The organism is Serratia sp. CY32780 (genome assembly GCF_052169135.1).
Lineage (GTDB): Bacteria > Pseudomonadota > Gammaproteobacteria > Enterobacterales > Enterobacteriaceae > Serratia > Serratia sarumanii.
Map to the genome: position 1 here is coordinate 1,965,291 of NZ_JBJNLI010000001.1, position 448,891 is coordinate 2,414,181.

A 448,891-nucleotide genomic window follows, 5' to 3' on the forward strand; every position below is an offset into this window, starting at 1 on the left:
AATCGAGGTCACCACCGCCGCGGAAGCGCTGCTCAGCGGGCCGGCCATCAACAGTGCGCTGGCCAGCAGCGTGCGCTGCAGCCATTTATTTTTCTTTGCCATCATCAGTAATCCCATCGTTTTCATCAACAAGGCGTGATATTATAACATTCGCTTCGTTCTGCAACCTGTAATCTCGAGATGTCTACACTGATAACGCTAAAAAATATCTCCGTCGCCTTCGGCAGCCGCAAGGTGCTGTCGAACATTTCCCTCAGCCTGCAACCCGGCCGTATTCTCACGCTTCTGGGCCCGAACGGCGCAGGCAAGTCTACGTTGGTGCGCGTGGTGCTGGGATTGGTCAAACCGACCGACGGCACGCTGGAGCGTGAGCCCGATCTGCGCATCGGCTACGTGCCGCAAAAGTTGCACCTCGACGCCACCCTGCCGCTGACCGTCAGCCGCTTTATGCGCCTCAAGCCCGGCGTCAAGAAAGCCGACATTCTGCCGGCGCTCAAGCGCGTGCACGCCGCCCACCTGCTCGACCAGCCGATGCAAAAGCTCTCCGGCGGTGAAAACCAACGCGTGCTGCTGGCGCGAGCGCTGCTGAACAAACCGCAGCTGCTGGTGCTGGACGAACCCACGCAGGGAGTGGACGTCAACGGCCAGCTGGCGCTGTACGATCTGATCGATCAACTGCGTAAAGAGCTCGGCTGCGCCGTGCTGATGGTGTCGCACGATCTGCATCTGGTGATGGCGAAAACCGACGAGGTCTTGTGCCTCAATCAGCACATCTGCTGCTCAGGGGCGCCGGAAGTGGTGTCGATGCATCCCGAATTCATCGCCATGTTCGGCAACCGCGGCGCAGAGCAGCTGGCGGTATATCGCCACCATCACAATCACCGCCACGACCTGCAGGGAAGAATTGTCTTGAAGAAAACCGGGAGCCGCGAAGCATGATCGAACTGTTACTTCCCGGCTGGTTGGCCGGCGTGTTGTTGGCCGGCGCCGCCGGGCCGCTGGGCTCCTTCGTGGTCTGGCGCCGCATGTCCTACTTTGGCGATACCCTGGCGCACGCCTCGCTGCTCGGCGTCGCCTTTGGTCTGCTGCTCGACATCAATCCTTTCTATGCGGTGATCGCCATTACGCTGCTGCTGGCTCTGGCCCTGGTGTGGCTGGAACGCCGCCCGCAGCTTTCGGTGGATACCCTGCTCGGCATTCTGGCCCACAGCGCCCTGTCGCTGGGCCTGGTAGTGGTGGCGCTGATGTCCAACGTACGGGTCGATCTGATGGCCTATCTGTTCGGCGATCTGCTGTCGGTCACGCTGAGCGATATCATGATGATCGCCGGCGGCGTCGCCGTGGTGCTGTTGGTGCTGTGGTGGCAGTGGCGCGATCTGCTGTCGATGACCATCAGCCCGGAGCTGGCGCACGTCGACGGCGTCAATCTGGCGCGGGCGCGCACCGTGCTGATGCTGGTGACCGCGTTGACCATCGGCCTGGCGATGAAATTCGTCGGCGCGCTGATCATCACTTCGCTGCTGATCATTCCTGCAGCCACCGCTCGCCGCTTCGCGCGCACGCCTGAACAGATGGCGGGCGTCGCGGTACTGCTCGGCATGGTGGCCGTCACCGGCGGCCTGACTTTCTCGGCGTGTTACGATACGCCGGCCGGCCCTTCGGTAGTGCTCTGCGCCGCCGTGCTGTTCACGCTGAGCCTGTTCAAAAAACAGCAGGCTTGATTGAAGCCAGAACCAGAATATGACGAGGGCCGCAGATGCGGCCCTTTTGTATGGAGGATGGCAAACTTATGCTTCGCGTTCCAGCCCGAAATGCCGGTAGGCATGCTGGGTCGCCAAACGGCCGCGCGGCGTGCGCTGGATAAAGCCCTGCTGGATCAGGAACGGCTCGATCACGTCCTCGATGGTTTCGCGCTCTTCGCCGATCGCCGCCGCCAGGTTGTCCAGCCCGACCGGGCCGCCGGTAAACTTGTCGATAATCGCTAACAGCAGCTTGCGATCCATATAGTCGAAACCTTCGGCGTCAACGTTGAGCATATCGAGCGCCTGCGCCGCCACCGCGCCGCTGATCACGCCGTTGGCGCGCACCTCGGCAAAGTCGCGCACCCGGCGCAACAGGCGGTTGGCGATACGCGGCGTACCGCGCGCACGGCGGGCCACTTCATGGGCGCCCTCGTCGGACAGCTCCAGCCCCAGGCAGCCTGCGCTGCGCGAGACGATGTGCTGCAGATCCGCCACCTGATAAAACTCCAGCCGCTGGACAATGCCGAAGCGATCGCGCAGCGGCGAGGTCAGCGAGCCAGCGCGGGTGGTAGCGCCCACCAAGGTAAACGGCGGCAGATCGAGCTTAATCGAACGCGCCGCCGGCCCTTCGCCGATCATGATATCCAGCTGATAGTCTTCCATCGCCGGATACAGCACCTCTTCCACCACCGGAGATAAACGGTGGATTTCGTCGATGAACAACACGTCGTGCGGCTCGAGGTTGGTCAGCATCGCCGCCAAATCGCCCGCCTTCTCCAGCACCGGGCCGGACGTGGTGCGTAGATTCACGCCCATTTCGTTGGCCACGATGTTGGCCAGGGTGGTCTTCCCTAAGCCCGGCGGGCCGAAGATCAGCAGATGGTCGAGCGCGTCGCCGCGCTGCTTGGCCGCCTGGATGAAGATCTCCATCTGCTCGCGCACGTGCGGCTGGCCAACGTATTCGGTCAACAGCTTGGGACGAATGGCGCGATCGAGGACTTCTTCCTCGTTGATCGGTTCGGCGGAGATCAGGCGATCGGCTTCAATCATTATCTACCTCTTAGCGGCCTTACAAAGCCGCGCGCAGCGCGTCGCGGATCAGGGTCTCGCAGTCGGCGCCCGGTTTGGCAATTTTGCTGATCATGCGGCTGGCTTCCTGCGGCTTATAGCCCAGTGCCACCAACGCCGAGACAGCTTCGGCTTCTGCGTCCGCTTCCGGCGCGTTGGCGGCGGCGGACGGCAGGCTGATCTCGCTGCTGCTGTTGAACAGATCGCCGTTCAGCCCTTTGAAACGGTCTTTCATCTCTACCACCAGGCGCTCGGCGGTTTTCTTGCCTACGCCCGGCAGCTTGACCAGCGCGGTGATCTCTTCTCGCTCCACCGCGCTGACAAACTGCTGCGCGGACATGCCCGACAGGATCGCCAACGCCAGTTTCGGCCCGACGCCGTTGACCTTGATCAGCTCGCGGAACAGCGCGCGTTCCTGCTTGTCGTTGAAACCATACAGCAGCTGCGCGTCTTCACGCACCACGAAGTGGGTAAACACGATGGCCTCTTGCCCCAGTTCCGGCAGCTCGTAAAAGCAGGTCATCGGCATGTGTACCTCATAGCCCACGCCGTTCGCCTCCAGTAACACCAGCGGCGGCTGCTTTTCCAGAATATTTCCTCTGAGACGACCTATCATTTACCCTCCTGCAGAATGACCGGGCATGGCGCCCTGCCATGCCGTTGCTGGTAAAGCTTATAACATAAAAAAGGCTGGATGAATATCCAGCCTGAGCAATCATCGCTTTGCGTCAGCGCAAACGCCCGCGCGCCAGGTTCAACCGCCCTTCGCTCATCCGCAGTACGTTCTGGCTGAGGTGGCAGTGGGTAATGGCGATGGCCAGGGCATCGGCGGCGTCCGCCTGCGGGTTGGCCGAAAGTTTGAGCAGCGAGCGCACCATGTGCTGTACCTGCGCCTTTTCGGCCGCGCCGGTGCCGACCACGGTCTGTTTGACCTGCCGCGCCGCATACTCGAACACTTCCAGATTCTGATTCACCGCCGCGACGATCGCGACGCCGCGCGCCTGGCCGAGCTTGAGCGCCGAGTCCGGGTTCTTGGCCATAAACACCTGTTCGACGGCGAAGAAGTCGGGCTGAAACTGGGTGATGATCTCGCTGACGCCGGCGTAAATCAGCTTCAGCCGCGTCGGCATGTCGTCCACCACCGTGCGGATGCAGCCGCTGGCAATATAGCTCAACTGACGCCCCTGCTGGCGGATAAGGCCATAGCCGGTGACACGTGAGCCGGGATCGATACCGAGTATGATCGCCATATCTACATCCACCTTGCATGCACGGCGCCGCCGAACGGCGGCGCCCGTTTTACCGGATTACAGCGTCGCCGCCACTTCGTCGGAGATTTCACCGTTATGGTAAACTTCCTGCACGTCGTCGCAGTCTTCCAGCATGTCGATCAGGCGCAGCAGCTTAGGCGCGGTTTCCGCGTCCATGTCGGCCTTGGTCGATGGGATCATCGACACTTCCGCCGCTTCGGCTTCGAAGCCCGCCGCGGTCAGCGCGTCTTTCACCGCGCCCAGGCTTTCCCAGGCGGTGAACACATCGATGGCGCCGTCGTCATAGGTCACGATGTCTTCCGCACCGGCTTCCAGCGCCGCTTCCATCACGGTGTCTTCATCCAGGCCCGGTGCGTAGGTGATCACGCCCTTCTTGGTGAACAGGTAAGCCACGGAACCGTCGGTGCCGAGGTTGCCGCCGCATTTGGTGAAGGCGTGGCGCACTTCCGCCACGGTGCGGTTACGGTTGTCGCTCAGGCATTCGATCATCACGGCGGTGCCGCCAGGGCCGTAACCTTCATAGACGATGGTTTCCATATTGGTATCATCATCGCCGCCCACGCCGCGCGCGATTGCACGGTTCATGGTGTCGCGCGTCATGTTGTTCGACAGCGCCTTGTCCATCGCCGCGCGCAGACGCGGGTTGGAATCCGGATCGCCGCCGCCCAGCTTGGCGGCCGTGACCAGCTCACGAATAATCTTGGTGAAAATTTTACCGCGCTTGGCGTCCTGCGCCGCTTTACGGTGCTTTGTGTTGGCCCACTTACTATGACCTGCCATAAAAAATCTCCGAAAAAAACTACTGGACTGAATTGATCACGAACTCTTCAATCGCCTGCTGATTGCTCCACGACTTGGTCAACTTGACGGCCTCGGCCGCCTCAAGCCATTGGTAAGCGTGATGCTCGGTAATCACCGGATCGCGCTCCTCGGGCAACGCCAGGCAGAACCAGTGCTCTTTATTGCGCGTGGTTCCTGGCGCATAGCGATGCCGCAAATGGACAAAGAGTTCAAACTCCACGCAGCGCTGGCAATCGAACAACGGCAGATGCTCTGCTTCGATATCGATGCCGACCTCTTCCATGACTTCACGCCGCGCGGCATGCGGCGGCGACTCATCCTGTTCCAGGCTGCCGGTGACCGACTGCCAGAACTCGGTATCGTCGCGCCGCTGTAACATCAGCACCCGACCACTGGATTTCGCGTAAATCACTACCAGGATAGATTCAGGGCGCTTGTAACTCATCACTCGCTCTCTTGTTCCGCACCGGCTTTCTTTACCACGCTGATCGCCAGCTCCTGCAGCGCAGCCGGGTTGGCGAAGCTCGGCGCGTCGGTCATCAGACAGGCCGCCGCGGTGGTTTTCGGGAAGGCGATGACGTCGCGGATGTTGTCGGTGCCGGTCAACAGCATCACCAGACGATCCAGGCCGAAGGCCAGGCCGGCGTGCGGCGGCGTACCGTACTTCAGCGCGTCCAGCAGGAAGCCGAACTTCTCGCGCTGTTCGTGTTCGTTAATGCCCAGAATGCTGAACACCGTCTGCTGCATTTCGCTACGGTGGATACGCACCGAACCGCCGCCCACTTCGTAACCGTTGATCACCATGTCATAGGCGTTGGCGATGGCGTTGACCGGCGCTGCCGCCAGCTCTTCCGGGCTCATGTCGCGTGGCGAGGTGAACGGGTGGTGCATGGCCGCCAGGCCGCCCTCGTCGTCTTCTTCGAACATCGGGAAGTCAACCACCCACAGCGGTGCCCAGCTGTCGAGTTGGGTCAGCGCCAGATCGCGCCCCAGCTTCAGGCGCAGCGCGCCCATCGCATCGGTGACAATCTTGACGCTGTCGGCGCCGAAGAACAGGATATCGCCGGTCTGCGCATCGGTGCGCGCCAGGATGCCTTCCAGCACGTCTGCACTGAGGAATTTGGCGATCGGGCTCTGCACGCCTTCCATGCCGGCGGCGCGGTCGTTGACCTTCAGCCACGCCAGGCCTTTGGCGCCGTAGATGTTGACGAAAGCGCCGTACTCGTCGATCTGCTTGCGGGTCAGCTGCGCGCCGCCCGGTACGCGGATCGCCGCCACGCGGCCTTTGGCGTCGTTGGCCGGGCCGGAGAAAACTTTAAACTCGACGTCTTTGACCAGGTCGGCCACGTCCACCAGCTCCAGCGGGTTACGCAGGTCCGGCTTGTCGGAGCCAAAGCGACGCATCGCTTCGGCGAAGGTCATGACCGGGAAATCGCCCAGATCCACGCCCTTCACGTCCAGCCACAGTTCGCGCGCCAACTTCTCCATCACTTCACGCACCTGATCGGCGGTCATGAAAGAGGTTTCGACGTCGATCTGGGTGAATTCAGGCTGACGGTCCGCACGCAGGTCTTCGTCACGGAAGCATTTGACGATCTGGTAGTAACGATCGAAGCCGGACATCATCAGCAGCTGTTTGAACAGCTGCGGGGACTGCGGCAGCGCGTAGAATTTGCCCTTGTGTACGCGGCTCGGCACCAGGTAATCGCGGGCGCCTTCCGGCGTCGCCTTGGTCAGCATCGGCGTTTCGATATCGAGGAAGCCGTGGCTGTCCATGAAGCGGCGCACGAAGCTGGTGATTTTGGCGCGGGTCTTCAGACGCTCGGCCATTTCCGGGCGGCGCAGATCCAGGTAGCGGTATTTCAGGCGCGCTTCTTCGCTGTTGACCTGATTGGAGTCCAGCGGCAGCGGCTCGGAGCGGTTGATGATCTCCAGCGCGTGGGCGAACACTTCCACTTCGCCGGTAGCCATATCTTTATTGATCTGGCTGTCCGGACGCGCACGCACGGTGCCGACGATCTGGATGCAGAACTCATTGCGCAGGTCGTAGGCCTTGTCGAACGCCACTTTCTGGTCCGGATCGAAGAACACCTGCACGATGCCTTCGCGGTCGCGCATATCAATAAAGATCAGGCCGCCGAGATCGCGACGACGATTGACCCAACCACACAGAGTGACTTCCTGGCCCACGTGGGACAGATTCAACTGCCCGCAATATTCAGTACGCATACGCTATCCTTTTACACAGCCGATGCCGCGCCGGGCTACTGCGCCCCTGTCGCGCGGCTGTTATCTGATAAATTCTACTTGTTACCCGGTTTAAAATCCGTCGCATACCAGCCGGTGCCCTTAAGCTGGAAACCGGAGGATGAAATCAACTTGGTCAACGCGGGCTGCCCACACGCCGGGCAGTCTGCCAGTGGCGCATCGGAAAATTTTTGCAATTTCTCTAACCGATGGTTGCAAGCACCACATGCATATTCATAAATCGGCATAGGTCGTTGGATTAAAGAGTGTTGAAAAAAGGGAGTCATTATAAAGGAAATTCATCCGCCCGATAAGTGCGAACACAGCATTGTTACTGCACTAAATGGCGCGTTTTTGCTCGAATCAACACATCGGTTAACAAATTTCCCATTAACCTGCGACAGTTTTTTCACGTAGCCTGAATCTCCCCCGGTTTTGCGCCGAACGCAGCTCGCCCGGCGCACCGAACAGTTTTTATCCACTTCGCAACGAGATGAAATCCATGCTGAAACTTGACGCCCAAACCACCGCTCTGGTGCTGATCGATTTGCAAAACGGCATTCTGCCCTACGCCGGCGGCCCGCACAGCGCCGACCAGGTGGTGGCGAACGCCGCCCTGCTGGCCGCCCGTTTTCGTCTGCTGGGCGCGCCGGTGCTGCTGGTGCGCGTCGGCTGGTCAGACTCCTTCGCCGAAGCGCTGAAACAGCCGGTGGACAAACCGGCTCCCGCGCCCGCCGGCGGCTTGCCGGCCAGTTGGTGGGAATTCCCCGCGCCGCTGGCGGTCTGCGACAGCGATATTCTGGTCACCAAGCGCCAATGGGGCGCCTTCTACGGCACCGATCTGGATTTGCAGCTGCGCCGCCGCGGCATCAAATCCGTGGTATTGGGTGGCATATCCACCAATATCGGCGTGGAATCCACCGCCCGCGCCGCCTGGGAGCATGGCTATGAGCTGGTGATCGCCGAAGATGTCTGCAGCGCGCAGAACGCGGAAATGCACCGTTTCGCGTTCGAACATATCTTCCCGCGTTTGGCGCGGGTGCGCGACACCGGCGAAATTCTTGCCGCGCTCGAGCGGTAACGTTAAGTTGTAGCCTGATAAGCCAAGGACAAGTAAAGGAAGACGACGCCGTGATCTACATCGGACTGCCGCAATGGCAACATGCAGCCTGGAATCGCATCGGGCTGCGTGATTTGGCGGATTACAGCCGCTATTTCAACTGCGTGGAAGGCAATACCACCTTCTACGCGCTGCCGAAGCTGGAAATCGTGCAGCGCTGGCGCGACATGACCGGTGACGATTTTCGCTTCTGCTTCAAATTCCCGTCGGACATCAGCCACAAGGCCGCCCTGCGCAACTGCGCCGCCGAGCTGCAGGCGTTTTACCACTGCCTGAGCCCGGTGCATCAACGCATCGGCCAACTGTGGCTGCAGTTGCCCGCCGCCTTCGGCCCCGATGAGCTGCCGCGCATGTGGCAGTTCTTCGCAAGCCTGCCGAAGGAATTCACCTACGGCGTAGAAGTGCGTCATCCGGCGTTTTTCGCCAAGGGCGAGGAAGAGCGTGCGCTGAATCAGGGATTGCACCAGCGCGGCATCAATCGGGTGATCCTCGACAGCCGCCCGGTGCATCACGCCGCCCCCAACACCGCCGCCGTGCGCGATGCCCAGCAGAAAAAGCCGAAGCTGCCGGTGCACGCTCTGGTCACCGCCGACCAACCGCTGGTGCGCTTTATCGGCGGTGACCAATTGGCCGACAACCTGCGCTGGTTCGAGGCCTGGCAGCAAAAACTGCCGCTGTGGCAGCAACAGCATCAGCCCTATCTGTTTATTCATACGCCGGACAACGGCGATTCGCCCCAGCAGGCGCAAAAAATTTGGCAGCAGCTACGGCTGGCGATCCCCGATTTGCCTGCGCCGCCGGACTGGCCAGAACAAGATGCACTGTTTTGACCTATTAATCTGACCAATAACATCAAATATTTCCCCGCGACAGTGAATACAATGACGGCTATGATGCTGGCTGCCAGTTTTGGTTAGGGAACGGAGTTAAAAATGGTAAGCGCGCTTTATGTGGTGCTCGGCGCATTGTTGTTGATCAAACTCTCTTATGACGTAGTCAGATTAAGGATGCAGTACCGCGTAGCCTATGGCGACGGCGGTTTCTACGAATTGCAGACCGCCATCCGCGTGCATGGCAACGCCGTTGAATACATTCCGATTGCTGCCGTCTTGCTGGTGATTATGGAAATGAACGGCGCGGAAATCTGGATGATTCACCTTTGCGGCCTGATGCTGATGGCCGGGCGACTGGTGCATTACTACGGTTTACGCAACCGCGAGGTTCGCTGGCGCCGTTCGGGCATGGCCGCGACCTATATCTCTTTGTTGTTGATGGTTCTGGCAAATATCTTCTATCTGCCCTGGGATCTGATTTTCAGCCTGCACTGATCTCGTTTTATCATCAGGCGGCCGCGCCGCCTGCTTCCGCTCCGCTTTTTTGCGCTTTTCTGTTAGACTACGCAGCTTCGAATTCTGAACTGATTTGCCGCTATGCCAAACCGCGATACCCTTTTTTCCGCCCCCATCGCCAAACTGGGCGACTGGACCTTTGACGAACGCGTCGCCGAAGTGTTCCCCGACATGATCCAACGCTCCGTTCCCGGCTATTCCAACATCATCTCGATGATCGGCATGCTGGCCGAGCGCTTTGTGCAACCCGACAGCCGGGTGTATGACCTGGGCTGCTCGCTGGGTGCGGCGACGCTGTCGATGCGGCGGAATATCAAGGTGCCCGGCTGCAATATCGTCGCCGTCGACAATTCGCCGGCGATGGTGGAACGTTGCCGCCGCCATATCGACGCCTTCCGCGCCGACACGCCGGTCGATGTCATCGAAGCCGACATTCGCGACATCGAGATCGAGAACGCCTCGATGGTGGTACTGAACTTTACGCTGCAGTTCCTCGAACCGGCCGATCGCCTGCGTCTGCTGGAGAAAATCTATCGTGGCCTGCGCCCGGGCGGCGCACTGGTGCTGTCGGAGAAGTTCAGCTTTGAGGACGCTGAAGTCGGCGAGCTGCTGTTCAACATGCACCACGATTTCAAACGCGCCAACGGGTACAGCGAGCTGGAGATCAGCCAAAAACGCAGCATGCTGGAAAACGTGATGCTCACCGACTCGGTGGAAGCGCACAAGGCGCGCCTGCAACAGGCCGGGTTCGAGCATGCCGAAGTGTGGTTCCAATGCTTCAACTTCGGTTCGCTGATCGCCCTGAAAGCGGGGGATGCGCAATGATCGAGTTCGGTGATTTCTATCAACGCATCGCCAAAAGCCCCCTCAGCCATTGGCTGGACACGCTGCCTGCGCAGCTGAGCGCCTGGCAACGCGAATCGCTGCACGGCAAATTCAAACAGTGGTTCAACTCGGTCGAGCATTTGCCGACGCTGACCCCAACCCGCCTCGATCTGCTGCACGGCGTGCGCGCCGAGATGGAGCCGGGCCTGTCGCCGGGCCAGCTTGAAGGCATCGAGAAAATGCTGCGCACCCTGATGCCATGGCGTAAAGGGCCCTTCTCGCTGTATGGCATCGATATCGATACCGAATGGCATTCCGACTGGAAGTGGGATCGCGTGCTGCCGCACATTTCTCCGCTGGCCGGCCGCACCATTCTCGACGTCGGCTGCGGCAGCGGTTATCACCTGTGGCGCATGATTGGCGCCGGCGCACACCTCGCCGTCGGCATCGATCCGATGCAGCTGTTCCTGTGTCAGTTCGAAGCGGTGCGCAAGCTATTAGGCGGCGATCAGCGCGCCCACCTGCTGCCGCTCGGCATCGAGCAGTTGCCGGAATTGGCGGCATTCGACACCGTGTTCTCGATGGGGGTGCTGTATCACCGCCGCTCGCCGCTCGATCATCTGTATCAGCTGAAAAACCAGCTGGTGGCTGAAGGTGAACTGGTGCTGGAAACGCTGGTGGTGGAAGGCGATCGCCACCAGGTGCTGGTGCCGGGCGATCGTTATGCGCAGATGCGCAACGTGTATTTCATCCCTTCCGCCGAGGCGCTGAAATGTTGGTTGGAGAAGTGCGGCTTCGTCGACGTGAAGATCGCCGATATGTGCGTCACCAGCCTCGAAGAGCAGCGCCGCACCGGCTGGATGACCAGCGAATCACTGGCCGAATTCCTCGATCCGAGCGATCGCAGCAAAACGATCGAAGGCTATCCGGCGCCCCTGCGCGCCGTGCTGACCGCCAAAAAGCCCTAGCGCTCGCTAATCGGGCCGGCCTGGGCCGGCCCGACGTTACCCGTTGTTGACATCGACAATCCGCAGCTCATACACCATGGTCGCGTTCGGCGGGATCTGCGGCGCATAGCCCGTTTCACCGTACGCCAACGCCGGCGGCACCACCATCGTCAGCGAACCATGATTTTTCAGATGGCCGATCGCCTCGCGGAACAACGGCGGATAGGCAGAGAGCGGCTGTGACATCACCTTCCCACTGCGATCCATATCCTGAATCACGCTGCCGTCGGTTAAACTTTCCTTCACCACGATGTCCACCCGCGCGTTTTCCTTAATGGCTTCATCACCCGCATAATCGATGCGATACCAGAAACCGGAAGGCGACTTCTGCGTGCCCTTTTTCTTTTTAAACTCGGTGACGAACGCCTCGCCCTTGCTGGTTTGCACCTTCGCTGCCTGGTTCCGGGCGTCGTTCACCGCTTTTTCCGACTCCGCCAGCGCACGGGTCAACTGCGCATCGCTTAGCTGGTAATGGCCGTTGAAGGTATCGATCACGCCCGCCAGCAGCACGGTTTTATCGGGATTGATGCCCCAATTTTTACGCTCCGCCAGCATCGTTTGAATATCGCGCCCCAAAGCGACACCGGCAGCATAGCTCTGTTGCGCCGGCTTTTTCTCGAGCGCCTGTGCATCCGGCAACCATTTGGCGCGAGAGCGCAGCCCATCCAGCTCCTCACGCAATGCCTGCTGCGTTTGGTTGGCGTCCGCTAGCGCCAATGCGTTTTTTTTCGCCTGCTCCGTCGTTTTCGCCAGTTGCAGCGTTGATTTTTCGCTTTCCGCCACCGCCGTTGCCAGCCGCTGCGCCAATGCCTTCGCCTGCTCGGTTTGCGTCTTGTTTTTTTCCTGTAGCTGCGCCAGCTGTTGCTGAAGTTCGCCCGTCGCCTTGGCGGCTTCGGCCTTTTGCTGTTCCAGCGCCGTTTTCAGGCTTTTCTCTTGCCGCTCGGCCTGTTGGCGTTGTTCATCCAGCTCTTTCTGCCGCAGTGCCAGCTGCTGCTGAAGTTCTCCCGTCGCCTTGGCGGCTTCCGCCTTCTGTTGCGCCAGCTCAGCGGCGGCCGCTTGTTTGTCCTGCTCATAACGCTGGCGCGCTTTATCGTTGGCGGTCTGCGCCGCCGTCAGTTTCTCCTGCCAGGCGTTATCCGCCTGTTCAGGCAACGCCGCCAGCCGTTGTTCCAGCAAGGCGATACGCCGATCGCGCTCCTCGGTTTGTTGTTTTTCCTGCGCTAACGCTGCCTGCGCCTCGGCGATCTGCGCCTGAGCCTTGCGCTCCTGCGGCGTCAGGTTCAGCGCCCGTCGCACGCCGCTGGCGAAGTCGCTCAACGCGCTCAGATCGGGAGCAGCTGTCGGTTTATCGGCAGCCGTCAGGGACGACGCAACCCGCAACGCGGTCAGCTCCTGCTGCAGTGATTGAATAGCGGTTTGCTGTTGCTCCAATCGAGCCTCTTTCTCGCGCAGCGTCTTTTGCAACTGCGCCAGTTGCTTTCGCTGCGAGCTCGTTTCACGCGGTTGAACCGGCCGGGGCGCCGGCTTTTGGGTTTCCCGGGAGGGAGTAACCGCGGCGTCAGCTGCCGGGGCGTCCTGCAGCTGGTAGCGCTCGGCGAACTGCAGTAATGCCGGCACATCGTCATCCGCTGCGGCCATCGCTGGCGCAAACGCCAGCGGTATCATCAGGCTCAGCAACGCCTTTCTCGCACGAGGGGTCATTGGGCGCGCTCTCCGCGCTCAGCCAGGCCGGTCATCATGGCAGAACTGATGTCCGCGCACAGACGGCTGGTGCGATAACGATACAGGGCGTCGACGGTTTCCTGCGTGCCCGTGTTGACCCGCTGGCGCACCCCGGCATACTGCGCGGCGCCGCCCATCAAGGTATCGAATTCGCGTTTGAATTTTTGGTATTTTTCGTTATCCATGCCGCGCATGGCATCCAACTCGCGCTGGCACTGCTGTATACGCTCGGCTTCACGCTGCCGCTTGTCTTGTTCCGCAATGTCTTCTGCACTGGGCGGCTTACTTAATGCAGAAACAGGCCGCTTGGCGGTCTGACAGCCGCTCAGGGTCAAGGTCAGCAAAAGCGCAGCGGTCAAACAGTGTGCCGTTCGGGTCATTATCGTTATCTCCTTGTTAAGTCCGCCGCCAACGCGCTCCGCGGCTGCATCGACGGCTCTCCTCATTAATGATTAATGCTGTGATGTTCCGACCATAGGCCGGAGATGAACGGGTATGAAAATGCAGACGTGGCGATGAGCGGCAGAGCGCAAATCATTCACCACGAAAATGCATACCAAAAAATCATTTAATATTATGATATTTAAAGGATTTTAACTCACAAACTTATCAGCAGGGCATGATGAGCGCAAGAAGAGATGGGGGGCAGTGCGACAGAGAAACAGCGTGAAACGGGCACTGCGTCTTCGCAAGACATAAAAAAAGCCCCGGCAAAACGCCGGGGCCTGGTACTTGCGTGATCGCCGAGGGCTCAGTGACACGCAAAGGGGTCTTACGGCCCGGAAACCGGTTGTCAAACGCGGTTAGCTGCGTGTTTATGCGCTTTGCGCCAGGGGATCAACCAAGGCCAGCGCGTTTTTCATCGCCTCCACCATTTCGCCATCCACGCAATAATGGCTAAATTCGTCAAACTCGTTATCGGAGCACATGGTGACGCCCGCCTTGCGGTAACGCATGGTCGACGGCACCAGGTGACCGGAAGAACTGTGCAGTTCATGCAGGCCAATATCGACAAACTTGTGCAGATTGCTGAGGCGCACGCCGGCACCCGCCATGATTACCGGGCCCTGACTGGCCTGGCGCAAATCGCGCAGCAACGGCAGGCCCAGTTCGGCGCTCTGCTGCTGGCCGGAGGTCAGAATGCGCGCCACGCCCAGCTCGCTCAGTTGCTCCAACGCCACCATCGGGTTCTGGCACATATCGAACGCGCGATGGAACGTCACCGCCATGCCCTCGCACAGCCTCATCACTTCGCGCATGCGCGGCAGATCGATGTGCCCTTCTTCGTCCAGCATGCCAACCACTACGCCGGGGAACCCCATCTCGCGGATCTGGCGGAGATCCTGTTTGATCACCTCGAAATCCACCGCGCCGTAGCAGAAATCGCCACCGCGAGGGCGAACGATCGGATGCACCGGGATCGAAACCCGTTCGCGCGCCAGACGCAGCGTGCCATAGCTCGGCGTCAATCCCCCCTCGCTCTGGCTGGCGCACAACTCAATGCGATCGGCGCCCGCCCGTTCGGCCGTCAGCGCACAGTCGACGCTAAAGCAACAAACTTCCAGTTTTATCATTGTCACCCCCAGATAACGGCCAACATACGGCGGCAATTGTTCATTTCTTCATTTCTCACGTAGGCTCATGCATAGGCATAAACCGGCTCAGGGTTGTAACTATGGCATTCAATTTTGATCAATGGGTAGACCGCAGTCACAGTGACAGCGTTAAGTGGGATAAATATCGCGGCAGCGACATCATCCCGCTTTGGGTCGCCGACAGCGATTTCACCTCACCGCCGGCGGTGATCGAAGCCCTGCAGCGCCGCGTGGCGCACGGCGTATTCGGCTACACTCACCCATCCCCTGATCTTATTGAGGTTTTTACCCGCCGCATGGTAGAGCGCTACGGCTGGCACATCAAGCCCGAATGGATCATTTTCCTGCCTGGGCTGGTGTGCGGCCTGAACCTGTGCGTGCGGGCCTGCACCGAAGGACATCAGAGCACGCTGGCCCCCTCTCCCATTTATCCGCCGTTTCGCAAAGCGGCCAAATTCGCCGGGCGCGAGCACCTCGCGGTGCCGCTGAAGGCGACCGGCCAACGCTGGGTGCTGGATTTTTCCTCGCTGCATGATCGGCTGAGCGGCAACGAGAAACTCCTGTTGCTGTGCAACCCGCAGAATCCCGGTGGCACCGTTTATCGCCGGGATGAGCTGTTGCAGCACCATCAGTTCGCTCGCGAGCACGATTTAATCGTCTGTTCCGATGAAATCCACTGCGAGCTGCTGCTTGAACCCGGCGTGCGGCATACCCCTTTCGCCACCCTGAATGACGATGCGGCCCAACGCAGCGTGACGCTGATGTCGCCGTCAAAAACGTTTAATCTCGCCGGACTGGGCGCTTCACTGGCGATCGTTCCCAACGAAGCGCTGCGACAAAAGCTGAAACGCGCGCGCAGCGGTATCGTGCCGGAGGTCAATCTGTTGGCGCTGGTGGCGGCGCAGGCGGCTTATCAATACGGGCAACCCTGGCTGGATGAGCAGTTGATTTATCTGCGCGCCAATCGCGATCGGCTGATAAAGCGTATCAACGCCATGCCGGGTTTGACGTTGCTGCCTGTCGAGGCCACTTACCTGGCCTGGATAGACTGCAGCGCGTTGCCGGTGGATAACCCGCATCAGTTCTTCGAACGTGCGGGCGTTGGGCTAAGCGCCGGTTTGGACTTTGGCGATCGGCGCTTTGTGCGGCTTAACTTTGGTTGCCGATGGGCCCTGCTCGATGAAGCGCTCGATCGCATGGCGCGAGCCTGTGCGGCACTGCCTGGCTAACCTTGTTCGCTGGCGACGATGTCTCGAATGGAATAAGGATGAAACTTGATCGTGACCGTTCCGTCGGTGATGGCCAGCGTCGGGTTCGGCAGCCGTTCGCCCTCGCCTTTTGGCGAGCTTTGCTTCAGCTTGATCCCCGGCGCCAGCAACGCTTCATCGGCCAGGTGGCTCAACGCCCGGGCGTACAGCGTCTGCGGATCGCCACTGAGCACTAATTCGACGTGTTCCCAGCCTTCGTGCGGATAGCGTTTCTCCCCCGGATACGGCAGTTCGATGCAGTCTATCCGCCACGGCCCAACGGCCAGTGGCTGAGACAAATCGAACAGACAGATAGGCCGCCCGTTGATCATCGATTCGGACAGCAGTGTCCCGCACTGCATCAGCCCTTGGCGCCAGCGCTCGGCGGTAGCGTTCTGGTGACAGCGCAGTGAGATGTGATCGGCGGTAAACGCGGACAGATCAAGCCGCAATTTGGCGGCAAATTGGTGCAACGCCTGTTCGAAACGCGGCAGGTCGAGCTTCAGATCGTCAAGCTCGGCAATGGCTTGCAAGGGAGTGGTCATAGGAACCTCAAAACAACGGGGCGCAAAGTTAAACGCCGTAATTTACACGCTGGCGACAGCGCTCGCCAGCGTTGCGAGGTTTTTCGGCGGCAGTTCAGCATGATTTTTGGTTGCGGGCACGGAGAATAAAAGCCGGATTTTTATTAAGGTGACAGCTTATTAAATCAACGGAAAAATAAAAAATAAGATTTTTCGCAAGACATTATACCTTTTCTTTATGACGCTATGATTTAAGTTATTTTGCACAAAATCCTCTGCAGGCCATTGGTCAAGCCGATTGAATCGCTGGGTTTAATCAAAACGACTCACTTATCAATGTCGCACAAATCCGCAATCACAACCCATTGTAAAAAAAGAAAATAAAACGCATTAATTGATTAAAAGCTAAGGATTATCTTAATTTAACCCCAGACAATTGATTCACCAAGACAACTCGGCTACTTTGGAGGAAATTTAAATTCGAGATGATCATTATGTTATTGCTGACGATATCCTTGGTGTTGATAATTATCGCCGTATACGCCATCTACCGTCATTTCAAATCACGCAGCGTCAACACGCTGGATGCCGGTCGCCGCAATAAAAAGCGCTAGCTTCGCAACTCTCCCCTCCGTACATTCTGTTCAGCTCATTCCGCTTTTCACCTTCCGGCAATCAACGCGCCGCACCCGACAACTGTTTCATCGCAGCGGCCGCGCCAACTGCTGACGGACTCCGTCAGATCGGTTACAATTGCAGGCTGTTTTGTGGCGGTCGCCCATCGCGCCCGCCACCGTTGAATCCCACAGGGGCTGGCTTCAGCCCCTCGTTCGTCATTAAGGTAACCCGGTGAATATTCAGGTTCTTCTTTCAGATAAAGTCAGCCAGGCGCTGATCGCCGCTGGCGCGCCAGCCGATTGCGAAGCGCAGGTCCGCCCTTCCGCCAAGGCGCAGTTTGGTGATTACCAGGCCAACGGCGTGATGTCCGTCGCCAAAAAGCTGGGCATGCCGCCCCGGCAGCTGGCGGAAAAAGTGGTGCAACTGCTGGATCTCGGCGACGTCGCCGGTAAAGTGGAAATCGCCGGTCCCGGCTTTATCAACATTTTCCTGAACAGCGACTGGGTCGCCCGCCAGGCCGACCAGGTGCTGAACGCACCGAAACTGGGCATTGCGCCGGTTGAGCCGCAAACCATCGTTATCGACTACTCCGCGCCGAACGTGGCGAAAGAGATGCACGTCGGCCATCTGCGCTCCACCATCATCGGCGACGCCGCGGCGCGTACCCAAGAGTTTCTGGGCCATAAAGTGATCCGCGCCAACCACGTCGGCGACTGGGGCACCCAGTTCGGCATGCTGATTGCCTACCTGGAAAAAATGCAGAACGAAAACGCCAGCGACATGGGCCTGTCCGATTTGGAACAGTTCTATCGCGAAGCCAAGAAGCATTACGACGAAGACGCCGAGTTCGCCGAGCGCGCGCGCGCTTACGTCGTCAAGCTGCAGGGCGGCGATCAGTACTGCCTGAAAATGTGGCGCAAGCTGGTCGACATCACCATGGCGCAAAACCAGCTGACCTATAACCGCCTGAACGTCACGCTGACCGAAGACGACGTGATGGGCGAAAGCCTGTATAACGCGATGCTGCCGGGCATCGTCGCCGATCTGAAAGCCAAAGGGCTGGCGGTGGAAAGCGAAGGTGCCACCGTGGTGTTCCTCGACGAATACCAGAACAAGGACGGCGATCCGATGGGCGTCATCATCCAGAAAAAGGATGGCGGCTATCTCTACACCACCACCGATATCGCCTGCGCCAAGTACCGCTACGAAACCCTGGGCGCCAATCGCGTGCTGTATTACATCGACTCCCGTCAGCATCAGCACCTGATGCAGGCCTGGACCATCGTGCGCAAGGCCGGTTACGTGCCGGAGTCCGTCTCGCTGGAACACCACATGTTCGGCATGATGCTGGGCAAAGACGGCAAGCCGTTCAAAACCCGCTCGGGCGGTACGGTGAAGCTCTCCGATCTGCTGGATGAGGCCATCGAACGCGCCGAACAGCTGATCGCCGGCAAAAACCCGGACATGCCGCAAGACGAAATGAAGACCGTGGCTCGCGTGGTCGGCATCGGCGCGGTGAAATACGCCGATCTGTCGAAAAGCCGCACCACCGACTATGTCTTCGACTGGGATAACATGCTGGCCTTCGAAGGCAATACCGCGCCTTATATGCAATACGCCTATACCCGCGTGGCATCGGTATTCAAGCGCGCCGGGATCGACGAAAGCAGCCTGACGCTGCCGCTGACGCTGACCGAAGAGCGTGAAATTGCGCTAGCTACCCGCCTGCTGCAGTTCGAAGAGGTGCTCACCACCGTCGCGCGTGAAGGCACGCCTCACGTCATGTGCAGCTACCTGTACGATCTGGCCGGCTTGTTCTCCGGTTTCTACGAGCACTGCCAGATCCTGAACGCCGACAGCGAAGAAGCGCGTCAGAGCCGCCTGAAGCTGGCGCTGCTGACCTCGAAAACGCTGAAAACCGGTCTGGATACGCTGGGCATCGAAACCGTCGAACGCATGTAAACCGCACCGCGCGGAAAGCAAAAAGGTCGCCTGGGCGACCTTTTTTTGTTCTTGCTTTCGGCTCAGGCGGCGCGGCGCGCAAAGTCGCGCGGGCGGAAGCCCAACCCTACCAGCACGCCAAAGTAGGCCACCACACCGGCCACCACCACCGCAGCCAAACGCAGCAAACGTTCCAGCATATTGCCCTGATCCCAGGCCGGCATCAGCCACATCACGCCAATCAGCACCGCCGACATCACCAGCACGGCGATCACCAGCTTGGTGAGGAACAGCGCCCAACCCGGCTGCGGCTGGAAGATCTTCTGCTTGCGCAGCTGCCAATACAGCAGCGAGGCGTTCAGGCAGGCCGCCAAACCGATCGACAGCGCCAGGCCGGCATGCTTCAGCGGGCCAATAAACGCCAGGTTCATCACCTGCGTCATAATCAGCGTGATGATGGCGATCTTGACCGGCGTTTTAATGTCCTGCCGCGAATAGAAGCCCGGCGCCAGCACTTTAACCACGATCAGCCCCATCAGCCCAACCGAGTAAGCCACCAGCGCGCGTTGCGTCATCGCCGCGTCAAAGGCGCTGAACTTGCCGTACTGGAACAGCGAAACGGTCAATGGCTTGGCCAAAATGCCGAGCGCGATGGCGCTCGGCAACGCCAGCAGGAAGCACAGACGCAGCCCCCAATCCATCAGGCGCGAATACTCGTCGTGGTTGCCGCTCGAGAAGCTTTTGGCCAGCGACGGCAGCAGGATGGTGCCCAGCGCCACGCCCAGCACGCCGGAGGGAAACTCCATCAGGCGGTCGGCGTAGTACATCCAGGACACCGAGCCGGACACCAGGAACGAAGCGAAAATGGTGTTGATGATCAGCGAGATTTGGCTGACCGACACCCCGAGGATCGCCGGCCCCATCTGGCGCATCACTCGCCAGACCCCGGCATCGCCCAGCTTGAGGCGCGGCAGCACCAGCATGCCTATCTTGCGCAGATGCGGCAGCTGATACCCCAGCTGCAGCACGCCGCCCACCACCACCGCCCAGGCCAGCGCCAGCACCGGCGGGTTGAAATACGGAGCGGCGAACAGCGCGAAACCGATCATGCTGACGTTAAGCAGCGTTGGCGCAAAAGCCGGGATCGAGAAGCGGTTCCAGGTATTGAGGATCGCCCCCACCAGCGACGCCAGTGAGATCAACAAAATATAGGGGAAGGTGATGCGCAGCAGCGCCGACGTCAGGGCAAACTTGTCGGGCGTATCGGTAAAGCCCGGCGCAGTAATGTAAATAACCCAAGGGGCGGCCAGCATCCCCAGCACCGTCACCACCGCCAGCACCAGCGTCAGCAGCCCGGAGACATAGGCAATAAAAGTGCGCGTCGCCTCTTCACCCTGCTGGCTCTTGTATTCGGCCAGGATCGGCACGAAGGCCTGCGAAAACGCCCCTTCGGCAAAGATACGGCGTAACAGATTCGGGAGTTTGAACGCCACGAAAAAGGCGTCCGTTGCCATGCCGGCCCCGAACACGCGCGCGACGATCGCATCGCGGGCAAAGCCCAACACCCGCGAAAACATCGTCATCGAGCTGACGGCAGCCAAGGATTTGAGTAGGTTCATGTGGTTGTCTGATAGGTACCGTAAATATCAACGCCTGCAACAGCAGGCGTCAGTGAAACAATCGGCTCAGTTTACGCATCCGGAAAAGAATAGCTACCGCCATATGTTACATAGAGTTATCCCGCAGCAAACGCTCGACCACCCGCTGGGCGGCCAGCGCCTGTTCGCCGCCGGTTTCCGGCGCGCTCTGATTGGCGACGGCATCAAGGAAATGCCGCACCGCCCCGTCGAAGCCGCGTTGCACCAGCGTGCTTTGCCAGCCCGGCACCGGCTGCTCCAACTCGCCCTGCGCATCTTCACGCAGCCAGTGGCGCATATCGGTCAACTGATACAGCGCGCCGTCGGTCACCGCCTGCACGCTTTCGCGCTGGCTGCCGCCGCGGCGATGCATACTGGTCGTCACCTGCGTGTCGCCGCAGGCGAAGTGATGCTCGGCGTACAGCATTTCACCGGCGGCGTTGGCGCGCAGGCTGCCGCTCAGCAGTTGCTCCCGCCCGCCCGCCAGCCACAGCGCAGTGTCCACCACGTGCAGGTAATCATCCAACAGAGTAAAACGCAGATCGTGCGGGCCGACGCTGTCCGCCCGATGTTTATCCATGCGAATGGAGGCCGGCTGATTCATTCGCTGTTTGAGCTGCCGGTAAAGCGGCGCGAAACGGCGGTTGAACCCCACCATCAGCGTTTTGCCTCGCCGCTCGGCCTGCTCAAGCAGCTGCTCGCCCTGCTCCAGCGTCTCCGCCAGCGGTTTATCGACGTAAACGTGCACGCCGCGGTTCAGCAGCTCGCCTATCACCGAAAAATGGCTGGCGGTGCTGCTGTGAACAAAGACCGCGTCGCACTGTTCGGCCAGGCTGTCCAGACGGGAGAAACAGGCCATACGGTAGCTGTCGCACAGCGGCTGGGCTTTTTGCTGATTGGGCGAAAAACCGCCCACCAGCGTCCAATCCGCCGCCTGGCCGAGGATTGGCAGATACGCCTTCTGCGCGATACTGCCCAACCCCACCACGCCTACACGCAATTTAGTCATTCGCATCCCTCGCCAACAGCTGTTGCAACTGCCGTTTCAGCTCCGCCACTTCGCTTTCCAATGCGCTGACTCTGGCGCTCAGTTCGCCGTCGTCCTCAGCGTCGAACGCCGCCGGCGGCGCTTCATCAATTTGACCGCTGAACAGATGCATGAACCGGCTTTCGCGCTTGCCCGGCTCACGCGCCAGGCGCACCACGAACGGGCCATCTTCGCGCGTGGCCAGTTGCTGCAGCACCTGTTCGACCTCGCTGACATCGCTGAACTCGTGCATCCGATTGGTGCGGGTGCGCAACTCGCCCGGCGTTTGCGCGCCGCGCAACAGCAAGGTGGCGATCACCGCCAGTTCGGCAGGCGAGAGTTTCAGCTGGCCGAACTCGGAGTTGCAAAACCGCTGTTCGTACTTCACCACCCGATTGCCGAACCCGCTGAGGGTGCGCAGGAAATGTTTGCGCAGCAACAGATCGAGCAGTTGCTGCACTTCGCTTTCGCTCAGGTCCATCACCGGTTCGCGGTTGGTTTTTTGGTTGCATGCCAGCGTAATGGCATTCAGCGAAAGCGGGTATTGATCCGGTGTCGTGACCTGTTTTTCCAACAGGCAGCCGATAACCCGAGCCTCTCTGGCGTTCAATTCATATTTCATCGTTTGGCCTCAACGTGGGGGTAGCCACTCTTTATTGGTGTATGCCGTCAAAACGTGGTCTTGCCACTGGCCGTCGATCAGCAGGTAATCCTTGGCGTAACCTTCGCGTTCGAATCCCAGACGCGTCAGCAATGCGCCGCTGCGCTGGTTGTGTGGCATATAGTTGGCCATGATGCGGTGCATGCGCTGTTGGCGCAGCATATAGCGGATGGCGGACTGCAAGGCTTCGAACATCAGCCCTTGCCCCTGCCATTTTTCCCCCAGCGAATAGCCGAGGAAACAGGCATGAAACGAACCGCGCAGCACGTTGCTGAAGTTCGCCACGCCGCGCACTTCCTGTTCTTCTGGATCGAGCAGGATAAAATAGTAGGCGTTGCCCTGCTTTTGCATTTCGGTGATCATGCCCAGACGCGCCTGCCAGCCGGAAGGATAACAGTGGCTTTCGTCGCGCACCGGCTCCCAGGGTTTGAGAAAGGCTCGGTTCTCGGCATAATAATCCGCCAGGCGATAGGCATCCCGTTCATGCACTAAACGGACCACCATCCGGTCGGTAGTAAGACGTACTTTTGGCGATGCAGAGCGATAGCCGAACATCATTTCCCCCGCAGTCAAAACGGTTCGATAAGAAGTATTTATTAGGAAGCCGAGCGGATCATTATCCTGTGCCGATCTTTTGCCATGGTTTTATTTTGCCAATAGCACCGCAGAACTGCACTTCCCTGCATTCAATATAACCGTAGCCCGCCCCCGAGGTAAAATACCGGCCGCTCAGTAAATCGCCGAATACGCGTTTTACGGCGTTTTTCCGCCAATTTTGCTGCTCAGGTAACACCTTGACGATAAAAAAATATTATCTATGCCTCCCCTGTCGCCGTACGGGAATTGGGTAGAGAATGGAACGGCTGTCTCTCCTTCTTTCTTGATTGCTCATGGTGAAGCATGTCTCTGGTGTCGCAAGCGCGCAGCTTGGGTAAATATTTTCTGTTGCTCGATAATCTGCTGGTGGTTTTAGGCTTCTTTGTCGTTTTTCCGCTTATTTCGATCCGCTTTGTCGATCAATTAGGATGGGCGGCGCTGATCGTCGGCATCGCACTGGGTTTGCGCCAGCTGTTGCAACAAGGGCTCGGCATCTTTGGCGGCGCCATCGCCGATCGCTTCGGCGCCAAGCCGATGATCGTCACCGGCATGTTGCTGCGCGCCGCCGGTTTCGCCACCATGGCGATGGCCGATGAACCCTGGATCCTGTGGTTCTCTTGTGCCCTGTCCGCCCTCGGCGGCACGTTATTCGATCCGCCGCGCACCGCTTTGGTGATCAAACTGACCCGTCCGCACGAGCGCGGCCGTTTTTTCTCGCTGCTGATGATGCAGGATAGCGCCGGAGCGGTGGTCGGCGCGCTGATCGGCAGTTGGCTGCTGCAGTACGATTTCCACTTTGTCTGCTGGGTCGGGGCGGCGATCTTCGTGCTGGCCGCCGGCTGGAACGCCTGGCTACTGCCGGCTTACCGCATCTCTACCGTGCGTATACCGATGAAGGAAGGCATGCTGCGGGTCCTGCGCGATCGCCGTTTCCTCACCTATGTCCTTGCGCTGACCGGTTATTACATGTTAGCGGTACAGGTGATGCTGATGATGCCGATCGTGGTCAACGAAATCGCCGGTTCACCGGCGGCGGTGAAATGGATGTATGCGATTGAAGCAGCGCTGTCGCTATCGCTGCTCTATCCGCTGGCGCGTTGGGGAGAAAAACACTTCCGGCTTGAGCAGCGCCTGATGGCGGGTCTGTTGCTGATGACGCTCAGCCTGCTGCCGATCGGTCTCGCCACCAGTTTGCAGGGCGTGTTCACGCTGATCTGTTGCTTCTATCTGGGATCGATCATCGCCGAACCGGCGCGCGAAACGCTGAGCGCTTCGCTGGCCGATCCGCGTGCGCGCGGCAGCTATATGGGCTTTAGCCGCCTGGGCCTGGCGCTGGGCGGCGCGTTGGGTTATACCGGCGGCGGTTGGATGTACGATACCGGGCGGACGATGAACATGCCGGAGCTACCCTGGTTGCTGCTGGGGGCAGTGGGCTTCGCTACGCTGCTGGCGCTGTACTGGCAGTTCAGCCCGCGGCGCAGCGCGTCGATGATGCTGCACCGCGGTTGACGCCATAGAAATCCGGCCGAATCGGCAACAGCTGCTATCCTGTTAGTAAAAACACCCACAGGAGCCCGTCGGCATGAGCGAAGAAGCAAAATTACCGCAACTACTCGAACATATGATACTGAACTTGCGCATGATTTATGCGCGTTCCACCTTGGTGGAAAAGGCACTGGCCCATATCCTCGCCAGCGACGCCGGCCTGAAAAACGATATTATCAAACAGCTGCAGGTCGTCACCGCCACCAACGAACGTGACAGAATCGACCTCGAAGAAGCTCGCAATCACCTGATCGATGTGCTCAACTCAGTACCGGCCAAGAAATAACGCCTCCTAGCCCGCGCTGGCGCGCGGGCAATATCGCAATAACGCACCATCCAACACACGCACGTCAAGACAGCCTCGATAAGCTGTGGTAACTATTGCTGTTAAAACCTGACAACCCGGAGCAAGCATGAAACTGTTCATTTACGATCATTGCCCATTCTGCGTGAAAGCCCGCATGATTTTTGGCCTGAAACGTCTGCCGATTCGCTTGGTCACATTGCTCAACGACGATGAGACGACCCCGTTCAACCTGATCGGCCAAAAAATGGTGCCTATCCTGGTCAAAGACAACGGCGATGCGATGCCGGAAAGCCTGGATATCGTGCGCTATGTCGACAACCTTGACGACAAACCGGTGCTGACCGGCCGCACCAACCCGGCCATTGCCGAGTGGCTGCAGCGGGTCGGCGGTTACAGCGCAAAATTGCTGTTGCCGCGAATTGCGCATGCCGATTTCGAAGAGTTTGCCACCGACAGCGCCCGCCGTTACTTTATCGATAAAAAGCAGGCGTCTATCGGCGATTTTGCCGAGCATCTCGCCAACAGTGCCGATCTGATCGCCGAACTGGAAGCCGACCTGCAAACGCTGTCGCCGCTGATCGCCTCCGCCGACGCGGTGAACGGCGAACTGTCCGAGGACGATATCCACCTGTTCCCGCTGCTGCGCTCATTGTCGATCGTCGCCGGCGTTGCGCTGCCGGATAACGTGGAAGCCTACCGCAACCGCATGGCGCAGCGCAGCGAGGTGCCGTTGCTGCTGGATATGGAACAATAACGTTCAAGAATGACAAATAAGGATATGGCGTACTGATGTTGAAAATGGTGCTCGCCACCGCTCGCGATCGGGCGCGGCTGAAGGAAATTACCTCCGTTCTGATTCGTTATGGCCTGCAAGACGTTCTGCGTCTGCTGGGCCTGGGGGCTTTGCTGCGCGGCGCCCGCGCTGAATCCGCCCAACAGGACGCACAAACCCTGCCTGAGCGGCTGCGCGAAGCGCTCGAGGCGCTGGGCCCTACCTTCGTCAAATTCGGTCAGATCCTGGCCACGCGTTCCGACCTGCTGGATCCGGCCTGGACCGACGAACTGGATCGTCTGCACAGCCAGGCAGCGGTGTTGCCATGGGAAACGCTGGCGCCGCAGATCGTTGCCGACCTGGGCGGCGAACCCGAGCGGCTGTTCGCCGAATTCGATCGTACGCCGCTGGCGGCGGCGTCGATGGCGCAAATCTACCGCGCACGCCTGCACAGCGGCGAACAGGTCGTGGTCAAAGTGCTGCGGCCCGGCCTGGCGAAAACCATCCACGCCGATCTGCGGCTGCTGGCCTCGCTGGCGGAAACCGTGGAGCAGCAGAGCCCCGCGCTGGCGCGCTATCGGCCGCGGCAGATGGTCAGAGCGCTGGCGACGGCGCTCAATCATGAACTGGATTTGACCCACGAAGGGCATAACTGCGACCGCGTCGCCGGGATGTTTGCGCGTCAACCTGACGTCGTCGTGCCGAAAATCTATTGGCAATGGTCTTCCCCGCGCCTGTTAGTGCAGGAATACTTGCCCGGCACCGCGCCGGAAAACCCTCAGCAGCTGGCGGCAGCGGGCTTTGACGGCCCACTGCTGGCGCAACGCGGCGCCCGCGCCTTTATGAGCATGGTACTGGAGCATCGGCTGTATCACGCCGATCCCCACCCCGGCAACGTCATGGCGCTGAGCGGTGACCGCGTCGGCTTTATCGACTTCGGCATGGTGGGCCAGCTGTCCGAGCGGCGACGCAATCAGTTGCTCCTGCTGCTGCAGGCCATCGCCGATCGTCAGTCCGAAGGCATCGTCAACACGCTGATCGCCTGGTCGGACAGCGAACCGCTGGATCTGATGGATCTGGAGCTGGCGGCGCAAAACTTCCTCGACAAACAGGCCGCCGCCACCCTGACCTTGGGCAAGGCCCTGACCGATCTGCTGGTGATGGCGCGTGAACACCAGCTGGCGCTGCCGCCCGATCTGGTGCTGCTGTTCAAGGCGTTAATCACCGCCGACGGCGTGCTGCACCGATTGGATCCGGCCTTTGACATCGTGGCCACGCTCAAACCGATGCTGCAACAAACCGTGCTGCAACGCTATGCACCCGCTGCCGTGCGCCAGCGGTTGTTGGCCCTGGGCGGGGAAGCGCTCGACGCCGGAGAGGAGCTGCCGCAAACCCTGCGGCTATTGGTTCGCCGCCTAAAACGCGGGCGGCTCAATGCCGATATCAACGTCAGTAATCTTGGCCAGTTGAGCAAAGCGCTGGAACGCGCCGCCGTTACCCTGGCTATCGCCATCGTCACCGCCGCTTTTGCCCTGGGGCTGGCGCCTTATCTGATGCATTCGTCGCTGCGGCTGTGGGGCATTCCGCTGTTCCCGCTGTTGGGGGGCGCAGCCTGCCTGGCCGGCGTGGTGCTCTTGGCGCTGCGATTGCGGCGCTGACGCTTTCGGCGTTATCCGATAGGTGTCGCCCGCTTTTGCGCGCACTATCCTCTGCACATCGCCTTCTGCCGTTTTCACGCGCAGGTGGAACGTTTATAATGATTAATCAATTATCTGCAGCACTTTTCGCCAGCAGTCGCAATGAGGCATTAATGAAGAAGATCCTGATGGGCGCAGCCGCCCTGCTGTTCGCCGGCGTATTGGCCGGTTGCAATCAACTGACCCAGTACACTCTGAGCGAGCAGGAAGTGAATGATTACCTGCAAAAACACAACGACTATCAGAAGCAGATCGGCGTGCCCGGCCTGGTGGACGCCAACATCGTGCTGACGCAGCTGCAAAGCCAGATCGGCCGCAGCGAGCCGGGTAAAGTCACCCTTTCCGGCGACGCCAAGGTCAACATCACGTCGATTCTCGGCCCGCAGGCGGCGGATCTGAAACTGACGCTGAAAGCGCAGCCGGTGTACGACCGTGCACAGGGCGCCATTTATCTGAAAGACATGGAACTGACCGATTACAGCGTGCAGCCGGAAAAAATGCAGACGGTGATGAAAGCGCTGACGCCATATCTGAACCAGTCGCTGAAGTCTTATTTCGACCAAAAGCCGGCTTATGTGCTGAATCCTGACAACAGCAAAACCGAAGCGCTGGCGAAAAAACTGGCGAAGGGATTGGAAGTGAAACCGGGTGAGTTGGTGATACCGTTTAGCGACTGACCGCGTCTTGATGCATCAAGCCCGCCGCCAGGCGGGCTTTTTATTGCGGAAAACGATTACTGCGGCGCGCTGTAGGCGATCTCGCCGGTGTTGCAGTTGAGCGTCACGTTGTAGGTTTTATCCACTTTGGTGCCACGCACCGTCAGCGGCACCTGCCATACCTGCTCCTTGCCGGTGATGGCATCCGGGCTGACCCAGGCGATCGGGGTAGCGGTGCCCAGCAGTTTTTTGTCCGCCTCCCAGCGCGTAATGCGATTCTGCAAGAAATCACGCTTGACCTGGGCGGCGATATCCGCCGGCTGCAGACCGGCACACTGCCCCACCTTGGCGGTGCGTTGCTCTTGATCCTGCGCCCACACCGCAGTCGATGCTCCCATCATGGCCAACAAGGCGATAGCCAAACCCGTTTTTTTCATATGTCCTCCCGTTGTGATTAGCGCTATCCGGGCGCCCATCCCTGGCTCACAACAGGGTTTCGGCAAAGAGTTACCGTTTGACGAACTCGATGACAAACAGCGCATCCAGGCCCGGATAGATTTCCTTGATCACCTGCTTCAGTTCGCCGAGCGACATGTTCTCCTGCTGTGCGTGGCGCTCGGTCAGCGCATCCAGGCGCACCGGCGTTACCGACAGCACTTCGATAAAGCAGAAAAACACGCCGTCTTCATTGCGGCTTACGCGCAATACCTCGCCCGGTTCGAAGTGCGACTCACTGGCATCCCGAATGGTGATGGTTTTGCGCCCCGCCAGAATGTCTTGCTCAAAGCGGCTGAAGAAAGTTATTTCACGGCTCATTTTAGATCCTTTTTCATCACAACACCGCAACATAAGTCATTATGCCGCTTGCTTTTCTGACGTAGATCCCTCTTTTGAGTTAGAGACCGTTTTTTTCGCTTTCGCTTCCGTCGGTTTTTTACCGGTTTCCGCCGGCGATGCGCCGCGCAGAATCAGACCCAGCGCATCCTTATTCTCTGCCAGGAAGAAGCTCAGCCCTTCGCGCTGTTCATCGTCCAGGTTCAGCGGCGCCTGTTGCAGCCACTCTCCGAGGTTATCCGCCAAATCCAGCATTTTGTCGTAGGCGTCGGCTTCTTTCTTGCTCGCGAAAGTCATTTTTTCCTCACCGTTTCTCACCACCACATATTTAACTTCAACCGCCATGCGTGCGTCCTCAAATACTCAAATACCTGTAAATATATACAGTATAAATAGATAATGGCGGGAAGGCAAACCGCCGCCCGCCTTCGGCTTATTTCAGCAGCCGCACCTTGCAGCTCTTGCCTTTGATTTTGCCCTGCTGCAGCTGCTGCAGCGCCTTGCGCGCGCTGGCTTTACGGATCGCGACGTAGGCGTGCACCGGGAACATGTCGATCTTGCCCACTTCCGCCGCCGTCAGCCCGGCATCGCCGGTCAGCGCGCCAAGGATATCGCCGGGGCGGATCTTCGCCTTGCGGCCGCCGTCGATGCACAGCGTTACCATCTCCGCCTCCAGCGAGCCGTTGGCGGCCCCGCTCAGCTCGGACACCGGCGCCCAATCTACGGCCATCTGCAGGTAGTCTTCAATCGCATGCGCCCGCGCCATTTCCTGCGGCGTGCACAGGCTGATCGCCAGCCCGCTCATGCCGGCGCGCCCGGTACGACCGATACGGTGCACATGCACTTCGGGATCGAACGCCAGTTCGTAGTTAACCACCAGCTCCAGTTCTTTGATGTCCAGCCCGCGAGCGGCGACGTCGGTCGCCACCAACACCCGGCAACTGCGGTTGGCGAAGCGCACCAACACCTGGTCGCGATCGCGCTGCTCCAGATCGCCATGCAGCGCCAGTGCGCTGATGCCGCGGGCCTCCAGGGCCTCAAGCACCGTTTGACAATCGCGTTTGGTATTGCAGAACACCACGCAGGACGCTGGTTGATGATAACGAATGGCCGACACCAGCAGCGCCGGGCGCTGATCGCGCGTGGTTTCATAGAAGCGTTGTTCGATGGCGGTCTGCGCTTCGTCATCGCCCACTTCGACGCTCAGCGGCTGGCGCTGAACGCGTTCGCTGATGCGTTCGATACCCGCCGGATAGGTGGCGGAAAACAGCAGCGTCTGACGCTGCGGCGGCGTGTAGCTGATCACATCGTCGATATCGTCGGCGAAGCCCATGTCCAGCATGCGGTCGGCCTCATCCAGCACCAGCACCTTCAGTTCGTCCAGCAGCAGCGTTTTCTTGCGCAGATGCTCCTGAATGCGCCCCGGCGTCCCCACCACGATGTGCGGCGCGTGCACCAGCGAATCGAGCTGCGGCCCCATCGGTTGGCCACCGCACAGCGTCAGGATTTTGATGTTTTGCGTGAAACGCGCCAGGCGACGCAACTCTTTGCTCACCTGATCGGCCAATTCGCGGGTGGGGCAGAGCACCAGCGCCTGCGTGGCGACCTGAGCGACGACGATATTATTCAGCAGACCAATGCCGAACGCCGCCGTTTTGCCGCTGCCGGTTTTCGCCTTGGCGCGCACGTCCCGCCCTTGCAGAATGGCGGGCAACGCGGCGGCCTGCACCGGCGTCATTTTGGCGTACCCCAGTTCGTTGAGGTTGGCCAACTGTTCGGCTGGCAGCGGCAGGGAAGAAAAAGAAACTGTGCTCACGGCGATAACTCTTATATGACGAATGGAATGGCGGCGCGCCCGCAGGTTGGCGCCGAATCAGCGGCAAATGATAACAGAGATGGGCGGCGTTACGGGCAGCGGGCATAAAAAAACCCGCCGGCGGCGGGTTTCTTGGCGGCTCCGTCGTTAAATGGCGACGACGTTGGCTGCGGCAGGGCCACGTTGGCTGTCCTGGATGGAGAACTCAACCTGCTGGCCTTCAGCCAGGGTCTTGAAACCATCGCTAACGATAGCGGAAAAATGAACGAAAACGTCTTTAGAACCGTCGGCAGGCGTGATGAAGCCGAAACCTTTGCTTTCGTTGAACCATTTAACGTGACCAGTGATCTTGCTCATTTGTGTTTCCTTTACTTGATAAACCTGCCTTGACGGCACGAGACGCGAAAACCATGCTATATGTAGGTCTTCTTTCGTCGTCGGTTATTAACGCATAATCGCCCATGCAGGGCAAATATTTCTGCTTGTTATAAAAACAGCAAGTTAGCAACAAACTTAGCGCAGCGGCTGCGCACGCAATCGTTTTCGTATATACTGCCCGCCGATCATCAATCCGCTTACTTTCACCGATCCAGGTACGAAACTATGTTAACGATTGGAACCGCCCTGCGCCCTTCCGCCACCCGCGTTATGTTGCTCGGCTCCGGGGAGCTGGGCAAAGAAGTCGCCATTGAATGCCAGCGCCTCGGCCTGGAAGTGATCGCCGTCGATCGCTATCCCGACGCCCCCGCCATGCACGTGGCGCACCGCAGCCACGTCATCAATATGCTGGACGGTGACGCGCTGAAAGCCGTTATCGAACAAGAGCGGCCGGACTATATCGTTCCCGAAATCGAAGCGATCGCCACCGCCATGCTGGTCGAGCTTGAACGCCAGGGCCACCGCGTGGTGCCCTGCGCCGAAGCCACGCGCCTGACCATGAACCGTGAAGGCATCCGCCGCCTGGCGGCGGAAGAGCTTGGCCTGCCCACCTCCAGCTACCGCTTTGCCGACAGCGAGGCGACTTTCCGGCAGGCGGTCGAGCACATCGGCTACCCGTGCATCGTCAAACCGGTGATGAGTTCTTCCGGCAAAGGACAAAGCCTGATCCGCACGCCTGAGCAACTGCAAAGCGCCTGGGATTACGCCCAACAGGGCGGCCGCGCCGGCGGCGGCCGGGTGATCGTCGAAGGGCTGGTAAGATTTGATTTTGAAATTACCTTGTTGACCATCAGCGCCGTGGACGGCGTACATTTCTGCGCGCCGATCGGCCATCGTCAGGAGGATGGGGACTATCGCGAATCCTGGCAGCCGCAGCGCATGTCAGCCGCGGCGTTAAGCCGCGCTCAGGCTATCGCGGAGAAGGTGGTGAAGGCCCTGGGCGGTTTCGGCCTGTTCGGCGTGGAGCTGTTCGTCTGTGGTGACGACGTGATCTTCAGCGAGGTGTCTCCGCGGCCGCACGATACCGGCATGGTCACGTTGATCTCACAGGATCTGTCCGAGTTCGCCCTGCACGTTCGCGCATTTCTCGGGTTGCCGATTGGCGCCATCCGCCAGTTCGGCCCTTCCGCTTCGGCGGTGATCCTGCCCCAGCTGACCAGCAGCGATGTGCGCTTCAGCGGCCTGGAAAACGCGCTGCGCGGGCACAGCCAGCTGCGCCTGTTCGGCAAACCGGAGATCGCCGGGCAGCGTCGCCTGGGCGTGGCGCTGGCGACGGCGGACACGACGGAACAGGCGGTGGAGCAAGCGAAACAAGCCGCTGCCGCCGTGGCGGTCAACGGCTGATACTCACGGGGCCGCTTGCGCGGCCCCGATAACGTCAATAGTCTTCGTCTTCTTCAACATCGTCATTCCGCGACGCCTCCGGGGCGGCCTCATGCTGCTCGTCTTCATCATCGTCATCGAACAGTACCGCAACCTGAGCGCCCTGATGCTTCTCGCGAATTTCCTGCGCAACGCGAGCAATGGCTTCACCGCTGCTCATGCCCTGCTCCATCAGTTGATGGATGCGATCCGCCGCTTCCTGCTGCTCCGCGTGACTCAGTAATGGCATACCTGCATGCATGTGTCGTTTTCTCCGGCAAAAGGGAGAAGGAGTATACGCGCTAACGCGGCGGATCCCAACGTCTTGTGGCTCAGGCCGGTTGCGAGCAGCCGTTATCGCTGCGCCACTGCTTCAGCCGATGCAGCCACAGCATGACATGCCACCCCTGTTTCAGACCGCGCGCATTGGCGAACATCGCTCTGTCGATGCCGCGCTGATAGAACTCTTCGGTGATCTGACTCTGGGCAGCCGGATCCGGCTCACGACGAATGCTGTGGCAAATGCCCAGCGCTTCGCGGGTGATTTGCCAATGGAAAGCCGGGCGAATGGCGACAGTGCCGGCATAGCGCCGGTTGAGCCGCTCCAGCATCTCGACGATTTTCATATAGTGGCGTTGATAATCCACGTTCGCCTGACCGGTGCGACGGCGGTTGCTGATCGATTTGTCGTGCACCCGTTGACGGTACAGCGGCGTGCTTAAATATTTGACCCGTTTGGCATTAAACATGACTTCCGTTGTCCAGGGAATATCCTGGTGATGCAATCCCGGCTCGAAATAAAGGCGATGCTGGCGAATAAAGTCGAGGCGATATATTGCCAGCCATACAACGTGAATAAACTTTCGCGATTTCAACGCACGTTCAAACCACTGTACGCCGGTGATAACGTCGGTGGTGCGCAAACGCGCCTCGGGAAAAATCGGCTGCAATTCATCCTGGCTGGTGAAATAGCGTTCGCCATTGCATTGCATCACGTCTAATTGGTGTTGTTCCGCCTGTTCCAGCAGCGTGGAATACATGTCCGGCGCCAGCACATCGTCGGCATCGGGAAACGCCACATATTTGCCTCGGGCAACGGCGAGCCCGGCATTGCGCGCGTTAGAAACACCGGCATTGGCCTGATCGATCACACGAATATGCGGATGCGCCGCCGCGTAACGGTGTGCGATCTCCCCCGAACCGTCGGTGGAACCATCGTTGACGATGATCACCTCCAACCGCTGCTCACGCTGGGCCAGCAGCGAGGCCAGGAAAGGCTCCAATAATTCCCCCGCATTGTGCATCGGGACGATCACGCTCAGCATTAACGACATAGGCAGCTCTTTAATGATAATGTAACAAAATAATAATTTTACTTTTCTAAAAGACGCATAGGGTTCAGCGCACGCTGAAATAGCGTGACGCCTGCAAATTCCCGCAGCGGCTAATGGAACCGAACCTGTTTTTCTTTATTCAAACCAGCGCCAGAAAGCGCTGAGTAATTAACCCATTAATTCCAAAGGGCGGCGACGCTGGCTAAAATCAGGCAAAAACACGCCGCTCCGCATCTAATAACAAGCAGAAATAATAAATTTATGAAATTAACGAATCTTTTTTTATATTTTTCGAGCCTTGCGCCCGCGGCAAATAGGCTTCCAGTGCATTTGACGTTAAATTTTTAACATATCGAAGTATAATCAATGGCGCAAAAAATGCCTTATTTCAGGTTTATTGAACTGCCGTTTATGTGAACTGTGCTGCATGCCGCGCATGGCAAAACATGCATGACGTGACCGTCTATGGCACACTAGCCGCCAGATATCTATCGCCGTCCTCACAGCCAGGTTTATTGACGTTCATGAGCGTAACCGCCCCAAACATAAAATCGTTGCCCTACAGCCGCAGTGCCCTGATGACGCTTTTCGCCCCGCTTTCAGCACAGCCCTGGGCGATGTTGCTGCATTCGGGCTTTGCCGATCACTCGCATAACCGCTTCGATATCCTGGTCGCACAGCCGCGCGTTACGCTCACCACCCAGGGCGCCGGCACGACAATCGAAAGTGACGGCGTCACCATTGAGTCTCAGGAGGATCCGTTCTCCCTGCTGCACCAGCAGCTGGCGGCGCAAGGCTGGCAGCCGGCGTTTAACCCGGAGCTGCCGTTTCAGGGCGGCGCCCTGGGGCTGTTCGGCTACGATCTCGGGCGCCGAGTGGAAACCTTGCCGCAGTTGGCTGAAGCCGACCTCGCTCTGCCGGACATGGCGGTGGGCATTTATGACTGGGCATTGATCGCCGACCACCAATTGCAAACCCTGACGCTGCTCAGCTATGGCGATGTGGAGCAGCGCTGGCGCTGGCTTATTAGCCAAACCGCGCCGACGGAGCGCCCCTTCACGCTGCTGAGCGGCTGGCGTGCCAATATGAGCCGCCGGCAATACGGCGAGAAGTTCCAACGTATTCAACACTACCTGCGCAGCGGCGACTGTTACCAGATTAATCTGGCGCAGCGGTTCTCCGCCGACTATCAGGGGGATGAATGGCAGGCGTTTTGCCGACTGAGCGCCTGCAACCGCGCGCCGTTTTCCGCTTTCCTGCGGCTGCCGCACAACAGCGTGCTGAGCGTCTCTCCCGAGCGCTTCCTGTGGCTGGCGCAGCAGCGCATCCAAACCCGCCCGATCAAGGGTACGCTGCCGCGGCTGGCGGACGCGGAACAGGACGCCGCACAGGCGCGCCGCTTAGCCGATTCGCCCAAGGATCGCGCTGAAAATCTGATGATCGTCGATCTGCTGCGCAACGATATCGGCCGCGTCGCCCAGCCCGGCAGCGTACGGGTGCCGGAACTGTTCGTCGTGGAGCCGTTCCCCGCCGTGCACCACCTGGTGAGCACCATTACCGCCACCCTGCCGGAGCAGGCCTCGGCCACCGAGCTGCTGCGCGCCTGCTTCCCCGGCGGTTCGATCACCGGCGCGCCCAAGGTGCGCGCGATGGAAATCATCGAAGAGCTGGAGCCGCAGCGGCGCAACGCCTATTGCGGCAGCATCGGTTACCTGAGCGCCTGCGGCACCATGGACACCAACATCACCATCCGCACGCTCGTCACCGAAAACGGCCGCATCCACTGCTCCGCCGGCGGCGGCATCGTGGCGGACAGCCAGGAGCAGGCGGAATACCAGGAGACCTTCGACAAGGTTGGCCGTATTCTGCCGCAGCTTGGGGAGTATGCCCCGTCGTGATCCCATCGAACTCACCGGCCTCGCTGCACGCCTTTATCAGCCGTTTTCAACTGCAGCTGCCGCAGGCGGCGCAGATCTCGCACAATGTGCGCCCGGCGGCGGTGCTTATCCCGATCGTCTGCCGCGCCGAGCCGACGCTGCTGTTGACCCGCCGCGCTGACTCGCTGCGCAAACATGCCGGCCAGGTTGCCTTCCCCGGCGGCAAGACCGACGCCGAAGACGGATCGGCGATCGTCACGGCGCTGCGGGAAGCGCAGGAAGAAGTGGCGATACCGCCGCACGCGGTGACCGTCCTCGGCCAAATGGCGCCGCTCGACAGCAGCACCGGATTTCAGGTCACGCCTATCGTCGGCCTGATCCCGCCGGACGTGCAGTTCCGCGCCAACGAGGGCGAAGTGGCGGACGTGTTCGAGATGCCCCTGCGGGAAGCATTGACCCTGTCGCGTTACTACCCGCTGGATATTCACCGCGCCGGCCGCACGCACCGCATTTATCTCTCCTGGTATCACAGCCAGTTTATCTGGGGGCTGACCGCCGCCATCATTCGCCGCCTGGCGCAACAGGTCAGTATTTAGCCCGCATTGCGTGATCTGACTCGCAATCTGGCATGGCCGTCGGTGTCAGCTGCAGGTAAAGCGATCGAAATCACTTCATTTGATCGCTTTTTCAACTACCGTTCCGGTTGAATGGTTTTAAAAAAACTGTAAACCCTCTCTTAAACCTTACGAAATACCTGTAAAATACCACCGTCCGAGATAAACCACTGTAGAAACAGGGATTAAGCCGGCGGCGTTCAGCACGGAAGGCTGGCGCGATTACCGCTAATGGAGCTTGGGCGAAAGCGGATACCCCGCTTAAGGGTTCGCCCCGGGTAATCAGGAAAAAAAGCGACACCACGGATTATTTAATTTCATGCGAAAAAGGCAGCCGAACCCGCACGGCCCTTTTACAATATCGCTGTTCCCTGCGCGGTTTTTAACCGCCGCAGCCATAACAATACGTCTCTTTAAGGAGTTTTAGCGTGATTAGCGTTTTCGACATGTTTAAGATCGGCATCGGCCCGTCCAGCTCTCATACGGTTGGACCGATGAAAGCCGGCAAACAGTTTGTCGACGATCTGGTAAATAAAGGCCTGATGCCTTCTATCACGCGTGTTGCCGTAGACGTTTACGGCTCACTCTCATTGACCGGCAAAGGTCACCATACCGATATCGCCATCATTCTCGGCCTGGCCGGCAACATGCCGGACACCGTCGATATCGATAGCATTCCAGGTTTTATTCGCGATGTAGAACAACGTCAACGCCTGATGCTGGCCAACGGCCTGCATGAAGTCGATTTCCCGCGCGACGGCGGCATGGTCTTCCGCAGCGACAACCTGCCGCTGCATGAAAACGGCATGCAGATCCACGCCTTCGCCGGCGATAAAGAAGTGTACAGCAAGACCTATTACTCTATCGGCGGCGGTTTCATCGTCGACGAGGAGAACTTCGGTAAGGACGCCGAGCAAGAGCTGCAAATGCCCTATCCGTTCAACTCCGCGCGCGAAATGCTCGATCACTGCCGCGAGACCGGGCTGTCGCTGTCCGGCATGGTGATGCAGAACGAACTGGCGCTGCACAGCAAGCAAGAGATCGAGACCTACTTCGGCAACGTCTGGCAAACCATGCGCGCCTGTATCGATCGCGGTCTGAACACCGAAGGCGTACTGCCGGGGCCGCTGCGCGTGCCGCGCCGTGCCTCAGCGCTGCGCCGCATGCTGGTGGCGTCGGACAAACTGTCCAGCGATCCGATGAACGTGATCGACTGGGTCAACATGTTCGCGCTGGCGGTTAACGAAGAAAACGCCGCCGGCGGCCGCGTGGTTACCGCGCCGACCAACGGCGCCTGCGGCATCGTGCCTGCGGTACTGGCTTACTACGATCACTTCATCGAGTCCGTCAGCCCGGACATCTATATCCGCTACTTTATGGCGGCGGGCGCCATCGGCGCGTTGTACAAGATGAACGCCTCCATTTCCGGCGCCGAAGTCGGCTGCCAGGGTGAAGTCGGCGTAGCCTGCTCCATGGCGGCCGCCGGCCTGGCCGAACTGCTGGGCGGCAGCCCTGAACAGGTGTGCGTGGCGGCGGAGATCGGCATGGAACACAACCTGGGTCTGACCTGTGACCCGGTCGCCGGCCAGGTGCAGGTGCCGTGCATCGAGCGCAACGCCATCGCTTCGGTCAAGGCGATCAACGCCGCCCGCATGGCCCTGCGCCGCACCAGCGAGCCGCGCGTTTCGCTGGATAAGGTGATCGAGACCATGTACGAAACCGGCAAAGACATGAACGCCAAGTACCGCGAAACGTCACGCGGCGGCCTGGCAATCAAGGTGCAATGCGACTGACAGATAACCCCGCCGCCCGGCGGGTTTTCTTTATGGGTAATCAATTCATTGAACGTTTTAGTGACAATGTCACCAGAAAAAATCCTGCATTTTTCTCATCGATCCGGCGGTTAGCCTGCAAATTGGCCTTCTGTTTTACCAAACTGAAATAATTTACTGAGTTACCATCAATCTTGTATAACCTCAGGCTAGAATTAGCCGAGCGCAACTTAAGGATCAATCGCCTGACTGTGACTCGGAGCTGGATTACCGAACAAGGATTTACCGGATGTTGATGACCCACCTCGCCGCGTCCCGATATCGTTACTACCGTTGGCTGCTGGCCGGAGCGGTGGGCGCGGCTATTCTGTTGGTATCGCTGTATACCCGTTACTATCAAGAGGTCAAAAGCATCGAGTTGAGCCAACACACGTTGGCCACCCGCACCGTCGGCAAGCTCAACCAGTTGCTGACGCCGGCGCAGCTGCAGGCGGAACGCAGCATGGACATGCTGAACCAGTCCTGCGAGAACGTGTCATCTACCCTGCGCTTTCGCGCCGCGCAAAATCAGGCGCTGCGCGCCATGTTGCTGGTGAAGAACGGCATTATTTACTGCTCCAGCCTGTTTGGCGCCCGTCATTATCAGCTGGCCGCGGTGATGCCCTCCTTCGTCAACAGCGACGCCAGGCTGGCGCTGCGCCCCTCGCTGGCGGTGAGCAAAGGTCTGCCCACGCTGGTGCTGTGGACGCCATCGCCCCGCGATAAAACCAGCGGCGTGCTGCACGTATTCAATATCGAGCTGCTGTCCAACTTTTTACTCGAGCCGCAGGAGCCTTACGTTCAGCGCGTGGTGCTGAACGTGGCCGACAGCAGCCTGGAATACGGCCGCCGCGAAATCCTGAGCCGCGATACCCTGACCAACGATCTGCGCTACACCGCCGGCTCCGCGCTGTATCCGTTCTCGATTTCGCTGTTCGGCCCGCAGATCGGCATGCTGGCGCTTTCCGCCCTGCCGCGCCATATTCCGCTGGCGCTGCTGATCAGCCTGTTGGCCGCCTATGTGGTCTATCTGCTCACCGCCAACCGCATGAGCCTGTCTTATCACATCGGCCATGCCATCACCCATCGCGAGTTCCGCGTCTACTGCCAGCCGATCATCCACAGCGATACCGGGCGCTGCGCCGGCGTCGAGATGCTGCTGCGTTGGAAAAAGAAACGGCAAGGGTGGATCTCGCCCGACGTGTTTATTCCGCTGGCCGAGCAGCATGAGCTGATCATTCCGCTCACCCGCTATCTGATGAGCACCGTGACGGAAAATCTGCAGCTGTTCCCGCCCCGGCCGTCGTTCTACATCAGCATCAACGTCGCCGCCGAGCATTTTAAAACGCTCAATATCATCGACGATATCCGCCAGATCTGGCTGCCGGCGCACCCGATGCCCTCGCTGATGCTGGAGCTGACCGAACGCACCGCGCTGTCGGCAATTCAGTATGACCAGATTCGCACGCTGAAAGACATGGGGATCATGCTGGCCATCGACGATTTCGGCACCGGCCACAGCTCGCTGAGCTACCTGAAGAACCTCAGCCCGGACGTCTTGAAGATCGATCGCGGGTTTACCGCCGCCATCGGCACCGACGCGGTCAACGCCACGGTGACCGACACCATCATTACGCTGGCGCAGCGCCTGAAGCTGAAACTGGTGGCAGAGGGGGTGGAAACGGAGGAACAGGCCGACTATCTGCGCTCACGCGAGGTCAATGCCCTGCAGGGATATTATTTCGCCAAGCCGATGCCGATCCACGTTTTCCCGCTGTGGTTGCAGCAGTACGAATCGCGCGTCAGGAAAGCGGAAGAGGATCCGCCGGAGGCCTGAGCCCCCGGCGGGAGGGTTACGCGTGCGCCGTCTCGTCCAGGACGACGCGGGTAACGCGCACCAGTTCGATACGGTATTCGGACACCTCAACGATATCGAACCGCAGGTGGTTCAGCTCAATGCTATCTCCCGCCACCGGCATCTGCCCGTAGTGGGCCAACAGCAGCCCCGCCAGGGTGGCATAGTCGGCGGTGGGGCTGACCAGGTCATCGCAGGCCAGCGCCTGTTCCAGCGAGTGCAGATCGGTTCCGCCCTTCACCAGCCAGCCGTCGCCTTCCGCCACGATGTCCGGCGTTTCGTCCTCGTCCGGGAATTCACCGGCAATCGCTTCCAGCACGTCCAGCGGCGTCACCAGCCCCTGCACCACGCCGAACTCGTTGGTGACCACCACCAGCCGCCCTTTGGCGCGGCGCAGCACCGCCAGCAGCTTGATGACGTCCATGGTTTCCGGCACCACGATCGGCGGCGTGCGGGCGGCGAACTCGGCGATATCTTCCCCTTGCTCCAGCGCCACCAGCAGATCCTTGGCGCGTACCACGCCCACGATCTCATCCACCGAATCGCGGCACACCGGGAACAGGCTGTGCGGCGTATCCAGCAGCTGTGCGCGCACCTCCTCGCGGGAGCGCTCGCAGTCGACCCAGGAAATGTCGGTGCGCGGCGTCATCACGCTGCGCAATGAACGCGAGGCCAGCGTCAACACGCCGCTGATCATATAGCGCTCTTCCGCCGCAAAGGTTTCATCCCTCGGCAAGGCGACCGCATCGTCCGTCTGCTGCGCACGCTGCTGCCCCATCAGGCGCATGATCGCTTCCGCGGTGCGCTCGCGCATCGGACGGCGCGCTTGATGCTTGATAAAGTTGCGGCGCGCGATCTGGTTGAACAATTCAATCAGGATCGAGAAGCCGATAGCGGCATACAGGTAGCCTTTAGGAATGTGCAAACCGAAGCCTTCGGCGATCAGGCTCAGGCCGATCATCAACAGGAAGCTCAGGCACAGCACCACGATGGTCGGGTGCGCGTTGACGAAGTTGGTCAACGGCTTCGACGCCAACAGCATCACCGCCATCGCGATCACCACCGCCGCCATCATCACCGGCAGATCGTTCACCATGCCCACGGCGGTAATCACCGCGTCGAGCGAAAATACCGCGTCGAGGATCACGATTTGCACCACCACCGCCCAGAACTTGGCGTAACCGCGGTTAGCGCCGTCTTGATGCGTCTGCCCTTCCAGCCGTTCATGCAGCTCCATGGTGGCCTTGAACAGCAGGAACACCCCGCCGAACAGCAGGATCAAATCGCGGCCGGAGAAGCTGAAATCGCCGACGCTGAACAGCGGCGTGGTCAGGGTTACCATCCAGGAGATCACCGACAGCAGGCCCAAACGCATCAGCAATGCCAGCGACAGGCCGATAATGCGCGCCTTATCGCGCTGCTTCGGCGGCAGCTTGTCGGCCAAAATGGCGATGAACACCAGGTTGTCGATGCCCAGCACGATTTCCAGCACCACCAGCGTCAGCAACCCCGCCCAAATAGAGGGGTCCATTAAAAATTCCATATCAGACTCCAGAGAAAAGTGGGAATGAGCGCATGCCGCTCAGACGTGACGATGCCGCCGCTGCATGGGTGCAGTCGACAATAGCAAGGTGACGGGATGGGATTGCCGGGAGATGGCCGAAGGGCCGAACAGCATATGCAACGCCAGCGGGTGGCGGGTGAAACCTGGAAAAACAGTAACTTCGGTGACAGTCCATAGGGAGGGCTGAGGCCCTTCACTCCTTAGTGATGAAAGAAGGAATTACTGTATCAGGATTTTTCTGGGGGACAAAGCGGCTTTTTCAACGGCGGTTTAGGGTGACGTCCCCGCCATGTCATCTGCGACAGCTAAGATTTCTCCGAGCATTCAATAGCGGAGCAGCGTCACAAAAAATATTTTTTCACTCACTAAAATAAATGTCGCGTTCGTGAAGTATTGCGCACAGGCATTTGAAACTGCGTGAGAAATGTTAGGCGTGCGTTTCTTTTTTTCTACCATAATGTATCTGAACCGCGGAAGTGACTGCCAAGACGGCGCGGAGAAACGACACAAACCGCGCCTGGAGTTCAACGAGGAGGTAGCGAGTGGCAATAGCTATTATCATCGGCACACACGGGGCTGCAGCGGAACAACTGCTGAAAACGGCGGAGATGCTATTGGGCGAGCAGGACAACGTCGCCTTTATAGACTTCGTTCCCGGTGAGAATGCCGAGACGTTAATCGTCAAGTACAACGAAAAAATCAGTGGGTTGGATACCAGTGGCGGCGTGCTGTTCCTGGTGGATACCTGGGGCGGCAGCCCGTTCAACGCCGCCAGCCGCATTGCGGTCGACAAGGAAAACTATGAGGTCGTCACCGGGGTCAACATTCCGATGCTGGTGGAAACCTTCATGGCGCGGGACGACAACCCCGCCTTCGATGAACTGGTGGCGCTGGCGTTGGAAACCGGCCGCGAAGGCGTGAAAGCGCTGAAAAAACCGCAGGAAGAACCCGCAAAACCCGCAGCACCCGTCGCCAAAGCCGCTGCCCCTCAGGCGCCGCTGGGGCCGAATGACCACATGAAAATCGGCCTGGCGCGCATCGATGACCGCTTGATTCACGGCCAGGTCGCTACCCGCTGGACCAAAGAGACCAACGTCAGCCGCATTATCGTCGTCAGCGATGAAGTCGCCGCCGACCATGTGCGCAAAACCCTGCTGACCCAGGTCGCCCCGCCGGGCGTCACCGCCCACGTGGTGGACGTGGCGAAGGCCATCCGCGTCTGGAACAACCCGAAATACGCCAACGACCGCGTGATGCTGTTGTTTACCAACCCGACCGACGTCTTGCGTCTGGTGGAGGGCGGCGTGGATATTCAATCCGTCAATATCGGCGGCATGGCGTTCCGTCAGGGGAAAACCCAGGTGAACAACGCCGTTTCCGTCGATGAAAAAGATATCGAAGCGTTTAAGAAACTGAACGATCGCGGTATCGAGCTGGAGGTACGCAAGGTCTCGTCCGACAGCCGGCTAAAAATGATGGACCTGATTAACAAACTCAATTAGTGGCGCCAGCCGCTGATTATTTTACTCAGAGCTTTTTTGGTCATAGGAGAAGTGCAATGGAGATCACCACTCTTCAGATTGTGCTGATATTTATCGTTGCCTGTATCGCCGGGATGGGTTCCGTCCTCGACGAGTTTCAGTTCCACCGTCCGCTGGTCGCCTGTACCCTGATCGGCTTCATTCTCGGCGATATGAAAACCGGCATCATTATCGGCGGTACGCTGGAAATGATCGCCCTGGGCTGGATGAACATCGGTGCGGCAGTCGCGCCGGATGCCGCCCTGGCGTCCATCATCTCGACCATTCTGGTCATCGCCGGCGGGCAAAGCGTCGGCGCCGGTATCGCCCTGGCCATTCCGCTGGCGGCGGCCGGCCAGGTGTTGACCATCATCGTGCGCACCCTCACCGTGGCCTTCCAGCACGCGGCGGACAGCGCGGCGGAGCGCGGCAGCCTGCGGGCCATCACCTGGATCCACATCGGCGCCCTGCTGCTGCAGGCGATGCGTATCGCCATCCCGGCGGTCATCGTCGCCATCTCGGTCGGTACCGCCGGGGTACACGCCCTGCTCAACTCGATCCCGGAAGTGGTCACCAGCGGCCTGAACATCGCCGGCGGCATGATCGTGGTGGTCGGTTACGCGATGGTGATTAACATGATGCGCGCCGGCTACCTGATGCCGTTCTTCTACCTGGGTTTCGTGACCGCCGCCTTCACCAACTTCAACCTGGTGGCGCTCGGCGTCATCGGCGTGGTGATGGCCGTGCTGTATATCCAGCTCAGCCCGAAATACAACAAGTCTCAGGTTGTCCAGGCCGGCCCGGCTAATGCGAACGATCTCGATAACGAACTCGACTAGGAATAGGTGAGAGAAATGGTTGATACAACTGCTCAAAAGAAACTCACGCCGGCCGATATTCGCGGCGTATTCCTGCGCTCGAACCTGTTCCAGGGTTCGTGGAACTTCGAACGCATGCAGGCGCTGGGTTTTTGCTTCTCGATGGTACCGGTGATCCGTCGCCTGTATCCGGAAAACAATGACGATCGCAAACAGGCGATCAAGCGCCACCTCGAGTTCTTCAACACCCACCCTTACGTGGCGGCGCCGGTGCTCGGCGTAACCATGGCAATGGAAGAGCAACGCGCCAACGGCGCGCCGATCGACGACGGCGCGATCAACGGCATCAAGGTCGGCCTGATGGGGCCGTTGGCGGGCGTCGGTGACCCGATCTTCTGGGGCACCGTGCGGCCGGTGTTCGCCGCGCTCGGCGCCGGCATCGCCATGAGCGGCAGCCTGCTCGGGCCAATCCTGTTCTTCGTGCTGTTCAACCTGGTGCGCCTGCTGACCCGCTACTACGGCGTGGCCTACGGTTACCGTAAAGGGGTGGATATCGTCAACGATATGGGCGGCGGCTTCTTGCAGAAACTGACGGAAGGGGCGTCCATTCTCGGCCTGTTTGTCATGGGGGCGCTGGTCAACAAGTGGACGCACGTGAATATCCCGCTGGTGGTGTCCAAGATCACCGACCAGACCGGGCATACCAACGTGACCACGGTGCAAACCATCCTCGACCAACTGATGCCGGGCCTGGTGCCGTTGCTGCTGACCTTCGCCTGTATGTGGCTGCTGCGCAAGAAAGTCAACGCGCTATGGATCATCATCGGCTTCTTCGTCATCGGTATCTTTGGCTATTGGATTGGCCTGCTGGGCCTGTAATCGTTCGAAACGGCCGGGGGGCAACCCCCGGCTTTTTTATGTGTGGAGCAAGAGATGTCACTGACCGACGCCGTACTGATGCTGTTTATCACCCTGCTGTTGCTGTACTCGCTGTATGACGAATTCGGCATGGATCTGCTGAAAGGCAAAACGCGCCTCAAGGTGCTGCTCAAACGCCGCCACCGCCTCGACAGCCTGATTTTCGTCGGCCTGATCGCCATTCTGATTTACCGCAATGTCACCGACAATGGTGCGGTATTAACCACCTACCTGCTTATTTCCTTGGCGCTGCTCGCTATCTATGTTTCTTATATTCGCGCTCCAAAGATGGTGTTTAAAGCGCAGGGTTTTTTCTTCGCCAATGTGTTTGTTGAATATAACCGCATTAAAGCCATGAATTTATCGGAGGACGGTATTCTGGCCATCGACCTGGAACAGCGCCGGCTGTTGGTTCAGGTGACACACCTGGACGACCTGGAGAAAATTTATCAATTTTTCGTTGATAATCAATAGATAAATAAATAACCGCTTTGTTACCGCTCAAACCTTGCGCGGCCTGTGGGTAATTAATGGGCTGCGTCACTTTCACTCTGACTATTATTTCCGCAACATTGTTACCCACGTCTACATTATATTCCCACATGAAATTAGATTAATGAAAACGAGTCTCAATTAAGCGCGAACATCACGCCAGAATAAAGTTGTCGGTGGCGGAAATAATATGGTATGGTTGCGCCGTCATTGGGGAGTAGCCGGTTTCTGGAGAATAAAACGCCAGAAACGCCCGTATCAACATACTCGTTTCGCCGTATGAAACGTGGTGCGGGCAGCCAGGTAAGGTTGGCGAGACCATAGACACGTAACTCCGTCGTTTGGTTGGGGGTGGGTTACGTGTATATGGAGCCACCCGGCCGAGGCTATTTCACATGAACCTTTCAGCAACACTCATTCTCGCTTTCGGCATGTCCATGGATGCTTTCGCCGCTTCGATCGGCAAAGGTGCCAGCCTGCATCAACCCCGTTTCCGTGAAGCGATCCGCACCGGCCTGATCTTCGGCGTGGTCGAAGCGATCACCCCGCTCATCGGTTGGGCTATCGGCCTGTTCGCCAGCCAATACATCATGGAATGGGACCACTGGGTCGCCTTCTCGCTGCTGTTCATTCTCGGCATGCGTATGATTGTCGAAGGGGTGCGCAACAAGCCCGATGAAGAAGAGAAGGTCAAACGCCACGGCTTCTGGATCTTGGTGGCTACCGCTATCGCCACCAGCCTCGACGCCATGGCTATCGGCGTCGGCCTGGCCTTCCTGCAGGTCAATATCGTGCACACCGCCATGGCCATCGGTTGCGCCACCATGATCATGGCGACGCTGGGCATGATGATCGGCCGCTTTATCGGCCCGCTGCTGGGCAAACGCGCCGAGATCCTCGGCGGCGTGGTGCTGATCGGTATCGGCGTCAACATTCTGCTGGAGCATCTTGGCTACCTGGCCTGAGGCGCTCGCGCTACAAAAAAAACCTGCCGCGGCAGGTTTTTTTGTTTCTGGGCTCACTGCGCCTGTTAAGCACGGCGCCGGTACAACGCCAGCACGAAATCCGTTTCGCACTCAAACTCGCCGCCGTGCGCCAGCCGCAGCTGCACCTCCGGCGTAGCACGCCAGGCGAACGGCGTCATCTGCAGCAGGTTAGCAGCCTGTGCGCCCGGCAGGGCCATCGTATAGGCCAATGCCTCTTTACGCTCACACTCGAATCCATCGAACTGTTCGTCCTGTTCGGCATGCAGCTGCGCCTGCTGGTACACCTGCTCTTTCAGCTGGTACAGATGACGCGGGCCCGGCGAAACCGTCACCACCACGCCGCCCGGCTTCACCACTCGCGCCAGCTCCGCCGCCTTGCAGGGCGCATAGATGCGCAACACCGCATCCAGCGCCGCGTCGGCGAACGGCAGGCGATGGCTGGAGGCGACGCAGAACGAGACCGCGGGATAACGCTTGGCAGCGTAGCGGATCGCTACCTTGGCGACGTCCAGCCCATAGACCGCCATATTGCGCGCCTGCGCCAGCCGTGCGGCCACGGCGGCGGTGTAATACCCTTCCCCACAGCCTATATCCAATAACGCGCCTGCATCGGCCGCCAGCGCCAAATCCAGCCACTCTGCCACCTGCTGCTGCAGCGGCTGATAAAAACCGCCGTCGAGAAACGCGCGCCGCGCCTGCATCATTTCCGCGCTGTCTCCCGGCTGCTTCGATCGCTTGTGCTGTACCGGCAGCAGATTGACGTAGCCTTCTTTGGCTTGATCGAACTGATGATTGCCGTCGCAACGCCAGCGTTGCGATGAGAAATGCAGCGGTTGATGACACAGAGGGCATTGATAGGACATGAATGGGCTTCCAGAAAGACAGGGCGAGGCTAGTCTAAAGAAGGCGTCGGCTCGATGCAAGGCGCATCCCCGCTCGCTTTCGCCGCCAACAACACCTGGTCAAGCGGGGAAAAAGCTGGCTACACTGTGAGTCTGTTTTCTCACGCAGGTGAAAATAACTTATGAGCGATCGTTCCGCGCTGCTCGATGCGGTGCCCCACATTCAGCACGGCTTCGGCAGCAAACTCGCGCTGCTGCCGGGGCATCTGCTGCCCTACAGCGCCACGCTGCCGGAAAAGAAGCAGGTGCACGGCACCCGTATCGTCGAGGTGCTGCAACCGGCGCAGGCGTGCGGTGAAGCCGACGGCTTCTACACCCGCCAGCCCGGCATTCTGCTCGGCGTGCTGACGGCGGACTGTCTGCCGGTGCTGTTCAGCCGCCGCGACGGCGGCGCCATCGCCGCGGTTCATGCCGGCTGGCGCGGGTTGCTGGACGGCATTCTGGAACAGATGGCAGCGCGCATTCGCCAGGACGGCGACACCGCCGACTGGGTGGTCTCTATCGGCCCCGCCGCCGGCGCATGCTGCTACGAAGTCGACGAAGCGCTGGTGGAGAATTTTAAACAGCGCCTGCCGCTGCCCGCCACGCTGATCAGCCCGCATTACCGGCATCTGGATTTGGCCGCGATTGCCGAACACAAGCTGGCGGCGCTGGGCTTCGCCGCCGTTGACCGCGCCGGCAGTTGCACCATCTGCACGCCGGACGTCGACCCGCAGCGGCCGCAGCGCTTCAAGTACACCAGCTATCGCCGCAACAGCCATCGGCGCGCGCAGGATCCGACGCATCCGGGGATCAAAGGCCGCAACCAGTATGCCGGCATCATCATCGCCGCCGGATGACGGAAACGAAAAAGCCCGCGCGGAGGCGGGCTTTTTGTACAGCTGACGCTGATTAGATAGCAGTAACGTTTACTGCAGATGGGCCTTTCTGGCCATCTTGGATTTCGAACTCAACGTTCTGGCCTTCAGCCAGGGTTTTGAAGCCGTTACCCTGGATTGCAGAGAAGTGTACGAACACGTCTTTGCTGCCGTCAGCCGGGGTGATGAAACCGAAACCTTTAGATTCGTTGAACCACTTAACTTGACCTTTGATCTTTGCCATCTTGAGTATTTCCTTTGGATTGTTTAAACCGCCCGTGGGCGTTACATAGACAAACTAGAGTCGTTACTGCTTGAGGCACTAAGATAAGGATCGGCAGAGAAGCGGTATTCAACGCTAACGTCTTTACTCAGAACTTCTTTACTGAAAATGCCACACATATACAGAACTGTACCTCGTTTTACCCAGATGCGTTATCACATACTCTGTATGCGATGGCAAGCCATTTTTAATCACTGAACGACATGTCGCACATATTTGAAACGGTCGAGCGCCGCATTTGCTTAAATAGCCCAAAAGATGTTGAAGCATCGGCTATTTTCTGCTTGCCAAAATCACTGCGCCAGACCCCGCATTCTGATAGCGTTTTAACAAAACTTTCATCGTTTTGACGCCTCTCCTTCTCGGCACTTTCGCTTTTTTGCCGCTTATAGCGTTAAAAAATTTGAATCTTTATGGAATGTCATATGCAACATTTGAATATCGATGAACGGGGGCCAATTTATTCAATGCTCCTCCGACCCTTTAGCGCCGGAAAGCGCATTCATCGTCGGTCTTCAACCCTGCCGCCACAGGGTGAGAACCCCATCGCGTCGGAAAGCGCAAGTGAAGCGGGTACCACGGGCAACGGTTGCATAAGCATGCAACCTCCAGACGCCTCTCCCGCTGGCCGGTTGTTTCATCCTAAATAATCCGAAAGCCACGAGTCTGAATAACCGGAATAATCTTATGAATAGCGAAAGTGTGGAATGGAATTAAATCTTGAAGATCGGGTGGTTATTTGAATCACCACCCGTGCTTATCGATTCTACTAATTACCGCCACGCTTTCAAACCGTTGATCTTATTCTTTCCCCGGTACCGCAGGGCGAAGAGAGAACGCTTGCTGCGAGTCCTGCAACGCGATGCGCTCGCCAATCTTCAACGGGTGGAATTGATGCTGATCCAGCCCCGCCTCGCTCAGCGCCAGGTTCAACTGCTGCGGCGGCTCGTCGAGCGATTCATCCGCCAATTCGAATACCCCCCAATGGATGGGAATGGCGCGCGGCTGATTCAGCTCGCGATACAACGTCACCGACTGCTGCGGATCCATATGCTGCTCCTGCATGAACCAGCGCGGCGCATAGGCGCCAATCGGCAGCGCCGCCACGTCGAACGGCCCCAGCCGTTGACCGATCTCCGCCAGCCGTTCCGAATAGCCGCTGTCGCCGGAAAAATAAAACCGCAGCGCCGGATGGTGGATCACCCAGCCGCACCACAACGAACGATTGCGATCCCACAGCGTGCGCATGCTCCAATGCCGCGCCGGCGTGGCGTAGACCGTCAGTTCGCCCAGCGACAGGCTCTGCCACCAGTCCAGTTCATGCACCTTCAGCCGATAGCGGCGAAACCAGCGCTTCAATCCGAGCGGCACGATAAACTCGGCCTGTGGAAAGCGCCGCGCCAGCTGCCGCACCGTGCGCCTGTCGAGATGATCATAATGATTATGGGAGATCAGCACCGCATCCACCGCCGGCAGTTGCCCCACCGTCAGCGGCGTCGGCGTTCTGCGCTTCGGGCCGTAGAAGCTCAGCGGCGATGCGCGTTCAGACAACACCGGGTCGATCAGGATATAGCGCCCGCCCAGCCGCAGCAGCATTGACGCATGCCCAAGCCACCAAATGCTGTCATCGCCGCCGCTGAGATCGGCGGGTTGCCACCAACGCTCGGTAAATTGCGCGTAGCCCTGCTGCGGCGGCCTGGGCAGCCCCTGCCGCTTGCGTTCATCCTGCCAACGCTGCAGGTCGCCCTCCTGGCGCTGCGAGGGTTCCGGGTTGCGAAATCCCTCCGGCGTGTGATGCGCCTTGGCCGCGTCGTAATAACGGTTGATTCTCTTCATCCTGCCTTTTCTCCCGACCACTGCGCCCTGCACGGGCATGACTTTCAGTGTAACAAACCCGATGAAGCTCGCACTTTGTCAGCCGTGCGCTGCATCTCGGGACCTTTTGCCGTATGCTGTTGTCTCACTCCGGTGAGACAGCCAGGGCCGCCAAGAGCCCGTTAAGACTCTCTTAAGATCTTTGTGATTGACTTGTAGGGCATACAGAAAAGGAGAAGTTATGAGTCGTTCTACATCCCGCAAATCAGGCATCGGCCTGGGGCGCCGTATTCGCAGCGCGCTGCTGGCGCAGAAGCAATACTGGAAAATGTATTTCGCCATGAAGCTGCGCCGTCTGCGCGTACCTGCCCCGCTGGTGGTGCTGGGCGGTTCGCTGCTCGGATTCTTCATGCTGACCCTGCTGATGCTCAGCGTGGTCGCCATCGACGTGATCAGCACCCTGCTGCTGCTGTGTCGGAAACTGCTGGGGCGGGGGCATAGTGAGGGGCGCGCCTTTATGCCGCGCGGCTAACGAGAAAAGAAGCGGAGGCGCGCAATACGCCTCCGCAGCATACCGATTAACGCTTGGCGCCTTTACGGCGCGTCAGCATAAACCCGCACCACAGCACCGCAATCCACACCGGCATCAGCAACACCGAAATGCGGATCCCTTCGCTGAAATACATAATCACCAGAATCAGGCTGAGGAACGCCAGGCACAGGTAGTTGCCGAACGGGTACCACAGCGCCTTAAAGCTGGGAATGACGCCCTGGCGGTTCTTGGCGGCGCGGAATTTCAGGTGCGCCAGGCAGATCATCACCCAGTTGATCACCAACGTTGAAACCACCAGCGCCATCAGCAGCTCAAACGCCTTGCCGGGCATCAGGTAGTTAATCAGCACGCCGATCGAGGTAATCAACGCCGATAGCGCAATGGACAGCACAGGCACGCCGCGCTTGTTAACCCGCGTCAGCGCCTGCGGCGCATTGCCCTGGCTGGCCAGCCCGAACAACATGCGGCTGTTGGCATAAACGCCGCTGTTGTAGACCGACAGCGCGGCGGTCAGCACCACCACATTGAGCACGGTCGCCACCAGATTGCTGTTCAGCGCATGGAAAATCAGCACGAACGGGCTGCCCCCCTCCACCACTTGCCCCCACGGATAGAGCGACAGCAGCACGGTCAGCGAGCCGATATAGAAGATCAGAATGCGGTACACCACCTGATTGGTGGCTTTGGGAATGCTGCGGCGCGGATCGGCGGCTTCCGCCGCGGTGATGCCGACCATTTCCAGGCCGCCGAACGAGAACATGATCACCGCCATCGCCATCACCAGCCCAGAGAAGCCGTGCGGCATAAAGCCGCCCTGCTGCCACAGGTTGGTGATGCTGGCCTGCGGGCCGCCGTTGCCGCTGACCAACAGCCAGGCGCCGAACACGATCATGCCGACAATCGCCACCACTTTGATGATGGCGAACCAAAACTCGGTTTCGCCGTACAGGCGCACGTTCACCAGGTTAATCAGGTTGATCAGCACGAAAAACAGCGCGGCGGAGGCCCAGGTGGGGATCTCAGGCCACCAGTACTGAATGTAGATGCCGACAGCGGTCAGTTCCGCCATGCCGACCAGAATGAACATCGCCCAATAGTTCCAGCCGGAAAGAAAGCCGGCGAAGTCGCCCCAATATTTATAGGCAAAGTGGCTGAACGATCCGGCGACCGGCTCCTCCACCACCATTTCGCCCAGCTGGCGCATGATTAAAAACGCGATAAAACCACCGATGGCGTAACCCAACAGCACGGCGGGGCCGGCCATTTTAATGGTTTGCGCAATGCCGAGAAATAAACCGGTACCGATGGCGCCCCCGAGGGCAATAAGCTGTATATGTCTGTTTTTTAAGCCGCGTTTTAGCGGAGTATCCTGATGCTGACCGCCCATCTTATCCTCATATGGCGTACACCCTTGCCGCTATCGGCCAAGATTTCACCAATCAATAAATGTATCTGCGGGCGGCTTTTTAACACTTAACCCCGTGAGCATCAAGGAGAAGCGCCCCGAGACGGCAGGCCGGAGCGCGATTTTTTAACCGTGAGAAAGCATGCAACGGTGGCGTTCAGCCAGGCATACCGCACAGTTTGGTCAGGTTGCGCGCGCCGATCATCAGCGTGGCGACATAGGATTGGCGACGCGTGACCACTTCCACCGCCACGCGATCGTTTTGATATTTTATCAGGTAGGTCGAGGGCCAGCCCTGACGGCGCTGGCCGAAGCTTTCGGCATGACGATCGATCGCCGCATGGGCAATCACCAGATGAGACAAGTTTTTATCACCTTTGATAATGCGCTTCATAAACAGCCTCCGCCAACGACAGCTCTGTTATTAGAAAAAGGAGAAACTCTTACCAATCACCGGTATTGTTCGACTCAGTTAGCCTGTCGGCTCATCAGGAAGCAGATCATCGCCGCGCGCAGCGGGCTGGCGCTGTCCGCCTGCCATTCACCGCCCTGGGTGCTCATGCGCGCCTGCCATTGCGGGCTGTCGCTTTGGTTATCGGGGTTCAGACTGATTTTGTTGGCGCAAATGATCGGCCAGGCATCGGAGGGATTCTTGCAGTAATCTTTACCTTTCACACCACCGTAGGGATACCACTTGTCCGGGTTCTCTCCGGTCAGCAGCGCGATGCTGCGGTTCACTTCGGCATCGCTTTCTTCGTACCATTTAATCATCGGCTTCATCCATCTTTCGTAAGGTTCGCGCTACATTACGATGTCTGTACGACAGTTTTATGACAGCGCCGCCGGTTTTCACATTATCTCTACTAATGCTTTGCCCCCTTTATCTTTCCTGAGCGCCTGCGTACACTTTTCTCTCTGTTCTGCGCCCAGGAAACGCATGCATGTTGACCGGCCTCAACCATCTGACGCTTGCCGTCAGCGATCTCGATCGCAGCTTCGATTTTTATCGTCATCTATTGGGTTTTACCCCGCACGCCCGCTGGCAAGGCGGCGCCTATCTTTCATTGGGGTCATTGTGGCTATGCCTGTCGCTGGATGAAAGGCGCACGCAACAACACGAGCGCGATTACACCCATTACGCCTTCAGCGTAGCGCCGGAACACATTGAACAGGCCAGCCAGCAGTTGCGCCAGGCCGGCGTCGAAGAGTGGAAAAGCAATCGCAGCGAAGGCGAATCGCTCTATTTTCTCGATCCTGATGGGCATCAATTGGAGATCCATGCCGGCGATTTGGCCAGCCGCCTGGCGGCATGCCGGGAAAAACCTTATCAGGGCATGGTGTTTTACTGAGGCGCCCCGGCGGCAGCGCCAGCCGGAGCATCATGCTCAACGTTCGGGGATAAAACCTTTGAAATCCAGCGCGGGGCTGAGATCGTCGTCGTCAGCAGCAGCGCCGTCAGTGCCAGCGCGGTGCGCCATACGCTTCAACAGCGCCGTTTGCTGACGCTGTTGCTCGGCAATCTCTTGCAGCAGGCGAATCTGCTCGTTGGCGCGCACGCTGGCGCGGTTCACCAGGAACCAAACCCACAGCCCGGCCAGCAACGCCACGGCGGCGAGGGCCAGCGACAACAGGCCGTTCTGGCCAAAACCTAAATCGTACATGAAAAACCCTATCTACTGCGACATTCAGGCCGCCATCTTAACACTCGCGGCGGCCGTGCGAACATCCCTGCCGAAAATTGCTTACCAGGGCACGAAGCGGGTCACCGAACAGATGCCCAACGCAAAATTTCCACCATCGTCGCAATAGCTGTCCAGCGCCAGCAGGTAGAAAAACAGGCAGGCAGCGACGGCCGTCATTATCACGAGGATTTTTTTTCGCAACAAATTTAGCAGCCTCATTGTTATCTGGGTAATCTATCGCGCATGTTATCACAGCGAAGTTAAACGAAGTTTAACTTTTCGTTTAGATTTCTGGCTATCGCCTGGTTTTCAGACTGTTACCCTTGCCCTCGCATGCGCGCCGTGGCTAGATGCTCTCTCAGGGACAACGAGGAAATGCGATGAGTAAATTGATTAAGTGGGTACTGGTGTTGGCGGTCATTTACGGCGGCTTTTTGATCTCGGGTTACGGCGTGCTGATCGGCAGCAACAAAAACGTTGGCGGGTTGGGATTGCAGTGCAAATACCTGACGGCGCGTAACGTGGCGATCGCCCAGTACGTGAATGGCGACAACGGTTTCATCGGCGTAGCCGACTGCCCGCTGTTCAAGAAAATCGAAACGGTGGTGGATTAACCGCCACCGCCCGACGCCGTCGCTCTGCGGCGGCCCCGCCTCAGTTGCGGGTAAACTTCATCTCGATCAGCGCAATCGCCTTGTCAATCGCTCGGCGGGTCACCGGATCGGCGCCAGCAGGGTGCGTGGAGAAATCGATGCTTTTGAGCTGACCCGCCATCTTGTCGCGCACTTCGGTCGGCGCAATCACGTCGATAACGTCCAGAATCTGTTTGATGACCAGTTGGCAAGCGACCAGATCGGAAGCCAATTCCTGCTCGTTGCTCAGCATGTCAGACATAATAACTTTCCTTCTTGATTCAAACGCCGCACAGAATAGCATGGCGTCCGCGCCATTGCCCGCTCTCCCCGTCTTTTTCCCCCTTCTGCGCACCGCCGGGCAAAAGCCCGCGGCGGATTAGCCTATACTTGCAGCATGACGGTGGCAAAAACCACCCCCAAGCCACAACCAACAGGAGAAAGTTATGGCGAATCACAATGTGAAATCCTGGGCGACAGTGCGTGAAACTTCGGTGGAGATCGCCGAAGCCATTTTTGAACTGGCAGGGAACGACGAAGTGTTGGCGCAGAAAATCTGGGAAGAAGGCAGCGACGAAGCGCTGGAGAAAGCCTTTGCCAAAACCACCGCCGACCAGCTTTATTGGGGAGAGGAAACCGTCGAGCGGAAAAACGTTTGAGCGCCTGCGCAACAAAAAGCCCGGGTTTCTGACCCAGGCTTTCCCGATTGGCGTTCGCCCCGCTCAGCGGCGTGCAATATCTCTTGCTCTCACGGTTCTTCACCTCCCACACCTTCCGCGTTTTTCATGCTCATCACCGGCATCGCCATAAAAGCGCCGACGCCCACGATTACAACCAGAGTAATAATCACTGTCATTAACATGCGATCACCCCATCAACGTTGAGTTGTTACGGCTGACTCTGTTTTGGCGGTTACTTGCTGCGGCCTTCTTTGCGTCCCCCACCGAGGCGGTGACCGTCTCAGATTAGCCGTTTTTCCTTTCGGCTGACAAGCGGCGGTTACGCGGTTTTTCCGAATAATTGCCGCCCGACACCGGCGGCGTTTTTGTCCACGGCGGCAAGTTGTGTATACTTCACCGCTATGTAGGTCTCACACTGACGCACTGATGATACAAGAACACCACCTCTCATTGGTCTGCGCCCTCAGCAAATGGGTCGAAACTCACCTCGGACGAGTGATCCATCTCGAAGAGCTGGCCGAGTACTCCGGCTACTCGCTGTGGCACATGCAGAAGCTGTTCAAAGAAGCGACGGGAATTTCGCTCGGCAAATACATTCGCGAACGCCGTCTGGCCGGCGCGGTCTACCAACTGCGCAGCAGTGAAGCGTCGATCTTCGATATTGCCCTGGACTTTGGCTTCGGTTCACAGTCTCACTTCACGTACATGTTCAGAAAGCGTTTTAATATCACGCCCTATGATTTCCGCCAGGATTTGAGCGTCGATCTGCATATCGATCCGCCGCTGCACGTCATTCATCAAAAATCCGCCTGAAGCCCGCCGCAAACTGGCGGGTTAACGCGCCGCCCATGCCGCCAGTATCGCGATCGCGGCCGGCAGCGCCTGCACCCACAGAATTTTGCGGCTGGCGGTCAGCCCGCCGAACACGCCGGCCGCCAACACGCACCCGAGAAAGAACAGCTGCAGCGCCATATCCCCACGCCAGTAGCTCCATGCCAACCCCACCGCCAGAAAGCCGTTGTACAACCCCTGATTGGCGGCCAGCACCCGGGTGGCGGCGGCGAACTCCGCCGTCGTGCCGAATGCGCGCCTGCCGAGTGGCGTACGCCACAGGAACATTTCCAGCACCAGGATATAAAGATGGAGCGCTGCGATGAGCAGCAGCAAAATATCGGCAAAGAGCTTCATGGGGATCCCGGTCGTTTATTGAAGATGTCATCAATTATAAACTCCGCCTCTCATCTTCCCACCGGCGGAGATAAAAAAACCCGCCGAGGCGGGTTTATGCAGGAGTCATTTTTTGAGGTTAGTTTAATACGGCGACCAACAATGCCGCGACAGAGGCCCAAAACAGCGCCGTGGCAACCACGACATGGGACAGTCTTGCACGATAAAGTACCTGGCTCATAATGACCTCACTGACATCTGACTAACGGGAGACAACCTTACTTCCTGAGGATTATCCTAAACTTCTTCTCGTTGTCATTATATGCGCCAGATCACTTTTCCGCCGATAAACCTTATATTGTCGTAAAGCTGGAGCCGCGATCACATTAATTGCGCCTTATTAGAGCGAAATAAGTCGAATAATCGCGGCGATTATATCCTAACGCTATCAAACATCGCTCCAGGGCAGGCGTGGCGCGGTCATGCGCTCACCAGAATAACCGCTAACCGCCGGGAAGCGCGGCGCCCCTTGTTCCCAATCATGCTGAGCCCGAGTAATTTCAGCCTTGCTATGGCCAACGAAATTCCACCAGATAAGGATCTCTTCGTTTAATGGCGCCCCACCGATTAATAATCCCCGGCTGCCCTTTTGCGCATTTAACCCAATAGAGTTATTCTTCATGCCCAAATAGGCGAACTCATCAGGTGAAAAAGTTTCACCATTAAGTTCAAATGCACCAATAAGGGGCAAAAAGCCGATTTCATAATCATCGCGCAGCGGCAATTCGATCCTCGCCGCTTCCTGCCATTCCAGGTCAATGGCGATTAATGGCGAAAGCGTAAACACCGGTGAACGGTAAGCGCCAAATTCCCCCACCAGCAAACGGTGATTCACGCCGTTATTCTGCCATTGCGGCAAGTCAGGATAATGATCGAAGCGTGGCGCCATGTCGGCATGTTCGGCCGGCAGCGCGATCCATAATTGTGCGGCATGCAATCGCCGTTGCTCACCCACCGACTGTTCGGTATGCGCAATGCCGCGCCCTGCGGTCATCAGATTAACCTGGCCCGGGCGAATCACCTGCTCGCTGCCGAGGCTGTCTCGGTGCAGCACCTCCCCCTCTATCATCCAGGTGAACGTTTGCAGCCCGATGTGCGGATGCGGCCCCACATCCATGCCGGGCGAGGTGCCGTTGAATACCGTCGGCCCGGCGTGATCGAGAAAACACCAGGCGCCGACGGTGCGCCGCTCCCGGGTTGGTAACGCGCGGTTGATCGGGATGCCCCCCACTTCTGCGTTACGCACGGCAATACGTTGTATCTGGCGCACGCCGTCAACGACAGGGCATTCGCGTGCAGGTGAAGAGAGCGTAGGACGTGACTGACTCATCGCAAAGACCTCCTGAATGGCGCCGATTCGCCAAGGGTAACCGCCCAAGCTTAACACAGGACAGCTTCCCCACAGAGCGGCGACGCTCAGGCGCAGTTGCGCGGATCAGGACGCTTTGATATAGCAGCTCATGATGTCTATATCGTCCTGCGCGTGCCTGAGATCGGAGAAATAGGTCACGCCAAAGAGAATTGATACCACCAGCAGCACGGACACCAACAGGCCGATAATCGCCAGCAGTTTGGTCTCATCATGGAGATTAGGCTCCATTTTATCTCCCCTAGTTAATCGCGTCAGGTCACCCACAGCGTGACCGCCAGCGTAAAGATAATCAGTGAGCAGGACGCCACCGCCAACACGACGATCGCAAATTGCGCATCACCCAAGGTTTCTCGATAGTTTTTATCCGTTGAGGCGTTACGCTGTTGTTTCACTAAATCGGTTTCACTCGTTCAACTGCTACATTGCTGTTTGATGGGGCAAAACATCCCCTCAGAATAAGGCGCCAACGTTGCCGCCTTGGTCGTTCCGGCTCAACCGGGGGATGACGCTATCAATTTTCCCCATCAGGGTCAACACCGCGCCTGCCGGCAAGCGAGCGGGTACACAGGGGAAATGTAACCGGCATCAAGATCGCAGGGAAATAAGAGACGCCTATTGCAGAGGACAAAAAAAAGCCCGGTACGCAACCGGGCTATGGCAGACCGACGCGTTATTGCGGGATACGCAACACCTGCCCAGGATAAATCTTGTCCGGGCTCGACAACATCGGCTTGTTGGCTTCGAAAATCTTGTTGTACTGATTGGCATTGCCGTACATCTCTTTAGAGATGGCGCTCAGCGTATCGCCCTTCTTCACGGTATAGAAGCGGCTCTCGGCGTCAGGTTGCGTCACCGCCACCTTATCCTCCACGCCGCTGATGCCCGCCACGTTGCCGATAGCCACCAGGATCTTCTCTTTTAACTCCTGGCTGACGGCGTCACCGGTCACTACGGCTTTACCATCGATCACCTGCACATTGACTTTGTCGGTGTCCGGCAAGCCGCTCTTATTGAGATGCTCCTTGAGTTTGGCGCCTTGATCTTCGGCGGAGGCATTACCGGTGACTGTGTCCCACAGTTTTTCACCCGCTTCTTTGACGAAGTTAAACAAGCCCATATTCACTCCTTTTGATGGTTTCACTAATGCGTTTAAGTAAGGCTAGTTAAGCTTAGCATCGACAAAAGGATATGCCATCCGCTCACGGCGTCAGAAACGGTTAGAGTATTCCGAAAGTGTCGTCAACGGCGTTTCGGTGGCGATTAATCGCGCAATGATGCTGAAAAATCGCGCTTTTTTACCTACACTGTTGCAGACAGAGCAACTCGACGAAGGAGGCGTGCAACGATGTACGCATTGGTGATGTTTGTCTGTTATCTGGATGGTGGCTGCAGTGAAATGGTGGTCGACATATTGCGCGACGAGCCGCAATGCCTGGTCGCGATGAAGGAACAGAACTTGCGACACGCCGGCTGTTATCCCATGGAAGAGTTTATCGACGGCTTCTGGTTGCCAGCCAGCGAATATTCGGATTTTTAACGCCCTCCCCGCGCGACGCTGAGGAATTTCTGATTTCATCGGAAACTGCGTCTTCCTCCGAGGCATAAGGCCGCTGTTTTGCTAAATTGCGGCTCCCGAAGAAGAAAGAGACAGAGAAAGGTCATGCCAGCATCGGCTCACTCCAACGAGCAATATGAAACTCTGCTGCACGACGTCAGCCTGGCGTTAGGCGACGCAGTGTTGCAGTTAATCCAAAACCATAAAAAGGTCTCCGGCGGCAACATTCTTTCACAGCTGGTGAACGAAATAGAGCGTGAGCAGGATCAGCAACGTTTCGCCGCGCTGCGTTCCGCCATTGAGCTGGTCGGGCTGGCGCCCAAAGGCTGAGATCCCGATAAAACGAAGGCCGGGCTTGCGCCCCGCCTGAGGTTAATGACAAGCCTGGTGACATTGCCAGGTTTACCGAAAACAGCATTTAAAATAAGGGAAATCAATTCATTGATTTTCGGTTGCTCACCACAAAGAAGGAAAAACCACGCTTTTTCCGCCTTTGTCAACGAGCTAAGGCGGGGCTTGCGCCCCGCCTGATTACCAATCCCGACACAGGATGAAGGTAAGGGAATTGCAGATTAGAAGCGATACGTCAGGCTGACGGCAACAATATCATCGTTGGCCAGTTTCAGTTTGTTATCGTCGCTCAGCTGGTTGATTTGGTAATCAACGTAGGTGTACATATTTTTGTTGAAGTAGTAAGTCGCCCCCACTTCCACGTACTTCACCAGGTCGGCATCACCGATCCCTTCGATATCCTTGCCTTTGGACTGCACGTAAGCCACGGAAGGACGCAGACCGTTCTCGAATTGATACTGGGCCACAACTTCGAAGTTTTGCGTTTTATTGGCGAAACCGGAAGTGCCGTTGACGCTGATCGGCGTCATGTTGCGGGTTTCGGCATACATCGCAGCCAGGTAAACCTGGTTGGCATCGTATTTCACCGCAGTGGTCCATGCGGTGGCGCTGTCGCCTTTACCGTACTGCAGCGCTTTTTGAGCGCTGGTGCGGTTGGAGTCGGAGAACGCCGCCGCTACGCCGATGCCGGAACCGCCGATGTCCTGATAGTCCAGAGACAGGCCGTAACCGTCGCCGTTTTGCTTGGTCACGCTGCGGCCGTCGCCATCGTTTTTACCCTGGTACTGCACCGCCAGATTCAGGCCGTCCACCAAACCGAAGAAATCACGGTTGCGGTAGGTGGCCAAACCGTTGGAACGGGCGGTCATAAAGTTATCGGTATAGCTGTAGGAGTCGCCGCCGAACTCCGGCAGCATGTCGGTGTAAGCCTCGGCGTCATAGACCACACCATAGTTGCGGCCGTAGTCGAAAGAACCGTAGTTGCCGAATTTCAGCCCCGCGAAGCCCAGACGCGTTTTGGTGCCGGTAGTGCCCTGCGCTTCGTCATGATTGGCCTGGACGTTGTATTCCCACTGGCCGTACCCGGTCAACTGATCATTGATTTGCGTTTCGCCTTTGAAGCCCAGGCGAACATAGGTCATATCACCGTCGTTGGATTTACTGTCGCTGAAATAATGCTTGGCGTTAACACGGCCGTACAGGTCGAGTTTATTGCCATCCTTATTGTAGATTTCAGCCGCGTTGGCGAAGGAGGTGATCGCCCCGAGGGCGACAGCTAAGGCTAATACACTGCGTTTCATCATTTATTTTCCTAGATATTATAATTAGAACCCTGCCCGTCACGCCCATTTATAATTTGGGCTGTGATTTTATCTTTTGGTATTTTATGAGCACCCCTAATACGGGGGTGATGTGACATTAGCATCATGAATCAAAACTTAAAATCAAAAAGTTCATGAAACAACGAGGAGAAAGCATGTTTATTTGTAACAAAACATTACAAAGCAAGCATCACGCAACCAATTGAATATATGAATATTTTGCCACATAAGTTATAACCAAAATGGTGCAACGCACCAATATGGTGCATTTAGGTTTCGTTTTGCGTGCTTTCTGCGCGATTCAAAAGTAACAATAAAATTAGCATGGTTATTAAAAACGTTACTTATTTCACATTTTTGTCTTAACATATTCACCAGGCAATTAAGACTTTCAGCTAATCATCTGACACCGCCTTTTATTCATTCACATAAGGGAATCTCTTCAGAACGAATAAAATTCGCCTTACGGCAATTAAAATAGCGAGAAATAGCAGACTAAAATAATGAAGGGAATAACGGCGGCGCGCTGAGGGCGCCGCCGTGGATAAATCAATACAGCGTAGAACGGGAAACTTCGCTCAACAACATACCGGCACGCAGGCCCAACGCCACACCGGGGTTAGGGAACAGTATCCACGCCCCCTCCTGGCCCACGCGATACTCCTCCTGCGGCTGCTCGCACAGCAACATCCCCGGTTTCAGCTCGGTGAAGTTGGCCGTGTCATCGTCCAGATGCAGCTTGAAATCTTCGCTGTGCTTGATCAACGAGTGCATCACACGGAAAACCCGAATCTCGGCGCCCGCACGCACCGGCGGCGCCCCTTCGCTGACCGCCGCCCGCAGCGCGCGATCGATGGCGGCGAATTGCTGCAGATCGTTACTGCCGAACGGCCGCGCCTTGCCCAACTCGAGCGTACAGCTCGCCGCATTGAGATGTTCGCTGGAGTAGTGGCTAAAGGTACCGCCCGGCGCGCTGTGCACCACCAGCGCATCCAGATCGGCGGCATCCAGCAGCTGCAACATCGGCTCGCTGTACGGGCGTTTCTGGAAGGGCAGAATGCCGAAGCGCGGCAAACGCGATTCACGGATGGCGGTGTGCAAATCGTAGTGGAAACGCGCCGCCTGCTCGCCATCGAAAAAGGCGGCGAGCGCACGCTCCAACTGCTGCGCGCGCACGGTTTCGCCGCTGGCGGCGAAGTTGCGGTAGCGGCCGCCGAACATGCGGTTCATATCGCTGTGCAGATAACGCTTGCCGGCCCGCATCGCCGCCGGGTTACCCAGCACCACCAACAGCCGCACCTTCAGCGGCAACCGGCCAGCCAGCAGATCGCCGACCAGCTGATTGAGCAGTTCAATCGGCGCGGTTTCGTTGCCGTGCACGCCCGCCGACATCACCATCGCCTGGCGGTGAGGCTGCCGCGGCGTGAGCTCCAGCACCCCTTCCCCCTGCCAGCGCCAGCGCAGCTGCGGTGTTTCACCCTGCCATTCGACGGGTTCGTTCCCTTCCAGCGTCAGGGGCAGTAGATCGATCATGCCGCCTCCCTTAGCGTTGGAATGGATAGATGGAACCGAGGCCGAGGATCGACGTCAGCGCATCCAGCGCCTCGCGCCCTTCGCGCAGCAGCAGCGGATCGGCCAGGTCATCCTGCGTCAGGCGATCGCGGTAATGACGATCCACCCATTCGTTCAGCGTCGCAAACAGCCGCTCGTTCATCATCACGCGCGGATTGACCGCTCTCAACTCTTGTTCGTTGAGCGCCACCCGCAACCGCAGGCAGGCCGGGCCGCCGCCGTTGCGCATGCTTTCGCGCAGGTCGAACACGCGGATTTCATCGATCGGGCCGCCGCTGCCGATCATGTCGTTCAGATAACGCCACACGCCGGCGTGCTGACGCGACTCTTCCGGCACCACGATCATCATCCTGCCGTTCGGTTTGGTAAGAATTTGGCTATTGAACAGGTAGGTCGCCACCGCGTCCGCCACCGAAACGCGCTCGGTCGGCACCTCGATCGCCACCAGCTCGCTGTCCAGCGTCGCCATCTTGCGGCGCACTTCATCCAGCGCCTGCTGCTGGCGGTGAAACGCCTGCTGGTGGTGGAAAAGTACGTTTTGGTTGCTGACCGCAATCACGTCGTTATGGAACACGCCCTGATCGATCACCGCCGGGTTTTGCTGCACGAAGACCGTATGCTGCTCGTCCAACTGATGTAGGCGAGCGATCGCCTCACCGGCTTCGCGCGTCTGGCGCGCCGGATAACGCGCCGGCGCCGTTTCGCCGCCGAACTCCTGCCGACCGTAGACGAACACCTGCACGCTGCGCTTGGCGTAGTCGCCGCCCAAACGGTTGTGGTTGGCGGCCCCTTCGTCGCCGAACAACGCCACCTGCGGCAGCGCCTCATGGTGGGCGAAATGCCGATCGTCGCTGAACATCGCCCGCAATACGGCGGTGGTGGTTTCCGCTTCGATGGCGCGGTGGAATTTGTTGTTCAGGTTGGCGGCGGTGAAATGCACCTTGCCGTCGGCGCTGTCCGCCGAAGGCGACACCGTAGCCGCATTGGCGGTCCACATGCACGACGCCGAGCTGAGCGCCGACAGCAGGCGCGGCGACTGACGCATCGCCTGCGCCAGCACCGCCTCATCGCTGCCGCTGAACCCCAGGCGCCGCAGCATCGGCAAGTGCGGCCGCTCCTGCGGCGGCAATACCCCTTGCTGGAAACCGAGATCGGCCAGCGCCTTCATTTTCAGCAAACCTTGTTTCGCCGCCAGCTTCGGGTTAGATACGCTGTTTTGGTGCTGCGTCGAGGCCTCATTGCCGAACGACAGCCCGGCATAGTGGTGCGTCGGCCCCACCAAACCGTCGAAATTGACTTCATATCCTGACATGGCTATCCCCTGGGGATGGCCTGCGGCGGCGCCATCGCGCCGCCGCAGACGATTAACGGAACAACAAGCCCGGCGAGAGCGTCGCCGGCAGCGACAGGCTTTCGCTTTCCAGCGAAGCCATCGGCCAGGCGCAATAGTCCGCCGCATAGAAGGCGCTTGGGCGATGGTTGCCGGAGGCCCCCACGCCACCGAATGGCGCCGCGCTGGACGCCCCGGTCAGCGGCTTGTTCCAGTTGACGATGCCGGCGCGCGCTTCCAGCAGCAAGCGCTCGAACAGCGCGCGCTGCGGCGATACCAGCCCCACCGACAGGCCGTAGCGCGTCCGGTTGGCGAGCTGTAGCGCTTCGTCGAAATCGCGGTAACGCACGATGGTGGTCAAGGGGCCGAAATACTCTTCGTCCGGTACGCCGGCCACGCCGGTCAGATCGACGATGCCCGGGCTGAGCAGCGAACTGCCCGGTTCCAGCAGGCGCATGCTCAGCAGCGATTTGCCGCCCAGCGCCAGCAAGCGCTGCTGCGCGTTCAGCATGTTTTCCGCCGCGGCTGCCGACACCACCCCGCCCATGAACGGCTGCGGTTCGGCATCCCAGCGGCCGACGCGCAGTTCGCCCGCCACCTGGACCAAACGTTCGATAAAGGCGTCGCCTTCCGCCCCCTGCTTCACCAGAATACGGCGTGAACAGGTGCAGCGTTGGCCGGCGGAGATAAACGCCGATTGGATAGCCAGGTTGACCGCCGCATCGCGATCGTCAAAACCGTCGACGATCAGCGCGTTGTTGCCGCCCATCTCCAACGCCAGGATCTTCTCCGGCTGCCCCGCCAATTGGCGATGCAGGTGATAGCCGGTGCCGGCGCTGCCGGTGAACAGCAGGCCGTCGATATCCGCACTGGCCGCCAGCGCTTCGCCGGTCTCGCGGCCGCCTTGCACCAGGTTGATCACCCCGTCCGGCAGGCCGGCCTGCAGCCACAGCTTCAGGGTCTCCTCGGCGGTCAGCGGCGTCAGCTCGCTCGGTTTGAATACCACGCAGTTGCCGGCCAACAGCGCCGGCACGATATGGCCGTTCGGCAGATGGCCGGGGAAGTTATAAGGCCCGAACACCGCCAGCACGCCGTGCGGACGATGGCGCAGCACCGAAGCGCCGTCGGCCATCGCCGTCTGGCTAAAGCCGGTACGCGTCTGATAGGCCTGCAGCGAAATGCCCACCTTGCCGATCATCGCCTGAATTTCGGTCAGCGTTTCCCAGCGCGGTTTGCCGGTCTCGCGGCTGATAGTTTCCGCCAGCGACTGCTTGTGTTCTTCCAGCAAGGCGGCGAAGCGTTTTACCAGCTGTTCGCGCTGCTCGAACGGCGTACGCGCCCAGGCCGGGAACGCGGCGCGCGCGGCTTCGCAGGCGGCGGCGACGTCGTCGGTATCGGCGGCGTTGGCGCGCCACAGCGGCTGGTTGCCGACCGGATCGGCCTTGCCGAACTCGGCACCGCGGCCCTGCCGCCAGACGCCGTTAATCAACAGTGCAGGATGAGACATCATGCTTTCTCCTGTGCAATAAGGGGGAGCACCCGCACCGGGCTGCCCTGTTCGACGCCCAGCGCCGCGGCGGTGGCGGCGTTGATATGCAGGCGGTCGTCATACAGATCGGCATTGACCAACAGTGCGCGGTAGTGCTGATAGTTGTCGTTGGCCACCAGATGCACCGGCGCATCGGCGCGCATCGGCGTGTCATCCAGCACCACTTTCACCAGGCGGCTCTGCTTCACCGCGCGGATGTGGTCGATCTCGGCTTCCAGCGTCGGGCCGCCGTCGAAGATATCGACGTATCCCTGATAGCTCAGGCCTTCCGCCTCCAGCAATCGGCGCGCCGGCAGGGTTTGCGGATGCACTTCGCCGATCACTTTCTGCGCGTCTTCGGCCAGGAAATCGACATACAACGGGTGTTTCGGCATCAGTTCGGCGATAAACGCCTTTTGCCCGGTGCCGCTCAGGTAGTCCGCCTTGGCGAACTCGATGGAGAAGAAATGGCGCCCGACGCTCTCCCAGAACGGCGATCGGCCATTTTCATCGGAGAAACCGCGCATCTCGGCGATCAGGCGCCGGGAGAAACGTTCGCGGAACGCGGCAATAAACAGGAAACGCACCTTCGACAGCAGCTTGCCGTTCTCGCCGTGACGATAATCCGGATCGAGGAACAGCGTGCACAGCTCCGAATGGCCGGTATGATCGTTGCTGAGGAACAGCGTCGGCACCGATTTATAGACGTTCAGCTGTTTGGAAGCGTGCACCTGCGTGCCGACGCGGAAGCTGTACCAGGGTTCCGCCAGGCCGACGGCCACTTCGATCGCGCAGACCCCGACCACCTGACGGCGCTCGCTGTCTTCCAACACGAACAGATAACACTGGTCACTTTGCGGAAGTTCGCCTTGCCAGGTTTTTAACGCCCGCTCAATGCGTGCCGACAGGGTATCTTCATTTTGCGGCAGTGAAGTGAGACCGATGCCGGATTTACCGGCCAGCGTCAATAAATCCGCCAGATCGCGACGCTCTATAGGGCGAATAATCATCATAATGCGAACCTCTTCTGAATCAGGCTGCGCCGGTGAAGGCGCAGCCCGCTGATTAGCTGCAAATGCGCGCCACGGCGCGCGCGAATCGCGCCAGCCCCTCTTTCACATCCTGCTCAGGGATGATCAGCGACGGCGTGAAACGCACCACGTCCGGGCCGGCGATCAGCGCGATAACGCCTTCTTCGTTGGCCAGTTGGGTGATCTGCTTCGCTTTGCCGGCATAGTCTTTCGTCAATTGGCAGCCGATCAGCAAACCGCCGCCGCGAATGTCGGCGAAGATCGGGTACTGGCGGTTGATGTCGTTCAACCCGTCGATAAACCACTGGTGACGCTGTTTGACGCCCTCCAGCACTTCCGGGGTGTTGATGATGGAGAACACCGTCCCCGCCACCGCCGTCGCCAGCGGGTTGCCGCCGTAGGTGGTGCCGTGGGTACCGACGCCCAGCGTTTTCGCCAGCGCATCGGTGGTCAGCATGGCGCCGATCGGGAAGCCGCCGCCCAGCGCTTTGGCGGTGGTCAGCACGTCCGGCACCACGCCGTACTGCATGTAGGCATACAGGTGGCCGGTGCGTCCGACGCCGGTCTGCACTTCGTCGAAGATCAGCAGCGCATTATGGCGATCGCACAGCTCACGCAGCCCCTGCAGGAAACTGGCTTCCGCCGGCAGCACGCCGCCCTCGCCCTGGATCGGCTCGACGATCACCGCGCAGGTGCGATCGTTGATAAGCTCGGCCGCCGCGGCCAGATCGTTATACGGCGTATGGGTGATGCCGCCCGGCAGCGGCGCAAAGTCCTGCGAGTATTTTGGCTGGCCGCCGGCGGACACGGTAAACAGCGTGCGGCCGTGGAACGCGTTGTTGAACGCCACAATCTGATCTTTACCGGCGCCGTGCTGGTCGTGCGCATGCTTGCGCGCCAGTTTCAGCGCCGCTTCGTTGGCTTCAGCGCCCGAGTTGCAGAAGAACACCTTGTCGGCGAAGGTGGCGTCGATCAATTTTTTGGCCAGGCGCAGCACCGGTTCGTTGGTATAGCCATTGCCCAGATGCCACAGTTTGCCCGCCTGTTCCACCAGCGCCGCCTTGACCGCCGGGTGCGCATGCCCCAACGCGTTAACCGCGATGCCGCCGGCGAAGTCGATGTAAGACTTACCCTGCTGATCCCACACCTGCGAGCCTTCTCCCCGCACCAGAATAAAATCGGCAGGGGCATAAACCGGGACCATCCAGTCATCGAAAGACTGGCGGGTAACTGCGATTGGCTGTTCCATAGTGACCTCATAATCTCAGCAAAGGCTGAATTTTGACTGTAAGGGCCGCTCAGGCCCGGCTAGGCCGCCACATTGCAAAAAAACCGTTGTTCAAAACCGACTTTCACGGCGGAGAAAATGCTGCCCCTTACCGCTGATTTAGAAACAAATCTGTTACATAAAATCGGTTTTTCACTATTTATGGCGTATATCCGGTCCCTGAGCGGGGAGTAAATGTTAACGAGCAGTTAAAATACATGTCGTTTGATAAAGAGTGTAGAGCAGCTATCGTGCCAAAACGGGATTTTTACCGGATTTTGCTATTTTTGACGTTAAAACAACGGCTTATATTGCATAACTATTCATTTTCTATGCATTGGTAATGCATAAATTAAAAAATAAGGCCTAAAATCATCATTGCGCGCGAAATCCTATTCAATTGCGAAAAACTTCAGGATTTCTGATCGGGCTCGCAAAAATAATTTCGCCCGATTTGCTCGCTATCACACTTTTTGCCCCCAGCGGGTGCAGCGGCGCGCCAGAATGGTGCATCGCGGCAGCGACGCGAGACCCCACCGGCCAAAAGGGGCCACGCTGGCCGCGGCTCCTGCTTTGTGCGCCAGCGACTACACTGTGATCCTGACCGCCCCTTCTCTTCTGCGCACAAGGAGTCACCATGCCCAAGAAAACCGCCGATCTCAGCCAGCCGCACGCCCAACTCGACACCCGCGCGTTTCTCGAAGCGCTGAATGCCGGCGGCGGTAAACCTATGGAACAGATGAAGCCCAAAGAGGCGCGCAGGGTGTTGGAGGACGCGCAACGCAGCGTCGAGGTGCCGCTGCGCGAGGTCGAGATCAGCGAGAAAACCATTCACGTAGAAGGTCAGGATATTCTGCTGCAGCTGGTGCGGCCGGCCAGGGTCAAAGAGGCGCTGCCGGTATTCATGTTCTTCCACGGCGGAGGCTGGGTGCTGGGCGATTTCCCCACCCATGAACGGCTGGTGCGCGATCTGGTGCACAGCTCAGGTGCAGCGGCGGTGTTCGTCAATTATCCCCGCTCACCGGAGGTGCGCTACCCTGAGGCGATCAACCTGGCTTACGCCGCCACCGAATGGGTGGCCGAGTACGGCGAGAAGATCAACGTCGACGGCTCGCGGCTGGCGGTGGTCGGCAACAGCGCCGGCGGCAATATGGCGGCGGTGGTCAGCCTGATGGCCAAACAGAAAGGCATACCGGCGCTGCGTTGCCAGATCCTGCTGTGGCCCGTCACCCGCGCCCAGTTTGATACCGATTCCTATCATCAGTTTGCCGAAGGCCATTTCCTGACCCGCAACATGATGAAGTGGTTTTGGGACAGCTACGCGCCCGATAAGGCGCAGCGCAAAGACATCTACGCCTCGCCGCTCAACGCCACGCCGGACCAGCTGCGGGGGTTGCCGCCGGCGCTGGTGCAAACCGCCGAGCTGGACGTGCTGCGCGATGAGGGCGAAGCCTACGCGCGTCTGCTCGATGCCGCCGGCGTCGAGGTCACCTCCACCCGCTATAACGGGCTGATCCACGACTACGGCCTGTTGAATCCGCTCGCCCACGTCCCGGCGGTGCATTCGGCGATCCACCAGGCCGGGCGCGCGTTGAAGCACTATCTGTCCTGACGCCAGGTGTGCCGTTCAGCCTGCCGCCGCTAGCCCCCGGATAAGCTTGGCTAAGGTTTTGATCGCCTCTTCAAAGCGGTCGTTCCATTCAAAAGAGGCGTTGAGACGGAAGCAGTGGTTGAAATGGTCGCCGGTGGTGAACATGCGCCCCGGCGCGATGCTGATGCCCCGGGAAAGCGCGCGCCGGTAGAGCTCCATCGACGACAGCGCCGGATCCAGCTCCAGCCACAGGAAGTAGCCGCCGTCGGGCTGGCTGACCTTCACCGTCGGCGGGAAATGGTGGGCGATCGCCTGACGCATCGCGCTTTGGCGCTGGGCCAGCAGGCGCCGCAACCGCCGCAGATGGGTATCGTAGCCGCCGTGCAGCAGATAATCCGCCAGCGCCATCTGGGTCGGCACGCTGGTGGAAACGGTGCTCATCAGCTGCAAACGCTGGATCTGCTGCGCATAACGCCCCGCCGCCACCCAGCCGACGCGAAAGCCCGGCGCCAGGCATTTGGAAAACGACGAGCAGTGCAGGATCTGGCCGCCGCTGTCGAGCGCCTTGGCGGGCAGCGGCCGTTCCGCGCTGAAGTACAGTTCGCCGTAGACGTCGTCTTCAATCAGCGAGATCTGCCGTTCGCGCAGCAGCGTCACCAGCCGTTGCTTGTTGGCCTCCGGCAGGGTGGCGCCCTGCGGGTTCTGGAAATGGGTCATCAGCCAGCAGGCTTTGATCGGATACTGGTCCACCGCCTGCTGCAGCGCGTCCAGATCGATGCCGTCCTGCGGATGCGTAGCGATCGCCACCGCCTTTAACCGCAGCCGTTCCAGCGCCTGCAGCGCGCCGTAAAACGCCGGCGATTCGATCGCCACATAGTCGCCCGGTTGGGTCACCGCCTGCAGGCTGAGGCTGAGCGACTCCATCGCCCCGGCGGTGATGACGATTTCGTCCGGCGCGACCTGCATGCCGCTCAGCGCATAGCGTTGGGCGATGTGCCGCCGCAGCGCGTCGTTGCCCGGCGGCAGGTTGGCCAGCGAACTGTGCGGCGTGAACTTGCGCGCCACGCTGCTCAGCGCGCGCGCCAGCTTCGGCTGGGCGAACAGCGTGGCGTCGGGAAAGGCCGAACCGAAAGGCACGATATCCGGATCCTTGCAGGCCTGCAGCACGTCGAAAATAAAGGCGTTGATGTCCACCTGCTCGCTCAGCAACAGCTTCTCGCCGCGCGAAGGCTGGGGCAGCGGCTGCGGGCGCGCCGCCACGTAGTAGCCCGACTGCGGCCGGGCGACGATCCACCCCTGGCTCTCCAGCAGTTGGTAAGACTGCACCACCGTCATCAGGCTCAGTCCGGCGCGTTTGCCGCTCTCGCGCAGCGAAGGCAGCTTGTCGCCCGCCCGCCACACCCGGTTCTGGATCTGTTCTCTAATCTGCTGCGCAAGCTGCTCGTATCGGGTCATAACCATTAACTGTTATATGAAAAAGTAAAATAACTGTCACTATTATAGTCACTGTACTCCGTGCTTAACTTAACGCCAAGTATTTCACATAAAAATGACAGCTATACTCAAGAGGTTAATTTATGTTCAACCCTAGGAGGCGCCATGCTGGGTCTTGATGCACTGGAACTCGCCAGAATACAGTTCGCCTTCACCGTGTCTTTCCATATCATCTTCCCCGCCATCACCATCGGTTTAGCCAGCTATCTGGCGGTGCTGGAAGGATTATGGTTGAAAACGCACAATGAAGCCTACCGTGAGCTTTACCACTTCTGGTCAAAGATTTTCGCCGTCAACTTCGGCATGGGCGTGGTGTCCGGGCTGGTGATGGCCTATCAGTTCGGCACCAACTGGAGCTTCTTCTCCGAGTTCGCCGGCAGCATTACCGGGCCGCTGCTGACCTATGAAGTGCTGACCGCCTTCTTCCTCGAAGCCGGTTTCCTCGGCGTAATGCTGTTCGGCTGGAACCGCGTCGGCCCCGGCCTGCACTTCTTCGCCACCTGCATGGTGGCGCTCGGCACGCTGATCTCCACCTTCTGGATCCTGGCTTCCAACAGCTGGATGCAGACGCCACAGGGGCATGAAATCATCAACGGCCAGGTGGTGCCGGTCGACTGGCTGAAGGTGATCTTCAACCCGTCCTTCCCGTACCGCCTGCTGCACATGTCCACCGCCGCCTTCCTCTCCTCGGCGTTCTTCGTCGGCGCCTCCGCCGCCTGGCATCTGCTGCGCGGCCGCGATACCCCGGCGATGCGCAAAATGCTGTCGATGGCGATGTGGATGGCGCTGATCGTCGCGCCGGTGCAGGCGCTGATCGGCGATGCGCATGGCCTGAATACGCTGAAACACCAGCCGGCGAAGATCGCCGCCATCGAAGGCCATTGGGAAAACCCGCCGGGCGAAGCCACGCCGCTGATCCTGGTCGGCTGGCCGGACATGGAGCGCGAAGAGACCCGCTTCAAGCTGGAAGTACCGTACCTCGGCAGCCTGATCCTGACCCACAGCCTGACCGAACAGGTACCGGCGCTCAAATCCTTCCCGCCGGAAGATCGCCCCAACTCCACCGTGGTGTTCTGGTCGTTCCGCATCATGGTCGGGCTGGGCATGCTGATGATTCTGGCCGGGGTGTGGAGCCTGTGGCTGCGCTGGCGCGGCGGGCTGTATCAGTCACGCCCGTTCCTGTACTTCATCCTGTGGATGGGCCCTTCCGGGCTGCTGGCGCTGCTGGCGGGCTGGTTCACCACTGAGATCGGCCGCCAGCCGTGGGTGGTGTACGGCCTGCTGCGCACCAAGGACGCGGTCTCCGCGCACGGCGATCTGCACATGAGCATCAGCCTGCTGGCGTTCATCATCGTCTACTGCTCGGTGTTCGGCGTGGGCTATTCCTACATGATGCGCCTGATCCGCAAAGGGCCGCAGCCGCATGAACACCAAGAAGACAATACCGAGGGCCGGCCGGCGCGTCCGCTGTCCGCGGTCAACGACACTCTGGACGACAGGAGCTGAACATGGGCATCGATCTTCCGCTGATTTGGTTTGTGATCATCGTGTTCAGCACCATGATGTACGTGGTGATGGACGGTTTCGACCTGGGCATCGGCATCCTGTTTCCGTGGGTGAAAGAGAGCGGCGACCGCGATCTGATGATGAACACCGTCGCCCCAGTGTGGGACGGCAATGAGACCTGGCTGGTGCTGGGCGGCGCCGCGCTGTTCGGCGCGTTCCCGCTGGCCTACTCGGTGATCCTCGACGCGCTGGCGATCCCGCTGACGCTGATGCTGATCGGGCTGATTTTCCGCGGCGTGGCCTTCGAGTTTCGCTTCAAGGCGACGCCGGAGAAACGCCATATCTGGGACAAGGCGTTCATCTGGGGCTCAATCTTCGCCACCTTCAGCCAGGGTGTGGTGGTGGGCGCCGTGATCAACGGCTTCCCGGTCGAAGGCCGCACCTACGCCGGCGGCGCACTGGACTGGCTGACGCCGTTCGCGTTGTTCTGCGGGCTGGGGCTGGTGGTGACCTACGCCCTGCTAGGCTGCACCTGGCTGGTGATGAAAACCGCCGGTGATCTGCAGGCGCGCATGTATCATCTGGCGACGCCGATGCTGGCGATCCTGTTGCTGGTGCTGGCCGCGGTCAGTATCTGGACGCCGATCGCGCATCCTGAAATCGCCGCCCGCTGGTTTACGCTGCCGAATTTGTTCTGGCTGCTGCCGGTGCCGGTGTTGGTGCTGCTCAGCGCCTGGGGAATTCAGCGCGGGGTGAAACGCGGCGCGCACTACTCGCCGTTCATGCTGACGCTGCTGCTGGTGTTCCTCGGCCTGAGCGGGCTTGGCATCAGCATCTGGCCGCACCTGATCCCACCGGCCATCAGCCTTTGGGACGCCGCCGCCCCGCCGCAGAGCCTCGGCTTTATGCTGGTGGGCGCGCTGTTCATCATCCCGATCATTCTGGTCTACACCTTCTGGAGCTACTACGTGTTCCGCGGCAAGATCAGCCATGAACACGGCTATCACTGAGAAGGGAGGACGCTATGCAAGATAAAACGGCAACCGCCGCGCCGGCGCCCTGGTGGAAACGTATCGGCTGGCTGGTGATCATCTGGAGCGCCAGCGTGCTGGGGCTGTTCGTGGTCGCCTCGCTGTTCCGCCTGCTGATGACCGCGGCGGGCATGAAGTCGCATTGACGCGGCGCCTTATCTGGCCGCGCTGGTGGGAAAGTAGAAGGAAACCACCAGCGTGACCAGCGGCAAGGCGCCGATCTTCACCAGTTCGAACACTTGTCTCAGCGCTTCGTTTTTCTCCCAATATCCTCGTCATACTTGAAGTTGCTTCTGTGTTGGCTGCAAGCGTTCACCCCGGTCACTTACCTGAGTAAGCTCCCGGGGATGAACGCTCTTGCCGTCGGGAAGCAACTCCAATTATTTAGAGGAGCGGCGTGGGCGGCGAATACGCCCACGCTGACCGCGAATATCCCGCACAGTACCTGGCGCGCCAAGCGCAGACGCTCCATTTCGTCGAAGACCAACACCTGCTCCAGATAAACCTGGCTGGCCTCATCGCGCAGATTACGGCTTTCGATGTTCATGGGAAGATCTCCACGACCCGCCCCACCGCTTCAAGCTGTTCACCCTTCTCCCGTACAATGCCAAGAGAAGTACCATCCTGTTTCATCCAGTACTTATCGGCAAGGGTAATCAGTGCAAACGCCATTTTGATTACCTCGGTTTTTTCCATCCCATGACGCCGGGCAATATCGTTCAGATCATCATCAATTTTGTTCGATAACCGAATCGGCAAGCTGCGCATAGTCCACCTCCTGTGGCCGTTGATTCACAGGAGGAAAGTCTACTGGAAGGGCAACTATCGTTCAATTAGTGAACTGCGTAACGCCTCGCACAATCCGCATGCAACGCTAATGCGGTTTGCGCCCCATCGCGCTGAGGAAGCGCTGCTGCAGGCGCAACAGCTCCTCCAACTCCAACAGGCGGTAGTCGATGCCGAAACGCGGCGCTACCTCGCCGATGATGCGGCTCAGCGCCGGGTAATGGCGGTGGCTCCAGTGCGGGAACAGATGATGCGTCAAATGCAGGTTCGCCCCGCCGAGCCAGTATCCCAGCCAACGCGGCCGGGTCAGCCAGTCGAAGGTGGTGGCGAACACATGGTGATACCAGCCGTGCGGCATCGCGCCCTGCGCCGGCGCCTGGTAAAAATTGGCCTTGGCCCAGTGGGTGCCGATGATCAACATCACGAACAGCAATGAAGAAAGCATCTGGCTCAGCAAATAGACCAGCAGAATTTGCCCGATGCCGATGGCCGGCGGCAGCAGCCAGCACGGGATCGCCAGCGCCAGCAGCAGGTGCGCCGCCTTGCCCGCCAGAAACTCGCACCAGCCGCGCACGCCCTGCTGTGCCATGCGCGCCGCCACCCGGGTGCGTCCCGCCCGATCCAGCCAGTCGAACAGCCAGATGTAGTACGGGAACGTCAGCGCCGCCACCAGCGGCCAATAGTAACGCTGGGCGCGCATAAAGGGCCGCCAGCGCTGGAACGGCGTTTGCCGCAGCACGCCATTGGCGTCGATGTCGGGGTCGTAATGTTCGATATTGTTATGGGCATGGTGGAACAGCACGTGCCGCACGCGCCAACAGTCGGGATCCAGCCCCAACGGGACGCTCACCAGGGCGTTCAGCCAGCGGTTGGCCCAGGGCCGACGGAAAAACGCGTTATGCGAGGCATCGTGCACCACGTTCACCGTCAGGAACATGCCGATAAAGATAAAACCGAAGTAGCAAGCGAAAAACGCCCAGCCGTTTTGCTGCTGCAGGCTCAGCCCGTAACACAGGCCGCACAGCGCCAGCAGCAGCGCCACCTTTGCCAGCATGCCGCCGTCGGCGAAGCGGTGATCGCCGTTGGCCGCCAGATAATGCTGGGCGGCCTGCATCAGCGCGCGATGCAGGCCGCCGTCGTCGCGCCGATAGGCTAACGGACGCAGCGCTTTCATGGCTGCCCCATAAGGCGCAAGAAGCGCTGTTGCTGCGCCAGCAGTTCGCGATAGCCGATGCAGCGATATGCCATGCCGTGCCGCTGCGCCACTTCCGCCAGCGCGGCGGCCAGCGCCGGATAGTGGCGGTGATTCCAGCCGGGAAACAGGTGGTGGGTCAGGTGATAGTTCAGCCCGCCGGTCAGGTGCTCCAGCCAGCGCGGCTCGGGCTGCCAGTCGCAGGCGGTGGCGAAATTGTGCCGGTACCAACCGTGCGGCATGCTGTCGCCCGCCGGCGCCGGGTAAAACTCGGCCTGCGCCCAGTGGGTGCCCAGCAGCAGGAACACCACCAGCAGCGAGGCAAACATCTGGCTGAGCGCGTAAGCCAACAGCACCCAGCCCCAACCGATGCCGTGCAGGTGGCACAGGATCAGCGGCACCACCAGCACCAGCGCCACATGAAGCAATTTGCACAGCACGAACAGCGTCCAACCGCCGCGCCCCGCCAGCACGCGTTTTTCCCGCAGCGGCGTTTTATCGAGCCGATCGGACCAATCGAAAATCCACGCGATGTAGGGCAGCGAGAGCGCGGCGATCAGCGGCCAGTACAGATGCTGATAGCGCATATGCGGCCGCCAGCGCTGGAACGGCGTCTGGCGGAAAAAGCCGTTCTCTTCGGTGTCCAGATCGTAGTGTTCGACGTTGGCGTAAACGTGGTGGTAATCCACGTGCCGCGTGCGCCAATAGTCCGGATCGACGCCCAGCGGCAGCGTCACCAGCCGCCCCACCAGGCGATTGGCCCAGGGCGCGCGCAAGAAGGCGTTATGCGAAGCATCGTGGTTGACGTTGACGTTGAGCAGCATGCCCATGGCCACGAACAGGAAATAGCAGAGGAAAAACGCCCAGGGCTGATGCTGCAGCAGGCTCAGGGCATAAAACCCGACGCACAGCGCCAGCAACAGTGCGGCCTTGGCCAATCGCGCGGCATCGGCATAGCGATGATCGCCCGCCAGGCAGGCGTGCGCCGCGCGCTTGAGATCGCGGTGAAACGCCTGCTCGCCATCGGCGGGAAAACGCAGCGGCGGCAATAAGTCAGCCATGCGGTTCCTCCACGGCGGCCGGCGCGGCCACTCGCCCCCAGCCCAGCGCCACGCACAGGGCATGCAGCGCCACGGCGGCCATGGCGATATGCCAATAGCGCTGCGGCCAGCCAAGATAGCCGATAAACAGCAGCGGCATACCCAGCGCGATCAGCAGCCAGACGGCGCTCGCCCACGGCCGCCCTTCCGTCATGCCACCCAGCGCCACAGAGCCCAACGCCAGCAGCACCAGCAGCGCCATTTGTGGCCAGCTGATGTCGCCGTAGCCGTAACCGTATTGGTAGACGTAACCGACCACCAACGAGAACAGCAGCATGGCGCCGCTGAAGACGCTGAGCGCCGAACGGCGGTCGCGCGGCCGGCCCGGCTCCGGGCGCCATGCCAGACGGAAATAGCGCAGAAACGGCAGATTGCTCGCCCAGAACGGGTTGGCGGACGGCCGATCGCCGCTGACGCCGTAGCTGAACGGCGTGGTCGGCAACGCCGGGCAGAACGTGCCGAACAGCTTGTCCCAGAAGATAAAGCTGCCGCCGAAGTTCTTATTGGAATACGCCATGTCCTTGACGTGGTGCACCCGGTGGTGCGCCGGCGTGACCAGGATCTTTTCCAGCACGCCCAGCTTCGGCGTCAGCGCATTGTGGTTAAACAGCTGAATGCTGTAGTGAAAAATCGACACCGTGACGAACACCGACAGCGGCACGCCCGCCAGCGCCAGCAGCAAAAAGAACGGGATCGACGTCAACGACGAATACCAGGAGTTGCGCACCCCCAGCGACAGGTTGAAGTGCTCCCCCTGGTGATGCACCACGTGTACCGCCCACAGCACGCGGAAGCGGTGGTGCAGGCGATGCAGCCAGTAGAAACCGAAGTCCCACGCCAGCAGGGCGAACAGCCACATCAGCAGCGGCGGCCAGGCGTCCAGCAGCCCCAGACTGAAATGCGCGGCCACGTAGCCGTAGCAGGTGATCTCCAGCCCGCGGAACAGCCACAGCATGATATGGCCGGAGTTCAGGTTGAACACCAGATCGTGCCAGTTGACCGGCTCACGGCGCCCCCACTGCAGCGCCACCGCCTCTGCCACCACGATGAACAGCATGAACACTATCGGCAACGCCAGATCGCTCATCCCATTTCTCCTTTAACCACCCGCCGGCGCAGGGTCTTGATGCGCAGGGCCAACCACCCGGCGCACAGCGCCAGCAGCGCGCCGCCGGCCAGATCGACAAACAAATGGCGGCGCAGCTGCAGAATGGAGAACGCGATCGCCACGCCCCACAGCATCCACAGCGCCGTTCGCACTTTGCGCTCGCCGTCGCTCAACGCCCACACCGCCAGCACCGTCAGCGCCATATGCAACGAAGGTAGGCAGTTCTGCGGCGAATCCACCTGGGTTAACGCCGCCAGCAGCTGCGCGCTGATCCCAACGCCATCGTTCCGCGGATAGGCCATGGTGGTCGGCCACAGCAGGTAAACTGCCCCGGCGCCCAGCGCCGTCAGCTGCATCGCCAGCGTCAGCCATTTGATTCGCTGCAGCGGCGCCAGCAAATAGCCCGCCGGGACGATGAGGAAGAACGACAGGTAAAGCCAAATGGCCGCCGGACTGAACGGGATCGCCCGGTCAAGCGCCGACGGCGGCAACAAAGTTCCCGTCCCCTGCAGGCGATCGGTCAGGCTATACACCACCCCGACCGTCCCCCAGCCGAGCAACATGTGCCCTAGCCTGAACAGCGTATTTTTCATGCTTCCTCCGCCTGGCGCACGATGCGCCGCCGCTTGCGATCGAACTGCGGCAGCACCGCCTGCGCCGTCAACCGCCATTCGAGCCGATCGGTGGCGATGCCCTGGCGAGCGAACAGCGCGATCAGCTGCGCCTGGCAGTGCGCCAACGCCGCCGGGCTGCAATCGGCGATCAACTCCAGCCGCTGCTCGCCGCGCTGGATCAGGCGGTAATCGCTGGTCAGCGGCAGCGCATTGGCAATCGTCCGGCTGCAGGCATCGGCGAACACCGCCTGCGGTTGCCGCTGCGCATCGGGCAGCATCAGCTGATCGTCGCGCCGCCCTTCGATACGCGCGATCGCGCGCGTCGGCTGCCCGCACGGGCAGGGTTCCTTGCGCAGCACCAGCACATCGTCCAGCCGATAACGCACGATCGGCTGCGTGCTGCGGGTGAAATCAGTGATCAGCGGCGTGAAACGCAGTTCGTCGATCCACTGCGGTTCGATATGCAAAAACTCTTCGTTCAGATGCAGGGTGCCGTGCGCGCAGGTCGCGGCCAGGAACCCCTCGGTGGCCTGATACACTTCGCCGACCGCCGGAAACACCTGCATCAGCAGGCGGCGATCCTGTTCTTCCAATACCTCGGCGACCGAAATCACTTTTTTGACCGGCAGCTTCACCTGCCCGGCCAGCACCGCCAGCGCCAGGGCGCGCAGCACCTGCGCCGGCGCCACGATGATGCTGGGCGCCTGCCGTTCCAGCGCGGGCAGATGCTCGCTGAACGGCGCCAGCAAATCATAAAACGCCAGGCTCAGCCAACGGTTGTTTACGCTGTGATAGAGATTATTGTCCGCCCGCAGAAACAGCGCGACACGCTCACCGGCCAGCAGCCCGTCCGGCAGCATCTTCGCCAGCATGCCGCCGGCCCACACCTGCTGTTCGCGCGGGCTGACGACAAACACGCCGCGCTGCCCGGAGGTGCCGGACGACAATCCGACGCTGTAGCGCCCAATCTTTGGCGTGAAATCGCGATCCGCCTCGCTGCGCTGCGCGCAGGCCAGCACCGCCTCCCGGCTCAGCCCGGCGGTATTCATCCGGTCGAACTGCGCCATCATCAGCGCCTTGTCCATCTGCGGCCATTCGGCGAACGGCCGGCGGCTGAAGCGCTGAAAATAGGGGCTCTTGCTCAGCACCCGGCGGGCAAAGCCCGCGAGCTGCCGAGCCTGATGCGCCTCCAGCGCCGCACGATCGCCAAAGCGCAGGCGCCGGGCGCGGAAGTAGTGCCACAGTGTCATGAAAGGGATCACAGGTCCCCCTCGTGGCACAGCAAAATGTTGACCTGGCCGCCCGCCCACAGTTGGTTAAGCCGTTCCAGCGTGCGGGTGTACGCCACCGCGTCGTCCATCACCAGATTGGCCAGGCGCGAAGGCCCGCGCAGCGTCTGGTAGCTCTGCGGCGACCAGGCGGCGTCGCTGGCCAACAGCGTCCAGCCGGCGTCGGTGAGGATAAAGGCGCCGATATGGCCGGCCGCATGCCCCGGCAGCGGCACCAGCACGATTTGCCCTTCACTGCCCGGCAGCGCGTAACCGCGATCGAACGGCGCCAGCAGCGCGGGCAACGCCACCGAGGGAAAAGACTCCATAAACTGCAGGCGGCTCTCGAAATCCGCCGGGATCAGGCCGGGAATAAAGGCGCGTTTCAGCGCCGCGAAACCGCGCAGCCCGCGGGTTTGCTGCCAGCCTTCGCCGCAGCAAATAAAATCGAGGTGGCTGAAATCCTGCAGCCCAGCGATGTGATCCGCGTGAAAGTGCGAGACGATCAGCGCCTGGATGTCGCCTTCGGCGTAACCGGCTTCGCGCAGCTGATGCGCCAACGACTCGGCGGGATCGAAGTAGACCGGCGTCATGCGGCGATAAAGGCTGAACAGCCCCGACTGCGTGTGCTGCTGAAAATAACGCGCGTAGCCGGTATCCCACAGCCAGCGGCGCTGCCCCACCTCCAGCAGATAGGCGCGCGCCGGGAATTTGCACACCCGGAACCCGGCGCCGCGCAGCGCCATGCAGCCGATATGCGTGCAATAGCCCACTTCAAAAACGGTAACCTTAGCCATGCTGTATGCCTCCTTGCTGCCGCAGCCACTCGCCGGTCAGGCGGATCCCCTCCTCCATCGAGTAACGCGGCCGATAGCCCAGCTCTTCGATCGCGCGGGTCTGGCTCAGGGTCATGTCGAAATGCACCGCCGCCACGCTGTAGCGCGTCAGCAGCGGTTCCTTGCCGCTCAGGCTTGCCCACAGCTCCATGCCGCCGGCCAGCGCCTGCAGCAGCGGATACGGCACGGCCTGCAGCCGGTAACGCAGCCCCAGCTCCTGGCGCAGCAGCGCATCCAGCATCTCCGCCAGCCGCTGCGGTTGGTGGTTGGTAATGTTGTACACGGCGCCGGACGGCAATCCGCGCTGCCGGCTGGCCAGTTCCATGGCGTGTACCACGTTGGGAGCAAAGGTCAGATCCAGCAGCGCCTGCCCGCCGCCGGGCAAGCGCAGCACGCCGCGATCGCGTTCGAGCTGTTGCAACAGCCGCGGCACGATCACCCGATCGTGCGGGCCAAACAGGCCGCGCGGCCGCAGCATAATATAGGTGGTTTGCGGGTAGATCTTCGCCTGCGCCAACAGCCGCTGCTCGGCAGCGTGTTTGCTGGCGGCATAGTGGTTGGCGAAGCGCCGGGCGCGATAACCCTCATCAAGATCGTAATGCGGCTGAAAATCGAAGTAGATTGCCGGCGTGGAGATATGCACGAAGCGCCGCACGCCGCAGCGCCCGGCCGCCTCCGCCAGTTTCTCCGTCGCCGCAGCGTTGATGCGGTGAAATTCCGCCTTGCTGCCCCAGGGCGAAGACTTGGCCGCACAGTGCCACACCCACTCGCAGTCGGTCACCAGCTCCCGGCACTGCTGCGGCGTGGCCTGCGCCAGATCGAGCGAGTAAAATTCGGCGCCCAGTTGACGCAACGCTTCGCCGGCCCGCTCATCGCGGCCGGTGGCGCGCACCTGATGCCCGGCCTCCAGCAACCACTGTGCCGCGTTGCGCCCCAGCCCGCTGGTCGCCCCGGTCATCAGCACCCTCATGGCAGCAACACCATGCCGGCCAGCGCCAGCCCGGCGGCGGTGCCGATCAGCATCACCGGCCGCCCGGGGTTGAAGCGCCCGCTGGTCACGGCGGCATGCAGCGCGGTCGGGATAGAGGCCGCCACCTGGTTGCCATGATGGCGGTAGATGTCCACCAGCGCCTCGCTGGAGACGTGCAGCCGTTTGCGCATATGTTCGAGCGACAAATGGCTGGCCTGGTGCGGCACCACGGTGGCGATCTGCCCCAGGGTCAGGCCGCTGGCGCTCAGCAGCCGGTCGAGGTAGCCCTCAATCAGCGCCGATGCCTGACGGAACAGCGGCTTGCCCTGCATATGAAACAGGAAGTCTTGCTCGCACATGCCGGCGCGCGGGTTGCGGCGCGTGCCGCCGGCGCGGATCTCGCACAGTTCGCTGCCGGCGGGATGGGTTTCCACCAGGCTGGCGAGGATGCCGCCGGTGCCGTCACCGCGCTCCACGATGGCGCAGGCGGCGCCGTCGCCAAAGATCAGCGACGACTCTTCGTGCTGCCAGTCGATGCCGCGCGAAGCAAGATCCGCCGAGACGATGGCGATACGCCGATACGTCCCGGCGTTCAACAGCCCCGCCGCCACCTGCAGCGCAGAGATGAAGCTGACGCAGCTGCTGTTGATATCGAAGCCCGGCGTACCCGGTGCCAGCCCGGCAACCTTGAGAATATGCGCGGCGGAGCACGGCAATGCCTGCACCGCTATCGCCGAGGCGGAGATCAAAAGGTCAATGGAGGCTGCCGGGATGGCGCTGCGGCCCAACGCGTCTTGCAGCGCGGCGGCGGCGAGCTCGGCCTGGCTGGCGTCGTCGGCGGCGTGATAGCGGTAAACGATGCCCGAGCGTTTTTCAACGTAGCCGGCCGGTTTTCCCAGGCGGGCATCGAGCGTAGAGGAGGCCACGCGGTTGGGCGGCAACGCGGCCCCGGTGGCGATGATTTTCAGAGGCAACAGCTCGGGTGAGCGACATTGTGTGGTCATTATTGTTATTGATTAACCTGACTATCCATAAAGCGATTCTCCCGCGCGGCGCGAAGGCCATGCGGATCATCCCCGGTTTTTATGTCCCAAAAGGCCTTTCATCAAGGCGCTATCTCTTGTTATCGGCTACCACGGGCCGACGTCCGTCGGCGCAAGCATAAGCGTAACATGACTGAGATAGTTAGTTTACGACAAGGCGGCGAGAATAGGCAGACGGCAGGGGAATTATCGGAATAGCGCCGCCGCTGGCGATCGGCGGCGGCGGCGGGGTCAGGCTCAGCGGCGGTTGCGCACCAGCTGGTAACGGCGGGTCAGATACTCTACCGGCGCACTCCAGATATGCACCAGGCGGCAGAACGGGAACAGCACGAACAGCGTCATGCCCAGCACCATGTGCAGCTTGAAGATAATCGCCACCCCTTCCAGGTGCGTAGAGGCACCGGCGTGGAACGTCACCACCGCCTGCGCCCAGGCCACCAGCTTCATCATTTCGCTGCCGTCCATATGCTGGGCGGAGAACGGAATGGTCAGCAGGCCGAGGCACACCTGCACCACCAGCAACGTCAGGATCATGATGTCGGCGAAGCTGCTGGTGGCGCGCACCCGCGGATTGGTCAACCGGCGCTTCAGCAGCAGCGCGCCGCCGATCAGCGTCATCAGGCCGCAGGCGCCGCCGGCGATCATCGCCAGCTTCTGCTTCACGTCGATCGGCAGGAAGGCCTCATACATCCAGTGCGGCGTCAGCATGCCGAGGAAGTGGCCTGCGAAGATGCCGATAATGCCGATGTGAAACAGGTTGGACGCCAGCCGCATGCCCTTTTTATCCAGCATCTGGCTGGAGCCGGCGCGCCAGCTGTACTGCCCGTAGTCGTAACGCAACCAGCTGCCAATCAGGAATACCGCGCCGGCCAGATAAGGGTAAATATCGAAGAAGAACTGATTCAAAAATTGCATGATTAGCGTCCTTTGGTTCCGGTTAACGCATCCGTCAGATCCAGATACTGTGGCGCCACCGCGCCGGCGAAGCGCCGCTGGTGCGCCGTCTGCTGTGCGGAGGCGCAGCCCTGTTCGCCGAGAAACTTGACCTGCTCCTCTTCCCACACCGCATCCAGCGCCTGCGGCGTATCGTCGCGCGCCTCTTGCGCCACCTGGGTTTCCAGCGTCTGGGCCTGCACCTCGCTGCCGGACAGCAATAGCAGCAGATCGAACAGCACCGCGTACGGGCTTTCTCGCTGTTGCAGGCGCGCGCCCAGCAGCGCCAGGATCGGCGCGATGTCCTGCAGCCCTTCCCGCGCCTGCGCCGCGCTGCGGCTGGCCAGATACTCCAGATACAGCGGCAGGAAATCCGGCAGCTCGCGGCTGTCGATCTCCAGCCCGGCGGCACGGTACTGCGCCATCAGATCGACCATCGCCTGGCCGCGATCGCGCGACTCGCCGTGCACGTGCTCAAACAGCAGCAGCGAGGTGGCGCGGCCGCGATCGAACAGCTCGCAATAGTCGGCCTGCGCGTCCAGCAGCGGGCGGGCGCACAGGCGGCGGATAAACAGAATCAGCTGCGCGCTGTGGTGCAGATCCAGCTCGCTGGCCGGCTCCAGCGCCTCAATCAGCGCTTGCTGATGGTCAAACAGGACCTGCTCCGGGTAATCCAGCAGGCGGGCGATCACTTTCAGGCTGATCATGAGGCGTCCTCCGGCCGCGCGGTTTTCGCGGTCACGTCGATGGCGTCGATGCGGCGGCTGTTGAACAGATTGAACTTGCCGTCGCTGCCGTGGCAGCCGTCGCCGAAGCTGAAACCGCAGCCTTTGCTTTCAGGGAAGGCTTCGCGCGCCAGCTCGCGGTGGCTCGACGGCACCACGAAGCGATCTTCATAGTTGGCGATCGCCAGGTAGCGATACATCTCCCGCGCCTGCGCTTCGCTCAACCCGACCTGCTCCAGCGCGCTGGTGTCCACCACGCCGTCGACGGTTTCCGCCCGCTTGTAGTGGCGCATCGCCAGCATGCGCTTCAGCGCCAGCAGCACCGGTTCGGTATCGCCGGCGGTCAGCAGGTTCGCCAGATACTGCACCGGAATGCGCAGGCTCTCGACGTCCGGCAGCACGCCGCTGTGCGCCAGCTCGCCGGCGTCGGCGGCGGACTGAATCGGCGACAACGGCGGCACGTACCAGACCATCGGCAGCGTGCGGTATTCCGGGTGCAGCGGCAGCGCCAGCTTCCAGTCCATCGCCATTTTGTACACCGGCGACTGCTGGGCAGCTTCAATGACCCCCTGCGGCACGCCGTCCGCCAGCGCCTGAGCAATCACCTTCGGGTCATGCGGATCGAGGAAGATGTCGAGCTGGCTCTGATACAGATCCTTGTCGTTCTCCACCGCCGCCGCCTGCTCGATGCGGTCGGCGTCGTACAGCAGCACGCCGAGGTAGCGAATGCGGCCCACGCAGGTCTCCGAACACACCGTCGGCTGCCCAGCTTCGATGCGCGGGTAGCAGAAGATGCACTTCTCGGACTTGCCGCTCTTCCAGTTGAAGTAGATTTTCTTGTACGGACAGCCGGTCAGGCACATGCGCCAGCCGCGGCACTTGTCCTGGTCGATCAGCACAATACCGTCTTCGCCGCGCTTGTAGATCGCCCCGCTCGGGCAGGTGGCGACGCAGGCCGGGTTGAGGCAGTGCTCGCACAGGCGCGGCAGGTACATCATGAAGGTGTTTTCGAACTGGCCGTACATCGCCTTCTGCAGGTTGTCGAAATTCTTGTCCTGCGAGCGTTTTTCGAACTCCCCGCCGAGGATCTCCTCCCAGTTCGGGCCGCTTTCGATCTTGTTCATGCGCTGGCCGGTGATCAGCGAGCGCGGGCGGGCCACCGGCTGGTGCTTGCCCTGTTTGGCGGTGTGCAGATGCTGGTAGTCGTAATCGAACGGCTCGTAGTAGTCGTCCAGCGCCGGCACGTCCGGGTTGGCGAAGATTTTCGCCAGCACGCCGACACGGTTGCCCATACGCGGCTCCAGCTTGCCGTTGATTTTACGTATCCAGCCGCCCTTCCATTTTTCCTGATCTTCCCAGGCGTGCGGATACCCGACGCCGGGCTTGCTTTCCACGTTATTGAACCAGGCGTATTCCATACCTTCACGGCTGGTCCAGACGTTCTTGCAGGTGACCGAACAGGTGTGGCAACCGATGCACTTGTCCAGATTCAGCACCATGCCGACTTGCGAACGAATTTTCATTTGCTGTTCTCCTGCTGACTGCCCTGCGCGTAGTCGTTGCCTTCGTCATCCAACCAATCAATGCGGTTCATCTTGCGCACCACCACGAACTCGTCGCGGTTGGAGCCGACGGTGCCGTAGTAGTTGAAGCCGTAGGCCAGCTGCGCATAGCCGCCGATCATGTGGGTCGGCTTCGGACAGGCGCGGGTCACCGAGTTGTGGATGCCGCCACGCTGGCTGGTGATCTCCGAGCCCGGCAGGTTCACGATGCGCTCCTGCGCGTGGTACATCATGGTCATGCCGGCCGGGATACGCTGGCTGACCACCGCGCGCGCCGTCAGCGCGCCGTTGGCGTTAAAGGCCTCGATCCAGTCGTTGTCCGCGATGCCCAGATCTTTGGCGTCGTCTTCGCTCAGCCAGACGATCGGGCCGCCGCGCGACAGCGTCAGCATCAACAGGTTGTCGCTGTAGGTGGAGTGAATGCCCCACTTCTGGTGCGGCGTCAGGAAGTTCAGCGCCTTCTCCTTGTTGCCGTTCGGTTTGCTGTTGAGCAGCGGCTGCGCGGCGCGGGTGTCGATCGGCGGCCGATATACCAGCAGGCTTTCACCGAAGGCGCGCATCCACTCATGGTCCTGATACAGCTGTTGACGGCCGCTGAGGGTACGCCACGGGATCAGCTCGTGCACGTTGGTGTAGCAGGCGTTGTAGGATACGTGTTCGTCCTCCAGACCTGACCAGGTCGGGCTGGAGATGATTTTGCGCGGCTGCGCCTGAATGTCGCGGAAGCGAATTTTCTCGTCTTCCTTGTTCAGCGCCAGATGGCGGTGATCGCGGCCGGTGACGTTGCTCAGAGCCTCCCAGGCTTTTACCGCCACCTGGCCGTTGGTTTCCGGCGCCAGCGACAGAATCACTTCCGCCGCGTCTATCGCGCTCTCAATCTTCGGCCGCCCCGCCGCCGGGCCGTCGGCCTTGACGTAGTTAAGCTGCTTGAGGAAGTCGACCTCGGTTTGGGTGTTCCAGCTGATGCCCTTGCCGCCGTTGCCCAGTTTGTCCAGCAGCGGCCCCAGCGAGGTGAAGCGCTCGTAGGTGGCCGGGTAATCGCGTTCCACCGCGATGATGTGCGGCGCAGTTTTGCCCGGGATCAGATCGCACTCGCCTTTCTTCCAGTCCTGCACGCCGTAAGGCTGCGCCAGTTCGGCGGCGGAGTCGTGCTGGATAGGCAGGGTCACCACGTCGGTTTCCTGGCCCAGATGGCCAACGCACACCTCGGAGAAAGCCTTGGCGATGCCCTTGTAGATCTCCCAGTCGCTCTTCGAATCCCAGGCCGGATCGACCGCCGCCGACAGCGGATGGATGAACGGGTGCATGTCGGAGGTGTTCATGTCGTCTTTTTCGTACCAGGTGGCGGTCGGCAACACCACGTCGGAGTATAGGCAGGTGCTCGACATGCGGAAATCGAGCGTCACCACCAAATCCAGCTTGCCTTCGCCGCCCTGCTCGCGCCATTCCACTTCCTGCGGCATCACGCCGCCCTGCTGGCCGAGATCTTTCCCCTGAATGCCATTTTCGGTGCCCAACAGGTATTTGAGCATGTACTCATGGCCCTTGCCGGAGGAGCCCAGCAGGTTGGAGCGCCAGACGAACAGGTTGCGCGGGAAGTTCTGCGGATTGTCCGGCTGCTCGGCGGCGAAGCCCAGCGTGCCGTTCTTCAGGCTGTCGACGGTGAACTCGACCGGCGATTGGCCCGCTGCGCGGGCCTGCTCCGCCAGGCGCAGCGGGTTGGTGCCCAACTGCGGCGCCGACGGCAGCCAGCCCATGCGCTCGGCGCGCACGTTGAAGTCGATCAGGCTGCCGCCGAAGCGCGATTTGTCCGCCAGCGGCGACAGCAGCTCGTCGGTGCCGACGGTTTCATAGCGCCATTGGCTGGAATGGTTGTAGAAGAACGAGGTGCTGTTCATGTGGCGCGGCGGGCGCTGCCAATCGAGGCCGAACGCCAGCGGCAGCCAGCCGGTTTGCGGCCGCAGTTTTTCCTGGCCGACGTAGTGCGCCCAGCCGCCGCCGCTCTGGCCGACGCAACCGCAGAAGATCAGCATATTGATCAGGCCGCGGTAGGTCATGTCCATGTGGTACCAGTGGTTGACGCCGGCGCCGACGATGATCATCGAACGGCCGTGGGTCTTCTCGGCGTTTTCCGCGAACTCGCGGGCAATGCGAATAATGTTGTGGCGCGACACGCCGGTGATCTGTTCTGCCCAGGCCGGGCTGTAGGCCTTGACCTCGTCATAGTCGGCGGCGCAGTTGGCGTCGCCCAGCCCGCGCTCGAGGCCGTAGTTGGCAAGCGTCAGGTCGTACACGCTGGTCACCAGCGCTTCGCTGCCGTCCGCCAGCTGCAGGCGCTTCACCGGCAGCTTGTGCAGCAGGATCTCGTCCAGCGCCACGCTGTTGAAATGCTCACTGTCGGCGCCGCCGAAGTACGGGAAGCCCACCTCGGCAACGTCGTCATGCATGCCCAACAGGCTGAGCTGCAGCTCGACTTCCTGTTGCGACTTGCCCTCGCGCTGTTCCAGGTTCCACTTGCCCTTCTCGCCCCAGCGGAAGCCGATGGAGCCCTGCGGCGCCACCAGATCGCCGCTGCGGCTGTCGATAGCGACGGTTTTCCACTCGGGGTTGTTTTCCTGGCCCAGTCCGTCCACCAAATCGGCGGCGCGCAGCAGGCGGCCGGCGGCGTAATGGCCGCCTTCACGCGCTTCCAGCAGCACCAGCATCGGCATGTCGGTATAGCGGCGCACGTAGTCGCGGAAGTAGCCGACTTCGCGATCGAGATGGAACTCTTTCAGCATTACGTGGCCCATCGCCAGCGCCATCGCGCTGTCGGTGCCCTGCTTCGGATTCAGCCAGTGGTCGCACAGCTTGGCGACTTCGGCATAGTCCGGCGTCACCGCCACGGTTTTGGTGCCCTTATAACGTACTTCGGTAAAGAAGTGGGCGTCCGGGGTGCGCGTCTGCGGCACGTTGGAGCCCCAGGCGATAATGTAGGAGGAGTTGTACCAGTCGGCGGATTCCGGCACGTCGGTCTGCTCGCCCCAGGTCATCGGCGAGGCCGGCGGCAGATCGCAATACCAGTCGTAGAAGCTCAGGCAGGCGCCGCCGATCAGCGACAGGTAGCGGGCGCCGGCGGCGTAGGACACCATCGACATCGCCGGGATCGGCGAGAAGCCGATGATACGGTCCGGGCCGAAGGTTTTGGCGGTATAGACGTTGGCGGCGGCGATCAGTTCATTGACCTCCTGCCAGCTGGAGCGGACGAAACCGCCGCGGCCGCGCGCCACCTTGTAGCTTTTGGCTTTTTCCGCATCGCCGACGATAGAGCCCCAGGCCGCGACCGGATCGCTGTGCTGCGCTTTCGCCTCGCGCCACAGCTTGAGCAGACGCTTGCGCATCAGCGGGTATTTCAGCCGGTTGGCGCTGTACAGGTACCAGGAGTAGCTGGCGCCGCGCGGGCAGCCGCGCGGTTCATGGTTGGGCAGATCGGGGCGGGTGCGCGGGTAGTCGGTTTGCTGGGTTTCCCAGGTCACCAGGCCATTCTTCACGTAGATCTTCCAACTGCAGGAACCGGTGCAGTTCACGCCGTGGGTGGAACGTACCACTTTGTCGTGCTGCCAACGGCTGCGGTAGCCGTCTTCCCAGTCGCGGTTGGTGTTCAAGGTCTGGCCGTGATCGCCAGAAAAAGGCTCCGCCAACTGCTTGAAATAGCGGAAACGGTCTAAAAATTTGCTCATCCGGAATGCTCCTGAAGGCTCTTGTCGTTATAAGAAGACATGCTCAATCTGCCGCCAGCCTACTGACGGCCAATCGGCGGCAAATTGATTGCGATCAAGAGAAAGCGGGAGGCGATACACGCGCCGGGTGAGAAATACCACCAAAGTATAGGTGCGACAAACGAGATTAATATGTTGAATTTAAATGAATAAATCAGGAGTGGAAGACAGAGGCTGACGGGCGAGAGGCAAGATGGGGTATTTGGGGGTAGGACGCGGGAGAAACCTCCCGCGTAACGCTAACTCGACGCTTTCAGCGTTGAAGCCACAGCGTCGCGGTGCCCACGGCGGGCAACGCCAGCTGGATCTCCGCCCCCCCTTCCTGCTGCCGCCAGCTCGCCGGAAGGCGCAATCGGGTGCTTTCCTCTCGATAGTAAGGGTTGGCTACCAGCAGCAAGGCGCGATCGCCCAGAACAAACATCCGCGCCGGCATTTGAGGGTTGCTTCCCGCCAGCGGCGTCGATTTTCCCGTCAGCAGATAAGGGGTGAAGGCGGCGATTTGCTGCGACACGGCGGCCACACCGCGCCAGGTGGCGTCAAACTCCCGTTGGTCGAAGCGGCCGGTTTTGCGCTTGTAAAACAGATCGGTATAAGAATAAAACAACAGCCCCTTGGCGCCGCCGATCAGCGCCTGCCAGGCCTGATTGCGGATTTCCGCCTCTGACGGCGGATGTGGCTTGCGGCGGGCGTCATAAGCGGCATGATCCATGATTTGCATCACCACCCAGGCCCCGCGCGCCTGGCGGGCGGCCTGCACCGTCAGTTCGGTATAACGCGTGGTGCGCGTCAGATCGCGATCGTTCCCCACCGGGTAAGGGTCGGTCGCCAAAATGTCGCTGCTGTTGAAGTGAGCGTCCAACTCCCCGGTTTTGTTCAACACCTGGAAGGTAGGATGATCGCCGTCAAGCCGCTTTATTTGCAGGTTTTTTTCCTCGATCTTATCGAGATATTCCGGCCCCAGCTCATCGTTGATGTACCAGGCGAGCAGGTTGGGCTGAGAGCGCAAGCGCTGCACGTACCAGGCCGTCAGCGCCGCATAATCGCCGCCGCGCACGGCCGGCGCGAAGCGGCTGCCGCGGTACTGATCTTTGACAGAGTAAATGACCAGCAGCCCGCGCTGGCGTGCGTTGCGGAAAAAGGCGTAAGGGTCTTTCTTCTCCCCATAATCATAATTCAGCACCGTGTTGAATCCCGCCGATGCGATGCGCGCCAAATGCTCATCGGTCGCCACGTTGGCGTAAATACCCAACGGGAAAAGCCGTTGACCGTCGCGCAGGGTAAAGCCTTCGCTGTCGATCGCCACTTTGGCCGCAGGCTGCCCGACGCGAAAAGACAGCTCGCTGTCCGGTGCCGGCCGGGATTGCTGCCCGGTGACCTGCTGACGCAGGCGGTATTCGCCCTGGGCCAGGCCGGCCGGCGGTTGGTATTCGATACGGCGCTGCCCTTCAACCTGATAACGGTCGCGGCTACGGTGAACAACCTGCCCCTCGGCATTGAGCAATTCGCTGTCGACCTGCAAACGCTGCGGCTGCGAAGTGACGACCAGCGTGTCAACCTTCCCCTGCGCCGACGCGCCGAGCTGATACAACGCCGGCGTAGGCGCTCGAGCACACGCATAGGCGTCGTCAAACCAGGCGGTACCGGTGCTCCCCTTGCGCAGATAAACGCCAAACGTGATTCGCGCCGCCTGCGGCGGCACGGTATAGCTGGCGTTCACCTGCCGCCAGCCGCTGTCGCCGGTCACCCCAGCCGGATAGCTGCCTTCCAGAAAGCGCCCCTGCGCATCAAAGCTCTGCAGATAAACCCCGGCGCCGCCGTCGCGGCTTTGCCCGCGTACGCCGCGGGTCTTGAGCCAGACGCCAAAATCGATCGTCTGTCCGGGCGCAACCTGCAGCGCCTGGTTGAAGGTGCGGTACTGCGCGGCATCTGCATTGTCATAGCGCAAACTGCCATTGCCGCTGTGCGTATCGCCGTCGGCCTGCGCGCCCTGCGCTCGCCAGCCGCCGAGACCCTGCTCAAAGCCGGGGTTGGCCAACAGATTGGGTTGGCAGCTCTGCGCCAGAGCCGAAGCGCCCCACAAGGCGCAACAGCCCAGAACCACCCTCTGATACATCCCCCTCATGGTCATTTCCTTTTCACCACGGCATTGAACAGATAGGTGGCGAACAGATAGCAGGATTTCTGATAAGACAGCCCCAAATGCTGACGGTAAATCCGCCATTGCCAGTCCGCGGCGCGGATTTTGTTGCCCGACAGCGAATGGGTAGACAATCGATAACAGGCCAGCGGTTCGGGAATGCAGTAGGCCAGGCCGTTACGCGCCTTCTGCAGCACCGCCAGCCACATCAAATAGTCCTCATGGCCCACTTTTTGCTGATACACCTTACCGATGCGCTTTTGGTTGTAGATGCCGGTGAGATTGCCGATCCAGTTGCTTTTCAACATGTCCTGATAGCCGATAAGCTCTTCCGCGCCACGGGTGTTTTTGATCAATTTCAGGTCGTCTTCGAAGGTGTAGTAATGGGAACACACCACGTCGTAGCGGCGGGTTTGCAAAATGCTCACCTGGCGCGACAGCTTGTTGGGGAGCCATACGTCATCGCTGTCGCAAAAGGCGATGTAGTCGCCGTTCGCCGCCTCAATGCCGATGTTGCGCGTTTCCGCCACGCCCTGATTATGCTCATTGCGTATATAGGTGAGGCGATCGTGGATAAACGGCCGCACCACCTCGGCAGTATCGTCGGTGGACGCATCATCGATCACATACAGGTGATAATCGGTAAATCGCTGGTTCAGCACGCCTAGAATCGACTCTTTGATAGAGTTCGCGGCATTGTAGGCCGGCATGATTACGGATATCTTTTCCATTTTGTCCTCACTCGGTGAGCTGTTGCCACTGGGGATAAATACGTTCGGGAGAAAAACGGCGAGACTTCTCTAACGCGGCGACAGAAAAGTGCGCGCGCAAACCCGGATCGAGCATCAGTTTGATCACCCCTTCGCTGAAGGCGGCGGCGTCGTCATCGGGCACCAGATAGCCGTTGACGCCGTCGTCTATCAACTCGGCCGGGCCGGTCTTGCAGTCGTAGGCCACCAGCGGCAGGCCGAAACTCATGGCTTCGATCAGCACCATCGGCAATCCCTCATAGCGAGAGGTCATCAAATACAGGCTGGCCTGGCGATAATAGTCCGCCACGTCGGCGGTGGCCGGCAGCAGACTCACCTGCCGCGCCAGCCCGGCGTCTTCAATCTGCCGCCGCAGCGCATCGCGCTCCGGGCCGTCGCCAATAATCAGCAGCCGCCAATCCGGCACCTGCGCCGCCACCCCTCGCCACAGCGCGATCAGACGATCGAAGCCCTTCTGATTGCTCAAGCGCCCCACCGCCAGCGCCACCTTTTGCTGCAGCGCCGGCGTCGGCGCCTGTGCGCGGAACGGCGAAACGTTCTCGATCACCCGACATTTCCCGGCCCCCACCCAGCGAGCGATGGCGTCGCTATCTTGCCGCGTCAGGAAAATCACGCGATCGCTCAGCCGGTAAACCAGCAACTTCAGCCACTTAAATACGCGCGGATACTGGTGAAAGCTGACGTGCTCACTCAACAGCAGCCGGCTGCGGGCACAAAACAAACGCAGGAAAGGCGTCATCACCACCGACAGTTTCCCCATGGAAACGGTAATGATCACGTCCGCGCGTTCACGCCGCAGCGCGAACGCCAGCCGCCACGGCCAGAACAGCGAATCGCCACCGCCGCAGCGCAACCGGACGTCGCTCGCCAGCGGAAAGAAGCTCCGCTCGCCAAACAGCGAAAACACCGCGACCTCGTAACCCGGCAAACGCGCCAGCGCATTGGCCAAACCGCTGGCGACCCGTTCAGTACCGCCCTTGCCCGCCATATTTTCGATAACGATGATTATCTTGCGTGGTTGCATGTCATCTCCTGAATCCCTGGCGCACGTTGCGCAGCAGCCGGCCGCCAACCGAGAACAACCCCAACCGCGCCAGACAATCGCCATACCATTTGATCATCTTGAACTTGCCGCTCAGGCTGTGCCGCACGATGCGCGACGAGTAATAATTGAACGCCTGGGCGTTTTCCGAATACAGCGAGGCCAGCAGATGCTTACAGGCGAATCCGCTGATATGGCGATCGCTGGGGCTGAGGAAGGTATTGATAAAGCGGTCGCTGGCCTCCAGATTAAGCTTCGCCGTCATGCGCCCGTAGCGCCCCACGTCGAGAAACACCCCGCCGCCGGCGTCATGCGCCACTTGCGCGCCCAAGTTGGTGGCGTTGACCAGAAAACCCCAATCCTGATGCTTGTTGAGAAACTCGGGAAATAAAAAGCGGCGATCGCTTTTTTTACGCATGCTGATGGTGGATGACCGAATATCGCCCATTTCCAGAAAAAGAAAATCTTCGCCGGAAGAACCGGATTTGTAGTGGAAGTTGAAGTCGCGTACCGAATCGCCGCTCACCTCCGCATAGTTGCCGAAGATAATGTCAATCTGGCGATCTTCATGCTTCTTCATGCGGCGAATAATATAGTTGGTCGTGAAGTAATCATCGGAGTCGAGGAAAAACACGATCTCCGATTGCGCTAACTTGGTGCCTAAGTTGCGCGATACCGCCGCATTGCTCTTCTGTTTTTTCTCATGCAGCATAACATTGCTATTTGTCGCCGCTATCTGGCGGATAGATTTGATGTCATCCTCGTCAGAGCAATCATCAACCAAAATCACCTGATAGTCGAACCCTTGGCAAGCGTTGAAAATTCGCTTCAGCGTTTTAGGCAGGTAACGCGAACTATTATAAATAGGGATCACGATAGAGAAATCCATTTCTTAACCCTCCAGCTTAGAATTTATTATTTCTTTTCCACGGCAAAGCAACAATAACGACACGTTAAATACCGGGACCAAAAAATAGGTTTCCGTCAAGGTTGTTAACAGGAAAACCACCACCACCCAGCGCATGAATCGACTCAGCCTGCGCATATTGCCCAACAAGTGAAAATAACAAAAAAGCATGACGACAGAGGCGATGCCACCGGCCGAATAAAACATGGCGATGAAGAAGAAATCGACTGGCTTATACGGCTCTATATTCATGCCGAACAGCGGATTGGGTAGCCCCACCGCCTGAAACATCTGCCAGGAGAACCAGATCCGGCCGGTCAGCGCCTGGTTCAAGAGCACGTCCAATGCCGGATTGTTCCCCCAGCGTATAACGCTGGCGAATTGAAAGCCGACAATGACCAACGTCAGCGCGATGCAGACTTTTCTGTTGGGGGCGACACGCAGCAGCGGCGCCAGCCAAAACAGCAGCAGCATCAACAACGCCAGCATAAAACAGGTGCGAGAATAGGAATACATCAGCACCGGGAGAATTAACGCCGATACCGCCAACGAAGCGATATTTTTCATTCCACGTGTTAATTTCGCATGGTCGATCAGGCACAGCAGTGTGGCGAACAAGGCAAAAGAATAATACGCCAGGGTATTCGGGTTATCGAACCCCAGCGTTAATCTGTTGCCATAACGTTCATCAAGGTAAACAAACCCATCAGTGTAAAAGGTATAGGGAATAACCACCAGCAACCCTGCCACCACAAAGGTGATGGCAAACATTTCAGCGCCACGCCCCATTTCGATACGACGAAATAAAATTATCACCGCCGTGCTGAATACCGCACCAAACAGATAATCACCATGCCCGGTGGCAATATTCATAAGAAACAGCAGAACCAAAAAACCCGCAACCGCCTTTTCCGCCAGCGTAGCGATAAAAAATGCATAACCGACATAGAGCAACATCAGGCCATTCAGCCCCAGCACGGCTTTATTAATCAGCTCGCTGTTGAACGATCCCGAGGTCAGGAAGGTTTTCACGAAAAACATCAGCAGGAAGGTCAATACGATGGATTGATTGATCAAATCCCGCGACTGATTATAACCGGCATTGGCATGCATTTGAAAATTGGAGGCGACTCTTTGCATAAGCGTTTACTCAGTAAAATAACTGCCCCATTCCTGCTCAATGTTTTTCGGCATCAGCTTGCTTAGACCCGCACCAGGCGTAAACGTCAACTCACCGAAATACACCTTCTCGCCGACCTGGTAGAAATCCACGCGCACATAAGAGAACTGCTGCGCCGTCTGGCGAGCCAAACGTATCATTTCATCCAGCCGCGTAGGGCGCGGCATCGGTTCGTCGGCATTGGGCAGGCTGATACGGATTTCGGTGCGGTTCCAGTCGACATCAAAAATATCGCGCCGATGGGTGCCGAAACGCTGATAATCCACCTGGATGAACATGCGAATTTCATGATTGTCGTTGAAACAATGAAACTTGATATCGTTCGGCACCTGTTCGCCATCCAGCAACATGCGCTCCACCATGATGCAGGGTTCAATATCCAGATAATGCTTTTCGCGACTCTGCTCATAAAAGTTGCTGCGCATCCACGCGTTGCTGAGATCGTACAACTCTGCGTAGCTAACCTGCCGCTTGTCGAACACCAACCGGTTATAACCGCTGCCGTGGTTGGCCTTCAGCACAAAGGCGTTGGGCAATTGCCTGAACATGTCGTAGCTGAGTTCAGTGCCATGCGCATACAGCTCCACCAGGTACTCCTCACCCCACAGACCGGCGATAAATTCACGTACCTTGAACTTGTCCGACAAGGTGGTGTAGATGCTGCGCGGGTAAATTTTGCGGCGCATGATCTTTTCGCTGAAGCCGGTCGGTTTTGACAGGTGCGGCAGCTTCTTGAAATAGAGCGCGTATTTAACCTGATGGTGCCAGGCATCGGGCAGGCGCTTGGAAATGTTTTTAACCAGGATGTTTAACATGCTCTCTCCTTAATTTGCTGACAAGACGCGGCAGGCAGTAAAAACAGGTCAGCTGCAGTCGGGTAATTTTTCCGCCACGGAATAAACTGTTCAGCACGAAGAACGAAATGAATTCCGCCAGCAGCGTAGACACCGCCGCGCCGATCAGGCCATAGCGCGGGATCAGCAGCATATTCATCACCACGTTCGCCACAGCCACCAACGGCATCTTGATGGCAATAAAGCGATAGCCGGCGAACAGCACGATGCTGCGGTACGAAACCGTCCCCATGACCGAAAACAGCGAGGTCAGCGTACAAATAGCCAGGATGCTGGCGGCCGGTTGGAAAGCGGCGCCGTACAGCAGCGCAATGGCCGGGTGGGCGAACCACCACAGGCCCAGCAACACCGGCAACGACAGGCCCAGGACCACCAGATAAAGCACCCGGATACGGTACTCCTGCTCCAACGGATCGCGGCAGCTGGCAATGCCCGGCATCAACGAGGTGATCAGCGCCATCGGCACGAAAACCCAGCCTTGGCTAAGGGTGGTGGCGGCGCTGAACCAGCCTACCGCCTGCTCGCCGACCAGATTGCCCAGCATGATTTGATCGATGCGGGTATAGATCACTATCGACAGGCTGGAGATGGCCAACGGCAGCCCCACCTTTAGCAAGTAACGGCCGTAGCGCCTGGCCTGGCGCGGCGTAACCCGCGGCGAGGCCGCAGCTTCCCCACGGAATAACCAGAGGCGCACCAGGTAAGGCACGGCGCTGCTGAGGATGTAGGGTACCGCGAACCACACCAGCGGCAGCGCGGCGCTCACCAGCGCCAGCCGCAGCCCGATCGACAGCAGCAGCGCCAGGTTGTTGATCAGCGTATTGCGTTTCGACTGCAGGCGGGCATCGTAATAAATCTTGTACACGTCCTGAATCGAGAAATAGGCGCTGACAAGCAGCAACAGCGTCATCAGTTGGCTGGCGGGCGTTTGGCTGAAATAGCTCCATATCAGTATCGGCAGCGCCACCACCAGGAACAGCCGGCGGCGCAGGCGTATTGACGCCAGCATCAGGCGAATACCGCTCGGCTGTCGGCGGGCGACGCGGTTGAAAATGATGCTGTCGGCGCCCAACTGCACCAGTGGCACCACGATGGCGATCGTCGCCAACAGATAGTTGAGCGCGCCAAACTGCGCGGGCCCCAGATAGCGCGCAACGTAAATGGAGACGAAGATGCCGGACAGGCTGAGCGAAACGCGTTCGAGCATCAGCCACAGGGCATTGGTGATAATGGCCTTCACCCGCTTACTCCCCTGCCTGCGGGCGTTCTTCCCGATGGCTTGGGTAGGCGAAGTTGTAATAGCTCATGTCGGTTGCCGCCTTCTTCACCATGCCGTTGAGGATCACGCCCTTGATCGTCACCCCATTCTGTTCGAAGCGGCGCATGCTGGTTTCGATCTGCTTGACGGTATTCACCTCAAAGCGCACCACCAGCAGCGAGGTGCCCGCGTGATTGCCGACGATCGCCGCGTCCGTCACCGCCAGAATCGGCGGCGTGTCGATCAGCACCAGATCGTAGTTTTGCCCGGCCCAGCGCAGAAAATCGGCGAAACGGCGGTGCATCAGCAGTTCGGACGGGTTCGGCGGCACCTGGCCGCGCGGCACGAAGTCCAGGTTGGCGATGGCGGTTTTCCGCACCGCCTGTTCCGCCGTCACGTTGCCCACCAGCATGTCGGACAGGCCCTGATGCCCATCATCCGCCAACCAGCGGTGCAGGAAGCCTTTGCGCATATCGGCGTCGATCAACAGCACCCGCTGCCCGGCCTGCGCCACCACCACCGCCAGGTTGGTGCTGGTAAAGCTCTTGCCGCTTTCCGGGCTGGCGCCGGAGACCATCAGAATGTTGTTTTTGGCCTCCATCATGGCGAAATGCAGGCTGGTGCGCAGGCTGCGGATCGCTTCCACCGACAGATCCGTCGGTTCGGCCACCGCCAGGATCGGCAAGCGCCGGCCGCCGGATTTGGGCAGCAAATGGCGCTGCTCGCGGTTGCGCTTGACCTGCCACGGCGACAGCGGCACCGTGGCGTAGACGTTGATGCCCCGCTTCTCCAGGGTATCGATATCATTGATGCCGCGATGGAAAGCCGCGCGCAGCAGCACCACCGAGGCGGCGCCTCCCGCCCCCAGCAGCAGCGCCAACAAGACGATCAGCATCTTCTGCGGCTTAATCGGCCGGATAGCGGTTTCCGCTTCGTCGATGATGCGAACGTTGCCCACCGTGCCGGCCTTGCTGATGCTCAGCTCCTGCTGCTTGTTCATCAGCTGCATGTAAACCTGCTGATCCACCTGCACGTCGCGGGTGAGGCGCAGGATCTCCTGCTGCATTTTCGGCAGCGTCTGCACCTGTTTACCCAGCCGCGCCTTTTCCGCCTCCAGCGTGGCGCGCTTTTCCAGCAGCGCCCGGTAAGCCGGGTGCGCGCGGGTATAGAGCTTGGAGATCTCCGCTTCCTTGAAGGTCAGCTCATTGAGCTGGGCTTCGAGCTGCACCTGAGTATCCAGCACCGATTTGGCTTCCAGCGACAGATCCACCGAGTCGTTTTGCTGGCGGAACTGATTGAGCTGGGTTTCGGCATTGTTCAACGAGGTTTGCGTTTGCGGCAATTGCTCTTGCAGGAACGCCAGCATGCGCTGCGCCTCTTCCGTTTTGCGGTCCACGTTCTGTTGCAGGTAGTTGTCGGTGATGTTCTTCAGCATAGCCTCGGCGCTCTGCGGATCTTCGCTCGGCAGCGTAAAGGCCATGATGCCGCTGTCCTTGCCGCTCGGTACCACGTCCAGGTATTTGCGCAGATCGTCCACCGCTTCTTGACGCGCGACTTTGACCACGGTAAAGCTGGCGCCCGGCGCCGCGTCCAGCGCCGAGACGGTCATGTTCCAACCGCCCTGCGCCACCGGCTGCCCGACCACGCCGCTGAACAGTTTGTCGCCGTCATGGCTCAATTCGTAATGCTGCCCGTCGCGCACCGTCAGCGTCAGCGCTTCGCCCTGCATGTCCGCCGGCGTCGTCAGCGTGGTGATGTTCAGCACCGGCGGCTTTTCACCGCTCAACCGGGCAAGGCCTTTGCCGAACACCGGGAAATAGTCCGGGCTGACGCGCACCGTCAGGCCGAGGGCGTCCACCGTTTTGCCGAGCACGTAGCGTGACTTGGCCAGCGTCACCTCATCCTGCGTCGCCGAGCTTTGCCCCATCGTGCTGTCCAGCGTTTCACGCAGCAGCGAATCGCCGGACAGCTGCTTCTCCACCTGCACCACCGCCGTGGCCTGATACACCGGGGTGGCCAACAGGGCGTAGGCGACGCCCAGCACGCCGGCCAAACCGGTCACGACGGCGATCCGCCAACGGTTATCCCACAGCGGCCCGATCAGCCGCTCCCACTCCAGCTTTTCATCTTGTTCGGCCACCATCACGGACAGCGCATTGTTTTTCATCTTCTGTTCCTTATTCACCCTGCGGAGTTACCAGTTGCGCACGCGCAAGGTAGCCTCGCTGAGATCGTTAAAGCTGCTGATGGTCGGCACCAGCTGGCTGATCAAACGGTTCCAGCGCGCGATCGGCGCCGCAGTGACGTACACGACGTCGTAAGGTTGCAGCTGAAATTCAGCGCCCATCGCCAGCGCGCTGGCGTCGGAGAGATCGAACTGATACAGCGTCGCCAGCCGCTGCGGCGTTTTACCGCCGTTCGGCCGGATCACGAACACCCCGGTCGCATCCGCCACCGTCTGGCTGATCCCTTCGGAAGATCCGAGGGCTTCGGTCAGGGTCATGCCGCTGCGATCCATCTTCAGCGTCGCTTGCTTGCCCACCTCGCCCATCACGAACACTTTCAATTCGTCATTGCGCGGGATGTAGAGGATGTCGCCCGGCTGCAGCAGCGCGTTCTGGCTGATGTCGCCACGCTGCATCAGCGCCTGCAGCGAAATAGCCCGCTCTTTGCCCTGATGGGTCAGCACCACGTTGCGCCAGTCGGCGTTGTCCGTCAGGCCGCCGGCGGCGTTGATCGCGTCCAGAATGGTCAACGGCACGTTGGTGATCGCCTGTTGGCCGGAGGTTTTCACTTCGCCGGTCACGTAGGCCTTCTGCGAACGAAAAGCGGCGATGCTGACGTCCACCTGCGGGCTTTCCACGTACTGCGCCAGACGGCCGGCGATCAGGCTGCGCACTTCGGTGACGGTCTTGCCCACCACCGCCACTCGCCCGATATAGGGATAAAAGATCGTGCCATCTGCATGCACCCAGTTGCCGGTATCGCTGGCGCTGCGGTACTGCCCGGCCGGCGTGGTCAACTCCGGGTGATCCCAGACGGTGACGTTCAACACGTCGCCGACGCCGATGCGGTATTGATAGTTCTGCAACCGCTGATCCAGCGCCGGATTCGGTCGGGCGACCGGTTCTACGCGCCGCATTTTCTGCAGCAGCATCGGCGACATGCGGTAAACCTGCACCTGGTCATTCAAATCGAAATCGTCGTCCTGCTGCACGACGATGGCTTTTCCGCTGGTCGGTAAATGTGAGCCGGGGACCACCGTACACCCGCTCAACAACGCGGAGGTGAAGGCCAACGGCATCAAAAGAGGCAAATGAAAATTCATGGAAGTACCGTGATAAGCGGGCTGCTGCCGCAGCCCGTGAGGGGATTAACGGCCGACGGTCGGATTATCGCTGAACACCGTCGCCTGACGCGGTTCGCGCAACATGGCGAAATAACCGCAGAAACAAAACAGAAACGCCACCAGCATCAGGCTTTCCTGCAGCTGCAGCACTTCGCTGCAAATGCCGACGCAGGCCAGCGTCACCGCCAGCATGGTGCTCATCGCCAGCGCCTGGCGCGCATTGAGCCCGCGACGCATCAGAATATGGTGCAAATGATCGCGGCCCGCTTTGAAGGGGCTTTGGCGGCGCAACAGGCGGCGCACCATCACGGTCACCATGTCCATCAGCGGAATGGCGATCAGCCACAGCGCGGTGACCGGGCGCATTACCGCCTGCGGCCCCTGAGTCGCCAGCAACACCAGCCACAGCACGCTGAAGCCGATCACCATGCTGCCGGCGTCCCCCATAAAGATCTTGTTGCGCGCGCCGAACAGGCTCAGGTTGAACAGCAGATAAGCCGCCAGCGCAGCGATCAGGCCCAGGCACCACAGCGCCAGATCTTCCCGGCCGCCCAATCCGAACACGATGGCCAATGCAACGAAGGTAACGCAGGACAAGGCGCCCAGTTGCCCGTCGATGCCATCCACCATGTTGTAGGCGTTGATCGCTCCCCATACCGCCAGCGGCGTAAGCAGCAACGCGCCATAGCCGAGCATCACTTCCTGATGCCCCCAGACATAGCCCAATGAGGAAAGCTGCATCCCTGCCGCCAGCATCATCGCCAGCGCGATCCCTCCCTGCACCATGACGCGCGGCGCCACGGGCAGATCAAAGCGGTCATCCAGCACGCCCAATACCACCAGCGCCGTAATGCACAGCAGATAGACGGTGCTGTCGGGCAGCCAGGCGGGTTGCCACAGCGTCATCAGCATCAGCGTCAGGTATACGGCGATGCCGCCGACCAGCGGAATATGTCCCAGATGTTGCTTGCGCGCATTGGGCTTATCCACCAATCCCACCGTCAAGGCGGCCCGGCGGGCAATAAGCACCCAGGCGACCGCCAGCACAAATATCACGCTCAGTTGATATAACATCGTTCCTCCAGCGAATAAGCACGCTACCGCCCTTGAGTTACAGCTCCCAATGCGCTATTAACAAAAACAAAATTGATCCGGCCAGGATATAAGTCAGCATGAGTTAATCCTGAAAAATACAGATTTATCCGCTTGTCGGCGGAAATACGTAAATAACGTCAGCGTGCGGTTAAGTTATCTATCAGAAAACTCATGTTTAATGGTTCTTTCGATTGCCGAATCAAGTTCAACCGGCGCCACGAAATTATTTTGCACATTACTTTTAAATTGCGTTCTGGCGCAGAATTTCTGCACTCTGACGCGGCTGATTGGGAATTTTTTACGACTTATTTTACTCACGACATCCAATGCGGTCGCCCCGCATATGCCCACCACATAAGGAATGCGAATCGTCTTATTTTCTCTGCCCAGCGAGGAGGAAATAACGTCGACCAATTGATTCATCGTAAAGTCCGGTTTATCGACGTAGTTGCTGACCTGATAACTTGACTGCTGGTCCAACGCATGTTCCAGCCGCGCGGCAATATTTTCAACGTAAGCCATCGACTTCATATTATTGCCGCTGCCAATCATCACGAATCGGCCGCTGGCGATCTGGCGAAACAGGTTATACACATTGCCCCGGTTGCCTTCACCGAATACCACCGTCGGGCGGATGATGGTCAATTTGTTTGCGCTATCCGCCTTGCGCCACGCTTCATAAACGTATTCCGCTTCGAGCTTGGACTTGCCGTAATGGTTGAAGGGATCGAAACGTCCCCCTTCATCGGTTTCCTGCTCGACGAACCCGTAAACGGCCACCGAGGAAGTGAAAATGATTTGGCGGATATTCAAGGCGGAGGCGGTCATGCAGACATGGCGTGCGCCTTCGACATTGACCTGATAATAGAGCGAAATAGGATCGACGTTGTCCTGATGCTCCGCCGCCAGATTAATGATGGCGTCACAGCCCGCCAGCGGTTCTTGCAGGGTCTGGGGCTGTGTCACGTCGCCATACTGATAGAGCGCCGGAAAATGCGCGCTGGGTTGCTTGTCAACGATGACCAACGTCAGATCATCGCGCGCACTGAGACGTTTTGCCAGGCGTGTTCCGATAAAACCGGAACCCCCGATAATAGCTACTTTACGCTTATCCATAATTTGTCACTCAGCAGGTTCTCATTATTCCTGTCACCTCGATGGAAACAGGACGCTAATATGCGTTAGGTAATGAGTTCCAGACTGGACAAATCGAACCTGGCTTTCAAATAACAAATAATGAAATAAAAGATTTCATCAAATGTAAAATTATCGCTAAAGATAAAACCTCATTCAGCGCTAATTTTTAACATCGTAAGCAACTTGATATTGCAAGGTTTTGTTCGGCAATATGAGATTAATCCGACCTTTACCCGGCGTAGAAGAAGTCTCATATTTTACCGGCAACTTAAGCTGCCCTTGCTTGGGGTCGACACATTCGATGGTCGCCTGCTCCATGCTCTCGCCCTGGTACAGGCAGAGCAGGGTTTGCGGGCTGTTGGTATGGGGATTATTCAGCGTCAGCGTCAACACCACGCGCGTGTTGTTCTGAATATCATTGATTACCGGTGGACGAGTTTGGTTGCCGAGCACATATGAAAAATGTGAAATAACCAGCAACGAAGCGAATACCGTCAGGTATTTCACTACGCGGCTGGCGGGCATGCTGAAAAAACGCCGCACCGTCGTCGACTTTTTTTCACGCGTGGGTTCGTGGGCTGACTCTACCGTTGCAACAGGCGCAGCCACCAGCGTCGATTTACGCGGCTTATCTATTTTTTCATCGTTTGTTTCAGACGACTCACTTTCATTTTCAGAAAGTTCCGCTTGAATATCAACGCCAATATTTTCATCGCCATTTAATATATCATCATCAGCGTAGCCCTCATCCTCGGATATAAAGTGAAAAGCCGATTGATTTTCCACCTTGTAACCCAAACGGGGAATGGTTCTGATAAGCGTATGTTCCGTGTCGCTAATTTTTTGGCGAATAGATTTAATTGTTTGATTTATCGTTGAATCTGAGCAGTAAGTTCCTTTCCAGATATTTTCTATAATTTCCGTTCGGGTAACCAGCTCTGGCGATCTGGCGACAAGCAGCGAAAGAATTTGATACTCCTTCCAACGCAGACGAAATTTCTCCCCGGCAGGAGTCAGAACATCGAGATTCCTAATCTTTATTCTTTTATCAAGATTCACTTTTAATTTCCTTAGCGTGCCTGTCCTGCACACTTTGTATAGAAATATCAAAAAATGTTCAAGAAATTAAATGTAAACTCAACAGGTTGCATTCATCGGATATTGGCCTTTATAAAAATTTTCTGATTTCATTTTTTACATTAGGCCTTATTAAGGATGTTCCGTTTACCCAAATGACTCTTTTTCCCTGCTGGCAACATGGATTTCTTTCATGGCTACCGTAAAATTCAAATGGCCACCTCATTGATTTAAAAAGGAAAAACTAGCGGTGTTGTTAGATTGTTAATCGAATAAAATTGTGAAATTTCATTCTTATCCGTGAATTCATTGTGTTTTTCCACCTAATCTGATTGTCAGATAGACTACAAAAAGCCGGAAAAAACAGAATGAGAGTTATCTGATTTAACCCCGTTACACATTCCACTCAGTGCGTGCAGCATCTATGACAAAACCCTATTACTGATTTTATAACAATCGCACTAATTATGCCTTACCGTCCCGGAAATTTCATTTAATCTGCGGAAAGATATTAACACCTTAATGTAAGAATACTCTCAATAAAACGGAAAAAACGTACAAATAATATAATCCGTTTTGGCGAAAATATTCCCACATTGAGAGATAGTGCTATAAAAAAAGAAAAAAACGGCAAGCGGAGATGAGAATTTTACCTAAAGACAGAAAATTTCACTGAGGAGGCGAGGAGAGATGACTCGGAATGAGCGAAATATCCCTCCCCTGCCGGGAGGGATTGAGAAAGACGTTTGATACTCAGGCTTTTTTCTTGCGGCCATACACCGCCCAGGTGATCACCACGCACAAGATATAGAACACCAGGAATACTTTCATAGCTCCCGCCGGCGAACCGGTCAACGCCAGCGAGGTGCCGAATGCCTGGGGAATGAAGAAGCCGCCGGCGGCGCCGATCGCCGAGATAAAGCCCAATGCGGCGGCGGAGTCCGTCACCGCTTCACGCTGCGCGCTCTCGTCGCTGCCGCCGGCCGCTTTCACGCGATCGACAGTGATTTTACGGAAAATGACGGCGATCATTTGGAAAGTCGACCCGCTGCCCAGCCCCGCAGTGAGGAACAGCACCATAAAGATGCCGTAGAAGGCGATGAACGAACCGCCCTCACCCGCCGTCGGCAAGGTCAGGAACAGCAGCGCGGCGAATACGGCCATCACCACAAAGTTGATCAGCGTCACCCGCACGCCGCCGAAACGGTCAGACAGCGCGCCGCCGACCGGCCGCGCCAGCGCACCGAGGAACGGCCCGAAGAATGCGTAATGCAGGATCACGATGTCCGGGAATTGTGTCTTCGACAGCATGGCAAAACCGGCGGAGAAACCGATGAAAGAACCGAAGGTCGCGAGATACAGCAAACTCAGCATCCACAAATGCCCACGCTTGAGCACCGGCAGTTGCTGGCGCAACGAGGCTTTGGCCGCCGCCAGATCGTTCATGCCGAACCAAGCCGCCAGGGTGGCGACCAGCAGGAAAGGCACCCAGACCCAGGCGGCGTTTTCCAGCCACAGCTGCCCCCCCTCCGCCTGATTTTGCGCCGTGCCGCCAAACAGGCCGAACAGGCTGAAAGAAATCGCCAGCGGCGCGACCAGCTGCATGACGCTGACGCCCAGATTTCCCAACCCGCCGTTGAGCCCTAACGCGCCGCCCTGGCGCGCTTTCGGGAAGAAGAAGCTGATGTTGGCCATGCTGGAGGCAAAGTTGGCGCCGGCGAAGCCGCACAGCAGGGAAATGATGACGAACACGCTGTACGGCGTGCTGCTGTCTTGCACCGCGAACCCCAGCCACAAGCACGGCACCAGCAGGAAGCAGGTGCTGATGGCGGTCCAGCGACGGCCGCCAAACAGCGGGATCACGAATGAATACGGCACGCGTAAAATAGCACCCGACACCGACGGCAGCGCCGTCAGGAGGAACAGCTGGTCGGTGGTGAAGTTGAAGCCCACCTTGTTCAGGTTGACCGCGACGGCGCTGAACAGCATCCAGACGCAGAAGGCCAGCAGCAGGCAGGGAATGGAAATCCACAGGTTGCGGGTGGCGATGCGATGGCCACGCTGCTGCCAAAAGGCGCTGTCTTCAGGACGCCAGTCCTGAATCAGCGCACCGGTTTTCTTTGATGAAGGCGTTGCAAGTTGCGACATAAAAACCTCAGACACGGGGGATCATTCTGCACACCCTAGGGGGCGGCCCCGGCGGCAAAGTTGATGTATATCAACCCGAATGCAAGTAGTTGGCGGCGCAAATAGCGCCTTCATCCCCTTAGGGGTACGCCCAAAATAAAAATCAAATCACTTTAAATCAACGCATTAGAAAACATCACGCCGCTACTCTCACCGCTGCGCCGTCCCGCCGGAAACTAATGGGTACTTCATTCGAGGTATGGGGTTATGCTCAGGGATAATCAAAAATACGGCTGAATCGTTACTTGTTTACCCCGTCGCCGCCTCTCCCCCTGAGTTTCAGCGGCGCCAAATGCCAGGAACCCGCGCTTATGAAACGCCTGTTGGCCCCGCTTTCGATCGTGAATCAGGTCGCCCTGCTGATGTTGCTGTCGGGCATTCTGGGCGTGGCCGGCATGGGGATTTCCGCCTGGATGTCGCAAAGCATTCAGGGCAATGCGCACGCCATCAACAAGGCCGGCTCACTGCGTATGCAAAGCTACCGTCTGCTGGCGCAGGTGCCGCTGGATGAACGGCATGAAGCGTTGATTCGCGAACTGGAGCGCGACGAAAACAGCCCCGATCTGCAGCGTTCGGTGGAGCAGGAAGGGTTGACGCAACCTTTCGACGCCTTGCGCGACTACTGGCAACAGACCCTGCAACCACGCCTGCGCAGCGCGCAGCGCCCGGCCGACGCCGCGCCGCAGGTGGCGCACTTCGTGCAGCTGCTGGATAAGCTGGTGTCGGATATCGACAGGCAAACCGAGCGCCGCCTGCTGATGGTGACGCTGGTGCAGGCCGGCTTCATCGCGCTGACCCTGCTGCTGCTGATCGGCACCACCTGCTACCTGCGCCGCCGGTTGCTGCATCCGTGGCGACAGCTGGTGGAAATGGCGCTGGCGGTGGGCCGCGGCGATTTTAGCCGCCGCTTCGCGCAGCGCGGCCATCAGGATGAAATGGCGTCGCTCGGCGGCGCGTTGAACACCATGTCCGACGAACTGTCGGCCACCTACAGCGGGCTGGAGCAGCGCGTGGCCGAGAAGACCGCGGACCTGCAGCAAAAGAATCAGGTGCTGAGCTTCCTTTATCGCGCCAGCCGCCTGCTGCACGCCAGCGAGCCGCTGTGCAGCCGCCTGACGCCGCTGCTCAACCAGCTGCAAACCCTGACGCCGCTGCGCGCCATTCAGGTGCGACTGTATGAAAACGACAGCCGGGAACCGCTGCTGCAGCTGAGCGGCAACCAGCCGCTGCGGCCGGAGCATTGCCATAACCCGGTGTGCAGCGCCTGCCTGAACGACAGCGACCGCCAGCATCCCGACAATCCGTCGCTGAGCTGGAGCCTGAGCGACAAGCTCGGCGACTACGGCGTGATCGTGGCACAGCATGCGCCGCAACAGCCGCTGAACGATGAGCACCGCCAGCTGATCAACACCCTGGTGGAGCAGCTGACCAGCGTGCTGGCCATCGAGCGTCAGGTCGACCATCAGCAGCAGCTGATGCTGATGGAAGAACGGGCGGCGATCGCCCGCGAGCTGCACGACTCCATCGCCCAATCGCTTTCCTGCCTGAAAATGCAAATCGCCTGCCTGCAGATGCAGGGCGAAACGCTCTCGTCGGCCAGCCAGGCGCTGGTGCAGCAGATGCGCGAAGAGCTGAACGGCGCCTATCGCCAGCTGCGCGAGCTGCTGACCACCTTCCGCCTGCAACTGACCGAACCGGGCCTGCTGGCGGCGCTGCAATCGACAGTGGCGGAGTTCAATCCCAAACTGGGTCTGACCATCAGCCTCGATTACCAACTGGGGCCACGCACGGTGCCGGCTTACCAGGCCATTCACCTGCTGCAGATCGCCCGCGAGGCGCTCAGCAACATCCTTAAGCATGCCGCCGCCAGCGAGGTAAGCATTCAGGTCATCAACAAGCGGGGCGAAGTGACCCTGAGCGTATGCGACAACGGACGCGGCCTGCCGGCCGAGACGTCTCGCCCCGACCATTACGGCTTGATCATCATGCGCGATCGCGCCAAGAGCCTGCATGGCCGCTGCAATATTTTACCGCGCAGCGGCGGCGGCACCGAGGTGCGGGTCAGCTTCACGCCGGATAACCACGCCATCGACTAACGGAGACACCATGACGACAGAAACCGCCGCCACAATCTTACTGATAGACGACCACCCGATGCTGCGCAACGGCGTAAAACAGCTGATTGGCATGGACGCCCGCCTGCAGGTCATCGCCGAAGCCAGCAACGGTGAGCAAGGCGTCACGCTGGCGGAGCAGCACGACCCGGACCTGATCCTGCTCGACCTGAACATGCCCGGCATCAACGGGCTGGAAACGCTGGATCGCCTGCGCCAGACCGACCTGTCGGGGCGCGTCGTGGTGTTCAGCGTGTCCAACCATGAAGACGACGTCGTCAGCGCGCTCAAACGCGGCGCCGACGGCTATCTGTTGAAAGACATGGAGCCGGAGGATCTGCTGAAGGCGCTGCATCAGGCGGCGGCCGGGCAGATGGTGCTGAGCGAAACGCTGACGCCGATCCTCGCCGCCAGCCTGCGGGAAAACCGCCCCAGCGCCGATCGCGATATTCAGCAATTGACGCCGCGCGAGCGGGATATCCTGAAGCTGATCGCCCAGGGGCTGCCGAACAAGCTGATCGCCCGCCGCCTGACCATCACCGAGAGCACCGTCAAGGTGCACGTCAAACACCTGCTGAAAAAGATGAAGCTAAAATCCCGCGTCGAGGCCGCGGTGTGGGTGCTGCAGGGTAAAAACGGTTAATCGCCGCCGTACAGCGGCCCGGTTTGCGCCGGGATCGGCGGCGGCGTCAGGGTTTTGATCGGCAGCAGGCTCGCATCATCACCGGCGGTCGCCGTCAGCGGCGGCGCCACTTTCAGCTCTATCCAGTTGGAGGTCACGCGCTGCTGCTTTTCGTCCTCCAGCGTGACCGACAGCCGGTAGCTGTTGGCGGCGCCCGGCGCGTCGTCCCACGGCGGCACGATCGCCGTCCAGCCCTGCGGATCGTTGGCGTTGTGCGGCGGCGTCAGGCTCAGCGCCTGCGTATCCCCCTGCCAACTGACGTGAGCGATGCCGTTCAACGCCTTGATTTCCAGCACCAGCGGCACGGTTTCCCCTGCCTGCAGGCTCCACGGCGGCGTGGCCAGGAACACCTGCAGCGTTTTGCGCTGGCGGAATTCCAGCACCGGCACGTTCTTGCGTTCGATGGGATCATAGCGGCTGCCGCGCAGCGACTTGGCCTGCACCACATACTCCGGCGAAATCTGCTTCGCCAGCGGTACCCCGAGCCGATAGCTCAGCGCCAGTTCGACCTGATCCTGGCTCTGCCCGCCCGCGCCAATCTTATGCAGCGCCTTCATCGTCACCAGCGGCACCGGCGTGTAATTGAGCCCCAGCTGCATCGCGCGCGGATCGTTTTGTTTTTTGCCGCTGCCAAACAGATCGACATTATCGCCCAGATACTGCTCATAGCTGAGCGAACCGCCGATCTGGCGATAAAACGGCAGATAGCCTTGCGTCGTGATGTCGTAACCGCGCGCCGGACGGCTGAAAAACACGCCATCGCCGGGCTGTTGCGCCAGCGCCGACAGCGGGTAGTAATAGTTGGTGGAGAAACGCAGGTAGTCTCCCCAGGCTTCCGCGCCGACGCTGCCGCGATTGCGCTGCCGGGCGAAATCGCTGTCGAGCGCCGTGTTGTAACCCAGCAGCCAGTCGCCGACGATCCAGCGCTGCCCCAGCGCAAAATTGCCGAGCGCCCCGGCGCTTTGCTGCAGCCAGCCGATCTGGCTGTAGGTCAGCAATCCGTCGACGTCGTACAGCGGGCTGAATAACTGCCCGTTGCTGCCGGTAAAGTCCCCCTCACCGGTCATCTTCAGCGATAGCCGGGCGGTGCCCAGCGGCGACAACAGCTCCTGCGCCTGTTGCTGCAGCGTGTCGGCCGCCTGGCCGAGCAGGTAATCCTCGGCGCGGCTGCGCATCTGCTGACGGGAAACGTTATTCAGATCTTTTTCGCCAAACTGCTTGGCCATCTCGGCCCACTGCTTCTCGCGCGCGGCATCGTCGGGCGCACCGCCCAGCTCCGGCAAACTCTCGGCCGGATCCGCGGCTTGCCGTTCGGAAGAAATAACGGCGTCCGGCGCCGGCGGGGATTCGGCGCACACGGGCGCCGCGCCGGCCAGCCACACCAGCGGCCCGGCCAGCCAGGCCGCCCGGCGGCGGCGCCAGAGTCGTTTTTTGATTTTGATGAGTCCTGCCTGAATTTCGTCTTTCATGACACCGTTGGCCTCCCTCCCTCCTGGAGCATGCCAACCCACTGCTTTGCTGCCGCCTTTCCCGCGGCAGATCTGAAAAACCTTACGTCCCGGCCTGTCGGGGCGCCTCTCCCTTAAAGCCTAACGGCTTGACGAGCAGAAACAATAGGATAAACCCCAATCACCTCTCAGTGACGCCGTCACTTACGCCATTGGCCGCTCCATTCCGGCCGCCAGGTGAATTCACACCCTTTTAGCACCGATTTTGCCGATAAAAAGCGCAGCAACCCACTGCTGCGCGCCACCGCGCATGGCATTGTATCACTCTGCAATACCTAAAGTGGCAATGCGCACGACTGCGCATTTCTCACAATCCACCGCATTTCACTCCGATGAAATACGCATTTTGCCGTTATTTTAAACATCTGTTTCACGACTGACGGAGCCTTGATGTTTCTTTTCTCACTGTGGCACGCGCTGTTTTTTACCGCGCTGCTGTCGGCAGGAATGGTCGCCTTCGCGCTCATCACCCGGCTGGAGCGAACGGCGGCCGTGCGCGCCAGCCCGCCGAGATTGCGCCGCCGCAGCCTGCTGCTGACGGCCTTGGGTGTGGCGTTGGCGACGCTGCCTTTCGACCCGCCGGCAGCACACCGGCTGTGGTTACCGCCGGCCGCGGCGCTGATGATCGCCCTGGCCTGGCTGGACTGGCGCCACCGCTGGCTGCCGGACCGGCTGACCCAGCCGCTGCTGTGGGGCGGGCTGCTGTGCAATCTCGACGCTCGCTGGGCGCCGCTGGACGATGCGGTTATCGGCGCCGCCGCCGGCTACGGGGCGTTGTGGCTGCTCAACGCGCTTTATCGGCAGCTGCGGCGGCGTAACGGCATCGGCCAAGGCGACTTCAAACTGCTGGCGGCGCTGGGCGCCTGGCTCGGTTGGACGATGCTGCCGCTGCTGGTCTGCCTGGCGGCAATGTTCGGATTAGGCATGGCCTTGGCGCGCGGCCTGCGCAACCGTCGCGCCTGGCGAACGCCGCAACCTTTCGGCATCGCCTTGGCGGCCGCCGGCTGGCTGTTGCTCTTGATGAACGCCGGCCAGAACGCGCCGGCGTTGTTCGGTGAGTTCTTCAGCGTCTCGATCAGCCGATTGAGCAATCCGGCCACTTCTGCCGTGCTGGCCGTTGCCGGATTGGCCAGTGGCTGGAAACCATAAAAACTGTTCCGGCGTCACAACCTCACCGGCGGCGAGCCAGGTTGCCGCGCGCTCCACTGAAGCGTTTCCGTTATTGTCCATAATATCTCCTGAGGTGATGTGTCCGCCTCATTGCGGACAACCGCGGTGAAAGACGTAAACAACGCCGCCTTTCAGCGCCAATTTATCAGCGCCATGTGAGCACGTTATGAAATTTCATTTTATTTCACCCTGACAAAACCTCTCACGATTCCAGGTTGCAGCAGCAAGCGATTTCACGCACGGGCGGCCTTTGGCGCGATAGAAAGCTCGGCCAGGCGCACGGCGTTGGCGCTACTTGCTGACCCGATCCAGATACAGCATGCTGTTGGCGATATCCAACCGGGCACCTTTGACGTTGTCGCGCAATGCCACCAGCGTTTGCCCCTGCAGCGCCACTACATAGGGCGAGCTGGCCTGCAGTTCCCGTTGCAGCGCGGCATAACGTGCGCGGCGCGCGGCGCTGTTGCCCTCTGCGGCCGCGGCACGCGTTTCCGCGCTGATGGCGGGAATGCCCCACTGGGTGCGCCAGGCCAGGGTTTTCGGCCCACCGGGCACGTTGTAGGCAAAGGCGCTGGCGTTGGTGTTCGGATCTAGGTAGTCGGCGCCCCAGTAGGTGAAGATCGCCTGAAAATCGCGGCCGCGCATCTTGCCCCACAGGTCGCTCTCCACCACCGGATGGATATCCAGCCGCAGCCCGGCCTGCGCGAAGCTGGCCTGCAGCGCCTGTGCGATGTCAGTGTACGGCGGCTGATTGATGACGATAAGATCGAGGCGCGTACCTTCGGCAATACCGGCATCGCGCAGGATCTGTTTGGCTTTGCCCACGTCGAGCGTAAACGGCCGATCGTCGAGCGCCCCATCCAATCCCTGCGGCAAGAAGGCCTGATGCACGCGATATTGCCCTTTCAGCAGTTGCTCGGCGATGCTTTGATAATCCACCAGCCAGCGCGCCGCCCGCCACAGCGCCGGATTGCCCAGCGCCGGGTTGTCTTTGCTGCCGGTGTTGAAACCGAGGTAATAGACCCGGGGCGCATCGGCCTGCTCGATGCGCACGCCAGACGCGTTGCGCAGCGAGTCGAACTGGTCGGCGCCCAGATCGTAGGCCACGTCGGCATCTCCTTTCAGCAACAGCAAACGGCGGGTGCCGGCGTCGCTGACGTTCTTGAACAACACCGTTTTCAGCCGGGCCGGCGACGGCGCATAGTCGTTGCGGCCAAACAGCAGCGCTTCGTGCGGCACATAGTTGTTCACCCGATACGGGCCGCCGCCGGCGGAATGGCCGCGCAGCCAGGCATTGCCGTAATCCCCCTGCTGCGCGTGCTCGTTCAGCAGCTTTTCATCCACGATCGAGGCCACATTCGCCGTCAGCAGCCGCAACGCCAACTCGCTGCCGATGTTGGCGGGCCAACTGAGTTGCACCTGGTTATCCCCCACCTTCTTCAGCTGCTGCTCAACGTTATCCGGCGTCCAGCCAAACTCACCGAGAATAAACGACGGCGCCTTGTTCAGCTTCACCGCGCGAACCAGCGAGAAAATCACGTCTTCGGGCCGCAGGGGATTGCCGGAAGCGAAGCGCTGCTGCGGTTTCAGGGTAAAGATCAGGCTGTGGCCATCGGCGCCCGCTTGCCAACTGGCGGCGGCGTCCGGCGCCAGCGTTTGCGGCGCACCGCGATCCGGCGCCACCAGGCGCTGATAGAGGTTGACCAGATTGGCCGAGCTGACGGTTTCAAAACTCTCCGCCGGATCGAGGCTGATAATGCCCTCCAGCGAACTGACCACCACCAAGGTGTCCTGCGGGGTGGCGGCCTGCGCACCGAACGCGGCCACCAGCGCGCCATACAATAAGGTTGGGATTAACCGTTTCATCGATACACTCTCCATTATCACGCGGTTGCGCTGTTTTTCGAGTGTAGGGGGTAAGAATTAACGGAAGAACGACGATAAATTGCTTTATTTATTACCAGGATGGATATGCCCGCCGCGTTGGCGGGCATAGGGTCAAACGATGATGCGGCCGTGCGCCATCGCCACCGAACGATCGCACATGTGGTCAATCACGTCCGCATCGTGGCTGACCAGCACCATCGTCAGATCGCCCGCCTGTTTCAGCTCGTTGAGCAGGTTGAGGATCTCCGCCTGCACCGACATGTCCAACGCCGAGGTCGGCTCATCCAGCAACAGCAGCTTCGGCCGCAGCAACAATGCGCGCACGATCGCCACACGCTGACGCTGGCCGCCCGACAGCTGATGCGGGTAGCGCTCCAGCAGGCGCGGATCCAACCCCACCTGGCGAAAGCCCGCGCTGATTTTACGTTCAATGTCGCTTTCCTGCAGCAGTTTGAGCGGCTCCGACAGCGTACGCAAAAGCCGGTGCTTGGGGTGTAGCGAAGCATAGGGATCCTGAAACACCATCTGCACCTCGCGCCGCAGCTCGCCGGTAAACGCCTGGCCCGGCTGCAGGCGCCGCCCCAGCAACTCAAAGCCGCCCTGCCAACTGCCATTCAGCCCGGCCAGCACCCACAGCAACGAGGACTTGCCGCAGCCGGAAGGCCCCACCAGCCCGAAACACTCGCCCGGCTCGATGCGCAGGTTAACCTCATGCACCACGGTGCGCAGTTCGTAGCCTTGGCGGTGACTGACGCTCAGGTTCTCCAGTGCAATCACGCTCATTTCAACGTCTCCAACAGCGCGCGATCCAGCACCGGCAGCGGTTTGCCGCGCGTCTCGCGGCTCGGCCGACACGCCCACAGCGTGCGAGTATAAGGATGCGTGGCCTGCGCCAGCTTTGCTGCCGGCAGCTGATCCAACAGCTCGCCTTTGTACATCACCAGCACCCGCTCGCAGTGGTGCGCCACCTGCTGCAAATCGTGGCTGATCAGGATCAGCCCCATATTGCGTTGCGCCACCAGGTTTTCTATTAGCTGCAGCACCTGATCGCGCATCTGGTGATCCAGCGCCGAAGTCGGTTCGTCGGCAATCAACAGCTGTGGATCGTTGATCAACGCAATGGCCAGCATCACCCGCTGCCCCATGCCGCCAGAGAGCTGATGCGGATAGCGGCGGCACAGCGCAGCCGGATCGGGCAAGCCCACCGCCGCCAGCATTTCCAGCACTTTTTCACGCCGCTCGGCGCGGCTCAGCTTCGCATGCAGCACCAGCGGCTCCTCCACCTGACGGCCGATCGGCTGATTGGGATTCAGCGCATGCTTGGGATCTTGCATCACCATCGCCACCCGGTCGCCGCGCAGCCTGCTCCACTGGCGCTCGCTCAGGCGCGTCAAGTCTTCATCGCCCAGCGTCAGGCGCTGCGCCTGCAGCTGCAACGGCGGCGGCAATAGCCCCATCAGCGCACGCGCGGTCAACGATTTGCCGGAGCCGGACTCACCGACCAGCGCCAGCCGCTCCCGCCCCATGTTGAACGAAATATGCTTCACCAGCGCCACCGGCTGTGGCCCCGGCACGCCGATCGCCAACCGTTCGACGGTCAATAAGGTGTTATCAGTGTCCATGACGAGGATCCATTTTGTCGCGCAGGCCATCGCCCAGCAGGTTAAACGCCAGGCTGGCGAACAGGATCGCCCCGCCCGGCGCGGCGGCGACCCACCATTGGTCGAAAATCACTTTACTGCCTTCGGCCACCATCGAGCCCCATTCGGCGGTCGGCGGCGCGACGCCCATGCCGAGGAACCCTAGACCGGCGGCGGACAGGATGATGCCGCCCAGGCTGAGCGCTGCGCGCACCACCGCGCTCGGCAGGCATAAAGGCAAAATATGGCCGACCATCAGCCGCAGCCCGTTGATGCCCTGCATGCGCGCCGCCGCCAGGTAATCGCTGCGGCGCAGCGCCAGGGTTTCGGCCCGCGCCTGGCGGGCAAAGGCCGGCCAGCTGGTCAATGCCAGCGCCAGCGCGCCGTTCATCAGCCCCGGCCCCATGACCGCCACGAACGCCAGCGCGATCACCAAGCTCGGCAGCGACAGAAAAATGTCGGTCAGGCGCATCAAAATGCGCTCTACCCAGCCGCCGAGATAACCGGCGCCAATGCCGACCAGCAGGCCGATGGGAATGGTCAACACCAGAATCAGCGACACCAGAATCAGCGTCGGCCGCGCGCCGTAAATCACGCGGGAGAGCAAGTCGCGGCCAAAGCCGTCGGTGCCCAGCCAATGTGCGGCGGAAGGCGGCAGTAACCGCAGCTCGATATGCTGCAGATTGGGATCGAAAGGCGCCAGCCACGGGGCCAGCAGCGCGGTGACGATCAGAATCGCCACCAGCGCCGTGCCCAGCGTCAGCGTGGTCAGGCGCCGGCCACGGCGGTAACCGACGGCCGGCTCGCTTTGCGGTTCGTGTTCAGAGAGATATTGGCTCATCGGGTTCGCGGATCCACTAAATAGGTCAAGGCGTCGGCCAGCGCATTCAACAGCACGAAACAGGTGCCGATCAGCAGCGTGGCACCGAGGATCGCCGGCGTATCGGCGGCAAACAGCGCCGAGGTCAGGTAACGCCCGACGCCGGGCCAGGCGAACACCGTTTCGGTCAATACCGCCCCCTCCAGCAGGCTGGCGTAAGAGAGAGACAGTACGGTGATCAGCGTGCCCAGCACGTTGGGAAACACATGGCGCAGCAGAATGCGCAGGCGCCCGGCCCCCTTGGAACGCGCCAGCGTCACGTATTCCTTGTTGCACTCTTCCAGCATCGCCGCCCGCAGCAACCGAGTAATGCCCGCCATCGACAACAGCGCCAACGCCACTACCGGCAACCACAGGTGGCCGATGGCGTTGTAGAACATGTCGCGATCGCCGGACAGCCAGCTGTCGATCAACACGAAACCGCTGCGCGGCTCCATGCTGTACAGGTAGATGTCGTCCAGCCGCCCCGGCCCCGCCGACCAGTGCAGCGTGGCGTAGAACAGCAGCAGCCCGAGCAGGCTCAGCCAGAAAATCGGCACCGAATAACCGATCAGCGACAGCAGACGCGCCGCGTTATCCAGCCAGCTGCCCGGTTTGAGCACCGCCAGAAACGCCAGCGTAATGCCGCCGAGGGCGCCGAGGATAATGGCGCAAGTGGCCAGCTCCACCGTCGCCGGGAAGGTACGCAGCAAATCGCTCAACACCGGCTGGGCGGTTATGCGCGAAATACCCAAATCGCCGTGCGCCAGGTGCACCAGATAACGCCAAAACTGCACCGGCAACGGCTGATCCAACCCCAACTCATGCCGCACCTGTGCGTAGGTGGCTTCGCTGGCATGATCGCCCGCCACCTGCAGCGCCGGATCGATCGGCGCCAGATGCGACAGCATGAAGGTGAACAGCAGCAGGCCAAGCAACGTCAACGCCAGCGACAGCGCGCCGCCGAGCAGCCGCCCGCCCCAGCGCCAATACCGCCGGGCCGCCCCGGCGGAGGCGGACAGTTCAGCGGCCATTACTTGCTGACCTTGCTGTAGAACACCATGTCAGGGTTGATGCCCTGCACATAGCCCTTGAGGTTGTCGCGCACCGCAATCAGGCTGCGCGCCTGCAGGCCGATGACGAACGGCGAGCTTTGCTGCACCTGTTTTTGCAGTTGCTGGTAGTCGGCCACCCGTTTGGCGGTGTCGTTTTCCGCGGTGGCGGCCAGCGTCAGCTTGCTCAGCGCCGGGATCTGCCAGTTGGCGCGCCAGGCCAGCGTCTTGCTGCCGTCTTCCGGGTTGTAGGCGAAGGCTGCGGCGTTGGTGTTAGGGTCGAAATAATCCGGCCCCCAGGAAGTCAGCGTCGCATCGTAGTTAAGCGTTTTCACCTTGGTGGAGACCTGCGAGCTGATGCCCGGCACCAGTTCCACCTTCACGCCGCCCTGGGCAAAACTGGCCTGCAACGCCTGGGCGATATCCAGGTACGGCGGCTGGTTGTTGACGTCCAGACGGAAACTGACGTTGCTGAGCCCCGCTTTGGCCAGTATTTCTTTGGCTTTCTGTGGATTGAAGCTGTACGGCTGATCCTTGAGCGCACCCAGATAACCGTCCGGCAGGAATGCCTGATGGCTCTGGAACTGCCCTTTCAGCAGATCGTCGGCGATGCCTTGGTAATCGAACAGCCAGCGCGCCGCCTCCCAGAACGCCGGATTGCCGAGCGCCGGCGACGCCTTGGCGTTGAACTGCAGGAAATAAAGCGAGGCGTAAGGAATGGCCAACGGTTTGACGCCCGGCTTGCCCTTCAGGGCCGCCATCTGGTCTGCCCCCAGGTTGCGCGCGATATCGGCATCGCCCTGCTCGATCAGCAAACGGCGCGCGGCCGGATCGGGCACGTTTTTGATCAGGATGGTTTTCAGCGTCGGCGCCCCTTCCGGCGAGCCTGGGTTGGCGTCCAGCACCACCACCTCGTGTGGCACATAGGTGCGGATTTTGTAAGGGCCGCTGCCGGCGGAGTGGCTGTTCAACCATTGGTGCCCCAGATCGTCGCCCTGCTGGTGCGCCAGCGCCTCTTTGGCGTCGACGATCGACGATACCGGCGCCGACAGCAGGCTGAGCACGAAGGCTGGGCTGACGTTTTCACTCCAGCTGATTTTTACCTGGTGGTCATCCACCTTGCTCAGGTGTTGCTCCACGTTCTTCGCGTTCCAACCCAGCTGCGTCAGGATAAACGACGGCTCCAGATTGAGTTTTACCACCCGTGAAAGCGAGAAGATCACGTCTTCCGGCCGCAGCGGATTGCCGCTGGCGAACCTGGCGTCCGGGCGCAGGCTGAAAGTCAGGCTGCGATTGTCGGCGCCGGCCTGCCAGCTGCTGGCCAGGGTTGGCTTGAGATCGATAGGGTTGTGCGGATCGGACTGGATCAGACGTTGATACAGGCTGTTGAACGACTGCACCGTGGTTAACTCAAATCCCTGGGCCGGGTCAAAGCTGACCACGTCATCGATAGACTGCGCGATCACCAGCGTGTTGGCCGGCGTCGCCGCCTGCGCGTTAACGCTGGCCGCCACGGCTAAAAACAGCAAAGAAGGAACGAGCGCTTTCATCTGAAACTCTCCAAGCGGATGGAATTTATAATAATTTCGCGAGTGTATGCGAGCACGATCGGCAGCTGAAGGTACTTAAATCACTATAGATATTCTTTTTATGTATATAGATGGGATTTTGATTATTAGGGGAGCGATGCGGAATGCGCGGCAGGGGTTGCCTGCCGCTTATCGATTAAATCTGGTAGTCAATCACCGCATCCAGCTGCGACGAGAAAACCTTGTCCTTGATTTCGGTCAGCGACAGCGTCGGGTTGCACAGTTGGATAAAGCGCCAGGCATAGTTGCGCTGCAGCTGGCTGCGTTTGAGGCCCAGCCATACCGTATTGGGTTCAAACAGGTGCTCGGCGTTGAGGCTCACCAACCCGCGATCGCGCTCTTTTTCATACGACATGTCCGCCAGCACGCCCACGCCCAATCCCAGTTCGACGTAGGTTTTAATTACGTCGGAATCCTGCGCGCTGAGCGCGATGTCCGGCGTCAGGCCCGCCGCTTTGAACGCCGCATCCAGCTTCGCGCGCCCGGTAATGCCCTGGCGGTAAGTGATCAGCGGCAAGGTGCTGAGCATCTCCAGCGTCACCTGCGGCTGGCGCGTCAACTCGTGCCCTTCCGGCACCAAAATGGTGTGATGCCAGCGGTAGTACGGGAACGCCGCCAGCGACTCGTCGCTCATCAGCCGCTCGCTGGCGATGCCGATATCGGCTTCGCCGGCGGCCAGCATCGAGACGATCTCTTCGGGGCTGCCCTGATTGAGCACCACCCGCACCCGTGGATAAAGTGCGCGAAACTCTTTGATCACCCCCGGCAGGCTGTAGCGCGCCTGGGTGTGCGTCGTCGCGATATGCAGCTGCCCCGAATCGTTGCTGCTGAAGACGTCCGCCAGGCGACGGATGTTGTTGGCGTCGTTGAGAATGCGTTCCGCCACCACCAGCAGCTCTTTGCCGGGCTCGGTCATGCCCAACAGCCGTTTGCCGCGGCGAATGAATATTTCAATGCCCAGCTCTTCTTCCAGCTCGCGAATATGCCGGCTGACGCCGGACTGCGAAGTAAATAAGGTATTGGCGACCTCGGTCAGGTTGTAGTTGCAGCGCGCCGATTCGCGAATAATTTTTAATTGTTGAAAGTTCATCCCCGTCTCCCTGTTTCTTGCGGTAGCGTCTGCCATATTGATACGGAGTCCTGCGGGGCTGAACAAATAAGAAATAGCCTTTAGTTATGCAATTTAATACTAAGTGAATTATTTATCGTGACTCTCGGGGTGTGAAGACGGAGGAAAATGATGAATGGCTTTAAAAATAACGAGATAAATAACCATACAAAGAGACGGGCTTAAATAATCATGCAGAATAAAGTTATTAAATAGAGGTATTAGATATATGAAAAAGGGCTCCGCACGCTGAGCCCTTTACTGTCTGCCGCCCCGCCAACGCCTCAGGCCGTGGCCTCGGCCCCGAAAGCGCCGGGGCGGTTCTGCTGCAACCATTGCTGCACGTAACGCACCAGATCGCCGATGCAATCATCCTGCATGCCGTGGTGCTTCAGCTCGTTATCCAGCGCAAACAGGTATTGCGCGTTGGTGCCCAGCGGGCCGCTGGCGCTGGCGATCAATGGCGCGATCACCTGGTGGCTGGTGTCTGCTTCAAACAGCGGATGCTGCGGGTTCATCACGAACACCAGCGCCGTGACGGCCTCACCGCCCTCCAGCTGCAGCTCACACCAGGTCGGCACGTAGCAATCGGTGATCATCTCGCGCTTCCACAGCAGCTCCAGCTCTTCGCGCAGCTTGCCTTCCGGCAGACGAAACGCCAATCCGGTGGTCTGGCCGCCCTCTTTCAGTGCCAGCATGCGCCCCGGCTGATGAAGCGTGCCGCGCCCGGCGGTCAAACGCATGCAGAACGCCCGATGCCAGCCCTGCAGTATGGCTGGCCGCACTTCTTCCGATTCGAAAACCGGATTCCACATCAGCGAACCGTAACCGAATACCCATACCGGGCTGTGATCCGGCCGGCGCGATAATGTGCACGCCAACGAGGCTGCGCGCTGTTCAGGCGTCAGCAACAGCGACTCCTCAATAGCGCCAAAGGCGGTTTTGCAATCCGCTTTTTGCAGAAAATCTCGCGTTAACACTGTTACAACCTCCCGGGAATACGATTTCTCGTCCTCCCTCGCCACTACTGAACCTTTGCAATTTTATTTTTTAGTGCGGAATTTTATTAATTCAATAACCGCTCCGATTAATAATGACCATATTCTTTTCCCGCCGCGCAATCAAGTTGCAAAGCGGCGTTAACGTGGAAAAGTATTTGTACTGAGCAGCAATAATATTAATTGCCGAGGTCAGCATAACGTCTGCGCGATTTTTACCGGGGCATGAAAGGCGTTACTTTTTGTGCCAGCGCTCATCGTCACCCTTGCGATAGCTTTGTTTGACCGCTGCCCAGGCCACCTTGTGCGCCGTTTCTTCCCGGCCGGCGTCACCGCGTCGATCTTCAGGATCCCGATATTGTTGCCAGGCGCTGTTGAACGCTTCTTTATAAATCGCCTGCGCATGGGCCGGCAGCACATGCTTCACATTGTCCGGCAAGTCGTTCGTGTCTTGGTATGGCATCACGTCCTCCCGTGCGTATTGCGTGAGCCTTAAGCCTAGCTCACAGGCGATTGCGCCTCAATGAGCAAACAATTCTCATTATCAAACGGCATGGTATACTCACCGCCAAACGAACTATAAGGAGATCCCCGTGACTACCGAAGCCCCTCGCTCACGCGCCCCCTACCTGATCGCCGTCAGCGCCGTGCAGGACATTACGCCGCACCTGCGCCGCATCACCTTTACCGCGCCCGATCTGCGCTACTACCCGGCCAACGCCGCCGCTGCGCACATCAAAGTCTTTTTGCCGCTCGCCGACCAAACTCAGCCGGATCTGCCGACGCTGACCGAAAACGGCCCGCGCTGGGCCGCGGACGCCGTGCGCCCGATCGTGCGCACCTATTCCATTCGCGCCGTGCGCCCGGAACAGGCGGAAGTGGACATCGAATTTGCGATTCACGATCACCGAGGCCCAGCGGTCGACTTTGCGCGCCAGGCGAAAATCGGCGATAAAATCGGTATCAGCAACCCGGGCGGCCCCAAACCGATGCTGCCGGCGGCCGATTTCTACTGCCTGGCGGGCGATCCTTCCTCGCTGCCTGCGCTGGCCGCGCTGCTGGAAAACCTGCCGCCGCACAGCGCCGGGCGCGCTTTCGTCCGCGTCGACAGCACCGCTGACATGATTGACCTGAAAAAACCCGCTGATGTTGAAGTCAATTGGATCGTCGGCGGCACGGAGAAAACCGACGAACTGATCGCTCAGTTCCGCGCACAGTCCCTGCCGCAGGGCGAAGCGCACTTCTGGCTCGCCGGTGAAGATCGCCTGGTGGTGGGGTTGCGCCGCTACCTGCGCCGTGAACGCCAATGCGATCGCAATCGTCTTTATGCCGTACCTTACTGGCGTGAGGGGCTAAATGAAGAGGGTTACCACAATAAACGGCATGAAATCATGGATAATATTGATGACTGACGGTCTCATTTTCCTTGATTAACCAAGCGGTAAATGAGTAAACACGACTTTTCTCAAATCTAACGTTAAAAATTGGCGTTACTGCGTAAAAGTAAGTAAATAAAACCGCACCCCGTGCGGTTTTTTTGCTACCCTGATCACATAAAGCAAGCAATTGCTTTCTCAGATAAAAACAACATCACACCGGCGCCGCGGGTGTATCCTAATATAAAATACCTACTGGAAACGCAGAGTTGCCGTGCCACGGCGACCGGCGCCGACGGGCTACGCTGTTTGAGAAGGAGTGTCACCCTCATGAAGTCGCAACACGATCCTGGCCGATCCACCAAATCTCGCCACACCGAATACTCGCTGATCTTCCCCATCGCCGCGCTGGTGGTGTTGAACCTGTGGAGCAGCACCGCTAACTTTCCGCTGATCGTCGGCATCAATATTCTCGCGCTGGTGGGGATCCTCAGCAGCGCCTTCAGCGTGGTGCGCCACGCCGACGTGCTGGCTCACCGGTTGGGCGAACCCTACGGCTCGCTGATCCTCAGCCTGTCGGTGGTGATCCTCGAGGTCAGCCTGATCTCGGCGCTGATGGCCACCGGCGACGCCGCGCCGGCGCTGATGCGCGACACGCTGTACTCCATCATCATGATCGTTTCCGCCGGCCTGGTCGGCTTCGCGCTGCTGCTCGGCGGGCGCAAATTCGCCACCCAGTACGTCAATCTGGGCGGCATCAAACAGTACCTGATGGCGATTTTCCCGCTGGCGGTGATTGTGCTGGTATTCCCGAGCGCGCTGCCGGGCGGCAACTTCAGCACCGGGCAAGCGCTGTTGGTAGCGCTGATCTCCGCCGCCATGTATGGCGTGTTCCTGGTGATCCAGACCAAAACCCACCAGAGCCTGTTCGTGTACGAGCATGAAGACGACGACGGCGACCCGCATCACGGCAAGCCTTCTTCCCACAGCAGCGCCTGGCATGCCGCCTGGCTCATCGTGCACCTGATCGCGGTTATCGCCGTCACCAAGTTCAACGCCAATCCGCTGGAAGGTCTGTTGACCAAAATGAACGCGCCGGCGCAGTTCACCGGTTTCCTGGTGGCGCTGCTGATCCTGTCGCCTGAAGGGCTGGGCGCGCTGCGCGCCGTGTTGAACAATCAGGTGCAACGCGCCATGAACCTGTTCTTCGGCTCGGTGCTGGCGACCATCTCCCTGACCGTGCCGGCGGTCACCATCATCGCCACCCTGACCGGGCAGACGCTGATCTTCGGCCTGCAAACGCCGCATATCGTGGTGATGCTGACGGTGTTGCTGCTGTGCCAGCTGTCGTTCTCGACCGGCCGCACCAACGTGCTGAACGGCACCGCCCACCTGGCGCTGTTCGCCGCCTACATGATGACTATCTTCGCCTGATCAAAAAGGGGCGCACACCGTGCGCCCCCGCCTTCGTTTATACCGAGAAGAATATCGCCGCGGCGATCCCCCCGAACAAAATCCACTTGATGATGTAGTAACCGGTGCGATTCCAGGCCTTTAGGCGTTTCCCCACCCGGCGTATCGCATAGATGTATTTGAACATCTTGTTGACGCCGCCGGTGCGATCGCCCTCTTCATTCGGCGCGGTGGCGGCGCTCATCAGATTGCGCCCCAGCCAGTGGTTCACCGCCTGCGCCCAGCGGTAGCGCATCGGCCGTTCGATGTCGCAGAACAGGATCAGACGGTTCTGCCCGCTCTGGTTTTCCGCGTAGTGCAGATAGGTTTCATCGAACATCACGCCTTCCCCGTCGCGCCAGCTGTAGCGCTCGCCGTCCACCTCAATGAAGCAGCGGTCATCGTTGGGGGTAATCAGCCCCAGGTGATAACGCAGCGAACCGGCGTAAGGGTCGCGGTGGCGCGGCAAACGGCTGCCGTCCGGCAGTTCGGCGAACATCGCCGCCTTGACCGAAGGCAGGCTGCGCAGCAGTTCCGTGGTCTGCGGGCACAGGGTCATGGCCGAAGGATGGCTGTCTTCATACCATTTCAGATAAAAGCGCTTCCAACCGGTCTTGAAAAACGAGTTGAAACCGGCGTCGTTGAATTGATCGGACGCCTTGATCTGCTGGATCTCCATCAGCTTCTGTCCTTCGTCGCGGATGGTTTCCCAGTTATCTCTCAACACCGCCAGCTCAGGAAACTGCTCCGGCTTCAGGTACGGCGTGGTCGGCACGCGGGAAAACAGATACATGAAGACGTTCAATGGTGCGGTAAAGGTGGAATGGTCAGACAGCTGCCGCCACACGTTGTAGCGCACCCGTCCGCGGTAATGCACATAGACGACGCATAAAATAAGCAAAATCAGAACGATGTATTTCATGTTTGAATCGCATCAAGGAACCTACACGCTATGCGCCGCGCGGCGCACACCCCAGATAATGTCCTTTTGGCGGCACAGGCAAATTGCGCGCCAATCTGGCACTCACTAATCATTGACGCTAACTCAACGAAAATCTATACAAAAAACCACAATAATTTACACAAAGGTTAAACGAAATGATAAATGAGGGGCGATAAGAAAGGCCGCCGAAGCGGCCTAGCAAAGATACATTAGTCATTTGAAGTAAAAGGATTTACTTCTAAGCGTGTCCACGCATTGACCACACTTCGAAAAAAAGCCCCGGATTTCCGGGGCTTGTTCGTTCGGTTACATCAACATGCTTTGCTGACCGTAATTGTTTGGGTGCGGCAATACCGGCACCACATGGCCGGGCTTCATAATGGTGCGCTCGATGGTTTCCATGGTGACAAATGTATGACTGCAATTGATGTTCTGACACTGGTGATAACGCTCTTTGGTGTTCTCACTGAGATAACGACTTGAGCGAGCGTGTGCAGCAGTTCCGCAGATATTGCAATGAAACATAATTTATCACCTCCACCATTCAACATTGATAAAGTGATTTTAGACTTTTTATCTTTAATATCAATGAATTATTATCAATTCAGTCTTGTGAGATTTCCTCCTCGTACTCCACATCAGAAAGCTTCACCTCAAGCTCTAACGCCGTCGTGTAGCCGCTATCACTGAGTGAATGGGTCACCTTAGTGATTGTCCACGCCTGCTCATCTATGACGCGCTTAAACCCCTTCACCGCTACCGGCGTTTCCGGATATAAATCTGCACGCCCCATGGCGAGACTGATGGAAAACTCCGCCACACCACGTTGCAGCTTGTCCCACTTCGCCAGTGCGGCGCGCATCGCCTGCGCCTTGCTGGCGTAGACTGTAGTGATGGCAAACACATTATCGGCCTCGCCGGTCATGTATTCCCCTTCTCTCGCCTCTTTCGGCTTGGCCGCCGTCTTCTTGGCAGTAACCGGCTTTGCCTTTGGGTGCTGCAACGCGCGCAGGTGCTGAGGCTTCGGTTTGCGTTTGAGCTTGACCCGCTGCTTTTGCGGCTTCGGGTCTTTGGTGTGCAGCCATTTCGCCGTAACGCCGGTATATGCGGCCCGGTCAGCAATCGCAAATTGATGTCGGTCCCCGTCGCGGCGCTCGATGGTCATCTGCGGTATCGGCTTGCCGCTGGCGGTCACGCCATTCCCGGCCCGGATAAATAGCAACCTCCCGGCTTTTATCGACACCTCCGCCCCGTTGCGGCTGGCAAGGCGCGTCAAAAACTTGGCGTCGGACTCCTGCGACTGGTCGATATGCGGGACTTTAATCCCGGCCAGCTCTTTCGCAACGCGGGCGGTCAGCTTGTTCCTCTCGGCAATTTTGCCAATCACTGCACCGAGTGTCGTGTCGTGATAAGACTCTTCCCGGCGGGCATTGAGCGAACCGCGAAAATCAGCGGAGCGGGCGCGAATAGTCAGCGTGTCAGGCGTTCCCCGATGCTCTATCTCGTCGACGGTAAAATTGCCTTTGTTGAACAATGGCGCACCCTGCCACCCAAGATGAAGCGACAGCACTGCGCCCCGGCCGGGCATCATGACCTGCCCGTCGGCGTCGTCCAGCTCAATATCCAGCTGGTCAGCTTCAAATCCGCGGTTGTCCGAAAGCGTCAGGGAGAGCAGGCGGGCGCTGATATCGTGCGTGATGTCCTTGTCGCCCATTTTGAGCATAAACGCCGGGACGATGGTTGCCCCGGCATCCAGCGTCATCCCGGTAATCATTGGAGCAACCCTCCCGCCATGTTCCCCGCCTTGGCCGCCAGCTCGCTCACCTGACCGAGCATCCCCTCGGCCTGCGCCTGCAAATCGCCATACATGGCCGTAAAGGATTCATCCACGCGCGTGAGCGTGAGCGTAAACTCGATGCGGCGGGCGCTGCCGGTGGAGAAAAACTCCGTGCGGGTTTCGCTGACGCTGTTCACGACAAACATGCCGTAAATGGTGCCAGTCCCTTCCAGCAGCGGCCACGCCTTGCCCTCGGCCGCCATCGCATCGAGCAGTTGCATCGAGATTTTGCCACCGGTGATTTCGGGCAGCAGTACGCCGGAGAGCGTGATTTTTTCCTCATTCACGCCGAGAAATTGCAGCGCAGGCCGCTGGCCGACACGGCTGTTTGACGGCCAGCGATAATCTACCGAACGCGCCAGCGTTTGATACGGCACCGTCTGCAACTGGAACACAAACAGCCCAAGAATCAGCATCATCAGCATATCCCCTTAATCCATCGCCATATTTGAGCGTTGCGCCGCGCGGCGCTTGCGCTCCCGTTCTTCCACCACGTCCAGCAACATCCGCTTGGTTTCCGCCGCGCTGGCTCCGCCGGGGTGCTGACTGCCGACGTGGAAATTATTGACGCTGTTATCCACATAAGATTTCCCGCCCCCGGCCGTAACCGGTACATAGCCGCCCGTCAGCAAGCCACCCGACGGGGAATACCCGCGCCCGTTCGCCCCGCTGGCGTAGTCATTGGCCTTCTGCGCTTTCTTGTCGAGGTCGCTGGATTCAGCATTGATGACGCCAAGCTTTTCCAGCACCCAATCAATGCCCTGACGCAGCTTGTTGAATGCCCTGAGCGGCAGCATCAGCACGTCGGCCAATCCGCAGCCAAACGCCAGTCCGGCGTTTTTACAGTTGTCGAGGGTCTCCTTCGTTGATTTCACCGGCTCGATTAAATCTTTGAACCATTGCCAGACCGCCTTTAGCTTCTCGCCGAGCCAGTCAAAAACCGGCTTCAGCGGTCTGAACAACTCGCCAACCGGCGCAAATGCACTGATAAGCCCCTCAATAACGCCGCTGAAAAAGGCGCTGATAGGCTGCCAGTATTTGCGGATCAGCAGCGCACCGGCCACGATGGCCGCACCCACCGCCACAATCGGCCACGTCAGCGCGCCGAGCACCGCAATGATGGCCCCGCCCGCCACGCTAAAGGCCGTCCCCAGCGCGCCAGCAACCGCAATGATGCCGTTAATCCCCATGATGACCGGCCACGATGCCAAGCCAATCGCCCCCAGAGTGCCGACAATCGCAAGGCCACCGAGCGCGACTTTGGCCAGCGTCCCGGCAAGCTCTTTGTTGTTTTTGATCCAAAGGTCAATTTTCAGCAGGAACTTTGTCGCGCGGGTTGTCAGCTCACGGAAAGGCGTTTCCAGTTGGTCATACATGTCGATGCCAATGGCCTCATAGGCGGACTGAAGCTCTTTCAGGTCCCCGCCGAGGTTGTCCTGCATGACTTTAACCAGCTCCTCCGTCTTGCCGTCAGACTCCCGGAGCAACTTGGTCAGGCGGTCAAGCTTGCCGGAAGCCGCATCCCCCATCAGCACCGCAGCGGCCGACGACGCTTCTTCGCCGAAGATGACTTTCATGTACTCCGCGCGCTGGGCAGTACCGAGCTTATTTTTATCGAAGCTCCTTTGCATTTCCTTCAGGATGGTGAACAGCGGCCGCATATTGCCTTTGCGGTCGGCAGTTTTGACGCGCAGCTCGCCCAACGCGTCATTCGCCTTACCCATGGGAGCCTGCAACCGGGTAATCACCGCGCGGCTCCCCGTACCGGCCATAGAGCCGGTAATTTTGGCATCCGCCAGCGCCCCGGCAATAGCAGCCGTTTCCTCGACGCTGATACCGGCATTTTTCGCCACCGGCGCGGCATAGGTCAGGGTGTCGCTGAGTCCCTCGAAGTTGGCGGCGCTCTTGTTCATGGTCTGCGAAATCACATCACCAATGTGCGCGACTTGGTCGTTTGCCAGCCCAAAGGCGGATTTCACCCCCATCAGCAAGGTGGCGTTTTCCTCCATGGTTTTACGGTTAGCCAGCGCCATATTGAGCGTGACCGGCGTCGCGGCGGTAATCGCATCTTTGTCGCCGCCCGCTTTGGCAATGATGATTTGCGCCCCGGCAGCGTCATCCGCCGATGCCGCCGTGTTATCACCAAGCTGCCGCGCCTGCGTGCGAAGCGCCACCATGTCAGCCGAGTCTTTTGCCACGCCGAGCACGGCCTGTAGCTCGGAGTTTTTTTGCGCAAAATCATACCCCGGCGTCAGGAGCTTTTTGGCCGCAAAACCGCCCACGGTTGCCGCCCCGACACCCGCAGCGCCCGCGCCCGCCACACTGCCCGCCAGTTGCTTTCCGGCCTGATAGCGCTGGCTCACTGCGCTGAGTTTTGCCTGCTGCTGGCTGACGCGCGACAACGCCTCCCGCTGGCGGTTGAGCTGGGCGGTGGTCTCACTGATGGAGGATTTCAGGCGACGCTCGTCGGCGGCGAGGGTGCGGGTGTTAATCCCGACCTGCGCTAGCTCTTGGCGCTGACGCTGCACCGACTGACGCAGCCCGTTATATTTGAGCTGCAACTCGGCGGCCGAGCGTTTGGCCGCCTCCATCAGTTGCGCCTGTGCGCGGGTCGGCTTCTCGGTGTTTTTAAACTGCACCGCCAGCGCGGCGGCTTCCTGCTTGGCCTTTGCCAGCGCCTGACCGGTGACGGCAAGCTGCGCGCTCGATTTGCGGAATCCCTCGACACGCCCGGCCTGTGTGTTCAGTTCTTTGAGGTTTTGCCGGGTGTCGCGGATTTGTGCAGACAGCGATTTACTCGCTGTCTGGATGCTTTTAAACGGGCGGCTCGCTTGGTCAACGGCTTTGAGTAGCACCTGCAACCTGACGTTGTTACTCATTCGTTTGTCCGCTTCGGTGTAGCGCTTTGTCGCGCCAGTTGAGGAGTTCTTGCGGCGTCATCGGGTAAAGCTCTGACGGCGGCCAGTGAAAAATCGTCGCGATATCCGCCATCAGGTCATCAACCGACAAACCGGCAGGAAAATCTAGCGTGCCGAACTCGGTGCCAAAAAACCGATAACCTTCCCGGCCAGCGCCACAAGATCAGGCAGCTCCAGCGCTGCGACTTCACTTTCGGTCAGTGGCGGATAGGTCATGCGCGGCAGCACCTTAATCAGCGCATCGACTTCAGAGTTAGCCAGCGCGGCCAGCCCGACGCCGCGCAGGGTGCCAGCGTTGGGCTTGGTCAGCGTCACCGTATCGATAAAGGTTTCGCCGCGCTTGACGGGAGTATCCAGCTTCACGACGTTCGGGTTTTCGGTTGTGGCGATGATGTTTTCGTCTTTCATGATGTGATTCCAGTTCAGTCAGGGGAATGGCGGCCGGACCTGCCGACCGCCCGGTGATTACAGCCCGATATTGCGACGGTGCTGCGCCAGCATGTCGACGCCGTTCACGCGTTCAACCATGTTGACGGTGTCCACCTCGATGCGCTCTTTGCCGTCGACGGTCAGCTTGAAATAGGTGCATTGCGTCGAGATTTTTGTCTCGGTGTCCTCGCCCTGTTTCTGGTCGCCAAAATCAAACTCTTTGTGACGGCCACGCAGCACAATCTCAACGGCGACCACATCGCCGGTATCATCGCGTTGGTAAGAACCGCAAAAGCGCAGCGGCACCGATGCGGCACTGGCGGCGGCGTACTGCGCCCAGAGCTGGTCATCGGGGAAACCGCCGATAGTCCACTCGACGCTGAGGGCATCGTCGTCTAACCCCATATCAACCGGGGCCGCGCCGTTCATACCGCCGCCGCGATAGTTCTCCAGCTTGCGCGTCAGTTTCGGCAGGGTCACAGAGCTGACCACGCCCATATAGCTCAGGCCGTCGTTAAACAGGTTGAGGTACTTCAGTTTGCGCGGGAGTGCCATGGTTTAACGCGTCCTCTTAGCTGTTGACGCCAGCGGCCAGATTCACCAGATATTTATCGGTGATACGCTGGCGCAGGGTCAGGTCTTCCAGTGGGGGAACCGGGGTATAGTCATAATCGATATACAGTTTCCCGGCTTTCAGGGTCTCTTTATCGTTGGCCGATTCGTCGTACCAGCAATCCGCATCGATGATGTAGCCGTTGGATTTCAGCTCACGGAATTTGGCTTTGATGCCCTCGACAATGTCGCGGATAAGCGTGGCGGTGACCGGCTTATCCACCGCCCACATGTGCGCCTCGGCCATGGTGTCAGCCAATACCTGCGCGGTGCGGGTGTAGTTTTCGAACAGGAACAGCGGGTCATCAGAGCAAGAGCGGTTGCCCCAGAAGCGAAAACCGTCTTTGCGCACCAGTGTGCTGACCCCGGCCTCATTGAGCAGGTCGGCATCGGTGCCGGGTGCCTGCAAATCCCAGAACACACTGGCGGAAATGCCGGTCACGCCATTGACGCCGACGTTAGAAAGCGTCTTATGCCAGCCGGTTTCCGTGTCGATTTTGGCGCGCAGCCCCAACGCACGCGCGGTGGCATGAGCCGTGGTGCTGACGTTGCCGGTGGTATCCCACGCGAGGAAATCCGGCCAAATGAGCATCAGTTCGCGCTGACTGAAATTGTCGCGGTAGGCGATGGCCTCGGAAATGCTTTTGCAGCCGTACGCGCTGATGTAACCGAACGCGCGCAACTGCTGGCAAATCCCGGCCAGCGCCGTCGCCACTTCCAGCGAATCCAGCCCCGGCACGCCCAGAATGCGAGGTTTCACACCGGTGACGGCCTGCGCAGTGAGCAAGGCTTTCATGCCGGTATAGCGGCCGTTTTCGTCCGCGCCGCCGATGATGTTCGACGTGGTTTCCGCCGCGTCTTTGCCCTCTTCGACGCGCACAACAACCGTCACCGGTTTGCACTGGTCGCCAATGGCTGACAACGCTTTCGCCAGCGTGCCGGATTTCCCGGCCTTACCGGCGGCGGCAATCACATCGGTAATCAGTACCGGGGTGTTGAGCGGGAAAAGCTTCGGGTCGGCATCTTTGCCGGTGCAGACCATGCCGACGACAGCCGTCGATATGGTAGAGATGACGCGCGTGCCGTCATTAATTTCGACGACGCGCACACCGTGATGATAATCGCCCATTAATTTGCTCCGGGTGGTGAGTAGGTGCAGGCATGATGACCCCCGACGCACCGGACCGCACGCGGTGGACGCTGGAAGGCCGACCAGACAACAGACCGGACCGGATTGGCGAGCTTGGCGAGCTTGGCGGGAATGACGATCGTTTGCGCCGATCAATAACGCTGCATTGATCTACGCAATCAATTGGACGTCTGAGAGCCGGGCAGGGTAAGGTCTGGAGGTGTCAAGCGCGGCAACATCAGGGAAGCCGCAAACACAAAGCCCGCATCGCTGCGGGCTTTTTCATGGGGCTAACGACATCAGTTCGAAAGCGCAGCCTTTCGAATGGTACTTTTCCTAAGATTTCTCACTTCAGCATTTTTTGCTTGTTCAACCTGCCAAACTGCTTTAGTGTCGCCAATAGACGACACATGCCTCTTGTCGTCACATGCAGTAGTTCATGTAGCTATCATCACCAAATTTCGCCCCGCCGTGGGGCATTTTTTTAAATATTTGTCCTAAATTCGTTTCTTACCGTTCGTAATCACTTGCCATGATTTCAGAACATTCCTAACCTAAAAGCGTTATTCAGGGTTCGCAATCCCTTATAACAACCTTTGTAACGCTTGATACACCAGAGACAAATTTTTGCCCGCTTCGGTGGGCTCTTTCAACCAAACTAAGGATGGGAATGCCTGCTCTAAAGACGACATCTGGATTAACGGCCAAATCCGAAAAATCATTGATTGGAGGCCTTATGAGTATTCATTACCTTACCGATAGTGAAACGCAGAACTTGGAAAAGGTAGGCACGGTTCTGGGCAGATGTGTCATTGATCTTCTTGTTCGCAAAAAAATAGTCAACACCGATAATATTCTTTCTCAAATAGTCGCAGAAATGGAAAAAGCATCTGATAACGATGAATTCCAGTTATACCGCGACACATTGGAGTTTGTAGGCACGCTTTCAAAATAACCGGGGAAATGCCACTATGAAGAATGAACTCGCAACAGCAATTACCATAGGAAGCATACTACTGTTCGTCATCCTAATTGGTGCGCCGAATTTTGTAACAACTATGGTGCCATGACCATTTTCCGTTAACTTCCAAAATAAAAGCCCCGCATCGCTGCGGGCTTTTTATTAGACGCTGGGCGCAACCGGCCAATCGATATCCGGCGCATTCTGCGGATTGATGCGGCTCAGCTGCACCCGGTAAGTTTTCCAGAGCTTGAGCTGCACGATTTCCTCCTCCATCGCCATCCCTAAATCGACCGCATCCTGAAGCGGCGCAACAGCCTTACCCGCGCTCGCCAGCAATTCATTTTTTCTGGCTTCAGCCCTCTCCATCATTTCTTCAGCAGAATAGATGCGCTGGCTCACCTTCTTACCGTCAAACACCCACTCACCATTAGCCAGACAGCACTTTGGCAGTTTCGTCAGGTTCAGCTCAATAACCGATAAGCCAATCGGCCACAGCATCGACACATCGCTGTTAATCGCGCAGATAATGCCGCTTTCGTCATAAGCCAGTTTTACGGTGTCCGGCGAAAACAATTTTTGCGCGGCGTACCAGTCAATACCGTTTTCATCCTGAAGATAAATCACGTTCTCACCGAGGAATAACTCTTCCGGCGTGTATCTCTTCAAATTCTTAATGTGTTGCATTTTACACCGTTCCAATTGTTGCCCATGTGCCGTTAATCAGCACCTGAACCGCTGAATAAGCGCCCCAGATTGAGGGGTTATAGTTTGAGCCGGACATACCCGTATAAACACAGCCCGACGGTAAATCGATGCGCCCGCCGGTATCCGCGATAACCGTGCGCCCGGCCATGCGCACACCCTGAACCAAATTCTGATAGGCCCAGTTCTGCGCATTGTTCTGCGCAGCCGAGATATTTTTATTAAGCCAGTTGCTTAGGTAGCCGCCCCAGCAGCTGCCCTGAACGTTGCCGTCCGGATGCCACGTTGTCCCGCTGGATGTGGTGATCGCGGGCCAGTTACCGCCGATATGAATACCTGACTCAAAGGCGGCGGCACCGGTTCTGACATCCACAGAGAACGGACGCAGGTTGTTGAATGTGCCGTACTGGTCGTTTTCTTTTGTCAGCAGCAGGTAAAGCCGGTTGCCGTCATTGCGCCAGAAGGAACCGAACCCACCGCCGACCATGCGATAATTATCAATGTGGGTCGATTGGATCTCCGCGCTGGTCTTTAGCGTCCCGGTTAACTGCCCGCCGGTCTTCGCCAGATAGCGGCCATCTGCTTCAGTTTTATTCCATGCGTTGACGTCACCGGCCAACAAATTCACATCAGCGGACAGCGGCTTACCGTTCACCTTGATTGAACGGAGCGCGTATTTCTGGGCGGCCTGCGCGTCGGTCAGCGCGCCAACGTCAGCCGCAGTGGGTTTATAGTCCGTCGTATAAACGCGCGCCCAGCGGAGCGAAGCCGCGCTGTCTTTTCGCATCGAGCGCAAGTAAAACGCCAAGTCGCCGGAGCCTACGGCAAATTGCACATTGCGGAACTCGTTCACTTTCCCGGTAAACAACACCCCCATGCCGCCCGGCACGGGATAGCCCTTATTGGCAGTGGCAACCAGTGATTCTACGGTAAAGCCATTTTCGCGATTTAAGTCATCGTCAGCATTGGCGGTATTTTCGTTCGGGAATACGATACGCGGCAGAGTCAACGCCCCTTTCATCGTGTCGCCGGTCTGTTTTACAAAGCGCCCATCGGACTCTGTTTTACTCCATGCGCCAACGTCTGCCGCCGTCGGTTTAAACTTCGTCGTGTAAGCCTGAAACCACACCACCCCATTACTGGGGATATTCGAACGGCCAAAGAATGCGTTGCCGTTGTTTTGTACCGCCATATACGCGCCCGACGGGCCGCCGTCGCAGGGCAAACTCAGCACACCATAAACATCGCCGCCCGGCGTATTCTTTGACGAACTATTAACCCGGTAGATTTCAGCCTGATTGCAATACGCATCTTCCCGGTGACGTGAGCCGCTTCCCAATCCAAATGCGCCGACCTCCATCAGTTGCCCGCCATCCACCCCGACGTTTTTCGTCGCGGCCGTACCTAACGCCAAATTGCCGCGCGCGGCGGCCTTGTCGGTCAGGTCTGAGAGGTTCGCGGCCTTCTTCATGCTGGCATCGTTGACCGCTTTTAATGCTTTGGGCGTGCTGGCTTTCGTTTCATCGGTACTGGTTGTCGCGCTGCTCAGCTGTACCAGCCCTTTTGCCGTGGTGCTGGCGTCGGGGTGATTGCGGGTTTTCTCATGCGCGGTAATCGCGTCGGTAACATAGTCTTTTGTCGCCAGCACGGTATCACCACCGGCAATCACCTGAATCGCTTCGGTGCTGCTGACAATCAAAATCATGCGCAGCGTCTGCGTGCGGCCGCTGCCCTCTTCGAGCTTCGGCTTGTAGCTCTCCGCCATGTTGCTGACGGCAATCAGCGTCCCGGCCTCATCATAGAGCCCCATTTCACGCAGCCAGAAGCCGCCGACGTTCGCCGGAATAATCATCTCGGCGAGAATGTGATTTTTCAGCGCCTTATCGATAGTCAGCCCATTGAGCGCCGCGCGGTATTTCTCGTTGACGAGTTTTGTTTGCGCCAGATTGGGTGTCGGCAGCGTGCCGTTCCCGTCGCCGACGGCCATACGGACAATTTTCAACTGCGTTCCGCCCGCGCTGGCGGCGGCAATCTTGGCCGCCCCGGCGGTGGTAATAATCGCTTTGTATTTGCTCATGATTTTCTCTTATCCGGGGTAAACGGTAATGACATCACCATCAATGGCAGCCGCACCGGTGTAAATCCGGCCGGGGATATCCTGCAAAATGTTAAGGCCAATCAGGTGGCGGCTCAGGGGCTTGGCATCGGCGATAAGGCGCTCCATTTCCTGATACATTTCCTCGGTGATGCCGGTTTCCAGCACGCCAATATCGAGCCGGAAGGTGCCGGGCGGATCGGCGCCGTCGGTGTGAAACCATTCAATAACGTTAATCAGGTAGCCGAGCGGCTCCACCACGCGGCGCACGGCACCGATGGTGCCCTTGTGCCGGTGAATGTAAAACGCAGCGGATACCACGCCCCGCTTCACGTCTTCCGGCCACGCCTCATCCCATCTATCGACAGAGAACGCCCACGCCAGATAAGGCAGCAGATGCACCGGGCAGGTTTTCGGGTTCCACAGGTCACGCAGCGGAACCGGCACGCGCTCAAGCTCGGCGCACGCGGCGGCGGCGGCGACTTCCAGCACTGAGGAGCCAACAGGCAATAAGCGGTTAGTCATCGGCGCGCCCCGGTGTGATGTTCACGCCGGTGCAGTAGCCCGCCTGCGTTTTATCAAGCACGATGTCGGTGGCCGGCTTGGCAACTTCAACACGTTCAACGCCTTCCACGGTCAGCGCTGCGATGATGCCGGAACGCCGGATACTGCGACCTAAGCGGCGCATGGTCAGCACATAATTGTGTAAACGTTGTTTTGCCGCAGTGAGGATCGGCGCAACCTCCGGGCCGGGGTACAGGTATAAAACGGCCTCGATAACATACGGGGCAATTTTGGCCGATTGCACTATGACGCGGTCGGCCACCGGACGCACATCCTCGTCATTCAACGCAGCGCTGACAACCTGCAACAGCTCAGCGCTGGCGCTGCCGTCGCCGTCCCGTGACAACACGGTGACGGTCACGTTAGCCGGTGATGGGCTGATTGCCGTCACATCAGCCACCCGGCCATCGGCCGAGCGAGCGTGAAAACGGTAGGAACCGGCCGAACCTGCTGTGCTCATCCCTTCGAAAGCATCCTGCAGGCGCAGGCGGTAATCTTCATCCGCTTCCATAACTGCCGGTGTTGGCGGAATGGTGCTTTCATCCGCCGGGGCAATCACCAGTCGCGGCGTGTTGAAGTTCGCGCCGAGCTGGTCAAGGTCTTCGCCGGTGGCGTGCGCCAGCATCACCGCTTTGGCGGCATCGTTAACGCGCTGGCGTAGCAATACCTCCCGATACGCATTTTCCTGAAGCAGCTTGACGATAGGCTCCGATTCGAGCGCCAAAGTTCGGGCAACAGCTTCCTGCTGGTCGGCTGGGTACAGGGAAATCAGCGTCGCTTTGCGCTCGGCAAACAGGGTTTCATAGTCCAGCTGCTCAACGACGTTCGGCGCGGGCAGTTGGCTTAAATCGATAGTGGCCATGGTGTCAGCTCAGTGGGACGGTTAACGAAAATGTGCCGCCGGTGGTGCCTTGGCGCACGCCGGTAATGTCAACGAACATCTGACCGCTGAAGGTCTTCTCGAAGGTGATGGACGTCAGCCTGATGCGCGGCTCCCATTTGAGGATTGCCATGTAGCAGGCGGCCATCACCTGCCCGTTCACCGCCGGGCTTTGCGGCTGGTCAATAAGGGCAGACAACAGCGAGCCATATTCCCGCCGCATCACTCGGGAGCCGACAGGGGTAATGAGGATGTCGCGAACGCTCTGGCTGATATGCTCGCTGTCCGTCAGGGTCTGGCCGGTGTCCCGGTTCATGCCGATATATCGCACGGTCATTGGGTTCCCTCCGTCCAGTCTCCGCCGCGTTGCACACCACCGTGACCGTGTTTATCCACCTGCACGCCGTTGGATTTAAAAGTACCGCCGCCGTGCTCGATATTCCCCGACATTTTCCCGCCCTTTTTCAGCTCCAGCGTGTCGGCGGTCAGCTTGTTGGTACAGACCACCTCCGGCGTGTCAAGCGTAATTTTTTGACTGGCGATAATCGTCACCTTCGGCGCAGAAACCTCGACGGCCACTTGCGCACTGATATTGGCCGTTTTAATGCCGGTAACGCTCAGTGCGCCGGTTTTGGGCTCGTATTCGATGACCGCGCCATCGGAAAAGCGGGTGTGATAAGCCTCCGGCGACACCGACGGAGCCGGAAAATCGTCGGAGTTGATGGCAGGCAGTACAAAGGCGGTATCCAGCTCGCCCCCCAGCGCCAAAACCACCACTTGCTCACCGATGGAGGGTGCCCACCATGTGCGCGCACCTCCGGCACGGCAGGCCAGCCACTGTAACCAGTCCGTCGTATTGCCACCCAATTGAACGCGGCAGCGCGGCGGCTTGTATTGAACTTCTACGATGACGCCAATGCGGATGAGGTCGCGTACAGCACGCGTGAGTTCTGATAAGGTATCTAGTATTTGCATAAGATAATGATCTTGGATTCAATCTATCGAGTCGATAAGTTCGGCTTCGTTGAGCTTTCGTACAACTGACTGAAGACTAATAATTGTAAGTGGCCAATATCACCAAGCTGTAATAGAATCGAGAAGGGAAACTCTTCATGCCAAAGCGAGGGAAAAGTGAAAGGTAAGATAGGCGAACAATTGTTTAGTCTTTCAGCCATTGCAATAGGAGTTGGTGTCGCAGGTTTCTTATCTGCACTAGTAACAATGTTTATTAACACCTCAGAGATGATTTCAATAAAGTGGATAATCTTCCTGATATGGATTTTCTTATCAACTTCCGTAATTTTATTGAAATATATCAATGATTTATCCAAGGAAAATGAGCAAGCCTCACCAATCTATTATGCGAAGCCATTCAAAATAGAAATAGACGGAAAAATACTGCTAGTAAAAACAAATAATTTATTCATAAATCAGTCAGTTGTTGGTTGTTATCTGATTGACAATGAAATTGAATCATTAATGTACATAGCCCAAGTTTATCATATTCAAGAAAAGTTCATGCAAGTAAAAATTATCCATGATGTCAGCACGAAAGAACAGAAAAAAAGTCTATCTAGCCGTGGGCATGACAGTTTGATAATACGCCCTAATATTTCACTGGAAATATTCCTAAAATTGGGGGTCAATCCTAATGAGCAGTAATTATACCGCGAAAATTGTAAGCGTCAATGAGGATGAAAAAACCTTTGTCATTAACAAAGGTAGCGAGGATTATATAAGAAAGGATGATATTTACTTAATATTCGAATTAGGGGATGAAATAATTGATCCTGATACTGATGAAAGTCTAGGCCGGCTAGAAATCGTCAAGGGAACCGCAAGAGTGTCGCACATACAAGAAAAAATGTCGACGATAATCTCCAATGAATACATAATGACACCAGAGAGAAAGGAAATAAAACAAAATAAAAACAACAGATTAATAGACTCCTTCACTAAAACCCTATATGGATTTGGGCAGCTCGATAATGAATCGCAAACAGAAACAATAATAGCAAGCGAGAAGATAATTAAGAAAATACCTAATGTAAAAGTTGGTGACTATGTAAGAAAAATATATTCACGTTAGACTTCAGGGCGCTTCTGAGCGCCCGTAATAACAATGCATCAACTAAAGTAGCAACCATTGAGAGTTAGGAGGTCTTCATTCTCTTATTCTTATAAAAACATCTTCTATGATTTTAATTGTAGCCACATTAAATCCCAGCAGCGGCCGCGCGTCATATTGAACGTCCCGACTGTGACGATTGGGACGGTCACGCAAGCCTTCCTGATGCACACGCGCGATACGCTGCACGCGCCCGGCAAACTCGACCAGCGCCTCATCCGCGGTGCCTTTGGCTTTCATGTATCGATGAGTGCGCAGTTTGGCGAACATCTCTCGCTTAACTCGCCCTTTTTTACTACGAACCGGCTGCCGCTTACGGGCGGCATACGGTGTGCCGTCCGGTGCCTGCTGGCGCTTAATTCGCTGCTGCTGACCGGTGCGCAGCCGCTTGGCAATCTCGGCCGCCATCTCGCGACGGCGGGAAGCCGATAGCCCGGCAATCAGCCCGGCGAGTTTGTCATCAAAAGGTTTAAACTCATTCATTCCACGCGCTCACCAGCTCACCGTTAATGTAAAGCTCCATCGGACGCGCTACCGGCTCCGGCAGCGGCGGCTCCGGCACATGGGACACGTGCAGCGCCCGGTCAACTTCCTTCACCAGCGTGCGCTCGGTCAGTTGCAGGCTGATACTGATGTCATAACTGTCGTCGTTGTTGATGTCGGCGAAGTAGGTGAACCCCTTTTTCTTGCCCTCGTCCGTGGTCATGATATCGGGCTGATTCTCCCGCAACCACGCCCCAATCGGCACCAGCAGCAAATCCACATCATCCGGGTAATCTTCGACTATCACATTGAGCGTATAGCGATTCTCAAATGACAGGGAGGCGGCCAGCGTTGCCCCAATGACACCGCTGTCGATAAATATGCGCAGCATATCCGGGTTCGCCCTGAGCTTCGGCACCGCGTCATAAAGCGCTTTGCGCAGACTTTTCGGCTTTAACATCGAGTTCCTCCTGACACTTTTTCACGGTCTCAACCTGAAGCGCACAGCTTGCCAACGCGCGCTCAAGATTGAAGATATCGGCGCTTAAATCACCGTTGGTCTTCGGGTTGCTGCCGGGCAGCGGGCAACTGCTGACCTTCGGACAGCCAGCGTAAATAATCGTCGGGGGTGGCGAAGTCGGGGCGGGAATGCAGCCGGATAACGTCATCAGGCAAAGCAGACTGATACCAGCGGCGCAGCGCTTCATTTTCATTGAGCAGCCTCGTAATGGTGTGATTGCGGCGGGTGGCCAACTGGTCAGCGGCGGCGATGCGCTGACGCAACATGACCTGCTCGCGCTCATTGCGCAAAGCGCTGTCCTGTAGCACAGCGATAGCCGCGCGACTTTCGGTTAGCGCTGCTGCCACCCTGACGTTTTCCAGCTTCGCAGCATCCAGACTGTCGCCGAGCGTAATAACCTGCCATTTCAGCAAGGCAATGACCGCCAGCAACACCAGCGCCAGAAAAAGCTTATTACCGCGACTCATAATGCCCCCGTCATACACAGCACCAGCTCGCGCGCCCGGCGGTTCTCCAGCCCGGCAGACCTGACGCCGTTGACGAATACCCAGCGGGGAAGCTGATTGCACGCGGCGGGCCACTGCTTTTTATTGATGAAATGCGCCAGCGTTGACGCGCACGCAGCGCCCGTGCCGACGTTGAACGCAAAGCTGACCACGGCGTCATAGACCGGCTGCGGCATGATCACCGGCATACACTGCGCAAGGCGTTTCTCGACCTGCATGACATCGGCCACCAGATTGACCGCGGCTTCGCGCTCAGTGATAACCCCGCCGGGTTTCACCCCGGCAGTGTGGCCGATACCGCTCGTCCAGACGCCCGCGCTACACTGATAAGGGCTCAGGCGGCACCCTTCCAGATTGGCAATCAGCTCAAGGCCCGCCATTGACGTATGCAACCGGGTAAAATCCGGCAACAACACCGCCAGCGCCAGCACGACGGCGACACTGCAACGTTTAACGATTGATTTCATCGAAAACCTCCCGTCGAATGCCGACATTTTTCAGCAGCAAATAGCTTTTGCGGCGGTAGTACCAGTTGGTGACAAAAGTGCCGACGCCGACCACCGCACCGACAATCAGTGCGATGTCCTGCGCGGAATACTTTCCGACCCATGCCAGCAGCACCGCGACGGCATAAGCAATGAACGATGTGACTTTCTCCATGGTTAATCCCATAGCTGAACGGTTTCGGATGCCGGGGCGGTATCAATGACCGGCAGCGTGACCACCGTGCCATGCGGCAGGATGATACCCAGCTCAGCCAGTCCCGGATTCGCCAGCAGCACCGCCTCGACCACGCCCCCGGTGCGGCCGTAGACGCGATAGCACAGTGCGTCGAGCGTGTCTCCCTGAAGCGCGATGACGTTCATCAGATTTGCCCGACAATGCAGCGCGGCTTACCCTGCAACCGGGCGATTGACCAGCGCATATCCCGCCAGTGCTCATCAATGGACACCTCGACGCTGTCGGCCTTTTTATCCCCCTTGGCGCTGGCATCCGCACCCCGGTAGCGCTCGTACAGCGTGGCGGTTGTCATGGCGCAGACCGCACTCAGGTAGTGAAAGCACTTCTCACTTTCGCCGTCGACTTCGTCGGCCGGTACGTCGGCCAGCGTTTTGAAACCGGCGGCGAGTTGCTGCTCGCGATAGAGATACAGCTCGGCATTCGTCTCCGAGATACCGCTGCGAATGGCAAAGCGCAGACGCTCCGGCGAGACCGTGTACTCAAGACGCATCAGCTCGCGGATGCGCTTCGGGTCAACATCCGGGAAAAAGAACGTGTTTTTAATCACCGGCTCCGGTACATCCGGTTGCGGGATAATGGCCGTCGGCTCGTCCGGCGGCTTAATCGGGTTACGCATAATCACTGTCGTCATGACGACCTCAAAAATAGGGGGCGGTGGACGGCGGCCTTGATACGTCAAAAGACGCTCGCGGCCACCGTGCCGCCCGGCGCGGGGCGCGTTCTGTTAACCGGCGGTTTTTACCGCCTTGCGTGGGCGTCCGCGCTTGGCCGGCGTGGCGGCCTTACGCGGGCGCGTGGTTGTTCTTTTGGCGGCGGCCGCCGGCTTCGGCTTGAGGGCGCTTTCACATTTTTGGATCTCTTTTCTCACCCCGGCGTGACCGTCGAGCTGCATCGCGCGCGCGAGGTGCTCCAGCGCCTGCGCATAGTCACCGCAGTCGCTCAACATCAGGCCGGTCACCTTGAACAGTTTGGCCTTGACCATGTCGGGCATATCCTCGGCGGCCGTCATCTCGATGGCGGCGCGAAGGTCATCCATCTTGGCCGGGTTGCCCGCCTTGCGGCTTCGCTCCGCCGACAGCGCCACCTCTTCGGCCAGCAAGTACGCCACCGGGCGCTTGTTGTTCGGCACTTTGAGACGGTATTTCAGCGCATAAGGCGCAATTTCCAGCGCGCCGGGAATGTCATCGGCGTCGAGCATCCACTGCATGACGGTCATCAGAATGTCGTCCTGCGCCCCCCGCCCTTCGGCCAATACCCCGGCCACCCAAGGCGCGTAGAACGGCAACATGGCGCGTTTGTGCTCAGCCTTTTTCTCGACGGAATGGATCTGTTTCAGCTTGGTGCGGTCTGCGGCCAGCTTGACGAGCATTTGCTCGTAGGCGGTGGCATGGCGCAGCGGGTCATCCACCCGCTGCGCAGCCTCCACGGCCGAGACCCGCATCATGTGACGCTGTGCGGGACTCGTCATGGTTACGCTTCGCCTTCAGTTTTTGGCGTTTCCTCACCGGCTGGCGCAGGTTGCGCAGCCGCCCCTTTCACTGCCAGCACGATAGCGTCAGCCAAGGCGCTGATATCGGCCCCCGCTGGCTGCGGGTCTTCTTTGGATACCCGTACGCCCGACTTTTCTGTCGACGCAGGCAGCAGCTCGATATTTTCAATCAGGCAACCGGCGGCGTAGTCCTCGATGACGTAGTCAATTTTCATCGACTCGTAGTTTTCGACGCGGTCACGCTTGGCGTTCTCTTCGATATGGCGGCGGTGACTCTCATCCATGATGTAAATCGACAGATTCTCGAGCGTGGTGACCATAATCGCGTTGGCCGGGAAGAACGGCACGCGGACGGCGGGAAGGTTGCCGATGCGCTTCTGGCTGACAATCACGTCGGCGGCCATTGCCTCGGTGTTCGGCTGCTCTTGGTTAACCAGCGGGAAGTATTTGTCGGCCAGCAGCTTACGGCCGCAAATCACCACAAGGTCAGGGGATTCCTGATGCCATGGCGCAATCAGGTTGTTGGTCGCATCCATGACCACGGCGTCGAGGTTGGCATAATCGCCCCCCTTGCCAATGCGGATGACCGGGGAAATCACCGCACCATCCTCGCCGGTGATGTTGCTCATCACGCGCGCCGGGGCTTCGTTGCGGTATTTCTGCAACCAGCCCACCGCCACATCCTGCAACATCGGGTTTTTGGCCCGGTCAGACGTGGCGGCGCGGCTGATGCCGTTAAACCCGGCCATGATGAAATCCAGCGCCTGACGCTTGGCGATGGCGTTGCGGATGCGCAACTGGAAGTCCTGATAACGCGCCCATAAATCGAGCTGGTTATAGCGCATATGGAAATCAAAGTTCACCTGCTGGCATTCGTACTTATTGGACTCCAGCGAGGTGAAATCAGCGGTCTGACGCTCTTTGCCGCCGTCGGTGTCGGTGGTGCTGGCAATCGAGCCATTGACGCCCACGCCGACCTTCTCGCCTTTCAGCTCGGCAACCGGCGTCATGTTGATACGAGTCAGGAACTCGGAAGACTCCTGCACGACGTTCATCAACGACTGCGTCACCGACGGCTCTACGCTGAATTTTTTGCCGACGTCGCCGACGTCCGTGATGCCGTTCAGCTTGGCAACCTGTTGCAGATAGGCGTTAAATTTAAAGCGGGTCGTTTTTTTCATTACATTGTCCTGATTCGATAAATTCGGGTCGTCTCACAGCGGCGCGCCATGCGCCCCGCCCTGACTGTTCTCAGCAGTTGGTCAACAGGCTGTCTTCACCATTGCCGCCGGGCGCTTTCGGGCGGCGCTGCTGGTTCAGGTTTTCGGTGGTATCGAGCGCGGCCTGAAGCTCGGAAAGCGCGGCCTGACCGTTCGCCACCTCACCTTTCAACCCTGTGATGTCCTGCTCAAGCTGCGCAAAACGCTGCTCGACGCTGTCGCCGTTGGTTTGTACCTGCTCGGCGACGGCGGTGACTGCGTCATGCACATCGCTGAAGCGCGCGTCGTCGCAAGCCTGTTTGCGGCTGAACATGCCTTTCACGCGCTCGGTCAGATTGGTCAGCAGGCTGTCAGGCTGTTCCTCAAACTCAAGCAGCACCTCCGTCGCCACCGAGAACAGATCGCCCGGTTCGGCTTTTTTACCGGCCAGCGGGTTAGTTTTGGCGCGGGAACAGAATTCGAGGTATTCGGTGCCGAGACTGGCCGGGTCATCGGTCACCGCCAGACCGATGAGGTAGCATTTGCCGGTGTTGGCAAAGTTCGGACGGATTTCCATGGAGGTGTAAACTTTCTGGCTCGCCTTCACCATGGAGACCAGCTCGTCAGTCGGGGTCATTTTGGCGAACAGCGCCCATTTGCCGTTGAGGATGGAGTCGTCATCAATCCTCTCGGCTTTCAGCTCGACCACGTCGCCGAGACGCTTAAAATCGCCGTTGGGAAACAGTCCCTTGATGTGCTCCAGATTGATGCGGCAGCCGTAGACGCGCGGGTCGAAGATTTCCGACATCTCCTGAATGTCGTTGCCGTCAATCACGCGGCCGTCGCAGGTGTCGCCCTCGACGCCGATGCGGAACCATTTCGATACTTTCTTTGCCATGTGCCATTGTCCTGAGTGGTTAAGGTCGGGGCTAGTTTCCCGACTGACCACCCTCGCGGCCAGCGACTGCCGACGGACTATCCCCCAGACAACAGCACCTTAGCGCACGTCCGGCGTGGCTTGCGTAGCCTTGCCCTCGTCATGCAAATGAGGGCATACCATGCAAATCCAGACAGACACATCTTTACTCAGCGACCCACGCAGGCAAGCCGCCTTGCTGTACTGGCAAGGCTTCTCCGTGAAGCAAATCGCCGAAATGCTGAAGCAAAAAGCCCCCACGGTGCAGAGCTGGAAGCAGCGGGAAAAATGGGACGATATCGCGCCGATTTCCCGCGTTGAATCCAGCATTGAAGCGCGAATGGTGCAGCTCGTTCTCAAGACAAAAAAAGAGGGCAGCGACTACAAAGAAATTGACCTGCTGGGCCGCCAGATTGAGCGCCTCGCGCGCGTCAGCCGTTACATGAACTCCGGCAACGAGGCCGACCTCAATCCCAACGTCGCCAACCGCAACAAAGGCGAGCGTAAAAAGCCGACAAAGAACTATTTCAGCGAGGAAGCGATTGCGAAGCTGGAGGAGATTTTTTATGACGAGTCTTTCGAATATCAACTCGGCTGGCACAAAGCCGGGCTTGAGCACCGTATTCGCGACATCTTGAAATCGCGCCAGATTGGAGCCACGTTTTATTTCTCCCGCGAGTCACTGCTGCACGCGCTGAAAACCGGCCACAACCAGATTTTTCTTTCCGCGAGCAAAACGCAGGCGTATGTCTTCCGCGAGTACATCATTCAGTTTGCGCGGCGAGTTGACGTTGAGCTGACCGGCGACCCGATTGTGCTCGGCAACAATGGCGCGAAGCTGATTTTTCTCGGCACCAACTCCAACACCGCGCAAAGCCATAACGGCGACCTGCTGGTCGATGAGATTTTCTGGATCCCCAACTTCCAGAAACTGCGCAAAGTCGCCTCCGGCATGGCCTCGCAAAAACACCTCCGGTCGACCTACTTTTCTACCCCGTCAACGCTGGGGCATGGCGCATTTCCTTTCTGGTCCGGCGAGCTGTTTAACAAGGGCCGCAAAAACGCCAGCGAACACGTCGAGATCGACATCAGCCACAGCGCATTAGCGGCCGGGAAGCTGTGCGATGACGGCCAGTGGCGGCAAATCGTCACCATTGAGGACGCCCTGCGCGGCGGCTGTAACCTGTTTGACCTCGACGTGCTGAAACGGGAGAACAGCGCCGAGGACTTCCGCAACCTGTTCATGTGCGAATTTGTCGACGACAGCGCGTCAGTATTCCCCTTTGAGGAGTTGCAGGGCTGCATGGTCGACAGTCTGGTCGAGTGGACGGACGTTAACCCCTATGCAGGCCGACCGTTCGATGACCGGCCGGTGTGGGTCGGCTATGACCCGGCGCATTCCGGCGACAGCGCCGGTTGCGTGGTGCTGGCCCCGCCGATGGTCACCGGCGGCAAATTCCGCATACTGGAGCGCCACCAGTGGAAAGGCATGGATTTCGCCACGCAGGCCGAATCTATCCGCAGGCTGACCGAAAAATACAACGTGGAATACATCGGTATCGACGCCACCGGCATCGGGCAAGGCGTTTTCCAACTGGTGCGCGCGTTCTACCCGGCCGCCCGCGAAATCCGCTACAGCGCCGAGGTGAAGACCGCCATGGTACTGAAGGCGAAAGACACCATCGGCAGCGGCAGGCTCGAATACGACACCGCGTATACCGACATAACAAAATCGTTTATGGCCATCCGCAAAACCATGACCGCCAGCGGCAGAGGCATGACCTACGAAGCGAGCCGCAGCGAAGAAGCCAGTCACGCCGATGTCGCGTGGGCCACCATGCACGCCCTGCTGAATGAACCGCTGACCGCCGCCAACGGCCAACCGTCTAAATCCATTCTGGACTTCAACCGATGAGCAAACGCAATCGCCGCAAGGCAAAAGGAAATCTGGCCGCCACCGAGCCGGACCAGAAAATACAGGCGTTCACCTTTGGTGAGCCGTCGGCCGTATTGGATCGCCGTGACATTCTGGATTACACGGAATGCGTCGGTAACGGTAAATGGATTGAGCCGCCCGTCAGCTTTTCCGGGCTGGCAAAAAGCCTGCGCGCCGCCGTGCATCACAGCTCACCCATTTACGTGAAGCGCAATATTTTGGCGAGCACCTACATCCCGCACCCGCTGCTGTCACAGCAGGATTTCAGCCGGTTTGTGCTGGATTATCTGGTGTTCGGCAACGCCTTTTTAGAAAAACGCTTCAGTGTGACCGGCAAGCTGTTGAAGCTGGAGACCTCCCCGGCCAAATACACCCGGCGCGGCGTTGACCCGAGCGTTTACTGGTTCGTGCAATCGTTCGCTGAGCCGCACCCGTTCGCGCCCGACAGCGTTTTTCACCTGCTGGAGCCGGATATCAATCAAGAGCTGTATGGGATGCCGGAATATCTGTCGGCGCTCAACTCCGCGTGGCTGAACGAGTCCGCCACGCTGTTTCGCCGCAAGTATTATCAGAACGGCGCGCACGCGGGCTACATCATGTATGTCACCGACGCCGCGCAGAACAATACCGATGTTGAGGCGTTGCGCGAAGCGATGAGCGACTCTAAAGGCATGGGGAACTTTAAAAACCTGTTCTTCTACGCGCCGAACGGGAAGCCCGACGGTATCAAGATTGTGCCGCTCAGCGAGGTGGCGACAAAGGATGATTTTTTCAATATCAAAAAGGTCAGCGCCGCCGACCTGCTGGACGCTCACCGCATCCCCTATCAACTGATGGGCGGCAAGCCGGAGAACGTTGGGTCAGTGGGTGACGTGGAGAAGGCCGCAAAGGTGTTTGTCCGCAATGAGCTGACACCGCTCCAGCAGCGCATCAAAGAAGTGAATGACTGGGTCGGCGTCGAGGTCATCCGGTTTAAAAAGTACAGCCTCGACAACGACGACGAATGATAAACCGGCCGCCAGATTGGCGGCCTTTTTATACCTGCCACCAAGCGCCCTCTCACGCCCACCACGGTCCTCTCGCTCATACATATCCGCGAATCAAACCAGCGCAACAGAACGCCATCACGACGCGCTGACGCCGTCAATTCTGATAATTAAATACATGCCTGCGCGCAATGCTATCCCCGCCACGCCTGCCCGCTTCATGGGTCGGTTTTAATGCAGTTGCCTGATACTACTGGGGCCAGGCCAGTACTAGCTATGGATACAAAAAATAAAACATTATAATAAATGCAAATCAATGCAAATCAATGCACTCAATAGCCATCTTCTTTTTTATAAATTTTAAGATCTTTAAGCAAAGCGATTACTTTAGGTTCAAAGACTATCGCAACACTTTTTCTAGGCCGGGTTAACGCAACATAAAGCTTTGCTCTCGCAGCCTGTGCCAAGTCGAAATTACGATCTTTAAACCAATTTACCATAGGGGCAGACGGATAAATAACGACCCGGTCAAATGTGAGACCTTTGGATTTTCCAAAATTATAGACAAGATACTCCTCATTAACTTTCGTTTTAATACTATCCCTCAACTGAACCGCTTGAAATTTTTCTAAGTAATCTAGCACATCTTTAGAACTCAACGCGAACACCCCCTCATGTTCGGCACCTCCATTTACATGAGAAATTGCCGGGTGATAATCAGGAAATTTATCTTGTGGATACACTGCATTAGAAAACTCACAAATCTCCTTATGACACCTGTGATTTTCAACGAGAGTTTTATTGTCAACTTCAACCCCCATATCCTTATCTAAGAAAAAGTTTACAATGTTAGCCTTTTTATATCTTTCATTTTTCCTACCACTAGTTGTTGAGTATGTAGCCTGCCTAGGGTCGCCCACAAGAGTAATATTTGCCCCAGAAGAAAACATCTCACTCAAAATTTCTAAATCATAACAAGCCAAATCTTGAACTTCATCTACATACACATCCGTAAAGCACCTAGCCAACCGAGAAAACACCAGCCCACCAGAACTTTCATTACATCTAATTACCAACTTAGCCAATTTATCAGAGTAAACCCTATTCTCACCGTCAAAATAGTGGTTTTTAAAGTGACCCTCCTCCCCCCAATAAACTGGAATACCAGCCTTATTCTTATATCTAAGCCCTGACCGGCCATTACAAAGAATCATGCCTTTAACATCAAACTGAAATAATTTACCTTGATAAGGCCTGACGCCGTGTTGAATTAGCAACGAAAACCACGTGTAAACATGAATGTTAGCCGGGATACACTTTCGTTCAGTTATTATTTTTTTGAATATTTCATCCTTGCATGCCTCAGTAAATGTCGTAATTAAAACGATAGCTCCCTCATCGGATTTCTTGAGCGCATCACTCACAACAAAAGTAGTTTTCCCCGCACCAGCTGATGCTACAATCAATTTATTCATTTTAGAGCATCCAATATATAGTCTGGGTATTTTATTTCAACGGCATTGTCATCATAATTAAAAATCTTCAAAGCACATTCTGTTTTATTCTTTTTCATATAGACATGCAATTTATCATCCTCATCAAAATCAGTTCCTAAAACCGTATTAATGACTGCACGCCCATTGATCTTTAGAATTTTGGGTTCCAATGTATTATAATTGAATTTTTTCTCTCCTATTTTCAAGTCACCGACATCAACTTCGGGATCATATAATATTTCTATATTCTCTTTTTTATTACCACCAAGATATTCCTCATACTTCCTCTCCAGAGCACCAACATCTCCATCATTATCGGTCAATACATACGTTTGTTTACCTAAATGGCTAGCAATTTCAAGGAACCTTAGGAATGAAATTCCGACAGATATTACCTCAATCCCATCTTCGATAGGTAGTCTGCCATCATTACTAACCATGTAAGCCTTTTGAACCACCAATTCATCTGAATCACCTTCAACTAAAATCGCCTTCTTACACAGGATTAGGCGTAATGTATCGTATCCGGCTATTTTTTCGAAAAACTCCCTAGTACTTTCTTTCAAATCTGTTAGTTTTGTTGTTTTCTTATCACTCAAAAGTATTAACTCACCAAGCCCCAGTTTATTTGCAACAAAACTGCTATGAGTTGTTATTAATATTTGCTTTCCTGCACAATTGTCTTTAATGGTTTTTATTAAATTATTAAGTTTTGAATGTGACAAATGATTTTCCGGCTCTTCAATCAAGACAACACTAGCTTCCTTAGCTTTATTATGCGCCAGCGCTAGATTTGTTTTTACAATACTTTGCTCGCCCTTACCAATAAAGTGGAATGGTATTTCATCAAGACAAGTAATCAAGCTATTCTCCCAAGCATTTTGAGAGGAAAGCTCCACTGAAATCTTAACATCTTTATCTGTTATTTTGCTGGCTGTTTTTATCTTCCCATTTATTGCCTCTATTGCGGGATCCATCATAAATGACTCTTTCATTTTACGATGGGATTGCGAAACACTGATAACCTCTTCAGACGTCAATAACTCCTTTATTATCCTACTAATATACACATCAGAGCCATTGTTACTTCTCGAAGCAGTAGAGTCAATGAATGCGGATTTTATTGGGATATTCCTACTTATGATAGATGCTCTGGAGAAGCCCTTCCAAGTGACTCGATAATACTCCACAGGTAAGGTTTTCACCTCTCCCGCAGCTATCATATCCTCATAGGCAGAATTATAATCATCATCAAACTCCACTTTAATAAATATACCCGGTGAAGAAATTCCAGAACTATTCCCATCTCCAGTCAAAATAGCTGTCTCAGCCGTCTCTTTAAAATAAAGCTCAACTAACATTGTAGGAGGTGCCTTAACGTCTTCACCAGCAAAACTTTCAATATATTCTTTTACCGCTTGCTCATTAAACAAGTACTGAGACAAGTTATTTTTAATACTTCGTCCATTATACATCCCAGTCAATGCGAAATGAATAGCTTCTAGTATTGTGCTTTTCCCTGCTTCATTATCACCAACAAGTATATTAACCCCCTCATTAAGTTTAAGTGAAAACCTATTTTTAAACCCTTTGAAATTTTCAATGACAACTTGTGTAATAATCATTTAATACTACTCTCCATCAATTACATGCCTGAATCATACAAATACCCTGCTCAGGGCGTAAAGAACGAAATTTTATTTATATATCCACTATCCATACATGAACTCTTTGGTTTTAAAACACCCACACCACCTTAGTAAAACCGCGCCTATTCTGACGCGGAAAACCCTAAATATATTTAGATGCGTCATTCCTCTATGATTTTTATCACATCACCAGTTTTAATATCAACACGTGCCGTCACAGTTTGGGTAACAATACCACCATAAACATTTGTCCCTTTAAATCTGGTTTTAACCACTGCGTGCGGGTCTTTCCCAAGAACAAGATGCGACATCGTTTCAACATGCTTGTACGATGAATCATCATTCATACTTTTCTTAATCAGCTTCTCAAGCGGGCGATATGAGCCATCCCAACCGCTAAAATTCTTCTGGAACGCGTCAAGATTGGTATATTCAGCCATCGATTTAGGGTCTTTTTGATAACCGGCATCACACCATCCAAGAACTTCACCGAGCGGCAAATCCTCTGACTTAGTGATGCTGTACTGGCTCAGGCAGGCGTAGAACCCATCGCCATCACTCGCAGGTATCCCCTTAAACTGAACGTAATCGCTAACGATTTGGTGACGGTCTGCCTGCGGCTTCCGACGGTACTCAACCAGCTTTAAATCTGCCTGTTCAAATGCTGCCGGGGCTTTTGGGGCCTCGACTTTAGGCTTACTCTCAGCTACTGAGTTTTTTTTCTCAGTCGGATATAAAGCAGCCCCCAACGTTGAAGCGCAAATAAAAATGATGCCATAAATAACGCTAGAGCCAATCCTGCTTGGCATGCGTACCCATTGAGGTTTTATCAAACCAATGAAAAACGCCACCGCAGAAGCAAGGGCGACAAATACAATTAATCCTTCCAAAATAATCCCTCTAATAAATTATTTATCATGCATTTAACGTGTGTAATCGTCATGCGCATGATAGCAAAACATTCATTAGCTGATGATTATTATTGGCTGAATCCCGGCCATTCATCCCGATATGGATACGAGAACACCTGGTCACCAAATTTTATCTTTGCCCCTCTCGCCAACGCTTTCAATTCCCACCTCTCCGCGGTGATGACCTTCTTTGACAACTCTAACCGTATTTGCGGAATCCTTGCCCGCTCGGCCGGGGTTAGGCGTGCCGATGGTGCATCGTTCCAAGATTTTTTCCGATTCCGGACAATTTCTTGGCGATTAGTCTTCGGTGACTGTCCCCTTATCGCGTCTCTAAGCGTCTTGGCGACGTCCGCGTCATTCCAGCTAACATCCCCGCTCTCAATCAAATTCATCACCGCCGTGACATACTCCGGCGCTGTTACCTGCATATCTGGCTCAGGTTCTCGCTGAACCTCCCCACAGTTATTGACAGGACTCCGAGGCGCGCCAGAGGCGCTTTTTAAAGTCAAAGGATCAACATCAAGGTCAATGGCCTTGCGGACAATGCGCCATTCTGTTGTTCGGGTTTCGTGGATATGACCCGCGCCAAGGTGCGGTGCAAAGATGCCGACAACCTTTTGCACCTCTTCGTCATAAGCGTTCAGCTCATCGGCCACCTTGCGCGCAACTCGAACGGTCTGCACGTCGCGCGGGACATTTGCGCCCCCCTGTCCAGCCATATAGGCGGCAAAATTTCCAGCGCTGGCAGCCGCGCGTACAGCCTCGACACGCTCGTCAAAAGTTTCAGCAAGGCTGATGTGGCGGAGGCAGGCGGCCCGGCATTCACGATAAGCGCCCATGGTAGGGATTCCGATAGCCTTAAACTGAGGGATGCGCCATGTTGACGCCCATGAGGTCACCGCAGCAGCCATATCGCGTAACGGTTTACCGGTGTCGTGGTCAATCTGGCCGTCAAGCGCATAACCATCGATATTTTTAGCGATGTATTTAGCGATATACCCCGCCGCGCCGCCCTTATTCATGTGCTTGGCTTCAAATCGGTTCTTTGCTGCACCGCGCTCATCGCCGTCTTCTTTCAATGCATAGCGACGCATGATGTCGATGACGTCCTGACGTTGTTTACGCTCGCAGAACAGCATCATATGCCAGTGCGGCGTACCGTCATGGTGAGGTTCAACGACACGCATACCGTAAACGCTCAGGCCGTTGTCTTTAAACGCGGTGCGCATTTTGCTCCAGATGCGCACCAGATAACGTTGGCCGTCTTTCGGTGAAAAAGCCTCTGCATCCCAATTGTGGTTAAACTGGACTTTTTCAGCCCCTTCTTTGCCAACAACGCGCGTCGGGTGATATTTAGACGGGGTGGTGATAGTGATAAACATGCCGACATGCCTCTCGCTGGCAGCATACTGTTCTATCCCTGCGATGGTGCTCATCAGCTCCATGCGGCGGATTTCCGGGTTAGAAATGCTCGCCATGACCTTATCAATCAGGTCGAAACGTTCACCGGTGGCAACATTCTCCAGATCGCACCCTTTCAGATAATCCATATTGGCGAGCCGCCGGGCCTGCACATCCCTAATCGCCTGCTTGCTCGCGTATGGGTATTTCTTTAGGTTTACTTCACCGGCGGCAATCAGTAGCGCCTCACGCCAGCGTGTGCGCTGCGCTTTCAACTGACGTTCCCACCACTCCGCGTTAGCCAACCGTGACAAGCTGGCAACAGCCGAAGACGCGTCCAGCTTACCTTTGCAGTATTTTCTCCAGTGCATTGGCGTGATATTAAAGGCTCGCGCCATGCGGGCGATGCGCCCATAAAACACAGCCTGCACGCCGTTACTCAGCAGTAAAGAATTATCCCCGTCATTGGCGGCGAGAAACTCCTCACAATAGCGGTCATAATTTTGCAGCAACTGCCCAGCGATACGGTCAGCAAAACGCCGCAACTCCTTATCTTCCATGCCCGGCAGACGCGCATAATTATCCACCTCAGCCATAAAGCATGGCGAGGCGTTAAGGTTCATCGCATTTTTCTCATTAACAATTTCAATGCGCGGCCAGATGCGGCGCTCAAACTGGAGCACAAGCCACTTATTAGCAGCGTGCAGCCCCTGCTCTTTCAGCAAGAAAGAATGACGCCCAAGAAAGATACTGCTGAGAAAATGCGGTAAGGCGTGAATTTTACGCAAAACAGCTTGCCCCTGAGCGTATTGCTCACGGGTAAGCGGTCTTTCTTTCCCAATAGCGGATTTTGGTGCGTTCCATGAATGAACGCCGATGAAGGGCTCGCCGGAAGTTGCTGCAAATGGCGGTGGTGGTGAGGGGGCTATGCGCCCCCGGGCTGATACAGTCATTTATCCTCTTTGCTTATCGTGGAAAACGCCTCTTGGCACAGCTCGCCAATGCGGCCAATCTCAGCGGCCAAACCTGCGATACTGGTGACGGTTGAGTCACGGACGTAGTGATGCACCAACCCGGAAACCAACTGCGTGACCGTCGGGTAATAACCGACCGCGTCGAGCCACTCCTCGCCCGCCTTACCACCGGTTTTAACCAGCTTCTTTTTGTTCAAAATGAACTGATGGGCATCACTGGTGATAACCCAATCCTTACCGACAGGAATGCGCAGCATGATTACCCCCTGAAATGCTTGGTTTGTTGTTCGTGGATGGTCTGGCATGACACGCAACGGGTCACACCGGCAAAGGCTGCACGGCGTGCAGCGGGGATAGCTTGGTCACACTCTTCACAAATTGACGCTGACACCCCGCCCTTGATGCGCGCAGCATTAACTTGTGCGGCGAGAGTCTCCTGCTGGCGCTGCTGCACCAAGTCCATTAAATCCGGCATCGTTATTGCTCCGATTCACTGTTCAGTTGATTGAGTACCTGCTGAGCTAATTCTGCGATGCGATGCGACTCCTTCATCAGCTCGCTAATACTGGTAATGGTTTTAAGAAAAACGCCGCGCTTTACCGACAAATTAATAAGGTCAGCAACCAGCTTTAACTCATTCGAGTAAATAGCTCTGGTCGGGTAAAATTTTTCTTTTGTCTCTTTATCTATTTTTACTTCGGCTAAAATAAAATCGCCCTCATCCATTTTCACGATGGCGAATACGTTATTAATTTCCACATACTCCCGCTCAACCATGGTTCAACCCCTGCTTGTGCGCCCGGCCTTCGTGGTCAAACTTCTCCGACTCCTGACGCAACAGCTCGATGATTTCCACACATGAGAGATGATTAACCGCCGCATGAGTCGCCAAACGGTCAAGGTGGGAGGAGAAACTAACGGCTGCATCTGCCTTTGCTTCCGCACGAGCGTTGTTCAGCATGAAGTTACGCAAATCCGCATCAGCCTTATTTCGCATTTCTTGGCCAACGGTTTTATACATGTGCATAGAGAACTCCAGATAAAAGGATGCCTGACGCAATCAAGCGCCTTTAAATTTAAAGCGAGTTAATTAATGAAAATACGCTTCAGGTTTAACTGACGTTAATATGGTTGGTGCATATTCGAATAAATTAAACAGCTCACGCAGCGCCCTGAATAACTCCTCGCGCCATTTACAGGACTCATCATCAATACGCCAGTACGGCTGATTAAACTCGACCTCAGTTAGCCCGGCATGCAGGAATAAAGTGCGGCGTTGGCTTATTGTTAATCGGCCAATGAATCCAGATTTACTGATACCGTGCTTACGATAAGTAGCGAAAGCGCTCCGAAGTTCATCAATGGCGCACACAAGACGCTCGCGCTCGCTGTCATTCATTTCCTCTAATCGCATAACAGCATGCCGCTGTTTTAACTGCGCATGGAAACAGATGGTCAGGCGCTCGCGCTCCATCATCTGATTATAAAAATCGCAGGTGCTTCTCCAGCGAGGGGCGGCGAGGCGCTCCCCAACCAAAGCACGCAGCCCGGCGGGCTGGTTGCGAACAATACCGGCGGTGATAGCTGTCATTTTGAAAAACCCCGCATTGCTGATTTGATGGAGGAGATCCAGCGGTTGGCCGGGCGGGTACGGATGATGATGCCTTTCCGGCCCTTACCGTGGGTGATGGTGATATCAGTCTTGCGCACCGTCTGGTGGTTCCACAGCAGCGGAACAATGGAGATAGGTTGTTGCATGTTCTTACCCCTGTTTTACTGGAATCAAGACAATGGCTCACCGAGTCCTAACCATAGAAGCCACCCATCACGAATTTCTTTCGGACGACGCTCATAGGCTAATTTCATTCCCGCGTTCCACGCAGGAAGGTAAACCCAATGCTCTGCGCGCGCCGTTGGCGTCTCGGGATTACGCATCTCAATCGTTGGCAACTTGCCCTTATCGATCATTCCTTTTACAGCCTCCGGGGTTTTGCCGATGACTTTGGCAAATTCTTGATACGGCAATGCATCAGAAAGCCTTACTACTTGCTTTTCCATCTGGTACCCTCTCCGATTGTAGTAATCAGTTGCTTATAGGGACTTATAGTCGCCTACAGAGCCTTTATTGCTACCATAAACCATTTATTACTACGATTTGCAAATAATCACGCAAAGGGAGTCCCATGTCAATAGACATAGCAGAGAAGTTAAAGTTGATTAGAGAGTCAGAAAGGCTGAACAGGAAGGAATTCAGTGAGTTAACTGGCGTTCCATACAGTTCACTATCTAGTTATGAAACAAGGTCCAAAGGGATGGGATTAGACGCTGCGATGAAAATTTTAAGTCATCCTCGGTTCGAAAAATACACATTGTGGTTTATGAGTGATCGAATCTCCCCAGAATCCGGGCAAATAGCACCGGCACTCGCACACTTTGGGCAAGATGCAACAACCTCGCAGCACTCAGACCAAAAGATTGGTTAAGCATTCACCTAAGTTATTTATTTAACACTTTTGGGGTAAGGGCTTGCTACATACCTGAAAGTAAAATCTTCCTTGGAGGGCTTCGCGATGGCGATTAAGAAGCTCGAAGATGGTCGATATGAAGTGGACATTAGGCCGAACGGGCGCAACGGAAAGCGCATCCGTCGGAAATTTGATAGGAAACATGAAGCACAAGCTTTTGAGAAGTACATAACCGTCAGCTATCACGACAAAGAATGGCTCTCAAAACCTACGGATAAAAGGTCATTATCTGAGCTGGTTAAATTGTGGTGGAAGTACCATGGCAAGAACAATGACCACGGGCAGTCCTACCTAAGAAAACTGGAGCGCATTACGCGAATGATGGACAACCCTGCCGCATTTCAGATTGATAAATCTCGTATTACAGCTTATCGATCGGCGCGGCTAGCCGAAGGCATCAAAGCATCCAGCATTAATCGCGAAATGACCGCGATAAGCGGGATGTTTACCGACCTTGTCGACTCGGGGCTTTACTGTGGTGAGCATCCGATTCGTGGCAGCGGCAAGCTCAAAGAAGCCAATACGGAAATGACTTATCTTGACCGTGATGAGATAAGCGCATTGCTACTGGCGTTAGATGGTGATAACCGCCGGGTGGCCATTTTGTGTCTTAGTACTGGCGCACGTTGGGGTGAGGCCATGAAACTCAAAGCGGAGCATGTCATTCACAACCGCGTGACCTTTGTGCAAACGAAAAACGGTAAACGGCGCAGCGTCCCCATTTCTCAGGAGGTATCCGACGAGATCGTATCTCAAAAGTCTGGGCTATTGTTTCCTCAAGCCTCTTACAGCACTTTCAGAGATATCCTTAAGGCGACCAAGCCTAACCTACCCCATGGGCAAGCATCCCATTCGTTACGCCACACATTCGCAACTCATTTCATGATGAACGGGGGCAATATCATCACGCTCCAGCGGATACTTGGCCATGCTCGGATTGAACAGACAATGAGCTACGCTCACTTTGCACCTGATTTTCTACAGGATGCAATTTCCTATAATCCGCTAGGAGGAAAAATCCATGTTTAGCGTCCACATCGCGTCCACACATAGATAGTTTCCTGAGAGTTATAGTTGTCTGTAGTGCAACCTAACCATCTGTTTTGTATAGAGCGTGCTGATATTCAAGGCAAGAAAAAGGCCGCCGAAGCGGCCTTTCCATTAGCGGATAGGTTAACTGTAAGCGTTGAGCGTGCGCTGGCACAAAGCGGAACGCACGCAGTCCTGTTTTTCAAAGCGGATAACGCCGATCATCTCGTCCTCTTCGAAGCGCTCCAGGGCATCGCTGAGGCCGGATTTCACGCCGCGCGGCAAGTCGCACTGGGTCACGTCGCCGTTAACGATAACCGTCACGTTTTCTCCCAGGCGGGTCAGGAACATTTTCATTTGGCTGGCGGTCACGTTCTGGGCTTCATCCAGGATAACGACCGCATTTTCGAAGGTGCGCCCGCGCATATAAGCGAACGGCGCAATCTCTACCTTGCCGATTTCCGGGCGCAGGCAGTACTGCATAAAGGAAGATCCTAAACGACGTACCAGAATGTCATACACCGGGCGGAAATAAGGCGCGAACTTCTCGGAGATATCCCCCGGCAAGAAACCGAGGTCTTCATCCGCCTGCAAAACAGGACGGGTAACGATAATCCGATCCACCTCTTTATGAATCAGCGCCTCCGCCGCCTTGGCGGCGCTGATGAATGTTTTGCCACAGCCGGCTTCGCCGGTGGCGAAGATCAGCTGCTTATTCTCTATGGCTGATAAGTAATGACCCTGAGCTTCGGTTCTAGCCTCGATGGGTGAGCTATCGCGCTTGTCTCGCGCCATGCCGATAGACTCGACTCCCCCCATTTGCACCAGCGAGGTCACAGACTCTTCTTCCAGCTGGCGATGACTACGAGCGTCACGACGAATAACGCGTTTCGCTTCACGACGTGCTTTGATCACTGCTTTCTGTCTACCCATAGTGGCACCTTACAGTTTGTTTCACCTACCGCAACGGCCTGGCCGCGCGATTATGTTTCACACACGTATTAGGTTTTGGCCTCCTCCGAGCCAATAAGAGCCAAGGGACAAGGTGAATTGACGGCAACGCTTAAGCGCCGTGTCTTCACGGGACAACGCGGACTGCATCAATAAACGTGGAGTAAAAAGTGATGAGATTCGGTAGCGATAAGAGTGCAGAGTTGCCGGTAAAAGAGAGTCGGAGAGATAACCCTCGTTACAACGAGAAATCAGGGGAGATGTGTTATTTTTTCTTTCCAGCCCAACCAAGGACTTTACCATTAGCGATCCCCGCAGTGATATTTACAGCTTCAAGCTGTGCACCGTGTGAAAACTACCGCCAGATGATTACAGTATAATGACATTCAATCTCGTCGCGTTACTAAAATGTAAAAAAATTTAATATCTTTTGTTTTCAGTTAGCGCTAAAACACTATATCACGCTCTACACGTCATTCCAGAAAAATTTTTACCCCCAAAATATCAATGAATTGCAATTAAAAACCACAAATGACACTTTGGTTTCTCGATTAAATTTTGCGCAATCCAAAGCCGGTGAGCCGTGCAGATTTTTTTAATCCGCAGGCAAAGCATCGAATTGAACTTCGTCGCGCAATGTCCCGCGCAATAGGCAATACAAAGTAAAACGAGGCGGAAGATCGCGCCTCGTCATTGCGCACTCAGGCCTTGAGCAAGCCGCTGGCCAGATAGTCGCCGCCCTCTTTCACGCCCGGCAATACGAAGAAATACCCGCCGCCGATCGGCTTGATGTATTCCTCCAGCGCTTCGCCGTTGAGCCTTTTTTGCACCGTCAGGAATCCTTTTTCCAGATCGGCCTGGTAGCAGACGAACAGCAGCCCCATTTCCAGCTGCCCGGCATTCGAGACGCCAAGGGAATAGCTGTAGCCGCGCCGCAGCATCAGGTTGCTTTGGCTTTCCGGCGTGCGGGGGTTCGCCAACCGAATGTGCGCATCCATCGGTATCACCTTGCCGTCGGGATCGTTCGCGTAGTTCGGCTCGTCATGTTCATGCTTCATACCGAGCGGCGCGCCGCTGTGCTTTTCGCGGCCAAAGATGGTTTCCTGCTCCTGCAGCGGCGTGCGATCCCAAAACTCCACGCGGAAGCGAATAATGCGCGCCGCCTGGTAGCTGCCGCCCGCCGTCCACGCCGGCTCGCCGGCGCCGTCGCCAACCCACACCACCTTATCCATCAGCGGTGTGTCGTCGGTTTTCGGGTTGGCGGTGCCGTCTTTGAAGCCCAGCAGGTTAATCGGCGTTTCTTTGCCTTTGCTGCGCGCCGCATGCGCCGAGATGAACCCTTCCCGCTTCCAGCGCACGCTGAGCAGATCCGGCGAATGCTTGATGATATCGCGCAGCGCGTGGAGAGCGGTTTCATTGGTGTTGGCGCAGATCTGCAGCAGCAGGTCGCCGTGGCACAGCGCGGCGTCCAGCGCATCGTTGGGGAAGCGCGTCATCTTCTGCAACCGCAGCGGTTTTTGCGCCTGCAGGCCAAAGCGTTCGTCAAACAGCGATGCGCCGACCGAAACGGTGATGGTCAGGTTGTCCGGGTAAATCTCCGGCCCCATGATGCCCGAATCGAGCGGCGGCAGCTTGGCATCCACTTCCGGCGCCTTGCCGCCGTGGGTCAGGAACGCGATGCGATCGGTCAGCAGCCGGAACAGACGCTCCAGATCCGCTTTGCTGGTCGCCAGCACGTCGAACGCCACCAGCATCATCGCCGCCTGTTGCGGCGTCAGCACCCCAGCCTGATGGCGACCATAAAACGGCTGTTTCTGCCAACGCTCATCCTGCGGCGTCGCCAACGGCTCCGCCGCGTTGCCCGCCGCCTGCGCCAGGCGGCTGCCGCCCAGCGCCAGTGCGCCCAGCCCCAGCCCTTGCAGCAAACGGCGCCGCGAAGGCGAGGCCGCCCCCTGCGATTGCGGATGCGGCCCGTTGTTCAGGCCTGCCTTGTTGCTCATAATCCTATGCCTCAGTCCAGGCCCAACACGCCGCGCAGTTGAGAAAGGTCTTCCGCCAGCGTGGTGATCGGCCCTTTCAACGCGTTGCGATCGGCTTCGCTCAGCTTCTCGTAGGACTCATAGCCCTCTTTGGTTTTGTACTTCGCCAAAATGGTGTCCACGGTTTTGAAGTTGGCGTCAATCTTGTCCAGCAGCGGCTTGTTGGCCTTGACCAGCAGCGGACGCAGCAGGTTGACGATCTTCTGCGCGCCGTCGACGTTGGCCTGGAAATCCCACAGGTCGGTGCGGCTATAGCGGTCTTCTTCACCGCTGATCTTGCTCGCCGCCACTTCTTCGATCAGCCCGGCTGCGCCGCCCACCACCTTGCTCGGCGGGAAGGTCAGTTCACCCACGCGTTTTTGCAGCTCAACGGTGTCCTGATACAGCCGATCGGCGTATTTATCCATGTCTTTGGTCGAGTTGTCGGCAAACAGCGCCTTCTCCAGACGGTGGAAACCGGTGAAGTTAGGGTCCGCCGATTTCTTCTCGTAGTCGTCTTCACGGGCGTCGATGCTGCCGTCCAGATCGGAGAACAGCTCGGCGATCGGCTCGATGCGCTCATAGTGCTGACGGGTCGGCGCATACAGCTTGCGCGCTTGCTCCACGTTGCCGGCCTTCACCGCGTCGGTGAACAGCTTGGTCTGTTTCACCAGCCCGTCGACTTCTTTGGTGACGTAGACTTTGTATTCGGCGATCGGGCCAACCAGATCCAGCGCGCTCGGCTTGCCGTCGGTGGCGCCGTTGGCCGCCGCAGTGACGGTCAGTTTGCCTTTTGGATTGCTCAGCAGCCCGCAGGTCATGTCATATTCGCCCGCTTCCAGCGTGGCGGTCATTTTCTGGGTGAAGCCCGGCGCGATGTTCTCGCGCTCTTCCACCACCATCACCCCTTTCAGGATTTCCCATTCGACGTTTTTCTGGCTGGTGTTATGCACCACAAACTGCGTCTTGCCGGCCGGCACCGTCAGCTGCATCGGTTCGCACTGCTTGTCGTTGACCGTGACTTTGACCTGCGGCACGTCCGCCGCCAGCGCATCGATGCTCAGCGCAAACGCCGGGATAGCCAGTAATGCTGCGTGCAACGCCTTGCGGCGAAATAACGGAGTAGACATACGAGATTCCCTATTAAACATTAATGATTGATTTTACGTTGCGCCGGAGCCGCTGCCGGCTCCGCGCGCTGCGGCAGGAAAAAGAAAATCAGCGCCGGGATCAGATACAGGAAGTAGACCGCCACTTCGCTGACCGTCGGCGCTTCCTGATAACCGAGAATGCCTTCCAGCAGGGTGCCGAACAGCGAATGGGTCGACAGGGTGCTGCTGAAATCGAAGGCGATGTCCTGGAAGTGGTTCCACAGACCGGCCTCATGGAAGGCGCGGATCGCCCCCGCGGCCAGCCCGGCGGCGACGAACAGAATGAACAGGCTGGTCCATTTGAAGAATTTGGCCAGGTGCAGCTTCACCCCGCCCCAGTAAATCATCATGCCCAGCACGATGGCGGCCGCCAGGCCGAGCACCGCGCCGATCGGCGCCGCGGCGCCCACGTCTTGCTGGAAAGCCGCCAGCAGGAAGAACACCGACTCCAGCCCTTCGCGCGCCACGGCGAAGAACACCATCGCCACCAGCGCCCAACCCTGCCCTTTGCCGGCGCTGAGCGCCTGATCGATCGCCCCTTCCAGATGCACCTTGACCGACTTGGACACTTTGCGCATCCAGAACACCATATAGGTGAGGATCACCACCGCCACCACCGCGACGATGCCTTCGAACAGCTCCTGCTGCTTCTGCGGGAACTCGCCGGTGGTTTCATTGATGAAGATGCCGAGCGCCAGACACAGCGCCGCGGCGACAATCACGCCGACCCACACCGCGCCCAGCCATTGGCTGCGCTGCGTGCGTTTCAGGTAGCTGGCGATCAGGCTGACGATCAGCGCGGCCTCCAGCCCTTCACGGAACATGATAAGAAAGGGAACGAACATAAATAATCACCCCTGAAAAGACCGCGGCGGCAGAGAAAGCTGGCTCGACATGCGCTGCGCAACTCTGTAAAGAAACGTAAAATGCAACGAGAGTGATTATCATTCTGCCAAGAAGAAATACAAGAGGCGCCAGCGTGATTTTTTCTAATCAAATGTCACCAGGTGTTGGATGACGGCGATCGGCAGGCGAAAAAAAGGGCGCGTTACGCGCCCCTCGCTGACTGACATCGAACGGCGTTATACCGTTTTATACTCGGCTTCCGCCTGATCGAAACGCTCGGTCATGGTGGCGGAAGGCCGGCGGCCCATTAGGCTCACCACCACGATGGCGAGGCTGCCCAGGATGAAGCCCGGGATGATTTCATACAGGCCCAGCCATTCGTACTGTTTCCAGACGATCACCGTCACCGCGCCGACCAGCATGCCGGCCAGCGCGCCGTTGCGGGTCATGCGCGACCACAGCACCGAGATCAGCACGACCGGGCCGAAGGCGGCGCCGAAACCTGCCCAGGCGTAGCTCACCAGGCCCAGCACGCGGTTCTCCGGGTTGGCCGCCAGCGCGATGGCGATCAACGCCACCACCAGCACCATCACGCGGCCGACCCACACCAGCTCACGCTGGCTGGCGCCTTTGCGCAGGAACGCCTTATACAGGTCTTCGGTGATCGCGCTGGAGCACACCAGCAGCTGGCAGCTCAGCGTACTCATGACCGCCGCCAGGATCGCCGACAGCAGCACGCCCGCCACCCATGGGTTGAACAGCAGCATCGCCAGCTCGATGAACACGCGTTCGCCGTTCTGCGACACGTTGCCGGCTTGATCCGGGTTATTGGCGAAGTAAGCGATGCCGAAGAAACCGACGGCGATGGTGCCGGCGAGGCACAGGATCATCCAGGTCATGCTGATGCGGCGCGCGCTGCGGATGGTGCGGTGAGAATCCGCCGCCATGAAACGCGCCAGGATGTGCGGCTGGCCGAAGTAGCCCAGGCCCCAACCCAGCAGCGACAGGATGGCGACGAAGTTCAGCCCCTTCAGCATGTCGAGGTTCGCCGGGTTCTGCGCCTGGATCACCAGCATCGAGGTATCGATGCCGCCGACGGCGAAGATCACGATCACCGGCGTCAGGATCAGCGCGAAAATCATCAGGCTGGCCTGCACGGTGTCGGTCCAGCTCACCGCCAGGAAACCGCCGATAAAGGTATACAAGATGGTCGCTGCGGCGCCGGCCCACAGGGCGGTTTCGTAGCTCATGCCGAAGGTGCTTTCGAACAGGCGCGCGCCGGCCACGATGCCGGAGGCGCAGTAAATGGTGAAGAACACCAGGATGACGATGGCCGAGATCACCCGCAGCAGCTTGCTGTTGTCTTCAAAGCGGCTGGTGAAATAGTCCGGCAGCGTCAGGGCGTTGTTGTTGGCTTCGGTATGCACGCGCAGCCTTCCTGCCACCAGCTTCCAGTTCAGGTAAGCGCCGATGGTCAGGCCGATGGCGATCCAGCTTTCGGAGATGCCGGAGAGGAAGATGGCGCCCGGCAGGCCCATCAGCAGCCAGCCGCTCATGTCGGAAGCGCCGGCGGACAGCGCGGTCACCACGCTGCCCAAACTGCGGCCGCCGAGAATATAGTCATCAAAGTTGTTGGTTGCCCGGTAGGCAAGCAGGCCGATCAGCACCATCCCGAAAATGTACACCAGGAAGGTCACCAGCATAGGTGTGCTCATTGTCATTTAATTCTCCACTTTCATTATTATTCGCGTTTCGCTCCGGCCACGCCGGCGCCGGTAAACCCACGCGCAATGCATTTCACTGGCCGCCGCGCCGGAACGTGGCGCAGCCTGCGAGCGAGTGCAGGTAAAATAGTTTCTGCCCGTAATTGTTGACCGTCGGCTATCCTAGATGAGCCTTTCATCAACCAACAAGATATTTAACAACAAAGTTACACAAAGTTTACCCTGCGTCACATTTACCGGGCTCAAAGGTTGCACTCACGACAAGTAAAATGAGTTGCACCCGGTCATTACCCTTATATACCGCAAGGTAAAACGCCTGCGGCCGCATAAACCCCGCCGCGTTCGCTCAATAAGGCAACATTCATGCCAACTGCCGATGTTAAAAAATCGATGAAACTCACACTTCGTTCATCAGCCTGATTTAACAAGGTTGCACAAAGTTGCAACATGCAGGATATTGTCTGCATTCTTAACCCCACACATCTCACGAACCTATCCCAACAGGCTTTCCGGCCTGCCGTTTGTCTAGCCTGATGGGATAGGTTCTAAACACAGGAGTTGGATTGGCATGGGCACTACCACAATGGGCGTGAAACTCGACGAGGCAACACGCGACCGGATCAAGAGCGCCGCGCAGCGCATCGATCGCACGCCGCACTGGCTCATCAAGCAGGCCATCTTTAATTACCTCGAGCGTCTCGAGAGCGGTACCGATATTCCTGAAATTCCAGCGCTGGCCGCTGCGGGCCAGCCTGAAGCGGACGACATTATGCCGCAAGCGCAGGAAGAGTCACACCAGCCATTCCTCGATTTCGCCGAACAAATTCTGCCGCAGTCGGTCACCCGCGCCGCCATCACCGCCGCCTATCGTCGCCCGGAGACCGAAGCGGTGCCGATGTTGCTCGAACAGGCGCGATTACCCGCCGATCTTGCACAGGCCACTCACAAAATGGCCTATGGCATCGCCGAGAAGTTGCGTAACCAAAAAAGTGCAAACGGCCGCGCCGGCATGGTGCAAGGCCTGCTGCAAGAGTTCTCCCTCTCCTCGCAGGAAGGCGTGGCGCTGATGTGCCTGGCGGAAGCGCTGCTGCGCATTCCGGACAAACCGACCCGCGATGCCCTGATCCGCGACAAGATCAGCAACGGCAACTGGCACTCGCACCTCGGGCGCAGCCCGTCGCTGTTCGTCAACGCCGCTACCTGGGGCCTGCTGTTCACCGGCAAACTGGTGTCCACGCATAACGAAGCCAATCTGTCCCGTTCGCTGAACCGCATTATCGGCAAGAGCGGCGAACCGCTGATCCGCAAAGGCGTGGACATGGCGATGCGCCTGATGGGCGAACAGTTCGTGACCGGCGAAACCATCGCCGAAGCGCTGGCCAACGCGCGCAAGCTCGAAGATAAAGGCTTCCGCTACTCTTACGACATGCTGGGCGAAGCCGCCCTGACCGAGGCCGACGCCCAGGCTTACCTGGTTTCCTACCAGCAGGCGATCCACGCCATCGGCAAAGCCTCCAACGGCCGCGGCATCTATGAGGGCCCCGGCATCTCCATCAAGCTGTCCGCCCTGCACCCGCGCTACAGCCGCGCGCAGTACGAACGCGTCATGGAAGAGCTCTACCCGCGCCTGCTGTCGCTGACCCTGCAGGCACGCCAGTACGATATCGGCATCAACATCGACGCCGAAGAGGCCGACCGCCTGGAGATCTCGCTCGATCTGCTGGAGAAGCTGTGCTTCGAACCGCAGCTGGCCGGCTGGAACGGCATCGGCTTCGTGATTCAGGCCTACCAAAAACGCTGTCCGTTCGCCATCGATGCGGTGATCGACATGGCGCAACGCAGCCGCCGTCGCCTGATGATCCGTCTGGTGAAGGGCGCCTACTGGGACAGCGAAATCAAACGCGCCCAGATGGACGGCCTGGAAGGCTACCCGGTCTACACCCGCAAGGTCTATACCGACGTTTCCTACCTGGCCTGCGCCCGCAAGCTGCTGTCGGTGCCGAACCTGATTTATCCGCAGTTCGCCACCCACAACGCCCATACCCTGAGCGCCATCTATCACCTGGCCGGCAACAACTACTACCCTGGCCAGTATGAGTTCCAGTGCCTGCACGGCATGGGTGAACCGCTGTACGAACAGGTGGTGGGTAAAGTGGCCGACGGCAAACTGAACCGCCCTTGCCGCATCTATGCGCCGGTCGGCACCCATGAAACGCTGCTGGCTTACCTGGTGCGCCGCCTGCTGGAAAACGGCGCCAACACCTCGTTCGTCAACCGCATCGCCGACGCCACCCTGCCGCTCGACGAGCTGGTGGCCGATCCGGTCAGCGCCGTGGAAGCGCTGGCGGCCAGCGAAGGCCAGATTGGCCTGCCGCACCCGCGCATTCCGCTGCCGCGCGAGCTGTACGGCGAGAAGCGCACCAACTCCAGCGGCCTGGATCTGTCCAACGAACAGCGTCTGGCTTCGCTCTCCAGCGCCCTGCTCACCAGCGCCAGCCATCCGTGGCGCGCGGAGCCTATCATCGACGCCGAATTGGATCAGGGCGTGGAACAGCCGGTGATCAACCCGGCCGAGCCGGGCGATGTGGTCGGCTACGTGCGTGAAGCCACCGAAGGCGAAGTCAGCCGCGCGCTCGACGCCGCCGCGGCCGCCGGCCCAATCTGGTTCGCTACGCCGCCGACGGAGCGCGCCGCGATCCTCGAACGCGCCGCCGAGCTGATGGAAAGCCAGCTGCAAAGCCTGCTGGGCATTCTGGTGCGCGAAGCCGGTAAAACCTTCAACAACGCCATCGCCGAAGTGCGTGAAGCGGTCGATTTCCTGCACTACTACGCCGGCCAGGTACGCGACGATTTCGCCAACGACAGCCACCGTCCGCTGGGCCCGGTGGTCTGCATCAGCCCCTGGAACTTCCCGCTGGCGATCTTCACCGGCCAAATCGCCGCCGCGCTGGCGGCCGGCAACAGCGTGCTGGCCAAACCGGCCGAGCAAACGCCGCTGGTGGCCGCGCAGGCGGTGCGTATTCTGCTGGAAGCCGGCATTCCGCAAGGCGTGCTGCAGCTGCTGCCAGGCCAGGGTGAAACCGTCGGCTCAACGCTGGTCAACGACGCCCGCGTACGCGGCGTGATGTTTACCGGCTCCACCGACGTCGCCGGTATTCTGCAGCGCAGCATCGCCGGTCGTCTGGATCCGCAGGGCCGCCCGACGCCGCTGATCGCCGAAACCGGCGGCCTGAATGCCATGATCGTCGACTCTTCCGCCCTGACCGAGCAGGTGGTGACCGACGTGGTGGCCTCCGCCTTCGACAGCGCCGGCCAGCGCTGCTCCGCGCTGCGTATCCTGTGCATTCAGGAAGACGTGGCCGAGCACACGCTGCAAATGCTGCGCGGCGCGATGGCCGAATGCCGCATGGGCAATCCGGAGCGCCTGTCCACCGACGTGGGCCCAGTGATCGACGCCGACGCCAAAACCGGCATCGAACGCCACATTCAGGCGATGCGCGCCAAAGGCCGCAAGGTATACCAGGCCGCCAAAGGCAGCGCGCAGGATGAGAAAGAGTGGGCGCGCGGCACCTTCATCAAGCCGACGCTGATCGAACTCGACAGCTTCGACGAACTGCAAAAAGAGATCTTCGGCCCGGTGCTGCACGTGGTGCGCTTCCAGCGCAACAATCTGGACGCGCTGGTCGATCAGATCAACGCCGCCGGTTATGGCCTGACGCTGGGCATTCACACCCGTATCGATGAAACCATCGCCCGGGTGACCGAACGCGCCAAGGTCGGCAACCTGTACGTCAACCGTAACATGGTTGGCGCGGTGGTCGGGGTGCAGCCGTTCGGCGGCGAAGGTCTGTCGGGCACCGGCCCGAAAGCCGGCGGCCCGCTGTACCTGTACCGTCTGCTGGCCAACCGCCCGGACGACGCGCTGCAACGTACGCTGCACCGTCAGGACGAAGAGCGCCCGATGGAAGCCACCGCGCGGCCGCAGCTGCTGGGCGCGCTGCAATCGCTGGAGAAATGGGCGGTCACCAGCCAACAAGGCGAACTGGCGGCACTGGCGCAGCGCTATGCGGAACTGGGCCAGGGCGGCACCGTACGCCCGCTGCCGGGCCCGACCGGCGAGCGCAATACCTATGCCCTGCTGCCGCGTGAACGCGTGCTGTGCCTGGCGGATAACGAAGCCGACGCGCTGATCCAGTTGGCCGCCGTGCTGGCGGTCGGCAGCAGCGCGCTGTGGCCGGAAGCGGAACTGCAGCGCAATCTGTTCCGCCGCCTGCCGAACGATGTGCAGGCGCGCATCGCCTTCAGCAAAGACTGGCAGCAGGACAAGGTCGAGTTCGACGCCGCCATCTACCACGGCGATGCCGACCAGTTGCGCACCCTGTGCGAGCAGATCGCGCAGCGCGGCGGCGCCATCGTCTCGGTGCAAGGCTTCGCCCACGGTGAAACCAACATCCTGTTAGAGCGCCTGCTGATCGAACGTTCGTTGAGCGTCAACACCGCCGCCGCCGGCGGTAACGCCAGCCTGATGACCATCGGTTAACGCATCTCAAGGCGGCCATACATTGCCGCCTGATTGGCTCACCGCTACGCAAACCCTGCACTCGTGCAGGGTTTTTTATTGCCCGCAGCCCGGCCAGACGTTAGCGTCTTGTTATCCTTGCATGAGGATGTGTCGCCTCATGGGCGATAACAATAGGGGGAGCTTAGAACGGATTAGTTTGCTTGAAAGCCGCAGCAGACCGCTACGATTCGCATTGACTCTCTGGTTCGGCAACATCCGGGATACGGCAGCCGCAGCGCGAAACGAATTGTTGAAAGCGGAGTAAATGCGGGCGGGGGAAGCTCCCCCGCCGCCTTATTGATTCCGGAACTTGTCGAGGAATTGCTGAGTGCGCTGGTGCTGCGGGTTGGCGAACAGCGCTTTGGCCGGGCCCTGTTCGACGATGCGGCCGTGATCCATAAAGATAACCCGGTCGGCCACGTCGCGGGCGAAACTCATCTCATGGGTGACGATCACCATGGTGCGTTTCTCTTCCGCCAGTGAGCGCATGGTATTGAGCACTTCCCCTACCAGCTCGGGATCGAGCGCCGACGTCGGCTCATCGAACAAAATCACCTCCGGCTGCATCGCCAGCGCGCGCGCAATAGCCACTCGCTGCTGTTGCCCGCCGGACAGCCGCCGCGGATAAGCATGCTCCTTGCCGCTCAGCCCCACCTTGGCCAGCAACGCGCGGGCGCGCTGTTCCGCGCTGGCTTTCGCCTCGCCCTTGACGACCACCGGCCCTTCGATGATGTTTTCCAGCACCGAACGATGCGGGAACAGGTTGAAGCTCTGGAACACGAAACCGACCTGCTGACGCAGCGCGCGCACCTGATTTTTCTGTTTGCTCAACGGCTTGCTGCCGTCGATCAGGATGTCGCCGACGCGAATGGTGCCGGAATCCGGCTCCTCCAGCAGGTTGATGCAGCGCAACAAGGTGGTTTTCCCTGAGCCGCTAGGGCCGATGATCGCCACCACTTCACCGGCGTCCACCGCCAGATCGATCCCATGCAGCACCGTCTGACCCTTGAACTGCTTGGTCAATTGCTTAACTTCAATGGCACTCATGCGCTACTCCTGATCCTGGCGATTAACGTGGGCTTCCAGGCGGTTTTGCAGTGCGGAAAGCAGGGTCGCCATCACCCAGTAAATCAGCGATGCCGCCAGGTACATGGTGAACACTTCCAGCGTGCGCGAGGTGATCAGCTGCGCCTGGCGGAACAGCTCCGGCACCTGAATGGTGGCGGCCAGCGAGGTGTCTTTCACCAGGCCGATGAAGCTGTTGCCCAGCGGCGGCAAGGCGGTGCGCGCCGCCTGCGGCAGGATCACCCGGCGCAGGGTTTGCCAACGGGTCATGCCGATGCTGGCGGCGGCTTCCCACTGCCCTTTGTCGATCGACGAAATCGCCGCGCGCAGCGTTTCCGAGGTGTAGGCGGCGGTATTGAGCGACAGGCCAATCAGCGCCGCCGGGAAAGGATCGAACTCGATGCCGAACTGCGGCAGACCGTAATAGATCATAAACAGCTGGGCGATCAACGGCGTGCCGCGGAACAGCGACACGTAAATGCGCGACAGCCACGCCAGCGGCCAAAGCGGCGAAAGGCGCATCAGCGCCAGCAGAAAACCAAGCAACAGGCCGAACGCCATACCGCCCAGGCTAAGCTGAAGCGTCAGTATTGCGCCCTTTAATAAAAATGGCGCTGAATCCAGCGCCAGTTGAATACTTTCGTGCATTATTTAGTTACGTCCGCGCCAAACCATTTCTCGGAGATCTTCGCCAGCGTGCCATCTTTTTGCATCTCGGCGATCGCCTGGTCAATCGCGGCCAGCAGCTCCGGGTTGTTCTTGCGCAGCGCCACGCCGGACTCCTGGCGGGAGAACGCCGGGCCGGCTACCGCCAGCGTATCGCCGGTTTTCTTCACCAGATCCAGCGCCGCCAGGCGATCCACCAGAATGGCGTTGATGCGGCCGACGCGCAAATCCTGATACTTGGTCGGGTCGTCGTCGTAGGTACGCACGTCCACACCCTGCACGTTCGCGCGCAGCCATTGCTCATAGTTGGTACCCAGGCCAACACCGACCTTCTTGCCCTTCAGGTCTTCCGGCTTGGTGATGGTGCCTTCGTTGCCTTTTTTCACCAGCGCCTGAATACCGGAAACGGTGTAAGGGGTGGAGAAATCATATTTCTTCTTGCGCTCATCAGAGATGGTCACCTGGTTGATCACCACATCGATGCGTTTTGATTCCAGCGAAGCCAGCATGCCGTCCCACTTGGTCGGGTTCAGCTTGGCCTTCACGCCCAAATGTTCCGCCAGCGCGTTGGCGAAATCCACTTCGAAACCGGTCAATTTGCCGTCTTCACCCTGGAAGCTGAACGGCGGATAGGTGCCTTCCAGACCGACGATCAGCGTGCCGCGCTGTTTCACCTGCTGCAGCAGATTGTCGGCGGCGTAGGCTTGAGTCGCCAAACCGGCGGCCAACGCGACGCCCACCACGCCCAACAGCCATTGACGACGAACTTTCGCAAACATCATAAACACCCCTGTGTGTTATTTATCTTTTTTGATATCAGCACTTTAACAGTGCGACCGCCCGCATAAAGGAATATAACCTTATAAATATAGTTCAAAATGGAATAACAAGCGGTATTTACACCTGCGGATGGTAGGCGAACAGCGCCGGCGCACCGCCGGTGTGGACGAACAGGATAGGCCCTTCGTCGCGGAAACGCCGCTGGGCGATGCCGTCGATCAAACCGGCCATCGCTTTGCCGGTGTATACCGGATCCAGCAACACGCCTTCTTGCTGCGCCAGCAGCTGCACCGCCGCCATGCCCTCTTCGTTCGGCATGCCGTACTGCGGCGCGAAGTAATCGTCCCACAGCGCGATCGGCGCCAGTTCGTCGATATTCAGCGAACAGGCCAGGGCTTTCTGGATCTGCTCCACCTTCGGCAGCTGATCGATCACGGTGCGCGAGACCGTCACGCCGATCAACTCGGTTTCGGGCAGCAGCTGTTGCAGCCCCACCGCCAGCCCGGCATGGGTGCCGGCGCTGCCGGACGCCACCACCACCGAACTGAACGCCACGTTGCTGCGTTGGCTCTGTTCGGCGATTTCCAATGCGCACTGCACATATCCCAACGCGCCCAGGGCATTGGAGCCGCCCACCGGCACCACGTAAGGCCGGAAGCCCTGCGCCTCGAGGCGCGTCGCCAGTTCCGCCAACTGCTGCTGCGGATCGTGCAGCGCTTCGCACATCACCACCTCGACGTTGAACAGGCCGAGCAACAGGCGGTTGCCGTTGGTCAGGTAGTTTTCCGCACGGGTATCGATGGGATTTTCCAGCAGCGCGACGCAGTGCAGGCCCAGTTTCGCCGCCACCGCCGCCGTCTGGCGCACGTGGTTGGATTGAATGGCGCCGGCGGTGACCAGCGTATCAGCGCCTTGACGCAGCGCATCTGCGGCCAAAAACTCCAGCTTTCTCAGCTTGTTGCCGCCCATCGCCATAGGGGTGACATCGTCACGTTTGAGGTAAATTTCACGGCCGAGGTAATCGGAGAGACGGGACAGTTTTTCGAGCGGTGTGGCGGTGCCAACCAGATCCAGACGCGGAAATCGCGCCAGTTGTTGTTGCAGGTTCACTACTTCCCCCCAGGGAATCGAATATCGACATCTGATAACCGATAGATTTAGCAGATGTGAACTGAATAATCATCCTTTATCACGGGGGGAGCCGCAGATCCCGGCCAGCGGCCGGGGAAAGTCTCAGTAGCTGCGCTGCCAGGCGAGATACTGATCGTATTTGCGCAGCGCAATGCGGTAGTTGTTGTGCGCCGCGCTAGGCAGATCGTCAATGATGCGCTGATGGCTGGCACAGTTGGCGAATTTGTCCGCCGGGTAATTGCGCGCCACCAGCATTTCATCCAGCCGGCGCAGCCGCACCACGTACTCGCGAATGGTGCTGTGGCTCATCTCGGTCTGTTCGAACAGATATTGCTTGAACGCCATGATGTCGAAATAGCTCGGGTGGCTGTTGCAGGAAATCTCGCTGCAAAAGCGGCACAGTGCGGTCAGCTCATGCTGCACGTTTTGCCAGACCGCATCGTCGATCGGCTGATCCATGCGCGCGATGGCTTCTTTATTGATGATTTTGCCGCGAAACACCAGCGCCATGCGGTCCAACAGCTTACCGCACTGGGAGCAATGCGTCTGGCTGTGCTTGTAATCTTTCAGGTAACGGCTAAGCGGCCGTTTCTTCAACAGTATTCCTGGCATAAGGGGCAGTCCGATTGTCGCATGAGTCATCGAGTTGAGGGGCGGCGGGCCGCCGTCAGGTATCGTTCGCCAGCCGCGCGCGCAGGCGCTTGATCGCCTGACTGTGCAGTTGGCTGACGCGGGATTCCCCGACGTCCAGCACGGCGCCGATCTCCTTGAGATTCAACTCTTCTTGGTAATACAGCGTCAGCACCATTTTTTCGCGCTCCGGCAACGCCTCGATGGCGTCGATCACTCGCTGGCGCAGGCTGCCTTCCAACAGGTGATGCAGCGGGTTGGCCTCTTCATGCCCTTCCAGCATCGGTTCCGCGTTCTCGCCATGCTCCTCGCGCCATTCGTCGTAGGAGAAAAGCTGGCTGTTATTGGTGTCCAACAGAATTTGACGGTACTCATCCAGCGAGATATTCAGCGTCTGCGCCACTTCCGTCTCGCTCGCCGGGCGGCCGTAACGCTGTTCCAGCAGCCGCATCACCTGCGCGACCTCGCGCGCATGGCGCCGCACGCTGCGCGGCACCCAGTCACGGCTGCGCAGCTCGTCGAGCATCGCGCCGCGAATGCGCTGCACCGCATAGGTGGTAAAGGCGGTTCCCTGTAGGGCGTCATAACGCTCAACGGCGTTCAGTAGCCCGATTCCCCCGGCCTGCAGCAGGTCGTCAAGCTCCACGCTGGCGGGCAGCCTGACCTGCAGGCGCAACGCCTCGTGGCGCACTAACGGCACGTAGCGCAGCCAGAGAGAATTTTTGTCCATCACGCCTTCGGCGGTATACAGATCGCTCACTATGTCTTAAACCTGCGGATAAGAGAGTCAGCGCTATTATGCGTAGGGGGCGGAATGCCAATCGGCTGAACAGTCGCACAAAACGGGCTTTATTTGCGCCATGTAATAACCGTGCGGTGCGCGAGCATAAAAAAACCCCGCCGAGGCGGGGTTTCTTTGCGACAGTTAATCGGGAGAGACGATTAACGCAGCAGGGACAGAACGTTCTGAGTAGACTGGTTAGCCTGTGCCAGAACAGAGGTGCCAGCCTGTTGCAGGATGTTGGCGCGGCTCATGTTGGACACTTCGGTCGCGTAGTCGGCATCCTGAATACGGGACTGAGAAGCGGACAGGTTGTTAACGGTGCTGTTCAGGTTGTTGATAACAGAATCGAAACGGTTCTGTACCGCACCCAGGGAAGAACGCAGGGAGTCAACCTGAGACAGCGCTTTGTCCAGGGTCGCCAGCGGGTCGGCAGTTTTTGGCTCGGTGGACTGCTCAGCGCCCTTGGTCACTTTACCGGTAGCGTCTACGCTCGCCTTGAAATATTTGGCATTGGCACCGGTACCTTCCTGGATCACGTAAGATTTACCGTTGTCGTAAGAGTGCAGGTTAGCCGCATCTGGGCCGCTTGCAGCAACTTCTTCTTTCACAGTTGTTGTCGCGCTGGTATCGGTCAGACCAGTGGTTTCAGCAGCAGCAATTGCAGTGATGTCACCAGAGGTTTTGTCGATGGTTGCTTTATAGTTCTTACCATCGGTACCAACAGCATAGATATCACCGGTAGCATTGTCCTTCAGGAAGCTGGCTGGCGCAGCACCATTTGCTTGTTTGTTCGTGGTGTTGGTGATGGTGAGATCTTTGCCTGTTTGTACGTTAGTCGCTTTTGCACCAACTTTAGTCGTATCAATGCCATCAGCCACGCTGAACTTTTCCAGACCCAGCGTTTTAGCGTTGATGTCTTTCAGTTCGATATCGATGGTTTCGCCGTCGTTCGCGCCAACCTGGATGGTCAGTTTCTGATCAGAGCTCAGCACTTTCACGCCGTTGAAATCGGTCTGCTCGGAGATGCGGTTGATTTCAGACAGACGCTGAGAGATCTCGTCCTGGATGGACTGCAGGTCGCTGGCAGAGTTGGAACCGTTCTGAGACTGTACGGTCAGACGACGGATGTTCTGCAGGTTGTCGTTAACTTCGTTCAGTGCGCCTTCAGTGGTCTGCGCCAGGGAGATACCGTCGTTGGCGTTGCGAGAAGCCTGAGTCAGGCCTTTGATGTTTGCAGTGAAACGGTTGGAGATAGCCTGACCCGCAGCATCGTCTTTCGCGCTGTTGATACGCAGACCGGAAGACAGACGCTCAATCGCAGTGCCCAGAGAAGACTGAGATTTGTTCAGGTTGTTCTGCGCCATCAGCGACAGGCTGTTAGTGTTGATTACTTGTGCCATTGTTTGCTTTCCTTACGAGTCAGTTGCGTTCTTCGCAACACAGTTAAAAGGTTCGGGCTTGTTTGCCCACGGCGTCAACCACCGTCCCCTCAGGTATCGGCCCTCCCCTAACAACCTTTAGCAATTTTTTAAAATTTTTTGCGCCGCCGGCAATGGCAGAAATAACGCGGTTTTTCCCTCTTCTATTGCGCCATCGTTTTTTTGTTTTTTTCAGTAAACTTTTTCACCGCTGGGCCGATAACGCGTAAAGCGAATAAAGTCATTATCAAGGAGAAGCACGAATGGCATCGATCAGTTCATTAGGCATCGGCTCAGGACTCGACCTTAACGGTTTGCTGGACAAGCTGACCAAAGCGGAACAACAGCGTCTGACGCCGTACACCACCCAGCAGACCAGCTATAACGCCCAGTTGACCGCTTACGGTACGCTGAAAAGCTCGCTGGAGAAGTTTGACAATCTGAGCAAAGACCTGGCCAAGCCAGAGTTCTTCAACAACACTACCGCCACCAAGCACGATCAGTTTACCGTGACCACCACCGACAAATCGGTGCCGGGCAACTACTCGATCGAGGTGTTGAAGCTCGCGCAGCCGCAAACGCTGACCACTCAGACGCCGATTGCCGACCAGCAGGCCAAACTGGGCACGCCGGGCAGCAGCGATCGTTCCATCTCTATTACGGCAGGCAATCCGCCGAAAGAGACCAAGATCCCGCTCGGTGACGATCAGACCTCACTGGTCGAGATGCGCGACGCCATCAATAAATCGAAATCCGGCGTCACCGCCAGCATCATGCGCGTCGGCGACAATGACTATCAACTGGCATTAAGCTCCACCACGCCAGGCGAAAAAAACACCATTTCGGTGCAGGTCAATAACGACGACAAGCTCGGCGCCATCCTCAACTACGATCCTAAAAATCCGCCTAAAGATGGCAGCGCCGCGATGAAGCAAACCGTGCCCGGCCAGGATGCGGAAATCGTCGTCAACGGCACGAAAATCAAGCGCAGCACCAACTCGATCGCCGATGCTCTGCAGGGCGTAACGCTCGATTTGAAAACCACCACCAAGCCCGGCGAACCGCAAAACCTGGTGATCGGCATCGACAAGAGCGGCAGCGCCGACAAGATTAAAGAGTGGGTAGATAACTACAACTCGCTGCTGGACACCTTCAATTCGCTGACCAAATACACGCCGGTTAAAAGCGGTGAAGCGCAGAATGCCAAAAACGGCGCTCTGCTGGGCGACAACACCCTGCGCGGCATCCAGTCCTCGATCAAGAGCGCCCTCAGTTCGGCACAGGACAACCCGGAGTTGAAAGGCCTGGGCAACCTCGGCATCACCACCAACGTCAAAACCGGTAAGCTGGAAATCGACAGCACCAAGCTGAACAAAGCCATCGACGAAAAACCGGATCAGGTTGCCAACTTCTTCGCCGGCAACGGTAAAGACACCGGCATGGCCACCGAAATCCACAACGAGATCCAGAACTACGTCAAATCCGGCGGCATCATCGAGAACTCGACCAAGAGCATCAACACCAACCTCGATCGCCTGAACATTCAGATCACCACGGTCACGGCCAGCATTCAGAACACCATCGACCGCTATAAGCAGCAGTTCGTTCAGTTGGATACCATGATGTCCAAATTGAGCAGCACGGGTAACTATTTACAACAGCAATTCTCGACAAAGTGATCCCTTAACCAGGTAACAGGTAAAAGAAACAACATGTATAACAGAAGCGGCACTCAGGCCTATGCACAGGTCAGTCTGGAAAGCGGCGCCATGAGCGCCAGCCCGCACCAGTTAATCGTGATGTTGTTCGACGGGGCGCTCAGCGCCCTGCTTCGCGCACGCATCCTGATGAACCAGGGCGATATCGCCGGCAAAGGCATGGCGCTGTCCAAAGCCATCAACATCATCGACAACGGCCTGAAAGGCGGCCTGGACCCTCAACAGGGCGGCGAAATCGCCGAAAACCTGGCGGCGTTGTACGACTATATGAAGCGGCGCCTGATGCAGGCCAACCTGAACAACGACGAAGCGGCGATCGCCGAAGTGGTCAAACTGCTGGAAAACATCGCCGATGCCTGGCGCCAGATCGGCCCCAACTACCAACCTTCGCAGGACGCCGTGTAATGGAACGTCAACAGCAGCTGTTAGCCGCTTATCAACAAATTTACAGCCTGAGCAGCCAGATGATCGCGCTGGCGCAAACCGGGCGCTGGGAGGAGCTCGTCGAGCTCGAATTCGCTTACGTAACGGCGGTGGAAAAAACCGCCGCCTTTACCGGGCAAGCCGGCCCTTCCATGGCGTTGCAGGAGATGCTGCGCAATAAGCTGCAACAGATCCTCGACAACGAAACCGAGCTCAAACGTCTGTTACAGCAGCGCATGGATGAGCTGAAAATGCTGATCGAACAGTCCACGCGCCAGAACGTGGTCAACAATACCTACGGCCAGTTTCATGACCGTGCGCTGTTGCTGGGTGAGCCACAGGTCCGATAAGATCGACAATACTGACGAAAATGGATTAAATAGCACTATGCGCTATTACTCTCGGGTTACGTTAGGATATTAATCTATGGCATTTGAATTATTCAGTTTATGGGTAATTGGTAAAATGCGCGCTTCGAGCCTGGCTCTCACTTTAATGGATAAACATTATCCCGACACGGACGTTTTCTGTTCAGCAGGAAATTGATTTTTGATAGATAAAACACGCCGCTGTGTTTCACGGCCCATGGAAAAATGTTGCTCCAACGCGGATCAAAGCGTAAAGATATTCTCAGATAATGGCTGCGAAATGAATATCGATGGAACGTACAATTAATCTCTGTCCAGGAATTGGCGCCTCAGCGCACATCATTCAGCATACTGAATTATTATTCCCTTCAGTCTATTTTGAGCAACCACATCTGTATCTGATACAACAGGGCCATAAGCGCGTACGCTGGCAACAACGCGAGGTGGTGGCTCATGCCGGCGAGCTGTTGATAATCGACGGGGGGCAAACGGTGGATATTATTAACGGCCCATCCGAAGAAGGCGTTTTCAGTTGCCAGTTGCTGACCTGCGACCCACTGCTGCTCACCGTTCAGCCTCCGGCCGAGGACGCGCCGGCGCCGATGCCGTTTGATGCCGTCCTGGCGCTGCGCAGCCTGCCCTGCGCCCTGAAGCACAGTTTCGAGACCACCAGCCTGGCGCTGGCGCTCCGGCAGCGGTTTCCCACCATCATCGTGCGGCACAAAATGCTGGAAATTCTGCTGTGGCTGGCCCAGTTCGGCATTCGCTTCATCCACAACGAAGCCAAAGACCTCACCCAACGTGTGCGTCGCTGCCTGGCAACCGATCCGCACAGCATTTGGACGGCGGCCAAAGTGGCGGAAAGCCTGTCGATGAGTGAAGTGATGCTGCGCCGCAAACTGTCGATGGAAAATACCGCGTTGCGCAACCTGATGATCGACGTGCGCATGAGTAGCGCACTGGCCCTGCTGCAGTCGACCGACTGGCCGATTTCCGCCATCGCGCAACATGTCGGCTATGAAAGCGCGTCACGTTTCGCCGAACGTTTTCGCAAACGCTTCGGTTTCGCCCCGACCGCCATTCGCGGTCACCAAAGGATTATGGAGCCGGCCTTTGAACAGCATTACGGTTCCAGCTAATCAATGGCGGAAAACACTGCAATTTAGCTCAGATAGACGATGGCATCTCAAGGATGTGAGCGTACCGAGCAACTTATCTTGACGTATCCGCCAGCGACCGCTGGCGCCTTTTCCTGGTTGCTCTCTTCCTGCCGCTGGCTAATTATCCCGCACAACCCACTGCTCAGTTCCTCACCAAAGCATTAAGTATTTTCCTATTTTGACCGACACCTAAAACTTGCTTGCTATACTGCTTTTCTATCTGACTGTCTAAAGCGAGAACGTAAAAATGCGGCAAAGGAACAACGTTAAAGCCAAGCTTAAGCAAGCTGGTGAAAAGCTGGTGCTTGCCTGCTGTCTCTTGTTGCTGCTTTATTACGCATTGCAATGGTCGTTGCTCCTCGGTGATTTATGATTAATTTTATTTACTTATTTTATTGCTAAATTAATTGCACCGGTGGCCTGCTTCCTGCTGTTATAGCAAATCCCGAGGGCCAACCGTCACTATATCAAACGCAAAATCCGCGCGACTTAGTTAGCTCATTAATTATAAGAATGAAATATACTTGCAGCCTCATTCTATAACCCCATGAATCTACGACACTTGCAGCTAGACCGTCCCATTTTCTTATTGTATGATAGCGCGCGGAAATGCGCTGGCTTTTATAACTACTTTAATCTGAAGCCAGGCGATGCCATATAGGATAAGTAACTTAGGGAATATAATGTGAATATATTAAGTTTTGTTTGGCTAGCTCTTGCTTTCGCCACTTTTTTCCTACACCACAGAACCATTTTCGCCCTGTTGATTATCGCGTCCATCTTTCAGTCAAGCGCTATTATCAATACAGGGAGTAATAGCCTACCCATATTCTACTTTATCGAGCTAGTTTTAATAACCCGGTTTGTTTTTACTTCGAAAAACAGCACGCCTGTCTTTAACTTAAAACACCGGGTATTTCTGCAATCTCTGGTGATAATTATTCTTTTTTGGTTCTTCACCTATGCGTTTACCCATCTATTTGAAGGGATAAGAGTTTATTCACCGGCTTATAGCTTTGAAAATAACTACGCCAAAAAAGGTATCTCGCTTGTGTGGGGCAATAACAACATCAAGCAACTGATTCTAATCACGCTGAACCTGATAACGCTGTATGTCATTTACGTCAAGCGGCGTGAAATCACGCCTGAATACGCTCTGAAAACCATCATTTTTACGACGTTGGTTTTCTCCGCTTACTGTCTGATTTGGCTCCTTGCCAGGCCGCTGGCGAATGCGATTCAGATTTTGATGTATAACAGCATGCATAACGCCAATGCCATTTTTGAATCCAGACTGAGCGGTACCTTCGGTGAACCGTCATTCGCCGGTATCTTTATCGGCGCAACGATCGTGCCTCTTTTGGTTGCCAAAGGGTTGCGACTGAAGTTAGTGGCCCTATTGATGATGCTGCTCTTGGTTAAAAACGGCTCTACATCAGGCTATTTTACCCTGCTTACGTCGCTGTGCGGCACATTCATTTTCAGTCCGCGTTTTAGCCTGATACAGAAAGCTCTATTTTCTCTGTCTTTGGTCATCGCATCAAAGCTCACATTTATCTTTTTCCTAGATAAAATAACCGATTACGCGGACAAAAAAGCGCAAACGATCTCTCACCTCGTGCGTTCCGCCTCCAACTACAATGCCCTTGAAATTATGTATAATACCTTTGGCTTGGGCGTCGGTATCGGTAGCGCAAGAATATCTTCTCTGCCTCTGTCCCTACTTGCTAACTTCGGAATATTGGGGACGATACTGTTAGTCGGTTTTATCGTATCCAAGCTTATTCGTTCGCAATATAACGTCGCCGGCAGCGAAGCCAATTCCATGCTTAAATTTATGCTTTTCTCCGCATTTTTGGGCTCCTGCGCCGCCAACCCTGATTACTCTTACGGGTTCATTTGGGTTCTTATTTTCAGTTGCCTGTTGACAGGGAAAACACAACCGTCACTGCCACGATCAACGCAACAGCGCACGCTCTGACATCGGCAAGCGTCCCTTGGACCGTTGCCACCACATACACCCTCAGGCCGACGCGAGCCGCGTCAGCCTGCCCGGCAGCTCCGCCACCAGTTTGTCCACCGCCAGCCGCACTTTGAGCGGTTGGTAAGGCATATAGGGCCACACTGCATTCACCGGAAAACTGAGGCTGGACTCACCGCGCATGATCTCCACCAGCGTCCCGGCCATCAGCCGATCGCGTACCAGCCACTCCGGCAGCCAGGCAATACCGGCGCCGGCGGAAACGGCATCGACGATCCCCTGCATGTCATCCATCATCATCTTGGCCGGTGGCCTGAACGGCCGCAGCTCGCCGTTTTCACCGCGAAGCTGCCAGGGCAACACGGCGCCGGCGTGCAGATACCCCACCGCCTGATGCCGGCTTAACGCCTCCACCGAATTCGGTGCGCCGCAGCGCTGCACGTAGTCGGGCGAAGCGCACAGCAGCATGCCGTGTTCGCCCAGGCGTCGGGCAACCAGACTGCCGCTGTCCGCCAGTTCGCCGATGCGAACCGCCAGATCGAACCCCTCGTCGATCAGATCGATCCTGCGGTCGCTGAACGAAATTTCCAACGACAGTAACGGATGCTCATTCGCCAGCGCCGTCATCAAGGGCGCAATGCACAGATGGCCGAACAACACCGGCATCGAGATCCTAAGCCGGCCGCTGACCTGCATCTTGCCGCTGTCCAGCTGGTTTTCCGCCGCCTGAACGTTCGCCAACGCCTGCCGACAGTGCTCATAGTACAGCGCCCCTTCATCCGTCAGGCTCAGGCTGCGGGTGGTGCGCATAAACAACATCACGCCAAGCCGCGCCTCGAGCCGCGACACGATTTTGCTGACCGCGGAGCGTGTCAGATGCAGTTTTTCTGCGGCGGCGGCGAAGCTGCCGCCTTCCGCCACGGCGACAAAGGCCGGCAGCGCGCTGAGATCGCTTTTCATCTGAATGCTTCCAAATTGGAATCAATGAAGTGAAATCCTATCACCACTGGTGAAGATAGAGCAATGATAACCTGCAGTCATTCCGGAATGCCCGGTGAAACCGCCAATTACCGTCTGAGGACAACAGCATGAAAAAAATACTGGTGCTCAAATCCAGCATTATGGGAAACGACTCGCAGACCAGCAACCTGATTGACCGCTATCTGGCGGAGCGTCGGGCCAAAGGATATGAAGATCAGATCGTCGAACACGATCTGACGGCGTTGGATCTGCCGGTATTGGACGGCGAGCTGTTCAGTGCGCTGCGCGGCGCAGATAACATCAGCCCACGCGCCAAAGCGGCGGTGGCGCTTTCCGATCGGTTGATCGCCGAACTGAAAGGGAGCGATCTGCTGCTGATCGGCGCGCCGATGTACAACCTCAACGTCCCGACCCAGCTGAAAAACTGGTTCGATCTGGTGGCCCGCGCCCGGCTGACGTTCAACTATACCGCCGCCTACCCGGTCGGGCTGGTGGAAGGCGTCAATGCAGTGGTGTTCAGTTCACGCGGCGGCGTACACGCCGGCCAGCCGACCGACGCCGTGACGCCCTACCTGCGCTCGGTACTGGGGCTGATGGGGATCGGCGAGGTGCAGTTTATCTATGCCGAAGGGCTGGATATGAAACCGCACGGCCTCACTCAGGGGCTGGCGAATGCCCACCAGCGGATCGTGGCCTTGGTGGGCTGAAGCAAACGCACGGTAGCATTGATTTGTTATAACATAACAAATATGATGACCACGTCGACGCCACCTCGATGAGGTGTCGACGCTCCTACATCACATAAAGTTTTATCGCACTTTGAGCCAGCTATTCCGATAGCTGGTTTTTTTTTGCCTGCGATAATGAAATGCTACCGGAGCCGCGGGTTCAATCGTGGCGGGCAGCGCGTTTCATTTCTCGCTCGCCGGGCGACTGCGTTTTGACGGACAGCGGCGCAACAAACGCTTTCCATTCCTTGCCTGCTTCCTGATGAGCCGCGTTTTTATGGGCCGATGAATAGTCATCGTTTTGCCCGGCGCATCCAGACAGCGCCATGATGCCCACAGCAAGATACAGCGATTTGCACATCATCCTATCCTGATAATTAACCGTCGCTATAGGGTAACAGCGCCGGCCCCAATGTCACTGCAAAATGACCGGCACGTTCATCACACCGGCATATTCATGATGTCCTGGTAGGCCGCGACCAGCTTGTTGCGCACCTGCACGCCCAGCTGCAGCGAGACCGATGATTTCTGCAGATCGACCATCACATCATTCAGGCTGATGCCCGGCACGCCCAGTTCGAAATCCTGCGCCTGCTTGCGCGCCGTTTGCTGGGTCTCGCTGATCTTGCCGAGCGCCGCAGTCAGTTCGCTGGCGAAGCTGACGCCCTGCGGCGCCGTATTCTGCCCCATCTTGCCGGCCTGAACCGCCATGGTCTGCATCTGCTGCAGCACCCCTTCAATGCCCTGAATCGCCATCTGGTCCTCAATCATCTCGTCACGCCGGGTGACGTTTCACCCTGCACTTCTCCAATGATGCACACCCTAGCACAGCGTTTTCAGACCTAAAGCGGCTAATTAACTGCAAAAAACCCGGCTTATCGGGCAATCGGAATCGTCTGATAAGGCGAATAATGGCCTGCCCAGAAATGGGAGCGCCGCTATTTAGAAGATATGTGTATCAGGGAGTCTGTTTTGTCACACAACGCTAACCATACCGTTCATCAGCCTGGCAGGGAGCTGCTCAGCGGCCCATACGGGATCGTGAGCGCCATTGAAGGACGAGACCTAAAATGAGTGCTTCGATAACCGCCGGCGAAAGCCGCGACAACGGCCTGCAGGCCATCTGGAATCGTCTGCGCGCCAACCCGAAAATTCCGTTGCTGGTCGCCGCCTCCGCCGCGATCGCCATCGTTGTCGCGCTGCTGTTGTGGGTGAAAAGCCCTGACTACCGCGTGCTGTACAGCAATCTGAACGACCGCGACGGTGGCGCCATCGTCACCCAGCTGACGCAGATGAATATCCCTTACCGCTTCGCCGAGAATGGCGCAGCGCTGCTGATCCCGGCGGAAAAGGTGCATGAAACCCGCCTGCGCCTCGCGCAGCAAGGGCTGCCGAAGGGCGGCGCCGTCGGCTTCGAACTGCTGGATCAGGAAAAATTCGGCATCAGCCAATTCAGCGAACAGATCAACTATCAGCGCGCCCTTGAGGGCGAGCTGTCGCGCACTATCGAATCGCTGGGGCCGGTGCAAAACGCCCGCGTTCACCTAGCGCTGCCTAAACCTTCGCTGTTCGTGCGCGAACAGAAATCCCCTTCCGCGTCGGTGACGCTGACCCTGCAACCCGGCCGTGCGCTGGACGACGGCCAGATCAACGCCATCGTTTATATGGTGTCGAGCAGCGTCGCCGGCCTGCCGCCGGGCAACGTGACCGTGGTCGATCAGGCCGGGCGCCTGCTGACGCAGTCCGACGGCACCGGGCGCGATCTCAACGCCTCGCAGCTGAAATACGCCAACGAAGTGGAAAACGGCTTCCAGCGCCGCATCGAAGCGATCCTCGCCCCGGTGGTCGGCAGCGCCAACGTGCGTGCGCAGGTCACGGCACAGATCGACTTCGCCACTCGCGAACAAACCGATGAACAGTACCAGCCGAACCAGCAGCCGGACAAAGCCGCTATCCGCTCTCAGCAAACCAGCCTGAGCGAGCAGATCGGCGGGCCACAGGTGGGCGGCGTGCCGGGCGCGCTGTCCAATCAGCCGAGCGCGCCGGCCACCGCGCCGATTGAGACCGCCAAGCCGGCCACCGCAGCAGGCAACAATGCCAATGCCAACGCGACCGCGCAAAATGCCGCGACCACCCGCAGCGCGGCGGCCAACGGCGTGCCGCAAAATACCCGTCGCGACGCGACCACCAACTACGAGCTCGACCGCACCATTCGTCACACCCAGCAAAAAGCCGGCACCGTGCAGCGTCTGTCGGTCGCCGTGGTGGTCAACTATCTGGGCACCGATAAAGACGGCAAACCGCAGCCGATGAGCAAAGAGCAGCTGGCGCAGATCGAAGCGCTGGTGCGTGAAGCGATGGGCTACTCCAGCAGCCGTGGCGACACCCTGAACGTGGTCAACACGCCGTTTACCGACACTCAGGTGACCGGTGGCGAACTGCCGTTCTGGCAAAGCCAGTCGTTTATCGATCGCCTGATCGACGCGGGCCGCTATCTGCTGGTGCTGCTGGTGGCCTGGCTGCTGTGGCGCAAACTGGTGCGGCCGCAGCTGCAACAGCGCCAGGCGGCGCAACAGGCCGCCGTCGCCGCCGCCAACGCCCCTGCCGCCAAAGCGGTCGACAGCAGCAAACCGAGCAACGAGGAGCTGGCGCAGCGTCGTAAATCGCAGCAGCGCGTCAGCGCAGAAGTCCAGAGCCAGCGGATCCGCGATCTGGCTGACAAAGACCCACGCGTGGTCGCTCTGGTAATCCGCCAATGGATGAGTAACGAGATATGAGCCTGACCGGAACCGACAAAAGCGCCATCCTGCTGATGACGCTGGGTGAAGATCGCGCGGCGGAGGTGTTCAAACACCTCTCCTCGCGCGAAGTACAGCTGCTGAGCGGCACCATGGCCGGCATGAGCCAGGTTTCACACAAACAGCTCGGCGAAATACTGACCGAGTTCGAAGACGACGCCGAGCAATACGCGGCGCTGAGCGTCAACGCCAGCGACTACCTGCGTTCGGTGCTGGTCAAGGCGCTGGGCGAAGAGCGCGCCGCCAGCCTGCTGGAAGACATTCTCGAATCGCGCGAGACCACCACCGGCATGGAAACGCTCAACTTTATGGAGCCGCAGAGCGCCGCCGATCTGATCCGCGACGAACACCCGCAGATCATCGCCACTATCCTGGTGCACCTCAAACGCGGCCAGGCGGCGGATATCCTGGCCCTGTTCGACGAACGCCTGCGCAACGACGTCATGCTGCGTATCGCCACCTTCGGCGGCGTGCAGCCGGCGGCGCTGGCGGAGCTGACCGAAGTGCTGAACAACCTGCTCGACGGCCAGAACCTCAAACGCAGCAAAATGGGCGGGGTGCGCACCGCCGCCGAGATCATCAACCTGATGAAAACCCAGCAGGAAGAAGCGGTCATCGACGCGATGCGCGAATACGACGGCGAGCTGGCGCAGAAGATCATCGACGAGATGTTCCTGTTCGAAAACCTGGTGGAAGTCGACGATCGCAGTATCCAACGCCTGCTGCAGGAAGTGGAAGGCGAGTCGCTGCTGATCGCCTTGAAAGGCGCCGAGCAGCCGCTGCGCGAGAAGTTCCTCAAGAACATGTCGCAACGCGCCGCCGACATCCTGCGCGACGATCTGGCCAACCGTGGGCCGGTGCGCATGTCGCAGGTGGAGAACGAGCAGAAAGCCATCCTGCTGGTGGTGAGACGCCTGGCGGAAAGCGGCGAAATGATCATCGGCGGCGGCGAGGACACCTATGTCTGATCGCATTAACACCCTGCCCTGGCAGCCCTGGTCGCTCAACGATCTGGGCGAACAGAAACCGGCGATCGAACTGCCGCAGTTGCCGGATCTCGAACTTGACGATCCGTCACCGGACGCACAGGCCGAATTGCAGCAGCAGTTGGCGACGCTGCGCCTGCAGGCGGAGCAACAGGGCCAGCAGTTGGGCTATGCCGACGGCCAGCAAAAAGGCTATGAGGCCGGTTTTCAGTCCGGACTGGAGGAAGGCCGCCAGCAAGGGCTGCTGGAAGCGCAACAGCAGCAACAGCCGCTGACCGCCCACTGGCAGCAGCTGGTCACCGAATTCCAGCACACGCTGGACGCGCTCGACAGCGTGATCGCTTCGCGGCTGATGCAGCTGGCGCTGACCGCCGCCAAGCAGGTGCTGGGCCAGCCGCCGGTGTGCGACGGCACCGCCCTGCTGGCGCAGATCCAACAGCTGATCCAGCAGGAACCGATGTTCAACGGCAAGCCGCAGCTGCGGGTACACCCAGACGACTACTCGCGCGTCGAGCAGCAGTTGGGGGTCACCCTCAGCCTGCACGGCTGGCGCCTGCTGGCGGACGGCGAGCTGCACCCGGGCGGCTGCAAGGTCAGCGCCGAGGAAGGCGATCTCGACGCCAGCCTGGCGACGCGCTGGCATGAATTGTGCCGCCTGGCGGCACCGGGAGAAGTCTGATGACCGCGCGTCTCGGCCGCTGGCTGAGCTCTCTGGATACGCTGGAAAAACGCATCGCGCGCGCGCCGATGGTGCGCCGCTACGGTCGCCTGACCCGCGCCACCGGATTGGTGTTGGAAGCCACCGGCCTGCAGCTGCCGCTCGGCGCGACCTGCCTCATCGAACGGCACGACGCCGGTGAGGTGCAAGAAGTGGAAAGCGAAGTGGTCGGCTTCAACGGCCAGCGGCTGTTCCTGATGCCGCTGGAAGAGGTGGAAGGCATCGTGCCGGGCGCGCGGGTTTACGCCCGCATCGCGCCGGAAGGCCAAAGCGCCGGCAAACAGCTGCCGCTCGGCCCGGCCCTGTTGGGGCGGGTGCTGGACGGCAGCGCCAAACCGCTCGACGGCCTGCCTTCACCGGAAACCGGTTACCGCGCGCCGCTGATCACCGCGCCGTTCAACCCCTTGCAGCGCACGCCGATCGAGCAGGTGCTGGACGTGGGGGTGCGCACCATCAACGGCCTGCTGACCGTCGGCCGCGGCCAGCGCATGGGCCTGTTCGCCGGCTCCGGCGTCGGCAAGAGCGTGCTGCTCGGCATGATGGCCCGTTATACCCAGGCGGATGTGATCGTCGTTGGCCTGATCGGCGAACGTGGCCGCGAGGTCAAAGACTTTATCGAGAACATTCTCGGCGCCGAAGGCCGGGCGCGCTCGGTGGTGATCGCCGCGCCGGCGGACGTCTCGCCGCTGCTGCGCATGCAGGGGGCGGCCTACGCCACCCGCATCGCCGAAGATTTCCGCGATCGCGGGCAGCATGTGTTGCTGATCATGGACTCCCTCACCCGCTACGCCATGGCGCAGCGTGAGATCGCTCTGGCCATCGGCGAGCCGCCGGCGACCAAAGGCTACCCGCCTTCGGTCTTCGCCAAGCTGCCTGCGCTGGTGGAACGCGCGGGCAACGGCATCAGCGGCGGCGGTTCCATCACCGCCTTCTACACCGTGTTGACCGAAGGGGACGATCAGCAAGACCCGATCGCCGACTCGGCGCGCGCCATCCTCGATGGTCACGTGGTGCTGTCCCGGCGCCTGGCGGAAGCCGGCCACTACCCGGCGATCGACATCGAAGCGTCAATCAGCCGCGCCATGACGTCGCTGATCGACGAAGAGCATTACCGCCGGGTGCGCACCTTCAAACAGATGCTGGCCAGCTATCAGCGCAACCGCGATCTGATCAGCGTCGGCGCCTACGCGGCGGGCAGCGATCCGTTGCTGGACAAAGCGATGACGCTGTATCCGCAGATGGAAGCCTACCTGCAACAGGGCATCTTTGAACGCAGCGGCTATGATGAAGCCTGTCAACAGCTGCAGCAGTTGATTGTTTAACGTCACCAGAGGCGCACAGCGATGAAATCACAATCCCCCCTGATTACCCTGCGAGATCTGGCGCAGGATGCGGTGGAACAGGCCGCGCAACAGCTGGGCCAGGTACGGCAGGCGCAGCAGGCGGCAGAGCAGCAGCTGTCGATGCTGCTCAACTATCAGGACGAATACCGCCAGAAGCTGAATCATACGCTCTGCGACGGCATGGACAGCTCACGCTGGCAAAACTACCAGCAGTTTATCGGCACGCTGGAACAGGCCATCGACCAACACCGCCAGCAGCTGCTGCAGTGGGGGCAGAAAGTGGATCATGCGGTGAAGCAATGGCAAGACAAACAACAGCGGCTGAACGCTTTCGAGACCCTGCATACCCGCGCTCTGACGGCGGAGCAGCAGCAGGAGAACAAACGGGATCAAAAACTGATGGATGAGTTCGCTCAACGCAGTGCACAAAGGAATATCAACCCATGAATCTGAACGCCCTGCCCGGTCTGGTCTTACCCGGCGACGCCGGCGGCCTGGCCGAACTGACGTCGGCGCTGGATGAGAGCCAGCTGTCGTCCGCTTTCGCCCAGCTGCTCGGCGCCCGTTTCGCACCCGCCGCCGACGGCAAACAGCCGCCGGTCGCGCTGAGCGCGGACGAAGAACGCGCCCCGGCCCTGAGCCGCAACCAGCTCAATCAACTGCTGGCCACCTTCGGCGAGCGCGGCGGCCTGCTGCCGGGCCAGACGGCCTCAGCCGACGCGCTTTCACCTGAGGGCGCCGAGGGCGAAGCGCCCGCCGCCGGCGACAAACCGGCGCAGCCGCCTATCGCCGCCGCCAAAGAGCTGGATGCCGCAACGCTGCAGGCGCTGTACGCCATGCTGCCGGCCGCGATCGTCGCCCAGACTCAGCCAGCCGACGGCCAACGCTCGCTGCCGGTGGATAGCGCTGATGAGGCGACTGCGCTGCAGCCCGGCAATGGCCTGCTGAACATCGCAGCGGCCGGTGATAAAACCGCCGCGCGTTCATCGGCATCCCCCGCTCCGTCGCTGACGGGGGCGAAAACATCGGCTACCGACGGCGATAATGCCAAGGCGGCGCTCCCGCAACCAGCCAACGGCGAACGCGCAAGTACCGCACAGCCGCTGCCGGCGAGCGATGCACAGCAGCCGCCGACGCTCAACCACGCCGTCGCCCTGGCCGCCGCCAGCCCAACGCAAACGGCCGCTCCTGCCAGCGCACTGGTGACCGCACCGCCTGCGCCGCAGCTCAACGCGCAGCTGGGCAGCCCGGAGTGGCAGCAGGCGTTGAGCCAACAGGTGCTGATGTTCCACCGCAACGGCCAGCAGAGCGCCGAGCTGCGCCTGCACCCGCAGGAACTGGGCGCCCTGCAGATCACGCTGAAGCTGGACGATCAGCAGGCGCAACTGCATATCGCCTCCGCTCACGGCCAGGTGCGTGCGGCGGTGGAAGCGGCGATGCCGCAGCTGCGGCACGCGCTGGCGGAGAGCGGTATCAACCTGGGGCAAAGCAGCGTGGGCGGCGAGTCCACGCCGCAATGGCAGCAGCAGGCGCAACAGCAGGCTTCCAACGGCCAGGGGCGTGCCAGCTATGCGGAACATCATGGCGGTGACGCTGCGGCCGCCGAGGGCGTCAGCGCACCGGTGGCGCTGCAGCGCATGGCCAGTGCGGTCAACGGCGTCGATATTTTCGCCTGAGCCGCCGCAAACGCCCAAGCTGGCACCCATTTGCGCGTCTATTCAGGCTATTGCACACCGCAATAGACGCGATAATACCTTTACATGTCATGCGTGCGGCTTTGCCGCGCGCTATGCCCGCCGCCTCGCCGGCCGCGGGTGGAACAACAGGAATTAGATTTGGCTATGTCTCAGAACACCCTTCCCGCAGCACCGAAACGCTCCCTTCTGGTCATCCTGCTGGTGTTGATCAGCGTCGTCGCCTGTGGCGCCGCGGGCTACAGCTGGTGGCTGCTGCAACAGCATAAAAACGGCGCCGAACCGGCCGCCGCCAAACAGCAACCGCCGGCCGCGCCGGTGTTCATGCCGCTCGACACCTTTACCGTCAACCTGGTGACGCCGGACAACAACCCGGATCGCGTGCTGTACATCGGCCTCACACTGCGTCTGCCGGACGAAAGTACCCGCCGTCAGCTGAACGATTTTCTGCCGGAAGTGCGCAGCCGTCTGCTGATGCTGCTCTCCCGCCAGGAAGCGAGCCAGCTGGCCAATGAACAAGGGAAGCAACGGTTGGTGGCGCAGATTAAGGACGTGCTCAGCCCGCCGCTGGTTAAGGGACAACCGAAGCAGGTGGTCAGCGATGTGCTGTTCACCGCCTTCATACTGCGGTAATCACTATGGGCGACAGCATTCTTTCACAGGCAGAGATCGACGCCTTGCTCAACGGCGACAGCGCGGGTGATGAACCCGAAGCGATAGTCGGCAAAGAGAGCGAGGTCAAGCCTTACGATCCGACCACCCAGCGCCGCGTGGTGCGCGAGCGTCTGCACGCGCTGGAAATCATCAACGAACGTTTTGCCCGGCAGTTCCGCATGGGGTTGTTCAACCTGCTGCGCCGCAGCCCGGACATTACCGTCGGCCCGATCAAAATCCAGCCGTATCACGAGTTCGCCCGCAACCTGCCGGTGCCGACCAACCTGAACCTGGTGCATCTGAACCCGCTGCGCGGCACCGCCCTGTTCGTGTTCGCGCCGAGCCTGGTGTTCATCGCCGTCGATAACCTGTTCGGCGGCGACGGCCGCTTCCCGACCAAGGTCGAAGGCCGCGAGTTCACCCCGACCGAACAGCGGGTGATCAAGCGCATGCTGCGCCTGGCGCTGGACGCCTACGGCGATGCCTGGAGCGCCATCTACAAGATCGACGTGGAGTACGTGCGCGCCGAAATGCAGGTGAAGTTCACCAACATCACCACTTCGCCGAACGATATCGTGGTCACCACGCCGTTCCAGGTGGAGATCGGCGCGCTGACCGGAGAGTTCAACATCTGCATTCCGTTCGCCATGATTGAGCCACTGCGCGAGCTGTTGACCAACCCGCCGCTGGAAAACTCGCGGCAGGAAGACAGCCATTGGCGCGAAACCCTGGTGAAGCAGGTGCAACACTCCGAACTGGAGCTTATCGCCAACTTCGTCGATATCCCGATGCGGCTGTCGAAAGTCCTGAAGCTGCAGCCGGGCGATGTATTACCGATAGACAAGCCGGAACGCCTGATTGCCCATGTGGACGGCGTACCGGTGCTGACCAGCCAATACGGCACGTTGAACGGGCAATATGCCCTGCGTGTTGAACATTTGATTAACCCTATTTTGAATGCTCTGAGTGAGGAACAGCCCAATGAGTGATCCTAAGCAACCGTCTGGCGAAGGAAAGGAATCCGTAGACGATCTGTGGGCTGATGCGTTTAACGAGCAGCAGTCCTCAGAGAAATCCGGCGCGAGCACCGAAGGGGTGTTCAAGTCGCTGGAAGCTCAGGATGCGCTCGGCAGCCTGCAGGATATCGACCTGATTCTGGATATTCCGGTCAAGCTGACCGTGGAACTGGGGCGCACCAAGATGACCATCAAAGAGCTGCTGCGCCTGTCGCAAGGCTCGGTGGTAGCGCTGGACGGCCTGGCCGGCGAGCCGCTGGACATCCTGATCAACGGTTACCTGATCGCACAAGGTGAAGTGGTGGTGGTGGCCGACAAGTTCGGCGTGCGCATCACCGACATCATCACCCCGTCCGAACGCATGCGTCGACTGAGCCGCTGATGACCGTCGCGGCGCCCGTTACCGTCCAAAGCAGCCAACCACCCGCCGCGCCGGCCTTGCCGGCCGGTTCGGTGTTGATGCAGGTCAGCAGCGCGCTCGGCGGCATTCTGCTGCTGATCCTGCTGGCCGGTTGGCTGTTCCGCCGGCTGGGCTTCGCCCCGCAGGCGCGCAACAACAAGCTGCTCAACCTGCGCGCCAGTTGCCAGGTCGGGCAGCGCGAGCGCGTGGTGGTGGTGGAAGTCGACGATACTTTGCTGGTATTGGGCGTCACCGCCCAGCAGATCACCCCGCTGCACACCCTGCCCGCCCCGCCGAAAGACGAAGGCGCGGCCGACGCGGCGACGCCGGCGGACTTCCGCCAACTGATGCAAAAAGTTCTGAAACGCCCGGAAAAATCGGCATGACCTCGACTCTTCATACCCTCGTCCGCCGTCCGGCGGTTTGGCTCCCTGCCGCCCTGCTGTTCATCAGCCCGGCGGCTTTGGCGCAACTGCCGGGGCTGATCAGCCAGCCGCTGGCCAACGGCGGCCAAAGCTGGTCGCTGCCGGTGCAGACGCTGGTGCTGTTGACCTCGCTGACCTTCCTGCCCGCCATGCTGCTGATGATGACCAGCTTCACCCGCATCATCATCGTGCTCGGGCTGCTGCGCAACGCGCTGGGCACCCCGTCGGCGCCGCCGAACCAGGTGATGTTGGGGCTGGCATTGTTCCTCACCTTCTTCATCATGTCGCCGGTGTTCGACAAGGTCTATCAGGATGCCTACCTGCCGTTCAGCCAGGACAAGATCGGGTTGGAGGTCGCGCTGGATAAAGGCGCGCAGCCGCTGCGCGAATTCATGCTGCGCCAAACGCGCGAAACCGATCTGGCGCTGTACGCCAAGCTGGCCAATCAGCCACCGCTGGCCGGCCCGGAGGCGGTGCCGATGCGCATCCTGCTGCCCGCCTACGTCACCAGCGAACTGAAAACCGCCTTCCAGATCGGCTTTACGGTGTTCATTCCGTTTCTGATTATCGACCTGGTGGTCGCCAGCGTGCTGATGGCGCTGGGGATGATGATGGTGCCGCCGGCCACCATCTCGCTACCGTTCAAGCTGATGCTGTTCGTGCTGGTCGATGGCTGGCAGCTGCTGCTCGGCTCGCTGGCGCAGAGTTTCTATTCGTAACCCCCGACCGGAGAACGCGAGATGACACCTGAATCGGTTATGGCGCTCGGCACCGAAGCGATGAAAGTGGCGCTGGCGCTGGCCGCCCCGCTGCTGCTGGCGGCGCTGATCAGCGGCCTGGTGGTCAGCCTGCTGCAGGCCGCCACCCAGATCAACGAAATGACGCTGTCGTTCATCCCCAAAATTCTGGCGGTGGTGGCCACCATCATCATCGCCGGCCCCTGGATGTTGAACCTGCTGCTGGACTACATGCGCACCCTGTTCAGCAACCTGCCCACCCTGATCGGCTAACCGTGCTCACCTTCGACAGCGCCCAGCTCACCGTCTGGCTCAGCCACTATTTTTGGCCGCTGCTGCGCATTCTGGCGCTGATAAGCACCGCGCCGGTATTCAGCGAAAAGCAAATCAGCAAAAAGGTCAAAATCGGCCTTGGCGGGCTGATCGTCATCCTGATCGCGCCGACGCTGCCCGCCAGCAATATCCCGATCTTCTCCGCCGCCGGCCTGTGGCTGGCGATTCAACAGATTCTGATCGGCGTGGCGCTGGGATTGACCATGCAGTTCGCCTTCGCGGCGGTGCGCCTGGCGGGCGAAGTGATCGGCATGCAGATGGGCCTGTCGTTCGCCACCTTCTTCGATCCCAGCGGCGGCCCGAACATGCCGGTGCTGGCGCGCCTGCTCAACCTGCTGGCGATGCTGCTGTTCCTCAGCTTCGACGGCCATCTGTGGCTGATTTCGCTGCTGGCGGACAGCTTCCACACCCTGCCTGTCCAAACGCAGCCGCTGAACGGCAACGGCTTCCTGGTGCTGACCCAGGTCGGCTCGCTGATCTTCATCAACGGCATGATGCTGGCGCTGCCGCTGATCTGCCTGCTGTTGACGCTCAACATGGCGCTCGGCTTGCTCAACCGCATGACGCCGCAGCTGTCGGTCTTCGTGATCGGTTTCCCGGTCACCATGACCTTCGGCATCATGACACTGGGCATGATGATGCCGATGCTGGCGCCGTTCTGCGAACATCTGTTCGGTGAAATCTTCGATCGGCTGGCGGCGGTGATCGGCGGCATGACTTTCTGAGCCCCTAAGCCGCCCCTTCTTTCCCTCCCGCTTCCCTCTGAGACAAAATGGCAATAAAAACGCTTTCCTGGAACAAAAGCCTGAGAAACGTCTTTTATCCGGATTAAGGTTCAAATGTCTCCGGCGGCTTGAATAAATAAAACCCCGGCCTAGAATAGGCCCGGCAACAAAAAAAATATCGCCTTGCATCACCTTGATTTTCCGCGGCGATAAAATACGTTTATCTCGAGTAAAAAAAATAAAAACAACCCCGTCACGCATTGTTAAATGCGCGGCAGATAACTGACACCCTGAATAAATGCGTCCGGCGCCTGTCGGCTGCAGGGCGCAGCATCGACCTTTGCTAACCACAGGAGCGAGATCATGATTAAAGCGAAAAGCAACCGCAAGGCACGCCGGTTATTCGGTTTGACCCACTGGAAAAGCAACAAGTTTAGAGTTTCTTTTACCGAGACGGCCGACGGCGGGAAATGGAAAGTGGTGAAGAAAAAGAAATAATACCGTACGGTTTTTAGCAAAACACTCCGGGTTGCGCCCGTATCCGGCCTCTGCTGCGCCATTCGACGCTGCACCGGGACGGCAACCCGGCTCCTGCCGTAACCGGCATTGATCACCCGTCGGCAAGCCATGTCGACATCCTGTGCATTTCATTGTCAGGAATGAAATAATGCAGCACGTCGCCCTCGCTGCCACGCTAAATTTAGAGATAATGCATTAATAATTTGATTTACTCACACCTCTTATTTATCCGCTGACAAGAAAAATCGATTTTGCCCCTTATTCCCCCAGCGTTATATTGAGAACGACCTTGCAGACAGCACGCTGCAAATCTCACCAAAATATAATCGGCGTAAATATGAAGATACAATTTCAGCTGAGTGATTTATTTATCTCCGGCATTGCCCTCTTGATCATGAGCACCATTTTAAACACGTTGGGCTTTTCATGGGGTTTGTTTGTTCTGCCGCCTGGCGTCGATAGGTTTGTCATCATCCTGTTTACTTTGTTCGGGTCATTAAAACTGGCCGAGTATATCTGCAAACCCATACGGTGGCTGCTCAATGCAAGCCGCAAGCCTCAAATCAAAAACAACAACCCTAAAAATAACGCGAAGTCGCGTTAACAGGAGATCGACCTATGTTGAGAGAACTGACCAGAGAAGAAATGCAACGGATGAGCGGCGCCGGCGACGGCAATAACGGCGGCGACCGAGATCGCGACTATAGCCGAAGCTCCTACGGCGCGCAGGCGAACGGCTTCCAGCCTAATTGGGCGGCGAAAGACTATGGGCTATTTCAGGATCCTTGTACCGGCGCTGTGGTTACCGGTGCCATTGCCATGGCTGGCGCACTGGCCAGCCGTAACGGCAGTGCGATTGGCACTGCGGCGGCCTCAGCCTTTGTCAACATAGGCAGTCAATGCACTAAAGGGTCCGGCAACGATCGCGGCGTGCCTTTCCGCTGACGCTTAAGGTGAATGGGAACACGCAGACAAAAAAAGGCGCGTCGCTCAGTCAGTAGTGGGAGAACAAGCGACGCGCCAAACGAGTGCGCCCGGTTTCAAGAAGCCTCCCTCCCCGCGGGGCGGAGAGGGTATTTTCTAAGCGCACTAAAGGGAAACCCGTCGCGGTCAGGCAACGGGGTATTGCTCTTAACGATTCATCTGGAACAGCGACATGCCCTGCATATCGCTGAAGGTTTTATACGACGCCTGCAGCGCCGCCTGCTGCATAAAGTAAGACGAAATAGACTCGGCCAGATCGGCATCCGTCAACGCGCTCATCTGGACCTGGTTGGTCATGTCGCGCTCTTTGCCGATGCTGTCCAGCTGATCCATCTCCTGCAGCTGGCTGCCCAGCTCGGCGCGCACGCTCAGCACGTTGTTGTAAGAGTTGTCCAGGCCGCGGTTGGCTTTCGCCAGCGCATCGTTCACCTGCTGCCTGGTGGCCTCATCGGCGCCCTGCAGCGGGGTTTTCAGCGCGTTCAGCGCGATATCAATGCTCTCGAACACGTTGCTGACCGGCGTGCTGCCGTCCGGCTCAGGCTTGGGATTGCTGGTCAACGACATGAACACCGCGTTGCCGGTATGGCCGATGGTCATGGTGCGGTTGGCGTCCACTTTCTGCTGAACCGTCTTGTCGCCGCCCTGATAGCTGACGGTGCCGCCGTTATCGACGAACGGCGCCTTGTCGTTCACGTATCCGCCGAACATATAGCGGCCGTTGCCGTCGGTGCTGTTGGCCTGGTTCAGCAGCTGATCTTTCAGCCCCTGCAGCTGGGTGGCCAGCGACTGACGGTCGTTATCGCTTTCGGTGCCGCCGGCGCTGACGATCAGCGCCTTCATGTCCGCGATGGTGGACGTTGCGCCGGCCAAGACCGTTTCTTCCATCGACACGCTTTGGCGAGCGAAAGTGCGCGCCAGCGTGTATTGGCTGTTTTCCGCCTGCGACTGCGACAACATCACCGCGCGCGACGCCGCCAGCGGATCGTCGGACGGGTTGATCACCCGCTTGCCCGAGGAAAGCTGCTCGGCGGCCTTCATGAACAGCGACTGGTTGCCCGTGATGCCGTTCATGTTCTGTTGGTACATCATGCTGGTGCTCATGCGCATGCTGTGGGTTCCTTACTCTGAGCGTCGGCGCCGTAATCGGCGCCGATTAACAATAAAATCAACGAATATTCAGCAGCGCATCGAACAGCGAGCTGGCGGTCTGGATCACCTGCGCGTTGGCCATGTAGTACTGCTGGAAACGCAGCAGCTCACCGTACTCTTCGTCGAGGTTAACGCCAGACATCGACTGCTGTTGCGCGCCCAGCTGCGTCACGATCTTGGCCTGCGACGTGGCGATGGCCTTGGCGGCAGCGGTCTGGTTGCCGACGCCGCTGACGATGCCGGCGTAAGCGCCGCTCAGGGTCGCCTTGCCGTCCACCAGGTTTTTGGTTTGCAGATCCAGCAGCTTCTTGGCGTTTTCGTTATCGCCGCGGCCGCTGTCGTCTTTACCGGCGGCGGCGATCTTGGATGAATCGGTGATGGCCACTTTCAGATTGCCCGCCACGTCGCTGACCGGCTTCACGGTGAAGCTGTCTTTGGCCTGCGCATTGCCGTCGATGCTCACTTCCAGCCCGTCGAAGTTCAGCGTCGGTTTGCCGTCGGCGCTGGTGCCCGGCGTGGCGTTGACTTTCACATTGTCCGGCAGGCGACTGACCTGCCAGTTGCTGCCGTCGAACTCGACGCGATAATCGTTGGCCTTCACCTTGCCGGTGTCGGTGTAAGCGACCGACAGCGACGCATCGCCGGTGTTGCGGGTGTTATCCACCACCCGGCCGCCGCTGAAGCTGAAGAAGTCGCCGCCTGCATCGCCGTTCAGGTCGAAACCGGCGCGATGCTGCTGGTTGAAGCTGTCCGCCATCGCCAACGCCAACTGGCCCAGCTGATTGCGCACGCCGTCCAGCGTCTCGCTGCGGAATTTCAGCACGCCGCTCAGCGTGCCGCTGGTGATCTGGCCTTCCGGCACTTCGCTGGCGCCGTTGCCGCGGTTATAACCGATGGTCAGACGGGAAGGATCGCTGCTGGAAGGCACGGCTTCCACCTGATAGGTGTTGCTGCCCTGCACCAGGGTCAAACCGTTGGCGAAGGAGACGGTATAGGCGTCGCCGTCCTGCTGCGTGACCTGTACGCCCACCAGCTGGTTCAACTCGGTAACCAGCTGATCGCGCTGATCCAGCAACGCATTCGGCTCGCCGCCGGCGCTGCCGCGCAAACGGGTGATCTCGTCGTTAAGCTTGGCAATCTGTTGGCTGTAGCTGTTGATCTGCTGCGCCGTATCGCTGATCTGCTGATTGACGCCGCTGTCCATGTCGCGCAGGAATTTGTCGGTGTTGTTGAACTGGTTCACCAGGCCGTTGGCCTTGCCCAGCACCGTCTGGCGCGCGGCGTCGTCACCGGCGTTGCTCACCAGGTTCTGCAGGTTGGTGAAGAAATCCTGCATGTTGGTCGACAGCGGGTTGGTTTTGCTCGCCAACAGGTTGTCGATCTGCGAAATCTTCTCGTAATAGGCGTTTTGCGCCCCGAACGAACTCTGTGCGCCGCGCAGCTGGTTGGTGATGAACTGGTTGTACTCGCGGTTGACGCTGGTGACGGTGACGCCGTTGCCGATAAAGCCGCTCATGGTGGCCATGCCGCCGTTCTGCGCCAGGATCGCGGTCTGGCGGTTATAGCCCGCCACGTTGTAGTTGGAGATGTTGTTGCTGACGGTACTGAGCGCCACCTGAGCCGCATTCAGCCCGCTCATCGCGGTATTGATTAAGCTATTGGACATCGGAATTCCTTATGCTGCGGCGCCGGTGGCCCACAGGGTTCAAATTGAGCTGCTGAGCCTGTTCGCTCAGCCTGTCTCGGTTATCGGCAAAAATGAGAAGAACTTGAGGAAAAAAAGCGGCAATGCGGTCAGCCTCCAGCCAGCCTTCATTACCGCCTATCCCCTCAATAATTGGCGCCGCAGCAAGGCGACAAGCATGACGGGGATTTAGAACAACTCGTTCAGATCGTGGGTATAGGCTTTGACCGCCTGTTCCCCCGCGCTCTTCATCTGCTGGATCACGCTGACCAGTTTGCTGGCGTACTGCGGATCGGTGGCGTATCCGGCGCGCTGCAACGCATGCGCCGCCTGCTCCGGGCTGCGCGCGGCGGCCACGTCGGCGTAGCGCGGGTTGTTGGTCAGCAGTTTGACGTAATCAGCGATCGCTTCGACATACGAACCGTAAACCCGAAACTTCGCCTTCACCTTCTTCGCCGCGCCCTGTTCGAACTCGGTGGTGGTGATCTCCGTCACCGGCCCGTTCCAGCTGCCGCCGGCCTTGATGCCGAACAGGTTGTAGCTCGGCGTGCCGTCTGAGGTCGGGATCTCGCGCTGCCCCCAGCCGGACTCCAGCGCCGCCTGCGCGACGATCAGCTGATGCGGAATGCCGCTCTGCTGGCTGGCCACCTTCGCTGGTATCGACAGACGAGCGACGAAGTTGCCGTTGTTGAGCGACAGCGGCGCGGCGGCCGGCGGAGCTTTCGGCATCGCGCGGCGCACCATCTGCTCCAGCGCCTGGTTCGGCAGCGTTTGCAGCACCTCGTTGTCCAACGCCATCGGCGACAGGCCCGTCGTTTCACTCGGCACCGCGTTGGCATTGCTCATCTGCTTGACCATCATGTCCGCCAGCCCCAGCCCTTTTTGCGACATCTGCTGGGCGATTTGCTGGTCGTACATCGAGGTATAGAGCCGCGTTTGATCGCTGCTCAATACCCCGTCCTGCGGCAAGGCGGAACGCATGCTTTTCAGCATCATCTGCACGAACATGCCCTCCACCTGCTGGGCCACCTGCTTGAGGTTGCCCTGCGGGTCGGCCGCCGCGTCGCGCTTGAGGCCGTTCAGCGCCTGGGCGTCATAGGCCGCGCCCGACATCGCCATCAGATCGCCGGCCATCAGATGATTTCCAGCTTGGCGCGCAGGCAGCCGGCGCTCTGCATCGCCTGCAGGATCGACATCAGGTCGATCGGCGTGGCACCCAGCGCGTTCAGCGCGCGGATCACGTTGTTCAGGTTGGCGCTGGCGTTCACCTTCTGCAGCGATCCGCCCTGTTGTTGCACCGAGATCTGGGTGTTTGGCGTCACCACCGTCTGGCCGCCGCCGAACGGCGTCGTCGGTTGGCTGACGGTGTTCTGCCGATCGACCACCACCGACAGGTTGCCCTGGGCGACGGCGCAAGAGTCGAGGATCACATCGCGGTTCATCACCACCGAACCGGTGCGCGAGTTGATGATCACTTTGGCGTCCATCGCGCCGACGTTGACGGTAATGTTTTGAATCTCCGCCAGGAAGCGCACCTGAGAGCTGTTGCCCTGCGGCACCAGCACCTGGATCGTGCGGGCGTCGAGCGGCGTCGCGGTGCCGCCGCCGCGTTGGCGGTTGATGGCGTCGCTGATCTGCTGCGCCAGCGTGAAATCTTCGTCGTTCAGCTGCAGGTTGAGAACGCCGCCGCTGCCGAAGGTGGTCGGCAGCTCACGCTCGATGGTGGCGCCGTTGCTGATGCGCCCGCCCGCCAGCTGGTTGACCTGCACGCTGCTGCCGCCGGCCGCCGCGCCCGCGCCACCGACCAGCACGTTGCCCTGCGCCAGCGCATAAACCTGGTTATCCACGCCTTTGAGCGGCGTCATCAGCAGGGTGCCGCCACGCAGGCTCTTGGCGTTGCCCATCGAAGAAACCACTACGTCGATGTTCTGCCCGGCGCGCGAGAACGGCGGCAGTTTGGCGGTCACCATCACCGCCGCCACGTTTTTCAGCTGCATGTTGGTGCCCGGCGGCACGGTGATGCCCAGCTGCGACAGCATGTTGCTCAGGCTTTGGGTGGTGAACGGCGTCTGCATGGTTTGGTCGCCGGAGCCGTCCAGCCCCACCACCAGGCCGTAGCCGATCAGGGCGTTGTCTCGCACGCCCTGCACCGTCACCAGATCGCGGATGCGCTCCGCCGCCGCCGGCAAGCACACCAGCCCGACGCACAGCGCGATAAACCATTTTTTCAGCATCAGTCAATCCTTAGAACGGTGAAACATTTAAGAAGAAGCGCTGCAGCCAGCCCATGGTCTGCGCTTCGTTGATATAGCCATTGCCGACGTATTCGATACGCGCGTCCGCCACCTGCGTCGAGGTCACCGAGTTGTTGCCGCTGATGGTGCGCGGATTGACGACGCCGGAGAAGCGGATGAATTCGGTGCCCTGGTTGATGGCGATCTGCTTTTCCCCCACCACGTGCAGGTTGCCGTTGGCCAGCACCTGGTTGACCGTCACCGTAATGGTGCCGTTGAAGGTGTTGTTGGCGTTGGCACCGCCCTTGCCGCCGAAGGTGCTGTCGCCGGAAATGTCCATATCGGCGCGCGCATTGCCCAACAGGCCGTCGAGGTAACGCGGCGAGGTGGCGACGCCGAACTTGCTGGCGCCGTTGCGGCTGGCGTTGGCGGAGGAGCTTTTGCTGGCGCTGACGTTTTCCTGCAGCACGATGGTCAGGGTATCGCCGACGTTGCGCGGACGGCGGTCTTCGAACAGCGGCTGGTAGCCGTAGTTCATCGGCTGCACCGTCTGGAAGATCGAGCCGTTCGGCATCGGCGCGCTGGCCGGCGCCGGTTGCGCCGTGGTCGCGCCGTCCACCAGCGGTTTGTGCGGGATATAGGCGCAGCCGCTCAGCGTCAGCATCACCATGCCCGCCAGCCAGCGTTGTCCCTGCCGCGGCAGGATTGCCATCGAATATGTGGTTACCACGGGTATCGCCTTTGTTTCACGAAAGAGAATGACGGGCGCGGCAAGCCGGGCCCGTCAATGACAGATTACAGTTGCGTCAGCTTTTGCAGCATCTGATCGGAGGTCGATACCGCTTTGCTGTTGATCTCGTACGCGCGCTGAGTCTGGATCATGTTGACCAGCTCTTCCGCCACGTTGACGTTGGAGGTTTCCACGTAACCCTGATACAGCAAACCGGCGCCGTTCAGCCCCGGGGTGCTCTCGTTCGGCGCACCCGAGCTTTCGGTTTCCTGGTACAGGTTCTCGCCCACGCTCTCCAGACCGCTGTCGTTGACGAACGTGGTCAGCGTCAGTTGGCCCACCTGCTGGGCGGCGGTTTGCCCCTGCTGGGTGACGCTGACGATGCCGTCGCGGCCGACGGTGATGGACAGCGCGTTAGCCGGAATGGTGATCGCCGGCTGCACCTGGAAACCGCTGGAGGTCACCAGTTGGCCGTTCTGATCGATCTGGAACGACCCGTCGCGGGTATAGGCCTGGGTGCCGTCCGGCAGCATCACCTGGAAGAAACCCTGCCCCTTGATGGCGACGTCTTTACTGTTGTTGGTCTGCGACAGGTTGCCCTGGCTGTGCAGACGCTCGGTCGCCACCGGACGCACGCCGGTGCCGATCTGCAGGCCGGAAGGCAGCGTGGTCTGCTCGGAGGACTGCGCCCCCGGCTGACGCATGGTCTGGTACAGCAGATCTTCAAATACCGCACGCTGGCGTTTGAAGCCGTTGGTGCTGACGTTCGCCAGGTTGTTGGCGATCACGTCCATGTTGGTCTGCTGCGCGTCCAGACCGGTTTTGGCAATCCATAAGGATGGAATCATCGGTTATTTCCTTGCTGCTTAACTCAATGAGAGCAGTGAGTTGGCACGCTGTTCGTTTTCATCCACGCTGTGGATGACCTTCATTTGCATTTCAAAACGGCGGGCGTTGGCGATCATGTCGACCATGGTCTCCATCGGCTTGACGTTGCTGCCCTCCAGCACGCCCGGCATCACCCGCACCTGCGGATCGTTTTGCAACTGATTGCCGCGCTGCTGTTGGGTTTCCGGCGTCAGGCGGAACAGCCCGTCGTCACCGCGCATCACTTCGCGCGCATCAGCCTTCACCAGCTTCAGGCGGCCGATCTGCGCGATGGTGTTCGGCGGATCGCCGGCGTTCAGCGCCGAAATGGTGCCGTCGGCCGCGATGGTGATCTCCGCCGACGGCGGCACCTCGATCGGGCCGCCGTCGCCCATCACCGGCAGCCCCTGCACCGTCAACTGCCCGGTGGAGGAGATCTGAATGTTGCCGTTGCGGGTATAGGCTTCACCGCCGCCCGGCAGGCTCACCGCCAGGAAACCGTCCTGCTGCAGCGCCACGTCCAGCGGGCGCGCGGTGTAGTTCAGCGCCCCCTGGCTCATGTCGGCGCCCGGCGTCGACGCGGTCACCAAGGTGCGCGTCGCCAGGCTCGGCCCGTCGACCGGCACCGCGCGCAATGCGGCGAGCTGGGCGCGAAAGCCCGGCGTCGACGCGTTGGCCAGGTTGTTGGCGGTGATGGACTGCTGCTCCAGCGTTTGGCGCGCCGCGCCCATCGCGGTATAAATCGCGTGATCCATGACTCGGCCCTATTAGCGCAGGCTAACCAGCGTCTGCAGGATGGAGTCCTGCGTCTTGATGGTCTGGGCGTTGGACTGGTAGTTACGCTGCGCGACGATCATGTTCACCAGCTCCTGGCTCAGATCGACGTTGGAAGATTCCAGCGCGCCGCTGGTCAGCTTACCGAAGCCGCCACCGCCCGACAGACCGACGCGCGGCTGACCGGACGCGCCGGTTTCCTGCCAAACGTTATCGCCCTGCGACGCCAGCCCTTCCGGGTTGGAGAAGTTGGCCATGACGATCTGGCCCAGCACCTGGGTCTGCTGGTTGGAGTAGATGCCCACGACGGTGCCGTCGTTGTTGATTTGGAAGTTGGTGTATTCACCGGCGGCATAGCCGTCTTGCGCCACTTTGCTCACCGAGTCGCTGCCCACGTTCTGCTGCATGCTGCCGGCGAAGCTCAGGGTGAAGTTTTGCGCCGGTGCGCCGTCTTTGGCAGTCATCGGGATCACCATGCTGAACTCGCCCGGCGCGCCGTTGGTGCTGGTGGTTTTCACCAGGTTGCCGCTGGTGCTGAACTCCATGGTGCCGGCGTTCACTGGCGCGGCGCTGCCATCCTGGGTATAGACCTGCCACTTGTTGTCGTCGGTCTTGACGAAGTAGGCGTTGATGTTGTGCGCGTTGCCCAGCGAGTCGTAAGCGGTGATGGTGTTGACGTAGTTGTAGCTGTCCTGTTTGGTCGGATCGAAGGTCTTGTTCTCCGGCACCTTATGGGTGGACTTCAGGTTGGTCACCATCTCGCCGGAAGTGGACGCCTTGGCGTTCATCATGCCTTCAGGAATGCTCAGCGGCACCGGGTTGGCGCCCTGCTGGATGGTCGGCGGGGAACCGGCCGCCGGATAACCGGTCAGCTGCAGGCCCTGCATGTTGGTCAGGTTACGGTTCTCGTCCAGCTTGAACTGGCCGTTGCGGGTATAGAAGATACCGCCGTCTTTATCCTGCATGCGGAAGAAGCCGTTGCCGTTGATGGCGATATCCAGCGCACGGCTGGTGCCGGTGGTGGTGCCGCCCTTGAAGTTCTGGGTGATGCCGGACACCTTGACGCCCAGCCCAACCTGCGAACCGGCGAACATGTCGGCGAAGGAGACGCTGCCGGATTTGAAGCCCGCGGTCGCGGAGTTGGCGATGTTGTTACCGATCACGTCCAGATTGGTTGCTGCCGCGTTCAAGCCGCTGACTGCCTGAGAAAAGGCCATGTTATTCTCCGAATAGTGGTCAGGCTATCGTCCGATTGAGCCTGATGCTTAGGGTTATAAGATCTGTCGCACGTCTTCCAGGGTGGCGTTGCCCGCCAGGCCGAGATCCAATTTGGCGCCGTTGCCGTCGCGGATCACGCCGTTGACCAGCCCGAAGTGCAGGCTGCGCGCCACCAGCTGCTCGCCGTTGCCTTTGGCGTTAACCGCCACTTTGTAGGCGCCGTCAGGCGCGGTGGTGCCGTCATCCAGCGAACCGTCCCAGGTGAAGGCGTGTACGCCGGCGGTCAGGCCGCCGATTTCGATGGTGCGCACCACCTGCCCGCTGGCGTTGGTGATGGTGGCGGTCACCTGATCGGCGGCGCGCTCCAGTTCCACGCCGAACGGCGTGGTGCTGACCTTGCCGTCCTTGCTGCCGACCAGAATGTTGTTGCCCGGCACCATTACGCCGTGACCGATCAGCGCAGTCGCCTGCAGCGACTGATTGCTGTTGATCTGGCCGGAGATCGACCCCAGCGTGGTGTTGAGCTTTTCGATGCCCTGAACGGTGTTGATCTGCGCCAGCTGCGAAGTCAGTTCGTTGTTCTGCATCGGATTGGTCGGATCCTGGTTTTTCAACTGCGCCACCAGCAGCGTCAGGAAGCTGTTGTGCAGATCCTGGCTGTTGGTATTTTTGCTGTTGTTACCGATGACGGTGTTGTCCAACGACTCGTTGGTGGTTGCGGCGATAGCCATGGGAACCTCCGGTTACTGACCCAGCGTCAGGGTTTTCATCATCATCGACTTGGTGGTGTTGAGCACCTCGACGTTGGCCTGGTAGCTGCGGGAAGCGGAGATGGTGTTGACCATTTCCCCCACCACGTCGACGTTCGGCATGCGCACGTAGCCCTTGGCGTCCGCCAGCGGGTTGCCCGGCTGATACACCAGACGTTCGGGCGCCGGATCGTCCACCACCTGGGCGACGCGCACGCCGCCGGTCGGCTGCCCGGGCGCCGCCGCGACCTGGAACACCACCTGCTTGGCGCGGTAAGGCTCGCCGTCCGGGCCGGTCACGCTGTCGGCGTTGGCCATGTTGCTGGCGCTGACGTTCATGCGCTGGGATTGCGCCGATAGCGCCGAGCCGGAGATATCAAAAATGTTCAGTAAAGACATGCGCCTTATCCTTGTTGCAGCACGGACATCATCCCTTTGATCTGCCCGTTGAGCAGCGTCAGGTCGGTCTGATATTTCAGGCTGTTATCGGCAAAGTTGGTGCGTTCGCGATCCATGTCCACCGTGTTGCCGTCCATCGATGGCTGGTCCGGCACCCGGTACAACAGATCGAGCTGCGGCGGCTGCAGGGTTTGCGCCGGGATGTGGCGCGCCGCCGTCAGGTTCAGCGACATGCCGTTACCGTTGACGCGCCCTTGTTCCAGCACTTTGTTCAATTGGCTGGCGAAATCGATATCCCGCGCCTGATAACCCGGCGTGTCTGCGTTGGCGATGTTGGCGGCCAGAATTTCCTGCCGCTGGGCGCGCAAGTTCAGCGCCTCTTGGCCAAAGCGCAGAGCCGCGTCCAGTTTGTCGAGCATGCTCCCTCCGCGAGGTTAGAATTTGGAGTCGACAGCATAAACGCCCGCTGCGCCACCCTATCGCGGGAATAAACGCAAAATGGGGCGCTATTTATCTGCTTAGCCTGCGCGCGCTGCGGGTACACTTACGCGTATCCCGATGAGGCTTGAGAAGATGACGATGAAAGGTAAAATGCTGCTGCTTATCGGCCTGCTGTGCAGTCTGAACGCGCGCGCCGACGATCTGGCGACGCAAATCGAAAGCTTCATCCAAGGCAAGTTCAGCGGCGAACCGGTGCAGGTGAAAGTGCGGGTGCGCACGCCGCCGGCCCAATGGCCCGCCTGCGAACTGCCGCAGCTGTCGCTGCCGCCCAACGCGCGGATCGGCGGCAACGTCAGCATTTCGGCGCGCTGTGGCCAGGAGCGGCGTTTTATCCAGACGCAGGTGCAGGTGTTCGGCCGCTATCTGGTTTCGGCGCGCGGCATCAGCGCCGGCAGCCGGTTGACCGCGGCGGATCTGACGTTGAAAGAAGGCCGGCTCGATACCCTGCCGCCGCGCGCGCTGACCGAAGCGGGCAAAGCGTTGGGCGCCGTCAGCCTGCGCAACATCAGCCCCGGCCAACCGCTGACCCTCGCCATGCTGCGCCGGGCCTGGATTATCAAGGCGGGGCAATCGGTACAGGTCAACGCGCAGGGCGAAGGATTCAACATCAGCGGTGCGGGCAAGGCGATGAACAACGCCGCCGCCGAAGACAGCGTGCGGGTGCGCATGGCGTCCGGGCAGATCGTCAGCGGCGTGGTCGGAGACGACGGCGCGATCCGCATTACGTTATAAAAAAGTAAAGGTTCCGCAAACCTTGCCGATAAGACAAATCAAGCAGCATTTTATCGGCCAGCAGGGCCGCAACACTTTCATTGCAGCGTCGTCGCCCGAGAGCGGTCACGGCGTAAACGGAGATGGACCATGAGTATCGATCGCACCCAGCGGTTACAGCCGGTTTCCACTGTGCAACCGCGTGAAACCCCGGCCGACAACCCGCTCCAACCGCGTAAGACCGCCGTGGCCGAAACGGCCGTCAGCGGCACGCAGGTCAAGCTGAGCGAGGCGCAGGCGCGCCTGATGCAGCCGGGCACCCAGGATATCGATATGGGCCGGGTCGAGGCCATCAAGCAGGCGATCCGCAGCGGCGAACTGAAGATGGACGCCGGCAAAATCGCCGACGCGCTGCTGCAAGACGCGCAGAGCGACATTCAATGGATCGCCGGGCGCGACTGACGGCGCGGCGGCGAGTAGCGGTAAAGGATAAGTCATCACTATGGAAAAACTGGCACAACTGCTGGATAAACTGTTGGAAACGCTGCAGGCGCTCAATGGCGTGCTGGAGGAAGAGCACGACTTGCTGTGTTCCGGCCAGTTGCCCGGCGTGGCGCTGCAGCGCGTAACCGATGCCAAAAGCCAGCTGCTGGCGACGGTCGCCTACCTCGAGCAACAGCGCCTGGGGCAGGAAAAAGCCTGCGGGCAACGCGCGCCCTACGCCAGCCATGCGCCCCTGGCCGATCGCTGGCAACGCGTTCAACTGCTGAGCCAAACGCTGCGCGAAAAGAATCAGCACAATGGCCTGCTGCTCAATCAGCAGATCGACCATAACGCTCAGGCGCTGGCGATCCTGAGCAAGAACAATAAATCGCTGTATGGCCCGGACGGCCAGTCGCACGCCGGCAGCCTGCTCGGCAGAAAAATCGGCGTCTGACCTGACTCATTTCGCCCGGTGAACGCACCGCCGGGCGCGGGTTTCCCCGGTTATGCGCAGCCTCTCGCAATTTCTTCTTACCGCTTTCTGAATTCCCTTAACGCTATGCGCCAGGCTGCGCAGAACGGATATTTTCCTGTTCCCCATCACTCCCTATTTCGTCATCTTAGCTCGGTCGTTAAACATCTTGATCTGTACCCATCAAGGGTATATTTTCACACGGAGAGTGAATGACCGACATTTATCTCACAAAAGCCTTCCAGACATTTGCCGGCGACGAACGCATCAGTGACGCCACGATAGTGAAAGCGGCGCGAGAGATGCAAAATCAGTTGTACGACGCCAATCTCGGTGGTTGCGTTTACAAAAAACGCATCGCCCGGATGGGGAGTGGAAAACGGCGCGGGTATCGGGTCTTAATCGCAACGGCAGATGAAGGCAGGATCTTTTTCATGTATGGCTTTGCCAAAAACGAAAGAGACAACATCAATCAGGATGAGTTAATTTCCTGGCGGCATTTGGCGGCGCTGTATCTGGATTATTCACCATTCAGACTGTATCAGCTGGTCAACTGCGGGGAATTAATAAGGTTACAACTATGAGCAAGATGCTGAAATCGATCCACCAGGAAGTTCAGGGCCTGCACCGCGCCGGTTTCGTCGACGACGTGACCATGCGCACCTTCGACATGCTGTGCCTGCGGCCGGTAAAACAGTTCGGGCCGGCCGAGATCCGCGCATTGCGCGAACGCGAAAACGTCAGTCAGCCGGTGTTTGCGCTGTATCTCAACGTCAGCAAAAAGGCGGTGCAGAAATGGGAGCGCGGCGAAGCGCAACCGAACTCCGCCGCGATGAAGCTGTTGACGCTGGTGGAACGCAACGGCCTGCAAATTCTGGCCTGATCCTACTGATAATTGACGATCACCTGATTGCCAATCACCCGCAGCGGCGGGTTCAGCCCGCCTTGCGACTGCACGTAATAGACAAAGCGCAATTCCGCATTGGCCGGTTCGCCCTGCAAACCGTTGCTGCTGCCGCTGCCGCCGCCGAGCGGAATGCAACGGTTTACCGTGCAGAGCTGGGCCTGCAGCCCGGCCGGCTCCGGCCCCAGCAAACGGTAGCGCCAGCTGACGCGGGTGATGCGCGCATTGGCGTCCGGCAGCGCGTTCGGCGGCCGCAAACCGGCGGACTCATCGCGCATGCCGCCCTGTTCCAACGTCACGCCCGCCCCTTCGGCCACCCAAGAGCCGGACACCGCGCCGGCAGTCAACGGGGCCAGCAAACACAGCACGAACAGACAGCGTTTCATCAAGCGGCTCCGATGGTCGAGGTCATGCGAATCTGGCGATCGTCGTTGATCTCGAGGTTGGACAGCACCACGAGCTGCGGCAGGCTGCGACGCAGGAAGCGCGCCAGTAAAGGCCGCAGCGCATGGTTAACCAACAGCACCGGCGGCGCGCTGAGCATCTCTTGCCGCTGCAGCGCCTGGCGCGCCTGCTCCAGCAGGCGATCGGCCAGCCCCGGCTCCAGACCGCCGCCGCCCTGCAACGCCTGCAGCAACAGACGCTCCAGTTGGGTATCCAGACCGATGACCTGAATCTCGCCGTTGCCCGGGAACCACTGCTGCGTGATCGCCCGGCCCAGCGCCACCCGCACCACGGTGGTCAGTTCATAAGGATCGCTCTGCGCCGGAGCGTGCTCCGCCAACGTTTCGACAATGGTGCGCATATCGCGGATAGAGACGCGCTCGGCCAGCAGGTTTTGCAGCACCTTGTGCAGCGTGGTCAGTGATACCACGCCCGGCACGAAGTCTTCGGTCAGCTTCGGCATCTCCTGCGACACGCGATCCAGCAACTGTTGGGTTTCCTGGCGGCCAAACAGCTCGCTGGCGAACTGGCCGATCAGGTGATTGAGGTGTGTCGCCACCACGGTGCTGGCTTCCACCACGGTAAAGCCCTGGATCTGCGCCTGCTCGCGCAAGGCACTGTCGATCCACACCGCCTCGAGCCCAAAGGCCGGATCGACGGTTTTGTCTCCCGCCAGCTCGCCCACGGCATTGCCGGGGTTGATCGCCAGCCAGCGGCCCGGCTGCGCTTCACCGCTGCCGATTTCGACGCCTTTCATCAGGATGCGGTAGCTGGCAGGCGGCAGTTCCAGGTTGTCGCGAATGTGTACCACCGGCGGCAGATAACCCATGTCCTGCGCGAATTTCTTGCGGATCCCGCGGATACGCCCCAGCAGCTCGCCGTTCTGTTGAAAATCGACCATCGGAATCAGCCGATAGCCTACTTCCATCCCCAGCGGATCTTCCAACTGCACGTCGGCCCAGCTGGCTTCGGCGGCCTGCGGGTTGTCCGGCACCACTGGCTCTTCAACCGCTCTCGGCGCCTGTTGTTCACGGCCGCGCAGCCACCAGGCCAAGCCCAGCAAAGCGGCGGTAAACAGCAGGAACACCAGGTTCGGCATGCCCGGCACCAGGCCCAACAGCCCGAGCACCCCGGCGCTCAACAGCATCACGCGCGGATTGTTGAACAGCTGGCCCACCATCTGCTCGCCGACGTCCTGATCGGTCGCGACGCGGGTGACGATAACGCCGGCGGCGGTGGAGATCACCAGCGCCGGGATCTGCGCCACCAGGCCGTCGCCGATGGTCAGCAGCGTATAGCTTTCCGCCGCCGCCCCCAGCTCCATGCCGTGTTGCACCACGCCGACCAACAGGCCGCCGACCACGTTCAGCACCATGATCATCAGGCCGGCGATGGCGTCGCCGCGCACGAATTTACTGGCGCCGTCCATCGAGCCGTAGAAATCGGCCTCCTGGGTGACTTCGGCGCGGCGTTTCTTCGCTTCGTCCTCGCCGATCAACCCGGCGTTCAGGTCTGCGTCGATCGCCATCTGCTTACCCGGCATGCCGTCCAGCACGAAGCGCGCGCCCACTTCGGCGATACGCCCCGCCCCCTTGGTGATCACCATAAAGTTGATCAACACCAGGATGATGAACACCACGATACCGATGGCGAAGTTGCCGCCCACCAGGAAGTGGCCGAAGGCCTCCACCACACGGCCGGCGGCGGCGGAACCGGTGTGCCCTTCCAGCAGGATGATGCGCGTCGACGCGACGTTGAGCGACAAACGCAGCAGCGTGGAGAACAGCAGAATGGTCGGGAAGGCGGCGAATTCGAGCGTGCGCTGGGTGAACATCGCCACCAGCAGCACCATGATCGACAGCGCGATGTTGAAGGTAAACAGCAGGTCGAGGATAAACGCCGGCAACGGCAGCACCATCATCGACAGGATCAGCAGGATCAACACCGGGCCGGCCAACACCTGCCACTGCGTATCTTTAAAATTGCCCGGCAAACGAAGCAGGGAGGCCAAATTAGCCATCAGAGTCACTCTCTTTTGCAAAATCCAGTGCTTCCGGCACCGGTAAACGTTCAGGTTTTTTCGGGATCAGGCCGCCCTCGCGCCGCCAGCGGCGCAGTTGGTACACCCAGGCCAGCACTTCGGCGACCGCGGCATACAGGGTGGCCGGAATATGTTGCCCAATCTCGCTGTGTCGATATAGCGCACGCGCCAGCGGCGGCGCTTCCAGCATCGGGATGCGGTGTTCCGCGCCGAGCTCGCGGATGCGCAAGGCGATTTCACCGGCGCCCTTGGCCAGCACTTTCGGCGCACTCATTTTTTTATCGTTGTACTGCAACGCGACGGCGTAGTGCGTCGGGTTGGTGACGATCACGTCCGCCTTGGGCACATCGGCCATCATGCGGCGCCGGGCGATCGCCCGCTGCTGCTGACGAATGCGCCCCTTGACGTGCGGATCCCCTTCCTGATCCTTGAATTCGTCGCGAATATCCTGCTTGGTCATCTTCAGCTTTTTGAAGTGGCTCCACAGCTGGTAGAACACGTCGAACGCCACCATCGGCGTCAATCCCAGCACCACCAGAAAACCGCAGAACAGAATCATCTGCAGCGCATTGCCCAGCGCGTCGAGCGGCTGCTGGGTCATCAGATGCAGCATCGCCGCCCAGTTGTGCCACAGATAAAGACCGGTCACCCAGCCGACCAGCGTCGCTTTCAGGATCCCTTTCAGCAGCTCGGCCAGCACCTGGCTGGAAAAGATGCGCTTCAACCCGGACAACGGGTTCAGCCGTTTCAAGTCGAACTTGATCGACTTGCCGCTGAACAGGATGCCCCCCAACAGCATCGGCGCGGCGAGCGCCACCAGCACCAGCCCCGCCATGATTGGCAACAGCGCCAGCACCGCCTGGCGCAGCAACATGCCCAGCTGGCGCAGCATCTGTTTATCGTTGCTGACCATGCCGTGGTCGAAGTTCAAGCCCTGCGTGAGCATCGCCGCCAGCTGTTGCGCCATGTTGCTGCCGGACATCAGGATGATCGCCAGGCCCGAGAGCAGCATCAGTACCGAGGTCAGTTCGCGGGAACGCGGGATCTGGCCGTCTTCACGCGCCTTCTCCAGCCTATGGGGCGTGGGGGCCTCGCTTTTTTCCAGATCGCTGTCTTCAGCCACGAAACGCCGTTCCTGTGTCGGGAGGGTAAAGAATGGCGGTCAGCATGCCAAAAAATTGGCGATGTCATTGACGGAACAACGGGGGAAAAGGCGGGTTATTTAGGGGATGAGACGAAAACTGCGCGGAATGTTGTCGGGGCGCGCCGCTGCGCGCCCCGATAAGCCTCAGAAACCGAGGCTGTCGAGCAGATCGTCGACCTGCGCCTGGTTGGCGATCACGCCGACGCCGTTCTGATCGAGCTGTGGGCCGTTCAGCAGGCTGTCGTTCGGCCGTTTTTCCTTCACCGGCTGCTCCGGCATGTTTTCCATCAGCACCATCAGCAGCTGCTTTTCGATCTCCTGCACCACGTCCATCATGCGCTTGATCACCTGACCGGTCAGATCCTGGAAGTCCTGCGCCATCATGATCTCCAGCAGCTGGGCGTTGGTGAAGGCCGTATGGCCCGGCACCTGATCCAGATACTGGCGCGTGTCGTTGACCAGAGAACGCGCGTCGTCCAGTTCGATAGGATTGGCGAACCACTCGTCCCAGCGCCCCTTCAACGCGTTCGCGCCGGATTCCAGCTCCGCCTGGCGCGGTTGCGCCGCCTCCACGCAGTTCAACGCCCGTTCCGCCGCCTGCGCCGTCATGGTTACGACATAGTCAAGACGGTCGCGCGCATCCGGGATCGCCTCTGCCGCCTGGGCGATCGCCTGATCGAGCCCCAGTTCGCGCATGCTGTCGCGCAGCATTCGGGTCAGTTGGCCGATGCGGGAAATGATCTCTCCCGCGGTCGCTGCATCGCTGGCAGGCATTGGAATGTCTCTCATCGCCCTCTCCTTACATGCCCAATTTTTCAAAAATCTTGTTGAGCTTTTCTTCCAGCGTCGCCGCCGTAAATGGTTTCACTACATAACCGCTGGCGCCGGCCTGCGCCGCCGCGATGATATTTTCTTTCTTGGCTTCCGCCGTCACCATCAATACCGGCATCGCGGCCAGCGCGCTATCGGCGCGGATGGTTTGCAGCAGCTCCAGCCCGTCCATGTTCGGCATGTTCCAGTCGGACACCACGAAGTCGAAACCGCCGGCGCGCAGCTTGTTCAGCGCATCCGCGCCGTCTTCAGCTTCTTCGACGTTGTTGAAGCCCAGCTCTTTGAGCAGATTTCTGACGATGCGACGCATGGTGGAAAAGTCGTCCACAACCAGAAATCTGAGGTTCTTGTCTGCCATTGTTACTCCTGAAATAGTTAACCGTTTAATGATGCAAAACCGCAGGCCGCCGCGCGGCGAACCTGGGTCATATCGCCGCCGAGTAGACCCTGCGGACTAAAATCAAATGCGCAATGCCTGGCCGCCGGCGATCTGCGCCAACATGCGCTGGCTCATCCTGTCCAGCTCGACCACTTCGCTGACGCCGCCGCCGGCGATCGCCTCGCGCGGCATGCCGAACACCACACAGCTCGCCTCGTTTTGCGCCAGGGTATAGGCCCCGGCGCGGTGCATCTCCAGCATCCCCGCCGCCCCGTCGTTGCCCATGCCGGTGAGGATCACGCCCACCGCATTGCGGCCGGCATATTGCGCCACCGAGCGGAACAGCACGTCGACCGACGGACGATGGCGGTTAACCGCCGGGCCGTCATGCAGCTTCACCTGATAGTTGGCGCCGCTGCGCGCCAGTTCCAAGTGGCGATCCCCCGGTGCGATGTAGGCATGGCCCGGCAGCACGCGCTCGCCGTCCTCCGCTTCTTTCACCGTGATCTGGCACAGCTTGTTCAGCCGCTCGGCGAACGAACGGGTGAAACCGGGCGGCATGTGCTGGGTGATCAGCAGCGCCGGACTGGTGGCAGGCAGCGGCTGCAGCACCTGGCGGATCGCTTCGGTGCCGCCGGTGGAAGCGCCGATGGCGATCAGTTTTTCACTGCTCAGCAGCGGCGCGTGGCTGAGGATCGCCGGCGCCGGGCTGTTGGAACGCTGCGGCAGGCGCGCCCTGGCGGCGGTGCGGATCTTCTCGGCAATCAGCTCGCTGTAGGCCAACATGCCTTCGCGAATGCCGAGCTGCGGTTTGGTCACGAAGTCCACCGCACCCAGCTCCAGCGCGCGCAGCGTGATTTCCGAGCCTTTGCCGGTCAGCGAAGAGACCATCACCACCGGCATCGGCCGCAGGCGCATCAGCTTCTCGAGGAAATCCAGCCCGTCCATGCGCGGCATCTCGACGTCCAGCGTCAGCACCTGGGGATTAAATTTTTTGATCAGATCGCGCGCCACCAGCGGATCCGGCGCGGTCGCCACCATCTCCATGTCGGCGTGGCCGTTCACGATTTCCGTCATCAGCTGGCGCATCAATGCCGAATCGTCTACGCATAACACTCTGATTTTACTCATTACCTCTCCTTGGTCAGCCCATACACGGTCTGCCCACGCAAGTAGAAATCCCGGCTGATCTGGCTGAAATTCTCGGAGTGGCCGGCAAACATCAGCCCCCCCGGCTTAAGCAAGGGAACGAAGCGGCGCAGGATGCGCTCCTGCGTCGCCTTATCGAAATAGATCATGACGTTGCGGCAAAAAATGGCGTCGAATTGCCCCGGCAGCGCCCACTCCGGCGCCAGCAGGTTCAGCGGCTGAAAGTTCACCCGCGCCGCCAGCTCCGGCCGCACGCGCACCAGCCCCTGATGCGGCCCGGTGCCGCGCAGAAAATAGCGCTGCATTTGGGTCGGCGTCAGGGTGCGCAGATCTTCCTGGCGGTAAACGCCCGCTTCCGCTTTTTCCAGCACCTGCGTATCGATGTCGCTGGCCCAGACCTGGCAACTGCCGGCCCGCTGGCCCAATGCATCGCTCAGCGTGATGGCGATCGAATACGGCTCTTCGCCGGTCGAGGCCGCGGTGCTCCAGACGCTGTAGCCGTTCGGCCGCGAGCGCGCGTGTTCCGCCAGGATCGGGAAGTGATGCGCCTCGCGGAAAAAGGCCGTCAGGTTGGTGGTCAGCGCGTTGATAAACGCCTGCCACTCCGCGCTGTTCGGATCGCTTTCCAGCAGCGCCAGGTAGTCGCCGAAATCGTGCAATCCCAACAGCCGCAAACGGCGCACCAAGCGGTTGTAAACCATCTCGCGCTTATGCTCCGCCAGCACGATGCCGGCGCGTTGATAAATCAACTGGCTGATACGGCGAAAATGCACGTCCGACAGCGGCAGGCGCTGCACCATTTGCGTCAACATCGACGCAGTATCCCGGTTAGAAGTTGACGGCGCCTGTTTCATGCCACCTCACCGGGGAAAAGCGTGCTGCTTATGCGGTTTAACAATCTTGGGCTTCCTTTACCACGGGTGAAACTGCGTTGCTGCTGTTACCTGGCGCGACGAAGTTATCGTCCGCCAGACGGAATACCGCGACCGCATCGGCCAGGGTAATAGCCTGCTCTTCCAGCGCGGTGGCGGCAGAAGCGGACTCTTCCACCAGCGCGGCGTTCTGCTGGGTGACCTGATCCATCTGGGTCACCGCCTGCGTCACCTGCTCGATGCCGCGGCTCTGTTCATCCGAAGCCGACGCGATCTCGCCCATGATGTCGGTCACGCGGGTCACCGAACGCACGATGTCCTGCATGGTGGCGCCGGAGTTTTCCACCAGCACCGAGCCGTGTTTAACGCGGCTGACCGATTCATCGATCAGCCCCTTGATCTCTTTCGCCGCCTGCGCGCTGCGGCTCGCCAGGTTGCGCACTTCGCCGGCGACCACGGCAAAACCGCGCCCCTGTTCACCGGCGCGCGCCGCTTCCACCGCCGCATTGAGCGCCAGAATGTTGGTCTGGAAAGCGATGCCGTCAATCACGCTGGTGATGGCGCCGATTTTCTGCGAACTGTTGGCGATATCGTGCATGGTGGTCACCACGTCGCCGGCCAGTTCGCCGCCCTTGGCCGCGGTGGCCGAGGCGTCGCGCGCCAGCTGAGAGGCCTGCCGCGCATTGTCGGCGTTCTGTTTCACCGTGGCAGTCAGCTGTTCCATGCTGGCAGCGGTCTCTTCCAGCGAAGCGGCCTGCTGCTCGGTGCGGGAAGAGAGATCGTTATTGCCTTCGGCGATCTCCTGCAGGCCGATCAGAATCGACTCCGCCCCGTCGCGCACCGCGCCGACGGTGCCGATCAGCGACTGCTGCGTGCGTTGCAGGCTGGCGAACAGCATGCTGATTTCATTGCGGCCATACACCTGAATCGGCGTCGCCAAATCGCCGGCGGCGATGCGTTCAAAGTGGCTGCGGATCTGGTTCAGCGGCTGCACCAGCATGGTACGCAACCACCACATGGCGCTGCCGGTCACCACGATCAGCATCAAGACCGCCCCCGCCAGCATCAGGCCCGCCAGCGTGAAGGAGAACTGGTTGGCGTCTCTGGCTTCGCTGATGTCGCCGTTGACCAACTGCAGGTACTGCACGAAGTCGGCTTCGAAAAGGTCCTGGGTTTTCTGCGTCGGCTGGTCCATAAACGCCTGCAGCTCCCCTTTCTCCAGGAAGCCGATCAGCTCACGCAGCGCGCCGCGCAGCCGCTCGTAGCTGGCCTTGGTGGTTGCCGTCTGCTGACTCTGTTGCTCACTGCTGCGCTCAACCGCCATGAACTGATTGAAATAGAGCTCGGCCTTCTGCAGCGAACTGCGGGCGCTGCTCATCAATTCGTTCACCTGCTCCTGCGGCAGCTTCAGCGCCGCGCGGGTGCCGGCGCGGTTCAGCGTATTGCGCGCCTGCAACAGCGACACCCAGCTCAGGCTGAGCGAATCGCGCTGCTGGCTGCCGAGGGTGATGATGTCGAGGTTGTGGTTATCGGAGCGAAACGCGGAATACGACAGGCCGCTGCTGGCCAACTGCAGAACGCAGAAGGTCATCAACAACAGGAACAAGCTGGTAGAGATACGGATTCGGTTAAACACTGTGAACCTCCTTGCAGCCGGCCGGCGACCGGCCTACGTAGGGAAAAGGGCCGCTGCGAGAGAGGCCCGATACCGGTCAGAACGTTTCCCAGTTATCCTGCAGATCGCTGGCGTTCATTTTCTTATGATTGATTACCGGTGTTACCGTCGCCTTGCTGGTGGCAGGCGCTTTAAACTCTTCCTGGCCTTCCGCCCTCAGGCGGAATACCGCCACCGATTGGGTCAGCATGCTGGCCTGTTCTTCCAGCGCCGCCGCCGCCGAGGCGGATTCTTCTACCAACGAGGCGTTCTGCTGGGTCACGCGGTCCATTTCCGCTACCGCCTGGCCAACCTGATCGATACCGCGGCTCTGCTCGTCAGAAGCCGAGGCGATTTCACCCATGATGTCGGTCACGCGGGTAACGGCATTGACGATGTCGCCCATGGTTTCGCCGGCGCTTTCCACCAGCACGGAACCCATATCGACGCGGCTGACCGAGTCTTCGATCAGGCCCTTGATCTCTTTGGCCGCCTGCGCGCTGCGCTGCGCCAGGTTGCGCACTTCACCGGCCACCACCGCGAAGCCGCGGCCCTGCTCGCCGGCGCGCGCCGCTTCCACCGCGGCGTTCAACGCCAGGATGTTGGTCTGGAAGGCGATGCCGTCGATCACGCCGGTGATATCGGCGATTTTCTGCGAGCTGCCGGCGATGTCGTGCATGGTCTGCACCACGTTGGCCACCACCTTGCCGCCTTTCTGCGCGGTTTCGGAGGCGCTCAGCGCCAGCTGTGAAGCCTGACGGGCGTTTTCGGCGTTCTGTTTCACCGTGGCGGTCAGCTGTTCCATGCTGGCGGCGGTCTCTTCCAGCGAAGCGGCCTGCTGCTCGGTGCGGGAGGAGAGATCGTTGTTGCCCGCGGCGATTTCCGACGCGCCGCTGTAGATGGCGTCCGCGCCCTGACGCACGCCGCTGACGGTTTCGATCAGTTCGCTTTGCATGTGTTTCAGGCTGGCCGCCAGCACGCCCATTTCGTTGCGGCTGGTGACCACGATCTGCTGAGTCAGGTCGCCGGCGGCGATCTGTTTGATGTGATCAATCATGCGGTTCAGCGGGCGCACCAGGATATGATGGATGCCGGTCCAAACGAGCACGATCACGGCCAACACGACCAGCAACACGATCACCAGCGTCCAAATGGCCGAGGAGAACGACTTGTTGCTGTCTTCTACCGCGCCTTGGTACAGCTTGTCGTTTTGTGCCAGGTAGGTGTTATAGATCTGCTCGAAGCCGTCCTGATAGCTTTGTGTCGGTTGATCGAAGAAGGCATTGATTTTGCCTTCGCCCAACAGCTGAATCAGTTCGGTCAAAGCACCGTGCAAGATGTCATACTGTTGCTTGAGCTTTTCCGCGGACTGCGCGTCCTGACGCGGATCGAGAGGAATTTTTTCATAGGCGGCGTAATGCTGTTCCGCAACCGTCAGCATGCTCTTCGCCGAAGTCAACAGATCGGTGACGCTGGCACCGCTGCCGATTTTGTTGGTATCCATCATGTAACGAATACCCGCTCGGTTCAGGGTATTACGAGTCTGCAGCAGGTTGACCCAGCTTTCGTTCAGTTCAGACTGCTGCTGACGAATCGTCTGCAGTACGGCAAAGTTCTCTTTATCATTCTTGAGCGAGGAGAAAAAGAGTCCGCCCGAAATCAACTGCAAGGCGCCAAACAGCACCAACACCAGCAACAGGCTGGTGACCACCTTCATACGATTTAACATGATTTCCCTTGTTGAAGCCCGCGCAGACAGGCTCTGATGACGTTGAATGAGAGAGTTATCGGCGCCGTGCGGCAAAACTTTATGCGGGAAAGTAACTATTTTTAGTGGGGGTTCCGGGCGCGGTCTGCGGCGCCGCGACAGGTCAGGAAGAGTGATGGATGAAGGGGGCAGCACCCTGCCCCCTGGCGTCATGAATCAGACGCTTTTCGCCACGCTGTCGACCAGCGACATCTCTTCGCTGCTCAACAGCTTTTCGATATCCACCAGGATCAGCATGCGCTCGCCCAGCGAACCGAGACCGGTGAGGTATTCGGTCGCCAGCGTCACCGCGAACTCCGGCGCCGGGCGGATCTGCTCGGCGGTCAGCGACAGCACGTCGGAAACGCCGTCGACCACGATGCCCACCACGCGCTGGCCAAAGTTCAGCACGATCACCACGGTGTTTTCATCGTAAGACACGCTTTGCTGCGAGAATTTCACCCGCAGATCGATGATCGGGACAATCACGCCGCGCAGGTTGGTGACACCCTTGATGAACGCCGGCGTGTTGGCGATGCGGGTCACCTGATCGTAGCCGCGAATTTCCTGCACCTTGAGGATATCGATGCCGTACTCCTCATTGCCCAGGGTGAAAATCAGAAACTCTTGCCCTACCGTTTCGCCAGCCAATTTGCTGACGGCTGCCAATCCTGCCATATCATTCACCTTTTAAATCAATAAACTCATTATTATGCGGCGGCGTCCGTCAGACGCTTTTCACGGTTCAAGGTTTGCAACGCCGAGACATCGACGATCAAGGCCACGCTGCCGTCGCCCAAAATGGTCGCGGCGGAGATGCCCGGCACTTTGCGGTAGTTGCTTTCCAGATTCTTCACCACCACCTGATGCTGGCCGATCAGTTGATCCACCAGCAACGCATAGCGGCGGCCGGCGCTTTGCAGGATAACGACGATGCCCTGCGTGGCGTCGGTTTTGGCGCCGTCCACTTCAAATACCCGATACAGTTCCACCAGCGGCAGGTATTCGCCGCGCACCTGCAGCACGCGTTCGCCCCCGGCCAGCGGGTGCAAGTCTTCCGCCTGCGGCTGCAGCGACTCCATCACCGCGTTCAGCGGCAGGATAAAGACTTCGTCGTTCACCTTGACCGACATGCCGTCGAGGATCGCCAGCGTCAGCGGCAGCAGGATGCGGATGGTGGTGCCTTTGCCGGCCTGCGAACGGATCTCGACGTGGCCGCCCATTTCCTGAATGTTCCGTTTCACCACGTCCATGCCGACACCGCGGCCGGAAACGTCGGTCACCTGCTCGGCGGTGGAGAAGCCCGGCGCGAAGATCAGCATGCCGACTTCTTCGTCGCTCATGCTGTCGCTCACCGCCAGCCCTTGCGACGCGGCCTTGGCGAGAATTTTTTCGCGGTTCAGGCCGGCGCCGTCGTCGATGACTTCAATACAGATGTTGCCGCCCTGATGTTCGGCCGACAGCACCAGATTGCCCACCGCCGATTTGCCGGCGGCGATGCGGGTGGCCGGCTCTTCGATACCGTGATCGAGGCTGTTGCGCACCAGGTGCGTCAACGGATCGATGATGCGTTCGATCAGGCTCTTGTCCAGTTCGGTCGAGCTGCCCTGCAGCGTCAGCTCCACCTGCTTGTTCAGCTTGCCGGCCAGATCGCGCACCAGGCGCGGGTAGCGGCTGAAGACGTATTCCATCGGCATCATGCGGATCGACATCACCGACTCCTGCAGATCGCGCGCGTTACGCTCCAGCTGGCTCATGCTGTTCAGCAGATCGCCGTGGTTGACCGGATCGAGCGTGCCGGAGCGCTGCGCCAGCATCGACTGGGTGATCACCAGCTCGCCCACCAGGTTGATCAGCTGATCCACCTTTTCCACCGCCACGCGAATGCTGGTGGACTCGCTCGCCTTGGCGCGCGCTTTCGGCGCTTCCGCCGCTGCGGCGGCCGGTTTGGCGGCAGGCGGCGCGGCGCTGGCGACCGGCGCAGGTTCCGGCACGGCGACCGCTGCCGGTAAGCTAGCTTCTGCGACGGCCGGTTCGCTCGGCGTCGGCGTCGAGAAGCTGATTTGTTCCGGTTCCAGCACGAAGCACAGCACGGCGCTGATGTCGTCTTCGCTGGCGGAGGTGAGCAACGTCACGTCCAGACTGTGTTCCGTCTGATGAGGGTCTTTAACCTCACCGAGGTTGCCCAGCTCTTCCAACATCAAGGGGATTTCACTGGCTTTCAGCCCGTTCAGGCTGATGCGCATGCCGCCTTCGATCGCCGCCGGCGCGGCCGTCGGCTTCACGACAGGCTGCTGAACGGCCGGTTGAGCCGCGGGCGCCGCCTGCTGCTGTTGCGCTTCCAACGCCAGCTGGCGCAGCGCCTGGCAAATGTATTCAAAGCTTTCGGCGTCAGGCTGTTGCGAGGTTTTATAGGCGTCCAGTTGCTCCTGCATAATGTCTTTGGTTTCCAGAAACAGGTTGATAATCTCGGTGCTCAGGCTCATTTCCTGGCGTCTTGCACCGTCCAGCAGGTTCTCCAGCAGGTGGGTGGTTTCCTGCAGCACCGAAAAGCCAAAGGTCGCCGCGCCGCCCTTGATCGAGTGCGCCGCGCGGAAGATGGCGTTCAACGGCTCGATATCGGGGGCCAGCGGATCCAGCTCCAGCAGATGTTGCTCCATGTCGGCCAGCAACTCGTCCGCCTCATCAAAGAAGGTCTGATAAAAATCGCTAATGTCCATGCTCACGGGGTCACCTCTGGCTGTGAGTCGCGGTTAGTCGGTGCGGGTGCGGCCGCCGGTTGTTCCGGCGCCTGATCGGCCGGGGCTATCGCCGGGGATACCTGCGCTGGGACGCTCGGCGCTGGCGTTGACGCCGCCGGCTCCGGGGCTGCCGCCGAGGGCTCCGGCGTTTGGCTGGCCGGTGCAGTCGCCGACGGCGCCAGCTGTTTCAGGCTGTCCGGCTGGGCGATATCCATCGCGTTGCTTTCGGCATTTTCATGTTCGATGCCTTCTTGCGTTTGCTTATTCAGCACCAGCACGGTGATGCGACGGTTAATCGCGTCATCGGCGCCGTGCTGTTTCAGGCTCATGGTGGCCGCCATGCCCACCACCCGCAGCACCTTGCCTTCCGCCAGGCCGCCGGCGATCAGCTCGCGCCGGGAGGCGTTGGCGCGATCGGCCGACAGTTCCCAGTTGCTGTAGCCACGCTCGCCGCTGGCGTAAGGGATATCATCGGTGTGGCCGGACAGGCTGATCTTATTCGGCAAATCGTTGAGGATCGGCGCTATCGCCCGCAGAATATCGCGCATGTAGCTCTCGACCTGCGCGCTGCCGGTTTTGAACATCGGCCGGTTTTGGCTATCGATAATCTGTATGCGCAGCCCCTCGTCCATCATGTTGATCAGCAGATGCGGGCGCAGCGCCTTCAGGCGCGGATCGGACTCAATCAACTCATCCAGCTTTTCGCGCAGCTTGTTCAGGCGCAGCTCTTCGGCGCGCTTGTCCGGCGAGTCGACCTGCTTTCTCACCAGGCCGTGCTGCTGCGTAGGATCGTCGCCGCCGCCCGGGATCGGGCTGCTTTCGGAGCTGCTCTTGTCGCCGCTGGTCAGGGCCACCTTGAGCGGCGTGCGGAAATATTCGGCGATTTGCGTCAGCTCCTGCGGGCTGGCGATCGCCAGCAGCCACATCACCAGGAAGAACGCCATCATCGCCGTCATAAAGTCGGCATAGGCGATCTTCCAGGAGCCGCCGTGATGGGCGGCATGATGTGACTTGCGCTTTCTGACCAGAACGACCGGATGATTCTGTTTCATGCTTCTTCTTCTTCCGTCGCCTGCTGCGCCGGCGCTTTCACGCGGCGCACGTGTTCTTCCAGCTCAACGAAAGAAGGACGTTCGGTGGTATACAGCGTTTTGCGGCCAAACTCGACGGCGATCTGCGGCGCGTAGCCGTTCAGGCTCGACAGCAGCGTGACCTTGATGCACTGCATCATCTTGACGTTTTCGGCGCTCTTCTGGCGCAGCAATGTGGCCAGCGGCGAGATGAAGCCGTAGGCCAGCAGAATGCCGAGGAAAGTACCGACCATGGCGTTGGCGATCAGCGCGCCCAGTTCCGCGGCCGGCCGATCGGCCGAAGCCAGGGCGTGCACCACCCCCATCACCGCCGCGACGATACCGAACGCCGGCAAGGAGTCGCCCACCATCGCCAGGCTGCCGGCGGGCACTTCGCTTTCCTGCTCGTAGGTTTCGATCTCTTCGTCCATCAGCGCTTCGATCTCGAACGCATTCATATTGCCGCTCACCATCAGCCGTAAATAGTCGGTAATGAACTCCACCAGGGTGTTATCGGCAAGGATGCGCGGATAATTAGAAAAAATTTCACTTTCTTGCGGATTATCGATATCGAACTCGAGCGACAGCATGCCCTGCTGGCGCGATTTGGCCAGCAGGCGGAACAGCAGCGCCATCAGATCCATGTACAGATCTTTGTTGTATTTGGAACGGCGCATCAGCCGCGGCAGCGCGCGCAGCGTGGCTTTGATTGCCTTGCCGTTGTTGCCGACGATGAAAGCGCCGACCCCCGCCCCGCCGATAATCAGAAATTCCGCCGGCTGATACAACGCACCGAGGTGACCGCCCACGATCAGGTAGCCGCCAAACACCGCACCCAATACCACCAGATAACCCAAAATAACTAGCACACGCATTCCTTAAATTAACAATGTGGATGGAAGGTGGGGCAAACGCGCCCTGGCGCACAGACCAGGCTGCGTGTCTGGGGGCGGCATGCCGCCCCTGCGTATCACACGTCGGTATTCATTGCCGAGAGCCGGCAATGTGGCGGCTCAAATGGCGCGTTTGACCTGCTCGTCCAGCAGTTGAGGAATAATATCGGCCAGTTGCGGCGAAAGTTTACGTCTTTTTACGGCGCGGGATGGGGGTTGGCATAAACTGCAGATGAAACCGTTCAGCGGCTGGTGCGCGTGGGTAATAAATGCGCCGCCGCAGCAGCTGCAGGCAGAGAGCTGCAGCATGCCGCTGTCGACGAAACGCACCAGCGTCCAGGCACGGGTCAGCGCCAGCAACGGCGCCTCGCCGGCCTGCTGAGGACACTGCTCCAGGTAGAGGCGATAGGCTTTGATCACCGCCTCCACTCCGCTGCACTGCCCGCTTTTCATCAGAAACAGGTAGGCGTTGTAAAACATCGACGAGTGAATATTTTGTTCCCAGGTCATAAACCAGTCGGTTGAGAACGGTAACATTCCTTTTGGCGGCGGGCTGCCGCGTAACTCCTTGTAAAGTTTAATCAAGCGCCCGCGGCTGAGCTGGGTTTCGCTCTCCAGCATCTGCAATCGGGCTCCCAGCGAAATCAGCTCCATGGCGAGCTGAATGTCCTTGGCTTCTTGAACGATACTTTTCTCAACCATCATCAGGCTCTTTTCTTCGTCGGGCTAGCGTCTTTACTCGATAGCTCTTGCAGTAAATGGCTTGATAGCAAAATGCCGGTATGGATTTGTTGCAGATCGTCGACGCGCGACTCTTTGGTCAGGCGTTCGATGGTCTGGCTTTCGTTAAAGCGGAAGTGGCAAACCAGCTGGTTGGTCTCGGCCAGTTTCACCATTTGCGGCAAAGTCAGCTGCGCCAGCGCATCGGCCATGGCTTCATCAATACCAAGACGGAACATCGCGGACGCTTTTTCATCGTTGATCAAACGCTGTGCTAAAAGTAAATATGACAGATTGATGTCATAAATATGCTTAAGTAATTCAGACGTACCCATATTCCCCATCCCGACAGACTATGTTTAAAAACATACGCTGGGTGATAAATTTTATCGCCCGTGACCTGGGTTGTTTCCCAAAGCTGGCAAATTAATCTCTCAAAAACGACTGCTATAATTTTCAACAATCGCTAAATTTGACCACTGTTCAGTATTTGCTACGAGCGTAAACCAATGTGTATGGATGTACAGCATTCTGCTTCGATAGTGTTTAGTCACCATGAAACTATTTTTACAAATTTAATAAGATTATTCCTAAAGCAGCGCAACTCTACCCCCGAACCATTAGCACACACAATGTAAGTGAGAGGCAATTTTAAATACAATGTGACATAGATCACAAAAATAAAAAATAATTAAGCCAAATACACCCAAATACGCTCACTTATTGACCGCCATTTTGTTCACAAAACAGCCACAGGTAAAAAAACGTCTTAAAAACAATGTTTATCCGCCAAAAAATTATCTTTTTTAGATCAATTCGAACAAAAGCATCACCAAACCAAAATAACAGAACAAAAATCTGTATATAGGCAACAAACTCAGTATAAATAACCATTTGAGTTACTAAAAAATATCCAAGCTGAAAAATAACACGTGTAAACTATAAGGCTATTGGCTATCGGATTTGACTTAAGCCCTCAGCCTGAAGCTGTTCTAATTTTCCACATCAGGTGATTATGGCTTATCAATGATTCGCTGGCGTAGTGAACAAGCTAACAGACGTAACGATATGTTTCCGTATTAGCGCAATGCAAGAATGCTTTTTCTACATTAGAGTTCCCCAAAACGATATATCGGCAGCAATCCATAAAACTTTAATGCCTTTATTTCTTTTTCTGTCGCCGTGATAATTCTCTCTCCCCCAGAGATTATTTACATGGCTTACGTTTTCATCACGTCATTGTCATAAAATAAAACGCAGTTTTGTTTTACTCTTCATATTTCCCCATCGAGAAAAACGGCTTTTCAGCGCAAGTGACGACGACAAACACCGCCCAATGCCGCAGCGGCACCACGGACGGTGAAAAAATCACCGCAAAAGATGGCCTGGCGCGGCGCCGCGAGCTTGTGCACGGCAAGAACGACGACGCGTCGGCCGTCAACCGCCCTGAGACTTTCCCTATTTATCCGTTTATCAGCAGGATGAGATTGCTGACGGCGCACTGGCATATTATGATTTATCAAAGCGCCGCTACGTGCGGCGTGACATCATTACCCGGTGCAATTTATCTACTTGAAATGATTTTTGTCAGGTCGTACATCGCTGCCTCGACGGCGTCGCCGTGAGCCGCCGATGTGTTATTCACCCGGCTTTAACTATTAACAGGCTATATTTTAATCATGACCGATACGCTCGAATATCTGCTGACATTCCGTAAATGCTCCTCTTTGGACAGCCTGGAGAAGGTGTACGACAAACTGAACTACTCCATTGAAAATGATAAAGAAATGAGCAACATGTACCGCGCCGCCGACCACCGTCGCGCCGAGCTGGTTGCCGGTAAATTGTTCGATCTGGGCAAGGTGCCGAAAACGCTGTGGGCGCAGGTGCTTTAATTCAGTGAAATTACGTGCGGCAACGGTTTTATCTTTTATTGCTATATAACCGGGGTAAATTCGGCTTTTATTGCCGCGCGTGATGCGAAACACATTTATTCCCCCCGCCAGGCTCTACCCTTTATCCAACGCAGTACCTCCGCCAAGGCCGCCGATGCGGCAGCCTAAAATGCGATGGATACAACAAGGAGTGGGATATGGGGTATCAAAACGTTCTGGTCACCGTCGCCGTTGCCCCTGACAGCCACCGCCTGGTGGAAAAAGCCGTCTCCATCGTCCGCCCTTACGGCGGCAGCATCACCTTGTTAAGCACCCTCGCCAACCCGGAAATGTACAATAATTTCGCCGGGCCGATGCTGGGGGATTTGCGCTCGTTGATGGAGGAGGAAACCCGGCTGTTTATGGAGGAACTGCGTCAACGCGCCGGTTACCCGATCGCCGATGCGCTGATCGTGCACGGCGAGCTGGGTGACAGCCTGGAATACGCCAGCCGCCGTCAGCCGTTCGACCTGCTGATCTGCGGCAATCATCGCGACGGCATGATGAATAAGGTCTCCTGTTCCGCCGCCCGCTTTATCAATATCAGCCATATCGACGTGCTGATCGTTCCGCTCTAAGGCTAAGCACATTCGGTAACGTTGCCTTGCCGCCCCTGGACTAGGCTTAACGCATCTTGTTTGTCGCAACGCAAAGGAGCTTTCGATGTCCCCTTCTTCTCAACAGAACCGCCGCTTCCTGCTGGCCTCGCGTCCGCACGGTGAACCGACGGCGGCCAACTTCCGTCTCGATACCGTCCCCGCACCGCAGCCCGGCGCCGGACAGCTGGTGCTGCGCACCGTTTATCTGTCGCTGGATCCTTATATGCGCGGGCGCATGAGCGATGCCCCCTCCTACGCGCCGCCGGTGGAGATCGGTCAGGTGATGGTGGGCGGCACGGTATCGCGCGTAGCGGCTTCACAGCATCCCGATTTCAACGTCGGCGATTGGGTGTTGGGTTATGACGGCTGGCAGGATTACGCCCTGTCTGACGGCAGCGGCCTGCGCAACCTCGGCCCGCACCTGCCGCAGCCTTCCCGCCTGCTGGGCGTGCTGGGCATGCCGGGATTTACCGCTTACATGGGGCTGCTCGACATCGGCCAACCGCAGGCGGGAGAAACGCTGGTGGTGGCCGCCGCCAGCGGTGCGGTCGGCTCGGTGGTCGGCCAAATCGGTAAGCTGAAAGGCTGTCGCGTCGTCGGCGTCGCCGGAGGGGCGGAAAAATGCCGCTATGTGGTGGAAGAGTTGGGTTTCGACGCCTGCATCGATCACCGCGCCCCTGACTTTGCCGAACAGCTGGCGGCCGCCTGCCCTAAAGGCATCGACATCTATTACGAAAACGTCGGCGGGGCGGTGTTCGACGCCGTACTGCCGCTGTTGAACACCAAAGCGCGCATTCCGGTGTGCGGCATCATCGCCCATTACAATGCCACCGGGTTGCCTGCGGGGCCGGACCGCTTGCCGCTGCTGGAGGGGCTGATCCTGCGCAAACGCATCCGTATGCAGGGCTTTATCATCTTCGACGACTACGGCTCACGCTTTGACGAGTTCTTGCAACAAATGAGCAGTTGGGTCGAGGAGGGGAAAATCAAGTTCCGCGAGGACATCGTCGACGGGCTGGAGCAGGCGCCGCAGGCGTTTATCGGCCTGCTGCAGGGCAAGAACTTCGGCAAGCTGGTGATCCGCGTCGCCGACGAGTAACCGGTAACAGGGCGTGGTACACCACGCCCTGCTGTTAATGTATGGCGCCGTCGCCGAATCGCACATCTTCCTCGACCGTCAGCGTCACCTGCACAATAGTGCGCACCGCTTCCACCATCGTCGCCAGCGCCATACTCGGCTTGCCCGGATGCGCCGCCGCCAGTGCATGGCTGTACGGGACATGCACGAATCCGCCCCTGCCCCTCGCGTGCTGCGTCTCGAGATAGTGCCGCAGACCGTAAAAAATATGGTTGCAGTTATAGGTACCTGCCGTATAAGAGACCGCCGCCGGGATCCCCTGTCGGCGCAGCTGCTGCACTGCGGCCTTGACCGGCAACGTGCTGAAATACCCCACCGGCCCGCCGGCCACCACCGGTATATCGACCGGCTGTTTACCGGCATTGTCGGGAATGCGGGCATCGATCAGATTGATGGCCACCCGTTCCAGCGATATCTCGGCCCGGCCGCCGGCCAGGCCCAGACAAATCACCGCCAGCGGCTGCAGCGCCTCAATCGCCGCGATCAATTGCTGATTGGCCTCGCCCAACACGCAAGGCAGCTCGAGCGCCGCGATCTCCGCGCCGGCAATATGTTCACCGGCCAACGCCTGCGCAATCTGCCAGGAAGGATTCACCGCATCGCCATCGAACGGCTCAATGCCGGTGATCAAGACTTTGTTCATCATTTCCCCTGATTGAAGGCTAAATTCGTGTACTTCCAGCCTAGAGAACGCAGTATGATTCTGGAAATGGATTATCTGTATATAGAGTATTCATAAAATGAATTTGGCCAACGTCGATCTCAACTTGCTGGTGGTGTTCGAGGCGTTATATCAGACGCGCAACGTCACCGCCGCAGGCCGGCGTCTTAACCGCGCCCAGCCCTCCGTCAGCAATGCCTTGGCACGGCTGCGCACGCTGCTGAACGATCCGCTGTTTGTTCGCAGCGGCGGCGGCATGGCGCCTACGCCACGCGCCCATCAGCTTATGCCGCAGATACAGCAGGTGCTTGAACAGATCCATCTGGCGTTGGCGCCCCCTGCCCGTTTCGATCCGGCCACCGCCGGGCAACGGCGCTTTACGCTGGCGGCCGGCGACTATGCCGATATCCTGCTGCTGCCCGCTATCATCAGTCGGTTACGTCAGACAGCACCCGGCATCGATATTCGCGTTTCGCGCCTGGATCGCCACAATATTTACCGGCAACTGGATCGCGGCGAGGTGGATATCGCGCTGGGAGGGCACCTTTCCGGAGCGGAAAGCCACTATGTGCGCACGTTGTTTGAAGAACATCTGGTGTGTATCGCCAGCCGTTCACACCCACAGTTGGCGGATGGCCGCTGGGATCTGGCACGCTACCTCAGCCTGCCGCATGGGCTGTACGCACCGGCAGACGACGGCTCTGCCAGGGGATTGGTCGACCGGCGCCTGGCGGAAATCGGCGGTCAACGGCGCGTCGCCGTAACCTTTTCACATATTGCCGCTCTGCCGGCTGTGGTCGCCGACAGCGATCTGATCGCCACCCTGGCCGCCAGCGCGGCCCGGCATTTTTCCGATCCGCAACGCGTACGCATTCTCCCGCTGCCCGACGAGTTGGCCATCGCGCCTTTCCCCATTGAGCTGATCGCCGGCAGGCTGGCGCAACGCGACCCGGCGTTAATCTGGCTCTGTGAGCTGATAGGCCAACTCTCCTTCGCCCCCTCCCTACGTTAACGACGGCATTCGCTGCATTTTCAACCGTTCGAACGCATGTTCCAGGGCTCGCCGGTGGGCCCTGAGAGGTCTGCCAAATAGGAATCATCCGAATTAACATTCGCCAAATTTATATATTTGATCATCTTTAACTGGCAAATGGTAAGGATAAAAAACAGTCAGTGACTTTTTTTACGTAAAAAAAGAGTTGTTTTATAAACACGTTGACTTAAGTGTTACAGATTTATTTTTTGGTATTACCAATTATCCAATAATTTGAGATAAAAAATGATCTGCTCGCATGTATATGTTTTAGATGATTAAAACCAAGATCGTGAGCAAGTTAACGAATTGAGCATTGATCCACAAGGCTATTTTGCAAATGCAGAGCTCTATTGTAGACTGCACAAATCGTGCCTTTGTGTAAACTTTGTTAAATCTTTCGTCAGTTCCTGTCTCCATTCGTGACAGATACGCCATCGGGATCGCGCGTCAATTCTCGTGCGGTAGCTATGCCTAAAGCGGGGAATAGTATGGATCGCCTTATCATTGCGCACACGCCTTTGCCCTCCCATCAGCTGTTGTTCAGAAGCCTTTCCGGTGAGGAAAAACTGGCCGGATTGTTCGAGTTCGACGTCGAGCTGCTCAGCCCCGACAATCGGCTCGATCTGAAAGCGCTGCTGGGACAAAAAATCACGTTGGAGCTGCGGGGCAATCCGCTGGCGCCGCGCTATCTCAACGGCAATATCACGCGCATGACTCTCTCCGGACGGGAAGCAGGCGGCAACCGTTACTATATCTACCGCGCCGTGCTGCGCCCCACGCTGTGGTATCTGACGCAAAACCGCGATTTTCGCATCTACCAGGAAAAGACCGTTCCCGACATCCTGACTCAGGTGCTGGGGCAGTATCAGGTGAAAATCGATAATCGCCTGAGTTACGACTACCGCATCTGGGGGTACTGCGTGCAGTACCAAGAGAGCGATTTCGATTTCATCAGTCGCCTGATGGAGCACGAAGGCATCTATTACTATTTCACGCACCAGCAAGACGGCCATACGCTGGTGCTGGCTGACGCGCCGTCGGCGCATCAGGAACTCGCCGGCTACGCCAGCATTCCCTATCAGCTCGCGGAAGGCGGCCTGGTGGAAAACAAAGACAGCATCAACAGCTGGAGCGTTTCGGACGCCATCACGCCCAGCCTGTATAGCCTGGATGACTACGATTTTCGCAAGCCGCGCGCGCGGTTGCTGGAGGCGCGGCAGAATCCCGCCTCGTTCGCGCAGGACAAAGCCGAGGTGTTCGACTGGCCCGGGCGTTATACCGATCACGCCCACGGCCAGTTTTACGTCAAGGTTCGCCAGCAGGAGTTCGAAGCGCAGCACGAGCAGATGAGCGGCGAAGGCAGTTCGCAGGGCATTGCGCCCGGCTACCGTTTTCAACTGATCCAGGCGCCGCGTATGGAGGACAACCGCGCCTACCTGGTGGTCAGCGCGCATTACTTCATGCAGGAAAACAGCTACGCCAGCAATGATAACGACGTCGGCGAGCAGCGTACCGAATTTCAGGTCGTTCCGGCGGACATCAATTGGCGCCCGGCGCGCATCACGCCCTGGCCGAAAACCCACGGCCCGCAAACTGCCGAAGTGGTGGGGCCGGAAGGCGAAAGCATCTGGACCGATAAATATGGCCGGGTGAAACTCAAATTCCGCTGGGATCGCCACGGCAGCGGCAATGAAACCAGTTCCTGCTGGGTGCGCGTCTCCAGCGCCTGGGCCGGCTGGAAATACGGCGGGATCCAGATCCCGCGCGTGGGCGAAGAAGTGGTGGTCGACTTTATCAACGGCGATCCGGATCGCCCTATCATCACCGGCCGCGTTTACAACGAAGACAGCATGCCGCCGTGGGATCTGCCCGGCGACGCCACCAAAATGGGCTTTATGAGCCGCAGCAAAGGCGGCGGCGCCGACAACGCCAGCTTCCTGTTCCTAGAAGACTCGCCCGGCAACGAATCTTTCGACATGCACGCCGAACGCAACATGAACATGACGGTGGAAAACGACAAGAACGTCAATATTGACGGCAGCCGCACCACCACCATCGGCCGCAAGCAGGACGACACCGTCACCGGCGACGCCACGTTCCTGTACAAAGCGAAACGCACCACCACCGTCGATGGGCTGGAAACCGCCAACCTGAACGCCCACCAGACGGTGAACATCAAAGGCGGCCGCGACCTGACGATTTTCGACGGCGGCGATAAAATCGACATCACCGGCAATCAGTCCTTCAAGCTTGACGGCGCGCAGACGCAAAACATTACGCAAACCCAACACGTCACGGTGAAGGGCAATCAGACCCTCGACATTACCGAAGGGCAACAAACCAGCACCATCAAGCAAGGGCAAACGGTCAACATCACCTCCGGCGGGCAGCACACCACCATCACCGCCGGCGGGCAGGAATTGACGGTTAAAGGCGGCGGCCAAACCGCTACCGTCACCGGGAATGTCACCGAGACCTACAAAAACGATCAGAGCACGACGATCACCGGCACGCTGACCATCAAAGCAAAAACGATCAACATCACCAGCGCAGACGGCGTGTCGGTGCAGACACCGAGCTGGAAAGATAACTGCCACGGTTGGAAATGGGTGGCGACCGGGGCCAACTTCGCCTTCTACGGCTCCAATCTTGCGTTGACAGGAGCCAGCCTGAAACACACGATGCTGGATATCTCGCACAATCCGCTGGCGATCAGCAAAACCAATTTCAAGCTCAGTAACGATCCCATGACGTTCACTCAGCTTGGCGCGCTGGTGACCAACGGCGCCTTACGGTTGAGCACCAAGGCGCTGGCGATCTTTTTATAAAGGGACTCCCATGTCGAAGGCCAAAAATGTTCTCACCGTTATCGGGTTGATTTTATTGGCTCCTATCCTCAGCCTGGTGGGTTTTTTCAAATTCATCACGGTCGATATCTGGGGTTATTTCAAACATATCGGTTCTTCCCTCAGCGTGATGGAGAACGGTATTTCCGCCTCCGGGCAAATCGTCAGCATTCGCCAGACCAACCTGTGGGACGGGAATCGGCCGGTCTGCGAAGTCGAAGTCAAATACATCGCCCAAGACGGAAAAAACCATACGGCCGTGGCGAAAGGCCCGATCAGCGTCGTGGATCTGCCGCGTTATCAGCCGGGCCATTTCACCGCGATCAAGTACGACCCGAAGAACCCCAAAAAAGCGGTGATCGAAGAGCTTTCCCGGCTTTGAGCGAAAAGGCTCCTTTCAATCACGCGATCCGATTGCAACGCTCTGCCAACGGCTTATCGTTCATCGGTTCGCTAACTCACCTTGCATAAGGAAGTGTCACGATGGGCGCGTTCATTGCCTTTTCGACGCAGGACAGCCTCTGGGGACAAATCCTGTTTACCTTCTTTGGCATCCTGGTTGGCTGCGTCTTGCTCGCCGCGATCGGCAAAACCTTTTTGTCGGCCAACCGAGCGGCCGCGTTGCCTGCGCGGTTGCTGATCTTTGTCGCGCTGATGCTGGCGCTGCTGAAATACAACCAGCAGGTGATGTCTGCGGTGAATGCCCCCGCAGAATTGATCGGGTTCCTGATTTTGCCCGGCTTTTTGATGGGTTACCTGGGTGCGGCGCCCACCGGCAGACTGGCGCTGGTGATAGAGCTGCCCTGTTTTGCGGCGCTCGCCGCGCTGCTGATTCTGGGCACCGCCGACGTCGAATTTTTTGCCCCCTATCACCTGGAGAGCGCCGGCCAATTTATCGCCAAGGCGATCGCCGCGGCATTGTCCGTCGCCGCCGTACTGTTGGCTCGCGGAATAAACGGGAAGGACGGCGCACTGTCCTCTTGATCATCCCTTTCGAAGCGGGGCCCTCCCCGCATTAACGATCGGCGCTGAACGCCGCATCGTTTTCTTCATCTGTTGTGACATAGCCTGATATCTATTAAACCGAAAAACGGATTGTTTTTGAGCAGCAGCCTGGCTGCCAGCTGATATCCACAGGAAGCTTTACACACACAATGAAAGTCGTAAAACCTCTGCGCCTCAGCGCGCTTCATCGCCCCTTCTCTTGGCAAGGGCAAAACCATCTGGGCGTTTCCGTTTTGGCCTTGGCCGATATGGGGGCTTCCCCGCGCCTGCGCCCCGAACCGGAGCTGTGGCAGTTGGCCGCCGAAGAACTCACGCTGAGCGGCGGCGTGCTCGATTTGGCTATCCCCAAAGCCTGCGCGGAGTTTCTCGCCACCGGTAACGCCTACACCCACCATCAACAAGACAAAACCGCTTGCGCCGTAAAGATCCAGCTGGATTCGCTGGAAAAAACGCTGGTGGTTTTCGGCGATCGCCATTGGATCAACGATCGTCCCTCCACTCCCCTCCCTTTTGCAGAAATGCGTCTGGACTGGCGCCGGGCTTACGGCGGCACCCAGTTCGCCGATAATCCGCACGGCATCGGCGCCACTCCAGAAACATTTCCGCAGGGCCGCATCCATCGCCTACCCAATATTGAACCGCTGCAGGGGCGCCTCGCGTCTCCTCGGCAAAGCGCGCAACCGGCAAGCTTTGACGCGTTGGATCTCACCTGGCCGCGCCGCTTCTCCCGCATCGGTAAAAACTACGACGCCGACTGGTTGAAAAACGGCTTTCCCGGCTTCGCCAACGATATCGACTGGCGCCTGTTCAACATGGCGGAAAGCGATCAGCAGTTTCCTCAACGCGACAGCTTGCCGCCCCGCGCCGCCTATCGAATTTGGAACATGCACCCTTCAGAACCGGTGCAGCAAGGTCATTTGCCGCCGTGGCGCACACGCTGTTTCATCAACCGGCTGCGCGGCGACGAAACGCATTTCGAAGAAATCGCGATGCGCCACACCACCGTCTGGTTCTTCCCGCATCTGGAACAGATGCTGCTGATTTATCAGGGCAGCACACGCATCAATGAAGACGATGCCGCCGACGTAATGCAGCTGATGCCGGCTTTGGAAATCGAAGGCGAGCCCCGCTCCACCGCGCATTATCGGCAGGTGTTGACCCAGCGGCTGGATAAGGAACGGGGGGCTCTGCACGCGTTTCGTGAGCAAGAGTTGTTGCCGGAAGCGTGCATCGGCGCCTGGCTGGATACGGAAACGCCGACGCAGCAAAGCCCGATGGCGGAAAATATCGCCGCCTACGAGCACCGGCAGCGCGAAGAGCACCGCCAGCGCCTGCTGCGTGAAGGCCAGGACATCGATGAACTGTTCCCGCTGCCGTCGCAAGACGCGCCGCCGAAGCTGGACGAGCTTGCCGAATTCGTCGAGCGTCTGGAAAGCCAGGCCGAGGCGCAGTATCAGGACATGCTCAAGCTGGCGCAAGCCGAGGGTATCGATCCGCGCAATCCCGGTGGGGATCACGTGCCGCCATCCGGTGCGGAAAGCTACCAGCAGCAGCGCGATCTGCTGTTCCAGGAGGCGCGCCGGCATCCCGATGCGTTCAGCGAAAAACAGCTGGGGGAAAGCGAGCGTGCGCTGCACCAAATGTATTTAATGTCGGCACAGGCGCAAAGCCCTGCGCTGCGTTTAAGCGGCGATCTGGCGCAAATCATTCGCCAACGCGTCACCGCCGCCATGCTGCGTGATAAGGATCTCAGCGGTCTTGATCTCACCGGCGCCGATCTGTCCGGCATGGATCTCTGCCAGGCTAACTTGCGCGGCGCTTTGCTGGAAAACGCCAATCTGCGCCAAACCCAACTGGTGGGTTGTGACCTTCGCGAGGCGATGCTGGCGCGCGCCGATCTCAGCGGTGCCGTCTTGCAGCAGGCCGATCTGAGCCACGCCTCTTTGGCCCTGGCGAAATGCGAAGCGACGGATTTCGGCGGCGCACAGCTGCACGAAACCAACATTCAGCAAACGTTGTTTCAACGCTGCGATTTCACGATGGCCTCATTACGCGATTTGCTGGGATACGAAACCTTGCTCGGGCAGTGTGATTTCAGCCGCGCCACGCTGGCCAACATTACGCTGATGGAGCTGCAACTGGAGCAGCTGACATTCAGCCACGCCCGGCTCGAAAAAGTCAGCTTCGTCAAATGCCGCTTGCAGGCGGTGAACTTCGATCGGGCGCGGCTGGAAAGCTGCGCCTGGGTTGATACCGAGACGCAAAGCCTCAGCTTCCGCGCCGCACGCCTCACGGCCTGCGCCTTCGCGGCAAAGACGCTGCTGCCGCAGGCGGATTTCAGCGACGCGACGCTAAACCAGTGCAATTTACGCCAGATGCCGTTGCAGCGGGCCAATTTCAGCCGTGCGCGTCTCAATAATTGCGACCTGTCGGAAACCCGGTTGAACGACGCCGATTTCCGTCAGGCCAACGGCAGCGGCAGCCTGTTCATTCGCAGCGATCTGTCTCGCGCCAACCTGCGCGACGCCAATTTCATTGCGGCGCTCCTGCAAAAATGCGTGCTGTCGGGCGCCGACCTGCAGGGCGCCAATCTGTTCCGGGCCGACCTGTCGCAGTCGCAAGTGGATCAGGCGACCCGGCTCGAGGGCGCCTATACCGCCAGGGTGAAAACATTGCCTCGCCACAACGGGAAGGAAGTATGATCTCAAAGCCAGAGCAAATACGCCAGCGCGTGAAACGCGGCGAGCTGATTGCCGGTGAGGATTTGCACGGCCTGTCATTCGCCGGTATGGATTTGGCCGGCGGCATGTTCAATGAACTGAACCTGAACGGCGTGAACTTCTCCGATTGCGATCTGCGCGACAGCGTCTTCAGCAATTGCCGGCTCGAACAGGCGCAATTTGCACGGGCGAACCTGAAGCAAACGGCCTTCAACCAGTGCGCCATGTCGGGCGGCCGCTTCAGCGAGAGCCATATCGAACTGACGATGTTCAACGACTGCCGGCTTGAACAGGGCGACTTCAGCCGGCTGGCGCTCAACCAAAGCCACTGGATGTCATGCCAATTGGCCGGCGCGAATTTTTCCGCCACTCAGCACGATCGCACCACCTTTTACGAAAGCCCGCTCGACGGCGCTGCGTTGAATCAGGCGCGGTTATCTCTTGTCACGTTCTTCCGATTAAACCTCCGTGACACGCGGTTTGAAGGGGCAGATTTCGACCGCGTCACGTTTTTCGAATGTGACCACCGCGGCAAAAGTTACGCCGGGCAGCGCCTGATCGCCTGCCAGTTTACCGATAACCAACTGGACGACGTCGATTTCAGCCAGGCGACGCTGCGTCAAAGCAACTTCAAGGGCGCTTCGCTGCGGCGCGCCAACCTGGCGGGCGTGCAGGCGCAGCAGTCACTGTGGCTGGAGGCCAATCTGACCCACGCGCAGTGCCGCGGCGGGCAGTTCGATCAGGCGATCTTCAGCGAAGCGACGTTGGACGCCGCCAGCTTCAACCAGGCGCGCCTGTATCAATGCGTATTCCAGCACAGCCGCGCGGCGCGCTGTGATTTCAGCGACAGCGACCTGACCTACGCCGACTTCTGTTATGCCGACATCGGCGCCGCCGATTTCCGCCGCGCGCGCTTTATGCGCACCCGCATGCACCGCGCCCATCAGCAGCAAACGCGCTGGGGCGATCGCAGCGGAATTCTCGAGCGCGACGAAGAGCTGTACGCCGCCGAAACCTGGAGCGCACAGCGCCAGAGCCGAATCTGAATGCATTGACCACTTCACGAGGGGATCACCATGAGCGTTGCCAACACAACCCGCGCCGTCAACATCGCACCGCCCCAGCAGGCCGCCGGCCAGGTCGTCAACCTGTTGCCGGACGGCAGTCTGGTGGTGGAGTGCGAAGGCCGCGGCTGGCATTGCCGCCGGGCGGCGAGCTGCCTGCTGACGCCGGCACTCGGCGATAACGTGCTGGTCGCCGGCTGCGGCCACCAGCTGTGGGCGATCGCCGTCCTTGAGCGCGCGGAACCGCAAAGCGCGGCGCGGCTGAGCGTTGCAGGCGATCTGCACATTGAAACGCCGAGCGGCTCACTGTCGCTGCACGGCGCGCAGGCGCTGAAACTGAGCGGCGACGCCATGACGCTGCAGGCCAACAGCGGCGACTGCCAGGTCGACAAGATGAAATACAGCGGCGAAGAGCTGTCGGCCTTCGTCAGCATCAGCCGCCTGGTCGGCAAACGCTGCGAGTCGCTGTGGCATTCGGTCAGCCAGATCAGCCATTCGCTGTTCCGCAAAGTGCGCCAGACCGAGCACGTGCGCGCCGGGCAGCTGGATTACCAGGCGGAAGATTACGCCCGCATTCATGCCCGCAACACGCTCATTACTTCAAAAGACATCACCAAGCTGGATTCGGAACAAATCCACGTCGGATAACCTGCGGAGGCCTTTTATGTTTGCCAACAGCCAAATGATCGGCGTGGACCTGGCGTTTCCCGACGTCTGTCTGACGCCAAGCCCGGCGCCAGTACCCGTGCCCTACCCGGATATCGCCCTGGCGCCGACCGCCATTCCGAACGCGTTCAACATTCTGTTCGTCGGCACCCCGGCGCACAACATGGCGACGGTGACGCCGCTGACCAACGGCGACAACCCCGGCGTGGCCACCGGCGTCGCCTCCGGGACAGTGATGGGGCCGTCCCGCCACCTGACCGGCGCCTTTACCGTGCTGCTCAAAGGCACCCCGGCCACCCGGCTGACCAGCCTCAGCCTGCAAAATTCCACCAACGCGCTCGGCATGCGCATCGTGCCGAGCCAATTAAAAGTGTTGCTGCTTGCGCCCTGATGACGGCGCCCTATTACACAGCCATTAAACAAGAAGAGGACATTGTGAAAACACGGATTACCCTGACGCTGCTGACCGCCCTGACGCTTGCCGGTTGTTCCACGCCGCCGCCACCGCCGCCGGCGCTCAATAACGACGCCATCGTCAGCAGTGAGGTCAACGGCGTCACGCTAAAGCACCGCGCCGCAGTGAGCGCGCCGCAACAGTTCAAGCCGATCGGTGAGGAGTACCGCAGCCTGTACGCCGCCAGCATCATGAGCAGCCCGAATTATACCGGCACCGCCGTCGGCAGCCTGGACAACGCCGCCGCGTTCTACGCGCTGGGCGAAGTGGAAAACAACTGGCTGGCGATCTCCGCCATCCGGGGCGGCGACCTGGTGGGTTACATCCAGGCCAACGCCGGCGTACCGGAAGCGCGCTACAAATCGACGCTGCGCAAAGATCTGCCGCGCCGCGCGCGCGCCGCCAAACAGGACTGCGTCAAAGTCGGCGGCGACAGCAAGGCGTGTAAAAACGCCGGCTCAGCCACCTGGATCCTCCAGTAGTCAGCACGCCTGCGGGCGACGAGATTCCCATGATGACGACCCCTATCGCTTCCCGCTGGTGCGGGATGCTTTTTCTGCTGCTGAGCGCGTTGGCGCTCGGCGGCTGCATGTCTTCCGCCAAAAGCGTGCCGTCGCGATACAGCCTGGTGTTCGATGCCGATCGCCAGGTCAACGCCGCCGCCGGCGCGCAACCGGCGCCGATAAAAATTCGCGTGCTGCTGCTGCGTTCGGATGCGGAATTCATGGATGCCGACTTCTTCAGTCTGCAAAACGACGCCAAAAGCGTGCTCGGCAACAGCCTGCTGGACAGCGATCAGTTCTTCCTGACGCCGGGCCAGACCGGCAAAAAACTCGGTGGGCAAAGCGCGTTGGATGCGCGCTACATCGGCGTGATCGCCGAATATCAAAATCTGGACGGCAAAACCTGGCGCCTTTCACTGCCGCTGCCGGAACCCACCGAAACCAATTTCTACAAGGTATGGCAATTCTCGCCGGATGAGCTGGAAGCGCATATCGTCGCGGGCGTGAGTGGCCTGCGCCCCGTAAAAAAGGTCGACTGACCTACCGCTGCGCTGAAGCGAAGTAACTATAGGTGTGATGATGAAAGATGCTCATAAGGTTGTCTGGACGGAGGGGATGTTTTTGCGCCCCCACCATTTCCAGCAGGCGGAAAACTATCTCGAAGGCTATATGCGCAACTGGGGCCAGGCCCACAGCGGCTGTTTCTGGGGTTTCCTGACCCTGGATCTGGACCAAACGCTGCTGCGCCAGGGCAAGATTGCCCTCAACGCCGCCAGCGGCATCATGCCGGACGGCACGCCGTTTCGCTTCGCCGGCGCCCAGCAGGCGCCCGCGCCGCTGACCATCGCCGAAAACAAGACCGGCGAAAACGTGGTGCTGGCCCTGCCGACCTACCGCGCGGGGCGTGAAGACGTGATCTTTCAGGAAAGCCCGGAGGCGCTGGCGCGCTATCTGGCTTACGAGAATGAAGTCGACGATCTCAACGCCGTCTCGGTGGGCAGCGCGGCGCTGCAGTTTGGCCGCCTGCGCCTGCGGCTGATGCTGGAGAGCGAGCTCAACGCCGAATGGACGGCGCTCGGCGTGACCCGCGTGCTGGAAAAACGCGGCGACAACAGCCTGCGCCTCGATACCGCGCAGATCCCGCCGATGCTGAACTGCCAGGGCAACCCGGTACTGAAAACCTTCATCAACGATCTGCAGGGCCTGCTGCAACAGCGCAGCCAGCAGATGAGCCAGCGCCTGCTGCAGCCGGGCCGCGGCGGCAGTTCCGAAATGGTCGATTTCATGCTGCTGCAGCTGATCAACCGCCACCTCGGCCAGGTGAGCCACGCCTACCACCTCGACCATCTGCACCCGGAGCGCCTGTTCGCCGATTGGCTGCAGTTCGCCACCGAGCTCGCCAGCTTCTCGGCGCAGCGTACCCCGGAAGGCCGTCTGCCGGTGTATGACCACGACAACCTGGCGCTGTGCTTCGGCAAGCTGATGCTGTTGCTGCGCCAGGGGCTGTCGGTGGTGCTGGAAGACAACGCCATTCAGCTGACGCTGGTCGAACGCTCCCACGGGCTGAACGTCGCCACCGTGCAGGACGCCAAAATGATGCGCGACTTCGGCTTCGTACTGGCGGTGCGCGCCGACGTGGCCGCCGAGGTGTTGCTGACCCATTTCCCGGCGCAGATGAAGATCGCCCCGGTCACGCGCATCCGCGATTTGGTGCAGCTGCAGCTGCCGGGCATCGGTTTGCGCACCATGCCCGCCGCGCCGCGCCAGATCCCCTATCACGCAGGCTACACCTACTTCGAGCTGGAAAAAGGCGGCGACCTGTGGAAACAGATGGAAAAATCCAGCGCCTTCGCTCTGCACCTGGCGGGCGAATTCCCGGGGCTGGACATGGAATTTTGGGCGATTCGCAGCCATACGGACCGGTAACCTATGACTCAGGAAAATAGCATGGCGCCGGCGGCCAACCCGCTGGTGGACGCCGCCAACCCGCTGCTGAACGCCATTTCGCAGATCCGCCAGTCGGCCACGCACGCCAACCCGGCGCAGCTGCGCCAACAGCTGATCGACGAAATGCGCCGCTTCGAGATCCGCGGCCAACGCGCCAACCTGCCGTACGAGGTGATCATCGGCGCGCGTTATTGCCTGTGCACCGCGCTGGATGAAGCGGCGGCGCTGACCCCGTGGGGCAGCAACAGCGTGTGGTCCGGCAGCGGGCTGCTGGTGACCTTCCATAACGAAACCTGGGGCGGCGAGAAATTCTTCCAGCTGCTGGCCAAGCTGTCGCAAAGCCCGCGCGAGCACATCAACCTGCTGGAGCTGATCAATTATTGCCTGCTGCTGGGCTTTGAAGGCCGCTACCGGGTGATGGAAAACGGCCGCTCGCAGCTGGAAACCATGAAGCAGCGCCTGCTGCAGCTGATCCGGTCGGTGCGCGGCGGCTATGCCCCGCCGCTGTCGCCCCATGCGCTGGATCTGCCGGTACAGCAGAAACTGTGGCGCCCGCTGGTGCCGCTGTGGGCCTGCGTGGCGCTGACCGGCTTCCTGGCTTCGCTGCTGTTCATCGCCCTCAACTGGCGGCTGGGCGACAACACCAGCCCGGTGCTGGCGGCGATTTACCAAACCAATCTGCCGCAGGTGGCGATCGGTAACCCGGCGCCGGCCGCACCGCCGACGCTGAGCCTGAAAAGCTTCCTGCGCAAAGAGATCGCCGAAGGGCTGGTGGTGGTGCGCGACGAAGCGCAGCAAAGCGTGGTAATCCTCAAAGGCGACGGGCTGTTCGACTCCGCCGCCACCACGGTGCGCGCCAACTATATTCCGGTTATCGACCGCATCGCCGCCGCCATGAACGGCGTCAGCGGCAAAATCCTGGTCACCGGCTACAGCGACAACGTGCCGATCCGCAGCGCCCGTTTCGCCTCCAACTGGGAGCTGTCGCTGGCGCGCGCCGAAGCGGTCAGCGCCCGGTTGCAAAAGCACCTCGCCAACCCGCAGCGTGTCAAGGCCGAGGGCCGCGGCGAGAGCAATCCCGTCGCGCCGAACGATAACAAAGTGAACCGCGCGTTGAACCGCCGGGTAGAAATTACGCTGTTGGTCGCCCCGGAAAATACCCAGGCGGAAATCAACGGCTTGCCGCAAGGAACCGGAAAGTAATGCTCAGTACGTTATTCTCCATCATCACCAGCCGCCTGCTGTGGGGCTTTGTCGGCATTACCGCGCTGGCGTTCATCATCTGGATGATCGGCCCGCTGGTGGCCATCGGCGACTATCGCCCGCTGGAGCCGGAACTCAACCGCCAGATCGCCATCGGCGTTATCTACCTGATCTGGTTCCTGTGCCGCCTGATCCCGCGCCTCTACAGCGCCTGGTTCAACAGCCGCCTGCTGAGCAACCTGCGCGCCGCCGAAGCGGTGCCGGCGGAAGACGGCAAGCCCGAGGTCAAACAAGACGATCAGTTGGCGCAGCGCTTCGACGAAGCGGCGCAGCTGCTGAAAAAGGCGCGCTTCACACCGGGCCAGGGCGACGGCAAACACCGCTGGATGACCCGCTTTAGCCGCCAGTACCTGTACCAGCTGCCGTGGTATGTGATCATCGGCGCGCCCGGCGCCGGCAAGACCACCGCGCTGGTCAACTCCGGCCTGCACTTCCCGCTGGCGGATCGCTTCGGCAAATCCGCGCTGCGCGGCGTGGGCGGCACCCGCAACTGCGACTGGTGGTTTACCAACGACGCCGTGCTGCTCGACACCGCCGGCCGCTACACCACGCAGGAAAGCCAGCGCGAAGAAGACGCCGGCGAGTGGCAAAGCTTCGTCGCGCTGCTGAAAAAATACCGCACCCGTCAGCCGATCAACGGCGTGATGGTGACCATCAGCGTCGCCGATCTGCTGAGCGACAGCGCCGAAGCGCGCGCCGCCCAGGCCAGCGCGCTGCGCAAACGCCTGATCGAACTGCACGAACAGCTGGGCATTCACTTCCCGGTCTATGTGCTGGTCACCAAAACCGACCTGCTCAACGGCTTTATGGCCTACTTCGGCAGCTTCGACAAAGCACAGCGCGACCAGATCTGGGGGTTCACCTTCCCTTACGAGCGCTCGCGGCAGCCGGACTTCAACCTGAACGCCGCTTTCGAACAGCAATACGCCCTGCTGCAACAGCGGCTGGACGCGGCGCTGCCTGATACGCTGCTGATGGAGCACGACGCGCGCCAGCGCGCCGAAAGCTACCTGTTCCCGCAGGAGTTCGCCGCGCTGCGCCCGCTGCTCGGCCAATACCTGGAGCAGGTGTTCGCCACCTCCAGTTTTGAAACCCGCTTTACCCCGCGCGGCATCTATTTCACCAGCGGCACGCAGGAAGGCCTGCCGTTCGACCGGGTGATGGGCGAGCTGAACCGCTATCTGCAGCTGCCGACGGCAAACTCAGGGGCGCAGGCCAACGCGGCCTGGGACAGCGTGGGCCAGGAAGCGCCAATCCCGGCGGCCAAGGGCCAAAGCTTCTTCCTGAAAGAGACGTTGGAATCGGTGGTCTTCCAGGAATCCGGGCTGGCGGGCAGCAACCGCTGGTGGGAATACCGCAACCGCGCCCTGCACTGGGCGGGTTACATCGCGCTGGCGGTGATCCTGGCGGTGCTGGCGATGCTCTGGTTCACCAGCTACGGCAACAACAAGGCCTATCTGGCGGAAGTGGCCGCCAAGGTGCCCGGCGTCGAGCGCCAGGGGCAAAACCTGACGCAGTTGGGCAACGGCGACATGTTCTCGCTGCTGCCGTTCCTCAACAGCCTGCTGCACCTGCCGGACAGCCAGAACTTTTCGCTGGACGATCCGCCGTTCACCTACCGCATGGGGCTGTTCCGCGGCGATCAGGTGAGCGACGCCGGCAATGCGCTGTACCAAAAAGCGCTGAAAGAGCTGCTGCTGCCGCAGGTGGCGCAACAGATCGCCACCACGCTGCGCAACGACAACCACGGCGATGCGGACTTCAGCTACGAAGCGCTGAAGGCCTACCAGATGCTGTATCTGCCGAAGCAGTACGACGGCAAATTCCTGCGCGCCTGGGTGATGCTCAACCTGCAGCGCAACCTGCCGCAGGGCAGCACCCAGAAACAGCTGCAGCAGATCGAATGGCATTTGGGCCAGCTGCTGGATGCGCAGATCCAGGCCTCGCCTTACGCCAAAGACGACCCGCTGGTGGCGCAGGCGCAGGCCGCCATCAACCGGGCGCCGCTGTCGCAGCGCGTCTACGGCCGCCTCAAGCGCCTGCTGCTGAAGCAGACCGACATCAAGCCGGTCAGCCTGGTCGATTTGGCCGGCCCGCAGACCGAGCTGGCGTTCAGCCGCAAAAGCGGCAAACCGGTGACCGACGGCGTGCCGGGCCTGTTTACCTCGCAGGGGTATTGGAAAGCGTTCAACGACAACATCGATCCGGTGACCGACACCCTGCGCAAGGAAGACGTCTGGGTGTTGAACAGCCAGACGCCGGAGCAGAAGAGCGCTGATTTGACCAAAACCATCCGCCAGCTGTACATGCAGGACTTCATCAGCGCCTGGGATGAGCTGCTGGGGGATATCCAACTGGCCAACATCGGCAACCTGACCCAGCGCATCAGCAGCGCGCGCCTGCTGTCCGGCAACCCGTCGCCGATGCGTAACCTGCTGGTCAACGTCAGCAAAAACGTCACCCTGCGCGACGAGAAAAGCGACGCCGACTCCCGCTCGCTGCTGGCCAAAACCGAAGACAGACTGAATCAAAACGCCAACCGCACGCTGGAAGCGCTGTTCACCAACCGGCCGGCCAACGCCGACGGCGACGTATCCGCCCAGCCGGAACAGCTGGTGATGGCGCACTTCGCGCCGCTGCTGGAGCTAGCGCAAAGCCAGGGCGAAGGCAATAAGGCGATCCCTTTCGACAGCGTGCTCAAGCAGGTCGATGAGCTGTACAGCTATCTGACGGCGGTTCAGGGCGCGGCCAACAGCGGCATGTCGGCGCCACCGAGCGACATCATCCCGCGTCTGCAGGCCGAATCCGGCCGCTTGCCGGTGCCGTTCAAACAGATGCTGCTGTCGCTGGCGATCGGCGCCAGCAGCGACACCCAGCGCAAAGAGATGGAGAACGTGAAAAAGCGCATCAGCTTCGAGGTCGGCAGTTTCTGCCGCCAGGCGATCGCCGGCCGTTATCCGCTGGTGGCACGGGCGCGCCAGGAAGTGACGCCGGACGATCTGGCGCGCATGTTCGCGCCGAACAGCGGGCTGATGGACAGCTTCTTCCGCGACAACCTGCAGGGCAAGGTCGACACCACCCGCGCCAACTGGCGCTTTACCCCTGGCGTGGACGGCAAGACGCTGCCCGGCGGCGAAGGCATCCTGCGTTCCTTCCAGCAGGCGCAGCGCATCCGCGACGCCTTCTTCGCCAACGGTACCGCGACGCCCTCTTACCGCGTGACCGTGCGGCCGGTGCGGATGGATAACGATATCCTCAACCTGACGCTGGATATCGACGGCCAGCTGTTCAAATACAGCCACGGCCCACAGGTGCCGCTGGTGGTCAGTTGGCCGGGCACCCGCAATACCAACCAGGTGCATTTGCAGCTGGCGCTGGCCAACGGCACCACCGCCAGCCTGGTGACCAGCGGGCCGTGGGCGCTGAACCGCCTGGTAGACATGGCGCAATCTTCGGGCACCGGCGGCCTCGGCCGCCAGGCGACCTTCAATCTCGACGGCCACCGCGTCACGCTGGAGTTCACGCCCAACAGCATTCGCAATCCGTTCCAACTGCCGGCCTTCTCGTGCCCGTAGCCCCGAAAGGACATGACCATGAGCACTGATTCAAGCGCCCCGACGAGCATCGGCTGGTACGGCAAACTCCCTTCCGCCGGCGACTTCCTGCAACGCCGCCTGCCCGATCCGGTGGTCAACAACTGGGCCCACTGGTTCCATAACGGGCTGGTGAATTTGCAGCGCGATGCGCAGGGGCCGAACGGCCACCCGTTCAGCAACGCACCGGTGTGGAACTTCGTGATCCCCGCCACGCTCGGCAGCCCGTACGTGCAGATGGGTTGCCTGTTGCCGGCGCGCGATCGCGTCGGGCGACGCTACCCGATCTGCGCGCTGCGCCTGTTCAGCCAACAGGATTGGCGGCCGCAACAGCTGAACATGGCGGCGAGCTGGTACCAACAGCTCGGTTATACCCTGCTGAACGGCGTGCGCAACGGTTTCTCCGCCGAGCAGATCGACCGCACGTTGCAGGCGATCCCGGCGCTGCCCAGCCCGCCGGCGGAAGCGGATTCCGAGATATTGTCAATTATCGGTTTCCAGCATCCGGACGTGCCGGGCCTCGGCTGGCAACAGGCCGCCGACTGTTTCGACCCGGCGCAGTACACCAGTTTCTGGTGGACCAATCAGGCCGACGGACACCCGCTCTACACCCACGTGCACAGCGGCAACCTCACCGTGCAGCTGTTTTCACTGCTGTTCGAGCCCAACGGCTGGGCGCGCCCCGGCCGCGGCGGCCAGTACCCGCAAATGTTTGATTAACATCGCTCGTTGAAGGAAATTTTATGGCTATCGACACCGATACCCTGCTGGCCCCGGTCGACGCGGACAATCCCTGCGGCGACAACCTGGAATACGACGCCGACTTTCTGGCGATGGAACAAGCCGCCACCGGCAAGGCCGAACAACAGTTCGGCAGCACCATCATCCCGGAAGAAGCGCCGGATTGGGTGCAGGTCGAACGCCTCGCGACCTCGCTGCTGGCGCGTACCAAAGACCTGCGCGTCATGCTGTATCTCACCCGCGCCTGGACCCAGCTGCGCGGGTTGCCGGGCTACGCCGACGGGCTGACGCTGATCCACCAGTCGATGGCCCGTTACTGGGACGCCCTGCAGCCGCCGCTGGAGTTCGACGGCGAGGCCGACCCACTGTTTCGTATCAACGCGCTGGCCGACCTTGGCGACAAGGCCGCGCTGGCCGCCAGCGTGCGCGCCGCGCCGCTGCTGAAAAGCGCCGCCGGTGAAATCTCGCTGCGCGATGCCGGCGCCCTGCTCGACGGCAGCAAGCAGGAGTGCCCCAACTTTCCCGGCGGCCGCGCACGGCTGCAGGATGAGCTGGCGCAGCAGGATCGCCCCGAAGGCGCCCTGGTGGCGCGCATCGCCAACACCCTGTCCGCCATACGCAGCGAAGTGACCCGCCATCTGGGGGAAAGCGCGCTGCCGGAAATGAGCGCGCTGACCAAGGTCTTTTCTCTGGTGGCGCTCGCCGGCCAGAGCGATGCCCCGGCCGCCGCCGAACCCGACGCCTTGCCGGAAGCCGCCGCCGTGCAGCCACCCGCCGCCGTGCAGAGCGCCACCGCCCCGCTCAACTGGCGCAGCGCGCAGATCCAGTCGCGCGACGACGCCCAGCTGATGCTGGACAAGGTGAAAAACTATTTTCGTCTTCATGAGCCGAGCCACCCGGCGCCGCTGATGATCGATCGGGTCCAGCGGTTGATTACGCTGGACTTTATGCAAATCGTCCGCGATTTGGCGCCCGATGGGCTTAACCAACTGGAGACCATTCTCGGTCGCCCCGACAACGAGGAGAACAGCTAGCCGCCGACCTTTGTTCTCTTGACGCATCCGATACCGTCTGCCCCTGCGCAGACCCGAATCAGAACCTGACTCTCCCAGCCGGACGAGGCGCGTTCCCAATCGCCATTAGATGGAGTAAATCATGTCAAACTCGAAATCCCGCAGCGGGCAGAAATTCATCGCCCGCAACCGCGCGCCGCGCGTACAGATTGAATACGATGTCGAAATTTATGGCGCAGAGCGCAAAATCCAGCTGCCGTTCGTGATGGGCGTGATGGCGGATCTGGTGGGGAAAGCGGTCGATCCGCAAGCCAGCGTGGAAGAGCGCAAGTTCATGGAGATCGACGTCGACAACTTCGACGAGCGCATGAAATCGCTGAAGCCGCGCGTCGCTTATCAGGTCGACAACACCCTGACCGGCGAAGGCAAGCTGAACATCGATCTGACCTTCGAAAGCATGGAAGACTTCTCCCCCGCCGCCATCGCCCGCAAGGTCGACGCGCTGGACAATCTGCTGGACGCCCGCACCCAGCTTTCCAACCTGCTGTCCTACATGGACGGCAAGAACGGCGCCGAAGAGCTGATCTCCAAGATCCTGCAAAATCCGGCGCTGCTGCAATCCCTGACCGACGCGCCGAAGCCGGCGGTTAACGACGAAAACAACGAGCGTGAGGATTAATCGATGAGCAACTCGCCTCAGCAACAAAATGCGTTGCAGACCACCGAGACTTTTTCCAGCGATGAATTCAGCGCGCTGCTGAACAAAGAGTTCCGGCCGAAGACCGATCAGGCCAAAGAAGCAGTCGAGAACGCGGTGAAAACCCTGGCGCAGCAGGCGCTGGAAAACACCGTCACCGTTTCTTCCGACGCCTACCGCACCATCCAGGCGCTGATCGCGGAAATCGACGAAAAGCTGTCGCAGCAGATCAACCAGATCATTCACCACGACGACTTCCAGAAGCTGGAAGGCGCCTGGCACGGCCTGCATTATCTGGTCAACAACTCCGAAACCGACGAGATGCTGAAGATCCGCTTCATGAGCATTTCCAAGCAGGAGCTGGGCCGCACGCTGAAGCGTTATAAAGGCGTGGGCTGGGACCAGAGCCCGATCTTCAAGAAAGTCTACGAAGAAGAGTATGGCCAGTTCGGCGGCGAACCGTTCGGCTGCCTGGTGGGCGACTACTACTTCGATCACAGCCCGCAGGACGTGGAGCTGCTGGGCGAAATGGCCAAGATCGGCGCCGCCTCGCACTGCCCGTTCATCGCCGGCACCGCGCCAAGCGTGATGCAGATGGAGTCCTGGCAGGAGCTCTCCAACCCGCGCGATCTGACCAAGATTTTCCAGAACACCGAGTACGCCGCCTGGCGCAGCCTGCGCGAGTCGGAAGACGCGCGCTACCTGGGCCTGGTGATGCCGCGCTTCCTGGCGCGCCTGCCGTACGGCATCCGCACCAACCCGGTGGACGAGTTTGACTTCGAAGAAGACACCGACGGCGCGACCCACGGCAACTACACCTGGACCAACGCCGCCTACGCCATGGCCGCCAACATCAACCGTTCGTTCAAAGAGTTCGGCTGGTGCACCGCCATTCGCGGGGTGGAATCCGGCGGCGCGGTGGAAAACCTGCCGTGCCACACCTTCCCGAGCGACGACGGCGGCGTGGACATGAAGTGCCCGACTGAGATCGCCATCAGCGATCGCCGCGAAGCCGAGCTGGCCAAAAACGGCTTTATGCCGCTGGTGCACCGCAAAAACTCCGACTTCGCCGCCTTTATCGGCGCGCAGTCGCTGCAGAAGCCGGCGGAATACTACGATGCCGACGCCTCCGCCAATGCCCAGCTTTCCGCGCGCCTGCCGTACCTGTTCGCCTGCTGCCGCTTCGCGCATTACCTGAAGTGCATCGTGCGCGACAAAATTGGCTCCTTCCGCGAGCGCGACGACATGGAACGCTGGCTGAACGACTGGATCATGAACTACGTGGACGGCGATCCGGCCAACTCCTCGCAGGAAACCAAGTCGCGCAAACCGCTGGCCGCGGCGGAAGTGCAGGTGGAAGAGATCGAAGACAACCCGGGCTATTACAGCGCCAAGTTCTTCCTGCGCCCGCACTACCAGCTGGAAGGCCTGACCGTCTCCCTGCGCCTGGTGTCGAAGCTGCCTTCGCTGAAGCAAAACGACGCGTCCTGATGGGCTGAAGTCAGGCCGCGATAGTGCGGCCTGGCTGATACATCAACCTCATCACAGGGAAAGAAAGATGAAGACAAAACGGTTTTATCTGGCATCGCTGTTGGCAGTCGTCTGTTCGCTCTCCGCCGCGCCGCCAGCTTTCGCAGAGCAGACAACGAGACAGCATTTGACGTCCGATGATGTCAATCTGCCAGGCAGCGACTTTTTCCGTTTCTATCGCAGTGCAGATAAACAGGAAAAAGAGAAAGCGCGGATTTATTTGCTGGGCGTGCTGGACGCGACGGAAGGAAAAAGCTGGTGCCAATACAGCCAGCTACAAACCGTCACTCTGCAGGAGTTTGTGTTCGAATTCTTTAATAAACTTCCCGCTGCGCGCCTGCACGAAAGGGCAGCCTCCCTGATTGAAGAGGCTCTGGCGACTCGCTTCCCCTGCAAAGGAGGCAAAGCATGAAACCATTATATCGTCAGCTAAAAAGCAGCCATTACTCCTCTGATTACTCTAGCCCGGGATATTTGGCAGCAGAAGCCGTTTACGCCGAGATTGGTTATGAGCTTGATACGCTTCTAAAGCAAAACCCTGGTTATGCCAATACCTGTGCCGTCCGCATGAGCCTTGCGCTGTTGAAAGCCGGCATCAGCTTCAAAGGCCGCCTGCCAATCAAAAAAGGCGCCTATAAGGGTAAAACGATAGAACCTGGAGCCAAACTGCTGGCCGATCAGTTGCATCGCTCCAGTAGTTTTGGCAAAGCCAAAATTTTCTTTAATGCTCCAGATGCAGAGAAAGGTATTGGCAATAAAAAAGGCGTCGTGTTCTTCAATAAGATCACCAACTATGATGGCGGACACATTGATCTGATCGAACCAGAAAACTCGCTATTGACCTGCCATTCCCATTGCTATTTTAACTGCAAAGAAGTCTGGTTTTGGGAATTAAGCTAGTGTTCCATCGGCTTGTCAGTAAATGCATGAGGTTTGGTTTAACTGCATACTTGCAGATCGAAAAAAAACAGAACATACATTGAACCCAGACAACGCGAAATAATTAAGCATTGAGCCATTAGCACTTAATAGTGGCTCGGTAACCCGTACCGATAGTTTTCGGTATTTAATAAGGTGCATGGCACAAGGATATAAATTGGTAATGCATTACCACACTTGCAATTCCTGCTGCTATTACCTGAGTTTTTCAACGTAACGTTAATACTACTGTTAACCCTTAATAAAGAGTGAAGAAACTATGGCTATTGATATGTTCCTGAAAGTTGAAGGTGCCAGCGGCGAATCTAAAGATTCGAATCACAAAGGCTGGACCGACATTACTTCTTTCTCCTGGGGCGCTTCTCAACCGGGCAATATGGGCGTTGGCGGCGGCGGTGGCGCCGGTAAAGTGTGCTTCAACGATCTGCACGTTAACGCGCTGGTCGACAAGTCAACCCCGGCGCTGCTGAAGCATTGCTCCAGCGGTAAGCACCTGACCAAGGTTGAGTTGTCTGTCTGCAAGGCGGGCGGTACTCAGGTTGAGTACGTTAAAATCACCCTGGACGACGTGCTGGTCACCGCCGTGCAGTACACCGGCGCAGGCGGCGAAGACACCGTGGGCGTCACCTACTCCTTCCAGGCGGCGAAAGTGAAACAGCAATACTGGGAGCAGAGCGACAAAGGCGGCAAAGGCGCCGAAAGCAGCGCAGGTTGGAACATCAAGGAAAACCGCGAAGCTTAATTTGTATGCCCCCCGGTTACGGCCGGGGGTCTAATATAGGAAATAACAATGAATAATAACCGCCCCATTTTTTCAGCCGCATGGGCTGCAAGCACTAAAATATATAACGCGCAATATTCAGCTCAGAATGTTGCCGAGATTATCGGTGGGCGTGTAGCCATGAATATTGCGCCTAATGGAAAGTGGGAAAACACCTGCGCTGTACGCATGAGCTACATCTTGAATAAATCTGGCTTTCCCATTCCTTATGTAAAAGATCAGACCGTATCAGGTGCCGATCGTCAATGGTATTTTTTTAGAGTTAAAGATCTTATCGCTTATTTGACAAAGATCTGGGGCAAACCCGACCTTCGAGTCAAGTTCCCTCCTCCAGGTGGTGGTGAATTAGCAGGAAAGAAGGGGATCATATTGTTTGAAATTGCAGGTTGGAGCGATGCCGGAGGGCATGCTACGCTCTGGAATGGGAACGGCGATTGTTATGATCATTGTTATTTCAATGAACCAGAAGCTCGCTATACAACAAATTACGCTAACTTTTGGGTATTAAGATGAAAAAAATCCTTATCTCCTTTTTTTGTCTATATGCCACTTGTGCTATAGCACAGAAAAATCAAGAAGAACCTATTGAAAAGTGGCCACCGCAGGCAGCATACAGAAACTATTTGCAAAACTATAAAGATATCGCTCTAACCTACTGCATTTCAGTCGCTTATAAGACATCACCAGAAGCCAGCAAAGATGCAATTGCCTCATCGAATGGAATCGATGCGTGGTCATACTATGCAATTCGTGATGAAGAATCCCCTATCATTGCGCTGACAAAGCAGTACTTGCAAAAGAATTACAATGCTAAGGATGGGAAAAGCCGCTTAGACTTAATGAAGTGCATGGATATGTACCATAGTAAAGATCTTGACAAACTTGCGAAAGACTATGTACAGCGCCCTAATGATAATTGGGTGAAAGACAATCCGGATAGAATAAATGAAAATCCTCCTCGGAAATAATCAGTGAAAAGAATCTTACTGACTGTGGCCATCGCCGCAACGTTGAACGCTAATGCAGCGACAAAAATTGACTACTCCCCTGCCGAGTACCTCAAAAACTACGCGCTTAGCGTTTGTATCGCCGAGGGGTACTCAGCAAAAGAAGTCAAAAACGATGCCGCCGCCGCTGCTCGGGGTTACACGGAATTCGGCGATTATTCTCTGGAAGCGCATACCGCTGTCAGGGCGCTGGCAAAAGAATTTCTGGCAAAGCCCTATGACAGCATGTCTGGGGAGCCGATGACGATGGCAAAGTGCATCGACCTTGTACACAGCCAAGCGTTGCAAGCCATCATCAAGAAATACCAAGGGAAAGACGACAACTGATATCAGAGTTGCTCAAACGACGGCTCATATCAAAGGTTATCTCGGATGAGAAGATACACGTACTTTTTAATGTCTCTGCTGCTCGGAAGCCATGTAGTCCTTGCTGAAAACTCGCTTAATGCTTTATCGCAAGAGGCACTATATAAAAATTGGTTAACCAGCCGCTGCATTGGGAAATCCACTGACTCAGAAAGAACCAAACAAGACGCCTTCCGTTCCGCTTCCGCCTATTTAGAATTGAGTAAACTGCCGATGGATGCATTTGAACAAGGTGAAAAACTGGCTGAACAGTACGCAAATAAAAATAGCCAAGGCTCAGTTCAAGGGACTTACCATACTTTAGATTGTCTTTCACTGCAGAGCGCCAGTGAAGCTAACGTCATCTTTTCTCGCTACTCTAATCAGTAAATTAGTTATAAGAGGGTAGTTACCTTGGGATAATCAAGAAATCTAATTTCAATTCTCTAATCAACAAGCCTTCAATTAATAACAAAAGCATTTCGTAAAATTAAGACCACAACAAGCCTTAGTGAACGAGTTAAGAAACAACTTAACGGCTTGCCAAAATACCCGCCAATTTTGGCAAGCCACAGATCGAATCATTAATTATTGCACTACCTCCTAATCAGCAGGAATGCCTTATGCGATTTTCCATTGTAAAAAATAAAAGCGGCCAGGTTCCGCCGCAGAGCAGTTGCGATTTTCTGCCGCCGGGCGGCACCATCGGCCGCAGCGTGGACAACAACCTGGTGCTGCCGGACGAAGAGCGCGCCATTTCCCGTCTGCAGGCGATCGTGCATATTTCCGCTGACGGCGAATGCCGCATCACTAACCGCGGCAACGTTACCCGCGTGCTGCTGAACGACATTCCGCTGGAACGTGGCCGCCAGGTTGAACTGCAGGACGGCGACGTGCTCGGCATCGACGATTACCAGATTGAAGTCAGCGCGCTGCAACAGCACGCCGCGCCACAGGCTCAACCGGTGGCCAAGGCCGCCGCCGTTGCCGCTGTTACGGCCCCTGCAGCCGCCGCCAAAGAAAAATCCGCCGCGCCAATCCCCAACGAAATCTGGGACAGCCTGGTGGAAGAATTCACGCCGAATGCGCCGGCCGCCGCCACAGTCACACCGCCGCAGGTCGCCAATCCAGGCAGCCACCCGCTGCTGGATACCCCCGCTCGCGAGCTGAACCCAGCCGATCCGCTGGCTCAGCTGGCGGGCGATGTCGATCTGCGCCAGCTGCAGCAGCAGCAAACCGATCCGGCAGCGCTGTTCAACACCGACACCACCTTTGAGCGCGAACACATCCTGGCCGATACCACCCCCAGCGCGCTGCTGGCGGAGCAGGCTGCGCCGCCGCGCCCGGCGACTCCCACCCAAAAAACGCAGCAACCGGAGCAAGAGCTGGATCCGCTGGCGCTGTTCGGCGGTTCATCCGCGCCCGCTTCGCCAGAAGCGTTGAACAGCAACGATCCGCTGGGCCTGCTGATGGGCGGCGCCGTGCCGCTGGCCCAGCCGGAAGAACCGGTACAGCCGCCCGCGCCGCCGATCGCCGCACAACCGCAAGCGCCGCGCCCACAGCCGACGCCACCGCCCGTGCAAATCCCCGAGCCGCAGCCCCAACCCGCGCCGCAGTTCAGCCAGCAGGAACCACCCGTGCAGCCGCCGCGCCCGCGCCAGGGCAACCGCCTGGGCATCGATCCGGTCGCCTACCAGTCCGCCCAGCGGCAACATGCCGCCGCGCCGAATGGCGACACATTGGAAGGGCCGTTGCTGGCGGCGCTGTTGCAAGGCATCGGCCTCGACGATCTGCAGCCGCAGCCGCACTTCGACGAACAACAGATCCGCCAGGCCGGACGCCTGCTGAGCCTGTTCTCGCAAGGCACCGTCGCCCTGCTGTCATCCCGCTCTATCCTCAAGCGCGGCGTGAAGGCCGAAATGACCATGATCCTCGACGAGGCCAACAACCCGTTCAAGCTGCTGCCTTCGGGCAAAACGGTGCTGATGCAGATGTTCGGCAGCCAGATGCCGGGCTTTATGCCGCCGGAGCAGGCGGTGCGCGACGCGCTGATCGACCTGCAGGCGCACCAGCTGGGGATGATCGCCGGTATTCGCGCCATCATCGCCGCCATGCTGCAGTCGTTCAACCCGGAGCGTCTCGAAGAGGAAGCGCGCAAGGAAGGCGTGGCGCCGCGCCTGTCGCTGCCCGCCAACCGCAAGGCTGCGCTGTGGGACTACTTCGTGAAGAACTATCAGCAAACCTCCGGCGAGATCGAGGACGATTTCCACACCCTGTTCGGCGAAGCCTTCCTGCACGCCTATGACGTTGAAGTGAATCAATACAAAGACTCACAGACCAAACCGGACGCGTAATGAATATCACCATAGCCTCTACCTCCAACCAGGGCGGCCGCGCCTCCAACCAGGATCAGACCGGCGAGGTGCTCGGCAACCGCGCCGCCTGCTTCGTGGTGTGCGACGGCATCGCCGGCTTTCCGGGCGGCGATATCGCCGCCAAACTGGCGCGCGACACCATTTTGCAAAACTTCGACGGCGAAAAGCACCTGAACGCCCAGAGCATTCGCCAGCACATCACGCGCGCCAACGCCGCTATCCACCAGCAGCAGCGGCAGTCGGATGAATACAGCAAGATGGGCACCACGCTGGTCAGCCTGTTTATCGATCGCGATTATCAGCTGGCCTACTGGGCGCACGCTGGCGACAGCCGCCTGTATCTGTTCCGCCGCGGCTACCTGCATGCCGTCACCACCGACCACAGCCTGATCCAACAGATGCAGGACGCCGGTTATCAGACCAACGGCATCAACAGCAACCTGCTGTATTTCGCGCTGGGGCTCAATGAAGAGCGCGACGCCACCTACAGCGACGTGCTGCAGCTGGAAGACGGCGACGTTTTCCTGCTGTGCACCGACGGCTTCTGGCACAGCTTCAGCCAGGCCGAACTGGAACAGTCGCTGCACATGGTCAACTCCCCCAGCGAGTGGATCGCTCTGATGCAGCAGGCATGGAAGAAAAACAATAACAGCGATAACTACAGCGCTATCGCCGTCTGGATTGGCTCACCGCAGGAAACCACCCTGCTGCATTCGCTGGCGGATGCGGAGCGGTTTCTGAGCCGCGACTGAGCAGCGCACATTCACAGCAAGGTTCACTATGAAATATTGGATGCCGGGGCTCGTCGCCCTGATGGCGGTGCCGACCGCGCAGGCGATGAACTATCGCCTGGTTTACTCCCCCAGCCAGAAGCTGGAAGTGTTTATCGATGACGTCAAAAACAGCAATCCGGCAAGCTGGTGCGGCAAAAGCATCCCGCTGCGCATCGTCTCGGCGCAAAGCCAGGATCCGGCGGTGCTGAACGACTTCCTGCCGCGCGTCGGCAATCTGCTGGAAAAGCAGTGCCCGAAAACCGGCCACCTGCCCTAGACGCTGACCGACAAGCGCGGTGAGAAGCTGGCCAGCGGCGAGGCCGCCAAAGCGCGCGGCTGGAAACCGGTGGTCAAACAGGAGGCCGTCGAGCAGCCGCAGATCCCGCCGCAGCCGGCGATCCCTGCGGCGGTAGCCGTGACCTCTCCGCAAGCGGACACCGCGCCGGCTCAGCGTTTCAGCCTGCCGCAGGGCTGCCACTTCCGCACCTTCTGGCGTGACGAAGCCAACGGCGGCGCGCTGTTCATTCCCGCCGGCGACGCGCTGCGCTGCGGCGAGGACGGCTGGCTGCAGGGCAGCGGCGCGGTCACGCTGCAACAGGGCGGCCAAACCCTCTCGCCGACGCTGTGGTTCCTGCAAGGCTATCCGCTGGCGCAGATCAACGGCGGCGATCGCGCGCTGACCGTCGTCAGCGCCAACGCCCAGCGGCTGGTTCTGGGCGGCAACCCGCAGGCACCGGGCAGCTTCCTGCTGCTGAGCTTCGAACCGAAGCTGCACGCGTGGGCGTTCAACGGCGAAGCGATCGTTGAAATGCCGCGCGTCGACGCCGCAGACGAGAACAAGATCAAACAGCGCCTGCAGCAGGCGCAAACCGCCTGGCAACCGCTGCTGAGCGCCCCCGCTCCGCTGACCTTCAAGCTGGTGGAAAAGCTGGCCGCAGACCGGGTCGATCCCGCTAGCGGCAGCTACCTGTCGGTTAACGGCGCCACTCACTGATTATAAGGAAAGCCTGTGAAATCATTAGCAAGCATGCTGCAAGGTCAGTCGATCGGCGCGGCCATCACCGCCGTCGAAAACGATATCAAGGCGAAACCGGCGGATGCCGACCTGCGCGCCGCGCTGGTGCAACTGCTGTGCCTGAGCGGCAACTGGACGCGCGCCAACGCGCAGCTGAAATCCTGGCAGGCGTTGAAACCGATCGCTCAACCGACCACGCTGCTGCTGATGCAGTCGGTCAACGCCGAGCTGCAACGCCAGGCGGTGTTTGCCGGCACGGCCGCGCCGGCGCTGCTGCGGCAGGATCAGCCCTGGCTGAAACTGATGGTGCAGGCGCTGCATCAGGATGCGCAAGGGGCGGCCGAACAGGCCCAGGCGTTGCGCGATGAAGCGCTGGAGGCCGCCCCGGCCGGCGCCGGGCGGTTAACGCTGGCCGAAGGCGACCAAGAACGGCAACTGCGTTTCGACTGGCTGACCGACGGTGACGGCCGCCTCGGCCCGGTATGCGAGCTGGCGCTGAACGGCGTTTACTACTGGCTGCCGTTCGCCGACATCGCCGCGATCCAGTTCCAGGCGCCGCAGAGCGCCATCGATCTGGTGTGGAGCCATGCGCTGGTGCGCCTGACCGACGGCCGCGAACAGGTGTGCCAACTGCCCGCCCGCTACCCGCTGGCCGAAGACAGCGACGACGCGCTGCTGCTGGGCAAACGCACCGAATGGCAACCGCTGGGCGACGGCACCCACTATGCGGGGCTGGGCTTGAAGACCTGGCTCAGCGAAAGCGACGAATTCCCGCTGCACAGCCTGCGGCAGCTGAGCTTCGACGCGAGCGCCTGACCATGAACGACAAGCGCCCCCCCCACTACGACGGCGGCGATCTGCACCGCCAGGGCTATCGCTATCGTCAGGACAGCGAACGCCTGACGTCACGCGACAAAATGCAGCCGGTGCTGCTCGACATGCTGACCGACGACGAGCCGCAGAAAAAACAGGAGACGCAGGTGCGCAACCTGGTGTCGCACAGCGAACTGCGCCGCCGGGTGCTGCGCGATCTGCAGTGGCTGTTCAACTGCGTCAACAGCGAATCCAATCTGGATCTCGGCGATTTTCCTCAGGTGCGGCGCTCCACCCTGAATTACGGCATCGCCTCACTGGCGGGCAAGCGCATGTCGGACATCGAATGGCTCGACATTCAGCGCGCGCTGACCGAGTCCATTCTCCATTTCGAGCCGCGCATTTTGCCCGAAGGGTTGCAAGTGCGCTGCATCTCGGACACCGGCTCGCTGGAGCTGCACAACGTGTTGTCGATCGAAATCAAGGGCCGCCTGTGGTGCGTGCCCTATCCGCTGGAGTTTCTGTTCCGTACCGACGTGGATCTGGAAAACGGCCACTTCGATCTGAAAGACATAGGGTAAGGCGATGGACAGTAAACTTTTAGATTATTACAACCGCGAGCTGGCCTATCTGCGCGAGATGGGCGCCGAGTTCGCCGAACAGTACCCGAAGGTCGCGGGCCGTCTTGGCATGCGCGGCATCGACGTGGCGGATCCTTATATCGAGCGCCTGATGGAGGGCTTCGCCTTCCTCACCTCGCGCGTGCAGCTGAAAATGGACGCCGAGTTCCCGCGCTTTTCTCAGCGCTTGCTGGAGATCATCTACCCCAATTACCTGTCGCCGACGCCGTCGATGGCGATCGCCGAGCTGCAGCCGGACAGCAGCAAAGGTGACATCAGCAACGGCTTCGTGGTGCCGCGCGGCACCATGATGGACAGCCAGACGCTGAAGAAAAGCGGCATCACCTGCAGCTACGCCACCGCCCATGACGTCACGCTGCAGCCGGTGCGCATCGCCGCCGTCGAGCTGGGCGGCATTCCGGCCGATATCCCGTTGGCCTCGCTGGGGCTGCAGCACAGCGGCTGCGTCAGCGCGCTGCGCATTCGTCTCGAGTGCTACGAAAGCGTGACGCTCAACAACCTGCAACTGGATCAGCTGATGTTTTACCTGGCCGGGCCGGACATGCAGGCGCAGCAGCTGCTGGAACTGCTGATGCAACACAGCGTCGGGCTTGTCTGCCAAACGGTGGAGGCGCAGCCGCAGCGGCGGGCGCTGGCGCTGGACGGGCTGCGGCAGGAGGGCTTCGCCGCCGAACAGGCGCTGCTGCCCAACGACCTGCGCAACTTCGAAGGCTACCGGCTGCTGCAGGAGTACTTCGCCTTCCCGGCGCGCTTCCAGTTCTTCAGCGTCAACGGCCTGCGTCCGCTGCTGCAGAGCGTGCGCGAAGGGAAAAAGGCGCTGCGCCAGTTCGAGATCGTGGTGCTGCTGGATCGGCACGACGCCGCGCTGGAGCGGGTGGTCGACGCCGCCCATTTGGCGCTGCACTGCACGCCGGTGATCAACCTGTTTCCGAAGGTCGCCGAACGCATCGCGATCAACGAAAAAAACCACGAATACCATCTGGTGGTCGACAATATCCGGCCGCTGGATTACGAAGTGTTCTCGGTGCAGCGGCTCGGCGGCAGCGCCAGCGAAAAACGCTACGAGCAAGAGTTTCGGCCGTTTTACAGCACCCTGAGCGCGGACGACGGCAACTATGGCGCCTACTTCTCGCTGCGGCGCGAACAGCGCACGCTGTCGGAGCACGCCCGCCGCTACGGCACCCGCACCGGCTATGCCGGTTCGGAAGTGTTCGTGTCACTGGTGGACGAGCGGCAATCGCCGTGGCACAGCGATCTGAAATACCTCACCGCCGACGTGCTGTGCACCAGCCGCGACCTGCCGTTGATGTTGCTGCAACAGGATCAGGGCAACTTCGTGATGCCCGATTCGATCCCGATCAAGCAGGTCTCGCTGCGCAAAGGCCCCACCCCGCCGCGCCCGGCGCTGGCCGAAGGCATGATCACCTGGCGGCTGATCAGCCAGCTGCAGCTGAACTACCTCAGCATGATGGACGGCGATCCGGAACAGGGCGCCGCCAGCCTGCGCCAGCTGCTGGGGCTGTACGGCAACCTGAGCGAGCCGGCGATCGCCAAACAGATCCAGGGCGTGCGCCACTGCAACCTGCGGCCGGTCTATCGGCGAGTGCCGGAGCCGGGCCCCATCGTGTTCGCGCGCGGCATCGCCATCGATCTGACGGTCGATGAGCAGGCGTTCTCCGGCAACAGCCCTTATCTACTCGGCAGCGTGCTGGAGCGCCTGTTCTCACGCCTGGTGGCGATGAACACCTTCACCGAGATGACGCTCTCCAGCCAGCAGCGCGGCGAAATCGCCCACTGGCAGGCGCGCATGGGCAAAAGGACGCTGATATGAGCGCGGAGATGATTGCCACCGAACTGGCGCCGCCGCAGATTAACGCGCTGTATCGCCTGCCGGACGACTTCTGGCCGCGGCTGCGCAGCGCGCCTTACAAGCACGATCTGTTTCAGCTGCTGCGCCGCATCGACGCCCAGGGCGGCCAGCCTTACCTACTGGGGCGCGCGCCGCTGCCGCGCCATGAGATGCTGCGTCTGGGCCAGGAGCCGTCGCTGTCGTTCGCGCCCTCCACGCTGGCGCAGGTGGCGCCGCGCGCCAACAGCCCGCTGCACGACGTCTCGATCTTCAGCTTCGGTCTGTTCGGCCCCAACGGGCCGCTGCCGCTGCACCTGACCGAATACGTGCGCGAACGGGTGTACCACCACCAGGACACCACCCTGCTGGCGTTCACCAACCTGTTCCATCACCGGCTGACGCTGCTGTTTTACCGCGCCTGGGCCGACGCGCAGCCGACGGTGTCGCTGGATCGCCCGGACAACCGGCGCTTCGACGAATACCTGTCGAGCCTGATCGGCATCGGCCAGCCGGCGCAGCAGGAACGCGACAGCATCAACGCCCACGCCAAACATTTTATGGCCGGTCATCTGATTCGCCACAGCCGCGATCCGGAAGGCCTGAGCAAGATTTTGCAGCAGTATTTCAAGGTGCCGGTGCGCATCGTCGAAAACGTGCCGCACTGGCTGCGGGTGGAACCGCGCGAGCAAGCTCGCCTCAAGGCTGGGCGCGGCGCGCCGCGGCTCGGCGAGTCGGCCTTTCTCGGCATCGCGGTGCGCGATATTCAGCACAAATTCCGCATCGAGCTGGGGCCGATGCCGCAGCAAGACTATGACCGCTTCCTGCCCGGCGCCGACCTGTGCCGGCAGCTGCGCGACTGGGTGCGCCAATATCTGGGCATCGAGTTCGTCTGGGAAGTGCGCCTGATCCTGGCGAAGGAACAGGCGCACGGCATCCAGCTCGGCGGCGCGCAGCGACTGGGCCTGAGCAGCTGGCTGGCCGACGATCGGCGGCAACGCGATCTCGACGATCTGATCTTCAGCCCTGAACCGCTGGAAAATCCGTTCTGACCCTATTTCGGCCGGCGCCCTGCGGCGCCAGGCCACTCTGAGACCTGAGGAAAACCATGTCTGAAATCAGCCGCTCGGTATTATTTGGCAAACTGGATAGCCTGTTATTCACCTCTCTGGAAAGTGCGACGGCGTTTTGCAAGCTGCGCGGTAACCCCTACGTCGAACTGGCGCACTGGCTGCATCAGCTGATGCAATCGCCGGACGGCGATCTGCAGCAGATCGTCCGCCACTTCGCGCTGGACGAGGCGCAGCTGGCGCGCGATATCGTCGAGGCGCTCGATCGCCTGCCCCGCGGCGCCAGCGCCATTTCCGATCTGTCCGAGCACATCGACAGCGCGGTAGAACGCGCCTGGGTCTATGGCTCATTGAAATTCGGCGCGGCGCGCATCCGCGGCGGCCACCTGCTGCTCGGCATCCTGAAAACCTACAGCCTGCGCCATCTGCTGAAGGCCATTTCCCCGCAGTTCGAGCGCATCAACGCCGATCTGTTGATGGAGCAGTTCGCCGCCATCACCGCTCACTCGGCGGAAAACGCCCAGGATGCGCCGGCGGAAAGCAGCGCCGAGAACGTATCCGGCGCGGCGCGCAGCGGTGAAAGCGTGCTGGCGCAGTATGCCCAGGATCTGACCGCCAGAGCGCGCAACGGCGAGATCGACCCGGTGGCCGGCCGCGATGAGGAGATCCGGCAAATCATCGATATCCTGATGCGCCGCCGCCAGAACAACCCGCTGCTGACCGGCGAGGCCGGCGTCGGGAAAACCGCGGTGGTGGAAGGCCTGGCGCTGCGCATCGTGGCCGGCGACGTGCCGCCGCAGCTGCGCGACGTGAAACTGTGCCTGCTGGACATCGGCATGCTGCAGGCCGGCGCCGGCGTCAAAGGCGAGTTTGAAAAACGGCTGCAGGCGGTGATCGACGAAGTGCAGTCCAGCCCGACGCCGATCATCCTGTTTATCGACGAAATTCACACCCTGATCGGCGCCGGCGGCGCCCAGGGTACCGGCGACGCCGCCAACCTGCTGAAACCGGCGCTGGCGCGCGGCCAACTGCGCACCCTCGGCGCCACCACCTGGTCGGAATACAAGAAATACATCGAGAAGGATCCGGCGCTCACCCGCCGTTTCCAGGTGGTGCAGGTGCATGAACCGAGCGAAGACAAAGCGCTGCTGATGCTGCGCAGCACCGTCAGCCCGCTGGAGCAACACCACCGCGTGCTGCTGCTGGATGAAGCGGTGGACGCCGCGGTGCGGCTGTCCCATCGCTATATTCCTGCCCGCCAGTTGCCGGACAAGGCGGTGGCGCTGCTGGATACCGCCTGTGCGCGCGTGGCGGTCAGCCAACATGCCGAGCCTGCTCAGGTCGAAGACTGCCGCCACCGCATCGATGCGCTGCAGATAGAGTTGGATATCGCCCGCCGCGAGGCCAAGGTCGGCATCGGCGATCCCCTGCGCCCGCAGGAGATTGAAGCCCAGCTGACCGCGCTGCGCCAGGAATTGGAACAGCTGACCGACCGCTGGCAGCAGGAGCTGGCGCTGATCCAAGAGATCATCACACTGCGCGCACAGCTGCACCAACAGGAAGCGGAGCCTGCCGACGAAGAGACGCAGGCTGGCCCTGACGCCGACGCGCTGCGTGCCCAGTTGGGCGAACTGCAGCAGCAGTTGAGCGCGCTGCAGGGCGAAGCGCCGCTGATCTTCGCCGCCGTCGACGCCAACATCGTGGCGGCGGTAGTGGCCGACTGGACCGGCATCCCGCTGGGCCGCATGGTGAAAAACGAGATTGAGGCGGTGCTGCAACTCTCCGACACCCTGAACCAGCGCGTGATCGGCCAACGCCATGCGCTGGATCTGATCGCCCGCCGGGTGCGCACTTCGCGGGCGCGGCTGGACGATCCGAACAAGCCGGTCGGGGTGTTCCTGCTGGCCGGGCCGTCCGGCGTCGGCAAGACCGAAACCGCGCTGGCGCTGGCGGAAACCCTGTACGGCGGCGAGCAGAACGTCATCACCATCAACATGAGCGAATTCCAGGAGTCGCACACCGTTTCGACGCTGAAAGGCGCGCCCCCGGGCTATGTCGGCTACGGCGAAGGCGGCGTGCTGACCGAGGCGGTGCGCCGCCGTCCTTACAGCGTGGTGCTGCTGGACGAAATCGAGAAGGCGCACCCGGACGTGCATGAAATCTTCTTCCAGGTGTTCGACAAGGGCTGGATGGAGGACGGCGAAGGCCGCCATATCGATTTCCGCAACACCATCATCATCCTGACCTCCAACGTCGGCACCGATCTGATCGCCGGACTGTGCAGCGATCCGGAGCTGCTGCCGGAGCCGGAAGCGCTGAGCGGCGCGCTGCGCCAGCCGCTGCTGTCAGTGTTCCCGGCCGCCTTGCTCGGCCGCCTGCTGGTGGTGCCGTATTACCCGCTGACCGACGCTACGCTGGGCAACATCGTGCGCCTGCAGCTGGGCCGCATCCAGCGTCGCCTGGCGGAGAATCACGACATCGTCTGCACCTTCGACGACGCGGTCATCGAGCAGATCGTCAGCCGCTGCACCGAGGTGGAGTCCGGCGGCCGCATGGTCGACGCCATCCTGACCAACACTCTGCTGCCGCAGATCAGCCACACCCTGCTGACCGGCAGCGCCAACGACCAGCGCTATCGCCAGCTGCATATCGCGCTGCAGAACAACGAATTCATTTGTCAATTTCAGGCATAACGCCACGGCCGCCGAGGCGGCGGCCCTTTGAACACAGAGAGTCATCACTATGTCGGGAACCGGGATAACCAAACCGAATTCGAACAGCCTGCCGAGCGGCTATCGATTCAACGAATTCGAGATCCAGGAAGCGATCGGCGAAGGCGGCTTCGGTATCGTCTACCGCGCCTACGATCACCAACTGGAACGCACCATCGCCATCAAGGAGTACATGCCGACCTCGCTGGCGAAACGCAACGACGATCTCAGCATCGGGCTGCGCGGCGAGCGCTTCGGCAAAACCTTCCAGGCCGGGCTGAACAGCTTTATTCAGGAGGCGCGCCTGCTGGCCCGCTTCTCGCACCCCGGCCTGCTGCACGTACTGCGCTTCTGGGAAGAGAACGGCACCGCCTACATGGGCACCCAGTTCTACAGCGGCACCACGCTGAAGAACCTGCAGGCGCAGCAGCCGGAGAAAATCGACGAGGCGTGGATCCGGCGACTGCTGCCGCCGCTGTTCAGCGCCATCAACACCATCCATCAGGAAGGTTACCTGCACCGCGACATCTCGCTGGATAACATCCAAATCCAGGAGAGCCAGCTACCGGTGCTGCTGGACTTCGGGTCGGCGCGCAAAGAGATCGGCAACCTGTCGGACGAAACGGAGATCATGCTGAAACCGGGTTTCGCGCCGATCGAGCAGTACACCGAGAACAGCGACGGCGAACAGGGGCCCTGGACCGATATTTATGCACTGGGCGCCGTGCTGCACACGCTGATCGTCGGTTCGCCGCCGCCGGTCAGCGTGGTGCGCAGCATCGAAGACAGCTATCAGCCGCTGGCCGAGCGCCGTCCCGCCGGCTACTCGCCGGAGCTGCTGCGCACCGTCGACCGCGCGCTGGCGCTGAAACCGGAAGACCGCCCGCAGACCATCGATGAAATGGCCGAGCTGTTGCATCTGCCGATCGCCGATGAAAATGAAATCATCAGCACCCCGGCCGCCGCGCCGGAGAACCTGCTGGTGGCCGCCAACCCGGCTGCGGCCGCCGCGGCCGCCGGCGCCGTTACCGCGCGCAGCACCCAATTCTCGCGGCCGATGATGGCCGGCGCCGGCGTCGCGGCGCTGCTGGCGATCGGCGCCGTCGCCTGGCTGAGCGGCGGCGAGGATGATACCCCGGCCGTAGCGCAAAACAGCGAAGCGTCACCGGCGCAGAAAACCCTGACGGAGCAGCCGAGCGCGCCGCAAATCGCGCCATCTGCGCCGGTGGAACCGCAAAAGGCGGCGCCGCCACCGCAGCCGGTGGCACTGGTGTACTTCAAACTGCAGCCGGGCGAGCAGGTCAGCCTCGACGGCAAGCCGCAGCAGGTGACGCCGGGCGAAAACGGCTTCGCCAGCCTGAATCTGGCGCCGGGTCGTTATCAGCTGGAGATCCGCCACAACGATCGGCTCCGCCAGCAGCAACTCAGCATCGACAACGCCGGCACCTGGCTGGTCAATCCGGCCACCGCCGGTTAATCCCGTTCTGCCCCCCGCCGCCGCGGGGGTTCCCTTTTTCATGAGACTGACGCACCACTGCCCACCATCATTGGCCGCGCGGCAAGGCCGCTGCAACGTCGGGGTATGCAGGGCACGACGTCAATCACAGAGGATGTTCTCATGTTGGATCGCATTATTGCGCACACGCCGCTGGGCCAGGAGCAGCTGCTGTTCCGCTCGCTGGACGGTATCGAGGCGCTTTCCACCCCTTTCGACTTCTCTATTGAATTGCTGAGCACCGACGCGCGGCTCGATCGCAAAGCGCTGCTCGGCCAACCGCTGACGCTGGAGATCCCGACTCAGGGCTTTCTCAGCGCCCCGCGCTACCTGAATGGCAAGATCACCGCCATCGCCGTCAGCAGCGAAGAGATCGGCGGTACGCGCTACGCGGTGTATAACCTGCACGTACAGCCGGATCTGTGGCCGATGACCAAGGATCGCAACTTCCGCATCTTCCAGGAACAAACGGTGCCGCAGATCGTCAAGACTCTGCTGGCGGAGCACAACGTGCAGTTGGAAGATCAGCTGACCGGCGACTATCGCCTGTGGGGCTACTGCGTGCAGTACAACGAAAGCAGCTTCAACTTCATCAGCCGCCTGATGGAGTTGGAGGGCATCTATTACTATTTCAAACACGAGATGGGCAAACACACGCTGGTGCTCGGGGATGCGCCCCACCACCACCAGCCCTATCCCGGCTACGAGATGATCCCCTACCACCTGACGCCGTCCGGCGGCAGCACCAGCGAGGAAGGCATCAGCCAGTGGACGTTGTCCGATCGCGTCACGCCGGGCATCTACAGCCTGGACGACTACGATTTCCGCAAGCCGAACGCCTGGCTGTTCCAGGCGCGGCAAAACCCGGTCTCGCCGACGCCGGGGCAGATCGATGTCTACGACTGGCCGGGCCGCTACACCGAGCATCAGCAGGGGGAGTTCTACGCCCGCGTGCGCCAGGAGGCCTGGCAGGCCGAGCATCAGCAGATCCGGGGCACCGCCACCGCGATGGGCATCGCTCCCGGCAGCACCTTTACGCTGTATAACGCCCCGCACGCCGACGACAACCGCGAGTACCTGACGCTGCAGGCCAACTACCATCTGAAAGAGAACCGCTACGCCAGCGGCGACGATCAGAGCAGCGAACACCGTATCGACTTCACCGTGCTGCCGGCGGACGTGCCCTGGCACCCGCCGCAGCAGGCCACCTGGCCGAAAACCCACGGGCCGCAGACTGCCCGGGTGGTCGGCCCGGCCGGCGAATCAATTTGGACCGACAAATACGGCCGCATCAAGGTGAAATTCCACTGGGACCGCTTCGGGCCGAAGGACGACGGCAGCTCCTGCTGGGTGCGCGTCTCCAGCGCCTGGGCCGGCCAGGGCTACGGCGGCGTGCAGATCCCGCGCGTCAACGACGAAGTGGTGGTGGACTTTATCAACGGCGATCCGGATCGGCCGATCGTCACCGGGCGCGTTTATAACGAAGCCAGCATGCCGCCGTGGGCGCTGCCGGCCGCCGCCACCCAAATGGGCTTTATGAGCCGTTCCAAGGATGGCACCGCCGACAACGCCAACGCCCTGCGTTTCGAAGACAAGGCCGGCGCCGAACAGGTGTGGATCCAGGCAGAACGCAACATGGACACCCAGGTCAAAAACGATGAGAGCCACAGCATCGCTAACGACCACACCCACCTGGTGGGCGGCAACCAGATCAAACGGGTGGTGCTCAATCAGGCCAGCGGCGTCAAAGGCGAGGCCTCCGCACTGACCGGCAAAACGCGCAGCGACGCCGTGGTCAACGCCTTTACCCTCGGCTCCGGCGAATCGCTGCGGCTGGAGTGCGGCGAAAGCGTGATCGAGCTGCTGGCGAACGGCCAAATCAACATCACCGGCACCAGCTTCAATATCACGGTGAAAGAGGACGGGGAGATCAATACCGGCGGCCAGCTGGATCTCAACCAGCCCGGCGGCGCCGCGCGCACCGCCGCGCCGGGCGGCGGCCATCAGGCGGCGATCCAGAGCGCCGTCGATCAGCTGTTCCCTAAAGAGTAGCCAAGTGGCACGCAGGGAAAGCCGGTTAACGCCGGCTTTCGGGCGGCGGCGCCGGCAAAACCGGCTGCCGCTGTAACCCCTTTTGGCAAGGAGGTGAATGCGCTGGCGGCAAGGTCACCGACGTTTAGCCAAAACAACGGGCTGAAGCTGTCCCGTTCATCGCTTCAGCCTTCCTTATCATCAACGCCCCCTCACCACTTCTTCACCGTCTGGTAAATATCGAGGTCGAAATAGCCGTCGGCTTCGCAGTCGTTGAGATAGTGCTCATAGCTTACCCCCTCAACCGGCTGATAGCCGCTGGCCGGCAACAGCTTCTGGTAGAACTCGCCCCACACCCGCTCGAAGTCGCCATCGCTGATGCGCACGTGGTAGACCGCGTACTGCCCGGCGGGCAGCGTCTGCACGGTAACGCCCTCGCTGCCCGCCGGCAGCGCGAAATCGTCCGCCACGCTCATCACCACGTCGGCACGCAGCTTTTCCGGCGCCACTTCCGCCGGATCGTCCCAATACAGCACCAGCCATTTGCCGAACGGCACGCCGTGGCGCTGCCGCCATGCCAGCAGTTGCTGCGAGCCCTGTGGGATCGTCTGCGGATACGGCCCCACGACTCTCACCCCCACCACCTTCTCCGCCGCCTTATCGATAATCCTCACGCTCATCGCCCTTCCCCCCCCCCCCACATTGTCTCAGGCGCCGATTTCGGTGCGCACGTCCAGCAGCTCGGGGAAAAAGGTCAGATCCAACGCCTTTTTCAGGAAGCTGACGCCGCTGGAACCGCCGGTGCCCGACTTAAAGCCGATAATCCGCTCCACCGTTTTCATATGGCGGAAGCGCCACAGGTGGAAGCTCTCTTCGATATCCACCAGCTTCTCCGCCATTTCATAAGCTTCCCAGTAGGTTTGCGGGTTGTCGTAGATCACTTTGAACGCCGGCAGCAGATCCGGGTTGCGCTGGTAGGGCTGCGTCCAGTCGCGCTCGAGGCACTCCTGCGGGATCGGCAGGCCGTGGCGCGCCAGGTACAGCAAGTATTCGTCGTACAGGCTTGGCGCTTCGAGGATCGCCTTCAACGCGGCGTGTTTTTCCGCGTCGCTGCTGAACACCGCCAGCATCGCCGCATTCTTGTTGCCGAGCAGGAACTCGATCGAGCGATATTGGTGCGACTGGAAGCCCGACGAGCTGCCCAGCACGTCGCGAAACTCGACGTACTCCGACGGCGTCAGCGTTTCCAGCACCGCCCACTGTTCGAACAGCAGCCGCTGGATCTGTTTGACGCGCGCCAGGATTTTGAAGCAGTGGCTGAGTTTGTCCTGCTGCACCAGCCGCAGCGCCGCCTGCAGCTCATGCAGCATCAGCTTCATCCACAGCTCGGAGGTTTGGTGCTGTATCACGAACAGCATTTCATCATGATGCGGCGGGTTGGAGAGCGGGTGCTGGCAGTCCAGCAGTTGGTCCAGGCACAGGTAATCGCCGTAGCTCATGCGTTTGGAAAAATCGGTGACAATCGCGCTTTCTAATTCCCGTTTGTTCATCTGTGATCTCCGTTGCGCCCAGCGCCCCATCGGCCTGGAACGTGCCGCAAAGAGAAAACAATAGTACAGAACCCGCCGCCCCGAAGGGCGATAAACGAGAGGTGCTTCGCAGATCTCACTCATCTGCGCCGCCCCTCTCGCCCCGCTTTACCCTATCAGCCCAAACAGGTCGTTGAGCGACTCGCTCATGGTCGGATGGGTGAACAGCTGATCGCGCAGCCGGGTATAGGGCAGCCCGGCGTCCATCGCCGTTTTGACGATGTTGATCATCTCATGAGCATCGCGGCACAGCAGCGCCACGCCGAGGATTTGGCCGGTCTGCGCATCGACCACCGCCTTCAGCAGGCCGCGCGTGTCGCCCAGCACGCGGGCGCGCGGGATCGCCGCCGCCGGCAGAGTGGCGACCTTAATGTCGCGCCCCTGCTGCCGGGCCTGATCTTCGCTGAGGCCGATACGCGAGAAGCTGGGGGTGATGAACACCGAGTAAGGCACCGCGCCGCGATCGGCCGTGCTGCGTTTACCCGCGCCGAACAGGCTGTCGCGCACAATGCGGAAATCGTCCAGCGAGATATAGGTAAACTGCGGCCCGCCGTTGACGTCCCCCAGCGCCCAAATATGCGGCACGCTGCTGCGCAGCTGCGCGTCCACCCGCACGGCGCCGCGCTCATCCGTCTCAACGCCGGCGCGCGCCAGCTGCAAACCTGCGGTGTTCGGCGCGCGCCCGGCCGCCACCAGCAGCGCATCGAACGACTGCACGCCGCCCTGATGCACCACCTCAACGCCCCCTTCCACATCGCGCACCTGCTTCACGCCGGCGTTAAACGTGAAGCTGACCCCGGCGTCGCTCAGGATTTGCTGTATCGCCTGCGCCATATCGCGGTCTTCCCGGCCGAGCAACGCATCCGCCTCTTCGAATACCGTTACGGCGCTGCCGAACTGCGCGAACATCGAAGCGAACTCCAGCCCGATATAACCGCCGCCGATAATGCCCAACCGCGCGGGCCGCTGCGTCAACTGCAGCAGGCCGGTGCTGTCGTAACTCCGCTGCGAACGATCCAACCCGTCGATCGCCGGCCGGCGGCTGACGGCCCCGGTGTTGATGAAGATGCGCTCGCCGCTCAGCACCTGCGTTCCCGCCGTACCCTGCACGCTGATGCGGTGCGGATCGATAAACTCCGCCCGTCCGTCGATCACCGAGACCTGTTCAAGCCCCGCCAGGTTTTGGTAGTTTTTCTCCCGCAGCAGGCCGGTCACCTGCCGCTTGCGCGCCATCGCCTGGCTGAACGCCTGTTCGCCCGGCCCGTGAAGCTCGGCATCGTGCACCAGCGTTTTGGTCGGGATACAGCCGATGTTGATGCAGGTGCCGCCATACATCTGCGCCGACGCCTCCACCATCGCCACGCGCCATCCCTGCCCGGCCAGAAAGGCCGCCAGCGTTTTGCCGGCCTTGCCAAAACCGATGATAATCGCCTGATAATCGTACATTGTGTCGCCTCGTCTCATGATGTTCATCGCCGGTCAATCAGCGTATTGCGGCCTCAACTAACCGCTCCAGCGGCCTCAGCGCCTCGATCTGTCGTTCGTCGGCCCCGGCGCTCCGCTTCAGACTTTCCGCCGGGTGGTAGCTGACCTGCGTTTTGCCCCGTTCGTCTTGCGCAATCAGCACCCTGAACGGCAGATCCAGCGCCAACGCCGGCCGCGCCAGCATCAGCGGCGTGCCCGCCAGCGGGTTGCCCAGCACCAGCACCGTGGTGGGCGGCATCGCCAGATGATGCTCACGCGCCGCTTTCGCGTGATCGAACTCGGCGAACAGCGTCACGCCCTTCTGCTCGGCCGTGCTGATAATGCGCTGACGCGTTTGCTGATAAGCGTAGGCGCTCTCTACCGTTCGGGTTTCTTGCCCCATCGTCCCCTCCGCCACGGCAGAACAGGCCAGCATCATCAGGCTGCCGGCCACGGCCCGGTTCATGACGCTCATGCGACCTTCCCTCGCCACTGTTTCTCGAGCAAACTGCGCGCCGAATCCGCCATGATCATCACCGCGCCCGCCAACATCAGGGTGTCCTTCAGCACCAGGCGCCCGGCGCCGGAGAGATAAGGGAAACCGTGATGCGCATCGCCCAGCGCGGGCACCCAGGCCTCCGGGGTGGTGATCAAAAAGGTCAGCGTCACCAGCGGCGTGCAAAAGGAGAGTATGCCGCCCAATAGCCCCAGCCATTTGGAGAACGGGTTGGCCAGCACCAGCAGCGCGATCGCCACCTCCACCACGCCCAGGCCGTTGGAGAAGCCATAGGTATTGTTGGCCTGCTGCCAGGCGCGGGCGGCGAGGTTCAGTTCGCCTTCGTGCGTCAGGTGAGCCTGATAGTCCTGCGGCATGTCATAGAAAAACGACATCAGCGGGCTGTTGGCGACGAACGGCGTGATGCTGTCCGCTTCGTAAGGGATGAATTTGAGCAGGCCAATCCATAAGAAAACGATGGCGATACTGAGGCGAATCAGCGTTAATCCCAGCTTGTCGCCCTTGCTCAGAAAGAATAGTATTTTCATTACCGGCTCCATGTCATTGATAACTCATGCATCGCAGCGGCGCCCTCCGCATCGCTGCACTATCGAACCGATCTTAGTGCTTCGCATTACGCCGGCCCATTGCCGAAACAATCAGCTTCTTAGCCAGGAGTCTCAAAATGGATCCGCTCAGCCAACTGTTGATGCTTAACGACATGCGCGGTTATGTGGCGCGCGATTGCCATTTCAGCGGCGAGTGGCGCTCGCCGCATGCCGCCGGAGAGTGGAGTCAGATCCGCTGGCACATGGTGCTGGCGGGCAGCTGTCGGCTGGAGATCCCCGGCGGCCGGCCGGTACCGCTCGAGCAAGGCAGCCTGCTGTTCTTGCCGCACAACTCCGCCCACCGCCTGCTGCCGGAGAGGGCCGACAGCGCCACGCACCTGCTGTGCGGCGTGCAAATCTTGCCGCACAGCGCGTCGCCGCTGCTGGCGAGCCTGCCGGAATGTTTGCTGTTCAACAGCCGCCAACAGGGGCGGCTGGCGCTGCTGCAGGCGACCGGCCAGCTGCTGAGCGATGAGTTCAGCCAACAGAGCCAGGGGCACAACGCCATTGTCAGCCAGACCATGGCGCTGCTGTTCGCGCTGGCGATCCGCGCCTGGCTGGCCCAGCCAAATCAGAGCGGCAATCTGGTCGCCGCGTTGCTGCATCCGCAGTTGGGCAACGTGGTTGAACAGATGCTGCGCCGCCCGCAACATCCCTGGACGCTGGTTGAACTGAGCAAACAGGCCCATATGTCGCGCGCCAACTTCGCCCGCGTCTTTCGTCAGGTCACGCAGCAAACGCCGCTGCAGGCCCTTACCGCCATCCGCATGCAGCTGGCGGCCCGGCTGCTGGCGCGCCAGGCGTTGCCGCTGAGCCGTATCGCCGAACAGGCCGGCTATTCGTCGGAGGTGGCGCTGCACAAAGCCTTCACCCGCCACTTCGGCCTGACGCCGGGAAAATTCCGCCAGCAGGCCGCCGAGACACCGCCGGACGCTTGCCCGATCCCGGCGTAACCTCCCACCCCGCCTTACTGTTTAGTAAACAACTCGGCCGCCGCCTGACAACTCTCACAAATGCGCGATCCCATGCGGGTTTCGCCCCGGTTGCGGCTTGCCTGCGCCTGTCTTCCCTTATAGATTGCAGGCTAACGGCAGGCAGCAAGGTATCGGCAAATGGCAAATATTCGAGATGTCGCGCGGTTGGCCGGCGTGTCCATCAGCAGCGTGTCGAACCTGCTGAATAACCGCAGCCACCAGATGAGCGCGCAGACCCGTGAGCGCATCGAACAAGCGATGGCGACCCTGGGGTATCGGCCGGCCCGAACGGCGGCGTTACCCGCACCGCAGGCGAAGATCATCGGGCTGCTGCTGCCGTCGATCGTCAACCCGAGCTTTTCGGCGCTGGCGCATGCGGTCGACGGTGCGGCGCGGGCTCACCGTTACCGCGTCTTGCTCGGCAACGCCTACCGCCAAGAACAGGAAGAGGCCGCGTTTATCGACGATATGTTCCTGCATGGCGTGCGCGGCATCATTGTGGCGGCGAGCGACATTCGCCAGACCCATTTTGTCCGGGCCGCCGAGAGAGGCATGAAGATCGTCAGCTACGACAGCCCGTTCGCCGAGCAGATGGCCACCGATGCCCGGCTGTTCGACAGCGTATCGATGGACAATATCGCCGCCGGGCGCCTGGCCGCGCAGCACCTGCTCGAACGCGGCTGCCGACACATTGTGTTCGCCACCGAAGCGACGCTGACCGTCGGGCGCAGCCACAAGATCGACGGTTTTCTAAGTGCGCTGGGGCACAGCCTGAGCGAACGCCAACGGGTGATCGAAGGCAAAGCCAACAGCGCCTACGGCGACACGGAAATGTTCGAATTAGGGCTGACGCTGGCGCCGCGCGTGCTCGCGCTGACGCCGCGCCCGGACGGCATCGTGGCGATTAACGATGCGCTGGGCATCGGGCTGATGGTGGGGCTGCGCGCCGCCGGCGTCCAGGTGCCCGCAGACATCTCGGTGATCGGCATCGACAATATCGCGCTGGCCGGCCTGGCCGAACCGGGGCTGACGTCCGTCAGGCCGCCGCTGGCGGAGATGGCGCAGCTGATGGTCGAGCGCCTGATCGGCCGCATCAACGATGATGCGCAACCGCCCGGCGAGTTTCTCTTCCCGCCGACGGTCATCAGCCGGCGCTCGGTCAAAGCCGCCGGATAACTGAAATAACAGCGTCTTCCCCAGCCGATGCGCCGCGGCATCGTCCGGATCGGTGTCAGCCAAAAACAAAGGAAAAGGCCGTCGGGCTTAAGGGATGCCCGCGTCTCAATGAATCAGCGTCGTGCCGTTATTTAACGTTCAGCTCAGGGTAATGAGCCGGGCCTCTATTATTCCGATTAACCACATTGGAAATATCAAAATGAAAATAAGCAAGCCGCAGGATATTGAACGCAGCGCTATCAGGAAATTGACGCTGCATATTGTCCCCCTCATGATTTTATTGTATTTCCTGGCGTTTCTCGATCGCAATAACATGGCCTACGCCGCCAAAGCGCTGGAAGATAACCTGGGCCTGACCGCCTCGGCCTTCGGCTTCGCCTCCGGGATTTTCTTTATCGGCTATTTCCTGTTTGAAATACCCAGCAACGCCGGCACCATTAAATTCGGCCCGCGCATCTGGTTCGCCAGAATATTAATTTCCTGGGGCATCTTCGCGACCCTGCTCGGCTTTGTACGCACGCCGCTGGAGCTGTATATCTGCCGTTTTATGCTGGGCGTGTGCGAAGCCGGATTCTTTCCCTCGGTGGTGTATTACTTTACGGTGTTCTTCCCGGAAAAATACCGCACCAAAATTCTCGGCATGTTCATCATCGTCCAGCCGCTGTCCAACGCCGTCGGCTCGCCGATTTCCGGCTTTATTCTCAATATTCAGCATGACTGGTTCGGGTTCGCCCCCTGGCAGCTGCTGTTTATCCTCGAAGGGTTGCCGCCGATCGTCATCGGCCTGCTGATCCCGTTCCTCATCAAGAACTCGCCCAAGGACGTTGGTTATCTGAACGTGGAGGAAAAGGCCTGGCTGATGAGCAACGCCGGCCGCTCCAAATCCGGCTCTAAAATCACGCTGGGCGACTTCCTGAAAGGGATGAAGAACAAGAAATACCTGCTCTACGCACTGCTCAACTTCGGCATGGTGTGCGGCATTTACGGCTTCGGCACCTGGCTGCCGTCGATCATTACCGCCCTCTCCGGCGGCGATATCTTCCGCGTCAGCCTGCTGGCGCTCATTCCCTACGGCCTGGCCGCGCTGCTGGTGTACCCGTGGAGCCTGTGGGCCAGCAAAACCAAAAAGCTCGGCGTATTCGCCGGCCTCAGCATGGTGGTCGCTGCTATCGGCCTGATGGGGGCGGTGACGTTTTTTAAATACGATCCGCTCGTCGCGCTGTCGTTCCTGTGCATCGCCGCTATCGGCATCTACACCGCCGTACCGCCGTTTTTATCTATGCCCGCCAATATTTCCACCGGCGCGGCCGCGGCCGCCGGGCTGGCGGTGGTCAGCTGCATCGGCAATATCGGCGGCTTCGTCGCGCCTTATGCGGTGGGCGTGCTGAACGATCTGACCGGCAGCAGCGCGCCGGGGCTGTTTTTCCTGGCCTCGTGCCTGCTGGCCACCGGGTTGATCTGCATTTTCTACTGCGCGAAACAGCGTGAAGGCGTCATCAATACTTAACGAACCAATAAGGAGTCAATCATGGGCGATCTTGCGGGCAAAAAGGTGTTTATCACCGGGGCGGAACAGGGCATCGGCCGCGCCACCGCAGAGCGGCTGATCAAGGCCGGTTGCGACATCTATTTTCACTATCACAGCGACGAAAGCGGCCCCAAAGCGCTGGTGGCGCTGGCCCATTCATTGGGGCAAAAGGCCGCTTACGGCTACGCCGATCTCATCGATAGCGACGAAACGCTGCGCTGCGTCTCGGCCGGCGCCGAGTTTCTCGGCGGCATCGATATTCTGGTCAATAACGTCGGCGGCATCGTCGGGCGAAAATGGCTGGGCGAGATCGACCGCGCCTTCTGGCAAACCGTGATCGACGTGAACATGACCACCATGCTGAACGTGACACAAAGCGCGCTGCCGTTCCTTAAGGCGGCAAACGGCGCCAGCATCGTCAACCTGGCGTCGCAGGCCGGCCGCGCCGGCGGGCACTCTGGCTCGCTGGTCTATTCCGCCACCAAGGGCGCGGTGCTCACCTGGACGCGCTCGCTGGCGGCAGAGCTGGGCGAATACGGCATCCGGGTGAACGCGGTGGCGCCCGGCCTGATCCTCGGCACCCGCTTCCATAATCGCCACACCACCCAGGCATCGGCGGAGGAAACCGTTCGCGCCATCCCGCTGGGCCGTGCAGGCACGCCGGACGACGTGGCGCGCGCCATCGCCTTCCTGGCGGCAGAGTACGACGGCTTCATCTCCGGCGCCACCCTCGACATCAACGGCGGCATCTACCGCATGTAATTCAGCCGCGGGCGGCACGGCTGCCGCCCCCTATTCAGGTATCGCCTTATGATTAAATCCTCCATCACCCACCCGCCGCTGCTCGCCGCGCTGGCGCAATGCGGGCATAAAACCCAGGTACTGATCGCCGACGGCAACTACGCCTGCGTGACGCACGCGCCGAAAGACGCCACCGTGGTCTATCTGAACCTGGCGCCCGGCACGCTCGCCGCCCCGCCGATCCTGGAAAAGCTGCTGGCCTGCATCAACGTGGAAAGCGCCGCGCTGATGGCCTGCCCGCCGGACTTCACCAACACCATCGAAGCCGAATATCGGCAGCTGCTGCCGGCACAGTGCCCGGTCGAACATCTGCCGCGCGAGGCGTTTTACGCCGCGGCCAAATCGGATCGGACGCTGCTGGTGATCGCCTCCGGCGAGCAGCGCCGCTTCGCCAACCTGCTGCTGACGGTGGCGCCGGTGGTGTGAAAAATGGACATGTCGATAGGATAAAAAGAGGGGGCTCCCCCCCTCTTGCGGTTACAGATCCACAATCAGTTTTTCCAGTTCTCCTGCAAGAGCCGCATCGATATAGCTGGTAGCCCAGCCAAACAGATAAGCGAATGCAAAAATGCCCACCGTCGACGACACCAGCGTCGGCGCGAAAAACGCGGCGATAGCGGAGAGCGTGTAGCCTGCCCCGATGGACAACCCGAGCGCCTCAAGCTGATTACGGAACGCTTTCCAGCTGCCGGTAGAGAAACCCTCGATCGCGGCGTTTGTCAGGTCCGCCCCTTTAATCGCCCAATCCACGCCGGTAAACGCCTTGCCCAATACCCGCGCATTGCGGGCATACTGTTCCGCATCGATCTTTTTCAACCAGGCGACAATCGCCGCTTTATCCTGCGCCTTGAGCTTTTTGTTCAAGCCCTTCGTCAATTGCTCGTAGGTTTTTTCCGCATCCTGCACATTGCGGATATATCTGCCTTGAATTCCTGCCTCCAAATCCTTGGCGAGCTTGGCGTATTTCGCGCCGAGCTTTTCCGCAATGTCTTTATTGATGCCGGCGGCCAGGCTGACGCCATCCTTGATCGCTTTTAATTCCGCATTTTGATATTCGACGAACTCCTTAACGATATTTTTTACCGTGCCTGGAGATTTCACCGGCTTACCGTTGGCATATTTCACCTCCATGCCATTCAGGTTATCCCCTCTCACCACGGCGATAAACGCGGGCCGGTTCTTATTGGCCTTATAGTAGAGACTGTAGGTCGCCATTCCGGCTTGCTTTTCCACCTTCAAATGATGAAAGCCGAAATAACTCCCGGTCGTGCGGGTCGTCGAGAACTCACCGCTTTTGCCGTTACCATGCCAGCCGTTGACGGGCCGATCGCGGTGTGAGTCTGTCACGAAACTGCCTAACGAAGAGGCGCCGATCTGCCCGGCGTTCAGGCCATTACTACCACCTTTACCGGGGGTTGAAGTTTTGCGCGCATGGCCGGTTTCGATATCCCCGATCGCCACCATTCCGCCCTTGGCGTTGACTCCCATCACCAGTCCACCCAGGCCAATGTGCTTAGCCTGATCGGCCGTCAGACCTGTGGCAGAAAGGCTCAGCGTGCCGGACGGGCTGACGCTTTCAATACGCAATTGTGCATCCGGGTTGATTCTGCGCGCCGCCTTGATCACCGCCGCCAGCTTCATGCGCAACGCCGGATCGTTTTGGATCGCCGCTATCTGTTGCTGTTCCGGGCTGTTGCCAACACTGGCGCCGCCGCGATCGCCGGAATGGCCCTTATCACCGCCCCCAGGTTCTGGGCCCGTACCACGTTCAGAACTCCAGTTAGTTCCATCCCCTTTACCGCCATAATTAAATCCAGGCATATGCTTAATCCTTATTTCTTTATTATCAACATACCGAGAAATACGCACGACGTAATTCTCGGCAAACCAATTTTTAACTGCCCGTCCGTTATAGAAATTCACAGCAACAAGAACAATGCATGGTGGCTGTGTGGCAGATCAAACAAAGAGAAACGGCGTTAACGACAGAAATATGACGACCGAAAAACTTGATAGTCATAAATAGAAGGCGCTTACAGGAGGGGGGATATGCTACGGTTTCCGATCCCGATTCAGATAACAGCCGCACACGAATTTGGCCCAAAAATACCGAATGTGGTCACCTGCCCTACTCTTGCACGATGAGCGGATGGCAAATAATGGCTCCCGAACTTATCGTTAACAGGAGAGTACAAATGAAAGCTTTGGTTCATGCCACCTTGCTGGCCGCCATGATGGGCGCCGCTTCCTTCAATGCATTGGCTCAGGAGACCGAGAACGTGAATAGTAAAACCATCAGGGCCATGTCGGGCGCCCCCGCCACCACTAACCTGTCCGCCGCCAAAACGGCGCTGATCGTGGTGGATATCCAGAATGAATATTATGCAGGCAATAACTTCCGCGGCAAGATGGTTATCCCGGATGGCCAGAAGGTGTTGGATAACAGTAACAAGCTGGTTGAGTTCGCCCGCAAAAACGGCATGCCGGTCTATTTCGTGCGGCATCTGGGGCCGGCCAACGGCCCGCTGTTTGCCGAAGGCTCGGTCTACGCCGAATTCCATCAGGCGCTGCAACCCGCTAAAGGGGATGTAGTGATCACCAAAGCGACGCCGAGCGCGTTCGTCGGCACCGATCTGGATGCGCAACTGAAGAAGCAGGGCATCAAAACGCTGATTGTGGCCGGTTTGATGACGCACATGTGCATCTCTTCTACCGCACGCGACGCGGTGCCGCTCGGCTATGATGTGCTGATCCCGCAAGACGCGACGGCGACGCGCGATCTGGACGACGGCGCGGGCGGCGTGGTCGATCACCGCGTGTTGCAGCGGGCGGCGCTGGCCGCGGTGGCGGACGTGTTTGCGGAAATCAAAACTACCGAGGGCATCCTGGCGCTGCCGGTGACCAAATAAGGTTCAGCACGCCGCTCCCCGGCGGCGCACACTGCAAGAGGCGTTATCGCGGATGAAAATAGGCATTGTGGTTTTCGACGGCATCATTCCCTTTCACCTTTCGGTGCCCTTTGCGGTGTTTGAAAAAGTGCTGGCGCCTTCAGGCGCGCCGCTGTGCGAACTGACCCTGTGCGCCGCCGAACCTGGCGAGCTGAAAACCAATGCCGGTTTTTCCATTGTGGTCAACCTTGGACTCGGCGCGCTGAGCGGCATGGACATGGTGATCGTACCCAGTTGGGACAATCCGGCCCGCCAGCCGGAACCCGCGCTGCTGGATGCGCTGTGCCATGCCCATGCCGCCGGCGCCACCGTCGTCGGCCTTTGCATGGGCGCATTCGTGCTGGCGGCGGCGGGCCTGCTGAATCATCGCCGGGCCACTACCCACTGGCGCTGGCTGCCGGACTTTCAGCAACGTTATCCGGCGGTGCTCGTCGAAAATGACGTGCTGTATCTCGATGAAGGGGATGTCGTGACGTCGGCCGGCACCGCCGCCGGCATCGATTGCTGCCTGCACCTGGTGAGAAAACGCTGGGGCGCGGACATGGCGGCGCAGGCGGCGCGCCAGTTGGTGGTGCCCCCTCACCGGCAAGGCGGACAATCGCAGTATGTCGCGCTGCCGGTGCAAAATACCCGCCAGGGGGATAACTTTTCCTTGGCGCTGGCCTGGGCGATGGAAAACCTGCATCAGACGCTGTCGTTGGATAGTCTCGCGCAGAAAGCCTGCATGAGCCGCCGCAGCTTTACCCGCCGGTTTCAGCAAACCACCGGCACCCGCTTTTCGCTTTGGCTGCTGAATCAGCGCCTCATCGCCGCACAGCGTTTGCTGGAAAAGAGCGACTGCTCGGTGGAAACCATCGCGGAAAAGGTCGGCTTTCCCTCTACCACCTCATTGCGGCGTCACTTTCTTAAGCAACTGAACACCTCGCCCTCGCGCTACCGGCGTGAGTTTCGCGGCGACAGCCGCACCACCGGAATATCCGCCAGCCGGGTGGTGTAGGCCGGCGACAGCATTTCGCGCTTCATTTGCCACGGCTTGACGATCCCCTGCCCGGCGAACCACACGCGCCCGCGCCCCTCCTGATTCAGGCGATCGAGGGTCGCCATCAGCCGCTCGCTGTTGCGACGCGGCGGGCAGTCGTCGAACAGATCGATCTGCGCCATGGCGGCGGCGCTGAAATCCCCCAGCACCACGCCGCCCTTCAGATAACGCCGCCCTTCCTGCCAGATGCTTTCCAGCGCGCGCACCGCCATGGCGATGATGTCGCGGCTGTCGTTGCTCGGCGTTTGCAGCCGGGCGGTGCCCATATTGCTGTAATACCCCTCGCCCGCCGAATGCGGGCTGGTTTTGATAAACACCGACACGTTGCGGCAATAGCGCTTTTCCTGCCGCAGCTTTTCGGCGGCGCGTTCGGCGTAGCTGCAGATGGCCTCGCGCATGTGTGGGTAATGCGTCAGCCGCTGGCCGAACGAGCGGGAGCAGATGATCTGCTCTTTGGCGGCCGCCTCATCTTCCCACCGCAGGCACGATTCGCCGCGCAGCTCGCGTATCGTGCGCTCCAGCACCACGCTGAAGGTTTTACGCGCCAGCCGGGTATCGCAGTCCGCCAACTGCAGCGCGGTGTGAATACCCATCGCCTGCAGCTGGCGAGTCAGGCGGCGCCCCACGCCCCATACCTCTTCCACCGGGATCAGCGCCAGCAGCTTGCGCTGGCGCGCCGGATCGGATAAATCCACCACGCCGCCGGTGCCACGCCATTTCTTGGCGGCGAAGTTGGCCAGTTTGGCCAGCGTTTTGCTCGGCGCAATGCCGACCCCGACCGTTAAATGCAGCTCGCGCCGGATGCGATCGCGCACCCGCCGGCCGAACTGCTCCAGCGCTTCGCAGTGCGCCACGCCGTCCAGCCGCAGAAAGGCTTCGTCCAGCGAGTAGATCTCCACCGCCGGCGCCATCTCTTCCAGCGTATCCATCACCCGGCGGGACATATCGGCGTACAGCGCGTAGTTGGAGGAGAACACCGCGACGTTACGGCGGCGCATCTCCTCTTTAATTTTGAAATAAGGCGCGCCCATCGGCACGCCCAGCGCCTTCGCCTCGGCGCTGCGGGCGATCACGCAGCCGTCGTTGTTGGACAGCACGATCACCGGCCGCCCGCGCAGATCGGGCCGAAAGATGGTCTCGCAGGAAGCGTAGAAGCTGTTGACGTCTACCAGGGCGAACATGGTTACTGACCTTTCCTCGTCAGAAGACAGGCCGGCGTCATCGTCAGTGGGTTGTTATTCATAACGGCACCAAATTACTGTTCATGCATACAGTATTTGTATTTTTCTGGTGACGATCAAGTAGAAACCACCCCATCGCTGCTATCCGTTTGATGCGCTTTGGCTTTTAACTCAGCCTCCGTTTACCTGGAGCCGAGTTTTTCATTAACGGCGAACTTCACGCAGATCGAAACGAATCGGAATGTTCACGCTGAATTCCGCCTGCCCCGCTGCGATCTCGTTGCCGGGCGCGGGCAGTGGAGAAGCGCGCTGCGGTAACTGAAGCGCCTCCCGGTCGAGCGAAGCAACCCCACTCGATCGCAATAGCTTCACACCCAGCACGTTCCCCTGCCGATCCAACGTCACGGCAACCTGAACAATGCCCTGGCGCTGCTGGCGTACCGCCAGGGCCGGGTAGCGTTTGAAACGGCTCAAATGCGCCAACAGCAGGCCGCTCCAGACCGAGGCATCCTGGCTCGGCTGCGACGCCACGCTGGTTTGCGGCGCGGCAACACGCTTTCCATCCAGAGACGGCGGCGCGCTGGTGCTTGATGCTATTGAGCTTACAGACGCTATTTTTTCCTGTTCCTTTTGCCTTGGACGCGGCAGTTCCGTCTTCGGTCTGATGGGGTCGTTCCGTTGCCCTTTGGCCTTGCTCTGCTGCTCCGTCGCACGCGGCGCATGAATCAGCGGAGGCATCGCCGCCTCCGGTTCCCGGTTGGCCTGCCGTTGCGCCACCGCCTGCACCTGGCGCACGCCGGTTGGCATCGGCTCTGCGTTGGGGATCGATTCCGCCTGCTCGGCAACCATCATCAACACCATCGGTTGCGCCGCGGGCAGCAACGGTGGCACCAGGTGATAACCAAGGCCAAACAACAACGCACCATGCAGACCCAACGCCAACACATTGGCGGTAGCCCAGCGCAATCGCCCGCCTGTAGGCGGTAAAGATAAATCGGCAGGTAATACGTTGTGATTCAACATGGAAAACGATACTCAGGTTAAGCGTGAAACAGACCAACGTACGCAGCGGTCAACGGCGGTCGGGGTATGTCAGAAAGGTCGTTTAGGCACGCGGCACCGGGCAGGGAACGAGAAAGAACAGACTAAACGAAAAGGAAATACCCTAATGGCAGAGTAAAAAACTTTATGACACGGTAATGAAGTATTTTGACAGCATATTTACCCTAACCGGCAGCGCACCGGGCAGAGCCGCAATGACGCGCTCGGGGTCAGCCAGCGGGAACGCACCGGAGAGCCGCAGGCCGGCGACCTCCGGCCGGCAGCGAATAACGCCCTGACGATAACGCCCCAGCTCCATCAGGAAGTCGTCCAGCCGCATGTTGTCGGCCAACAGCATGCCTTGCCGCCAACCGGGCTCTTGCGTCACGCGGTACGGATCGCCAATGCCTTGCCGGCTTAATCTGCCGCCCTGACCGGCGTTGAGCACCGCGTTCCGATGCGCCGGCGAAAGGATTGTGACCCGGCCAAGATAAACGGCGATATCACTGTAGGTTTCCCACAGGCGAACGCTGAAGCGAGCAGCCTGCGCCACGATCTCGCCCTGCGGCAGCCTCACCGTCAACGCGCCGCTTTCCGGCGGCAGATTCACCATCATTTCACCTTCCAGCAATGCGGCCTGCTGAAGGCTGACGTTAACCGCCGTTTGCGTGTTCAGCATCAACTGCGCGCCATCCGCCAACGCGACGGTTTGCTGCTCCCCCACCGCCGTGCGGTAATCCGCCAGCCAGGGGCGCCATGGCAGCGCGCCAGAACCGATGCCAACCGACCCTACCACGCCGATGGCCGCCAGGCTTCTCAGCAACCGGCGGCGTTGCGGGTTTGGCAACTGCGACAGACTACGCTGCGCCGCCGCCCCGTTAAGCAGAGAAAAACGGGATGAAAACGCGGCGATATGCCGCCAGGCGCGTTCATTTTCCGGTTTCGCCTGATACCAACGCCGCCAGTTTTCCCTATCCGCGTCGCTTGCCTCTTCCGACATCAGCTGGGTTAACCAGGCGGCGGCCTCACGCGCGCTCTGCCGATCGATATCCGATTCCATCATGGGTTCCGCACCTGCCGTTACGCCGCCAATGCAAAGAAACAGTGCAAATTGGCGCGCTGCAGATATTGTTTTACCGAACTGGTCGACACCCGCAAACGTTCAGCGATGTCGCAATAACGCATGCCCTGCAGGTGCGCCAACAGGAAAGCCTCGCGAACGTGCGCCGGCAATCCGTCCAACGCCTGATCCAACTGTTCGAGCATTTCGAGGGTTTGTTGACGGACCTCCGGCGAGGGCGCCTCGATCGCCGGCAGCTCGCTCAAGGCCTGCAGATAGCTCTCTTCGATTGTTTTACGTCGGTAATAATTCGCCACCAGCCGGCGCGCCACGGTCGCCAGGAAGGGGCGTGGTTGCCGAATGGCAAGCAACTGCGGACTCAGTAAAATACTGATGAACGTATCCTGCGCCAGGTCTTCGGCGTGATGCGCGCACCCGACCTTCTGTCTCAGCCAATGGCATAGCCAACTGTGGTGCTCAAGGTAAAGCTGTTGAGCAAACCCGTTGGCTGCCGCGGCCTCTTTCCTTGCCATTCGGTGACACCAATTGATAATGAGATTGAAAATGATAATTATTATTATTTTAAAATTGTAACTTCTGTGTCAAGCGATTGCTGATGATTTATAAACGGCGAAAAAGTAGGGAAATACGGGAGAGAAAACGTGAAAAGGGGCCCAAATGGCCCCTGTTAGCAGGATATTCAGAAACGTTGGCTAACGCTAAACTTGATGTTGCGCCCTACGCCGGACACCGATTCTCCCAGGTAAGGGTAATAATCGCGGTTGAACAGGTTGTCCACCGCGACGCGAGCTTCGAAGCCCTGCAAACCGCTGGGCTGCCACGAGGCGAACAGGCCGTGCAATGCATAACCCGACGTTTTCGGCAGCGCCCAGACAACGGCCATCGGATCGCCGTCGGCCGGTGAACGATCCTGTTTACGCACAAAATCGCCGGTCCAGCCGAAGGCCATGTCCCACTGCGGTACTTTCATACCTAGCATCGCGTGTGCCGTAACGGGTGGAATTTCGGCAATCCAGGTTTCGTTGCCCCACGGATCGCGCGGTGAAGCGTCGCGTTTGCCGCGAATCGAGGAGAACGACAGGCTGCCGAACAGGCTTTCGCTGTCATAAAACGATTCGAGCTCCACGCCCTCAATGGTATAGCCCGGCAAGTTGCGATAGTTCGACAACGGTTGCCCACATTGGCCCCCATGCCGTGCGGCGTCGCACACTACGCCGCGACGATAGAAAATCTCGTCCTTGCCGCGATTGCGGAACAGCGTAGTGCGGATCTGCAGGCTGTCTCGCGCCATCAACACATCGTTGAAGTCCAGCACCGCGCCAAGGCGCACGCCCGTCATGCGTTCCACCTGCAGGCCGCGGCTGGTGCCGGGCACGCTGGAAGCGGCGTATTGCACTTCGTACTGTTCGTCGATCACCGGGGCGCGCCAGGTGCGGCTAACGTCGGCAAACAGGGACAGATTCGACGTCGCTTTCCACATCACGCCCAAATGCGGCGACCAGCCGGTATAGGTCACGCTGCTGTAATCATGGCCCACGAGCGGATCGCTGTCGTTATAGCGCGGCGCCCGGTTCGGTTGCCCGGTATTGGTCACATGATCGTAACGCACGCCCGGCGTCACGGTCAGGCTGCCGAAACTGACCGCATCCTGCAGATAAACGCTGCGGGTTTCCTGTTCGCCCGCCGGCATGTAATACGGCTGGAAATAGCCGTAGTTGTAACTGGCGTTTTTCACCTGCGAGGGGTAATACATCAGTGTATCGCGCTGATGTTTATGCCAACGCGCGCCGAGCAACAGCTTGTGCTCCAGCGGCCCGCTGGCGAAACGGCTTTCATTGCTGACGTCAAACTGCCGATCGGTATAGTTCACCCAGCTTTCATTGCCCAACGTACCGAGATAGCTGAACTTTGAAGCGGAATCCGGCCGCTTGTCATGCTGTTCTGTCTTCGAATAGGCATAAGACAGCGTCAGATTCAGCAACGGCTGCGCTTCCGGCGCCAGATTCCATTTCACCGAGTAATTGGTGTCCGTCTGGTCGCGATACACCAGAATGCGGCGCCACGCTTCTTCCCGGCCATATTTATCGATATCCGCCTGGCTGGGCGCGGCGATATCGTCCCGCTTGGCGGCAAAAGGCTGCCAGCCATCGGAATCGGAGCGCATCGCCGATAGCGTCAGCGTTTGCGCCTCGCTCAGATAAATATTGGTTTTTAACAGGTAGGAAGCCTGATCGTTGGCGGAATAGGCAAAGCGCGTGCCGTCCGGCCGCTTCAGGTTGCCGCCGTCACGCTTGCTCATGTAGATCAAACCGTCGGCGAATCCTTCCGGCGTACGGCCGTACAACGCGCCGCTGTAAATGCCCTGGCGATCGTTGGTGTGGTAGCTGTATTTCAGCAAGCCGCCAAAATCTTCGCCCGGCAGCAGCATATCCCCGGCATCTTTGGTCTCCAGCGTAATGGTTCCGCCAAAGCCGCCATTGCCGTTCAACAGATTGTGCGGCCCCTTATCGACCTCAACCTTTTTCAGCAATTCGGGTTCAATAAATACCGAACCCTGCCGATATTTCTCAAATCCCTTCGGCGCCCCGTCCAGCACCACCTTCACATCTTCCATGTCGCCCATGCCCCAGATATTCAGGCTTTGGCCACCCGGGCGCGGCGATCCCGCCATCCCTACGCCGGGCAAGCGATCAAGCAAACTGGCGATGTTATCGGCCTGTACGCGTTCGATGTCTTCTTTATCCAGTACCGAACGGCCGGCGGCGACGCTGTCGGACAAACCGCCGACCACCGACAGTTCCGGTATCGTCAAAGGCTGAACCGGCCCGGCGTCGACCAACCGATATCCCTGTGCGGTTTGCTGAGCGCGCAATCCGCTGCCCGCCAACAGCGTATTGAACGCGTCGGTGAGGCGGTAATGTCCCTGCAGGCCCGCGGTGCTTTTTCCACGCGTCTGTTCGGGCGTGAAAATCACTATCACGCCGGCCTTAGCGGCCGCCGTCTGCAAGGCGGGCGCCAGATCACCGGCGGGAATGGCGAAGGAAAGGATAGCGGGCTGTTCGACCGCCGAGGGTGGTGCCGACGCATCGGGCGCCGCCATCGCGGAGGTGAGCATGCCCGATAGTGCGCATCCTATCCCGATAGCGACGCGTTTCCCGGTAATGCGTTTGGCTGATGTGAACGTACGCCCTGCGCCGTTCTTGTTTTTTATGGCCATGAAGGATTCCCCTGAGTGTATTGAACTGGAAACTCAGTAGAGAGGTCACGCCAACGAAAAGATCGGGCAGAAAAAAATGAAAAAAAGGGCCGAAGTCACCGCGCCGCGTAGACGATAAAGGTCACCACGCCGAAGATCTCCAGCTGCGCCTCATCGTCGAACACGATCGGCGCGTAGGCGGGATTCATCGGCAACAGCCGCACGTCGGGGTGGCGTTGCAGCTTTTTGACGGTGAATTCCCCGTCCACCGCGGCGATCACGATATTGCCGTGCTCCGGCGTCAGGGCGCTGTCGACGATCAGCAGATCGCCATCCTGGATATTGCCGTCGATCATCGACTCGCCGCTGGCGCGCACGAAATAGGTGGCGTTGGGGTGCCGTACCAGCAGCTTGCCGATATCCAGCCTGCTCTCGACATAGTCCTGCGCCGGGGAAGGAAAGCCGCAGGCCACGCGATCGGCAAACAGCGGTAACGTCAGGGGTTCACCTGGTGAAAAAGCATACAACCTTGAATTGCTCAGCATAATCATAACCAAACTGTATATTTATACAGTTAAGCATAAACAAAACGCGAACGCGTGCAACCCCCAATCCCCCTGCGGATCACGCTTTCCCGCGTAATATAATAATTTTCTGAGTGATTTTTCCTGCAGCTTTTGGCGTTCTTCGCGTGTGTTTACACACATGATACCCACCAAAACTGTGGATAATGCGGCACTCAGACCGTTGGCGTATCGATGGGCAGGATGAGTGAGGGATTGTCATTGCGAACGGCGCCGACGGCGGGCGATACCGGTTGCCAGACGAAATCCTCTGCCTGCAGGCTGTACACGTCAGCCTGCATTTGACCAGAGGGCGGGACTAAGCGGGTGTCGCGCGCGGCCGTCGGTCTCTGCTGCGTACAGCGCCGCAAAGAACAGCGGCAGGCCTTGCCTCACGGGAGGAACGGCGGACGGCCTTACAAAATGACGCCAATAAAATTGCGACTGGCAATGGCATCAATGGGACGGCCAGAGACGAAAGTCAGTACGTTATGCCAGGAGCTTGGGATAACCCGACAAACGCTGTACCGCCACATTTCCCCTGATGGTCCACTGCGAGCTGACGGTATAAAGCTGCTCAACCGGGGATAATTTTAGCGGACGGAAAAATCTGGGGTTCCGGCGTAGAACCCCGAATAAGGAATAATCCTTAATTCATTTCAGGATTATTAATTCCATCTAAAACCTCTCGGCAATATTCTTTTTTATAGGCTTCATCATTACTTAATGACTTAACCAAAAAATCAGCATTTTTCCAACCATTATCCCAATGCGTATCGAATCCTGACTGTTCATACTTTAATGTTCTAGTTAATGAGTCTTTTATTTGTTTTTTATATTTATCAATTTTCTCATTGGTTGCCCCACAAACATCATGTGCAACACGAGCATTTGAGCCAGAAAAACCTATTGCTGAAATTGCCATCGCTTCATTTGATTTGTCGAAATCATTCGCATATGCCACAGCATTAGATAAAGCGAATATGACAAGAGCAGGTATGGTTTTTTTGTATGAAATCATCTTTCACCTCTACTCATTGATTGTTCATGGGGTCAGTTTGGATATCGAAAATTATTGTACATTAAGGCTGCTTTTTAATCAGTCTCAACTTCTTTATAGAAGGCCTGAATGCGACAAACTTGGGAAGTACTGTAGCCTGTCGCGTCTGCTGTTTCTCGGATGCTCAGTTTCTTAATCTGTCGGTAGTGCCTGATCCATCCTGCACGCTCCATCTCGCCGCTGGCGCGCACGAAGTAAGTGGCGTTGGGGTGCCGTACCAGCAGCTTGCCGATGTCCAGCCTGCTCTCGACATAGTCCTGCGCCGGGGAAGGAAAGCCGCAGGCCACGCGATCGGCAAACAGCGGTAACGTCAGGGGTTCACCTGGTGAAAAAGCATACAACCTTGAATTGCTCAGCATAATCATAACCAAACTGTATATTTATACAGTAAAGCATAAACAAAACGCGAACGCGTGCAACCTCCAATCCCCCTGCAGATCGCGCTTTGCCGCGTAATATAATAATTTTCTGAGCGATTTTTTTTTACGCCTGCTAAGCGTTTCACCGCCCCTTGCACACACGTTATCCACTAAAACTGTGGATAACCTGCAGGGGGCGCCGGCAGACGTCATTCCCTGCGCGAGCGGGATCAGAATCCTGTATAATCCCCACACCTGCTAATAAGAATTCATCCCCGTCGGCGCCTCGTCACCGACGGTCACGAGAACGTTATGAACAAGCACCTGCTCCTCGCAGAAACCGACGATATCAAACAGGAATGCCTGTCGCGCCACGCGGTCTGGCAGCGCAACGATCTGGCCCAGGCGCAACAGGATTGGCTGGCGGAAGAAGTGCCGGTCGCCCTGGTGTACAACGGCATTTCCCACGTGGTGATGATGGCGACGCCGAAAGATCTGGCGGCCTTCGCCATCGGTTTTTCGCTGTCCGAAGGCATCATCGCCTCCCCCGACGATATCTACGACATCCGCCAACAGCCGGCCTGCAACGGCATTGAAGTGCATGTGGAACTCTCGAGCCGCCGTTTTATGCAGCTGAAAGAGAAGCGCCGCAGCCTGGCCGGCCGCACCGGCTGCGGCGTGTGCGGGGTGGAGCAACTGCAGGAGGTCGCCCAGCCCATCGCGCCGCTGCCCTTCACGCAACGCTTCGATTTGGCCCTGCTCGACCGGGCGTTGGCGCAGCTGCAGGAGGTGCAAACGGTGGGGAAACTGACCGGCTGCACCCACGCGGCGGCCTGGATCCAGCCAGATGGCGCGCTCAGCGGCGGGTGTGAAGACGTCGGCCGCCACGTGGCGCTCGACAAGCTGCTGGGCTACCGCAGCCAACAGGCGTGGCTGCAAGGGGCGGCGCTGGTGTCGAGCCGCGCCAGCTATGAAATGGTGCAAAAATCCGCCATGTGCGGCGTCGAGATCCTGTTCGCCGTTTCCGCCGCCACCCGCCTGGCGGTGGAAGTGGCCGAGCGCAGCAACCTGACGCTGGTGGGCTTCAGCAAGCCAGGGCGCGCCACCGTCTATACGCACCCGCAGCGGCTCTGGCAATCGACGACGGTGGCCTAACGCCGCCGGATAAGAATCGACTATTCTCAATAGCAGGACACCAGGAAGCACCCACGTCATGATAATTCGCCCGAACCAGAACTGGTTTTTTCGCCTGTTCGCCTGGCACGGTTCCGTGCTGTCAAAGATCACCTTTCGCCTGTCGCTGAACGTGCTGATGTCGATAGTGGCGGTGATCAGCTATCAATGGTACGAACAGCTCGGCGTGCATTTGACCATCGCGCCGTTCAGCCTGCTGGGCATCGCCATCGCCATTTTTCTCGGCTTTCGCAATAACGCCGGCTACAGCCGCTTTGTCGAAGCGCGCAACCTGTGGGGCTCGCTGCTGATTACCGAGCGATCCCTGCTGCGCCAGATAAAAAGCCTGCTGCCGGACGAACCGGCGGTGCACCAGAAGGTCGCCAAGCTGCTGATCGCCTTCAGCTGGAGCCTGAAGCATCAGCTGCGCGCCACCGATCCGACCGCCGATCTGTACCACAACCTCAGCAGCAAAGAGCTGGCGGAGGTGATCGCCAGCCCGATGCCGACCAACCGCATCCTGCTGATGCTGGGCCAGGAGATCGGCAAGCTGCGCCGACGGGGGCTGCTGAGCGACATCACCTTCGAGCTGCTCGACAACAAGCTGAGCGAGCTGTCCCACGCCCTCGGCGGCTGTGAACGGCTCGCCAGCACGCCGGTGCCGTTCGCCTATACCCTGATCCTGCAGCGCACCGTTTACCTGTTCTGCAGCCTGTTACCTTTTGCCCTGGTGACCGATCTGCATTACATGACACCGTTTGTTTCGGTGTTCATTTCCTATACCTTCTTATCCTGGGACTCACTGGCCGAAGAGCTGGAAGATCCGTTCGGCGTGTCGGCCAACCATCTGCCGTTAAACGCCATCTGCAACACCATCGAGCGCAACCTACTGGAAATGAACGACCAAAGCCCGCTGCCGCCGCCGATGAAACCCGACGAGCACTTTAATTTGATCTGATCGATTTCACCCGAACACACTGGAGCCGAATGCAATGAATGCAAATAACAATCCGCCGCAAGCCGTATTCACGCCGGTAACGCGCCATGCCATCTTCATCGTCGCCACTCTGTCGCCCGTTCCCGCCCATCTGGCGGCGGTGCGCGCCTGGTGCGGCGACATCGCCGCCGTGGTGCGTTCGGTCGGCAAACGCGCGCCGGCGGGCAACCTCACCTGCGTTTGCGGCTTCGGCTCCGAAGCCTGGGATACGCTGTTTGGCGCCCCGCGCCCTCGCCAGCTGCATCCGTTCAGCCCGATCGGCAGCGGGGAACGCGTCGCCGTCGCCACGCCCGGCGATATCCTGCTGCATATCCGCGCCGATGAAATGGATCTGTGTTTCGAACTGGCCTCGCAGCTGGTCGGCAAGCTCGGCGATGCCGTGACGGTGGTCGAAGAGGTGCACGGCTTCCGTTACTTCGATCAGCGCGCCATGATCGGCTTCGTCGACGGCACGGAGAACCCGGAGGGGCACGAAGCCTTCGACTACACGGTGATCGGCGACGAAGACGCGGCGTTCAGCGGCGGCAGCTATGTGCTGGTGCAAAAATACCTGCACGATATGCAGGGCTGGAACTCGCTCAGCGTGGAAACGCAGGAGAAGATCATCGGCCGCCATAAGCAGTCCAACATCGAACTGGATGAAGCGGTCAAACCGTCGTCATCGCACAGTTCGCTGACCACCATCACCGACGAGCAAGGCAACGAGGTGAAAATTCTGCGCGACAACATGCCGTTCGGCCGCCCCGGCCTGCGCGAATTCGGCACCTACTTTATCGGCTATGCGCGCTCCCCGCAGCCGATCGAGCAGATGCTGGAAAACATGTTTATCGGCCGCCCGGCCGGCAACTACGATCGGCTGCTCGATTTCAGCCACGCGGTGACCGGCACCCTGTTCTTCGTGCCGTCCGCCCCGCTGCTGGAAGCGCTGGCCGATCGCAGCGGCGCCGAACTGCACTGATTTTGCCTGGGCGCAGGGCCGCAGCGATCAACCTTTGGTTATCCTGCAGCCCTGCGCATCGATCACCGGCTCCCCATCCTCTTTGCTGAAAGCCCCGCGCTGCGGATCCGGCAGAATATCCAACACCGCCTCCGACGGCCGGCACAGGCGCGTGCCGAGCGGTGTCACCACAATGGGCCGATTGATCAAAATCGGCTGTTGCAGCATGAAGTCAATCAGTTGCTCATCGTTCCAGCCGGTCTCATCCAGTTTCAGCTCGGCGTAAGGCTCGACGTTTTTACGCAGCAGCGCGCGCGGCGTCATCCCCATTTCGGCCAGCAGCGCAATCAACCGTTCACGGCTGGGCGGTGTTTCCAGATACAAAATCACCTCCGGCTCAACGCCGCTGTTGCGGATCAGCGCCAACGTATTGCGCGACGTGCCGCAAGCCGGGTTGTGATAAATCTTGATACTGCTCATGACGGTTTCTCCTATCAGGATCAAACGGACAGCCGCAGCGCCAGCGCGGCCAGGGTGACGAACAGGATCGGCAGCGTCATCACCAGCCCCACGCGAAAATAATAGCCCCAGGTAATGACGATGTTCTTCCTTGCCAACACATGCAGCCACAGCAACGTGGCCAGGCTGCCGATCGGGGTGATTTTGGGGCCGAGATCGCTGCCGATGACGTTGGCGTAAATCATCGCCTGCTTGATGACGCCTTCCGCGCCGCTGCCGTCGATTGACAACGCCCCCACCAGCACCGTCGGCATATTATTCATGACGGAAGAGAGAAACGCGCTCAGGAAGCCGGTGCCGAGCGTCGCCGCCCACAGCCCCTGCCGCGCCAGCGCGTCCAACACGCCGGAAAGCAGCTCGGTCAAGCCGGCATTGCGCAGCCCGTAGACCACCAGATACATGCCCAGCGAGAAAATCACGATCTGCCAGGGTGCCCCGCGCAGCACTTTGCCGGTGTCGATCGCGCGCCCACGTTTCGCCACCGCCAGCAGAACCAGCGCGCCGCAGGCAGCGACCAAACTCACCGGCACGCCGAGCGGCTCCAGAGCGAAGAAGCCAATCAGCAACAGCGCCAATACCGCCCAGCCGGCTCGGAAAGTCGCACGATCGCGAATCGCTTCTTGGGGTATCGGTAAACGCGTCAACGCGTAGCGCCGCGGAATATCCTTGCGAAAGAACAGATGCAACATCACCAGGGTCGCCGCCACTGCGGCAAGGTTGACCGGCACCATCACCGCCGCATACTCCGTAAAGCCCAGCCGGAAGAAATCCGCCGAAACGATATTCACCAGATTGGACACCACCAGCGGCAGGCTGGCGGCATCGGCGATAAAGCCCGCCGCCATCACGAAAGCCAGTACCGCCGCAGGGCGAAAGCCGAGCGCCGACAGCATGGCGATCACGATTGGCGTAAGGATTAACGCAGCGCCGTCGTTCGCAAACAGCGCCGCCACCACGGCCCCCAGCAGCAGCATGTAGGTAAACAGCCATCGGCCTTTGCCGTTGCCCCAGCGCGCGACGTGCAGAGCAGTCCAGGCAAAGAAGCCGCTCTCATCCAGCAGCAGGCTGATGATGATGACGGCGATAAAGGTCGCGGTCGCATTCCAGACTATCTGCCACACCACGGGAATATCGCCGACGTGCACCACGCCGCTCAGTAATGCCAATCCCGCGCCGAACGCCGCGCTCCAGCCAATGCCCAGCCCTCTCGGTTGCCAGATAACCAAGGCCAACGTCAGAATAAAGATCGCTCCTGCCACTATCATCGCCGTCTCACCGCCTCTTCACATCTACATATTCGATTTTTCGTATGTGTTTGCGCAAATTTTTTACCGTTACGGGCAGCCTTTCGCTGCGCGTTGCCCCAACTCCATCATCTGTTCTGCCCGACACTGATAAGCCTGCTCAATAATCCCCGCCGCCCAAGCCGGCATATGCGGCGACAGGCGATAATATATCCACTTGCCATCGCGCCGATCGAGCAACAGCCCGCTTTCACGCAGCATCGCCAAATGCCTTGAGATTTTGGGTTGCGGCAGCGCCAATGCGCCCGACAACTCGCACACGCACAGCTCGCCGGCGTGGCGCAGCAACAGCACCAGCGTCAGACGCGTCTCGTCCGACAGGTTTTTAAACAGCTTCAGCGGCGTCAATGACGTCATGTCGCACTCCCGTTAACCTTATCGTCTCCACAAATCGCTCATGAAGATACCATTTTCATATTCGGAAAAACAAATATAAAACACAAAACGTTGTCCCCCTCGCCGAGGCATATACTTATCTTTATGCTGTTCTTGCAGGAAGGAGGCACCATGCCGCTCACATTCAAACGTTCGGAAAGGCTCTCCATCGGCACCGAAATAGAGCTGCAGCTGGTCGATGACAAGCACTACGATCTTACGGATCGGGCCGACCGGGTGGTCAGCGCGGTCGGCGACCGCCGGCGCGTCAAACATGAGCTCACCAAATCGATGGTGGAGCTGAACAGCTCGGTGCACCGCGATCTCGATGAGCTGCACGCCGAGCTGCGCGCCCTGACCCATACCGTCCGGCGCAGCGCGCAGCGCCTGGGCTGTGACGTCTGCGGCGGCGGCCGCCATCTGAGCAACGACTGGCGCAAGCAGGTCATCAGCGACAACGCGCGCTACAGGCAGCTGGCCAGCCGCTTTGGCTATCTTTCCAAGCTGGCCTGCGTGTTCGGCCAACACATCCACCTCGGCGTCAACGACGGGGACGAAGCGATGTACCTGTGCCATGCGCTGACGCCCTACTTTCCGCAGCTGATCGCGCTCAGCGCATCGTCACCGCTGTACCAGGGCGTCGATACGCGCTTTGCCAGCTCCCGTTTCAGCGCGCAGAATTCCTTCCCCAACTACGGATGCCTGGAACACATCTACAGCTGGCGCGAATTCAACGCCTACTACGAACGGCTGAACGCCGCCGGCGTGATTGAAAGCATCAAGGATATTTACTGGGATGCGCGGCCCAAACCGGAGCTGGGCACGGTGGAAATCCGCATCTGCGATACGCCGCTGCGCCTCGCGCATGCCGTGCTGCTGGTCGGTTACTGCCGTCTGCTGGCTGATTTTCTGTTGCAACACCGCACGCCGATCGCGCCGGAATACGATGCCTTCACCAATTACAATAAGATCAACGCCTATCGCAGCGGTTTCGCCGCCGAATACGTCGATCCCACGACGCTGCGTCGCAGCAGCCTGACCGCCCATATCCTGCACACTCTCGACGCGCTGAGCGGTTTCGCCGAGCGACGGGAGGATCGGGCCGTGCTACAGGCGGTCGAGCGCCATGTCCGCCAGGGCATCAGCGATTCGGAGCATATCCGCCAGATGTTGCACAACGGCCTGCCGCAGGCTCAGGTGATCAAGCGCCTGTGCGATGAGCTGTTGCAACCGGCAAGTTAAGTTTCGGCTATCGATTCCATACGCCAAAGCCGCTGTTCATTATGTGCTCTTTCGCTACAATCGTGAGCACTGACATTCACCGTATCGAGGACACCATGTACAACTTCTCCCGCTATCAGGCAAAAGAACTGGCGCTGGCTTACATGAGCGGCAAAAAACACGATCTGTCGCCGCAGGAATTTTTGCAGCAGCTGAAAAGCAGCGAGCGATCGTTTGAGCACCTGCTGAAACACGGCAGTGAAATGCCGCGTGACGTGCTGGTTAAAAGCTTCTGAACGGCCGGCTGCCGGCCACTTTCCGTCTACGCCGCCGGTGGCGAGCCTGACAAGCCCGCGCATTCCCGGCCATTCACTCCCCTCCTCACCCTGCCTCAATTCGTCCTCACAGGCGAAAATCCGATAAATTCGTATTCAAAGGCGAATTATTGACATATTCGCATCCAGGTGCGAATTTATAGTCATCCTTCTATAAACATCGGAACATGTCATGCCGACGCCAATCAGCGTAATCAGCGGCGATCTGGTCGATTCCCGCCGATCAGACACCGTCAACTACCTCAATGAGCTGCACAGCCTGCTCGATCGGCTGCGGCGCGACGGGCGGTTGCATCAGGTGGAAATCTTTCGCGGCGACGCCTTCCAGGCGCAGGCCGCCCCGGAGGACGGGCTGCTGCTGGCGGTGTATATTCGCCTCGCGCTGCGGGCAACGGGCGCCGCGCACTGGGATGCGCGCGTCGCCGTCGGGCTGGGCAGCCAACGGCCCGACGCCGCCGGCTATGGCAGCGCCTTTATCAACTCCGGCAGCGCGTTGGACGCCATGGCGAAAAATTGCCGGCTGGCTCTGAAAACCGACAACGATCGGACAAACGCCATTGTCAGCGATCTGCTGCCGATGTTAGATCATGTGATTGGCCGCCTGTCGCAGACCGAAGCGCGCATCGTCCAGGCGAGAATGTTCGCCGACAGCGGCACCGCCGTGGCGGATCAGCTGCAAAAAGCCGCCTCCACGGTCTCCGCCGCGCTGAAACGCGCGGCCTACGAGGAAATCATGCGGTTTATTCACGCCATTAACAGGATCGTCTGACTATGGATCTGACCTATGCGCCTTTGCTGGCCTGGCTGTTGCTCGTCCATCTGCTGGCGGATTTTCCGCTGCAACCGCTGAGTTGGGTGGAAGATAAAATCCAGCATCGCGCGCGTTCACGTTTTCTGGTGTTGCACGCGTTGCTGCACGGGGTGCTGGCCGCCTGGGTGGTGGCCGGTTTCGGCCTGCTGCACGGCGGGCTTTCTTCACTTCAGGTGCTGGCCAGCCTGCTGATCATCGCCGTCAGCCACTACCTGATCGATTTACTGAAGGTCACCGCGATGAACCGCCTGAGCCCGGCCCGCAGTTTCCTGCTCGATCAGGGATTGCATCTGGCGGTAATCGCCTTGCTGTGGCTGGGGCTGACGCCGAATGCCGGTGAACTGCTCGCCGCGCTGGGGCGGCAACTGGGGCGTTGGCAAACCGGCCTGGTGCTGGTGGCCTACAGCCTGATTTATCTGCCGATGAGCCTGCTGATCGGGCAACTGCTGGCGCACTGGACGCCGCAAATGCCGCCTTCGGCCAAGGCCGACAACGACTCGCTGCTGCGCGCGGGCAAACAGATTGGCTATCTGGAGAGAACGCTGATCCTGACCTTTGTGCTGCTGGGGCAAATCCCGGCGATCGGCTTTTTGCTGGCGGCTAAATCTATCTTCCGTTTCGGCGATCTGCGCCAGAGCGACGATAAGATGCGCACCGAGTATGTGCTGCTCGGCACGCTGTTTTCCTTCACGCTGACCATCATGCTCGGCCTGCTGGTCAACAAACTGCTGTAGCGGAGCGGGGGCGAAGAATTTCGCCCCCGAAGTGAGTGCCGAAGCGGCTTACAGCCACTCGCCGAAGCGGCGGATGTAGAAACGCTTCATCAACTGCGCGACCACGCAGTAGCTGACCAGCGTAGCGGCCAACCACGGGAAGTATTCCCACGGCAGCGGCTGCAGGCCAACCAGGGCGCCGAGCGGCGAGAACGGAATGTAGATCCCGAGCGCCATCACCAACCCGGTGGTCAGCAACACCGGCAGCGCCGCGGTGCTCTGAATGAACGGGATCTTCTGGGTGCGCAGCATATGCACCACCAGCGTTTGCGACAGCAGCCCCTCAATGAACCAGCCGGACTGGAACAGCGCCTGGTGTTCCACGCTGTTGGCGGCGAACACGTACCACATCAGCGCATACGTCGTGATATCGAAGATTGACGAGGTCGGCCCAATCCACAGCATAAAGCGCCCGATGTTTTTGGAGTCCCACTTGCGCGGCTTGCGCAGGAACTCTTTGTCCATCTTGTCCCACGGCAGCGACAGCTGGGAAATATCGTACATCAGGTTTTGAATCAACAGGTGGATCGCCAGCATCGGCAGGAACGGAATGAAGGCGCTGGCCACCAGCACCGAGAACACGTTGCCGAAGTTGGAGCTGGCGGTCATGTTCAGGTACTTGATGATATTGCCGAAGGTCTCGCGCCCTTTGATCACCCCCTCTTCCAGCACCATCAGGTTCTTTTCCAACAGGATGATGTCCGCCGACTCCTTGGCGATGTCGGTGCCGGTGTCGACCGAAATGCCGACGTCGGCATCGCGCAGCGCCGGCGCATCGTTGATGCCGTCGCCGAGGAAGCCGACGGTATGGCCGTTGGCCTGCAGCATTTTCAGCACCCGCGATTTTTGCAGCGGCGTCAGCTTGGTGAAGACCGTGCGCTGCTCCACTTCGCGCGCCAGCGTTTCATCATCCATCTGTTCAATCTGCAACCCGGAGAGCGGTTCACCCGGCTCCAGCCCGACGTCGCGGCAAATCTTGCAGGTGATCACCGGGTTGTCGCCGGTCAGCACCTTCACCGTCACGCCGTTTTCCTGCAGTGCGGCGATCGCCTGCTGCGCGCTCTCCTTCGGCGGATCGAGGAAGGTCAGCAACCCTTGCACCACCATGTCGCGCTCGTCGGCCACGCTCAGCGGGTCGGCCGGGCGTTGCGCATCCAGCTCGCGCGTCGCCAGCACCAGCACGCGGAAACCGTCTTCGTTATACTCGCGGGCCAGCGCCTGCAGCGCCGCACGGCGCGCGTCGTCCAGTTCCAGCGTCTTGTCGCCTTCACGCACGTGAGTGGCGATCTCCAGCATCTCCTCTACCGCGCCCTTACAGATCAGCTGCTGCTTGCCATTTTCGTCCGCCACCACGATCGACAAGCGGCGGCGCACGAAATCGAACGGCAGCTCATCCACCTTGCTGAAACGCCCCAGGGCTTCGATCCCCGGTTTGCCGCGGCCAAAGCGGATCACCGCCTGATCCATCAGGTTCTTCATGCCGCTCTGATGGAAGCTGTTCAGCCAGGCCAGGTGCAGCACCTCGTTATCCCTGGCGCCGTTGACGTCGATATGGTGCTCGAGAATGATGCGGTCCTGGGTCAGCGTGCCGGTCTTGTCGGTGCAGAGCACGTCCATGGCGCCGAAGTTCTGAATGGCGTTCAGGCGCTTCACCACCACCTTGCGGCGCGACATGGCGATCGCCCCTTTCGCCAGGTTGGAGCTGACGATCATCGGCAGCATTTCCGGCGTCAGGCCGACCGCCACCGCCAGTGCGAACAGCGCCGCCTCGCTCCAGTCGCCTTTGGTGAAACCGTTGATCAGCAACACCACCGGCACCATCACCAGCATGAAGCGAATCAGCAGCCAGCTGACGCTGTTCACCCCGCGATCGAACGCGGTTTGCGCCCGCGAACCGACGATCGACTTGGCCAACGAGCCGAAGTAGGTGCGCCCGCCGGTCGCCACCACCACCGCCGTGGCGGTGCCGCTGGCGACGTTGGTGCCCATCAGGCAGACGTTGGAGAGCTCAAGCAGCGCGTTCTCGCTGGACACTTCCCCTTCGCTCGACTTCTGCGCCACGCTGCCCATGGCATCGTATTTTTCGATAGGGATCGCTTCGCCGGTCAAAATCGCCTGGCTGATGAACAGATCGCGCGAGGCGATAAGGCGCACGTCGGCCGGCACCATGTCACCGGCGGAGAGCTGAATGATATCCCCCGGCACCAGTTCGCGGATCGGCACTTCCAGCGTCAGCGGATGCGCGCTGTAGCTGCTGCGGCGCAGCACCGTGGCGGTGGTGCGCACCATCGACTTCAGCGCTTCCGCCGCTTTGTTGGTGCGGTATTCCTGCCAGAAACGCAGCAGCCCGCTCAGCGTGACCATGATGAGAATGATAATGACGCCGGTGAGTTCAGTTTCTTCACCGCTCTGGCGCGGCAGCCAATAATCGGTAAAGAAACTGATCGCAGCCAGCACCATCAGCACGAAGATAAACGGGTTGTTGAAAGCCTTGATCAGCTGGATCAAGGCATGCGGCGCCTTGTCGTGGGCGACCTGATTGGCGCCGAACTGCTCCAGCCGCTCATCGGCGTCGTCCTGAGTCAAACCGTTGCGGTTGCACTTCAGGTTCGCCAGCGTTTGGGCGATGCTGTTGGTCGCTTCTTCCGCAATGGCGTAGGTCACCGCGTCTTTATCACGGCGACGCGTTCTTTCATTAATCTGAGTCATAACGCTATTCTCTTATTTTCGTTCTGCGCACAGGGATATCCCGCCCGATAAACAGGTGACTCTGCGCAGAGTGGAATTTTTTAATTAGCGTGACTGAATAGCGTGATTACCCTGTCAGCCACGCAAGAATCATTTCCCTTCCGGGGTCATCGTCCATAACGCCTCCTTAATGCCCGCGTTATTCAGGCCTACCTGAATAAACACGAACATATAATCAAGTTAATAAATATTTATATCATTACTCAGACCGGTAATTCAGACGCAACGCGCCAGCGAACGGCGCTCACGCTTTTTTCCAGGCTGACGCGGCAGACAATACCCTCAATTTCTTTTTGTGCGGCCGGCGTGGCGGTAATTTCCGCGCACACTTCCAATTGCCCCGGGCTGGAAATATCGGCGCTGCGCAAAGATTGCAGCCGCAAGGCGACGCCGTTCAGCGCCTGCAGAATGAGGGTACGCACCAGAATTTCATCCTGCTCGCCACAGGTCACCTGAATGCGATAGCACAGTTCCAGATCGGTCGCCTGCTGGTGCGGCTGCAGATTGATGCGCTGGGCGGCCTCGCGCAGCAGGATATTGGCGCACAGGATCACCAACGTGGCGACCACCGCATCCCAATGCTGGCCCAGGCCGCACAGGACGCCGATCCCCGCCGAACACCACAGCGTGGCGGCGGTGTTGAGGCCGCGAATGTTCAGCCCTTCACGCATGATAACCCCGGCGCCGAGGAAGCCGATACCGGATACGATCTGCGCAGCCACGCGGCCGGCGCTGGCCGGATCGGTGGACATGGAGCTGAGAATAAAGACCGCCGCGCCGGTCGCCACCAGCGCATTGGTGCGCAGGCCGGCCATGCGTTGGCGCCACTGGCGCTCGGCGCCAATTACCGCGCCCAGGCACATCGCCAGCAATAAATTTAAAACGAAAGGAGTCATAGCCATGACTGTCCCCTTAATTAACCTCAGGAGATAAAATCATGTGCTGTTTAGCACACGCAAAATCGCGCCGAAAATAAATCAGCGAATCAGCGTACTGTGCCTGGAGGGAAAAGGCTGTGGCTGCAGAATACCATAATAACGTCCAACTCAATTCACCTGAAACCATCAGGCCTCAGGAAACGCTTTATATTCGGGTATGCACAGCTCAGGAATAACTGGAGAGGGGTGCTGCCCGCCGATAACGGCAAGCAACAAATCAGAAGAGAATTGGTCAGCTTGCCTTATTTGTTTTATTACAACTACAACTGTCCAATTGGGTTTCTCCACTGAAATTTTGGCTGAGTATAGTGACGTCGGGTAATGAAGTAAAGGCTAATTTATTAAACGAAAAATAAACTGAAAATACCGCGATGATATTTCGATGTCACAAATCGGCAGCGACAACGTTGGGCGCCAGTGCGCTTATCAGTAAACTGCTCCCCTTCATCTTTCAAGGACGCCCCCGATGAAACACCGGCTTTCCCCGCTCGCGCTCGCGCTGCTCGTCAGCTTTCCCGCCGATGCCCTGCTGCTGCAGCAAGGCGACGCGCAGTTTGAACTCGATCCCGCCACGCTGCGCATTGCCGCCGGCGCTGTGCCGGTCAATCTGGCGCAGCCCGCGCAACAGGTGGAAGATCTCACCGCGTCGCCACAACGCGCCAGCTGGCGCTGGCCGCAGAGCGCGGTCAAGGTTAGCGCCCGTCTGGAAGGCGGCGATCTGCGCCTGAGCTTCAGCAGCGACCGGCCACAGCTTCTGAACTGGTATCGCCTGCCGCCACAAACAGAAACGCTGCTGTTGCCGATCGGCGAAGGCAGCCGCATTCCGCTCGACAACGCGGTCTGGCGCCATTACCTGACGGCGGAAATGACGCCGCTGGATACCAACTGGGATCTGAAGCTGCCGCTGTGGAGCCAGCAGCACCAGGGCAAGGTCTACAGCTGGCTGATGTTGACGCCGTTCAGCAACCGGGTCACCTTCGCCTCGGCGCAGGAAAAGCTGGAGATGCGCGCCGAGCATCAGTTCAACCGCTTCAATCAGCAACAGGCATTCGAGGTGCTGCTGCACGTCGGTGACACGCCGCTGTCCGGCGCCCGCCGCTATCGCGACTATTTGCAACAGAACGGCCAGTTCAGCAGCCTGCACGAGAAGATAAAGCAGGCGCCCGAAGGCGAAAAGCTGATCGGCGCCACCCATGTCTACCTGTGGGGGGACAAACTGCTGGCGGCGGAAGATGTCAAAGATTGGCCGGGGTTGCTGCACTACCTCGCCTCTCCTGCCGCCGAAGCGCTGCGGCAGAAGATGGATGCCGAGAGCAGAAAGCTCCTGCTGCAGCTGGCGGGCAAAACGCCGGAGGGCTGGCAGCAACAGCCCCTGATCGACGGCATCAACCAGGCGTTGACGGCGCAAATCCCGCTGGGCGCCACGCCGGATGACGCCGACTTTCTGCAGGCGCAGCAGCGCCAGGCCGCTGCGGTGCGGGAGCGGGCGCAGCGAGAGCTGGGGCGCTGGCTAACCCCGGCGGACCGTTGGGGGCAAGGGCTGGCCAAACCGGTGATCGATGCGCTGCGCCAGGCCGGCTTGCCGCGCCTGTGGTTAGGCACCGATAACTGGACTGCCGCCTTCCTGCACCCGCAGGCGGTAACCGCCACCAAAGCGGCCGGCTATCTGATCGCCAGCTACGACTCCTACGATACCGCCATTGCGCGCGGCGTGAACGACAGCTGGCTCACCGCGCAACTGCCGACGGCACTGCGGGAAAGTTGCGCCATCGTGCGCGCCGACGGCAGCAAGAAACCCGGCTTCGGCAAGCAGGGTTACTACCTCAACCCGGGCTGCGTCCTGCCCTATTCTCAACGGCGCATGCGCGAGCTGGTGCAACTGGCCGGGTTGAACAGCCTGTTTCTCGACGTGGACGGCACCGGCATGGTCTCCGACGACTATCAGCCCGGCCACCCGACCGGCGCGGCGCAGATGGCCGAGGCGCGCAACGCCCGGCTGGCCTGGTTCAGCGCCACCCTTAAGCTGCCGCTCGGCTCGGAGGACGGCAATGCGGTGACCGCCTGCAGCCTGATGTTCGCCCACGGCATGGAAACCTGGGGATTCGGCTGGGGCGACAAGCAGATGAATCAGGATAAATCCTCGCCCTATTATCTCGGCGCCTGGTGGCCCAACGCCCAACCGGCGTTTTTCTTCCGCCCCGCCAAGGTGAAGCAGCCCTACCGCACCGTCGAATTCGATCCGCGTTATCGCCTGCCGCTGTACCAGGCCGTTTTCCACGATGCGATCGTCAGCAGCCACCACTGGAATTACGACAATCTGAAGTTCAGCGACGTTCAGACCACCCGCAGTCTGCTCAGCCAGTTGTACAACACCGCGCCGATGTTCCATCTGAGCCGCGCCACCCTGGCGGCCCGCCTGCCGGCGATCAAACGCGCCGACGCCGCCTTCCGGCCGTTGCATCAGGCCCTCTGGGACAAAGCGCTGACCGACTTCCGCTGGCTCGATCGGGACGGCTGGGTGCAGCAGACGAGCTTCAGCGACGGGTCGACGCTGACCGCCAACTTCAGCGCGCGGCCGTTCGCCGGCGTAGCGGCCCACAGCCTGCGCGCCAAACTGGCCGACGGCCGCACGTTCGACGTTGCGCCTTAGCAAGGTCGCCGGCGATGGGCTACGCTAGGCTATATTTCCGACGACCCGCAAGGAGTGGCTGATGACGCCTCTGATCCACACTCTGCTCGACGAGATTTGGCAAAGCCTGGGGCAACGCCCCGCGCCCTGCGACCGGTTAACCATAAGCGGTACCGGCGCATTGCCTTCGGCTTTTCCCGTGACCGAATTGGCGACCGCCGCCTGGAGCGCCGCCGGTTTGGCCTGCGCCGAGTTGCTTCGCCGCGAGGCAGCCGATGCGCCGCAGGTCTGGATCGATCAACGCCTGGCCTCGCTCTGGTTCGGCTGGACGCTGCGTCCGCTGGGTTGGACGCTGCCTGCCGCCTGGGACGCCCTGGCCGGCGACTACGCGACGGCGGACGGCTGGATACGCCTGCACACCAATGCACCCCACCATCGGCGGGCGGTGGAACAGGTGCTGGGCCCGGCATCGGACAAAGGCGCGCTGGCGGAACGCGTGCTGGGCTGGAAAAAAAACGAGCTGGAGGAAGCGGTGATCGAGGCCGGCGGCTGCGCGGCCCAAATGCGCTCGGCGGCCGCGTGGCGACAACATATTCAGGGCAAGAGCGTGGCGCTCGAACCGCTGATCCACGCCTCGCTGCAGCCGGAAGCACCGCCGCCGGGCTGGACGTTGCCCGTCGCCCGGCCGCTGCACGGCGTGCGGGTGCTGGATCTGACGCGCATTCTCGCCGGGCCGATCGCCACCCGTTTTCTCGCCGGTTTGGGCGCCGACGTGCTGCGCATCGATCCCTACGGTTGGGATGAGCCCGGCGTCGAGCACGAGGTAATGCTGGGCAAACGCAGCGCGCGCCTCAACCTGACCAATGCGCACGATCGCCACACGTTTGAACATCTGCTGAGGAACGCCGACGTGATCGTGCACGGCTACCGTGCCGGTGCGCTGGAGAAGTTGGGCTATGGCGCGGAGGAAAGGCGCGCGCTGGCGCCGGGCCTGATAGACGTCTGCCTGAATGCCTACGGCTGGAGCGGACCGTGGCGCACCCGGCGCGGTTTCGACAGCCTGGTGCAGATGAGCTGCGGGCTGGCGGAGGCGGGCATGGTTTGGCGCAGCGCCAGTTTGCCGGTACCGCTGCCGGTACAGGCGCTGGACCACGCCACCGGCTATTTGATGGCGGCGGCGGTGCTGACCGGTATGGGGCAGCGCCTGAGCCGCGGCACCGGCTACCACGCGCGGCTGTCGCTGGCGCGCACGGCGCAACTGCTGCTGGCGCATCCCTGTTCGGCAGATTATCGGCCGGAGCCGCTGGCGCCGGCCGGAACCGCCGACGAGAACCCGGAAACGGAACTGACTTACTGGGGCGCCGCGCAACGCCTGCGCGCCCCGTTAAGCCTGCAGGGTACGGCGCTGCAATGGGCGTTGCCGGCGACCACGCTCGGCACCTCACAGCCGGAGTGGCTACGCCGTTAAACCGCCGCCAACTGTTGCTGCAGCCACTGCAGCAAGCGTGTGACCGCCGGCGTCAGCCCGGCGGTCTGCGGCCACACCAGATAAACGTCGTCCTCGCTCAGGCGACAGGGCGCAGCCAGCGCCACCAGCCGCCCCGCGTCGATCGCATCCTGCACCAGCAGCTTTTTCGCCAGCGCGATGCCGAACCCCTGCTCCGCGGCGCGAATCAACAACCCGGCATCGTTGAACACCGCCTGTTGCCGCCCGCACCGCGAGCGCCCTTGCGCATTGAACCAGTCGCGCCACGGGCTGACGTCGTGCTCCAGCAAGGGAACGTCGCCGCCGTTCTCGAATGCCGTTCCCCACTGACGCGCCATATCCGGCGAGGCGACCGGCAGCACGTCGCCCGACGCGATGCGCTGCGCCTTCAGCCCCGCCCACTGGCCGCTGCCAATGCGGATCGCCGCATCGAACCCGCGCTGCGACAGATCCTGCAACGCCAGCGAGGCATCGATATCCAGCGCAATATCGGCGCAGGCTGCATGAAATGCCGGCAAACGCGGCAACAGCCAGTAATGGGCAAAAGACGGCAGCACGCTGATGCGCAGCGTCTGGCTCGCCGCCGAGCGCCGGGCGCGGGCGACGCCCTGCTGCAGCGCCTGCAGCGCCGGCTCTACCGCCGCCAGCAACTCTTTCCCGGCGGCATTCAGGCGCACACCGCGCCCGCGCCGTTCAAACAGCGGGTAGCCCACCGCCTGCTCCAGCAGCTGAATTTGCTGACTGACCGCGCCATGCGTCAAATGCACCAGCTGCGCCGTGGCGCGCAAATTCTCCAACCTGGCGGCGATAGCAAAGGTCGGCAAGACATGCAGCGGGAGACGTTCATTCATCATTGGTTAACCAGACTAGCCAAAAAGGCTATTTTTCATCGATTTTGGCCCGCAGGCAAATGTTCTATGTTTACCCCATCATCCCTGACGCTTTCGGAGCCGCCATGCACCCACGTTTACAACAGGATCTTGCACAGTTTCCGCAGATCCTCGACCACACCCGCCAGTTGGCGGAAGATTTTCTGGCCGGGCTGCAGCAACGCTCAGTCTGCCCACCGCTCGCGCAACAGCAGCTGCAACCCGGTGACGATCGGCTGGCGGAAAACGGCGAAGGCGCCCTGGCGGCGCTGGATGACTTTTGGCAACGTTATCAGGCGGGCATTTCCGCCAGCGCCGGCCCGCGTTATTTTGGCTTCGTCACCGGCGGGGGCACGCCGGCGGCGGTCGCGGCAGACTGGCTGGTTAGCGTGACAGACCAAAATAGCCAACTCAGCCATGATACGATCGCCGCGGCGATCGAGCTGGCCGCGGTGACGCAGTTGAAATCCCTGCTGGGCCTGCCGGAAGCGTTCAGCGGCAGCCTGGTCAGCGGCGCCACCATGGCCAATTTCGCCGGGCTGGCCATTGGCCGGCAGTGGCTGGGGCAACAGCACGGCGTGGATATCGCCCAACAGGGCCTGGCGGCGCTCGGCCCCGTCCGGGTGCTGGCGGCCAACCCGCATTCCAGCAGCGTGAAGGCGCTCAGCATGCTCGGCATCGGCCGCGACGCGCTGACGACCGTCGCCAGCCTGCCGGACTCAGAAGCCATGGATATGGCGGCGCTGGAGCGACAGCTCGCCGCCGGCGCAGGCCGTCCCACGCTGGTGCTGGCCAGCGCCGGCACGGTCAACACCGTCGCTTTCGACGATCTGCCGCGTCTGCTGGCACTGCGGGAGCGCTACCCGTTCTGGCTGCATGTCGATGCGGCATTCGGCGGCGTGGCGGCCTGCTCGCCGCTATACGCCCCAAGGCTCGAGGGCTGGCAGCATGCCGATTCCATCACCGTCGATGCGCATAAATGGCTGAACGTGCCTTATGACAGCGCGATCCAATTTACCCGCCACCTGGATCTGCAGATGCAGGTATTTCAGAACCATTCGGCTTACCTGGAAGCGCCGACGCCGCGGCCGGACAACTATCTGCACCTGACGCCGGAAAATTCGCGCCGCTTCCGCGCCCTGCCGCTTTGGCTGACGCTGAAAGCCTATGGCCGCAGCGGCATACGGGATATCGTCGAGCGCAATGTCCGATTGGCGCAGGCGCTGGGCGCGGCGTTAGCGGCCGACGACGGCTTCCATCTGCTGGCGCCGGTGAATTTGAACGTGGTGTGTTTCGCGCTCAGTCACCCGCAGGGCGACAGCGAAGCGGCGCGCGATCGCTTTCTCGATCGCCTTAACCGGCACGGCGTGGTGCGTTGCACCCCAACGAGCTATCACCATCAGCCGGGGATCCGCGCCGCGCTGGTCAACTGGATGACAGAGGAACAGGACATCAAACTGGCGCTGGACTCGCTGCGCCATTGCCTGGCGGAAGCGGCCTAATGCACGCGGCGCATTACTCGCGTCGGAAGGCCTGCAATTGCCGTGCTTGCCGCCCGTCATCGCCGATGTTATCCGGCGATAGCCAGGCGGCAAACGCCGCGCGCCGCGCCGGCCATTCCCCGTCGACGATCGACAGCCAGTCGGTGTCTCGCGTGCGTCCTTTGACGACGACGGCCTGGCGGAACGTGCCTTCATAGCGGAACCCCAGGCGCTCGGCGGCCTGGCGTGAAGGCAGATTGAGGCTATCGCACTTCCATTCGCAACGCCGGTAACCAAGATCGTCGAACAGGTGCCGCAGCATCAGGAAGATCGCCTCGCTGCCCAGCGCACTGCGCTTCATCAGCGGCGACCAGTTGATGGTGCCCAGTTCGGCCACGCCGTTGGCGGGATCGATGCGCAAAAAAGCGCAGGTTCCTACCGCACGCCCGTTCGCCCGATCGATCACCACCATCGTGTTTCTGTCTGCGCTGGACGCCTGCGCCTGGAGATAACGCTGGAAGTCTGCGCGCGACTGCGGGCGTTCCCAAAACAGATAGGTCCAGTCGCGATCGTCCTCGGCGGTTCGATAAGCCTGATAAAGCGCATCCCCCCAGCGCTCGAGGTTAAGCGGTTCCAGGCGGCAAAACCGCCCTTGCAGTGGCGTGTGGCCGGGCATGCCTGCCGGCTGCCAATGAGGGAGGGCTTCACCTATCGGCTGCCCATACTGATTCCGTCTCACCGCGGCATCCTGTTTTTTGAAAGGTGGAGAGGCAAGTTAAAACCAACGCGGGCCAGAGACAACTCCGACCTGCCATTCCTCCCCGGGGATCGGGCAGCAGGATGATAGTTTAGAAAAATCACTCAATCACCGTTAAACATTCACGAAAACTATTTCATGTGAAATAAATATCCAGATAACTCATTGTAAAACGGTGATTTATAGCAACAATTAAGCTACACATTCCAGCCAGAATGTTAACTTCTGTTTGTTGTTATGATAAAAAAAGGCGTGCTTATCATTTGCGCGAAAAGCAAAAAATACCGCAAGGTAATGATTTTTATATGTAAAAAACCAAAGCATTCAGGGCGAGTGTTTTTTCACCGCTCAAGAAACACACTGAAAGACCTCAAAAAAACGACACATGAATTTTTTTTAAGACTTTTCCTAGCAAACTAAAATTTTGTTTCGTGACATGATGAACAGATTCACGGCAAGCAATGCAGACAGGCTCGGGCGCCAAGCGCAAATCAGGCTCAACATGCCGAAGCTGGACGAACAGCAGATCGCTCTGACTTAAGCCAAACTTATAGATTCATGCAATTAATAAGTTTAGTATGAAAATATCATTGAGTGACGTCGTGTTTATTGATAGAACACTCGCTACACTGAATTATTGCTCCATTTTGCCTTTCGGCTTTTTAGGCTTTTTCTCATATTACCGCAGTAAAACGGATTTAAGTGGGGGTGCGATATGCCAACGATCATCATGGATTCATGTAGCTATACCAGATTGGGATTAACCGACTATCTGACTTCGCATGGCGTGAAGAAACGCCATATTAATGCCATCGAGGACATTGACAGCCTGCACGAAAAATGCAGCAAGTTGAATCCCAGCCTGGTGTTTATTAACGAGGACTGCTTCATCCACGAAGCGAACGCCACCGAGCGAATAAAACGGGTGATTTCACTGCACCCGGATACGTTATTCTTCATCTTCATGGCCATTACCAACGTACATTTCGACGATTATTTATATGTTCGCAAGAACGTCATCATATCGTCAAAATCCATCAAACCAGAGACTATGAATCAGCTACTTAGTCACTATCTCGAGAGAACGTCCCTACGGGCGGAGAAATCCTCTCTGGATCAAACGCCGGTAACGCTGAGCCAGACCGAATCGAACATGTTACGCATGTGGATGTCCGGTCAAGGCACCATCCAGATATCAGACCAGATGCAAATAAAGGCCAAAACGGTCTCTTCCCACAAAGGAAACATCAAGCGGAAAATAAAGACGCACAACAAGCAGATCATTTACCACGTTGTTCGTTTGACCGATACCTTGACCAGTGGAATATTTGTCAATAGCCGTTAAACCACAGAGAACGCCCCCACTCTGTTTTGCCAGCCGTTAAATACCTGGTGATAATGTCATCTGGATATCAGATGCTGGCGCCCTTAAAAGAATACCTGCTGCGTTATCCCCCGCTAGCGCAACGGGTATTTTTTTGTCATCGATAAAAAGAATCTTACCGCTATGAAATAATCTCAAACCGGACAATTTCATTAGCAAATTAATGAGATTAGCCGACGTTACTGCCCATGCTCGCGACAGGGCTCCACAAACGTGCCGTCACGGCTGTCGATTTCATTAAAAAACCATACGCCCGCCGGGTAGTCGTCAAGAGAAACCAGATACATGGTGCCTTCGTTGAACACCTCTACGGCCAAAATGATGCCTTCACGCCGCGGGCCGCCGTCTGTTTTTACCGTCACTCGATCGTTAACCTGCATACCATTCCCCATTATTTGCGATTGCCGTCAGTGTATTACAAAACCGAGGGCGATGGACACCGCCCTAGCCCTGCCGGCCTCTGCTATCAGCGTAGCAGCCGCCTGGATTTTCACTTTCTTAACGGTTTGGCCGCAGAATCTTAAGCCGGTCTCGCGTAGCCTGTCTTCAGGCGTTTCCCCCCCAGAGAAGCGCTCGCAAATGAAGAAGTAACAAGGAACTTTTGCCCGCAGACTTGCGGGCTTTTTTTCGCACCGCCGAATTTCAGACACAAAAAAACCCGCCGCAGCGGGTTTTTTTCAATCAGCGCCAGGCGCCAATTAGATAGCGGTAACGTTAGCCGCAGATGGACCTTTCGCACCGTTCTCGATAGAGAACTGTACGTTCTGGCCTTCAGCCAGGGTCTTGAAGCCTTGATCCTGGATAGCAGAGAAGTGTACGAATACGTCTTTGCTGCCGTCTGCTGGGGTGATGAAACCAAAACCTTTAGCTTCGTTGAACCACTTCACTTGACCTTTGATCATGTTAGACATGTCTAATTCCTTCAATAATAAATGTAAGCCGCCATGGGCGAGGTAGCCGGTCATCAGTTACTTATGGAGGCACTGGAAAGGAAATTCGTCAGAGAAGGGCTATCCGGGATAACGCTTTAAATTTGAACTACTTTACTCAAAATGTCGTGCATAAATAGGTCTGTACCACAGGCCGACATCATTAACTCATGAGCGAGCGGCAATAGCAACCTTTTTCGCCGCGATGGGGCGCTAATCTCGGCTAAACGCACAGGATTTGACCCCGTCTGCCGATGGAATCGCCGCCTGGCTCGCCCGTAACGCCCAAGGCAAATGATAGTAATTCTCGTTCTGCTGTTTTATAGTTGCCTGACGAAATCATTCAGGGAGAGTCACCATGCCGAGATGGCTTACATTGCCGGCCGCCAGTGCCATTCTGCTGGCCTTTGCCGCTTGCAGCGCCCCGTTGGGCGCGCTGGAGCTGAATTATCATCCGCCTGAACCCAGCATCACCCCCGCCCCCAAAACTGCGCCGGAGCCGGGGCCGGCCCCCAAAGCGGAAAAACCGCCGATTGCCTGGGCAGAGGCGAGAGATAAAAGCGGTTTTCGCGTCGATATCGAGTGCGATCATCCAGGCTGCAGCAAACCACGCGCCAAACCTTATCCCGCGTATGAAGGCCCGGTGAAGAAAACCGATCGCCGCCGCCAGTCCGATCCTTATTCCACCAATCAGGATCCCGATTACAACATTCAGTTGGGCTATGAGTGGTAGCGGCGCTTTCGGAGTAATACCTATATCAGCCGCCTTTGCCGCTGCATAGAATAGCGTCAGTTCACCACTCCTCCTGGTGTTGAACACAACAAGCTGTGTTGCAAATCTTTATGCGCCTCCCTATAGGCGCTTTTTTTTTTGCCTCGCCCTCACAGCGTCTTCCCGATTACAGATTGCTCTCATTGCCCCGCAGAGTGATCAATGTCACAAATACGCCTCCTTGCCATTCTTATTCGGAGGTAACGTTCATGGCCACAGGATCCCTTGCCCTCCTGGCCGTCTTGGCCGGCATTGCGGGCTTCGCCCTCTATAAACATTTAAAATCTCAGAAAAAAAGCACACTCATCCGCCCGTACGATCGGTAACCGACAACGCGCTTTCACCGCGAAGGCCCGGCACAACGCACGCCGCGCCTTCGCGGGCTGTCATGCTTTCATCACAAAATTGTCACACTATGGCCATATGATTATTCGCGTTTATCCGCTCTGGCTTAACACCAAGGATTTCGCCCATGACCATAATTAAAGCTGCAAACCATCAGGAAGCAGAAAAACTCATCCGCGCCGGCACCGCCAAGAAAATCGAACTGGCCTACGATATCGGCAGCGACGACTTCTTCCAGCTTGCCAGCCTGTGGTGCGATAAAGGCGCCAAGATCTCCAAAGGAAAAGACCACTTCATCGTCTCTTTGAAAGGGTTCCGCATCCCCCCTAACGATTGATGCCCTGCCGCCCATCGCGGCGGCTTCGCCCCTTCCTCGCAAAACCGCTCTATTCGACCACGCGCGCCTCATTCGATTTCGCTAAGCTAACAGCAGACTTTATTGCGGACGTTTCGCCCGATAGCCACGTCCGCCACGATGAGGAGAGTGACCATGTCAACAAATGCAGCGCTGCCCGGCACGATGAAAGCGATTGAAATCAGCCAGCCGGGCGCCCCCGAGGTTCTGGTCGTCGCTGAACGCCCGGTGCCGGTTCCGCAAGCGGGCCAACTTCTGGTGAAAATCGCCGCCGCCGGCGTTAACCGCCCCGACGTGCTGCAGCGCCAGGGGAACTATGCGCCGCCGCCCGGCGCCTCGGATATCCCCGGCCTGGAAATTGCTGGCGAAGTGGTGGCCACCGGGGAAGGCGTGACCCGCTTCGCGCCCGGCGATCGGGTTTGCGCCCTCATCGCCGGCGGCCGAATACTGCACCGTGCATGAAAGCAATGCGCTGCCCGTTCCGGCGGGCCTGAGCCTGACCGAGGCCGCCGCGCTGCCGGAAACCTTCTTTACCGTCTGGGTCAACGTGTTCCAGCGCGGCCACCTCAAGGCCGGCGAGACCGTGTTGATCCATGGCGGCACCTCCGGCATCGGCACGGTCGCCACCATGCTGGCGAAGGCCTTCTGCGCTCAGGTGATCACCACCGTCGGCTCCGAAGAGAAACGACAGGCCAGCCTGGCGCTGGGCGCCGACGTGGCGATTAATTACCGCAGCGAAGACTTTGTCGCACGCACCAAAGACGCCACCAACGGTAAAGGCGCCGACGTTATCGTCGACCTGATCGCCGGCGATTATGTAGCCAAAAACTATCAGGCCGCGGCGATGGAAGGCCGCATCGTGCAAATCGGCACTCAAAACGGCGTGGTGAAAGAGCTCAATCTGATGCCGCTGCTGTTGAAACGCCTGACCCATACCGGTTCGACGCTGCGTTCGCGCAGCGTGGCGGACAAAGCGCAGATCGCCGCCGAGCTGCGCGAGAAGGTTTGGCCGCTGCTGGAGCGCGGCGTGCTGAAGCCGCAAATTTTTAAAACCTTCCCGCTTGAGCAGGCCGCCGCCGCGCATGCGCTGATGGAGTCCAGCGAGCACATCGGCAAGATCATGCTGACGTTCTGACCCCATTCCCCGCGGCCGGTGCTGCGGGGAAACCGATGCCACGCTCAGGGGATGATGCCGCGACGGCGGAACTCATCGAACAGCGAGAAAAACATGGCTTCGGTTTCGACAAACTGATGGAAACCGAAGCGCCGCGCCTTGCTGCCGTCCGCGAACATGTCATAGTCCCAGGAAAAGACGAAATCGGCGAAGCGCCAGCCGGCCACCGCGCGATAGTCCGGTTCGGCCAATTGGTGCCGCTGCACCAGCTCGCGCCACAGCGGCGCTTTGTCCGCCATCATGCTCTCCAGCGGCATCGGCAGCGGCGGCGCACATTCCAGCCCAAAGTAAGCGGCGATTTTCGGCCACATCTCGCTCCAGCGAAACAGATCGCCGTTGTTGATATTAAACGCCTGATTGGCCGCCGCCGGCTCGGTCGCCGCCCACAGCGTGGCGCGCGCCAACAACCCGGCATCGGTCATTTCCAGCAGGCTGTGGTAAGCGCCCGGTTTACCGGGGAAGCGCAGCGGCAACCCGAGCGCTTTGCTGATCGACGCGTAAACCGCGATGCTTAACGCCAGATTCATCGGATTGCCGAGGGAGAAGCCCCCCACCACGCTCGGGCGAATGGCGCTCCAGCGCCAGCGCTTGCCGACCTGCCGCTGCGCCAGATACTGTTGCTGCGCCACGTTAAACTCCGGCGGCATATGCCCGGCGTCGCTTTCGCGCGCCGGCGTTTTAAACGGCCCCAAATGCGCGCCATACACCTTATAGCCCTGCATCAGACTGATGTGCTCCAACGCCGGTGCGGCCGGCTCCAGCCCCTCGACAACGTGTTGCAACATCTGCAGGTTCGGCGCCACCAGCCCCGCCCAGTCCGGCGCATCCTGATAGGCGGCATAGAAAACGTGGCTAATCGCGCTCAGCGGCCGCAGCGCGTCGCGCGTCGCCGCCGCATCCAGCAGATCAACCTGCAGGTGGCGCACCCCCGGCGCCGGTAGCCCACCCCGGCGCGAGACGCCCACCACTTGCCAGCCCTGGCCGGTCAGCTCCTCAATCAATCGGCGCCCAATCACGCCATTGGCGCCGATCACCAATGCCTGTCGCTTTGCATTCATCTTGCCACTCCTCGGGTTGTTGATGCCCTGAGTGTTATTGATTAGCGATGCTTGCGGTAGCGCCGAATTAGCACTAACACTTATAAGAAAAATCTATAGGCAAGATCGACATGGATAAACTGAACGCAATGAAAACCTTTATGCGGGTGGCGGAACTGGGCAGCCTGTCGGCCGCCGCTCGCGATCTGCGTTTGACGCAGCCGGCGGTCAGTCAGCAAATCGCCGGCCTGGAGCAGCAACTGGGGGCCCAACTGCTGTTTCGCAGCACCCGGGCGGTCACCCTGACCGATGCCGGCAGCGGTTATTATCAGCGCCTCAAACCGATTCTGGCGGCGGTCGACGAAGCGGAAGAGGCGTTGCACGGCCAGCGCCACCAGTTGCAGGGCAATCTGCGCATTCACGCCCCGACCGGGTTCGGGCAATTGCACGTCACACCGCTGGCCATCGCTTTCCAGCAGCGCCATCCGGACCTCGCCATCGAGCTGCTGCTGGACGATCGCCTCGCCGACGTGATCGGCGAAGGCATCGACGTGGCGCTGCGTTTCGGTGAACTGCATGCGCCCGGCATGGTGGCGAAACGTTTGGGCGAGCTGCAACGCCTGCTGGTGGCGTCACCGGCCTATCTGGCCAGGCATGGCACGCCGCGTTTCCCGGCGGAGTTGGCGAAACATGCGCACATTCGTTACAGCGGCCTGAACGACGGCGATACGCTCACCCTGTTCGGCCCGCACGGCCCCGAGACGGTTGCTCTGCGGCCCACGTTCCGCGCCAACAATACGCTATCCCTGCTGGCCGCCATTGAGGCTGGGGCCGGCATCGGCGGCGCTCAACGGCCTTTAATCGCCGAACAGCTGGCGACGGGGGCATTGGTGCCCGTTTTGCCGGAATACCGCTACCCGCCCATGGCGCTGCACGCGGTCTATCCCGCCTTGCGTTTTATTCCGGAGAAAGTGCGCGCCTGGGTGGTGCATCTGCAGCAGGCGTTGACGACGATCGAGGGGATCAGCGGAGTGAATGCCCCCGGCCAGACACCGGGAGCCTAATCATTATTTGAACAGTTTACCGACCATGTCGCCCAGCTCGTTGCTGTCTTGCTGCACTTCACCGTTTGGCGAGGCGGCATCGGTGACCGTTGGCAAGAACTGTGCAATGGTGCTGGACGCCTGAGCCGGATCGATACCCAGCTTTTCAGCCAGTTGGTTGATGGCGTCGCTACCCAACGCCTGCTGTACGTGATCGCCGGTAATCGGCTGATTTTCGCCATTGCCGAGCCAGGAACCGACGATATCGCCGAACTGCCCCTGACGGAATTTGTCCAAAATGGCCTGCAGGCCGCCTTGTTGCTCGACCCACTGCATAATGGCGATGTAGTCGATGCCTTTGCCGTTGGCGCCGCCGCCCAGAATGTTACCCAATACGCTATCGAACAGACCCATGATATTCCCCTTTCAGCGAGTGCGGACTGCGCCGCGCCGCCGGCTTGATTTCACGAAAAAGGGCCGCCGCGGCGACCCTGTTGAGCAATGGCTGCTTAGCCTTTGATCTTCCTGTAGACAAAAAGCACCACCAGGGCGCCGATTACTGCCACCACAAAGCTGCCCAGGTTAAAACCGTCAACGCGGCCCATACCGAAGAAGGTGCTGATATAGCCGCCGACTACGGCGCCCACGACCCCCAATATAACGGTCACAATAAAGCCGCCGCCGTCTTTGCCCGGCATAATCCACTTGGCCAAGATACCGGCGATTAAACCAAAAATGATCCAGGAAATGATGCCCATCTTTACTCTCCCTATTACCTTTTGCCTAACAGAAATCCTATTACCAGGCCCACGACGGCGCCGGCGCCTATCCCCGCCCAAGGGTTATCCTTGATGCAGGCACATGATTGCTCGAGCGCTGCCTTTACGCCGCTGCGCACTTCGCAGGCGGTGGTTTTCACGTAGTCGCTCGGTTGCTCAACACCGTTTAGATCGTCATTTTCATATGACATGTCAAATCCTTACAGACCAACCCTCTGAGAATCTCGTCACATGTTTCGCGCCAGGCGCCGTCCGCTCCGCGATCTTGCTCTGGGCAACCTGCCCGCTGCCGCTCAATGCAGAGGCGTACGGCGACAAACGCATAACTTCACACTATGACTATAGTAAAAAATCAGCGGTTTACCCATTTCCGTCCGTCTGAATTTCACCGTACAAAAAACGATCTGATTTCATCCTGCTGTCATCTCGCGAGGCTAAACTTTAAACAAATCCTCCTGGAGGAAACGCCGATGTTCAATGCCCCTTTTGTCCTGATTCTCGCGCTACTGTACGCACTGGCCGCCGTTTGGGACGGTTCCGCTGCGTTATTGTTTCATTAAGGTTACATAGCAGTTGTCACTTTTGCGATGCGCTTAATTGTGTCTTTATTTTTCAATTTCGCCAGTCGTTTGAAATAGCTTAAAATATCTGCCATTCCCTCGGTAAAAATCCTATCTCCCCCCGTTTTTCGCCTGCGCTTAACTAAAGCGTAAAAAAAGCATTAATGGAAAATCCTATTTAGCTCAGAATGTTCTACCATTCGCTCTATGAAAATTTGGGTTAAGGTCCCATTGGAAAAACAAGGAATCACAGGAAAAATGCTTTCTAACCAACGCTTTGAGCGCGAATTCTTGCGCCCTCGTTATTGGTTGCTGTGGATAGGGCTGGGAATACTCTATCTCTTGGTATTACTGCCCTACCCGCTGATTTATCGACTCGGACACGGCCTTGGCAGAATAGCCATGCGCCTGATGAAACGCCGGGTAAAAATAGCGCGCCGCAATTTAGAGCTCTGCTTCCCCGCAATGCCCACCGCCGAGCGCGAGGCGCTGATCGTCAAAAATTTTGAGTCCGTCGGTATGGGCCTGTTCGAAGTCGGCATGGCCTGGTTCTGGCCCGACTGGCGCATCGCCCGCTGGTTCAAGGTGAGCGGCATGGAAAACATGCGGCTGGCGCGTCAGGGCGGCAAAGGCGTTCTGCTGATCGGTCTGCATTTTCTGACACTGGAACTGGGCGCGCGCATTTTCGGCATGCAAAACCCCGGCATCGGCGTGCATCGCCCGCACAACAACAGGCTGATGGAGTGGGTACAAACCCGCGGCCGGCTGCGCTCGAATAAATTCATGCTCGATCGTAAAGATATCAAAGGCATGATCCGCAACCTGAAACAGGGCGAAATCCTGTGGTACGCGCCGGATCACGATTATGGGCCGCAAAGCAGCGTGTTCGCGCCGCTCTTCGCCGTGGAAAATGCCGCCACGACCACCGGAACCTTTATCCTGGCGCGCATGGGGCGGCCGTCGATCGTGCCTTTCGTGCCGCGCCGCCTGCCAGATGCTCAGGGCTATGAGTTGATCGTGCAGCCGCCGTTGACGGACTTCCCGCTGGATGATGAAACGCGCGCGGCGGCCAAGATGAACCGCGTGGTGGAAGAACAGGTGCTGCTGGCCCCCGATCAGTACATGTGGCTGCACCGCCGCTTTAAAACCCGCCCAGCCGGCGAGCCGTCGCTGTATTGACCGCCCTTGCGCCTTCGCCCGTCATGCCGGCGGCGAAGGCGCACTCACCTCGCACAAGCATTCTGCGCCAGGGGAACTACACTAATAAGTCACCGACGGCAATTATTGCCGCCAGCAACCATTTCTTCCTGCCCGAGGGCCGGTAGTTGCCTGTCGAGCCACAACCGAGGTCAATGTCATGCTGGTACAACCCTATCTGTTTTTCAGCGGTAACTGTGAGCAAGCGATTAACTTCTACGAACAGCAGTTGAATGCCAAAATTGAAATGGTCATGCGCTATAAAGACATGCCCGAAGAAGCCCGGCAAGACGGGCCGCAGGACGTCAATCCGGAGGCGATCATGCATGCGCGCCTGCTGATCGGCGACGGCGTACTGATGGCCTCCGACGGCTGCCCGCAAGATGACGGCGGCGGCGCTTCTCATAAAGGCTTCTCGCTGTCGCTGAACCCCAGCGATGCGGAACAAGGACGCAAACTGTTCGACAATCTGGCGCAGGGCGGCCAGGTGACGATGCCTTACCAAGCCACCTTCTGGGCCAAAGGCTTTGGCATGCTGACCGACAAATTCGGCGTCAACTGGATGATCAACGTCGAATAACCCGTCATGGCGCCGCTAGCCATAGCGGTGCCAGTCATACGCCGCCTTGGCGAACAGCACGAACAGCAGCGCCAACAGCGCCAATCCCAACCGCCAATAGGGCGACCGGCGCCGCCGCCAGGCGAAGTACATCATCACCGCCAGCGTCCCCAGCGTAAGGGGGTAATACACCGCCAGCGTCAGTAAAGTGATAATGATGTAATCCGACATGGCTTTTTCACTCCGCTGTGTTCACCCCGCCGCTGATACGGGGTGCAAACGCCCTTTCTCGCTATCGCCACGTTAGGGGCTAGAGGTCTGGCGCATTTATGCATAAAATATAAGATTGCTCTTAACTCAAATTGAATAGTAATCAAACAACAAGGGTGACATGACTCAGCAGCAACCCATACAGGATGCCGTGCCGGCGCGCAGCGTTAAAAGCTCCCCATTATTATTTCAGGCCGGCGTGTTTGTCATCATCGTTGCCGCCACGCTGATCCTCTTTAACAGCTGGCAAATCTGGAACGCGCATCAGCGCGATCTGCGCAGCGCCGAGCATGAGTCCGCCAACCTCGCCCGCTCGCTGGCGCAGCATGCCGACGATACTTTCATGCAGGTGGACGGCAACCTGCTCGATCTGACCGAACGTCTCCAAACCGACGGGTTGGGCCCATCGCAGCTGACGCGGCTGCAGCGCGTCATGCAGACGCAGGTCGGCAACCTGCCGCAGCTGCACGGGCTGTTTCTCTACGATGCGCGCGGCCGCTGGCTGGCGACCTCCTCGGGCAAATTCATCAAGAACGCCAACAACGCCGATCGCGATTACTTCAAATACCATCAAAACCGCGACGGCGGCGGCCTGTACATCGGCAAGGTGATCCGCAGCCGCACCACCGGCGATCTGATCATTCCCGTTTCGCGGCGTTTCAACAACCCGGACGGCAGCTTTGGCGGCGTGGTGCTGGCGACGCTGTACGTCGATTATTTCCGCCAGTTTTACGACAGCTTCGCCCTCAACACTGACGCCTCACTGAACCTGCTGCTGGCGGACGGCACTATCCTTTACCGCCGCCCTTACTCGGCGGCGTCGATCGGTAAAAACATCGCCAAGGGCGTGCTGTTCAGCGAAATTTTGCCGCATTCGGAATTCGGCAACGCCACCATCACCTCGCTGTACGACAAAGTGGAGCGCATCTACGGCTATTCGCGGGTCAACCGCTTTCCGCTGGTGATCGCCGCCGGGTTGTCGAAACGCGACGCGCTGGCGGACTGGCGCACCGACGCCGGTCTGTTCGCCGCCGGTGGCCTCTCGCTGCTGATGATCCTGTTGGCGATGGGCATGGTGCTACTGCGGCAAATCAAGCACAGCATGCAAACCGAAGCCGAGCTGATGCGCACCCGCGATCAGTTGACCAGCATCAACCAGATGCTCGAAGAGCTGGCGCTGCTGGACGGCCTGACCGGGCTGGCCAACCGCCGCCAGTTTGATATCGCGCTGAAGAACGAGCTGGCGCGGGCTTCGCGCAACTACCGCAGCGTGGCGCTGCTGATGCTGGATATCGACTATTTCAAACAGTACAACGACAGCTACGGCCACGTCGCCGGCGACCAGTGCCTGCAGCAAATCGGCCAAACGCTGAAGGGGCTGGCGTGCCGCAGCAACGACGTCCTGGCGCGCTACGGCGGCGAAGAGATGGGGATTATCCTGCCGGATACCGACGTGCAGGGCGCGCTGATTTTCGCCGAACGCGTCATCCAGGCGGTGCGCGATCTGAAAATTCCGCATCAGGGCAACCCGCACGGCATCGTCACCATCAGCATCGGCATCTGCGCCAAAGTGCCGCATATGTACAACGATACGCCGATCAGCTTTATCAATGAGGCGGACAGCGCGCTGTATCAGGCCAAGAAAAAAGGCAAAAACTGCATTTACGGCGCTTAATCACTCATCGGGGCACCAAAATTTGGCGGCCCGATTTATTCACCCGGCAAAAATGAAATAGTTTCCCTCCGCAACATTATTTCACCGACTCGCCCCGCTCTCTGAATGAAATAACGTCAATAAATAAGCAGGATATTTATTTCTAATATAATTCAATAAGATAAAAAATACGCCGTTCAACAACCCATTCGTGCCATTTTTGATTATTCGTGCCTATACCTCGCCTCGTTTATACCCCGTTTACTTTTCATTGGCATTGCCGGTGATACCCTTAACAGGATTATTCTATCTATCAGGAAGCCATCGCACGCTTCGGCGCATTGCGCCCTGCTGATACAGCCATAATAGAACCTACAAATTTCACGTTGCCATTGGGCGGCCTACTGACGCCGCTCCAGCCAGCCACTGCGCAAGCCAGTGCAGCCAATCACGCGGCAACCTGAGAGGCAGGAATAAAGCGATATAGATTTGCAAGGAGATCTCATGCCTACTGGCGATATTATGCACGAACAGGCCGTCCTGACGCTGTCGTTGCGACAATGGGCGGCAGCGGAAGCATCCAGCGCGGTCAGCGAACTGGAACAGGGCAAGGTGCTGTTTCTGCCCGAACTGGCCTTCACCCTGTCTGAACAGGAAATGCCGCTGCTGGATCCGACATTGGTCGACCCGAAGCGCAAAAACATCAGCTACCAACCGCTGTCCGGCAAGCTGAGCGGCGTCGCCGTCGCGGAACGCCGGCAGCAGGTTCAGCAATTGCTGGAACGCTATTACCAATCCTGCCGCCAGTTGATCGCCGGGCTGTTGCCCGAATATCAGGAGGCGCTGCACCACCCGACCGGCAGCCTGCGTTTACATCCGGTTTCCGCCTGGCGGGCGGCCAGTTCCTGGCGCAAAGACGACAGCCGGCTGCACGTTGACGCCTTCCCGTCGCGCCCGAACTACGGCGAACGCATTCTGCGCATTTTCACCAACATCAACCCGCACGGCGAGCATCGCCAATGGCGGGTCGGCGAGCCGTTCCCTGAGCTGGCGGCACGCTTTATGCCGCGTCTCGCTCGCTACTCCGCCTTCGGCAGTTGGCTGCAGCACCAGGTGCGCATCACCAAAACCCGCCGCAGCCATTATGACCACCTGATGCTGCAGTTGCATGACGCCATGAAGGCCGACGGCGATTATCAGCAACGGGGGCCGCAGCTGGCGCTGACGTTCCCGCCGGGCAGCAGCTGGATTTGCTTCTCTGATCAAACGCCGCATGCCGCGATGGGCGGCCAGTTTATGCTGGAACAGACCTTCCTGCTGCCGGTGAATAAGATGCAGGATCCGCAGCGTTCACCGCTGAAAGTGCTTGAACAGCTGCGCGCTCAGCCGCTGATCTGAATGATTTGCCGCCGCCGGGGGCCGGCGGCGGCAAACGCGCATCACGCTTCGAAGTCCCCCTGTTGGCGCGCCACCAGCGTCAGAATGCTGTACAGCGCCACCGGCTGCTGTTGCTGATTCAATACCTGCACATCCCACACCACCACGCCGTGCGGGCGATCTTCGGCGGTTTTCTGCGGCTTGCGGATTTTCTTTTTGCAGGTCAACCGCACCTGAATGGTATCGCCGATCTTCACCGGCTCGATAAAGCGCAGATTTTCCATGCCGTAGTTGGCGATCACCGGCCCGACAGCGGCGTCAACAAACAGCCCGGCCGCGGCGGACACCACAAAGTAACCGTGCGCCACCCGCTCGCCGAACAGCGAGTCGGCGGCGCCGATCTTGTCCATGTGCGCGTAAAAATGGTCGCCGCTCAGGCAGGCGAAGTTGACGATATCCGCTTCGGTCACGGTGCGGCGCGCGGTCAACAGGCTATCGCCCAGCTGCAGCTGCTCGAAGTATTTCCGGAACGGATGCACCGGATGCTCGGCGACCGGCGCGCCGCGCACCCATTCGCCGCCGATGGCCGCCAGCATCGCCGGGCTGCCCTGGATCGCCGTGCGCTGCATATAGTGTTTCACCGCGCGCAGCCCGCCCAGCTCTTCCCCGCCGCCGGCGCGCCCCGGGCCGCCGTGCACCAGCATCGGCAGCGGCGAACCGTGGCCGGTGGACTCCGCCGCCGCCTGCTCATCCAAAATCAACATGCGGCCGTGGGCGCAGGCCGCCGCGCGAATGAAGCGCGTGGCCAATGCCGGATCGGCGGTCACCAGCGAGCCCGCCAGGCTGCCCTGCCCCAGCAACGCCAACGCGATCGCCTGTTCGGTATCCGCATACGGCATCAGCGTCGCCACCGGGCCGAAGGCCTCGGTGCCGTGCACCGCCTGATGGGTGAACGGATCGGCGCAATACAGCAGGGTCGGCGGATAAAACGCCCCGCCGCGCGCGCCGTCGCCCAGCACCTCCAGCTTATCCAGCGCCGCGCCACAGAGCGGTTCGCAGCCGTTGCGCAGCAGGAACTCCACCTTGCTTTGCACATCATCACGCTGCTCATGGCTGACCAACGCCCCCATGCGCACCTGCTCCAGCTGCGGGTCGCCCACCGTCACCCCCGCCAGGCGCTGCAGCAAGGCCTGACGCACCGCCGCCACCTGCGCCGCCGGCACGATGATGCGGCGGATCGCGGTGCATTTCTGCCCCGCCTTGGCGGTCATTTCACGGCACACTTCTTTGATGAACAGCGCAAACTCCGGCATTTCCGGCGTCACGTCTTCTGCCAGCACGCAGCAGTTGAGCGAATCCGCCTCCATGGTGAACGCGATCGATTTCTCCAGCAGGCGCGGGTGTGCCCGCAGCCGCTGCCCGGTCTGCGCCGAACCGGTGAAAGTCACCGCATCCTGGTAATCCAGGTGCGCAAACATGTCGCCGACGCCGCCGCAAACCAGCTGCAGCGCCCCTTCCGGCACCAGGCCGCTATCGACGATCAGCCTGACCATCGCCTGCGTCAGCTGCGCGGTGGCGGTTGCCGGCTTGATGATGGCCGGCATGCCCGCCAGCCAGGTCGGCGCCAGTTTCTCCAGCATGCCCCAGCACGGGAAGTTGAAGGCGTTGATGTGCAGCGCCACGCCGGGGCGTGAAGTGAGCACGTGGCGGGCGGCGAACTGCGCCTGTTTCGACAATGGGATCAGCTCGTCTTCCGGCCACAGGGTATCGTCCGGCAGATCGCGGCCGGCCATGCCGGCATAGGCGAACAGCGTGGCGATGCCGCCCTCGATATCGACCCAGCCGTCGCTGCGCGTCGCCCCGGTTTGATAGGAAATCTGATACAGCGCCTCTTTATGCGCCAGCAGGTGTTTGGCTACCGCTTTCAGCATCTGGGCGCGCTGCTGGAACGTCATGTGCGCCAGCGCCGGGCCGCCGCGGCTGCGGGCATAGTCCAGGCTCGCCGCCAACGGCAGGCCGTCGGAGCAGACCTGGTACAGCGCTTCGCCGGTCACCGCGTGGCGGATTTCGCGCGCCTCTCCCTGCCCGTACACCCAGGCGCCAGAAAGATAACTGTGTAACTGCTGCATGTGCCCTCCGAAATTCATAAATTTTCACCATACAGCTTAATTACGTATCATATAAACGCCAGTCAAGGCCAAATCAAATTTTAACAAAAAGAGAACAAAAGGCGTTTTCAGACCGCTTAACCTGCCATAAACAAGGAATTAATCACTTTATTAATCAAACAAAATCAAATAAATAACAAAACCCATTGTGAGTAACCTCGCAAAACCACATTAATTACGTTTGATCTTTTTGTTATCAGTTTGTAGCCTTATGGTTAGTTAAAGTGATTCACATTTTTATGTTTAATGTGAAAAATACGAATCACCAAGAGGCAAGCATGACAACTGACGCACAGTATCAGCAGCATTTCGACGACAAGATCGCGGCGGATATCGCCATTGAGGCCAAAGACTGGATGCCGGACGCCTACCGTCAGAACCTGATTCGGCAGATTGGCCAACACGCCCACTCCGAAGTCATCGGCATGCTGCCGGAAGCCAACTGGCTGACGCGCGCCCCCACGCTGCGCCGCAAGGCGGTGCTGCTGGCCAAAGTGCAAGATGAGGCCGGCCACGGTCTGTACCTCTACAGCGCCGCCGAAACCCTCGGCTGTTCGCGCCAGGACATCTACCAAAAGATGCTCGACGGCAAGATGAAGTACTCCTCTATCTTCAATTACCCCACGCTCAACTGGGCGGATATCGGCGTGATCGGCTGGCTGGTCGACGGCGCCGCCATCGTCAACCAGGTGGCGCTGTGCCGCGCGTCCTACGGCCCCTATGCGCGGGCGATGGTGAAAATCTGCAAAGAGGAAAGCTTCCATCAGCGCCAGGGCTACGAGGCGGTAATGGCAATGGCCAACGGCAGCGACACGCAGCGCGCCATGCTGCAGGACGCCATCGATCGCTTCTGGTGGCCGGTGCTGATGATGTTCGGCCCGAGCGACGCCGACTCCCCCCACAGCGCCCAGAGCATGGCGTGGAAAATCAAACGCCACAGCAACGATGAGCTGCGGCAGAAATTCGTCGACAACACCGTGCCGCAGCTTGAGGCGCTGGGCATGACGGCGCCGGACCCGAGCCTTACCTGGGATGAGGCCGCCGGCCACTATCGCTTCGGCGAAATCGACTGGAGCGAGCTGCATGAGGTGATCAAAGGGCGCGGCCAATGCAACCACGAACGCCTGCAGGCCAAACGCCGCGCCTGGGAAGACGGTGCCTGGGTACGCGACGGCGCCATGGCTCACGCCGCGAAAAACGCCGCCTCCGCCGCATAGCCAACATAAGGAACCGAGATCATGAGCCACGTTGAATGGCCGCTGTATGAAGTGTTTATCCGCAGCAAACAAGGGCTGGCGCATCGCCACGTCGGCAGCCTGCACGCCGCCGACGACCAAATGGCGTTGGAAAACGCCCGCGACGCCTATACGCGCCGCAACGAAGGCTGCTCGATCTGGGTGGTGCAGTCGCGCCACCTGATCGCCTCGCAGCCGGAAGATCGCGGCGCGTTCTTCGATCCGTCCGAAGACAAGATCTACCGTCATCCGACGTTTTACACCATTCCCGACGGCATCAAGAACATGTAGAGGCGACCATGACGGTTAACGATCCGCGCATCAGCTATTTGCTCCGCCAGGGCGACACGCCTCTGATCCTCGCCCAGCGCCTGTGCGCCTGGTGCGGCCACGCGCCCGAGCTGGAAATCGATCTGGCGTTGGCCAACATCGGGCTCGATCTACTCGGCCAGGCGCGCAACTTTCTGAGCTACGCCGCGGAACTGGCCGGCCCGCCCTGCAGCGAAGACAGCCTGGCCTTCGGGCGCGACGAGCGCCAGTTTCATAACCTGTTGTTGGCGGAGCAGCCGAACGGCGGTTTCAACGACACGCTGGTGCGTCAGTTCCTGCTCGATGCCTACCACGTACAGCTGCACCAGGCGCTGAGCCGCAGCCGCGATGCGCAGATCGCCGCCATCGCCGCCAAGTCGTTGAAGGAGGCCGATTATCACCTGCGCTTCAGCCACGGCTGGATGATCCGCCTGGGCGACGGCAACGACGTCAGCCACCGCAAGATCCAGCAATCGCTGGATAACCTGTGGCGCTTCACCGCCGAGCTGTTCCACGCCGACGCGCTGGAGCTGGAACTGGCGGAACAAGGCATCGCCGTCGATCCCCGCGAACTGCAGGCCCCCTGGCAGGCGCAGGTGGAAGAAACGCTGCGCCAGGCGACGCTGGCGCTGCCTGCCGAGCAGGCGTTCCGACACGGCGGCAAGCAAGGCCGGCACAGCGAACACCTCGGCCCGCTGCTGGCGGAAATGCAGTTCCTGCAGCGCGCTTACCCAAACGGGCAATGGTAGGAGGCCACGATGAACGTCACCCGTTTGCAACCCGCCGAAATCCCGCAGATTTGGCACTGCCTGCAGCAGATCAGCGATCCCGAACTGCCGGTGCTGTCGATCACCGATTTGGGCATGGTGCGCGACGTGGCGCGCGACGGCGCGGGCTGGCGCGTGACCTTCACCCCGACGTACTCCGGCTGCCCGGCCACCGAATTTCTGCTCAATGCCATCGAGCAGCAACTGGCGGCCGCCGGCTTCAGCCCGGTGCAGGTGGACATTCGCCTCAGCCCGGCCTGGACCACTGACTGGATGAACGCCGACGCCCGCGAACGGCTGCGGCAATACGGCGTAGCGCCCCCGCAGGGCCACACCTGCGATCGGCCACACGCCCACGGCCCAGTAGCCTGCCCGCGCTGCGGCAGCACCCACAGCGAGAAGATCAGCGAGTTCGGCTCCACCGCCTGTAAAGCGCTGTACCGCTGCTGCGACTGCCGGGAACCGTTCGATTATTTCAAATGCATATAGGAGCGCTGACACCATGACGGTCTTTCATCGCCTGAACGTCGCCGCCATCGAGCGCGAAACGCCGGACGCCGTAGCCATCACCCTGCGGGTGCCCGAAGAGCTGCAAAACCAATACCGCTATACCCCCGGCCAGCACCTGACGCTCAAGGCGTTGGTCAACGGCGAAGAGCTGCGGCGTTGCTACTCCATCTGCAGTTCGCCGCAGGAAGGCCTGCTGCAGATCGGCGTGAAGGCGATTGACCAGGGGCGCTTTTCCGGCTTCGTCAACCGCATGCTGAAGGTCGGCGACGCGCTGGAGGTGATGGTGCCGCAGGGGCGCTTCGGCTACCAGCCGCAGGCAGAGCGCCACGGCAACTACCTGGCGATCGCCGCCGGCTCCGGCATCACGCCGATGCTGTCGATCATCAAGGCGACGCTGCAGCTCGAACCGGGCAGCAGCTTCACCCTGATCTACGGCAACCGCAACAGCCGTTCGATGATGTTCAAAGAGGCACTGTCGGATCTGAAAAACCGCTACCCGCAGCGTTTTCAGCCGCTGTACCTGTTCAGCCAAGAAAGTCTCGACAGCCCGCTGCTCAGCGGCCGTATCGACCGCGAACGCCTCGCGGCGATCGGCGGCGCGCTGCTGGATTTCCGCGACTATGACCACGCCTTTATCTGCGGGCCGGAATCGATGATGGACGACGCGCAAACCGTGCTGGAACAGGCCGGCGTACCGGCCAATCACATCCACAGCGAGCGCTTCAACACCAGCGGCTTGGCCGCCCGCCCGCGCCACAGCGGCGATCGCAACGCCACCCGGGTGGCGATCCTGCTCGACGGCCGCCGGTTGGATATCGAGATCGGCGAACAGGACGACAGCATTCTCGACGCCGCGCTGCGCCAGGGCGCCGACCTGCCCTACGCCTGCAAAGGCGGCGTCTGCGCCACCTGCAAATGCCGTCTGAAAGCCGGCCAGGTGGAGATGGGCGTCAACTATAGCCTGGAGCCGGATCAGCTGGCGGCAGGCTACGTATTGAGCTGCCAGTCGTGGCCGAAAGGCGACGGCGTGGTATTGGACTTCGACGTCTAGGAGCCGCGATGGACACCCCCTTTATTTTACATCAGCAGCAGCACCGCGTGGTCACGCTGACGCTGCATCGCCCGGAGGCGCGCAACGCCCTGAGCACGCCGTGCCTGGAACAGCTGGTTGCCCGCCTGGAGCAGGCCGACGCCGACAGCGGCGTGGGCGCCGTGGTGATCGCCGGTGCGGCGCGCTTCTTCGCCGCCGGCGCCGATCTGCGCGAACTGCAACAGCAGGATCTGCCGGCCGCGCTGGCGGATCGCCGTCCGCAGCTGTGGCAGCGTCTGGCGCAGTTCAGCAAGCCGCTGCTGGCGGCGGTGAACGGTTATGCCCTGGGCGCCGGCTGTGAGCTGGCGCTGGCCTGCGACATCGTCATCGGCGGCGAAAGCGCCCGCTTCGGCCTGCCGGAGATCACCCTCGGCCTGATACCGGGCGCCGGGGGCACCCAGCGCCTGATCCGCTGCGTCGGCAAGTCGCGCGCCAGCCAGATGGTGCTGGCCGGCGAGCCTATCGACGCCCGCACCGCGCTGCAGGCCGGCCTGATCGGCGAAGTGTGCGTCGATGCCCTGACGCTGGAACGCACGCAGCAGATTGCCGAACGCATCAGCCGTCAGGCGCCGCTGGCGCTGCGCGCCGCCAAACAGGCGCTGAAACAGGCCGAGGAAACCGGCCTCAGCCAGGGGCTGGCGATGGAGCGTCAGCAGTTCGTCACCCTGGCCGCCACCGACGATCGCCGCGAAGGCATCGCCGCCTTTTTCGAAAAACGTACGCCAAACTATCAGGGGCGCTGATTTATGGATAACGCATTGATTCTCAGCCATCTCGACGCCGGCGTGTTGACGCTGACCCTCAACCGGCCGGATCGGCTCAACAGCTTTAACGACGAGATGCATCGCCAGCTGAGCGAAGCGCTGACGCAAGCCGAGCGCGACGACAGCGTGCGCTGCCTGCTGATCGCCGGCGCCGGGCGCGGTTTCTGCGCCGGGCAGGATCTCAACGATCGCAACGTCAGCGCCGATCAACAGGCGCCGGATCTCGGCCTGTCGGTCGAACGTTTCTACAACCCCCTGATCCGTCGCCTGACCGCCCTGCCGAAGCCGGTGGTGTGCGCGGTCAACGGCGTGGCGGCCGGCGCCGGCGCCGCGCTGGCCCTGGCGTGCGATATCGTCATCGCCGCCGACAATGCCAGCTTCATTCAGTCGTTCTGCCGTCTGGGGCTGGTGCCTGACTCCGGCGGCAGCTGGTTCCTGCCGCGGCTGGCCGGCCACGCCCGCGCGATGGGCATGGCCATGCTGGGTGACAAAATCAGCGCCCAACAGGCGCTGGCGTGGGGCATGATCTGGCAGGTAGTGCCGGCGGATGAATTGACTGACCGCACGCAAACGCTGGCGCGCCATCTGGCTACCCAGCCGACCTACGGCCTGGGGCTGATCAAGAAAGCCCTCTACAGCTCGGCCACCAACAGCCTCGATCAGCAGCTCGATCTGGAGCGCGATCTGCAACGCCTGGGCGGCCGCAGCGACGACTATCGCGAAGGCGTCAGCGCGTTCTTTGCCAAACGCACGCCCAACTTCAGCGGGAAATAGCCATGAACGCGCCCCTTATTAACGGCCAGGTGGCGGTGATCGGCGCCGGCACCATGGGCATCGGCATCGCCCAGGTGGCCGCCGCCGCCGGCCACCCGGTGCGGCTGTTCGATATCGCGCCCGCCGCCGCCCAGCGCGCGATCGACGATCTCGCTCGCCGCCTGCGCCAGCGGGTAGACGGCGGCAAGGCCGACGCCGCGCCCACCGAAGCGCTGCTGGCGCGCCTCGAACGCGCCGACTCGCTCGAGCAGCTGGCCGACTGCACGCTGGTGATTGAAGCGGTGGCGGAAAATTTGGCGATTAAGCAGAGCCTGTTCCGCGATCTGGAGGCGATCTGCTCGCCCACGACGCTGTTCGTAAGCAATACCTCTTCGCTGTCGATCACCGCCATCGCCGGCGCACTGCAACACCCGCAGCGCATGGCCGGGCTGCACTTCTTCAACCCAGCGCCGCTGATGAAACTGGTGGAGATCGTCAGCGGTCTGGAGACCGGTACCGAGACCCTCGCCGCGCTGCAGGTCCTGGCGCAGCGCTGGGGTAAGCAAAGCGTCGTGTGCCGCTCGACGCCCGGATTTATCGTCAACCGCGTGGCGCGGCCGTTCTATGCCGAAACCCTGCGCGCGCTTGAGGAACGGGTGGCCGACGCCGCCACGCTGGACGCGGTATTGCGCGACGCCGGCGGCTTCGCCATGGGCCCGCTGCAGTTGACCGATCTGATCGGCCAGGACGTCAATTACGCCGTGACCGAATCGGTGTATCAGGCCTTCTATCAGGATCCGCGCTTCACGCCCTCACTGGTGCAGCAGGAGCTGGTGGCGGCCGGGCGCCTCGGCCGCAAGTCCGGCCGCGGTTTCTACCGCTACGACGCACCGCGATCCGCCGCCGCGATCGCCTTTGCGCCTCCGGCGCAGGCCGCATTGCCGCAACGCGTTACGCTGCACGGCGACTGGTCTTCGCTGGCCGATTTGGCGGAACTGTTGATCGAAAATGCGGGGGCGATCAAACAACCCGGCCAGACCAGCCCGCACGTCACGATCGACGACGTTACACTGATGTTAACCAATGGTAAAACCGCCAGCCAACTGGCCGACGAACGTGGAACGCCCGTGGTGCTGTTCGATCTCTGTGCCGACTATGCGCACGCTTCCGCCATCGCCATCAGCTGCGCGGCGCAAAACGATGCGCAACACAATGCCAAAGCGATTCGCCTATTGCAGTCCCTTGGCAAGCAGGTCATTCAACTGCCGGACTACCCCGGCCTGCTGACGATGCGCACCCTGGCCATGCTGGCCAACGAAGCGCTCGACGTGGTGAACAAAGGCGTCGCCAGCGCCGAAGATACCGATCTGGCGATGCTGCGCGGCGTCAACTATCCGCGCGGCCCGCTGGCCTGGGGCGCCGCGCTCGGCTGGCGCCACATTCTGGCGACGCTGGAAAACCTGCAACGCTATTACGGCGAAGCGCGCTATCGCCCAATGCCGCTGCTGCGCCGCTACGCTTCCCCCGCCTCTTTCCCAGGAGCCGAACGATGAACGCCAATACGCCGCGCACGCTGGCTCAGCGCTGCGCCGAACAGATGTTCCAGCAAGATACCTGCGCTCAGGCGATGGGAATGCACATCGACGCCGTCGACGCCGGATACGCTCAGGTCAGCATGACCGTCGGCCCGCAGATGCTCAACGGCCACCAGACCTGCCACGGCGGCCAGCTGTTCAGCCTGGCGGACACCGCCTTCGCCTACGCCTGCAACAGCCAGGGGTTGGCGGCGGTGGCCTCCGGCTGCAGCATCGACTTCGTCCGCCCGGCGCTGGCCGGCGACCGCCTCACCGCCAGCGCGGAGATGCGCCATCAGGGCAAAGCCACCGGGCTGTATGACGTCGAGATCGTTAACCAACGGGGCAAAACCGTCGCCTGGTTCCGCGGCCGCGCGCACCGCCTCGGCCACAGCATTTTAGGAGATCAGGCATGAATCAGGCATTTATCTGCGACGGCGTGCGCACCCCGATCGGCCGCTATGGCGGCGCGCTGGCCCAGGTGCGCGCCGACGACCTCGCCGCCCTGCCGCTGCGCGTGCTGTTGGAACGCCATCCGCAGGTGGATTGGGCGCAGCTGGACGACGTGATCCTCGGCTGCGCCAACCAGGCCGGGGAAGACAACCGCAACCTGGCGCGCATGGCGCTGCTGCTGGCCGGATTGCCGGTCGGCGTTTCCGGCACCACGGTAAACCGCCTGTGCGGATCGGGCCTGGATGCGCTGGCGATGGCGGCGCGCAGCATCAAGGCCGGCGACGCCGGGCTGCTGCTGGCGGGCGGCGCGGAATCGATGACCCGTGCGCCGCTGGTGATGGGCAAGGCCGACAGCGCCTTCAGCCGCCAGGCGCAGCTGTACGACACCACCCTCGGCTGGCGCTTCGTCAATCCGCGGATGCAGGCCGAGTTCGGCACCGATTCGATGCCGGAGACCGCCGAAAACGTCGCGGCGCAGTTCAACATCAGCCGTGCCGATCAGGACGCCTTTGCGCTGCGCAGCCAGCAGCGCGCCGCCCGGGCGCAGGCGCTGGGCCACCTGGCGCAGGAAATAGCCCCGGTCAGCCTCAGCGGCAAAAAAGGCGCGGTGACGCTGTTTAGCCAGGATGAACACCCGCGCCCCGACACCACCTTCGAGCAGCTGCAGGCGCTGAAAACCCCGTTCCGTCAGCCCGGCAGCGTCACCGCCGGCAACGCCTCGGGCCTGAACGACGGTGCGGCGGCGCTGATCGTCGCCTCCGAAGCGATGGCGGCGCGCCAGGGGCTGACGCCGCGCGCGCGCATCGTTGCCACCGCCACCTGCGGCGTGGAGCCGCGGCTGATGGGCATCGGCCCGCTGCCGGCCACCCGCAAGGTGCTGGAAATCGCCGGGCTGAGCCTTGCGCAGATGGACGTTATCGAACTGAACGAAGCGTTCGCCGCCCAGGCGCTGGCGGTGATGCGCCAGCTTGGCCTGCCGGACGATGCCCCGCAGGTCAACCCCAACGGCGGCGCGATCGCTCTGGGGCATCCGCTGGGGATGAGCGGCGCGCGCCTGGCGCTGGCCGCCCTGTTTGAACTGGAACGGCGAGCCGGCCGCTACGCGCTTTGCACCATGTGCATCGGCGTCGGCCAGGGCATCGCCATGATCATTGAGCGTGTCTGACCCCTGAGGCTAACCATGACAATAAATCCACAGCCCCTCGAAACGATCGAATTCGCCTCGCGCGATGAGATTGAAGCGTTGCAGTTGGCGCGTCTGAAGTGGACGCTGCACCACGCCTACGACAATGTGCCGATGTACAAGCGCAAATTCGACCAGGCCGGCGTACACCCCGACGATCTTAGGCAGCTGAGCGATCTGGCGCGCTTCCCCTACACCACCAAGCAGGATCTGCGCGACAACTACCCGTTCGACACCTTCGCGGTGCCGATGGAACAGGTGGTGCGCATCCACGCCTCCTCGGGGACCACCGGCCGCCCGACGGTAGTGGGTTATACCCAGCGCGACATCGATAACTGGGCCGATATCGTCGCCCGCTGCCTGCGCGCCGGCGGCGCCACCGCCAAAGACAAGGTGCACGTCGCCTACGGTTACGGCCTGTTCACCGGCGGCCTTGGCGCGCACTACGGCGCGGAGCGGCTCGGCGCGACGGTGATCCCGATGTCCGGCGGCCAGACGGAACGCCAGGCGCAGCTGATCCTCGATTTCAAACCCGACATCATCATGGTGACGCCGTCCTATTGCCTGACGCTGATCGACGAGCTGGAACGCAAGATGGGCGGCGACGCGCGCGGCTGCTCGCTGCGGCTCGGCGTGTTCGGCGCCGAACCCTGGACCGAAGCCCTGCGCCACGAAATCGAAACCCGCATGGGCATCAAGGCGCTGGACATTTACGGCCTGTCGGAAGTGATGGGGCCGGGCGTGGCGATGGAGTGCCTAGAAAGCGGCGGCGGCCCCACCATTTGGGAAGACCACTTCCTGCCGGAGATCATCTGCCCGGAAACCGGCGTCGCCCTGCCGGACGGCGAGCACGGCGAACTGGTGTTCACCACCCTGACCAAAGAGGCGCTGCCGGTGATCCGCTACCGCACCCGCGATCTCACCCGGCTGCTGCCGGGCGACGCACGCCAGATGCGCCGCATGGGCAAAATCACCGGCCGCTCCGACGACATGCTGATCATCCGCGGCGTCAACGTCTTCCCGTCGCAGGTGGAAGAGCAGATCATGCAGTTCGAGCAGCTGTCGCCGCACTATCAGCTGCAGGTCAGCCGCAGCGGGCACCTGGACACGCTGGCGGTGCGCGTCGAGCTGAAAGAATCGGCGCTCAGCCTCAGCCACCAGCAGCGTTGCGACATCTGCCACCAGCTGCGCCACCACATCAAATCGATCGTGGGCGTCAGCACCGACGTCAGCATCGCCAACTGCGGCGATATTCCGCGCTCGGAAGGCAAAGCGCAGCGCGTGGTCGATTTGCGGCCGCGCTGAGGCGCACGGCGTCACGGATGACGCCGCCTTAAATTAGGCGTAATGTTATGGCTCATCGAAGGCTAACCCATGGAAAAATATGGAACATAAACTGGATGAGTTCATTCGCCATGCCGTCGACGCGCAGCCGATCAGCGGCACCTCGCTGATCATTTCGCTGTACGGCGACGCGCTCAGCCACCGCGGCGGCGAAGTGTGGCTCGGCAGCCTGAGCGCGCTGCTGGAGGCCTTCGGCTTCGGCGATCGCTTCGTGCGCACCTCGGTGTTCCGCCTGCAAAAAGAAGGGTGGCTGGCGGTGGAGAAAATAGGCCGCCGCAGCTTCTACCGCGTGACCGAGCAGGGAATGCGCCAGTTTCGCCACGCCGAATCGAAAATCTATTTGCGCGAGCAGCCCGCCTGGGACGGCAAGTGGGAGCTGTTGCTGCTGGAAAGCGCCGAAAAAAACGCGCGCGCGCGGCTGAAAAAAGAGCTGGGCTGGCTCGGGTTCGGGCAAATCGCCAGCAACCTGATGGCCGCTCCTACCCATGCGCAAACCGACGTAACGGCGCTGCTCGGCGAGCTGAACGCCAGCGAGCAGGTGATTTATTTCCGCGCCGATTATCCCTACAACCGCTCCGAGCAAACCCTGCAGAAATTGGTGGCCGACTGCTGGTCGCTGAGCGAGGTGGCGGCCGGCTATCACGAGTTTATCGTCTCCTTCCGGCCGCTGATGGCGCTGCTGCGCGAAGTCGATCCGGCGGCGCTGACGCCGCTGCGCTGTTTCCAGATTAAGCTATTATTGATTCACTTCTTCCGTCGCGTGGTGTTGAAAGATCCGCTGCTGCCGGACGCGCTGCTGCCCGCGCAGTGGGAGGGCCAGATCGCCCGCAATCTGTGCATCAATCTCTATCAGCAGGTCGATCGCGCCGCGACGGAGTACGTCAGCGCGCTGGCGGAAACCACCATCGGCGCCCTGCCCGCGCCGGCCGCCGGCTACTATCGGCGCTTCGGCGGCCTGCCGCGCGACCCTACATATTAAGGAACTCACGCTATGCCTGTGTATCAAATTGACGGCCTGACGCCGGTCGTTGACCCCAGCAGTTACGTGCACCCGACGGCGGTGCTGATCGGCGACGTGATCGTCGGCAAACACGTGTACATCGGCCCGAACGCCAGCCTGCGCGGCGATTTTGGCCGCCTGGTGATCTGCGACGGCGCCAACATTCAGGACAACTGCGTGATGCACGGCTTCCCGCAGCAGGACACGGTGGTGGAAGAAGACGGCCATATCGGCCACGGCGCCATCCTGCACGGCTGTCGCATTCGCCGCAATGCGATGGTGGGCATGAATGCGGTGGTGATGGACGGCGCGGAGATCGGCGAGAACACCATCGTCGGCGCGATGGCGTTCGTCAAAGCCGCGGCGACTCTCGAAGCCAACAAGCTGGTGGTCGGCAGCCCGGCGCGCGTGTTGCGCGATCTGACCGAGCAAGAACTGGCCTGGAAGATCGCCGGCACCCGCGAATATCAGGATCTGGTTCAGCGCTGCAAATCCTCGCTGCGCGAAGTGGCGCCGCTGACCGAAATCGAACCGGGCCGCCAGCGCCTGAGCTTCGGCGACCACCTGATCCCGAAAAGCCAGCTGTAATCCCCGGGGCTGAGGCGCGCCTCAGCCCCTCTCCCGCATTACTCCACCTCCGGGCGACGGCGCCGCCGCGCGGCGGCTTTGGAAGCGGTAGGCCGCCACCAGCAGCAAGGTGAACGGAATACCGAACCACAGCGTCATGCGGAAGAATTCGGTAAACGCGGTCGAGATCATCAGCGCCGCCATCAGCCCGGTGCCCAGCAAGGTGGTATAGGGGAACCCCCACATGCGGAATTTCAGGTGGGTCTGCCGATGCTGGCGGCGGAAGAACAGATGGGTGACGAAAATCATCAGCCAGGTAAAGCAGGCGCCATACACCGAAATGGACATCATGGCGGCGAACGAGGTTTCCGGCGCCACCAGGCTCAGCACGATAGACACCACGATGCCGATGCACGACATCGCCAGCGCATTGACCGGAATGCCGCGCCGGCTGACGCGCCCCAATGCCGCCGGCGCCTGCCCGGCGCGCGACAGCGAGAACATCATGCGGGTGGTGATATACAGCTGGCTGTTCATCGCCGACAGCGCCGCCACCAGCACGATAAAGTTGAAAATACCGGCGGCGGCGGGCAGATGGATGACGTTCATCGCCATCAGGAACGGGCTTTCACCGGTGCCGGACTGGCGCCAGGGCACGATGGCCAGCATCAGGGCGATCGACAGCATGTAGAAGATGAACAGCCGCACGAGGGTGCCCTTGAACGCCGCCTTCACCGCAATCACCGGATTTTTCGCCTCGCCGGCGGCCACCGCGATCATTTCAATGCTCAGGTAGCTGAAGATGGACACGATCGTTGCGAACCACATGCCCTTGACGCCAAACGGCATGAAGCCGCCGGCGGTCAGGTTGCGCAGGCCGTAAGCCGGGTTGCCCGAGAACGCCAGCATGCCGAGACCGATCAGAATGAACGCCACGATCGCCGTCACTTTGACGGTGGACAGCGCGTATTCCACCTGGCCGAACGACTTCACGCCGATCACATTGACGACGATCACCGCCGCCGAGAACAGCAGCACCCACGGCCAGGTCGGCGTCGCCGGGAACCAGAACTGCATGTACATGCCGATGGCGGTAACTTCGGTGCCCACCGCCAGCACCACGCAAGACCAGTAGGAATAACGCACCAGAAAACCGAACAGCGGGCCGAGATAGAATTCGGCGTAGTCGCCGAACGAGCCGGGCGTCGGGTGTTCGGAGGTCATTTCCGCCAGACTGCCCATCAACAGCAGCGCAATAACGCCGCCGATCAGGTAGCTCAGCAATACCGCCGGCCCCGCCATCTGAATGGCGTAGGCGCTGCCGAGAAACAGCCCGGTGCCGATGGCGCCGCCGATCGCCAGCATCGACATCTGCCCGGCGGTAAGATGCTTGTTCAACCCGCCCTGACGGCGGGCGATATGCTCAAAATCATTCATCTGTGGCATGGCTGGGTTCCCGAGCGAAGTTAGACGGTACGGGTGACGTCGAGAATGGCGGCGGTCACGTAGTCGATATTGCCGGGGTTTAGCCCCGACAAGCACATACGGCCGGGCGAAAATCATTCCGCCGGTCGTAATAGAGGCCAATGCCTAAATTCACTTTTTGCGGATTGGGATCCTGCAAATAGACTCCCATCAGCGATGGAACAGAATCGGCCGCGGAAGCTGCAATCTGTTTAAACATGACGCATCCTTAACTCGTTATTGAATTAATATGAAGACGGACTTAATGAGAAATTAAATCAGGCGATGGCGCTGACGGTAATTTCTATTTTCATTCCCGGCACCACCAATTTTTCGACAATAACCGTGGAGCGATTGGGATAAGGATAATTAAAGTATTTCCGGTAAATATCATCGAGCAATTTAACGTCGTTGACGTCGGTAAGATAAACGATCACCTGCAGCACCTTATCGCCGTGGCTGCCCGCCGCCTTCAGCGCCTGCGCCAGGTTGTCGAAGGTTAACGCAATCTGTTGCTCCGACGCGCCGGTCTCTATGCTGCCGTCCGCCCGCACCGGGCCGTGGGCGGTAAACAGCATGCCGCCGCCCCGGGTAGCCCAGGAAAAAGGCTGGCCGATCTCCGGCAGCCCGGTCGCTACGATTTCGCGCATGTCAGTGGTTCCCGTGGTGGTCAAGTTGGCGAAGCAGCGCGCCGTCGGCGGCGAACAACGCATCCAGAATGGTGAAATGATTGGCGCCGGGCACCGCGACCAGATCGGCCGGCAGCCCGCCTTGGCGCAGCGCCGCGTGATAGTGCTGCGACTGGCCGATCAGTTCCGGCAGCTCATCAGCGCCGTAATACAACGTGAGCGGCTTACTGCGCGCCGGCAGCCGGCGCGCCGGGCTGAGCGTTTCAATCTGCCGCGCGGTCAGCTGCAGCGCCCGGTTGACATAGCTCTCTTGCAGCGGCGCCAGTTCGAACAGGCCGCTGACGGGAAAGACCGCATCCACCAACGCATGCCGCTGCCAAAACGCCGCCAGATGTCCGCCGGCGGAATGGCCGCACAGATGCACCGGATGGGCATAGTGCGGCGGCAGACGACGCTGAATGGCATCAAGCGCCGCCCCCACCTGGCGGCAAATGGCGTCAAGATTAACCGCCGGCGCCAGCGCATATTCCACCAGCACCACGTCAAAACCCAACGCCAACGGCCCGGCGGCGATAAAGGCGAAATCCGCCTTATCGCAGCATTGCCAATAGCCGCCGTGAATAAAAATTAACGTGCCCTGGTGCTGCTTTGCAGAATAAAGCCAATCAAACGTCTCGCGTTCGCTTTCGCCATACGCAATATTCTTTTCATGCTTAGCCTGATGATAAATAGCCGCGCTGCGAGTTTGAAATGAAGTCAAAATAGCGTCTTCATTATCCACCGTGGCGCCGTTGTCATAGCTCCCCGCAAGTTGTTTCATATATTAAACTTCGTTTATTATTTAAGATATGAATTAACTATTAGCACCGGCAACGTTATTGTCAAGATGGGCGCATCAGCAATGCGCGCCCGGTAAAATAAAATGAGACAGGCGGCGAAAAAGTTTAACCCATGAAACTTTTCGCGCTTATTTTCCCCGCCCGTCCGGCTGAATTTGCGGCAATGCGCTGAGCCGTTCAAACGCATAATCCCAAAAGGCGCGCACCTTCAGCGGCATGCGCTGCGCCTGCTGCGCCACCAGCTGTACCGGCATCGGCAACGGTTCATGGTCCGCCAGCAGCCGCACCAGCGTGCCAGCGGCCAGATCGTCCGCTACCTGATACGAGAGCAGCCGGGCGATGCCCTTGCCGGCGCGCACCGCCAGCAGCTGCGCCTCCACGTCGTTGAGCAACAGCCGGGGAGCCAAGCGCACGCGCTCGCCGTTTTCCTGCGGGCCGAAGCGCCATTCGCGCAGCGACGGCCGCTGGGTGCCAACGATGGTGGCGTGCTCCGCCAGTTGCGCCGGCGAGCGCGGCTCGCCGCAGCGCGCCAGGTAAGCCGGGCTGGCGACCGTCACCCGGCTGACCTGCCCCAGCCGCCGCGCCACGCGGGAAGAGTCCTGCAGATGACCGATGCGCACCGCGATATCCAATCCTTCGTCAATCAGATCGAGATTGCGATCGTTCAACACCATTTCGATCTGCATCTGTGGGTAATCATCGAGAAACGCCATCACCACCGGCGCCACGTAGCGGCGGCCGAACTGCACCGGCGAGGTGACGCGCAGCAAGCCGCTCAGCTGCGCTTCAGCGGTATCCTGCACCACCGCCTGATAATCCTGCAGCAGCTGTTGCGCGCGCTCCAGCAGGCGCACGCCCGCTTCGGTAGGCGCCAGCCGCCGGGTGGTGCGTTCCACCAGTCGGGTGCCGAACCGCTGTTCCAGCGCGGCGATCGCCCGGGTGATCGCCGGCGCCGAGCGCCGCAGTTTGCGCCCGGCCGCCGCCAGGCTGCCCTGCTGCACCACCGCCACGAAGATGGCCAACTCGTCTAATCGATCCATAGACTCTTCCGAAAAATGAAATTATCAATTTCCACATTGCCGGATTCCGTTCATTCACCGCAAGAGTATGCTGAAAAAAAACAGTGAGGAGAAACGCCATGTCCACCATCACCCTCTACGGCACCCCGCTTTCCGGCCACGTTCACCGCGTGGCGTTGCTGCTGCGCATGCTGGCGCTGCCCTATGAATGGGTAGAAGCCTCGGCGGAGGTACGCCAGAGCGCGGCCTTTCGCCGGCTCAACCCGTTCGGCCAGATCCCGGTCTTGCAGGACGGCGATCTGACGCTGGCCGACAGCAACGCCATTCTGGTCTATCTGGTGAAGCGCTATGCGCCGAACAGCCACTGGCTGCCGGAACAGCCGGCGGCGGCGGCGCGAGTGCAGGCCTGGCTTTCCAAAGCCGCCGGTGAAGTGCGCTACGGCCCGGCCTCCTGCCGGCTGATCGCCCAGTTCGCGGTGCCGGAGGATTATCAGGCGGCGCGGGCAATCAGCGATCGTTTTCTGCCGCAGATGGAGCAGCACCTGAGCGAGCGCGACTATCTGGCCGGCGAACAGGCGACCATCGCCGATTTGGCCTGCTACAGCTATGTGGCGGTCGCGGCCGAAGGCGGCATTTCGCTGGCGCCTTACCCCGCCATACGCCGCTGGGTGGCGAGCATCGCGGCGCTTCCCGGCTTCTTCGCCATGCCGGCCCTGCCGGAACCGGCGGCGAGCTGACGCCATGATCCCGCAACGGTTCCACCCCGATGAGCTGCGCGCGCAAACGCTGGCCGGTTTCGATCGCGTGGGCGGCGGCATCTACCCCGCGATGCCGGATCAGCACCGCGCGTTTTTCGCCGCGTTGCCCTACCTGTTCGTCGCCACGCTGGACGAACAGGGCTGGCCCATCGCCACCCTGTTCAGCGGCCCGTCCGGGTTTTTACGCACGCCGGACGACACGCACCTGCGCATCAGCGCGCCGCGCCGCAGCGACGATCCCGCCCAGGCGCTGTTGCTGCCCGGCAAACCGGTCGGCGCGCTCGGGCTCGACTTCAGCAACCGGCGACGCAACCGCGCCAACGGCACCGTCGGCCGCACCGACAAAAACCGGGTGGAGATCGTCGTTCACCAAAGCTTCGGCAACTGCCCGCAGTACATTCAGCGCCGCGAACTCTACCCGGTGGAGAGCCGGCCACAGCCGGTTGAGCATTTAGCTTCGCTCGATGCGGCGGCGCAGGCGCTGATCCGCACCGCGGACACCAGCTTCGTCGCCAGCGGCGCGCACCTGGAACTGGCGCAGGGCGGCGTCGATATTTCCCATCGCGGCGGGCGGCCCGGCTTTATCCATCTGGAAGGCGACACGCTGTGGATGCCGGACTTTCGCGGCAACCGCTATATGAATACGTTGGGCAACCTGCTGGCCGAACCGCGGGCGGCGCTGCTGTTCATCGATTTTGAGCGCGGCGACGTGCTGCATCTGCAGGGAAAAACGCAGATCCTCTGGCAGGCGGAAGGGCATCCCGGCGTTGAAGGGGCGGAACGCTATTGGCGGTTTGACGTTCATCGCGCCTGGCGTTTTGCGGCGGCGCTGCCGTGGCGGGGACGCGATCTGGAATATTCGCCGGCGACGCTGGCGACCGGGGTGTGGCGCCGCTGAAATGAAAAGCCCCGCTGCGGCGGGGCTGAATCGGAAGATTACAGGCTGTGTTCGGCCGCCGATGCGGCCTGATAAAGCTGACGAAAATAACGCAACCGCGCAAAGAACAGGCGGCTTTGCTGTTCCGACATATTGCCGGCCACCTGCCCGGCGTCAATCTGCCGCCCTTGCCATTCCATCAGGGCGATGCTCGACGCCAAAAAATCCATTTCGCTGCCGTAGGCCGCGAGATGTCTGTCCACTGATTTCATCATTCGCACACTCCTTTTAATCACATCGAAAAGGGTCATATGCCTGCTCTTTCAGTATCGGCCCGGCGGCGGATATTTTTTGTACAGAAGGTGCGCATAAAGAAAACGCTCATCTTGTCGTCGCGGCGGCAAACGGCGGCGGCAAAGTTTGCTAGGGTAAAGGGTAGCCGTATGGGATAGACCATTCTGTTGAACTCAGCAAAGGAAGAGAACAATGAGCACCAGCATCAGCGCTACCCTCAAGGATCCCACGCTGTTCCGCGAGGCCAATTACATCGACGGGCAATGGTTGCCGGCCCAAGCAGGCCGTTCGATCGCCATTCATAACCCCGCCAACGGCGAGCTGGTCGGCCACGTGCCGGCCTTCGGCGCCGAAGAAACCGCGCGCGCCATCGCCGCCGCCAAAAAAGCGCTGCCCGCCTGGCGTGCGCTGACCGCCAAAGAACGCGCCGGCAAGCTGCGGCGGCTGTTTGAACTGATGATGGAAAATCAGGACGATCTGGCTCGCATCATGACGGCGGAACAGGGCAAACCGCTGGCCGAAAGCCGCGGTGAGATCGCCTATGCCGCCTCCTTTATCGAATGGTTCGCCGAGGAAGGCAAGCGGGTCTACGGCGACACCATTCCGCAGCCGCAGGCCGGTCGCCGCATTATCGTGCAGAAAGAGCCGATCGGCGTGTTCGCCGCCATCACCCCGTGGAACTTCCCGGCGGCGATGATCACCCGCAAAGCCGGCCCCGGCTGGGCCGCCGGCTGTACCGGGGTGATCCGCCCCGCCAGCCAGACGCCGTTCTCGGCGCTGGCGATCGCCGTGCTGGCGGAGCGCGCCGGGCTGCCCGCCGGGGTGTGCAACGTGATCACCGGCCCCAGCAAGGGCATCGGCGGCGAACTCACCGCCAACCCGGATGTGCGTAAACTCTCCTTCACCGGCAGCACCGAAGTCGGCGCGCAGCTGCTGGCCCAGTGCGCGCCCACCATCAAGAAAACCAGCATGGAGCTGGGCGGCAACGCGCCGTTTATCGTGTTCGACGACGCCGATCTGGACGCCGCCGTGGCCGGCGCGGTCGCCTCGAAATACCGCAACGCCGGCCAGACCTGCGTCTGCACCAACCGTTTTCTGGTGCAGGACGGCGTATACGACGCCTTCGCCGCCAAACTGAAAGCCGCCGTCGCCAAGCTGAAAGTCGGCAACGGGCTGGATGAGGGCGTCACCATCGGCCCGCTGATTAACCCGGACGCAGTGGAGAAAGTGCGCGAGCATATCGCCGACGCCGTCGAACACGGCGCATCGGTGCTGCTGGGCGGCAAGCCTGACGCGCTGGGCGGCAATTTCTTCACCCCGACCATCCTGACCGACGTGCCGCGCACGGCGAAAATCTTCCGCGAGGAGACGTTCGGCCCGGTGGCGCCCCTGATCCGCTTCAGCCACGAGGCCGACGCCGTCGAACTGGCCAACGACACGCCGTTCGGCCTGGCCGCTTACTTCTACAGCCGCGACATCGGCCGAGTGATGCGCGTGGCCGAAGCGCTGGAGTACGGCATCGTCGGCATCAACGAAGGGCTGATCTCCACCGAGGTGGCGCCGTTCGGCGGCATGAAGCACTCAGGTTTGGGGCGCGAAGGCTCAAAATACGGCATCGAAGACTATCTCGAAATCAAATACCTGTGCCTTGGCGGTTTGGGCGCCTGATACGATGGGCTCCCGCGCCTGCGGGGGCTCTGTCTGGCGGTTTTGGAGAGTCTTTGCTACCTTTAGGCCTCTTTTCAGCGGTTAAAAGGCACTGCCTCCGTAACAGTGAGATCAACGATGACCACCTTCTCCCCCGCCATTCCGATCCTGCGCATTTTTGCGGTCGACAAGGCCAAAGAGTTTTATCTGGACTTTCTCGGTTTCACGCTGGCGTGGGAGCATCGTTTCAGAGAGGATCTGCCGCTGTACATGCAGGTGACCCGCGCCGGATTGACGCTGCACCTGAGCGAACACCATGGCGACAGCACGCCCGGCGCCGCCCTTTTCATCCCGGTGCACGATATCGACGCGCTGCACCGGGAGCTCACGGCCAAAAACTACCGCTATGCCCGGCCGGGAGTGGAGGTTGTCGACTGGGGCAAGGAGCTGAATCTCACCGATCCGTTCGGCAACCGCCTGCGGTTTTGCGAGCAGAGCCACGAGGCCTGAGCGGCCTTATTGGCGGTACTCCGCCTCGCTGACCGGCTCCAGCCAGGTCACCGGGCTGCCGTCCACCGCTTCGGCGATGGCGATATGGCTCATGGCGGTGTCCGGCGTCGCACCGTGCCAGTGTTTGACGCCTGCCGGGATCCAGACGATATCGCCGGGGTGCATGTCCTGCGTGGTCTCGCCCCACATTTGGATCCACCCGCGCCCCTGGGTGACGATCAGCGTCTGGCCGAGCGGATGCGTATGCCAGGCCGTGCGGGCGCCGGGTTCGAAGGTGACGGTCGCGCCGCCCACCCTGGCCGGCGCGTCACCGGCGAACGGCGCGTCAATGCGTACCTGCCCGGTAAAATAATCCGCCGAACCGCGCTGTGATGGGATCGAACCGCTGCGTTGTATTTTCATCTGTCGTGTCCTCCGCGCCGGCTCTCACCGCCGGCGCTGATCGTCATGAGTGAGTGATGCCAAGATAGCGCCATGCTTTTCCGGCGACTAGCGGGTAAAATGCGCAAGGAGCTATGAGCTAAATTCATAAATCTGCGCGACAGTGCGCTCACCTTCCTCTTCGGTGCCGATATGTTGAAAGAAAACTTTAACGATCTGATCGCTTTCCTGATGGTGGCCAGGGAGCGCAGCTTCACCAAAGCGGCGGCGCAGCTTGGGGTTTCCCAATCGGCGCTCAGCCACGCTATTCGCGGGCTGGAAGAACGCCTGGCGCTGCGCTTGCTCACCCGCACCACCCGCAGCGTCGCCCCCACCGAGGCCGGTGAACGGCTGCTCAACAGCATCGGCCCGCGCTTTGCGGAGATTGAAAGCGAGCTGAACGCGCTGGGTGAAATGCGCGATCGGCCCGCCGGCAACATCCGCATCACCGCCGGCGAACACGCGGTGGATGCGGTGCTGTGGCCGGTGTTGCGCACTTTTCTCGTCGATTACCCGGATATCAACGTGGAAATCACCGTCGACAACAGCCTGACCGACATCGTCGCCGGGCGATTCGACGCCGGCATTCGGCTGGGGGAACAGGTGGCGAAGGATATGGTGGCGGTGCGCGTCGGGCCGGACATGCGCATGGTGCCCGTCGCCTCCCCCGCCTATTTCGCCCGTTACGGCCGCCCCGCCACGCCGCAAGCGCTGCAAAACCATCGCTGCATCAACATGCGCCTGCCCACCCTCGGCGGGCTGTACGCCTGGGAATTTGCCCGCGATGGCCGGGAGATCAAAGTGCGGGTGGAGGGGCAACTGACCTTCAACAGCCTGCGCCAGCGGATCGACGCCGCGCAGCTCGGCCTCGGCATCGCCTTTGTGCCGGAAGATACCGTCGCCGAGCCGCTGGCCGACGGCCGGCTGCAGATGGCGCTGGACGACTGGTGCCCGCCGTTTCCCGGCTATTACCTCTATTATCCGAGCCGCAGGCAGCACACCACCGCCTTTGCGCTGCTGATTGAGGCGCTGCGGCGCGGGGCTTAACGCCCGACGTTTTTCTGCAGATGCGCCGGGTAGCGATCGCCGATCACGTCGATAGCGGAAAGCGCGCGCTCAATCTCGCCCAGCTCGTCCGCCGCCAACGCGACCGCCGCCGCCGCGAGGTTTTCTTGCAGACGATGGCGCTTGGTGGTTCCCGGGATCGGCACGATCCACGGCTGCTGCGCCAGCAGCCAGGCCAGAGCGATCTGCGCTGGCGTCGCGCCCTTGCGCTGCGCTATCTGCCCCAGCACATCCACCAGCGCCTGGTTGGCTCGGCGCGCCTCGGCGCTGAAACGTGGCACCTGGTTGCGAAAATCGCCGCTGTCGAAGGTGGTGTCCTCGGTGATGGCGCCGGTGAGAAAGCCCTTGCCGAGCGGGCTGAACGGCACCAGACCGATGCCCAGTTCCGCCAGCGTCGGCAAGATTTCACGCTCCGGCTCACGCCACCACAGCGAATATTCGCTTTGCAGCGCCGTGACCGGCTGCACTGCGTGGGCACGCCGAATGGTTTGCGCTCCGGCTTCCGACAGGCCGAAGTACTTCACTTTCCCTTCGCGAATCAGTTGCTGCACTGCCCCGGCCACCTCCTCGATAGGCACCTCGGGATCGACGCGATGTTGATACAGCAGATCGATGGCCTCTACCCGCAGGCGCTTCAGCGAACCGTCCACCGCCCGGCGAATATGCTCCGGACGGCTGTTCAACACCTGTTGCCCCGCCGGCTGCGACAGATCGAAACCAAACTTGGTGGCGATAACAACCCGATCGCGCACCGGCGCCAGCGCTTCGCCCAACAATTCCTCGTTCGTGAAAGGACCATAAATCTCGGCGGTATCGAAGAACGTCACGCCTTCGTCGACCGCGGCACGGATCAGCTCGATCGCCTGTCGTTTGTCGGTGGCCGGGCCATAGCCAAAACTCAGCCCCATGCAGCCCAACCCCAACGCCGAGACTTCCAGCCCTTCGCGCCCCAATTTGCGTGTTTGCATCTTCACTCTCCCGCTGATTGATACCGGCGCCGCCTGACGCGGCGCCGCTCCGGTGTGATGACTGTAAAACACGGTTGGCACCATGACTATGGGGCGAAATACGCTTGGGCTTATGAGCCAGGCTCATGAATCAAACGTCATCGTTGAGCGCTTGGCCGATCGCCTCCTCACACAGCAGGATGTTATGGTGATGACAAGCCAGCGGGATGACCCTCAGCCGCTCACAGACCGCGCCTAGCCCATTATCCGCCACCGCCAGCAGCGGCGCCGTGACCGCCTCCGGCAACTGCGGGTTCCTCTCCGTCGCCTTAAACAGCGTCACCTTGGTGGTCTGCAGCCTGCGGCTCAGACTCCCCTCAGACAGCCGCCGTTCCGCCTGCCCCGCGGCCATGGCGCGTGTAGCCGCCTCGCCCTCGATGCCCAACGCCGGCAGCAGCTGATCCAAGGGCAACTCCGCCGTAGCCTGCCGGTAGAAGCTGTCCAGCAGATACAGTTGCACGTTACGGCAGCCACGCGCCTCCAGGCGGGCGGCAATCTCCAACGCGATAATGCCCCCCAGCGACCAACCGAGAATGCGCACCGGCCCGGCGCCTTGCAGCAGACCGGCGGCGATCATCTCGTTCAGATACCGTTCGGCCAGATCGCCGAGCGAGTCGATGGCGGGTTGATGGTAAAGGTTATGGTTATCGACGCCATAGCAGTTGAATCGCCCCTGCAGCGGCTGGGCGAAAGCGTGGAATGCCTCCGCCCCTACCAGCGCCGGATGGATCATCCATACGACGGGCGCGCCCTCTGCCCAGCGGTTAAGCGGCAAGACCAGGCGGCGTTCGTTGGCGGCCAACAGGTTTTTCAGCGTGCGACTTTGCAACAGCTGCACCACCGGCACCGGCGCGGCCATCAATTCGCCCATGCCGACACACAGGGAAATGGCCTTGATCGAGGTGCCGCCCAGCAGGAAGAAATCGTCCGTCATGCCGACCTGTCCGCACTGCAGCGCCGCCTGCCACAGTGCACACAGCTGCTGTTCCAGCTCGTTCGCGGGAGCGACATAAACCTGCGGTTCGCTCGCCGCAGGCGCAGGCAACGCCTTGCGATCCAGCTTGCCGCTGGAGTTGTGCGGCAACGCTTCCAGCCGCATCAGCGCCGCAGGCAGCATGTACAACGGCAATTGCCCGCTCATAAAGGCCAACAGCGCCGATTCATCCAGCGGCGCCTCGCTGACGTAATACAGCGCCAGGCGCTGCCGATGCGCCTCCGACAGCACGACGGCGCAACAGGATTTGATCGCGCCGAACGCCAGCGCACATTGCTCGACCTCGCCCAGTTCAACGCGGTAGCCGTTGATTTTCACCTGAAAATCCATACGGCCGAGGAACTCCAGGTTGCCGTCCGGCAAATAGCGGCCGGCGTCGCCAGTGCGATAAAGCCGCTCCCCCAGCTCCGGATGGTAGATGAATTTCTCTTCGGTCAGCGACGGATTGCGGTAATAACCGCGCGCCACGCCGATCCCACCGATGTATTGCTCCCCCGGCAAGCAGGGCGGCAGCACGCGCAGATGACGATCCAGCACGTAAAAACGCTGATGGGCCATCGCCTGACCGTAAGGCACGCTGGGCGCCAGGATCGGCGTCTCCGGGATGTCGTACAGGATCGACCAAATGGAGCTCTCGGTCGCGCCCCCGGCGCTGACGACTCGGCACCCCGGCCGCCATTGACGAATGCGCGCCGGCAGTTGGCGGGAGATCACCTCGCCCACCAGCACCACGTTGCGCAGCTGCGGCCACTGCGCCTGCGACGCGGCGGATTCCAACTGCTCTACCAACAGCGTCATCACCGAAGGCGCAGAGTTCCAGAAGGTCACGCCCTGAGTCATCAACAGCCGATGCCAGGCCTCAGGCTGATAGCGTTCGGTTTCGGACGGCATCACGATAGCGCCGCCCACCGACAGCAGGCCGAAAATATCGAACACCGAAATGTCGAAACTCAGCGCGCTGAGCGCCAACCCGCGATCGTCCGCGCCGAGTTCCAGCTGGCGCAAGGTATCGATGATGCTGTTCACCGCGCCGCGATGTTCTATCGCCACCCCTTTCGGCGCGCCGGTAGAGCCGGAGGTGAAAATGACATAGGCCAGCGCGGAAGGCGCCGGCAAGACAGGCTCTCCCGGCGCCGCCGGCGGTAACGCCGTGACGGCCCCCTGCGGATCGATGGTCAACAGCCTGGCCTCGCCGCTGGTCGCCCACTCCCGGCTGCTGAGGATAATTCGGGTCTGCGACTGCGCGACGATATCCAGGCGGCGGCGTTCCGGCCAGGCGCCGTCCAGCGGCAAATAAGCCTTGCCGGCCATCAGAATCGCCAGCACCGCAATGATTTGCGCCCGCCCTTTGTCCACCATCACCGCGATGGTATCGGCGCGCATGTCCGCGTGCTGACGCAGCTGCAGCGACAGCGTCAGCGCGCGCCGATACAGCTCACCGTAGCTCAGTTCGCCCCATTCATCGACGATCGCCAGCCGTTGCGGATGGCGCTCGGTCTGACGGATGAAATCATGATGGATGGCACGCTCAAAATCGTAGGCCGACGGACAGGATTGATGGAAGGCGCGTTGCCGCGCCATTTCACTCTCCGAGACCAGCGCCAACTGGCTGACGCGCTGCTCCCCGTGATTGACGATCTGCGTGAGGATGGTCAGATAATACTCGCCCAACAGCGCCAGCGTGGCCGGTGAGAACAATGCGGTGGCATAGTTGAAGATCGCCCTGCCGCCCTGCGGCGCCGGCTGTATGCTCAGCGTCAAATCGAATTTGGCCGCCTGGTAGTGCGCCAGCAGATCCTGCGGCGCCAGCCAGGCCGGCGCATCCCCCACTTCCTCCAGCGCGAACAGCGCCTGGAACAGCGGATGGCGCGACAGATCGCGCGGCACCTGCAGCAGCTCGATCAGCTGATCCAACGGCAAATTCTGATGCCGTTGCGCCTGCAGCACGCCGTCAAAGACCCGGTTTACATAGTCGTTCAGCGACGCCGCATCGTCGATCTGCGAACGCAGCGGCAGCGTGTTGACGAAGAACCCGATCGCCGAGCGGGTCTCCGCCACCGGCCGGTTGGCGACCGGCGTGCCGACCAGAATATCTTGCTGGCCGCTGAAGTAACCGAGCAGCAGGTTAAAGGCCGCGAGATACAGCGCAAACGGCGTGACGCCTTGGCGCCGGGCGAACTGCGTCGCCTGCATCGTCAGGGCCTCCGGCAGCGCGATGACGTGGTTGGCGCCGCGATGATCGAAGCGGGCCGGCCGCACGAAATCGAGCGGCATTTCCAGCGTCTGCCATCCATCCAGCGCTTGTCGCCAATATGCCTTCGCCTCATCCGCCTGAGCGGATTCCAGCCAGCGCCGCTGCCAGACGGCATAGTCGCCATAGTGCAACGGCAACGCCGCCAGCCCGGCCTCTTGCCCTTGCCGCTGCGCCTGATACAGCACGTCCAGCTCCTGCAACAGCACCGGCTGCGACCAGCCGTCAAACGCCAGGTGATGCACCAGAATCAGGCTGTAAGTCACCCACCCGCCATCCGGCTGCGCCACCCGGTAAACGGCTGCCCGGATCGGCAATTCCGCCCCCAGCGCGAACGGCCGGTCGATATCCTGCCGCAGCCTGTCCGGCCAGTGCGCCGCCGCCAGCGTCACGCGCTCCAGCGAAAGCGTCAGTTCACAGGCGCGGGCGACGGCGCTTTGGGATGGCATCTGGACAATCAGGCTGTGCAATACCTGATGCCGGGCGACCACCGCCTGCAAACTGCGCTCGTAAGCCGCCAGGCACACCCCGTCGCCGAGACGGAACAGCATCGGCACGTGGTAGAGATTGCCGCCGCCGTTCAAATTCTCGATAAACCACAGCTGCAGCTGTGAAGAAGAGAGCGGATACTCGCGCTGCCGCAGCGGCGGGATCGACACCGGCGCGGCGCCCTGCTCCTGTTGCGGCAACGCGCGGCACAGCGAGCGGATCGTCGGGAAGCGCCCCAGCTCGCTCAGCGTGACCTCGCGCGCCAGCCGCCGGCCGATCTGATAGCAGGCCTGGATAGCCAGAAGAGAGTTGCCCCCCAGCGAGAAGAAATTGTCCTCCACGCCGATATCCTGCCGCTGCAGCAGATCGCGCCACACCGCCAGACAAGCGTTCTCCCATTCGCTCTGCGCCGCGACAAACTCACGCGCCGCCCTTTCCGGCTGCGGCAACGCCTGTCGCGCTATCTTGCCGTTTTCGGTCAGCGGCAGCTGCGCCAACTGCATCAGCGCCTGCGGCACCATGTAAGGAGGCAGTTGGCGGCTCAAATGCTGAGCTAGCGCCTGAGGGGCGATCGCCTCATCGGCAACGTAATACGCGGCCAGGCAGGGCTGCGGTTGCGTGACGAGCACGCAGCAACAGGCGGTCACGCCCGGATAGGCGAGCGCGGCATGTTCTATCTCCCCCAGTTCGATGCGATAGCCGTTCAGTTTGATCTGCTGATCTAGGCGCCCCATAAACTCCACGTTGCCATCCTCCAGCCATCGGCCCGCATCACCGGTGCGATACACCCGCTCCTGCAGCTCGTCATGCCAGAAGAAACTCTCGGCGGTGCGTTGCGGATCGCCGTAATACCCGCGCGCCAGGCCTTCCCCCGCCAGATAGATTTCGCCTCGGACACCCGGCGCGGCGGGCCGCCGCCCGGCATCCAGGATATAGCAACGCTGGTGCGGCAACGGTTTGCCGTAAGGAATGCTGACCGACCGAATTTTCTGACCGCGCGGCACTTCGTACAGCATGGTGAAGATCGCCGCCTCCGTAGCGCCGCCGGCGCTGCAAAAACGGCCGTGCGGCGCCCAGGCCAGGCAGCGTTCCGGCAGCGAGGTGGCGATCCAGTCGCCCCCCACCATCACCGCCCGCAGCGCCGGTGCCGGCCCAGCCGTCAACCCCGCCCCGTTCACATAATCCAGCAACAGCTCCATCAGCGCCGGTGCGCTCAGCCATTGCGTCACCCGATGGGTCATCATCAGCTGATACCAGGCCTGCGGATTGGTCCGATCCCGCTCGGCTGGCATCACGACCGCGCCGCCGGCGCTCAACGGGCTGAAAATGTCGAAGATCGCCAGATCGAAGCTCAACGCGCTGAGGGCCAGGCTGCGATCCCGCTCGTTGAGGCCGAAATACCGCCGCACGCCTTCCAGCATATTCACCGCGCTGCGATGTTCGATCGCCACGCCTTTCGGGGTACCGGTCGATCCCGAGGTGAAAATGATATAGGCCAGGCTGTCGGGCCCGGCATCCAGCGCCGGCAGGCGCTGTTCCGGCAGCGGCAGCTGCGCCGCCAGCCCTGCGGCATTCAGTTCGATCAGATTGATCTCGGCGCAGGCCCAGGGCGCATCGCTGAGCAGCGTATTGATGCCGGCCTGCGCCATCACGTTCAGCCGCCGCTGCGGCGGCCATGCCGCCTCCATCGGCAAAAACGCCTTGCCGCACATCAGCGCCGCCAGCAGGGCTACCGGCTGCCGGCGCCCCTTGTCGGCGATGACGGCGATGGCGTCACCGGTCATCCGCCCTTGCACGCGCAGCTGAGTGGCAAGCGTCAGCGCCGCCGCGTGCAGCTCACCGTAAGTCATTTCGCCCTGCTCGTCGACAACCGCCACGGCCTGCGGATTGCGCCGCGCATGCTGCACGAAGTCCTGTTGCAGGCTGCGTTCAAACGCATAGCCGAAGGCGGGCGACGCCGGCAGCGCCTGGCTCTGCGGTTGCAGACGGATATTTTCCAGCGGCCAGTCGTCGTGGTGCACCATCTGCTGCAACACGGCGAGATAGTAGCCGGCCAACCGATCCATCGACGCTTTGCTGAACAGCGCCGAAGCGAAGTTGAAGCGCGCGCGCATCTGCTCCCCCTGCGGCGTTAGCGTGAGCGTGAGATCAAACTTGGCGGTGCGTTCATAAGCGCTCAGGTCGACCACCGACAGCCAGTCCGGGCGCGCCAGTGCGCCTCCTTCGCTCTCCAACGCGAACATGACCTGGAACAGCGGATGGCGCGAAAAATCGCGCGGCAGCGCCAGGTCGTCCACCAGCGCTTCCAGCGACAGCGTCTGATGCTGCTGCGCCTGCAGCGTCGTGGCCGCGACCTGCCGCACAAACTCGACGACGCGATGGCGCGGGTCGATCTGCCGGCGCAAAGGCAGCGTATTGACGAAGAACCCGATCAGATTCTCCAGTTCAGGGCGGCTGCGGTTGGCCAACGGCGTGCCGACCATGACATCGTTCTGGCCGCTGTAGCGGGACAATAGCAACATGAACCCCGCCAGCATCACCGCATGCAGCGTCACCCCCTCTCTGCGCGCCAGCGCATCCAGCGCCTTCACCAGCGCCGCCGGCAACGGCACTTCGCTGTTGTCTCCGCGCTCGTCGAAGACCGCCGGCCGCAAAAAGTCCAACGGCACCGAGAGTTGCTGGCAGCCCGCCAGCGCTTGCCGCCAAAAGGCCAATTCTTCCGCCCGGCGCTGCACATTTTCCGGCGCTTGTTGCCAGCACGCATAGTCGAGGTATTGCAACGCAGGCTCTGTCGCCTCACGCCACGTTCCCCGATAGCGCGCGTCCAATTCCTGCAGCAGCACCTCAAGCGACCAGCCGTCAAAGACGATGTGATGGAACACCAACAGGCAAACGGTCGTTTCCCGCTCCGCCGCATCGCGGTAACGGTAGCGCGTGGCGCGCAGCGGCAGCTCGCTCGTCAAATCCATCGGCTGGCTGCAGGCTTGCGTCAGCGCGGCGTCAAATTCATCGGCGCTCAGCGTTAGCACAGGCACCGGCAACGCGGTGTCGCTGACCCACTGGCTGGCTTCGCCCCGATCATTCTGGCGAATTAGGCTGCGCAAGATCTGGTGGCGCTCGACGATCGCCTGCAGGCACTCCGCAAAACGTTCGTCATCGATATCCGGCGACAGCCGTAGCAGCACCGGCGACAGATAATGCGTGGCGTTCACCGACAGTTGCTGAACAAACCACAGCCGCGACTGCTGAAGCGACAGCGGCGCCTCCCGCAGCCCGCCGGAGAGGATCGGCAGCTCGTCCGGCGGCGCCTGACGCTGGGCAGCGATGTGCTCGCTCAGCGCGGCCACCGTCGGGTGCTGATTCAACGTTAGCACCGAGATCTTCGCCCCCGGCAGTTTATTCACTTCGTGGCACAGCCGGATCGCCATCATGGAGTTGCCGCCGAGGCGGAAGAAGTTGTCATCCACGCCGACATCGCCCCCCAGCAGCCGATTGAACAGTGCCGACAGGCGAATCTCCAGCGGCGAACACGGCCGGCGAAACGCCGTTTGCGGCTCGATCGGCAAAGGTTCTGGCAATGCCCGGTAATCGACCTTGCGGCTCACCGTCAGCGGCAGCGCCGCCAGCGCCCGCATCGCCGAGGGCAACATGTAGTGCGGCAGCTGCGCCGCCAGCCGTTGCAAGATGTCGCCGGCCTCCGGCTCCGCGCCAGGTTGCGGCACATACCAGGCCGCCAGCTGATCCGCCGTGCCGGGACGCAGGCTCACCACCGCCTCGGCCACCTCAGGCAGCGCGCGCAGCTGCATTTCTATCTCGCCCAATTCGATGCGATAGCCGTTGATCTTGATTTGCTGATCGTGCCGTCCGAGGTACTCCAGACTGCCGTCGGCCAAGCGCCGCACTCTGTCGCCGGTGCGGTACAGGCGCCGGTACGGCTCACGCAGTTCAAAAGGATTGGCGGTGAACGCGGCCTCCGTCAACGTCGGCAGGTTCAGGTATCCGCGCGCCAGACCGACGCCGGCCAGGCACAGCTCGCCTTCCGCCCCCAGCGGCAGCAAGTTATCGTTCTCGTCAACCACATAGCAACGCATGTTGGCGATGGCGTGGCCGATATTGCGTGCGCCGTTGCGGCGATAAATATTCAGGCTGGCGCTGACCGAAGCTTCGGTCGGGCCATACATGTTGGCGACCTGCATGCCGCGGGCCAGGTAATGGTCGAGCGCTTCCTGCGCGCTCGCCTCGCCGCCGGTCGCGAGATAGCGCACCGAAGCCGGCAATTCAGGGAAGGCGCCAAGCAGCGCCGGCGGCAGGAAGCAGGCCTCGATGCACCAGGCCGCCATCTGTTCGCACAACAACGCCGGATCTCGTCGCTGCGCTTCGCTCGCGATGAACAGCCGGTGGCCGTTGCCCAGGGCCATGAACACCTCAAAGACGTGCGCATCAAAGGCCAGCGACGCGAACTGCAGGCAGTTGAGCGCATCCGGCTCATTGCGCAACAAACGCTGCGTATGGCCAAGCACCATGTTGGCCGCACCCCGGTGTTCGCACAGCGTGCCCTTTGGCCGCCCGCTGGTGCCGGAGGTGTAAATCACGTAGGCCAACTGCCGGGCGTCCACACGCGGCAAGCTCGCGGCGTCCGCGTCGGCGAGCGGTTCATCCGCCGACAGGCAAAGATCGCCCGGCGCCAATCGCTGCGCCGCGGCCTGCAACGCGCTTTCGGTCAGGACGATCGGGCTGTTCACCTCTTGCAGGATATAATCCAGCCGCTGCGCCGGCGCGGCGGGATCCAGCGGCACATAGGCACCGCCCGCCTTCATGATGGCCAGCATCGCCACCACCGCCTCCGCGCTGCGCTGCAGATACAGCGGGATCAGCGTCTCCGGCGGCATGGCCACGCCGCGCAGCCGTTGATACTCCGCCCGCAGCCGCAGCGCCAGACGATCGCTGCGCTGCGCCAGCTGGCGGTAGCTGAGCGATCCTTTGGCGTCGGTCACGGCGATGCGTTCCGGGTGACGGCGCGCCTGGCGGGCCAGGCCGTCGAGCAGCGTCGCTTCCGCGTCGGCCGTTGCAGGCCCGCTCTCCCAGGCGTCGCGGCAGCGCAAAACCTGTTGCGCCGTCAGCTGCGGCCAAGCGGCAATCGGCGCATCCGGTTCGGTTAATGCGCGCTGCAATAGCCAGAGATACTGCTCCGCCATCTCCGCCATCTGGGTCGCGTCGAACAGATCGGGGCGGTAGCGCAGGCGAAACTCAAAGGCCTGCTCGGTGGGCTGATACTCCAGCAGCAGTTCCGAACCGGCCAGATCGACATTGAACCGGTGATTGACGCCAATGCGACACCCCTCGAGCGCCAGCGGCGCATCTTTCAGGTAAGCCTGGGTAAAGTTGACGTTCAGCTGACGCACCGGACTGAGGCTCAGCATGTCATAAACCGGTAATTGGCTGTGCCGCAGCTTGCCAGCCACCTTGAGCGCTTTGCTGTAGGCCAGCGTCGCTCGGTACAGCTGATTGAACGTGGCTCCCGGGGCGAGGGTCAAGGGAAACACCGCAGTGTTGACCTGTGCGCCGAAGAACAGCGCCTCGCCGCCCTCCGGCGCGATGGGATAACCGATATGCACCGTTTCCTGCGCAGATTGTCGGGCGATCAGCAGCGCCCACAGCGTTTTGAAGATCAGGAAAGGATTGGCATACCTGACGCCGGATTTCAGCGCTTGCCACTCAGCGAACGGCAACGCAAAGCGCACTTCGCCGGCGCCGGGCGCTTCGGCCGCTGCGCCGGGGAGATAAGGCAACGCCACGCGCGGGGCGCATTCGGCCAGCATGTCGCCCCAGAATGACGCGGAACCGAACTCGTGTTTCAACGCCGCGATATCCGCCTCATAGCGCCGGTACAATGTGCTGATGTCCGTTTCATCCGCCTGCGGCGGCGTCACCGCCGTGCCGCGATTGTAATAGGCGGAAACGGCGCTGTAGAACTCCTGTCCGGACAGGCCGTCGATCAGGATGTGATGAACGACAATGATCAGGTTATAGCGCTGCGGAGCCAGCTCAATCAGGTAGAAGCGGCACAGCGGCCCTTCCCGGAGATCGAACGGCGTGTTGATTAACTTACCGACATCGCAATCGGCATCGAGCGTTTCCAGCGCAATTTTTTTCGCCGACCTTACCCAGCGTAATTGCGAGGCGCTGTCATCCAGAACGTGGTGAAACAGAATATAGTCACGGCAAACCCCGTCGATCGCCGCGCGCAGTCGGCCGACGTCCAATTCTCCCTCAATCGTCTGATCCAGCACCAGGTTGTACTCGCAGGAGTGTGGATTGAGCATGTACTCATTCCAAAATGTGTGGGTATAGGGTGAAGCGATGAGCGCGTCCATAAATCAATTCCCTTTTAATATATTCCGTAAATATATAAATAGATATTTATGCATGACATAAATACCGTAAGCGTTATACGATTGAGCTGTTAACTGAAAACCTAAAAAACATAAGAGGGAATATTATTTTATTTTTATAAAAAATAAAGCCACAAAAATACAAATAAATAAATATGATAAAAATCAATCAGATAAAATAGATTTTTATTTTCCACTAATGAATTAACCACATTGCATTCATTAATAAAATAAATGAGATAAACAAATTAAAAAAACGAATAGGATTATGTTTAAGATAAGCCAGGGTGATTTAAAAACGCCCAGCACATCGCTATTGAATAGAGAATTTTCTTAATTGAAAACACGCCTCTTTCGGCTGCGCTATTCCAAAGCATACGATATCGGAATATCCTATACTCTTTGCAGGATGCAGTTTCCTTCCCCTTGAATGCCGGTACAGGGAGTCAAAAATGGCTATTTTCGCCCCCTTGCGGGCAACTCTTTCAGCATTATTGGCAGAATTATCTGATGAATAAAAAACGTCCCGCCTTGACCCCGGCAACCCTGTTATTGCTACAGCCGATCTATATCGGCTCGGCCCTGGCGGCGGAGCAAAAAGACAGCGACACCCTGGTGGTGATGGCGCAACCCACCGGATTGACGGAGCTGGGGTCGCCGGTCTCCGTCAGCGTGATCGACGGCGAAGACCTGCGCAACGCCGCGCCGCAGATTAACCTGTCGGAAAACCTCGGCAGCGTGCCGGGCCTGCAGATCCAAAACCGGCAAAATTATGCGCAGGATCTGCAGCTGTCGATACGCGGGTTCGGTAGCCGCTCGATGTTCGGCGTGCGCGGGGTGCGCATGTACGTCGACGGCATTCCCGCCACCATGCCCGACGGCCAAGGGCAAACCTCCAATATCGACATCAATTCCGTCGAACGCATCGAGGTGCTGCGCGGCCCCTATTCCGCGCTGTACGGCAACGCCTCGGGCGGGGTCATCAATGTTGACACCATTACCGGCACCCAGCCGCCGACGCTGGAGGCCGGCGGCTATTTCGGCAGTGACAACACCTGGCGCTACGGGGTGAAAGCGACCGGCGCCACCGGCGACGGCACCCAGGCCGGCGACGTCAACTACGCCATCTCCGGCACCCGCTTTACTACCCAGGGCTACCGCGATCACAGCGCCGCGCGGAAAAACCTCGGCAACGGCAAGCTCGGCGTGCGGCTGGACGACGTCAGCACCCTGACGCTGATGTTCAACAGCGTCTCAATCGATGCCGGCGATCCGGGCGGCCTGACCGAGGCGGAATGGAAGGAAAACCCGCGCCAGGCGCCGCGCGCGGATCAATACAACACCCGCAAATCGCTCGACCAGACCCAGGCCGGCTTGCGCTATCAGCGTCAGATGAGTGAACGCGACGAACTGACCCTGACCGCCTACCACGGCGAGCGCCACACCACGCAGTACCAATCGATCCCGATGGGGCCGCAGCTCAACCCCACCCACGCCGGCGGGGTGATCGTGCTGGAAAGAAAATATCAGGGCATTGACACTCGCTGGAAGCATGAGGATACTCTCGCATCGTTACCGGTAACACTGATCGGCGGTCTGGATTATGAAACCATGACCGAACGCCGGCAGGGGTTCGAAAACTTTATTCTGCGAGACGGCACAGTGGACTACGGCGAGAAAGGCGACCAGCGGCGCAACGAGAAGAACCGCATCTGGAACCTGGATCCTTACCTGCAAACCTCCTGGCAACTGACGCCGCACTGGACGCTGGATGCCGGCCTGCGCTACAGCACGGTCAGCTTCGACTCGACCGACTATTACATCACGCCGCGCAACGGCGACGACAGCGGCAGCAAGCGCTACCACCAGTGGCTACCGATGGGCTCGCTCAACTACAAGATCAATCCGGCGTGGAACCTTTATCTCTCCGCCGGCCGCGGCTTTGAAACCCCCACCATCAACGAGCTCTCATACCGCCCCGACGGCCAGGCGGGCCTCAACATCGGCCTGCAGCCGTCTACCAGCGACACCGTCGAGCTGGGCAGCAAGCTGCGCCTCGGCAACGGCCTGGTGAGCGCCGCCCTGTTCCAGACCGAGACCGACAACGAACTGGTGGTGGCGGAAAGCAGCGGTGGGCGCACCAGCTATGCCAACGCCGGTAAAACCCGGCGGCGCGGCCTCGAGCTGGCGCTGGATCAGGAGTTTGCGCTGGACTGGCGCCTGAATATGGCCTGGACGCTGCTGGACGCCACCTACCGCAGCGATATGTGCGGTAAATCCGGCTGTACCCCCGCCGGCAATCGCCTGCCGGGCATCGCGCGCAATATGGGCTACGCCTCGCTGGCCTGGGCGCCGCCGGAAGGCTGGCACGCCGGCGCGGAGCTGCGCTACATGAGCGACATTCAGGCTAACGACGCCAACAGCGCGCAGGCGCCCTCTTACACCGTGGCCGGCGTAAACGCCGGTTATCGCTTTACCTGGAACCGCTGGGCGCTGGACGTCTTCAGCCGGGTAGACAATGTGTTCGATCGCCGTTACGTCGGTTCGGTGATCGTCAACGAAGGCAACGGCCGCTATTTCGAGCCGGCGCCGGGTCGCAACTGGGGTGGCGGCGCCACCTTGTCTTACCGCTTTGAATAAGGCAAAGCACCTTAAGGTTAAAAAACGGGATGGGTTTTACGTCACCCTAGCGGCTTCCCGCTGAAATATTAGGGAGAAACCGCGTGTTTTTTCCGATTTGGCTTAATCTCTAAATCGGGGACTTTCATTTTTGGTAAGGGTATTGCTATGCAAAATAAAGCGTCACTATCGCCGCTTATCGTCATAACGGCGCTATTTGCCGCGCTGAGCGGGCTTTATCTGCTCGGCGGCGGCATTTGGCTGGCCAAGTTGGGCGGTTCGCTGTATTACATCATCGCCGGGCTGGTGCTGCTGGCGACCTCCTGGCTGCTGTTCCGCCGCCGCGCCACCGCGCTGCTGCTGTACGCGGTGTTCCTGCTGGGCACCACTATTTGGGCCCTGTGGGAAGTCGGCCCGGACTTCTGGGCGCTGACGCCGCGTCTGGACGTCACCTTCTTCTTCGGCCTGTGGCTGGTGCTGCCGTTTATCTATCGTAAGCTGGTCGCCAACGGCAAGTTCGCCTACGGTGCGCTGAGCGCGGCGCTGGCAATCACCGTCATCGCGCTGGCCTATGCCGTATTCAACGATCCGCAAGAGATCAACGGCACTCTCGACGCCGCGCAGGTGCAGCCGAAAGACGCCAACGGCGCCGACTGGCCGGCCTATGGCCGCACCCAGGAAGGCACCCGTTACTCGCCGCTGAGCCAGATCAACGACAAAAACGTTGGCCAGCTGCAAGAGATTTGGCGTTTCCAGACCGGCGATCTGAAGACCGCCAACGATCCGGGTGAGATCACCAACGAAGTCACGCCGATCAAGATCCGCGATACCCTTTACATGTGTACGCCGCACCAGAAGCTGTTCGCGCTGGATGCCGCCACCGGTAAAGAAAAGTGGAAATTTGATCCGCAGCTGAAGTACAACCCGACCTTCCAGCACATCACCTGCCGCGGCGTGTCTTACCACGAAACCGCTGCAGCCGCGGGCGCCGCCGGCGATGCCGCACCGGCGATGTGCGCGCGCCGCATCATTCTGCCGGTCAACGACGGCCGCCTGTTCGCGCTGGACGCCGACACCGGCAAACCGTGCCCGGACTTCGCCAACAACGGCGAGTTGAACCTGCAGAGCAACATGCCGTATGCGACGCCGGGCCACTACGAGCCGACTTCGCCGCCGGTGATCACCGATAAAGTGATCGTCATCGCCGGCGCCGTGACCGACAACTACTCCAACCGCGAGCCTTCCGGCGTCATTCGCGGCTTCGACGTCAACAGCGGCAAGCTGCTGTGGGCCTTCGATCCGGGCGCGAAAGATCCGAACGCCATCCCGGCGGACGAGCATCACTTCGTGCCGAACTCGCCGAACTCCTGGGCGCCGGCCGCCTATGACGCCAAGCTGGATATCGTCTATCTGCCGATGGGCGTTTCCACGCCGGACATCTGGGGCGGCGATCGCACCCCGGAAATGGAGCGCTACGCCAGCGGCCTGCTGGCGCTGAACGCCTCAACCGGCAAGCTGGCCTGGTTCTATCAGACGGTACACCACGACCTGTGGGATATGGACGTGCCGGCGCAGCCGACCCTGGCGGACATTACCGACAAGAGCGGTAAAAAAGTGCCGGTCATCTACGTGCCGACCAAAACCGGCAACATCTTCGTGCTGAACCGCACCAACGGCGAGTTGGTGGTGCCGGCGCCGGAGAAACCGGTACCGCAGGGCCCGGCCAAAGGCGACCGCCTGTCGCCGACCCAGCCGTTCTCCGAGCTGACCTTCCGTCCTGAGAAGAAACTGACCGGTGCGGACATGTGGGGCGCGACCATCTATGACCAGCTGGTCTGCCGCGTGATGTTCCACAGCCTGCGTTACGAAGGCACCTTCACCCCGCCGTCCGAGCAGGGCACGCTGGTGTTCCCGGGTAACCTCGGCATGTTCGAGTGGGGCGGCCTGGCCGTCGATACCGATCGCGAAATCGCCATCGCCAACCCGATCGCGCTGCCGTTCGTGTCCAAGCTGATCCCACGCGGCCCAGGCAACCCGATTGAGCCGCCGGAAGGCGACAAGGGCGGCAGCGGCACCGAGTCCGGCGTGCAGCCGCAGTATGGCGTACCGTTCGGCGTGACCCTGAACCCGTTCCTGTCACCGTTTGGTCTGCCGTGCAAACAGCCGGCCTGGGGTTACATTTCCGCCGTGGATCTGAAAACCAACGACATCGTGTGGAAAAAACGCATCGGCACCGTGCGCGACAGCTCACCGCTGCCACTGCCGTTCAAAATGGGCATGCCGATGCTGGGCGGCCCGGTGACCACCGCCGGTAACGTGTTCTTCATCGGCGCCACCGCAGACAACTACCTGCGCGCCTTCAGCGTGACCAACGGTGAAAAACTGTGGGAAGCACGCTTGCCGGCCGGCGGCCAGGCGACGCCGATGACCTATGAGGTCAACGGCAAGCAGTACGTGCTGATCTTCGCCGGCGGCCACGGTTCCTTCGGCACCAAGCTGGGTGACTATCTGGTCGCTTACGCCCTGCCCGACCAGAAGTAACCGCTGCAGTTAATACCGCGCAAAGCACGCCGCAAGGCGTGCTTTTTCTTTTCCCGCCCCGCCGACTGCCCCTCGTAATACCCTTAATTTTTTACTCTCAATATTGATAATGGTTATCATTCGCAATATTATGAGTGCGTGGCCCCGGCAGCGGCCCGAAATCCTTCTCTAGCTTAATGGGCAATACAACGATCGGCCGCCTGCGGGCGGCTTTATTCGGAGGCGCATGGTCGACCATACTCGGAAGCATCGAAAGAAAATTCTGCAAGCGGCGGTGAAGACGCGGCGCGCCGCTCTGCCGCTCGCGGCGAACTCCCCCGCCACTGCGCATTTTATTGGTTTGCCCCATCAGACGGAGGCCGTGCTGGTGCACCTGGTCGGCCATGATGACGCACAAGAGGAGCATGAATGAACCTGCAGCCCTTTACCGCCATGCTGATGTTCGCCTACGTGCTGTTGATGGTGCCGCTGCTCTACATCATCGACAGCCGGCTGAGCGCCAGCAAACTGGTGCGCAAAGCCACACAAAACGTCATCATCATCGTGTTGACGCTACTGTTCTTCAGCGCGATGACGCTGCTGTATTGACGCCGCAGCGGTTCCGGCGCCAAGCCGCGCACCTGAACCGCACCCCTCTCCTCGCGACCGCTCTACGGTTTTCAGGCCCCCTTGCCGCAGCCAGTGGTATAAATCGACGTTGCGCTTGAACCCCAGTTTTCTCATCGCTGCCTGTTTGTGGTTACTGACGGTCTTCACGCTCAACGCCAAATAACGCGCTATCGCCGTCGGCGGCATTTCCCAGGCCAGATAGCGCATCACATCCTGTTCGCGGCGGGTAATGCGCTGCCGCTCGCACCAATAACAGCGGCGCGCTTCGCTATCAGACGTCTGCAACGCCAGCGCCTGTTCCACCCGGCTCAGCACGAGGCCGATCGTATCGTTGCGAAAGATCACACCCGATTCGCTGATGCAGCGCGGCTTGTCGCGCCAACGGGTGTCATCCGGCGCACGCAGAGAAAAATTAATCTGTTTACCGCCCTCCGCGGCACGCAGGCAGAATCGCGCCTGCCAATCCCTTTCCACGGACTGGAACACCATATCCGCCTGCGCCGCCGCGGCGGGATCCAGCAATCGAACCGGAATCGCCCTGCGGGCAAAATAAGACAGCAGCACCCGCTGCAGCCCTTCAATAAAAAAGCGGTCGTTATCGATGAACGCCAGGGACAGACTATTTCCCATCGGTACCTTCTCCATGAAATCTCCCTTTTCGCACCCAGATGCACGTCATCCTTTCCGCTTATCAGCGCTAACAAGACCGATGACGGCCTTGCGGTGATACGCGGCCTTAAGCGCGACCAAGCGGCTACGGCAGCGCCAGAATGGCGACCGACTGCCCAGAGTAATCACCGGCTTTGACCGTTCCGGTCACGCCGAGCGTTGAAGTGACCGGCAACGTGATGCCGCTCGTGTCGGCAGTGAACGGATACCCCTGATTGCCCAACACGCCATTGATGCGCAGCGTGCTGTAGACGCCCGAGTTGTTGCCCAGATCCAAACGGCCGCTGCTGCCGGTGCGGATATACATGACGATATTCATCTTCTGCGAACACACCACCCGCAGACTGCCGCGCGCGGTATTACCCGCCAGTTCAGTGTCCTGCAGCACGCCATGGTTCAAATCGAGCTGCTGCTCATCAATGCCGCACACCCCGACCGGCGGCGGCGCGATGCCGCAGACGCTGCTGGGCATCAGGCGCGCATTGCTCCCCGTTACCGCGGAACCGGAGCGCGTGTTGTAAAACAACCCGACGCACTCCTGAGTGATCGACTCCCCCACGTGCGAAGTGCTCCCCTGTATCGGCAACGGATAGATGCTTTGATAAAAACGGCTGAGCTCGCCCATCGTCGCCAATTGAGTAATTTGCGGATAACGCGTCGAGCCGACAACGTAGGCAGACGGTGACACCGAAGATGTGCCCCCGGTGTTGGTGCTGGTATGCCGGTGGTTAATGCCGATGGCGCAATTTGCCTGCTGATAGCAGGGATTGGGCGACAGGTCGTCCATATCCCAGCTTTCAAGCACGAACTTATAGCTAGCGTTGGAGGGAGAGCCGGTGCTTTGGGTGACGTACGAATAGATTTGTGCCGAGCACAGCCCCGGCGCCAGGCCAAGCAGTAGAGACATCCATCTGAAGTGAGCACGCTGCATCGCGTCAGGTCCTTATTCTGTTTTGCCGAATACCGGGCCGGCTCGGCGTTTATTGATAGTCCAGGTTGAAAGTCGCAATGGCGTTGAACGCGCCGCGACCGATGGTCTTCTTCGCCAGCGCCTCCGGTTCGCCCCGCACATAAGCCTGCACGGCGATCACCGTACTGCCGTTCTGCAACGGGTATTTGCCGCCGGCGCTGTTGAGCGGCAATGGCCGCCCTTGCGCGGTTTCCATGCCGATGGCGATCCCGCTGGCCTCGCTGCTCGCCGCCAGCGCCAACAACCCCGGCAACTGCGGGTTTTCCTCGCCCTTGAAGGTGATCGACACCGTTTTTCCCAGACTCAGATCGCATTCGGACAGCCGCAGCTCGAACGGTTGGCTCAACGTGCGCTGGTTCAGGTACAGGTATTTGTCGACCACGGTGCCGAAATCCAGTTGGATATCTTCGTCGCCCGGCTGAATGACACAGGGCTCCGCCACCAGCGCGCCGTGCATATACAGATTGTCCGCCGCTCGCACCATGCCGCTCGCGCCCAGTGAAAACAGCAACAGCCCCGCCGTCGCCCAGCGGCGTCTTGGCGTCATTTTCATACGTGTTCCCTCCTTCACTGGTAGTCAGCCTGCAGGGTCGCCGTGGCGTCGAACGCCCCTTCCGTCAAGGTTTCCCCCGCCTTGCCGACCGGCACCGCTTCCAGCACCGGCGGCTTGAGCGGATCGATGGGCAGCGAACTGCCCACTTTGAATGGCGCAGCATTTTGGTAAATGCGAATGCCCAGATAACGGTGATTGGTTTGCACCGCCGCCTCATCGAAAGACGTTGCCGTGCCGTTCAGGCGCAACATCATGTCCCACTTGCCGATCCCCGGCTCGCAGGTAATGCGATAGCCGATGGTTTGCCGGTAATTCACGCCGTCGACCTTATTGATACCGACGCGATCGCCGAAATCCACATCGATCACGCCATCATCGTTGATGGTGCAGGGCGGCGGCTCGATCAGCGTACCGCGGAACTGCATATCGACCGTTTTTTCCGCCCAGGCGAAGTGGCACACCACGCCGGCGCACAGCAGCACGCTCGCCGTTAAACGCTGTTTCATGCTCTAGCTCCTGCGTTACTGATAGTCCACTTTCATCGTCGCGCCGGCGGTGAATTCACCCGCCGTCAGTTTGGCAGTGGCCGATTTCACCGGCACCGCCTCAAGCGTCGGCGTGACGGGATAGGTAAAACTCAACCACTGATTGATCGGCCAGCGGCCGCCCCCGTGAAGCAGCGCGATGCCCAGCCCGTCCTGGCTGGTGCGCAACAATTGACCGTCGAAACCGGCCGCCGCCCCCTGAACCTGCAATTTGAGAGCGTTGCTGCTCTGCCCGTTGCACGTCAGCGTATAGTTCACCGGCCGCCGATAGTTGCTGCCGTCGATCCGGGTGGTCATCACTTCATCGCCGAAATTCACCTCGATAGGCTGCCCACCGTTGATAACGCAGGGAGGGGAAAGCACGGTGACCCGCACGTTCACCAAGGTGTTCGCCTCAGCCGACAGTTGAACCAGCGCCAACAGCCCCGCCAGCCAGAGCGCCGTTCGGCTTCGTTTCATCATCTGCGCCATCTCGCCGCCTCAGTCATAACTCAGCCTAAAATCCACCGCAGCCCGATAAGCGCCGGCCATCAACGGCGCCGCGGTTCGCTCCGGCGCGACGGTGTAGCTCAAGGTATTCTGCCCCGGCGTCAGCATCAGCGGCTCACCGCGGCTGCCCAGGCGAACGTCGCGGCCGCGGCCGTCCAGCAGGCGCAGCCCCAGACCAGACACGCCCTGCGCTTTCACCAACTGTGGGTTGTCCATATCCGCCGGCGCGCCGAAGCTGACCGTCACCGCCGGTTGGTTCGGCGCCCAGGTCAGTGCGCCGGTGCGCGCATCGCGCTGGCTGGTCGAGGCGCGCAGACAATCTTGCAGACGCAGCTCGAACGCCACCGGCAGCCCGCGATCGCCGGCCTGCCGCAAGCGTGCGGTGCCGGTTTCCCCCAGCCAAATATCCTGCCGCGCGCTGGTCATCTCCAACCGACAGGCACTCTCCGTCAGCGCGCCGCGCACCTGCAACACGCCGTTGGCGCCTTCCACCTGCCAGTTGTCGGCCGCGACGGCTTTCGGCAATAGCAGCGGCAACATCAGCGCCAGGCCGCCCATCGCGGCGTAATAGCGCCATTCGCAGCGCTGCGGCAGGCTGTCCTTTTTCAGTTTTCGTTTCATCCTTTGCACCTGAGTCACTCTCCCGTCGATAACGGCCTGAACAGAGGGTTATGAAGCCGGTTTCTTTTCCGGCACCACTTTGCAACTGCCGCCGCTGCAGCTGAAACTGAGCTGCGGCCGGCCGCCGTAGTCGTTGATATAGGTCAGCACCGGGCTGCCGCCCAGGGCCGCCGCGCTCACGGTCAGCCGCGCATTGCTCTTGGGCGCGATCATGAAGGGCTCGAAACCCTGCGCGCCTTCGCCGTGCTTTTTGCTCCCGGCATCGACAATGGTGATGTAATAAGGGGTCGGGTTATTGACCTGATAGCCGTCTCCCTGCCGCGTCAGTGTCAGTTGCTCTTGCCACGGCGTCGCCATGTCGGCGCGGCTCGGCACGATCGCCGTCGGCCGGTAAAACAGCTTGATGCGCGTTTGCAGCGCGATCTGCAGCGTGTTCGGTTTGTCGCTCTTCGGCGGGATCTCGCGCAAATTGAAGTAGTACAGGCTCTCGCGATCCTGCGGCAGCTGTTTGGCCGCCGGCAGCGCCTGAATCTTTATCTGGCTCGGTTTGCCCGGCTCGATGCGCTGCACCGGCGGCAGCACCACCAGCGGGCTCTGAATCTTGTTGCCCTGCTCGTCCTCCAGCCAACCCTGCGCCAGATACGGCAGCTGTTTGTTCTGGTTGCTGAGGTTCAGGCTGACCGAGCTCTGGCCGCCGTCAAAGATCACCCGGGTGCGATCGAGCGCGATCGCCGCCGATGCCTGCTGCGACATCGCTGTGCTCAACAGGGCGATCGCCGCCGCGGTCTTCAGGGAAATGTTCTGCATGTTGTCGATTACTCCAGATTCAGAATGATGAATTTATTCAGCCGGGGCGAGCGGCCGGCAAGGCAGCAACAATGTGCGCATCAGCATGTCGGCCGGCAGCGAAGACGGCAGCTGTATTTGGCACTGTGCGGCACCATTCCAGTGGACCGTCATGGTTTCACCGGCGTTGATGCCGCTCAGGTAGACGCTGCCGCCGTCGTTGACGATGCCGGTTTCCTGTTTGCGGGCGTTCAACACCGTAGCGCCGAACGGCGGCGTACTGCCGTCCGCCAGTTTGACGATCGCCATTGCCTTCTCACCGGCGATCACATCGAACTTGCGGTAGCCAATCGCCCCTTCCGTCAGGGTGGCCTGCACCACCGATCGGGTGGCCTCGGCGTTGTCTCCCAGCTTGTTCAGATCGATGCTGGCCTTGTTGCGGTAATAGCTGTTGACGTCCGCCACCACCGCCTTGCCGAAGCGGTTGGTGCTCACGGTGCTGCCGTAGCCGCGCACCGGTACCCCGGCTACGCCGTTGGTGTCCAGCAACAGGCGCGTACCGCCCATAACGGTAGAGCGATGCAGCGCGCCGCCTTCCTGCGTGACGGTCATCCCTCCCTGCGCGGACAGGCCAACGGCGCTGTAGCGCCCGGCCTGATAGCTGGCGTTGGCGCTCAGACGCGCCACGTCGCCCTCGTGGTTGTAGTAGCCGTTCAAATTGGCGCCGCTACGCGCGCTGCCGGCGCTCACCTGATAGTTGTTGTGTTCGTCGACGCGGTTGTAGTACCCCACGCGATGAGTGTTGTCGTTGCGATTCACCGTGGTGTTGTAGCTGAGAGTGGCACCATTGCCCCACGGCATTGACAGCGACAGATACATGCCGTCGTCGTTGGTCTCGTTGTAACGGTTGCGATAAGCCGACAACGACAGGCTCAGGTTTTTGAAGTCGCCGATGTCGAAATAGCGCGACGCCGTCAGGCTGTAACGGTCATTGGCCGGGCGATCCCAATAAGTCTGATGGTTGTAGTTGAGGTAGGTGCTCAACCCCCAGTCGCGGAACTGCTTGTTAAAGGTGATGGTGTACATCTCCTTGTTGTTGCCGACCCGATTACCGTAATAACGCGCGTCGAGGTATTCGCTCATGCTCATGTAGTCTTCTTGCGAGAAACGGTAGCCGGCGAAGGTGACCTGGCTGTCCAACTCATCGAAGGTTTTCGAATAGCTCACCCGGTAAGAACCGCCGCTCAGCGTTTTTTCCTGCTGCGGCAGGCGCGCCCGCGATTGGGTGGCGTCGAACGACAGCGCGCCGAACATCATCAGATCGCGCCCCACGCCCAGCGAAAGGGCGTTATAATCGCCGCCCGCCAACGCGCCGCCATACAACGACCAGCCGTTGCTGATGCCCCATGAGAATTCGCCGGTGCCAAACAGCGGCCCGCGAGCGTGGTGTTGCCAGTCGGACGGCTTGCCCGCCGCCAGTTTGAAACGCCACGAGCCCGGGCGGGTCAGATACGGAATGCTGGCGGTGTTCATCTTGAACGCCTGTACGCTGCCGTCCTGTTCTTCCACCCGCACATCCAACTCGCCGGAGATGGCGTCATTGATGTCCTGAATACGGAACGGCCCCGCCGCCACCTGGGTTTCATAAATGACCCGCCCCTGCTGACTGATGGTCACCTTGGCGTTGGTTTTGGCCACGCCGACCACCTCTGGCGCATAGCCGCGCAGGTTGGGCGGCAGCATATTGTCGTCGGAGACCAGACTCGCGCCTGAAAAACGGAAGCTCTCGAAAATGCCCGAATCCAAATAGTCTTCACCCAGCGTCAGGCGCGAACGCAGCGCGGGGATGGCGCGGTAGGCGTAATAGCGGCTCCACTCCAACTTCTTATCGGTAGGCTGCCCGACACCGGTTTGATGGTTAAGCTGCCCCTGCCAGTCGGCGCGCAGACGCCAGGCGCCGAGGTTGGCGCCGGCGGTACCGTTGCCGCTGACGCTATACTCGCGAGTGCCCTCCTTTTGCTGATGCCGGCTTTGAGCATTGAGGTTATAGTCGAACAACAACCCCGGAATGCCCTCATCCCAGCGCGACGGCGGATCCCAGTCTTCCGAGCTGTACTCCATATAAGCTTGCGGCACGCTCAGATAGAGCGCAGCCGTCGCAAGATCGCCGCGCGACGCCATGCCCTTCAGGCTGGATTCGTCCAGACACTCACCCTGATGCCACCAGCTGAGCGATCGCATCATCTCTTGCTTCAGCCCCAATTGTTCGACCAACGCTTTGGTGATGCAGGCCCGGCTGCCGTCCGGATCGCTGTCCGGCGGATAAAACGATATTTTTTGCTCCGGCAGTTCGTTTTTATTGATATGAACCACCATGCTGTAACTCCCCGGCATAATGTAGCCGCTGCGGGAAAATTGGCTTAGGTCGATATTTTTCCGATCGTTAACATCCAGAATGTCGGCATTAAATTGAATACCGTCTTCAGCGTAAACACGCGTTGATGAACTTCCCAGTGCCAGCGTGATACATAACCCCAAAACCTGAAATCGAAATAGCTTCCCAGCAGGTGATAACATCATATCCCTAACCTTTATCGTATATTTCCGTCGTTGCGGCCCACCGTAAGCCGTAATAAAAACTTCAGTAATAATCCAGCTTGAAGCGCACCGCAGAAAAATAGCTTCCGGCATGCAGCGGTTGCTTATTGGCGACCAGCTTGATGGAATAGTTGAGCGACATGCTTCCTGGTGAAATATCACCACGCGGCAAAGGCACGCCGGGCGCTGCGATATTTCCTTGGCCATCGGATATTTGCAGCGCCACACCCTTAGCGTCTCCGCGCACGCCGAATAACTCGCCATCGGCATCGCCGTCAAAAACAACCTGAAATTGCTTCCAGTTCGGCAAATTGGGCTTTGGCCGTTCAAACGTGCAGTTGATTAATTCGATGGTGAATGGGCGCGTATTGCCCTGTCCATCGCGCGCAATATTTCCCAGCGGCAACACATCCATATCGATAGTCTGATCGCGACTGCCGGCGGCAATGGCGCAAGCGGTATCGATAATGGCTCCTTGCATATTCACTCGCCCCCATCCCTGAACCTTGGGAGCAGCCTGAGTGGCCGGAATAACTAGCATGGTCATCAATATGCAAGGAGACACTAAATGGTAAATAAACCGGTTCATTGAACACCCCTGACAAATACCCTTCATCCTGGGAAAATGCATGCGGGATATCCCGCATGCATAAAAGACGTCACGCCAATGGCGATGAGACTTATTGGTAAGCCAGTTTGAAATCGGCTACGGCGGTGAAATCACCTGGAACCACGGTGGCGGAAGCGCCGTCACCCTGCAGGTAAGCGGCGAAGCGCAGCGTGTTGTTGCCGTCGTTCAACGTCTGAGGAGCCGTTGCGGTGCCCAGTTTGATCGGATTGCTCGCCATGTCGGTAATGGCGATGCTGGCGCCGCTGGCGGTACCGATGATGCCCAGCAGATCAGGGTTCGCGGCAGAAGCCTTGCCGTCAAAAGTGGTGGTGACGGTTTTCAGCGTGGAGGTGTCGCACTGTTCCAGTTTAATATCGAACTGACGCGGCGCTGATTTGCCGCCATTTTTCAGCGCGACATTGGAAATCTGCCCCATTTCCACAGTTTGATCGACCGATTCAGGCGCAATGGAGCAAGGAGCATCAATAATAGAACCGGTAAAAGTCACTTTGCCATGACCCTGATCGGCGGCATTCGCCAGAGAAGACACGCCAAACGCCAGAACAGTTGCCAGCATGATTTTGTTCAGTTTCATAATTCACTTATTCCTTTAATATTGTGTAAAAAGCGCAGGATTGCTCCCGTGCCTTTAACAGCCATTTATACATTCCAGAATGAATAACGGTATTAGTCTTCGCCAAAAAGAAAGACGTCGCAATTGTGAAATCGCGACTGTCAATTCATTACCACCCAATTAGGGTTATAAACGAATAGCTAAACAGGCAAAAGAAAAACACGCTTAAATAAAGATCGTCTAAAGACTTACCCTTCAGAGATATTTAAAATAAGTTCCGTCTTACCCGCTCATTTTGGCCTGGTTATTCTTACAAAAACACTCACACCTTGGAAAGCCATTTTAATCAAAACCAATAAATACAAAATATAAGCCCAAAAACCACGAGACGAATATATTTTTGCGAGACAACAGATCGTAAAAGCAATAACACCAGTCAATTGTATCGAAAAACATATTTTCCACGACATTAACGATCGCCATTTTGCTATTTGCGTTATAATGCGCCGACAAAGAGAAGGAAGACTTAACGATCCGAACAGGTGAAAACCAGGCTCGGAAGTACACCATGGAGCAAAACAATGAAATACAGCCAATACACACAGCCGGCCGGGCCCCCGGCAACGGCATTCTCCATCCTGCCCCTTGCGCGCCGCCGGGTTATAGCGGCGAAAATATCAGGTTCAGACGGCCGTCCGGGAATAGCTCAGGAGCGTCTTGTCGGCAACCGGCACTATTCTCTGACCCATCTTTTACCGCTATATCAAAACTCACCTGAAGTTTAAGGGAGGCTTACATGGCAAAACGCATCTCAAAACAACAAGAATTGCAGAACCTGCAGCAACATTTACTCACGACGCTACACAACCTGTGCCCTTCAGCCATGGAAACGCCGCCGCCGCCGCCCGGCGAATGGCCCACCACACGCCAATTGGCCGAGTCCAACGACTTGACGATTTATCAGGCGCGCAATTTGCTGCTGAGCCTGGCGGGCAAGGGAAAAGTGCTGGTCACCCAAGGCCCTGTCAATAACTCACTGCGCTGGTATCCTTCGACTCACCACTCCTGACGACGCCATTTTCTTGCCGGCGGCCGTTCAATCGGCGCCGGCAGTTTCTCGATAATACACGGTCAACCTTTCCTCTCTCGCCTCATCCGCGGATATTTCCACAGCCAGCGCCCGCTGACCATGCGCCAATAGAACAAGGCGCCGCGCACCGCCCAATCAAGGAACATCCCCAACCAGACGCCCACCACGCCCATGCCCAGTTCAATGCCCAGCGCGTAGCCCGCCACCACGCGGCAACCCCACATGCCCAGCATCGTCACCCACATGGCAAAGCGGGCATCGCGCGCGCCTTTCAGCCCGGCAGGCAACACCCAGGAAGCGGCCCAGATCGGCATAAAGGCGGCGTTGAGCCAAATCAGGGTTTTCACCACCGATTTCACGTCATCCTGCGAGGTATAAAACGCGGCGAATACCCCGGCCAGCGGCGCCGTGCCCCAGGCGATGGCGGTTAGCCCAAGGGTAGACAGCCAGAAAATATGGCGCAGCTGCCGCTCCGCCTGGCCGATCTCGCCTTTGCCGAGCCGCCGGCCGACGATGATGGTCGAGGCCGATCCCAACGCGTTGCCCGGCAAGTTGATCAACGAAGCGATGGAGAAGGCGATGAAGTTACCGGCGATCACGTTGGTGCCCATGCCGGCGACGAACATCTGCGTCAACAGCTTGCCGCCGTTGAACAATACCGATTCAACGCTGGCGGGAATGCCGATCCCCAGCACTTCCCACAGGATGCTCATCTTCAGCGGCGTGAAATAGCTTTTCAGCGTGATGTGCAGCGCCGGGTTAAAACCGATCGCCAGCACATAGAGAATGGCGATGGCGCCGATATAGCGGGAAATCGTCAGCCCCAGCCCCGCGCCGACGAAGCCCAGCCCGTGCCAACCCAGCATGCCGTAAATCAGGATGCTGCTGATGATGATATTGAGGATATTCATGCCGCCATTGATCAGCAGCGGGATCTTGGTGTTGCCCGCGCCGCGCAGGGCGCCGCTGCCGATCAGCGCAATCGCCGCCGCCGGGTAGCTCCACACCGTGGTCTGCAGGTAAGAGAGCGCCAGCGCTTTCACTTCCGGCGAGGCCGCGCCGGCGATCACATCGATGATCGGTTCGCCCGCCAGATGAATGCCCGCCGCCAACAGCAGCGCCACGCCGGTCATCAAGACCAGCGACTGACGCGCCGCCGCCCGCGCGCGCCTGCGATCCCGCTTGCCGAGGCTGAAGGCCACCACCACGGTGGTGCCGAGATCCACCGCGGCAAAAAAGGCGATGATCACCATGTTGAAGCTGTCCGCCAGCCCCACCCCGGCCATCGCCTCTTTGCCGAGCCAGCTCACCAGAAAAGTGCTCAGCACCCCCATCAGCAGCACGCAGGCGTTCTCCAGGAAGATCGGCACCGCCAGCGGCGTGATCTCGCGCCAGAACAGCACGCGGTAGCTTTTCCGTTTGGCGTACCAGGGCGTATTTTCCACGCGCTGACGCAGGGCGGCATACAGGTTCAAGGTGGGCTCGGTGGATAAAAGTGAAACATCATTTCAAATGATGATCGATAAATCGTTATCCTGCAAAGAATTTTTGGGCGCCCGTGACGAGCGCCCGACAGGCTTGCCGCAACGCTACTCCATGTAGTCTTCCTGATCGGCCTGCGCCGCCGCGATAAAGCGCGCGGTGCTGCGGCTGAGCGTGGCGCATTTATCCGTCAGCAGCTGATTATCCTGTTGCAGAGCCAGATAGCGCGCCTGGGTGAGCGCCGGCAGCTGCCGATACCCTGCCGCATGCGTGTCCCAGCCGCGGTGCTGCGCCGTACGCATCGCGGTGCGCTGCAATTTCACATCGTCCGGCACTTCGCTGCGCCCGCACGCCACGCGCAGGAAATGCCCGCCGGCCAGCATCAGAGCGATGTGATCCAACTGCGCCTGCAGCGGCGGCGCCGGTTTATGCGCCGTCTGCTGACAACCCGCAAGCAGCAGCAACGCCACCGCGCCGCAAAGAGAAGTGCGAAACAGAGTAGACATGGGCGCTACCGGAAACCTGTGGGTGATGCAATGATCTTAGGTGAGCGGATGCCGGGCGGCAAGGCGGGCTACACGCTTAGCGCCGGCCGCTGCTGACCTTGGTGGCGCGGGCGGGGTTGCCGGCGACGAACTCCAGCGTGGGGGAATAGTAAAACGGCAGCCAGGCGTTATAGCCGCTCTCCCACTCCCATTTGACCGGGCAGGGCCACAGCATGTCTTCATGCAGGATGTAATAGATCCACCGCCCGGGCGGGCGGCGCGGTTTGCGCGTTTTCATAGCGGGTTCGACGGCCTGATGGAATGCGATAGGGTGAACTGCTGCATTTTACCGCGATTTGGGTCGCGGGGACAGCCTGCGTTGCCGTGCGCAATGCCCGCCGAACCTCGCCCGCTGATTCGGCGTAAAGCCCGCCGTTTTACTGATCCAGAACATCTTTCGCATTCACCTTGCTGATATATTGATTGAAAATCATTCCTATTCAGGAGGAAGGGTCATGGTTAAGTCACTGAATGCGGCATTCACGCGCCTTTTTGATCGCCCGGACGCCGGTAAGTTGGCGCTCAGACTGACCTTCGGCGGGCTGATGCTGTTTCACGGCGTGGCGAAAATTCAGCATGGCGTCGGCTGGATCGCCGATGCGTTACAACAACAGGGGCTGCCCGCCTTCATTGCCTATGGCGTGTATGTTGGGGAGATCCTGGCGCCGATACTGATCGTTTTGGGGCTGTTCACCCGCCCCGCCGCGCTGGTTTACGCCCTCACGCTGGTGGTGGCGTTTCTGATGGTGGGCACCGGCAAGGTGTTTACCGTCACCGACGTCGGCGCCTGGGGCATTGAAAACGAACTGGTGTTCTTTATGGGTGGGGTCGTCATCCTGCTGCTGGGCAGCGGGAAATACGCGATCGCGCGCAATGAAGCCTATCGGTAAGCGGCACTATAGAGGAGGTTCCTGATTCGAACCTCCTTTTTGCATGCCTAAGGTTTGGCAAGCAGCGTGTTCGCCATGAAAGACAGTAAGGCGGTCGATTGAGGGTAGGCTGCACGGTTCTCGGTGACCTCGCGATCAAACCGCCAGTTCATGATGTAAACCACAGGCGCATTGGGATATTGGTTAATAAAATCCCAATACAGTTGAATTTGCGCATGCAGTTGCTGGTCGTTCATTCCTAACGATGCCGTGGAAGGCGGTACCAACACCCACTTTTGTCCGGCTGCGCTTATCGGCGCCAGGCGGTTGTAGGTACTCCACATATCCGCCACCGACCAGTTGTAGTTATCCACCCCAACCCAATCGGGCGTGCTTTTTACGTTGGCCGGACACGCGGTCGCAGGCGCGCCCTGCTGTATTTCACGGATCCATTCGGCGTTGTTGGCATGCCGGTAGGACAAGATGGTGTAGATGGGGATCGCGACGCCATACTGCTGCATGGCCTGCCGCAGGGTGCAAACATAGCTTGAATATTGGTAAGCGTCGTATTTCCCCGCGGTCTGTAACGCGGGAACGTCGAACGGCTCATCGATAAAATAAATGGCGCCGGGCTTATGTTTGGCTTCGGCGATCTTTTTCACCGCCGTCCAAATGGCGTTCCAGGAACCCGCGGCCTGACAACTGCCGTTCGAGTCTGCGCCAGGGCAGATATCGATAAACGGCGATCCCGAGACCGCACCCGAACCAGCCTGAATGTTCACGGCGCAGGTGCCACCGGCGCAAACGGGCAGATTGAGGCTTGCCAACGTGTGCACCACGTTCAGATTGGTCATACTGAAGCCGGTGCCGGTAATCGCCTTAAGCGCCTCTGTGGCGCTGAAAGACGGCGTGGCAGTTTCATAAAAGTCCAGCCAGTCATAGCCGTAATACTTGATATTGGCGTTGGGGCCCGCCGCCAGAGCGTTGGCGCCGATCAGGCACCAGCACAGCAGTGCAAAACGTTTCAACATACTCTTCTCCTTCAAACCCTCGTCGATGTTAGCCAAAGGTGGGCGGCAAACGGCGCCGCCGACCGGAAACACCATCGTGGCACCGGCTATCGGCGGTGGCCCGTCGTTTGCGTTGTGCAGCGGCAGAACGAACACGGATCAGGTTTGAGGAATACGTCGCGTCGGTTTGCTTGCCGAGCGGCGAGGAGATGCGGGTAAAAAAGAACCTGGAAGAGCCAGGCAAAGCCCGGCGGGAATCAAGCTTTATAGTCTGAACCGCCGGCTATCGGCCATTAACTCTCGGCCTGGCGGTACACCGGGACCTTGCGCGTCGTGCCGGTCAGGGTGTCGAAGATCTCGGTTTCCGCCGTCACGATCGCCATGCCGGTTTTTCTTAGCCTGCGCACCTCGGCGGCAATGCGCTGGATGCCGAACCAGAACAATCCATCCAGCGCCGTTACCGGCAGCCCCTGCTCCAGCGCCAGCTTGAGCCGCTCACGCGGCGCTTTGAGCGCCTTGGCGATTTCCCGGTAAGGCAGCGCGTCCACGCCCGACGCCGAGGTTCGATGAATACGGGTCGACAGGCTGTACTGAAAAGCCTCCGGCACGCCGCTCAAATCGCTTTTCAGGCTGTAGACACAGCCGAAACGCTTGCCGTTGAACACCACATTTTTTTGACTGATCGACAGCTCATCGCGCAGGCCGGCGATCAACTGCGGCGCCCGCACCAGCAATAAGCGAAACGGCAATTCGAAACTGGTCACATAGTCCACGTTGAGCAACGCAATGCGCAGGCGCTCTTCCGCGCCCGCTTGCGTCTCGCGGCACTCGTTCAACACCTCGCTCCACTGGCGCGCAAGCCGCGGGGCCTCATCCAGCGGCGCGAAATGGTATTTCTCGATGTGATAGTCGATTTTCTCGTTCATGTCCGTTGGCCCCCGCGTCAGTCATCTTTGCCAACAGCAAATTACCTTACCCGCGGGCAACAGTACAACACCGCATGACTCACCTGGCGCGGTAAAAAACCGGCGTTAACTCCGGCAGGTACCCAAAGTTCAAGATTAATCGTGCAACAGCAGCGATATCTCTTCGGCGGCCGAGCGCAATAAAGGCAAGTGGTGCTGATACAAACGCTCTGCGGAAACCTGGCTGGCATGCACACCGACGTTCAACGCCGCGGCGATACGGCCGTCCGGCGTGGTGAGCGGCACCGCCAGTGAACGCAGGCCAATCTCCAGTTCCTGATCGTTGATGGCATATCCCTGCTGACGCACGCGCGCCAGCTCTTCCCGCAATGCGCTAACGCTCACCAGGGTATGGCTGGTGTAACGCAGTTGCGTCAGCCGCGCCAAATAGTCATTCAACGGCTCATTGGCGAGCCCGCTCAGCAGAACCCGCCCCATCGACGTCGTGCTGGCAGGTAAGCGACTGCCGACGTGCAAATCGATGGTCATGATCCGCGAAGTCGATGCGCGGGCGATATAAAGAATGTCATCACCGTCCAATATGGCCATGGAACAGGACTCATTGAGCGTCTGGCTGAGTTGCCTCAACACCGGTTGCGCGGCGTTGGCCAACGGCGAAGCCGCCAGCCAGTTATGGCCCAGCGACAAGACGCGCGGGCGCAGCTCATAATTCTTGCCGTCTTCCGCGTACACAAAGCCCAGCTTACTCAGGGTATAAAGGCAGCGGCGCACCGCCGCGCGCGGAATGCCGGTACGCTGGCTAATCTGCGATACCGACATCAGCCGCCGCTGCGGCGTAAAAGCCTGCAGGACTTCCAATCCTCGCGCCAAAGAGGCCATAAAGTCGGGATCCCCCTTCCAGGGATCGGTGCTGCTGCGCGTAATTTCCTGTCCTTTTTCCATTCTCGTTACCCCGCTGTCTGCCTGAAATTTCGGTGTGCCGACGATCACAGCCTGCGAACCTTTGTTAAACAATAGCCGATAATCGCACACTTTTTCGATAATCGGTATTGTTTGCCTGAAAGGGACGATCTACTTTTCCCATTGACGATAGACACTCCCCCCGGCGGGCATCGAACAAAAGGAACAACAGATGATCGATAAAAGTGTGGCCACCCTGGAAGATGCCGTGTCCATCATTCCGGACGGCGCGAGCATCATGATTGGCGGCTTTGGCCCCGCGGGACAGCCGCTGGAACTGATCGATGCGCTGATTGGACGCGGTGCCCGCGAGCTGACGGTAATCAGCAATAACGCCGGCAACGGCGACAGCGGCCTCGCGGCGCTGCTCAAGACCGGCTGTGTGCGAAAGATGATTTGCTCCTTCCCGCGCCAGGCCGATTCGTGGGTCTTTGACGATCTTTATCGCCGCGGCGCGATCGAACTGGAACTGGTGCCGCAGGGCAACCTCGCGGCCCGCATGCAGGCCGCCGGCAGCGGGTTGGGCGGCATTTTCACCCCAACCGCCTTTGGCACGCCGCTGGCGCAAGGCAAAGAAACGCGTGAAATCGACGGGCGTCATTACGTGTTTGAAACGCCCTTAAAGGCGGATTTCGCCTTGATAAAGGCCCATCGGGGTGACCGCTGGGGCAATCTGGTTTACCGCAAAGCGGCGCGTAATTTTGGCCCGGTGATGGCGATGGCCGCCGCCACGACGATAGCGCAGGTCGCTGAATTGGTGCCGTTGGGCGCACTGGATCCGGAAAACGTGATAACGCCGGGCATCTTCGTCCAGCGCCTGGTGGCGGTGGCGCGCCCCGCGACCTTTTCCCTCTCTGCCTGAGGAGTAGAACATGCAAAAATTAACCCGCGACCAATTAGCCCAACGGGTGGCGCGCGATATTCCGGAAGGCGCCTACGTCAACCTCGGAATCGGGCTGCCGACCCGCATCGCTAACTACCTGCCCGCCGACAAAGAAGTGATTCTGCACAGCGAAAACGGCCTGCTCGGCATGGGGCCGTCACCCGCGCCGGGCGAAGAAGATCCGGAACTCATCAACGCCGGCAAAGAGCTGGTGACCTTGCTGCCCGGCGGCAGTTATTTCCATCACGCCGACTCTTTTACCATGATGCGCGGCGGCCATCTCGATATCTGCGTGATGGGGGCGTATCAGGTTTCGGCTGCCGGCGATCTGGCCAACTGGAGCACCGGCGCCGAAGACGCGATCCCGGCGGTGGGCGGCGCCATGGATCTGGCCATCGGCGCGCGCAAAGTCTATGTGATGATGGACTACCTGACCAAGACCGGCGAATGCAAGCTGGTGGAACAGTGCAGCTACCCGTTGACCGGGTTGGCCTGCGTCAGCCGCATCTATTCGGATATGGCAATCATTGATATCACCCCGGACGGCCCGCAGGTGCTGGAGCTGTGTCCGGGGCTCACCTTTGACGCGCTGCAAGCGTTAACCCCGATACGTTTACTGCAATCTGACCTGATCCCCGCTTGAGGAAATCGCCATGCAACAGGCTTTAATCTGCGATGCCGTTCGTACGCCCTTTGGCCGTTACGGCGGCGCATTATCCGCGCTGCGCGCCGACGATTTGGCCGCTCTGCCCCTGAAGGCGCTGCTTGCCAGACTGCCACAGCTGGATCCCCAGGCCATTGATGACGTTATTCTGGGGTGCGCCAACCAGGCCGGTGAAGACAACCGCAACGTGGCGCGAATGGCGCTGCTGCTGGCCGGATTGCCGCACTCCGTGCCGGGCACCACCCTCAATCGCCTGTGCGGTTCGGGATTGGACGCGGTAGGGATGGCGTCGCGCGCCATTAAATGCGGCGAAGCGGAGGTCATCATCGCGGGCGGCGTGGAAAGCATGTCGCGCGCGCCCTTTGTCACCGGCAAAGCGGACAGCGCCTTCAGCCGATCGCTGAAAATGGAAGATACGACGATGGGATGGCGCTTTATCAACCCGCAAATGCGCGCTCAGTTCGGTGTCGAAACCATGCCTGAAACCGCCGAAAATGTGGCTCGCGAATTCGCCGTCAGCCGCGCCGATCAAGACGCCTTTGCATTGCGCAGCCAACAACGCACCGCCCGCGCTCAGGAGCTGGGCCTGTTTGATGAGGAACTGATCGCCGTCAGCATTCCGCAACGCAAAGGCGAACCGCTCAGCATGGTTCGCGACGAACATCCCCGCAGCACCTCTTTGGCCGCGCTGTCCGCACTGAAGGGCGTCGTACACGCCGAGGGGAGCGTCACCGCCGGCAACGCCTCGGGCATCAACGACGGGGCCAGCGCCCTGCTCATTGCCAGCGAACGCGCGGCGGTGCAGTATGGACTCGCCCCGCTGGCGCGGGTGGTCGCCATGTCCGCCTGCGGCGTAGAGCCGCGCATCATGGGTTACGGGCCGGTTCCCGCGGTCCGCAAGGTACTGGCGCAAACCGGTTTGAGCCTGGCGCAAATGGACGTCATCGAGTTGAATGAAGCCTTTGCCGCCCAGGCGCTGGCCGTGACGCGCGCCCTGGGGTTACCGGATGATGCGGAACAGGTCAACCCTAACGGCGGCGCCATCGCGCTGGGCCATCCTCTGGGCGCATCCGGCGGCAGGCTGGCCATGACCGCCGCTTATCAGCTGCGTCGCACCGGCGGGCGCTTTGCCCTGTGCACCATGTGCGTAGGTGTTGGGCAGGGCGTCGCCTTGATTCTGGAACGGATATAACCAATGTCACTCTATAGCGCAATGTTTATGACGTCGCCATTAACGCCCTGCTTCAGCGATACGGCCCTGCTACAGGGCATGCTCGATTTCGAAGCCGGCCTGGCGCAAGCCCTGGCATCTGCAGGGATTATCGATGACGAGTCGGCTCGAATCATACGCAGCCACTGCCGGGCGGAAAAACTCGACGCCGCCGCACTGGCGCAGTCCGCCGGATTGGCGGGCAACTTAGCGATTCCGCTCGTCAAACAGTTGACGGCGCTGGTGGCTCAACGCTCGCCGGATGCGGCACGTTTCGTTCACTGGGGGGCAACCAGTCAGGATGCGATTGACAGCGGGCTGGTGCTGCAACTGCGCAGCGCGCTCAGCCAAACCGACACGCTGCTCAATCAGCTGATTGCGGCGCTGACGGCGCAATGTCGGCGCCATAGCGCAACGTTAATGGTCGGCCGCACCTGGCTGCAACACGCGTTACCCACGACGCTGGGGCTGAAGTTGGCCGGCACGCTGGACGCCTTGCTGCGCTTTCGGGTTCGTCTGGCTGAAATGCGGCCACGCGTGCTGGCGCTGCAATTCGGCGGTGCCGCCGGCACGCTCGCCTCGTTCGGCGAGCAGGGAGAACGCGTCGAGCAGGCGCTGGCGGAAGCGCTGGCGCTGCCGCGCAGCGCCACGCCGTGGCATACCCAACGCGACCGGTTGCTGGAACTGGCCGGCTGGTATGCCGGACTCACGGGCACGCTCGGCAAGCTGGCGCGTGACATGTCGCTGTTGATGCAAACCGAGGTCGCTGAAATCAGCGAACCTTCAGCCCCGGGTCGCGGCGGCTCCTCCACCATGCCGCATAAGCGCAATCCGGTACTCTGCGCCGCCATCCTCAGCGCGGCTAACCGCTTGCCTGCGCTGATGGCGGGATTGTATGCCGGCCAGGTGCAAGAGCACGAACGCGCGCTGGGAGGCTGGCAGGCCGAGTGGCAAAGCCTGCCGCAGCTCCTGGTGCTGAGCGGAGCGGCAATGGCGCAAAGCCTTGACCTCGTTAACGGCCTGGAGGTGCATGAAGCGGCGATGCGGCGCAATCTGGCGCTGACGCAGGGGCAGATCATGGCTGAATCGGTTTCCCTGGCCTTAGCCCCGCTTCTCGGCAGCCAGCAGGCGCACCAGCATATCGCGCAATGTTGCCGCCAGGCTCAGGCAACGCAGCAATCCCTGTTAACCCTGCTGTGCGCCGATGCGGAAGTCTCTTCCCGACTCAGCCGGGAAGCTCTGGAGACGTTGCTCGATCCGGCCAATGCCACAGGCAGCGCACAGCGTTTCATTCAACAAGTTCTGGCATCGGCCGAAAAGGAGCAATGATGTTGAATTATGTCCTGGAAGGGCCCGAAAACGCCCCGGTCATTCTGTTCAGCAACTCGCTGGGGACGTCATTGGCAATGTGGCAACCGCAGCGCGACGCGCTCATCTCCCACTATCGCATTCTGCGCTACGACGTTGCCGGCCACGGCGCATCGCCGCCCGGTGAACAACCCGGATCGCTGGCGCTGCTGGGCAGACAGGTGCTGTCATTGCTGGACGCTCTGGCGATTGAGCGCGTCCATTTTTGCGGTATCTCCATGGGGGGGTTAACGGGATTATGGCTGGCGCGTTTTCATCCCGAGCGCTTGCTGACGTTGACCATCGCCAATAGCGCAGCAAAAATTGGAACGGCGGCGAATTGGCGACAACGCGCCGCGCAAGTGCGTCAGTCGGGGATGTCCGCCGTCAGCGATGGCGCAGCATCACGCTGGTTCACGCCGGCATTTTGCCAATCCGCCCCCGCCAGGGTGCAAGCATTATTGAATCAGCTGACGGCCTGCGATCCCAACAGCTATGCCGCTTGCTGCGAAGCATTGGCAAACGCCGATTTACGCGCCGAGCTGGAAGGGATCCTCGTGCCGACGCTGATTATCGCCGGACATGACGACGCGGTAACCACCGTCGATGATGCCAAAGCGTTAGTGGCGGGCATTCCCGGCGCTCAATGCGTCATCTTGCCCGCCTCTCACCTTTCCAGCGTCGAGGCCTGGCGGGCATTCAATCGCACTTTCCGGGCCTTTTTGGATGAACAGCTCACGCAGCGGCAACGCTATCAGCAAGGCATGACGGTGCGCAGAGCCGTATTGGGCGATGAGCATGTCGATAATACCCTCGCGGCGCTGTCGCCGTTCAACGAGGAATTTCAACATTTCATCACTCGCTACGCCTGGGGGGAAATATGGACGCGTCCGGGTCTGTCGCGCCATACCCGCAGCCTGATCACCATCGCGATGTTGATCGCCTTGAATCGCGAAGCTGAACTGAAAATGCATATACGAGCCGCCTTCAACAACGGCGTCACGCGCGAAGAGCTCAAAGAAGTCCTGATGCATGCGGCGCTTTACTGCGGCCTGCCCGCCTCGAACGCCGCCTTTCATTTGGCGCAATCCGTCTTTGCCGAACACGATGCCGGGCAGCCGCCGGCCGAATAGAACAGCCGTTTATACCGGCACATCCAGTACTCTCTGACGCAGCGCTGCGACCAGGCGCTGCTGCTCAGGGGGCGTGAACGCCTCTTGCCGGGTAATGATGCCCAACGGTTCTGCCATTCCCTGAGTAGGCAACGGCAGCGCGCGCAGGTGATTGCCGAACAGATCGTCGCGCACCGCGCCGTAAGGCACCAGCCAAACATAGCCATACTGCAACGTCAGGCAACGCGCCAGCGTGACCGACAAGGTCTCGACGCAGCCTTCCGGCACGGCCAGCCCGTGGCTGACAATGAGCGCCTCCGCATTCTGGCGCGGTACGGTCCCACGCGGTGAGAGCACCAATGGCCAACTCAGGGCCTCCGCCAGCGAGACATCCGAATGCAGCAGCGGATGATGGGGGGAAACCACCAGCCGCAGCGTTTCATGATACAGCAGCTCGAAATTGAGCCCCTCCATGCGAGAGGGGTCTGACATACGCCCTATCCCTAAGGTTAATTGCCCGGATCTCACCGCCATCATCAGCGCATCGTTGGCCAGCGTCGAAACCTGCATGCGCCAACCTGGCGATTGCTGCTGCAACCCCACCACGACCGGCGCGACCAAACTCACCAGCGTGGTGGGCAGCGCCCCGATATGCAGCGGCGCCGGCAGCGCCTCGCTGTCCGATGCGACCGTACGCCCCAACACATTCAGCGCATCCAAAACGCGCCCCGCATCCTGCAGGAAACGCGCCCCGGCGGCGGTCAGCTCTGCCCCCTGCCGGCTGCGCGAAAACAGGCGCTCGCCGGCCAGGCTTTCCAGTTCATTGAGCGTTTTGGAGAGGGCGGGCTGCGTGATGCCCAATTGCTGTGCGGCGCGCACCAGCGTCCCCTGCTGCGAGGTAGCGACAAAGGCGTGCAGATGACGCAGGCGGATGCGTTGGCTAAAGCGAGAAGTCATGTTCATGATTTATAGTATTAACTTGCCGCCGACGCGGCAAGCTCATTCACAGGGCGAACGGAGGTCAAATATCAAAAAAAACGGTCTCGTTCTCGCCCTGTAGCCAGATATCGAAATGGTATACCGTCTGATCACCGCGCTGCCGCCTTTGCGCCAATAACGTGCCGCGCCGTTTCTCCCATTCAATGAGGTTCAACACCGGATCTTCAGCGTTCGCCGCCTGCTCGTCGGCGAAGTAAAGACGCGTGTTCAACCCGATGTTGATGCCGCGGGCCACGATCCATAAATTGAGATGAGGCGCCATCAGCCGGCCGTCGCGCCCCATCACTCTGCCCGGTTTAATCGTCTCAAATTGCCACAGGCCGCTGGTGAAATCCGAACAGGTTCGCCCCCAGCCGCGAAAAGCGGGGTCGTCGGGTTTATCTCGTTGGCCGTCGGCGGGATGCTGATATCGCCCGGCGGCGTTGGCCTGCCAGACTTCAACCAGCGCGTCTCGCACCGGCGTGCCGGTACCGTCATAAACATGCCCTTCCACCACGATGCGTTCCCCGCGCGTTTCCGGTTGCGTCAACACATGGGTGAAATTACGCTCAAAAATGTCAAAACCGGCGGCATGCGGCGCCAAACCGATGTGCACATAAGGGCCGGCGGTTTGCGAGGCCGTTTCAGACAAATACTTTTTCATCACGCGGCTCCCTGTGTACGGTTCTCAAACCACGTGGCCCGATGGCCGCGCAGCACCAGATCGAAGCGGTAGGCCAGGCTGTCCAGCGGCACGGCGGCGTGCATATCCAGCTCGGCAATCAGCGTGCGCATCGCATCGTCGCTGCCTACCGACTGCAAGATGGGGCAACGAACGAGCAACGGATCGCCTTCGAAATACATCTGCGTGATCAACCGCTGCGCGAACGCCTCGCCGGAGAGCGAGAAGTGAATATGCGCCGGACGCCAGTCGCTGACCTGATTGCGCCAGGGGTACGGGCCCGGCTTGATGGTGCGAAAACAGTAATACCCGTTGTCGTCGGTCAGCATCCTGCCGCAGCCGCCAAAATTGGGATCGATAGGCGCCAGATACTGATCCTTCTTGTGACGATAGCGCCCTCCCGCATTGGCCTGCCATACCTCGACCAGGGCGTTGCGCACCGGCGCCCCGAAGGCATCGCGCACATATCCATGCACGATGATCCGCTCGCCGATCGGTAAGCCGTCTTTGGCGTAGTTCAGAATCAGATCGTGATCAATCGGGCCGATATCCGTTGGCGTGAACACGGGTGCGGTCAGTTCAGACAGCGAGTTTTGCAATGAAATTAATGCATTGCGCGGCGATCGCAGCACGCTGGTTTTATACAGCGGCGCCAGCGCAGGCGGGTGATGGCTGTAATCGCGATGCACCAGTTCTCGCGCCATCCAATCACTTTTCATCCCGGTATCCTTATTATTTGAGGGTACATGTCGACAGAGTGTAGGAAGCGCAATATGTAAAAGTAAAGTGAGAAAACCGATCGCTTTATATAACCAAAAGTCATGGAATGTTCTGAATTGACGAAACATTTCATTTGGTCCATAACAGGTTTCAATTCCCGTCGGTGGTCCGCCTCGCTACTGAATGGTCGCTTTCAGGTCATCCATGACCGCTTAACTGGAGGCAATGATGAAACGTTCTATCGCGACGGTCTCGGTATCGGGCTCGCTGCCGGAAAAACTGCGGGCTATCGCCGCCGCAGGCTTTGATGGCGTCGAAATTTTCGATAACGATCTGGTCTATTACCCCGGTTCACCGGCGCAAATCCGTGATCTGTGCGCCGAACTGGGCCTGGAAATTTTGCTGTTCCAGCCGTTTCGGGACTTCGAAGGCGGCCCGCGCGAAAGCCTGGCGCAGAACCTTTCACGCGCAGCGCGCAAGTTCGACGTCATGCAGCAATTGGGCTGCTCGCGCATGCTGCTCTGCAGTAATGTCTCGCCCGACAGCAGCGAAGACATGGCCACGCAAGTGAGCGATTTGCGCGCGTTGGCGGAGTTGGCCGCCGAGTATGATATTACTGTCGGTTATGAAGCGCTGGCATGGGGACGTCACGTGAACCTGTGGCGCGACGCCTGGGCGCGGGTTAAGGCCGTAGACCATCCGGCGCTGGGGATCATTCTCGATAGTTTTCATATCCTGTCGCGCGGCGATAATCTTGACGGCCTTGATGAAGTCCCGCCCGAAAAAATTGTGTTTGTACAACTGGCGGACGCCCCGCTGCTGAAGATGGACGTGCTCGCCTGGAGCCGCCATTTCCGCTGTTTCCCCGGCCAAGGGGAGCTGAACCTGGCTCAGTTCATGACTCAACTTTCCGCGCATGGCTATCGCGGCGCCTGGTCGCTGGAGATATTTAACGATGGTTTCCGCGCCTCGCCGGTGCTTCCCACGGCTCAGGACGGTTTCCGATCGTTGTTGTGGCTGGAGGAACAAACCTATGACTGGTTGGCCAAACAGCCTCTGCTGCCCAACGCCATGGCCTCGCTCATAGAACATTCATTATTTCATTCAGAAGCGCATCCCCCCTTGCTGGCGCTGGAGTTTATCGAATTTGCCGTCTCGCACAGCGATGGGCTGGCGATGGGCCAATGGCTGACGCAGTTGGGATTGGTTCACGCCGGCGAACACCGCTCCAAAAGCGTCGCCCTCTATCGCAACGGCAAAGTGAATGTCATTCTGAATGCTCAACCGGAAAGTCAGGCCAGCGGCTATTATCACTTGCACGGCATTTCTCTTTGCGCCGTGGCGTGGCGAGTTCGCGGCGTAGCGCGTTTACTGCAACGGGCGCAAGACTACGGTTACGCCCTCTGGCAAGGAGAAACCGGCCCCAACGAACGGCAAATTCCCGCCCTGTGCGCACCGGACGGCAGCCTGATTTATCTGGTCGAGGCGGACGAAGATCCCAAGAACGATATTTATCACACCGATTTTCATCTGACTCATCGCAGCGCGCCGCCGCCTGCACTGCAGAGCATCGATCACCTCGCGATAGCGCTGACGGACGAATCTTGCGGCAACTGGATCATGTTCCTGCGCAGCGTGCCGGGTTTTGTGCAGGACAACGAGTGGGAATTGCCCGATCCGTTGGGTTTGGTTCGCAGCCGCGTGTTGCGCAGCCCCAACGACGCCATCCGGCTGCCGCTGAATATGTCGGTGAGCCGGGAAACCCAAATCGCCCAGGCATTAACCACCTATCAGGGTGCGGGATTACAGCATGTCGCCTTTGGCTGTAATGATTTGTTCAGCGTAGTGAAAGCGGCTCAGCAGCGTGGATTAAAAACGCTGAGCATCCCCGATAACTACTATCAAGACCTCAGAGCGCGTTTCGATCTTGATCCCGTTTTCCTTTCGCAGCTGCAAGCGTTCAATGTGCTCTACGATCGAGACGAGCAAGGTGGAGAATTACTGCACGTCTATACCGTCGCCTACGAGAAAGGGCGCTTCTTCTTCGAGTTATTGGAACGTCGGGGCGGCTACCGCGGCTTCGGGGCCGCCAACGCCCCGGTTCGGCTCACCGCCATGCGTTAACCGTGCGGGCCATCAAGGCCCGCTCATTCTTTCATCTCACTGAAAAGGTTAATGATCGCGCTCACACTCTCAACCGCTTCCGGCTCAGCCATTCCCACGGCAATCCCTTTTCATAACATAAGGTTAACATTCCACCCTCACTTCCCTCTCACCTCATCGTCCGATAAACGCACATTATTTCGATAATCGACATTTATTGCCCCGCCAACGGCTGCTTATAGTGATGACACTCAACTACTGCACCGGGAGCCCCCCATGTCGGGAAACAACGCAATCAATGTTCGGGCGCTGATCGACAGCCGCCCCTTAGGGAAATGGCAAAAGATGGTCGTGCTGCTCGGCTTTTGCATCATTGCTCTGGATGGATTCGATATCGTTATCATGGGATTTATTGCGCCAGAGCTTAAGGCCGATTGGCAAATCACTAATCGCGAGCTGGGGCTGGTGATCAGCGCGGCGCTGATTGGCCTGTCGCTGGGCGCGATGCTTTCCGGGCCATTGTCAGACAGGTTCGGCCGCAAAGTGGTCATCATCAACAGCGTATTCTTTTTTGGCGTTTGGACGCTGGTGACGGCGTTTTCTCAAAATATGGAGCAGATGATGTTATTTCGCCTGCTCACCGGCTTGGGGCTGGGCGCCGCCATGCCGAATGTCGGCACCCTGGTGGCGGAATTCGCGCCTGCCCGGCGCCGCGCTTTCTTGATTACCGTGGTCTTCTGCGGCTTCACCTTTGGCGCCGCCTTGGGCGGATTCGCCGCCTCCTGGCTGATGCCACGCTTCGGCTGGCATTCCGTGCTGCTGCTCGGCGGGATCTTGCCCCTGCTGTTCGCGCCCGTGCTGATGGCGGCGTTACCCGAATCGGTGTGTTTCCTGGTGGAGAAACGGGCGAAAAACGACGGAATTCAGCGGATTTTGGCGAAACTGGTGCCCGACCTCGATCTTCGGCACAGCACCATCATATTGCCCCCGCCAAACCAGGCCTGCGCGCACCCCATCAAATTAGTGGTGAGCTCGCAGTACCGTTTCGGCAGTTTAATGCTGTGGGGATCGTATTTTTCCGCGCTGTTTCTGTTCTATACGTTGGGCAGCTGGCTGCCGTTGCTGATTAAAGACGGCGGCTTCAACGTCACGCAAGCGGCGATCATCACCGCCCTGTTTCAGGCGGGCGGCACGCTGGGCTCACTGTTTTCCGGCTGGCTGATGGACAGGTCCGAACCGCATCGCGCTTTGGCGTCCATTTATGGGATGGGAGCGCTGTTCACCCTGCTTATGGGGCCTGCGATGGGCTACCCCGTCCTGATGGGAGGCTGCGCGATGGCGATCGGATTCTGCATCGGAGGAGCCAACACCGGCATGAACGCCCTGTCGGCCAGTTTTTATCCCACCGAAGCCCGGGCTACCGGCTCCAGCTGGATGCACGGCATCGGTCGTTTGGGCGCCATATTGAGCGCGCTGGCCGGCGCTGAAATGCTGGCGCTCGGTTGGAGCTTAAGCACCATTTTCACCGTGCTGGCGCTGCCGGCGCTATTGACGGTGGCGATGATCGTCGCCAAAGGGCGCCATCAAGTTCGCCAAGCGGCAGGGCATGGGTATACGGCTTACCTTGACGCACGTTCAAATGACATGCGCTGAACGCGCGGAGTAGCCCCCGTTTGAACAGCGACGACAGGATAGCGGGAATGACATTCCCTCCCTTCCTTTCTTCGGTACAGACGCCTTCCGGCTGCAAACACGCGGCGCCTGAGCCGGAAGGCGCACCGCCACCTCATTCCCCTTTTTAACCGCCTCAGAGAAAAATCACTAAGGAGCTCATATGCAAAAAGCGCACAGGAAGCGGGACGGGAAGAAATACCTCCTGTGGTTTCTTGCCGGATTGATGTTCATTATCGGCCTGGCAATCTGCCTTCTCGGCGCCAGATTGGCCTTCGTCGGCGGAACGTTTTATTTCGTGGTGATGGGTCTGGCGATGATTATCGCCGCCGTACTGATTGCCCGGCGCCGTCGCAGCGGCATTATCCTGTACGCGATCGCCTTCGTCGCCTCCCTGTTTTGGGCCGTCGCCGATGCCGGCTGGCATTACTGGCCGCTGTTCTCGCGCCTTTTCACCCTCGGCGTTTTAGCGTTTCTTTGTGCTATCGCCTGGCCATTGATGCCCGGTCATTCGGCCAAAAAAGGCCCGGCTTTCGGCTTAGCGGCGATCCTGGCCATCGGGCTGGGGGTCAGCTTCGGGTGGATGTTCAGATCCCAACCGCTGGTCAGCGCGACGAAAACCATCCCCGTATTTCCAGTAGCCGCCGGCGAGCAACAAAAGAATTGGGAGCACTGGGGAAATACCCCGCACGGCGATCGCTTCGCCGCACTTGATCAAATAAACAAGCAGAACGTTTCCCGCTTGCAGGTGGCCTGGACTGCCCATACCGGCGATCTTCCCGTGAGCAAAGGTTCGGGCGCGGAAGATCAGAATACGCCTTTGCAGGTCGGCGACACGCTTTATGTCTGCACCCCGTACAGTAAAGTGCTGGCTTTAGATGTGGATAGCGGGAAAGAAAAATGGCGTTTCGATCCGCAGGCCGCCTCGCCGAACTGGCAGCGCTGCCGGGGCCTGGGTTACTACGAGGATCACGCCGCTCCTGCAGCAACAGGCTCGAGTCGCCCACCCGCGATCTGTTCGCGTCGTTTGTTCCTGCCCACGATTGACGCCAGACTCATCGCCCTTGATGCCGACACGGGGAAATTGTGCAACGCCTTTGGCGATCGCGGTACCGTCGATCTCGGCAGCGGCATGGGCGAAATCAAACCGGGCTATTATCAACAAACCTCCACGCCGCTGGTGGCCGGAGAAATCGTCGTCGTTGGGGGACGCGTAGCGGACAACTTTTCCACCGATGAGCCTCCCGGCGTTGTTCGAGCTTATGATGTTCACTCCGGCAACCTCGTGTGGGCCTGGGATCCGGGCAACCCTGAACTGAGCGGCCTGCCGCCGGAGGGGCAAACCTATACTCGCGGCACGCCGAATGTCTGGTCAGCCATGTCCTATGACAAGCGGTTGAACCTCATCTATTTACCCACAGGCAACGCGACGCCAGACTTTTTCGGCGGCACTCGCAGCGCGCTGGACGACAAATACAGCTCCGCCGTCGTCGCCATAGACGCCGCTACCGGCAAAGTTCGCTGGCACTATCAGACGACCCACCACGATTTGTGGGACTTCGATCTGCCCTCACAGCCACTGTTGTTCGATTTGCCCGACGGCAAAGGCGGCATTACGCCGGTTCTGGTGCAAACCAGCAAGCAAGGCATGATTTTCATGCTCAACCGCGTGACCGGCGAGCCCGTCGCGCAAGTTGAAGAACGCCCGGTGCCAACGGGAGCTATCAGGGGTGAACGCTATTCCCCCACTCAGCCGTACTCAGTGGGGATGCCGATGATTGGCAATGAACAACTGAAAGAGTCGGATATGTGGGGCGCAACGCCGATTGACCTGCTGTTATGCCGCATTCAGTTTAAAGAAATGCGCTATCAAGGCATTTTCACCCCGCCGGGTGAAGACCGCGCCCTGCAATACCCAGGCTCCCTGGGAGGAATGAACTGGGGCAGCGTCGCCGTGGATCCACACAATAACCTGATGTTCGTTAACGACATGCGTCTGGGATTGGCGCATTATCTGGTGCCGCGGGATAAGGTGCCAACCAACGCCAGCGGTATTGAAATGGGGATAGTCCCGATGGAGGGCACCCCGTTCGGGGCCCTGCGAGAACGGTTCCTCTCCCCGCTTGGGATCCCCTGCCAGAAACCGCCGTTCGGCACGATGTCCGCCGTGGACCTGACTACCGGCAAATTGGTGTGGCAGGTCCCTGTCGGGACAGTCGAGGATACCGGGCCGCTCGGCATCAGCATGCATATGCCGATCCCTATCGGCATGCCAACGCTGGGCGCGCCGCTGTCGACGCAGTCGGGTCTTCTGTTTTTCGCCGGCACGCAGGACTTCTATTTACGCGCCTTTGACACCGCCAACGGTAAAGAGATTTGGAAATCGCGCTTGCCGGTCGGGAGCCAATCCGGCCCGATGACTTACCTTTCGCCGAAAACCGGCAAACAGTACATTGTCATCAATGCGGGGGGCGCACGCCAATCACCGATGCGCGGCGACTACATTATCGCCTATGCGCTGCCGGACAAGTAATCTCGCACGAGAAATATCAAGGCGCATCGGGTTTACAGAGTGAGTCAATCCCAGCGGCAACGGGCGGCGTCAAACCCGCCCTATCGTTCACAACATGACAAACGGTAAGACGAAAAAGGGTCGGGGCAAGGAAAAGGGGCTGCAACCGGTCAGAACGGAAGTTTTACTGTGATGGGGATCGTTGAAAGATTTATTCGTAAGTGATTGAATAGTGGCGGAGAGAGGGGGATTTGAACCCCCGGTAGAGTTGCCCCTACTCCAGTTTTCGAGACTGGTCCGTTCAGCCGCTCCGGCATCTCTCCTGACAACGCTTGCTATCATGCCCGCTTTTGCGGCATTTTTACAGCATTAGCATACCGCTGAACGTTCAAGTGATGAGTTTACGAGCAACCTGATGATTAAATGGCCGTGGAAAGCGACTCAACCCTCTCAATCCCAGGCAGACATCGAGGCCCAGTGGCAGGACGCGCTGGCGATCCCGCTGCTCTCGCCGCTGAATGAGCAGGAGCGGCAGCGGCTGGTGGCCGTCGCCGGGCAGATCTTGCAGCAAAAGCGCATCGTGCCGCTGCAGGGGCTGCAGCTCACCTCGCAAATGCAGGCGCGCATCGCCCTGCTGTTCGCCCTGCCGGTGCTGGAGCTCGGCGCGGAGTGCCTCGACGGCTTCAACGAAATCCTGCTCTACCCCACCCCGTTCGTGGTGGAAGACGAATGGCAGGACGAAATCGGCCTGGTGCACTCGGGGCCGGTGGTGCAGTCCGGCCAGAGCTGGGAACAAGGGCCGATCGTGCTCAATTGGCAAGACGTGCAGGACTCTTTCGATCTCTCCGGTTTCAATCTGGTGATCCACGAAGCGGTGCACAAGCTGGATATGCGCAACGGCGGCGTCGCCACCGGCGTGCCGCCGATCCCGCTGCGCGAGGTGGCCGCCTGGGAACATGACCTGCACGCCGCAATGGAAAGCCTGCAGGACGAGATCGACATGGTCGGCGAAGAGGCCGCCAGCATGGACGCCTACGCCGCCACCGATGCGGCCGAGTGCTTCGCCGTGCTGTCGGAGTATTTTTTCAGCGCCCCCGAGCTGCTGGCAGAACGCTTTCCGGCGCTGTATCAGCACTTTTGCCGCTTCTACCGCCAGGATCCGCTGGCGCGCCTGCTGCGCGGCCAGGCGGAAAACGACGCGCAATGGGCTGACTGACGGGCATATTGCTCAGATACCGAGCAGTCGCGCCGCCTGGGGCAATTTAGCGTTGACACACCCGGGGCGGCTGGATATGATGCGCCCCGTTCACACGATTCCTCTGTAGTTCAGTCGGTAGAACGGCGGACTGTTAATCCGTATGTCACTGGTTCGAGTCCAGTCAGAGGAGCCATATTTAGAGAAGCCCGCTTAAGGAAACTTAAGCGGGCTTTTTGCTGTTGGGCGTTTACAGCCCGCGTTGTTCCATCAGCAGCGCCAGATCGACCAAGCGGTTGGAGAAGCCCCACTCGTTGTCATACCAGGCGAGCACTTTCACCAGGTTGCCGCCGATCACCAGCGTGGACAGGCCGTCGATGATCGACGAACGCGCATCGCCCCGATAGTCGCTCGACACCAGCGGTTCATCGCTGTACCCCAAAATTCCTTTCAGCGGGCCGGACGCCGCCGCCGCGCGGAAAGCGGCGTTAATCTCCTCCACCGTCGCCGGGCGTTTCAGCGTCACCGTCAGATCGACGATCGAGACAACCGGCACCGGCACCCGCAGCGAGTAACCGGTCAGGCGGCCGTCGAGATCCGGGATCACCTTGCCGAGCGCCTTGGCCGCACCGCTGGAGTAAGGCACGATCGACTCCGCCGCCGCCCGCGCGCCGCGCAGATCTTTTTCCGGCTGATCGTGCAGCGCCTGGCTGTTGGTATAGGCGTGGGTGGTGTTCATCAGCCCGTATTCGATGCCGAACGCCTGATGCAACACCTGCGCGGCGGGCGCCAGCCCGTTGGTGGTGCAGCTACCGTTGCTGACCACTTTATGCCGCGCCGGATCGTAGAGTTGGTCGTTAACCCCCATGACGATGGTGATGTCGTCGTTCTTGGCCGGCGCCGAGATAATCACCCGCTTGGCGCCGCCGTGCGTGATGTGCACTTCCGCCTTGGCTTTATCGGTAAAGAAGCCCGTCGCTTCGATCACCACGTCCACGCCCACGCTGCTCCAGGGGATCTCGGCGGGATCGCGCTGCGAAAACACCTGAATCGGCCGGCCGTCCAGCAGCAGCTGGTTGTCGCCGGCTTCCACCCTGGCCGCCAGCGTGCCGGAAAGCGTGTCGTATTTCAGCAGATGCGCCAGCGTTTTGCTGTCCGTCAGATCGTTGATCGCCACCACTTCAAAATCGCTGCGCCCCAGCGCCGCGCGCAGCACGTTGCGCCCGATCCTGCCGAAGCCGTTAATGCCAACTTTCACCATGATGCTCTCCTCGTTTTGGGCTTTGCCTCAAATCTAGCCCTGCCCCGAGGCGGCGTAAATGACGTTTACCGATCAATTTACGCCAAATTGCGCGCATGGAAGCGTTCGCGGTATTCGCTCGGGGTCAGTTGCAGTTTGCGCTCAAACACCCGCCGCAGGTTAAGGCCGTTGCCGAAGCCGGTGGCCAGCGCGATCTGTTCGATGCCCTCCGCACTCTGCTCGAGGCGCTGCCTGGCGGTATGCAACCGCCCTTCTTCGACGAATTTGGCGGGAGAAATGCCCGTCTCGCGGGTGAATACGCGGGTAAAGTTGCGCGGGCTCATCGCCACGCGGTCGGCCAACCGATCGACGCTGAGATCGTCGGCGAGGTTTTCCAGGATCCAGGACTGCAGGTCGCGGATCGGGCCCGGCGATTTGGCCTGGTTGAGCGGGTAGCGGCTGAACTGCGCCTGCCCGCCGGGGCGTCGCAGAAACATCACCAGATCCTGCGCCACTTCGCGCGCCTGCACGAAGCCGTAGTCGTCCTCCACCAGCGCCAGCGTCAGATCGAAGCCGGAGCTGACGCCGCCGGAGGTCCAGATCGGCCCGTCCTGCACGTAGATCGGGCCGTTCTCGACCTGCACCCGCGGGAAGCGCGCCTGCAGCGTTTCCGCCAGCCGCCAGTGGGTAGTCGCCCGCCGCCCGTCCAGCAACCCGGCTTCGGCCAGCAGCAGAGCCCCGCCGCAAACGGAAGCGATACGGCGCGCCTGCGGGGCCGCGCGGCGCAGCCAATCCGCCACCAGGGCGCCCTCTTCTTCGGTCGCCCCCTTGCCGGCAACAATGACGGTATCGCGCGGCAGGGCCGGATCGAGATCCGCCAGGCGGTGGTCGGCCAACAGGCTCAGCCCGGACAGGCCGTGTACCACCCGATGGGATTGCGTGGTGGCGACCGCGATCTGATACAGCGGCGCCTCGGCAGGACTCAGACGGTTAGCCTGCATCAGGATATCGGCGATGCCCGCCGCTTCGAACAGCATGCCCCCTTCAGGGACGATAATCAGGAATGTATGCATGGCGATAATAGGAAGAACAAGCAAAACAGGTCAGACAGCCACTGTAACTGTATAAGAAAAGCCTCGCCGGTTCACCCTGCGGGCATAAAAAAGCCCGTCGGCAAGCGCCGACGGGCCAACAAAGCACTGTCCTCAAGCCTGCGGCAGGCTCACCCCGCCGGCGCGCGCCAATTGCGCCAGCAGCGCCGTTTGAAACGCCTCGTCGTATACCGCCGCGTGAGGTTCGAAGCGCTGTTGATGGTGCCAATAGCCGCCGGACGCCAGAGCCTGCGGCTCATCGCTGCTCACCAGCCACGCCTGCGTCACATGCCCCAGCGCCAGATCGTCTGGCGCATCCGCGCCGCCCATTTTGGTCGGCACCCAGCCGGGATCGACCGCGCTGCTGATCACGTCAGGCCACAGGCGCGCCACGGCGGCGGCCAGCGCGGTGACGAACAGTTTGCTGTCCGAATAGGAGCCGGCTGCGCCGCCGAGCCAGTCCACGCCGCTCAGTTCCGCCACGCCGTCAAAGTGCATGCTGCTGCTCAGGTAGACGATGCGCTTGGGGCGTTCGATCAGGGCCGTCAGCAGGTAGGGCGCAACGACGTTCACCGGCATCACCTGCGGCCCGGTAAACATACCGGCGTTGTGGATCACCGCGTCCGGGCGGCCGAGGCGGTTGACCTGCTCGGCAAGCTGCCGGATCTGCTGCACATCGGACAGATCGCCGATCGTCGCCTGTGCGCCGCGATCCAGCAGATCGCGCACCGCGTCCAAACGGCCGGGCTCACGCGCATGCAGAATTACCTGATGCCCTTCGTCCAACAGCGTTTGCGCGGCGGCGCGGCCCAGCCCGTCTACCGAACCGGTAATGAAAATGCGTGACATGCCACTCCTCCGTTTAGCGCCAGCCGAGCGCCGGCGCGATATGGGTTAAAATCGATTCGATGACGTGGGCGTTGTAATCCACGCCCAGCTGGTTAGGCACGGTCAGCAGCAGCGTATCCGCTTCGGCGATGGCCTCGTCCTGCGCCAGCTGCTTGATCAGCTCGTCCGGCTCGGCGGCATAGCTGCGGCCGAAGATCGCCCGGGTCTGCGCGTCGATATACCCCAGTTGATCGCCCTCCTTGCCGCCGCCGCCGAAGTAGTTGCGATCCCGCTGATCCACCAGCGCGAAGATGCTGCGGCTGACGGAAACCCGCGGCTCGCGCGCATGGCCCGCCTCTTGCCAGGCGGCGCGGTAGGCGCGGATCTGCTTGGCCTGCTGGATATGGAAGGGTTCGCCGGTTTCGTCGTTCTTGAGCGTCGAGCTTTGCAGGTTCATGCCCAGCTTCGCCGCCCAGACGGCGGTGGCGTTCGAACCGGCGCCCCACCAGATGCGGTCGCGCAGCCCGGCGGAAAACGGCTCCGGCCGCAGCAGCCCGGGCGGATTCGGGAACATCGGCTGTGGATTGGGCTCGGCGAACCCTTCGCCGCGCAGCGCTTCCAGGAACACTTCGGTATGGCGGCGAGCCATGTCCGCGTCGCTCTCGCCGTCGGCCGGGGCATAGCCGAAATAGCGCCAGCCGTCGATCACCTGCTCCGGCGAGCCGCGGCTGATGCCAAGCTGCAGCCGCCCGCCGGCGATCAGATCCGCCGCGCCGGCGTCTTCCACCATGTACAGCGGATTTTCATAACGCATGTCGATCACGCCGGTGCCGATCTCGATGCGTTGGGTTTTGGCGCCGATGGCGGCCAGCAGCGGGAACGGTGACCCCAGCTGGCGTGCGAAGTGGTGTACGCGAAAATAGGCGCCGTCCGCCCCCAGATCTTCGGCGGCGACCGCCAGATCGATGGACTGCAGCAGCGCATCCGCCGCGGAACGGGTGCCGGACTGGGCGGAAGGCGACCAGTGGCCAAACGAGAGAAAACCAATCTTTTTCATCGGGAATCGTCCTCAAAGGCAAATCATCGGCCTACAGTGACAAAAACCGCGCGCCCTGCGCCAGCAAAATCGCCCCCGATCGCACTAAACGAACCGATTGCCGCCGCGCCGCCCGGCGATTGTAATCAAAAAACAAATGTCGTATAACAAGCAGCTCCGAGGGGTGTCCTGTTACGGGCTGAGATGGCGCAAGCCGAACCCTTTGAACCTGATCTGGGTCATGCCAGCGAAGGGACGGTTAGGCAACAACGCTCTCACCCGTTGCCTGTTCATACCCCAGCGTGCCCGGATCTCCACTGACTCAAGGAGGTCCCATGTCCATCACCACCCTGTTCGAAAGCGGTCTTTACGGCCGGCTGCGCCAACATGCCGGCAGCCACTGGCAAGATTACGTCGATCACCCGTTTCTGCAGCAGCTGGCCGCCGGCACCTTGCCCGAACGCGCGTTTCGCCGCTACCTGACCCAGGACTATCTGTTCCTGCTGCACTTCGCCCGCGCCTATGCGCTGCTGGTCAGCAAGCTGCGCACCCTGCCGGAGATGCGCGCCGCCACCGCCTCGCTCAACGGTATCGTCGCCGAACTGCCGCTGCACGTGGCCTACTGCGCCGAATGGGGGCTGAGCGAAGCGCAGATCGCCGCCCAGCCGGAAGCGGCGGAAACCATGAACTACACCCGCTACGTGCTGGATATCGGCCATGCCGGCGACGCCCTCGATCTGCTGGCCGGCCTGCTGCCCTGCGTGGCCGGCTATGCCGAAATCGGCCTGCGGCTGCTGCACGATCCCGCCACCCAAATGGAGGGCAATCCTTACGCCTCCTGGATCCGCAACTACGGCGACGAGGGCTATCTGGCCGGCGTGCGCGCCGCCATCGAGCTGCTGGAAACCGTCGGCCACCAGCGCGGCGCACCAGGCCGCTTCACCGAGCTGGCGCAGATTTTCACCACCGCCACCCAGCTGGAATCGGCATTTTGGCAAATGGGGCTGAACGCCTCATGACCTCCCCGCGTCTCCCGCCCGGCATCCAGGTGCGGGATCTCAGCCTGCGTTTCGGTCAGCAAATCGTCTTCGACCGGCTGAGCTTCGACATCGCCGGCGGCAGCTTCGTCGCCCTGCTCGGCGCCAGCGGCGCCGGCAAAACCAGCCTGCTGAAGATCATCGCCGGCCTGGAACGGGCTACCTCGGGCACGGTGACCGGCAGCGACGGTTTGCCGATCGCCGGGCGCATCGCCTACATGGGGCAAAAAGACCTGCTCTACCCGTGGCTGACCGTCGAAGAAAACGTCGCCCTCGGCGCGCGGCTGCGCGGCGAAACGCCGGATCGGGCGTGGGCGGCGCACCTGCTGGAACGCGTGGGCCTGGCCGCTCATGGCCGCAGCCTGCCCGCCGCGCTGTCCGGCGGCATGCGCCAGCGCGCCGCCATCGCCCGCACGCTCTATGAACGCCAGCCGATCGTGCTGATGGATGAACCCTTTTCGGCGCTGGACGCCATCACCCGCGCCGAGATCCAAAGCCTGGCCGCCGAGCTGCTGGCGCAAAACACCGTGCTGCTGATCACCCACGACCCGATGGAAGCCTGCCGCCTGAGCCACCGGCTGCTGGTGCTGTCGCCCTGGCCGCTGGGCCTCGATGATAGCCACCGCATCAGCGGGCAACCGCCGCGCGCGCCGGATGACGCCGGCCTGCTGAAAAGCCAGGCCGAGCTGCTGCAACAGCTGGTGAGGGCCGCGCAATGAATATCGCCAAAGAGCGCGGCCTCACCCGCCTGCGGCGTGGGCTGACGGTGTTTGCCGGCCTGCTGCTGCTGTGGTGGCTGGCGGCGCAAAGCGGCATTCCGGCCTTTCTGCTGCCCACGCCGAGCGCGGTGGCGCAGGCGCTGTGGGACGGGCGCGGCTATCTCGCCTGGCACACGCTGATCACCGCTTCGGAGATCGTCAGCGGGCTGGCGCTGGGCGTGCTGCTCGGCGCGGCGCTGGCGCTGTGCATGATCTTCTCGCCGCGCCTACAGCGCTGGCTGATGCCGCTGGTGCTCACCAGCCAGGCGATACCGGTGTTCGCCCTGGCGCCGCTGCTGGTGCTGTGGTTCGGCTTCGGCATGAGCGCCAAGGTGGCGATGGCGGTGCTGGTGATTTTCTTCCCGGTGGTGTCGGCCTTTTTCGACGGGCTGCGCCGGGTCAACAACGACTATCTCGATCTGGCGCGCACGATGCGCGCTTCGCGCTGGGCGCAGCTGCGGCACGTGCGGCTGATGGCGGCGCTGCCGGCCTTCGGCTCCGGCCTGCGCATGGCCGCCGCCGTGGCGCCGATCGGTGCCATCATCGGCGAATGGGTCGGCTCGGCCGAAGGGCTGGGCTACGTGATGCTGAACGCCAACGCGCGCATGCAGACCGACGTCTGCTTCGCCGCGCTGTTTATTTTGGTGCTGATGACCGTGCTGCTGTGGGTCGCGGTGGATGCGCTGCTGCGGCGCCTGATCGCCTGGGCGCCGGAAAACGACTGATGATTGCAACCATAACCAGGGATAAAGGAACGACCATGATCAAACAAACCGTTTGCGGGCTGCTGCTCGGCGCCGCCATCACCGGCCAGGCCGGCGCGGCCGAAAAGCTGACGCTGGTGCTCGACTGGTACATCAACCCCGATCACGCGCCGATTATGGTGGCCGAGCAGATCGGCGCCTTCAAGGCCGAAGGGCTGGACGTCAAGATCGTGCCGCCGTCCGATCCGGCGCTGCCGCCGCGGCTGGTGGCCGCCAAACAGGCCGACCTCGCCATCACCTACCAACCTCAGCTGCATTTCTTCGCCGATCAGGGCCTGCCGCTGATGCGCGTCGGCACGCTGATCAACACGCCGCTGAATACGGTGATCGCGCTGGATAAAAACATCACGTCGCCAGCGGATCTCAAGGGCAAGACGGTGGGTTACTCGGTCAGCGGCATCGAACAGGCGACGCTGGCCACCATGGTCGAACACGAACACCTCAAGCCGCAGGACATCAAGCTCATCAACGTCAACTTCCAGCTGACCAGCGCCCTGCTGGCGGGCCAGGTCGATGCGGTGATCGGCGGCTACCGCAACATCGAAGCGCTGGAGCTGAAGCTGCAGGGCAAGACGCCGGTGGTGTTCAACGTCGAAGATTACGGCGTGCCGGCCTACGACGAGCTGATCATCGTCGCCCACCGTGATGCGGTGAACGAGCCGAAAATTCGCAAGTTCCTCGCCGCGCTGAAGCAAGGCAGCGACTACCTGCACGCGCACCCGCAGGACACCTGGCTGGCGTTCGCCAAGGCGCACCCGGAGCTGAATACCGAGCTGAACAAACAGGCGTGGCAAGCCAGCCTGCCGCTGTTCGCGCGCGATCCGGCCAAGCTGGATCGGGCACGCTACCAGGCTTACGAACAGTTCCTGTTCGACAACAAGCTGATCAAGAAAATCACCCCGGTGGAACAGTACGCGGTGGAGTTGAACTGATCACGCCGAGGCGGCCGGCGGCGCCACCGTCACCTCACCCTGGCCGCTGCGCTGCAAGGCCGCCTTCACCAGCCCGTTGGCCTTGCAGCGCTCGATAAAATCGTTCACGTAGGCGGCGCCCTGCGTTTTTTGCCGCGGCACCGCCATTGCCTGGCGGATAGCGGTGAAATGCCCTTCCAGCACCCGGTAGCCGGGATGGACGGCCGCAGCGGCCAGCAGCGGTTGGCGCACGCCGGCCGCCGCCTCCAGCCCCCGGTCGAAAAACAGCGCGATCGCCTCGGCAGAGGTTGCCGCCCGCACCAGTTGCGCCTGCTGCAGCGTGCGCGATAAAAACAGATCGTACGCCGCCCCCTGGCCGACCGCGATGCGCACCTCCGGCCTGTCGAGCTGCGCCACCTCAAAGTAAGGCGCGTCGTTCGCCACCAGGTAAGTCCCCTCGATGATCACGTACGGCTCGCTGAAGGCGATCTGCGCCGCGCGCACCGGCTCGATGGCCATAAACGCCAGGTTCCAGGCGCCGCTGTCCAGATCGGCGAACACCTTGCCCGCCGCATCATAGGTCACCAGCTCGAGCGCCACGCCCAGCTCCTGGGCCAGCGCGGCGGCCAGCTCCACCGAAGCGCCTTGCGGTTTGCCGCCGGCTCCGGCCTGCGCCAACACCGGATTGCCGTAGTTGATCGCCGCGCGCAACACGCCTTGCGGGGCCAGATCGTCGAGTACCGCGGCGGGAATCGTCTGCATACTTCCTCCTGAATGGCTGATGGGCGCGCCGTCGTGGCGCTCATTAAGCGTAGAGCGAAACCTCCGACCAGCAAGCTTTCGCCGCCGAAGCCACCGTCGGCGTGATTAACGTCACACTATTGTCATAAAAATGTACAATAGCCGCCGCTCGTCGGCCGTAGCGGGAGATCGCGCGTTGTTCCGCCGCCGGCAATAGGCTATATCCTTCACTTTTCGCGCCGCGGCACGCTCGGCGGCGCAGACCAGGGCAGCAACGGTTTTATTTCAATCAGACAGGGTTTGGCGGATGGTTTTAGCAGTCGTTTCGTTTGTTCTCTTTTTGGCGTCGATTTTGATTTATCGCACCCGGGCCGCCGCCAACCGCTGGTGGTTCGCCATTCTGCTGACGCTGCTCGGCAGCTATCTGGTGCTGAACGTCATCCTGATCGCCAGCAACTACTTCACCGGCGACGGCATCACCGACGCGGTGATTTACACCGTCACCAGCAGCCTCAAAGGCGCGGGCATCAGCAAATACGTGCTGCCGTTTATCGGCCTGCTGGCGGCGTTGGGGCTTATCTTCGCGGTGCTGGCTCGCAGCCTGCTGCGCCGCAAGGCCAAAGGCAGCAGCGTGGCCTACAGCATCGTCGCCGTGCTGCTGGCGCTATTTTCGGTCGGCACCACCCCGGCGTTTCAGGACATCTCGCTGCTGGTCAAGAGCCAGATCGTCGGCGATACCGCCGATTTCAGCACCTACTACAAGGCGCCGAAAAAGACCGTGCAGGGCAAGCGGCCGAACCTGGTGTACATCTATGCCGAGAGCCTGGAGCGCACCTACTTCGACGCCGAGCTGTTCCCCGGCCTGGCCGACGAGCTGAACGCCCTGCGCACGGACAGCATCGATTTCAGCAACACCCAGCAGCTGCCGGGCACCGGCTATACCATCGCCGGCATGGTCGCCTCGCAGTGCGGCATTCCGCTGTTCGCGCCCTTCGACGGCAACGCCTCCAGCGCGGTCTCCACCTTCTACCCGGAGAACGTCTGCCTGGGCGACGTGCTGAAGGCCGCCGGCTACAGCAACTATTTCTATCAGGGCGCCGAGCTGGCATTTGCCGGTAAAGACACCTTCCTGAAATCCCACGGCTTCGACCACGTTTATGGCTTCAAAGAGCTGCGCGAACAGGTCGCCGATCCGAGCTACAAAAACGACTGGGGCTGGTACGACGACAGCGTGCTGGACGTGGTGTACGGCAAATTCGTCGAGCTGTCCAAACAGCGCCAACCCTTCTCGCTATTTACCCTGACCGTCGATACCCATCACCCGGACGGCTTTATCTCCGCCGGCTGCAGCAAGAAAAGTTACGCCTGGCAGAACAAGGAAAACCGCTCGCTGAGCGCGGTGGCCTGCAGCCAGCAACACATCGCCGCGCTGATCGACAAGATCAAACGCTCGCCCTATTTCAGCAACACCGTGATCGTGGTGTCCTCCGATCATCTGGCGATGAACAACACCGCCTACGATATCCTGACCAAACAGAAGCGCCGCAACCTGTTCTTCATCATCGACGGCACCCGGCCGCTGGCGGAACAGCGCAACGAGAAGCGCAGCACGCTGGACAACGGCGCCACGGTGCTGGACGTGATGGGCGGCGACAACTACATCGGCCTCGGCCGCAGCAGCCTGTCGGCGCCGTCGCTGTCTACGGTGTTCCTGAATATCGAAGAGAAAATCAACGGCTGGAAACCGGCGGTGATCAATCAGTGGGGCCTGCCAAACCGCATCAGCGACTACAGCGTGGATACGCGCCAGCGCAGCTTCAGCTTCTCCGGCGTCACCTACAAGGTGCCGTTCATTCTGCGGGTGGGCGATAACCGCATCGAACCGATGTTCAACGTCTACCTTTCCACCCCGCTGCGCAAGCAGCTGGCCGGGCTGGGCGCGGGGGAGAAATTCGTCTGGGTCGATAAATGCTACGAGATCGGCCGGGTCTGGGCGCCGAAACTGGCGTTGAGCACCGACATCTGCGTGGCCTCCGGCACCCTGGCCTCGCCGCCGCAGATCGTGCAGGCCAGCGGCGATCGCTTCCGCGGCAAGGTGAGCTTTACCGCCCCGGCGGCGGACAGCGTCGCCGATTACCAAAACGCCGTCGCTCGCCTGCAGGTGGACGACGCGGCGATGAAGTACCAAGCGGACAGCATCGAGTTCATGCTGCCCGGCCTGCCGGAGCAGGTGAAAGCCATCACCGGCGTTTCCGGCGTCGAGGAGTGGGGCCGCTGGTCCGACGCCAACCTGGCGCCGGCGGTCGACATCGATTACGTCGATCCGCTGCCGAAGACCTTCGATCTGGTGCTGCGCGCCCGCGCCTACGGCAATAACGTCGGCGAACCGATTTCGGTGCGCGTCGGCGACGAAGAGCGTTTCGTGTCGCTCGGCGAACAGGACAGCACCGTCACCCTGCGCTTCGACAACCCGCGCGGCGCGCAGAAGATCAGCATTACCCCGCCGGCGCCGACCGAGCCGAAAGAGAGCGCCAGCGGCGGCTTCACGCCGAAAAAGCTGGGCATCGGCCTGGTGTCGCTGAAGGTCGAGGCGGCCGCCCCCTCCTCCTAATCCCCACGCCTTCACGGGCGCGGTATTTTCTTTGCCGCGCCCGTCATTTCGACCAAGCTTTTACGCCTTTCTTCGGCTAACCTGTGACGGTAAAACGCCGCAACCCCGCTACAGAGCCGGGACATCCAAGGAGAAAGTATGAGCTATGCCCCACCTCGCAGCGGCCTCAGCGCCGATCAGGCACTCGATCAACTGGAAGCCCTGTATGACGCCGCGGTAGACGCGCTGCGTCAGGCGGTCAGCGACTTTATCAGCCACGGCACGCTGCCGGATGCGCAGGCGCGCGCCGCCGGGCTGTTCGTGTATCCCGAGCTGCGCGTCAGCTGGGACGGGCAGCAATCCGGCCCGAACAAAACCCGCGCCTTCGGCCGCTTTACCCATCCCGGCAGCTACAGCACCACCGTGACCCGGCCGCAGCTGTTCCGCCACTATCTGGCCGAACAGCTGGCGATGCTGGAGCACGATTACGCCGCCCATATCGAAGTGGCGCCGTCGCAGCAGGAGATCCCGTTCCCTTACGTGATCGACGGCTCCAGCCTGGCGCTCGATCGCTCGATGAGCGCCGGCATCGCGCAGCATTTCCCCACCACCGAGCTGGCGCAGATCGGTGACGAAACCGCCGACGGCCTGTACCACACCACCGACAACCATTTCCCGCTGTCGCATTTCGATGCGCTGCGCGCGGATTTCTCGCTGGCGCGGCTGCGGCACTACACCGGCACGCCGGTGGAACACTTCCAGCCGTTCGTGCTGTTCACCAACTACACCCGCTATGTGGATGAGTTCGTGCGCTGGGCCTGCGCCCAGATCGCCGATCCGGCCAGCCCCTACATCGCCCTCTCCAGCGCCGGCGGCACCTACATCACGCCGGAAACCCGCGCCCCGGAGCAGGCAGTGTCCGATCTGGCGTGGAAAAACCACCAGATGCCGGCCTATCACCTGATCTCACGCACCGGCCAGGGCATCACGCTGATCAACATCGGCGTCGGCCCGTCCAACGCCAAAACCATCTGCGATCACCTGGCGGTGCTGCGCCCGAGCGCCTGGCTGATGATCGGCCACTGCGGCGGCCTGCGCGAAAGCCAGAAGATCGGCGATTATGTGCTGGCCCACGCCTATCTGCGCGACGATCACGTGCTAGATGCGGTGCTGCCGCCGGATATCCCGATCCCGAGCATCGCCGAGGTGCAGCGTGCCCTGTACGACGCCACCAAGATGGTCAGCGGCATGCCCGGCGAAGAGGTCAAACAGCGTTTGCGCACCGGCACCGTGGTCACCACCGACGACCGCAACTGGGAGCTGCGCTATTCCGCTTCGGCGCGGCGCTTCAACCTCAGCCGCGCGGTGGCGGTCGACATGGAGAGCGCCACCATCGCCGCTCAGGGTTACCGCTTCCGGGTGCCGTACGGCACGCTGCTGTGCGTCTCCGACAAACCGCTGCACGGCGAAATAAAACTGCCGGGCCAGGCCAACCGCTTCTATGAAGGGGCGATCTCCGAGCACCTGCAGATCGGAATCTGCGCCATCGATCTGCTGCGCGCCGAGGGCGATCGTCTGCACTCACGCAAGCTGCGCACCTTCAACGAACCGCCGTTCCGATAACGGTTCTCAGGCCCGCTGCGGCGGGCCGTTTTTTCCTCAACGCACCAGCGCCAGCGCGCGTTTCTCCTGGCTGCGGCCGCCGGCGATCGACAGCAGCAGGTCTTTCACCAGCAGCGCCGGGGCGGACAGCGCCTGTTGGCCCGACATGCACAGCGACAGCGGCACCGACATCGTCGGCGCATTGATGCGCGCCATCCAGGCCTTGGCCGGGCCGATCATCGCGCGCGCCACCGATTCCGGCAGCACGGTCGCCCCCAGCCCGCTGGCGATCGCGGCGCTCAGCGCGCCCGAGGATTCGATCTCTCCCACCACGTTGACAGCCAGCTTGCGCAGCGCCATCGCCTCTTCCAGCTGATTGCGCACCGCATCGCCCTCGCGCGGCAGGAACAGGTTTAGCCGCGCCACGTCCAGCAGCTCGACGCTGTTGCCGGGATGCGGCACCGCGCGCGTCGCCACCAGATAAAGATCTTCTCGCATCAGTGCGATGGCGTGCAGCCCGGCGGGCATTTTGGCGCCGTAGACCATCGCCATGTCCAGCGTCTGGTTAGCCACCTGCCCGGCCAGCGTCGCGCCGCCGTTTTCATGCAGGCTGAGCAGGATACCCGGCTGCTGATCGCGCAGGCTTTGCAGCAGCGGCAACGCCAGCTGCGCCGCTGTGCTGCCCGACGCCAGCCCGAGAGACACCTGGCCGCTCATCGCCTGCCCGGCGCTGTTGACCGCACTCTGCGCCTGCTCGCACTGGCGCAGAATGGTCTGCGCGTGGGCATACAGAATGTTGCCGGCCTCGGTCGGCTGCACGCCGCGCTTGGTGCGGATCAGCAGCTGTTGCTTCAGCTCCCCCTCCAGCGTCGCCAGCTGCTGGCTGAGCGCCGGCTGGGCGATGTGCAACACCTCCGCCGCCTGGGTCAGGCTGCCGATATCGACGATTTTCACGAAGTACTTCAGACGTCTGAAATTCATAGTGCCTCCAGCGAGCCGCTAAATTGAGAATGCCGAAATCCGGTCAGGCAACCACAGCAAGATCCAGGCCAGAATCGGTAAACGGCCACGGAAGCGGGATATACGGCGGCCAACAGCCGTTCGCCGGGCGGCGCACGCCACCGCGCAGGGCAGCCGTTGCACCATCGGCAGGCAAATGCGCCAAACAACGGGCAATCCGGCGGCGCTGCGCGCGGGATAAGCGACAAAAGCGAGAAAAAGCAGCAGGTTGGGCAATCTTGCAGCAAACGAGCGCATCGGGCGCTTTCACGCTTTACAAGCCGCAACCGCCCCGCTATTATTCGCCCCGTTCACACGATTCCTCTGTAGTTCAGTCGGTAGAACGGCGGACTGTTAATCCGTATGTCACTGGTTCGAGTCCAGTCAGAGGAGCCATATTTAGAGAAGCCCGCTCAGGGAAACCCGAGCGGGCTTTTTGCTTTCTGCCGCCGTCAAAAGCTGCGTTTCGCCACCAGATAGGCGCCCGCCACCAGCAGCAGGGCGCCGAACAGCGCCGGCAGATTGTCGCGCAGCGCCGCCGGGCCGGCGCGGTAGACGTCCACCAGCAGCCCCATGCACAGCTGGCTGGCGACCAGGATCGAGATGGTGGCCGCCGCGCCCAGTTTTTGGTAACCCAGGATGCCGGCGAACACGAACAGCGATCCCAACAGCCCCGGCAGCAGCATCCACCACCTGGCGGCGCCGGTCACTTCCGCCACCGCGCCGAGGCCGTTTTTGGCCAGCAACAACCCCACCAGCAGCAGCAAACCGACGCTGGAGTTGATCACCAGCGTGATAAGGATGGTCGAGACGCTTTCGGTAATGCGCACCATCAGCAGATTCTGCACCACCAGCCCCATTCCCGCCGCGATCAGCAGCAATAGCATATTCATCGCCCTGTCTCCAGGATCAGCGCGCCGGCGGCGTGGCCCGCTCGTCGAGCGTCAGCTGCAGGAAAGTCAGATCCAGCCATTGACCAAATTTGGCGCCCACCTGCTCCATGCGCCCCACCTCGCGGAACCCGAGCGCCAGGTGCAGCTTAATCGAGGCCTGATTGCCGGATTCGATACCGGCCACCATCACGTGCTTGCCGATCTCCCGCGCCCGTGCGATCAGGGCGATCAACAGCGCTTTGCCAATCCCTTCACCGCGATGCGCCTGATGGACATACACCGAGTGTTCTACGGTATGGCGATAGCCGTCCCAGGCGCGCCAGTCGCCGAACGACGCGTAGCCGATCGCCTCGTCCGCGCCGTTCACCGCCACCAGCACCGGGTAGCCCGCCGCCTGCCGTTCGCCGATCCACGCCGCGCGGTTGGCCGCATCTACGGTTTGTTCATTCCAGATGGCGGTGCTGTTCAACACCGCGTCGTTATAGATGGCGGCAATCGCCGCGCTATCGTTAAGCGTCGCATTTCGTATAATCATGGTTTACCCCGGCCAATTGTCCACTATAATACTACGATATGAATATTAAATTAGACAATCTAAATCAGCTGATCGGCGCACGCATTCGCCTTGAACGCGAGGCGCGCCACTGGTCGCTGTCCGATCTGGCCGAGCTGGCGGGCGTTTCACGGGCGATGGTTCATAAGATCGAGCGCGGCGAGAGCAGCCCGACGGCGATGCTGCTGGCCAGGCTGGCGGGGGCGTTCGGCCTCAGCATGTCCAAGCTCATCGCCCGGGCGGAAACGCAGGAAGGCCGGCTGCTGCGCCGGGAAGATCAACCGATCTGGGTCGATCCGGAGAGCGGCTATGTGCGGCGCCACGTGTCGCCGCGCACCGATCTGCCGCTCGATCTGGTGCGTATCGAACTGCCGGCCGGCGCGACAATCCCGATGCCGGCTTCGGTGTATGCCTTCAAGCGTCAGCTGATCTGGGTTTTATCCGGCGAGTTGGTCTTTGTGGAAGGTGACGCGCGCCATGACATGGCCGAGGGAGACTGCCTGGAGCTCGGCCCACCGGCGGACTGCCGCTTTGAAAACCAGAGCGATCAACCGTGCGTGTATATGGTGGCGGTGCTGAGCGCCGCCTGACGCCCCGCCCGCGCTAGCCCTGCGTCGGCCGATTATAGCCGGCGCGGAAAAACTTCTCCGCCAGCCGGCTGTCGCCGCCGGAAAAAAACTCGCTCATCGGCTCGCTGCCAAGGCCATAGGCGCGGCTCAGCTGCCCGGCTTCGAACGCCGCCCGATTCTCGTCGCCGCAGCGCTGCGCCAAATGGTGCGCATAGCCGAGCACAAAGCCGCGCTTATAGTCGGAGCAAAAGCGCGACAGCTCCGTCTCCGGCTTCAGACTCTCCGCCTTTAACCCCGCCAACAGCCCTTTGCCAAAATGGTCACCCACGGTTTCCTCCTCACTACGCCATCGCTATATAACAAAATATACAGCGAATGAGCGAGCGAGAACATACTCCCTAAGTTTTACTCGCCGCATATAAAAGGCCCGCCAAGCGGGCCTGAGGGAAAGCGGGCAATCACAGCGTGAAATTCAGCCCTTCGCTGACGGTCTTGCCCAGCGGCAGACGGCCCGACGGCGCCTCTTTTTCCTGCAGGAAATCCGGCAGGCGGGCCTTGTCGCCCGGTTTACCGATCGCCACCATGGCGTGCACCGCATAGTCGTCCGGCAGCTGCAGCGCCGCCTTAATCTTGTCGTGGTGAATGCCGCTCATGCAGTGGGTCAACCAGCCTTTCAGGTGCGCCTGATGCGCCAGGCTGGCCCAGGCGGCGCCGGTGTCGAACGCGTGGGTCGGGTTGTCCACCAGCCGCTCGCCGTTCAGGCTGGTGGTTTTGGAGACGATCACCACCAGCGCCGAAGCGTGCTGCGCCCAGCCGCGGTTGAAGTCGATCAGGAATTCCAGGTAGTTCTCCCAGCTGTCGGAACCGTGCTTGCTGTAGGCAAAGCGCCACGGCTGAATGTTGTAGGCCGATGGCGACCAGCGCGCCGCTTCAAAAAAGCTCAGCAGCGTTTGATCGTCGATGGCGTCGTTGGCCATCGCGCGCGGCGACCAGCGTTCGATAAATTGCGCATCAATCGGATAATCGGAAGTTCTTGGCTGGTTCATAGTCGGTTCTCGCAGTGAAGTAAAAACAAAAGTTCGCTGATATTCCCACAGCTTAGGGCGATAAAACTTTTATTTCGTGCCATTGCCCTGCGGCAGCTCCTGCTGCAGCCAGGCGAGAAACGCCCTGACCGGCGGATGCCGCTCGCGCCCCGGCGCGCACAGCACGCTGTACGCGGCGCCCGGTACGCGCACCTCCGGCCGGTACGCCACCAGCAGACCGTTGTCCACCATATCGGACACCATCACCGAGCTCGCGAGCACTATCCCCTGCCCGGCCACCGCCGCCTGCAGGGCGTAATGCTCCTCGTGATAGCTGCGCATCGCCGCATGGCGCTGCCACCAGTCCACGCCGGCGGCCCGGCACCAGTCGCGCCAGCCGCTGTCGTACAGCGCCGAATCCCCCCATTTGACGGTGATCAGCACCGGGTTTTCCGGTTCGGCGGCGGCCAGCCCCGGCGCCGCGTAGACGCCAAAGCTTTCCTCCAGCCGCGCCGTCTGATGCAGCGCGGGATAGTGCGCGCGGCTGTAGCGCACCGCCACGTCCACGCTGGCGTCCTGCTGCAGATCGATCACCTCGGCGCAGGCCTCCAGGCGCACCAGATAGTGCGGGTAGGCCTGGTAGAAACGCCCCAGGCGTGGCACCAGCCACAGCGCCGCGAAAGAGTGCGTGACCGAGACGCACAGCGATCCGGTACTGGGCTGCGGCCGCAGGCCTTCGAGCGTAGCGGCGACGTCCAGCAGCGCGCCGTGCACCCCGGCAAACAGCGTTTCGCCTTTCGGCGTCAGCCGCACGCCGCGCGGCACCCGCTCGAACAGCGCAAACCCCAACTGTTGCTCCAGCGCTTTGATCTGGTGCGAAATCGCCGTCGGCGTCACCGCCAGCTCGGCCGCCGCCAGCTTGAAGCTGCGCAGGCGAGCGGCAGATTCAAAGGTGCGTAATGCGTTGACGGGCAGCGTGGCGAACATGGCGAAACCTCTAGAGATGAGTTGAGCTCATCCTGGCAGAAAAGCCGTCATTTGTCGCCTGCCACTACTTGTTTCTAGAGTAGAGCTGAATTCACTTCATACCGAGGAACATGACATGAGTACAACTCATCAATCCAAACGTTTGGTGGTGCTGGTCGGCAGCCCGCGCCGCGACGGCAACAGCGCCACGCTGGCGCAGGCGATCATGGCGGGCGCCGCCGAAGCCGGCACGTCCGCCAGCCTGCATTTTCTCGATGATTACCTGAGCAGTTTTCTGAGCGATGAGCGCCATACGCCGCCGCCGGCCGATCGCTACGCCGAACTGTTTCTGGAGCACTTCCTGCCGTCCGACGGCGCGGTATTCTGCACGCCGATTTACTGGTACGGCATGTCGGCGCAAACCAAGGCCTTTTTCGATCGCTCGTTCAGCTTCTATTCCAACGCCTACCCTCAGGCGGAACAGGTGCACCAACGCATGAGCGGCAAACGCATCGGGCTGGCGGTAGCGTCGGAAGAGACCTACCCCGGCGCGGCGTTGGGCATCGTACATCAGATCCAGGAGTTCAGCCGCTACACCCATTCCGCATTCGTTGGGCTGGTGCACGGCGCCGGCAATCAGCGCGGCGAGATCGCCCGCGATCCACGCAATCCGCTGCAGGCCGCCCGCGAGCTGGGGCGCGAGTTTTTCACTCGCCCCTATTCGGATTATCAGATGGACAGCCCGCGCAGCACGCAGGTGTGGGAGGAGTAAGCGCGGCGCCCGGAGGCAATTGCAAGCATAACGTTAGCATCTGTCGCAATCTGTTGCGGGCCATTGGCCCGCCGTTGCCGCGCTTGTATGATACGACGCGGCGCCAGACGGTGGCCGCCGATCTCAAGCGGAAGCGAACTGCAATGTCTAAACAGTGGAAAATAGCGGCGGCCAACGCCTGTTTATGTCTCTATACCCGCATCGCGGGCAATTTCCGGCCCGCAGCGAGCTTCGATCCGCAGCAATCCTTTGAACGCATCGTGATTTTCTCCACCAGCGCCCTCGGCGATCTGATGTTCAATACGCCCGCCATCCGCGCACTGTGCGAACGCTATCCCGGCGCGCAAATCACGCTGGTCTCCAGCCATAAAAACCGGCAGCTGGTCGAAGGCAGCCCCTGCTTTCATGACGTGATTTACTGGGACCACAAGGCCAAAGACATGTTGGGCGTTATCCGGCGCCTGCGAAGAAACCGGCCTCAGCTGGCGGTCATCCTGCACTCGAAGGCGCCTTACGATGTGCTGGTCGCCATCGCCGCCGGTTGCCAATACCTGTTCAAAGACGTTTACGGCAACAAACCGAGCGGCATGGAGCGCTGGCTGACCGGCGTCAGCCACAGCAGCGACGGCCATTTGATTCAGCGCAAGCTGGATATGGTGGGGCAATTGGGATGCCGTACCGACAATCCTGACATGTTCATCCCGGTCGCTTTTCCCGCGCTGGCGAAACCGGCGGGCAAGATCCTGATCGGCTTTCAGATGGGCGCCTCCGAAACGCTGCGCCGCTGGCCGGTCGACCGCTTTATTGAGCTGGCGCAACGGCTGCTGGCGCACTCCCCCGACTGTCAGATCGCGTTGATTGGCAGCAAGGCGGAGCACAGCCTCGAGCGGGAGTTTATGGCGGGTTTGAGCGAGGCGCAGCAACAGCGGGTAGTAAGCCATATCGGCGCGACCACGCTACCGCAACTGCTGGCGACGATCGCCAATCTGCAGGTACTGGTGACCGGCGATACCGGCCCGCTCCACCTCGCCGTGGCGTTGAAAACCGCCACCGTCAGCCTGTTCGTCACCGCTAACCCGCGGCATACCGGCCCCTATCAGGACAGCGAACGGCATCAGGTGATGCACGTGCCGGTTGACAGCGTCGCGCTGAGTGCCGCTGAGCGACGCCAACCGCTCAGCATCATCGCGGCGGAACAGGTGCTGGAGAAGACGCTAGCGGCGCTGCCGTCCGCACAGTCCTGATCCGTTTAGGCTGCGACAGCAGCAACGCCAGCGGCAGCCAAAACAGGTACCAAAACTCCGCCGGATTGGCGATCACAAACATGCCCTGCGAACTGTAGAACACCAGCATAAACAGAAACAGGCCCGCCTCCCAGCGCCGCCCTGCGCGCCAGTGTGCGATGGCGAGCCGCGCGCCGTATCCCAGCAGCGCCAGCAGCAACAGGAAACCCACGCAGCCGCCCTTCAGCAACGCGCCGAGGTACAGACTGTGCGTGGTGTGGTTCAACTCGCCGGTGTAATTGAGAAAGTTAAGCTGCTTGTCAAAGCCGTAGCCGAAGAACGGCGCCTGTTCTATCAGCGCCAGGCTGTGGCGCCAGATGCTGATGCGAACAAAGCTCTGTTGATACAGCTCGCCAAAGCGCGTCAGCAACATTTCGCCGATCGCACTGTAAACGACGGCGAGAACCACAGCCAGCGCGCCGGGCAACAGAAACCACAGCCACCGTCCCGGCCGGTGTCGATAAGGCATCGCCACCACCACCGCGAGCGCCAGCGCGATCAGCGGGCCGCGGCTTTGCGTCAGCACCATGAATGCCAGCAGCGGCGGGATAAAGCACAGCGCCGCTTTTTGCCCGGTATCGCGGAAAATCATCAGGCTCAACAAAATGGCGATGGCGGCGTAACCGGCCAGATCGATCACGTTGCTCGGCCCCGGATTGCGGGCGGTGGTTTCCCGCAGATGATAAATCGACGGGGCGTCGACCAGCGTCAGATACAAGCACAGCGCCGTCATGCCGGCCAGCATCGCCCACTGCAGTTGATGACGCCGCTCACCGTCGAGCAGCGTCACCAGCCAGGCGAGATAGAGCAGGATATAAGCGCTGTGGGTCAGGGCCGACGGCATGTCGCCCGGCGTCTCGCCCCACAGCGCGCTGAGGGAATAATAAAGCAAAAATATCAGCGCCAGCCCGCCGCCCCTGCGCGCCTGACGATTGTCCCACAGCTGCCGCCGCAGCGGCGGCCAGGTGAACACGGCGGCCAGCCACAGCAGCGCCGCCAGATGAAACAGGTTATTGACGCGGGTCTGCCCGCAAAAGATCGCGCTGAAAAACGCGAAGGCTAAAAACAGCGCGCTACCAAAGCGATAACACCGCTCAGGCTTGCTGAAAGTAAACATTGCCGTCCACCTTCTCGAAGATATCGCTGCCGATAGCGCTGTGCAGGGAGAGGTTTTTAATCGCGATCTGCTGCTTTTTCATGATCGCGCCGGCGTGTCGAAAAGCGGGGATCACCAGCGACGCCACCTTGTCCGCCAGGAACGTCGGCAAGCGATCCTGCTCGGTTTCGTAAAAGCGCGGCTGGTGGAAGTTGTTCATGTCCAGTCCGGCGATAAACAACTGCCTGAAGCCGAGATAGGCGATGATTTGCAGCGCCCAATAGGCCACGGTGCCGGCATCGAAAATGCCACAGCGGATATCCTGGCTGAAGCCGAGCGTGCGGTTCGCGATGCAAAACTCCACCCCGTTTTCCCGGCAGTAGTGATCCCACAGCGCGCCGCTGTCGATCCGGGGGCGGTAAATCTTGCAGGCCGCGTCTTCGACAATCGCCAATCGGCAGCCGATCGCCGCCTGTCCAAAACGATCGAGAATGCGCGCCACGCCGTGCACGGTGGTGAACAGCGTCAGCGCCGGCCGTTGAATGACATCGCGCACGATCTCCGGGCGGTTATCGATAAACCCCATGTCTACGATGACGTAGAAGTGAAAATCCACCTGCCGATGCAGGCAATAGGCGCCGTTGACCCCGATCGCGGGCATGGCGGGAATATTTTCGAAGCGCAGCGCCTTCACCGACGGGCCGGTAGCCGTCAACAACGCCGGCCCCCGGCAACTGTTGCGCAGTTCGCTCAGCGGGACGATCGGCACCGGCCGGTGCTTGTACCATAAGGCGGCGATTTCACCGCCCTCGCCGCGCGCAATCTTCACGTAGGGCCAGAGGTTTTCGTTATGCCGATAAGGGCGCGCGTGGGAATAGCGGTAGATCTGCTTAAAAAAAGAGCCCATGGTGGCGATGTCCTGTCCAGAGTGCGTGACGATACCTACAGAGGCATCTTTCTGTATGCTCAGAATTTAAAAACGTGTCAGCACTGGCCAGGCCGCACAGCGAGTATCTAAATATTCGTTTAGTGAGGCAATTTTTGTAATTTGAATTATTAGTCAGCGTATCGGCAAGAAATGTGTCGAAGTGTTATTTGAATGAGGAACTGTTGCCGTGCGTAAAAATACCGTGAATGGCGGCAGCGCCGCCGCTTGGCATTGATGGGGTTTTGTTATAACGTATCACAACTTCAGCCAAAGGAAGACGACGATGAAAATTCAGCTGTCGCTGCTGTTTCTCTGCCTGCTGGCCGGCAAGGCCGCGGCGTTTCAGTCGAAAGTGCCCGAACCGCGCCCGGAACAGGCGCGCGCGGCGGAACAAAACATCGAAAATCTGTTTTACGGCTTTCACGCCATGGACGCCCAGCCGGTGAACATCGGCAGCTGCGCGGCGGTGCCGGTGGCGGGATGCCAATGCGCGTTCTGCACCCAGCTGCGGCAGGCCGGGCGCTGAAGCCCCTTATTCAACCCAGCTCATACTGCACGATCAGTTGCCCCTTCTTCATCTTTACGCCGGTGATAGCGATCGCGCCCACCTCGCCCAGCGTGGCGACATGGGTGCCGCCGCAGCCGTAAGCGGGCAGTTCGCCGAAACCGACCTGGCGCATCCCGTCCACCGCCTGTTGGCGGCGCGGCAGATCGGCGGCGATCAAGCGCGCCAGCTCCGCCTGCAAAAAGTCCGCTTCTATCGTCTGCGCATCCGGCCCTGGCGCGAACGTGATGCGCCCCTCTCCCGGCCAATGATGCGCCTTGACCGGCCGCCACCCCCGGCTTTCGCCCAGCCAGCCGATCAGATGCCCGCCGGAGTGCCAGCGGGCGTGCAGGCGGCGCTGCGCCTCATCGATTTGCAGCGTAACCGGCCCGAGCGGCAGCGGCGCGGCGGTAAAGTGCAGCACGGTATCCCCCTGCTGCTGCACCCGCAGCACGGCGACGCCGCCTAACGTCCCCACGTCGGACGGCTGGCCGCCGCCCTGTGGGTGGAACAGCGTGGCGTCCAGCTCTACGGCGTAGGCGCCCGCCTCGGCCGGCGTACAGCTCAACACCTGCGCCTGGCCCTGTACATCGTCGCTGTAGTAATAACGTCGTTCGGTCATCATTTTTCTCCTCGGTTCGAAGAGCCATTATATTCATGTCATAATCGATGGATAATCCGCCGTCATCACAATGGACCTTTGCGTCATGAGCACAAATCTTTCTTACGCGCTGTTGCCCGAAATGGCCGTTTTCGTTCAGGTGGTAGAGAGCGGCAGCTTTTCCGCCGCCGCCCGCAAGCTGGATACTTCGCCTTCCGCCGTCAGCCGCAGCGTGGCAAGGCTCGAACAGGCGCTGGCGCTGCAGCTGCTGCACCGCACCACCCGCAAACTGCGGCTGAGCGAAAGCGGCGAAGAGGCGTATGCGCACTGCCGCACCCTGTTGGCGGCCGCCGATGCGGTTATGGCGATCGGCGGGCGCGGCGCCGCGGAGCCCGAAGGATTGGTCAGCGTCAGCGTGCCCAAGGCGGTGGGGCGCTTCGTGCTGCATCCGCACATGCCGGAGTTCCTGCGCCGCTACCCGAAGGTGGACGTGCGGCTGCGGCTGGAAGATCGCTACATGGATCTGATCGACGATCGGGTCGATCTGGCGCTGCGCATTACCGATCGCCCATCGCCCGGGTTGATCGGCCGCCAGTTGATGAGAATAGACCATCTGCTGTGCGCCACGCCGCACTACCTGGCGCAGCACGGCACGCCGCAGCACCCGCACGATCTGGCGGCGCACAGCTGCATCTATCTGGGCGAAACGCCGAGCGACGCGCAATGGAAGTTCCGCCGCAGCGGCACAACGGTGACGGTCAACGTGCGCGGCCGCTACGCCGCCAACCACACCGGCGTGCGGCTGGACGCGGTGAAACAGCATATCGGCATCGGCAGCCTGCCGTATTTTACCGCCCGCCAGGCGCTCGATGACGGCGAGATCGTGCAGGTATTACCGGCGTGGGATTTCCTCAGCAGCTATCACGGCGGCCTGTGGTTGCTTTACGCGCCTAACCAGTATCTACCACCCAAACTGCGGGTGTTTATCGACTATCTCGTCGCCTGCCTGGCGCAGGAGCCGCAGCTAAAGCGCCTTGCGTAGCGTGATGTTGATGCGGTGCGGCCCCACCAGCGAGTGGTAGCCTTCCTTGACCGGCAGGATGCCGTGAAAACAGAGCCGCGATGGGCCGCCCCACACCACCACGTCACCGTGCGCCAGCGGGATGCGCCGCGCCCGGTCGCTGCGTTGCAGGCCGCCGAACTGAAATACCGCCGGCAGCCCGAGCGACACCGAAACGATGGGTGCGCCGAAGTCGTGCTCGTCTTTATCCTGATGCAGCGACAGCTTGCTGCCCGGATCGTAGCGGTTCATCAGACAGGAATCCGGCACGAAGGGGCCGAAGCCCGCCTGCTGCGCGGCTTCGTCCGCCAGCGCCATCAGGATCGGCGGAATGGCCGGCCAGCGTTTGCCGCTGCGCGCGTCGCGTTCCGAATAGCGGTAACCGCGGCTGTCGCTGGTCCAGCCGTTGCCGCACCAGCTCATCGCCACCGACATCACGTGCCCGCCGGGCGTGGTCAAATGCCGCCACGGCACCTGGGCGACGACGCCCTGCACCGCCGCCAGCAGTTCCAGCCCGTGATCGCGCACGAAGCCGTGCATCACCACCGCGCCGGGGGCGATCTCTTCGCGCCACGGCGGCGGCAGCGCGTCTTCAAAAAGATCGATTGTCATCGCCAAAGCCTGTATGAATACACAGTATTCATTGTAACCCGCCGCCGCCGATTGTCCAGCGCCCGGCAATGCCATTGTCGTTGGCGGCAAATTTCTCTACAGTAGCCGCCATAAAATCAATCACTCACCAGGAATGCGTGTGATTAAGGGCATCACTCTTTCGGTCGTCGCCTCCATCTTGTTCGGCGCGATGTATTACTTCACCTCTACCCTCACCCCGCTGAACGGCGAGCAGGTCTACGGCTGGCGCACGCTGCTGACGCTGCCGTTCCTGACGCTGTTTATGGCGCTGTCCGGCGATTGGCGCAAAGTGGGCGACACGCTGGCCTGGATCGGCCAACGGCCGCAGCGCCTGCTGGGCCTGCTGCTCACCTCGGCGCTGTTGGGGGTGCAGCTGTGGCTGTTCCTGTGGGCGCCGCTGCACGGCAAGGCCCTCGACGTGTCGCTCGGCTATTTTTTGCTGCCGCTGACCATGGTGCTGGCGGGCCGTTTGATCTACCGCGATCGGCTGTCGCTGCTGCAAAAGCTGGCGGTGGCGTGCGCCATGGTAGGGGTGGGCAATGAGCTGTATCAGGCGGGCGGCGTCTCGTGGCCGACGCTGGTGGTGGCGCTGGGCTATCCGCTCTACTTTATTTTGCGGCGGCGTTTCGGCACCGACAATCTCGGCGGGCTGTGGTGCGAGCTGGCGCTGATGCTGCCGGCGGCGGCCTGGTTCGCCTTCGGCGACGGCGGCGCAGCGGCGCTGCAGATCAATGCCGAGCTGTATTGGCGCATTCCGCTGCTCGGCGTCATCAGCGCCGTGGCGCTGGTGTGTTACATCCTCGCCAGCCGCCTGCTGCCGTTCAGCCTGTTCGGCCTGCTGAGCTATGTGGAACCGGTGCTGCTGGTGATCGTCGCGCTGCTGCTCGGCGAAAGCATCGGCCAAAGCGAATGGCCGACCTATCTGGCGATCTGGCTGGCGGTGCTGCTGCTGGCGGCGGAAGGCGCGCAGCACCTGCTGCGCCGCCAGCGGGTCTGACTCAGGCGGCCAGCGTGGCGCCGCCGTCGATCACGATGTCCTGCATGGTGATGTGGCTGGCCAAATCGGAGGCCAGGAACAACACCGCATTGGCGATTTCGTCCGGGCGGGCGATTTTGCCGAGCGGGATCCCCAGCTTGAACATCTCGGGGAAACCGGCGATGGTGCGTTGCTGCGCATCGTCGGTTTGCCACATGCCGCGCTGCATCGGCGTGTCGGTCGAGCCCGGCGACACCAGATTGCAGCGCACGCCGAACGGCGCCATCTCCAGCCCCACACAGTGATTCAGGCTGGTCAGCGCCGCCTTGGAGGCGCAGTAGGCCGCCATCTGCGTGCGCGGCACGTGCGCGGCGTTGGAGCCGATGCTGACGATCGCCCCGCTGCGCTGCGCCTTGAAGTGCGGCAGCACGGCGCGGAACAGGTAAAACGCCCCCGAGGCGTTGACGTTGATGCACTGATGCCAGTCATCCACGCTCAAATCTTCGGTATTGCCCATGCGCAGAATGCCGGCGGCGTTGACCAACACGTCCAGTTTGGGGTTCTCCTCCAGCTGTTGGCGGCACACCGCCTCCACCTGCTCCGGCCGGCTGATGTCCAGCGTCACGCAGGGGTAAGGCAGATCCGGGTTGGCGAACTCGCGGTCAAATCCCACCACCTCGGCGCCCTGCGTCAAAAAATGCCGGGCGATCTGCTCGCCGATGCCGCGCGCCGCGCCGGTCACCCACACGCGTTTGCCGGTGAAATCCATCTGAATGCTCATGCGCGCACCGCCATCCGGGCGCACAGCCGGGTCATGTTGTTGTTCATCGTTGTCTCCTGCGAAAGCGTATGGCGCGGCGCGCACTGCGCCGCAAAGAGGCCTACAGCGCGCCGCTGTTCAGGCCGAAAGCGTTGAGCATGGTGCCCAGTTTGGCGGCGGTTTCCATCCACTCGGCCTGCGGCGTCGAGGCGGCGACGATGCCCGCGCCGGCGAACAGCCGCACCCGGTTGCCGCGCAGCAGGCCGCTGCGGATGACGATCGCCCACTCGCCGTCGCCGTTGGCGTCGCACCAGCCGACAATGCCGCTGAACAGGCCGCGATCGTGCGGTTCCAGATCGGCGATCAGTTGGCGGGCGCTCTCGGTCGGGAAGCCGCACAGCGCCGGCGTCGGATGCAGCAGGCAGGCCAGCTGCATCACGTTGAGATTCGGGTTCAGCAATTCGCCGCGAATGCGGGTGGACAGGTGCCACATGGTGCCGGTGCTGAGCAGCGACGGGCCGCTGGGCACGCTCAGGCTGGCGCACAGCGGCGCCAGGTGACGGCGAATGTCGTCGATCACCAGCTTGTGTTCGTATTTGTCTTTGGTCGAGCGCATCAGGCGCTCGCTGCCGAGGCGATCCTGCTGCGGATCGTCCTGACGGCGCGCCGAGCCCGCCAGCGGATTGGTGTGGATCTCGCCGCCCTGCTTGCGGATCAGCAGCTCCGGGCTGGCGCCGATCAGCACGCCGCCATCGGCCAGCGGCAGGGAAAAGTGGTAACCGGTCGGGTTCTGCACCATCAGGTTATTGAGGATCTGGTGGCCCGCCACCGGCTGCTCCAGCTCGATGTCGAGGATGCGCGACAGCACCGCCTTGTCCAGCTTGCCTTGTTTAAAGCGGCTGACCGCTTCCGCCACCGCGTGCTTGAAGCGCGGCTCGTCCGGAATGCTGGTGCAGGCGGCCAGGCGATGCGGCTGTTGCAGCATCGGGCGCGCGGCGCGGGTAAAGCTGTCGTTGGCGACAAACTGTAAACTTTCAGGCACGTACAGGCTGGAAGGCCGGCGCGTATCGAACGGAATGGCGCCCACCACCACCGGCGTCTCCTGGCCGGCGGCTTTGGCGCGCGCCAGCGCCTGGCGGATATGCTGCGCCAGCGCGCTGCCTTCCTGCTCGCCGCCGAACGCCGGCGTCTCGATACGCTCGAACACGCCATCGGCGGAGAGGGAACGGAATTCGGACCGGTACAAAAAGGTCGATTGTTCGGCGTACACAAACCCGGGGAAGGTTTGGTTTTCTGTCGTCAGTGTCGCCACAAGACCACTCCTTTGTTGCGCCTTACCAATGATAATGTTTATGCGAATAATTATCATTAGCTGTGAAAGGAGGATAAATTACACCGGATCCCCAGCGTGGGTCAATCTCCGATGAATGAATCTTTCCGCCCGCCACGGCAAACCTGCGTTACGGCAAATAAAGAAATAACACACTGTTATTATTGGGTTTTAGCAAAAGATAAAAGTCGTGACATCGTCACCTTTACGCCAAAAACGCCCGTTAAACCGGCGGCCGGCGGGGCAATTTGGCGTCAGCGTCTTAAGCAACGTTAATACAAACGTCTGCCGCTGCATATCCACGGCGATCATGCGCGCATCGAGAAAATCGAAGTAACAGCGCACCTGCGGATAAAGCGCCTTGAACAGGCTCTCTTTGGCGGAAAACGTCAACGTCAGCAGTTCGTTGAACGGCAGCGTCTCACGCAGCAACGCCTCGCGCTCCGCCGGGGAAACGATCGCCCCCCACAGCTCCTCCGCCCGCACGGCGGAGAGCAACGTCTCCACATCCAGCCCCACGCCGCCCAGCCCGCTCTCGCGGTGCACGGCGCACAGCGCGGTATCCGAATTATGGCTCAGCGCCCCGGCAATGCCCGGCGGCCACTGCGGCGCGCGATCTTCGCCGCGCGCCAGGGTGAAGTCGGCAAAACCGAGCGGCGCCAACAGCTGCCGCGCCAGAACACGCCCGGCCAGATACTCCGCGCGGCGCTTCGGCACCGCGCGCGCCAGATGATCCGGCAGTGCAAAACCCGCCTCGGGAAAACTGTCGTCGCGATACTCCGCCAGCGTAAAATGGCAGCGCGCCACCTGGCCCGGATAGCCGTCCGGCGTGAAAAATTCGATATGGCGGATAAAAGTGGGCAACGGCGGTATCCATGATAAGCAGGCAGGCTGATGATGTTAGCCCCCGAAACGGCCTGCAACAATGACCCTGGGCAAAATAAATGGCGTTAAGACCCGCACGGGGGCGCGTTAGCCGGGATGGGGAGAGGCCTCTCCCCCGCGCTCGGGAGAGAGGCTGGGCATTACAAGATGCCTTTCATGGTCTTCTCGAAATCGCTCCAGGCGCAGAAGCCGTCTTTGTCGATCGGGCAGCCTTTCAGCGCCAGCGTCACGCGCTGCGGCGGGGTTTGCAGCGTCAGCGGCGTCGCCTTGCGCAGCTGTTCGGTGGACTGATAGACGTACTCGATCTTCAGCAATTCACGGTCGTTTTGCGCGTCGCGCCAGCGCTGGAATACCAGTTTGCCGCCGATCGGCGTTTTCTCGTATTGCTGCGGCAGCTGATACGGCTGGAACTGCATGGCCGACAGCAGCGAGGCAATATTGGAATCGTGGCCGACCAGCACCGTCAGCTTCGGCGCGTCCGGTTTGCGCTCGCCGAGCAGCGCGTTGTTGATGTAGGTCAGCAGCGGCTTGGCGACGTTCTGCGCCACCACCGGCGAGGTGAACAGCGAGTCCTGATAGCCGTCTTTCAGCTGCGCCAGCTGCTGCCACTGGTGCAGGGTGGCGATTTTGCCCCAGGCCACCTCTTTCATCGGGAAACCTTCGTAATACTGCAGCATAAAGGCGTCCACCAGCGAGTTGCCCACCCGCAGCGGGCCGGAGACGCCCGGCTCTTTGCCCGGCACCGCGCTCATCACGCTGGCTTCTTTGGTCAGGTCACAGTGTTTGTCAGTCTTGCAGGCGGCGGAATCCTTGTAGTCGATGATCTTCGCCAGCTGTTGGTAAGAAGCGTCCAGCTTCAGCGAGCCCAGCGCGGCGTTCATCGCCGCCAGCGCCTGCTGGTTGAAGGCCTCGCTGGTGTCGGTGATGATCGGGTTGAAGGTCGGATCCATCTCGCCCATCTTGTCCTGATGGTGCACGCCGACGTCGCAGCCGGGGAACGCGCCGTTGCTGAAGAACTGCGCCGTGGCGACCGTGCGCTGCAGGCTGTTGGCGTAGACGTACACGCTGCCGGCGGTCGGGCAGCCCTCTTGCGGCAACAGGCCGGTCTGCTTCAGCCAGGCGTTAAAATAGTGCCCCATATACACTTCCAGCACCCCGCCCTTGGTGGTCAGCTGGCCGCCCGGCGTTTCCCAGGCCGGCCAGGCCTTCGGCGTAGACTGCGCCAGCACGCTGCCGTTGTTGGCCAGCGGCGCGCGCAGGTTATGGCGGCTCATGACCAGCACCTGTTCCAACTGATAACCGCCGGCGTCCGCCAGCGCGCTCCCGGAGAATAACAAAGGCAGGCACAGTAATAGCGTTTTTTTTCTCATCCGCAGAGGCTCCCGGAAAATGATTATTTTTAAGGTGTTAGCGTTTGCCCGAGTATGATGGCGGGGTTAGTGTGACAAGTGTGTGACAGGGTTCACGGGAAAGGATCGTAACCGCGGCCACCGGGCGGTGGCCGCGTGGCTTCAACTCAGTACCACAGGCTCATGATCGGCCAGCCGATCAGCAGCAGCGCGGCAATGTACACCACGCCGAGAATGCCGCCCAGGCGCCAGTAGTCTTTCGATTTCACGTAGCCGCAGCCGTAGATGATCACCCCCGGCCCGGTGGCGTACGGCGTCAGCACGCCCATGATACCGATCGACAGCACCAGCAGCATCGACAGCTGCTCCATCGGCACACCCGGCAGCCCTTTACCGACCGCCAGGATCACCGGCAGCATGGTGGCGGTGTGCGCCGACAGGCTGGCGAACAGGTAGTGGGCGAAGTAGAACACCAGCACCAGCGCCACCACCGTCATGTTCGGCGAGAAGCCGTCCAGGTGGGTGCTCATGGTCTGGGCGAACCAGTCGATAAAGCCGGAGCGCGTCAGGCCGTTGGCCATCACCACCAGCGTCGCCAGGTTAACCAGCGTGTTCCAGGCGCTGGAATATTTGGTGATCTCTTTCCACGACACCACGTGCAGCGCCAGCATCAGCGACACCGCCAGCAGGCACACCGCGGTGGCGTCCAGCACTTTGCCGCCGAACACCCACAGGCACAGGCTGAGCAGCACCAGGCCGATCAGGGTGTATTCCTTGCGCGTCAGCTTGCCCATTTCCCCCAGCGCGGTATCCGCCCAGGCGGCCACTTCGCTGCTGTGGGTCACGCCCGGTTTGTACAGGTAGTAGGAAATCAGCGGCGCAACGATCAACAGCAGCAGGCCGACCGGCAGGAACGCCAGGAACCACTGCATCCAGCTGATGTGCACCCCGGCGATCTTGCCGACGAACTCGATGCCCAGCACGTTAGGCGCGGCGCCGGTGACGAACATCGAGGAGCTGATGCTGGTGCCGACCACCATCATCCACATCAGGTAACCGCCGATGCGGCGTGAAGAGGGATCGTTGGGGAAGGAGTCGAACAGCGGCGGCAGGTTTTTCACCACCGGGAATACCGTGCCGCCGGTGCGCGCGGTGTTGGACGGTGTGAACGGCGCCAGCAGGATATCGATGATCACCACCGCATAGCCCAGCGTCAGCGTGCGCTTGCCCATGAACTTCACCAGGAACAGCGCGATGCGCCGCCCCAGCCCGGTGGCCTCGTAGCCCAGCGCGAAGATAAAGGCGCCGAACACCAGCCAGACGGTGGTGCTGGAGAAGCCCGCCAGCCCCCATTTCAGCGCCTCTTTACCGGCCTTGAAGCCCGGCTCCGCCAGCTCCTGCGCGCCGAACAGCACCCAGTTGGCGCTCAGCACGCTGACGGTCACTGCGATAAAGCTGATGGCGGTGGCCGGGATCGGCTCCAGAATCATGCCGACGATCATCGCCACGAAGATGGCGAAGTAGTGCCAGGCCTGCGGCGGCATGCCGTCGGGAACCGGTATCAATAACAGGATCGCGAGCACCGCCAGCGGCGCTATCGCTTTCCAGATCTTTTCCTGGGTTTGGGACATAGGGACTCTCCTGAAGGCTTGGTTATTATTCTTGGGCACCCAGCTGCGCCAGCAGCCAGGTCACTATCAACAGGTCGGCGCTGCCGCCGGGGCTGAGGTTGCGGGCGATGCAGTCGGCATCGAAGCGCCGCAGGCGCGCCAGACCCGCCTCCCCCGCCGAGCCGCCCTGCGCCAGCAGCAATGCCGCCCGGCGCCGCAGCCAGCGCAGCCCTTGCAGGCCGCCGCGCGAGGCGACGTTGGTGTCGTCGTTGTGGGCCATCAGCCACAGCAGGCTGTCCAGCAGCGCCCGCTGTTCGTCGCCATCGGCGGCCAGCCGTTGCCGATACAGCGGCAGCGCGCCGTCAATGACCAGCCGGAAACCGGCCTCCGCCTCGCCGCGTGCGCCGCTCAACCCGTGCGCGGCGAACAGCCGCTGGCCGGCGGTCTGCCCTGCGTTGTTGCGCCGCAGCTCGCGATCCACCAGCCCCCGGCACATCGCCGCCACCTCGGCGCACAGCGCTTCGGCGCCGATGGCGCGGCCCTGCTGCTGCAGGCGGCCGAAGGCGGTGCACAGCAACCCGAGCGAGAACACGCTGCCCTTGTGGGTGTTAATGCCGCCGGTGGCGCGGAACATCTGGTTTTCGCAGGCCAGGCCGAGCGGCCGCAGCCGCGCCAGCTGCTGCTCTGCCGGCAAAGCGACGTCCTCGCGCCCGCGTTGGATAAAGCGCGGCAGCCACACGCCGATGGCGCGGGCGCTGCGATAGAAGTGCCCGAGATCCATGTCGCGGTGGGCGCCAGTGTTATGGCGATCCACCAGCCCCGGCTTGGGCGTGAGATTGACTTCCACCAGCAGCGCGCGGAAAGCGGCGCGGGCGAAATCGCAGGCCGGTTCGGCACGGTGGGCGGGCAGGTTAATCGGCAGAGATCGCATCGTTGAACATCCTTTCCATTTCATGCAGCAGCTGCTCGCTGCTGTGCCGCCGCTGGCGGGCGCAGATCTTGGCCGGTTGGCCGCACAGCAGGCAGCGCCGTTCCGGCAGGCCGATGTCGCGGCGCGACAAAATGCGCCCCTGCGTATCCAGCACGTCGATATCCCACAGCCGGCCGATCGGGCGGCTCACCTCCAGCTGCATGGCGCAGTCCTTCACCCGCTGGGCATCGGCGCGCAGCGCGACAAACCCTTCGCAGCCGGTGGAGAGCGCCAGCGCCTCGGCCTGCGGGCTGGGCCAACCCTGTTCGGCGCACAGTCGCAGCAGCGCCGCCCACCCTAGGTTGAAGATGCCGCGCGTCAGCGCGCTGTCCTTCACCGGGCCGGGCACCACCAGCGTCAGCACCAGCAGCGTGCACTCGTGCTGCGCCAGCCACGCCTGCTGGCGCGCCTGACGGCATTCGCGGCTGGTGAGCAGCTCCGGCAGGCTGACCGCGCGTTCGGCGGCCAGTTGGGGATCGACGGCGGCCATCGCTTACTCCGCCACCTGATGCACCACGTCGATCACCGAGCCGTCGCGGTAGCGCACCACCGCCACCACCTTGTCGGTAAAGGCGATCGGCTGCGGTTCGCCGGTCAGCTGCAGCGCACGGGCGCGCAGCCAGTCGATGCTCACCACCTCGAGACCGGCCTCCCGCAGGCGCTGCGCCAGCTCCGGCCGCGCCGGGTTGACGGCGATGCCGTGGTCGGTCACCAGAATGTCGATGCTGGAGCCCGGCGTGACGCAGGTAGTCACCTGCTCCACCAGCGTCGGGATACGCCCGCGCACCAACGGCGCAACGATGATCGCCAGCCGCGCGGCGGCGGCGGTGTCGCAGTGGCCACCGGACGCGCCGCGCAGCACGCCGTCGGAGCCGGTCAGCACGTTAACGTTGAAGCCGGTGTCGATTTCCAGCGCGCTCAGCACCACCACGTCGAGCCGATCAACAGAGGCGCCCTTGGAGCTGAAGTTGGCGTACTGGTTGGCGCTGATTTCGATATGGCGCGGGTTGCGCGCCAGCGAGGTCGCCGCCGCCCGATCGAAGCTCTGCACGTCCAGCAGCTTGCCGATCAGCCCTTTCTCGTGCAGATCCACCATGGTCGAGGTGATGCCGCCGAGGGCGAACGCGGCGCGAATGCCGCGGGCGCGCATCTTGTCCTCCAGGAACCGGGTCACCGCCAGCGAGGCGCCGCCGGTGCCGGTTTGCAGCGAGAAGCCTTCGGTGAAGTAGCCGGAACCGGCGATCACCTCGGCGGCGCGGCGGGCGATCAGCAGCTCGCGCGGGTTCGAGGTCATGCGCGTGGCGTCAGCGCCGATCTTGTCGGCGTCGCCCACCCGCTCCAACTGCACGATCAGATCCACCCGATCCTGCGCCAGGCTGGCGGGATGATGCGGATACGGCACCAGCTGCTCGGTCAGCAGCACCACGGTGCCCGCCGCCTCGGCGTCCACCCGCGCATAGCCGAGCGAGCCGCAGCAGGCTTCACCGCTGTAGCCGTTGGCGTTGCCGAACTCATCGCAGGCCGGCACGCCGAGGAAGGCCACGTCTATCTTCAGCTCGCCGGATTCGATCAGGTTGACCCGGCCGCCGTGCGAGTGAATTTGCACCGGCTCCGCCAGCAGGCCGCGCGAAACCGCGTCCGCCAGCGGGCCGCGCAGCCCGGAGGTGTAAATGCGGCTCACCACACCGTGGCGGATATGCTCAACCAGCGGCGCATGGCAGTCGGTCAGCGAGCTGGACGCCAGCGTCAGGTTGCGGAACCCCATCGCTGCCAGCGTCTCCATCACCTGATTGAGGGTCAAATCGCCGCCGCGAAACGCATGGTGGAAGGAGATGGTCATGCCGTCCTGCAGCCCGCTGCGGCGCACCGCTTCCTGCAAGGAGTCGCACAGCTTGAGATCGCGCGGTTTGCGCGCCTGCAGATTGGCTTTGGACACGTCCTGATAGCCCGGCAGATCCGTCGGGTTGGCGAAGGTCATCAATCGTTGTTGGCGGTTCATCATGCTTCCTCCCCGTGCTGCGCCGGTTCTTCCCGTAAGCCGGACAGCGCGGCGCGCTCCAGCACCAGCCGGGCGCGTTCAATCACCGGGCTATCGACCATTTTTCCGTTGAGCGACACCACGCCGCGCCCTTCCCGCTCCGCCGCTTCGGCGGCGTCCACCACCCGCTGCGCGTGCGCCACCTCTTTGGCGGTCGGCGCGTACAGGTTGTGCAGCAGCTCAATCTGGCGCGGGTTGATCAGCGATTTGCCGTCGAAGCCGAGCTGTTTGATCAGCGCCGCTTCCTGCAGGAAGCCGGCTTCGTTATTGGCGTCGGAATAGACGGTGTCGAACGCCTGAATGCCGGCGGCGCGCGCCGCCTGCAGCAGCGAACAACGAGCGAACAGCAGCTCGATGCCCTCCGGCGAGCGTTCGGTGCGCAGGTTGCGCACGTAGTCTTCCGCCCCCAGCGCGATGCCGATAAGCCGCGGCGAAGCATGCGCGATCGCCACCGCATTGGTGATGCCCTGCGCCGATTCGATCGCCGCCAACAGCCCGGTGCTGCCGACCGGCCGGCCGCAGGCCGCTTCGATGGCGGCAATCTCGCGTTCCATGTCGACAACGTCCTGCGCGCTGTCGGTCTTCGGCAGGCGCACGATGTCCGCGCCGCCGCGCACCACCGCCTGCAGGTCCGCCAGGCCGTAGGCGGAGTCGAGCGCATTGACGCGCACGATGGTTTCCACCTCCTGGTACAGCGGGTGCTGCAGCGCGTGGTACACCAGCCGGCGCGCCGCGTCTTTTTCACGCAGGATCACCGAGTCTTCCAGATCGAACATCAGCGCATCGGCCTGGTAGATAAAGGCGTTGCTGACCATCGCCGCGTTGGCGCCGGGGACGAACAACATGCTGCGGCGCAGCCGGGTTTTATTCAGCGTTTTCATCTTTCGCCTCCCACGGCAGTTGGCCGCCCTCGCAGGCCCGCATCAGCGCGGTTTCCAACCGGGCGCGCAGCACGCAGTCCAGCGCCCCCTTGTCGTCGACGATCACCTGCACCGGCTCCACCTCATAGCGCTGCAGCACCTCCAGCAGGGTGTGGCGGATCGCCGCGCCGAACTGTTTTTCCACGCTGCTGGCGATCAACAGATCGTGCTGCGGCCCCTCGGCGGGCGCGATGCGCACCATGACATCGCTGGATTCCAGCGTGCCGGCCATTGCTTCTCGGATAATTTTCATCATTCACCTGATTGTGCGGACTCAAAAGGATGCGGGGCCGCCTTGGCCCGGCGCTGCGTTTGCAGATCCTGCAGGTAGTACAGGGTGTCCGGCGGCACCAGCGGCGCGGCGGCGTGGAAGTCCCCCGCCGCCAGCAGCTTGCGCACCCAGGAGGCGGAGATCGCCGTGCCCTGATATTGCAAACGCTCGATTTCCACCAGCGCGATCGGCGGGCTGGGCAGCGCCGGCGTTTCCAGCCAGTAGCGCATGTCGCGGTTGTATTTCGCGGTCACCGCGCAGAACGGCTCGTTGCCGACGAAGCGGTGGGTAATGCCCAGCGCGGGCGCCAGATACTGGCGGAAGATCTTCAGATCGATTTCGGTGTAACAGTCATCGGCCACGCCCTGATCCTTGATGAAGTAACAGGGGAAGGTGGCGCGCGAGATCACGTACTGCGAGCCTTCGTGTACCGTGAGGTTGGGGATATCGGCGGTGCCGGCCAGCACCAGCCGGCGGCGGTCTTCATAGCTGAAGCGCGAGGTGTTTTCCTTCACCAGAAACAGGTGCAGCCAGTCGCAGCGTTTGGCAGCCTGACGCACCAGATACTGATGCCCGCGGGTGAAGGGATTGGCGTTCATCACGATGCTGCCGATGGTGTCGCCCGGCCGGCGCTGGCTCGCCAGCTGGGCGGCGTAGCGCTTCAGGCGGCACGGGCTGTTTTCCATCAGCACCACGATGCCCGGCACGGTGGCGATCGGGTAGAAACCGCACTGGCGGAACAGCGGCTCGTTCTGCACCTTGGTGTAGATAAACAGCTGAGTGTGGTGGCGCTCGTAGGCCAGGTTCACCAGCTCGGTCGCCAGCGCCAGCGCCAACCCTTCACCGCGCATCAGCGGGCTGATGGCGACGCATTTGATAATATTGTCGGCGATGCCGCCGCAGGCGACCAATTTGTCGTGCTGGGTAACGGTAATAAATATTTCAACCGTGGTGTCGATATTCAGATCGTTACTGCGCAAGAAGGCGCTTATTTCCGAAATCGCTTTATGATCCGATCGCTTTACCCGATTAAATACGGCATCGCCTAACATAACACGCTCTCTGGGTTAACTGGCAAACAACAAATTAAATACAAAAAGGCATTTTAATTAACATCAACAAGGATAATTAAAACCTTAAAAACCATGGAGATAAACGCCGTCTCGCGTTCGATAAATCAATGGTAAACAGAAAAAAAACGCCGATTATTGACCTATTTCACAAACCGATTCCGGTTAATAAGTTATTTAATGTTCTTTATTTGCTTAATTAATCTTATGGTGTTTATTATTGAGATAATCTTTATTTAGCGCCGCAATTTACTTACATTCATTTAGCATCTTGATTGCAATAGTAGGTTTCATTATGGAATGGCTGAACATCCTGATCGTTGAAGACGAAACGCCGCTGGCGGAAATGCACGCGGAGTTTATCCGCCAGAACGGCGGCTGCCGCCAGATTTGGCTGGCCGGCACCCTGGCGCAGGCGCGCGCCATGACCGAGCGCTTCAAGCCGGACCTGATCCTGCTGGACAACTTTCTGCCCGACGGCCAGGGCATCACCCTGCTGCGCGAACTGACGCTGAGCGGGTATCGCGGCGGCATCGTGTTCATCACCGCCGCCAGCGACATGGCCACCGTGGCCGAGGCGTTGCGCTACGGCGTGTTCGACTACCTGATCAAACCGCTGGCCTATGACCGGCTGAGCCAGACCCTGCAGCGCTTCAGCCAGCGCCGCGAAGCGCTGAAGGACAAAGCGCGCCTCAACCAGCGCCGCATCGACGAGATGTTCAACACCTACGCCCGCGGCGAACAGCAGGCGGCGCTGCCCGCCGGCATCGACGAGCTGACGCTGGGCAAGGTCCGCGCGCTGTTTGCCGAACCCGCCGCGCGCCACACCGCTGAAAGCGTTGCGCAAAAAATGGGGCTCAGCCGCACCACCGCGCGCCGTTATCTGGAGTTTTGCACCGCCGCGCAGCAGCTGCGCGCCGAGATCATTTACGGCAAGGTCGGCCGCCCGCAGCGGATCTACCGCGCCGGCGAACCGCATTAACGGTTATTTGATCGCCCTTGCAAGGTTGCGTGTAACCGCTTTACTTTTTATGCGCCGGTCAGCATCTTGGTGAACATCACCTAGCCGACTGGACGATCGCCGATGCCCGCTGCGCCCCTTGTTTCCCTGACCGAGATCCTCGCCCGCCGTGACTGGCAAAACCCGGCCTGCACCCACTCCCGCCGGCTGGACGCCCACCCGCCGTTCGCCAGCTGGCGCACGGTGGAAGACGCGCGCGACGATGCCCCCAGCGCCAGCCGCAGGTCGCTGAACGGCGAGTGGCGCTTCAGCTATTTCCCGCGCCCAGAGGCGGCGCCGGAAGGCTGGCTGCAGCAGGACCTGCCGGACGCCGCCCCGCTGGCGGTGCCGGGCAACTGGCAGCTCGCCGGCTACGATGCGCCGATCTATACCAACGTGCGCTACCCGTTCCCGGTCGATCCGCCGCGCGTGCCGGAAGACAACCCAACCGGCTGCTACTCGCGCACCTTCAGCGTCGATCCGGCCTGGCTGGCCGCCGGCCAGACGCGCGTCATCTTCGACGGCGTCAACTCGGCGTTCTATTTGTGGTGCAACGGCCACTGGGTCGGCTATTCGCAGGACAGCCGCCTGCCGGCGGAGTTCGATCTCAGCCCGTGGCTACAGGCGGGAGAAAACCGGCTGGCGGTGATGGTGCTGCGCTGGTGCGACGGCAGCTATCTCGAAGATCAGGACATGTGGCGCATGAGCGGCATCTTCCGCGACGTCAGCCTGCTGCACAAACCCGCCGCGCACCTGAGCGATGTGCGCATCACCACGCCGCTGCATGACCGCTTTACCCGCGGCGAACTGGTGGTGACGGCGCGCGCCAACCGGCCCGGCCCGCTGCAGGTGCAGGTTCAGGTTCAGCTGTGGCGCGATGGTGCGCAGGTGGCCGAACGCACCCAGCCGCTCGGCAGCGAGATCGTGGACGAGCGCGGCGCCTATGACGATCGGGTCACGCTGCGCCTGCCGGTGGAACGCCCGGCGCTGTGGAGCGCCGAAACGCCCACGCTGTATCGCGCCACCGTCGCCCTGCTCTCGCCCGAGGGGGAGATTATCGAGGTGGAGGCCTATGACGTCGGCTTCCGCCAGGTAGAAATCAGCGGTGGGTTGCTGAAGCTCAACGGGCAGTCGCTGCTGATCCGCGGCGTTAACCGCCACGAGCATCACCCGCGCCACGGCCAGGTGATGGACGAGGCGACGATGCGCCACGACATCCTGTTGATGAAACAGCACAACTTCAACGCGGTGCGCTGCTCGCATTACCCCAATCACCCGCTGTGGTACCGGCTGTGCGACCGTTACGGGCTGTACGTGGTGGACGAAGCCAATATCGAGACCCACGGCATGCAGCCGATGAACCGCCTGGCTGACGATCCGCTGTGGCTGCCGGCGATGAGCGAGCGCGTTACCCGCATGGTGCAGCGCGATCGCAACCACCCTTGCATCATTATCTGGTCGCTGGGCAACGAGTCCGGCCACGGCGTGAACCACGATGCGCTGTACCGCTGGGTGAAAAGCCAGGATCCGACCCGCCCGGTGCAATATGAAGGCGGCGGCGCCGACACCGCCGCTACCGACATCATCTGCCCGATGTATGCGCGGGTGGATCAGGATCAGCCGTTCCCGGCGGTGCCCAAATGGGCGCTCGGCAAGTGGATCGGCCTGCCGGAGGAACAGCGGCCGCTGATCCTGTGCGAATACGCCCATGCGATGGGCAACAGCTTCGGCGGCTTTGAGCGTTACTGGCGCGCGTTCCACCACTATCCGCGCCTGCAGGGCGGCTTTGTCTGGGACTGGGTCGATCAGGCGCTGATCAAACGCGACGAGCGCGGCCAAGAGTTCTGGGCCTACGGCGGCGACTTCGGCGACACCCCCAACGATCGCCAGTTCTGCCTGAACGGGCTGGTGTTCGCGGATCGCACCCCTCACCCGGCGCTGTTCGAAGCGCAGCGGGCGCAGCAGCTGTTCCGCTTCGCCTTCGACGCCGCCTCGCTGACGCTGACCGTCACCAGCGATTACCTGTTCCGCCACACCGACAACGAGCAGCTCAACTGGCGGCTGGAGCTGGACGGCGTGGAGCGCGCCAGCGGCAGCTTCGATCTGGCGCTGCCGCCGCAGGGCAGCGCTAGCTTCCCCCTGCTCGATCGCCTGCCGATGCTGCATCAGCCCGGCGAGCTGTGGCTGAACGTGGAGGTGGTGCAGCCACAGGCCACCGACTGGTCCGAAGCGCACCACCGCTGCGCCTGGGATCAGTGGCGGGTGCCGCGCGCGCTGCATCCCGCGCCGCCGCCGCCGCAGGGCGTGCCGCCCACGCTGATTGAAGACGATCAGGGGCTGACCCTCACCCACGGCGACCAGCGCTGGCGCTTCGAGCGCAGCAGCGGCCATCTGACGCAGTGGTGGCAGAATGAGCAGCCGCAGCTGCTGACGCCGCTGCGCGACGGCTTTGCGCGCGCGCCGATCGATAACGACATCGGCGTCAGCGAGGCGGACCATATCGATCCCAACGCCTGGGTCGAACGCTGGAAGCTGGCGGGCCTGTACCGGCTGGAGGAACGCTGCACGCGGCTGCAGGCCGATGCGCTGCAAAACGGCGTGCAGGTGGTGAGCGAACACCAGTTCGGCGTGGACGGGCAAATTTTGCTGCTTAGCCGCAAACAGTGGCTGTTCGATGCGCTGGGCGCGGTGAACGTGAGCGTGGAGGTCGAGGTGGCCGATACTCTGCCGCCGCCGGCGCGCATCGGCCTGCACTGCCAACTGGCGACGGTGCAACCGCAGGCGGAATGGCTGGGCCTGGGCCCGCACGAGAACTACCCGGATCGCCGCCTGGCCGCGCAGCACGGGCGCTGGCGCCTGCCACTGGAGGATCTGCACACGCCGTATATTTTCCCCGGCGAGAACGGCCTGCGCTGCGACACCCGCAGCCTGCGCTACGGCGGCTGGCGCATCGACGGCCGCTTCCACTTCTCGCTCAGCCGCTACGGCCTGCAACAGCTGATGGCCTGCAGCCACCAGCATCTGCTGCAGCCGGAAGCAGGCACCTGGCTGCATCTGGACGGCTTCCACATGGGGGTGGGCGGCGACGATTCCTGGAGCCCGAGCGTGCACCGGGATTACCTGCTCACCGCCGGCGTTTACCGCTATCAGCTGCGCCTGCAGCGGGCGCCCGAGAGCTAAATCTGCCAAAAAACTCAACGGGTTGCGCATTCTGTAAGCAAACAGTCACAGAATGTGTAATCCGCCTTTGACATGCCGACGGCGCCTCGCTATTATTCGCCCCGTTCAAACGATTCCTCTGTAGTTCAGTCGGTAGAACGGCGGACTGTTAATCCGTATGTCACTGGTTCGAGTCCAGTCAGAGGAGCCATATTTAGAGAAGCCCGCTCAGGGAAACCTGAGCGGGCTTTTTGCTGTTGGGCGGATCATAATCGGCGATCCCCTACGCTCTCGCTACCCGACACCGTTCAGCCATCCGTTGAACGGGTGAGTTTCTCCCATTGTTCAATTTCCTGACCTAACGCCTCGAGCTTTTGCCGCACCAAACTTAATGCGTCACTGCCTAACAACAGATGCGTGGGCGGGTTCCCGCTCTCGATCAATGCCAGCATGGCGTGAGCCGCCTTAACCGGATCGCCGAGTTGCTTGCCGCTTTTTTCCTGTCGCGCCTGACGAACAGGTTCAAATAACGCGTCATAGTCCGGAAGACGACGAGGGCTGCGCACCATTGAACGCCCGGCCCAGTCCGTTCGAAACGAGCCGGGCGCCACGGCGGTCACGTATAGGTTGAACGGGGCAAGCTCTTTACTTAACGTTTCTGATATCCCTTCCAGTGCAAATTTGCTGCCGCAGTAATAGCTGATACCGGGCAAGGTAATGAAACTGCCCATTGAGGTGATATTGATAATGTGGCCCCGACGGCGCTGGCGCATGCCCGGTAGCACGGCTTTGATCATCGCCACCGCGCCAAACACATTGACGTCAAACTGGCGGCGCAGCTCTGCAAGCGGGGATTCTTCCAGAATGCCTTCATGGCCGTAACCGGCATTGTTCACCAGCACATCTATCGGGCCGACGGCGGACTCTATCTCTCCAACCACCTCATCAATACGTTCATCGTCCGTGACATCAAGCAGATAGCCAAAAGCCCGCTGCGTATCGAGCGCGGCGAAAGCCTGCAGTGCTTCGCTGTTGCGCACCGTCCCTACAACCCGATGCCCTACGGCGAGGGCTTCCCGCGCCAGCGCCTGGCCAAAGCCACTGCTGACGCCGGTAATTAAAATCGTTTTTGCAGATGCCATAAAAAGAACTCCCATGAACCATGAAGGTTGCATGGTATTCTCTTCCCTGCCGTATTTTTAGGCCGTATTTTCTCTTTTTCTTGCCTGATTTTATGAGGTGGTGGGATGTCCGACATGATTGCCCTGATGAATAGACTTGCGGTGCAAGAGGGATACAACCTCACAGCCCTACCTGATGTGCGAATTTTGCGTTCCGATCGCCCGCTTGCCAGAACGCCGGTGCTTTACGATCCGGGGATCGTGATCGTCTGCCAGGGCAGCAAACGCGGCTATTTCGGTCAACAGACCTATTTATATGATGAGCAGCACTACCTGGCGGTTTCGGTGCCGGTGCCGTTTGTGATGGAAACCGACGCGTCGGCAGCACATCCGCTGCTGGCGATTTACATGCATCTGGATTTTCAGCTTGCCGCTGAACTGATGTTGCAGATTGAACAGCATGGCGCCCCGCATCCTCCCGTCGCGCCGCAAAGCATGATGTCGAGCCCCATGGACGGCGCGGTAAAAATGGCCGTACTTCGCTTACTTGACGTCCTGGCTAACCCGCTTGAGGCGGCAATCCTCGGCCCGGCGCGGGTGCGTGAGCTTTATTTTCGCGTGCTGACAGGCGCACAGGGCAACGCAATGCGTGCCGCGCTGGCCTTGCAGGGCCAGTTTGGCAAAATCGGTAAAGCGTTGCAGCACATCCATGCCGCTTACGCGGAGCCGTTAACGCTGACGCAGCTGGCGATGAGGGCCGGCATGAGCGTGCCGACCTTTCATAGCCATTTCAAGGCGATAACGCAGATGCCGCCGATGCAGTATGTGAAATCGGTACGCCTGCACCAGGCACGGATGCTGATGGTGCGCCAACAAATCACCGCCGCCGCCGCGAGTTACGCCGTTGGCTATGAAAGCCCATCGCAATTTAACCGCGAATTCAAGCGTCTATTTGGCCTGCCACCGGCAGAGGAGATAAAGCGTATGCAGCATCACTTCGCCATTCCGCCCGCGCAGCCTGCCTCGGTATTTGTTTCATCGCACTGAGGCTTATTTAGTCAGGCGAACGATAGTCCGCTATGAGCGAAATGCAGACTTCGGCGTCAGCAAAATTACGTTCCGTGGACAAAGCTATATGATATAATTTTATCATGCTGAATCGGCGGATAATTCGGTAGAGTAGTACTAAGTATGCGTTACGTTGCTATTAAGAATGAGACAGTAAATTGAAAACAAAACAGTCAAAAATCCCCAAATCAATTTATAGGCCCATGCATGACGACGAGTTTCACTTCTGGGGAGGCCTCTCTTTAAATGACTATGTTGAAGACATGATGGCAAATCATCGGTACAGTCGTAAAAAAGCCCAGATAGAGGCGTCGAAATCATTTAAAGCAGCCTTGCCAGCGGGTATCAATACTCAAAATAACCATTTTAGAACTTATGAACATGACAGTCAGGCTGCGGGATATCTGTGGTTCAGCCTGGAAGATAACTCAGCCTTTTTGTTAGATATAATGCTTCTCCCAGAATTTCAGGGTAAGGGAATGGGTCGGGATTTTATCCGTGCATTCCTGAATGAGCTGACTCAACAGGGCGCATATGAGGTGGAACTCAGAGTGTCACCGGACAATCAAAGGGCTTTGAAATTATATAAAGAGTTTGGTTTTCGGATAACTGGTTTTGATATGAGTCTTTTGCTAGGATCCGACTGATCAGCAATCCGTTAATCATAATTTTCGGAGACAATCTCGGATAATATCAACTATCGATAGGCAATCTACCACTATATATCTTCACATCATCAATGTCCGCTCCTGGCACAAAACCGACCGCCAGAGTCCCCACTCCAGCATTTCCCCACCCCATTCCACGCCCCAGCAGCGTTGGAGCGAAACCGCCCCCCTGCGTTGCCGTCGGTGTAAATCCGCAAAGCGGCAACAACAATCACCGCCATAACGCCAACGCTTGGCCCCCCCACCAGCGAAACCCACTCTTTTATCTAAGAAGATTCCTAACCCAGCTGACGGAAATCCCTCCCTGGCGCCAATACGCGGGTTAACCCGCCGATTTACAGCAATAATCCTGTAAAAACAATCGATAAGCGAATTGTTCGCACTCGGCAAGTAGCGTCTATCCTTTCGCTATGGGCACCTGCCGCCCATCGTTCGCTGCGGCTTGCGGCATGCGCGTTTCTGGCTGTACGGGTTTCGGTTTATTCCATCGCGCGCTTCCATTCATCATGTTGAATTTCACAGCAATCTCTCAGCAACAAGGAGTGTTTATATGGCTTACGTCATTACCGACCGAGAAAAACTGCAAGCGATTTGGGAGGCCGCCAAAGCCGGCGACTGGCCGGCCGTGTATGCCGCCTCCGTCGATGCGCTCACCGATCCCAACCATGCCAACCAACCTATTCAGGGCGTGGATATCGCGGTGTATACCTGGATCAAAGGCGCCTATGGCGTGAACTCGAATCAGGGGGCGTTTGCCCATTACATTCGCGACCAAACCAAGCTGCAGTATGAGCTGCGCACCGGGCATGTTCCCGATGACTGGGAAACGCGCATCCAGAATGCCTCCGACAACATCGCCAAAAACTTCGCCAAAACGCTGTTTGGCGTCGATCTGAGCAGCGATCCCAACGCGCCGCTGCCGGATACTCCGCCCACCAGCGCCAAAGTGCCGGACATTCACGAGGTCGGCCTGATCGACGCCGGCGCAGCGGCATCCGAGGTGTTCACCGATGCCTCCTCGACCGGCGCCCCCAACTATTCGCCCTGGGCCGGCACCACGCTGTTCTCCTATTTAGGCGACACCTCGTTCTTTACCGAATGGGTGGCCACCAACGATACCTCGCCTTTTAAGGTCGAAAGCGGCACCTACGATTTGATTGCGGCGGCGCAGGTCTCCATGCAGATGAAAAACCTCAGCTACGTGGTTGAAACACTGCTGGCGGGCGAAGTGCCCACCTATTTGACCACCCTCGGTATTGGCCACGAGACCATCCGCCTCGCCGCCGAAGCGGCGCGTGATTTCTACACCGAATCCTACGGCAGCAGCGTGACCGGCGGCGGCAGTATCATTCCCGGCAAGCTGGATATCGGCTCGGCGATTTTCAACGACATTGCCGACGTGCTGTCCACGCCGAATCTGTACCGCGTCGGTACGCTGTATGACGACGATTTCACGCTGGCGTTCGGCAATATCGCCGTTAACACCGGCAGCGGCGACGACACCATCAGCGTGCCGCGCGGCTGGCAAAACAACGCCGGCAACTACGGCTGGACGGTCATCGACGGCGGCAGCGGCCATGATACGGTCGATTATTCCAGCCTGTCGCACGGGGTAAACCTGAAGTTTGACGCCCAGGGCAGCTATGGCGGGCGCGGGGTGGTCGAGAAAAACGGCATCGGGCTGTATGGCTTTAAGGACGGGCTGTACAACATCGAGGCGGTGAAGCTGACGGACTTTAAGGATAACGTCACCTTTAACGATCGGGTGCTGACGCCGGCCAACGGTCTGGAGGTCAACCTGGGCAAAGGCTCCAGCGAGATTCGCTTCGAGCACGGCTATACCACTGCGCCGGGTGGGAGCGCGCCGCAGGATTATCTCGGCGTGAACCTGAGCATGTTGTCCAACGATGTGCCCTTCCCCAACAGCCTGCTGAATATTCCCGTGAAGCAGACCCACAATATCTACATCGACGATAGCTTCGAGCTGGGCTTTTTACAGGCCTCTTCCCTGTCTATCGATAACCACCTGCTGGCTTTCGGCACAGAAGGCTCAAACAGCAGCTTCTCGCTGAACTATAACGCGCAAACCCATACGCAGGATCTGTCGATATTCATGCAGGGCGAAAGCGCGCTCAATCAGCACGTCGTCAATATCTACAATTGGGATCAAGGCGACTTCGGCATCACGTTGGAGCAGCCGGCCATTCAGCTCGTCGGCTTGCAAACCGTTACGCCGCAAGAGCTCGCGGCCGCCTAAGCGAAGCCCGCCGGGTTTACCTGGCGGGCTGTTTCCCTTCAGCTCGACGGCTCAGGCCCCATCCCGCTCCGCAACCCGCGCCATCAACGCCCCCAGCAGCGCCAGATCGACCAGCAACGCCAGCGCGAAACAGCTTCCTCTCGCGCCCGGCGCGGCGTAGGTTTGAATCAGCAACGCGGCAACCACCACGGCCACGATGCTCACCACCGTCGCCAGCCTGCACGCCACGGCGAACGCCGCTCTCTCCCCCACCGCCGTGCGGTAGGCTACGCCCTGCCCCAGGCCGCCGAGGGCGATACCCGCCAGCAGGGCCGGCCAATCATGCCCGCCGAACAGCATCAGCAGCGTCAATAGCCACCCCGCCGCCGCCAGCAAAAAACCGTAGCGGAGCATAGCCAGCGCAGGCCGCTTCCGCAGCGGCTGCCAGCGGGCCAGCGCGGCGCCGCCGAGAAACGCCAGCGCCAATGCCGTTAGCAGCATCAGCGTTGCGCCGATGCCCAGCAGGCTCTCCGCCTCCAACAGCAAAGCGCCCGCCGCCACCGGCACGCTGAGCGCCAGACCGCTCGCCGCCGTTCCCGTGTGTTCCATGGCGCCCAGGGCGCCGTTGTTGATATAGAGGCTCATCGTTAACTCCCGACATGTGGAAATGATGAAATTAATTCATTCCCCTGTTCACATGTCAGTAGCCTATCTCTTGTATAATCGGTCAGACAAACTCATAGTTTTCAGCCTTAGATGAGAATAACTCAGCCATGAGAAAACCCCGTTTGCCGCCGCTGGGCGCGCTGCGTGCCTTCCACGCCGTGGCCGGCTGCCGCAGCTTCAAGCTGGCCGCCGAGGAGCTGGGCGTCAGCGCGACGGCGGTCAGCCACCAGATCAAGCTGCTGGAGTCGGTGCTGGCATGCCGGGTGTGCGAGCGCAGCGCGCAGGGCGTCAGCCTGACCGAGACCGGCGAGATCCTGTATGCCGGCACCCAGCGCGCCTTTGCCGCGCTGGAGCAGTCCGTCGCCCAAATCACCCGCGCCCAACAGCCGCCGGCGCTGACCGTCACCACCACCTCCAATTTTCTCACCCACTGGCTGGTGCCGCGCCTGGCGGATTTCAAGGCGGAGTTTCCCGCCATCGATCTGCGCCTGCACACCAGCGTCGAGCGCGTCGATCTCAACCAGCGCACCGTAGACGTCGCCATCCGCTACCGCGAAACGCCGGAAACCGATCTGCACTGCACCCTGCTGCATGAGGATCGCTTTATCGTGGTGGCCAGCCCGGCGCTGGCGCTGAAGCGCAGCGAGGATTTGCGGCGGGTAACGCTGTTTCACGTGGAACATCGGCAGGTGCCTGCCGACGCGCCGACCTGGGAAAACTGGCGGCGGCGCTACGGGCCGGAAGGGTTGAACGTGGAAGCCGGGCTGACCTTCAGCGACGAGACGCATGCGCTGCAGGCGGCGGTGGCGGGCCAGGGGGTGGTGATCGCCAGCCGGCTGCTGGCGCGCGATTTGTTGCAGCGCGGCGTGCTGGCCGCGCCGTTCGAGATGTCGTTACCCGGCGCCAACTATTACCTGGTGGCCACCGAAGAAACCGCGCAGCGCCCCGATATCATTGCGCTGCGCGAGTGGCTGCTGCGGCAAATGGCGGCGGGCTAACGGCTCTCGGGGGCGATTTCCCCCAGGCGGATCGCCACGCTGATCGCCTGCGCGGTGGTGGCGGCGCCAAGGCGCTGGCGAATGCGCCGCAGGTGGTTTTCCACCGTGCGTTCAGACAGGCCGAGCATCGCGGCGATATCCGCCTGCCGCCGGCCGATGGCGGTCCAGCTCAGCACCTCGCGCTCGCGCGCCGACAACCGCCCCTCTCCCTCGCCGGCCGCCGGTGCGAACAGCCGCCGCGCCGCCTGAAAGGCCGCCGAGCCTACGAGCGACAGCGCCAGCCGCACCGGCGGCGAGGCATCGATGCGCTCGCCCCCCAGGCTGACGGCGCCCTCCAAACCGGCCGGGCCGAACACCGGGATCTGCACGCCGTGCAGGCCCGCGCCGCGCGGCGTGCGCACAATCCGGTAGCGCTCGCCCTGCTCCGCCCAGGTTTTGGTCCAGAAAAACGGCTCGCTGACCCGCAGCATGTGCCGGGTCACCGGGCAGTGCCGCACGTAGGTCAACGCATCGACGGCCTCGCCGTCGCCGAACCAGTCGCCCTCGACCCAATAGATATGCTCGATCCCCGCCTCCGCCGCGGCGGAAGCGGAAAACAGCACAAAGCGATCGAAGCCGAACGGCGCGGCGAAGGCGCGAACCCGCCCCTGAATGGCGGACAGGGTTCGCTCGTGGTCCATCGCCAGCGCCGCCTGGAAAGCGCGCTGCGCGATCTCGTCGCTCATCGCGCGGCGACGTCGGCCAACAGCGTCTCCGCCGCCAGCTTGCCGAGGTTGTTGGAGGCCAGCGGGCTGTCGCCGGTCAGCAGGCGCCGATCTTTATGCACCTTGCCGGTGATGTCGGCGTTGACGATCTTCACGCCCCGCTCGCGCAGGCGTTCGCCCACCAGCCAGGGCATCGGGCCGGGGATGTAGCCGATGTCGATGTTGGCGCCGGTATCGAGCGAGTCCGGGAACACGCACATTTCATAACCACGATAGAGGAAATCCTCTTTGCTCTCGCCGATACCCGCCGCCAGCAGGCCCGCCGGCCCGTGGCACAGCGAAATCACGTAGCGATCGTTGTCGTGCGCCCAGTGCAGGGTCTTTTTCACCTCTTCGCTGAACGGAATATCATTCAGCACGCCGTGGCCGCCGGGGATGAAAACGCCGAGGTAGTTGCCGCCATCCAGATCCTTCACCACCTCCGTCAGCTTTTTCGGCTGCTTGAGTTGGCTGCGGTACTTCTCATAGGTGGCCTTGACCGCTTCGTCTTCCTGCGGGAACGCCCACATTTCCAGCTTCACCGGATCGCCGGACGGCGTGGCGATGTCGATCTCGAAACCGGCCAGATCCAGGTGATACATCGGCAACAGCATCTCGACCGGGTGGTTGCCGGTGGAGAAGAATTTGCCGTTTTGCATCAGCAGGTAGCGCTCCTGCGAGGCGATCATCAGCACCTTCCACTTGCCGCCGCGATAGGCGTTCGGGTAGCTGGCGCCCGCAAAGTCGGTTTTGGACGAGGTGTACTGGCTGAGGGAGTAAGGCGATGGGAAGAACGCGTTGTCTTCCGCCACATCCGGGGTGGGATTACGATCGTTGGACACTGAATCAGTCATGATTATCTCCATATTCACCGTTACGTTGCCCTTTCAGCTTAAATAACCGCCGGCGGGGCCGCAATGAGGGATATCCCTCAAGCAATCTTTGCAGCCGAAACTCAGGCGAGATTGCGCAGAGCGATAATAAAGGTTTCTTCGCCGGCGCCCTGGTATTCATAGCGGCACTTTCTTACCGGCACCCGAAAATAGCGCTCCAGGATATCTTCCCGCAGCACAGCGCTTTTAACGCCAAACAACGACTGCCGTTTTGTCATCAGTAAACACTTGTCGGAGATGCGTTCGGCGTAATTGAGGAAATGCGTATTCAGCACGATCGTCATCTGCCGCTCTTTGGCGAGGCGCCAGAGCATCTCGATCATTTTTGCCTGATTGTAAAAATCCAGGTTCGACTCCGGCTCATCAAGGATCATGACGTCAGGATCTGCCATCAGCGCCTTGGCGAAATAACACATCTGCAGTTCACCGCCGCTGATCTGATCGATGCTTTTCTGCGCCAACGGGCCGATTTCCAGAGATTGCAGCACCGCCTGCGCCCTGGCGAAATCGTGCTTTCCCGGCCGGGCAAACAGTCCGGCCTGACGAACGCAGCCGAAAGTGACAAAATCGAGTACGCCATAGGAAAAATGTGGCGCCTTCGCCTGCGGCACATAGGCCAGGCGCGCCTCTCGATTATCGACACGGCCGATCTCGCACCAGCCGGCGCTGGGCCGACACAGGCCCGCAATATTTCTCAGCAGCGTGGTTTTGCCGGCGCCGTTCGGGCCCAGCACGCTGAGGATCTCGCCGCGCTTAAGCTCGAAGCTGACGTTGTCGAAAATGGGCTCCCGCCCTTTGAAACCAAAGGATAGTCGGCTAGCGGTGATCATATCGATTGCCCATAATAAAAAGCGTGGCGAAAAGCGGCGCACCGATCAGCGCGGTCAGGATGCCGATCGGGATTTCTGCGTAGGTGGCGCCTCTGGCGATATTGTCTATCACCAGCAAAAACAACGCCCCGCTCAGCGCCGAGACCGGGATCAGGCGGCCGTGGTTATACCCCAGCACGCTTCTCACCAGATGCGGGATCACCAAGCCGACCCATCCCACCACGCCGGCCAAACTCACCGAGGCGGAAACCAGCAGGGAGGCGGCGATCAGCAGCAGGATCTTCAACCGGGGCGGATTTAGGCCGGCAATGCGCGCCTCGTCGTCCCCCAGCGAGAGAATGTTCATTTTCCACCTGAGCCGATAGATTGTCAGGTAACACGCCGCAAACAGCGGGATTAGCCAATAGACCTGCGCTTTCGCCACCGAAGCGAAGCTGCCCATCAGCCAGAAGACGATCGCCGGCAAGGTATCCTGCGGATCGGCGACATATTTTATGACCGAGACAAACGCGATAAACAACGACGCGATAATCATGCCGGACAGGATCGTCGTCAGTGCATCCTGCCGACGTTTCAGGCGGCAGATGCCGAACACCAGCAGCAGGCTCACCACGCCGAAAAGAAACGACAGCATGGCACTCAGGGCAAAAGGCAGACTCAATAAAATGCCCAGCGCAGCGCCAAAGGCGGAGGCGGAAGAGGTGCCCAGCACGTCCGGGCTGGCTAACGCGTTTTTCAGCACCGCCTGAAAGGTCGCGCCGGCGACCGCCAACCCGCCTCCCACCAGCATCACCGCCACCACCCGCGGCGCGCGCAGGTTAAAAATCACCGAATAGCGGGTCGGGTTTTCCCCCGGCATGTTCCCCTGCCATAAAATCTGCATCACATCGTGGGCCGACAAGGCGTAGCGGCCGGCAAACAGTGATGCGACGGCGGCCACACACAAGGCCAAAAACAGCCCCGCCAGGATCGCCACATATTTTCCTCTGCCCGGCATCCCCAAGCTCCCCCCATTAATGAATGCTATTCAACCGTGGCACTAGCGCTGTGCCAGCACCTCATCCAGCAACCGGTCCGGGATCGCATAGGAGAACATCGTCTGATAATAGCGGCGCGTCACCTCCCGCAGCGTCTTGTCGCTAATGTCTTCAGGGGCATAGCGGTTGATCATAAACAGCGGCAGCAGCGATGTTTCCGCCGACAGGCCCCCCCAGTTATGAATGCCCACCGGCGTCGAGAAAACCTTGCCGTTTTTTACCGCCCTGAGCGTTTCCCAGGCCTGGCCGGGGATCCCCCCGTGCAGCAGCGCTTTGGCGCTGCCGAACACCACGAAAATCACATCCGGGTCCCAGGCCATGATCTGCTCCATCGAAACGTTGATGTACCTGCCGGCATCCCCTTTCACCGGCAAATCCCCGGCGACGTTGTCCATGCCGGCCATTTTCAGGTAGGTGTCGCCGTAGGTATGCGGGCCACTCACCTTCAGCTGCCTGCCGTCACTTTCTTCGAGATACAACGCCCTGACGTGCTGCGCATGGATGGCTGCGGCATAGGGGCGGATCTGCTTCAGGGTCGTTTCCCAGGCGTCTTTGAATTTGTGCGTGCGCGGCAGGCCGAGCGTGTCGGCGAAAGTGTTCTCCCAATACACCTGGGTAGCCATCGGCTGGTATTTTGTCTGCCCGCCGGCATCCAGATCGACGGTCATCACGCCCGCCCTTTCCAGCCGATCGTCCTGGCTTTTGCCGTAGTAATAAATAATGTCGGGCCGTAGATTCATTAACGATTCCATGTTGACCCGGTAGTCCTTATTGATGAAGGCGGAGGTGATCCTGCCGATGTCAGGCTTCATGTCCTCCAATACATGCCTATCGGCATGCATGAACGCCCAGGGCCCCACGCCGACGACGTGCCGGTAGGCCGCCTCGTTCGCCAGGATCACGCCGAAGGGGCAGTTGCCGGTGATGACGATCCGCGGATAGCTGCCGGGCAGCGTTTGCGCCGCCACGCTTTGTGGCGGTTCGGCCGCCGCCGGCTGGCCGGCGGTGGCGTAAGGCGCCGTCGGCAAGGCGAATATTGCCAGCAGAGCGGTGGCGATAAATTTCACTGTGACGCACATGGTGCCTCCTGTGCGCACGCTCGACGGCGTGCGTCGATGGGCTGCTTTAGGCCGACGCGGCGATGCCGGCGGCCATGATGGTGATCCCGGCCACAAACACGATTGCCGTGGTGGCGACCGCGCCGCCGCCGACCAACGCGGCGGTTTTTCCTGTGGAAAGGTCTTTTCGTTGCAGGAAAGAGAGCTGCGACAGGGGAATGATTTTTCCGCTGTCGGCAACCAAGTCTTTCGGTTCAACCTTCGCCACCGTCAGCTCGCCGCCGCTGCCGTCCTTCAGACCATATTTCAACTGGTCGCCGACATAGACCGGCGGCTGTAGCAGGTAATATTGGCTATTGAGCCCCGTCTCTTTTTGTTGCAACGCCACGTCGTGGTAGGTCGTGCAGCCGGCAAGGGAAAACGCCGCCATGCCGATAACCAACGGCACTAATGGGATAAATCGCATGGGAAACCTCGTGCTTCTATTTACTGGTTTTTAACGTAACGGCGGACTTGAAGCGCATATAGCTCACGACCAGAGAAAGGAACGAGAATGCCGCCCCCGCCATTAAACTGATGTTCGTCGCTTGCGCACCCCGCATGTTGAAGAAAATCGCCACTAACGCCGAACCGACGATTTGCCCAATCAGCCGGGAACTGCCCAACAGGCCGCTGGCGATGCTGCTGTTTTCATGGGAGACCGACGTCATGATCAGCAGGTTGTTCGGTGATTGAAACAGGCCAAAACCGATGCCGCACAGCGCCACGCGCCATACGATCGCCCCATTCGACGGATCGCTGGGCAGATTGGCCATCAGCAGCATGCCTGCCAGCAGACAGGCGAGGCCCGAGAGGGCAACAAGATTGGGATCGTACTTCTTGGCCAAATCGCCGGAAATTAGCGAAGATGCCATGGTGGCCAGCGGCCAGGCGGTCAGCAACAGACCGATATCCACCACGTTTCTTTGCAGAACGTTGTGAAAATAAAAAGGCAGCGATACAAAAGCCAAAAGCTGGGTGCTGTAGGACAGCATCGACATCAGCAAAGACAATGACAGCGTCGGGTTATGCAGCATCGCGATCGGGATCAGCGCGGCGTTGGCCTTTCTTTTCTGATTGATATACAGCAACCCGGCCAGCCCGGCGAATACCGCAAAGCTCAGCGCCGCCGCCGGCAGATGGTGGGTGGTCATGCTCATGGTACTGAGCGAGAAAGCGATGAACAGCACAAACACCAACAGGGCCCCCCCGCTGTCGAATCCAACGCTGCGCCGCTCGCGGGGGGCCAGGAAGATCAGGCTCAACAACAGCGACAGGCAGGCGATGGGAACATTGATGGTAAACAGCCAGTTCCAGCTCGTTTGAGAAAGTATCGCCGAGGCGATGGAGGGCCCGGCGGCGGCGGAAACCGACACCACCATTACGTTTATGCCCAGGCCGCGCCCCAGCAGCCTTTCCGGGTATATCTCCTTGATCAGCGCCGCATTGACGCTGAGCACCGCCGCCGCACCGAAGCCCTGTATCACCCGGAATGCCGTCAGCATCGACAGCGTCGCGGAAAGCGCGCAGCCCAAGGATGAAAAAGCGAACAGCACCACCCCGGCTATAAAGATCTTTTTATTGCCCACCGCGCGGCCCAGCGCCGCGAAGGGCATCAAAGAGGCGACGACGGCAAACTGGTAGGCATTAATAATCATGATGGAGGCCGATTCGGAAACGCCGAAATCTTTGGCGATCACCGGCAGTGCCACATTGGCGATGGTACTGTCGAGCATGGCGATAACCGTGCTTAACGAGACCGCGAGAACGGCGAATATATTTAATGTCTCTTTTTCCTGGTGTTTAAAAGTCATGTTAACGCTCCAAAAACGTGAGTGGCTTCATGCCGGCGGCAAAGACCCCGTTTTTTATCCGTTTTAGTAATTACGTTATAACATATCAATTAAAGAGGAGAATAAATCTCATTTGAAATATTAGATTAAATAGTGTGTCAAAATAAGAATTAACAAATACAAAACAAATGAATAGCAATACGAACATTCAATAAACAAAATAAATGCAGTATAAAAAGCCAGTGAATTTAAGGAATGACATTAAAAGTAACAGCCGCTAACAGACAACCCCGCCGACGCACGGAATTGTTATGTTATAACAAAAACACCCTTTCCTTTTATGCTGGTTACCCTTATGGCTAAGACGGACCTTTTGAACACCCGGTTATCTCGCCGCAGAATGATGTTGGCAGGGTTGGCGGCCCTGGCGCTGAACGGCGCCGTTTCCCCGCTGGCTCACGCCCACGGCCTGCCACGCCCCAAAAAGCAGAACGGCCCTCACGGGGCGCGAAAAAGATTCCTGGTCATGTTGGATCCCGGTCATGGCGGCATCGACTCCGGAGCCATTGGCCACACCGGTTCGCTGGAAAAACATGTCGTTCTGGAGATCGCCAGAAATGTGCGTGCACAGCTCGATCGACACGGCATCGATGCCCGCCTGACGCGCGACAGCGACGTTTTTATTCCGCTTTACGATCGGGTGGAGATCGCGCACCGGCATGGCGCGGATCTTTTCATGTCCATCCACGCCGACGGTTTTACCTGCCCCAGCGCCTGCGGCGCGTCGGTCTTTGCGCTTTCCAATAAAGGCGCCAGCAGCGCGATGGCGAAATACTTATCGAACAGTGAAAACGCGGCGGACGATCTCGCCGGCCCTAACGTCATCAAGAAAGACCGCTATTTGCAGAAGATACTGTTTGACTTGGAGCAGACGGAAACGATCAAAGAAAGCCTGGCGCTGGGCTCGCACCTGATTCAACATATTGCGCCCATCCATCATCTGCATGCCAAAAATACCGAACAGGCGGCCTTCGTGGTCTTAAAGTCCCCGTATATTCCTTCCGTCTTGGTGGAAACCTCTTTCATCACCAACCCTGAGGAAGAAAGGCTGCTCGGCACCCCCGCCTTCAGAAATAAAATTGCCACGGCGATCGCTCAGGGGATCGTCAGCTACTTTAAACGCGAAACGCACGCTTAAGCTTCGCCGGGGCGGCAAGCTCTTGGGCTTGCCGCGCACAGGGACGGTGCCATCATGATAAAACGCAATCCTCGTAATTTTTCGGCGGGCATGCTTTTCCCCCTGCTGGCCTTGTTGCCGTGCGGCGCCTCCGCCGTGTCGTTGACGGGATCGCAGCAAAACAGCCTGAATTTCTACGGCACGATTATCGCCAGACGCTACAGCGGCCAAAACGAACGCGACGACGGCGACCGCAGCTACCTCTATTTCGGCCTGATAGGCAAAAAAAAGATCGCGCCGCGCTGGCAGGCCTACGCCCACTGGGAATATACCGTCAGCTTCGCCGACGCGACGCGCAACAGCACCCGGCTCGCCTATATCGGCGTGCAAAACGCCGCCCTGGGCAGCCTCGATATCGGCCGCAACTGGGGCGTGCTTTATGATGTGACCGCCCTGACCGATCGCTCTCCGCTGTTTAGAGAGATGGCCTACAACTATATCGACAACTTTATGCGCGGCCGGGCGCATAACCTGCTCACCTACCGCCAAACTTTCAGCCTGTTTCAGCGGCGCGCCGCCCTCGCGCTGCAATACCAGTTCAAAGACGGCGACGACCGGCAAACGCCGGGCAAACAAAACGGCAACGGATTCGGTGCCTCGTTCCGTTATGCGCTGACGCCGACGCTCAGCCTCATCGCCGCCGCCTCGGCGTCTCAAACCACGCAGCGGCAGCAACACGCCGCCGGTTATCGCCGGCGCATCGACACGCTGGCCGAAGGGGTTCTCTATGCGTCGAAAAAAATCTATCTTGCGGCCGTGTTCACCCAAAGCGACAACGCCATCAGCCCGCAACAAACCGCTAACCGCGGCTCGGCGTCAAGTTATGAAGCGCTCGCCAAATATCGGCTGACGGACCATATTCAACCCAACATCGGCTATACCCGCTTGATACAGGCCCGGGCAGGCCGGAACACGGACTTATTGAACTATGAGGAGTTGGGGGTCACCTGGTTGCTCAACGGCAATATGCAGGTGTTCATTAACTATGAATTCAATAACCTTTCGCAGCACACGCCCGGCGTCGATGCGTCGGACAAGCTCGATATGGGCATCAGCTATCATTGGTGATCCGCTCTCCCGCAGCCAATAAAAAGCCCCGCCCGGTAAGGGGCGAGGCTCGCGACGCGTTGAGTCTTTAGCTGTTCACGAACGCCAGCAGATCGGCGTTGACCTGATCGGCATGGGTGGTCGGGATGCCGTGCGGCGCGCCCTTATAGGTATGGAGCGTGCCGTTTTGCACCAGCTTGGCCGACAGCACGCCGGAGTCCTGATAAGGCACCACCTGATCGTCGTCGCCGTGGATCACCAGCACCGGAATGGCAATCTTCTTGAGATCCTCGGTGAAATCGGTCTGCGAGAAGGCGACAATGCCGTCGTAGTGCGCCTTGGCGCCGCCCATCATGCCCTGGCGCCACCAGTTCCAGATAATCGCCTCAGAGGGTTTGGCGCCTGGGCGGTTATAGCCGTAGAACGGGCCGGCGGGAACGTCGTAATAGAACTGTGCCCGGTTGGCGGCCAGCTG

The 448,891-nt window shown here is 60.1% G+C and carries 446 protein-coding genes, 4 tRNA genes, 4 pseudogenes and 2 riboswitches (2 of these 456 only partly in view); of the genes and pseudogenes, 197 read left to right on the top strand and 257 right to left on the bottom strand.

Annotated features, from left to right (window positions below):
* Positions 1-102: the 5' end (the start) of a zinc ABC transporter substrate-binding protein ZnuA gene (znuA, locus tag ACJ8HH_RS09465; RefSeq protein ID WP_039567087.1), read on the bottom strand. Its footprint begins 843 nt before the window's first position; only the first 102 of its 945 coding nucleotides appear in the window; the start codon lies at positions 100-102; its stop codon lies beyond the left edge, outside the window.
* Between the two features lie 78 nt (positions 103-180).
* Between znuA and znuC the strand changes: the two genes are divergently transcribed.
* Positions 181-939: a zinc ABC transporter ATP-binding protein ZnuC gene (gene znuC, locus ACJ8HH_RS09470; RefSeq protein WP_033647636.1), complete on the top strand. Its 759-nt coding sequence runs from the start codon at positions 181-183 to the stop codon at positions 937-939.
* Complete coding sequence (znuB, locus tag ACJ8HH_RS09475) at positions 936-1,721, top strand: zinc ABC transporter permease subunit ZnuB (RefSeq protein WP_033647637.1); 786 nt, start codon at positions 936-938, stop codon at positions 1,719-1,721. Before znuC ends, znuB begins: the two co-directional genes overlap by 4 nt.
* Before the next feature lie 66 nt (positions 1,722-1,787).
* Here znuB and ruvB read toward each other — a convergent pair whose 3' ends face one another.
* From ruvB to ACJ8HH_RS09510, 7 genes are all read right to left on the bottom strand, one after another.
* Entirely contained in the window at positions 1,788-2,792 is a 1,005-nt protein-coding gene (gene ruvB, locus ACJ8HH_RS09480; RefSeq protein WP_025303125.1) for a Holliday junction branch migration DNA helicase RuvB, read from the bottom strand.
* A gap of 19 nt (positions 2,793-2,811) precedes the next feature.
* A complete protein-coding gene (ruvA, locus tag ACJ8HH_RS09485) occupies positions 2,812-3,426 on the bottom strand; it encodes a Holliday junction branch migration protein RuvA (protein ID WP_033634852.1) in 615 nt (204 codons plus the stop codon).
* A gap of 112 nt (positions 3,427-3,538) precedes the next feature.
* Positions 3,539-4,060, bottom strand: a complete 522-nt coding sequence (gene ruvC, locus ACJ8HH_RS09490) for a crossover junction endodeoxyribonuclease RuvC (protein WP_033634853.1) — start codon at positions 4,058-4,060, stop codon at positions 3,539-3,541.
* 57 nt (positions 4,061-4,117) lie between these two features.
* Entirely contained in the window at positions 4,118-4,861 is a 744-nt protein-coding gene (locus ACJ8HH_RS09495) for a YebC/PmpR family DNA-binding transcriptional regulator (protein ID WP_043147579.1), read from the bottom strand.
* Between the two features lie 19 nt (positions 4,862-4,880).
* Positions 4,881-5,327: a dihydroneopterin triphosphate diphosphatase gene (gene nudB, locus ACJ8HH_RS09500; RefSeq protein ID WP_004932373.1), complete on the bottom strand. Its 447-nt coding sequence runs from the start codon at positions 5,325-5,327 to the stop codon at positions 4,881-4,883.
* Entirely contained in the window at positions 5,327-7,111 is a 1,785-nt protein-coding gene (aspS, locus tag ACJ8HH_RS09505) for an aspartate--tRNA ligase (protein WP_033647641.1), read from the bottom strand. Before aspS ends, nudB begins: the two co-directional genes overlap by 1 nt.
* Before the next feature lie 74 nt (positions 7,112-7,185).
* Entirely contained in the window at positions 7,186-7,416 is a 231-nt protein-coding gene (locus tag ACJ8HH_RS09510; protein WP_320204121.1) for an FmdB family zinc ribbon protein, read from the bottom strand.
* 215 nt (positions 7,417-7,631) lie between these two features.
* Here ACJ8HH_RS09510 and ACJ8HH_RS09515 point away from each other — a divergent pair, with 215 nt between their 5' ends.
* The 5 genes from ACJ8HH_RS09515 (at position 7,632) to cmoB (ending at position 11,391) form a co-directional block, all read left to right on the top strand.
* A complete protein-coding gene (locus ACJ8HH_RS09515; RefSeq protein WP_033648128.1) occupies positions 7,632-8,210 on the top strand; it encodes a hydrolase in 579 nt (192 codons plus the stop codon).
* A 53-nt stretch (positions 8,211-8,263) separates the two neighbouring features.
* Entirely contained in the window at positions 8,264-9,079 is an 816-nt protein-coding gene (locus ACJ8HH_RS09520; RefSeq protein WP_086581081.1) for a DUF72 domain-containing protein, read from the top strand.
* Between the two features lie 102 nt (positions 9,080-9,181).
* Positions 9,182-9,577 (top strand): MAPEG family protein, encoded by a 396-nt coding sequence (locus ACJ8HH_RS09525; protein ID WP_004932387.1) that lies wholly within the window; start codon positions 9,182-9,184, stop codon positions 9,575-9,577.
* 102 nt (positions 9,578-9,679) lie between these two features.
* Positions 9,680-10,423 (top strand): carboxy-S-adenosyl-L-methionine synthase CmoA, encoded by a 744-nt coding sequence (gene cmoA / locus ACJ8HH_RS09530; protein ID WP_033634856.1) that lies wholly within the window; start codon positions 9,680-9,682, stop codon positions 10,421-10,423.
* Positions 10,420-11,391, top strand: a complete 972-nt coding sequence (gene cmoB, locus ACJ8HH_RS09535) for a tRNA 5-methoxyuridine(34)/uridine 5-oxyacetic acid(34) synthase CmoB (RefSeq protein WP_033647645.1) — start codon at positions 10,420-10,422, stop codon at positions 11,389-11,391. Before cmoA ends, cmoB begins: the two co-directional genes overlap by 4 nt.
* A 36-nt stretch (positions 11,392-11,427) precedes the next feature.
* Here cmoB and ACJ8HH_RS09540 read toward each other — a convergent pair whose 3' ends face one another.
* The 3 genes from ACJ8HH_RS09540 to cutC form a co-directional block, all read right to left on the bottom strand.
* On the bottom strand, positions 11,428-13,131 hold the full coding sequence (locus ACJ8HH_RS09540; RefSeq protein WP_033647648.1) for an FKBP-type peptidyl-prolyl cis-trans isomerase N-terminal domain-containing protein: 1,704 nt from the start codon (positions 13,129-13,131) through the stop codon (positions 11,428-11,430).
* Complete coding sequence (locus ACJ8HH_RS09545; RefSeq protein WP_033634859.1) at positions 13,128-13,532, bottom strand: hypothetical protein; 405 nt, start codon at positions 13,530-13,532, stop codon at positions 13,128-13,130. Before ACJ8HH_RS09545 ends, ACJ8HH_RS09540 begins: the two co-directional genes overlap by 4 nt.
* A 435-nt stretch (positions 13,533-13,967) precedes the next feature.
* On the bottom strand, positions 13,968-14,726 hold the full coding sequence (gene cutC / locus ACJ8HH_RS09550) for a copper homeostasis protein CutC (RefSeq protein ID WP_033634860.1): 759 nt from the start codon (positions 14,724-14,726) through the stop codon (positions 13,968-13,970).
* Between the two features lie 101 nt (positions 14,727-14,827).
* Between cutC and ACJ8HH_RS09555 the strand changes: the two genes are divergently transcribed.
* Positions 14,828-15,976, top strand: coding sequence for a MalY/PatB family protein (locus ACJ8HH_RS09555; protein ID WP_060451626.1), 1,149 nt, complete (start codon positions 14,828-14,830; stop codon positions 15,974-15,976).
* Here ACJ8HH_RS09555 and ACJ8HH_RS09560 read toward each other — a convergent pair.
* On the bottom strand, positions 15,973-16,539 hold the full coding sequence (locus ACJ8HH_RS09560; RefSeq protein WP_033647652.1) for a VOC family protein: 567 nt from the start codon (positions 16,537-16,539) through the stop codon (positions 15,973-15,975). The genes ACJ8HH_RS09555 and ACJ8HH_RS09560 overlap by 4 nt on opposite strands.
* An 828-nt stretch (positions 16,540-17,367) precedes the next feature.
* On the opposite strand from ACJ8HH_RS09560, the gene argS reads away from it, so the two are divergent.
* Positions 17,368-19,098, top strand: coding sequence for an arginine--tRNA ligase (argS, locus tag ACJ8HH_RS09565; protein WP_033634864.1), 1,731 nt, complete (start codon positions 17,368-17,370; stop codon positions 19,096-19,098).
* A 62-nt stretch (positions 19,099-19,160) separates the two neighbouring features.
* Here argS and murJ read toward each other — a convergent pair whose 3' ends face one another.
* The 4 genes from murJ to rimJ all read right to left on the bottom strand — a co-directional run bounded on the left by murJ (position 19,161) and on the right by rimJ (position 22,957).
* Complete coding sequence (gene murJ, locus ACJ8HH_RS09570; protein WP_033654412.1) at positions 19,161-20,696, bottom strand: murein biosynthesis integral membrane protein MurJ; 1,536 nt, start codon at positions 20,694-20,696, stop codon at positions 19,161-19,163.
* A 106-nt stretch (positions 20,697-20,802) separates the two neighbouring features.
* The gene (locus ACJ8HH_RS09575; protein WP_033647658.1) at positions 20,803-21,723 is read right to left on the bottom strand and encodes a Gfo/Idh/MocA family protein; all 921 of its coding nucleotides are present in this window, start codon (positions 21,721-21,723) and stop codon (positions 20,803-20,805) included.
* Positions 21,716-22,363 (bottom strand): YceH family protein, encoded by a 648-nt coding sequence (locus ACJ8HH_RS09580; RefSeq protein WP_033647660.1) that lies wholly within the window; start codon positions 22,361-22,363, stop codon positions 21,716-21,718. The genes ACJ8HH_RS09575 and ACJ8HH_RS09580 overlap by 8 nt, the downstream gene beginning before the upstream one ends.
* Positions 22,364-22,372: 9 nt before the next feature.
* Positions 22,373-22,957, bottom strand: a complete 585-nt coding sequence (gene rimJ, locus ACJ8HH_RS09585; RefSeq protein WP_033648129.1) for a ribosomal protein S5-alanine N-acetyltransferase — start codon at positions 22,955-22,957, stop codon at positions 22,373-22,375.
* A 345-nt stretch (positions 22,958-23,302) separates the two neighbouring features.
* Between rimJ and mdtH the strand changes: the two genes are divergently transcribed.
* The 5 genes from mdtH to ACJ8HH_RS09610 all read left to right on the top strand — a co-directional run bounded on the left by mdtH (position 23,303) and on the right by ACJ8HH_RS09610 (position 27,997).
* Positions 23,303-24,508, top strand: a complete 1,206-nt coding sequence (gene mdtH, locus ACJ8HH_RS09590) for a multidrug efflux MFS transporter MdtH (protein WP_060451628.1) — start codon at positions 23,303-23,305, stop codon at positions 24,506-24,508.
* A 73-nt stretch (positions 24,509-24,581) separates the two neighbouring features.
* Entirely contained in the window at positions 24,582-24,830 is a 249-nt protein-coding gene (locus ACJ8HH_RS09595; RefSeq protein ID WP_033647664.1) for a hypothetical protein, read from the top strand.
* A 127-nt stretch (positions 24,831-24,957) separates the two neighbouring features.
* Entirely contained in the window at positions 24,958-25,605 is a 648-nt protein-coding gene (gene grxB / locus ACJ8HH_RS09600) for a glutaredoxin 2 (protein ID WP_033647667.1), read from the top strand.
* Between the two features lie 35 nt (positions 25,606-25,640).
* Entirely contained in the window at positions 25,641-27,281 is a 1,641-nt protein-coding gene (locus tag ACJ8HH_RS09605) for an ABC1 kinase family protein (protein WP_033647669.1), read from the top strand.
* 152 nt (positions 27,282-27,433) lie between these two features.
* On the top strand, positions 27,434-27,997 hold the full coding sequence (locus tag ACJ8HH_RS09610) for a lipoprotein (protein ID WP_004927555.1): 564 nt from the start codon (positions 27,434-27,436) through the stop codon (positions 27,995-27,997).
* Between the two features lie 56 nt (positions 27,998-28,053).
* Here the strand turns inward: ACJ8HH_RS09610 and yebF are convergent, their stop codons facing one another.
* The 5 genes from yebF to cspE (ACJ8HH_RS09635) form a co-directional block, all read right to left on the bottom strand.
* Positions 28,054-28,413 (bottom strand): protein YebF, encoded by a 360-nt coding sequence (gene yebF, locus ACJ8HH_RS09615; protein ID WP_043147583.1) that lies wholly within the window; start codon positions 28,411-28,413, stop codon positions 28,054-28,056.
* Between the two features lie 70 nt (positions 28,414-28,483).
* On the bottom strand, positions 28,484-28,792 hold the full coding sequence (gene yqfB, locus ACJ8HH_RS09620) for a N(4)-acetylcytidine aminohydrolase (protein ID WP_004927562.1): 309 nt from the start codon (positions 28,790-28,792) through the stop codon (positions 28,484-28,486).
* 39 nt (positions 28,793-28,831) lie between these two features.
* The gene (locus ACJ8HH_RS09625; RefSeq protein WP_033647671.1) at positions 28,832-29,155 is read right to left on the bottom strand and encodes a YebG family protein; all 324 of its coding nucleotides are present in this window, start codon (positions 29,153-29,155) and stop codon (positions 28,832-28,834) included.
* Positions 29,156-29,243: 88 nt separating this feature from the next.
* Positions 29,244-30,626 (bottom strand): ATP-dependent RNA helicase DbpA, encoded by a 1,383-nt coding sequence (dbpA, locus tag ACJ8HH_RS09630; RefSeq protein WP_049232809.1) that lies wholly within the window; start codon positions 30,624-30,626, stop codon positions 29,244-29,246.
* 147 nt (positions 30,627-30,773) lie between these two features.
* Positions 30,774-30,983 (bottom strand): transcription antiterminator/RNA stability regulator CspE, encoded by a 210-nt coding sequence (gene cspE / locus ACJ8HH_RS09635; RefSeq protein WP_004927572.1) that lies wholly within the window; start codon positions 30,981-30,983, stop codon positions 30,774-30,776.
* Positions 30,984-31,229: 246 nt separating this feature from the next.
* Between cspE (ACJ8HH_RS09635) and purT the strand changes: the two genes are divergently transcribed.
* Positions 31,230-32,408, top strand: coding sequence for a formate-dependent phosphoribosylglycinamide formyltransferase (gene purT / locus ACJ8HH_RS09640; protein WP_041035497.1), 1,179 nt, complete (start codon positions 31,230-31,232; stop codon positions 32,406-32,408).
* A gap of 34 nt (positions 32,409-32,442) precedes the next feature.
* Here purT and ACJ8HH_RS09645 read toward each other — a convergent pair whose 3' ends face one another.
* Positions 32,443-32,688 (bottom strand): YoaH family protein, encoded by a 246-nt coding sequence (locus tag ACJ8HH_RS09645; RefSeq protein ID WP_049211962.1) that lies wholly within the window; start codon positions 32,686-32,688, stop codon positions 32,443-32,445.
* A gap of 70 nt (positions 32,689-32,758) precedes the next feature.
* A complete protein-coding gene (locus ACJ8HH_RS09650; RefSeq protein WP_049211961.1) occupies positions 32,759-33,760 on the bottom strand; it encodes a glycosyltransferase in 1,002 nt (333 codons plus the stop codon).
* 524 nt (positions 33,761-34,284) lie between these two features.
* Here ACJ8HH_RS09650 and pabB point away from each other — a divergent pair.
* From pabB to ACJ8HH_RS09670, 4 genes are all read left to right on the top strand, one after another.
* A complete protein-coding gene (pabB, locus tag ACJ8HH_RS09655) occupies positions 34,285-35,658 on the top strand; it encodes an aminodeoxychorismate synthase component 1 (RefSeq protein ID WP_060428225.1) in 1,374 nt (457 codons plus the stop codon).
* On the top strand, positions 35,655-36,233 hold the full coding sequence (locus ACJ8HH_RS09660) for a CoA pyrophosphatase (RefSeq protein ID WP_033654422.1): 579 nt from the start codon (positions 35,655-35,657) through the stop codon (positions 36,231-36,233). The genes pabB and ACJ8HH_RS09660 overlap by 4 nt, the downstream gene beginning before the upstream one ends.
* A gap of 446 nt (positions 36,234-36,679) precedes the next feature.
* Positions 36,680-38,044, top strand: coding sequence for an L-serine ammonia-lyase (sdaA, locus tag ACJ8HH_RS09665; protein ID WP_033634884.1), 1,365 nt, complete (start codon positions 36,680-36,682; stop codon positions 38,042-38,044).
* Positions 38,045-38,312: 268 nt separating this feature from the next.
* Entirely contained in the window at positions 38,313-39,899 is a 1,587-nt protein-coding gene (locus ACJ8HH_RS09670) for an EAL domain-containing protein (RefSeq protein WP_039565702.1), read from the top strand.
* Positions 39,900-39,915: 16 nt separating this feature from the next.
* Here ACJ8HH_RS09670 and ACJ8HH_RS09675 read toward each other — a convergent pair whose 3' ends face one another.
* Positions 39,916-41,460 (bottom strand): TerC family protein, encoded by a 1,545-nt coding sequence (locus ACJ8HH_RS09675; protein WP_033634886.1) that lies wholly within the window; start codon positions 41,458-41,460, stop codon positions 39,916-39,918.
* Positions 41,461-42,023: 563 nt separating this feature from the next.
* On the opposite strand from ACJ8HH_RS09675, the gene manX reads away from it, so the two are divergent.
* From manX to mntP, 5 genes are all read left to right on the top strand, one after another.
* Positions 42,024-42,983: a PTS mannose transporter subunit IIAB gene (gene manX / locus ACJ8HH_RS09680; RefSeq protein WP_033654424.1), complete on the top strand. Its 960-nt coding sequence runs from the start codon at positions 42,024-42,026 to the stop codon at positions 42,981-42,983.
* 56 nt (positions 42,984-43,039) lie between these two features.
* Complete coding sequence (locus tag ACJ8HH_RS09685) at positions 43,040-43,840, top strand: PTS mannose/fructose/sorbose transporter subunit IIC (RefSeq protein ID WP_033634888.1); 801 nt, start codon at positions 43,040-43,042, stop codon at positions 43,838-43,840.
* Positions 43,841-43,855: 15 nt separating this feature from the next.
* Positions 43,856-44,698 (top strand): PTS mannose transporter subunit IID, encoded by an 843-nt coding sequence (locus ACJ8HH_RS09690; protein ID WP_033634889.1) that lies wholly within the window; start codon positions 43,856-43,858, stop codon positions 44,696-44,698.
* A 54-nt stretch (positions 44,699-44,752) separates the two neighbouring features.
* Positions 44,753-45,211 carry a DUF986 family protein gene (locus ACJ8HH_RS09695; RefSeq protein WP_033647681.1) on the top strand — a complete coding sequence of 153 codons (459 nt, stop codon included), beginning with the start codon at positions 44,753-44,755 and terminating at the stop codon, positions 45,209-45,211.
* 218 nt (positions 45,212-45,429) lie between these two features.
* Positions 45,430-45,613: riboswitch (yybP-ykoY riboswitch) on the top strand.
* Positions 45,614-45,624: 11 nt separating this feature from the next.
* On the top strand, positions 45,625-46,194 hold the full coding sequence (gene mntP / locus ACJ8HH_RS09700; protein ID WP_033647683.1) for a manganese efflux pump MntP: 570 nt from the start codon (positions 45,625-45,627) through the stop codon (positions 46,192-46,194).
* Between the two features lie 65 nt (positions 46,195-46,259).
* Here the strand turns inward: mntP and rlmA are convergent, their stop codons facing one another.
* Positions 46,260-47,078, bottom strand: a complete 819-nt coding sequence (gene rlmA, locus ACJ8HH_RS09705) for a 23S rRNA (guanine(745)-N(1))-methyltransferase (protein ID WP_033647686.1) — start codon at positions 47,076-47,078, stop codon at positions 46,260-46,262.
* A gap of 161 nt (positions 47,079-47,239) precedes the next feature.
* On the opposite strand from rlmA, the gene pgeF reads away from it, so the two are divergent.
* The gene (gene pgeF, locus ACJ8HH_RS09710; RefSeq protein WP_033634893.1) at positions 47,240-47,956 is read left to right on the top strand and encodes a peptidoglycan editing factor PgeF; all 717 of its coding nucleotides are present in this window, start codon (positions 47,240-47,242) and stop codon (positions 47,954-47,956) included.
* A 52-nt stretch (positions 47,957-48,008) separates the two neighbouring features.
* Here the strand turns inward: pgeF and cspE (ACJ8HH_RS09715) are convergent, their stop codons facing one another.
* The 3 genes from cspE (ACJ8HH_RS09715) to ACJ8HH_RS09725 form a co-directional block, all read right to left on the bottom strand.
* A complete protein-coding gene (gene cspE / locus ACJ8HH_RS09715) occupies positions 48,009-48,218 on the bottom strand; it encodes a transcription antiterminator/RNA stability regulator CspE (RefSeq protein ID WP_002221949.1) in 210 nt (69 codons plus the stop codon).
* A gap of 41 nt (positions 48,219-48,259) precedes the next feature.
* On the bottom strand, positions 48,260-48,376 hold the full coding sequence (locus ACJ8HH_RS09720) for a DUF2627 domain-containing protein (protein ID WP_002211058.1): 117 nt from the start codon (positions 48,374-48,376) through the stop codon (positions 48,260-48,262).
* 682 nt (positions 48,377-49,058) lie between these two features.
* Positions 49,059-50,093, bottom strand: coding sequence for an MBL fold metallo-hydrolase (locus ACJ8HH_RS09725; RefSeq protein WP_033634894.1), 1,035 nt, complete (start codon positions 50,091-50,093; stop codon positions 49,059-49,061).
* Between the two features lie 220 nt (positions 50,094-50,313).
* On the opposite strand from ACJ8HH_RS09725, the gene ACJ8HH_RS09730 reads away from it, so the two are divergent.
* Positions 50,314-50,604, top strand: coding sequence for a hypothetical protein (locus ACJ8HH_RS09730; protein WP_033647690.1), 291 nt, complete (start codon positions 50,314-50,316; stop codon positions 50,602-50,604).
* Between the two features lie 46 nt (positions 50,605-50,650).
* On the opposite strand, the gene ACJ8HH_RS09735 is transcribed toward ACJ8HH_RS09730, so the two are convergent.
* The 3 genes from ACJ8HH_RS09735 to ACJ8HH_RS09745 form a co-directional block, all read right to left on the bottom strand.
* Complete coding sequence (locus tag ACJ8HH_RS09735) at positions 50,651-52,012, bottom strand: amino acid permease (protein WP_033634896.1); 1,362 nt, start codon at positions 52,010-52,012, stop codon at positions 50,651-50,653.
* A 175-nt stretch (positions 52,013-52,187) separates the two neighbouring features.
* Positions 52,188-52,424, bottom strand: coding sequence for a DUF4060 family protein (locus tag ACJ8HH_RS09740; protein ID WP_025303167.1), 237 nt, complete (start codon positions 52,422-52,424; stop codon positions 52,188-52,190).
* Positions 52,425-52,498: 74 nt separating this feature from the next.
* Positions 52,499-52,801, bottom strand: coding sequence for a phage protein NinX family protein (locus ACJ8HH_RS09745; protein ID WP_004927682.1), 303 nt, complete (start codon positions 52,799-52,801; stop codon positions 52,499-52,501).
* Between the two features lie 170 nt (positions 52,802-52,971).
* On the opposite strand from ACJ8HH_RS09745, the gene fos reads away from it, so the two are divergent.
* On the top strand, positions 52,972-53,379 hold the full coding sequence (gene fos, locus ACJ8HH_RS09750; protein WP_060425860.1) for a fosfomycin resistance glutathione transferase: 408 nt from the start codon (positions 52,972-52,974) through the stop codon (positions 53,377-53,379).
* A 36-nt stretch (positions 53,380-53,415) separates the two neighbouring features.
* Here the strand turns inward: fos and ACJ8HH_RS09755 are convergent, their stop codons facing one another.
* Positions 53,416-53,691: a YebO family protein gene (locus tag ACJ8HH_RS09755; protein WP_033647694.1), complete on the bottom strand. Its 276-nt coding sequence runs from the start codon at positions 53,689-53,691 to the stop codon at positions 53,416-53,418.
* Positions 53,692-53,772: 81 nt separating this feature from the next.
* Complete coding sequence (locus ACJ8HH_RS09760; RefSeq protein ID WP_004927688.1) at positions 53,773-53,931, bottom strand: PhoP/PhoQ regulator MgrB; 159 nt, start codon at positions 53,929-53,931, stop codon at positions 53,773-53,775.
* Positions 53,932-54,092: 161 nt separating this feature from the next.
* Between ACJ8HH_RS09760 and ACJ8HH_RS09765 the strand changes: the two genes are divergently transcribed.
* Positions 54,093-54,326, top strand: coding sequence for a YobH family protein (locus tag ACJ8HH_RS09765; RefSeq protein WP_004927690.1), 234 nt, complete (start codon positions 54,093-54,095; stop codon positions 54,324-54,326).
* A 40-nt stretch (positions 54,327-54,366) separates the two neighbouring features.
* Here ACJ8HH_RS09765 and ACJ8HH_RS09770 read toward each other — a convergent pair whose 3' ends face one another.
* On the bottom strand, positions 54,367-54,606 hold the full coding sequence (locus ACJ8HH_RS09770) for a DUF2766 family protein (protein WP_004927692.1): 240 nt from the start codon (positions 54,604-54,606) through the stop codon (positions 54,367-54,369).
* A 184-nt stretch (positions 54,607-54,790) separates the two neighbouring features.
* Here ACJ8HH_RS09770 and ACJ8HH_RS09775 point away from each other — a divergent pair, with 184 nt between their 5' ends.
* Together ACJ8HH_RS09775 and ACJ8HH_RS09780 are read left to right on the top strand one after the other, a co-directional pair.
* Positions 54,791-55,003 carry a YccJ family protein gene (locus tag ACJ8HH_RS09775; RefSeq protein ID WP_004927694.1) on the top strand — a complete coding sequence of 71 codons (213 nt, stop codon included), beginning with the start codon at positions 54,791-54,793 and terminating at the stop codon, positions 55,001-55,003.
* 447 nt (positions 55,004-55,450) lie between these two features.
* Positions 55,451-55,837 carry a helix-turn-helix domain-containing protein gene (locus tag ACJ8HH_RS09780; RefSeq protein ID WP_004927697.1) on the top strand — a complete coding sequence of 129 codons (387 nt, stop codon included), beginning with the start codon at positions 55,451-55,453 and terminating at the stop codon, positions 55,835-55,837.
* A 21-nt stretch (positions 55,838-55,858) separates the two neighbouring features.
* On the opposite strand, the gene ACJ8HH_RS09785 is transcribed toward ACJ8HH_RS09780, so the two are convergent.
* From ACJ8HH_RS09785 to lysM, 5 genes are all read right to left on the bottom strand, one after another.
* Entirely contained in the window at positions 55,859-56,212 is a 354-nt protein-coding gene (locus tag ACJ8HH_RS09785; protein ID WP_033654431.1) for a DUF1304 domain-containing protein, read from the bottom strand.
* A gap of 427 nt (positions 56,213-56,639) precedes the next feature.
* Entirely contained in the window at positions 56,640-57,581 is a 942-nt protein-coding gene (locus tag ACJ8HH_RS09790) for a pirin family protein (protein ID WP_033634901.1), read from the bottom strand.
* 105 nt (positions 57,582-57,686) lie between these two features.
* Positions 57,687-57,851 carry a hypothetical protein gene (locus tag ACJ8HH_RS09795; protein ID WP_162846224.1) on the bottom strand — a complete coding sequence of 55 codons (165 nt, stop codon included), beginning with the start codon at positions 57,849-57,851 and terminating at the stop codon, positions 57,687-57,689.
* Between the two features lie 23 nt (positions 57,852-57,874).
* Positions 57,875-58,015, bottom strand: coding sequence for a hypothetical protein (locus ACJ8HH_RS09800; RefSeq protein WP_162846225.1), 141 nt, complete (start codon positions 58,013-58,015; stop codon positions 57,875-57,877).
* Positions 58,016-58,293: 278 nt separating this feature from the next.
* On the bottom strand, positions 58,294-58,740 hold the full coding sequence (gene lysM, locus ACJ8HH_RS09805) for a peptidoglycan-binding protein LysM (RefSeq protein ID WP_197766224.1): 447 nt from the start codon (positions 58,738-58,740) through the stop codon (positions 58,294-58,296).
* A gap of 228 nt (positions 58,741-58,968) precedes the next feature.
* On the opposite strand from lysM, the gene ACJ8HH_RS09810 reads away from it, so the two are divergent.
* Together ACJ8HH_RS09810 and ACJ8HH_RS09815 are read left to right on the top strand one after the other, a co-directional pair.
* Entirely contained in the window at positions 58,969-59,160 is a 192-nt protein-coding gene (locus tag ACJ8HH_RS09810; RefSeq protein ID WP_004934567.1) for a YebW family protein, read from the top strand.
* A gap of 123 nt (positions 59,161-59,283) precedes the next feature.
* On the top strand, positions 59,284-59,508 hold the full coding sequence (locus ACJ8HH_RS09815) for a biofilm development regulator YmgB/AriR family protein (RefSeq protein WP_033634903.1): 225 nt from the start codon (positions 59,284-59,286) through the stop codon (positions 59,506-59,508).
* Positions 59,509-59,750: 242 nt separating this feature from the next.
* Here the strand turns inward: ACJ8HH_RS09815 and ompC are convergent, their stop codons facing one another.
* The 6 genes from ompC to ACJ8HH_RS09845 form a co-directional block, all read right to left on the bottom strand.
* Positions 59,751-60,833 (bottom strand): porin OmpC, encoded by a 1,083-nt coding sequence (ompC, locus tag ACJ8HH_RS09820; RefSeq protein WP_033634904.1) that lies wholly within the window; start codon positions 60,831-60,833, stop codon positions 59,751-59,753.
* A 567-nt stretch (positions 60,834-61,400) separates the two neighbouring features.
* Positions 61,401-62,384, bottom strand: a complete 984-nt coding sequence (gene astE / locus ACJ8HH_RS09825; protein ID WP_033647698.1) for a succinylglutamate desuccinylase — start codon at positions 62,382-62,384, stop codon at positions 61,401-61,403.
* 10 nt (positions 62,385-62,394) lie between these two features.
* A complete protein-coding gene (gene astB / locus ACJ8HH_RS09830) occupies positions 62,395-63,735 on the bottom strand; it encodes an N-succinylarginine dihydrolase (RefSeq protein WP_033647699.1) in 1,341 nt (446 codons plus the stop codon).
* Positions 63,736-63,787: 52 nt separating this feature from the next.
* Positions 63,788-65,260: a succinylglutamate-semialdehyde dehydrogenase gene (astD, locus tag ACJ8HH_RS09835; protein WP_033648131.1), complete on the bottom strand. Its 1,473-nt coding sequence runs from the start codon at positions 65,258-65,260 to the stop codon at positions 63,788-63,790.
* The gene (gene astA / locus ACJ8HH_RS09840; RefSeq protein WP_033647701.1) at positions 65,260-66,294 is read right to left on the bottom strand and encodes an arginine N-succinyltransferase; all 1,035 of its coding nucleotides are present in this window, start codon (positions 66,292-66,294) and stop codon (positions 65,260-65,262) included. Before astA ends, astD begins: the two co-directional genes overlap by 1 nt.
* A gap of 52 nt (positions 66,295-66,346) precedes the next feature.
* Complete coding sequence (locus ACJ8HH_RS09845) at positions 66,347-67,561, bottom strand: aspartate aminotransferase family protein (protein WP_033647702.1); 1,215 nt, start codon at positions 67,559-67,561, stop codon at positions 66,347-66,349.
* Between the two features lie 655 nt (positions 67,562-68,216).
* Between ACJ8HH_RS09845 and ACJ8HH_RS09850 the strand changes: the two genes are divergently transcribed.
* A complete protein-coding gene (locus tag ACJ8HH_RS09850; protein ID WP_033647704.1) occupies positions 68,217-69,191 on the top strand; it encodes an alpha/beta hydrolase in 975 nt (324 codons plus the stop codon).
* A 15-nt stretch (positions 69,192-69,206) separates the two neighbouring features.
* Here the strand turns inward: ACJ8HH_RS09850 and ACJ8HH_RS09855 are convergent, their stop codons facing one another.
* Entirely contained in the window at positions 69,207-70,625 is a 1,419-nt protein-coding gene (locus tag ACJ8HH_RS09855; protein ID WP_033647705.1) for an aminotransferase-like domain-containing protein, read from the bottom strand.
* A 144-nt stretch (positions 70,626-70,769) separates the two neighbouring features.
* Between ACJ8HH_RS09855 and ACJ8HH_RS09860 the strand changes: the two genes are divergently transcribed.
* Genes ACJ8HH_RS09860 through ACJ8HH_RS09870 form a run of 3 tightly spaced genes read left to right on the top strand, consistent with a single transcriptional unit; the run spans position 70,770 to position 73,347 of the window.
* On the top strand, positions 70,770-72,170 hold the full coding sequence (locus ACJ8HH_RS09860; RefSeq protein WP_033647706.1) for a cytochrome ubiquinol oxidase subunit I: 1,401 nt from the start codon (positions 70,770-70,772) through the stop codon (positions 72,168-72,170).
* 2 nt (positions 72,171-72,172) lie between these two features.
* Positions 72,173-73,180, top strand: coding sequence for a cytochrome d ubiquinol oxidase subunit II (gene cydB, locus ACJ8HH_RS09865; protein ID WP_074025837.1), 1,008 nt, complete (start codon positions 72,173-72,175; stop codon positions 73,178-73,180).
* A 14-nt stretch (positions 73,181-73,194) separates the two neighbouring features.
* A complete protein-coding gene (locus tag ACJ8HH_RS09870; RefSeq protein ID WP_071605360.1) occupies positions 73,195-73,347 on the top strand; it encodes a DUF2474 domain-containing protein in 153 nt (50 codons plus the stop codon).
* 179 nt (positions 73,348-73,526) lie between these two features.
* On the opposite strand, the gene ACJ8HH_RS09875 is transcribed toward ACJ8HH_RS09870, so the two are convergent.
* The 27 genes from ACJ8HH_RS09875 to ACJ8HH_RS10005 form a co-directional block, all read right to left on the bottom strand.
* Positions 73,527-73,748, bottom strand: coding sequence for a hypothetical protein (locus tag ACJ8HH_RS09875; RefSeq protein WP_039565614.1), 222 nt, complete (start codon positions 73,746-73,748; stop codon positions 73,527-73,529).
* Positions 73,745-73,969: a hypothetical protein gene (locus tag ACJ8HH_RS09880; protein WP_025303190.1), complete on the bottom strand. Its 225-nt coding sequence runs from the start codon at positions 73,967-73,969 to the stop codon at positions 73,745-73,747. Before ACJ8HH_RS09880 ends, ACJ8HH_RS09875 begins: the two co-directional genes overlap by 4 nt.
* A 106-nt stretch (positions 73,970-74,075) precedes the next feature.
* A complete protein-coding gene (locus tag ACJ8HH_RS09885) occupies positions 74,076-75,161 on the bottom strand; it encodes an acyl-CoA desaturase (protein ID WP_033634915.1) in 1,086 nt (361 codons plus the stop codon).
* The gene (locus tag ACJ8HH_RS09890; protein ID WP_043147592.1) at positions 75,158-76,240 is read right to left on the bottom strand and encodes a fatty acid desaturase family protein; all 1,083 of its coding nucleotides are present in this window, start codon (positions 76,238-76,240) and stop codon (positions 75,158-75,160) included. Before ACJ8HH_RS09890 ends, ACJ8HH_RS09885 begins: the two co-directional genes overlap by 4 nt.
* Positions 76,233-77,366, bottom strand: a complete 1,134-nt coding sequence (locus tag ACJ8HH_RS09895) for a sterol desaturase family protein (protein ID WP_033647710.1) — start codon at positions 77,364-77,366, stop codon at positions 76,233-76,235. Before ACJ8HH_RS09895 ends, ACJ8HH_RS09890 begins: the two co-directional genes overlap by 8 nt.
* Entirely contained in the window at positions 77,363-77,980 is a 618-nt protein-coding gene (locus ACJ8HH_RS09900) for a phosphatase PAP2 family protein (RefSeq protein WP_033647711.1), read from the bottom strand. Before ACJ8HH_RS09900 ends, ACJ8HH_RS09895 begins: the two co-directional genes overlap by 4 nt.
* Complete coding sequence (locus ACJ8HH_RS09905; protein WP_033647713.1) at positions 77,977-79,263, bottom strand: F390 synthetase-related protein; 1,287 nt, start codon at positions 79,261-79,263, stop codon at positions 77,977-77,979. The genes ACJ8HH_RS09900 and ACJ8HH_RS09905 overlap by 4 nt, the downstream gene beginning before the upstream one ends.
* Complete coding sequence (locus ACJ8HH_RS09910) at positions 79,260-80,066, bottom strand: MBL fold metallo-hydrolase (RefSeq protein ID WP_060706638.1); 807 nt, start codon at positions 80,064-80,066, stop codon at positions 79,260-79,262. Before ACJ8HH_RS09910 ends, ACJ8HH_RS09905 begins: the two co-directional genes overlap by 4 nt.
* Positions 80,059-81,075 carry an NAD-dependent epimerase/dehydratase family protein gene (locus ACJ8HH_RS09915; protein ID WP_060426038.1) on the bottom strand — a complete coding sequence of 339 codons (1,017 nt, stop codon included), beginning with the start codon at positions 81,073-81,075 and terminating at the stop codon, positions 80,059-80,061. The genes ACJ8HH_RS09910 and ACJ8HH_RS09915 overlap by 8 nt, the downstream gene beginning before the upstream one ends.
* Positions 81,072-82,079 carry a 3-oxoacyl-[acyl-carrier-protein] synthase III C-terminal domain-containing protein gene (locus ACJ8HH_RS09920; protein WP_060426035.1) on the bottom strand — a complete coding sequence of 336 codons (1,008 nt, stop codon included), beginning with the start codon at positions 82,077-82,079 and terminating at the stop codon, positions 81,072-81,074. Before ACJ8HH_RS09920 ends, ACJ8HH_RS09915 begins: the two co-directional genes overlap by 4 nt.
* A gap of 276 nt (positions 82,080-82,355) precedes the next feature.
* Entirely contained in the window at positions 82,356-83,033 is a 678-nt protein-coding gene (narI, locus tag ACJ8HH_RS09925) for a respiratory nitrate reductase subunit gamma (RefSeq protein WP_039565601.1), read from the bottom strand.
* Positions 83,034-83,035: 2 nt separating this feature from the next.
* Positions 83,036-83,758: a nitrate reductase molybdenum cofactor assembly chaperone gene (gene narJ, locus ACJ8HH_RS09930; protein ID WP_033647718.1), complete on the bottom strand. Its 723-nt coding sequence runs from the start codon at positions 83,756-83,758 to the stop codon at positions 83,036-83,038.
* Positions 83,755-85,299: a nitrate reductase subunit beta gene (narH, locus tag ACJ8HH_RS09935; RefSeq protein ID WP_049234802.1), complete on the bottom strand. Its 1,545-nt coding sequence runs from the start codon at positions 85,297-85,299 to the stop codon at positions 83,755-83,757. Before narH ends, narJ begins: the two co-directional genes overlap by 4 nt.
* Positions 85,296-89,057, bottom strand: a complete 3,762-nt coding sequence (locus ACJ8HH_RS09940) for a nitrate reductase subunit alpha (protein ID WP_039565594.1) — start codon at positions 89,055-89,057, stop codon at positions 85,296-85,298. Before ACJ8HH_RS09940 ends, narH begins: the two co-directional genes overlap by 4 nt.
* Positions 89,058-89,349: 292 nt before the next feature.
* A complete protein-coding gene (locus ACJ8HH_RS09945; RefSeq protein ID WP_197766241.1) occupies positions 89,350-91,209 on the bottom strand; it encodes a carbohydrate-binding protein CenC in 1,860 nt (619 codons plus the stop codon).
* 11 nt (positions 91,210-91,220) lie between these two features.
* Positions 91,221-91,964 carry a glycosyltransferase family 2 protein gene (locus ACJ8HH_RS09950; protein ID WP_197766225.1) on the bottom strand — a complete coding sequence of 248 codons (744 nt, stop codon included), beginning with the start codon at positions 91,962-91,964 and terminating at the stop codon, positions 91,221-91,223.
* A 7-nt stretch (positions 91,965-91,971) separates the two neighbouring features.
* Positions 91,972-93,027 carry a glycosyltransferase family 4 protein gene (locus tag ACJ8HH_RS09955; protein WP_060425868.1) on the bottom strand — a complete coding sequence of 352 codons (1,056 nt, stop codon included), beginning with the start codon at positions 93,025-93,027 and terminating at the stop codon, positions 91,972-91,974.
* A gap of 1 nt (position 93,028) precedes the next feature.
* The gene (locus ACJ8HH_RS09960; protein WP_033647723.1) at positions 93,029-93,934 is read right to left on the bottom strand and encodes a glycosyltransferase family 2 protein; all 906 of its coding nucleotides are present in this window, start codon (positions 93,932-93,934) and stop codon (positions 93,029-93,031) included.
* Between the two features lie 3 nt (positions 93,935-93,937).
* Complete coding sequence (locus tag ACJ8HH_RS09965; protein ID WP_033647724.1) at positions 93,938-95,092, bottom strand: hypothetical protein; 1,155 nt, start codon at positions 95,090-95,092, stop codon at positions 93,938-93,940.
* Positions 95,093-95,098: 6 nt separating this feature from the next.
* Complete coding sequence (locus ACJ8HH_RS09970; RefSeq protein ID WP_033647726.1) at positions 95,099-95,947, bottom strand: ATP-grasp fold amidoligase family protein; 849 nt, start codon at positions 95,945-95,947, stop codon at positions 95,099-95,101.
* A complete protein-coding gene (locus tag ACJ8HH_RS09975) occupies positions 95,928-97,226 on the bottom strand; it encodes an oligosaccharide flippase family protein (protein WP_197766226.1) in 1,299 nt (432 codons plus the stop codon). The genes ACJ8HH_RS09970 and ACJ8HH_RS09975 overlap by 20 nt, the downstream gene beginning before the upstream one ends.
* Positions 97,227-97,230: 4 nt before the next feature.
* Entirely contained in the window at positions 97,231-99,411 is a 2,181-nt protein-coding gene (locus tag ACJ8HH_RS09980; RefSeq protein ID WP_197766227.1) for a polysaccharide biosynthesis tyrosine autokinase, read from the bottom strand.
* Positions 99,412-99,438: 27 nt separating this feature from the next.
* Positions 99,439-100,572 (bottom strand): polysaccharide export protein, encoded by a 1,134-nt coding sequence (locus ACJ8HH_RS09985; protein ID WP_164134354.1) that lies wholly within the window; start codon positions 100,570-100,572, stop codon positions 99,439-99,441.
* A gap of 45 nt (positions 100,573-100,617) precedes the next feature.
* The gene (gene wecA, locus ACJ8HH_RS09990) at positions 100,618-101,667 is read right to left on the bottom strand and encodes a UDP-N-acetylglucosamine--undecaprenyl-phosphate N-acetylglucosaminephosphotransferase (protein ID WP_033647732.1); all 1,050 of its coding nucleotides are present in this window, start codon (positions 101,665-101,667) and stop codon (positions 100,618-100,620) included.
* A gap of 174 nt (positions 101,668-101,841) precedes the next feature.
* Entirely contained in the window at positions 101,842-102,804 is a 963-nt protein-coding gene (locus ACJ8HH_RS09995; protein WP_033634936.1) for an NAD-dependent epimerase/dehydratase family protein, read from the bottom strand.
* Positions 102,805-102,984: 180 nt separating this feature from the next.
* Complete coding sequence (locus tag ACJ8HH_RS10000; RefSeq protein ID WP_033647733.1) at positions 102,985-103,884, bottom strand: winged helix-turn-helix domain-containing protein; 900 nt, start codon at positions 103,882-103,884, stop codon at positions 102,985-102,987.
* 771 nt (positions 103,885-104,655) lie between these two features.
* On the bottom strand, positions 104,656-106,050 hold the full coding sequence (locus ACJ8HH_RS10005; protein ID WP_033647734.1) for a NarK family nitrate/nitrite MFS transporter: 1,395 nt from the start codon (positions 106,048-106,050) through the stop codon (positions 104,656-104,658).
* Between the two features lie 350 nt (positions 106,051-106,400).
* Between ACJ8HH_RS10005 and narX the strand changes: the two genes are divergently transcribed.
* Together narX and narL are read left to right on the top strand one after the other, a co-directional pair.
* The gene (gene narX / locus ACJ8HH_RS10010) at positions 106,401-108,185 is read left to right on the top strand and encodes a nitrate/nitrite two-component system sensor histidine kinase NarX (protein WP_043147601.1); all 1,785 of its coding nucleotides are present in this window, start codon (positions 106,401-106,403) and stop codon (positions 108,183-108,185) included.
* A 10-nt stretch (positions 108,186-108,195) separates the two neighbouring features.
* On the top strand, positions 108,196-108,846 hold the full coding sequence (gene narL, locus ACJ8HH_RS10015) for a two-component system response regulator NarL (RefSeq protein ID WP_016927346.1): 651 nt from the start codon (positions 108,196-108,198) through the stop codon (positions 108,844-108,846).
* Here narL and ACJ8HH_RS10020 read toward each other — a convergent pair.
* On the bottom strand, positions 108,843-110,354 hold the full coding sequence (locus ACJ8HH_RS10020) for a YchO/YchP family invasin (RefSeq protein ID WP_197814725.1): 1,512 nt from the start codon (positions 110,352-110,354) through the stop codon (positions 108,843-108,845). The genes narL and ACJ8HH_RS10020 overlap by 4 nt on opposite strands.
* Before the next feature lie 429 nt (positions 110,355-110,783).
* Here ACJ8HH_RS10020 and ACJ8HH_RS10025 point away from each other — a divergent pair, with 429 nt between their 5' ends.
* On the top strand, positions 110,784-111,542 hold the full coding sequence (locus tag ACJ8HH_RS10025) for a prepilin peptidase (protein ID WP_406894910.1): 759 nt from the start codon (positions 110,784-110,786) through the stop codon (positions 111,540-111,542).
* A 312-nt stretch (positions 111,543-111,854) separates the two neighbouring features.
* On the opposite strand, the gene ACJ8HH_RS10030 is transcribed toward ACJ8HH_RS10025, so the two are convergent.
* The 9 genes from ACJ8HH_RS10030 to chaB form a co-directional block, all read right to left on the bottom strand.
* Positions 111,855-113,429, bottom strand: a complete 1,575-nt coding sequence (locus tag ACJ8HH_RS10030) for an ABC transporter substrate-binding protein (RefSeq protein ID WP_043147603.1) — start codon at positions 113,427-113,429, stop codon at positions 111,855-111,857.
* Between the two features lie 132 nt (positions 113,430-113,561).
* Positions 113,562-114,233 carry an ABC transporter ATP-binding protein gene (locus tag ACJ8HH_RS10035; RefSeq protein ID WP_033634942.1) on the bottom strand — a complete coding sequence of 224 codons (672 nt, stop codon included), beginning with the start codon at positions 114,231-114,233 and terminating at the stop codon, positions 113,562-113,564.
* Positions 114,230-115,072: an ATP-binding cassette domain-containing protein gene (locus ACJ8HH_RS10040; RefSeq protein ID WP_197766229.1), complete on the bottom strand. Its 843-nt coding sequence runs from the start codon at positions 115,070-115,072 to the stop codon at positions 114,230-114,232. Before ACJ8HH_RS10040 ends, ACJ8HH_RS10035 begins: the two co-directional genes overlap by 4 nt.
* A complete protein-coding gene (locus ACJ8HH_RS10045; RefSeq protein WP_043147604.1) occupies positions 115,062-115,931 on the bottom strand; it encodes an ABC transporter permease in 870 nt (289 codons plus the stop codon). The genes ACJ8HH_RS10040 and ACJ8HH_RS10045 overlap by 11 nt, the downstream gene beginning before the upstream one ends.
* Positions 115,928-116,983, bottom strand: a complete 1,056-nt coding sequence (locus ACJ8HH_RS10050) for an ABC transporter permease (protein ID WP_033647742.1) — start codon at positions 116,981-116,983, stop codon at positions 115,928-115,930. The genes ACJ8HH_RS10045 and ACJ8HH_RS10050 overlap by 4 nt, the downstream gene beginning before the upstream one ends.
* Positions 116,983-118,551 (bottom strand): ABC transporter substrate-binding protein, encoded by a 1,569-nt coding sequence (locus ACJ8HH_RS10055; RefSeq protein ID WP_033647743.1) that lies wholly within the window; start codon positions 118,549-118,551, stop codon positions 116,983-116,985. Before ACJ8HH_RS10055 ends, ACJ8HH_RS10050 begins: the two co-directional genes overlap by 1 nt.
* Before the next feature lie 175 nt (positions 118,552-118,726).
* Entirely contained in the window at positions 118,727-119,680 is a 954-nt protein-coding gene (gene cbl, locus ACJ8HH_RS10060; RefSeq protein WP_033634950.1) for an HTH-type transcriptional regulator Cbl, read from the bottom strand.
* A gap of 302 nt (positions 119,681-119,982) precedes the next feature.
* A complete protein-coding gene (locus tag ACJ8HH_RS10065; protein ID WP_074025832.1) occupies positions 119,983-120,678 on the bottom strand; it encodes a gamma-glutamylcyclotransferase in 696 nt (231 codons plus the stop codon).
* A gap of 253 nt (positions 120,679-120,931) precedes the next feature.
* Entirely contained in the window at positions 120,932-121,159 is a 228-nt protein-coding gene (gene chaB, locus ACJ8HH_RS10070) for a putative cation transport regulator ChaB (protein WP_033647745.1), read from the bottom strand.
* A 130-nt stretch (positions 121,160-121,289) separates the two neighbouring features.
* On the opposite strand from chaB, the gene ACJ8HH_RS10075 reads away from it, so the two are divergent.
* Both ACJ8HH_RS10075 and chaA read left to right on the top strand, forming a co-directional pair.
* Positions 121,290-122,108 (top strand): siderophore-interacting protein, encoded by an 819-nt coding sequence (locus tag ACJ8HH_RS10075; protein WP_033634954.1) that lies wholly within the window; start codon positions 121,290-121,292, stop codon positions 122,106-122,108.
* Positions 122,109-122,402: 294 nt separating this feature from the next.
* Complete coding sequence (chaA, locus tag ACJ8HH_RS10080) at positions 122,403-123,506, top strand: sodium-potassium/proton antiporter ChaA (protein WP_033647747.1); 1,104 nt, start codon at positions 122,403-122,405, stop codon at positions 123,504-123,506.
* A 37-nt stretch (positions 123,507-123,543) separates the two neighbouring features.
* On the opposite strand, the gene lpxO is transcribed toward chaA, so the two are convergent.
* From lpxO to ACJ8HH_RS10125, 9 genes are all read right to left on the bottom strand, one after another.
* Complete coding sequence (gene lpxO, locus ACJ8HH_RS10085; protein ID WP_033634956.1) at positions 123,544-124,446, bottom strand: lipid A hydroxylase LpxO; 903 nt, start codon at positions 124,444-124,446, stop codon at positions 123,544-123,546.
* Between the two features lie 327 nt (positions 124,447-124,773).
* The gene (locus ACJ8HH_RS10090; RefSeq protein ID WP_033643461.1) at positions 124,774-124,992 is read right to left on the bottom strand and encodes a DNA-binding transcriptional regulator; all 219 of its coding nucleotides are present in this window, start codon (positions 124,990-124,992) and stop codon (positions 124,774-124,776) included.
* Between the two features lie 79 nt (positions 124,993-125,071).
* Positions 125,072-126,241, bottom strand: a complete 1,170-nt coding sequence (locus tag ACJ8HH_RS10095; protein ID WP_048321690.1) for a phage late control D family protein — start codon at positions 126,239-126,241, stop codon at positions 125,072-125,074.
* Positions 126,238-126,723, bottom strand: a complete 486-nt coding sequence (locus ACJ8HH_RS10100; RefSeq protein WP_033644295.1) for a phage tail protein — start codon at positions 126,721-126,723, stop codon at positions 126,238-126,240. The genes ACJ8HH_RS10095 and ACJ8HH_RS10100 overlap by 4 nt, the downstream gene beginning before the upstream one ends.
* A gap of 12 nt (positions 126,724-126,735) precedes the next feature.
* Positions 126,736-129,183 carry a phage tail tape measure protein gene (locus tag ACJ8HH_RS10105; protein WP_060451641.1) on the bottom strand — a complete coding sequence of 816 codons (2,448 nt, stop codon included), beginning with the start codon at positions 129,181-129,183 and terminating at the stop codon, positions 126,736-126,738.
* The gene (locus ACJ8HH_RS10110; protein WP_071796738.1) at positions 129,176-129,295 is read right to left on the bottom strand and encodes a GpE family phage tail protein; all 120 of its coding nucleotides are present in this window, start codon (positions 129,293-129,295) and stop codon (positions 129,176-129,178) included. The genes ACJ8HH_RS10105 and ACJ8HH_RS10110 overlap by 8 nt, the downstream gene beginning before the upstream one ends.
* Positions 129,296-129,327: 32 nt before the next feature.
* Positions 129,328-129,630 (bottom strand): phage tail assembly protein, encoded by a 303-nt coding sequence (locus tag ACJ8HH_RS10115; protein ID WP_048321692.1) that lies wholly within the window; start codon positions 129,628-129,630, stop codon positions 129,328-129,330.
* 57 nt (positions 129,631-129,687) lie between these two features.
* Positions 129,688-130,206 carry a phage major tail tube protein gene (locus ACJ8HH_RS10120; RefSeq protein ID WP_048321694.1) on the bottom strand — a complete coding sequence of 173 codons (519 nt, stop codon included), beginning with the start codon at positions 130,204-130,206 and terminating at the stop codon, positions 129,688-129,690.
* A 16-nt stretch (positions 130,207-130,222) separates the two neighbouring features.
* The gene (locus ACJ8HH_RS10125) at positions 130,223-131,392 is read right to left on the bottom strand and encodes a phage tail sheath protein (RefSeq protein ID WP_048321695.1); all 1,170 of its coding nucleotides are present in this window, start codon (positions 131,390-131,392) and stop codon (positions 130,223-130,225) included.
* 736 nt (positions 131,393-132,128) lie between these two features.
* Between ACJ8HH_RS10125 and ACJ8HH_RS10130 the strand changes: the two genes are divergently transcribed.
* A complete protein-coding gene (locus tag ACJ8HH_RS10130; protein WP_048321696.1) occupies positions 132,129-132,347 on the top strand; it encodes a biofilm development regulator YmgB/AriR family protein in 219 nt (72 codons plus the stop codon).
* Between the two features lie 168 nt (positions 132,348-132,515).
* On the opposite strand, the gene ACJ8HH_RS10135 is transcribed toward ACJ8HH_RS10130, so the two are convergent.
* Genes ACJ8HH_RS10135 through ACJ8HH_RS10160 form a run of 6 tightly spaced genes read right to left on the bottom strand, consistent with a single transcriptional unit; the run spans position 132,516 to position 137,572 of the window.
* Positions 132,516-133,040: a tail fiber assembly protein gene (locus ACJ8HH_RS10135; protein WP_048321697.1), complete on the bottom strand. Its 525-nt coding sequence runs from the start codon at positions 133,038-133,040 to the stop codon at positions 132,516-132,518.
* A gap of 1 nt (position 133,041) precedes the next feature.
* Entirely contained in the window at positions 133,042-135,135 is a 2,094-nt protein-coding gene (locus ACJ8HH_RS10140) for a phage tail-collar fiber domain-containing protein (protein ID WP_053063700.1), read from the bottom strand.
* A gap of 9 nt (positions 135,136-135,144) precedes the next feature.
* Positions 135,145-135,678 carry a phage tail protein I gene (locus tag ACJ8HH_RS10145; RefSeq protein WP_048321698.1) on the bottom strand — a complete coding sequence of 178 codons (534 nt, stop codon included), beginning with the start codon at positions 135,676-135,678 and terminating at the stop codon, positions 135,145-135,147.
* Positions 135,671-136,579 carry a baseplate assembly protein gene (locus ACJ8HH_RS10150; RefSeq protein WP_048321699.1) on the bottom strand — a complete coding sequence of 303 codons (909 nt, stop codon included), beginning with the start codon at positions 136,577-136,579 and terminating at the stop codon, positions 135,671-135,673. The genes ACJ8HH_RS10145 and ACJ8HH_RS10150 overlap by 8 nt, the downstream gene beginning before the upstream one ends.
* 4 nt (positions 136,580-136,583) lie before the next feature.
* Positions 136,584-136,934: a GPW/gp25 family protein gene (locus tag ACJ8HH_RS10155; protein WP_048321700.1), complete on the bottom strand. Its 351-nt coding sequence runs from the start codon at positions 136,932-136,934 to the stop codon at positions 136,584-136,586.
* Positions 136,931-137,572, bottom strand: coding sequence for a phage baseplate assembly protein V (locus ACJ8HH_RS10160; protein ID WP_048321701.1), 642 nt, complete (start codon positions 137,570-137,572; stop codon positions 136,931-136,933). The genes ACJ8HH_RS10155 and ACJ8HH_RS10160 overlap by 4 nt, the downstream gene beginning before the upstream one ends.
* Positions 137,573-137,728: 156 nt before the next feature.
* On the opposite strand from ACJ8HH_RS10160, the gene ACJ8HH_RS10165 reads away from it, so the two are divergent.
* Both ACJ8HH_RS10165 and ACJ8HH_RS10170 read left to right on the top strand, forming a co-directional pair.
* Positions 137,729-138,259, top strand: coding sequence for a hypothetical protein (locus ACJ8HH_RS10165; protein ID WP_147435411.1), 531 nt, complete (start codon positions 137,729-137,731; stop codon positions 138,257-138,259).
* The gene (locus tag ACJ8HH_RS10170) at positions 138,249-138,686 is read left to right on the top strand and encodes a hypothetical protein (RefSeq protein ID WP_053063701.1); all 438 of its coding nucleotides are present in this window, start codon (positions 138,249-138,251) and stop codon (positions 138,684-138,686) included. Before ACJ8HH_RS10165 ends, ACJ8HH_RS10170 begins: the two co-directional genes overlap by 11 nt.
* 75 nt (positions 138,687-138,761) lie before the next feature.
* Here the strand turns inward: ACJ8HH_RS10170 and ACJ8HH_RS10175 are convergent, their stop codons facing one another.
* The 11 genes from ACJ8HH_RS10175 to ACJ8HH_RS10225 form a co-directional block, all read right to left on the bottom strand.
* Positions 138,762-139,208 (bottom strand): phage virion morphogenesis protein, encoded by a 447-nt coding sequence (locus ACJ8HH_RS10175; protein WP_048321705.1) that lies wholly within the window; start codon positions 139,206-139,208, stop codon positions 138,762-138,764.
* Entirely contained in the window at positions 139,201-139,668 is a 468-nt protein-coding gene (locus ACJ8HH_RS10180) for a phage tail protein (protein WP_048321706.1), read from the bottom strand. Before ACJ8HH_RS10180 ends, ACJ8HH_RS10175 begins: the two co-directional genes overlap by 8 nt.
* Positions 139,631-139,876 (bottom strand): Rz1-like lysis system protein LysC, encoded by a 246-nt coding sequence (lysC, locus tag ACJ8HH_RS10185; RefSeq protein WP_229700394.1) that lies wholly within the window; start codon positions 139,874-139,876, stop codon positions 139,631-139,633. Before lysC ends, ACJ8HH_RS10180 begins: the two co-directional genes overlap by 38 nt.
* A complete protein-coding gene (lysB, locus tag ACJ8HH_RS10190) occupies positions 139,758-140,195 on the bottom strand; it encodes an Rz-like lysis system protein LysB (protein ID WP_048321707.1) in 438 nt (145 codons plus the stop codon). The genes lysC and lysB overlap by 119 nt, the downstream gene beginning before the upstream one ends.
* Positions 140,192-140,701, bottom strand: coding sequence for a lysozyme (locus tag ACJ8HH_RS10195; RefSeq protein WP_048321708.1), 510 nt, complete (start codon positions 140,699-140,701; stop codon positions 140,192-140,194). Before ACJ8HH_RS10195 ends, lysB begins: the two co-directional genes overlap by 4 nt.
* Positions 140,685-140,894, bottom strand: coding sequence for an HP1 family phage holin (locus ACJ8HH_RS10200; protein WP_033652228.1), 210 nt, complete (start codon positions 140,892-140,894; stop codon positions 140,685-140,687). The genes ACJ8HH_RS10195 and ACJ8HH_RS10200 overlap by 17 nt, the downstream gene beginning before the upstream one ends.
* A 2-nt stretch (positions 140,895-140,896) precedes the next feature.
* Positions 140,897-141,100 (bottom strand): tail protein X, encoded by a 204-nt coding sequence (locus ACJ8HH_RS10205; protein WP_048321710.1) that lies wholly within the window; start codon positions 141,098-141,100, stop codon positions 140,897-140,899.
* Positions 141,100-141,606 carry a head completion/stabilization protein gene (locus tag ACJ8HH_RS10210; protein WP_021504058.1) on the bottom strand — a complete coding sequence of 169 codons (507 nt, stop codon included), beginning with the start codon at positions 141,604-141,606 and terminating at the stop codon, positions 141,100-141,102. Before ACJ8HH_RS10210 ends, ACJ8HH_RS10205 begins: the two co-directional genes overlap by 1 nt.
* A gap of 93 nt (positions 141,607-141,699) precedes the next feature.
* A complete protein-coding gene (gene gpM / locus ACJ8HH_RS10215) occupies positions 141,700-142,443 on the bottom strand; it encodes a phage terminase small subunit (RefSeq protein ID WP_048321711.1) in 744 nt (247 codons plus the stop codon).
* Positions 142,444-142,445: 2 nt separating this feature from the next.
* Positions 142,446-143,645 (bottom strand): phage major capsid protein, P2 family, encoded by a 1,200-nt coding sequence (locus tag ACJ8HH_RS10220; protein ID WP_080441019.1) that lies wholly within the window; start codon positions 143,643-143,645, stop codon positions 142,446-142,448.
* 70 nt (positions 143,646-143,715) lie between these two features.
* A complete protein-coding gene (locus ACJ8HH_RS10225) occupies positions 143,716-144,561 on the bottom strand; it encodes a GPO family capsid scaffolding protein (protein WP_048321712.1) in 846 nt (281 codons plus the stop codon).
* Positions 144,562-144,721: 160 nt separating this feature from the next.
* On the opposite strand from ACJ8HH_RS10225, the gene ACJ8HH_RS10230 reads away from it, so the two are divergent.
* A complete protein-coding gene (locus tag ACJ8HH_RS10230; protein WP_048321713.1) occupies positions 144,722-146,494 on the top strand; it encodes a terminase ATPase subunit family protein in 1,773 nt (590 codons plus the stop codon).
* Positions 146,491-147,522, top strand: coding sequence for a phage portal protein (locus ACJ8HH_RS10235; RefSeq protein WP_048321714.1), 1,032 nt, complete (start codon positions 146,491-146,493; stop codon positions 147,520-147,522). Before ACJ8HH_RS10230 ends, ACJ8HH_RS10235 begins: the two co-directional genes overlap by 4 nt.
* Positions 147,523-147,833: 311 nt before the next feature.
* Here the strand turns inward: ACJ8HH_RS10235 and ACJ8HH_RS10240 are convergent, their stop codons facing one another.
* From ACJ8HH_RS10240 to ACJ8HH_RS10290, 11 genes are all read right to left on the bottom strand, one after another.
* Positions 147,834-148,976, bottom strand: coding sequence for a UvrD-helicase domain-containing protein (locus ACJ8HH_RS10240; RefSeq protein ID WP_048321715.1), 1,143 nt, complete (start codon positions 148,974-148,976; stop codon positions 147,834-147,836).
* The gene (locus tag ACJ8HH_RS10245; RefSeq protein ID WP_048321716.1) at positions 148,973-150,622 is read right to left on the bottom strand and encodes an ATP-dependent nuclease; all 1,650 of its coding nucleotides are present in this window, start codon (positions 150,620-150,622) and stop codon (positions 148,973-148,975) included. Before ACJ8HH_RS10245 ends, ACJ8HH_RS10240 begins: the two co-directional genes overlap by 4 nt.
* Positions 150,623-150,807: 185 nt before the next feature.
* On the bottom strand, positions 150,808-151,536 hold the full coding sequence (locus ACJ8HH_RS10250) for a hypothetical protein (RefSeq protein WP_048321717.1): 729 nt from the start codon (positions 151,534-151,536) through the stop codon (positions 150,808-150,810).
* 89 nt (positions 151,537-151,625) lie between these two features.
* On the bottom strand, positions 151,626-153,914 hold the full coding sequence (locus ACJ8HH_RS10255) for a replication endonuclease (RefSeq protein ID WP_048321718.1): 2,289 nt from the start codon (positions 153,912-153,914) through the stop codon (positions 151,626-151,628).
* Positions 153,911-154,195: a DUF5405 family protein gene (locus ACJ8HH_RS10260; RefSeq protein WP_162619289.1), complete on the bottom strand. Its 285-nt coding sequence runs from the start codon at positions 154,193-154,195 to the stop codon at positions 153,911-153,913. The genes ACJ8HH_RS10255 and ACJ8HH_RS10260 overlap by 4 nt, the downstream gene beginning before the upstream one ends.
* Positions 154,195-154,410 (bottom strand): TraR/DksA C4-type zinc finger protein, encoded by a 216-nt coding sequence (locus tag ACJ8HH_RS10265; RefSeq protein WP_021504068.1) that lies wholly within the window; start codon positions 154,408-154,410, stop codon positions 154,195-154,197. The genes ACJ8HH_RS10260 and ACJ8HH_RS10265 overlap by 1 nt, the downstream gene beginning before the upstream one ends.
* Before the next feature lie 2 nt (positions 154,411-154,412).
* Positions 154,413-154,712: a DUF5405 family protein gene (locus tag ACJ8HH_RS10270; RefSeq protein WP_048321721.1), complete on the bottom strand. Its 300-nt coding sequence runs from the start codon at positions 154,710-154,712 to the stop codon at positions 154,413-154,415.
* Positions 154,705-154,962, bottom strand: coding sequence for a DUF2732 family protein (locus tag ACJ8HH_RS10275; RefSeq protein WP_033652239.1), 258 nt, complete (start codon positions 154,960-154,962; stop codon positions 154,705-154,707). Before ACJ8HH_RS10275 ends, ACJ8HH_RS10270 begins: the two co-directional genes overlap by 8 nt.
* 63 nt (positions 154,963-155,025) lie before the next feature.
* Positions 155,026-155,526, bottom strand: coding sequence for a hypothetical protein (locus ACJ8HH_RS10280; RefSeq protein ID WP_037421654.1), 501 nt, complete (start codon positions 155,524-155,526; stop codon positions 155,026-155,028).
* On the bottom strand, positions 155,523-155,693 hold the full coding sequence (locus tag ACJ8HH_RS10285; protein ID WP_169318542.1) for a hypothetical protein: 171 nt from the start codon (positions 155,691-155,693) through the stop codon (positions 155,523-155,525). Before ACJ8HH_RS10285 ends, ACJ8HH_RS10280 begins: the two co-directional genes overlap by 4 nt.
* A 24-nt stretch (positions 155,694-155,717) precedes the next feature.
* Positions 155,718-155,993 carry a Cox family DNA-binding protein gene (locus ACJ8HH_RS10290; protein WP_048321722.1) on the bottom strand — a complete coding sequence of 92 codons (276 nt, stop codon included), beginning with the start codon at positions 155,991-155,993 and terminating at the stop codon, positions 155,718-155,720.
* 125 nt (positions 155,994-156,118) lie between these two features.
* Here ACJ8HH_RS10290 and ACJ8HH_RS10295 point away from each other — a divergent pair, with 125 nt between their 5' ends.
* Both ACJ8HH_RS10295 and ACJ8HH_RS10300 read left to right on the top strand, forming a co-directional pair.
* Positions 156,119-156,418 carry a helix-turn-helix domain-containing protein gene (locus ACJ8HH_RS10295; protein ID WP_072071899.1) on the top strand — a complete coding sequence of 100 codons (300 nt, stop codon included), beginning with the start codon at positions 156,119-156,121 and terminating at the stop codon, positions 156,416-156,418.
* Between the two features lie 87 nt (positions 156,419-156,505).
* Complete coding sequence (locus ACJ8HH_RS10300) at positions 156,506-157,489, top strand: phage integrase (protein WP_048321723.1); 984 nt, start codon at positions 156,506-156,508, stop codon at positions 157,487-157,489.
* 144 nt (positions 157,490-157,633) lie between these two features.
* Here the strand turns inward: ACJ8HH_RS10300 and phoH are convergent, their stop codons facing one another.
* From phoH to putP, 5 genes are all read right to left on the bottom strand, one after another.
* Positions 157,634-158,422, bottom strand: a complete 789-nt coding sequence (phoH, locus tag ACJ8HH_RS10305; RefSeq protein ID WP_015378226.1) for a phosphate starvation-inducible protein PhoH — start codon at positions 158,420-158,422, stop codon at positions 157,634-157,636.
* A 719-nt stretch (positions 158,423-159,141) separates the two neighbouring features.
* The gene (efeB, locus tag ACJ8HH_RS10310) at positions 159,142-160,440 is read right to left on the bottom strand and encodes an iron uptake transporter deferrochelatase/peroxidase subunit (protein ID WP_049212390.1); all 1,299 of its coding nucleotides are present in this window, start codon (positions 160,438-160,440) and stop codon (positions 159,142-159,144) included.
* A gap of 11 nt (positions 160,441-160,451) precedes the next feature.
* The gene (efeO, locus tag ACJ8HH_RS10315; RefSeq protein ID WP_033647749.1) at positions 160,452-161,588 is read right to left on the bottom strand and encodes an iron uptake system protein EfeO; all 1,137 of its coding nucleotides are present in this window, start codon (positions 161,586-161,588) and stop codon (positions 160,452-160,454) included.
* Between the two features lie 20 nt (positions 161,589-161,608).
* Entirely contained in the window at positions 161,609-162,454 is an 846-nt protein-coding gene (gene efeU / locus ACJ8HH_RS10320; RefSeq protein WP_033647751.1) for an iron uptake transporter permease EfeU, read from the bottom strand.
* A gap of 237 nt (positions 162,455-162,691) precedes the next feature.
* A complete protein-coding gene (gene putP, locus ACJ8HH_RS10325; protein ID WP_039565551.1) occupies positions 162,692-164,176 on the bottom strand; it encodes a sodium/proline symporter PutP in 1,485 nt (494 codons plus the stop codon).
* Positions 164,177-164,747: 571 nt separating this feature from the next.
* Between putP and putA the strand changes: the two genes are divergently transcribed.
* Positions 164,748-168,719, top strand: a complete 3,972-nt coding sequence (gene putA / locus ACJ8HH_RS10330; protein ID WP_060418943.1) for a trifunctional transcriptional regulator/proline dehydrogenase/L-glutamate gamma-semialdehyde dehydrogenase — start codon at positions 164,748-164,750, stop codon at positions 168,717-168,719.
* 315 nt (positions 168,720-169,034) lie between these two features.
* Here the strand turns inward: putA and tcyN are convergent, their stop codons facing one another.
* The 7 genes from tcyN to ACJ8HH_RS10365 form a co-directional block, all read right to left on the bottom strand.
* A complete protein-coding gene (tcyN, locus tag ACJ8HH_RS10335; protein ID WP_039565546.1) occupies positions 169,035-169,787 on the bottom strand; it encodes an L-cystine ABC transporter ATP-binding protein TcyN in 753 nt (250 codons plus the stop codon).
* 3 nt (positions 169,788-169,790) lie between these two features.
* The gene (gene tcyL / locus ACJ8HH_RS10340) at positions 169,791-170,453 is read right to left on the bottom strand and encodes a cystine ABC transporter permease (protein ID WP_033634963.1); all 663 of its coding nucleotides are present in this window, start codon (positions 170,451-170,453) and stop codon (positions 169,791-169,793) included.
* Positions 170,453-171,253, bottom strand: a complete 801-nt coding sequence (gene tcyJ / locus ACJ8HH_RS10345; protein WP_033653651.1) for a cystine ABC transporter substrate-binding protein — start codon at positions 171,251-171,253, stop codon at positions 170,453-170,455. Before tcyJ ends, tcyL begins: the two co-directional genes overlap by 1 nt.
* 115 nt (positions 171,254-171,368) lie before the next feature.
* Positions 171,369-172,361, bottom strand: coding sequence for a D-cysteine desulfhydrase (locus ACJ8HH_RS10350; RefSeq protein ID WP_442520228.1), 993 nt, complete (start codon positions 172,359-172,361; stop codon positions 171,369-171,371).
* 123 nt (positions 172,362-172,484) lie between these two features.
* Entirely contained in the window at positions 172,485-172,994 is a 510-nt protein-coding gene (gene fliZ, locus ACJ8HH_RS10355; protein ID WP_033647756.1) for a flagella biosynthesis regulatory protein FliZ, read from the bottom strand.
* Between the two features lie 55 nt (positions 172,995-173,049).
* A complete protein-coding gene (locus ACJ8HH_RS10360; RefSeq protein ID WP_043147610.1) occupies positions 173,050-173,772 on the bottom strand; it encodes an RNA polymerase sigma factor FliA in 723 nt (240 codons plus the stop codon).
* A 182-nt stretch (positions 173,773-173,954) separates the two neighbouring features.
* Positions 173,955-175,196: a flagellin FliC gene (locus ACJ8HH_RS10365; RefSeq protein WP_043147611.1), complete on the bottom strand. Its 1,242-nt coding sequence runs from the start codon at positions 175,194-175,196 to the stop codon at positions 173,955-173,957.
* Positions 175,197-175,477: 281 nt separating this feature from the next.
* Between ACJ8HH_RS10365 and fliD the strand changes: the two genes are divergently transcribed.
* The 5 genes from fliD (at position 175,478) to ACJ8HH_RS10390 (ending at position 180,864) form a co-directional block, all read left to right on the top strand.
* Positions 175,478-176,893: a flagellar filament capping protein FliD gene (gene fliD / locus ACJ8HH_RS10370; protein ID WP_033647758.1), complete on the top strand. Its 1,416-nt coding sequence runs from the start codon at positions 175,478-175,480 to the stop codon at positions 176,891-176,893.
* Positions 176,894-176,926: 33 nt separating this feature from the next.
* The gene (gene fliS / locus ACJ8HH_RS10375; protein ID WP_033634970.1) at positions 176,927-177,337 is read left to right on the top strand and encodes a flagellar export chaperone FliS; all 411 of its coding nucleotides are present in this window, start codon (positions 176,927-176,929) and stop codon (positions 177,335-177,337) included.
* Positions 177,337-177,705, top strand: coding sequence for a flagella biosynthesis regulatory protein FliT (gene fliT / locus ACJ8HH_RS10380; protein WP_004934765.1), 369 nt, complete (start codon positions 177,337-177,339; stop codon positions 177,703-177,705). Before fliS ends, fliT begins: the two co-directional genes overlap by 1 nt.
* Positions 177,706-178,013: 308 nt before the next feature.
* Positions 178,014-178,862, top strand: a complete 849-nt coding sequence (locus tag ACJ8HH_RS10385) for a helix-turn-helix transcriptional regulator (protein ID WP_043147612.1) — start codon at positions 178,014-178,016, stop codon at positions 178,860-178,862.
* Positions 178,863-179,568: 706 nt separating this feature from the next.
* Positions 179,569-180,864, top strand: a complete 1,296-nt coding sequence (locus tag ACJ8HH_RS10390; protein WP_060387914.1) for a hypothetical protein — start codon at positions 179,569-179,571, stop codon at positions 180,862-180,864.
* Between the two features lie 42 nt (positions 180,865-180,906).
* On the opposite strand, the gene ACJ8HH_RS10395 is transcribed toward ACJ8HH_RS10390, so the two are convergent.
* Positions 180,907-181,824: a LysR family transcriptional regulator gene (locus ACJ8HH_RS10395; protein WP_043147613.1), complete on the bottom strand. Its 918-nt coding sequence runs from the start codon at positions 181,822-181,824 to the stop codon at positions 180,907-180,909.
* Between the two features lie 128 nt (positions 181,825-181,952).
* Here ACJ8HH_RS10395 and ACJ8HH_RS10400 point away from each other — a divergent pair, with 128 nt between their 5' ends.
* On the top strand, positions 181,953-182,552 hold the full coding sequence (locus tag ACJ8HH_RS10400; protein WP_048321726.1) for an FMN-dependent NADH-azoreductase: 600 nt from the start codon (positions 181,953-181,955) through the stop codon (positions 182,550-182,552).
* 181 nt (positions 182,553-182,733) lie between these two features.
* On the opposite strand, the gene ACJ8HH_RS10405 is transcribed toward ACJ8HH_RS10400, so the two are convergent.
* On the bottom strand, positions 182,734-182,934 hold the full coding sequence (locus ACJ8HH_RS10405; protein WP_033647764.1) for a hypothetical protein: 201 nt from the start codon (positions 182,932-182,934) through the stop codon (positions 182,734-182,736).
* An 80-nt stretch (positions 182,935-183,014) separates the two neighbouring features.
* Positions 183,015-183,329, bottom strand: coding sequence for a flagellar hook-basal body complex protein FliE (fliE, locus tag ACJ8HH_RS10410; RefSeq protein WP_033638515.1), 315 nt, complete (start codon positions 183,327-183,329; stop codon positions 183,015-183,017).
* 314 nt (positions 183,330-183,643) lie between these two features.
* Here fliE and fliF point away from each other — a divergent pair, with 314 nt between their 5' ends.
* The 16 genes from fliF (at position 183,644) to ACJ8HH_RS10490 (ending at position 195,866) form a co-directional block, all read left to right on the top strand.
* Positions 183,644-185,350 carry a flagellar basal-body MS-ring/collar protein FliF gene (gene fliF / locus ACJ8HH_RS10415; protein WP_049194673.1) on the top strand — a complete coding sequence of 569 codons (1,707 nt, stop codon included), beginning with the start codon at positions 183,644-183,646 and terminating at the stop codon, positions 185,348-185,350.
* Positions 185,347-186,339 (top strand): flagellar motor switch protein FliG, encoded by a 993-nt coding sequence (fliG, locus tag ACJ8HH_RS10420; protein WP_033634975.1) that lies wholly within the window; start codon positions 185,347-185,349, stop codon positions 186,337-186,339. The genes fliF and fliG overlap by 4 nt, the downstream gene beginning before the upstream one ends.
* On the top strand, positions 186,332-187,036 hold the full coding sequence (gene fliH / locus ACJ8HH_RS10425; RefSeq protein WP_033647766.1) for a flagellar assembly protein FliH: 705 nt from the start codon (positions 186,332-186,334) through the stop codon (positions 187,034-187,036). Before fliG ends, fliH begins: the two co-directional genes overlap by 8 nt.
* A complete protein-coding gene (fliI, locus tag ACJ8HH_RS10430; protein WP_033634977.1) occupies positions 187,036-188,397 on the top strand; it encodes a flagellar protein export ATPase FliI in 1,362 nt (453 codons plus the stop codon). The genes fliH and fliI overlap by 1 nt, the downstream gene beginning before the upstream one ends.
* A 21-nt stretch (positions 188,398-188,418) precedes the next feature.
* The gene (gene fliJ / locus ACJ8HH_RS10435) at positions 188,419-188,865 is read left to right on the top strand and encodes a flagellar export protein FliJ (protein ID WP_033647768.1); all 447 of its coding nucleotides are present in this window, start codon (positions 188,419-188,421) and stop codon (positions 188,863-188,865) included.
* Positions 188,862-190,094, top strand: coding sequence for a flagellar hook-length control protein FliK (locus ACJ8HH_RS10440; RefSeq protein ID WP_197766231.1), 1,233 nt, complete (start codon positions 188,862-188,864; stop codon positions 190,092-190,094). The genes fliJ and ACJ8HH_RS10440 overlap by 4 nt, the downstream gene beginning before the upstream one ends.
* A 165-nt stretch (positions 190,095-190,259) precedes the next feature.
* Positions 190,260-190,745 carry a flagellar basal body-associated protein FliL gene (gene fliL / locus ACJ8HH_RS10445; protein WP_033634980.1) on the top strand — a complete coding sequence of 162 codons (486 nt, stop codon included), beginning with the start codon at positions 190,260-190,262 and terminating at the stop codon, positions 190,743-190,745.
* 5 nt (positions 190,746-190,750) lie between these two features.
* Entirely contained in the window at positions 190,751-191,755 is a 1,005-nt protein-coding gene (gene fliM, locus ACJ8HH_RS10450) for a flagellar motor switch protein FliM (protein WP_033634981.1), read from the top strand.
* A complete protein-coding gene (gene fliN, locus ACJ8HH_RS10455) occupies positions 191,748-192,164 on the top strand; it encodes a flagellar motor switch protein FliN (RefSeq protein ID WP_004934799.1) in 417 nt (138 codons plus the stop codon). The genes fliM and fliN overlap by 8 nt, the downstream gene beginning before the upstream one ends.
* Positions 192,164-192,568: a flagellar biosynthetic protein FliO gene (fliO, locus tag ACJ8HH_RS10460; protein WP_033647771.1), complete on the top strand. Its 405-nt coding sequence runs from the start codon at positions 192,164-192,166 to the stop codon at positions 192,566-192,568. Before fliN ends, fliO begins: the two co-directional genes overlap by 1 nt.
* Positions 192,565-193,326: a flagellar type III secretion system pore protein FliP gene (fliP, locus tag ACJ8HH_RS10465; RefSeq protein WP_033647772.1), complete on the top strand. Its 762-nt coding sequence runs from the start codon at positions 192,565-192,567 to the stop codon at positions 193,324-193,326. The genes fliO and fliP overlap by 4 nt, the downstream gene beginning before the upstream one ends.
* 21 nt (positions 193,327-193,347) lie before the next feature.
* The gene (fliQ, locus tag ACJ8HH_RS10470) at positions 193,348-193,617 is read left to right on the top strand and encodes a flagellar biosynthesis protein FliQ (protein ID WP_004934803.1); all 270 of its coding nucleotides are present in this window, start codon (positions 193,348-193,350) and stop codon (positions 193,615-193,617) included.
* A 2-nt stretch (positions 193,618-193,619) separates the two neighbouring features.
* Positions 193,620-194,402, top strand: coding sequence for a flagellar biosynthetic protein FliR (gene fliR / locus ACJ8HH_RS10475; protein WP_033647774.1), 783 nt, complete (start codon positions 193,620-193,622; stop codon positions 194,400-194,402).
* Positions 194,403-194,765: 363 nt separating this feature from the next.
* Positions 194,766-194,900: a stationary-phase-induced ribosome-associated protein gene (sra, locus tag ACJ8HH_RS10480; protein WP_086556932.1), complete on the top strand. Its 135-nt coding sequence runs from the start codon at positions 194,766-194,768 to the stop codon at positions 194,898-194,900.
* Positions 194,901-195,258: 358 nt separating this feature from the next.
* A complete protein-coding gene (locus ACJ8HH_RS10485; RefSeq protein ID WP_033647778.1) occupies positions 195,259-195,525 on the top strand; it encodes a hypothetical protein in 267 nt (88 codons plus the stop codon).
* A gap of 14 nt (positions 195,526-195,539) precedes the next feature.
* On the top strand, positions 195,540-195,866 hold the full coding sequence (locus tag ACJ8HH_RS10490) for a hypothetical protein (RefSeq protein ID WP_033647779.1): 327 nt from the start codon (positions 195,540-195,542) through the stop codon (positions 195,864-195,866).
* Between the two features lie 186 nt (positions 195,867-196,052).
* On the opposite strand, the gene flgL is transcribed toward ACJ8HH_RS10490, so the two are convergent.
* The gene (flgL, locus tag ACJ8HH_RS10495) at positions 196,053-197,012 is read right to left on the bottom strand and encodes a flagellar hook-associated protein FlgL (protein ID WP_033634987.1); all 960 of its coding nucleotides are present in this window, start codon (positions 197,010-197,012) and stop codon (positions 196,053-196,055) included.
* Between the two features lie 58 nt (positions 197,013-197,070).
* Complete coding sequence (gene flgK, locus ACJ8HH_RS10500) at positions 197,071-198,720, bottom strand: flagellar hook-associated protein FlgK (protein WP_033634988.1); 1,650 nt, start codon at positions 198,718-198,720, stop codon at positions 197,071-197,073.
* On the opposite strand from flgK, the gene ACJ8HH_RS10505 reads away from it, so the two are divergent.
* Positions 198,713-198,931 carry a hypothetical protein gene (locus ACJ8HH_RS10505; protein ID WP_039565507.1) on the top strand — a complete coding sequence of 73 codons (219 nt, stop codon included), beginning with the start codon at positions 198,713-198,715 and terminating at the stop codon, positions 198,929-198,931. The genes flgK and ACJ8HH_RS10505 overlap by 8 nt on opposite strands.
* On the opposite strand, the gene flgJ is transcribed toward ACJ8HH_RS10505, so the two are convergent.
* The 9 genes from flgJ to flgB all read right to left on the bottom strand — a co-directional run bounded on the left by flgJ (position 198,928) and on the right by flgB (position 206,128).
* Positions 198,928-199,872 carry a flagellar assembly peptidoglycan hydrolase FlgJ gene (gene flgJ / locus ACJ8HH_RS10510; RefSeq protein WP_060436440.1) on the bottom strand — a complete coding sequence of 315 codons (945 nt, stop codon included), beginning with the start codon at positions 199,870-199,872 and terminating at the stop codon, positions 198,928-198,930. The genes ACJ8HH_RS10505 and flgJ overlap by 4 nt on opposite strands.
* Positions 199,872-200,972 (bottom strand): flagellar basal body P-ring protein FlgI, encoded by a 1,101-nt coding sequence (locus ACJ8HH_RS10515; protein WP_004934816.1) that lies wholly within the window; start codon positions 200,970-200,972, stop codon positions 199,872-199,874. Before ACJ8HH_RS10515 ends, flgJ begins: the two co-directional genes overlap by 1 nt.
* 10 nt (positions 200,973-200,982) lie before the next feature.
* Positions 200,983-201,684 (bottom strand): flagellar basal body L-ring protein FlgH, encoded by a 702-nt coding sequence (flgH, locus tag ACJ8HH_RS10520; RefSeq protein WP_004934817.1) that lies wholly within the window; start codon positions 201,682-201,684, stop codon positions 200,983-200,985.
* An 83-nt stretch (positions 201,685-201,767) separates the two neighbouring features.
* Entirely contained in the window at positions 201,768-202,550 is a 783-nt protein-coding gene (gene flgG / locus ACJ8HH_RS10525) for a flagellar basal-body rod protein FlgG (protein ID WP_004934819.1), read from the bottom strand.
* Positions 202,551-202,568: 18 nt separating this feature from the next.
* Entirely contained in the window at positions 202,569-203,324 is a 756-nt protein-coding gene (locus tag ACJ8HH_RS10530) for a flagellar basal body rod protein FlgF (RefSeq protein ID WP_033647783.1), read from the bottom strand.
* A gap of 12 nt (positions 203,325-203,336) precedes the next feature.
* Positions 203,337-204,560, bottom strand: coding sequence for a flagellar hook protein FlgE (flgE, locus tag ACJ8HH_RS10535; protein ID WP_033634993.1), 1,224 nt, complete (start codon positions 204,558-204,560; stop codon positions 203,337-203,339).
* A 54-nt stretch (positions 204,561-204,614) separates the two neighbouring features.
* Positions 204,615-205,292 carry a flagellar hook assembly protein FlgD gene (gene flgD, locus ACJ8HH_RS10540; RefSeq protein WP_033634994.1) on the bottom strand — a complete coding sequence of 226 codons (678 nt, stop codon included), beginning with the start codon at positions 205,290-205,292 and terminating at the stop codon, positions 204,615-204,617.
* 12 nt (positions 205,293-205,304) lie between these two features.
* Positions 205,305-205,709 (bottom strand): flagellar basal body rod protein FlgC, encoded by a 405-nt coding sequence (gene flgC, locus ACJ8HH_RS10545; RefSeq protein ID WP_004934826.1) that lies wholly within the window; start codon positions 205,707-205,709, stop codon positions 205,305-205,307.
* A gap of 5 nt (positions 205,710-205,714) precedes the next feature.
* Entirely contained in the window at positions 205,715-206,128 is a 414-nt protein-coding gene (gene flgB / locus ACJ8HH_RS10550; RefSeq protein ID WP_033634995.1) for a flagellar basal body rod protein FlgB, read from the bottom strand.
* 160 nt (positions 206,129-206,288) lie between these two features.
* Here flgB and flgA point away from each other — a divergent pair, with 160 nt between their 5' ends.
* The 5 genes from flgA to ACJ8HH_RS10575 all read left to right on the top strand — a co-directional run bounded on the left by flgA (position 206,289) and on the right by ACJ8HH_RS10575 (position 208,759).
* Positions 206,289-206,942 (top strand): flagellar basal body P-ring formation chaperone FlgA, encoded by a 654-nt coding sequence (flgA, locus tag ACJ8HH_RS10555; RefSeq protein ID WP_033647785.1) that lies wholly within the window; start codon positions 206,289-206,291, stop codon positions 206,940-206,942.
* Positions 206,943-207,071: 129 nt separating this feature from the next.
* Positions 207,072-207,383, top strand: a complete 312-nt coding sequence (gene flgM, locus ACJ8HH_RS10560; RefSeq protein WP_033647786.1) for a flagellar biosynthesis anti-sigma factor FlgM — start codon at positions 207,072-207,074, stop codon at positions 207,381-207,383.
* 40 nt (positions 207,384-207,423) lie between these two features.
* A complete protein-coding gene (locus tag ACJ8HH_RS10565) occupies positions 207,424-207,858 on the top strand; it encodes a flagella synthesis protein FlgN (RefSeq protein WP_039565498.1) in 435 nt (144 codons plus the stop codon).
* A 230-nt stretch (positions 207,859-208,088) separates the two neighbouring features.
* Positions 208,089-208,460, top strand: a complete 372-nt coding sequence (locus ACJ8HH_RS10570) for a type II toxin-antitoxin system RelE/ParE family toxin (protein ID WP_033647787.1) — start codon at positions 208,089-208,091, stop codon at positions 208,458-208,460.
* Positions 208,457-208,759: a helix-turn-helix domain-containing protein gene (locus ACJ8HH_RS10575; RefSeq protein WP_033632742.1), complete on the top strand. Its 303-nt coding sequence runs from the start codon at positions 208,457-208,459 to the stop codon at positions 208,757-208,759. Before ACJ8HH_RS10570 ends, ACJ8HH_RS10575 begins: the two co-directional genes overlap by 4 nt.
* 2 nt (positions 208,760-208,761) lie before the next feature.
* Here the strand turns inward: ACJ8HH_RS10575 and ACJ8HH_RS10580 are convergent, their stop codons facing one another.
* The 15 genes from ACJ8HH_RS10580 to flhD all read right to left on the bottom strand — a co-directional run bounded on the left by ACJ8HH_RS10580 (position 208,762) and on the right by flhD (position 224,800).
* Positions 208,762-209,166, bottom strand: coding sequence for a flagellar protein FlhE (locus ACJ8HH_RS10580; RefSeq protein WP_033635000.1), 405 nt, complete (start codon positions 209,164-209,166; stop codon positions 208,762-208,764).
* Entirely contained in the window at positions 209,166-211,244 is a 2,079-nt protein-coding gene (gene flhA, locus ACJ8HH_RS10585) for a flagellar biosynthesis protein FlhA (protein ID WP_033647789.1), read from the bottom strand. The genes ACJ8HH_RS10580 and flhA overlap by 1 nt, the downstream gene beginning before the upstream one ends.
* Positions 211,237-212,388 (bottom strand): flagellar biosynthesis protein FlhB, encoded by a 1,152-nt coding sequence (gene flhB / locus ACJ8HH_RS10590; protein WP_015378261.1) that lies wholly within the window; start codon positions 212,386-212,388, stop codon positions 211,237-211,239. Before flhB ends, flhA begins: the two co-directional genes overlap by 8 nt.
* A gap of 165 nt (positions 212,389-212,553) precedes the next feature.
* The gene (cheZ, locus tag ACJ8HH_RS10595; protein ID WP_004934858.1) at positions 212,554-213,198 is read right to left on the bottom strand and encodes a protein phosphatase CheZ; all 645 of its coding nucleotides are present in this window, start codon (positions 213,196-213,198) and stop codon (positions 212,554-212,556) included.
* A 10-nt stretch (positions 213,199-213,208) separates the two neighbouring features.
* Complete coding sequence (cheY, locus tag ACJ8HH_RS10600; RefSeq protein WP_004934862.1) at positions 213,209-213,598, bottom strand: chemotaxis response regulator CheY; 390 nt, start codon at positions 213,596-213,598, stop codon at positions 213,209-213,211.
* A gap of 102 nt (positions 213,599-213,700) precedes the next feature.
* Entirely contained in the window at positions 213,701-214,750 is a 1,050-nt protein-coding gene (locus tag ACJ8HH_RS10605) for a protein-glutamate methylesterase/protein-glutamine glutaminase (protein WP_033635003.1), read from the bottom strand.
* A complete protein-coding gene (gene cheR, locus ACJ8HH_RS10610; protein ID WP_025159837.1) occupies positions 214,750-215,622 on the bottom strand; it encodes a protein-glutamate O-methyltransferase CheR in 873 nt (290 codons plus the stop codon). The genes ACJ8HH_RS10605 and cheR overlap by 1 nt, the downstream gene beginning before the upstream one ends.
* A gap of 37 nt (positions 215,623-215,659) precedes the next feature.
* Positions 215,660-217,276 carry a methyl-accepting chemotaxis protein gene (locus ACJ8HH_RS10615; RefSeq protein ID WP_060451644.1) on the bottom strand — a complete coding sequence of 539 codons (1,617 nt, stop codon included), beginning with the start codon at positions 217,274-217,276 and terminating at the stop codon, positions 215,660-215,662.
* A 76-nt stretch (positions 217,277-217,352) separates the two neighbouring features.
* Complete coding sequence (gene tsr / locus ACJ8HH_RS10620) at positions 217,353-219,023, bottom strand: methyl-accepting chemotaxis protein (protein ID WP_060451645.1); 1,671 nt, start codon at positions 219,021-219,023, stop codon at positions 217,353-217,355.
* 195 nt (positions 219,024-219,218) lie between these two features.
* The gene (gene cheW, locus ACJ8HH_RS10625; RefSeq protein ID WP_025303271.1) at positions 219,219-219,719 is read right to left on the bottom strand and encodes a chemotaxis protein CheW; all 501 of its coding nucleotides are present in this window, start codon (positions 219,717-219,719) and stop codon (positions 219,219-219,221) included.
* 32 nt (positions 219,720-219,751) lie between these two features.
* The gene (cheA, locus tag ACJ8HH_RS10630) at positions 219,752-221,767 is read right to left on the bottom strand and encodes a chemotaxis protein CheA (RefSeq protein ID WP_060451646.1); all 2,016 of its coding nucleotides are present in this window, start codon (positions 221,765-221,767) and stop codon (positions 219,752-219,754) included.
* Positions 221,764-222,834: a flagellar motor protein MotB gene (motB, locus tag ACJ8HH_RS10635; protein WP_049234710.1), complete on the bottom strand. Its 1,071-nt coding sequence runs from the start codon at positions 222,832-222,834 to the stop codon at positions 221,764-221,766. Before motB ends, cheA begins: the two co-directional genes overlap by 4 nt.
* Positions 222,831-223,721, bottom strand: a complete 891-nt coding sequence (motA, locus tag ACJ8HH_RS10640) for a flagellar motor stator protein MotA (protein WP_015378266.1) — start codon at positions 223,719-223,721, stop codon at positions 222,831-222,833. Before motA ends, motB begins: the two co-directional genes overlap by 4 nt.
* A 144-nt stretch (positions 223,722-223,865) precedes the next feature.
* Entirely contained in the window at positions 223,866-224,450 is a 585-nt protein-coding gene (gene flhC / locus ACJ8HH_RS10645) for a flagellar transcriptional regulator FlhC (RefSeq protein WP_016927281.1), read from the bottom strand.
* Positions 224,450-224,800 (bottom strand): flagellar transcriptional regulator FlhD, encoded by a 351-nt coding sequence (gene flhD, locus ACJ8HH_RS10650; RefSeq protein ID WP_033647796.1) that lies wholly within the window; start codon positions 224,798-224,800, stop codon positions 224,450-224,452. Before flhD ends, flhC begins: the two co-directional genes overlap by 1 nt.
* Before the next feature lie 927 nt (positions 224,801-225,727).
* Here flhD and ACJ8HH_RS10655 point away from each other — a divergent pair.
* The 4 genes from ACJ8HH_RS10655 to ACJ8HH_RS10670 all read left to right on the top strand — a co-directional run bounded on the left by ACJ8HH_RS10655 (position 225,728) and on the right by ACJ8HH_RS10670 (position 228,097).
* Positions 225,728-226,090, top strand: coding sequence for a hypothetical protein (locus ACJ8HH_RS10655; protein ID WP_049211913.1), 363 nt, complete (start codon positions 225,728-225,730; stop codon positions 226,088-226,090).
* Between the two features lie 54 nt (positions 226,091-226,144).
* The gene (ydgT, locus tag ACJ8HH_RS10660) at positions 226,145-226,360 is read left to right on the top strand and encodes a transcription modulator YdgT (RefSeq protein ID WP_033635010.1); all 216 of its coding nucleotides are present in this window, start codon (positions 226,145-226,147) and stop codon (positions 226,358-226,360) included.
* A gap of 197 nt (positions 226,361-226,557) precedes the next feature.
* Positions 226,558-226,977 (top strand): universal stress protein UspC, encoded by a 420-nt coding sequence (gene uspC, locus ACJ8HH_RS10665; RefSeq protein WP_033635011.1) that lies wholly within the window; start codon positions 226,558-226,560, stop codon positions 226,975-226,977.
* Between the two features lie 85 nt (positions 226,978-227,062).
* Positions 227,063-228,097 carry an NADP-dependent oxidoreductase gene (locus tag ACJ8HH_RS10670; RefSeq protein WP_033647798.1) on the top strand — a complete coding sequence of 345 codons (1,035 nt, stop codon included), beginning with the start codon at positions 227,063-227,065 and terminating at the stop codon, positions 228,095-228,097.
* Positions 228,098-228,131: 34 nt separating this feature from the next.
* Here the strand turns inward: ACJ8HH_RS10670 and pcp are convergent, their stop codons facing one another.
* Positions 228,132-228,779 (bottom strand): pyroglutamyl-peptidase I, encoded by a 648-nt coding sequence (gene pcp, locus ACJ8HH_RS10675; protein ID WP_033648133.1) that lies wholly within the window; start codon positions 228,777-228,779, stop codon positions 228,132-228,134.
* 97 nt (positions 228,780-228,876) lie between these two features.
* Between pcp and ACJ8HH_RS10680 the strand changes: the two genes are divergently transcribed.
* The 34 genes and pseudogenes from ACJ8HH_RS10680 to ACJ8HH_RS10845 all read left to right on the top strand — a co-directional run bounded on the left by ACJ8HH_RS10680 (position 228,877) and on the right by ACJ8HH_RS10845 (position 267,738).
* Positions 228,877-229,809: a LysR family transcriptional regulator gene (locus ACJ8HH_RS10680; RefSeq protein WP_033647799.1), complete on the top strand. Its 933-nt coding sequence runs from the start codon at positions 228,877-228,879 to the stop codon at positions 229,807-229,809.
* Positions 229,810-230,321: 512 nt separating this feature from the next.
* Entirely contained in the window at positions 230,322-232,661 is a 2,340-nt protein-coding gene (locus ACJ8HH_RS10685; protein WP_060436442.1) for a type VI secretion system Vgr family protein, read from the top strand.
* Positions 232,662-232,671: 10 nt separating this feature from the next.
* Entirely contained in the window at positions 232,672-233,061 is a 390-nt protein-coding gene (locus ACJ8HH_RS10690; protein ID WP_033647801.1) for a DUF3592 domain-containing protein, read from the top strand.
* Between the two features lie 101 nt (positions 233,062-233,162).
* Positions 233,163-233,663: a hypothetical protein gene (locus ACJ8HH_RS10695; protein WP_060436443.1), complete on the top strand. Its 501-nt coding sequence runs from the start codon at positions 233,163-233,165 to the stop codon at positions 233,661-233,663.
* A gap of 170 nt (positions 233,664-233,833) precedes the next feature.
* Complete coding sequence (locus ACJ8HH_RS10700; protein WP_060451647.1) at positions 233,834-236,386, top strand: DUF2169 family type VI secretion system accessory protein; 2,553 nt, start codon at positions 233,834-233,836, stop codon at positions 236,384-236,386.
* Positions 236,383-237,450 carry a pentapeptide repeat-containing protein gene (locus tag ACJ8HH_RS10705; RefSeq protein ID WP_048321732.1) on the top strand — a complete coding sequence of 356 codons (1,068 nt, stop codon included), beginning with the start codon at positions 236,383-236,385 and terminating at the stop codon, positions 237,448-237,450. The genes ACJ8HH_RS10700 and ACJ8HH_RS10705 overlap by 4 nt, the downstream gene beginning before the upstream one ends.
* A 30-nt stretch (positions 237,451-237,480) precedes the next feature.
* Positions 237,481-238,116 carry a DUF3540 domain-containing protein gene (locus ACJ8HH_RS10710; protein WP_033653621.1) on the top strand — a complete coding sequence of 212 codons (636 nt, stop codon included), beginning with the start codon at positions 237,481-237,483 and terminating at the stop codon, positions 238,114-238,116.
* A gap of 16 nt (positions 238,117-238,132) precedes the next feature.
* A complete protein-coding gene (locus ACJ8HH_RS10715) occupies positions 238,133-238,525 on the top strand; it encodes a DUF4150 domain-containing protein (RefSeq protein ID WP_004934933.1) in 393 nt (130 codons plus the stop codon).
* 44 nt (positions 238,526-238,569) lie between these two features.
* Complete coding sequence (tagV, locus tag ACJ8HH_RS10720; RefSeq protein WP_033638520.1) at positions 238,570-239,070, top strand: type VI secretion system accessory protein TagV; 501 nt, start codon at positions 238,570-238,572, stop codon at positions 239,068-239,070.
* A gap of 29 nt (positions 239,071-239,099) precedes the next feature.
* Positions 239,100-239,630, top strand: a complete 531-nt coding sequence (gene tssJ, locus ACJ8HH_RS10725) for a type VI secretion system lipoprotein TssJ (protein WP_050438933.1) — start codon at positions 239,100-239,102, stop codon at positions 239,628-239,630.
* A 40-nt stretch (positions 239,631-239,670) separates the two neighbouring features.
* Positions 239,671-241,017 (top strand): type VI secretion system baseplate subunit TssK, encoded by a 1,347-nt coding sequence (tssK, locus tag ACJ8HH_RS10730; RefSeq protein WP_033638522.1) that lies wholly within the window; start codon positions 239,671-239,673, stop codon positions 241,015-241,017.
* Between the two features lie 21 nt (positions 241,018-241,038).
* Complete coding sequence (locus ACJ8HH_RS10735) at positions 241,039-242,241, top strand: DotU family type VI secretion system protein (protein ID WP_049272050.1); 1,203 nt, start codon at positions 241,039-241,041, stop codon at positions 242,239-242,241.
* Positions 242,241-245,876 carry a type VI secretion system membrane subunit TssM gene (gene tssM / locus ACJ8HH_RS10740; RefSeq protein ID WP_033647806.1) on the top strand — a complete coding sequence of 1,212 codons (3,636 nt, stop codon included), beginning with the start codon at positions 242,241-242,243 and terminating at the stop codon, positions 245,874-245,876. Before ACJ8HH_RS10735 ends, tssM begins: the two co-directional genes overlap by 1 nt.
* Positions 245,877-245,894: 18 nt before the next feature.
* A complete protein-coding gene (gene tagF / locus ACJ8HH_RS10745) occupies positions 245,895-246,614 on the top strand; it encodes a type VI secretion system-associated protein TagF (protein WP_033647808.1) in 720 nt (239 codons plus the stop codon).
* 23 nt (positions 246,615-246,637) lie between these two features.
* Complete coding sequence (gene tssA / locus ACJ8HH_RS10750) at positions 246,638-247,669, top strand: type VI secretion system protein TssA (RefSeq protein WP_033647809.1); 1,032 nt, start codon at positions 246,638-246,640, stop codon at positions 247,667-247,669.
* A 121-nt stretch (positions 247,670-247,790) separates the two neighbouring features.
* The gene (gene tssB, locus ACJ8HH_RS10755) at positions 247,791-248,327 is read left to right on the top strand and encodes a type VI secretion system contractile sheath small subunit (protein ID WP_033635026.1); all 537 of its coding nucleotides are present in this window, start codon (positions 247,791-247,793) and stop codon (positions 248,325-248,327) included.
* Positions 248,328-248,330: 3 nt separating this feature from the next.
* The gene (tssC, locus tag ACJ8HH_RS10760; protein WP_016927259.1) at positions 248,331-249,836 is read left to right on the top strand and encodes a type VI secretion system contractile sheath large subunit; all 1,506 of its coding nucleotides are present in this window, start codon (positions 248,331-248,333) and stop codon (positions 249,834-249,836) included.
* Positions 249,837-249,903: 67 nt separating this feature from the next.
* On the top strand, positions 249,904-250,287 hold the full coding sequence (locus ACJ8HH_RS10765) for a Rap1a/Tai family immunity protein (protein ID WP_049194641.1): 384 nt from the start codon (positions 249,904-249,906) through the stop codon (positions 250,285-250,287).
* Complete coding sequence (locus ACJ8HH_RS10770) at positions 250,284-250,775, top strand: T6SS effector amidase Tae4 family protein (RefSeq protein WP_025159845.1); 492 nt, start codon at positions 250,284-250,286, stop codon at positions 250,773-250,775. The genes ACJ8HH_RS10765 and ACJ8HH_RS10770 overlap by 4 nt, the downstream gene beginning before the upstream one ends.
* 298 nt (positions 250,776-251,073) lie before the next feature.
* Positions 251,074-251,556 carry an Hcp family type VI secretion system effector gene (locus tag ACJ8HH_RS10775; protein WP_004961372.1) on the top strand — a complete coding sequence of 161 codons (483 nt, stop codon included), beginning with the start codon at positions 251,074-251,076 and terminating at the stop codon, positions 251,554-251,556.
* Positions 251,557-251,604: 48 nt separating this feature from the next.
* Complete coding sequence (locus tag ACJ8HH_RS10780; protein WP_071883819.1) at positions 251,605-252,108, top strand: type VI secretion system amidase effector protein Tae4; 504 nt, start codon at positions 251,605-251,607, stop codon at positions 252,106-252,108.
* Complete coding sequence (locus ACJ8HH_RS10785; RefSeq protein ID WP_033653617.1) at positions 252,105-252,563, top strand: T6SS amidase immunity protein Tai4 family protein; 459 nt, start codon at positions 252,105-252,107, stop codon at positions 252,561-252,563. Before ACJ8HH_RS10780 ends, ACJ8HH_RS10785 begins: the two co-directional genes overlap by 4 nt.
* 18 nt (positions 252,564-252,581) lie before the next feature.
* Positions 252,582-252,929 carry a T6SS amidase immunity protein Tai4 family protein gene (locus ACJ8HH_RS10790; RefSeq protein WP_196239299.1) on the top strand — a complete coding sequence of 116 codons (348 nt, stop codon included), beginning with the start codon at positions 252,582-252,584 and terminating at the stop codon, positions 252,927-252,929.
* A 69-nt stretch (positions 252,930-252,998) separates the two neighbouring features.
* Positions 252,999-253,337 (top strand): T6SS amidase immunity protein Tai4 family protein, encoded by a 339-nt coding sequence (locus ACJ8HH_RS10795; protein WP_223181965.1) that lies wholly within the window; start codon positions 252,999-253,001, stop codon positions 253,335-253,337.
* A gap of 233 nt (positions 253,338-253,570) precedes the next feature.
* On the top strand, positions 253,571-255,301 hold the full coding sequence (gene tagH / locus ACJ8HH_RS10800) for a type VI secretion system-associated FHA domain protein TagH (protein WP_033647811.1): 1,731 nt from the start codon (positions 253,571-253,573) through the stop codon (positions 255,299-255,301).
* A complete protein-coding gene (locus tag ACJ8HH_RS10805) occupies positions 255,301-256,074 on the top strand; it encodes a PP2C family protein-serine/threonine phosphatase (protein ID WP_015378289.1) in 774 nt (257 codons plus the stop codon). The genes tagH and ACJ8HH_RS10805 overlap by 1 nt, the downstream gene beginning before the upstream one ends.
* A gap of 28 nt (positions 256,075-256,102) precedes the next feature.
* Positions 256,103-257,089 (top strand): annotated as a pseudogene (locus ACJ8HH_RS10810) (type VI secretion system-associated protein).
* Between the two features lie 15 nt (positions 257,090-257,104).
* Complete coding sequence (locus ACJ8HH_RS10815; RefSeq protein WP_265093611.1) at positions 257,105-257,926, top strand: type VI secretion system accessory protein TagJ; 822 nt, start codon at positions 257,105-257,107, stop codon at positions 257,924-257,926.
* Positions 257,927-257,928: 2 nt separating this feature from the next.
* Positions 257,929-258,504, top strand: a complete 576-nt coding sequence (locus tag ACJ8HH_RS10820) for a type VI secretion system baseplate subunit TssE (protein ID WP_033635032.1) — start codon at positions 257,929-257,931, stop codon at positions 258,502-258,504.
* Between the two features lie 4 nt (positions 258,505-258,508).
* Positions 258,509-260,395 carry a type VI secretion system baseplate subunit TssF gene (gene tssF / locus ACJ8HH_RS10825; protein ID WP_033647812.1) on the top strand — a complete coding sequence of 629 codons (1,887 nt, stop codon included), beginning with the start codon at positions 258,509-258,511 and terminating at the stop codon, positions 260,393-260,395.
* A complete protein-coding gene (tssG, locus tag ACJ8HH_RS10830; RefSeq protein ID WP_033647813.1) occupies positions 260,392-261,462 on the top strand; it encodes a type VI secretion system baseplate subunit TssG in 1,071 nt (356 codons plus the stop codon). Before tssF ends, tssG begins: the two co-directional genes overlap by 4 nt.
* A gap of 56 nt (positions 261,463-261,518) precedes the next feature.
* On the top strand, positions 261,519-264,173 hold the full coding sequence (tssH, locus tag ACJ8HH_RS10835) for a type VI secretion system ATPase TssH (RefSeq protein WP_033647814.1): 2,655 nt from the start codon (positions 261,519-261,521) through the stop codon (positions 264,171-264,173).
* 49 nt (positions 264,174-264,222) lie between these two features.
* A complete protein-coding gene (locus ACJ8HH_RS10840) occupies positions 264,223-265,668 on the top strand; it encodes a serine/threonine protein kinase (protein ID WP_033647815.1) in 1,446 nt (481 codons plus the stop codon).
* A 141-nt stretch (positions 265,669-265,809) separates the two neighbouring features.
* Positions 265,810-267,738 (top strand): type VI secretion system Vgr family protein, encoded by a 1,929-nt coding sequence (locus ACJ8HH_RS10845; RefSeq protein WP_033653607.1) that lies wholly within the window; start codon positions 265,810-265,812, stop codon positions 267,736-267,738.
* Positions 267,739-267,929: 191 nt separating this feature from the next.
* Here the strand turns inward: ACJ8HH_RS10845 and sbmC are convergent, their stop codons facing one another.
* The 5 genes from sbmC to rclC form a co-directional block, all read right to left on the bottom strand.
* Positions 267,930-268,397, bottom strand: a complete 468-nt coding sequence (sbmC, locus tag ACJ8HH_RS10850) for a DNA gyrase inhibitor SbmC (RefSeq protein WP_041035676.1) — start codon at positions 268,395-268,397, stop codon at positions 267,930-267,932.
* Between the two features lie 27 nt (positions 268,398-268,424).
* Positions 268,425-269,267, bottom strand: a complete 843-nt coding sequence (gene kynA, locus ACJ8HH_RS10855) for a tryptophan 2,3-dioxygenase (RefSeq protein WP_033635042.1) — start codon at positions 269,265-269,267, stop codon at positions 268,425-268,427.
* Positions 269,268-269,414: 147 nt separating this feature from the next.
* Positions 269,415-270,752: a reactive chlorine resistance oxidoreductase RclA gene (gene rclA / locus ACJ8HH_RS10860; RefSeq protein ID WP_060451648.1), complete on the bottom strand. Its 1,338-nt coding sequence runs from the start codon at positions 270,750-270,752 to the stop codon at positions 269,415-269,417.
* Positions 270,753-270,789: 37 nt separating this feature from the next.
* A complete protein-coding gene (locus ACJ8HH_RS10865) occupies positions 270,790-271,206 on the bottom strand; it encodes a DUF302 domain-containing protein (protein WP_442520238.1) in 417 nt (138 codons plus the stop codon).
* Positions 271,207-271,241: 35 nt separating this feature from the next.
* Positions 271,242-271,814 carry a reactive chlorine resistance membrane protein RclC gene (rclC, locus tag ACJ8HH_RS10870; protein WP_086556934.1) on the bottom strand — a complete coding sequence of 191 codons (573 nt, stop codon included), beginning with the start codon at positions 271,812-271,814 and terminating at the stop codon, positions 271,242-271,244.
* Between the two features lie 137 nt (positions 271,815-271,951).
* On the opposite strand from rclC, the gene ACJ8HH_RS10875 reads away from it, so the two are divergent.
* The 5 genes from ACJ8HH_RS10875 to ACJ8HH_RS10895 all read left to right on the top strand — a co-directional run bounded on the left by ACJ8HH_RS10875 (position 271,952) and on the right by ACJ8HH_RS10895 (position 276,779).
* Positions 271,952-272,827: a cupin domain-containing protein gene (locus tag ACJ8HH_RS10875; RefSeq protein ID WP_197766234.1), complete on the top strand. Its 876-nt coding sequence runs from the start codon at positions 271,952-271,954 to the stop codon at positions 272,825-272,827.
* 159 nt (positions 272,828-272,986) lie between these two features.
* Positions 272,987-274,024 carry a LacI family DNA-binding transcriptional regulator gene (locus ACJ8HH_RS10880; protein ID WP_060430485.1) on the top strand — a complete coding sequence of 346 codons (1,038 nt, stop codon included), beginning with the start codon at positions 272,987-272,989 and terminating at the stop codon, positions 274,022-274,024.
* Between the two features lie 271 nt (positions 274,025-274,295).
* The gene (locus ACJ8HH_RS10885; RefSeq protein ID WP_170929829.1) at positions 274,296-275,531 is read left to right on the top strand and encodes an MFS transporter; all 1,236 of its coding nucleotides are present in this window, start codon (positions 274,296-274,298) and stop codon (positions 275,529-275,531) included.
* Positions 275,532-275,552: 21 nt separating this feature from the next.
* The gene (locus ACJ8HH_RS10890; protein ID WP_060427879.1) at positions 275,553-276,314 is read left to right on the top strand and encodes an SDR family NAD(P)-dependent oxidoreductase; all 762 of its coding nucleotides are present in this window, start codon (positions 275,553-275,555) and stop codon (positions 276,312-276,314) included.
* Positions 276,315-276,362: 48 nt separating this feature from the next.
* Positions 276,363-276,779, top strand: a complete 417-nt coding sequence (locus ACJ8HH_RS10895; RefSeq protein ID WP_197766235.1) for an RbsD/FucU family protein — start codon at positions 276,363-276,365, stop codon at positions 276,777-276,779.
* Between the two features lie 51 nt (positions 276,780-276,830).
* On the opposite strand, the gene ACJ8HH_RS10900 is transcribed toward ACJ8HH_RS10895, so the two are convergent.
* Complete coding sequence (locus ACJ8HH_RS10900; RefSeq protein ID WP_033647825.1) at positions 276,831-278,174, bottom strand: colicin-like pore-forming protein; 1,344 nt, start codon at positions 278,172-278,174, stop codon at positions 276,831-276,833.
* A 374-nt stretch (positions 278,175-278,548) separates the two neighbouring features.
* Between ACJ8HH_RS10900 and ACJ8HH_RS10905 the strand changes: the two genes are divergently transcribed.
* The gene (locus tag ACJ8HH_RS10905) at positions 278,549-279,262 is read left to right on the top strand and encodes a cysteine hydrolase family protein (RefSeq protein WP_060436449.1); all 714 of its coding nucleotides are present in this window, start codon (positions 278,549-278,551) and stop codon (positions 279,260-279,262) included.
* 52 nt (positions 279,263-279,314) lie between these two features.
* The gene (locus tag ACJ8HH_RS10910) at positions 279,315-280,298 is read left to right on the top strand and encodes a GlxA family transcriptional regulator (RefSeq protein ID WP_060437433.1); all 984 of its coding nucleotides are present in this window, start codon (positions 279,315-279,317) and stop codon (positions 280,296-280,298) included.
* Here the strand turns inward: ACJ8HH_RS10910 and umuC are convergent.
* The 9 genes and pseudogenes from umuC to ACJ8HH_RS10955 all read right to left on the bottom strand — a co-directional run.
* Positions 280,235-281,521, bottom strand: a complete 1,287-nt coding sequence (umuC, locus tag ACJ8HH_RS10915) for a translesion error-prone DNA polymerase V subunit UmuC (protein WP_060427876.1) — start codon at positions 281,519-281,521, stop codon at positions 280,235-280,237. The two genes, ACJ8HH_RS10910 and umuC, sit on opposite strands and share 64 nt — an antisense overlap.
* Positions 281,522-281,725: 204 nt before the next feature.
* A complete protein-coding gene (locus ACJ8HH_RS10920) occupies positions 281,726-282,487 on the bottom strand; it encodes a TonB family protein (RefSeq protein WP_197766331.1) in 762 nt (253 codons plus the stop codon).
* A gap of 220 nt (positions 282,488-282,707) precedes the next feature.
* Positions 282,708-283,625 carry a FecR domain-containing protein gene (locus ACJ8HH_RS10925; protein WP_033647829.1) on the bottom strand — a complete coding sequence of 306 codons (918 nt, stop codon included), beginning with the start codon at positions 283,623-283,625 and terminating at the stop codon, positions 282,708-282,710.
* A gap of 17 nt (positions 283,626-283,642) precedes the next feature.
* A complete protein-coding gene (locus tag ACJ8HH_RS10930) occupies positions 283,643-284,155 on the bottom strand; it encodes a sigma-70 family RNA polymerase sigma factor (RefSeq protein ID WP_025303329.1) in 513 nt (170 codons plus the stop codon).
* A 167-nt stretch (positions 284,156-284,322) separates the two neighbouring features.
* Positions 284,323-286,860, bottom strand: a complete 2,538-nt coding sequence (locus ACJ8HH_RS10935; RefSeq protein WP_060438532.1) for a TonB-dependent receptor — start codon at positions 286,858-286,860, stop codon at positions 284,323-284,325.
* Between the two features lie 95 nt (positions 286,861-286,955).
* A complete protein-coding gene (gene umuD / locus ACJ8HH_RS10940) occupies positions 286,956-287,390 on the bottom strand; it encodes a translesion error-prone DNA polymerase V autoproteolytic subunit (RefSeq protein ID WP_033635060.1) in 435 nt (144 codons plus the stop codon).
* Between the two features lie 188 nt (positions 287,391-287,578).
* Positions 287,579-287,749 (bottom strand): annotated as a pseudogene (locus tag ACJ8HH_RS10945) (SOS response-associated peptidase family protein); the annotation flags it as partial.
* Positions 287,750-288,051: 302 nt separating this feature from the next.
* Positions 288,052-288,423: a hypothetical protein gene (locus tag ACJ8HH_RS10950; RefSeq protein WP_126171699.1), complete on the bottom strand. Its 372-nt coding sequence runs from the start codon at positions 288,421-288,423 to the stop codon at positions 288,052-288,054.
* A 212-nt stretch (positions 288,424-288,635) separates the two neighbouring features.
* Positions 288,636-288,827: pseudogene (locus tag ACJ8HH_RS10955) on the bottom strand (DNA polymerase V); the annotation flags it as partial.
* 306 nt (positions 288,828-289,133) lie between these two features.
* Between ACJ8HH_RS10955 and fdhD the strand changes: the two are divergent.
* Genes fdhD through ACJ8HH_RS10970 form a run of 3 tightly spaced genes read left to right on the top strand, consistent with a single transcriptional unit; the run spans position 289,134 to position 291,949 of the window.
* Entirely contained in the window at positions 289,134-289,976 is an 843-nt protein-coding gene (fdhD, locus tag ACJ8HH_RS10960) for a formate dehydrogenase accessory sulfurtransferase FdhD (RefSeq protein ID WP_033635061.1), read from the top strand.
* Between the two features lie 58 nt (positions 289,977-290,034).
* Complete coding sequence (locus tag ACJ8HH_RS10965) at positions 290,035-290,952, top strand: bestrophin family protein (RefSeq protein ID WP_033635062.1); 918 nt, start codon at positions 290,035-290,037, stop codon at positions 290,950-290,952.
* A gap of 34 nt (positions 290,953-290,986) precedes the next feature.
* Positions 290,987-291,949: a Dyp-type peroxidase gene (locus ACJ8HH_RS10970; RefSeq protein WP_033635063.1), complete on the top strand. Its 963-nt coding sequence runs from the start codon at positions 290,987-290,989 to the stop codon at positions 291,947-291,949.
* Positions 291,950-291,976: 27 nt separating this feature from the next.
* Here ACJ8HH_RS10970 and arsC read toward each other — a convergent pair whose 3' ends face one another.
* The 3 genes from arsC to ACJ8HH_RS10985 all read right to left on the bottom strand — a co-directional run bounded on the left by arsC (position 291,977) and on the right by ACJ8HH_RS10985 (position 294,108).
* Complete coding sequence (gene arsC / locus ACJ8HH_RS10975; protein ID WP_048321742.1) at positions 291,977-292,408, bottom strand: glutaredoxin-dependent arsenate reductase; 432 nt, start codon at positions 292,406-292,408, stop codon at positions 291,977-291,979.
* Between the two features lie 20 nt (positions 292,409-292,428).
* The gene (locus tag ACJ8HH_RS10980) at positions 292,429-293,712 is read right to left on the bottom strand and encodes an arsenic transporter (protein ID WP_048321743.1); all 1,284 of its coding nucleotides are present in this window, start codon (positions 293,710-293,712) and stop codon (positions 292,429-292,431) included.
* A 69-nt stretch (positions 293,713-293,781) separates the two neighbouring features.
* On the bottom strand, positions 293,782-294,108 hold the full coding sequence (locus ACJ8HH_RS10985) for a metalloregulator ArsR/SmtB family transcription factor (protein ID WP_048321745.1): 327 nt from the start codon (positions 294,106-294,108) through the stop codon (positions 293,782-293,784).
* A 150-nt stretch (positions 294,109-294,258) separates the two neighbouring features.
* On the opposite strand from ACJ8HH_RS10985, the gene ACJ8HH_RS10990 reads away from it, so the two are divergent.
* The 4 genes from ACJ8HH_RS10990 (at position 294,259) to ACJ8HH_RS11005 (ending at position 297,227) form a co-directional block, all read left to right on the top strand.
* Positions 294,259-295,368: a YbdK family carboxylate-amine ligase gene (locus tag ACJ8HH_RS10990; protein ID WP_048321746.1), complete on the top strand. Its 1,110-nt coding sequence runs from the start codon at positions 294,259-294,261 to the stop codon at positions 295,366-295,368.
* A gap of 95 nt (positions 295,369-295,463) precedes the next feature.
* Positions 295,464-295,643 carry a hypothetical protein gene (locus ACJ8HH_RS10995; protein ID WP_004935085.1) on the top strand — a complete coding sequence of 60 codons (180 nt, stop codon included), beginning with the start codon at positions 295,464-295,466 and terminating at the stop codon, positions 295,641-295,643.
* Positions 295,644-295,854: 211 nt separating this feature from the next.
* Positions 295,855-296,451 carry a hypothetical protein gene (locus ACJ8HH_RS11000; protein WP_033647840.1) on the top strand — a complete coding sequence of 199 codons (597 nt, stop codon included), beginning with the start codon at positions 295,855-295,857 and terminating at the stop codon, positions 296,449-296,451.
* A gap of 2 nt (positions 296,452-296,453) precedes the next feature.
* A complete protein-coding gene (locus tag ACJ8HH_RS11005) occupies positions 296,454-297,227 on the top strand; it encodes a DUF3307 domain-containing protein (protein WP_033635070.1) in 774 nt (257 codons plus the stop codon).
* A 48-nt stretch (positions 297,228-297,275) separates the two neighbouring features.
* On the opposite strand, the gene mgtA is transcribed toward ACJ8HH_RS11005, so the two are convergent.
* Together mgtA and ACJ8HH_RS11015 are read right to left on the bottom strand one after the other, a co-directional pair.
* Positions 297,276-299,975, bottom strand: coding sequence for a magnesium-translocating P-type ATPase (gene mgtA, locus ACJ8HH_RS11010; protein WP_033653591.1), 2,700 nt, complete (start codon positions 299,973-299,975; stop codon positions 297,276-297,278).
* Between the two features lie 242 nt (positions 299,976-300,217).
* Complete coding sequence (locus ACJ8HH_RS11015; protein WP_025303346.1) at positions 300,218-300,916, bottom strand: MgtC family protein; 699 nt, start codon at positions 300,914-300,916, stop codon at positions 300,218-300,220.
* A gap of 502 nt (positions 300,917-301,418) precedes the next feature.
* Here ACJ8HH_RS11015 and ACJ8HH_RS11020 point away from each other — a divergent pair.
* Together ACJ8HH_RS11020 and ACJ8HH_RS11025 are read left to right on the top strand one after the other, a co-directional pair.
* The gene (locus ACJ8HH_RS11020) at positions 301,419-303,602 is read left to right on the top strand and encodes a glycoside hydrolase (protein WP_060437774.1); all 2,184 of its coding nucleotides are present in this window, start codon (positions 301,419-301,421) and stop codon (positions 303,600-303,602) included.
* Between the two features lie 61 nt (positions 303,603-303,663).
* The gene (locus ACJ8HH_RS11025; RefSeq protein ID WP_049197239.1) at positions 303,664-305,049 is read left to right on the top strand and encodes a CoA transferase; all 1,386 of its coding nucleotides are present in this window, start codon (positions 303,664-303,666) and stop codon (positions 305,047-305,049) included.
* Here ACJ8HH_RS11025 and ACJ8HH_RS11030 read toward each other — a convergent pair.
* Entirely contained in the window at positions 305,046-305,921 is an 876-nt protein-coding gene (locus tag ACJ8HH_RS11030) for a LysR substrate-binding domain-containing protein (protein ID WP_049197241.1), read from the bottom strand. The two genes, ACJ8HH_RS11025 and ACJ8HH_RS11030, sit on opposite strands and share 4 nt — an antisense overlap.
* A 101-nt stretch (positions 305,922-306,022) precedes the next feature.
* Here ACJ8HH_RS11030 and ACJ8HH_RS11035 point away from each other — a divergent pair, with 101 nt between their 5' ends.
* Positions 306,023-307,438 (top strand): pyridoxal phosphate-dependent decarboxylase family protein, encoded by a 1,416-nt coding sequence (locus ACJ8HH_RS11035; RefSeq protein WP_049197244.1) that lies wholly within the window; start codon positions 306,023-306,025, stop codon positions 307,436-307,438.
* A gap of 13 nt (positions 307,439-307,451) precedes the next feature.
* Here ACJ8HH_RS11035 and ACJ8HH_RS11040 read toward each other — a convergent pair whose 3' ends face one another.
* Complete coding sequence (locus ACJ8HH_RS11040) at positions 307,452-308,093, bottom strand: GNAT family N-acetyltransferase (RefSeq protein WP_080353517.1); 642 nt, start codon at positions 308,091-308,093, stop codon at positions 307,452-307,454.
* Between the two features lie 796 nt (positions 308,094-308,889).
* Here ACJ8HH_RS11040 and rcsA point away from each other — a divergent pair.
* Complete coding sequence (gene rcsA, locus ACJ8HH_RS11045; protein ID WP_033635078.1) at positions 308,890-309,519, top strand: transcriptional regulator RcsA; 630 nt, start codon at positions 308,890-308,892, stop codon at positions 309,517-309,519.
* A gap of 218 nt (positions 309,520-309,737) precedes the next feature.
* Here rcsA and dsrB read toward each other — a convergent pair whose 3' ends face one another.
* Together dsrB and cspE (ACJ8HH_RS11055) are read right to left on the bottom strand one after the other, a co-directional pair.
* Positions 309,738-309,938, bottom strand: coding sequence for a protein DsrB (gene dsrB, locus ACJ8HH_RS11050; RefSeq protein WP_033635079.1), 201 nt, complete (start codon positions 309,936-309,938; stop codon positions 309,738-309,740).
* A gap of 318 nt (positions 309,939-310,256) precedes the next feature.
* Positions 310,257-310,469, bottom strand: a complete 213-nt coding sequence (cspE, locus tag ACJ8HH_RS11055; protein ID WP_004935122.1) for a transcription antiterminator/RNA stability regulator CspE — start codon at positions 310,467-310,469, stop codon at positions 310,257-310,259.
* Positions 310,470-310,845: 376 nt separating this feature from the next.
* On the opposite strand from cspE (ACJ8HH_RS11055), the gene ACJ8HH_RS11060 reads away from it, so the two are divergent.
* The 3 genes and pseudogenes from ACJ8HH_RS11060 (at position 310,846) to ACJ8HH_RS11070 (ending at position 313,094) form a co-directional block, all read left to right on the top strand.
* Positions 310,846-311,220 (top strand): hypothetical protein, encoded by a 375-nt coding sequence (locus ACJ8HH_RS11060; RefSeq protein ID WP_039565400.1) that lies wholly within the window; start codon positions 310,846-310,848, stop codon positions 311,218-311,220.
* A gap of 511 nt (positions 311,221-311,731) precedes the next feature.
* Complete coding sequence (locus tag ACJ8HH_RS11065) at positions 311,732-311,941, top strand: hypothetical protein (protein ID WP_033647847.1); 210 nt, start codon at positions 311,732-311,734, stop codon at positions 311,939-311,941.
* Positions 311,942-312,094: 153 nt separating this feature from the next.
* Positions 312,095-313,094, top strand: a pseudogene (locus ACJ8HH_RS11070) (NAD(P)H-quinone oxidoreductase).
* A gap of 44 nt (positions 313,095-313,138) precedes the next feature.
* Here ACJ8HH_RS11070 and ACJ8HH_RS11075 read toward each other — a convergent pair.
* A complete protein-coding gene (locus ACJ8HH_RS11075) occupies positions 313,139-314,191 on the bottom strand; it encodes an SDR family oxidoreductase (RefSeq protein ID WP_033647850.1) in 1,053 nt (350 codons plus the stop codon).
* Positions 314,192-314,301: 110 nt separating this feature from the next.
* Between ACJ8HH_RS11075 and ACJ8HH_RS11080 the strand changes: the two genes are divergently transcribed.
* Positions 314,302-315,234 carry a LysR substrate-binding domain-containing protein gene (locus tag ACJ8HH_RS11080; protein ID WP_197766242.1) on the top strand — a complete coding sequence of 311 codons (933 nt, stop codon included), beginning with the start codon at positions 314,302-314,304 and terminating at the stop codon, positions 315,232-315,234.
* A gap of 3 nt (positions 315,235-315,237) precedes the next feature.
* On the opposite strand, the gene ACJ8HH_RS11085 is transcribed toward ACJ8HH_RS11080, so the two are convergent.
* The 3 genes from ACJ8HH_RS11085 to ACJ8HH_RS11095 all read right to left on the bottom strand — a co-directional run bounded on the left by ACJ8HH_RS11085 (position 315,238) and on the right by ACJ8HH_RS11095 (position 316,183).
* Positions 315,238-315,627 (bottom strand): YidB family protein, encoded by a 390-nt coding sequence (locus ACJ8HH_RS11085; RefSeq protein WP_033635085.1) that lies wholly within the window; start codon positions 315,625-315,627, stop codon positions 315,238-315,240.
* 95 nt (positions 315,628-315,722) lie between these two features.
* Positions 315,723-315,971, bottom strand: coding sequence for a GlsB/YeaQ/YmgE family stress response membrane protein (locus ACJ8HH_RS11090; protein ID WP_033635086.1), 249 nt, complete (start codon positions 315,969-315,971; stop codon positions 315,723-315,725).
* Between the two features lie 14 nt (positions 315,972-315,985).
* Positions 315,986-316,183 (bottom strand): DUF883 family protein, encoded by a 198-nt coding sequence (locus tag ACJ8HH_RS11095; protein ID WP_033635087.1) that lies wholly within the window; start codon positions 316,181-316,183, stop codon positions 315,986-315,988.
* Positions 316,184-316,810: 627 nt separating this feature from the next.
* On the opposite strand from ACJ8HH_RS11095, the gene ACJ8HH_RS11100 reads away from it, so the two are divergent.
* Both ACJ8HH_RS11100 and yjdN read left to right on the top strand, forming a co-directional pair.
* Positions 316,811-317,731 (top strand): Kdo(2)-lipid IV(A) acyltransferase, encoded by a 921-nt coding sequence (locus ACJ8HH_RS11100; protein ID WP_041035716.1) that lies wholly within the window; start codon positions 316,811-316,813, stop codon positions 317,729-317,731.
* 178 nt (positions 317,732-317,909) lie between these two features.
* On the top strand, positions 317,910-318,329 hold the full coding sequence (gene yjdN / locus ACJ8HH_RS11105) for a VOC family metalloprotein YjdN (RefSeq protein WP_033635089.1): 420 nt from the start codon (positions 317,910-317,912) through the stop codon (positions 318,327-318,329).
* Positions 318,330-318,344: 15 nt separating this feature from the next.
* On the opposite strand, the gene ACJ8HH_RS11110 is transcribed toward yjdN, so the two are convergent.
* Positions 318,345-318,539: a hypothetical protein gene (locus tag ACJ8HH_RS11110; protein ID WP_033635090.1), complete on the bottom strand. Its 195-nt coding sequence runs from the start codon at positions 318,537-318,539 to the stop codon at positions 318,345-318,347.
* 160 nt (positions 318,540-318,699) lie between these two features.
* On the opposite strand from ACJ8HH_RS11110, the gene ACJ8HH_RS11115 reads away from it, so the two are divergent.
* On the top strand, positions 318,700-320,253 hold the full coding sequence (locus ACJ8HH_RS11115) for a diguanylate cyclase (RefSeq protein ID WP_197766243.1): 1,554 nt from the start codon (positions 318,700-318,702) through the stop codon (positions 320,251-320,253).
* A gap of 483 nt (positions 320,254-320,736) precedes the next feature.
* Positions 320,737-321,630, top strand: a complete 894-nt coding sequence (locus tag ACJ8HH_RS11120) for a Kdo hydroxylase family protein (RefSeq protein ID WP_047571501.1) — start codon at positions 320,737-320,739, stop codon at positions 321,628-321,630.
* Positions 321,631-321,671: 41 nt separating this feature from the next.
* Here the strand turns inward: ACJ8HH_RS11120 and paaZ are convergent, their stop codons facing one another.
* On the bottom strand, positions 321,672-323,738 hold the full coding sequence (gene paaZ / locus ACJ8HH_RS11125; protein ID WP_033647855.1) for a phenylacetic acid degradation bifunctional protein PaaZ: 2,067 nt from the start codon (positions 323,736-323,738) through the stop codon (positions 321,672-321,674).
* A gap of 317 nt (positions 323,739-324,055) precedes the next feature.
* Here paaZ and paaA point away from each other — a divergent pair, with 317 nt between their 5' ends.
* From paaA to paaY, 13 genes are all read left to right on the top strand, one after another.
* A complete protein-coding gene (gene paaA, locus ACJ8HH_RS11130; protein ID WP_033647856.1) occupies positions 324,056-324,994 on the top strand; it encodes a 1,2-phenylacetyl-CoA epoxidase subunit PaaA in 939 nt (312 codons plus the stop codon).
* Between the two features lie 21 nt (positions 324,995-325,015).
* Complete coding sequence (gene paaB / locus ACJ8HH_RS11135) at positions 325,016-325,303, top strand: 1,2-phenylacetyl-CoA epoxidase subunit PaaB (RefSeq protein ID WP_004935173.1); 288 nt, start codon at positions 325,016-325,018, stop codon at positions 325,301-325,303.
* An 8-nt stretch (positions 325,304-325,311) separates the two neighbouring features.
* A complete protein-coding gene (gene paaC, locus ACJ8HH_RS11140; protein WP_033647857.1) occupies positions 325,312-326,070 on the top strand; it encodes a 1,2-phenylacetyl-CoA epoxidase subunit PaaC in 759 nt (252 codons plus the stop codon).
* Between the two features lie 9 nt (positions 326,071-326,079).
* Complete coding sequence (gene paaD / locus ACJ8HH_RS11145; protein ID WP_033647858.1) at positions 326,080-326,577, top strand: 1,2-phenylacetyl-CoA epoxidase subunit PaaD; 498 nt, start codon at positions 326,080-326,082, stop codon at positions 326,575-326,577.
* Positions 326,578-326,590: 13 nt separating this feature from the next.
* Positions 326,591-327,649 carry a 1,2-phenylacetyl-CoA epoxidase subunit PaaE gene (paaE, locus tag ACJ8HH_RS11150; RefSeq protein WP_049197267.1) on the top strand — a complete coding sequence of 353 codons (1,059 nt, stop codon included), beginning with the start codon at positions 326,591-326,593 and terminating at the stop codon, positions 327,647-327,649.
* 8 nt (positions 327,650-327,657) lie between these two features.
* Positions 327,658-328,431 (top strand): 2,3-dehydroadipyl-CoA hydratase PaaF, encoded by a 774-nt coding sequence (gene paaF, locus ACJ8HH_RS11155; RefSeq protein ID WP_060451664.1) that lies wholly within the window; start codon positions 327,658-327,660, stop codon positions 328,429-328,431.
* Positions 328,432-328,434: 3 nt separating this feature from the next.
* Complete coding sequence (gene paaG, locus ACJ8HH_RS11160; protein WP_033653574.1) at positions 328,435-329,226, top strand: 2-(1,2-epoxy-1,2-dihydrophenyl)acetyl-CoA isomerase PaaG; 792 nt, start codon at positions 328,435-328,437, stop codon at positions 329,224-329,226.
* Between the two features lie 2 nt (positions 329,227-329,228).
* Positions 329,229-330,758: a 3-hydroxyacyl-CoA dehydrogenase gene (locus ACJ8HH_RS11165; RefSeq protein ID WP_060451665.1), complete on the top strand. Its 1,530-nt coding sequence runs from the start codon at positions 329,229-329,231 to the stop codon at positions 330,756-330,758.
* The gene (gene paaI / locus ACJ8HH_RS11170) at positions 330,755-331,195 is read left to right on the top strand and encodes a hydroxyphenylacetyl-CoA thioesterase PaaI (RefSeq protein WP_060451666.1); all 441 of its coding nucleotides are present in this window, start codon (positions 330,755-330,757) and stop codon (positions 331,193-331,195) included. The genes ACJ8HH_RS11165 and paaI overlap by 4 nt, the downstream gene beginning before the upstream one ends.
* Positions 331,192-332,397, top strand: coding sequence for a 3-oxoadipyl-CoA thiolase (pcaF, locus tag ACJ8HH_RS11175; RefSeq protein ID WP_060451667.1), 1,206 nt, complete (start codon positions 331,192-331,194; stop codon positions 332,395-332,397). Before paaI ends, pcaF (ACJ8HH_RS11175) begins: the two co-directional genes overlap by 4 nt.
* A gap of 15 nt (positions 332,398-332,412) precedes the next feature.
* Positions 332,413-333,720, top strand: a complete 1,308-nt coding sequence (gene paaK / locus ACJ8HH_RS11180; protein WP_060451668.1) for a phenylacetate--CoA ligase PaaK — start codon at positions 332,413-332,415, stop codon at positions 333,718-333,720.
* A 79-nt stretch (positions 333,721-333,799) separates the two neighbouring features.
* Positions 333,800-334,738, top strand: coding sequence for a phenylacetic acid degradation operon negative regulatory protein PaaX (gene paaX / locus ACJ8HH_RS11185; RefSeq protein WP_033647864.1), 939 nt, complete (start codon positions 333,800-333,802; stop codon positions 334,736-334,738).
* 12 nt (positions 334,739-334,750) lie between these two features.
* On the top strand, positions 334,751-335,347 hold the full coding sequence (paaY, locus tag ACJ8HH_RS11190; protein WP_033635110.1) for a phenylacetic acid degradation protein PaaY: 597 nt from the start codon (positions 334,751-334,753) through the stop codon (positions 335,345-335,347).
* A 21-nt stretch (positions 335,348-335,368) separates the two neighbouring features.
* Here the strand turns inward: paaY and ACJ8HH_RS11195 are convergent, their stop codons facing one another.
* The 5 genes from ACJ8HH_RS11195 to ACJ8HH_RS11215 all read right to left on the bottom strand — a co-directional run bounded on the left by ACJ8HH_RS11195 (position 335,369) and on the right by ACJ8HH_RS11215 (position 339,298).
* Complete coding sequence (locus ACJ8HH_RS11195) at positions 335,369-336,772, bottom strand: amino acid permease (RefSeq protein ID WP_033647866.1); 1,404 nt, start codon at positions 336,770-336,772, stop codon at positions 335,369-335,371.
* A 79-nt stretch (positions 336,773-336,851) separates the two neighbouring features.
* Positions 336,852-337,010 (bottom strand): hypothetical protein, encoded by a 159-nt coding sequence (locus tag ACJ8HH_RS11200; protein WP_225845516.1) that lies wholly within the window; start codon positions 337,008-337,010, stop codon positions 336,852-336,854.
* A 58-nt stretch (positions 337,011-337,068) separates the two neighbouring features.
* A complete protein-coding gene (locus ACJ8HH_RS11205; protein WP_033647867.1) occupies positions 337,069-337,440 on the bottom strand; it encodes a RidA family protein in 372 nt (123 codons plus the stop codon).
* Position 337,441: 1 nt separating this feature from the next.
* The gene (locus tag ACJ8HH_RS11210; RefSeq protein ID WP_033647868.1) at positions 337,442-338,239 is read right to left on the bottom strand and encodes an alpha/beta hydrolase; all 798 of its coding nucleotides are present in this window, start codon (positions 338,237-338,239) and stop codon (positions 337,442-337,444) included.
* 147 nt (positions 338,240-338,386) lie between these two features.
* Positions 338,387-339,298 (bottom strand): LysR family transcriptional regulator, encoded by a 912-nt coding sequence (locus ACJ8HH_RS11215; RefSeq protein WP_033647869.1) that lies wholly within the window; start codon positions 339,296-339,298, stop codon positions 338,387-338,389.
* A gap of 98 nt (positions 339,299-339,396) precedes the next feature.
* On the opposite strand from ACJ8HH_RS11215, the gene ACJ8HH_RS11220 reads away from it, so the two are divergent.
* Both ACJ8HH_RS11220 and ACJ8HH_RS11225 read left to right on the top strand, forming a co-directional pair.
* Positions 339,397-340,014, top strand: a complete 618-nt coding sequence (locus tag ACJ8HH_RS11220; RefSeq protein WP_033653568.1) for a glutathione S-transferase family protein — start codon at positions 339,397-339,399, stop codon at positions 340,012-340,014.
* Between the two features lie 4 nt (positions 340,015-340,018).
* Positions 340,019-340,933, top strand: a complete 915-nt coding sequence (locus ACJ8HH_RS11225; protein WP_049211410.1) for a pyridoxamine 5'-phosphate oxidase family protein — start codon at positions 340,019-340,021, stop codon at positions 340,931-340,933.
* Positions 340,934-340,971: 38 nt separating this feature from the next.
* Here the strand turns inward: ACJ8HH_RS11225 and ACJ8HH_RS11230 are convergent, their stop codons facing one another.
* Complete coding sequence (locus tag ACJ8HH_RS11230) at positions 340,972-341,187, bottom strand: glycogen synthase (protein WP_033647872.1); 216 nt, start codon at positions 341,185-341,187, stop codon at positions 340,972-340,974.
* A gap of 211 nt (positions 341,188-341,398) precedes the next feature.
* Here ACJ8HH_RS11230 and gabD point away from each other — a divergent pair, with 211 nt between their 5' ends.
* Both gabD and ACJ8HH_RS11240 read left to right on the top strand, forming a co-directional pair.
* Positions 341,399-342,874 carry an NADP-dependent succinate-semialdehyde dehydrogenase gene (gene gabD / locus ACJ8HH_RS11235; protein WP_060387985.1) on the top strand — a complete coding sequence of 492 codons (1,476 nt, stop codon included), beginning with the start codon at positions 341,399-341,401 and terminating at the stop codon, positions 342,872-342,874.
* 117 nt (positions 342,875-342,991) lie between these two features.
* Positions 342,992-343,363, top strand: a complete 372-nt coding sequence (locus tag ACJ8HH_RS11240; RefSeq protein WP_060425962.1) for a glyoxalase superfamily protein — start codon at positions 342,992-342,994, stop codon at positions 343,361-343,363.
* A 6-nt stretch (positions 343,364-343,369) separates the two neighbouring features.
* On the opposite strand, the gene ACJ8HH_RS11245 is transcribed toward ACJ8HH_RS11240, so the two are convergent.
* Positions 343,370-343,765, bottom strand: a complete 396-nt coding sequence (locus ACJ8HH_RS11245; protein WP_060427841.1) for a (R)-mandelonitrile lyase — start codon at positions 343,763-343,765, stop codon at positions 343,370-343,372.
* Positions 343,766-343,936: 171 nt separating this feature from the next.
* On the opposite strand from ACJ8HH_RS11245, the gene ACJ8HH_RS11250 reads away from it, so the two are divergent.
* Positions 343,937-344,830, top strand: a complete 894-nt coding sequence (locus ACJ8HH_RS11250; protein ID WP_033647876.1) for a LysR family transcriptional regulator — start codon at positions 343,937-343,939, stop codon at positions 344,828-344,830.
* Here ACJ8HH_RS11250 and ACJ8HH_RS11255 read toward each other — a convergent pair.
* Complete coding sequence (locus tag ACJ8HH_RS11255; protein ID WP_033647877.1) at positions 344,827-345,816, bottom strand: aldo/keto reductase; 990 nt, start codon at positions 345,814-345,816, stop codon at positions 344,827-344,829. The genes ACJ8HH_RS11250 and ACJ8HH_RS11255 overlap by 4 nt on opposite strands.
* 130 nt (positions 345,817-345,946) lie before the next feature.
* Complete coding sequence (locus ACJ8HH_RS11260; protein WP_060451669.1) at positions 345,947-355,963, bottom strand: non-ribosomal peptide synthetase; 10,017 nt, start codon at positions 355,961-355,963, stop codon at positions 345,947-345,949.
* 528 nt (positions 355,964-356,491) lie between these two features.
* Between ACJ8HH_RS11260 and pqqU the strand changes: the two genes are divergently transcribed.
* The 4 genes from pqqU to ACJ8HH_RS11280 all read left to right on the top strand — a co-directional run bounded on the left by pqqU (position 356,492) and on the right by ACJ8HH_RS11280 (position 361,729).
* Positions 356,492-358,621 (top strand): TonB-dependent receptor PqqU, encoded by a 2,130-nt coding sequence (pqqU, locus tag ACJ8HH_RS11265; RefSeq protein ID WP_039565344.1) that lies wholly within the window; start codon positions 356,492-356,494, stop codon positions 358,619-358,621.
* A 147-nt stretch (positions 358,622-358,768) separates the two neighbouring features.
* Positions 358,769-361,141: a glucose/quinate/shikimate family membrane-bound PQQ-dependent dehydrogenase gene (locus tag ACJ8HH_RS11270; RefSeq protein ID WP_060451670.1), complete on the top strand. Its 2,373-nt coding sequence runs from the start codon at positions 358,769-358,771 to the stop codon at positions 361,139-361,141.
* Between the two features lie 226 nt (positions 361,142-361,367).
* Positions 361,368-361,553, top strand: a complete 186-nt coding sequence (locus ACJ8HH_RS11275; RefSeq protein WP_033638531.1) for a hypothetical protein — start codon at positions 361,368-361,370, stop codon at positions 361,551-361,553.
* The gene (locus ACJ8HH_RS11280) at positions 361,550-361,729 is read left to right on the top strand and encodes a hypothetical protein (protein ID WP_033635123.1); all 180 of its coding nucleotides are present in this window, start codon (positions 361,550-361,552) and stop codon (positions 361,727-361,729) included. The genes ACJ8HH_RS11275 and ACJ8HH_RS11280 overlap by 4 nt, the downstream gene beginning before the upstream one ends.
* On the opposite strand, the gene ACJ8HH_RS11285 is transcribed toward ACJ8HH_RS11280, so the two are convergent.
* The 10 genes from ACJ8HH_RS11285 to ACJ8HH_RS11330 form a co-directional block, all read right to left on the bottom strand.
* The gene (locus tag ACJ8HH_RS11285; protein ID WP_079656596.1) at positions 361,694-362,395 is read right to left on the bottom strand and encodes a helix-turn-helix transcriptional regulator; all 702 of its coding nucleotides are present in this window, start codon (positions 362,393-362,395) and stop codon (positions 361,694-361,696) included. The two genes, ACJ8HH_RS11280 and ACJ8HH_RS11285, sit on opposite strands and share 36 nt — an antisense overlap.
* A 109-nt stretch (positions 362,396-362,504) precedes the next feature.
* Positions 362,505-363,326, bottom strand: coding sequence for an MrpH family fimbial adhesin (locus ACJ8HH_RS11290; RefSeq protein ID WP_223181969.1), 822 nt, complete (start codon positions 363,324-363,326; stop codon positions 362,505-362,507).
* Between the two features lie 73 nt (positions 363,327-363,399).
* Positions 363,400-363,942, bottom strand: coding sequence for a fimbrial protein (locus ACJ8HH_RS11295; RefSeq protein ID WP_371317395.1), 543 nt, complete (start codon positions 363,940-363,942; stop codon positions 363,400-363,402).
* Between the two features lie 14 nt (positions 363,943-363,956).
* Positions 363,957-364,448: a fimbrial protein gene (locus tag ACJ8HH_RS11300; protein WP_050438937.1), complete on the bottom strand. Its 492-nt coding sequence runs from the start codon at positions 364,446-364,448 to the stop codon at positions 363,957-363,959.
* Between the two features lie 15 nt (positions 364,449-364,463).
* Positions 364,464-364,946, bottom strand: coding sequence for a fimbrial protein (locus ACJ8HH_RS11305; RefSeq protein ID WP_033638535.1), 483 nt, complete (start codon positions 364,944-364,946; stop codon positions 364,464-364,466).
* 21 nt (positions 364,947-364,967) lie between these two features.
* Positions 364,968-365,597 (bottom strand): fimbrial protein, encoded by a 630-nt coding sequence (locus tag ACJ8HH_RS11310; RefSeq protein ID WP_194243208.1) that lies wholly within the window; start codon positions 365,595-365,597, stop codon positions 364,968-364,970.
* A gap of 48 nt (positions 365,598-365,645) precedes the next feature.
* On the bottom strand, positions 365,646-366,404 hold the full coding sequence (locus ACJ8HH_RS11315; protein ID WP_033635126.1) for a fimbria/pilus periplasmic chaperone: 759 nt from the start codon (positions 366,402-366,404) through the stop codon (positions 365,646-365,648).
* Positions 366,405-366,437: 33 nt separating this feature from the next.
* Complete coding sequence (locus tag ACJ8HH_RS11320; protein WP_060451671.1) at positions 366,438-368,963, bottom strand: outer membrane usher protein; 2,526 nt, start codon at positions 368,961-368,963, stop codon at positions 366,438-366,440.
* Between the two features lie 61 nt (positions 368,964-369,024).
* The gene (locus ACJ8HH_RS11325; RefSeq protein WP_033647884.1) at positions 369,025-369,570 is read right to left on the bottom strand and encodes a fimbrial protein; all 546 of its coding nucleotides are present in this window, start codon (positions 369,568-369,570) and stop codon (positions 369,025-369,027) included.
* 91 nt (positions 369,571-369,661) lie between these two features.
* Positions 369,662-370,186 carry a fimbrial protein gene (locus ACJ8HH_RS11330; RefSeq protein ID WP_033635129.1) on the bottom strand — a complete coding sequence of 175 codons (525 nt, stop codon included), beginning with the start codon at positions 370,184-370,186 and terminating at the stop codon, positions 369,662-369,664.
* A gap of 775 nt (positions 370,187-370,961) precedes the next feature.
* Here ACJ8HH_RS11330 and ACJ8HH_RS11335 point away from each other — a divergent pair.
* On the top strand, positions 370,962-371,234 hold the full coding sequence (locus tag ACJ8HH_RS11335) for a hypothetical protein (RefSeq protein ID WP_039565339.1): 273 nt from the start codon (positions 370,962-370,964) through the stop codon (positions 371,232-371,234).
* A 62-nt stretch (positions 371,235-371,296) separates the two neighbouring features.
* On the opposite strand, the gene ACJ8HH_RS11340 is transcribed toward ACJ8HH_RS11335, so the two are convergent.
* The 3 genes from ACJ8HH_RS11340 to ACJ8HH_RS11350 all read right to left on the bottom strand — a co-directional run bounded on the left by ACJ8HH_RS11340 (position 371,297) and on the right by ACJ8HH_RS11350 (position 373,520).
* Positions 371,297-372,730 carry an EmmdR/YeeO family multidrug/toxin efflux MATE transporter gene (locus tag ACJ8HH_RS11340; RefSeq protein ID WP_033653553.1) on the bottom strand — a complete coding sequence of 478 codons (1,434 nt, stop codon included), beginning with the start codon at positions 372,728-372,730 and terminating at the stop codon, positions 371,297-371,299.
* 114 nt (positions 372,731-372,844) lie between these two features.
* Positions 372,845-373,243, bottom strand: a complete 399-nt coding sequence (gene gspS, locus ACJ8HH_RS11345) for a type II secretion system pilot lipoprotein GspS (protein ID WP_033635132.1) — start codon at positions 373,241-373,243, stop codon at positions 372,845-372,847.
* A gap of 76 nt (positions 373,244-373,319) precedes the next feature.
* Positions 373,320-373,520, bottom strand: coding sequence for a hypothetical protein (locus ACJ8HH_RS11350; protein ID WP_015378375.1), 201 nt, complete (start codon positions 373,518-373,520; stop codon positions 373,320-373,322).
* Between the two features lie 217 nt (positions 373,521-373,737).
* On the opposite strand from ACJ8HH_RS11350, the gene ACJ8HH_RS11355 reads away from it, so the two are divergent.
* On the top strand, positions 373,738-374,172 hold the full coding sequence (locus ACJ8HH_RS11355; protein ID WP_033635133.1) for a DoxX family protein: 435 nt from the start codon (positions 373,738-373,740) through the stop codon (positions 374,170-374,172).
* Between the two features lie 47 nt (positions 374,173-374,219).
* Here the strand turns inward: ACJ8HH_RS11355 and ACJ8HH_RS11360 are convergent, their stop codons facing one another.
* The 3 genes from ACJ8HH_RS11360 to ACJ8HH_RS11370 form a co-directional block, all read right to left on the bottom strand.
* Positions 374,220-375,182, bottom strand: a complete 963-nt coding sequence (locus ACJ8HH_RS11360) for a hypothetical protein (RefSeq protein WP_033635134.1) — start codon at positions 375,180-375,182, stop codon at positions 374,220-374,222.
* A gap of 272 nt (positions 375,183-375,454) precedes the next feature.
* Complete coding sequence (locus ACJ8HH_RS11365) at positions 375,455-376,087, bottom strand: DNA-binding protein (protein ID WP_039565325.1); 633 nt, start codon at positions 376,085-376,087, stop codon at positions 375,455-375,457.
* Positions 376,088-376,222: 135 nt separating this feature from the next.
* On the bottom strand, positions 376,223-377,029 hold the full coding sequence (locus ACJ8HH_RS11370) for an IclR family transcriptional regulator domain-containing protein (protein WP_033635136.1): 807 nt from the start codon (positions 377,027-377,029) through the stop codon (positions 376,223-376,225).
* A gap of 190 nt (positions 377,030-377,219) precedes the next feature.
* On the opposite strand from ACJ8HH_RS11370, the gene ACJ8HH_RS11375 reads away from it, so the two are divergent.
* Genes ACJ8HH_RS11375 through pcaDC form a run of 5 tightly spaced genes read left to right on the top strand, consistent with a single transcriptional unit; the run spans position 377,220 to position 382,284 of the window.
* On the top strand, positions 377,220-377,909 hold the full coding sequence (locus ACJ8HH_RS11375) for a 3-oxoacid CoA-transferase subunit A (protein ID WP_039565323.1): 690 nt from the start codon (positions 377,220-377,222) through the stop codon (positions 377,907-377,909).
* A 10-nt stretch (positions 377,910-377,919) separates the two neighbouring features.
* Entirely contained in the window at positions 377,920-378,573 is a 654-nt protein-coding gene (locus ACJ8HH_RS11380) for a 3-oxoacid CoA-transferase subunit B (RefSeq protein WP_033647889.1), read from the top strand.
* 10 nt (positions 378,574-378,583) lie between these two features.
* Positions 378,584-379,786 carry a 3-oxoadipyl-CoA thiolase gene (gene pcaF, locus ACJ8HH_RS11385; protein WP_060387995.1) on the top strand — a complete coding sequence of 401 codons (1,203 nt, stop codon included), beginning with the start codon at positions 378,584-378,586 and terminating at the stop codon, positions 379,784-379,786.
* A gap of 3 nt (positions 379,787-379,789) precedes the next feature.
* Positions 379,790-381,133: a 3-carboxy-cis,cis-muconate cycloisomerase gene (pcaB, locus tag ACJ8HH_RS11390; RefSeq protein WP_060387996.1), complete on the top strand. Its 1,344-nt coding sequence runs from the start codon at positions 379,790-379,792 to the stop codon at positions 381,131-381,133.
* On the top strand, positions 381,130-382,284 hold the full coding sequence (gene pcaDC, locus ACJ8HH_RS11395; RefSeq protein WP_033647892.1) for a bifunctional 3-oxoadipate enol-lactonase/4-carboxymuconolactone decarboxylase PcaDC: 1,155 nt from the start codon (positions 381,130-381,132) through the stop codon (positions 382,282-382,284). The genes pcaB and pcaDC overlap by 4 nt, the downstream gene beginning before the upstream one ends.
* A gap of 9 nt (positions 382,285-382,293) precedes the next feature.
* Here the strand turns inward: pcaDC and ACJ8HH_RS11400 are convergent, their stop codons facing one another.
* From ACJ8HH_RS11400 to pcaH, 3 genes are read right to left on the bottom strand one after another with little or no spacing between them, the layout of a single operon-like run.
* Positions 382,294-383,226 (bottom strand): LysR substrate-binding domain-containing protein, encoded by a 933-nt coding sequence (locus ACJ8HH_RS11400; protein WP_197766245.1) that lies wholly within the window; start codon positions 383,224-383,226, stop codon positions 382,294-382,296.
* 58 nt (positions 383,227-383,284) lie between these two features.
* Positions 383,285-383,905, bottom strand: a complete 621-nt coding sequence (pcaG, locus tag ACJ8HH_RS11405; protein WP_033635143.1) for a protocatechuate 3,4-dioxygenase subunit alpha — start codon at positions 383,903-383,905, stop codon at positions 383,285-383,287.
* Complete coding sequence (gene pcaH / locus ACJ8HH_RS11410) at positions 383,905-384,642, bottom strand: protocatechuate 3,4-dioxygenase subunit beta (protein ID WP_033647894.1); 738 nt, start codon at positions 384,640-384,642, stop codon at positions 383,905-383,907. Before pcaH ends, pcaG begins: the two co-directional genes overlap by 1 nt.
* A gap of 229 nt (positions 384,643-384,871) precedes the next feature.
* On the opposite strand from pcaH, the gene ACJ8HH_RS11415 reads away from it, so the two are divergent.
* The 3 genes from ACJ8HH_RS11415 (at position 384,872) to ACJ8HH_RS11425 (ending at position 390,950) form a co-directional block, all read left to right on the top strand.
* Positions 384,872-386,767: a bifunctional sugar phosphate isomerase/epimerase/4-hydroxyphenylpyruvate dioxygenase family protein gene (locus ACJ8HH_RS11415; protein ID WP_033647895.1), complete on the top strand. Its 1,896-nt coding sequence runs from the start codon at positions 384,872-384,874 to the stop codon at positions 386,765-386,767.
* Positions 386,768-387,022: 255 nt separating this feature from the next.
* Positions 387,023-388,399, top strand: coding sequence for an MFS transporter (locus ACJ8HH_RS11420; RefSeq protein ID WP_048321760.1), 1,377 nt, complete (start codon positions 387,023-387,025; stop codon positions 388,397-388,399).
* A 181-nt stretch (positions 388,400-388,580) separates the two neighbouring features.
* Entirely contained in the window at positions 388,581-390,950 is a 2,370-nt protein-coding gene (locus ACJ8HH_RS11425; protein WP_197766247.1) for a membrane-bound PQQ-dependent dehydrogenase, glucose/quinate/shikimate family, read from the top strand.
* A gap of 212 nt (positions 390,951-391,162) precedes the next feature.
* Here ACJ8HH_RS11425 and ACJ8HH_RS11430 read toward each other — a convergent pair.
* A tRNA-Ser gene (locus tag ACJ8HH_RS11430) sits at positions 391,163-391,252 on the bottom strand.
* Between the two features lie 92 nt (positions 391,253-391,344).
* Here ACJ8HH_RS11430 and mtfA point away from each other — a divergent pair.
* Both mtfA and ACJ8HH_RS11440 read left to right on the top strand, forming a co-directional pair.
* Complete coding sequence (gene mtfA / locus ACJ8HH_RS11435; RefSeq protein ID WP_033635147.1) at positions 391,345-392,145, top strand: DgsA anti-repressor MtfA; 801 nt, start codon at positions 391,345-391,347, stop codon at positions 392,143-392,145.
* A 99-nt stretch (positions 392,146-392,244) separates the two neighbouring features.
* Positions 392,245-392,320, top strand: a tRNA-Asn gene (locus ACJ8HH_RS11440).
* Positions 392,321-392,374: 54 nt separating this feature from the next.
* Here ACJ8HH_RS11440 and gap read toward each other — a convergent pair.
* The 4 genes from gap to ACJ8HH_RS11460 all read right to left on the bottom strand — a co-directional run bounded on the left by gap (position 392,375) and on the right by ACJ8HH_RS11460 (position 396,340).
* On the bottom strand, positions 392,375-393,385 hold the full coding sequence (gap, locus tag ACJ8HH_RS11445; RefSeq protein ID WP_033647897.1) for a type I glyceraldehyde-3-phosphate dehydrogenase: 1,011 nt from the start codon (positions 393,383-393,385) through the stop codon (positions 392,375-392,377).
* 77 nt (positions 393,386-393,462) lie between these two features.
* Positions 393,463-394,437 carry a GlxA family transcriptional regulator gene (locus ACJ8HH_RS11450; RefSeq protein WP_033647898.1) on the bottom strand — a complete coding sequence of 325 codons (975 nt, stop codon included), beginning with the start codon at positions 394,435-394,437 and terminating at the stop codon, positions 393,463-393,465.
* Between the two features lie 132 nt (positions 394,438-394,569).
* Entirely contained in the window at positions 394,570-395,304 is a 735-nt protein-coding gene (locus tag ACJ8HH_RS11455) for an SDR family NAD(P)-dependent oxidoreductase (protein WP_033647899.1), read from the bottom strand.
* A gap of 13 nt (positions 395,305-395,317) precedes the next feature.
* A complete protein-coding gene (locus tag ACJ8HH_RS11460; RefSeq protein WP_033647900.1) occupies positions 395,318-396,340 on the bottom strand; it encodes an LLM class flavin-dependent oxidoreductase in 1,023 nt (340 codons plus the stop codon).
* Between the two features lie 149 nt (positions 396,341-396,489).
* Positions 396,490-396,592: riboswitch (TPP riboswitch) on the top strand.
* Between the two features lie 62 nt (positions 396,593-396,654).
* On the opposite strand from ACJ8HH_RS11460, the gene ACJ8HH_RS11465 reads away from it, so the two are divergent.
* The 4 genes from ACJ8HH_RS11465 to ACJ8HH_RS11480 are packed head-to-tail and all read left to right on the top strand — an operon-like array spanning position 396,655 to position 399,810.
* The gene (locus ACJ8HH_RS11465) at positions 396,655-397,338 is read left to right on the top strand and encodes a TenA family protein (protein ID WP_033647901.1); all 684 of its coding nucleotides are present in this window, start codon (positions 396,655-396,657) and stop codon (positions 397,336-397,338) included.
* Positions 397,335-398,075, top strand: a complete 741-nt coding sequence (locus ACJ8HH_RS11470; protein ID WP_033647902.1) for an ABC transporter ATP-binding protein — start codon at positions 397,335-397,337, stop codon at positions 398,073-398,075. Before ACJ8HH_RS11465 ends, ACJ8HH_RS11470 begins: the two co-directional genes overlap by 4 nt.
* Positions 398,072-398,839 (top strand): ABC transporter permease, encoded by a 768-nt coding sequence (locus tag ACJ8HH_RS11475; protein ID WP_033647903.1) that lies wholly within the window; start codon positions 398,072-398,074, stop codon positions 398,837-398,839. The genes ACJ8HH_RS11470 and ACJ8HH_RS11475 overlap by 4 nt, the downstream gene beginning before the upstream one ends.
* 35 nt (positions 398,840-398,874) lie before the next feature.
* Positions 398,875-399,810, top strand: a complete 936-nt coding sequence (locus tag ACJ8HH_RS11480) for an ABC transporter substrate-binding protein (protein ID WP_033655335.1) — start codon at positions 398,875-398,877, stop codon at positions 399,808-399,810.
* Here ACJ8HH_RS11480 and ACJ8HH_RS11485 read toward each other — a convergent pair whose 3' ends face one another.
* Positions 399,811-400,551, bottom strand: coding sequence for a transporter substrate-binding domain-containing protein (locus ACJ8HH_RS11485; protein ID WP_033655337.1), 741 nt, complete (start codon positions 400,549-400,551; stop codon positions 399,811-399,813). It lies immediately after the preceding gene.
* Between the two features lie 286 nt (positions 400,552-400,837).
* On the opposite strand from ACJ8HH_RS11485, the gene opgB reads away from it, so the two are divergent.
* Both opgB and ACJ8HH_RS11495 read left to right on the top strand, forming a co-directional pair.
* Positions 400,838-403,141: a phosphatidylglycerol--membrane-oligosaccharide glycerophosphotransferase gene (opgB, locus tag ACJ8HH_RS11490; RefSeq protein WP_197766248.1), complete on the top strand. Its 2,304-nt coding sequence runs from the start codon at positions 400,838-400,840 to the stop codon at positions 403,139-403,141.
* A 138-nt stretch (positions 403,142-403,279) separates the two neighbouring features.
* Positions 403,280-404,743, top strand: coding sequence for an AMP nucleosidase (locus ACJ8HH_RS11495; protein WP_033635159.1), 1,464 nt, complete (start codon positions 403,280-403,282; stop codon positions 404,741-404,743).
* Positions 404,744-404,779: 36 nt separating this feature from the next.
* On the opposite strand, the gene nac is transcribed toward ACJ8HH_RS11495, so the two are convergent.
* Positions 404,780-405,703, bottom strand: a complete 924-nt coding sequence (nac, locus tag ACJ8HH_RS11500; RefSeq protein ID WP_039565289.1) for a nitrogen assimilation transcriptional regulator NAC — start codon at positions 405,701-405,703, stop codon at positions 404,780-404,782.
* A 338-nt stretch (positions 405,704-406,041) separates the two neighbouring features.
* Between nac and ACJ8HH_RS11505 the strand changes: the two genes are divergently transcribed.
* Positions 406,042-406,117: transfer RNA gene (locus ACJ8HH_RS11505), tRNA-Asn, on the top strand.
* Positions 406,118-406,173: 56 nt separating this feature from the next.
* Here ACJ8HH_RS11505 and ACJ8HH_RS11510 read toward each other — a convergent pair.
* Together ACJ8HH_RS11510 and ACJ8HH_RS11515 are read right to left on the bottom strand one after the other, a co-directional pair.
* A complete protein-coding gene (locus tag ACJ8HH_RS11510; protein ID WP_033647911.1) occupies positions 406,174-406,614 on the bottom strand; it encodes a DMT family transporter in 441 nt (146 codons plus the stop codon).
* A gap of 16 nt (positions 406,615-406,630) precedes the next feature.
* Entirely contained in the window at positions 406,631-407,149 is a 519-nt protein-coding gene (locus ACJ8HH_RS11515; protein WP_033647912.1) for a GNAT family N-acetyltransferase, read from the bottom strand.
* Positions 407,150-407,187: 38 nt separating this feature from the next.
* On the opposite strand from ACJ8HH_RS11515, the gene ACJ8HH_RS11520 reads away from it, so the two are divergent.
* Positions 407,188-407,757 carry a helix-turn-helix domain-containing protein gene (locus tag ACJ8HH_RS11520; protein ID WP_197766249.1) on the top strand — a complete coding sequence of 190 codons (570 nt, stop codon included), beginning with the start codon at positions 407,188-407,190 and terminating at the stop codon, positions 407,755-407,757.
* Positions 407,758-407,770: 13 nt separating this feature from the next.
* Here ACJ8HH_RS11520 and ACJ8HH_RS11525 read toward each other — a convergent pair whose 3' ends face one another.
* From ACJ8HH_RS11525 to ACJ8HH_RS11535, 3 genes are all read right to left on the bottom strand, one after another.
* Entirely contained in the window at positions 407,771-408,064 is a 294-nt protein-coding gene (locus tag ACJ8HH_RS11525; protein ID WP_033654910.1) for a DUF2623 family protein, read from the bottom strand.
* A gap of 130 nt (positions 408,065-408,194) precedes the next feature.
* Complete coding sequence (locus tag ACJ8HH_RS11530) at positions 408,195-408,782, bottom strand: nitroreductase family protein (protein ID WP_039565279.1); 588 nt, start codon at positions 408,780-408,782, stop codon at positions 408,195-408,197.
* A gap of 69 nt (positions 408,783-408,851) precedes the next feature.
* Positions 408,852-409,748, bottom strand: coding sequence for a LysR substrate-binding domain-containing protein (locus ACJ8HH_RS11535; RefSeq protein WP_039565277.1), 897 nt, complete (start codon positions 409,746-409,748; stop codon positions 408,852-408,854).
* 115 nt (positions 409,749-409,863) lie between these two features.
* On the opposite strand from ACJ8HH_RS11535, the gene ACJ8HH_RS11540 reads away from it, so the two are divergent.
* Positions 409,864-410,499 carry a flavodoxin family protein gene (locus ACJ8HH_RS11540; RefSeq protein WP_060427804.1) on the top strand — a complete coding sequence of 212 codons (636 nt, stop codon included), beginning with the start codon at positions 409,864-409,866 and terminating at the stop codon, positions 410,497-410,499.
* A 143-nt stretch (positions 410,500-410,642) separates the two neighbouring features.
* The gene (locus tag ACJ8HH_RS11545) at positions 410,643-411,743 is read left to right on the top strand and encodes a glycosyltransferase family 9 protein (protein ID WP_442520229.1); all 1,101 of its coding nucleotides are present in this window, start codon (positions 410,643-410,645) and stop codon (positions 411,741-411,743) included.
* On the opposite strand, the gene ACJ8HH_RS11550 is transcribed toward ACJ8HH_RS11545, so the two are convergent.
* Complete coding sequence (locus ACJ8HH_RS11550) at positions 411,682-412,899, bottom strand: O-antigen ligase family protein (RefSeq protein ID WP_442520230.1); 1,218 nt, start codon at positions 412,897-412,899, stop codon at positions 411,682-411,684. The two genes, ACJ8HH_RS11545 and ACJ8HH_RS11550, sit on opposite strands and share 62 nt — an antisense overlap.
* On the bottom strand, positions 412,877-413,785 hold the full coding sequence (locus tag ACJ8HH_RS11555) for a hypothetical protein (protein WP_060451677.1): 909 nt from the start codon (positions 413,783-413,785) through the stop codon (positions 412,877-412,879). Before ACJ8HH_RS11555 ends, ACJ8HH_RS11550 begins: the two co-directional genes overlap by 23 nt.
* Positions 413,786-414,089: 304 nt before the next feature.
* Here ACJ8HH_RS11555 and ACJ8HH_RS11560 point away from each other — a divergent pair, with 304 nt between their 5' ends.
* Complete coding sequence (locus tag ACJ8HH_RS11560) at positions 414,090-414,332, top strand: hypothetical protein (protein ID WP_033635174.1); 243 nt, start codon at positions 414,090-414,092, stop codon at positions 414,330-414,332.
* Positions 414,333-414,342: 10 nt separating this feature from the next.
* Here ACJ8HH_RS11560 and ACJ8HH_RS11565 read toward each other — a convergent pair whose 3' ends face one another.
* On the bottom strand, positions 414,343-414,972 hold the full coding sequence (locus ACJ8HH_RS11565) for a hypothetical protein (RefSeq protein ID WP_060451678.1): 630 nt from the start codon (positions 414,970-414,972) through the stop codon (positions 414,343-414,345).
* Between the two features lie 85 nt (positions 414,973-415,057).
* On the opposite strand from ACJ8HH_RS11565, the gene ACJ8HH_RS11570 reads away from it, so the two are divergent.
* The gene (locus ACJ8HH_RS11570) at positions 415,058-415,993 is read left to right on the top strand and encodes a LysR family transcriptional regulator (protein ID WP_060451679.1); all 936 of its coding nucleotides are present in this window, start codon (positions 415,058-415,060) and stop codon (positions 415,991-415,993) included.
* Here the strand turns inward: ACJ8HH_RS11570 and alkB are convergent.
* Positions 415,976-416,623, bottom strand: coding sequence for a DNA oxidative demethylase AlkB (alkB, locus tag ACJ8HH_RS11575; RefSeq protein WP_060451680.1), 648 nt, complete (start codon positions 416,621-416,623; stop codon positions 415,976-415,978). The two genes, ACJ8HH_RS11570 and alkB, sit on opposite strands and share 18 nt — an antisense overlap.
* A gap of 139 nt (positions 416,624-416,762) precedes the next feature.
* On the opposite strand from alkB, the gene rarD reads away from it, so the two are divergent.
* Entirely contained in the window at positions 416,763-417,641 is an 879-nt protein-coding gene (rarD, locus tag ACJ8HH_RS11580; protein WP_049273981.1) for an EamA family transporter RarD, read from the top strand.
* 1 nt (position 417,642) lies between these two features.
* Here rarD and dhbA read toward each other — a convergent pair whose 3' ends face one another.
* From dhbA to citC, 11 genes are all read right to left on the bottom strand, one after another.
* Complete coding sequence (gene dhbA, locus ACJ8HH_RS11585; RefSeq protein ID WP_060421746.1) at positions 417,643-418,401, bottom strand: 2,3-dihydro-2,3-dihydroxybenzoate dehydrogenase; 759 nt, start codon at positions 418,399-418,401, stop codon at positions 417,643-417,645.
* A gap of 100 nt (positions 418,402-418,501) precedes the next feature.
* The gene (locus ACJ8HH_RS11590) at positions 418,502-419,692 is read right to left on the bottom strand and encodes an isochorismate synthase (RefSeq protein WP_041035836.1); all 1,191 of its coding nucleotides are present in this window, start codon (positions 419,690-419,692) and stop codon (positions 418,502-418,504) included.
* Between the two features lie 189 nt (positions 419,693-419,881).
* Positions 419,882-420,574, bottom strand: coding sequence for a 4'-phosphopantetheinyl transferase family protein (locus tag ACJ8HH_RS11595; RefSeq protein ID WP_060451681.1), 693 nt, complete (start codon positions 420,572-420,574; stop codon positions 419,882-419,884).
* Between the two features lie 161 nt (positions 420,575-420,735).
* The gene (gene agp / locus ACJ8HH_RS11600) at positions 420,736-421,965 is read right to left on the bottom strand and encodes a bifunctional glucose-1-phosphatase/inositol phosphatase (protein WP_060451682.1); all 1,230 of its coding nucleotides are present in this window, start codon (positions 421,963-421,965) and stop codon (positions 420,736-420,738) included.
* A 146-nt stretch (positions 421,966-422,111) separates the two neighbouring features.
* Positions 422,112-423,575: an anion permease gene (locus tag ACJ8HH_RS11605; protein ID WP_033635183.1), complete on the bottom strand. Its 1,464-nt coding sequence runs from the start codon at positions 423,573-423,575 to the stop codon at positions 422,112-422,114.
* Between the two features lie 25 nt (positions 423,576-423,600).
* Positions 423,601-424,485, bottom strand: a complete 885-nt coding sequence (gene citG / locus ACJ8HH_RS11610) for a triphosphoribosyl-dephospho-CoA synthase CitG (RefSeq protein ID WP_060443055.1) — start codon at positions 424,483-424,485, stop codon at positions 423,601-423,603.
* Positions 424,466-425,014, bottom strand: coding sequence for a citrate lyase holo-[acyl-carrier protein] synthase (gene citX / locus ACJ8HH_RS11615; protein ID WP_033654921.1), 549 nt, complete (start codon positions 425,012-425,014; stop codon positions 424,466-424,468). Before citX ends, citG begins: the two co-directional genes overlap by 20 nt.
* A 3-nt stretch (positions 425,015-425,017) precedes the next feature.
* Positions 425,018-426,523 carry a citrate lyase subunit alpha gene (gene citF / locus ACJ8HH_RS11620; protein ID WP_033643714.1) on the bottom strand — a complete coding sequence of 502 codons (1,506 nt, stop codon included), beginning with the start codon at positions 426,521-426,523 and terminating at the stop codon, positions 425,018-425,020.
* Positions 426,523-427,443, bottom strand: coding sequence for a citrate (pro-3S)-lyase subunit beta (citE, locus tag ACJ8HH_RS11625; RefSeq protein WP_016927085.1), 921 nt, complete (start codon positions 427,441-427,443; stop codon positions 426,523-426,525). Before citE ends, citF begins: the two co-directional genes overlap by 1 nt.
* On the bottom strand, positions 427,427-427,735 hold the full coding sequence (gene citD / locus ACJ8HH_RS11630; RefSeq protein ID WP_019452464.1) for a citrate lyase acyl carrier protein: 309 nt from the start codon (positions 427,733-427,735) through the stop codon (positions 427,427-427,429). Before citD ends, citE begins: the two co-directional genes overlap by 17 nt.
* Positions 427,735-428,805 carry a [citrate (pro-3S)-lyase] ligase gene (citC, locus tag ACJ8HH_RS11635; protein ID WP_004940809.1) on the bottom strand — a complete coding sequence of 357 codons (1,071 nt, stop codon included), beginning with the start codon at positions 428,803-428,805 and terminating at the stop codon, positions 427,735-427,737. The genes citD and citC overlap by 1 nt, the downstream gene beginning before the upstream one ends.
* Before the next feature lie 313 nt (positions 428,806-429,118).
* On the opposite strand from citC, the gene dpiA reads away from it, so the two are divergent.
* The 3 genes from dpiA (at position 429,119) to ACJ8HH_RS11650 (ending at position 433,193) form a co-directional block, all read left to right on the top strand.
* A complete protein-coding gene (gene dpiA / locus ACJ8HH_RS11640; protein ID WP_021505854.1) occupies positions 429,119-429,805 on the top strand; it encodes a two-component response regulator DpiA in 687 nt (228 codons plus the stop codon).
* 102 nt (positions 429,806-429,907) lie between these two features.
* Positions 429,908-433,003, top strand: a complete 3,096-nt coding sequence (locus ACJ8HH_RS11645; RefSeq protein ID WP_197766250.1) for a beta-galactosidase — start codon at positions 429,908-429,910, stop codon at positions 433,001-433,003.
* A gap of 114 nt (positions 433,004-433,117) precedes the next feature.
* Positions 433,118-433,193 (top strand) — tRNA-Asn (locus ACJ8HH_RS11650).
* A 97-nt stretch (positions 433,194-433,290) separates the two neighbouring features.
* Here the strand turns inward: ACJ8HH_RS11650 and ACJ8HH_RS11655 are convergent.
* The gene (locus ACJ8HH_RS11655; protein ID WP_060451774.1) at positions 433,291-434,124 is read right to left on the bottom strand and encodes an oxidoreductase; all 834 of its coding nucleotides are present in this window, start codon (positions 434,122-434,124) and stop codon (positions 433,291-433,293) included.
* Positions 434,125-434,229: 105 nt separating this feature from the next.
* Between ACJ8HH_RS11655 and ACJ8HH_RS11660 the strand changes: the two genes are divergently transcribed.
* From ACJ8HH_RS11660 to ACJ8HH_RS11670, 3 genes are all read left to right on the top strand, one after another.
* Positions 434,230-435,150: an AraC family transcriptional regulator gene (locus ACJ8HH_RS11660; RefSeq protein ID WP_060451688.1), complete on the top strand. Its 921-nt coding sequence runs from the start codon at positions 434,230-434,232 to the stop codon at positions 435,148-435,150.
* 179 nt (positions 435,151-435,329) lie between these two features.
* The gene (locus tag ACJ8HH_RS11665) at positions 435,330-435,818 is read left to right on the top strand and encodes a GNAT family N-acetyltransferase (RefSeq protein ID WP_060451792.1); all 489 of its coding nucleotides are present in this window, start codon (positions 435,330-435,332) and stop codon (positions 435,816-435,818) included.
* A 571-nt stretch (positions 435,819-436,389) separates the two neighbouring features.
* Positions 436,390-438,096 carry a hemolysin gene (locus ACJ8HH_RS11670; protein WP_060425970.1) on the top strand — a complete coding sequence of 569 codons (1,707 nt, stop codon included), beginning with the start codon at positions 436,390-436,392 and terminating at the stop codon, positions 438,094-438,096.
* 51 nt (positions 438,097-438,147) lie between these two features.
* Here ACJ8HH_RS11670 and ACJ8HH_RS11675 read toward each other — a convergent pair whose 3' ends face one another.
* Positions 438,148-438,720: a hypothetical protein gene (locus ACJ8HH_RS11675; protein ID WP_060451689.1), complete on the bottom strand. Its 573-nt coding sequence runs from the start codon at positions 438,718-438,720 to the stop codon at positions 438,148-438,150.
* 128 nt (positions 438,721-438,848) lie between these two features.
* On the opposite strand from ACJ8HH_RS11675, the gene ACJ8HH_RS11680 reads away from it, so the two are divergent.
* Positions 438,849-439,739 (top strand): LysR substrate-binding domain-containing protein, encoded by an 891-nt coding sequence (locus tag ACJ8HH_RS11680; RefSeq protein WP_060451690.1) that lies wholly within the window; start codon positions 438,849-438,851, stop codon positions 439,737-439,739.
* On the opposite strand, the gene ACJ8HH_RS11685 is transcribed toward ACJ8HH_RS11680, so the two are convergent.
* The 7 genes from ACJ8HH_RS11685 to ACJ8HH_RS11715 all read right to left on the bottom strand — a co-directional run bounded on the left by ACJ8HH_RS11685 (position 439,736) and on the right by ACJ8HH_RS11715 (position 446,153).
* Entirely contained in the window at positions 439,736-440,464 is a 729-nt protein-coding gene (locus ACJ8HH_RS11685; protein ID WP_060437747.1) for a PA1136 family autoinducer-binding transcriptional regulator, read from the bottom strand. The genes ACJ8HH_RS11680 and ACJ8HH_RS11685 overlap by 4 nt on opposite strands.
* Positions 440,461-441,336: a glyoxalase III HchA gene (hchA, locus tag ACJ8HH_RS11690; protein WP_060437746.1), complete on the bottom strand. Its 876-nt coding sequence runs from the start codon at positions 441,334-441,336 to the stop codon at positions 440,461-440,463. The genes ACJ8HH_RS11685 and hchA overlap by 4 nt, the downstream gene beginning before the upstream one ends.
* 101 nt (positions 441,337-441,437) lie before the next feature.
* The gene (locus tag ACJ8HH_RS11695; RefSeq protein ID WP_060420360.1) at positions 441,438-442,205 is read right to left on the bottom strand and encodes an ABC transporter ATP-binding protein; all 768 of its coding nucleotides are present in this window, start codon (positions 442,203-442,205) and stop codon (positions 441,438-441,440) included.
* Positions 442,192-443,202 (bottom strand): FecCD family ABC transporter permease, encoded by a 1,011-nt coding sequence (locus ACJ8HH_RS11700; protein ID WP_060425978.1) that lies wholly within the window; start codon positions 443,200-443,202, stop codon positions 442,192-442,194. Before ACJ8HH_RS11700 ends, ACJ8HH_RS11695 begins: the two co-directional genes overlap by 14 nt.
* A 42-nt stretch (positions 443,203-443,244) precedes the next feature.
* Complete coding sequence (locus tag ACJ8HH_RS11705; RefSeq protein ID WP_223182359.1) at positions 443,245-444,321, bottom strand: ABC transporter substrate-binding protein; 1,077 nt, start codon at positions 444,319-444,321, stop codon at positions 443,245-443,247.
* Positions 444,322-444,367: 46 nt separating this feature from the next.
* The gene (locus ACJ8HH_RS11710) at positions 444,368-444,766 is read right to left on the bottom strand and encodes a hypothetical protein (protein WP_223182167.1); all 399 of its coding nucleotides are present in this window, start codon (positions 444,764-444,766) and stop codon (positions 444,368-444,370) included.
* A 16-nt stretch (positions 444,767-444,782) separates the two neighbouring features.
* On the bottom strand, positions 444,783-446,153 hold the full coding sequence (locus tag ACJ8HH_RS11715) for an MFS transporter (protein ID WP_060451691.1): 1,371 nt from the start codon (positions 446,151-446,153) through the stop codon (positions 444,783-444,785).
* Between the two features lie 334 nt (positions 446,154-446,487).
* Between ACJ8HH_RS11715 and amiA the strand changes: the two genes are divergently transcribed.
* Positions 446,488-447,330, top strand: coding sequence for an N-acetylmuramoyl-L-alanine amidase AmiA (gene amiA, locus ACJ8HH_RS11720; protein WP_060420869.1), 843 nt, complete (start codon positions 446,488-446,490; stop codon positions 447,328-447,330).
* Positions 447,331-447,384: 54 nt separating this feature from the next.
* Positions 447,385-448,437 carry a porin gene (locus ACJ8HH_RS11725; protein ID WP_060451692.1) on the top strand — a complete coding sequence of 351 codons (1,053 nt, stop codon included), beginning with the start codon at positions 447,385-447,387 and terminating at the stop codon, positions 448,435-448,437.
* Positions 448,438-448,504: 67 nt separating this feature from the next.
* On the opposite strand, the gene ACJ8HH_RS11730 is transcribed toward ACJ8HH_RS11725, so the two are convergent.
* Positions 448,505-448,891, bottom strand: the 3' portion of a protein-coding gene (locus ACJ8HH_RS11730; protein ID WP_060420350.1) for an alpha/beta fold hydrolase. Its footprint extends 444 nt past the window's final position; 387 of the gene's 831 nt are visible here — the last part of the coding sequence; the start codon falls outside the window, past its right edge; the stop codon is at positions 448,505-448,507.

Excerpts from the sequence above, each read along its gene's own strand:
- yebF (WP_043147583.1), bottom strand. The coding sequence starts at position 28,413 with ATGAAAAAAACGGGTTTGGCTATCGCCTTGTTGGCCATGATGGGAGCA.
- ACJ8HH_RS11230 (WP_033647872.1), bottom strand. The coding sequence starts at position 341,187 with ATGATGAAATCAGTGGACAGACATCTCGCGGCCTACGGCAGCGAAATG.
- fliE (WP_033638515.1), bottom strand. The coding sequence starts at position 183,329 with ATGGCGATTCAGGGCATTGAAGGGGTGCTGCAGCAGATGCAGACCATG.
- tssF (WP_033647812.1), top strand. The coding sequence starts at position 258,509 with ATGGACAGTAAACTTTTAGATTATTACAACCGCGAGCTGGCCTATCTG.
- ACJ8HH_RS10055 (WP_033647743.1), bottom strand. The coding sequence starts at position 118,551 with ATGAAAGCGCTCGTTCCTTCTTTGCTGTTTTTAGCCGTGGCGGCCAGC.
- ACJ8HH_RS10895 (WP_197766235.1), top strand. The coding sequence starts at position 276,363 with ATGATTAAATCCTCCATCACCCACCCGCCGCTGCTCGCCGCGCTGGCG.
- ACJ8HH_RS10670 (WP_033647798.1), top strand. The coding sequence starts at position 227,063 with ATGTCCCCTTCTTCTCAACAGAACCGCCGCTTCCTGCTGGCCTCGCGT.
- paaK (WP_060451668.1), top strand. The coding sequence starts at position 332,413 with ATGACAATAAATCCACAGCCCCTCGAAACGATCGAATTCGCCTCGCGC.
- ACJ8HH_RS10115 (WP_048321692.1), bottom strand. The coding sequence starts at position 129,630 with ATGAAAGACGAAAACATCATCGCCACAACCGAAAACCCGAACGTCGTG.
- amiA (WP_060420869.1), top strand. The coding sequence starts at position 446,488 with ATGGCTAAGACGGACCTTTTGAACACCCGGTTATCTCGCCGCAGAATG.
- ACJ8HH_RS10140 (WP_053063700.1), bottom strand. The coding sequence starts at position 135,135 with ATGAGCAAATACAAAGCGATTATTACCACCGCCGGGGCGGCCAAGATT.
- ACJ8HH_RS09515 (WP_033648128.1), top strand. The coding sequence starts at position 7,632 with ATGCTGAAACTTGACGCCCAAACCACCGCTCTGGTGCTGATCGATTTG.
- ACJ8HH_RS10820 (WP_033635032.1), top strand. The coding sequence starts at position 257,929 with ATGAACGACAAGCGCCCCCCCCACTACGACGGCGGCGATCTGCACCGC.
- ACJ8HH_RS11710 (WP_223182167.1), bottom strand. The coding sequence starts at position 444,766 with ATGCGATTTATCCCATTAGTGCCGTTGGTTATCGGCATGGCGGCGTTT.
- ACJ8HH_RS10035 (WP_033634942.1), bottom strand. The coding sequence starts at position 114,233 with ATGAGCGTGATTGCACTGGAGAACCTGAGCGTCAGTCACCGCCAAGGC.
- ACJ8HH_RS09910 (WP_060706638.1), bottom strand. The coding sequence starts at position 80,066 with ATGGCTAAGGTTACCGTTTTTGAAGTGGGCTATTGCACGCATATCGGC.
- paaF (WP_060451664.1), top strand. The coding sequence starts at position 327,658 with ATGGACACCCCCTTTATTTTACATCAGCAGCAGCACCGCGTGGTCACG.
- ACJ8HH_RS11305 (WP_033638535.1), bottom strand. The coding sequence starts at position 364,946 with ATGAAACGAAGCCGAACGGCGCTCTGGCTGGCGGGGCTGTTGGCGCTG.
- ACJ8HH_RS11200 (WP_225845516.1), bottom strand. The coding sequence starts at position 337,010 with ATGTTTAAACAGATTGCAGCTTCCGCGGCCGATTCTGTTCCATCGCTG.
- paaB (WP_004935173.1), top strand. The coding sequence starts at position 325,016 with ATGAGCCACGTTGAATGGCCGCTGTATGAAGTGTTTATCCGCAGCAAA.
- ACJ8HH_RS10935 (WP_060438532.1), bottom strand. The coding sequence starts at position 286,860 with ATGGCCATAAAAAACAAGAACGGCGCAGGGCGTACGTTCACATCAGCC.
- ACJ8HH_RS10050 (WP_033647742.1), bottom strand. The coding sequence starts at position 116,983 with ATGGCCGCTGAACTGTCCGCCTCCGCCGGGGCGGCCCGGCGGTATTGG.
- flgE (WP_033634993.1), bottom strand. The coding sequence starts at position 204,560 with ATGGCCTTTTCTCAGGCAGTCAGCGGCTTGAACGCGGCAGCAACCAAT.
- cheR (WP_025159837.1), bottom strand. The coding sequence starts at position 215,622 with ATGAAACAGGCGCCGTCAACTTCTAACCGGGATACTGCGTCGATGTTG.
- ACJ8HH_RS11020 (WP_060437774.1), top strand. The coding sequence starts at position 301,419 with ATGAAACACCGGCTTTCCCCGCTCGCGCTCGCGCTGCTCGTCAGCTTT.
- citE (WP_016927085.1), bottom strand. The coding sequence starts at position 427,443 with ATGAAAACGCTGAATAAAACCCGGCTGCGCCGCAGCATGTTGTTCGTC.
- ACJ8HH_RS09725 (WP_033634894.1), bottom strand. The coding sequence starts at position 50,093 with ATGAAGAGAATCAACCGTTATTACGACGCGGCCAAGGCGCATCACACG.
- ACJ8HH_RS09960 (WP_033647723.1), bottom strand. The coding sequence starts at position 93,934 with ATGGATTTCTCTATCGTGATCCCTATTTATAATAGTTCGCGTTACCTG.
- ACJ8HH_RS09610 (WP_004927555.1), top strand. The coding sequence starts at position 27,434 with ATGAAGAAGATCCTGATGGGCGCAGCCGCCCTGCTGTTCGCCGGCGTA.
- citG (WP_060443055.1), bottom strand. The coding sequence starts at position 424,485 with ATGCGATCTCTGCCGATTAACCTGCCCGCCCACCGTGCCGAACCGGCC.
- ACJ8HH_RS11225 (WP_049211410.1), top strand. The coding sequence starts at position 340,019 with ATGATCCCGCAACGGTTCCACCCCGATGAGCTGCGCGCGCAAACGCTG.
- ACJ8HH_RS10200 (WP_033652228.1), bottom strand. The coding sequence starts at position 140,894 with ATGGAGAAAGTCACATCGTTCATTGCTTATGCCGTCGCGGTGCTGCTG.
- ACJ8HH_RS10770 (WP_025159845.1), top strand. The coding sequence starts at position 250,284 with ATGAAACCATTATATCGTCAGCTAAAAAGCAGCCATTACTCCTCTGAT.
- ACJ8HH_RS09650 (WP_049211961.1), bottom strand. The coding sequence starts at position 33,760 with ATGTCGTTAATGCTGAGCGTGATCGTCCCGATGCACAATGCGGGGGAA.
- ACJ8HH_RS09545 (WP_033634859.1), bottom strand. The coding sequence starts at position 13,532 with ATGACCCGAACGGCACACTGTTTGACCGCTGCGCTTTTGCTGACCTTG.
- ACJ8HH_RS09775 (WP_004927694.1), top strand. The coding sequence starts at position 54,791 with ATGGCGAATCACAATGTGAAATCCTGGGCGACAGTGCGTGAAACTTCG.
- ACJ8HH_RS11380 (WP_033647889.1), top strand. The coding sequence starts at position 377,920 with ATGCAAAAATTAACCCGCGACCAATTAGCCCAACGGGTGGCGCGCGAT.
- flgL (WP_033634987.1), bottom strand. The coding sequence starts at position 197,012 with ATGCGCATGAGCACCAGCATGATGTACCAACAGAACATGAACGGCATC.
- tssG (WP_033647813.1), top strand. The coding sequence starts at position 260,392 with ATGAGCGCGGAGATGATTGCCACCGAACTGGCGCCGCCGCAGATTAAC.
- ACJ8HH_RS10580 (WP_033635000.1), bottom strand. The coding sequence starts at position 209,166 with ATGAAACGCTGTCTGTTCGTGCTGTGTTTGCTGGCCCCGTTGACTGCC.
- pcaH (WP_033647894.1), bottom strand. The coding sequence starts at position 384,642 with ATGAAAAGTGATTGGATGGCGCGAGAACTGGTGCATCGCGATTACAGC.
- ACJ8HH_RS09795 (WP_162846224.1), bottom strand. The coding sequence starts at position 57,851 with ATGGAGCCTAATCTCCATGATGAGACCAAACTGCTGGCGATTATCGGC.
- ACJ8HH_RS11270 (WP_060451670.1), top strand. The coding sequence starts at position 358,769 with ATGCAAAATAAAGCGTCACTATCGCCGCTTATCGTCATAACGGCGCTA.
- ACJ8HH_RS11555 (WP_060451677.1), bottom strand. The coding sequence starts at position 413,785 with ATGGGCTCTTTTTTTAAGCAGATCTACCGCTATTCCCACGCGCGCCCT.
- fliD (WP_033647758.1), top strand. The coding sequence starts at position 175,478 with ATGGCATCGATCAGTTCATTAGGCATCGGCTCAGGACTCGACCTTAAC.
- ACJ8HH_RS09495 (WP_043147579.1), bottom strand. The coding sequence starts at position 4,861 with ATGGCAGGTCATAGTAAGTGGGCCAACACAAAGCACCGTAAAGCGGCG.
- ACJ8HH_RS11275 (WP_033638531.1), top strand. The coding sequence starts at position 361,368 with ATGGTCGACCATACTCGGAAGCATCGAAAGAAAATTCTGCAAGCGGCG.
- dsrB (WP_033635079.1), bottom strand. The coding sequence starts at position 309,938 with ATGCAGGTTAACGATCGAGTGACGGTAAAAACAGACGGCGGCCCGCGG.
- paaX (WP_033647864.1), top strand. The coding sequence starts at position 333,800 with ATGGAACATAAACTGGATGAGTTCATTCGCCATGCCGTCGACGCGCAG.
- ACJ8HH_RS10980 (WP_048321743.1), bottom strand. The coding sequence starts at position 293,712 with ATGATAGTGGCAGGAGCGATCTTTATTCTGACGTTGGCCTTGGTTATC.
- ACJ8HH_RS11315 (WP_033635126.1), bottom strand. The coding sequence starts at position 366,404 with ATGCAGAACATTTCCCTGAAGACCGCGGCGGCGATCGCCCTGTTGAGC.
- putA (WP_060418943.1), top strand. The coding sequence starts at position 164,748 with ATGGGCACTACCACAATGGGCGTGAAACTCGACGAGGCAACACGCGAC.
- pcaG (WP_033635143.1), bottom strand. The coding sequence starts at position 383,905 with ATGAAAAAGTATTTGTCTGAAACGGCCTCGCAAACCGCCGGCCCTTAT.
- ACJ8HH_RS11250 (WP_033647876.1), top strand. The coding sequence starts at position 343,937 with ATGTTGAAAGAAAACTTTAACGATCTGATCGCTTTCCTGATGGTGGCC.
- ACJ8HH_RS10020 (WP_197814725.1), bottom strand. The coding sequence starts at position 110,354 with ATGAAAGACGAAATTCAGGCAGGACTCATCAAAATCAAAAAACGACTC.
- ACJ8HH_RS11300 (WP_050438937.1), bottom strand. The coding sequence starts at position 364,448 with ATGAAACAGCGTTTAACGGCGAGCGTGCTGCTGTGCGCCGGCGTGGTG.
- purT (WP_041035497.1), top strand. The coding sequence starts at position 31,230 with ATGTTAACGATTGGAACCGCCCTGCGCCCTTCCGCCACCCGCGTTATG.
- ACJ8HH_RS10105 (WP_060451641.1), bottom strand. The coding sequence starts at position 129,183 with ATGAGTAACAACGTCAGGTTGCAGGTGCTACTCAAAGCCGTTGACCAA.
- ACJ8HH_RS09985 (WP_164134354.1), bottom strand. The coding sequence starts at position 100,572 with ATGAATTTTCATTTGCCTCTTTTGATGCCGTTGGCCTTCACCTCCGCG.
- ruvA (WP_033634852.1), bottom strand. The coding sequence starts at position 3,426 with ATGATAGGTCGTCTCAGAGGAAATATTCTGGAAAAGCAGCCGCCGCTG.
- ACJ8HH_RS09685 (WP_033634888.1), top strand. The coding sequence starts at position 43,040 with ATGGAGATCACCACTCTTCAGATTGTGCTGATATTTATCGTTGCCTGT.
- flgG (WP_004934819.1), bottom strand. The coding sequence starts at position 202,550 with ATGATTCCATCCTTATGGATTGCCAAAACCGGTCTGGACGCGCAGCAG.
- tagF (WP_033647808.1), top strand. The coding sequence starts at position 245,895 with ATGAGCACTGATTCAAGCGCCCCGACGAGCATCGGCTGGTACGGCAAA.
- ACJ8HH_RS11655 (WP_060451774.1), bottom strand. The coding sequence starts at position 434,124 with ATGGCATCTGCAAAAACGATTTTAATTACCGGCGTCAGCAGTGGCTTT.
- astE (WP_033647698.1), bottom strand. The coding sequence starts at position 62,384 with ATGATCGATCTACTGCCCCTGACGCTGGAAGGGAACGAACCCGTCGAA.
- mntP (WP_033647683.1), top strand. The coding sequence starts at position 45,625 with ATGAACCTTTCAGCAACACTCATTCTCGCTTTCGGCATGTCCATGGAT.
- pqqU (WP_039565344.1), top strand. The coding sequence starts at position 356,492 with ATGAATAAAAAACGTCCCGCCTTGACCCCGGCAACCCTGTTATTGCTA.
- ACJ8HH_RS10700 (WP_060451647.1), top strand. The coding sequence starts at position 233,834 with ATGAAAGTCGTAAAACCTCTGCGCCTCAGCGCGCTTCATCGCCCCTTC.
- narX (WP_043147601.1), top strand. The coding sequence starts at position 106,401 with ATGAAACGCCTGTTGGCCCCGCTTTCGATCGTGAATCAGGTCGCCCTG.
- ACJ8HH_RS11675 (WP_060451689.1), bottom strand. The coding sequence starts at position 438,720 with ATGAGCCTCTATATCAACAACGGCGCCCTGGGCGCCATGGAACACACG.
- ACJ8HH_RS09760 (WP_004927688.1), bottom strand. The coding sequence starts at position 53,931 with ATGAGGCTGCTAAATTTGTTGCGAAAAAAAATCCTCGTGATAATGACG.
- ACJ8HH_RS10100 (WP_033644295.1), bottom strand. The coding sequence starts at position 126,723 with ATGATGCTGATTCTTGGGCTGTTTGTGTTCCAGTTGCAGACGGTGCCG.
- fliQ (WP_004934803.1), top strand. The coding sequence starts at position 193,348 with ATGACACCTGAATCGGTTATGGCGCTCGGCACCGAAGCGATGAAAGTG.
- narH (WP_049234802.1), bottom strand. The coding sequence starts at position 85,299 with ATGAAAATTCGTTCGCAAGTCGGCATGGTGCTGAATCTGGACAAGTGC.
- ACJ8HH_RS11565 (WP_060451678.1), bottom strand. The coding sequence starts at position 414,972 with ATGACCGAACGACGTTATTACTACAGCGACGATGTACAGGGCCAGGCG.
- ACJ8HH_RS11700 (WP_060425978.1), bottom strand. The coding sequence starts at position 443,202 with ATGCCGGGCAGAGGAAAATATGTGGCGATCCTGGCGGGGCTGTTTTTG.
- ACJ8HH_RS10405 (WP_033647764.1), bottom strand. The coding sequence starts at position 182,934 with ATGTGCAAATCGCTGTATCTTGCTGTGGGCATCATGGCGCTGTCTGGA.
- ACJ8HH_RS10040 (WP_197766229.1), bottom strand. The coding sequence starts at position 115,072 with ATGGACACTGATAACACCTTATTGACCGTCGAACGGTTGGCGATCGGC.
- ACJ8HH_RS11260 (WP_060451669.1), bottom strand. The coding sequence starts at position 355,963 with ATGGACGCGCTCATCGCTTCACCCTATACCCACACATTTTGGAATGAG.
- tssB (WP_033635026.1), top strand. The coding sequence starts at position 247,791 with ATGTCAAACTCGAAATCCCGCAGCGGGCAGAAATTCATCGCCCGCAAC.
- ACJ8HH_RS11210 (WP_033647868.1), bottom strand. The coding sequence starts at position 338,239 with ATGAAACAACTTGCGGGGAGCTATGACAACGGCGCCACGGTGGATAAT.
- flgJ (WP_060436440.1), bottom strand. The coding sequence starts at position 199,872 with ATGGCCGGCGATCTGATGGCGATGTCGGGCGCGGCCTATGACGCCCAG.
- tssC (WP_016927259.1), top strand. The coding sequence starts at position 248,331 with ATGAGCAACTCGCCTCAGCAACAAAATGCGTTGCAGACCACCGAGACT.
- ACJ8HH_RS09790 (WP_033634901.1), bottom strand. The coding sequence starts at position 57,581 with ATGAGTCAGTCACGTCCTACGCTCTCTTCACCTGCACGCGAATGCCCT.
- cheW (WP_025303271.1), bottom strand. The coding sequence starts at position 219,719 with ATGGCAGGATTGGCAGCCGTCAGCAAATTGGCTGGCGAAACGGTAGGG.
- ACJ8HH_RS11560 (WP_033635174.1), top strand. The coding sequence starts at position 414,090 with ATGAAAATTCAGCTGTCGCTGCTGTTTCTCTGCCTGCTGGCCGGCAAG.
- ACJ8HH_RS09900 (WP_033647711.1), bottom strand. The coding sequence starts at position 77,980 with ATGAAAAATACGCTGTTCAGGCTAGGGCACATGTTGCTCGGCTGGGGG.
- ACJ8HH_RS10175 (WP_048321705.1), bottom strand. The coding sequence starts at position 139,208 with ATGAATGAGTTTAAACCTTTTGATGACAAACTCGCCGGGCTGATTGCC.
- ACJ8HH_RS11605 (WP_033635183.1), bottom strand. The coding sequence starts at position 423,575 with ATGTCCCAAACCCAGGAAAAGATCTGGAAAGCGATAGCGCCGCTGGCG.
- ACJ8HH_RS11350 (WP_015378375.1), bottom strand. The coding sequence starts at position 373,520 with ATGAAAACGCGCAAACCGCGCCGCCCGCCCGGGCGGTGGATCTATTAC.
- flhA (WP_033647789.1), bottom strand. The coding sequence starts at position 211,244 with ATGGCTAATTTGGCCTCCCTGCTTCGTTTGCCGGGCAATTTTAAAGAT.
- ACJ8HH_RS11520 (WP_197766249.1), top strand. The coding sequence starts at position 407,188 with ATGAATATTAAATTAGACAATCTAAATCAGCTGATCGGCGCACGCATT.
- gpM (WP_048321711.1), bottom strand. The coding sequence starts at position 142,443 with ATGACGAGTCCCGCACAGCGTCACATGATGCGGGTCTCGGCCGTGGAG.
- flgH (WP_004934817.1), bottom strand. The coding sequence starts at position 201,684 with ATGGCAATCCTGCCGCGGCAGGGACAACGCTGGCTGGCGGGCATGGTG.
- chaB (WP_033647745.1), bottom strand. The coding sequence starts at position 121,159 with ATGCCATACCAAGACACGAACGACTTGCCGGACAATGTGAAGCATGTG.
- astD (WP_033648131.1), bottom strand. The coding sequence starts at position 65,260 with ATGTCTCATCCTGCACTGTTGATTAACGGCGTCTGGCGGCAGGGCCGC.
- ACJ8HH_RS09850 (WP_033647704.1), top strand. The coding sequence starts at position 68,217 with ATGCCCAAGAAAACCGCCGATCTCAGCCAGCCGCACGCCCAACTCGAC.
- ACJ8HH_RS11460 (WP_033647900.1), bottom strand. The coding sequence starts at position 396,340 with ATGAAAAAGATTGGTTTTCTCTCGTTTGGCCACTGGTCGCCTTCCGCC.
- tcyL (WP_033634963.1), bottom strand. The coding sequence starts at position 170,453 with ATGCACGAAAGTATTCAACTGGCGCTGGATTCAGCGCCATTTTTATTA.
- ACJ8HH_RS11110 (WP_033635090.1), bottom strand. The coding sequence starts at position 318,539 with ATGTCGGATTACATCATTATCACTTTACTGACGCTGGCGGTGTATTAC.
- ACJ8HH_RS11450 (WP_033647898.1), bottom strand. The coding sequence starts at position 394,437 with ATGCATACATTCCTGATTATCGTCCCTGAAGGGGGCATGCTGTTCGAA.
- cbl (WP_033634950.1), bottom strand. The coding sequence starts at position 119,680 with ATGAACTTTCAACAATTAAAAATTATTCGCGAATCGGCGCGCTGCAAC.
- sbmC (WP_041035676.1), bottom strand. The coding sequence starts at position 268,397 with ATGAGCGTGAGGATTATCGATAAGGCGGCGGAGAAGGTGGTGGGGGTG.
- ACJ8HH_RS11680 (WP_060451690.1), top strand. The coding sequence starts at position 438,849 with ATGAGAAAACCCCGTTTGCCGCCGCTGGGCGCGCTGCGTGCCTTCCAC.
- ACJ8HH_RS10160 (WP_048321701.1), bottom strand. The coding sequence starts at position 137,572 with ATGCAAATACTAGATACCTTATCAGAACTCACGCGTGCTGTACGCGAC.
- ACJ8HH_RS11090 (WP_033635086.1), bottom strand. The coding sequence starts at position 315,971 with ATGGGCATCATTTCCTGGATCATTTTTGGTTTAATCGCCGGTATCTTG.
- fliF (WP_049194673.1), top strand. The coding sequence starts at position 183,644 with ATGAGTGCTTCGATAACCGCCGGCGAAAGCCGCGACAACGGCCTGCAG.
- ACJ8HH_RS11375 (WP_039565323.1), top strand. The coding sequence starts at position 377,220 with ATGATCGATAAAAGTGTGGCCACCCTGGAAGATGCCGTGTCCATCATT.
- ACJ8HH_RS11095 (WP_033635087.1), bottom strand. The coding sequence starts at position 316,183 with ATGTCATATGAAAATGACGATCTAAACGGTGTTGAGCAACCGAGCGAC.
- ACJ8HH_RS09915 (WP_060426038.1), bottom strand. The coding sequence starts at position 81,075 with ATGAGGGTGCTGATGACCGGGGCGACCAGCGGGCTGGGGCGCAACGCG.
- ACJ8HH_RS11465 (WP_033647901.1), top strand. The coding sequence starts at position 396,655 with ATGTCCATCACCACCCTGTTCGAAAGCGGTCTTTACGGCCGGCTGCGC.
- ACJ8HH_RS10125 (WP_048321695.1), bottom strand. The coding sequence starts at position 131,392 with ATGGGCGATTATCATCACGGTGTGCGCGTCGTCGAAATTAATGACGGC.
- citC (WP_004940809.1), bottom strand. The coding sequence starts at position 428,805 with ATGTTAGGCGATGCCGTATTTAATCGGGTAAAGCGATCGGATCATAAA.
- ACJ8HH_RS10705 (WP_048321732.1), top strand. The coding sequence starts at position 236,383 with ATGATCTCAAAGCCAGAGCAAATACGCCAGCGCGTGAAACGCGGCGAG.
- sra (WP_086556932.1), top strand. The coding sequence starts at position 194,766 with ATGATTAAAGCGAAAAGCAACCGCAAGGCACGCCGGTTATTCGGTTTG.
- tsr (WP_060451645.1), bottom strand. The coding sequence starts at position 219,023 with ATGTTAAATCGTATGAAGGTGGTCACCAGCCTGTTGCTGGTGTTGGTG.
- ACJ8HH_RS11475 (WP_033647903.1), top strand. The coding sequence starts at position 398,072 with ATGAATATCGCCAAAGAGCGCGGCCTCACCCGCCTGCGGCGTGGGCTG.
- ACJ8HH_RS11165 (WP_060451665.1), top strand. The coding sequence starts at position 329,229 with ATGAACGCGCCCCTTATTAACGGCCAGGTGGCGGTGATCGGCGCCGGC.
- kynA (WP_033635042.1), bottom strand. The coding sequence starts at position 269,267 with ATGAACAAACGGGAATTAGAAAGCGCGATTGTCACCGATTTTTCCAAA.
- fliS (WP_033634970.1), top strand. The coding sequence starts at position 176,927 with ATGTATAACAGAAGCGGCACTCAGGCCTATGCACAGGTCAGTCTGGAA.
- umuD (WP_033635060.1), bottom strand. The coding sequence starts at position 287,390 with ATGATTATGCTGAGCAATTCAAGGTTGTATGCTTTTTCACCAGGTGAA.
- ACJ8HH_RS10565 (WP_039565498.1), top strand. The coding sequence starts at position 207,424 with ATGGAAAAACTGGCACAACTGCTGGATAAACTGTTGGAAACGCTGCAG.
- dpiA (WP_021505854.1), top strand. The coding sequence starts at position 429,119 with ATGGAATGGCTGAACATCCTGATCGTTGAAGACGAAACGCCGCTGGCG.
- ACJ8HH_RS10925 (WP_033647829.1), bottom strand. The coding sequence starts at position 283,625 with ATGATGGAATCGGATATCGATCGGCAGAGCGCGCGTGAGGCCGCCGCC.
- ACJ8HH_RS09855 (WP_033647705.1), bottom strand. The coding sequence starts at position 70,625 with ATGACCCGATACGAGCAGCTTGCGCAGCAGATTAGAGAACAGATCCAG.
- putP (WP_039565551.1), bottom strand. The coding sequence starts at position 164,176 with ATGACAATGAGCACACCTATGCTGGTGACCTTCCTGGTGTACATTTTC.
- znuB (WP_033647637.1), top strand. The coding sequence starts at position 936 with ATGATCGAACTGTTACTTCCCGGCTGGTTGGCCGGCGTGTTGTTGGCC.
- uspC (WP_033635011.1), top strand. The coding sequence starts at position 226,558 with ATGGGGTATCAAAACGTTCTGGTCACCGTCGCCGTTGCCCCTGACAGC.
- ACJ8HH_RS09870 (WP_071605360.1), top strand. The coding sequence starts at position 73,195 with ATGCAAGATAAAACGGCAACCGCCGCGCCGGCGCCCTGGTGGAAACGT.
- ACJ8HH_RS11005 (WP_033635070.1), top strand. The coding sequence starts at position 296,454 with ATGGATCTGACCTATGCGCCTTTGCTGGCCTGGCTGTTGCTCGTCCAT.
- mtfA (WP_033635147.1), top strand. The coding sequence starts at position 391,345 with ATGATTAAATGGCCGTGGAAAGCGACTCAACCCTCTCAATCCCAGGCA.
- ACJ8HH_RS09920 (WP_060426035.1), bottom strand. The coding sequence starts at position 82,079 with ATGACCACACAATGTCGCTCACCCGAGCTGTTGCCTCTGAAAATCATC.
- pcaF (WP_060387995.1), top strand. The coding sequence starts at position 378,584 with ATGCAACAGGCTTTAATCTGCGATGCCGTTCGTACGCCCTTTGGCCGT.
- ACJ8HH_RS11100 (WP_041035716.1), top strand. The coding sequence starts at position 316,811 with ATGCTTTCTAACCAACGCTTTGAGCGCGAATTCTTGCGCCCTCGTTAT.
- ACJ8HH_RS10965 (WP_033635062.1), top strand. The coding sequence starts at position 290,035 with ATGATAATTCGCCCGAACCAGAACTGGTTTTTTCGCCTGTTCGCCTGG.
- fdhD (WP_033635061.1), top strand. The coding sequence starts at position 289,134 with ATGAACAAGCACCTGCTCCTCGCAGAAACCGACGATATCAAACAGGAA.
- ACJ8HH_RS10245 (WP_048321716.1), bottom strand. The coding sequence starts at position 150,622 with ATGATTATTACACAAGTTGTCATTGAAAATTTCAAAGGGTTTAAAAAT.
- ACJ8HH_RS10265 (WP_021504068.1), bottom strand. The coding sequence starts at position 154,410 with ATGCCGGATTTAATGGACTTGGTGCAGCAGCGCCAGCAGGAGACTCTC.
- ACJ8HH_RS09595 (WP_033647664.1), top strand. The coding sequence starts at position 24,582 with ATGAGCGAAGAAGCAAAATTACCGCAACTACTCGAACATATGATACTG.
- ACJ8HH_RS09785 (WP_033654431.1), bottom strand. The coding sequence starts at position 56,212 with ATGAAGCTCTTTGCCGATATTTTGCTGCTGCTCATCGCAGCGCTCCAT.
- ACJ8HH_RS10710 (WP_033653621.1), top strand. The coding sequence starts at position 237,481 with ATGAGCGTTGCCAACACAACCCGCGCCGTCAACATCGCACCGCCCCAG.
- ACJ8HH_RS09955 (WP_060425868.1), bottom strand. The coding sequence starts at position 93,027 with ATGCAACCACGCAAGATAATCATCGTTATCGAAAATATGGCGGGCAAG.
- ACJ8HH_RS11325 (WP_033647884.1), bottom strand. The coding sequence starts at position 369,570 with ATGAACCGGTTTATTTACCATTTAGTGTCTCCTTGCATATTGATGACC.
- ACJ8HH_RS10180 (WP_048321706.1), bottom strand. The coding sequence starts at position 139,668 with ATGTTAAAGCCGAAAAGTCTGCGCAAAGCGCTTTATGACGCGGTGCCG.
- dhbA (WP_060421746.1), bottom strand. The coding sequence starts at position 418,401 with ATGAGCATTCAGATGGATTTCACCGGCAAACGCGTGTGGGTGACCGGC.
- gabD (WP_060387985.1), top strand. The coding sequence starts at position 341,399 with ATGAGCACCAGCATCAGCGCTACCCTCAAGGATCCCACGCTGTTCCGC.
- rcsA (WP_033635078.1), top strand. The coding sequence starts at position 308,890 with ATGCCAACGATCATCATGGATTCATGTAGCTATACCAGATTGGGATTA.
- ACJ8HH_RS11280 (WP_033635123.1), top strand. The coding sequence starts at position 361,550 with ATGAACCTGCAGCCCTTTACCGCCATGCTGATGTTCGCCTACGTGCTG.
- ACJ8HH_RS11335 (WP_039565339.1), top strand. The coding sequence starts at position 370,962 with ATGGCAAAACGCATCTCAAAACAACAAGAATTGCAGAACCTGCAGCAA.
- citX (WP_033654921.1), bottom strand. The coding sequence starts at position 425,014 with ATGGCCGCCGTCGATCCCCAACTGGCCGCCGAACGCGCGGTCAGCCTG.
- lpxO (WP_033634956.1), bottom strand. The coding sequence starts at position 124,446 with ATGAAATACATCGTTCTGATTTTGCTTATTTTATGCGTCGTCTATGTG.
- ACJ8HH_RS10150 (WP_048321699.1), bottom strand. The coding sequence starts at position 136,579 with ATGGCCACTATCGATTTAAGCCAACTGCCCGCGCCGAACGTCGTTGAG.
- ydgT (WP_033635010.1), top strand. The coding sequence starts at position 226,145 with ATGACCGATACGCTCGAATATCTGCTGACATTCCGTAAATGCTCCTCT.
- ACJ8HH_RS09605 (WP_033647669.1), top strand. The coding sequence starts at position 25,641 with ATGTTGAAAATGGTGCTCGCCACCGCTCGCGATCGGGCGCGGCTGAAG.
- ACJ8HH_RS09980 (WP_197766227.1), bottom strand. The coding sequence starts at position 99,411 with ATGAAAAACAATGCGCTGTCCGTGATGGTGGCCGAACAAGATGAAAAG.
- ACJ8HH_RS10300 (WP_048321723.1), top strand. The coding sequence starts at position 156,506 with ATGGCGATTAAGAAGCTCGAAGATGGTCGATATGAAGTGGACATTAGG.
- ACJ8HH_RS10090 (WP_033643461.1), bottom strand. The coding sequence starts at position 124,992 with ATGTTTCATTGCAATATCTGCGGAACTGCTGCACACGCTCGCTCAAGT.
- cspE (WP_002221949.1), bottom strand. The coding sequence starts at position 48,218 with ATGGCAAAGATCAAAGGTCAAGTTAAGTGGTTCAACGAATCTAAAGGT.
- flgK (WP_033634988.1), bottom strand. The coding sequence starts at position 198,720 with ATGTCCAATAGCTTAATCAATACCGCGATGAGCGGGCTGAATGCGGCT.
- pcp (WP_033648133.1), bottom strand. The coding sequence starts at position 228,779 with ATGAACAAAGTCTTGATCACCGGCATTGAGCCGTTCGATGGCGATGCG.
- rclC (WP_086556934.1), bottom strand. The coding sequence starts at position 271,814 with ATGAAAATACTATTCTTTCTGAGCAAGGGCGACAAGCTGGGATTAACG.
- lysM (WP_197766224.1), bottom strand. The coding sequence starts at position 58,740 with ATGGGCTTGTTTAACTTCGTCAAAGAAGCGGGTGAAAAACTGTGGGAC.
- narL (WP_016927346.1), top strand. The coding sequence starts at position 108,196 with ATGACGACAGAAACCGCCGCCACAATCTTACTGATAGACGACCACCCG.
- paaA (WP_033647856.1), top strand. The coding sequence starts at position 324,056 with ATGACAACTGACGCACAGTATCAGCAGCATTTCGACGACAAGATCGCG.
- ACJ8HH_RS10270 (WP_048321721.1), bottom strand. The coding sequence starts at position 154,712 with ATGGTTGAGCGGGAGTATGTGGAAATTAATAACGTATTCGCCATCGTG.
- ACJ8HH_RS11425 (WP_197766247.1), top strand. The coding sequence starts at position 388,581 with ATGCAAAAAGCGCACAGGAAGCGGGACGGGAAGAAATACCTCCTGTGG.
- ACJ8HH_RS10285 (WP_169318542.1), bottom strand. The coding sequence starts at position 155,693 with ATGCAACAACCTATCTCCATTGTTCCGCTGCTGTGGAACCACCAGACG.
- ACJ8HH_RS11645 (WP_197766250.1), top strand. The coding sequence starts at position 429,908 with ATGCCCGCTGCGCCCCTTGTTTCCCTGACCGAGATCCTCGCCCGCCGT.
- ACJ8HH_RS09695 (WP_033647681.1), top strand. The coding sequence starts at position 44,753 with ATGTCACTGACCGACGCCGTACTGATGCTGTTTATCACCCTGCTGTTG.
- ACJ8HH_RS10990 (WP_048321746.1), top strand. The coding sequence starts at position 294,259 with ATGCCGCTCACATTCAAACGTTCGGAAAGGCTCTCCATCGGCACCGAA.
- ACJ8HH_RS09950 (WP_197766225.1), bottom strand. The coding sequence starts at position 91,964 with ATGGAAAAGATATCCGTAATCATGCCGGCCTACAATGCCGCGAACTCT.
- ACJ8HH_RS10890 (WP_060427879.1), top strand. The coding sequence starts at position 275,553 with ATGGGCGATCTTGCGGGCAAAAAGGTGTTTATCACCGGGGCGGAACAG.
- ACJ8HH_RS10155 (WP_048321700.1), bottom strand. The coding sequence starts at position 136,934 with ATGACCGTGCGATATATCGGCATGAACCGGGACACCGGCCAGACCCTG.
- yqfB (WP_004927562.1), bottom strand. The coding sequence starts at position 28,792 with ATGAGCCGTGAAATAACTTTCTTCAGCCGCTTTGAGCAAGACATTCTG.
- ACJ8HH_RS11330 (WP_033635129.1), bottom strand. The coding sequence starts at position 370,186 with ATGAAACTGAACAAAATCATGCTGGCAACTGTTCTGGCGTTTGGCGTG.
- mdtH (WP_060451628.1), top strand. The coding sequence starts at position 23,303 with ATGTCTCTGGTGTCGCAAGCGCGCAGCTTGGGTAAATATTTTCTGTTG.
- fliM (WP_033634981.1), top strand. The coding sequence starts at position 190,751 with ATGGGCGACAGCATTCTTTCACAGGCAGAGATCGACGCCTTGCTCAAC.
- citD (WP_019452464.1), bottom strand. The coding sequence starts at position 427,735 with ATGAAAATTATCCGAGAAGCAATGGCCGGCACGCTGGAATCCAGCGAT.
- ACJ8HH_RS11360 (WP_033635134.1), bottom strand. The coding sequence starts at position 375,182 with ATGTTGAAACGTTTTGCACTGCTGTGCTGGTGCCTGATCGGCGCCAAC.
- ACJ8HH_RS10255 (WP_048321718.1), bottom strand. The coding sequence starts at position 153,914 with ATGACTGTATCAGCCCGGGGGCGCATAGCCCCCTCACCACCACCGCCA.
- cheZ (WP_004934858.1), bottom strand. The coding sequence starts at position 213,198 with ATGAGAGACATTCCAATGCCTGCCAGCGATGCAGCGACCGCGGGAGAG.
- ACJ8HH_RS11320 (WP_060451671.1), bottom strand. The coding sequence starts at position 368,963 with ATGATGTTATCACCTGCTGGGAAGCTATTTCGATTTCAGGTTTTGGGG.
- fliI (WP_033634977.1), top strand. The coding sequence starts at position 187,036 with ATGACCGCGCGTCTCGGCCGCTGGCTGAGCTCTCTGGATACGCTGGAA.
- tcyN (WP_039565546.1), bottom strand. The coding sequence starts at position 169,787 with ATGAGTGCCATTGAAGTTAAGCAATTGACCAAGCAGTTCAAGGGTCAG.
- ACJ8HH_RS10880 (WP_060430485.1), top strand. The coding sequence starts at position 272,987 with ATGGCAAATATTCGAGATGTCGCGCGGTTGGCCGGCGTGTCCATCAGC.
- ACJ8HH_RS11025 (WP_049197239.1), top strand. The coding sequence starts at position 303,664 with ATGACGCCTCTGATCCACACTCTGCTCGACGAGATTTGGCAAAGCCTG.
- ACJ8HH_RS11285 (WP_079656596.1), bottom strand. The coding sequence starts at position 362,395 with ATGGAGAAGGTACCGATGGGAAATAGTCTGTCCCTGGCGTTCATCGAT.
- ACJ8HH_RS09730 (WP_033647690.1), top strand. The coding sequence starts at position 50,314 with ATGAGTCGTTCTACATCCCGCAAATCAGGCATCGGCCTGGGGCGCCGT.
- ACJ8HH_RS10775 (WP_004961372.1), top strand. The coding sequence starts at position 251,074 with ATGGCTATTGATATGTTCCTGAAAGTTGAAGGTGCCAGCGGCGAATCT.
- ACJ8HH_RS10045 (WP_043147604.1), bottom strand. The coding sequence starts at position 115,931 with ATGAGCCAATATCTCTCTGAACACGAACCGCAAAGCGAGCCGGCCGTC.
- paaD (WP_033647858.1), top strand. The coding sequence starts at position 326,080 with ATGAACGTCACCCGTTTGCAACCCGCCGAAATCCCGCAGATTTGGCAC.
- ACJ8HH_RS11510 (WP_033647911.1), bottom strand. The coding sequence starts at position 406,614 with ATGAATATGCTATTGCTGCTGATCGCGGCGGGAATGGGGCTGGTGGTG.
- ACJ8HH_RS09885 (WP_033634915.1), bottom strand. The coding sequence starts at position 75,161 with ATGAAAGCGCTGCGTCCGTTAGCCTATCGGCGCGACGACGGCGGCCTG.
- citF (WP_033643714.1), bottom strand. The coding sequence starts at position 426,523 with ATGAACCGCCAACAACGATTGATGACCTTCGCCAACCCGACGGATCTG.
- ruvB (WP_025303125.1), bottom strand. The coding sequence starts at position 2,792 with ATGATTGAAGCCGATCGCCTGATCTCCGCCGAACCGATCAACGAGGAA.
- ACJ8HH_RS11310 (WP_194243208.1), bottom strand. The coding sequence starts at position 365,597 with ATGAAACGAAAACTGAAAAAGGACAGCCTGCCGCAGCGCTGCGAATGG.
- tagH (WP_033647811.1), top strand. The coding sequence starts at position 253,571 with ATGCGATTTTCCATTGTAAAAAATAAAAGCGGCCAGGTTCCGCCGCAG.
- ACJ8HH_RS11205 (WP_033647867.1), bottom strand. The coding sequence starts at position 337,440 with ATGCGCGAAATCGTAGCGACCGGGCTGCCGGAGATCGGCCAGCCTTTT.
- ACJ8HH_RS11240 (WP_060425962.1), top strand. The coding sequence starts at position 342,992 with ATGACCACCTTCTCCCCCGCCATTCCGATCCTGCGCATTTTTGCGGTC.
- grxB (WP_033647667.1), top strand. The coding sequence starts at position 24,958 with ATGAAACTGTTCATTTACGATCATTGCCCATTCTGCGTGAAAGCCCGC.
- ACJ8HH_RS09735 (WP_033634896.1), bottom strand. The coding sequence starts at position 52,012 with ATGGGCGGTCAGCATCAGGATACTCCGCTAAAACGCGGCTTAAAAAAC.
- ACJ8HH_RS11000 (WP_033647840.1), top strand. The coding sequence starts at position 295,855 with ATGCCGACGCCAATCAGCGTAATCAGCGGCGATCTGGTCGATTCCCGC.
- fos (WP_060425860.1), top strand. The coding sequence starts at position 52,972 with ATGTTGACCGGCCTCAACCATCTGACGCTTGCCGTCAGCGATCTCGAT.
- ACJ8HH_RS10605 (WP_033635003.1), bottom strand. The coding sequence starts at position 214,750 with ATGAGTAAAATCAGAGTGTTATGCGTAGACGATTCGGCATTGATGCGC.
- ACJ8HH_RS11400 (WP_197766245.1), bottom strand. The coding sequence starts at position 383,226 with ATGAACATGACTTCTCGCTTTAGCCAACGCATCCGCCTGCGTCATCTG.
- ACJ8HH_RS10875 (WP_197766234.1), top strand. The coding sequence starts at position 271,952 with ATGGATCCGCTCAGCCAACTGTTGATGCTTAACGACATGCGCGGTTAT.
- ACJ8HH_RS10485 (WP_033647778.1), top strand. The coding sequence starts at position 195,259 with ATGAAGATACAATTTCAGCTGAGTGATTTATTTATCTCCGGCATTGCC.
- ACJ8HH_RS10395 (WP_043147613.1), bottom strand. The coding sequence starts at position 181,824 with ATGAAAAGCGATCTCAGCGCGCTGCCGGCCTTTGTCGCCGTGGCGGAA.
- ACJ8HH_RS10950 (WP_126171699.1), bottom strand. The coding sequence starts at position 288,423 with ATGATTTCATACAAAAAAACCATACCTGCTCTTGTCATATTCGCTTTA.
- ACJ8HH_RS10030 (WP_043147603.1), bottom strand. The coding sequence starts at position 113,429 with ATGAAACGGTTAATCCCAACCTTATTGTATGGCGCGCTGGTGGCCGCG.
- cheY (WP_004934862.1), bottom strand. The coding sequence starts at position 213,598 with ATGGCAGACAAGAACCTCAGATTTCTGGTTGTGGACGACTTTTCCACC.
- paaZ (WP_033647855.1), bottom strand. The coding sequence starts at position 323,738 with ATGCAGCAGTTACACAGTTATCTTTCTGGCGCCTGGGTGTACGGGCAG.
- ACJ8HH_RS10490 (WP_033647779.1), top strand. The coding sequence starts at position 195,540 with ATGTTGAGAGAACTGACCAGAGAAGAAATGCAACGGATGAGCGGCGCC.
- pcaDC (WP_033647892.1), top strand. The coding sequence starts at position 381,130 with ATGATGTTGAATTATGTCCTGGAAGGGCCCGAAAACGCCCCGGTCATT.
- rclA (WP_060451648.1), bottom strand. The coding sequence starts at position 270,752 with ATGTACGATTATCAGGCGATTATCATCGGTTTTGGCAAGGCCGGCAAA.
- mgtA (WP_033653591.1), bottom strand. The coding sequence starts at position 299,975 with ATGACTCAGATTAATGAAAGAACGCGTCGCCGTGATAAAGACGCGGTG.
- ACJ8HH_RS10400 (WP_048321726.1), top strand. The coding sequence starts at position 181,953 with ATGAAAAAAATACTGGTGCTCAAATCCAGCATTATGGGAAACGACTCG.
- ACJ8HH_RS11530 (WP_039565279.1), bottom strand. The coding sequence starts at position 408,782 with ATGAACCAGCCAAGAACTTCCGATTATCCGATTGATGCGCAATTTATC.
- fliG (WP_033634975.1), top strand. The coding sequence starts at position 185,347 with ATGAGCCTGACCGGAACCGACAAAAGCGCCATCCTGCTGATGACGCTG.
- paaI (WP_060451666.1), top strand. The coding sequence starts at position 330,755 with ATGAACGCCAATACGCCGCGCACGCTGGCTCAGCGCTGCGCCGAACAG.
- rimJ (WP_033648129.1), bottom strand. The coding sequence starts at position 22,957 with ATGTTCGGCTATCGCTCTGCATCGCCAAAAGTACGTCTTACTACCGAC.
- ACJ8HH_RS09540 (WP_033647648.1), bottom strand. The coding sequence starts at position 13,131 with ATGACCCCTCGTGCGAGAAAGGCGTTGCTGAGCCTGATGATACCGCTG.
- ACJ8HH_RS09995 (WP_033634936.1), bottom strand. The coding sequence starts at position 102,804 with ATGGATAAGCGTAAAGTAGCTATTATCGGGGGTTCCGGTTTTATCGGA.
- rlmA (WP_033647686.1), bottom strand. The coding sequence starts at position 47,078 with ATGTCCTATCAATGCCCTCTGTGTCATCAACCGCTGCATTTCTCATCG.
- ACJ8HH_RS10220 (WP_080441019.1), bottom strand. The coding sequence starts at position 143,645 with ATGAAAAAAACGACCCGCTTTAAATTTAACGCCTATCTGCAACAGGTT.
- gap (WP_033647897.1), bottom strand. The coding sequence starts at position 393,385 with ATGGTGAAAGTTGGCATTAACGGCTTCGGCAGGATCGGGCGCAACGTG.
- pcaB (WP_060387996.1), top strand. The coding sequence starts at position 379,790 with ATGTCACTCTATAGCGCAATGTTTATGACGTCGCCATTAACGCCCTGC.
- ACJ8HH_RS09810 (WP_004934567.1), top strand. The coding sequence starts at position 58,969 with ATGTACGCATTGGTGATGTTTGTCTGTTATCTGGATGGTGGCTGCAGT.
- motB (WP_049234710.1), bottom strand. The coding sequence starts at position 222,834 with ATGAAACAGAATCATCCGGTCGTTCTGGTCAGAAAGCGCAAGTCACAT.
- ACJ8HH_RS11115 (WP_197766243.1), top strand. The coding sequence starts at position 318,700 with ATGACTCAGCAGCAACCCATACAGGATGCCGTGCCGGCGCGCAGCGTT.
- ACJ8HH_RS09815 (WP_033634903.1), top strand. The coding sequence starts at position 59,284 with ATGCCAGCATCGGCTCACTCCAACGAGCAATATGAAACTCTGCTGCAC.
- ACJ8HH_RS11480 (WP_033655335.1), top strand. The coding sequence starts at position 398,875 with ATGATCAAACAAACCGTTTGCGGGCTGCTGCTCGGCGCCGCCATCACC.
- ACJ8HH_RS09780 (WP_004927697.1), top strand. The coding sequence starts at position 55,451 with ATGATACAAGAACACCACCTCTCATTGGTCTGCGCCCTCAGCAAATGG.
- ACJ8HH_RS09880 (WP_025303190.1), bottom strand. The coding sequence starts at position 73,969 with ATGCGCAGCTTGCCGATTCGGTTATCGAACAAAATTGATGATGATCTG.
- ACJ8HH_RS11075 (WP_033647850.1), bottom strand. The coding sequence starts at position 314,191 with ATGAATGCAAAGCGACAGGCATTGGTGATCGGCGCCAATGGCGTGATT.
- fliL (WP_033634980.1), top strand. The coding sequence starts at position 190,260 with ATGTCTCAGAACACCCTTCCCGCAGCACCGAAACGCTCCCTTCTGGTC.
- ACJ8HH_RS11715 (WP_060451691.1), bottom strand. The coding sequence starts at position 446,153 with ATGACTTTTAAACACCAGGAAAAAGAGACATTAAATATATTCGCCGTT.
- ACJ8HH_RS09945 (WP_197766241.1), bottom strand. The coding sequence starts at position 91,209 with ATGTATCAGAGGGTGGTTCTGGGCTGTTGCGCCTTGTGGGGCGCTTCG.
- lysC (WP_229700394.1), bottom strand. The coding sequence starts at position 139,876 with ATGACGTTATCCGGCTGCATTCCCGCCCCGACTTCGCCACCCCCGACG.
- ACJ8HH_RS10985 (WP_048321745.1), bottom strand. The coding sequence starts at position 294,108 with ATGACGTCATTGACGCCGCTGAAGCTGTTTAAAAACCTGTCGGACGAG.
- ACJ8HH_RS11370 (WP_033635136.1), bottom strand. The coding sequence starts at position 377,029 with ATGGAAAAAGGACAGGAAATTACGCGCAGCAGCACCGATCCCTGGAAG.
- astB (WP_033647699.1), bottom strand. The coding sequence starts at position 63,735 with ATGTCAGGATATGAAGTCAATTTCGACGGTTTGGTGGGGCCGACGCAC.
- flgM (WP_033647786.1), top strand. The coding sequence starts at position 207,072 with ATGAGTATCGATCGCACCCAGCGGTTACAGCCGGTTTCCACTGTGCAA.
- wecA (WP_033647732.1), bottom strand. The coding sequence starts at position 101,667 with ATGTTATATCAACTGAGCGTGATATTTGTGCTGGCGGTCGCCTGGGTG.
- ACJ8HH_RS11495 (WP_033635159.1), top strand. The coding sequence starts at position 403,280 with ATGAGCTATGCCCCACCTCGCAGCGGCCTCAGCGCCGATCAGGCACTC.
- tcyJ (WP_033653651.1), bottom strand. The coding sequence starts at position 171,253 with ATGATGTTTGCGAAAGTTCGTCGTCAATGGCTGTTGGGCGTGGTGGGC.
- flhC (WP_016927281.1), bottom strand. The coding sequence starts at position 224,450 with ATGATGGTTGAGAAAAGTATCGTTCAAGAAGCCAAGGACATTCAGCTC.
- arsC (WP_048321742.1), bottom strand. The coding sequence starts at position 292,408 with ATGAGCAGTATCAAGATTTATCACAACCCGGCTTGCGGCACGTCGCGC.
- ACJ8HH_RS09690 (WP_033634889.1), top strand. The coding sequence starts at position 43,856 with ATGGTTGATACAACTGCTCAAAAGAAACTCACGCCGGCCGATATTCGC.
- ACJ8HH_RS09625 (WP_033647671.1), bottom strand. The coding sequence starts at position 29,155 with ATGGCGGTTGAAGTTAAATATGTGGTGGTGAGAAACGGTGAGGAAAAA.
- cmoB (WP_033647645.1), top strand. The coding sequence starts at position 10,420 with ATGATCGAGTTCGGTGATTTCTATCAACGCATCGCCAAAAGCCCCCTC.
- flgB (WP_033634995.1), bottom strand. The coding sequence starts at position 206,128 with ATGCTCGACAAACTGGACGCGGCTCTGCGCTTTGGCCAAGAGGCGCTG.
- ACJ8HH_RS11015 (WP_025303346.1), bottom strand. The coding sequence starts at position 300,916 with ATGGCTATGACTCCTTTCGTTTTAAATTTATTGCTGGCGATGTGCCTG.
- ACJ8HH_RS10845 (WP_033653607.1), top strand. The coding sequence starts at position 265,810 with ATGTTGGATCGCATTATTGCGCACACGCCGCTGGGCCAGGAGCAGCTG.
- ACJ8HH_RS11215 (WP_033647869.1), bottom strand. The coding sequence starts at position 339,298 with ATGGATCGATTAGACGAGTTGGCCATCTTCGTGGCGGTGGTGCAGCAG.
- ACJ8HH_RS11415 (WP_033647895.1), top strand. The coding sequence starts at position 384,872 with ATGAAACGTTCTATCGCGACGGTCTCGGTATCGGGCTCGCTGCCGGAA.
- ACJ8HH_RS11355 (WP_033635133.1), top strand. The coding sequence starts at position 373,738 with ATGGTTAAGTCACTGAATGCGGCATTCACGCGCCTTTTTGATCGCCCG.
- ompC (WP_033634904.1), bottom strand. The coding sequence starts at position 60,833 with ATGATGAAACGCAGTGTATTAGCCTTAGCTGTCGCCCTCGGGGCGATC.
- ACJ8HH_RS10905 (WP_060436449.1), top strand. The coding sequence starts at position 278,549 with ATGAAAGCTTTGGTTCATGCCACCTTGCTGGCCGCCATGATGGGCGCC.
- ACJ8HH_RS11120 (WP_047571501.1), top strand. The coding sequence starts at position 320,737 with ATGCCTACTGGCGATATTATGCACGAACAGGCCGTCCTGACGCTGTCG.
- cspE (WP_004935122.1), bottom strand. The coding sequence starts at position 310,469 with ATGTCTAACATGATCAAAGGTCAAGTGAAGTGGTTCAACGAAGCTAAA.
- ACJ8HH_RS11245 (WP_060427841.1), bottom strand. The coding sequence starts at position 343,765 with ATGAAAATACAACGCAGCGGTTCGATCCCATCACAGCGCGGTTCGGCG.
- pabB (WP_060428225.1), top strand. The coding sequence starts at position 34,285 with ATGAGCGTAACCGCCCCAAACATAAAATCGTTGCCCTACAGCCGCAGT.
- lysB (WP_048321707.1), bottom strand. The coding sequence starts at position 140,195 with ATGAGTCGCGGTAATAAGCTTTTTCTGGCGCTGGTGTTGCTGGCGGTC.
- paaY (WP_033635110.1), top strand. The coding sequence starts at position 334,751 with ATGCCTGTGTATCAAATTGACGGCCTGACGCCGGTCGTTGACCCCAGC.
- ruvC (WP_033634853.1), bottom strand. The coding sequence starts at position 4,060 with ATGGCGATCATACTCGGTATCGATCCCGGCTCACGTGTCACCGGCTAT.
- agp (WP_060451682.1), bottom strand. The coding sequence starts at position 421,965 with ATGAGAAAAAAAACGCTATTACTGTGCCTGCCTTTGTTATTCTCCGGG.
- ACJ8HH_RS10780 (WP_071883819.1), top strand. The coding sequence starts at position 251,605 with ATGAATAATAACCGCCCCATTTTTTCAGCCGCATGGGCTGCAAGCACT.
- cmoA (WP_033634856.1), top strand. The coding sequence starts at position 9,680 with ATGCCAAACCGCGATACCCTTTTTTCCGCCCCCATCGCCAAACTGGGC.
- ACJ8HH_RS10135 (WP_048321697.1), bottom strand. The coding sequence starts at position 133,040 with ATGCAACACATTAAGAATTTGAAGAGATACACGCCGGAAGAGTTATTC.
- astA (WP_033647701.1), bottom strand. The coding sequence starts at position 66,294 with ATGATGATTATTCGCCCTATAGAGCGTCGCGATCTGGCGGATTTATTG.
- ACJ8HH_RS10225 (WP_048321712.1), bottom strand. The coding sequence starts at position 144,561 with ATGGCAAAGAAAGTATCGAAATGGTTCCGCATCGGCGTCGAGGGCGAC.
- ACJ8HH_RS10290 (WP_048321722.1), bottom strand. The coding sequence starts at position 155,993 with ATGGAAAAGCAAGTAGTAAGGCTTTCTGATGCATTGCCGTATCAAGAA.
- ACJ8HH_RS11535 (WP_039565277.1), bottom strand. The coding sequence starts at position 409,748 with ATGTTCGCCACGCTGCCCGTCAACGCATTACGCACCTTTGAATCTGCC.
- tssA (WP_033647809.1), top strand. The coding sequence starts at position 246,638 with ATGGCTATCGACACCGATACCCTGCTGGCCCCGGTCGACGCGGACAAT.
- ACJ8HH_RS10385 (WP_043147612.1), top strand. The coding sequence starts at position 178,014 with ATGGAACGTACAATTAATCTCTGTCCAGGAATTGGCGCCTCAGCGCAC.
- ACJ8HH_RS10230 (WP_048321713.1), top strand. The coding sequence starts at position 144,722 with ATGCAAATCCAGACAGACACATCTTTACTCAGCGACCCACGCAGGCAA.
- fliJ (WP_033647768.1), top strand. The coding sequence starts at position 188,419 with ATGAAATCACAATCCCCCCTGATTACCCTGCGAGATCTGGCGCAGGAT.
- ACJ8HH_RS11035 (WP_049197244.1), top strand. The coding sequence starts at position 306,023 with ATGCACCCACGTTTACAACAGGATCTTGCACAGTTTCCGCAGATCCTC.
- ACJ8HH_RS11470 (WP_033647902.1), top strand. The coding sequence starts at position 397,335 with ATGACCTCCCCGCGTCTCCCGCCCGGCATCCAGGTGCGGGATCTCAGC.
- ACJ8HH_RS09575 (WP_033647658.1), bottom strand. The coding sequence starts at position 21,723 with ATGACTAAATTGCGTGTAGGCGTGGTGGGGTTGGGCAGTATCGCGCAG.
- ACJ8HH_RS11195 (WP_033647866.1), bottom strand. The coding sequence starts at position 336,772 with ATGCCACAGATGAATGATTTTGAGCATATCGCCCGCCGTCAGGGCGGG.
- ACJ8HH_RS10970 (WP_033635063.1), top strand. The coding sequence starts at position 290,987 with ATGAATGCAAATAACAATCCGCCGCAAGCCGTATTCACGCCGGTAACG.
- ACJ8HH_RS09675 (WP_033634886.1), bottom strand. The coding sequence starts at position 41,460 with ATGGAATTTTTAATGGACCCCTCTATTTGGGCGGGGTTGCTGACGCTG.
- ACJ8HH_RS09645 (WP_049211962.1), bottom strand. The coding sequence starts at position 32,688 with ATGCATGCAGGTATGCCATTACTGAGTCACGCGGAGCAGCAGGAAGCG.
- paaG (WP_033653574.1), top strand. The coding sequence starts at position 328,435 with ATGGATAACGCATTGATTCTCAGCCATCTCGACGCCGGCGTGTTGACG.
- paaC (WP_033647857.1), top strand. The coding sequence starts at position 325,312 with ATGACGGTTAACGATCCGCGCATCAGCTATTTGCTCCGCCAGGGCGAC.
- ACJ8HH_RS10295 (WP_072071899.1), top strand. The coding sequence starts at position 156,119 with ATGTCAATAGACATAGCAGAGAAGTTAAAGTTGATTAGAGAGTCAGAA.
- ACJ8HH_RS11030 (WP_049197241.1), bottom strand. The coding sequence starts at position 305,921 with ATGATGAATGAACGTCTCCCGCTGCATGTCTTGCCGACCTTTGCTATC.
- ACJ8HH_RS09860 (WP_033647706.1), top strand. The coding sequence starts at position 70,770 with ATGCTGGGTCTTGATGCACTGGAACTCGCCAGAATACAGTTCGCCTTC.
- ACJ8HH_RS11085 (WP_033635085.1), bottom strand. The coding sequence starts at position 315,627 with ATGGGTCTGTTCGATAGCGTATTGGGTAACATTCTGGGCGGCGGCGCC.
- ACJ8HH_RS10570 (WP_033647787.1), top strand. The coding sequence starts at position 208,089 with ATGACCGACATTTATCTCACAAAAGCCTTCCAGACATTTGCCGGCGAC.
- ACJ8HH_RS09770 (WP_004927692.1), bottom strand. The coding sequence starts at position 54,606 with ATGTCTGACATGCTGAGCAACGAGCAGGAATTGGCTTCCGATCTGGTC.
- ACJ8HH_RS09560 (WP_033647652.1), bottom strand. The coding sequence starts at position 16,539 with ATGACCACTCCCTTGCAAGCCATTGCCGAGCTTGACGATCTGAAGCTC.
- ACJ8HH_RS11695 (WP_060420360.1), bottom strand. The coding sequence starts at position 442,205 with ATGATCACCGCTAGCCGACTATCCTTTGGTTTCAAAGGGCGGGAGCCC.
- ACJ8HH_RS10205 (WP_048321710.1), bottom strand. The coding sequence starts at position 141,100 with ATGAACGTCATCGCGCTTCAGGGAGACACGCTCGACGCACTGTGCTAT.
- ACJ8HH_RS10785 (WP_033653617.1), top strand. The coding sequence starts at position 252,105 with ATGAAAAAAATCCTTATCTCCTTTTTTTGTCTATATGCCACTTGTGCT.
- ACJ8HH_RS09555 (WP_060451626.1), top strand. The coding sequence starts at position 14,828 with ATGGCATTCAATTTTGATCAATGGGTAGACCGCAGTCACAGTGACAGC.
- ACJ8HH_RS11515 (WP_033647912.1), bottom strand. The coding sequence starts at position 407,149 with ATGATTATACGAAATGCGACGCTTAACGATAGCGCGGCGATTGCCGCC.
- ACJ8HH_RS09745 (WP_004927682.1), bottom strand. The coding sequence starts at position 52,801 with ATGATTAAATGGTACGAAGAAAGCGATGCCGAAGTGAACCGCAGCATC.
- ACJ8HH_RS11365 (WP_039565325.1), bottom strand. The coding sequence starts at position 376,087 with ATGAACGAGAAAATCGACTATCACATCGAGAAATACCATTTCGCGCCG.
- umuC (WP_060427876.1), bottom strand. The coding sequence starts at position 281,521 with ATGTTCGCCCTGGTAGACGTCAACAGCTTCTACGCTTCCTGCGAGACC.
- ACJ8HH_RS11295 (WP_371317395.1), bottom strand. The coding sequence starts at position 363,942 with ATGAAAATGACGCCAAGACGCCGCTGGGCGACGGCGGGGCTGTTGCTG.
- ACJ8HH_RS10805 (WP_015378289.1), top strand. The coding sequence starts at position 255,301 with ATGAATATCACCATAGCCTCTACCTCCAACCAGGGCGGCCGCGCCTCC.
- ACJ8HH_RS10900 (WP_033647825.1), bottom strand. The coding sequence starts at position 278,174 with ATGCCTGGATTTAATTATGGCGGTAAAGGGGATGGAACTAACTGGAGT.
- flgD (WP_033634994.1), bottom strand. The coding sequence starts at position 205,292 with ATGGCTATCGCCGCAACCACCAACGAGTCGTTGGACAACACCGTCATC.
- ACJ8HH_RS10575 (WP_033632742.1), top strand. The coding sequence starts at position 208,457 with ATGAGCAAGATGCTGAAATCGATCCACCAGGAAGTTCAGGGCCTGCAC.
- ACJ8HH_RS10025 (WP_406894910.1), top strand. The coding sequence starts at position 110,784 with ATGTTTCTTTTCTCACTGTGGCACGCGCTGTTTTTTACCGCGCTGCTG.
- ACJ8HH_RS11290 (WP_223181969.1), bottom strand. The coding sequence starts at position 363,326 with ATGTCTCTACTGCTTGGCCTGGCGCCGGGGCTGTGCTCGGCACAAATC.
- phoH (WP_015378226.1), bottom strand. The coding sequence starts at position 158,422 with ATGGGTAGACAGAAAGCAGTGATCAAAGCACGTCGTGAAGCGAAACGC.
- ACJ8HH_RS10210 (WP_021504058.1), bottom strand. The coding sequence starts at position 141,606 with ATGACGACAGTGATTATGCGTAACCCGATTAAGCCGCCGGACGAGCCG.
- fliN (WP_004934799.1), top strand. The coding sequence starts at position 191,748 with ATGAGTGATCCTAAGCAACCGTCTGGCGAAGGAAAGGAATCCGTAGAC.
- fliH (WP_033647766.1), top strand. The coding sequence starts at position 186,332 with ATGTCTGATCGCATTAACACCCTGCCCTGGCAGCCCTGGTCGCTCAAC.
- paaE (WP_049197267.1), top strand. The coding sequence starts at position 326,591 with ATGACGGTCTTTCATCGCCTGAACGTCGCCGCCATCGAGCGCGAAACG.
- ACJ8HH_RS10145 (WP_048321698.1), bottom strand. The coding sequence starts at position 135,678 with ATGACTAACCGCTTATTGCCTGTTGGCTCCTCAGTGCTGGAAGTCGCC.
- ACJ8HH_RS10275 (WP_033652239.1), bottom strand. The coding sequence starts at position 154,962 with ATGCACATGTATAAAACCGTTGGCCAAGAAATGCGAAATAAGGCTGAT.
- ACJ8HH_RS11065 (WP_033647847.1), top strand. The coding sequence starts at position 311,732 with ATGACCATAATTAAAGCTGCAAACCATCAGGAAGCAGAAAAACTCATC.
- ACJ8HH_RS09940 (WP_039565594.1), bottom strand. The coding sequence starts at position 89,057 with ATGAGCAAATTTTTAGACCGTTTCCGCTATTTCAAGCAGTTGGCGGAG.
- flgC (WP_004934826.1), bottom strand. The coding sequence starts at position 205,709 with ATGTCTTTACTGAACATTTTTGATATCTCCGGCTCGGCGCTATCGGCG.
- ACJ8HH_RS11060 (WP_039565400.1), top strand. The coding sequence starts at position 310,846 with ATGCCGAGATGGCTTACATTGCCGGCCGCCAGTGCCATTCTGCTGGCC.
- ACJ8HH_RS10005 (WP_033647734.1), bottom strand. The coding sequence starts at position 106,050 with ATGTCGCAACTTGCAACGCCTTCATCAAAGAAAACCGGTGCGCTGATT.
- narJ (WP_033647718.1), bottom strand. The coding sequence starts at position 83,758 with ATGATCAGCCTGAAAGTGATCGCCCGCCTGCTGGATTACCCGGAGCAG.
- ACJ8HH_RS11705 (WP_223182359.1), bottom strand. The coding sequence starts at position 444,321 with ATGTGCGTCACAGTGAAATTTATCGCCACCGCTCTGCTGGCAATATTC.
- ACJ8HH_RS09875 (WP_039565614.1), bottom strand. The coding sequence starts at position 73,748 with ATGAACATCGAAAGCCGTAATCTGCGCGATGAGGCCAGCCAGGTTTAT.
- ACJ8HH_RS09525 (WP_004932387.1), top strand. The coding sequence starts at position 9,182 with ATGGTAAGCGCGCTTTATGTGGTGCTCGGCGCATTGTTGTTGATCAAA.
- ACJ8HH_RS11220 (WP_033653568.1), top strand. The coding sequence starts at position 339,397 with ATGTCCACCATCACCCTCTACGGCACCCCGCTTTCCGGCCACGTTCAC.
- cspE (WP_004927572.1), bottom strand. The coding sequence starts at position 30,983 with ATGAGCAAGATCACTGGTCACGTTAAATGGTTCAACGAAAGCAAAGGT.
- ACJ8HH_RS10515 (WP_004934816.1), bottom strand. The coding sequence starts at position 200,972 with ATGCTGAAAAAATGGTTTATCGCGCTGTGCGTCGGGCTGGTGTGCTTG.
- flgA (WP_033647785.1), top strand. The coding sequence starts at position 206,289 with ATGAAAGGTAAAATGCTGCTGCTTATCGGCCTGCTGTGCAGTCTGAAC.
- ACJ8HH_RS10120 (WP_048321694.1), bottom strand. The coding sequence starts at position 130,206 with ATGGCACTCCCGCGCAAACTGAAGTACCTCAACCTGTTTAACGACGGC.
- ACJ8HH_RS10170 (WP_053063701.1), top strand. The coding sequence starts at position 138,249 with ATGAGCAGTAATTATACCGCGAAAATTGTAAGCGTCAATGAGGATGAA.
- efeO (WP_033647749.1), bottom strand. The coding sequence starts at position 161,588 with ATGTCTACTCCGTTATTTCGCCGCAAGGCGTTGCACGCAGCATTACTG.
- ACJ8HH_RS09755 (WP_033647694.1), bottom strand. The coding sequence starts at position 53,691 with ATGTACGATTTAGGTTTTGGCCAGAACGGCCTGTTGTCGCTGGCCCTC.
- ACJ8HH_RS11545 (WP_442520229.1), top strand. The coding sequence starts at position 410,643 with ATGTCTAAACAGTGGAAAATAGCGGCGGCCAACGCCTGTTTATGTCTC.
- ACJ8HH_RS10440 (WP_197766231.1), top strand. The coding sequence starts at position 188,862 with ATGAATCTGAACGCCCTGCCCGGTCTGGTCTTACCCGGCGACGCCGGC.
- fliO (WP_033647771.1), top strand. The coding sequence starts at position 192,164 with ATGACCGTCGCGGCGCCCGTTACCGTCCAAAGCAGCCAACCACCCGCC.
- fliT (WP_004934765.1), top strand. The coding sequence starts at position 177,337 with ATGGAACGTCAACAGCAGCTGTTAGCCGCTTATCAACAAATTTACAGC.
- ACJ8HH_RS10685 (WP_060436442.1), top strand. The coding sequence starts at position 230,322 with ATGGATCGCCTTATCATTGCGCACACGCCTTTGCCCTCCCATCAGCTG.
- aspS (WP_033647641.1), bottom strand. The coding sequence starts at position 7,111 with ATGCGTACTGAATATTGCGGGCAGTTGAATCTGTCCCACGTGGGCCAG.
- ACJ8HH_RS10695 (WP_060436443.1), top strand. The coding sequence starts at position 233,163 with ATGGGCGCGTTCATTGCCTTTTCGACGCAGGACAGCCTCTGGGGACAA.
- ACJ8HH_RS10680 (WP_033647799.1), top strand. The coding sequence starts at position 228,877 with ATGAATTTGGCCAACGTCGATCTCAACTTGCTGGTGGTGTTCGAGGCG.
- znuC (WP_033647636.1), top strand. The coding sequence starts at position 181 with ATGTCTACACTGATAACGCTAAAAAATATCTCCGTCGCCTTCGGCAGC.
- ACJ8HH_RS11725 (WP_060451692.1), top strand. The coding sequence starts at position 447,385 with ATGATAAAACGCAATCCTCGTAATTTTTCGGCGGGCATGCTTTTCCCC.
- ACJ8HH_RS10865 (WP_442520238.1), bottom strand. The coding sequence starts at position 271,206 with ATGCTGGCCTGTTCTGCCGTGGCGGAGGGGACGATGGGGCAAGAAACC.
- ACJ8HH_RS10280 (WP_037421654.1), bottom strand. The coding sequence starts at position 155,526 with ATGACAGCTATCACCGCCGGTATTGTTCGCAACCAGCCCGCCGGGCTG.
- ACJ8HH_RS09765 (WP_004927690.1), top strand. The coding sequence starts at position 54,093 with ATGAGTAAATTGATTAAGTGGGTACTGGTGTTGGCGGTCATTTACGGC.
- murJ (WP_033654412.1), bottom strand. The coding sequence starts at position 20,696 with ATGAACCTACTCAAATCCTTGGCTGCCGTCAGCTCGATGACGATGTTT.
- alkB (WP_060451680.1), bottom strand. The coding sequence starts at position 416,623 with ATGACAATCGATCTTTTTGAAGACGCGCTGCCGCCGCCGTGGCGCGAA.
- tssM (WP_033647806.1), top strand. The coding sequence starts at position 242,241 with ATGCTCAGTACGTTATTCTCCATCATCACCAGCCGCCTGCTGTGGGGC.
- ACJ8HH_RS09895 (WP_033647710.1), bottom strand. The coding sequence starts at position 77,366 with ATGAGCGATCTGGCGTTGCCGATAGTGTTCATGCTGTTCATCGTGGTG.
- tssJ (WP_050438933.1), top strand. The coding sequence starts at position 239,100 with ATGATGACGACCCCTATCGCTTCCCGCTGGTGCGGGATGCTTTTTCTG.
- ACJ8HH_RS10530 (WP_033647783.1), bottom strand. The coding sequence starts at position 203,324 with ATGGATCACGCGATTTATACCGCGATGGGCGCGGCGCGCCAAACGCTG.
- ACJ8HH_RS11040 (WP_080353517.1), bottom strand. The coding sequence starts at position 308,093 with ATGCCCGGCCACACGCCACTGCAAGGGCGGTTTTGCCGCCTGGAACCG.
- ACJ8HH_RS10795 (WP_223181965.1), top strand. The coding sequence starts at position 252,999 with ATGTCTCTGCTGCTCGGAAGCCATGTAGTCCTTGCTGAAAACTCGCTT.
- ACJ8HH_RS10910 (WP_060437433.1), top strand. The coding sequence starts at position 279,315 with ATGAAAATAGGCATTGTGGTTTTCGACGGCATCATTCCCTTTCACCTT.
- ACJ8HH_RS09510 (WP_320204121.1), bottom strand. The coding sequence starts at position 7,416 with ATGACTCCCTTTTTTCAACACTCTTTAATCCAACGACCTATGCCGATT.
- cutC (WP_033634860.1), bottom strand. The coding sequence starts at position 14,726 with ATGATAAAACTGGAAGTTTGTTGCTTTAGCGTCGACTGTGCGCTGACG.
- ACJ8HH_RS11080 (WP_197766242.1), top strand. The coding sequence starts at position 314,302 with ATGGATAAACTGAACGCAATGAAAACCTTTATGCGGGTGGCGGAACTG.
- tssK (WP_033638522.1), top strand. The coding sequence starts at position 239,671 with ATGAAAGATGCTCATAAGGTTGTCTGGACGGAGGGGATGTTTTTGCGC.
- pcaF (WP_060451667.1), top strand. The coding sequence starts at position 331,192 with ATGAATCAGGCATTTATCTGCGACGGCGTGCGCACCCCGATCGGCCGC.
- ACJ8HH_RS09965 (WP_033647724.1), bottom strand. The coding sequence starts at position 95,092 with ATGCAAAGAGTCGCCTCCAATTTTCAAATGCATGCCAATGCCGGTTAT.
- nudB (WP_004932373.1), bottom strand. The coding sequence starts at position 5,327 with ATGAGTTACAAGCGCCCTGAATCTATCCTGGTAGTGATTTACGCGAAA.
- ACJ8HH_RS11420 (WP_048321760.1), top strand. The coding sequence starts at position 387,023 with ATGTCGGGAAACAACGCAATCAATGTTCGGGCGCTGATCGACAGCCGC.
- narI (WP_039565601.1), bottom strand. The coding sequence starts at position 83,033 with ATGCAATTTTTGAATCAGTTCTTCTTCGATATTTACCCTTATCTGGCC.
- chaA (WP_033647747.1), top strand. The coding sequence starts at position 122,403 with ATGAAGTCGCAACACGATCCTGGCCGATCCACCAAATCTCGCCACACC.
- nac (WP_039565289.1), bottom strand. The coding sequence starts at position 405,703 with ATGAATTTCAGACGTCTGAAGTACTTCGTGAAAATCGTCGATATCGGC.
- pgeF (WP_033634893.1), top strand. The coding sequence starts at position 47,240 with ATGAGCGATCGTTCCGCGCTGCTCGATGCGGTGCCCCACATTCAGCAC.
- cydB (WP_074025837.1), top strand. The coding sequence starts at position 72,173 with ATGGGCATCGATCTTCCGCTGATTTGGTTTGTGATCATCGTGTTCAGC.
- ACJ8HH_RS11670 (WP_060425970.1), top strand. The coding sequence starts at position 436,390 with ATGGCTTACGTCATTACCGACCGAGAAAAACTGCAAGCGATTTGGGAG.
- ACJ8HH_RS10930 (WP_025303329.1), bottom strand. The coding sequence starts at position 284,155 with ATGGCAAGGAAAGAGGCCGCGGCAGCCAACGGGTTTGCTCAACAGCTT.
- fliZ (WP_033647756.1), bottom strand. The coding sequence starts at position 172,994 with ATGCCAGGAATACTGTTGAAGAAACGGCCGCTTAGCCGTTACCTGAAA.
- fliP (WP_033647772.1), top strand. The coding sequence starts at position 192,565 with ATGACCTCGACTCTTCATACCCTCGTCCGCCGTCCGGCGGTTTGGCTC.
- ACJ8HH_RS09720 (WP_002211058.1), bottom strand. The coding sequence starts at position 48,376 with ATGTGTGGCATTTTCAGTAAAGAAGTTCTGAGTAAAGACGTTAGCGTT.
- ACJ8HH_RS10235 (WP_048321714.1), top strand. The coding sequence starts at position 146,491 with ATGAGCAAACGCAATCGCCGCAAGGCAAAAGGAAATCTGGCCGCCACC.
- flhD (WP_033647796.1), bottom strand. The coding sequence starts at position 224,800 with ATGGGTACGTCTGAATTACTTAAGCATATTTATGACATCAATCTGTCA.
- ACJ8HH_RS09580 (WP_033647660.1), bottom strand. The coding sequence starts at position 22,363 with ATGAAATATGAATTGAACGCCAGAGAGGCTCGGGTTATCGGCTGCCTG.
- ACJ8HH_RS11685 (WP_060437747.1), bottom strand. The coding sequence starts at position 440,464 with ATGAGCGACGAGATCGCGCAGCGCGCTTTCCAGGCGGCGCTGGCGATG.
- ACJ8HH_RS10995 (WP_004935085.1), top strand. The coding sequence starts at position 295,464 with ATGTACAACTTCTCCCGCTATCAGGCAAAAGAACTGGCGCTGGCTTAC.
- ACJ8HH_RS10240 (WP_048321715.1), bottom strand. The coding sequence starts at position 148,976 with ATGAATAAATTGATTGTAGCATCAGCTGGTGCGGGGAAAACTACTTTT.
- ACJ8HH_RS11455 (WP_033647899.1), bottom strand. The coding sequence starts at position 395,304 with ATGTCACGCATTTTCATTACCGGTTCGGTAGACGGGCTGGGCCGCGCC.
- tssH (WP_033647814.1), top strand. The coding sequence starts at position 261,519 with ATGTCTGAAATCAGCCGCTCGGTATTATTTGGCAAACTGGATAGCCTG.
- ACJ8HH_RS09890 (WP_043147592.1), bottom strand. The coding sequence starts at position 76,240 with ATGGCTGACTTATTGCCGCCGCTGCGTTTTCCCGCCGATGGCGAGCAG.
- ACJ8HH_RS09670 (WP_039565702.1), top strand. The coding sequence starts at position 38,313 with ATGTTGATGACCCACCTCGCCGCGTCCCGATATCGTTACTACCGTTGG.
- hchA (WP_060437746.1), bottom strand. The coding sequence starts at position 441,336 with ATGACTGATTCAGTGTCCAACGATCGTAATCCCACCCCGGATGTGGCG.
- ACJ8HH_RS09740 (WP_025303167.1), bottom strand. The coding sequence starts at position 52,424 with ATGAAGCGCATTATCAAAGGTGATAAAAACTTGTCTCATCTGGTGATT.
- ACJ8HH_RS10195 (WP_048321708.1), bottom strand. The coding sequence starts at position 140,701 with ATGAAATCAATCGTTAAACGTTGCAGTGTCGCCGTCGTGCTGGCGCTG.
- ACJ8HH_RS10690 (WP_033647801.1), top strand. The coding sequence starts at position 232,672 with ATGTCGAAGGCCAAAAATGTTCTCACCGTTATCGGGTTGATTTTATTG.
- efeU (WP_033647751.1), bottom strand. The coding sequence starts at position 162,454 with ATGTTCGTTCCCTTTCTTATCATGTTCCGTGAAGGGCTGGAGGCCGCG.
- ACJ8HH_RS11550 (WP_442520230.1), bottom strand. The coding sequence starts at position 412,899 with ATGTTTACTTTCAGCAAGCCTGAGCGGTGTTATCGCTTTGGTAGCGCG.
- ACJ8HH_RS11540 (WP_060427804.1), top strand. The coding sequence starts at position 409,864 with ATGAGTACAACTCATCAATCCAAACGTTTGGTGGTGCTGGTCGGCAGC.
- ACJ8HH_RS11570 (WP_060451679.1), top strand. The coding sequence starts at position 415,058 with ATGAGCACAAATCTTTCTTACGCGCTGTTGCCCGAAATGGCCGTTTTC.
- ACJ8HH_RS10840 (WP_033647815.1), top strand. The coding sequence starts at position 264,223 with ATGTCGGGAACCGGGATAACCAAACCGAATTCGAACAGCCTGCCGAGC.
- ACJ8HH_RS09845 (WP_033647702.1), bottom strand. The coding sequence starts at position 67,561 with ATGGAACAGCCAATCGCAGTTACCCGCCAGTCTTTCGATGACTGGATG.
- ACJ8HH_RS10885 (WP_170929829.1), top strand. The coding sequence starts at position 274,296 with ATGATTTTATTGTATTTCCTGGCGTTTCTCGATCGCAATAACATGGCC.
- gspS (WP_033635132.1), bottom strand. The coding sequence starts at position 373,243 with ATGTCTACTCTGTTTCGCACTTCTCTTTGCGGCGCGGTGGCGTTGCTG.
- ACJ8HH_RS10735 (WP_049272050.1), top strand. The coding sequence starts at position 241,039 with ATGGCGCCGGCGGCCAACCCGCTGGTGGACGCCGCCAACCCGCTGCTG.
- ACJ8HH_RS09970 (WP_033647726.1), bottom strand. The coding sequence starts at position 95,947 with ATGTTAAACATCCTGGTTAAAAACATTTCCAAGCGCCTGCCCGATGCC.
- ACJ8HH_RS10130 (WP_048321696.1), top strand. The coding sequence starts at position 132,129 with ATGAGTATTCATTACCTTACCGATAGTGAAACGCAGAACTTGGAAAAG.
- ACJ8HH_RS11660 (WP_060451688.1), top strand. The coding sequence starts at position 434,230 with ATGTCCGACATGATTGCCCTGATGAATAGACTTGCGGTGCAAGAGGGA.
- ACJ8HH_RS10715 (WP_004934933.1), top strand. The coding sequence starts at position 238,133 with ATGTTTGCCAACAGCCAAATGATCGGCGTGGACCTGGCGTTTCCCGAC.
- ACJ8HH_RS11255 (WP_033647877.1), bottom strand. The coding sequence starts at position 345,816 with ATGCAAACACGCAAATTGGGGCGCGAAGGGCTGGAAGTCTCGGCGTTG.
- opgB (WP_197766248.1), top strand. The coding sequence starts at position 400,838 with ATGGTTTTAGCAGTCGTTTCGTTTGTTCTCTTTTTGGCGTCGATTTTG.
- ACJ8HH_RS11485 (WP_033655337.1), bottom strand. The coding sequence starts at position 400,551 with ATGCAGACGATTCCCGCCGCGGTACTCGACGATCTGGCCCCGCAAGGC.
- ACJ8HH_RS10765 (WP_049194641.1), top strand. The coding sequence starts at position 249,904 with ATGAAGACAAAACGGTTTTATCTGGCATCGCTGTTGGCAGTCGTCTGT.
- yjdN (WP_033635089.1), top strand. The coding sequence starts at position 317,910 with ATGCTGGTACAACCCTATCTGTTTTTCAGCGGTAACTGTGAGCAAGCG.
- ACJ8HH_RS10365 (WP_043147611.1), bottom strand. The coding sequence starts at position 175,196 with ATGGCACAAGTAATCAACACTAACAGCCTGTCGCTGATGGCGCAGAAC.
- efeB (WP_049212390.1), bottom strand. The coding sequence starts at position 160,440 with ATGAGCAACAAGGCAGGCCTGAACAACGGGCCGCATCCGCAATCGCAG.
- ACJ8HH_RS10095 (WP_048321690.1), bottom strand. The coding sequence starts at position 126,241 with ATGATTACCGGGATGACGCTGGATGCCGGGGCAACCATCGTCCCGGCG.
- ACJ8HH_RS10110 (WP_071796738.1), bottom strand. The coding sequence starts at position 129,295 with ATGGCGGATATCGCGACGATTTTTCACTGGCCGCCGTCAGAGCTTTAC.